Raw genomic sequence first — 461,373 nt, forward strand, 5'->3', positions numbered from 1 at the left:
TGGCCGCCGTATAGGCGCTGGCGTCCGGCAATGGTGTATGTTCATGCACCGAGGTGATGTTCACGATCCGCCCCCCTTCTCCCTGCTTCACCATCTGACGCGCCGCGATTTGCGAGCAGAGAAACGCGCCGTCCACGTCAACGGTGAATATGTGCCGCCAGTCGTCAAACGACAGGTCCAGAAATGGCGCTTTGTTCATCGCCCCGGCATTGTTAACCAGCACATCCAGCCGCCCGAAACGCGTAATCAGGGTTTCAATGGCCTTTGCGCCTTCCGGCAAATTGCTTAAGTCGAGCTGGATGGCCTCGGCACTCTGCCCGCGCGCTTCAATTTCACGGCAGGTTGCCAGCGCCCCTTCCTCATCTGAATGCCAGGTCACCCCGATATCAAACCCGCGTTCGGCCAGCATCAGGGCCGTCGTTTTGCCAATTCCTGAATCCGATGCGGTAACAATTGCGACTCGCGTCATACTCACCTCCTGAAAATCTGCAAAGAGGTAAGTATAGATAATGCGCGATTTTAGCTGTGATGATATCCGCCACCCAGCGCGGAGGTGAGCTGGAGCGTAGCATCCACGTACTGACCTTTCAGCATCAACCCGGCAATACGCTCTTTGAGCGCCGGAATTTTTGCTTCACTCACCCGCGAGCCGGCAATGATCCCCGCGCTGAAGCGCGCCTGTGCCAGCGCAACGACGCGCGCCGCATCTTTTTCGATCTGCTGCTGGTGCTGATTTTTGGCGGTCAGGGTTTCCACTTCGCTGGCCGTCCGGGCAACCTGGTTTACGGCGTCCACTACGGCCTTATTGTAGTTCGCCACGGAGAGGTTGTTTTGCGCCTGGGCGATATCCAGGTTCGCATTCAACCGACCACTGTCAAAAATTGGCAGCGTCAGCCCCGCGGTTACGCCCATTTGCTGAGCAGATGAGCGGAACAGGTCGCTAAGGTGCAACGCATCCTGCTGCAAGAACGCCATCAAATTGATGTCAGGGTAGAACGCGGCTCTGGCGGCATCCACTTCGCTCATGGACGCTTCGATATACCAGTGCGCCTCCTGCAAATCCGGGCGGCGAGCCAGCAGCTCATAACCGAGCGTTGACGGCAGCGACGCCTCTGCGTCAGGTAAGGCATGCCGGGCGAGCGTGACTGAAGGGGTATTGGTCAATGCATTCAGACGCGCCTCAATGGCCTTCATTTTGCCGTGCACGTCAGCGAGCTGTTCATCGGTTTTGCTGGCATTGATATCTGTTTCAACGCCTTCCACCGAGGAGGTAATGCCGTGCTGATAAAGCTCACGATCGGCACCGATGATATTTTCCTGCTCCCGTTTGATCTGCGCGAGCACGTCACCCACCGCGGCCTCGGTCTGCCAGTCCCAGTACAGCCGCGCGACGCTGCTGGCGAGCAGCTGGCGGGTCTGCTCCAGCTCCGCTTTTTGCGCATTCACCTTACCGATACGGGCCTCAATTTGGGCGCGGTTTTTACCCCATAAATCCAGATCCCATCCGGCCGTCAGACCAAAGGTGCCGTTGGTGTACCAGGGTCCGGTTGTCCCCGCCGCCGGGTCAGTCAGGGCGAATGGCCCCATCAGCCCCTCTGCCGACATCTTTTGCCGTTCCACATCTGCGGAAAAATCCATTTGTGGACCATCAGCAGCAACAGCGGCTTTCGCCTGTGCTTCTGCCAGGGTGATGCGCTGCCGGGCAATTTGCATATCCGGTGCATCCGCCAGCGCTTTAGCAATCAGCGCGTTAAGCTGAGGGTCATTAAAATCTTTCCACCATTCGTTTTTTGGCCAGTCGGCATGACTTAGTTGGGTATTTACAGCAGCGGCGGCGGCTTGCGTTTTCACTGGAGACACCGTGGCATGTTCCGGCGCGCAGGCGGACAGCATAAAAATAAGGGGAGCACTCAGAGATAAAGTAAGAGAACGTTTCATTACGCCATAAACTCAAAAAAAATAAAGGCGCAACTTACGCTTACTGACGTTCCGTTTTTTAGTAACGCGTGGCAATCCGCATATTGTTATACATTTTCATATCCGGAAATTTATTCCTCAAGCGAATGATTTAATTTCACCCATTCATACCAATTATGAATTGACTGCTACACTTACTGACGACAGACATACGCAGGAGAGGCGAATGAAAATATTATTGTGGGCTATTTTGATTATATTTCTGATAGGGCTGCTGGTGGTAACCGGTGTATTCAAAATGATTTTCTGATACGTTTGCCCGGCTCCGCGCCGGGCAAACGTATTCACACTTCGCTCAGTGCTTCGACTGGATCACACGGGCAATATCCGCCGACGTCTGTAGCGTACGGATCTCCTGAAATAATCCCAGCGCGTCGTCGTACTCTTTCCGTAAATAACTCAGCCACTGCTTAATGCGCGCGACGTGATACAACCCGGTATCGCCCTGCTTTTCCAGCCGCGTGTATTTTTGCAGGAGTTTCACCACGTCCGCCCACGGCATCCGCGGCTCATTGTATTTCACCACCCGGCTGAGGTTCGGCACGTTCAGCGCACCGCGGCCAATCATCACGGCATTACAGCCGGTCTCTTTGAGGCAGGCCTGCGCGCTCTCATAATCCCAGATTTCGCCGTTAGCAATCACCGGAATAGTAAGACGTTTGCGGATCTCGCCAATCGCCTGCCAGTTAATGCGCTCGGCTTTATAACCATCCTCTTTGGTTCGCCCGTGCACCACCAGCTCGGTGGCGCCCGCCTGCTGCACCGCGTCGGCAATTTCAAACTGCCTGTCGCCGCTGTCCCATCCCAGACGCACTTTGACCGTCACCGGTAGATGCGATGGCACCGCCTCACGCATGGCCTTTGCGCCGCGATAAATCAATTCCGGATCTTTGTGTAACGTCGCCCCGCCGCCGCTGCCGTTGACCAGCTTTGACGGACAGCCGCAGTTAAGATCGACACCGTACGAGCCAAGCGCTACCGCGCGGGCGGCGTTTTCCGCCAGCCACTCAGGATACTGGCCGAGCAGCTGGACGCGCACCAGCGTACCGGAGGGGGTGCGGCTCTGACGATGCAGTTCCGGACAGAGACGATAAAATGATTTTTCTGGCAGCAACATATCGACCACGCGCAAAAACTCCGTCACGCAGAGATCGTAATCGTTCACCTCGGTAAGCAGCTCGCGCACGAGAGAGTCGAGCACGCCTTCCATCGGGGCCAGTAAAACACGCATTCTGAGTACCTGTGAAAAAAGACGCGCTATAGTAGCTGCTCTCTATGTATGTTGAAAGCCCGGCGTTCCATTCTGGAATGTCTGGTATGCCCAAAATTCATGATGTGATCCGTGGCACATTTTCAGGTTTAATTGTATGATGAATACGTCTCAGCAAGGACTTTCACCATGAGCAAATCACTGAATACTATCTGGCAATACCTTCGCGCCTTTGTCCTGATTTATGCCTGCCTGTACGCCGGCATTTTTATCGCGTCGCTGCTGCCTATTACCATCCCCGGCAGCATTATCGGCATGTTGATCCTGTTTGTGCTGCTGGCATTACAGGTGCTGCCCGCGAAATGGGTCAACCCGGGGTGCTTCGTTCTCATTCGCTATATGGCCCTGCTTTTTGTGCCTATCGGCGTTGGGGTTATGCAGTATTACGATGTGCTTAAGGCGCAGTTCGGCCCGATAGTGGTCTCCTGCGCCATCAGTACGCTGGTGGTTTTCCTGGTCGTCAGCTGGAGCTCGCATATTGTGCATGGCGAACGTAAAGTGGTCGGGGAGAAAACAAAAAAATGATGGCGAATATCTGGTGGTCCCTGCCGTTAACCCTGGTGGTGTTCTTTGCTGCGCGTAAGCTTGCGGTTCGTTTCAAAATGCCGTTGCTCAACCCGCTGCTGGTCGCCATGGTGGTGATTATTCCTTTTCTGCTGCTCACCGGCATTTCTTATGAACGTTACTTCGCCGGGAGCAAGATCCTCAACGATTTGTTGCAGCCTGCCGTGGTGGCGCTGGCGTTTCCTTTATATGAGCAACTGCATCAGATCCGCGCGCGCTGGAAATCCATCATTACCATCTGCTTTGTGGGTAGCCTTGTTGCGATGATCACCGGTACCTCGGTGGCCCTATTGATGGGCGCATCGCCGCAGATCGCCGCCTCTATCCTGCCTAAATCCGTTACTACGCCGATTGCCATGGCCGTGGGCGGCAGTATCGGCGGCATTCCGGCCATCAGCGCCGTGTGCGTGATTTTCGTCGGTATCCTGGGCGCGGTGTTTGGTCATACGCTGCTGAATATCATGAAAATTCGGACCAAAGCGGCGCGCGGTCTGGCGATGGGTACCGCCTCGCACGCGCTGGGCACCGCACGCTGCGCGGAGCTGGATTATCAGGAAGGGGCATTCAGCTCCCTGGCGCTGGTGATCTGCGGGATTATAACCTCCCTGGTCGCGCCGTTTATCTTCCCGATTATTCTGGCAGTAATGGGCTAAAATTTGCGATGCGTCGCGCAAATTTCATTTTCATTTCATAAGTTGCATACATAATGAGATTTGGATCACATATAAAGGCCGTACGGCTCCGTACACTACCGATCCATTAACCTTGATGAGGCAACGTCATGCATCCACGTTTTCAAGCTGCTTTCTCTCAGCTTGCAGAGAATTTGCAATCAGCCCTGGCTCCGGTTCTGGCGGATGCGCATTTCCCCGCCCTGCTGACGGCAGATCAGGTCACGACGCTTAAACAGGCAACGGGGCTGGACGAAGACGCGCTGGCTTTCGCCCTGCTGCCGCTGGCGGCTGCTTGCGCTCGCGCTGACCTTTCCCATTTTAACGTAGGCGCAATTGCGCGCGGCGTGAGCGGGACCTGGTACTTCGGCGGGAACATGGAGTTTCTCGGTGCGACCATGCAGCAAACCGTTCATGCGGAGCAGAGTGCCATCAGTCACGCCTGGCTGCGCGGCGAAAAGGCCCTGCGCGCCATCACCGTCAACTATACCCCTTGCGGCCACTGCCGCCAGTTTATGAATGAGCTGAACAGCGGTCTTGAACTGCGTATCAACCTGCCGGGACGCGCGCCGCATACGCTGGGTGATTACCTGCCGGATGCTTTTGGCCCTAAAGATCTTGAGATCAAAACCCTGCTGATGGACGAGCAGGACCACGGTTACGCGCTCTCAGGGGATGCGCTCAGCGAAGCGGCCATTGCCGCCGCCAATAAAAGCCACACGCCATACAGCAAATCACCAAGCGGCGTCGCCTTTCAGTGCCGCGACGGCCGCATCTTCACCGGCAGCTATGCAGAGAACGCCGCGTTTAACCCGACGCTGCCTCCGCTCCAGGGCGCCCTGAACCTGCTCAGCCTGAACGGGTATGACTACCCGGATATTCAGCGCGCGATCCTCGCTGAAAAGGCCGATGCACCGCTGATCCAGTGGGACGCGACCGCAGCCACGCTGAAAGCGCTGGGCTGTTCAACCATCGACCGCGTGCTGCTGGCATAATCTGTTCGGCGGGCAAATTTGCCCGCCAGTCTGACGAAAAACCCCTCAGTTGAATCGCTGTTTCTTGCGCTAACCAGGCGGGTACAGTAGCCTGAGGGAAATTTCATCATCGGTACGAGCCATCTGCATGTTAAAGCGCGTGTTTTACAGCCTGTCTGTCCTGGTCGGCATACTGCTGTTGATCGTGCTGGGTCTCGACCGCTGGATGAGCTGGAAAACAGCTCCCTACATTTTTGATGACCTACAGGACCTCCCCTACCGCCAGGTTGGCGTGGTGCTTGGCACCGCCAAGTATTACCGCACCGGCGTCATCAATCAGTATTACCGGTATCGTATTCAGGGCGCACTGAACGCCTATAACAGCGGCAAGGTGAACTATCTGCTGTTAAGCGGCGATAACGCCCTGCAAAGCTATAACGAGCCGGTGACGATGCGCAAAGATTTGATTGCCGCAGGCGTCGACCCGGCCGATATCGTGCTCGACTACGCCGGGTTCCGCACGCTTGATTCCATCGTGCGTACCCGCAAGGTGTTCGACACCAACGATTTCATCATCATCACCCAGCGTTTCCACTGCGAGCGGGCGTTGTTTATCGCCCTTCATATGGGGATCCAGGCCCAGTGCTACGCCGTGCCGTCGCCAAAGGATATGTTGAGCGTACGCGTACGTGAGTTTGGCGCTCGTTTTGGCGCGCTGGCTGACCTGTACCTGTTCAAGCGTGAACCGCGCTTTTTAGGCCCGCTGGTGCCGATCCCAACGATGCACGAAGTGCCTGAAAATGCGCAAGGTTATCCGGCGGTGACGCCGGAGCAGCTGCTGGAAATGCAGAAGAAGTAATAACTGATGTCGGGTGGCGGCTTCGCCTTACCCGACCTACGATCGCGATTTTGTAGGCCCGGTAAGCGTCGCGCCACCGGGCAAAAAAAGGCCCGCTACGTGAGCGGGCCTTTCCATTCTGAAGAACTTATTTCTTACGCGCGTACTTCAGTGAATCCAGGGCAACCGCGAAGATAATGATCGCGCCCTTGATGATGTACTGCCAGTACGGGTTCACGCCGATGTAGGTCAGGCCGTAGTTGATCACGGTGAAGATGATCACACCGGTCACCACGCCCAGCACGGTACCCACGCCGCCGCTGAAGGAGACGCCGCCGACCACGCAGGCCGCAATCGCATCCAGCTCGTACATAAAGCCGAGGTTGTTGGTGGCAGAGCCGATACGGCCTGCTTCCAGCATCCCGCCGAAGGCGTAGAACACACCGGACAGGGCATAAATCATCAGCAGGTTCAGAGCCACGTTGACGCCGGAGACTTTCGCCGCTTCCGGGTTACCCCCGATAGCAAAGATGTTTTTACCGAAGCGGGTTTTGTTCCACAGGATCCAGACGAACGCCACCGCAATCAGCGCATAGAAGGTGATATAGGAGAGACGGAAGCTGCCCAGCGCAACAAACCCCTGCGTGAAGGTCGAGAAGCCGCTTTCGAAGCCAGAGATTGGAGACGCGCCGACGAAATCGTAGTACAGGGAGTTGATACCATAAACGATGATCATCGTGCCAAGCGTAGTGATGAATGGCGTCACGTTCAGGTAAGCAATGATGATGCCGTTAATCAGGCCAATTACCGCGCCGATGGCGCATACGATCAGGATCACCACGAAAATCGGCATGGTCGCCATCTCCGGGAACACCTTGTTGGCGTTTTCCATCGACTGCAACAGGGTTGCCGCAATAACCGCCGCCAGACCCACCTGGCGCCCTGCCGAAAGGTCTGTCCCCTGGGTAACGATGAGCCCAGCCACGCCCAGTGCGATGATAATACGTACGGAAGACTGGGTCAGAATATTACTTAAGTTCAGCAGACTTAAGAACGTTGGGTCCTGGAAAATAATTATCGCCAGCAAGACTAAAAGAACAACGTAAATACCGCCTTCTTTCAGATAAGTGAGAAAACTTTTTTTATTTAACGCACTCATGAGGAGCCCCTGATCTTAAAGGTGCAAAGACGCAAGACGCAAAATTTCGTTTTGCGTTGTCGTTTTGGTTTCAACAATACCGGCAACGAGACCATTGCTCATAACCAGAATACGGTCTGTGATCCCTAACAATTCCGGCATTTCGGAAGAAATAATAATGATCCCTTTATCTTTTTTCGCCAGCTCTGCGATCAGCTGGTAAATCTCGAATTTTGCACCCACGTCGATACCGCGCGTAGGTTCATCCAGCATCAGTATTTCAGGCTGGGTTAATAGCCAGCGACCAATAATGACTTTCTGCTGGTTCCCTCCCGAGAGTGAGCCAATTTGCGTGCGGTGGCCCGGCGTTTTCACGCGCATGGAGTCAATCACCCATTGGGTATCGCTCTTCATGCGGGAATTATCCAGCAACCCGACCTTGTTTTTGTAATTGCGAATATTAGAAATTAACGAGTTAAAGTTAATATCAAGATAAGCGTAAATACCGGTGGAACGCCGCTCTTCCGTCACCAGCGCGAAGCCATTATTAATGGCTTCGTTGGCATTATGGTTGTTGATTTTCTTACCGTGCAGGGTAATGGTGCCTTCGGCTTTCTCACGGATACCAAACAGGGTTTCCACGATATCGGTGCGCTTAGCGCCCACCAGCCCTGCGATACCAAGGATCTCGCCCTTGTGCAAATCGAAAGAGACATCGCGGATGGACGGCTGACGCAGTGAGGTCAGGTTACGCACCTCCAGAATCACTTCGCCCGGCTTGTTTTCTTTATCCGGGAAGCGCTGGTTCAATGAACGGCCAACCATCATGGCGATGATCTTGTCCATGTCCAGCCCTTCCAGCGGCTGGGTGGCAATCCACTGGCCATCGCGCAGGATGGTAATTTCATCGCACAGCTGGAAGATCTCTTCCATTTTATGTGAGATATAGACAATGCCGCAGCCGCGATCTTTCAGCTTACGGATGATGGTAAAAAGGTGGTTAACCTCTTTTTCCGTCAATGACGATGTCGGTTCATCCATGATCACGATTTTCGCATCATAGGAGAACGCTTTGGCAATTTCGATCATCTGCATCTGGGAAACGGATAATGTCCCGACGCGTGCGCGCGGGTCAATATCAATATCCAGCTCATCGAAAATGGCTTTGGTGTCGCGATACATTTTATCCTGATCGACAAAGACACCTTTGGTTGGATAGCGGCCCAACCACATATTATCCATAACTGAACGTTGCAGAACCAGGTTTAATTCCTGGTGTACCATCGAGATACCGTTCTCCAGCGCTTCTTTCGCTGAATGGAAGTCGATCTCTTTTCCCTGAAAAAGAATGCTGCCAGAATCTTTTTGATAGATCCCAAAAAGGCATTTTAATAATGTTGATTTACCCGCACCGTTTTCACCCATTAACGCATGAATAGAGTGAGGACGAACTTTTAAATTAACATTATCGAGCGCCTTAACACCGGGGAATGACTTGTTAACACCGGTCATTTCCAACAAGTATTCACCGGACGACTGAGTAGTTGTGCTGACCATAATTATACCTTGTTGGCCTCGCATATCGCGTTATAAAAGGGCGCAACGAATTGCGCCCAGTGAAGACAATTCAGATAACTTATTTACCGATAAACTCAGCCAGGTTGGACTGGTCTACGCCCACGTAAGGAACGCGAACGATTTTGTTTTCAATTTTCCAGCTGGTGCCGTCAGCAGCGCCTTTACCATCAGCGAGGTTTTTCGCCAGATCGAAGGTGGCTTTCGCCTGGTTGTTAGCATCGTTCAGCACGGTACCGGCCATTGCGCCAGATTTCACCAGCGCCAGCGCTTCTGGCAGGGCATCCACACCGAATACAGGAATGACGGATTTGTTGTGTGCTTTCAGCGCTTCAACTGCACCCATTGCCATTGCATCGTTGTTGGCGATGACCACTTCAATTTTGTTGGCGTTCGGGCCAGAGAGCCACGCATCCATCTTATCTTTCGCCTGAGCGGTGTCCCACATTGCGGTGTCTAACGCCAGCTGCTGGGTTTTCAGGCCCTTGTCGTTCAGCTCTTTAATAACGTAGGTGGTACGTGCTTCAGCATCCGGATGGCCCGGTTCGCCTTTCAGCAGAACGAACTGAATCTGACCATCTTTGTTCATATCCCAGTTTGGGTTCGCCGCCCAGTGTTTCGCAATCAGATCGCCCTGGATAATCCCGGACTCTTTGGAGTCAGTACCCACGTAATAGGCTTTATCGTAGCTGTCCAGCGCTTTACGGGAAGGCTCTTTGTTGAAGAAGACAATCGGCACGTTCTGGCCGCGTGCTTTCTCGATCACCGTACCTGCCGCAGCCGGGTCAACCAGGTTAATAGCCAGCGCTTTCACGCCTTTTGCCAGAAGAACGTCAATCTGATCGTTCTGTTTGGACTGGTCATTCTGGGAGTCATTCATCAGCAGCTGCACGTCTGGCGCTGATTTAGCATCTTTTTCAATTGCTTTACGCACAACGGACATGAAGTTGTCGTCGTATTTATAGATAGTCACGCCAATACGGGTATCCGCTGCGTGTGCTGCTGCGCCAAAAAGCATGCTTGCCATGACAGCAGACAGAGTCAACACCTTCTTATTCATGGTATCTCCGGTTTTTTTTATGCAGGGTAGTTCTTGTGAAAAACGGTCGGCGGGCAGATGTTAATAAAACGTTACTGATCGCCGAAGTTCACTTATAAAATGTCCAGCTTCCGTGTTCGGTAACGCTCCAGAAATGCGTTTTATTCGTTGTTTGAGGCTTTCTGGTCACGGTAAAAGTGAATAATCACCGTTACATTGTGTTTCAGCCCCTAAAACGCTGACATCATAGACAGCGGCTTGTTAAGATACTGTGAATTTACTCACAGATTGAAAACGGTTACATCACGTGATGTTATCAGTTAGTGATCGGAGCCACAGTTTGTCGGATAGCGACCGAATGGCGGCGTACTAAAGTCGGCATAAAACAATGCGTTGCGTCAGGATCTAACAGCCCTGCCGCCCCCTGTAACGCCAGCTCTGTCGCCAGTTTCGCCATCGACGCAATGGGGTAACGCACCGTTGTCAGTTGCGGATCGGTGTAACGGGCAATCGGAATATCATCAAAACCGATCAGCGATAAATGCTGCGGCACCGCAATGCCATTATCTTTCAGCGCGGTAAGCGCACCTGCCGCCATGCTGTCGTTATAGGCAAACACGGCCGTCAGCTGAAGATTACGCCCCAGCAGTTCCACCATTGCCGCTTCACCGCCCTGCATGTCCGGCGAACCGGTACCAACCCAGCTCTCCAGCGGCGCAATGCCCTGTTCTTTCAGGGCGTTTTGCCAGCCCTCACGGCGCATCATGTCGTCTTCAATACCGTGGCTGGAAGCCAGATAACCAATGCGCTGATGGCCGTTGCTGATGAGCATCCGCGTCGCCATCATCGCGCCGCTGATGTTATCCAGACCGACACAGCGGTGCGCATAACCGGGGACGATACGGTTGATCAGCACCATACCGGGGATCTGCTCCATAAACCCGGCCAGCTCTTCATCGCTCAGGGCTTTTGAGTGCACAATCAGGGCGTTACAGCGCTGGCGGATCAGTACCTCAATGGCATAACGCTCTTTTTCAGCCTCGTGATAGCTGTTGCCAATCAGCACATATTTCTGGTGCTGCTGGGCAACGACGTCCACCGCTTTGACCAGCGCGCCGAAGAAGGCGTCCGACACGTCCATCACCACGACACCAATGGTATCGCTGACCTGCGTCGCCAGCGCCTGAGCATTGGCGTTTGGCCGGTACCCCAGCTGGGTCACGGCTTTCATTACGGTTTCACGCGTTTCAGGGCTGACCAGCGCACTGTTGTTCAGCACGCGGGAGACAGTAGCAACAGAAACACCCGCCTGGCGGGCGACGTCACGAATGGTGATCATATTCACCACCCTTAAAAGGATTGCAGCAACTCACAGACACCCCCTGTGTTTAGCAAGGTGGCTATTCTGGCAGCGAGAGAGAGGAGACTACGTGAAGAAGCTCACACAGATGAAAACGCTTACATCCGTTTTGTTAATGATTGTGATCCAGATCGTTATCTGGATGTATTACGCAATGACACGCCCGACGCAAGGGCGGTTAACCGTCGCCATACCCACTCCAGCGGGCCCTGGCGGAAAAAACGCAGCCAGATAACTGAAAACACCACGTTAACAATCCAGACCGGAATAACAAACGCCAGCAGCGTCAGGCGGTCGAATTTCATAAACAGGCCGAATCGGTAGAAAAGCGTGGTACATATCAGCGTTTGCAGGATGTAATTGCTTAACGCCATCCGTCCAACGCAGGCCACCGCACTGACGATCCACAGGCGAGAAAGCCGGGGCCAGAAGCCATAGATCAGCGCCGCATAGCCAATGGTCTGGAACGGCGCGCTCAGTTCGCGCGGCACCTGCAACAGGAAGGCGCACCAGCGATAATCCCACTGAAGATGCCACTGTACGATCACCGCCGGAAGGTTAATCATCACGCCGAGCAGTACCAGGCCAGCGCCTGTGAGACGATAGTGTCGCAGGCTAAATTCTCCTTTCAGCCAGCCGGTGCGCATCAGGGCTGCGCCCATCAGCATCATCCCCGCCAGCTGCCAGCCGTATTGCGCCCCCAGCGCCAGCAGGTTATCGCCGAGCATATCGGCCCGGTTGCCGATCGCTTCCATGCCGCCTTTCAGCTTCCAGAACTGCTCATATTGCAGATTGGCCGCATCCGGGATCCACGAACGACTGGTGGAAGCATCAGCGATCATGCCAAGCAGCAATAACACGGTCAGTCCCATGACATAGAGCATCACGCCAGTGTTAAAGAGGCTTTTTACACCGGGCGCGTCGCGGATCAGCCGCCAGCAAATCAGGCCCACCAGACCATACGCGAGCAGAATATCGCCGTCCCAGAAAAGCAGCCCGTGAATAAAACCGAGGATAACCAGCAGCGTTAAACGCGACTGGATCCAGCGCGTACCGCGTTTGAGGAGAAGCTGAAGTCCCGCGCCAAACAGAAGCGCAAAGAGGGTCAGAAATTTAACCTGTGCGAAGAGATCAAGGATTGCCCACGTCCAGGCGTCGCTGCGCGTGATGTCGCCATACCATGCAGGGTTCAGATAGGCGGCCTTCGGCAGACCGAAGGCGCTGATATTCAGCAGCAGGATACCGAGAATGGCGACGCCGCGAACAAAATCGAGCGTGACGTTTCGCTCCATGGTCCCTGCCCTGTCTGATTAGTTGTGGTGGCGCACGGCGCGCAGAAACTCCTGGCGGGTGTTCTGGCTCGATTTGAACAGGCCGCCCAGCGAGGTGGTGGTAGTCGCGCTGGTTGCATCACGCACGCCACGCGCTTTCACGCAGTAGTGAACCGCGTCGATAGACACCGCCACGTTGTTAGTCCCCAACAGGGTTTGCAGTGCGGTCAGGATCTGCTGCGTCAGACGCTCCTGCACCTGAGGACGCTGGGCAAAGAACTGCACGATGCGGTTGATCTTGGACAGGCCAATGACCGTATCTTTTGGAATATAGGCCACCGTCGCTTTACCATCGATGGTCACAAAGTGATGCTCGCAGGTGCTGGTCAGCGTGATATCGCGTACCGTCACCATCTCATCGACCTTCATCTTGTTTTCAATGACGGTGATTTTCGGGAAGTTCGCGTAATCCAGGCCGGAGAAAATTTCGTCGACGTACATTTTCGCGATGCGGTGCGGCGTCTCCATCAGGCTGTCGTCGCTCAGATCGAGATTCAGCAGTTGCATGATCTCCGTCATATGGCCGGCGATCAGACTCTTGCGGGTAACATTGTCCAGCTCCTGCACGGGCGGGCGCAGTGGCGTTTCAAGACCGCGCGCAACCAGCGCTTCATGGACAAGGGCTGCTTCTTTACTGAGTGATGACATTCTTTTCTCCTGCAGGTGTGGCGTCTTTTGCCCTCGTTGTGGCAAAAGTGTGCGCTCATTGTGCGTGAGGCGACGCACATAATCCAGTATTCACGTCGATAATTATTGCAATTGCTGTTGCCTTTCAGCCTGACGGTTCCAGACTAACGCTCCGCCAGCGAACAGCGCGATCCCCGCCAGCCCCAGCGCAGGTTCCAGCCGGTGCGTGAGCCAGGTCGAGAGTGCCGACGTGACCGGACCAATCAGCTGACCAATGGCATACCCGGTGGTGAGCAGTCCCGCCATATAACGCGTATGATCTGGCGCCAGCTCGCGACCGTACAGCAGAGAGAGCTGCACGGCGCAGAGGAACCCGCCGCCCACCAGCAGCCCACCCGTTAGCAAGCCGCCAATGCCCGGCAGCAGCCAGGCCGCCAGCACGCCAATCCCCTGTAACCAGAGAACAATCGCCAGCCTGCGGTTAGCGCTTGATGTATGCCGCAGGGCAATACTGATCGCAATCCCCACCACCGAGGCGGCGCCAAATATTGGCCAGACAAACTGGGCAAACAGGCTGCCGGGGAAACGCACCGCCGCCATTTGCGACAGGAAGGTCGCAGGGAGGATATAGCCGAACCCTGCCAGGCTGTAGCTCCAGACCAGACGCCTGAGATCTGCAGTCAGCAGCAACGGCTCAGGCGCGGTACCGGGGCGATGAAGCTGGCCCGCGCGCGGCAGGTAGCGCGCCACCAGCGCAATCAGCACCAACGCCAGTACGCCGTAGATTTGCCATGCCGCGCCGGCAGACAGGGATCTCGCCTGAATATAGACCGCCAGCAGGCCACTCAGGGCGATGCCGGCCCCGGGTCCGGCAAAGACGGCTGCACTAAGCCCCGGCTTGCCCAGCTGCCCCAGCCGCTCGTTGGTCCAGGCGGCAATCAGCACCATCGACCAGCCGCTCATGCAGCCGATCACAAAGCGCAGCAGACCGTGAACGACAGCATTATCTGCCGCCGCAGAGAGCAGCGTCAGCGCCACCGCGCCAGTGATGCCAAGCCAGAGACGCGTTTCAACGAAGCGATGAGCGCGCATAGCATCCCATGCCCCCACCAGATAGCCCAGGTAGTTCATTGCCGCCACCAGCCCCGCGCTGGTAAGCGTGAGTTGCCCGGCGGCAATCATCAGCGGCACCTGAGGCGTGAAGGCGAAGCGCCCTATCCCCATCGCCACGACCAGAACCACAAATCCGCTGAGCGCGATACGCAGCGCCATGATCGCTCCAATTGTTAAAGAAAAGTAAATTCATGATGCAACATCTCGCCGTCCTGCGAAAGTGAAAGTTGCTCACAGGTCAATGAAAACTCTGTATTATGCGTTTAATGAATAGTCTTTCGGATAAGGAGCCCTGCATGGAACTGCTCGAAGAGCATCGTTGTTTTGAAGGTCGACAGCAGCGCTGGCGGCACGACTCCACCACGCTGAACTGTGCTATGACGTTCAGTATTTTCCTGCCCCCTGCGGACAATCCACCGGTGCTGTACTGGCTTTCAGGCCTGACCTGCAACGACGAAAACTTCACCACCAAAGCGGGTGCCCAGCGTATTGCTGCCGAACTGGGCATTGCGCTGGTGATGCCAGATACCAGCCCGCGTGGCGATGACGTGGCCGACGATGCCGGATACGATTTGGGTAAAGGCGCCGGGTTCTATCTCAACGCCACGGAACAACCCTGGGCGAGCCATTACCGCATGTATGACTACATTCGCGATGAACTGCCTGCCCTGGTGCACTCTCAGTTCGCGGTCAGCGAGCGCTGCGCGATAAGCGGACATTCGATGGGTGGCCACGGGGCGCTGATAATGGCGCTGAAAAATCCGGGGAAATACACCAGCGTGTCCGCATTTGCGCCGATTGTGAACCCAACGCAGGTGCCGTGGGGGCAAAAAGCCTTCACGCACTATCTGGGTGAGGATGCAGAGAAATGGCAGGAATGGGACAGCTGTGCGCTGTTGCTGGCAAGCCAGCCAGAAGACGCTATCCCGATGCTGGTGGATCAGGGTGATGCCGATCAGTTCCTCGCCGGGCAGTTACAGCCTGCGGTGCTGGCGGAAGCCGCACGCCAGAAGGACTGGCCGCTGACGCTGCGCATACAGCCGGGATACGATCACAGCTATTACTTCATGGCGTCCTTTATTGAAGATCATCTTCGCTTCCATGCGACACATTTGTTCGCGTAAATACAGCTGTTTGCCCGACAGCCTCTCGCCTGTCGGGCCTTTCCCCTCATTTACATAATCCTATCCGCTTGAATCCAGCCTGTTTTCCGTCGCCCTCACTCAAACACAAATGATTTCAATTATCATTTGTGTTTACAATTCTACATTCTTTTGTACAATTCCAGGCTCTTCTCCATCTCAAAGAGTTCTTACAAGACAAAAACATACAGTTCTCAGGGTTATCCCGATGGAGTTTTTTTCATTTTTATACGGAATGTACAAATGACAATACCACGCATTAAGCTCCTGGCCGTCGCCATTGGCGCTGCCACATGTTCCCCCTTCGTTCACGCAGCCGATCAGGATACCGTTGTCGTTACCGCGACGGGTTTTGAACAAAAGATCCAGAATGCCCCCGCCTCCATCTCTGTGATTTCAAAACAGCAGATTGAAGATAAAGCCTACCGTGATGTTACCGATGCCCTGAGAGATGTCCCGGGCGTCGTCGTCACCGGCGGTGGAAGTAGCAGTGATATCAGTATTCGCGGCATGGCCTCTCAGTACACCCTGTTCCTGGTGAACGGCAAACGCGTCAGTACGCGAAGCACCCGCCCAAACAGCGACAACTCGGGTATTGAACAAGGCTGGCTGCCGCCGCTGGAGTCCATTGAGCGCATCGAGGTCATCCGCGGCCCGATGTCCTCGCTTTACGGCTCCGATGCTATGGGTGGCGTCATTAACGTCATTACCAAAAAAGTCTCGAACACCAAAGCCTGGACCGGTTCGTTGCATGGCGATGCAACCTTCCAGGAAAATCATGACTCCGGCGATATCTTCCAGACCAACGCCTACGCCTCTGGTCCCCTGATTGACGGGCTGCTGGGTGCAAAAGTGACGGGGCTGTTGTCACGCCGCGCAGAAGATAAAATCGTGAACGGCTATAACGAGCAGAAAATGCGTAACGGTGGCATTACGCTGAACTTCACGCCGGACGAGAAGAACGATTTTGATCTCGACTTTGCTCGCGAGCTTCAGGACAGAAACAGCACCCCGGGGATGTCGAAAGCAGCTGAAACCTGCCGGGGAACAACCTGTACGCCAAATACCAAAAGCGACTCGCGCTATGAGCACACGACCTACTCGTTAACCCACAGTGGTTATTACGACGACTTCAATACCACCAGCTATATCCAGCAGGAAGAGACCAATAATCCAGGTCGCAAAATGCGTTCCTACAACACCACCTTTAACAACCAGAACCAGATCTTCCTCGGCGATCATACGTTGACCCTCGGCGGACAGTACCGTTATGAGAAATTGCGCGACAACGGCAATCAACTGGAAGCTGCTGACGGCCTGAACAAACTGACGCGCTGGAGCTGGGCCCTGTTTGCCGAAGATGAATGGTCAATGACGGAAAGCTTTACGTTGACCGGCGGCCTGCGTATGGATAAAGACCAAAACTACGGGACGAACTGGACGCCGCGCGGTTACGGCGTATGGCACCTGGCCGATCAGTGGACGTTGAAAGGCGGGGTTTCTGCTGGCTATCGTGCGCCGGATCTGCGTCAGTCGTCTGCCAGCTGGGGCCAGGTGACAGGTGGCGGCCGTCTTGACGGTATCATCGTCGGCAACCCGGATCTGAAACCCGAGAAGAGCCTGAGCGAAGAGCTCGCCCTGCTCTGGGATAACAACGATAACCTTAATGCCGGTGTGACGCTGTTTAATACCGACTTCAAGGATAAAATTACGGAAGTTCGCCGCTGTAACAGCAGCGCCGATCCCGCCTGTACGATTGGCGATCATAGCTATGATTTCGTCAGCGATCGCGTCAACGTGGACAAAGCCAATATGCGCGGTGTGGAGTCCTCCTTCGGCTGGAAAATCACGCGCGATGTGAACTGGACTGCAAACTACACCTATACGGAATCCGAGCAGAAGAGCGGCCAGTTCTCCGGCAAGCCACTGAACAAAATGCCAAAACACATGTTCAACACCACCCTGGACTGGCAGGCGACGCCCGACGTCGGCTTCTGGAGCCGTCTGAACCTGCGCGGTAAAACGTCTGAGTACCTGAGCCGCACGTCTATGTCTCAGGGCACACCGTCCTACACTCAGGTGGATGTCGGTATGCGCTACAACGCCAACAAAAACCTGCTGGTTACTGCCGGTGTATATAACATGCTCGATAAGCAGATTGACTACGATACGTATGACACCGTGCTGGATGGCCGTCGCTATACCGTTGGCATGACTTACAGCTTCTGATCTGCCCATAAAAAAGCCCGCTCGATTGAGCGGGCTAAAAGAGAGGAAGTGCGGTTATTGTTTAAATCGTTCCGGGAAATCCATTTCACTGTAGCGAACGAAGCGCGTTCCTTTCGTCAGTTTGTAGCCAAACCAGATGATCAGGAACAGCGGAATGCCAATATAGGTGGCCGTGACGGCGCCCCAGTCAATGGTGTCCGCAAGGAAGGCCTCATAGTTTTGGCCCAGGGTAATGATCAGGCACAGAACGAAGGCGAAGATCGGCCCCAGCGGGAAGAACCCTGACCGGTACGGCAGGTTATTCAGATCATGACCCTGCTTGACGTACCCGCGACGGAAACGGTAGTGGCTGATGGCAATGCCCAGCCAGGCAATGAAGCCCGTCATACCAGAGGTGTTAAGCAGCCACAGGTAGACCGTCTGGTTGCCGAACATGGAGGTCAGGAAACAGAGACCCGCAATCACCGTGGTCGCATACAGCGCGTTGCGTGGCACGCCACCGCGAGACAGTTTCGAGAAAATACGCGGCGCTTTACCGTCGCAGGCCAGGGTGTAGAGCATGCGGGTAGAGGCGTACATCCCGGAGTTACCCGCAGACAGTACCGCCGTCAGGATCACCGCGTTCATCACCGCCGCCGCAGAGAGCAGACCCGCGTGCTGGAAGACCAGGGTGAACGGGCTGACGCTGATGTCTTTCACATCGTTACGCAGCAGGCTTGGGTCGGTATACGGAATGATCAGGCTGATAATCAGGATCGCGAACACATAGAACAGCAGGATACGCCAGAACACCTGACGCACCGCGCGCGGGATGGTCTTCTCCGGGTTTTCGGATTCACCGGCCGCAATGCCAATCAGTTCGGTGCCCTGGAAGGAGAAGCCGACAATCATCGCCACGCCAATCATCGCCGAGAAGCCCCCGGCAAACGGCGCATCGCCTATTGTCCAGTTACTCCAGCCCGCCGGTTCGGCCCCTTTGAAAATACCAACGATCATCGCCACACCGACGACGATAAAGATGATGACGGTTGCCACTTTAATCAAAGAGAACCAGTATTCCGCTTCGCCGAAACCGCGCACGGAGATGTAGTTCAGCAGGAAGATGACCGCCAGGAACAGGGCGCTCCAGATCCAGCCGGGCGTGTCCGGGAACCACCAGGTCATCACCAGCTGTGCGGCGACGAGGTCAACGGCGATGGTCACCGCCCAGTTGTACCAGTAGTTCCAGCCCAGCGCGAAGCCGAAGCCTTCCTCAACGTATTTTTGTCCGTAGGTCGAAAACGAACCAGACACCGGCATGTATGCCGCCAGTTCGCCCAGGCTGGTCATCAGGAAGTAGACCATCAGGCCAATCAGGATATAAGAGAATAATGCCCCACCCGGGCCGGCTGCCGAAATTGTTGCGCCAGAGGCAACGAAAAGACCCGTACCGATGGAGCCGCCAATGGCGATCATCGTCAGGTGACGCGCCTTAAGTGCGCGACGTAGCGCGGGCGCTTCTGTGGTTTTAGTTTCTGAAACCATGTGAAAATGCTGTCCATTCAATAAATGAGGCGCGATTGTAGCAGACGATCTGCGTTGCTTCCGGCAGAAATGCTCAGTTATAAGAGAGCTTCATGACTCGGCCAGGATTATAAGTAAAGCATAATTTTTCCCTCTCCCCTTTGGGGAGAGGGCCAGGGTGAGGGGCGCTTTTACATCTCGCAATAGCGCAGAAAACGCTGGAGCGAGCTGGAAAGGTGTTTCTGACGATGGTGGATGCACCACAGCGTGCGCACCAGCTTCGGCAGCGGAACGGGGATCTCAACCAGAGAGCCGGTTTCCAGCTGTTCGGCGATCACCCGTCGGGAAAGACAGCTAATGCCCAGGCCATGACGTACGGCATGCTTAATGGCCTCGGAGTTACCTAACTCCATCCCTAGCTGGAACTGCGGCAGATGGGACAGCAGTAGATAATCGACAATCTCACGCGTGCCGGAGCCCTGCTCTCGCAGGATCCACTGCGCCTGCGCCAGACGCTCCAGCGTAACCTCGCCCTGGAGTAAAGAAGAGGCCGGGGAAGCAAACACCACCAGCTCATCCTCAAGCCAGGGCTCCGCAATGATATCGACGTTGTGGCACGGCCCTTCGATAAGACCGATGTCCACGCGGAAATCAATCACCGCGTTAATCACGTCCTGGCTGTTGCCGACGCTCATCTCCAGCGGCAGGGTCGGAAAATCCCGGCGGTAGCGGGCGATCACTTCCGGCAGGATGTAGTTACCGATCGTGCTGCTGGCGTAGACGCGAATAGCGCCGTTGTCCTCGCGGAACAGCTGTTCGATCTCCGTTGCCTGCTCCAGCAAGGCCAGGGCACGCGGATACAGCAGGCGGCCATGTTCGTTCACCACCAGTCGCTTTCCTACCCTGTCGAAAAGCTGGACGCCCAGTTGCCCTTCAAGATCGGTCAAGGCCGCGCTAACGGCGGACTGCGAGAGCGCCAGCATTTGTGACGCCTGGGTTGTCGAGCCGCTTTTCAGCACCTCGGCAAATACTTCCAGCTGACGCAATGTAATGTGCATGGTTGCTTACCACTTATAAAGATTGATTATAAATATATAATCAATTTTATTTTTAAGCCAGAGCGCCGTAACCTTTAGCCAGACAAAGGAGAAGGTTATGTCAGAAATCACCTTACAACATCATCGTACAGTGTGGCACTTCGTGCCGGGTCTCGCGCTCAGCGCCGTGGTTACCGGCGTGGCCTTATGGGGTGGCAGTATACCGGCTGTTGCCGGTGCAGGGTTCAGCGCCCTGACGCTGGCCATTCTGCTCGGCATGGTGGTCGGGAACACCGTTTACCCGCACATCTGGAAATCCTGCGACGGCGGCGTGATTTTCGCCAAGCAGCATTTATTACGTCTCGGGATCATCCTTTATGGCTTCCGTCTCACCTTTTCGCAAATTGCGGATGTGGGTTTCAGCGGGATTGCCATCGACGTCCTGACCCTTTCGAGCACCTTTTTACTGGCGTGCTTTATCGGCCAGAAGATCTTTGGACTGGACAAACAGACCAGCTGGCTGATCGGTGCGGGTAGCAGCATCTGCGGCGCAGCGGCTGTACTGGCAACAGAGCCGGTAGTCAAAGCCGAAGCCAGTAAAGTCACGGTTGCCGTCGCGACGGTAGTTATCTTCGGTACGCTGGCGATCTTCCTGTATCCAGCCATGTATCCGCTGGTGGCGCACTGGTTTAGCCCGGAAACCTACGGCATTTATATCGGCTCAACCATGCACGAAGTGGCGCAGGTGGTGGCGGCAGGTCACGCCATTAACCCGGAAGCGGAAAACGCGGCGGTCATCGCCAAAATGCTGCGCGTGATGATGCTGGCCCCGTTCCTGATTTTCCTCGCGGCGCGGGTTAAACAGCTGGCTCCTGCAGGCGGCAGCGAGAAAAGCAAAATCACCATTCCGTGGTTTGCGATCCTGTTCATCGTGGTCGCTATCTTCAACTCTTTCCACCTGCTGCCAAAAGCGATGGTGGATATGCTGGTCACGCTGGATACGGTCCTGCTGGCGATGGCGATGGCGGCGCTGGGCGTCACCACGCACGTCAGCGCGCTGAAAAAAGCCGGGGCGAAACCGCTGCTGATGGCACTGGTGCTGTTCATCTGGCTGATTGTTGGCGGCGGTGCGATTAACCTTGCGGTACACAGCCTGTTGGCATAAACCATCTCGTCCTTCTCCTGTTAACCCGCTATCATAGGCATTTCGGGTTAACAGGAGTCTTTTTATGAAATATGTTGGAGCGCACGTCAGCGCTGCCGGTGGCCTTGCGAATGCCGCCATTCGCGCCGCCGAAATCGAGGCGACCGCTTTCGCCCTGTTCACCAAAAACCAGCGCCAGTGGCGCGCAGCTCCCCTCACCGCGGAAGTGATTGATGACTTCAAAGCCGCCTGCGAGAAATACCGCTATGGGCCTGGGCAGATCCTCCCGCACGACAGCTACCTGATTAACCTCGGCCACCCGGTTGCTGAGGCGCTGGGTAAATCCCGCGAGGCATTCCTGGATGAGGTTCAGCGCTGCGAACAGCTGGGGCTGACGCTGCTGAACTTCCATCCCGGTAGCCATCTGATGCAAATCGACGAAGACGCCTGTCTGGCGCGCATCGCCGAGTCCATCAACATGACGCTGGATAAAACCCAGGGCGTGACGGCGGTGATTGAGAATACCGCCGGTCAGGGCAGCAACCTCGGCTTCAGGTTTGAGCATCTGGCGGCGATCATCGACGGCGTGGAAGACAAATCCCGCGTGGGCGTGTGCATTGATACCTGCCACGCGTTTGCCGCCGGGTATGACCTGCGCACAACCGAGGCCACGAAAAATACCTTCGAAGAGTTCGAGCGTATTGTTGGTTTTAAATATCTTCGCGGTATGCACTTAAACGATGCGAAAAGCGCGTTCGGCAGCCGCGTAGACCGTCACCACAGCCTGGGCGAAGGTAATATCGGCCACGATGCGTTCCGCTTTATCATGCAGGATGCCCGCTTCGACGGCATTCCAATGGTGCTGGAAACCATCAATCCGGATATCTGGGCAGAAGAGATTGCCTGGCTGAAGGCACAGCAGACCGCTGAACAGGCGGCATAAAAAAAGCCGGGCGCTTAACGCGACCCGGCTTTTTTGTAGGTCGGGTAAGGCGAAGCCGCCACCCGACACCTCTTTTAGGCTGCTTTTGCGACCACTTCCGCTTCCGGACGCTTCAGCACCGCGTAAGACAGACCCGCCACCAGCGTACCGGCAACAATCGCCAGCAGGTAGCCCAGCACCGGCGTGATGGCGCCAGGGATCAGCAGGACGAACAGACCGCCGTGCGGTGCCATCAGTTTCGCACCTACCGCCATGGAGATAGCTCCCGTTACCGCACCGCCGACGATACAGCATGGCAGAACACGCATTGGATCGCGCGCCGCAAACGGGATTGCGCCTTCGGTAATGAAGCACAGACCCAGCACCAGCGCCGCTTTGCCGCCTTCCTGCTGCGCTTTATCGAACTTACGACGGGCAATGATTGTCGCCAGGCCAAGTGCCAGCGGAGGCACCATACCTGCCGCCATGATCGCCGCCATAGGCGCATAGGTCTGGGTACTCAGCAGGCCAACGCCGAACGCGTATGCCGCTTTGTTTACCGGACCGCCCATGTCGGTACACATCATACCGCCGAGGATTGCGCCCAACAGCACCGCGTTCGCCGTCCCCATGGTTTGCAGCCAGTGGGTCAGACCTTCCAGAATGCCCGCGACCGGCTTACCAATCAGGTAAATCATCGCCAGACCGACCACCAGGCTGGAAATCAGCGGGATGATCAGGATAGGTTTCAGCGCCTCCATACTCTGCGGCAGCTTCAGCTTAGAGCTGATGAGCTTCGCCACGTAACCGGCAAGGAAACCGGCAATAATACCGCCGATAAAGCCAGAACCAGTGCTCACGGCCAGCATACCGCCGATAAGACCCGGCGTCAGACCCGGACGGTCAGCGATGGAGAAGGCGATAAAGCCCGCCAGCACCGGCACCATCAGCGCAAACGCGGAGCCGCCACCAATCTGCATCAAGGCTGCCGCCAGCGTGCCCTGCTCTTTAAAGGCTTCGATACCAAAGGCAAAGGAGAGCGCAATACACAGGCCGCCCGCCACCACCATCGGCAGCATGTAGGAAACCCCGGTTAACAGGTGACGATAGGCACCCGCAGACTCTTTCTTACCTTCGCCAGGCGTTTTAGCCGCACCGGTCGCCTGATAAGGTTTGGCTTCCGCCAGCGCTTTATCAAACTCCTGCGCAGTTTTCTTCAGCGCCAGGCCGGTTGAGGTGCGGTACATCGGCTTACCGGCAAACTTCGCCAGATCCACTTCGATATCGGCCGCCACGATCACCAGATCGGCTTCGGCCACCTCTTCCGGCGTGATGGCATTACCCGCGCCAACAGAGCCACGAGTTTCAACCTTCACCCACCAGCCGCGTTTTTTCGCTTCGGTTTCAATGGCTTCAGCCGCCATAAAGGTGTGAGCCACACCTGTCGGGCAGGCCGTTACCGCAACAATGCGTTTCGGCCCAGCGGTTGCGACCGGCGCGGCCTCAACGGGTGCGCTGTAAACCGTCGCATGACCTTTTGCTTCGCTCAGAAACAGTTCAGGGTGTGCCACCGCGCGGTTAATATCGCCCAGCCATACTTTTTTGCCGTTCAGGGCGCTGTCCGCGGGGATTTTGTCGCCCAGAACAATCGCCATTTCAGCATCACCCGGGTTATCAATGATATCCAGGTGCGCTTTTTGTGCCGCCGCGCCCAGCAGGGTCTTCGCCATATAGGCACGAGCCTGTCCGAGACCGGAGTCAATGATCAGCAGCGTTTTCATTATTCCTCTCCTGCTGTTAGTTAAAAGGTTTTAAGTCAACGCGCGCCATCATCGCGGCTAACTGGGTACGATCGGTAATACCGACATTGCTCTGGCTCACGGCCAGGGCCGCAACGGCGGTAGCAAGGCGTAGGGTATGTTCACTGGATTCGCGCATCAGCAGACCGTAGATCAGGCCGCCAACCATCGAATCCCCGGCACCCACGGTGCTGACCACTTCCATAGAAGGCGGTTTGGCAATCCATTCCCCGGAGGCGTTAACCCACAGGGCACCTTCTGCACCCAGCGAAATCACCACATGAGCGATACCCTGCTCGCGCAGCGCATGGGCAGCGTCAATCACATCCTTTAATTCTGGCAGCTTACGGCCCGCCCAGATTTCCAGTTCACGGCGGTTAGGCTTAACCAGCCATGGCGAGGCTTTCAGACCGGCGACCAGCGCGTCGCGGCTGCTGTCAAAAATAATGCACGGGCACTGGCTGCGCAGGCGCGTCATCCAGTCGGTGAACGCTTCCGGGCTGACGCCGGACGGCAGGCTACCGCTGACGCACACCATGTCAAACTGGCCCAGCCAGCTCAGGGAATCGGCAACGAAGCGCTCCCAGTCAGCCGGGGTCACTTCGAAGCCGGAGAAGTTCAGATCGGTCACTTCACCGTCTTTCTCGGTCAGCTTAACGTTAATACGGGTACGGCCCTGCACAACCTGAAAACGGTTGGCGATGCCCAGTTCACTGAACAACTGCTGAAAACCGTCCTGGTTGTCTTTGCCAAGGAAGCCGCCAACGGTAACGTCGATACCGAGATCTTTCAGCACCTTCGCCACGTTAATCCCTTTCCCTGCGGCATGCAGGCCGGTGGTTCGCACCAGGTTAACTTCGCCACGCTCAATTTCCGGGCAGAAGCCCACCAGATCGTAAGCCGGGTTCAGCGTAATGGTCGCAACACGTCTGCTCATTATGCGCCCTCCCCCAGACCGGCCGCGATGGCGTCGCCAATCGCTTTCAGCGCCTGTTCAGCATCAGCACCCTGCGCGGTAAAACGCAGACGATGGCCTTTCTTCACACCCAGCGCGACAACTTTCATCAGGCTGCGCCCGTTGGCTGGTTTACCCGAACCGTCCAGATTGGTCACGGTGATCTCACTTTCAAATTGTTTAATGGTATTCACCAGCATGGTGCCCGGACGGGCATGCAGGCCGTGTTCGTTACGCACCACGTACTCCGCGCTCAGCAGGTCGTCCGTCAGCGCATCGTCGCTGGTCAGCAGGGCCAGCACCGTCGCCGCGTCTGCGTTCAGCAGTTTTTCAGCTTTATTGTTCAGCAGCAGATCGCCAAGGCGCTTCAGGACGGATACCGGCTGATCGTCAGCCATGGCAACGGTTACCAGCATCGCGGCGCGTTCGCCGTCTGTCTCAAAGGCAACCGCAGCACGGCTGACCGCGATAGCACTGCGCAGGTTGCCTTCAGCACTGTCGTTCAGCCAGATGCCCTGACCCAGGTTTAAAGGCTTATCATTGATGGTGCGGGTCACAAAGGCGGTATCAGCCGCCCCCACCTCTTTCAGGCGAGCCGCGTTCAGCGCCTGGAGCGTCACCAGATCGGACGCAACGACGTCCAGCATCAGGGTTTCATTATCCAGCTTCAGCGCTTCGCTCTGTTTTTCGCCCATCAGCAGGGCACGCAGCTCTTCAGCAGTGGTGGCGGATTTAAGCTGTTCCGCGACGGCATCATCGCTCAGCACGTGCGTCAGCTGACGCAGCAGGCCCAGGTGTTCGTCACCGCTTGCCGCGATACCGATCGCCACGTAAGCCACCTGCCCCTCGCCCCAGAGCACGCCCTGCGGGAACTGGTAAACCTGCACGCCGGTTTTCAGCACCTGATCGCGGGTGTCCGTGGTGCCGTGCGGAATTGCAATACCGTTACCGAGGAAGGTGGAGGTCTGCTGTTCACGCGCCAGCATGCCGTTGACGTAGCCGTCCGCCACGTTGCCAGCCTGCACGAGCGCAGCGGCGACCTGGCGAATAGCCTCTTCTTTATTCCCGGCCTGTTCGCCCGGGTGGATATCCTGAACAGATAACTGGAACATGATTCTCCTCTCCTGCTGAAATTGAATCGTTTCAGCTTAACTGAGAAAATATGCGCTAACCTGCTTCTACAGGACATGCAAGATAGCGCTGAAACGTTTCAAGAAGTCTTGTCTTTTCTACAAAAGGTTGCAAGAAAAGTTACATTTCTTGTTGCAGAATTTAGAAGTGCAGCACATTTCTTCTTCAATAGGGAGGTTTTTGCTGATGTTCAGCAAACAGGTTCAGCACGCTTCAGCGAAACAGCGTTAAACTGAAATGCTATTTTGATTTATTGTGGCAATCTTGATTTTGCCCTCTGTTTATTTAATGACAGGCGGCGTAAACTCCGCCTCTCTCTGTTACTCGCAAAGACTGAACATGCATAACACCCCCGCTGCCGCCTCACCAAAGCCCTTTGATTTGACGTCAACGGCGTTTTTGATTGTTGCTTTCCTCACCGGTATTGCCGGTGCGTTACAAACGCCTACGCTGAGCCTGTTTCTGACCAACGAAGTCCACGCCCGCCCGGCGATGGTTGGCTTCTTCTTCACCGGGAGCGCCATCATTGGCATCCTGGTCAGCCAGTTTCTGGCCGGGCGTTCCGACAGAAAAGGCGATCGTAAAAGCCTGATCGTCTTTTGCTGTCTGCTGGGCGTTTTCGCCTGCGTGTTGTTTGCCTGGAACCGCAACTATTTCATTCTGCTGTTTGTTGGGGTGTTCCTGAGCAGCTTCGGCTCGACCGCCAACCCGCAGATGTTCGCCCTTGCCCGCGAGCATGCCGACCGCACCGGGCGGGAAGCGGTGATGTTCAGCTCAATACTGCGCGCGCAGGTGTCGCTTGCGTGGGTGATTGGCCCCCCGCTCGCCTACGCACTGGCAATGGGTTTTGGCTTTACGGTAATGTACCTCAGCGCGGCGGTAGCCTTCGTGGTGTGTGGCGCAATGGTATGGTTCTTCCTGCCTTCCATGCGTAAAGAGCCGAAAGTGGCGACCGGTACGCTGGAAGCACCGCGGCGTAACCGGCGCGACGCACTACTGTTATTCATTATCTGTACGCTGATGTGGGGAACGAACAGCCTCTATATCATTAATATGCCGTTGTTTATTATTGATGAGCTGCATCTGCCGGAGAAGCTGGCCGGGATCATGATGGGAACCGCCGCGGGGCTTGAGATCCCCACCATGCTGATTGCGGGCTATTACGCGAAGCGCTTCGGCAAGCGCTTTTTGATGCGCATCGCCGCCGTTGCCGGGCTGCTGTTTTATGTCGGTATGCTGACGGTTCATACGCCAGCCCTGCTTCTTGCTTTACAGCTGCTGAACGCCATTTACATCGGCATTCTGGCCGGTATCGGCATGCTCTACTTCCAGGATCTGATGCCGGGTCAGGCAGGCGCTGCCACTACCCTTTATACTAATACCACCCGCGTGGGCTGGATTATTGCAGGCTCACTGGCGGGCATTGTGGCTGAAATCTGGAACTATCATACGGTGTTCTGGATTGCGCTGGTGATGTGCGTCCTGACGCTGAGCTGCCTGACGCGAATTAAGGACGTTTAAGGCGCGGTGAGCGCTTCCAGCTCAAGCAGATAAGTGATGGCCTGCTGGCGCGTACTGCCGCACATTTCGGCGCCAGGCTGGAGCCCGGAGCACACCTTCGGGCGTAAAGGCGAGCCAAATATCATGCACAGGTTGGAGTCAGAGAGCTGAACGCAGCGGGTATTGGCAGGCTTGCCTTGTGGCATGCCTGGAATGGGGCTTGAGATGGACGGTGCGGTACAGCACGCGCCACAGTCGGAACGACAATCCATACATGCTCTCTGTTGGTGGCAGATGCCCGCGCAGTCGGGCATTGCGCGCACAGTAACACCTTTTATGTATTGATAGCAAAACCCACGAATTCCGCTTGCCTGAAAGGCCGCGCGCGAGTAATTTGGCGCGATATTTTTTACCTCCCGTAAACAGGATTACTGCAATGCCAAGAGCGAACGAAATCAAGAAAGGTATGGTACTGAATTACAACGGCAAACTGCTGATTGTGAAAGATATCGACATTCAGGCACCCAGCGCCCGTGGCGCAGCAACGCTGTATAAAATGCGTTTCTCCGATGTCCGTACCGGCCTGAAAGTGGAAGAACGTTTTAAAGGCGACGATATCGTGGATACCGTGACCCTGACCCGTCGCTACGTTGATTTTTCTTATATCGACGGCAACGAATACGTGTTCATGGATAAAGAAGATTACACCCCGTATATCTTCACCAAAGATCAGATCGAAGAAGAGCTGCTGTTTATTCCTGAAGGTGGAATGCCGGACATGCAGGTGCTGACCTGGGATGGCGTGCTGCTGGCGCTGGAGCTGCCGCAGACCGTTGATCTGGAAATCGTTGATACGGCACCGGGCATCAAAGGCGCGTCTGCAAGCGCGCGTAACAAACCGGCTACCCTGACTACCGGTCTGGTCGTACAGGTGCCAGAATACCTGTCAGCGGGCGAGAAAATCCGTATCCATATCGAAGAAAAACGCTATATGGGTCGCGCTGACTGATTCTGGCGTTTGCCGGGTGGCGGCTGCGCCTTACCCGGCCTACAAAAACACAAAAACCGGCCTCAGAGCCGGTTTTTCGTAGGCCCGGTAAGCGTAGCGCCACCGGGCAATCAGGCTTACAGAAGCTCTGGATACTTCGTCATTTTCAGCGCCAGCTCAATACCGCGCACTTCCGCCATCCCTTTCAGACGGCCAATCGCCGAATACCCTGGATTCGTTTTCTTGCGCAGATCGTCCAGCATCTGATGCCCGTGATCCGGACGGAACGGGATAGGACGTACATCCCCCGCCTGCTTACGACGTACTTCTTCAGAGAGAATGGCATCCACCACCGCAACCATGTTCACGTCGCCGCCAAGGTGGGCTGCTTCATGGAAGGTTTTTGGATTCTCTTCACGGCAGGTTGCACGCAGGTGAGTGAAATGAATGCGATCCCCAAAGGTTTCGATCATCCGCACCAGATCGTTATCCGCACGCACGCCGTAAGAGCCCGTACACATGGTAAAGCCGTTGTAGATACTGTCCACCGTCTCTTTTAGCCACTGCATATCCTCAATGGTCGACACGATACGCGGCAGGCCGAGGATTGGGCGCGGAGGATCGTCCGGATGGACCGCCAGCCGCACGCCCGCTTCTTCTGCCACCGGCACGATAGCGCGCAGGAAGTGCGCCATGTTTTCACGCAGTTGGTTTTTATCGATATCGCCATATTCCGCCAGGCGCGCGCGGAACTGATCGAGGGTATAGCCCTCTTCCGCCCCCGGCAGGCCCGCGATAATATTGCGAACCAGCTTCTCAATGTCCGCTTCACTGGCGGCATTGAACCACGCCAGCGCCTGCTGCTGCTCTTCGGCGGTGTAGTCTGCTTCCGCCCCCGGACGCTTCAGAATGTGCAGCTCGAAAGCCGCAAAAGCGATTTGATCGAAACGCAGCGCCTTCGAACCATCGGCCATTTCATATTCCAGGTCGGTACGCGTCCAGTCCAGAATTGGCATAAAGTTATAGCAGACGGTATCAATACCGCAGGCCGCCAGGTTACGAATGCTCTGCTGATAATTCGCAATCCAGGTTTCACACTCACCGGAGTGGGTTTTGATATCTTCGTGAACCGGAATACTTTCCACGACAGACCAGGTTAACCCCTTCTCTGCCAGCTGAGCCTGACGCTTTTGGATTTCCTCCACCGGCCACACCTGACCGTTCGGAATATGATGCAGCGCCGTGACCACACCCGTTGCGCCAGCCTGACGCACATCATCAAGAGAAACCGGATCGTTCGGCCCGTACCAACGCCAGGTTTGTTCCATTGCCCCACCCTCTCAAGTTGTTATACCAATATGAATTACCTCAATGACGACTACCATACATGTTTAATCGGAGTGGTCAACACAGCGCGCGACATTGATTGATCAAACTCACATAACCGGGATATTTACGGCTTACCAATTTAATTTGTTGTCATATAACTTTACACTGGCATTGTTAATTAATGGTTAATCAGGTGTGTACTACATGAAGACTATTGCCTCCACCGCGCTTCCTGCTCATGTCCAGCAGCCCCGCTACGATCGCGAGCAGTTACGCTCCCGCATCGTCCATTTCGGCTTTGGCGCGTTCCACCGGGCGCATCAGGCGTTGTTAACAAACCGGGTGCTGAACGCCAAAGGAGGCGACTGGGGTATTTGTGAGATTAGCCTCTTTAGCGGCGATGTTCTCATGCGCCAGCTCCGCGCGCAGGATCATCTGTTTACCGTGCTGGAGAAAGGTGCCGAAGGCAATCAGCCCATTATTATCGGTGCGGTAAAAGAGTGCCTGAACGCAAAACTCGACTCGCTGGCAGCCATTATTGAGAAGTTCTGCGAACCGCAGGTGGCCATTGTCTCCCTCACCATTACCGAAAAAGGCTACTGCATCGATCCGGCGACGGGGAAACTGGATATGCACAACAGCCGCATTCTGCACGATCTTGAGCATCCGTCTGAGCCGCATTCCGCGCCGGGTATTCTGGTCGAAGCGCTTCATCGCCGCCGCGAGCGCGGCCTGCCGGCGTTTACCGTGCTCTCCTGCGACAACATTCCCGATAACGGCCACGTGGTGAAAAATGCCGTTCTCGGCATGGCCGGAAAGCGATCCGCAGAGCTGGCCGGATGGATCGAGGCGCACGTGAGCTTCCCTGGCACCATGGTCGACCGAATCGTGCCCGCCGCCACTGACGCCTCACTCGCGGAAATCACCCAGGAACTTGGCGTTGAAGATCCCTGCGCCATCAGCTGTGAACCGTTCATTCAGTGGGTAGTGGAAGATAACTTTGTCGCCGGGCGTCCGGAATGGGAGGTTGCAGGCGTACAGATGGTTGAGGATGTCCTGCCCTGGGAGCAGATGAAGCTGCGGATGCTGAACGGCAGCCACTCCTTCCTGGCGTATCTGGGCTACCTTGCCGGCTACGCGCACATAAATGAATGTATGCAGGACGACAGCTTCCGCGAGGCTGCCCGCAGGCTGATGCTGAATGAGCAGGCCCCTACGCTGCGCATCACCAACGTCGATCTGACAGCCTATGCTGACAGCCTGCTTGACCGCTTCGCCAACCCGGCGCTACAGCACCGCACCTGGCAAATCGCTATGGACGGCAGTCAGAAGCTGCCTCAGCGCATGCTGGATGGGATCCGCATGCATCTTGAGCGTAACACCGCCTGGCCATTACTGGCGCTGGGCGTCGCAGGCTGGATGCGCTACGTCAGCGGGACGGACGACCAGGGCAACGCCATTGACGTGCGCGATCCGCTGAGCGACAAGTTTCAGGCCATTGTCGCTACCAGCAGTGACGCAGAACGCGTTAGCGCCCTGCTGAGGCTAAAAGAAATCTTTGGCGACGACCTGCCGCAAAACCCTGTCTTTGTCGAGGCAATCACCGGCGCGTACCAGCGCCTCGTCCGGCTCGGCGCGCGTCAGGCCGTTTTCGAAACGTTAAAAATTTAGCGATTATTGCGTTTAAGGCGAACGGTTTTACGCTCCGTTCGCCCTCCCTCTTCTCAATGCCCGATTTTTTCGTCAGGATGATAGATAGTTGTTACTACATCACAATTATTTATCGGAGCGCACGTGACCAAAACCAACCTGATCACCGGTTTTCTCGGCAGCGGTAAAACTACGTCCATTCTGCATTTGCTGGCCAATAAAGATCCGGCGGAAAAGTGGGCCGTGCTGGTCAACGAATTTGGCGAAGTGGGGATCGACGGCGCGTTGCTCGCCGACAGCGGCGCGATGGTGAAAGAGATCCCGGGCGGGTGTATGTGCTGCGTGAATGGTCTGCCGATGCAGGTCGGGCTGAATACGCTGCTGCGTCAGGGCAAGCCTGACCGTCTGCTGATTGAACCCACTGGGCTGGGTCATCCGAAGCAAATTCTTGATTTACTGACCGCCCCGGTCTACGAGCCGTGGCTTGAGCTGCGTGCGACGCTTTGCCTGCTCGACCCCCGCCAGCTGCTGGATGAAAAAGCGATCAATAACGACAATTTCCGCGACCAGCTCGCCTCGGCAGATATCATCGTGGCGAATAAATCCGATCGCGCGACGCCTGAAAGTCAGGCCGCGTTCAATGCCTGGTGGCAGCAGGCTGGCGGTGGACGTCAGTATGTGCAGACCACCCAGGGCAACATTGATGGCGCCCTGCTCGATCTTCCCCGCCTCAACCAGACGCAACTGCCTGCCAGCGCAGAGCATTCGCATAGCCACGGCGCGAAGCAAGGTCTGGCTGCGCTGAGCCTGCCCGAACATCAGCGCTGGCGTCGAAATCTGAACAGCGGCCAGGGACACCAGGCCTGCGGCTGGATCTTCGATGCCGATACGGTTTTCGACACCATTGGTATACTGGAATGGGCGAGACTGGCGCCGGTTGAGCGGGTAAAAGGGATCATGCGCACCCCGGATGGTCTGGTGCGCATTAATCGTCAGGGCGAGGATTTCTTTATAGAAACCCAGAACGTCGCACCACCCGACAGCCGGATAGAGTTAATTAGTGCGGTTAATACCGACTGGAATGCCCTCCAGTCAAGCCTGTTGAAGCTTCGTTTAAGTTTGGGCGGCTAACGTTGCCCCTGATTTCACACATTGCTGAAGACTATGACGACTCGACTTCCTGCTATTTTATTGCTCAACGCTGCCGGTCTGGCGCTCTTTTTCTCCTGGTATATCCCGGCGGATCACGGTTTCTGGTTCCCGCTGGATTCCGGGCTGTTCCACTTCTTTAACCAGGCGCTGGCGAAGAGTGAAGCCTTCCTGTGGCTGGTGGCGATCACCAACAACCGCGCGTTTGACGGCTGTTCGCTGCTGGCAATGGGCTGTCTGATGCTCTCCTTCTGGCTGAAGGAGGACAAAACGGGTCGTCGTCGTATTCTGATTATCGGCCTGGTCATGCTGCTGGCAGCCGTGATTATCAACCAGCTGGCGCAGCATCTGATGCCGGTTAAACGCGCCAGTCCGTCGCTCTCTTTCCCGAATATTAACCGCGTCAGCGAGCTGCTTCATATTCCAACCAAAGACGCCTCGAAGGACAGCTTCCCGGGCGACCACGGTATGATGCTGCTGATTTTTGCTGGCTTCATGCTGCGCTATTTCGGTAAAAAAGCCTTCGCCATCGCCCTGGTTATTGTGGTGGTATTTGCATTCCCGCGGGTGATGATTGGTGCTCACTGGCTGACAGATATCGCCGTAGGCTCCCTCACGGCGGTGTTAATTGGTTTACCCTGGGTGCTGATGACTCCCCTGAGCGATCGCGTAATAAGTATTTTTGATCGCTATCTTCCCGGCAAATTTAAACAAGTCTGAAACAAATAAATAACGCTAATTAACACCATTCATCAGGGATCGTTTTCGATCCCTGAGTCACTTCTTTCCGGCATCATTCAGCGCTGTCATCATTCCGTCATACAATTCGTGATAAAAATGAAGCAATTGCAGGGATTACCGGTATGAATGGCGGCATTTTGAGCAATTCCGCACTGTAACGTTGTGTATCACATTTTCTTATAAAAAAACGGTCTTTTTTGCTCGCAATGCCCTTTGCAATCGGTTAACCTCGAACTCGTTTTGCCCCATTGAGATAATTATTATCGTGGTGAATAATTTTGTGCGTTGTGCCACAGATTTCACCATAAAGAATTGTCTCATTGTGAACAGATAATTAGTCTCGTCACGGTTGGCATTTTTATAACGATATTTTCGTTAAGGACTTCAAGGGAAAACAAACAAAATGGTCAAATCTCAACCAATTTTGAGATATATCTTGCGGGGGATCCCGGCGATTGCAGTGGCGGTTCTGCTTTCGGCATGTAGTACGACGAACACCGCGAAGAATATGCATCCTGAGACGCGTGTTGTGGGAATGGAAGATTCCTCTTCACTGCAAGCCTCTCAGGATGAATTTGAAAATATGGTACGTAATCTCGACGTTAAGTCGCGTATTATGGATCAGTATGCTGACTGGAAAGGCGTGCGTTACCGCCTGGGCGGCAGCACCAAGAAAGGCATCGATTGCTCCGCATTCGTACAGCGTACTTTCCGTGAGCAGTTTGGGTTAGACCTTCCGCGTTCTACTTATGAACAGCAGGAAATGGGCAAGTCCATTTCGCGCACTAAACTGCGGACGGGCGATTTAGTCCTGTTCAGAGCAGGTTCAACCGGTCGACACGTTGGCATCTATATCGGTAACGATCAGTTTGTCCATGCTTCCACCAGCAGTGGTGTGACGATTTCCAGCATGAACGAACCTTACTGGAAGAAGCGCTACAACGAAGCTCGCCGCGTTCTGAGCCGTAGTTAATATTGCTGTCGTATCGTTGGTTATCCCTTGGCTGGCGATACGATTAAAAAAGCACTGCTCCGGCAGTGTTTTTTTTTGCCCGTTACACTGATAGACATCCCGCGTCATTTCAGGAATCACGACATCTATGTTTACCCGCTACTTCTCCAGCAACCGCAAGATACTGTTTCTCAGTATTCTGACGGGGTTGTTTACCGCCCTGCTTCTGAGTGCGTTACAGTTTTACTGGAGTTATCACAAGCGAGAAGTCAGGTACGATACCCTCATTACGGATTTAAGCGTCTACATGGAGAGCTTTTTCGACGAGCTTAAAACCTCTATTGATACGCTCCAGCCGCTCACGCTGAACAGCTGTGAAGAGGTCAGTGCGGCGCTCACCTCACGCGCGGCCTTCAGTATTAACGTGCGCGCCTTTTTGCTGGTCCGGGATAAACAGGCCTTCTGCTCTTCGGCAACAGGTCCGATGAATACCCCAATGGAAACGCTTATCCCTCAGCTACACATCAGCAAACCTGTTGATATCGCGCTCCTGCCGGGTACGCCCATGCTGCCGGATAAACCCGCGATCGCTATCTGGTATCGCAATCCGCTGGTAAAAGACGGCGGCGTATTTACCTCCGTGAACATCAACCTGACGCCTTACCTTCTTTATACGTCACGTCAGGATGAATTTTCCGGAATATCGATCGTCATTGGCGACTCCGCGTTATCCACCCAGTCCGGAATGCTGGTTCAGGCGCGGGATTTGCCTGACGTCCCCGCTCGCACCGCCACGCTGAAAAATATTCCTCTGACCGTTAACGTTTATGCGCAAGCCTGGAAGACCGATGAACTGCTCTACGCCGTGTTCTTCGGCCTGGTCTGCGGCATTGCGGCAGGTCTGCTGAATTTCTATATTCTCACTATCCGTCTGAATCCCGGGAAAGAGATCCTTACGGCCATCAAGCACGACCAGTTCTACGTGGTCTATCAGCCCGTCGTGGATGCGCAGTCGCTCAGAATGACCGGGCTGGAAGTCCTGATGCGCTGGAAGCACCCGGTGATGGGCGAAATTCCACCGGATGCCTTTATTAACTTCGCTGAAGCGCAGAAGCTGATTGTCCCGCTGACGCTGCATCTTTTTGACCTGATTATCCGCGATGCCCCTGTCCTGCAAACGGTTCTCCCGCCTGGTGCCAAGTTTGGGATCAACATCGCGCCCGGTCATCTGCATGCGGAAAGCTTTAAGGAGGATATGCGCGCGTTTGCCGCTGCCCTTCCGCCCGATCACTTCCAGATTGTGCTGGAAATAACCGAGCGCGACATGATCAACCACCGCGAGGCAAATCAGCTGTTTGAATGGCTGCACAATGAAGGTTTTGAAATCGCCATCGATGATTTTGGCACCGGCCACAGCGCGCTGATCTATCTGGAACGCTTCACGATGGATTACCTGAAAATTGACCGTGGCTTCGTGAATGCCATCGGGACTGAAACCGTTACCTCGCCAGTGCTTGACGCGGTGCTGACGCTGGCAGAACGCCTGAATATGTTAACCGTCGCCGAGGGTGTTGAAACGCCCGAGCAGGCGGCGTGGCTGCGCGAGCATGGCGTGAACTATCTTCAGGGCTACTGGATCGGCCGACCAATGCCGCTGGAGCAGTTCAGGACGTGGCAACCCGACATCACGCTCGGGGAATAATTTCACAATCACGGCGCTGTCCCTTATTATTCTCCTCAACCGAGCCTGCCTGTGAACAAAGGGATCCGCCGCACTATGATTATGCGCGTTGTATTGATGCTGTTGGCGCTGGTGAGCCTGTCGAGCCAGGCGCAGACCATCAAAGAGAGCACGGCCTTTGCCGTCATTGGCGAGCCGAAGTATGCGGTCAACTTTACTCACTACGATTATGTGAACCCCGCCGCCCCGAAAGGCGGGAACGTGACGCTTTCCGCGACCGGAACGTTTGACAACTTTAACCGCTTCGCCCTGCGCGGTGTGGCGGCAGCGCGTACCGAATCCCTCTATGACACGCTGTTCGTCACCTCCGACGACGAGCCCGGCAGCTATTATCCCCTGGTCGCTGAGAACGTGCGTTACGCCGATGATTTTAGCTGGGCAGAAATCGCGATTAATCCGCGGGCGCGTTTTCACGACGGTACGCCGGTTAGCGCCCGCGATGTGGCGTTCACCTTTCATAAATTTATGACCGAAGGCGTGCCGCAGTTTCGTCTGGTGTACAAGGGCACCACGGTGAAAGCCATCGCCCCGCTGACCGTGCGAATCGAACTCCCTGAGCCAAACAAAGAGAATATGCTGAGCCTGTTCTCCCTGCCCGTCATGCCCGAATCATTCTGGAAAAACCATAAGCTGAGCGATCCCCTCTCTTCCCCGCCGCTGGCCGGAGGACCGTATCGCATTACCGACTGGCGAATGGGCCAGTACGTGATCTATTCCCGCGTGAAAGATTACTGGGCAGCCACGCTGCCGGTAAACCGGGGCCGCTGGAACTTCGATACAATCCGCTACGACTACTACCTGGATGATAACGTGGCCTTCGAGGCGTTTAAGGCAGGCGCATTTGATTTACGTGTCGAGAACAGCGCCAAAAACTGGGCGACCCGGTATATCGGAAAAAATTTCGCGAAAGGCTATATCGTTAAAGACGAACATAAAAACGAATCCGCGCAGGACACGCGCTGGCTGGCGTTTAATATTCAGCGCCCGGTTTTTTCCGATCGTCGGGTGCGTGAAGCTATTACCCTGGCGTTTGATTTCGAATGGATGAACAAAGCGCTGTTTTACGGAGCCTACAGCCGGGCGAACAGCTATTTCCAGAATACTGAATATGCCGCCCGTGATTATCCCCACGCGGACGAGCTGGTTTTGCTGGCGCCAATGAAAGCGGAGCTCCCGCCGGAAGTGTTCACCCGCCTATTTGAACCGCCAAAATCCGACGGAAACGGGTTCGACCGGGACAACCTGCTGAAAGCCAGCAAACTGCTGGATGACGCTGGCTGGGTGTTGAAAAATCGGCTACGAGTAAATGTTAAAACTGGTAAGCCGCTCAGCTTCGAACTGCTGATTGCCTCCGGCGCAAACGATCAGTGGGTGCTGCCGTTTAAGAAGAACCTTGCCCGTCTTGGGGTGACCATGAATATCCGCCAGGTCGATATTGCCCAGCTGACCAACCGCAAGCGCAGTCGCGATTACGACATGATGCAAACCCTGTGGGCTGCCCAGCCGTGGCCGAGTTCAGACCTGCAAATCTCCTGGGCATCGGGGTATATCGACTCCTCCTACAACGCTCCGGGGGTAAAGAGTCCGGTGATTGATGCGCTGATCGCGAAAATCGTTGCCGCTCAGGGCGATAAAGAGAAACTTCTGCCGCTCGGGCGCGCGCTTGACCGGGTGTTAACCTGGAACTATTACATGCTGCCGATGTGGTACATGGGTGAAGATCGCGTGGCCCGCTGGGACAAATTCTCCCTGCCCGCCGTTCGCCCGGTTTATACGCTTGGTTTTGATACGTGGTGGTATGACGTGAATAAAGCCGCAAAACTGCCCGCAGCGCGGCGTTGAGGAGTGACGATGGGCGCTTATCTTATCCGCAGGCTGCTGCTGGTTATCCCGACGCTATGGGCCATCATTACCATTAACTTTTTTATCGTGCAGATTGCCCCCGGCGGCCCGGTGGACCAGGCGATTGCGGCCATAGAATTTGGTCACGCTGGCGGCATGCCGGGCGGCGGCGGTGAAGGAATGGGGGCCAGCCATGCCCGGACGGGCGTGGGCAATATCAGCGAAAGCCACTACCGGGGCGGTCGGGGACTGGATCCGGAGGTGATCGCCGAGATCACCCATCGCTATGGTTTTGACAAGCCGCTGCACGAGCGATATTTCAGGATGCTCTGGGATTATGTCCGTTTCGATTTTGGCGACAGCCTGTTTCGCAGCGCCTCGGTGCTAACCCTGATCAAGCAAAGCCTGCCGGTTTCCATCACGCTCGGACTGTGGGGGACGCTGATTATTTATCTGGTCTCCATTCCGCTGGGGATCCGCAAAGCGGTCTACAACGGTAGCCGTTTTGATATCTGGAGCAGCACGTTCATTATCATCGGCTACGCTATCCCGGCGTTTCTGTTTGCCGTGCTGCTGATTGTCTTTTTCGCTGGCGGCAGTTATTTCGATCTCTTCCCGCTGCGCGGGCTGGTCTCTGCGGATTTCAGCACGCTGCCGTGGTATCAGAAAATCACCGATTACTTCTGGCACATCACGCTTCCGGTGCTGGCGACGGTTATCGGCGGTTTTGCGGCGCTTACGATGCTGACCAAAAATGCCTTTCTTGATGAGATCCGCAAACAGTACGTCGTCACCGCGCGCGCCAAAGGCGTCGGTGAAAAGCAGATTATGTGGAAGCACGTTTTTCGTAACGCCATGCTGCTGGTGATTGCCGGTTTTCCCGCCACGTTCATCAGTATGTTTTTTACCGGCTCTCTGCTGATAGAAGTGATGTTCTCTCTCAACGGTTTAGGGCTGCTCGGCTATGAGGCCACCGTCTCCCGTGATTACCCGGTGATGTTTGGCACACTGTACATTTTCACCCTGATCGGCCTGCTGCTGAATATCATCAGCGATATCAGCTATACGCTGGTCGATCCCCGTATCGATTTTGAGGGCCGCTGATGTCGCGTTTAAGCCCCGTCAATCAGGCCCGCTGGGCGCGCTTTCGCCACAACCGTCGCGGCTACTGGTCGCTGTGGATCTTCGCCGTCCTGTTTGCCTTAAGTCTGTGTTCCGAACTGATTGCCAACGATAAACCCCTGCTGGTGCATTTCAAAGATCGCTGGTACGTGCCGGTGCTTACTACCTATAGCGAAAGCGATTTTGGCGGTCCGTTTGCGACGCCAGCCGAGTATCAGGATCCCTGGTTACGTGAACAGATCGCGCAGCACGGCTGGGCGCTTTGGGCACCGATTCGCTTTGGCGCGAACAGTATTAACTACGCCACGTCCACCCCCTTCCCTTCCCCGCCTTCCTCGCAGAACTGGCTGGGAACGGACGCCAACGGCGGCGATGTGCTGGCGCGCATCCTCTATGGCACCCGCATCTCGCTCCTGTTTGGGCTGCTTCTGACGCTCTTAAGCAGCGTAATGGGCGTCGTGGCGGGCGCCGTGCAGGGCTATTACGGTGGAAAAATCGATTTGTGGGGGCAGCGCGTAATTGAAGTCTGGTCCGGTATGCCGACGCTGTTTCTGATTATCCTGCTGTCCAGCGTAGTACAGCCTGGCTTCTGGTGGCTGTTAGGCATCACCGTTCTGTTCGGCTGGATGGCACTGGTCGGCGTGGTGCGCGCGGAGTTTCTGCGCACGCGAAATTACGATTATATTCGCGCCGCGCAGGCATTAGGCGTGAGCGATCGCGCAATTATCTTCCGTCACATGCTTCCCAATGCGGTGGTGGCGACCCTCACCTTCCTGCCGTTTATTTTGTGTAGCTCCATTACCACCCTGACGTCGCTCGATTTTCTTGGTTTCGGTTTGCCGCTGGGCTCACCGTCTCTTGGCGAACTGCTGTTGCAGGGCAAAAACAACCTCCAGGCCCCCTGGCTGGGCATCGCCGCATTCCTCTCCGTGGCTGTGCTGCTTTCCCTGCTGATTTTTATTGGCGAAGCCGTGCGCGATGCCTTCGATCCCAACAAGGCGGTATGACATGACCCGGCCTCTTCTGAGCATAGAAAATCTGTCGATTGCGTTTTCAAAGCAGGGCGAATCTCGCCCGGTGGTGACGGATTTATCGTTGCAGATCCAGCGCGGAGAGACGCTGGCGCTGGTCGGGGAATCCGGCTCCGGTAAGAGCGTTTCGGCGCTGTCGGTGCTGCGCCTGCTCCCTTCCCCGCCGGTCAGCTATCCGCACGGGGATATTCTGTTCCATGGACAATCCCTGCTGAACGCTGATGAGCAAACCCTGCGCGGCATTCGTGGCAATAAGATTGCCATGATTTTTCAGGAGCCGATGGTGTCGCTCAATCCATTGCATACGCTGGAAAAACAGCTCTATGAAGTGCTGTCACTTCATCGGGGAATGCGTAAAGAGGCAGCGAGGGGGGAAATTCTGGACTGCCTTGAACGCACCGGCATTCGTAATGCGGCGAAACGGCTGAACGATTTCCCGCATCAGCTTTCCGGCGGCGAGCGCCAGCGCGTGATGATCGCGATGGCGCTGCTGACGCGCCCCGAACTGTTGATTGCGGATGAACCCACCACCGCGCTGGACGTCACGGTGCAGGCGCAAATTCTGCAACTGCTGCGTGAACTGCGCGACGAGCTGAACATGAGCCTGCTGTTTATTACGCATAACCTGGGCATCGTGAAAAAGCTCGCTGACGCGGTGGCCGTGATGCAAAACGGCCGCTGCGTCGAACAGAACAGGGCAACTGCCCTGCTGAGCGCGCCTCAGCACCCGTATACACAGCGCCTGCTCGATAGCGAACCCTCTGGCGACCCGGTTCCGCTTAACGCTGACAGCGCACCGTTGCTGAAGGTTGAGGACCTGTCGGTGTCATTCCCGATCCGCAAAGGCATTTTGCGTCGCGTGGTCGATCACAATCATGTTCTGAAAAACATGAGCTTCTCTCTGCGTCCGGGCGAGTCGCTTGGGCTTGTGGGCGAATCCGGTTCGGGCAAAAGCACCACCGGCCTGGCGCTGCTGCGCCTGATCGCCTCGCAGGGAAGCATTCTCTTTGACGGCATGCCGCTGCAAAACCTGAGCCGCCGCCAAATGCTGCCCGTCCGCCCGCGGATGCAGGTGGTCTTTCAGGATCCGAACTCTTCGCTGAACCCGCGGCTGAGCGTATTGCAGATTATTGAAGAGGGCCTGCGCGTTCATCAGCCCGCGCTGACGGCACAACAGCGTGAAATCGACGTGAAGCGGGTGATGGCGGAAGTGGGTTTAGATCCCGATACCCGGCACCGGTATCCGGCTGAGTTTTCCGGCGGACAGCGGCAGCGTATAGCGATTGCCCGCGCGCTGATCCTGAAACCGGAGCTGATCGTGCTGGACGAGCCTACCTCTTCACTGGACCGCACCGTGCAGGCGCAAATTCTGGCGCTGCTGAAGGGGCTACAGGAAAAGCATCGGCTGGCCTATATCTTTATCAGCCACGATTTACAGGTGGTGCGTGCGCTTTGCCATCAGGTGGTGGTATTGCGGCAGGGAGAAGTCGTTGAGCAGGGAGAGTGCCAGCGCGTATTCACTGCGCCTGCGCAGGATTACACGCGCCAGCTATTGTCCGCTGACTAGCACTCAGAAAGGATATTGACCGGAGAACGGTTCGGCAATCGCCACGCCGAAGTTTTTCAGACGGCAGGTCGCAGCAAATTCATCCTGGCTGTTAACAAACAGGCACGGCTCACCTTCGCATTCCAGCACGGAGCTGTCTACTTCGATGTCCGTCAGCGCCTGGCTGAGACGTTCCATAACCGGCCACGCATTTTCATCGCTCGGGCTAAGCAGCTTGAGCGCCACCAGACAATTATCCTCCCCGGCAACGCTTTGCGGAATCGGTTCAACTTTCGAACCTGCAAAACCCGTCGACCAGCGATAGCTCTGGGGCAAGCGATGGACAATGGAGAGTTGTAATGTATTCACGTTCAGATCCCCGGAAGCAAATTTACTTCACAATTTATTTACATTTATAGTAACACATCATCGCCAACCTGCACTGTTTAGCGGATTTTATAGGCGTTGCAGGCTCACGTCGGCGCTATATGTACCCGTTTCTGCGATCTAACTCAACCTTTTTAAATACAATGATGTGACTTTTTACATAAATAGATTTTACATAAAAGAAACAAACACCGGGTAAACGAACCGAGGGTTGGTTGATATGGGTCAACAAAAAGGCCCGTTTCGGGCCTTAAGTGCTCATTTATGCGCCGTCTTACGGGGCCGGCTGGCGTAAAGATAGAAGAGGATGGAGCAAGTCGCGCAGAGGGCAATCGCCCACAGCATCGGCCAGGCAGTATTAAACGTCGCCATTGAGAGCAGCGCCCCGACAATCGCGCCAATCCCGAAACGGAACGTCCCTGCCAGCGACGAGGCGGTGCCCGCCATATGCGGGAATTCGTCGAGGATCACCGCCATCGCGTTGGATGAGACCATCGAGACGCAGCCAACAAACGCCGCCACGCCCACCACCAGCGCCCAAAAACCTACGCCCAACAATGCGCTCAATACCAGCCAGATAGCCATCACGAACTGGATCCACAGCCCGGCGCGGAACATATTCAGCGCCCCGACCCGCCGGACAAAGCGGCTGTTGATAATGGTCATCACAAACAGGAACACGATATTCAGCGCGAAGTAGTAACCAAAGTGCTGGGGTGACACATGGTTCAGTTCGATGTACACAAACGGCCCCGCGCTCAGGAACGAAAACATCCCGGCAAAGCTAAAGCCGCTGGCCAGCATATAGCTCAGCACGCGCTTATGGCGAAACAGCGAGGCAAAGTTGCCAAGCGTGGTGCGGACGTGAAACTTCTGACGGCGCTCGACCGGCAGCGTTTCATCGATAAAGACGAAGATCATCACCGAGGCCAGCAGCGCGGCAATCGCCAGGATCCAGAAAATCGCATGCCAGCTGAACCACACCAGCACCGCCCCGCCCACCATGGGGGCGACCAGCGGCGCAATGGTTGTGACCAGCATGACGAACGACATCATGCGTGAGAACTCTTCCTTCGGGTAGATGTCGCGCATCAGCGCGTTAATCACCACGCTTGCCGCAGCCGCAGCCAGGCCATGGAAGAAACGCATCACGATCAGCTGATCGATACTCTGCGCCAGCGCGCAGGCCACCGCCGCTGCGGCAAATATCAACGTCCCGCCCAGAATAACGGGTTTGCGCCCCAGGCTGTCTGCCATTGGGCCATAAAAGAGCTGGCCGAGCGCAAAACCAAGAATGTAGGTGCTGAGCGTCATCTGTGCGCTGCCTGCCGGTACGCCAAACTGCGCGGAAATCACCGGCAGCGCGGGCAGATACATATCGATAGACAGCGGCATCAGCATGGCCAACAGGCCAAGGATAAATACGATTTTAAACGACGAGTGTGGCCTGGTGGTCACAGGGTTCTCCTGAATTTAGCGTGAAAGCAGCCCGACGCTGGCAATCTCTTCTTCCGTCAGCGGGCGATATTCCCCTGGCGCCAGGTCTGGATCGAGTTCAATCGCGCCGATACGTTCACGATGCAGCCCCACAACGTGGTTGCCCACGGCGGCAAACATCCGTTTCACCTGGTGGTAACGGCCTTCACTGATGGTCAGACGGACGTCCGTTGGGGTAATGACTTCCAGCACCGCCGGTTTGGTCAGATCTTTTTCATTATGTAGCTGAACGCCTTTCTCGAATTGCTCTGCCGTGTCATCCGAGACCGGCGACTCAAGTGTCACCCGATAGGTTTTCTCACAGTGATGGCGCGGGGAGGTGATGCGGTGCGACCACTGACCGTCATCGGTCATCAGCACCAGGCCGGTGGTATCAATATCCAGTCGCCCTGCCGCATGCAGCTTGTGCGCCACAGGTTCGTCGAGGAAGTAGAGCACCGTCGGGTGATCCGGATCGTCCGTTGAACAGACGTAACCTTCCGGTTTGTTGAGCATGAAGTAGCGCGGGCCATTCTGCTGGGTCAGCGGGTTGCCGTCATACTCCACCTGGTGGTCAGGCTGGAGTTTAAAAGCGCTGTCTTTCACAATGTCGCCGTCCACGGTTACGCGGCTGGCGCGAATTTCACGCCCGGCAATAGCGCGGCTTACGCCGAGTTGCTGAGCGATAAACTTATCAAGTCGCATGAAATCTTTTTAGCCTTAATGGTGCTGGAAGTCGGACTACGCGTCCGAAAAAGAAGCATTCAGAAACAGTTCAGTATAATGGTCTGGTTGCGCCACTCAAGGGAAAAAGTTTCGTGGCATACTATATGCGAGTTAACTGAATAGAGAAGCCATGACGTTCACACTACGCCCCTATCAGCAAGAAGCCGTTGATGCCACCCTCGCCTGGTTTCGCAAGCACCGGGAACCCGCCGCCATCGTGCTCCCGACCGGAGCCGGTAAAAGCCTGGTGATTGCCGAACTGGCGCGCCTGGCTCGCGGGCGCGTGCTGGTGCTGGCGCACGTAAAAGAGCTGGTGGCGCAAAACCACGCCAAATATTGCGCGCTCGGCCTGGAGGCCGATATTTTTGCCGCCGGGCTGAAGCGCAAAGAGAGCCACGGGAAAGTGGTGTTTGGCAGCGTACAGTCCGTTGCGCGCAACCTGGACCTGTTTCGCAGCGAGTTTTCCCTGCTGATTGTCGATGAGTGTCACCGCATCAGCGATGACGACGACAGCCAGTATCAGCAAATCCTCACTCATCTGAGAGAGGTGAACCCTCACTTACGCCTGCTTGGCCTGACCGCCACGCCATTTCGTCTGGGCAAGGGCTGGATTTATCAGTTTCATTATCACGGCATGGTGCGTGGCGATGAAAAGGCCCTGTTCCGCGACTGTATCTATGAGCTTCCGCTGCGCTACATGATCAAGCATGGCTATCTGACGCCACCGGAGCGGCTGGATATGCCGGTCGTGCAGTACGATTTCAGCCGCTTACAGGCGCAGAGCAACGGGCTGTTCAGCGAGGCGGATCTTAACCATGAGCTGAAAAAACAGAAGCGGATCACGCCGCATATCATCAGCCAGATTGAAGAGTTTGCGCAAACGCGCAAAGGGGTGATGATTTTTGCTGCTACCGTCGAACACGCGCGTGAAATCACGGGGCTTCTGCCCACCAACGACGCGGCGTTAATTACCGGTGAAACCCCCGGGCCGGAGCGCGACAGCCTGATTGAGGCTTTCAAAGCCCAGCAGTTCCGCTACCTGGTGAATGTCTCCGTATTAACCACCGGGTTTGACGCACCGCACGTTGACCTGATTGCGATTCTTCGCCCGACCGAATCCGTCAGCCTGTACCAGCAGATTGTCGGCCGTGGCCTGCGCCTGGCACCGGGCAAAACCGACTGTCTGATCCTCGATTATGCCGGTAATCCGCACGATCTCTACTCCCCGGAAGTGGGCACGCCAAAAGGCAAGAGCGACAACGTGCCGGTACAGGTGTTTTGTCCGGCCTGCGGGTTTGCCAACACTTTCTGGGGCAAAACTACCGCCGACGGCACGCTGATCGAACATTTTGGCCGCCGCTGTCAGGGCTGGTTTGAAGACGATGAAGGCCATCGCGAACAGTGTGATTTCCGCTTCCGCTTCAAAAACTGCCCGCAGTGCAACGCCGAGAACGATATCGCTGCCCGCCGCTGTCGGGAGTGTGACACAGTGTTGGTCGACCCGGATGACATGCTGAAAGCGGCGCTGAAGCTGAAAGATGCGCTGGTGCTGCGCTGTTCCGGCATGGTCTTACAGCCCGGTGCGGATGAAAAAGGCGAGTGGCTAAAGATTACCTATTACGACGAGGACGGCGCAGACGTGAGCGAGCGGTTCAGGGTCCAGACGCCCGCCCAGCGCACCGCGTTCGAACAGCTCTTTATCCGCCCGCATACCCGCACGCCCGGCGTGCCGCTGCGCTGGATAACCGTTGCCGATATCGTGCGCCAGCAGGCGCTGCTGCGCCATCCTGATTTTGTTGTCGCCCGTAAAAAAGGGCAGTTCTGGCAGGTGCGTGAGAAGGTCTTTGACTATGAAGGACGCTTTCGCCGGGCAAACGAATTGCGCGGTTAACGGGACTTTTCGTTGATGCGCGAGCCATTTGAGTATAAAATGCCGCCCGCTTCACATCCGTGAGGCAGAACACTCACCTGCTGCTGGGTCGCCTGTAGCAGGGTTTTAAATACAGAGAGAAATCAATGTTCACTATCGAAGCAGAAGTACGTAACGTGCAGGGTAAGGGTGCGAGCCGCCGCCTGCGTAACGCTAACAAGTTCCCGGCTATCGTTTACGGTGGCGAAGCTGCTCCAGTTGCAATCGAACTGGATCACGACAAAGTGTGGAACATGCAGAACAAAGCTGAATTCTACAGCGAAGTTCTGACCATCGTTGTTGGCGGTAAAGAAGAAAAAGTGAAAGTTCAGGCTGTTCAGCGTCACCCGTTCAAGCCAAAACTGTCTCACATCGACTTCGTTCGCGCGTAATCGCAAACCTGTCGAGAAAAACCCCGCTTCTGCGGGGTTTTTTTATGGCCGCTACTTACCGCCTGAGGTGCGACGCTGGAGCTGATCGCGCAGATTCGGCGGCGTGCCTTTAATGGTCAGCGTGTCGGTCGCCGGATCCCAGAAGATACGTTCCCCGAGCAGCATGGCATCAAAGTTAATGGTTAACCCACCGCCGCTACCGGCAAATTTCGTCAGCTGACGGAGCGTACTGCGATCCGCCGGGAAGCTCTCTTCCAGCTCATAGCCTTTTTCCGCGGTAAATTCCTGGAAGCTGACTTCGCTGACGCCCGCCAGCTCTTTGGACAGCGACTCCAGCTCAATCTCTTCCCCGGCCTGTAACTGCTCGTTACAGTAGCTGTAAACCTGCTGACGCACGGTCTGACGCTCAGATTTATCCAGCTGCGCCTCAGCGGTAAAGTCATCCACCGCCTGGAGCAGACCTTTGTTCTGCGCTTTGGCGTTCAGCCCTTCACTGGCACCGAGGAAGTCCATAAAGAAATCGGCCACTTTGCGGCCCACGCGGCCTTTAAGGAAGGTCAGGTAGCGCGTCGATTCCGGATTGGTTTCCCATTCAGTTAAATCAATACGCGCCACAATATCCGCATGGTTGATATCCAGATAGTGCGTTGAGCTGATATCCAACTGCTCGTTCACACGCATGCTGCTTAAATTATTCAGCACGGTGACCAGCAGATACTCTACCGCCAGATAGCGGTAGTGGCAGAACAGGACGATACCGCCATCGGCGAAGGGATATTTCGCCAGTTCGTCACGAAGACGGCCGGTTGCAGCGCGGCTGAATGCCAGGAAATCCTCTTCGCCCTGACGTTGCAGGCGCAGGCTATCCGCCAGCTCGCTCTCTTCGCTGAACAAGCCATAGGCTTTATTTTTCGCGCTGTAGACGCGATGCAACTCCGCCATCATCTCGACAACGGTAGGCGTTGGTTCCAGTAACGAATCGCGTAGCACCACTTCAAGGGTTTGCTCATCACGCTTGATAAGCTGGTGCAAGGCAATCTGGTTGATTTCCAGACTCATGATAAACTCTCCTTTTAGACCGGGCGGTATTCAACCACCACCAACGCATGTGTGCAACAGAAGATAAAAAAGGGGAAAAAAAGCTGTTGCTACGGTAATATGTCGCCCTTCTCTCAACAAACTGATTTTGATTTATGCCACAACATTCCCGCTACAGTGACGAACACGTTGAACAACTGCTCAGTGAGCTGGTCAACGTACTGGAAAAACATAAAACGCCAACCGATCTCTCCCTGATGGTTTTGGGAAATATGGTTACCAACCTGATCAATACCAGCGTTGCTCCGGCTCAGCGTCAGGCGATCGCCAAATCTTTCGCCCTGGCTTTGCAGTCATCCGTTAGCGACGACCAGGCACACTAAGGGAAACGAACAACAGTTTATGGTGACGAATCGTCAGCGCTACCGTGAAAAAGTCTCCCAGATGGTCAGCTGGGGGCACTGGTTTGCCCTGTTCAACATTCTGTTGGCGATGGTGCTCGGCTGCCGTTATCTGTTTGTGGCGGACTGGCCAACCACGTTAACCGGGCGTATCTACTCGTGGATGAGCCTTGTTGGTCACTTTAGCTTTCTGGTCTTCGCCACCTATCTGCTGATCCTGTTCCCACTGACGTTTATCGTCATGTCGCAGCGGCTGATGCGCTTCCTGTCCGCCATTCTTGCGACGGCGGGCATGACGCTGTTACTTATCGACAGCGAAGTTTTTACCCGGTTCCACCTGCACCTGAATCCTGTCGTCTGGGAGCTGGTGATTAACCCGGATCAGAACGAGACCGCCCGCGACTGGCAGCTGATGTTTATCAGCGTGCCGATTATCCTGCTGATCGAAATGTTGTTCGCGACGTGGAGCTGGCAAAAGCTCCGCAGCCTGACCCGACGCCGACATTATGCGAAGCCCGTCGCGGCGCTCTTTTTCGCCTCATTTATCGGTTCGCACCTGATGTATATCTGGGCAGATGCGAACTTCTACCGCCCTATTACCATGCAGCGCGCGAATCTGCCGCTCTCCTATCCGATGACGGCACGTCGTTTCCTTGAAAAACACGGTCTGCTGGACGCGCAGGAATATCAGCGTCGTCTGGTCGAACAGGGTAATCCGGAAGCGGTCAGCGTGCAGTATCCCCTGAGCGATCTGAAATATCGCGACATGGGGCGCGGTCAGAACGTGCTGCTGATTACCGTCGATGGCCTGAACTATTCTCGCTATGAGAAGCAAATGCCTGCCCTGGCTGAATTCGCTGAGAACAACATCGTATTCACTCAGCATATGAGTTCCGGTAATTCGACCGACGCGGGTATTTTCGGTCTGTTCTACGGTATTTCACCGAGCTATATGGACGGCGTGCTGTCGGCCCGTATTCCGGCTGCATTGATTACCGGGCTTAATCAGCAGGGCTACCAGCTGGGGCTGTTCGCCTCTGATGGTTTCAACAGCTCGCTGTACCGCCAGGCGCTGCTGTCTGATTTCTCACTGCCAGCCGCGCAGAGCCAGTCTGACGATCGGACTGCTGACCAGTGGATAGACTGGCTGAAGCGCTATGCACAGGAAGATAACCGCTGGTTCTCCTGGGTTGCGTTTAACGGCACAAATCTTGATGACAGCAATCAGAAAGGCTTCGCGCGCCGATATAGCCGTGCGGCGGGTGATGTCGATGCGCAGATCGCTCGCGTGCTGACCGCCCTGCGCGACGCGGGCAAGCTGGACAATACGGTCGTCATTATCACGGCGGGGCATGGCGTGCCGCTCGGCGACGAAGCGAAGGGCATGGACTGGTCGCGTCCGAACCTGCATGTCCCGCTGGTGATCCACTGGCCGGGCACTCCCGCGCAACGCATCAACATGCTGACCGACCATAAAGACGTCATGACCACGTTAATGCAGCGGCTGCTGCACGTTAGCACGCCGGCAATTGAATACTCGCAGGGACAAGACCTCTTTAGCGCCACGCGGCGTCATAACTGGGTCACGGCTGCTGGCGAAAACACGCTGGTGGTGACCACGCCGACGCTGTCCCTTGTGCTGAACAGCAACGGCAATTACCAGACGTACAGCCTCGAAGGTGAGAAGCTGAAAGACCAGAAACCGCAGCTCAGCTTGCTGTTGCAGGTGCTGACAGACGAGAAGCGCTTTATCGCTAACTGATTATTTATGAATCAGTTAGCGTTGCTTCCCCCTTGCAATCAAAAAGGAATCGAGTAGTATTCCTTTTATGCGTCGGCACGTAGCGCAGCCTGGTAGCGCACCGTCATGGGGTGTCGGGGGTCGGAGGTTCAAATCCTCTCGTGCCGACCAAAACTACACAAAAAAACCAGCCGCTTATGGCTGGTTTTTTATTGCCTGTCTTCGCATGCACAATGCTTAGTGCTTCTCACGCCCACCGAGAAAGAAAATCCCCAGCGGAATCGCCAGCAGGACGGTGAACACCAGACTGTAAACAAAGATCATCGCTGATTGCAGGACAAACATGCTGGTTGTCCACGCAGAGAGCGGGATGTTGTACTGCTCGATCACGCCGACAATGGTTGCTCGCCCCACGCATGCAGCAGCAATCATAAACACAACCAGTAACGCCAGCAGGAACTTGCGGCCTTCAGGTGTCTTCAGTTTTTCCCGTACCATCTCTTCTCCCTTTACAGATGAATAACAATAATTAACGCGTAAAATAACACGATCTCTGCACCGACTCCACCACAGCATTAAACACCAATAAAAGAGCATAAAAGCAGTTCTTTACTCCGTTTAAAATGAAAATGTGAGTAAATTACGCCAACCATTCACATACATTATGTTAGTCTTTCCGGGATCGTTTTAACAAAAAGGAATGACAGTGAAAAACGCACCTAAATTTGCCATCGCCCTTATCGCCGCTGCGTGCGCGAGCACCAGCGCTTTCGCCAGCGAAACCCCAAAAGAGCAGCCGCTGGAAAAAGTTGCCCCGTATCCGCAAGCGGACAAAGGGATGAAGCGCCAGGTTATTCAGCTCCCGGCTCAGCAGAATGAAGGGAATTTCAAAGTCGAGCTGTTAATCGGCCAAACGCTGGAAGTGGACTGCAACCAGCATCGTCTGGGCGGCCAACTGGAAAGCAAAACGCTGGAAGGCTGGGGTTATGACTACTATGTCTTCGACAAAGTAACCTCGCCAGTCTCCACCATGATGGCGTGCCCGGACGGCAAGAAAGAGAAGAAATTTATCACCACCTATCTGGGTGATAACAGTCTGCTGCGCTATAACAGCAAGCTGCCGATTGTCGTATATACGCCGGAAAACGTGGATGTGAAATATCGCGTATGGAAGGCGGATGAGACGGTAGGGCAAGCGGAAGTACGTTAAAAATAAGTCGGGTGGCGCTCACGCTTACCCGACCTGGAAAGGGTGCGTTCTGGTGCCCTCACCCCAACCCTCTCCCGGTGGGAGAGGGAGAAAACACGAAAAACGGTAACGGATGTTACCGTTTTGCGTTTAGCTTACAGCGCGATATCCGCCACCGGCTTGCTTTCCGCCTGCGGCTTCAGCTCTGCCTTCGGCGCAGCATCCGCAGCCTGCGGTTTGACGTATTGCAGTTGCAGAACGCGGCTGGTGTATTCCAGCTCTTGTTCCGTGGCGTCAACGTTACCGTTCAGCTTCGTACCGTAGGATGGAATAATGGTTTTCAGCTTCGCCTGCCATTCCGGGCTGGATACTTTGTCCTTAAACACTTTTTCCATCAGGTGTAGCATGATTGGCGCAGCGGTAGACGCCCCCGGGGATGCTCCCAGCAGCGCGGCAATAGTGCCATCCTTATCGCTTACTACTTCGGTACCCAGACGCAGCACGCCGCCCTCTTTCGGATCGCGTTTGATGATCTGCACGCGCTGACCCGCCTGCCACAGACGCCAGTCTTCTTTCTTCGCCTGCGGATAGTACTCTTTCAGCGCCTCGAAGCGTTCTTCATCAGAGAGCATCACCTGGCTAATCAGGTATTTCACCAGATCGAAGTTATCCAGTCCCACGTCCATCATTGGTTTGACGTTTGACGTCGTGGTCGCGCTCAGCAGATCCCACAGGGAACCGTTTTTCAGGAACTTGGTAGAGAATGTAGCGAACGGCCCGAACAGCACCACGCGCTTACCGTCCAGCATACGGGTGTCGATATGGGGAACGGACATCGGTGGCGCACCAACAGAAGCCTGACCGTACACTTTAGCCAGATGACGGTTAACCACTTCAGGGTTTTCCGACACCAGGAACTGGCCGCCAACCGGGAAGCCGGCGTAGTCGTCCGCTTCCGGAATACCGGACTCCTGCAACAGTTTCAGCGCCGCGCCGCCAGCACCGATAAACACGAACTTCGCCTTAATCACATGCTCGGCTTCGTTGTTTTTCAGATCGGCAACGGTCACGCTCCAGCTGTTATCCGCGTTGCGCTTGAAACCACGCACTTCGGAGCTGAGTTGCAGGTTAAAGTTCTCTTTTTTCTTCAGAGAGGCCACCAGCTGACGGGTGATTTCACCGTAGTTAACGTCAGTACCAATTTCAGTGCGGGTCGCCGCCACTTTCTGGTTCGGATCGCGGCCTTCCATAACCAGCGGCGCCCACTCTTTGATTTGAGCGTGATCTTCAGAGTATTTCATCCCGCGGAAAAGCGTGCTCTGTTGCAGGGCAGCGTAGCGCGCACGCAGGAAGTTGACGTTTTGATCGCCCCACACAAAGCTCATGTGCGGAACGGTGTTGATGAAGGAGTGCGGATTGTGCAACACACCGCTGTTCACCTGGTGAGACCAGAACTGACGTGAGATCTGGAACGCTTCGTTGATCTCTACCGCCTTCTCGATACTAATGGAACCGTCCTTTTTCTGCGGCGTATAGTTCAGTTCCATAAGTGCCGAGTGCCCCGTCCCGGCGTTATTCCAGCCGTTAGAGCTTTCCTGCGCCACGCCATCAAGGCGCTCGACCATCGTCATGGACCAGTTCGGCTCTAATTCCTGAAGATATGTGCCCAGCGTGGCGCTCATGATGCCGCCACCAATTAAAAGGACATCCGTTTCCTGCTCTTTTGGTGCGTCAGCCTTCGCCGCCAGCGAGACGGCGTTCAGCCCCACGGCCAGAGAAAAGAGCACGGCAGTCATTTTTTTCATCATTTATGCCTTAGTTGAATAGTGCTTGATGCGTAGAAATTACAGGTGAAACACGCTGCGGTGGCACGGTAGCAACTTTTAAATATTGTTTAAAGGTTACGAAATTATTGTAATTGTGAAATTTAATGATGGATTGTTTGTAGGGTTTTGGCATACAGGCTGGCACCCGACGATTTTCCTGGCTATGATGCTGCACTTTGTGATCGCGCGCACGGAAGCCTGCCCCTACCAGCGAATTGTTATGTCATTACCTCACTCGTCTGTACCCCAAGAAGGCCATGTCGCCACCGTTTTACGTTCGCCTCAACGTCTGATGCGCGAAACCCTGGCCGGCGTGATTACCGCGCTGGCGCTGATCCCGGAAGTGATTTCGTTTTCCGTGGTCGCGGGCGTGGATCCGAAAGTGAGCCTTATCGCCTCCGTGGTGCTCTGTTTCGCCCTTTCCCTGCTCGGCGGGCGTCCGGCCATGGTGACGGCGGCGGCCGGTTCCGTCGCGCTGGTGATTGGCCCGATGGTCCATCAACACGGCGTACAGTACATTCTGCCCGCGGTGGTGATGGCTGGCGTGATTCAGATCCTGTTCGGCGCGCTGGGAATGGCGCGGCTGATGCGCTTTATTCCCCAGTCGGTGATGACCGGGTTTGTTAACGCCCTTGGCATTTTGATTTTCTTTGCCCAGGTGCCCCATTTCTGGAGCCGAAGCCCGCTGATAGTAGGCCTGTTCGTGCTGACGCTGCTGATTGTGCTGTGGGTGCCACGCTATATTAAAAGCGTACCCTCCCCGCTGATTGCCATTGTGCTGCTGACTTTGTTCACCGTCACCAGCGGGCAAATCCTGCCAACGGTAGGGGATGAAGGCTCCATGAGCGGCGGTTTGCCGGGCTTTACGCAACTGCTGGTGCCGCTCAATCTGGAAACCCTGAGCATTATCTGGCCGTGTGCGCTAAGTATCGCTTTTGTTGGCCTGCTGGAATCCTTGCTGACGGCAAAACTGGTGGATGAACTGACCGTTACCCCTTCAAGCAAGCGCCGCGAGAGCATCGGTCTGGGCGTGGGGAATATTATGGCCGGGTTCTACGGCGGCATTGCGGGCTGCGCGATGATTGGGCAGACCATCGTTAACGTGGAGATGGGGAAAGGCAGAAGCCGTATCTCCACCCTTGCGGCGGGTATCGTACTGCTTGTGCTGGTTACGGCGCTCAGCGAGGTGATGGCCAAAATCCCGATGGCGGTACTGGCGGGTATTATGGCCATTGTGGCCGTCAAGACCTTTAGCTGGCATAGCGTTCAGCCCGGAACGCTGAAAAACGCGCCGGTGGCTGAAACCGTCGTGATGCTGGTGACGGTTGTGGCAACGGTTTCCACCGGCAACCTGGCGATTGGCGTGCTGGGCGGGATTGTGATGATGTTCATCCTCCCTGCCCGACTTAAGCAAAAAGCACTGGCTACAGAAGAAAAATCGTCGCCAGTCCAAGAAAAATAAAGAAACCGCCGGTATCGGTAATGGCGGTGATCATCACGCTCGACCCCACCGCGGGGTCGCGCCCCAGCCGGGTCATCGTTAATGGGATAATCACGCCCATCATCGCCGCCACCAGCAGGTTCAGCACCATCGCCAGCATCATGACCCCGCCCAGCGCCATATCATCGTACAGCCACCAGGTAATGCCGCCCATGATGCCGCCCCAGACAAGGCCGTTAATCAGCGCGACGCCCATCTCCCTGAAAATCAGCCACGAAAAATTACCCGGCTGAATGTTTTCCAGCGCCAGGGCGCGAACGATCATGGTGATAGTCTGGTTGCCGGTGTTCCCGCCGATCCCCGCCACAATCGGCATCAACGACGCCAGGGCCACCAGCTGGGAAATGGTATGTTCGAAGCCGTCAATAACGCGGGACGCCACGAACGCGGTGCATAAATTGATGGCGAGCCACGCCCAGCGGGTTTTGACGGCCTTGCCGACGGAGGCATGAACATCGTCTTCGGCACTGATACCGCCAAGGGCACGCAGGTCGTTATCGGTCTCTTCATAGACCACGTCAACGATCTCATCAATGGTCAGACGCCCCATCAGCTTGCCCACCGAATCCACCACCGCCGCGCTCACCAGGTCATCACGTTCGAAGGTACGCGCCGCTTTTTCGGCATCGTCTTCCGGCGAGAAGACCATCGGCTCGGTTTCCATGACCTCACTTACCCGCTGCTGGGTGCTGTTCAGCAGGATCGTTTTCAGCTCCAGCTCCCCGAGCAGGGTCTTATCCCGCGAGGTGACGAACAGTTTATCGGTGTTGTCCGGCATACTGCCCAGGCGACGAAGATAGCGCTGCACCGTACCCAGGGTGACGTCCGGACGTACGGTGATGACGCCAAACTCCATGATCGCGCCGACGCTGTTTTTCTCGTAGTGCATCACCTGACGCACGCGCGCCCGCTCCTCGGCAGGCAGGGAAGCCAGCAGGCGTCCGGTCAGGTTGCGCGGAAGATGCTGAACGAGGTAAATCTGCTCATCGATATCCAGCGTTTGCAGGGCGTCAAGAATGTCCCGATCGCTCATCTCATCGATAAGGTCATCCCAGACGTTTTCCGAGGCTTCAAGCAGCACCTGACCGCGCTCATGATCCTGCACCAGCCGCCACAGGGCGTGGCGCTCCTCGGAAGGCAATGCCTCCAGGGTGTCCGCCAGATCCGGAGGTGGTAAATGTGCAACCAGCGCACCTACCTCAGCAATATCGTCGGCCAGCGTGCCGACATCATATTGCTCAGCCAGGGTTAGCTTACCCAATAACGTTGACGTGACCGCTTTATCGGTCGTCAGGAGCCAGATGAGCCGCGCACGCTCCTGGTCACGCTGCCTGGCGCTGTTTTTCTTTAATACCGACATCAATCATAAATCCATTAAATGAGTTGGCGTTAAGCATAGCGCGGGGATATGTAAATAAGAATAAACGGCGGGTCGGGATGGAGAAAAAAACGGCATATATGAAAAATGAGTGTGCCGGGGGCCACCCGGCACAATTGCAATCAGGCCGTGCGCGCCACCGCGTCCCGTGACGCCGCATCGCGCTCATCGCCGGTCAGCTCGCTCAGTTTGCCGTCGCGCATCTCCAGCAGACGGTCGGCGTGAATGAAGTAGTGATCGTCATGGCTGATGGCAAAAATGGTTTTCCCCATCGCCTGCATCAGCGGCAGCAGGACCTGATAAAACTCGCGACGGAAGTGCGGGTCCTGATCGGCGGCCCATTCATCCAGCAGGATGATGTCGCGCTCTTCGGCCAGCGCCAGCAACAGCGCCACGCGCTTCTTCTGCCCTTTCGACAGCTTGAGATTCAGGATTTTGCCATCCTGTAGCTCCAGCTTGTGTGACATTTGCAGATGCGCAAGCCACTTCTCCACCAGCGCCGGATCCGCCTGCTGCCCTTCCGGGCCCAGCAGCCGGTCGAACAGCCAGACGTCGGTAAATACCGCCGAAAAGAGCTTGCGGTAGTCCTCCGGTTTCTCCGCGCTCAGCGCTTTACCATCCAGCAAAATTTCGCCTGACTGCGGCTGGTAGAGGCCCGTCAGCAGCATCGCCAGCGTGGATTTGCCGCTGCCATTACCGCCGATCAGGAACAGCAGTTCGCCGCGGTGAATGGTCAGATTTATCGGCCCCACGGAGAAGGCGTTATCCTGATAGCGGAAGGTCACGTTACGCAGCTCAAGCGTTTGCCAGTTCGGGAAGGCCTGCGGGCGCGGGAACTCAGCCTTAAACGGCGCAAGGTCGAACTTCTTCAGCTTGTTGAAGGCCACCTGTGCGCTCAGCAGCGTCGGCAGTGCGCCAACGGCCGACAGCAGCGGCGTGCGTAAAAACAGCAGCGTCAGGGAGTACGTTGCCGCCACGTTGGTATCCGCCCACCCCAGGCTGTTCGCCATCCAGAACACCAGGCCAATGGCACCCAGCATCATGATATTGGACCAGTTCACGGCGCTCAGGTGGAACGTATCGGCGCGAATAATGTGATGACGATATTCGTGCGCATCCGGGATATAGAGATGGTTGAAGATATGTTCGGCACGCTCGCGGTTCAGCGTCAGCTCTTTGCGCCCTTCCAGCACTGTCTGATAATCGTTATAGAGCTTGTCTTCTGTTTCGCGCAGCACCGCCATGTGCTTATAGACGCGTGATACCAGCAGGAACCCGCCCCAGATGGTAATAACAATCCACAGCGCCGTTACCGCCAGCATTTTGCTGGAGAGCCAGGCGAGATAGGCTGCCGAGCCAAAGGTCAGGATGATCCCCTGTACCAGCTCCGGCAGGCGTACAAAGGCGATGGTAATGGCGCGCACATCGCTGGTCAGCCCCGCCAGCAGAGAAGCACTTCCCAGCTGTTCGATGCGTTCCACTTGAGTATCAAGGATCCGTTTGATGAACTCGCTGCGCAGACGGAAAACGAAGTGGTGGCCGAGCGCGGTCAGCGCCAGCTGTGACCCGAGCGTGACTGCCATCAGCAGCAGCAGTAAACCCAGAAATTCCGGCAGGACGGAGAGTGACGTGTCGACCATTTCGATCAAACGCACGTTAATGAAGGCAATCAGGCCGATCCCCAGCGCCGCGCTGGCAAGGCTTAGCGCCATCACCGCGATAAAAGGCCAGCGATACTGCCGCCAGACAAGAAGAAGTAGTTGCATGCAGAGCAATCCGGACAAGAAAAATCAGCCAGCAGTGTAAACTGCCTTTCACACACATCAAGAATAATTCTTATTTTTATTCTCTGTACGCTGCCTGGCGGAACGTGAGGTTGTAGCGAAACGCCCCCGCCACCGGGTGATCGCCATTTTTAAGCGGCTGAATACCGTGATAAAAAAGCCGTGATTCACCGCCCCAGACCACCACATCGCCATGCTCCAGCATCAGCCGTTTGAGCGGGTCGTTGCGCCGCAGGCCGCCAAACTGAAAGACAGCGGGCAACCCAAGGGATACCGAGACAATCGGCGCGCGCAGGTCAGGCTCGTCCTTATCCTGATGCAGGGAGAGTTTTGCGCCGACGGCATAGCGGTTGATAAGACAGGCATCGGGACGAAAATCAGGATAGCCGGCCGCGACGGCGGCATCGTGACACAGCGCCTGAAACGCCTCCGGCATCGGCGGCCACGGCCTATCCGTCAGCGGGTCGTTCGCGGCATATACATAGCCCCGCTCATTCGTCGCCCATCCCAGTTCGCCGCAGTTGGTCATCGCCACGGACATGGTATACCCGCCCGGCGTGACCATATGGCGAAACGGCGAACGTGCGGTGACGGTATCAATACCGTCGAACAGCGCCGCCGCGCGGGAAAGCGCAAAACGTCTCAGGATCGTCGCCCCCGGCGCGAGCGGCTCCTGCCAGGGTTCAGCATCAGCAAAAAGATCGAGCATTATCCCTCCGGGTTGTTCGCCTCACGTTTCAACAATAGCACCTTACGCGCTGCGCCCCAGCGATAACCCGACAGCGCACCGTCGTTACGCACCACGCGGTGACAGGGGATAACTATCGCCAGTTTGTTGGCTCCGCAGGCCCCCGCCACGGCACGTACGGCATTGGGTTTACCAATGGCCTTCGCCACCTGCTGATAGCTCGCCGTTTCACCGCAGGGGATAGCCCGCAGCGCCTGCCAGACCTGCTGCTGGAAGGCGGTACCCCGGATATCCAGCGGTAACGTCAACGGCGTCGCGCGGCTGTCGACAGAGGCAATCACCTGACGAACACGCCCGGCAAATGCGCCTTCCATCGGTTCACGGACGGCAAGCGGAAACAGTGACAGCAGCTCAGCCGTCAGCCCGGCGTCGTCATCACCCAGCAGTATTGCGCAGATCCCGCGCTCGCTTTCCGCCACCAGACAGTGGCCCAGCGAGCAGTCGCTGATGGCATAGCGGACCGCAGCCTCTCCGTTACGGTACTGTTTCGCCGTCATGCCCAGCGCGCCGTTGGCTTTACGGTAGTAGCTGCTGCCGTCCGGGAAGCCAGCGGCCAGTACGGCGTCGGTGATTTTACCGCCCTGTGCAAGCAGGCTACGCAGGCGTTGTTCACGCGCAGCCTGCTGCCATGCTTTCGGCGTCATGCCGGTAACGGATTTAAACAAGCGGTGGAAATGGAACGGACTCATGCCAACCTGCTGCGCCAGTGCCTCCAGGTTCAGCGCGGCATCCTGCTCAAGCAGTCGGCAGGCCAGCGCAACGTTGGCCTTTTTCTGCGCCATAGGGTCGACCTGGTCCGGCCTACAGCGCTTACAGGGGCGGAAACCCGCCTGCGCGGCCTGGTGAGCATCAGGATAAAAGCAGACATTTTTACGCAGCGCGTGGCGGGCACGGCAGGACGGACGACAATAAATGCCGGTCGTCTGCACGGCCAAGACAAACTGGTTATCCGCACGCGGATCGCGGGCCAGAACAGCCTGCCAGCGATCCTCATCGGTAAGATAGGTTGTGTTTTTCATCATCGGCTCCTCTTACAAGCATACGCTCAGCTTGCCTGAACGCCACCGAACAAAAACCCGCAACCTTGCTTTTTAATTTTTTTCGCTCACCAGGAAGCTGTTGAACTGCGGTGAACTCCAGGTTTTAAACCCGTCAGCCTCTTTGGTGATCATATAGACGGCCAGCCCTTCCTGACGCACCACCTCTTTGGCCTTCTCCGTGCCGAGCACCATCAATCCGGTATCCCAGGCGTCGGCTTCCAGCGCAGTTGGCGCTATCACCGTCACGGACACCAGGTTGTGGGTAATCGGGCGTCCGGTTTGCGGATCAATCACATGCGAGATACGTTTGCCATCCAGCTCGTAATAGTTGCGGTAGCTTCCGGAGGTGCTGATACCGTGCCCGTTGATGTCGACAATCGCCTGCACCGCGTTCTGCTGATCGGTTGGTTTTTGGATGGCCACTCGCCACGGCCTGCCGCTGGCGTTCATGCCCCGGCTGACGAGCGCGCCCCCGACGGAAACCAGATAACGGGGAATACCTTCCTGCGCCATCAGGGCCGCGAGATGATCCGCAGCATACCCCTCGCCTACCGTGGAGAGATCCACAAACAGGTCGGGAATGTCTTTTTGCAGGTATTGCTGACCGTACTGGGAGATCACCGCCAGATGCTGTAACCCTGTACGCGCGCGGGCGTCGTCGATGGCGGCTTGATCGGGTGTGGTCATCGGCTGCTTGTTGGGGCCAAATCCCCACAGGTTCACCAGCGGCCCAACGGTCACATCCATTGCGCCGTTGGTTTTGTAGCCCACGCGCATGGCTTCCGTGACGATATCGGCCATTGCTTCGCTCACCGGCCACAGCGAGGTGCTGCTGGAGCGATTGAAACGCATCAGCGCTGAGTCATTTTTATAGGTAGAGAGTAGCTGATCGTCGGCATCCAGCTGCGCCTGAATTTTACCGCGTAGTTCTTCAGCGCGGGATTTATCGATATTCATCACGCTGACGCGCCAGAAGGTCCCCATGGTTTTCCCTTCCAGCACCGTCGCGGCGGGTGCGTCGATTTTTGCGGGCTGTGTAGAAGAGTCACACGCGGTCAGGAGTAAAAAAGTCGCCAGAACGCTGGCGCGTAAAAAAGTCATATCCATTGGTTATTATCCTCATGCCAGGGCGGCAAGAGTACACTAAAACAGCGTATTTGAAGACCCTAAAAAAGCATGAAAAAAGGGGCCTGATGGCCCCTTTGTTGCAGTATGAGCAATTAGAACTGGTAAACCAGACCCAGCGCGACGATATCGTCAGTACCGATACCTGTCTGACGGGTGAAGTCATTTTCATCCAGCAGGTTGATTTTGTAATCAACATAGGTGGACATGTTTTTGTTGAAGTAGTAAGTAGCACCCACGTCAACATACTTCAGGATATCCTGATCGCCATAGTTTTCGATGTCTTTACCTTTAGACTGCAGGTAAGCCACGGATGGACGCAGGCCGAAGTCGAACTGATACTGAGCAACCACTTCGAAGTTCTGCGCTTTGTTAGCCCAGCCCTGATCGCCAACGCGGGTCGCGTTGTAAGTCTGAGTATACTGTGCAGCCAGGTAGATGTTGTTCGCGTCGTATTTCAGACCACCGGTGTAGGTCTCTGCGCGATCGCCTTCACCGTAGTAGCCCGCAGCGTTCTGGTCAGCAGTACGTTTAGAACTGGTGACTGCCGTACCGAGTGCGAAGCCTTCGCCCAGATCGTAAGTCAGAGAGCCGCCGTAGCCGTCACCGTTCTGACGCAACGCGTCACGACCGTTGTTGGTCTGGCCTTCGCCGCTTGGGCTGCCGTTTTTACCCTGGTACTGCAACGCGAAGTTCAGACCATCAACCAGACCGAAGAAGTCCTGGTTACGGTAGGTCGCGAAGCCGTTACCACGCTGCTGCATGAAGTTGTCAGAACCGTAGGTATCGCCGCCGAACTCCGGCAGAACGTCGGTCCAGGAAGTCACATCATAAACAACGCCGTAGTTACGACCGTAGTCGAATGAACCCGCATCAGCGAATTTCAGACCTGCGAACGCCACACGCGTCCATGAGTTGTTTTCGTTCTCACCAGAGTTACCCTGGATCTGGTATTCCCACTGGCCGTAACCGGTCAGCTGGTCGTTAACCTGAGTTTCGCCTTTGAAGCCCAGACGCATGTAGGTCTGGTCGCCGTCTGCACTGTCGTCATCAGAGAAATAGTGCAGGCCATCCACTTTACCGTACAGATCTAATTTGTTGCCGTCTTTGTTATAAATTTCAGCCGCATTTGCTGCGCCTGCCACCAGCAGAGCTGGTACCAGGAGGGACAGTACTTTAACTTTCATTTTATTAACCCTCTGTTATATGCCTTATTATTTACCACTGCTTACTGGTCAACCCTCTTAACCAGTCGGCAAGTTCATTCTCCTCAAAAATGCAGAATAATCCAACAGGAATATGATACGAAAACTTTGAAGATGTTTCACTTTACCATCAAGATGTTTCAATATGTAAATTTCAAGGAACTTTCACAAAGCATCAAAAGTTTAAAAATATAGCACGGACAATCAAAACAAAAATATATCCTATAAAATTCAAAAGACTAACTTAAAAAAGAGTACAGCACTGAATGACAAAAAAATTCCCGTCAACACCACTAAAATAACCCTCGCTATCATCATTAACTTTATTTATTACCGTCATTCAGTTCTGAATGTCTGTTTATCCCTAATTGAACCGGATGCTCCGCATTCGGTTTTTTTTTACCTTTCTTTACGTCAACAGACATTTTATGTGCTACCCGTCTGTAATGATAACGACTATTAACTAAATCCATCGCCCGGCGTTTACAGATTTTCCTTTTCACTTTCAAAATTAATTTCTTGTTAATTCGTGCTATTTTACTGCCGTTGTAACAGCATATTTGTACATTTCACTGGGTTTTGTACATCTTTCACACGGATGACGTTGAAGCGGGTTGCGACAGATAAAAAGTCAAGGTCATACCGATAACGACGCTGGAAATTCAGTTATTACCCTTTATACTGCCCTATCCCATTACCGCGCGGCCATTACGGGTTAAACACATCGATGAGTCAGACTGAAACTACCGCCCCGAGCAAATTCTCCCTTCTACCGGGCAGCATCACCCGTTTCTTTCTTCTGTTGATCGTTGTGCTGTTAGTCACAATGGGAGTGATGGTTCAGAGCGCCGTGAATACCTGGCTTAAAGATAAAAGCTATCAAATTGTCGATATCACCCATGCGGTGCATAAGCGCATTGATACGTGGCGCTACGCGACCTGGCAAATCTACGACAATATCGCCGCCGCACCTGCCACCTCATCAGGCGAAGGGTTGCAGGAAACGCGCCTTAAGCAGGATGTGTATTACCTTGAAAAACCGCAGCGTAAGACGGAAGCCCTGATTTTCGGCTCGCACGACAGCGCAACGCTTGAGATGACGCAGCGGATCTCCTCCTATCTGGACACCCTGTGGGGCGCCGAGACCGTACCGTGGTCCATGTATTACCTGAACGGTCAGGACAACAGCATGATCCTGATCTCGACCCTGCCGCTTAAGGATCTCTCGTCGGGCTTTAAAGAGACCACCGTTGGCAGCATTGTCGATTCCCGTCGGGCAGAAATGCTGCAACAGGCCAACGCGCTGGACGAGCGCGAAAGTTTCTCGTCATTACGCCGTCTTGCCTGGCAGAATGGCCACTACTTTACGCTGCGAACCACCTTTAACCAGCCGGGCCATCTGGCGACCGTGGTTGCCTTCGATCTGCCAATTAACGATCTTATCCCGCCGGATATGCCGCTGGACAGTTTCCGACTGGAGCCAGACAACAGCACCCAAAATATGCGCACGCCGTCGGATAAAGAAGGCCCGGACAGCGTAGCGATCTCCTTTAATGGCTCGAAGATTGAGATTGCCTCATCGCTCAACTCAACCGGTATGCGGCTGGTGTGGCAGGTGCCTTTTGGCACCCTGATGCTTGATACCCTGCAAAACATTATGCTGCCGCTGCTGTTGAATATCGGCCTGCTGGCGCTGGCGCTGTTTGGCTACAGCACCTTCCGTTTCCAGTCGGGCCGCCAGAGCGACTCGACATCGGTATCAGCCGGGACCAGCAACGAGTTGCGTGTTCTTCGTGCCCTGAATGAAGAGATTATTTCCGTGCTGCCGCTTGGGGTGCTTGTTCACGATCAGGAGGCAAACCGGACGGTGATGAGCAACAAAATTGCCGATCACCTTCTGCCGCATCTTAACCTGCAAAATATTACGGCCATGGCGGACCAGCATCAGGGCGTCATTCAGGCCACCATTAATAATGAACTGTATGAGATCCGTCAGTTCCGCAGTCAGGTCGCCTCGCGCACGCAAATCTTCATCATCCGCGATCAGGATCGCGAAGTGCTGGTGAATAAAAAGCTCAAGCAGGCGCAAAGGCTGTATGAGAAAAACCAGCATGGCCGCGCGGCGTTTATGCAAAACATTGGCGATGCCTTTAAACAGCCGCTGAAGTCACTCGCCACGCAGATTGCTGATTTAAGCACGCCGGAAAGCCGACAGCTTAGCAGCCAGGCCGACTCGCTGGTTCGTCTGGTGGACGAAATCCAGCTTGCGAACATGCTGGAGAATGACATCTGGAAGGGCACCCCTACGCTCTTCTCCATCCAGGATCTGATTGATGAGGTGGTTCCGGAAGTCCTGCCGGTGATCAAGCGCAAAGGGCTCCAGCTGCTGATCAACAACCATTTACCGGCCAATGACGAGCGTCACGGCGATCGCGATGCCCTGCGTCGCATCCTGATGATGTTGATTCAGTATGCCGTCACCACGACACAGATCGGCAAGATCACCCTTGAAGTCAGCACCGATGAGTCCACCGACGATCGTCTGACGTTCCGTATTCTGGATACGGGCGAAGGCGTCACCGTGAGCGAAATCGATAACCTGCACTTCCCGTTCCTGAACGATACCCAGCGCGACCACTACGGTAAGGCGAATGCCCTCACCTTCTGGCTCTGCGATCAGCTGGCGCGTAAGCTGGGCGGTCATCTGAACATTAAGGCGCGCGAATCCCTCGGCACCCGCTACTCCTTGCATGTTAAAATGGCGGCGAATCCTCAGGAAGAGGATGAAGAGCGTCTGCTGGATGATGTGGTGGTGATGGTGGACGTGACCTCCAGTGAGATCCGTAATATCGTCGTTCGTCAGCTGGAAAACTGGGGCGCGTCCTGCATTACCCCGGACGAAAGGCTCGCGAGTCAAGAATTTGATCTATTTTTAACTGATAATCCGTCTAATCTTACTGCCTCCGGCTTGCTTTTAAGCGATGATGAGCCAGGCGTGCGGAAAATCGGCCCTGGGCAGCTGCGCGTCAACTTTAATATGAGCAATGCAATGCAGGAAGCTGTATTACAACTGATTGAAGAGAATCTGGCGCAGGAAGAGATCCTGGAGTCACCGTTAGGCGGCGATGAAAATGCCGAACTCCATGCCAGCGGATATTATTCGCTCTTCGTTGATACAGTACCAGATGATGTTAAGCGGTTGTATACTGAGTCCGCTGCGCAGGATTTTGCAGCGCTGGCACAGACAGCACACCGGCTTAAAGGGGTGTTTGCCATGCTTAATCTGGTTCCCGGCAAGCAGTTATGTGAAACGCTGGAACATCTAATTCGTGAGAAAGATGCCTCTGGCATTGAAAAATACATCAGCAACATTGACGCTTACGTCAAGAGCTTGCTGTAGCAAGGTAGCCTTATACATGAACAATATGAACGTAATTATTGCCGATGACCATCCGATTGTACTGTTCGGTATTCGCAAATCACTTGAACAGATCGAGTGGGTGAATGTAGTCGGTGAATTTGAAGATTCCACAGCCCTTATTAACAACCTGCCTAAACTTGATGCGCACGTGCTCATTACCGATCTCTCCATGCCTGGGGATAAATACGGTGATGGGATTACGCTCATCAAATACATTAAACGCCACTTCCCGGACATTTCGATCATTGTTCTGACCATGAACAATAACCCGGCGATCCTGAGCGCCGTTCTGGATCTTGATATTGAAGGGATTGTGCTGAAACAAGGCGCACCTACCGATCTGCCTAAAGCGCTGGCGGCGCTACAGAAAGGGAAGAAATTCACGCCTGAGAGCGTCTCACGCCTGCTTGAAAAAATCAGCGCAGGTGGCTATGGCGACAAGCGTCTCTCGCCTAAAGAGAGTGAAGTTCTGCGTCTGTTCGCTGAAGGTTTCCTGGTTACTGAAATCGCCAAGAAGCTGAACCGCAGTATCAAAACCATCAGTAGCCAGAAAAAATCCGCGATGATGAAGCTGGGTGTGGATAACGATATCGCCCTGCTGAACTATCTCTCTTCCGTGACGCTGAGCGCAACGGACAAAGATTGATCGTCGCTGTCTACGCCGGGTGACCCTCGCGGTTACCCGGTCTAAAGACCCCGTAGGCCCGCGCAAGCGCAGTGCCGTCGGACACATAAAAAAGGCCCTTTCGGGCCTTTTTTATTGTCTTGCTTTTCGCACCCGCTCCGCATACACGGATAGCGTCTGCTTCAGTACATCCAGCGTGACCGGCTTCGACAGACAGCTGTCCATTCCCGACTCCAGACAGCGCTGCTTCTCCTCCGCCAGTGCGTTGGCTGTCACCCCCACCACCGGCAGCGTCAGCCCCAGCTGTCGGATACGCTGCGTCAGACGATAGCCGTCCATGTTAGGCATGTTCACATCACTGAGCACAATATCAATATGATTCTTACTTAAGACATTCAGGGCATCCACGCCATCATTGGCCGTTTTACACTGATAGCCCAGAGAGCCAAGCTGGTCTGCGAGCAGACGACGGTTAATCGGATGATCGTCGACGACCAGAATCATCATATCGTCATTCACCGATGCCAGCTCATCAGGGGAAGCCAGCACGGTAGCGCCATCGCTGTCCTCAAGCTGTACGCTGTAAATACGCGCCAGCAAGCCCAACATTTCGTGCGGTGTCGCCACACTGTGCACCCATACCCCGGGCGAACGCTCAATCGGAATACCGATATGACGGCGGCAGAACATCACCACGCCCCGCCCCGCCCACGCCTTGTCTGGCTCAACGTCAGTAATCAGCATGTCATCTGCGTCCGGCGTCTGGCCTTCATAGCGTGAGACCCGCACACCGCTGCTGGTCAGCATCGAGGTCAGGAAATCATGTAAGGAGGCGTTGTGCACCGCCAGCCAGCAGTGCTTTTCGCTCAGCCCGTCGACCGTGGTTTTCACCGGATAGTGTGCCGAGTAGAGCGGGATACGGATGGTGAACTGGCTGCCCATACCCGGCTCGGTATCGACGGAGATATCCCCGTCCATCATGCTGATAAGCTTCTCGCAAATCGCCAGACCCAGCCCGGTCCCCTGGAAATTACGCTGGACGCCCGTCCCCACCTGGAAGAACGGATCGAACAGGCGAACGACCTCTTTCGCCGGAATGCCAACTCCCGTGTCGCGTACGCGAATAGTCAGGTACTCCCCTGCCCGGCAGACATGCAGCACAATACAGCCGATATCGGTGAATTTGATGGCGTTGCTTAGCAGGTTCGAGATGACCTGTTGGAGACGCATCGGATCGCCATGCAGCGTCAGCGGCACATCCGGCTCGATAAAGCAGTACAGCCCCAGCTGTTTGCGCACCACCAGCGGCAGATAGTTGGCGCTGATATGGTTCATCACCTCGCGCGGGGAGAACTCACGCGGTTCTATTTTCAACTGCTCGGATTCAATTTTAGAGAAGTCGAGAATATCGCTGATAATTTTCAGCAGCAGGCTGGACGAGTTGTTCATCGCCGTCACCAGGCGGTCGACCCCTTTCGGCAGCTCTTTGGTCTGGAGAAGATCGAGGTTACCGATAATGCCGTACAGCGGCGTACGCAGCTCATGGCTGACGGTCGCGAGGAACATCGATTTCGACTGGCTGGCCTGCTCCGCCGCCTGCGCCATATCCTGCAATGACTCTTCCATCTTAACGCGCGCGGAGACGTCCACCAGCACGCAAATCGCCACGTTTTCATTGCGGTAGCGCGAATGGACGAAGCTGATTTGCAGATTGGTGTGGGTGCTGGTCAGCACATCCACAAAGTTAACCTGTTGCCCACAGATGATCTGCGTTAACCGCTGGCGGTCTTCATGCGTGAGCATGTTCAGGTAGTTATGGGCAAGCTCGTTACTGAGGATATTTGTCCCGTCCTGAGTACGCAGGATACAGATCCCTACCGGCGCCGAGGCGACAATCTTACGGTTAAACTGCTCGTGCTCCTCCAGACGCTGAGCATCCGCTTCCGCCGGAATAAAGATCCGCCGCTCATACATTCTCGCCAGCATAAACAGCGCGACGCCTACCGCGATGTTCAACAAAATGGCGTTAAGGATCAGGATGCGAATGCGCTCCAGCACCTTGTCCACCGGCAGCGAATAGACAATGCTCAGCGATGATGGCGGCAAACTTTTCTTCAGCACCAGCTCACGGAACCCGGAGGTATAGCCAAACCATGACCGCTCCTGCATCCAGCTGGGCTCCACCTTCAGGCGGTTTTCAGGCCCGGTAAGGGAGATGAGTGGGTGGCCGTTCTCATCCAGAATGGTCACGCCCATCGGCAGACTGCCCGGCGTGAAGAAGTTTTCCATGCGGATGGTTTGTTCAATCCCCAGCAGCGCTTGCAGACGGTTTCCGAGGTAAACCGGAGTCAGGGCATAGAAATAGCCGACGCCCATGCGCGGCCCCTGGCTTATCCAGAAGATGTTGTTCCCGCGCTCTTCCTGAGGCGCATTGCGGTATTTCACTATCCGCTCATGCAGGCTTTTCAGCGCGTCTTCGCGTTCGACGGGCATATCCCGCAGACCGAAGTCCGCCATGCAAAGATTTTCGTTGCCAATCAGGTAGACGCGGTTTAGATCGTAAGCGGCCGAAAAATTATCGCGCCAGTAGCGCATAAACCATGACAGGGACTCCAGTGAGCCACGCCAGGCTTTGCCCATCGCGGAACAATCGGAGTCCGGGAAGAGCGGTTCGAAATCAGGTACTTCGGTTTTTTCATCCCGACCGCGGAGGGCAAGAATGCCGTTCTCCGCCGTCAGTCGATTCTCAGCGATATACTTAAGCTCTTTCATCACGTCAGACGTGCGCTGGATATAGCGCTGGGCCTGATCCGAGCTTAAGTTAAACTCCTGGCGGATCTCCGCTTCTTTCTGGTGTAACGCGTTAACGATGTAAAACACCGAGAGCAGTGCCACCAGCAACCATAGCAGTAGCGCAAGCGCCCGAAACAGATAGCGAGAGACTTTTAACGTGGTACGAAAGGAGACGAGGTATTTCAAAGGGGCGAGGCTCCGCCATCGGGGAAAAAAGAATGTGGTTAAGGTAGCGGTAAACGCGGCTTGTCGCAACGTTCACTTGTCTGCTTGCGCAAAACAAAAGGGCCGGAAACCGGCCCTTTATGCGTCAGGAGACGTTACTCGTCAGCGTCATCCGCTGCTTCATCATCGGTGTCCGCTTCCGGGACGATTTCATCATCCCCTTCCGCGACGCTGCCGTCGATAGAGTCGAGCTCTTCGTCATCCACCGGCTCAGCAACGCGTTGCAGACCGACGACGTTTTCATCTTCCGCAGTACGGATGAGGATAACGCCCTGGGTGTTACGACCCACCACGCTGATCTCTGACACGCGGGTACGCACCAGCGTACCGGCATCGGTGATCATCATGATCTGGTCCGCATCGTCCACCTGTACCGCGCCAACAACGGAACCGTTGCGCTCGGTCACTTTGATGGAGATAACGCCCTGCGTGCCGCGAGACTTGGTCGGGTATTCGCTTTCCGCCGTACGTTTACCGTAGCCGTTCTGAGTGACGGTCAGGATTGCGCCTTCGCCACGCGGAACGATCAGGGAAACCACGCTGTCTTCACCCGCCAGCTTGATACCACGCACGCCGGTCGCCGTACGACCCATTGCGCGCACGGCGTTCTCTTTAAAGCGCACCACTTTACCGGCCGCAGAGAACAGCATCACTTCATCAGAACCAGAGGTCAGATCCACGCCGATCAGCTCGTCGCCTTCGTTCAGGTTCACCGCGATGATCCCGGCGGAACGTGGACGGCTGAATTCGGTCAACGCGGTTTTCTTCACGGTACCGCTCGCGGTTGCCATAAAGACGTTCACGCCCTCTTCGTACTCGCGTACCGGCAGAATGGCGGTGATACGTTCGTTCGCTTCCAGCGGCAGCAGGTTAACGATAGGTCGACCCCGCGCGCCACGGCTCGCTTCCGGCAGCTGATAGACTTTCATCCAGTACAGACGGCCCCGGCTGGAGAAGCAGAGGATCGTGTCGTGGGTGTTGGCCACCAGCAGACGGTCAATGAAGTCTTCTTCTTTAATACGCGCCGCAGATTTGCCTTTACCGCCACGACGCTGTGCTTCGTAGTCGGTCAACGGCTGATACTTCACGTAACCCTGGTGAGACAGCGTCACGACCACGTCTTCGCGGTTGATCAGATCTTCAATGTTGATATCAGAGCTGTTGGCCGTGATTTCGGTGCGACGCTCGTCGCCGAACTGATCGCGAACCAGCTCCAGCTCTTCACGGATCACTTCCATCAGGCGCTCTGCGCTACCCAGGATATGCAGCAGCTCGGCAATCTGCTCCAGCAGCTCTTTGTACTCGTCGAGCAGTTTTTCATGCTCAAGGCCGGTCAGTTTCTGCAAACGCAGATCCAGAATCGCCTGGGCCTGCTGTTCAGTCAGATAGTACTGACCGTCACGCACGCCGAATTCCGGCTCCAGCCACTCAGGACGCGCGGCATCATCGCCGGCACGTTCCAGCATCGCCGCCACGTTACCCAGATCCCATGGACGCGCAACCAGCGACGCCTTCGCTTCTGCCGGCGTCGGCGCACGGCGGATCAGCTCGATGATCGGGTCGATGTTCGCCAGCGCAACGGCCAGTGCTTCAAGGATATGGGCACGATCGCGCGCTTTGCGCAGTTCAAAGATGGTACGGCGAGTCACCACTTCACGGCGGTGACGCACAAACGCGCTCAGGATCTCTTTCAGGTTCATGATCTTCGGCTGGCCATGGTGCAGCGCAACCATGTTGATACCGAAGGAGACCTGAAGCTGAGTCTGGGAGTAAAGGTTGTTCAGCACAACTTCACCCACCGCGTCGCGCTTGATTTCAATCACGATGCGCATACCGTCTTTGTCAGACTCGTCGCGCAGCGCGCTGATGCCTTCAACGCGTTTTTCTTTTACCAGCTCGGCGATTTTTTCAATCAGACGCGCTTTGTTCACCTGATACGGGATCTCGTGAACAATAATGGTTTCACGGCCGGTTTTGGCGTCCGCTTCCACTTCGGCGCGGGCACGGATGTAAATCTTGCCGCGACCGGTGCGGTACGCTTCTTCAATACCGCGACGGCCGTTGATGATTGCCGCCGTCGGGAAGTCCGGGCCCGGGATGTGTTCCATCAGCCCTTCAATGCTGATGTCTTCATCGTCGATGTAGGCCAGGCAGCCGTTAATCACTTCCGTGATGTTGTGCGGCGGAATATTGGTCGCCATACCCACTGCGATACCGGACGAACCGTTCACCAGCAGGTTTGGGATCTTCGTTGGCATAACGTCAGGAATTTTTTCCGTGCCGTCGTAGTTATCAACGAAATCAACCGTCTCTTTTTCCAGGTCAGCCATCAGCTCATGGGCAATCTTCGCCAGACGGATTTCCGTATAACGCATTGCCGCGGCGGAGTCGCCGTCGATAGAACCAAAGTTACCCTGACCATCTACCAGCATGTAACGCAGCGAGAAAGGCTGCGCCATACGGACAATGGTGTCGTACACCGCGGAATCACCATGGGGATGGTATTTACCGATTACGTCACCAACGACACGGGCAGATTTTTTGTAGGCTTTATTCCAGTCATTGCCCAATACGTTCATGGCGTATAGTACGCGACGGTGTACCGGCTTAAGGCCATCGCGGACGTCCGGCAGCGCACGGCCAACAATGACCGACATCGCATAGTCCAGATAGGAGCTTTTCAGCTCTTCCTCGATGTTAACCGGTGTAATTTCTCTCGCAAGGTCGCTCATCTAACCGCTATCCCTCTACTGTATCCCGGATTCAAAGGTCGCAAATTATAACACAGCCGCGGTGATACAGGTAAACCTATACGCTTTATTCACAGGGATTGCCTGATATACTCATTTGTCTTGCTAAATAAGGAGTAAAAGCGCCCATGAATGCCGAAAAATCCCCGGTGGCTCACAACGTTGACCACGAAGAGATTGCCAAATTTGAAGCGGTGGCGTCCCGCTGGTGGGATCTCGAAGGTGAGTTCAAACCTCTGCATCGTATTAACCCGCTACGTCTGGGCTATATCGCGGAGCGTTCCGGCGGTCTGTTCGGTAAGAAAGTGCTCGACGTCGGCTGCGGCGGCGGCATCCTGGCGGAAAGCATGGCGCGCGAAGGGGCCACCGTCACCGGTCTGGACATGGGCTTCGAACCTCTACAGGTTGCGCGTCTTCATGCGCTGGAGTCCGGCGTACAGGTAGAATATGTCCAGGAAACCGTGGAAGAGCACGCGGCAAAACATGCGCACCAGTATGACGTGGTGACCTGCATGGAGATGCTGGAGCACGTTCCCGATCCGCAGTCGGTCGTCAGCGCCTGTGCAAAACTGGTGAAACCGGGTGGACAGGTCTTCTTCTCGACCATCAACCGCAACGGCAAAGCCTGGCTGATGGCCGTGGTAGGCGCGGAATATGTGCTGCGCATGGTGCCGAAAGGGACGCACGACGTGAAGAAGTTCATCAAGCCTGCCGAACTGCTGGGCTGGGTTGACCAGACATGGCTTAAGGAACAGCACATGACGGGTCTGCACTACAATCCGCTGACGGATAAATTCAAACTTGCCCCGGGCGTGGATGTTAACTATATGTTGCACACAACCGCCAAAAACGACTAACGTCATTCGTTATTCTTATAAAGATTGCGCGACATCATGTTGCGCAATTCTAACCTCCCGTTGAAGAAATCAGCACTCGATCAAATTTTGAATTTTTTTTCTGGAATATTGACATCTCTTCCAGGCCTTACGGTACGAGGACTTAGCCTTTTTTACCCTTTCACAACCTCAATTTAACGTCAAAATCAACCCTTGTGCTGAAAAGATTCGATACTAGAATACTCACCATATAGCGTTCTTCTTAACGCAAAACCCCTATATGTAGTATTTATCCACAGAGTTAGTCACAAGACGGTTCTGTGGATAAGCGGGGGATATTTTTTTATTTCACGGACAGGTAAAAACCCACATGAATCAGAGTCTGCTGGTGACAAAGCGCGACGGTACTACCGAGCGTATCAATCTGGACAAAATCCATCGAGTTCTCGACTGGGCAGCAGAAGGACTGAACAACGTATCTATATCCCAGGTCGAACTGCGTTCTCACATTCAGTTCTACGACGGCATCAAAACGTCTGATATCCACGAAACCATTATCAAAGCAGCGGCAGATCTGATCTCCCGCGATGCACCGGATTATCAGTACCTCGCTGCGCGTCTGGCGATTTTCCACCTGCGTAAGAAAGCCTACGGCCAGTTCGAGCCGCCAAAGCTTTACGATCACGTAGTGAAAATGGTTGAGCTGGGCAAATACGACACGCATCTGCTGGAAGACTATACGGAAGAAGAGTTCGAGCAGATGAACGGGTTTATCGATCACTGGCGCGACATGAACTTCTCCTACGCGGCGGTGAAGCAGCTCGAAGGCAAATACCTGGTTCAGAACCGTGTGACGGGCGAAATCTACGAGAGCGCTCAGTTCCTCTATATTCTGGTGGCCGCCTGCCTGTTCTCTAATTATCCACGTGAAACCCGTCTGGACTACGTGAAGCGTTTCTACGATGCGGTCTCTACGTTCAAGATTTCTCTGCCTACGCCAATCATGTCTGGCGTGCGTACCCCTACCCGTCAGTTCAGCTCCTGCGTACTGATCGAGTGTGGTGACAGCCTGGATTCCATCAACGCGACCTCCAGCGCCATCGTAAAATACGTCTCCCAGCGTGCTGGTATCGGCATCAACGCTGGTCGTATCCGTGCGCTGGGCAGCCCGATCCGCGGCGGTGAAGCGTTCCACACCGGCTGTATCCCGTTCTACAAGCACTTCCAGACGGCAGTAAAATCCTGCTCTCAGGGCGGCGTGCGCGGTGGCGCTGCGACCCTGTTCTACCCAATGTGGCACCTGGAAGTGGAAAGCCTGCTGGTTCTGAAGAACAACCGCGGCGTGGAAGGCAACCGCGTGCGTCACATGGACTACGGCGTGCAGATCAACAAGCTGATGTACACCCGCCTGCTGAAAGGTGAAGATATCACCCTGTTCAGCCCATCCGACGTCCCGGGTCTGTACGACGCGTTCTTCGCCGATCAGGACGAATTCGAGCGTCTGTACACCAAATACGAAAAAGACGACAGCATCCGCAAGCAGCGCGTGAAGGCGGTCGATCTGTTCTCCCTGATGATGCAGGAACGTGCCTCTACCGGCCGTATCTACATCCAGAACGTTGACCACTGCAACACCCACAGCCCGTTCGATCCGGTGGTTGCGCCAGTGCGCCAGTCCAACCTGTGCCTGGAGATCGCCCTGCCGACCAAACCGCTGGACGATGTGAACGATGAAAACGGTGAAATCGCCCTGTGTACGCTCTCTGCGTTCAACCTGGGTGCGATTAAGAGCCTGGACGAGCTGGAAGAGCTGGCCGTGCTGGCGGTTCGTGCGCTCGACGCCCTGCTGGACTACCAGGATTACCCAATCCCGGCGGCAAAACGCGGCGCAATGGGCCGTCGCACTTTAGGTATCGGCGTGATCAACTTCGCCTACTGGCTGGCGAAAAACGGCAAGCGTTACTCCGACGGCAGCGCCAACAATCTGACGCACCAGACGTTCGAAGCCATTCAGTACTACCTGATGAAAGCCTCCAACGAGCTGGCGAAAGAGCAAGGCGCGTGCCCGTGGTTCAACGAAACTACCTACGCAAAAGGCATTCTGCCGATCGATACCTACAAAAAAGACCTGGATGCGATCGTCAGCGAGCCGCTGCACCTCGACTGGGAAGGCCTGCGCGAGTCCATTAAAACTCACGGCCTGCGTAACTCCACGCTCTCTGCCCTGATGCCGTCCGAGACCTCTTCGCAAATCTCCAACGCCACCAACGGTATTGAGCCACCGCGCGGCCATGTCAGCATCAAAGCGTCGAAAGACGGCGTGCTGCGTCAGGTGGTACCGGATTACGAAACGCTGGGCAACAACTACGAGCTGCTGTGGGAAATGCCAAACAACGACGGCTACCTGCAACTGGTGGGTATCATGCAGAAGTTTATCGACCAGTCGATCTCTGCCAATACCAACTACGACCCGACGCGCTTCCCGTCAGGCAAGGTTCCGATGCAGCAACTGCTGAAAGACCTGCTCACCGCTTACAAATTTGGCGTGAAAACGCTGTACTATCACAACACCCGTGATGGTGCGGAAGACGCCCAGGACGACCTGGCGCCGTCAATTCAGGACGATGGCTGCGAAAGCGGCGCATGTAAGATCTAATAAATTCCCTCACCCTAACCCTCTCCCACAGGGAGAGGGAACTCTTTCCCCCTCTCCCTGTGGGAGAGGGCCGGGGTGAGGGGAAATAACACCACAGGACTCACCGCAATGGCATATACCACCTTTTCACAGACGAAAAACGACCAGCTCAAAGAGCCGATGTTCTTCGGCCAGCCGGTCAACGTGGCACGCTACGATCAGCAAAAATATGACATCTTCGAAAAGCTGATTGAAAAGCAACTCTCCTTCTTCTGGCGTCCGGAAGAAGTTGACGTTTCCCGCGACCGTATCGATTTCCAGGCGCTGCCGGAACACGAAAAGCACATCTTCCTCAGCAACCTGAAATACCAGACGCTGCTGGACTCCATTCAGGGTCGTAGTCCGAACGTGGCGCTGCTGCCGCTGATCTCGATTCCTGAGTTGGAAACCTGGGTTGAGACATGGGCGTTCTCCGAGACGATCCACTCCCGCTCTTACACCCACATCATCCGCAACATCGTGAACGATCCGGCGGTGGTGTTTGATGATATCGTCACCAACGAACAGATCCAGAAGCGCGCCGAAGGCATTGCACACTACTATGACGAACTGATCGAGATGACCAGCTACTGGCATCTGCTGGGCGAAGGTACGCACAACGTGAACGGTAAAACCGTCACCGTAAACCTGCGGACCCTGAAAAAACAGCTCTATCTGTGCCTGATGAGCGTCAACGCCCTGGAAGCAATCCGCTTCTACGTGAGCTTCGCCTGCTCCTTTGCGTTTGCCGAGCGCAAACTGATGGAAGGCAACGCCAAAATTATCCGTCTGATTGCCCGTGACGAAGCCCTGCACCTGACCGGGACTCAGCATATGCTGAACCTGCTGCGCAGCGGTGCAGACGATCCGGAGATGGCGGAAATTGCGGAAGAGTGCAAACAGGAATGCTACGACCTGTTCGTGCTGGCGGCCCAGCAGGAGAAAGAGTGGGCAGACTACCTGTTCCGCGACGGCTCCATGATTGGCCTGAACAAAGACATTCTGTGCCAGTACGTTGAGTACATCACCAATATCCGCATGCAGGCCGTCGGTCTCGACCTGCCGTTCCAGACGCGCTCTAACCCAATCCCGTGGATCAACACCTGGCTGGTGTCCGATAACGTGCAGGTCGCGCCGCAGGAAGTGGAAGTGAGTTCTTACCTGGTCGGTCAGATTGATTCTGAAGTCAACACCGACGACCTGAGCGATTTCCAGCTCTGATGAGCCGCGTAACGCTGAGCCTTTCGGGTACAGAGGTGTTGTGCCAGGAAGAGCACCCTTCTCTGCTGGTGGCGCTTGAAGCACATCAGGTAGAAGTCGAGTACCAGTGTCGTGAAGGCTACTGCGGCTCCTGCCGCTGCCGTCTGGTCGCAGGCCAGGTAGACTGGCTGACCGAACCGCTAGCCTTTATCAGTGAAGGGGAAATTTTGCCCTGCTGCTGCCGGGCAAAAGGCGATATAGAGATCGAGATGTGATGTTGTCCTTATCCCCTCTCCCGGTGGGCTGAGGGTTCCCCACAAATTAATGCGAGCACTGAGCAATCCCCTCGCCCCTCCGGGGAGAGGGTTAGGGTGAGGGGAACATACGGCGGTGGTGGTCATTCCGTTCACTTTATGTTCCTTGCTACTCTGTAACGACATGACCGGTGAACGTGCCAGGGTGGCTCAGTCGCCACCACCCTGGCGACCCGGGCTCCCGGCGGTAAATCGCCGCTTCGCGGTGCCCTCGGCTTATTCCTTCCGGCTTATCGGGTACGGGCGGAGGCAACGTCCCTGTAAAGCCGCCCTCTCGGCGCATCCCTGCGCCTCGCCCCGGCCGGAAGGCAAACGCCTCAGCGATTTACAGCCGGACCAGGGCATCGCTGACAGCCCTCAGTCATTTAGAAAGCAACTTTATTGCTTCTGCATAAAAAAATTACTGGGGATCCCTCAGCCCGGTGGGAGAGGGTTAGGGTGAGGGCATCAGGCCGCAGAGCCTGATTGTCGGGTGGCGGCTTCGCCTTACCCGACCTATAAAACCTACTTCCGGTGAATGAATTCGACCGCTTTATCCGGGAAATCCGTAAACAATCCGTCCACATCCGCCTGGTTATACAGCACGTCGTAAAGCTGATCCACGTCCGTCGCATACTCCGGCAGCTGGTCTGCACGCACGGTATACGGATGCACCTGCATCTTGCTCGCATGCGCCTCTTTCACCATCGCTGTCAGCTTCACGTGGCCCGGCGTTGAGCCTTCCGCCACCAGCATGTGGTAATCCGGCCCGATGCCGTCGGCGTACTGCGCAATCTGCTTCATCGCGCCCGGCTTAAACATCCAGTCGTAGCTGTAGTTCACCCACTTCCCGTCCGGCTGTTTTTCCTGAGTTTCATTCCAGTCGGTATAGGCAATCAGCTGCACCAGATTGAGATCCATTCCCATCTTCGGCTCCAGCTCAGTTTTGATGCGCTTCAGTTCCGCGGCATCGAAACATTGCAGGAAAACCTTATCCTGCTTGCTGGTGTAGCCGTACTTTTTCAGTACCTCCAGCGTCTTCGCGGCAATGTCTTTTCCTTCCTGATGGTGGAACCACGGCGCTTTGATTTCCGGGTAGATACCGATATTTTTGCCCGTCGAGTGGTTCAGCCCCTGAACAAACTCGATCTCCTCTTCGAAGGTGTGAATACGGAAGTCAGACTTGCCCATCGGGAAACGCCCCGGATAGACCTGCACCTTCTTACCGTTCTCAATCTCGAAGCCCTCGGTAAACTTCAGCGAGCGGATCTCCGCCAGCGTGAAGTCGATGGCGTAGTAGCGGCCATCTTTACGGGCGCGGTTCGGGAAACGCTCCGCCACGTCCGTCACGCGGTCAAGATAATGGTCATGCAGAACGACCAGCTGGTCGTCCTTCGTCATCACCAGATCCTGCTCCAGATAATCCGCGCCCTGGGCATAGGCCATCGCTTTTGCCGGCAGCGTATGCTCCGGCAGATAACCGCTGGCGCCACGGTGGGCGATCACGATTTTATCCGCCGCCAGCGCGGAGCCTGTCATCAGGCCCGCCAGCAGCAGGCCTGTCGCTAACTGAGTTAATTTCATCGCAATGCTCCTTACTGACGACGCGCCAGCACCTCGGCATGGTGACGTTTTTCACCGATCATCACGACGATCAACAGCAGAACAGCCAGCACGCTGCCGCCAATCATCACCATAAAGCCGCCGTCCCAGCCGAAGAAGTCGACGGTGTAACCGACGATGGCGCTTGCCGCCACTGAACCGCCGAGGTAGCCAAACAGACCGGTAAAGCCTGCCGCCGTGCCAGCCGCTTTCTTCGGCGCCAGCTCCAGCGCGTGCAGGCCGATCAGCATAACCGGACCATAAATCAGGAAGCCGATTACGATCATACAGGCCATATCCACACCCGGATTACCCGGCGGGTTAAGCCAGTAAACGACCGTCGCGATGGTCACCAGCGTCATAAAGAACACGCCCGTCGCCCCACGGTTGCCCTTAAACACTTTGTCCGACATCCAGCCGCAGATCAGCGTGCCGGGAATGCCCGCGTATTCATACAGGAAATAGGCCCAGGAGGATTTATCCAGCGCGAAGTGCTTCACCTCTTTCAGGTAAGTCGGGGACCAGTCGAGGATGCCGTAGCGCAGCAGGTAGACAAACACGTTCGCCACCGCGATGTACCACAGCAGCTTGTTTGGCAGCACATACTTCATGAAGATCTGTTTCGCGGTCAGCTCTTCTTCGTGCTTCTCGCTGTAATCATCCGGGTAGTCGTTTTTGTACTCTTCAATCGGCGGCAGGCCGCAGGACTGCGGCGTGTCGCGCATCAGGGCGAAGGCGATAATCGCCACCAGAATGGCGCCAAAGGCAGGCATATAGAGCGCCGCGTGCCAGTCGTTGAACCAGGCCATCCCCAGCAGGAACAGCAGCGGCGGAAGCCCGCCCCCGACGTTATGCGCGCAGTTCCAGACCGATACAATCCCACCGCGCTCTTTCTGTGACCACCAGTGCACCATGGTACGTCCGCATGGCGGCCACCCCATCCCCTGGAACCAGCCGCAGAGGAACAGCAGTACGAACATGACGGCAATGCTGGAGGTCGCCCATGGCACAAAGCCCATGAACAGCATCACCGCTGCCGCGAGGATCAGACCGGCGGGCAGGAACACGCGCGGATTCGAGCGATCCGACACCGACCCCATAATGAACTTCGAAAAACCGTACGCGATGGAGATCCCTGACAGCGCAAAGCCCAGATCGCCGCGGGAGAAGCCTTGTTCCACCAGGTACGGCATGGCGAGCGCAAAGTTTTTACGTACCAGATAGTACGCCGCATACCCGAAGAAGATCCCGAGGAAGATTTGCCAACGCAGACGGCGGTAGAGAGGATCAATCTCTGCCTCTGGCAGTCGCGCCCGGTGTGGCGCAGGTTTAAAGATACTGAGCATAACAGCCTCCGTGGCCTTTCAAAAAATGACCGGGCATCTCGCGCCCGGCTACAGAGGCGGCGATGTTAAGAAATCACGGTGAATGTTACTGTGAATCAACGCACAGATTGTTACAGAAATATGACAGAATGCGCAAAAAAGCGCATGAAATCACGTTTCACTTTCGAATTTCGCGCGTTTATGTTCGAAATCAAACAAACCACACGATCAATGTGGCTAAATGCTAAAAAACGAACATAGAGGAAAGGCAATGACTATTCACGATCCACGCTTCAGCGATGTGATTATCATTGGCGGTGGCGCGACGGGTGCCGGCATCGCACGCGACTGCGCCCTGCGGGGATTGAGCGTCACGCTTCTGGAACGCCACGACATCGCCACCGGCGCAACGGGGCGTAACCACGGTCTGTTGCACAGCGGTGCCCGCTATGCGGTCACTGACGCTGAGTCCGCGCGCGAGTGTATTGCTGAAAACCAGATCCTCAGGCGCATCGCCCGCCACTGCGTTGAACCGACCAACGGCCTTTTTATCACCCTTCCCGAAGATGATCTCGGCTTTCAGCAAACCTTTATCACCGCCTGCACGGCGGCAGGCATTCAGGCCGAGGCGCTCGATCCTGCACAGGCGCGCCGTCTTGAACCCTCGGTAAACCCGGCGTTACTGGGCGCGGTAAAAGTGCCTGACGGAACCGTTGATCCTTTCCGCCTGACCGCCGCCAATATGCTCGACGCGCGGGAACACGGCGCACAGATCCTGACCGGGCATCACGTCACCGGGCTTATTCGTGAAGGTAATACCGTACGCGGGGTGCGCGTGTGTGATACGCAGTACAATGAACACCGCGAGCTGTATGCCACCGTCGTGGTCAACGCGGCGGGGATCTGGGGCCAGCGCATCGCGGAATACGCCGATTTATCCGTCCGCATGTTCCCGGCCAAAGGCTCGCTGCTGATCCTCGACCATCGCATCAATAACCATGTCATCAACCGCTGCCGTAAACCGTCTGACGCCGACATCCTCGTGCCGGGGGACACCATTTCGTTGATCGGCACGACCTCAATGCATGTGGACTACAGCGAAATCGATTACAACCGCGTTACCGCCGAAGAGGTGGATATTCTGCTGCGCGAAGGGGAAAAGCTGGCCCCGGTGATGGCGCAGACGCGTATTCTGCGTGCCTACGCGGGCGTGCGTCCCCTCGTCGCCAGCGACAACGATCCGAGCGGGCGTAACGTCAGCCGCGGCATCGTGCTGCTCGATCACGCCGAACGCGACGGCATGGACGGGTTTATCACCATTACCGGCGGCAAGCTGATGACCTACCGGCTGATGGCGGAGTGGGCCACCGATGCCGTCTGCCGTAAGCTCGGTAACACCGCGCCGTGCGTGACGGCGGAGCGGGCCCTGCCCGGCTCGCAGCAATCGACAGAAAAAACGCTGCACAAAATCATTTCACTTCCTGCCCCGCTTCGCGGTTCGGCGATTTACCGCCACGGCGACCGCACCCCGACCTGGCTTGGTGAAGGGCGACTCAGCCGCAGCCTGGTGTGCGAATGCGAAGCCGTGACCGCAGGCGAGGTGCAATATGCCGTGGAAAACCTGACGGTGAACAACCTGCTTGATTTACGCCGCCGCACGCGAGTCGGGATGGGCACCTGTCAGGGGGAGCTGTGCGCCTGCCGTGCCGCCGGGCTGCTGCAACGTTTTCATGCCACCTCCTCAACCCAGTCGCTCGCCCAGCTCAGCGATTTTTTAAATGAGCGCTGGAAAGGCATTCAGCCCGTCGCCTGGGGCGATGCCCTGCGCGAAAGTGAGTTTACCCGCTGGGTCTATCAGGGACTTTGCGGTCTGGAGAAGGAACACAACCATGAAATTTGATACCGTGATTGTGGGTGGAGGGCTGGCGGGCCTGCTGTGCGGTCTCAAACTGACGCAGCGGGGTCTGCGCTGCGCCATTGTCACTCGCGGTCAAAGTGCCCTGCACTTCTCCTCCGGCTCGCTGGATTTACTGGGCGCGCTATCGTTCGCCGATCTGCCGCCTGAACATCCCTACCGCCTGACGGGCGCAGAGAATATGGCCCGCTTTGCCTGCGAAACCGAACACCTGCTGACCGCCTGCGACGCACGCATGCAGGGTGACGCCGAGCAAAATCATCAGCGCGTCACGCCGCTCGGCACTCTGCGCGCCGCCTGGCTTAGCCCGGAAGAGGTGCCTGTCGCCCCCATCGCTGCCGGGCACGTGCGGGTGGTGGGGATCAGCGGTTTCCTCGATTTCCAGCCGCATCTTGCCGCCGCGTCTCTCAGACAGCAAGGGATTCAGGTGGATACGGCGGAGATTGATCTCCCCGAGCTCGACGTGCTGCGCGAAAACCCCAGCGAGTTTCGTGCGGTGAACATTGCCCGCCTGCTGGATAATGAACGCTACTGGCCGCAGCTGTACGCGGCGCTTCAACCGCTCGGCGAGACCTGCGACGCCCTGTTTATGCCCGCCTGTTTTGGCTTAACGGACAACCGGCTCTGGCGCTGGCTCTCGGCGCGCCTGCCCTGTACGCTCGGTTTACTGCCGACGCTCCCCCCTTCCGTACCCGGCATTCGTCTGCATACCCAGCTTCAGCGTCAGTTTGTCGCCCAGGGTGGCGTCTGGTTGGCAGGCGACGAGGTGAAAAAAATCACCCTGGCAGAGGGCGCGGTAAGCGAAATCTGGACCCGCAACCACGGCGACATCCCGCTTCGTGCACGCTATACGGTGCTGGCAAGCGGCAGTTTTTTCAGTAACGGTCTGCTGAGCAGCCGGGATGGCGTGCGTGAGGCAATTCTCGGGCTGGATGTCCGGCAAAGCGCTTCCCGCGCGGACTGGTATCAAAGCGATTTCTTCACCCCGCAGCCCTGGCAGCAGTTCGGCGTGATCGTCGATACCCAGCTGCGCCCGCAGCTGGGCGGGGAACCGGTTGAAAATCTTTACGCCATCGGCTCGGTTCTGGGCGGGTACGATCCCGTGGCACAGGGCTGCGGTGGCGGCGTCTGCGCCGTCACCGCGCTGCATGTCGCGGAGCAGATTATCCAGCGCAGGGAGGGAGCACAATGAACGACACCCGATTTGAAAGCTGTATCAAATGCACGGTCTGCACCACGGTTTGCCCGGTCAGCGGCGTCGATCCGCGCTATCCCGGCCCGAAACAGGCCGGCCCCGACGGGGAGCGTCTGCGCCTGAAGGACGGCGCGCTCTACGACGAGGCGCTGAAATACTGTATCAACTGTAAACGCTGCGAAGTTGCCTGCCCGTCGGACGTGAAAATAGGCGATATCATCCAGCGCGCCCGCGCCCGCTACAGTACGCAACAACCGACGCTGCGCGACACGATACTGAGCCACACCGATCTGATGGGCAGCCTCTCGACGCCTTTCGCGCCGGTCGTCAATGCCGCCACCGCCCTGAAGCCGGTGCGCAGGCTGCTGGATGCGACGCTCAAAATCGACCATCACCGCAGTCTGCCGAAATATTCTCACGGCACCTTCCGCCGCTGGTATAAATCCGTGGCGGCAGAACAGGCGCAGTTTGCTGAGCAGGTTGCCTTCTTCCACGGCTGCTACGTGAACTACAACCATCCGCAGCTGGGAAAAGACCTGCTGAAAGTGCTGAACGCCATGGGGACGGGCGTTCAGCTGCTGAGCAAAGAGAAGTGCTGCGGCGTTCCGCTGATTGCCAACGGTTTTACCGACAAAGCGCGCAGGCAGGCGAAAAGCAACGTCACCTCTTTACGTGAGGCGATCGTCGACAACGGGATACCGGTACTGGCGACGTCGTCAACCTGTACCTTCACGCTGCGCGATGAATATCCGCATCTGCTGGATGTGGATAACACCGGCCTGCGCGAGCACATTGAGCTGGCGACCCGTTTTCTCTGGCGCAAGCTGGACAGCGGGCAGACGTTACCGCTGGGCAAATTGCCGCTGAAGGTGGTGTATCACACGCCATGTCATATGGAGAAGATGGGCTGGTCGATCTATACGCTTGAGCTGCTGCGGCTGATCCCGGGGCTGGAGCTGACGGTGCTGGACTCACGCTGCTGCGGCATCGCTGGCACCTACGGCTTCAAGCGTGAAAACTACCCAACGTCACAGGCCATTGGCGCGCCGCTGTTCCGGCAGATTGAAGAGAGCGGCGCAGATATCGTGGTGACGGATTGTGAAACCTGCAAGTGGCAGATCGAGATGTCCACCAGCAAACGCTGTGAACATCCCATTACCTTGCTGGCAAACGCACTGGCGTAACCGTTGCCGGGGACACTGCCCCGGCACATCCTCACTCTACGAACAGCGATTCCACGACGTTGATCCAGCCGTGCTCGCTGGCGACCTCTTTCCCGTTCAGCCAGCGGCGCAGCATGTTCAGCGCCATCATCGCGCACACCTCCTGACGCACGGCCAGGCTGTGGCGGGTAATACTCATCTTCACTCGCAGGGCGTGGGTCCCTTCCGGCGTTGCCAGGGCAAAGTTGAGATGCTCCTCATCCAGCCCGCCCACAAAAAGCGCCAGTCCGGCGAAATGCTTCACTCTGCGCTCGGATGCCCAGCGCGCCGTCTGCGCCAGCGTCTCCTGCTGGAACGGCACCACTTCACTGGCCAGCAGCGGCGCACCCGCCCGGGTAAGCTGAAGCGCCAGAAGCCCACCGGTAAACTGCTCGCTTAGCGTCACGCTCAGCTGGCGGGACTGCAAATGCGCTGCGATCTGCGCCGGCAGCCCTTCCGTTCCTTCGAAAATCAGGCTTTCGCCAGCGACGCGCTGCACTTCCGGCCACAGCGCCAGCATGGCGGCTTTCTCTGACGCCGGTCCGGTCAGCTTCAGTTCAATAATCGGCATGGAGGAGCGATAGCCCATCGACACGCCGGGAGGCAGTTGCAGGTGATCGAGGCTCTGAGCCAGATCGCTTTCCGAGCGGCCAAAGGTGGTCAGACGCAGGCACAGCGGCGGTTCAGGCAGCGTGAAGCGCGCGCGCAGGCGCGGCAGGATCTGCTGCTCGACCATCACTTTAAATTCCGACGGCACGCCCGGGGTGAAGAACATCAGGCAGCGGTTCAGCTGAACGGCAAACCCGCAGGCGGTGCCGACCGGGTTATCAATCAGTTCCGCGCTGGCGGGAATTTCAGCCTGCTTGCGGTTGCTGGGGGCCATCACGCGGCCACGCTCGGAGAAAAATCGCTCCATCTGTGCCAGCCACGCCTCGTGCAGGACCAGGCCTTCACCTCTGGCCGTGGCGGCGGCCAGCGCGCTGAGATCGTCGCTGGTGGGCCCAAGCCCGCCGTTCACAATCAGCACGTCGCAGCGTTCGCTGCGCTCGCGCAGAACGTTGACCAGCGACTCAAGATTGTCACCCACGGTGTTGCGGCGCGTTAACGGTAATCCTTGCTCAAAGAAGAGATCGGCGAGCCAGGCGGCATTGGTATCAATGATTTGCCCATGCAGCACTTCGTCGCCAGTGGATAACATTTCCACGTTTATCATTGTGTTCTCCCATTTCAATGGTCAAAACACTATAGCGCAATCGAAGACCGGGGGAAGAGAGAAACTGGCGCGACTGAACGCCGCGCCGAAAGGATTAGAAACCTGCGCTCACACCGATGTAGGGACCATCTGCCAGCGCGTTGTCGCGGTGGCCGTCTTTACCCGCCAGGTTCAGATAACGATAACCCGCTTCGATGGTGACAGGACGGATGATGGTCCAGCGTCCACCCACGTTGGCTTCCTCATAGCTATCGATACCGCTGGAGAGGGAATCCGGAGAGTAGTAGTACTCACCGAACAGGCCAAAGCTGTCGCCGATTTTCCACTGCAAACCGCCGCCCACTGCCGCCGCGTAACCTTCGTCGCCGTCGTTCGGGTTGGTGTAAATCCCTTTACCGCCGACTGTCGCCAGGAAAGGACCCAAAGGTACGTTGAAGCCCAGCCCCAGGCTTGCCGCATCCCCATCGTCGTCGTTATGCGTCCAGCCGCCGGTCATCGCCAGGCCTGCGCTATCCGTGCCAAGACCAAAGCCCAGGTGGGTATAATCTTCGCCCGCCGAGCCGTTGAAGGAAATAGCGTTGGCTGCTGCCGATACAAACATCAGGCCTAAGCCCATTAATGCCACTTTTTTCATTGTCGTGATCCCGCACAATATATTCAGAGATGTCCAAAAACCGCGAGATTTTAACCTGACTGTCTGTGGGATCAATGCGCTCAGTGGACATCGGGCAATTAGTTTGTAACGATTTGATAATATCGGTATTTATATCATCAATAAAAAACGCATTTTTACGCACAGGCCGCCCAGATTTTCACTGGGCATCAGCTGAAGATGGCTGCGGTGCAGGCGGGCAATATCGTTGGTCAGCGCCAGGCCAATGCCGGACCCGGCGGCATCGCCCACGTTATCCAGCCGATGAAACGGCAGCATGGCCTGGGAAATCTGGTCTTCGGCAATACCCGGTCCACTGTCCTCCACGCTCAGCTCAACGGCATCGTTATCCATGCGCAGGTACACCGTCACGATGCCCTGCTCCGGCGTGTATTTGATCGCGTTCTCCAGCAGGTTAGCGCAGAGTTCGCCCAGCAAAACGTCATCCCCCTCAATCATTACCGGCTGCTGTACGCCGTCATAACCGAGATCGATACCCTTGCTGCGCGCCTGTGCCAGCCGCGAAAAGCAGCAGTTTTGCACCACCTGCACCAGATCGACAGGGGCAAACTGTCGCTCCCCCTGCTCTTTCCGCTTCACCGCCGAAAGCTGTAACAGCCTTTCCGTCAGCACGATGGTGTTATCCAGCGTAACGTTCATTGCCCGTAAGCTCTCCTGCCACAGCGCCGGATCGTTACGCGTCAGAGCAACGGATACCTGCGTTTTTAGCACCGCCAGCGGCGTTTTGAGCTGGTGTGAGGCATCGGCATTGAAGCGCTCCTGCCGCGAAAGTACGCCGCGCAACCGGTCGATGTAACGGTTAAACGCCACAATCAGCAGCCGCGTTTCCGACCAGGGCAGCAGCTCCGGCAGCGGGGCCAGCAGCCCGGGCTCACGGCGCACCATCAGCGAAGAGAGTTGCCGCATTGGGCGCAGCACGCGGCGCAGCAGCCAGGCGGTCAGGACCAGCGTCAGCAGCACCAGCAGCCCCTGCGACACGAGTGAGGAAAACAGCAGCTGTGTGGCCAGATAGCGCCGCGACTGCAACGTTTCTGCGACATAAATTTCCGCCATCCCGAACACATTATCTTCGTTAACCGGCTGGAGCAGCTTCGCCACGCGGATCGCCTGCCCGCGATACTCGGTATGATAAAACCACGCCAGCGCCGGATAGTGAGTGGTGCGCGACGTGGAGGGAGGCATATTTGGCAGATCGTCATAGCCGGAGATCGTCCGCCCGTCAGGGTCAACCACCTTGTAGTAGAGGCGATCGTTCATGTTCAGCTCAAAGCTGTCGAGCACGACCCAGGGCACGTTCACCAGCAGCTTGCCCTTGTGCACCACCAGCCGCTCAGACACGGTGCGCGCCGAGGATAACAGCGTGCGGTCATAGGCCTGCGTCGCCGCCTGTAGCGCGCTAACGTAGCTGTTAAAGGCTGACAGCCCCCATAACAGCAGCAGCGGCAAACCCAGAAAGAGCAAAAGTTGCAGGTAAAGCGACTGCGGCTTAACCCACTTCATCGCCGCACTCCAGCACGTAGCCCAGTCCCCGGAGGGTGGTGATCCGCACGCCGCTGCCGGTCAGCTTCTTACGCAGGCGGTGAATATAGAGATCGATACTCTCGGGGCTGACGTCGTCGTTCAGGCTGAACACCTGGTCGAAGAGCTGTTGCCGGGAGACGGGACGGGTCCGGCGGTGCATCAGCACCTTCAGTAAAGAGAGCTCGCGCGGCGTGAGGGAAAGAGGTTCATCGCGCAGCAGAAAAAAGCCTTCATCATCGTACTCCAGCTCTCCCAGCCGCTGGCGCTCCTGGGTTCGTCCTTCACTGCGGCGCAGCAGCGCACGCAGGCGGGCATCAAGCTCCTCCAGCTCGAACGGCTTCGGCAGATAGTCATCCGCCCCGGCATTCAGCCCTTTCACCCTGTCTGCCACGTTGCTGCGGGCGGTGAGAAATAGCACCGGCAGCGTCTGCCCGCGCTTTCTCAGACGATGCACCACTTCCAGCCCGTCGAAGCCGGGCATGCCGATATCAAGGATCGCGACGGCATAGTTTTCCCCCTGCAAAAGGTGATCGGCCGCCCGTCCATCGTTGACGCAATCCACGGCAAATCCGTTTTGTACCAGCGCTTTCTCCAGCCAGTGAGCCAGCTCACGATTATCTTCCGCCAGTAAGAGACGCATATCACATCCTGTAAAGTTGGTGTCGCAGTGAAAGGGAAATGAAAGGTTATTGTTTTAACAATCACGCAACGGAACCGCTACAAGGTGGTTCACATAATCAGAAAAAAGACACCCGTACCCGTACTCCCGGTTCTCCGGCGTGAGGATAAACGATGAAAAAACAATTACTTTCTACCCTTGCTGCAAGCGTATTGCTGTTGAGTGCCTCTGTCGTTCAGGCGCAGGACACCCCGTCCCGCACCGAGTGTATCGCCCCGGCCAAACCCGGCGGCGGCTTCGACCTGACCTGTAAGCTGATTCAGGCCAGCCTGCTGGAGACGAAGGCCATTGAGAAACCGATGCGCGTCACCTACATGCCCGGCGGCGTGGGCGCGGTAGCCTATAACGCCATCGTCGCCCAGCGCCCTGCTGAACCCGGCACCGTGGTGGCCTTCTCCGGCGGCTCGCTGCTGAACCTGTCGCAGGGGAAATTTGGTCGTTATGACGTGAATGACGTGCGCTGGCTCGCCACCGTGGGCACCGATTACGGCATGATCGCCGTTCGCGCGGACTCCCCGTGGAAATCCCTGAAAGATCTGCTGACCGCCATGGAAAAAGATCCGAACAGCGTGGTAATTGGCGCAGGCGCCTCTATCGGCAGCCAGGACTGGATGAAAGCCGCGCTGCTGGCGCAGCAGGCCAAAGTGGATCCGCACAAAATGCGCTACGTGGCCTTTGAAGGCGGCGGTGAGCCGGTGACGGCGCTGATGGGCAATCACGTGCAGGCAGTATCGGGCGATCTCAGCGAAATGGTGCCCTACCTGAGCGGGGATAAGATCCGCGTGCTGGCGGTCTTCTCGGAAAACCGTCTGCCGGGCCAGCTGGCAGACGTCCCAACCGCCAAAGAGCAGGGTTATAACCTGGTCTGGCCGATCATCCGTGGCTTCTTCGTCGGGCCAAAAGTGACCGACGCCGAGTACCAGTGGTGGGTGGATACCTTCGCAAAACTTCAGCAAACCGAGGAGTTCAAAAAACAGCGCGATCTGCGCGGGCTGTTTGAGTTCAACCTGAACGGCAAGCAGCTGGACGAGTACGTGAAAAAACAGGTGAATGACTATCGCGAACAGGCGAAAGCCTTTGGTCTGGCGAAATAACCGGAGGCGCTATGAGCGATCGCATTTTTGCCGGGATATGGCTGCTGCTCTGCATTGGCGGCCTGTTCGTCGCCTGGCAGATCCACAGCGAATACAGCTATGAACCCGTGGGGCCACGCCCCTTTCCCGTCGGCATTGTTGGCCTGATGCTGCTCTGTTCGGTGGCCCTGCTGCTGCGCCATCCGGACACCGTGGAGTGGCCGCCACGCCGCACGCTGCAACGTCTGCTGGTAATGGTGATTGTTCTGCTGATGTACGCGTGGGGCTTTGAGTGGCTCGGCTTCCCGATCGCCACCGCCCTGCTGACGATGGTGATTGGCATACTGTTTAACGCCTCGCTGCCTGCGGCGGGGATCTCCGGGGTCGTACTGGGCATTTTACTCTGGTACGCCTTCGACCGCCTGCTGGACGTGACCCTGCCGCTCGGCGCATGGTTTAACTAACGGAGCACGCTATGGATACCTGGATCTATCTCTCTCAGGGGTTCGCGGTAGCGATGACCCCGGAAAACCTGGTGATCGCCCTGATCGGCTGTTTCGTCGGGACGATCGTTGGCCTGCTGCCGGGCCTTGGGCCTATCAACGGCGTGGCGATTTTACTGCCGCTGGCCTTTGCGCTGCACCTGCCTGCGGAGTCGGCGCTGATCCTGCTGGCGACGGTCTATATCGGCTGCGAATACGGGGGGCGTATTTCCTCGATACTGCTTAACGTGCCCGGCGATGCCGCTGCCATTATGACCGCGCTGGATGGTTATCCGATGGCGCAGCAGGGACGCGGCGGCGTGGCGCTCTCTATTTCCGCCGTCAGCTCGTTCTTTGGCTCCCTGATCGCCATTGGCGGCATCATCCTCTTCGCCCCGGCGCTGGCCCAGTGGTCGCTGGCGTTTGGTCCGGCCGAGTATTTTGCCCTGATGGTGTTCGCCATCGCCTGTCTCGGCAGCATGATGGCGCAGAATCCGCTGAAGTCGTTTTTGTCTGCGTTGATTGGCCTCAGTCTGGCCACCGTCGGCGTGGATGCCAACACCGGGGTTTATCGTTTTACCTTCGACAGCGTTCATCTCTCCGACGGCGTGCAGTTTATCGTCGTGGTGATTGGTCTGTTCTCTGTCTCAGAAATCTTACTGATGCTGGAACATACCAGCAGCGGGCAGACGCTGGTGCGTAAAACCGGACGTATGCTCTTTAATGCCAAAGAGGGGGCGCAGTGTGTGGGTGCCACCCTGCGTTCGTCGGTGATCGGTTTCTTCGTCGGCATTCTGCCCGGCGCGGGGGCTACTATCGCCAGCGCCATCACCTACATGACCGAGAAAAAGCTGAGCGGTAACAGCGACAGCTTCGGCAAAGGCGATATCCGCGGCGTGGCGGCGCCGGAGGCGGCGAATAACGCCTCGGCCTGCGGCTCGTTTATCCCGATGCTGACCCTCGGCGTACCAGGCTCCGGCACCACCGCGGTGATGATGGGCGCGCTGACGCTCTATAACATCACTCCCGGTCCGGCGATGTTTACCGAGCAGCCCGATATCGTCTGGGGCTTGATTGCGGCGCTGCTGATCGCCAACGTGATGCTGCTGGTGATGAACATCCCGCTGATCGGGCTATTCACCCGTATGCTGACCATTCCCCTGTGGTTCCTGGTCCCGGCCATCGCCGCCGTCTCTGCGGTTGGGGTGTACGCAGTGCACAGCACCACCTTCGACCTGGTGTTAATGGTGCTGCTCGGCGTGCTGGGCTACATTCTGCGCAAGATGCACTTCCCGATGTCGCCGCTGATTTTAGGGTTTGTATTGGGGGAAATGCTGGAGCAGAACCTGCGCCGCGCCCTCTCCATCAGCAATGGCAACATGGCGATCCTGTGGGAGAGCAGCGTGACGAAGATCCTGCTGGCGATGGCGATCATGGTGATTGTCGTGCCGCCGGTGCTGCGCTGGATGCGTCGACGCCAGCAGAAACCGCAGCCGGATATCGGCTGATTAGCCCCTCAACAGGGCATTGACCCACTGCCTTAACGCCTGGCGGGAGATCTTTATCCCGCCATTTTTCAGTTCTGACGGCAGCGCCAGCCAGTGTACCGGCTGCTCAAAGCGCGCCAGCCTGCCCTGAACCCACTCCGGCAACAGCGTGATATCCGTGCCCGGCTCACATTCCACTACCGCCACCGGGCGTTGCCCGTATTCGGCGTCATCCAGCGGGACGATAAACACCTGGCTTACCTGCGGATGTGTGACGATAACGCGCTCCAGCGCTTCCGGCTGGATCCCTTCTCCGCCGCTGAAAAAGAGATTGTCCATTCGGCCCAGAATGGTCAGGCGTCCGTCATGCCACTCGCCGCGATCGCGGGTGGCGAACCAGCCCTGCTCGTTGACCAGCGGCAGTAAGGCACCGTCTCGCCAGTAGCCCGCCGCCATGCTTTCCGCCCGGATCCAGACTTCACCGTTCACCACCTGAAGGTCTCTGCCCGGCAGCGCGCTGCCCACGTCCGGCGCGCCGTCGGCCTCTTTGGCGCAGACGGTGGAGGCGAACTCGGTCAGACCGTAGCCGCAGAACGTGCGGATCCCCTGCTTGCGCGCCTGTTCGGTCAGCTCAACGGGGATTTCCGCCCCGCCGAGCAGCACGGCTTTCAGCGCAACGGGATGGTGTGAATTGAGCAGCCGCCACAGCTGCGTCGGCACCAGCGAGGCGTGGGTACAGCCCTGCAGGGCCTGCTCCAGCGGCTGTTTTTCACGCACGGTGAGACGGCCTCCGCCCTGCAACCAGCGCCACAAAATCCCCTGACCGGAGACGTGAAACAGCGGCAAGGACAGCAGCCAGTCGTCATCACCGCCATAAGGCATCAGCGACAACACGCCTTTTGCGCTGGCAAGGTGGGCGGCACAGGTGTGCACCGCCGCTTTCGGCAAGCCGGTGGAGCCGGAGGTGAGCGTCATTGAGGCCAGCCGTTCTGCCCGCCACGTCACCCCGCCCTGCTCCTCGCCCTCTCTTAATACCAGCCCAGGCAGACCGTCATACTCACCGTTAAGCACCAGCGCAAAGCGCAGGGTCATCTGCGGCAGGAGGACGTCCAGCAGCGGACGGGGAAGCTGAGGGTTCACCGGCAAAACGCGGGCGCCGCACTGAAGCAGCGCCAGCCAGGCCAGCAGGGTCTGCGGATGGTTGTGGGCGAGCAGCATGACGCCGTCCCCGTCCCTGACACCCTGAGACTGAAAACCGGCTGCCAGACGATCGATACGCTCGCCCAGCTGTGACCAGTTGAGCGTTATATCGTCTAAACGCAGCGCGGGTGTATCGGCACTCCTGGAGCGCCAGTGCCGCCACGGCCAGTCGGTAAAAGTCATTGCAGCGGCTCCAGCGTCCCGACATCGAGGCACGGCAAGGTGCTGTCCGGCCACTGGCGAATCAGCTGGGCCTGCATCAGGTTTAGCGTATCAAGACCGGGAACGGTGTCCGGCGTTAACCATGCAGCGATGCGCGCCAGTTGCGTCAGCCCGAGGCTGGATTCGATGGATGAACTGATCACCGCCGTCAGCCCTGCGGCATGGGCCGCCGCAACCTGCTCGCGCACCTTGTCGAGGCTGCCGGTCAGCGTTGGCTTAATGACCACGGCCCCGACGCCCGGCTCGGCGACAAACGTAAAACCGGCTTCGCGCAGGCTCTCATCCCAGGCAATGGCAATGCCGGTTTCCCGGGCGAAGGCGCGAGAGTCGTCGCGCGTTTTGCACGGCTCTTCGAGAAACGCGATGCGGTTGCGGTACGCCGGGTTGACGTACTTCGCAAACTGCTGCGCCCTGAGCGGCGTCCAGGCGCGGTTGGCGTCCAGGCGCAGGTGCAGATCGGGAATGGCTTCCAGTAACAGGTTAACCACCATTCCGTCGCGCACCGCTTCGTACAGGCCGACCTTAATTTTCGCCACCTTCTCGCCAGGCATCCCGGAGAGCAGCGCGAAAAGTTCATCCGGATCGCCGGAACAGAGCGGCGCGGCGCGATAATTCGCCGCATCCGGCAAACAGCCGTCCAGCTCTGCCAGCGCGCAGCTGATGCCGAACGCGACGGAAGGAACGTCCGGCAGCGACGGATCTGCCCCCTCACGCCATTCGTGTGTCCAGGCCATCAGCGCCGCCTGCGCCTCATCCAGCGTTTCCAGGCTAAAGCCCGGAAGCGGGGCGATTTCGCCCCACCCTTCCCGCTCGCCCTGCCGGAGATGCACGAAAAAGCCATCACGGGTTTTTAACCGCCTTTCACGCAGTACCACGCCCGCGTCCATCGGTATCTGCCAGCGGTAAACCTGCGCGCGACGCATCACGGGTTCCGTTTGTATTTGCTGAAGTCTGGCTGGCGTTTTTCGTTGAACGCGTTGCGCCCTTCCTGACCCTCTTCGGTCATATAGAACAGCATGGTGGCGTTACCCGCCAGCTCCTGAAGTCCCGCCTGACCGTCACAGTCGGCGTTGAGGGCCGCTTTCAGGCAGCGCAGCGCCATTGGGCTGTTTTGCAGCATTTCGCGACACCAGCGCACGGTCTCTTTTTCCAGATCGGCGATCGGCACCACGGTGTTAACCAGCCCCATGTCCAGCGCTTCCTGGGCGTTGTACTGACGGCACAGGAACCAGATTTCGCGGGCTTTTTTCTGGCCGACGATGCGCGCCATGTAGGATGCCCCCCAGCCGCCGTCGAAGGAGCCAACTTTCGGGCCAGTCTGGCCGAAAATGGCATTTTCCGCCGCGATAGTCAGGTCACACATCATGTGCAGCACGTGACCGCCGCCGATGGAATAACCTGCCACCATCGCAACCACCGGTTTTGGACAGGTGCGGATCTGGCGCTGGAAATCCAGCACGTTCAGGTGGTGCGTGCCGGCATCATCCTGGTATCCGCCGTAGTCGCCGCGGACTTTCTGATCGCCGCCCGAGCAAAAGGCTTTCTCCCCTTCCCCGGTGAGGACGATGACGCCGATGTTGTCGTCGTAGCGGGCATCCGCCAGCGCCTGGATCATCTCTTTTACGGTCAGCGGACGAAACGCGTTGCGTACCTGTGGACGATTGATGGTGATTTTGGCGATACCATCGGTGGATTTGTGGTAGCGGATGTCGGTGTAGCCTTCGGAGCAGTCCTGCCATTCAACCGGCGCGTAAAGCATGTTTTCATCAGGATAGATCATAGCGTGTCCTTTGTTCGATAACGTAGTATCTGAGCCAGACTCGCGGCAACCGCTTCCGGGTTGTCCCGGTGGGCGTTGTGTCCGGCATGAGGGATAGCATGACGCATGGCGTTAAGTTCAGCAGCGATGGCTGCAAACTTCCCGTCACGTTCGCCATAGAGATAGTCGAAAGAAAAATCACGCGCGGTGAGCGCGGGACGTAAATCAGGCTGAACGGCAAGCGAGGTGGCTTCCAGCATCTCAGCCAGCCTCGGGCCGTTGTTCCGGCTACGCAGCGCGATCAGCGTGTTGCGCTGTTCATCCGTAAGGGAGGTAAAGACCGGCTGTTGATACCAGTCGGCAAAGACGGCTTCAAGCGGCTCACTGCGAAAACGTGACGCCCAGCGGCGGTCCGAGGCCAGCCGCGCCTGGCGCGCCTCGACGTCTTGCAGTCCAGGGTGTCCACCTTCCACAATCATCCCGTCTAACCCCGCAGGATGCTGGCAGGCATGGAACATCGCAATGCGGCCACCGAGTGAGTACCCTACCAGCCAGTAATTTAGTATGTTGTAACTAATTAAGGTATACGTGAGCAATTCACTTACCTCTGCAAACCCCGTCACGCCCGTATCCGCTGAACCACCGTGCCCGGGCAGGTCAAGGTAGAGCCTGGGGTAGTCATGCAGCGACGCCCCAACGGTCTGCCACTCACGACAGTCACCGGAAAAACCGTGCAGGAAAACCAGCCAGGGGTAGCCTGGTTTTCCGGGCTGAGTGACGCCAGCGAGGATCACAGGTGACTCACCTGCGCCAGCAGATGTTGCAGCTTCTGCGCGCCGTCAGAATCGTTTACCACCAGCTCAATCAGCGTCGCGCCAGGCTGCCGCCAGGCGGTGTTCAGCGCCGTCTCCAGCGCGTCCCAGTTTTCCGGGCGATGGTACTTCAGGCTGAACATGGCGGCGGCGTGTTCGAACTGCACGTTTTGCGGCATCAGATAGAAGCGCTCACGTTCGCTTTGCGGCGTCGGCAGCAGGGAGAAAATCTGTCCGCCGTTATTGTTAACAACAATCAGCACGAACGGAGCCGACGCCTGACGCAGGAGCGCCAGCGCGTTGAGATCGTAGAGGGCTGAGAGATCCCCCACAATCGCCAGCGTGGATTTTGCGCTGGCCCGCTGTACGCCAGCGGCGGTGGAGATCAGCCCGTCAATGCCGCTCGCGCCCCGGTTGCTGTATACCGGATAACCCGCGGGCAGCTGCGAAAAGGCGTCAATCAGGCGCACCACCAGGCTGTTACCGACAAAAAGTTGCCCCTGCTCGGGAAGATATTTGCGGATACGGTGCGCCAGCCCGGCTTCACTGAACTCCTCGCACTGCGCTTTGGTGAGTTCCCACGCCTGACGCGACAGCGCCGGGATCTCCACCGCCCAGGGTTTGCGTTTTTCCGCCGGATGCAATTCCAGCCAGCTGTCAATATCGCTCACCAGGCGGCGACCGCGATGGTGCGCCGGGTCAAGGCGTCCTTCGAGCGGGTCCACCAGCCAGTACTCTTCTGGCGTACAGGTGGCCTGCCACTGGAGCAGTCGCTTGCCCGTCAGGCTCGAGCCCAGCTGGACGACAATTTGCGCCTGCGCCAGCTCGGTGACCGCTTTCGCGTTCCCCAGCCAGAGGTCAGCGCAGGGCAGCGGCTGGCCCGTCTGGGAAAGCACGTCACCAATCAGCGGCCAGCCAAGCGTTTGTGCCCACTCCGCCGCCAGCTTGCCTTCCGCCGCACTCATCCGCCCGGCAATCACCACCCCGCGCTTCTGGCGCCAGAAGAACCAGTCGCGCTGCTTAGCGCTTTCCAGATGCGTCTGCTCACGCAGCCAGGGCTTTTCGCTCTCCCACCATTCTCCCAGCTGCTGTTGCCAGGCTAGGCCGGTCTCGTTCATTTCGCCGTACAGCGGTTCGGCAAACGGGCAGTTAATGTGCAGCCCGCCGCTGCGCAGTGCGTTCATGGCGTGGTCGAGAGTTGAGACCAGCCAGCTGGCGGGAATATCCTGGGTGGGGCGCGGCAACGAGACCGTCTGTGAAGGATGCGAGGCAAAAATGCCAGGCTGACGAATCGCCTGGTTCGCGCCGCAGTCAATAAGTTCCGGAGGACGATCGGCGGTGAGTAAAATCAGCTTTTCGCCGGTTAACCCCGCTTCAATCAGCGCCGGATAGAGGTTTGCCACCGCCGTGCCGGAAGTCACTATCACCGCCACGGGCGCGTTGCTGACTTTCGCCAGCCCGAGCGCCAGGTGGCCGAGACCACGCTCGTCAAAATGGGTGTGATGAATAAAAGCCCTGTTTTCCGCCGCAGCAAGGGTGAGCGGCGTGGAGCGAGAGCCCGGAGCAATACACACATGCCTGACACCATGGCGAGTCAGGGCTTCAAGGATCACCGTCGCCCAGCGTCGGTTAAAAGAACTTACTGACATGAGATTGTCCAGTATCAAGAATGCGACACAGTATAAATAATAGAAAAAGTCAGAATTTTGATATGAATCGGGATTGCACGAATCAGTATTAATCCCTCAGGAGGAGGGAACGCAGCCCGGCGGCCTTATTTTCGATCTCCTGCCACTCCTGCTCTGGATCGGAGCCGCTGACGATGCCCGCCCCCGCATAAAGACGCAGCGCGGCGTCATGAACGCGGGCGGAGCGTAATGCCACGCAGAACTCGCTTTGATCGCGCGATAAATAGCCCGCCGATCCGGCGTACCACTCCCGGTCAAACGGCTCCACTTTCGCAATAAATTCTCGCGCTGCCTGACGCGGCAGCCCGGCCACCGCCGCCGTCGGTTGCAGAATATGCAGACACTGCTCGTCATCAGACTGTTTGAGTTCGGTCCAGATACAGCGGCGTAAATGCTGCACCTTGCGCAGACGCAGCACCTGCGCTGGGAGGATCTCCAGCGTCCGGGTATGGTGCTGAAGACGCTGGCAGATATCTTCCACCACCAGCATATTTTCCCGCTGATTTTTGTCGTCGTTCATCAGCCAGTCGCCCAGACGCTGGGCCTGCTTATCGTCAGAATGGCTGGCGACGGTGCCTGCCAGCGCTTCAGTGCGCAGCAGCATGCCGCGTCGCCGCCAAAGTCGCTCGGGCGTCGAGCCGAGGAACGCGTTGCTGGCGTCAAAGACCATACAAAAATGATAGCAGTTGAGGTTTAGCGCGCGGCTGGCGGCCATTAGCGCGATGGCGTTCACGGGCTGCCGGCACTGCACGTCTGTAGCACGTGCGAGCACCACTTTCTCAAAATCGCCGCGAGCAAGGGTATCCGTCGCCTGACGAATCAACGCCAGCCATTCCGGTTTTTCCGGATGATGGGTTTCCTGCACAATCTGCACGGACAACGGGCGGATCGGCGCGGCGTCGCGCAGGTTATCAATAAACTTCAGTGCGTCACCGGCATCGTCACACAGCGACGTTTCGCTCCACAGTTGCAGGCGCAGCGTGGCGACCCCGCCAGACCGTCGCCAGAGAAGGCGCGGTAAAAACAGCTTTCCCTGTGCCGGGTTGAAGGCGTTCAGGCCGCAGATACGGGTATCATTGGCTACGTCATGGGTGTGCAAAAACCGGGAGGCCGAGGCCAGAGAGTCAAAATGGGCGAGGCTTCCGAGCGCGGCAAGTTCTTCATCACCGCTCCGCTGTTGCCAGTAAAACTGGGGATAGCATCGCTGCACACCCAGCCAGGCCAGCGGATCGAAGGCGTCGTTTAACGGGAAAGAGACATCGAAATGGCGTAAACCGGGTGTAGCGGGTAACGCTTGCGCAAGCTGAGTGCGCAGGCGTTCCAGCGCGATGGAAATCGAATGCACGCGAACCTCTCCCTGTTAAAACCTTACATTATACGGGGTACTGATGATAAATAGCAGTACCCACGTGTAGGGAGGGGTTTACCGGCTTAACGACGGGCTAACAGCAGGCCCAGCACCAGCCCTACGGCCGCACCGACCCCAATGCCCTGCCACGGCTTTTCGTGCACATAATCGTCGGCACGATAAACCGCCTGTTTGGCGCGGTAGTAGTAATTGTCGGATGCGTTGCTGACGCGGTTTTTCACGTCATGCAGCGCCTGCTCGGCGCGGGCTTTGAGCTCAATGTACTTCTGATCGGCAGGATCGCCTGAAGAGCGCAGTACTTCTTCCAGCGTTTCGCTTAACAGCGTTAAATCGTCGTCTGCTCGGGTATCCCAGGATTGAAATGACATATTTTTCTCCATGTTAGTACACCAGTCCGATAACTATAGACAACGTCTCGCTATTGCGCCTGTTTCGCTTCGCGCGCCATACCAATATGTGGGATGCCATCTTCATCGTAAATGTCCGTGACTGGGGTAAAACCAAAATGGCCATAGAATGATTGCAAATGCGCCTGCGCACCCAGGTATAACGCCTTGTCTGGCCACCGTTTCAGGCATGCGTCCAGCGTTTTTTCCATCAGCTGATAGCCCAGCTTTTCACCGCGCGCGCTTCCGCTGATAATGACGCGGCCAATGACGACAGGGTCAAAATCCTCTTCGCTTTTCAGAATCCTCGCATACGCCACCAGCTCGTTATCGCGCCAGCCGAGGATGTGCCGGTTCTCGCCGACCAGGTCATCGCCGTCGATATCCTGATACGGGCAGGTTTGTTCAACCACAAAAACTTCGCAGCGCAGTTTGAGCAGGGCGTAGAGTGACTGAATAGTCAGTTCGCTGTGGTGTAGATCTTGCCACTGGATCATGTGTTTCTCCTTCCTGGGGTTCATCACGTTATACTAAACCCCTTCCCATTCGGCAAAGGGCTGATTGCGTTATGGAACTGATTTTTCTGGGTACGTCCGCGGGCGTACCAACCCGCTCACGCAACGTGACGGCGATTCTGCTGGATCTTAAGCATCCTACCCGCGGCGGGCTGTGGCTGTTTGACTGCGGCGAAGGTACGCAGCATCAGTTGCTGCATACCTCATACCACCCGGGGAAAGTGGATAAAATATTTATCACCCATCTGCACGGCGACCATCTGTTTGGCCTGCCGGGCCTGCTGTGTAGCCGTTCGATGGCCGGTAACGCTAACCCGCTGACCATTTATGGCCCTGCGGGTATTCAGGCATTCGTTGAGACCACGCTGCGCCTGAGCGGCTCGTGGACCGATTATCCGCTGGAGGTGGTTGAGATCGGCGAAGGTCTGGTGTTCGACGACGGAGAATACCAGGTGCGCGCTTACCCGCTTAACCATCCGGTGGAATGCTACGGCTATCGCGTTGAGGAGCATGACAAGCCCGGCGCGCTGAACGCCGCCGCGTTGCAGGCCGATGGGGTGAAACCTGGCCCGCTGTTCCAGCGTCTGAAGCACGGCGAGACCGTCACGCTGGAAGACGGGCGCGTCATCAACGGTCAGGATTACCTTGCGCCGCCGCAGCCGGGCAAAAAACTGGCTATTTTTGGGGATACCGCCCCCTGCCCTTCGGCGCTCCGGCTTGCCGGGGGTGTGGATGTGATGGTGCATGAGGCAACGCTGGAAGCGGCGATGGAAGAAAAAGCCAATAGCCGGGGGCACAGCTCAACGCGTCAGGCCGCGCAGCTGGCGCGCGAGGCTGGCGTCCGGAAACTGATTGTCACTCACGTCAGCTCACGCTATGACGTCCGCGGCTGTGAAAGCCTGCTGGCAGAGTGTCGGGAGGTGTTCCCGGCATGCGAGCTGGCGGAAGATTTTGCTCAGGTCAGCGTTTAGTCCTTCATTTTTCCCTCAGGGTGCCGATAACGATTAAAAGGCCAGCATTTCTCTTGAGGGTAGAATGGATAATTTCCAGAAAGATATTGATGACAGGGCGAACCTGACCCAGTCCAACCGTTTTGAACTGTTGCTGTTCCGTCTTGGCACCTCTCTGAACGAAAATAAATCCGAGCTGTTCGGCATCAACGTGTTCAAACTGCGCGAAATTGTGCCGATGCCGACCTTCACCAAACCAGCGGGAATGAAGTCTCCGCTGATGGGGATGGTAAATATTCGCGACCAGGTGATCCCGGTGATCGATCTGGCCGCCGTCGCCGGCTGCAAGCCAGCCACCGGGCTAAACATTTTGCTGATCACCGAATATGCCCGCAGCGTGCAGGCGTTTGCCGTGGAATCGGTGGAGAATATCATGCGTCTCGACTGGAAGCAGGTGCACGCCGCGGAAACCGCCGTCAGCGGTCGCTACATCACCAGCATTGCCTGTCTGGACGATAAGACCGATACCAACGATCTGGCAATGGTGCTCGACGTGGAGCAGATCCTGTATGACATCACCCCGGCGAACCACGATCTGCACGCCACCCATCTGGAAACCACCAAATTCAACATCAAGCCTGGCTCTGTCGCGATTGTTGCTGAAGACTCGAAAGTAGCGCGCTCAATGCTGGAGAAGGGATTGCGGGCAATGGAGATCCCGGCTCAGCTGCATATCACCGGCAAAGACGCATGGGAGAAAATCACTCAGCTGGCCGCGCAGGCTCAGGCTGAGGGCGTCCCCGTTACCGATAAGATTGCCCTGGTATTAACCGACCTCGAAATGCCGGAGATGGACGGCTTTACGCTGACGCGCAAAATCAAAACTGACCCGGTACTGAAAGATATTCCGGTGGTGATCCACTCGTCTCTTTCCGGCAACGCGAACGAAGATCATATACGCAAAGTGAAGGCTGACGGCTATGTGGCGAAGTTTGAGCTGAATGAGCTGTCGTCGGTGATTGAAGAGGTGCTGGACCGCTCGATGAAGAAGATTGACGGGCCGCTTATAAGCAGGAAGCAGTTAGCTTAGTCGGGTGGCGCTTCGCTTACCCGACCTACAAGACCTGTAGGCCCTGCAAGCGTAGCGCCGTTGGGCAATAAAAAACCCGCCGAGGCGGGTTTTTTGCTTTTACATCAGCGGCATCGCGCGCTGCACAATCTCAATCAGCGGCTGCGGATAGATACCGAAGATTAGCACCAGAAGCGCGGAGATCAGCACCACGATCCCCCCGGCGCTGTACTGCCAGTTGGACGGTGCATCACGGTTGAGCTGCTGAGGCGCGCTCAGGTACAGGCTCACAGCCACACGCAGGTAGTAGTAAAGACCAATCGCGGAGCCGATAACGACACCGGCAGTCAGCCACCACAGACCCGCCTGCACACCGACGGCCAGCACGTAGAACTTACCGATAAAGCCCAGCGTCATCGGGATACCCGCCAGAGAGAGCATCATCACGGTCATTACCGCAGACAGAATCGGACGGTGCCAGAACAGACCACGGTAGGAGAACAGGGAATCTGCATCCGGGCCACGGTACGGGCTGGACATCAGGCTCACCACGCCGAACGCGCCGAGGCTGCTGAACAGGTAACCGGCCAGATACACACCCACGGTTTCCATCGACATCTCACCGCTTTGCAGCGCAATCAGCGCCACCAGCAGGTAGCCCAGATGGGAGATTGAGGAGTAGCCCAGCAGACGCTTAATGTTGGTCTGGCTCAGCGCCATCAGGTTACCGAAGATGATGGAAACGAACGCGATAATGCCCAGCACCACGCGAACCGCTTCGCTGTCACCCACCGGGGCGTACAGGAACAGACGCATGACCACGCCAAAGATAGCGATTTTACTCGCCGTCGCCAGGAAGGTAGAGACCGGCGCTGGCGCACCCTGATAAACGTCTGGCGTCCACAGGTGGAACGGCACCAGAGAGAGTTTAAAGCCAAGGCCAACAATCATCATGCCCAGACCCGCCAGCAGCAGCGGCTCGTGCATCATACCGTCGCCGAGGCTCTTACCGAGCGCCAGGAAGGAGAGGTTACCCGTCTGTGCATACAGCAGCGCGATACCGAACAGCAGGAACGACGACGCAGCAGCGGACAAGATGGTGTACTTGATCGCCGCTTCCAGAGAGCGCTTCTGACGGAAAGCGTAACCAATCAGGCCGAACAGCGGCAGTGAGATCAGCTCAATACCGAGGAACAGCGCGGCCATGTGGTTCGCGTTCGCCAGCAGAATGCCGCCGAGCGCGGCAATCAGTACCAGCAGGTAAAACTCTTCTTTGTTGTCGTTGTAACCTTCGAGCCACGGGTACGCAAAGGTACAGGTTGCCAGGCTCGCCAGCAGCACCAGACCGGTGTAGAGCATGGCGTAGCCGTCAACGCGCATCAGCGGCGTGACGTCCATTGCGCCCGCCTGGCCAACAAACCAGAGGGAGACTAACGCAGCGTTCAGACCCAGAACGGACAGGGTCGCATTCAGGAAGTGATTGCGTCGCCACGCAATGGAGAGCATCACAACCACCACCGTCAATCCGACGATCAGCAGCGGTAGCAGCGCGATCAGTTGTTGTGGAGTTATTGTCATGGCGAATTACGGCCTTGTAGTAGAAGCAGAATTAACAAACCACTGCTGGATGTTACCCATCGCGGAGTGCGAGGTATCCAGAATCGGCTGCGGATAGAAGCCCAGCAGCACCAGCAGTACGACCAGCAGCAGGATGATGGACAGCTCACGCAGCGACATCCCCGGCAGTTCTTTAGCAGCAATTTCGCTCTTCGCTTTACCGAAGTAGGCGCGGTGCAGCATCGCCAGCGAGTACACGGAGGCGAACACCAGACCAAAGGTGGAGATGACGGTAATCATCGGAACCACTTTGAAGCTGCCGAACAGAATCATAAATTCGCCAACGAAGTTACCGGTACCTGGCATACCCAGGGTGGCAACCGCGAAGAACATGGAGAGTGCAGGCAGCCATTTCATTTTGCCCCACAGGCCGCCCATCATACGCATGTCGCGGGTATGCAGACGTTCGTACAGCTGACCGCACAGGATGAAGAGACCGGCTGCGGACAGACCGTGCGCAATCATCTGGATCACCGCGCCCTGGTACGCCAGCTGGCTACCGGTGTAGATGGCAATCAGTACGAAGCCCATGTGGGAAACGGAGGTGTAAGCAATCAGACGTTTGATGTCGTACTGCGTGAAGGCCATCCATGCACCGTAGAAGATACCGATCACGCCAAGCCACATGGCAATCGGCGCAAACTCTGCGGAGGCGTTCGGGAACAGCGGCAGGGAGAAACGCAGCAGACCGTAGGCCGCCGTTTTCAGCAAGATACCCGCCAGGTCAACGGAACCCGCCGTTGGCGCCTGAGAGTGCGCGTCCGGCAGCCAGCCGTGCAGCGGAACCACCGGCATTTTCACCGCGAAGGCGATGAAGAAGCCGAGCATCAGCAGGTATTCCACACCGTGGGACATCGGGGTCTTCAGCAGATCTTCATAGTTGAAGGTCCAGACGCCGGTGGCGTTGTAATGCACAAACACCAGCGCCAGGATGGCAATCAACATCACCAGACCACTCGCCTGGGTGTAGATGAAGAACTTGGTGGCCGCCGTGATACGCGTTTTACCGTCGGATGCCTTGTGGCCCCACAGCGCGATCAGGAAGTACATCGGCACCAGCATCATCTCCCAGAAGAAGAAGAACAGGAACATGTCGATGGCCAGGAACACGCCGATAACGCCGCCCAGGATCCACATCAGGTTCAGGTGGAAGAAGCCCTGGTATTTTTCGATTTCTCGCCAGGAGCAGAGTACCGCCAGAACGCCGAGCAGACCGGTCAGCACGACCATCAGCAGCGACAGACCGTCAATCGCAAGGTGGATCGTGATACCGAAACGTGGGATCCACGGCAGAATGAACTCAGATTGCCACTGCGGAAGGCCCGCAGACTGGGTCAATGAGTAGCCACCCTGCAACCACAGTTGCAGGCCAAGCGCGAGCGTCAATCCCATGGTGATCAGCGCGATCCAGCGCGGCATCTTCACGCCAAAGCGTTCAGTCTGCCAGCACAGGAAGCCGCCGATGAAGGGAATTAATATTAGCCAGGGTAATAACATGGCGATTTTTATTCCTTGTTAAAGTCCCTCAGGGACCGATTTTCAACGAATTCGACAAAATTCACGTGTTAGTGCGGTTTGTGGTGTCGGGTGACGCTCACGCTTACCCGACCTACGGTCTCGTAGGCCCGGTAAGCGCAGCGCCACCGGGCAAAAACCACTATCGCAACACCATCAGCAGCGCCAGCACGACAACCGCACCGATGCTCATGGATGCCACATACCAGCGCAGATAGCCGTTCTCGCTGTACAGCAGGCCTTTACCTGCAAAGCGAGAGAGGATCGCCGGGATATTCATCAGGCTGTTCAGCGGATCGCGCTTCAACAGCCACGCAATGCCCAGGAACGGCTTCACGAAGATCATGTCGTACAGCCAGTCGAAGCCCCATGCGTTGTACCACCAGGTGCCCAGCAGACGGCCCGGCGCGCTGTTGGCAACGGCAGTCACCAGCGTGCGTTTGCCCAGCCACAGCCATGCGGCAATCAGGATACCCGCGATAGCCACAACGCCGGAGGTGATTTCAAGCGTCAGAACGCGACCGTGCTCAAGCTCGGTTGTTGCCGGCAGTACGCCCTGCAACGGTGGCACAATCATCGCGCCAACGAAGGTGGAGAGTACCAGCAGCACAATCAGCGGCAGGTGGTGGGTAATCCCCTTCCCTGCGTGGGCGTGAATTTGTTCTTTACCGTGGAAGACGATGAAAATCATACGGAAGGTGTACAGGGAGGTCATAAACGCACCGACCAGACCCGCAACCATCAGATTGATATGACCATTCGCCATGGCGCCCGCCAGGATTTCATCCTTACTGAAGAAGCCTGCGGTAATCAGCGGCAGTGCCGCCAGCGCCGCGCCGCCTACCAGGAAGCAGATATAGACCAGCGGGATGGACTTACGCAGTCCGCCCATTTTGAAGATATTCTGCTCGTGGTGGCAGGCCAGGATCACCGAACCGGATGAGAGGAAAAGCAGCGCTTTAAAGAACGCGTGCGTCATCAGGTGGAAAATGGCTGCGTCCCACGCCTGAACGCCCAGCGCCAGGAACATGTAACCAATCTGGCTCATGGTGGAGTACGCGAGAACGCGTTTGATGTCGGTCTGCACCAGTGCGGCAAAGCCTGCCAGCACCAGCGTAACCGCACCGACGATACCCACCAGATGCAGAATTTCCGGGGTCATCAGGAACAGGCCATGGGTACGCGCAATCAGGTAGACACCGGCGGTGACCATGGTCGCGGCGTGGATCAGCGCGGAGACAGGGGTTGGACCCGCCATCGCGTCGGCAAGCCATGTCTGCAACGGCAGCTGTGCGGATTTACCCACAGCACCACCCAGCAGCATCAGCGTTGCCCACCACAGCATGTTGTTGCCTGCTTCGAAGTGCGCTGGCGCCAGTTCCACCATTTCGCGGAAGTTCAGCGTGCCCAGTTCGTTGTAGAGAATGAACAGCGCGAAAGCGAGGAAGACGTCACCCACACGGGTCACGACGAACGCTTTCATGGCCGCTGCGCCATTCTTCGGATCGGTGTAGTAGAAACCGATCAGCAGGTAAGAGCACAGACCCACGCCTTCCCAGCCCAGATACATCAGCAGCAGGTTATCGGCCAGCACCAGAACCACCATGCTGGCGATAAACAGGTTGGTGTAGGCGAAGAAGCGGGAGTATCCCTCTTCACCGCGCATATACCAGGAGGCGAACATGTGGATCAGGAAGCCCACGCCGGTGACCACGGAGAGCATGGTCAGAGACAGACCATCCAGCACCAGATTGAAACCGATGTTGAAGTTACCGACCGACATCCAGTTCCACAGCGGCACGCTGTAGGCCTGACGTCCATTGTTAAAGAAATCGATACCCGCATACGCTGTCACCAGCGCAGCCAGACCGATTGAGCCAATGCCCACGGTGGCAGACAGATTCTCAGACCAGCGGCCGCGAGAAAATGCCAGCAGCACGAAGCCAATCAGCGGAAAAATAATGGTTAAGGCAAGCATGTTCATCCACGCAACTCACTTACTGAATCGATGTTCAGGTTCTGGCGGCGACGATGGAGCTGCAGCAACAGCGCCAGGCCAATACTCGCTTCGGCAGCCGCGAGGCTGATGGCGAGAATGTACATCACCTGACCGTCGGCCTGGCCCCAGTAGCTACCGGCGACCACAAAGGCCAGCGCGGAAGCGTTGATCATGATTTCCAGACCGATCAGCATAAACAGCAGATTGCGGCGGATAACCAGACCGGTTAAGCCCAGAACGAACAAAATCGCAGCGAGGATCAGTCCATGTGTTAAGGGGATCATGCGCGCTCCTCCGTTTTTCTTTTCGCACGGTCATCAGTGCGGTTGCTCAGCACCTCACCAACACGTTCTTCGCGACCGACGTGGAAGGCAACAACCAGGCCCGCCAGCAGCAGCATAGAGGCCAGTTCAACCGCCAGAACGTACGGACCAAACAGCGCAATACCAACAGCCTTGGCGCTGATTGGCGTGCCGTCAATGCCCTGGTCGTTAACGCCCAGAATAGCGTAAACAATCACCACCAGCATGATGGCCGACAAAATTGCCGGGCCAATCCACACCTGCGGTTTTAACCATTGACGTTCCTGCTCAATTTCAGAGCCGCCCAGGTTGAGCATCATCACCACGAACACGAACAGCACCATAATGGCACCCGCGTAGACGATAATTTCCAGCGCACCGGCAAAATGCGCGCCCAGCGCAAAGAACACCCCGGAAATAGCCAGCAGCGAAATGATTAAATACAGCAGCGCATGCACCGGATTGGTGTGCGTGATCACTCGCAGCGTAGCCAGGATGGCGATAAGGCCACAGATATAAAAAGCGAATTCCATTGCCCTCTCCTTACGGTAACAGGCTCTTGACGTCGATAGGCTTAGCTTCGTTCTCTGCTTCGCCCTTATCTTTGCCGTCGATTGCCATACCCGCCATCCGGTAGAAGTTATATTCCGGGTATTTGCCCGGACCGGAAATCAGCAGATCCTCTTTCTCGTACACCAGGTCCTGACGCTTGTACTCACCCAGCTCGAAGTCTGGAGTCAGCTGAATCGCCGTGGTTGGGCACGCTTCTTCACACAGACCGCAGAAAATGCAGCGTGAGAAGTTGATGCGGAAGAACTCAGGGTACCAGCGGCCGTCTACCGTCTCGGCTTTCTGCAGAGAGATACAGCCTACCGGACACGCTACCGCACACAGGTTACAGGCTACGCAGCGCTCGGAACCGTCCGGGTCGCGCGTCAGCACGATACGGCCACGGTAGCGCGGCGGCAGATATACCGGCTCTTCCGGATACATCCGGGTTTCGCGTTTGGCAAACGCGTGCAGGCCGATCATCCAGATACTGCGTACCTGGGTGCCAAAGCCTACGAGTAATTCTTTTAAGGTCATGATCTCAAAGCCCCTTATGGCTGCTGCCAGAGAATGACAGCCGCCGTTACCAACAAGTTGACGAGCGTCAGCGGCAGGCACACTTTCCAGCCGAAGGACATTACCTGGTCATAACGCGGACGCGGTAAGGACGCACGAATCAAAATGAACATCATCATGAAGAACGCGGTTTTCAGCGCGAACCAGATGAACGGCGGTAAGAACGGGCCATGCCAGCCACCAAAGAACAGCGTTACCATCAACGCGGAAATGGTGACGATACCGATGTACTCGCCCACGAAGAACAGACCGAATTTCATACCGGAATATTCAATGTGGTAACCGTCGGCCAGTTCCTGTTCGGCTTCTGGCTGGTCAAACGGGTGACGGTGACACACCGCCACGCCCGCGATAGCAAAGGTCACAAAACCAAAGAACTGCGGGATAACGTTCCAGATGTCGGCCTGGTTGTTGACGATGTCGGTCATGTTGAATGAACCGGCCTGCGCCACCACGCCCATCAGGGAGAGCCCCAGGAACACTTCGTAGCTCAGCGTCTGCGCGGAAGCACGCATCGCACCCAGCAGCGAGTATTTGTTGTTACTGGACCAGCCTGCGAACAGCACCGCGTACACCGCGAGGCCTGCCATCATCAGGAAGAACAGAATGCCGATGTTCAGGTCAGCCACCACCCAGGTCGGGCTGACGGGAACGATAGCAAACGCCAGCAGCAACGAGGTAAAGGCGATCATCGGCGCCAGCGTAAAGATCACGCGGTCCGAGAAGCGCGGAACCCAGTCCTCTTTAAAGAACATCTTGATCATGTCCGCCACCAGCTGGAGTGAACCACCCCAGCCCACGCGGTTCGGTCCGTAACGGTTCTGGAACAGACCGAGCAGACGACGTTCACCAAAGCTCATGAACGCGCCGCAGGTGACGACCACCAGCAGAATGACGACCGCTTTCAGAATGCTCAGCAGGATGTCGATAAGATCCGGCGTTAACCAACTCATGCTTTTGCCTCCTGAAGGTTATCAAGATGCGCACCCGCCAGGACCGGCGCGATGCCAGGCATACCCATCGGCAGACCCACCTGCCCTGCTGACAGGCTTTCAGAAATAATCAGCGGCAGGCTGATTGTCTGGCCGTCGTAGCTAAAGGCAATGTTCGCACCCGCGTTAACGCCAAGCTTCGCGGCATCCGCCGGGTTGAGCTTGATGTACGGCTGCGGCATACGCTGCTGGAATACCGGAGAACGCTGGGACATTTCGTCGCTACCGAACAGATGGTAGTACGGCGCAATACGCCAGTGGCCTTCCTGTGCCTGGAAACGTTCCGGAACGGTAGAGAAGAAGTCCAGACCGGTTTCGGAGGCTTCAATCAGACGCACGCCCGGATCGCCGTGGCGCAGATGACCACCCACTTCAGCCTGGAATTTGTTCCATGCCTGCGGGGAGTTCCAGCCCGGTGCCCATGCAAATGGGATTTGCGAACGCGGCGCAGACGGCTGGTTGTTCCCTTCCATCGAGAAGGCGAACATGGTGTCTTTATCCTGCGGCTGACGCGGTTCGTGCACGCTGATATTGGCACGCATCGCAGTACGACCGCTGTAGCGGTGCGGCTCACGCGCCAGTTTCTGGCCGCGAATACGGAAGCTTGCGTCAGGCGCGGCGTCTTTAATGCCCGCCAGCTGAGGCAGTTTCTCAACAACCGCGTCGATAACGTGGTCGAGCTGCGTCCAGTCCACTTCACGGCTCTGCACGGTGCTGTGCAGAGAGTGCAGCCAGCGCCAGCTTTCCAGCATCACGGTGTTGCTGTCGTAGTAGGCCGGGTCATAAACCTGGAAGAAGCGCTGTGCGCGGCCTTCGTTGTTGATCACCGTCCCGTCGCTTTCTGCGAAGCTTGCAGCAGAGAGCACCAGGTGTGCTTTGTCCATGATCGCGGTGCGCTGATGGTCGATAACCATCACCAGCGGTGCTTTGGAGAGCGCGGCGTCAACGCGAGCGGCGGAAGCGTGGCGATGCAGGTCATTTTCCAGCACTACCACCGCATCAGCAGAACCGGATTCCAGTTCGCTTAACGCTTCTTCCAGCGAGCCGCCGCCAATCATGCCCAGTCCGATGCTGTTCACCGCACGGGCAATCATGGTCACACCGACGTCAGCGCCACGGCCCTTCAGGGCTTTGGCAACGTTCGCTGCGGCCTGAATGATTTCAGCGCTACCGGCGTTGGTACCGGAAATGATCAGTGGTTTTTTCGCCCCCGCCAGCGCCTGAACAATCACGTCGACCTTGTTCTGCAGGTCGCGATCCAGTTCAACGGCCGGCGAGTTGCTGTCCAGCGCGTGGGCAATGGCAAAGCCGAGGCGCGCCTGATCTTCAACCGGTGCGCAGTAGGTCCACGCGGCGATATCGTCCAGACGGGTGTTGTCGACGTTAGTCACAAACAGAGGATGCTTCGCGCGCTGGCCGATGTTGAGGATCGCCGCAATCTGCCAGTCAGCCACTTTCTGCGCCGCTGCCATTTCACGTGCTTTACCCTTCACCGCCTGACGAACCGCCAGAGCCGCGCGTGCGCCGGTCTGCGTCAGGTCTTCCCCGAGCACCAGAACCGCATCATAGGATTCGATTTCGCGCAGCGCAGGCGTGTGTACACCGCCTTCACGCAGCACTTTCAGCACCAGTTGCAGACGTTCCTGCTCGCCATGGGCGATACCGGTATAGAAGTTTTCCGCCCCAACCAGCTCACGCAGCGCGAAGTTGCTTTCGATGCTGGCGCGCGGGGAGCCGATGCCGATCACTTTCTTCGACTGGCGCAGAATATCTGCCGCGCCCTGCATCGCCTGTTCAGCGTTGAGGGTAATGACGTCGTCGCCACGGCGCTGAACCGGCTGACGCGGACGGTCTTTCAGGTTCACATAGCCATAGCCAAAACGACCGCGATCGCAGAGGAAGTAGTGGTTAACGGTACCGTTGTAACGGTTTTCGATACGACGCAGTTCACCGTAACGTTCACCCGGGCTGGTGTTACAGCCGAGGGAGCACTGCTGGCAGATGCTTGGCGCAAACTGCATGTCCCATTTACGGTTGTAACGCTCGGAGTGGGTTTTATCCGTGAACACGCCGGTCGGGCAGATTTCTACCAGGTTACCGGAGAATTCGCTTTCAAGCGTACCGTCTTCCGGACGACCGAAGTAAACGTTGTCATGCGCGCCATACACGCCCAGATCCTGACCGTCTGCATAATCTTTGTAGTAACGCACGCAGCGGTAGCAGGCGATGCAGCGGTTCATTTCGTGAGAGATGAACGGCCCCAGATCCTGATTTCGGTGAGTACGCTTGGTAAAGCGATAGCGACGGAAGCTGTGACCAGTCATGACGGTCATATCCTGAAGGTGGCAGTTACCACCCTCCTCACACACCGGACAGTCGTGTGGGTGGTTGGTCATCAACCACTCCACTACGCTTTCGCGGAACTGTTTGGCTTCTTCGTCATCAATCGAAATAAAAGTGCCTTCGGTGGCTGGCGTCATACAGGACATCACCAGTCGACCACGCGTGTCTTCCGCGTTTTGATATTGCTTCACCGCACACTGGCGGCAAGCACCGACGCTGCCCAGCGCCGGATGCCAGCAAAAGTACGGAATATCGAGGCCAAGAGACAGACAAGCTTCCAGCAGGTTGTCCGCCCCGTTGACTTCGTATTCTTTGCCGTCTACATGAATCGTAGCCATTAGCATGCTTCCAGTTGGCTCGGCCGAAACCGAGCGTTAATCAAAATTCTGTTTTTACCAGCGTGCTTTCAGCAGGTTCGGCTGAATACCATTGATAGAATGGGTATTGCTGAACGGCTGCTTGATGCCTGCTTCGAATTCGTCGCGGAAATATTTAATCGCGCTCTGCAGCGGCTCGACGGCACCCGGTGCGTGGGCACAGAAGGTTTTACCTGGCCCTAAGAATCGACACAGTTGCTCAAGTGTCTCGATATCGCCAGGCTGGCCTTCGCCACGTTCGATAGCGCGCAGGATCTTCACGCTCCACGGCAGACCGTCACGGCATGGTGTACACCAGCCGCAGGACTCGCGGGCGAAGAACTCTTCCAGGTTACGCACCAGGGATACCATGCCGATCTCGTGGTCGACGGCCATCGCCAGCGCGGTACCCAGACGGCTGCCTGCTTTACCAATGCTTTCGAACTCCATTGGCAGGTCAAGGTGGGCTTCGGTTAAGAAGTCTGTCCCTGCCCCACCCGGCTGCCAGGCTTTGAATTTCAGGCCATCGCGCATGCCGCCGGCGTAGTCTTCAAGAATTTCACGTGCGGTGGTGCCGAACGGCAGCTCCCAGACGCCAGGATTCTTCACGCGACCGGAGAAGCCCATCAGCTTGGTACCGGCATCTTTACTTGATGAGATGCCCTGATACCACTCCACGCCGTTCGCAAGGATAGCCGGAACGTTACACAGGGTTTCGACGTTGTTTACACAGGTCGGTTTACCCCACACGCCGGAGCTTGCCGGGAACGGTGGCTTGGAGCGCGGGTTCGCGCGGCGGCCTTCCAGGGAGTTAATCAGCGCGGTTTCTTCACCGCAGATATAACGCCCGGCACCGGTGTGCACGAATAGCTCGAAGTCAAACCCGGTGCCCAGGATGTTTTTACCCAGCAGTCCGGCTTCAGTGGCTTCGGCAATCGCGCGACGCAGGTTTTCAGCCGCTTCGATGTATTCACCGCGCAGGAAGATGTAGCCACGGTACGCTTTCAGCGCGAACGCTGAGATCAGCATGCCTTCCACCAGCAGGTGCGGCAGCTGTTCCATCAGCAGGCGGTCTTTATAGGTACCCGGCTCCATTTCATCGGCGTTACACAGCAGGTAACGGATGTTCATGGATTCATCTTTCGGCATCAGGCTCCACTTCAGACCGGTGGAGAAGCCCGCACCGCCGCGCCCTTTCAGGCCAGACTCTTTCACCGCATTAACGATGTCGTCTGGCGCCATGCCGCCGAGGGCTTTACGCGCACCGGCATAGCCGTTTTTGCTCTGATATTCGTCGAGCCAGACCGGCTGTTTGTCATCGCGCAGACGCCAGGTCAGCGGATGCGTCTCAGCAGTACGAATTACAGTTTTCATTTGTACTGCTCCAGCAGGTCAGGAATCGCTTCCGGCGTCAGATGGCTGTGAGTGTCCTCATCAATCATCATGGTCGGTCCCTTGTCGCAGTTACCCAGGCAGCAGGTTGGCAGCAGGGTAAAGCGTCCGTCGAACGTGGTCTGGCCCGGCTTAATATTAAGTTTCTTCTCAATCGCAGCCTGAATGCCCTGATAACCGGTAATGTGGCAGACAACGCTGTCACAGTAGCGGATCACATGGCGGCCGACCGGCTGACGAAAGATCTGGCTGTAGAACGTGGCTACGCCTTCTACGTCACTCGCCGGAATGCCCAGCACTTTTGCGATCTCATAGATCGCCCCATCCGGCACCCAACCACGCTGTTTCTGTACGATTTTCAGCGCTTCAATGGACGCCGCACGCGGGTCTTCGTAGTGGTGCATCTCGTGCTCAATGGCGGCACGCTCTGCTTCACTCAGCTCAAAAGCCTCGGTTTGTGGTTGTTGATTCTCGTGCATAATTAGCGGTCCACATCTGACATAACAAAATCGATACTACCCAGATACACAATCAGGTCGGAGACCAGACTGCCGCGAATGGCGGCCGGGATCTGCTGCAGGTGCGCAAAGCTTGGCGTACGCACGCGGGTACGGTAGCTCATGGTGCTGCCGTCGCTGGTGAGGTAGTAGCTGTTGATACCCTTGGTCGCTTCAATCATCTGGAAGGATTCTTGTGCCGGCATGACCGGGCCCCAGGAAACCTGCAAGAAGTGGGTGATCAGGGTTTCGATATGTTGCAGCGTGCGCTCTTTCGGTGGCGGCGTCGTCAGCGGGTGATCCGCCTTGAACGGGCCTTCCGGCATGTTGTTGAGGCACTGCTCAAGGATGCGCAGGCTCTGGCGCAGCTCTTCCACTTTCAGCATCACGCGGGTGTAGCAGTCGGAAACGCCGCCGCCAACCGGGACTTCAAAGTCGAAGTTCTCGTAGCCAGAGTAAGGACGGGCTTTACGCACGTCGAAATCAATACCGGTTGCGCGCAGGCCAGCACCTGTGGTTCCCCACTCCAGCGCCTCTTTCGCCCCGTAGGCAGCAACGCCCTGGGAGCGGCCTTTCAGGATGGAGTTACGCAGCGCGGCTTTCTCGTAAGACGCCAGACGTTTCGGCATCCAGTCGAGGAATTCACGCAGCAGGCGGTCCCAGCCGCGCGGCAGATCGTGCGCCACGCCGCCGATGCGGAACCAGGCCGGGTGCATACGGAAACCGGTAATCGCTTCCACCAGATCGTAGATTTTCTGACGGTCGGTAAAGGCGAAGAAGACCGGCGTCATCGCGCCGACGTCCTGAATGAACGTGGAGATGTACAGCAGGTGGCTGTTAATACGGAACAGTTCAGACAGCATCACGCGAATCACATTAACGCGATCCGGGACGGTGATGCCTGCCAGTTTCTCAACAGCCAGCACGTATGGCATCTCGTTTACGCAGCCGCCGAGGTATTCGATACGGTCGGTATACGGAATGTAGCTGTGCCAGGACTGACGCTCGCCCATCTTCTCGGCACCACGGTGGTGGTAGCCAATGTCAGGCACGCAGTCGACAATCTCTTCGCCGTCAAGCTGAAGAATAATACGGAATGCACCGTGCGCAGACGGGTGGTTTGGACCGAGGTTAAGGAACATGAAGTCCTCGTTTTCGGTGCCGCGCTTCATGCCCCAGTCTTCCGGCTTGAAGGTCAGCGCTTCCATCTCCAGATCCTGCTTGGCTTTGGTCAGCTCAAACGGGTCGAATTCGGTGGCGCGTGCCGGGTAGTCTTTACGCAGCGGGTGGCCGGTCCAGGTCTGCGGCATCATGATGCGCGTCAGATGGGGGTGGCCGTCGAAGGTCATGCCGAACATTTCCCAGGTTTCACGCTCGTACCAGTTAGCGTTTGGGAAAAGTTTGGTGATCGTCGGCAGATGCATGTCGTTTTCAGACAATGCCACCTTGAGCATGATATCCGTGTTGCGGTCTATTGAGATCAGGTGGTAGAAAACGGAAAAATCCGCAGCAGGGAGACCCTGGCGGTGCGTTCTCAGACGTTCATCCATGCCGTGTAAGTCAAACAGCATGACGTAAGGTTTTGGCAATTTCTTGAGGAAATCGACAACTTCCAGTAATTGCTCACGCTTCACCCAAACAACGGGTACCCCGGTGCGGGTGGCCTGAACAGTAAAGGCATCCGGCCCAAAACGGTTGCGCAGTTCGCCAATGACGGGGTCATCGAGATGATCCCGGGTCTGCCAGGCGGCTTCTTGCGCGGTTAAGTCGGTCATATTGTTCACCATTGCAAATGGTCCGTGGTGACTGTTAAGCCTGGCTTCGCGCTATTTGAGTAGTGATATGCGAAGGTGTTCTCCAGGCCCACAGGCGCAAATTAAATTTCGTCAGGCGTACGCAGGTTGGTGACGGCAATACGTTCACCACGTTTACGCTCGCGCTCAGACTGCATGTTCGCGCGATAGACACCTTGATCGCCAACAACCCAGGAGAGCGGACGGCGTTCTTTACCGATTGACTCCTGCAGCAGCATCAGCGCCTGCATATAGGCCTCTGGACGCGGCGGGCAGCCCGGGATGTACACATCCACCGGAATGAACTTATCAACGCCCTGCACAACGGAATAAATGTCGTACATACCGCCGGAGTTTGCACATGCGCCCATGGAGATTACCCATTTTGGCTCCAGCATCTGGTCATAAAGACGCTGAATAACCGGTGCCATCTTGGTAAAGCAGGTCCCGGCCACCACCATCAGGTCAGCCTGACGTGGAGAAGCACGCAGTACCTCGGCCCCAAAACGCGCAACGTCATGCACCGCAGTGAATGACGTCACCATTTCAACGTAGCAGCAAGAAAGGCCAAAGTTGTATGGCCAGATGGAGTTCTTACGACCCCAGTTGACCATATCGTGCATGGCATGTTCGAGTTTGCCCATGTACACGCTTTTGTTGACTTCTTGCTCCAGGGGGTCGGTAACGATCTCCTGTTTTTGCAGGGGGTAACGGTCATTCTCACCGTTAGGATCTATGCGGGTGAGCGTATAATCCATCTTATTGCCTCGCTGTTACTGCTGACGATTAGAGATACTGTTTTCCGGGTTGATGTGTTCACGGCGTGAACGCACAGGTGTCCAGTCCAGCGCGCCAATACGCACCAGATAAACCAGACCGGCCAGTAACACTAAAATGAAAATTGCGGCCTCGACAAAGCCCACCCAACCACTTTCGCGAATGGAGGTAGACCACGCGAAGAGGTAAAGCGCTTCCACGTCGAAAATGACGAAGAACATGGCTACCAGGTAGAACTTGGCAGACAGGCGTAAGCGAGCGGTACCTACTGAATCAATACCTGATTCGAAAGGTGTGTTTTTGTGCCTTGCGCGGGCGCGACCGCCCAGGAACCAGCCGCCGACTAACATCAGGCAGCACAGGCCAATGGCTACAATAAGAAAGATTGCGAATGCCCAGTGATGAGCGATGACTTCTGTGGATGTTGACATACTCATTGCTTACTCATCAAAAGTGATACCGACGACACTGCTCTTGCTGGCAGATGGGCATCACATCGATTCATGGGGAGGAACAAAATAACCTTACACTAACTGTCAGAAATGAGACATAGACAGCAAAATGATGGGGTTTTTTACTCCTTTCTATAACCTTTTGTCAACTTTAACAAAGGTTTCTTCACATTAAATTACAACGTGCGATTCTCATTAACATTTGGTGCCCTTTAACCCTGGTGGGTACATGACTTTACGTCAAATGCATCTTGTTGAATCGTGTCCGTTTTGGAAGTAAAAAAAATAACCCTCCTATTTTGACAGGATTTGCCAACGATTCCTCCCCCCAAATGGGAGTATTTTCTTGATCTGAGACACGCTTTTGTTAATTCAATCAAAAAAACAGCAACATATTTCCTGTTTTTTTAACATCGGCGGGGTATTAGGCAAGTTAGAAGAGGTATCGTTTACAACTTAACCAAAAGCATTTTCTGCATTGATAAATAAGCGGTATTTGCTTTAACCCTGCTCCGTTCGCGGTTATGAATAGCAAAAAAAACCACTCGCAGGAAAAAATCATGCGAGTGGCTCTTTTTTGCACTTACATTTTGTTACGAGAATTTTGGGGGAATGATCACTCAAAATCCCTTTCCACAATCAGGGAGTCATCCCCTCCTTCCGGAGTAACAGGCGCGTACTGCCATGGATTGTGGTAGTTTTCCATTGCCTCGAATACCACTTTCGCTAGCTCGTTGTTGCTGGCGGCATTATGGCACAGCAGGTACTCCGTATCCGGCAACGACGGGAGTCCCTCAGATTGACCCAGCACACGCAGATCGGGGCTCATCATCTCCACCGGACGGGCTGTTACGCCAAGTCCGGCCTTCACTGCCGCTCGTACCGCAGGCAACGTTGACGCAACGTACGCCAGGCGCCACGGAATACTGGCTTCGTTGAGCGCAGTCAGCACCATATCGCGGAACGGACTAGGATCGTCCAGCAGGACCAGGGGTATTGGCTCACCTTTTTGCAATACGTACTCCGCGGCACAGTACCAGTGCGTAGGAGAAGTACGCAGCGTCAGGCAGTCATACTGGCCAGGTCGATGCGTGGTGACCACCAGGTCAACCTCGTTTTCTTTCAGCATCTCAACCATGAAGGCATTGCGTTTAACGCTAACGTCCAGGGCAAGCTTCGGATAAACCGAGCTAATTCGGTTGAGAAGGAAGGGCAAAATGGTATCTGCTGATTCATCTGACGCCCCTAATGTTAACACTCCCTGAAGGTTGCTAAACATTAATGACATACAGGCTTCATCATTAAAGCGCAGTATCTTTCTGGCATAACCCAGAAGCTGAATACCATGTTCTGTTAAAAGCTTATTACGTCCATGACGCGCAAAAAGCTCTTTACCAACCAGTTGTTCCAGCCGCTGCATTTGCTGACTCACGGCGGACTGGGTACGGCAAACGGCGGCAGCAGCTGCTGCAAAAGTGTTGAGATCGGCGACCGCAACAAACGTTCTCAGCAGATCGAGGTCGAGATTCATTATCGGACGATTTGCATTTATCATATCTTTTCACTTTCAGGTTGCTCGTGCGGAGCTGCCCGGGTTGAAGCTGTGTGTAACAGTTAAGCAATTCCTTCTGAAGAGTTTCCCTCGCGTCCCGGCCCGGCAGACTGCCTGACAGATAGTTATTGTACTTTGGTATATCAACAGTCAGAAATCACGTTTCATGACGTTATTTTTATTCTCTTGCGTTCAGGATATTTCGTTATCTGAAGGTAGATGTAAATTCCATTAAGAGTAAGACATGTTTTCTGCCATCTATATCGCAGCGTTGCCAGCGTAGCAAGATGTGACTTACCCAATCAGCCAGAGATTACTTTAACAATAACAATCGATTAATACAGGAAGGCAGAAGCTGATATACGTAACAAGCCTATCGCTACGCTGCATTCCCAAAACACATCTTAACCCAAATCCACTATATTTATAAGTCTTATTGCAATATAACGGATTTAACGCCAATGATAAGCAACTACACTCTTTTTATTAAAATTAACGAAAGTTGCATTTTCGTCGTTAATAATAAATAAAGTTTAATTTAGATTCAGGCCATTCATTAATAACACTTAACATTAATTTCACATGAGTAACTTTTAACCTGGCTTTGCTAATAGAGCAAACTGTATCTCAGCATTCAGGTTTTACGAATGGTCACTCAGGGGGACTAACGCTTCAGCCCGGATCGTCTTTTTATTTAAATCAGAATAATGTTAATATTTATGTGAAACTTTCAGCATAAAAAACCCAACAATAAGCGTTTTCACGGTAATTTCAGGCGCAAAATCACTCCATCATTAGATTAAGCAATCACAGCAGTGCTGCCTGGTTGGACAAAATCTTCTTCTGTGCGCCCTTCAAAACGAAGCGCGGTGGGAGTACATTGTTCCGTGCTGCTTCCACGGCAGGAAGTTGCAATAATAGCGAAAAGGTTAAAGGTTCATGTCCCCTATCGAAAAATCCAGCAAGCTCGACAACGTCTGTTACGACATCCGTGGCCCGGTACTCAAAGAGGCAAAACGCCTTGAAGAGGAAGGCAATAAGGTTCTGAAACTCAACATCGGCAACCCCGCGCCATTTGGTTTTGAAGCGCCGGATGAGATCCTGGTGGATGTGATCCGTAACCTGCCCACTGCACAAGGCTACTGCGATTCAAAAGGGCTCTACTCCGCCCGTAAAGCCATCATGCAGCACTATCAGGCTCGCGGTATGCGCGACGTCACCGTTGAAGATATCTACATTGGCAACGGTGTCTCGGAGCTGATCGTTCAGGCGATGCAGGCGCTCCTGAACAGCGGCGATGAAATGCTGGTTCCCGCTCCAGACTATCCGCTGTGGACGGCTGCGGTATCGCTCTCCAGCGGTAAAGCGGTGCACTATCTTTGCGATGAATCGTCGGACTGGTTCCCGGATCTGGATGACATTCGCGCCAAAATAACACCGCGCACCCGGGGAATCGTGATCATTAACCCGAATAACCCGACGGGCGCGGTCTATTCAAAAGAGCTGCTGATGGAGATCGTCGAGATCGCCCGCCTGCACAACCTGATCATCTTTGCCGACGAGATTTACGACAAGATCCTGTACGACGCGGCGCAGCACCACTCTATCGCCGCGCTGGCGCCCGATCTGCTGACGGTCACCTTTAACGGACTGTCTAAAACTTACCGCGTTGCCGGTTTCCGTCAGGGCTGGATGGTACTGAACGGTCCGAAAAAACATGCGAAAGGCTACATTGAAGGGCTGGAGATGCTGGCATCCATGCGTCTGTGCGCCAACGTACCGGCGCAACATGCGATCCAGACAGCACTCGGGGGCTATCAAAGCATCAGCGAGTTTATCGTTCCAGGCGGCCGCCTCTATGAACAGCGCAACCGTGCATGGGAATTAATTAATGATATTCCGGGCGTCTCCTGCGTGAAGCCTAACGGCGCGCTGTATATGTTCCCGAAAATCGACGCGAAGCGCTTCAATATTCACGACGACCAGAAAATGGTGCTCGACTTCCTGTTGCAGGAAAAAGTGCTGCTGGTTCAGGGGACGGCGTTTAACTGGCCGTGGCCGGATCACGTGCGTATTGTAACCCTGCCGCGCGAAGACGATCTCGAAATGGCCATCAGCCGCTTCGGGCGATTCCTCTCGGGGTACCATCAGTAACGCTGACTTTCCGCCGGGTGGCGCTGCGCTTACCCGGCCTGTAACATCTGCAAATTTGCATCTTCCCTCCCCTCCCCGCACAATGAAGTCCGTCGCAGTGAAGACATAAGGTAACCTATGAGTCAGAGTCATTTCTTTGCCCACCTCTCCCGCCTGAAACTCATCAACCGCTGGCCGCTGATGCGCAACGTGCGCACTGAAAATGTGTCTGAGCACAGTTTGCAGGTTGCTATGGTCGCTCATGCGCTGGCAGCAATTAAAAACCGCAAATTCAACGGGCAGGTTAATGCCGAACGTATCGCCCTGCTGGCGTTGTACCACGATGCATCGGAAGTGCTGACCGGGGATCTGCCTACCCCGGTGAAATATTTCAACTCGCAGATTGCCCAGGAATATAAGGCCATTGAGAAGATTGCCCAGCAGAAGCTGATCGATATGGTGCCTGATGAGCTGCGTGATATCTTCGGGCCGCTGATCGACGAGCATCAGTATACGGAAGAGGAGAAATCCCTGGTTAAGCAGGCCGATGCGCTGTGCGCCTACCTGAAATGTCTGGAAGAGTTATCTGCGGGGAATAACGAGTTCCTGCTGGCGAAAACGCGCCTGGAGAAAACGCTCGACTCCCGCCGTAGCGAAGAGATGGATTACTTTATGCAGGTGTTTGTGCCGAGCTTCCATTTGTCGCTGGATGAGATCAGTCAGGATTCGCCGCTGTAGTTTTTCGCCCAGCGGCGCTGCGCTTGCAGGGCCTACGAATCACGTAGGCCGGGTAAGGCGTAGCCGCCACCCGGCGATGTTCTCAGAACGGGAATAACTCCGGAATCAGCACCACGCATACCAGCATCACCAGCACGGTGAACGGCACGCCAATCTTCACGAAGTCGCTGGATGAGATTAGCAAGGATTCGCCGCTGTAGTTTTTCGCCCAGCGGCGCTACGCTTGCAGGGCCTACGGATCACGTAGGCCGGGTAAGGCGTAGCCGCCACCCGGCGATGTTCTCAGAACGGGAATTACACCGGAATCAGCACCACGCATACCAGCATCACCAGCACGGTGAACGGCACGCCAATTTCACGAAGTCGCTGGATGAGATCAGTCAGGATTCACCGCTGTAGTTTTTCGCCCAGCGGCGCTGCGCTTGCAGGGCCTACGGATCACGTAGGCCGGGTAAGGCGTAGCCGCCACCCGGCAATGTTCTCAGAACGGGAATAACACCGGAATCAGCACCACGCATACCAGCATCACCAGCACGGTGAACGGCACGCCAATTTCACGAAGTCGCTGGATGAGATTAGCAAGGATTCGCCGCTGTAGTTTTTCGCCCAGCGGCGCTGCGCTTGCAGGGCCTACGAATCACGTAGGCCGGGTAAGGCGTAGCCGCCACCCGGCGATGTTCTCAGAACGGGAATAACACCGGAATCAGCACCACGCATACCAGCATCACCAGCACGGTGAACGGCACGCCCAGCTTTACAAAATCGCTGAATCGATAGTTTCCCGGCCCCAGCACCAGGGTATTGACCGGGGAAGATACCGGCGTCATAAATGCCGCGGACGCCGCCATCGCTACCACCATCGCAAACGGATAGGGCGAAACGCCCATCGATTTTGCCATCGCCAGCGCAATAGGCGCCATCAGCACCGCCGTTGCGGTATTGGAGATGAACAAACCAATGGTGGCGCACATGACGAACAGGCAAACCATCATCAGGTACGGACCATATCCCCCGCCCGCGTCCATTAAGCCTTTTACGATCAAATCCACCCCGCCGGTTTTCTGTAGCGCCAGGGCGAAGGGCATCATCCCAACGATGAGAATGATGCTTGGCCAGTGAATCGCTTTGTAAGCGCTTTCGGCGTCGATACAGCGGAATTTGCCCATTAACAGACAGGCGATTATCGCCGCCACCGGGTTAGGGATCTCGTCCGTCAGCATCAACGCGACCATCAACACCAGGCAAAAAATCGCATGGGGCGCCTGGCTGTGCGCCGGTGACGCGTCGCTCTCTTCAATCGGCATATTCAGCACCACAAAATCGCGGCCTTTCTGCCCGAGCTGGCTAATCAGTTTCCAGTTGCCGACCACGAGGAAGATATCCCCCAGCAGGATCGGCTCATCCACCACCGCCCCTTCAAGGGCTACGCCATCGCGCTTCAGGCCCACTACGTTGAGGCCATAGCGGGTACGAAAGCCGATTTCGCGCACGGTTTTGCCCAATAACTCCGATTCCGGGATCAGCGACACCTCGGCCATTCCCACATCCAGCGCCCGGTCGGAGAAATACTCGCCGCGCAGCACCATCGGCTCCAGCAGCTGCTCGCTACAAAACTCTCGCAGATCCACGTCCGCGGTGGACATATCAATCAGCAGGACGTCACGCGCGCGAAACTCTGACACCCCATTCACGTTAACGATTACCCGACGAAAACGACGCCAGCGCTCAACCCCGATGACGTTCGCGCCATAGCGTTCGCGTAGCTTAAGGTCGTCCAGCCGCTGGCCTATCATCGGCGAACCGGGGCGGATAGCCAGCCGACGGGCGCGCCCGGTCAGACGGTACTCTTTGATCAAATCGCGAAAAGTTCGCCGCTTCCAGCCCTCTTTGGCTTTGTCCTGCTTCTCCCCTTTCAGCGCGAAACGGGTCAACAGCATATAGATAATGCCCATCACCAGTACAACCATCCCGATCGGCGTGACACTGAAAAAGCTAAACCCCTCAAGCCCCTCACGGATCAGTTCGCTGTTTACGACGAGGTTCGGCGGCGTCGCGACCAGCGTCATCATGCCGCTGATGAGCCCGGCAAAGCTCAACGGCATCATCAGCCGCGACGGGGAGATCTGCATCCTCATGCAGACGCTCAGCACAACCGGAATAAAGATGGCCACGACCCCCGTCGAGCTCATAAACGCACCCAGTCCGGCGACCGTCAGCATCAGGTAAATCAGCATTTTGGTTTCGCTGCTGCCCGCCACTTTAACCAGCCACGACCCCATCATCGTCGCCACACCGGTGCGTACCAGCCCGTCGCCAATAATAAACAGGGCGGCAATCAAAATAACGTTGGGATCGCTAAACCCGGAAAAGGCTTCCGGCAGGGAAAGGGTACCGCTCAGAACGAACGCGACAATCACAAACAGGGCGACGGCATCCATGCGCACCTTGCCCGTGGCAAAAAGAATGATGGCGATTAACAGCAGGCTCAGGACCCAAATCAGTTCACCGTTCACAACATGTCCTTGTCAGTGGAGGAGAAGCAATTCTGCCATAAAAAAGCCCCGGTAATGCGGGGCTATATCATGGGATTACATTTTTAGCGAGACGGTTACAACGCCGTCTGATGCCTTCGAGACGTCGATGGCGGTCAGAGTATTAAGCACAAAATCCGCCTCCTCCAGCCGGGGGGACCCCGCCGGGACGTTAACGGCAATGACGTGGCTTCCGGCGTTCAGCCCGGCCAGCACGCCTGCCGCCGCGTCTTCCACCACCACGCACTCCGCTGGCGCAAGGCCGAGCAGTTCAGCGCCGAGCAGAAACGCATCCGGTTCGGGCTTGCCGCGCTTTACGCGCTCAGCGGTAATGAAGACGTCCGGCGTCGGTAAACCGGCCGCCTTATGGCGGGCATGCGCGACAGGAACCGAGCCGGAGGTGACGATAGCCCACGGGATCTGCGCTTCATTCAGATGCTCAAGCAATTCGCGCGCACCGGGCAGCGCGGTGATGCCCTCAGTGTCGGTAGCTTCAATCTGCTCCAGATATTTGAACTCCGCCTGAATCTCTTCCTCAGAACGTCCCGCCAGGAAGTGCCGCAATGAGGTAATGGCCTGTTTGCCATGGATGAAATTCAGTACATCCTGATGGTCGATGCCGTGCCTGTCGGCCCAATGACACCAGGAACGCTCCACTACCGGCAGCGAATCCACCAGCGTACCGTCCAGATCAAACAGAAAACCTTTACACTGCACACGCACCTCCGTCAGGCATTAATGATTTGTTGAATTTCGTTGCTGCTTAAATGGTACTGACGCGGACAGGCGTGCCACGCGCTCAGCATACGTTGATACTTATCCCACATCGGGGTCTGGGCGTTGAAGCCGTGCGTACCCGCATCAAAATGGGTGTAGCGCCCTTCGGTGTTCACCATAAAGCGCACATAGCTCAGATAGCGCGCCTCCGTCGCGGCATCAAAGCCCAGGAACGTTACGCGGCGCTCATCAATGGACTGCTGGTCTTTCAGATTGGTCCAGGACACATGCAGCGCATGGTACATCTCCATGATGTCGATAACGATACGGCAGGTTTCCTCTTTCAGTTCGCCAAATTCGCGATCCAGTTCGCGCATCTGCAAGCCAAAACCACGTTCAACAATGGTTTGCAGGCGGCTGTAGCGCGCAGCGTTATCGGGATCAAGCATAGTCATCATCTTGTACTGGTTAGACAAAATCAGACGTTGAGCATGGGTCATTTCCATCTTTCGACTCCTGTAGCGCATTGCACTGTAAAAAAAAGACACGGTAACTGATTGTTACTGTGCCTTCTTTTGGTCGTCGTTTCGATGATCAATCACAAGTCATCGAGGAATGTTTTATCAAGCTGTTTAAACGCGCGCTTGAGGGTGTCCGCCAGCGCCTGATAATCCGGCTTGCCTTCAACCGGGGCGAGCGCCTGGCCGGCCTCCTCCAGTTTTCCACGCACTTCATAAAACCAGTGTAAAATAGAAGGCGGAAGTGGCGTGACGGAACGTTTACCTAACCACCACAATCCCTGCATCGGCAGGCTTAACGCAAAGAGCGCCGTCGCGACGGCAGGTCCAAGCTGTCCACCCAGCGCAATTTGCCAGCAAAGAGTAAAGACGGCGATCGGGGGCATAAAGCGAATAGCATAGCGCGTGGCGCGAATAGTGCGATTTTCAATAAACATGGGCGCGAGGCGCTTTTCCATCGGCCATGTCTTTGCGTAATGCTGTCCCCGACGAAACAGACTAAAAAAGTTCACGGACGGGATTTCAGGTGTTGACATGGCTGTACCTCAACTTCACATATAAAAATTAAAATTTTCGTGCAAAACCACAACAGGCTATGACAACGTTCAAAATATTTTGTCATCGCTACCCCGTATCGGGTATCCTGTGCCAGCCTGATAGGCCGTAGACGAGAAGCGTTAACTCGTCAAATTATCGCATATTATGCCATTGTCTGAAAAATGTTCAAAATGGCTTAAAATCATAGGTATTTCTTCCATCCTGCCAGAATGTTCGTTTGGCATGATGTTAATCATAAATGTCTGAGTCAGCATGCGTTACGCTTTAGACTCATTGACGTTTTTTTAGCCACGTATCAATTATAGGTACTTCCATGTCGAGTAAGTTAGTACTGGTTCTGAACTGCGGTAGCTCTTCACTGAAATTCGCCATCATCGATGCGCTCAACGGTGATGAGTACCTCTCTGGTTTGGCCGAATGTTTCCATCTGCCTGAAGCACGTATCAAGTGGAAGATGGACGGCAGCAAACAAGAAGCGGCTTTAGGTGCAGGCGCCGCTCACAGTGAAGCGCTGAACTTTATCGTTAACACTATTCTGGCACAAAAACCAGAACTGTCTGCTCAGCTGACTGCGATTGGTCACCGTATCGTCCACGGCGGCGAAAAATACACCAGCTCCGTGGTAATCGACGACTCTGTGATTCAGGGCATCAAAGACTCTGCGTCTTTCGCACCGCTGCATAACCCGGCTCACCTGATCGGTATCGCTGAAGCACTGAAATCCTTCCCGAATCTGAAAGATAAAAACGTGGCCGTGTTTGACACCGCGTTCCATCAGACCATGCCGGAAGAGTCTTACCTCTATGCCCTGCCATACAGCCTGTACAAAGAGCACGGCGTACGTCGCTACGGCGCACACGGCACCAGCCACTTCTATGTGACTCAGGAAGCCGCAAAAGTACTGAACAAGCCGGTTGAAGAAGTCAACATCATCACCTGCCACCTGGGCAACGGTGGTTCTGTTTCTGCTATCCGCAACGGTAAGTGTGTTGATACCTCTATGGGTCTGACCCCGCTGGAAGGTCTGGTGATGGGTACCCGTTCCGGTGATATCGACCCGGCGATCATCTTCCACCTGCACGACACCCTGGGCATGAGCGTTGACGACATCAACAAAATGCTGACCAAAGAGTCTGGCCTGCTGGGTCTGACCGAAGTCACCAGCGACTGCCGTTACGTTGAAGACAACTACGCAGAAAAAGCTGACGCTAAACGTGCAATGGACGTTTATTGCCACCGTCTGGCGAAGTACATCGGTTCTTACACCGCGCTGATGGACGGTCGTCTGGACGCGGTTATCTTCACCGGCGGCATCGGTGAGAACGCGGCAATGGTTCGTGAGCTGTCCCTGGGCAAACTGGGCGTACTGGGCTTCGAAGTCGATCACGAGCGTAACCTGGCTGCCCGCTTCGGCAAGTCTGGCTTCATCAACAAAGAAGGCACCCGCCCGGCTATCGTTATCCCAACTAACGAAGAGCTGGTCATCGCGCAAGACGCGTGCCGCCTGACTGCCTGATTCCACACCGCCAGCAATGCTGGCGGTGCTGTTTTGTAGCCCGCCCAACGCGGCGGTAACGAAAGAGGATAAACCGTGTCCCGTACTATTATGCTGATCCCTACCGGAACCAGCGTCGGCCTGACCAGCGTCAGCCTCGGCGTGATCCGCGCTATGGAACGCAAAGGCGTTCGTCTGAGCGTCTTTAAGCCTATCGCCCAGCCACGTGCCGGTGGCGATGCGCCAGACCAGACCACCTCCATCGTTCGTAAGAACTCCAATCTGCCAGCGGCTGAACCGCTGAAGATGAGCCACGTTGAATCTCTGCTCTCCAGCAACCAGAAAGACGTGCTGATGGAAGAGATCATCGCCAACTACCACGCTAACGCGCAGGACGCTGAAGTGGTGCTGGTTGAAGGCCTGGTCCCGACCCGTAAACACCAGTTTGCCCAGTCTCTGAACTTTGAAATCGCGAAAACCCTGAACGCAGAGATTGTTTTCGTGATGTCTCAGGGCACGGACACCCCAGAGCAGCTGAAAGAGCGTATCGAACTGACGCGCAGCAGCTTCGGCGGTGCGAAAAACACCAGCATCACCGGCGTGATTGTTAACAAGCTGAACGCGCCAGTAGATGAGCAGGGCCGTACGCGTCCTGACCTGTCAGAAATCTTCGACGACTCTTCCAAAGCGAAAGTCATCAAAGTTGACCCGGCTAAGCTGCAGGATTCCAGCCCACTGCCGGTGCTGGGTGCGGTGCCATGGAGCTTCGATCTGATTGCCACCCGTGCAATCGATATGGCGCGTCACCTGAATGCCACCATCGTTAACGAAGGCGATATCAACACCCGCCGCGTGAAGTCCGTGACCTTCTGCGCGCGCAGCATTCCGCACATGCTGGAACACTTCCGCGCAGGTTCCCTGCTGGTGACCTCTGCTGACCGTCCAGACGTGCTGGTTGCAGCGTGCCTGGCTGCGATGAACGGCGTGGAAATCGGTGCGATCCTGCTGACCGGTGCCTACGAGATGGACCCGCGCGTCAGCAAGCTGTGCGAACGTGCGTTCGCCACTGGCCTGCCAGTCTTCATGGTGAACACCAACACCTGGCAGACCTCCCTGAGCCTGCAAAGCTTCAACCTCGAAGTGCCGGTTGATGACCACGAGCGTATCGAGAAAGTTCAGGAATACGTTGCGGGCTACATCAACGCAGACTGGATCGAATCCCTGACGGCGACGTCCGAGCGCAGCCGTCGTCTGTCTCCTCCAGCCTTCCGTTACCAGCTGACCGAGCTGGCGCGTAAAGCGGGCAAACGCGTGGTTCTGCCAGAAGGTGACGAACCACGTACCGTTAAAGCGGCGGCCATCTGTGCAGAGCGCGGTATCGCGACCTGTGTGCTGCTGGGTAACCCGGATGAGATCAACCGCGTTGCGGCGTCTCAGGGCGTTGAGCTGGGCGCTGGCATTGAGATCGTTGACCCGGAAGTGGTTCGCGAAAGCTACGTTGCCCGCCTGGTTGAGCTGCGTAAGAACAAGGGCATGACCGAAGCCGTTGCGCGCGAGCAGCTGGAAGACAACGTCGTGCTGGGTACGCTGATGCTGGAGCAGGACGAAGTTGACGGCCTGGTTTCCGGTGCGGTTCACACCACCGCGAACACCATCCGTCCACCGTTGCAGCTGATCAAAACCGCACCGGGCAGCTCTCTGGTCTCCTCCGTGTTCTTCATGCTGCTGCCTGAACAGGTTTACGTTTATGGCGACTGCGCGATCAACCCGGACCCAACCGCAGAGCAGCTGGCAGAAATCGCTATCCAGTCTGCGGACTCCGCGACTGCCTTCGGTATCGAACCGCGCGTCGCGATGCTCTCCTACTCCACCGGTACTTCTGGTGCAGGCAGCGACGTAGAGAAAGTCCGAGAAGCAACCCGCATTGCGCAGGAAAAACGTCCGGATCTGATGATCGACGGCCCGCTCCAGTACGATGCCGCGGTAATGGCTGACGTTGCGAAATCTAAAGCGCCTAACTCGCCGGTTGCAGGTCGCGCTACCGTGTTCATCTTCCCGGATCTGAACACCGGTAACACCACCTATAAAGCGGTACAGCGTTCAGCAGACCTGATCTCCATCGGGCCAATGCTGCAAGGTATGCGCAAGCCTGTGAACGACCTGTCTCGTGGTGCGCTGGTTGACGATATCGTCTACACCATCGCGCTGACGGCGATCCAGTCTTCGCAGCAGCAGTAAGCTAAAAAGCCCGGTGGCGCTAGCGCTTACCGGGCCCAGGGTTTTGTAGGCCGGATAAGCGAAGCGCCATCCGGCAAAAAAGGCGACCATTCAACGGTCGCCTTTTTTATTACAGCAACTCTCGTGCCGCCGACACAATGTCATGTGCCGTCAGGCCATACTCCTTCTGCAGGAAGTCCTGCGTGCCTACCTGACCGTAACGCTCCTTCACCCCAACCCGCCGCATCGGCACCGGACAGGTTTCCACCAGCACTTCCGCCACCGCCGACCCCAGCCCGTTGTGAATGCTGTGGTTTTCGCAGGTCACAATACGCCTGGTTTTCTCGGCATAATTTTTCACCAGCATCCGATCTATAGGCTTCAGGGTAAACATGTCGATGACCGCTGCGCTTACCCCCTCCTGCTCCAGCTGGCGCGCCGCCTCCAGCGCTTCCGCCACCATAATGCCGTTAGCAATCAGGGTAATATCGGTTCCCTCGCGCAGCACGTTGCCCTTGCCGATGGTGAAGGTTGACCCCGGGGCATAGACGCTCGGCGCCTGTTTACGGATGGTCCGCACCCAGTAGAAGCCTTCCAGGTCGATAAGCTGACGCAGCACATCTTCGAACATCACCGCATCGGTCACCTCCAGCACCACTGAATGCGCCAGACCGCGCACGATGCCCATATCCTCAAACGACATATGCGTCCCGCCGTTGTGGCAGGCCGTCACGCCCGCATCCGAGGCAATCACCTTCACGTTATTGCGCTGGTAGTCCAGGGACATAAACAGCTGGTCGAAGCAGCGACGGCTGGCAAAGGCGGTAAAGGTATGGACGAACGGCTTACGTCCGGTGAGCGACAGCCCGGCGGCCGTCCCAATCACGTTGGCCTCCATAATGCCGCAGTTGATGACGTGCTGTGGATAATCACGCGCTACGCCGTCCATCGCCATCGAACTCATCAGATCCGCTTCGAGCGCAATAATCTCGCTCCCGGCCTCAATCTGTTTTGCCACAAAACCCGCATAGACCTTACGCATCTCAACCGAATCTTTCTGTCCTGTCGGTGCAACCTTAATCATGTGAAGCCTCCAGTTGGCGAATCGTCTCGTTGAGCGCCGCTTTGCTCTCCTCAGTTAATCGCAGGTGATGCGAGTTGCTGAGCTGTTCCAGGTATGGCACCCCCTGCCCTTTGATGCTGTCGAGGATCACCACCCGCGGACGCGCATCGGTCGCAGGGATCGGCGCGGTCACCTCCAGCAGCGCCGGAATGTCGTCCCCTTTCACCGTCACCACGTCAAAACCAAAGGCCCGGAATTTGCCTTCCAGATCGAAGGCGCTGATGATTTCGTCCAGCTCGCCGTCGAGCTGCTGTTTGTTCCAGTCCACGAACACCGTCAGATTGTTCAGTCGATGGTGAGCAATAAACTGGAAGGCTTCCCAGCACTGCCCTTCGTTCAGCTCCCCGTCGCCAACGATGCAAAACACCCGGTTTGGCCTTTCTGCCAGCTTGTGCGACAGCGCCATGCCGCCTGCAATGGAGATCCCCTGCCCCAGCGATCCGGTGGTGGCATCCACGCCGCGTGTTTTCAGGCGATCCGGGTGGCTTGGCAGACGCGTTCCGTTCTGGTTTAGCGTGCTCAGCTCTTCAATCGGGAAGTAACCCTTAATCGCCAGCGTGCTGTACAGCGCCGGGCCCGCATGTCCCTTCGACAGCACAAAGTAATCGCGCTCTGGCCAGTCCGGATCGGCCGGGTCAATTTTCATTACCGCGCCGTACAGAACGGCCAGTGTTTCAACGACTGACATGCTGCCGCCGTAGTGACCAAAACCCAGCTGCGTCAGGGATTTCAGCGTCTCAAGGCGGATCTGACGCGCCAGTTCGGTTATTTCATTTTCATTCATGATTTGGCTCCGGGGTTTTCCTGCGCGTTACCGCTGGCAGGTTTGTTTTTAGCGAAGACGTTGTAGGCCACCAGCAGCGCAAACAACACAACAACCAGTCCGGTGATGGCAAGCGGCGACAGGAAGCGCGCCAGGTTGCCGAGCACAATCCCGACGGCGCCAAAGTCGGCGTCCGAGAAGGTCGTATTCGCAAAGCCAATCGCGCCCAGAACAGGCAGCAGCAGGACCGGCAGGAAGGTGATCAGCAGGCCGTTAGCAAAGGCGCCAATCATCGCCCCGCGACGTCCGCCGGTGGCGTTCCCAAACACGCCCGCCGTTGCACCGGTGAAGAAATGCGGCACGACGCCCGGCAGGATCAGCACCCAGCTAAACTGACCGCAGATGAACAAGCCTACAATCCCGCCGAGGAAGCTGAACAGGAAGCCAATCAGCACCGCGTTTGGCGCATACGGGTAGACCACCGGGCAGTCCAGCGCAGGTCGCGCATTGGGCACCAGTTTTTCCGAGAAGCCGGTAAAGGCCGGGACAATTTCCGCCAGAATCAGGCGCACGCCCTGCAAGATGATAAACACGCCTGCCGCGAAGGTGATGGCCATAATGATGGCGTACACCAGGTAGTTCTGGCCGCCGCTGAAGGTGGCCTCCACGTACTCACGCCCGGCGCTCACCGCCATAATCAGGTAGATAATCATCATGGTCAGTGAGATGGAGATCGAACTGTCGCGCAGGAAGCTGAGGTTCTTCGGCAGGTTCATCTCTTCGGTGGAGCGCGAGCCTTTACCGACCTTGCTGCCAATCCAGCCGGACAACACGTAGCCCAGCGTGCCGAAATGACCGAAGGCAATCTCATCGTTGCCGGTAATACGCTTCATATAGCGCTGCGCAATCGCCGGGAAGAAGGCCATAATCAGGCCGAGGATCAACGAACCGGTGAAGACCAGCCCTACCCCTTCGAAGCCTGCGACCGTCAGGATCACGCCAATCATGCACGCCATGTAGAAGGTGTGATGCCCGGTCAGGAAGATGTACTTCAGGCGGGTAAAGCGCGCGACAATAATATTCGCCACCATCCCGAAAGCCATAATGAGCGCGGTGGAGGCACCATATTTTTCCAGGGCAATTGACACAATAGCTTCATTGTTGGGAATAATGCCCTGAATATTAAAGGCGTGCTCAAACATACCGCCGAGCGGATTTAAAGAGCCCACCAGCACGGTTGCGCCGCCGCCCAGTACAATAAAGCCGAGAATGGTTTTAATTGTGCCTTTTACCACATCTGAAAAGGCTTTTTTCTGCGCCACCAGACCAATCAGGGCAATTAACCCGACCAGGACGGAAGGGACTTTTAAAATATCAACAACGAAATTCAGCGTTTCAAGGATAAACATATCCACCTCGCCTTTTCAGGATTATTGTCTTTCGAACCAGGCGCGCAGCTGCGCTTCGAGTTCGTTGATATCGATAATATTGTTGATCACCACCAGCTGGCTTTCCGGCACGCTGGCGCTGGCGGCAATGTCTTTCGCCATCACAAACAGGTCCGCCGCGCCAGGCGTGGCCGAGGAGAGATCGGAGTGTTCAACCTCTGCCTCAATTTCCAGTTTTTTGAGCACCTTTTTAATATTCATTTCGACCATAAAACTGCTGCCCAGGCCGGAGCCGCAAATAGCCATAATTTTCATTGTTATCCCCTTTTTTGAGTAGAGTACGCCCCATCACGCTGACGCGTAATGTTGAGATGAATCGGATTAAATAATTAAATCAGAAGCGATTGATGACGGTTTTTATCTCCTCCAGCGTATTCGCCCGATGTAATTCAGCTATATCTTCGTCGCTGGAAAATAATTCTGCTAAGGCGGAGATCATTTCGATATGGCTATGTTTGTCCGGCGCCGCCAGCATCGCAATCACATCGACGGGGTCAAACTCACCAGCACCAAATGAGACGCCCTGTTTCAGTTTTAATAATGACAGGCCAAGTCCTTTCGCCCCTTCTTCCGGTCGCGCATGTGGCATTGCCAGCCCAGGAGCCAGCACATAGTAGGGACCTAACCTGTGATGCTGCTCAATGATAGCCGTGACATATTCCGGCGCAATGACCTGCAAATCCAGCAGCGGTTTCGCGCACAGTTCCAGCGCCTGGGGCCAGCTTTCAACGCTATCCTTTAGGATGATGGTTGTATCATATATCCACTTTTTGAGCATTTTTCACTCCCGCTTAAGACCAGACATGGGCAAACTCTATTCAACCCATCAATTAATGACTGCGATCGCGATCACAAAGATAGCGCTACCAACTACTAACATGCAGAACTGTGATAGCGCTATCAAATTGCTATCCTGGTGCGAAATCACAGCAAAAAAAGGGATTTAAGGCGTATACTGCCTGTCACGTAAAATGAAGGATGAAACTAAATCGCGTCCTGTCAGCAGGAAGATGTATGTCTTTAACCCGAAAACGGCGCAGTACCGGAAAAGTAACGCTCGCGGATGTCGCGCAGCTTGCCGGCGTAGGCACGATGACTGTTTCCCGTGCCCTCCGCACGCCCGAACAGGTTTCCGATAAACTGCGTGAAAAAATTGAAGCCGCGGTGCAGGAGCTGGGTTACATGCCCAATCTTGCCGCCAGCGCACTGGCATCGGCATCGTCATGGACGATTGCGATGGTAGTACCCAATCTTTCCGAAGCTGGCTGTTCCGAGATGTTCGCCGGGCTACAGCAGGTGCTCCAGCCAGCCGGATATCAGATTATGCTGGCGGAATCTCAGCATCGTCTTGAACAGGAAGAGAAACTGCTTGAAACGCTGCTGGCCTCGAACATCGCCGCGGCGATACTGCTCAGCGTCGAGCACTCCGATACCGTGCGACACTGGCTAAAAAACGCCTCTATCCCGGTGATGGAAATGGGTGCAATGCGTGCCGATCCTATTGATATGAATATCGGGATTGATAACGTCGCCGCCATGTATGAACTTACCGAAATGGTGATTCAGCGCGGCTATCAGAATATCGGCCTGCTGTGCGCTAACCAGGAGCAGTGGATTTTTCAGCAGCATTTGCAGGGCTGGTACAAGGCGATGCTGCGCCACCACCTGGCGCCAAATAGAGTGATTAATGCCGCCATGCCGCCGAACTTCTCCACCGGTGCGGCACAATTGCCAGAGTTCCTGCTGGCGTGGCCGGAGCTGGATGCGCTGGTGTGCGTGTCAGATGAACTGGCCTGCGGCGCGCTGTATGAGTGCCAGCGTCGGCGCATCAAGGTGCCGGACGATTTAGCGGTCGTGGGCTTTGGCGACAGCGACGTCAGCCGCGTCTGTCAGCCGCCGCTGACGACGATGGCAGTACCGCATCGCAAGATTGGGATTGAAGCCGGGAAAGCGTTACTGGAACGTCTGAATGACGGAGACTGGCGCGACCATAAACCCATCGCGTCCAGCCTGTGTCTGCGGGAAAGCTGTTAAGGCTTACTCAGCCTCTTCCTCTTTTTCCGCCTTATTTTCCGGTTTAGCGGATTCGTTTTTGGCGTTGCGGGTCATCCACAGCGCCAGTGCTTTAAGGGAATCCGGCGTGAATTCGTCGCAACGCGCGGTGATCTCTTCCGGCGTCATCCAGCACACTTCGCTCACTTCCTCTTCCTGCAAGGCGAAAGGTCCGTGGGAAACGCAGCTAAACAGCCCGCCCCAGACGCGACAATGCTCATCTTCGAAATAAAACTGTCCGTGCTCGGCAAACGGCACGCCAGCGATACCTAACTCTTCTTCCGCTTCACGACGCGCGGAATCCAGCAATACTTCATCGGCCTGCACGACGCCACCCGCTGTGGCATCCAGCATACCAGGAAGAAAATCTTTGGTGTCGGTGCGACGCTGGACCAGAATCTTGCCCATGCCGTCATGAACAACGATGTAAGTCGCGCGGTGACGCAGACGCTCCGCACGCATTTGTTCGCGGCTGGCCTGCGCGATCACTTCATTCTCTTCGCTGACAATGTCAACCCACTCAGTACTTGCCAAATGATTCTGCTCCACCATCGGGAAACCTTCTCGTCTAAGCGCTCTTTCGGCGCGTTTGCAGTTGTGGTGTAACTTACGGATTAATCGCTATCTGCGCAATAACTTGCTGATCATTAAGTGCGATAACGCTTAATGTCCCGTCTTCATACATGCCGTAGCTTGCCGGGTTACCGCCTTTAGGAATGCTGACAGACCCGGGGTTAAAGTGGTAAAACGCCCCGCGTTTTTCCGCCACCGGAATATGAGTATGACCATAAACCAGGACATCGCCAGCGGCGAGTGACGGCAGGTTATCCGGGCCGAACAGGTGCCCGTGGGTCAGGAACAAACGGCTGTTTTCCATCAACACCTGTTGCCAGGGAGCGGTGATGGGAAATTGCAGCAGCATCTGGTCAACTTCGCTGTCGCAGTTGCCGCGAACGGCGATAATGCGCGAGGCAAAATGATTAAGTTTTTCCGCCACCTGCGCGGGAGCATAGCCTTCCGGCAACGCATTGCGTGGGCCGTGGTTTAACACATCGCCCAGGATCACCAGCCATTGCGCCCCGCTTTGGGCGAACAGAGAAAGCACGCGTTCGGTCGCGGGCAGCGATCCATGAATATCCGACGCAAACATCAGTTTCATCAGTTACTCCTCGGGAATTCAGACTGCCCCTATCATACCTCAAGCGCCCCGTCTTATCAGCCCGCGCGCTTAGCAGAGAGTGCCAGATAGCGCTGTACCGACGCGCGTTGCCACTGGAATGTGGCGTAATCCACCAGTAGCTGTGGGACGTCATCGCCGTTGAGGATAAGGCGATTGAGCATCAGCGCCAGATCGGTGTCGGCAATACACCACTCGCCAAACAGGTTTGGGTTACCCTGTGACAGCAGCGATGACGCGGTATCAATCAGCTTCCGGGCGCTGGATAAGCCTTCCTCGCTGAGGGCGGGCTTTTTGACGCCAGCGAACACCACGTCCGTGGAGCGTTCTGTGCGAATCGGCACCAGGTCGCTACGCAGCCACGCCTGGATCTGGCGGGCGCGGGCGCGCTTTTGCAGATCGTGAGGATAGATGCGTTCCCACTCTGGTGGGGCAAAGCGGTCTTCAAGGTACTCGTCAATCGCTGAGGATTCACTCAACTCAAAACCGTCAATCTCCAGCACAGGGACACGGCGGGTGAGCGCGTAGCCCTGCCACTGAGGCTTCAGATGTTCGCCGCTGTCCAGGTCAACGGTTTTCAGACTAAAAGTTAGCCCCTTTTCTGCCAGCGCCACATAAACGCTCATGACATAAGGAGATAAAAAGTTCGCATCGGACCACAACGTTATTACAGGCTGGCTCATAACATCCTCATCGGCTGATCGGTTTTCACTCAACATATAATCTCTTTGCCTCGCTGTCACTTGATGAAAACTCACGATTTACAACAAGCACCTATACTGATTTTTCATGGCAACACTATTCGCACTGACAGGAGTTGAGAATGATAGATCTCTATTATGCCCCCACCCCTAATGGCCATAAGATCACCCTCTTTCTTGAAGAAGCCGAACTGGACTACCGGATCATTCGCGTGGATATCAGCAAAGGCGATCAGTTCCGCCCCGTTTTTCTGGCCATCTCGCCCAACAATAAAATTCCGGCCATCATTGATAACTTGCCTTCAGACGGCGGAAAACCGCTAAGCCTGTTTGAATCCGGAGAGATACTGCTTTATCTGGCGGAGAAAACCGGCAAGCTTCTGAGCGGGGAGTTGCGCGAGCGTCATCACACGCTGCAATGGTTATTCTGGCAGTCGAGCGGCCTGGGGCCGATGCTGGGGCAGAATCATCACTTTACCGCCTATGCGCCGCAGACGATCCCTTACGCCATTGAGCGATATCAGGTCGAAACCCAGCGCCTGTACGGGGTCCTGAACCGTCGGCTGGAAAAATCACCGTGGCTGGGAGGTGAGCATTACAGCATCGCAGATATCGCCTGCTGGCCGTGGATCAACACCCATGAACGCCACCGGATCGACCTGGCCACTTATCCGGCGGTTAACAACTGGTTTGAGCGCATCCGGACCCGCCCGGCAACCGAACGCGCCATGCAAAAAATCCATCAGATTTGAGCCTGTGCCCCGTTGGGTGCAGGTGTTCTCCTCATGTATGATGAGGTAAAAATACTGACACGGAGAAGACCTGCAATGTCCCAGCATGACGCTATTATTCGTATAAAAAACCTACGCTTACGCACATTCATTGGTATCAAAGAGGAGGAGATCGCGAATCGCCAGGATATCGTGGTGAATGTCGTGATCCATTACCCGGCAGACAAGGCGCGCGCCAGCGAGGACATCAATGACGCGCTGAACTATCGCACGATCACCAAAAGCATCATCCAGTACGTTGAGAACAACCGTTTTGCGCTACTGGAAAAATTAACTCAGGATGTGCTCGACATCGCACGCGAACACCACTGGGTCACTTATGCTGAAGTGGAGATCGATAAACTTCACGCCCTGCGCTACGCCGACTCCGTCTCCATGACGTTAAGCTGGCAGCGCCAGGCGTAAACCTGGAGGTTGTATGAAGATCCTGCTCACCGGCGGTACGGGGCTGATTGGTCGCCATCTCATTCCACGTTTGCAGGCGTTGCATCACGACATTACCGTGGTCACGCGCAGCCCGGAGAAAGCGCGCCAGGTGCTGGGCACCGGCGTTGAGATCTGGAAAGGCCTGGCGGAACGGCAGGATCTGAACGGCTTTGACGCCGTCATCAACCTCGCAGGCGAGCCTATCGCTGATAAACGCTGGACCGAAGAGCAAAAACAGCGTTTATGCAGCAGCCGCTGGAACATGACCGAAAGGCTGGTTGAGCTGATTCGTAACAGCGAGATGCCGCCCTCGGTGCTGATTTCCGGCTCTGCAACAGGCTACTATGGCGATCTTGGTGAAGTGGTGGTGACCGAAGAAGAGCCGCCGCACAACGAGTTTACCCATAAACTCTGCGCCCAGTGGGAGCGTATCGCCTGCGGGGCGCAGAGCGATAACACCCGCGTCTGCCTGCTGCGCACCGGCGTGGTGCTTGCTCCGAAAGGCGGTATTCTCGGTAAAATGTTGCCGCCGTTTAAAATGGGGCTTGGCGGGCCCATCGGCAACGGTCGTCAGTATCTGGCGTGGATCCATATCGACGATATGGTCAACGGTATTCTCTGGCTGCTGGATAACGACCTGCGCGGGCCGTTTAACATGGTATCTCCCTACCCCGTACGTAATGAACAGTTTGCTCACGCCCTGGGTCATGCCCTGCATCGCCCGGCGGTACTGCGCGTGCCTGCGACGGCGATTCGGCTGTTGATGGGCGAATCTTCGGTGCTGGTGCTGGGCGGCCAGCGCGCGCTGCCAAAACGGCTGGAAGCGGCCGGATTTACGTTCCGCTGGTATGACCTGGAAGAGGCGCTGGGGGATGTGGTGCAGTGAATATGTTAGAGTTATACGCCATCTCTGGATGATATGGCGTAACTATGGCAACCATCACCACAACCCGGCTTCACCTCACCCCTTTCGAACCTTCTGACTGGGCGTTCTTTCGCTCTCTGCGCGAAGACCCCAACATCATGCGCTATATGGCCGCTATCATGCCTGAAAAAGAGACGCGCCGCGTATTTGCCGCGCGCCTGATGGCGGAGCATGTCTTTGTGATCCGTCTGCATAACGACGTTACGCCGCTCGGGGATATCGGCCTGCAAATCAGTGCGGCGAACCGTGAAGAGGCGGATATTGGCTACACGGTTGTGCCTGACGCGCAGGGAAAAGGCATTGCCAGCGAGGCGCTGCGGGCGGTGTGTGAGTATGCATTTAACCAGACGGGCGTGAAGGCGATAAACGCGTACGTGCTGGCGGATAACGTTGGGTCGGTGCGGGTTCTTGAGAAAGCAGGTTTTGTGCGCACGCAGGTACTGGAGAAGGCGTACGAGATTAACGGCGTACGGTATGACGACTGGGTGTATCGGCTGGAGTGTGGTGCGGTCTGAATGCCGGGCGACACTGCGTTTGCCCGGCCTACGGTTTTTGTAGGCCCGGAAAGCGAAGCGCCACCGGGCAATTGGGCGGCTCTGGGGCTGATGCCCTCACCCCGTCCCTCTCCCACAGGGAGAGGGAGAAAGGCGAAAGATTACTTCAACGAGCCTTTCAGGAACTGCTGCAAACGCGGGCTTTGCGGGTTCGCCAGCACTTCGTCCGGATGCCCCTGCTCCTCAATCTTGCCCTGATGCAGGAAGATAACGTGGTTAGAAACGTTACGGGCGAAGCCCATCTCGTGCGTCACCACCACCATCGTTTTGCCCTCTTCCGCCAGCTTCTGCATGATGCGCAGCACTTCGCCAACGAGTTCCGGATCCAGCGCGGAAGTCGGTTCGTCAAACAGCAATACTTCCGGCTCCATCGCCAGCGCGCGGGCGATGGAAACACGCTGCTGCTGTCCCCCTGACAGGTGCACCGGATATTTGATCTGCTGCCGCTCGTCGATCCCCACTTTCGCCAGGTATTTCACCGCACGCTCGCGGGCTTCCTGCTTGCTTAAGCCGAGCACCTGAACCGGCGCTTCCATCACGTTCTCCAGCACCGTCATGTGGCTCCAGAGATTGAAGTGCTGGAATACCATTGTCAGACGCGTACGCAGCAGGCGCAGCTGATTTTTATCCGCCACTTTAAGCTGACCGTCTTTATCACGGACCATGTTGATGTTCTGTCCGCTCACCACAATCGATCCTTCGCTCGGCTTTTCGAGGAAGTTGATGCAGCGCAGGAAGGTACTTTTACCTGAACCTGATGAGCCGATAATACTGATCACGTCGCCCGCGTTAGCCTCCAGCGACACCCCTTTCAGCACTTCATGTTCGCCGTAGCGCTTGTGCAAATCAATTACGTTTAATTTGTTCTCAGCCATCATAAATTCTCAGTGCGTCGACGGTTTTATATGCTGCAACCAGCGTTTTTCAGCCTTACGGAACAGGCTGATCAGGACGTAAGAAATGATCAAATAGAGCACTGCCGCAATACCAAACGCCGTAAACGGCTGGTAGGTGGCAGAGTTAATATCGCGGGCAATCTTTAACAGATCAGGTACCGTGGCGGTAAACGCCAGTGCCGTCGAATGCAGCATTAAAATCACTTCGTTGCTGTAGGCCGGCAGCGCAATACGCAGCGCCGAAGGCAGAATAATACAGCGGTAGAGCTTCACGGACGAGAAGCCGTACGCGCGCGCCGCCTCGATCTCACCGTGCGGCACAGAACGGATGGCCCCGGCGAAGATCTCGGTGGTATAGGCGCAAGTATTGAGGGTCAGCGCCAGCACCGTACAGTTCAGACCGCTGCGGAAGAACGCGTTCAGCATCTCGGTGCCTTTCACGATCTCCAGCGTGTACATTCCGGAATAGAACACCAGCAGCTGCACGTACAGCGGCGTACCGCGAAACACGTAGGTGAACAGCCAGATCGGAAACTGGATAAATTTATTGTTCGACACGCGGCCAATGGCGAGAAACACCGCCAGAATGCCGCCCATGACCACCGAGGAGATCAGCAGCCACAGCGTGATCGCCACGCCAGTAAAGCGGTAGCCATCCGTCCACAGCAGGGATTTCCAGTACTCCTGAATAATCTCAATCACAGGTCAGCCCTCTTCACACCCACGGAGTAGCGACGTTCGAGCAGAAGCAGCACACCATTGGAGACGGTCGTAAAGACCAGATAGATTACGCCGCAGACCACCGCAAAATAGAACGGTTCCCAGGTACTTTTACCCGCCAGCTGCGTGGCCTTCACCACATCTTCCAGACCCAGCAGGGAGACCAGCGCCGTTGCCTTGAGAATAACCTGCCAGTTGTTACCGATGCCCGGCAGCGCGTAGCGCATCATGGCCGGGAACATGATCCGGCGAAACGTTTGTGAGGAGGTAAAACCGTAGGCGGTCGCCGCTTCAATGTGCCCTTTCGGCACGGCCATGTAAGCGCCGCGAAAGGTCTCAGTGAAATAAGCACCGTAGATAAAACCAAGGGTAATAATACCGGCCACCATCGGGTCGATATCGATCTGATCCATGCCGATGGCATCCGTGACGCCGTTAAGTGCGATTTGCAGGCCATAAAAGATCAGCAGCATCAGCACCAGGTCAGGCACGCCGCGAATCAGCGTGGTATAGCCTTCAAATATCAGCGCCAGCGGTCTGTTGGCGGATAACTTTGCCCCCGCGCCCGCCAGGCCTATCAGCACCGCCAGCACCACGGAGCTGATAGCCAGCTCAAGGGTGACAAGCGCGCCCTGTAAAATAACGCCAGAAAATCCGTACAGCATACCGCGTGCCCTGTCGTCTCGTGAGTGGTGGAACCGTGTCTTTTCCCCTCCCGCAACGGGAGGGGCCGCACGTTATCAGACGGGGCGATTAGCCGCCGTAAACATTAAAATCGAAGTACTTTTTCGCCAGCTTGTCGTAAGTGCCGTCCGCGCGCATCTCGGCGAACGCTTTGTTCAGGGCTTCACGAAGTTCGTTGTCTTCTTTCCGCAGGCCCATACCGGTGCCAACGCCAAAGAGTTTTTCGTCCTTAATGGACGGACCGCCGAACTTGTAATCTTTACCCACAGGCTGTTTCAGGAAGCCTTCGCTTGCCGCCACTTCATCCTGGAATGCCGCGTCAATACGGCCTGCCGTCAGGTCTGCGTAGATGTTTTCCTGACCCTGGTAAGAGACAATTTCAATCCCCTTTGGCGCCCAGTGCTCGTTACCGTAGGTTTCCTGCGTCGTACCCTGCAACACGCCCACGCGTTTGCCCTTCAGAGATTCAAGGGTTGGCTGAATGTCAGAGGATTTCGCCACCACCAGACGTGAGTCAGCCGCGTAGAGTTTGTCCGTGAAGGCAATCTCCTGCTGACGTTTTTCGGTGATAGACAGGGAGGACATGATCACGTCAATTTTTTTCGCTTTCAGGGACGGGATTAGCGCGTCCAGCGGGTTTTCAACGTAGGTACATTGCGCTTTAATGCGTTTGCACAGCTCGTTAGCCAGATCGATGTCAAAACCGACCAGTTCCCCCTTCGCATTTTTCGATTCGAAAGGCGCGTAGGTTGGGTCAGTCCCAATACGAATTTTCTGCGGAATGGCTGCGAATGCTGCGGTGGCGCTGGAAAAGGCCAGTACCAGAGAAAGTGACAACACCAGTTTTTTCATATCTGTCCTCAACAAACTGTCTAAATACGAGATTTTACGACTACGGGGTGCCGTTAATGTGCCATTAATCCCCTCACTCAGGCAAAGATTAATGCCTCTGAACGGGAATTTTTGCATTTAAAATGCTTAACTATGCACACGGCGGTCCAATATGGTGCATTGCTTGCACCATACTGGAACACTTCCCCTAAAGATGCACCACATCAGTGCATCCCGTTCAGGCATTAATCACCGTAGACGTTAAAATCGAAGTATTTCTTCGCCAGTTTGTCGTAGGTACCGTCTTTACGCAGCTCGTTAAACGCTTTGTCGAAGGCGGCTTTCAGCTCGGTATCATCCTTACGCAGGCCAATACCGGTGCCGTCGCCAAAGTATTTTTTATCTTTAACTGACGGGCCAGCAAAGGCGTACTCTTTACCCGCAGGCTGCTTCAGGAAGCCTTCGCTCGCGGCGACTTCATCCTGAAACGCGGCATCCAGACGGCCTGCCGCCAGGTCAGAGTAGATCAGATCCTGGTTCTGGTAGGCGACCACATCGACGCCCTTCTCGCGCCAGTTGGCGTTCGCGTAGCCTTCCTGGGTTGAGCCCTGAAGCACGCCAACATGCTTACCTTTCAGCGAGTCGATGGTCGGCTGGATTGGGGAACCTTTCGCGGCAATCAGACGTGAATCGGCAGCGTAGAGCTTCTCAGAGAAGGCGATCTCCTGCTGACGTTTTTCCGTGATGGAGAGAGAAGAGATAATAGCGTCGATTTTCTTGGCTTTCAGCGACGGGATCAGCGCGTCAAAGTCACTGCCCACCCATGTGCATTTCACTTCCATGCGTTTGCACATCTCATTTCCCAGATCGATATCAAACCCCACGAAATCGCCTTTCGCATCCTTGGAGGAGAATGGCGCGTAGGTTGCGTCTGTACCGATACGAACTGTCTGTGGTAGCGCTGCATAGCTACTTGCTGCTGCACTCAAGCCCACGAGCAAAGACAGAGCCAGAACCGTCTTCTTCATACATTTACCCTCAAGAACCGTGATTTTATTATGGTTTATGTTGTGTGTTGTGTTGCAGGCTGCTCTTGCAGGTCTTATGCCACATTGTCGTCGGGTTAAAACTACGACGTTAAATATGTTAATAAAACGTTGCGATACTGCCTTAATGGTGAAAGATAGCAGGTCTGCCGAACGAACCGGAAAGAGAAAAAGGGAAAAAGCGAATTAAATGTCGAGGATATGATCGCGGTTGCAGTTTTGCCCTGAAACAGGGCAAACAGTCATTTCATGCACCTTGTTTGTGCACAGCCTCACGCCCCCTGCCAGCGGGTAAAGAGATCTTCCGGCAGGTCTATATCGAACTGATCCAGCACGCGGTTAACGGTCTGGTTGATGACATCGTCCAGCGTTTGCGGACGATGATAGAACGCGGGGACCGGCGGCATTATCACAGCTCCCAGTTCGGCTGCCTGCGTCATTAAACGCAGATGTCCCAGGTGCAGCGGCGTTTCCCGCACGCAGAGCACCAGAGGACGACGCTCTTTCAGCACCACGTCCGCCGCACGCGTCACCAGCGTGTCGGTATAGCTGTTTACGATACCGGAGAGGGTTTTAATCGAACAGGGCAAAATAACCATGCCGGCCGTTTTAAACGAGCCCGAAGAGATGCTGGCGGCGATATCGCGGGCATCGTGGACAACATCAGCCAGCGCCTGAACGTCGCGCAGAGAGAGATCGGTTTCAAGAGAGAGGGTCTGACGCGCCGCCTGGCTCATCACCAGATGGGTTTCTACGCCTGCAACGTCACGCAGCACCTGTAACAGCCGGACGCCATAAATCGCGCCGCTGGCACCGCTGATCCCTACAATGAGTCGTTTCATGATTTTTGCCCTTGCTGATTTCAGGGCTGACTGTGCAGGATTTTACGGGGAGTTGCAAGTGAGGGCGAGCCCCCTCACTTGCCGGAGCATTAACCTTCGTTGTGCATCTCTAAGCTTTCGAGATCGTTTTGCAGCTGGACGGCTTTCGCATCGTCGTTACGCAGAGAATCAAGGTAGTCGAGATACTGCTGGTCTACGTCTTTTGTCACGTAGATCCCATTGAATACCGAGCATTCGAACTGCTGAATATCCGGGTTCTCGGCGCGCACCGCGTCGATCAGATCGTTCAGATCCTGGAAAATCAGGCCGTCGGCCCCGATGATCTGGCGAATCTCATCCACTTCACGACCGTGAGCAATCAGCTCATTAGCGGTTGGCATATCAATGCCATACACGTTCGGGAAGCGAATTTCCGGCGCTGCGGAGGCGAGATATACTTTCTTCGCCCCGGCCTCACGCGCCATCTCGATGATCTGCTCAGACGTCGTGCCGCGCACAATGGAGTCGTCCACCAGCAGCACATTCTTGTCGCGGAACTCGGCACGGTTAGCGTTTAGCTTACGACGTACGGACTTACGACGCAGTTGCTGGCCCGGCATGATAAAGGTGCGGCCAACGTAGCGGTTTTTCACGAAGCCCTGACGGTACGGCTTGTCCAGAATACGGGCAATTTCCAGCGCGATATCACAAGAGGTTTCAGGGATTGGGATCACGACGTCGATGTCGAGATCGTCCCACTCGCGGGCAATCTTCTCGCCCAGCTTCGTCCCCATGTTGACGCGCGCGCTGTAAACGGAAATCTTGTCGATGAACGAGTCCGGACGCGCGAAGTAAACGTATTCGAACAGGCACGGGTTGCTCACCGGGTTGTCGGCGCACTGACGGGTAAACAGCTGGCCCTTCTCAGTGATGTAGACCGCTTCGCCTGGCGCGACATCACGCAGGAATTCGAAGCCCAGAGTGTCCAGCGCCACGCTTTCGGAGGCAACCATGTACTCGGAACGGCCATCGCCGAGGTCTCGTTTGCCGAGCACCAGCGGGCGAATGCCGTTTGGATCGCGGAAGGCCACCATGCCGTGACCGATGATCATCGCTACGCAAGCGTACGCGCCACGGATCAGGCGGTTAGTCGCGGCAACGGCGGCAAAAATGTTGTCTGCTTCCAGCGGATAATGGCGGAAGTTATCCAGCTCGCTGGCAAAGATATTGAGCAGGATTTCAGAATCAGAGGTGGTGTTAATGTGGCGACGTTTCTCTTCGAACAGCTTTTTACGCAGCTCGTGGGCATTGGTCAGATTGCCATTGTGGGCAAGCGTGATGCCATACGGGGAGTTAACGTAAAAAGGCTGAGCCTCAGAGGCGCTGGAACTGCCAGCAGTAGGATAACGAACGTGACCGATCCCCATATTACCTTGCAGACGCTGCATATGGCGGGCTTCAAACACATCGTTTACCAGGCCATTCGCCTTGCGTAAACGGAAGCAGTTGTTTGCATCAATGGTGATGATACCCGCAGCATCCTGCCCACGGTGCTGAAGCACCGTTAACGCGTCATAAATCGACTGGTTTACCGGCATGAAACCGGCGATACCGACAATACCGCACATTCGTCTTTTCCTCGTTAAGCCACATCTCAGGGTTTATGCCCTGGGCAAGAAACTCGACGAGCTTTGCAGATAGTCAAAGAACCATCTGATGATGAAGCTGAACTCCGGAATGAGCTGCGATTTTTGCCAGTCTTCACTTTTGGAGAACCCGGTAAAGGTATCCAGGAAGAACAGGATCGCGGCCACAATGAGCACGCCTCGCAACGCGCCGAAACAGATGCCGAGCACCCTGTCCGTTCCTGACAGACCGGTTTTCTCGACCAGCTGACCTATCACGTAATTGACGATAGCGCCGACAATCAGCGTCGCGATAAACAGCACCGCGATGGCGATTCCGTTTCGGACCAGTTCATCTTCAAAGCCCGTGAACCAGACAGACAGGTAAGTGTAGTAATGACTGGCAACAAAGAAAGCACAACCCCAGGTTACCAGCGATAACGCTTCACGAACAAAGCCACGGATCAGGCTAACCAGACAGGAAAAACCAATCACCGCAATGATGGCGTAATCAATCCAGACCATATGTGTCCCACGATTAAACGCCCTGTCATCCAGTTCGGGGCGAATTCTAACAGAAAAAGAAAACGTTTGCGTAGGGATTTCCTTCCCACGCGTAAATAAAAAAGGCGCTGAAAAAATGCTCAACGCCACCGCACCTTTGACGTTTCTGTGAACGTCTGCCCCCCCTCACCCCGGCCCTCTCCCTCAAGGGAGAGGGAGCAAACCATCCCCTCGCCCCTTTGGGGAGAGGGTTAGGGTGAGGGGGTAATTTCTGTCAGTTTGCGCTGAAGTTCATCACCACACCGCTCAGGCCGGAGATTTGCTTCAGCTCGCCAAGCGAACCTTTGAGCTTATCTTTAGACGCATCCGGCCCCACGAGGATACGGGTAATTTTACCCTGTACCGGCGTGGTGGGTGAAGTATAAACACGGTATCCCGCGCCGCGCAGTTTACTCACAATCTCATTGACCTTATCTGCATTTTTCAATGCACCGAGCTGAACGACATAGGCTTTGCCGGTAGGGGCCGCGTCCTGTTTCGCCGGCGGTGGCGTTTCTGAAGCGGCTGCCAGTTGCTCGGCCGCTTTATCCCGCTGCGGTTTCGGCTGCGGCTTCTCCACCGGTTTCGGCTTCTCAACAGGCTTAGGCTGTTCTACCGGCACCGGATCAATCTCGATGTTATTGTTCGTCGCCAGACGCGACGGGTCAAGAGACGGTGCGGCTGCATCACCTGCGCGCACCTCTTCCGCTGCGCCTTCAGGCGGCTGGGCTGGCAGCGCCTGCGTTGCCGCTGGCAGCATATCGGGCTCGTCGCGATCGCCCGGTTTGGGTACCAGCGGAATGGCCGCAAATTCATCCTGGTAATGCTTTTTCTGCCCGTCGAGCAATCCCGGGAGAATAATCACCCCGAGCGCGACCAGCACAATGGTTCCTGTTAAACGGTTCTGAAACTTACTCGCCACCGGTTCTCCCCGCGTCCATCACTTCCATGACATGTGCCACCGTGTGGAATGACCCACACACCAGCACGGTATCTTCTGGTTTAGCCTCCGCCATCGCGGCACGCCAGGCCGAAACCACACTGCTGTAGATTTCGCCTTTGCCGAGATGTTCCATCAACTGCTCAGCAGTCGCGCCGCGCGGCCCTTCCAGAGGAGCACAATACCAGCTATCGACCACACTCTCCATGCAGGCCAGCGTGCCGCCGATATCTTTATCATGAAGCATACCGATAACCGCCAGCACGCGCCCGGTTTTTGGTAACGATTTGAGACGTCCTGCGAGGTACGCCGCCGCATGCGGGTTATGTGCAACATCCAGAATCAGACGCGGTGACTCACTCACAATCTGAAAACGTCCCGGTAACAGTGCGTTCTGAATGCCATCGCGGATTGCCTGCTCGCTTACCGCTAATCCGCTGGCGCGCAGGGCTGCCAGCGCAGTCGCCGCGTTAGGCTGTGGCACCTGCGGCAGCGGCAGATTCTCCAGCACGCCCTGCGCGTCGCTGAAGCGCCAGCCGTTGTCCTGCACCTCATTCTGCCAGTCCACGCCGCGACGCAGCAGTCGAGCCCCCTTCTCTTTCGCCACTTCAGCGATGGTATGCGGCATGTCCGGTTCGCCAACCACGGCAGGCTTATTGGCCCGGAAAATACCGGCCTTCTCACGGCCAATGCTTTCGCGGTCGGGCCCCAGCCAGTCGGTGTGATCCAGCGCGATGCTGGTGATGACGGCGACATCCGCATCTACCATATTTGTGGCATCCAGACGCCCGCCCAGCCCCACTTCCAGGATCACCACGTCCAGCTGCGCCTGCTTAAACAGCCACAGCGCCGACAGGGTGCCGTATTCGAAATAGGTTAATGAGGTATCGCCGCGCGCGGCTTCGATAGCGGCAAACGACGCCGTATGGGCCGATTCGGCCAGCTCGGTGTTTTGCACCCGCACGCGCTCGGTGTAGCGCACCAGATGCGGCGAGCTGTAAACGCCTACCTTATAACCGGCTGCCATCAGGACAGATTCCAGCGTGCGGCAGGTGGTGCCTTTACCGTTAGTGCCAGCCACGGTAAACACGAAAGGCGCAGGTTTCAGCACGTCAAGGCGCGCGGCAACCTGGCTTACGCGCTCAAGGCCCATGTCGATAGTTTTACTGTGCAGGTTTTCCAGATAAGAAAGCCACGCGGCCAGGGGCGACGTGGCTTGAGGAATGCTTTTATTTTCCATGATGCCCGGTTGTCATTAACGGTTTAGAAAGCAAAAGGGCAGCGCCATTTGGCCCTGCCCTTTTCAGTTATCAGGCCTCGGGTTCCTGATCCGGTACCACCACGCCTTCGCGCGGCTCGTCCGGGCTCGGCGACGGCAGATTCATCAGCTTCGCCAGGACGCTTGCCAGTTTGAGGCGCATCTCCGGGCGGCGGACGATCATGTCGATAGCACCCTTCTCAATGAGGAACTCACTGCGCTGGAAGCCCGGCGGCAGTTTCTCACGTACGGTCTGCTCGATAACGCGAGGACCGGCAAAGCCGATCAGCGCTTTTGGCTCAGCGATGTTCAGGTCGCCCAGCATCGCGAAGCTTGCAGAAACGCCGCCCATGGTTGGGTCGGTCAGTACCGAGATGTACGGCAGACCGCGCTCCTGCATTTTCGCCAGCGCGGCAGAGGTTTTCGCCATCTGCATCAGGGACATCAGCGCTTCCTGCATTCGTGCGCCACCGGAGGCGGAGAAGCAGATCAGCGGGCAGTTGTCTTCCAGCGCCTGCTCAACGGCACGCACGAAACGCGCACCAACCACAGAGCCCATTGAGCCGCCCATAAAGGCGAACTCAAACGCGGCGGCAACCACCGGCATCTCATGCAGGGTGCCTTTCATGACGATCAGCGCGTCTTTCTCGCCGGTCTCTTTCTGTGCAGAGGCCAGACGATCTTTGTATTTTTTGGAGTCGCGGAACTTAAGCACATCTTTTGGCTCCAGTTCGCTGCCCAGTTCTACCAGAGAACCTTCGTCCAGCAGGCTATGCAGGCGGTTGCGCGCCGACATACGCATATGGTGGTCACACTTCGGACACACCTCAAGATTGCGTTCCAGCTCTGCGCGATACAGAACCTGGCCGCAGCTATCACACTTCGTCCATACCCCTTCAGGAATGCTCGCTTTACGCGTTGGGGTAATGTTGCTTTTAATTCGTTCAATCCAGCTCATTGATAACCTTTCTGCCTGAACCTGGTCGTATGCCAGTTTTGCTGTAAGAGGCGAATAATGCCATTTTTGCCTCCAACAGACCATGAATGTTGCACATTAAAACATAACAGCCCGAAACTTTGGATAAAAAAGTGGTCGAACCGCCAGCGTGCATTTACTTCGCTTGTTTTGCCGCCGCGCGTTTGTGACGAATAATTTCGATCACACCCGGCAGAACGGAAAGCACAATAATCGCTACAATCAGTAACTTAAGGTTTTCCTGAACCACCGGCAGATCGCCAAACAGGTAGCCCGCATAGGTAAACAGCAGTACCCACAGCAGCGCGCCCACCACGTTGTACATGGCAAAATGACGATAGGACATGTGACCCATTCCCGCCACAAACGGTGCAAATGTGCGCACAATAGGCACAAAACGGGCAAGGATAATGGTTTTACCGCCATGGCGCTCATAGAATGCATGGGTCTTATCTAAATAACTGCGGCGGAAAATCTTCGAGTCCGGATTACTGAACAACCGCTCGCCAAACACCCGCCCGATAGTGTAGTTGACCGCATCACCAATAATCGCGGCGATGATCATCAGGACGACCATCAGATGGACATTCAGGTCATTCGTTGGCAGTGCGGATAACGCGCCCGCCACGAACAGCAGTGAATCTCCCGGCAGGAACGGCGTAACTACAAGGCCGGTTTCACAGAACAGAATGAGGAACAGAATGGCGTATACCCAGACGCCGTACTGCGCGACCAGCTCCGCCAGGTGAACATCAATGTGCAGGATGAAATCAATCAGAAAACGTATTACGTCCATATTGTCTAAGCCCTAATTGCGCCTTTGTTTAGTCCGCTAAAAACAGCGGGCCCATTGGCGGTTTTGGCAGGTCGAACCGGTCCGGATAATCCACCGAAACCAGATACAGACCTTCCGCTTTCGCCGTTGCTGCCGCAAGCGTTCTGTCCTTCGCTGCCAGCAGTTCTGCAATCCAGCTCTCCGGCTGGTGTCCGGCGCCCACTTCCATCAGGCTGCCTACAATATTCCGCACCATATGATGTACAAAGGCATTGGCTTTGATATCCACCACCACATACGCGCCATAACGACTGACGTTAATGTGCATGACGTTACGCCACGGCGTACGGGACTGACACTGCACCGCACGAAACGACGTAAAATCATTCTCTCCAATCAGACACTGCGCCGCACGCTGCATACGTTCTGCATCCAGCGGTTCATAAAAATGCGTCACGCCCTGGCTTAACACCGCCGGACGCAGGCGCTGGTTGTAGATGACATAACGGTAGCGCCGCGCCGTCGCGCTGAAACGCGCGTGAAAATCATCCGGCACAGCTTTCACCCAACGCACGGCAATGTCACCAGGCAAATTCGCATTTACACCCAGCGTCCAGGCCGCGTCTTTGCGCACGGCGGTGGTGTCAAAATGCACCACCTGCCCCGTGCCGTGAACGCCGGCATCGGTGCGGCCCGCACAGAAGACGCTTATCGGTTCATTCGCCACCTGAGAGAGCGCTTTCTCCAGCTTCTCCTGGACGCTGCGCACCTCATTCTGCCGCTGCCAGCCATAGTATTTACTGCCATCGTATTCAATGCCGAGGGCAATTCTGTGGACCGGCTTTTGTTCCACATCTGACATCAGTACAGATACTCCTGCACCAGTTTTTCCGCGATTTTGACCGCCATCAGCGCGCCGCCAAAACGCACGTTGTCGGCAACGGACCAGAACTGCACCTGCTCAGGCATACCGTAATCGTTACGCACGCAGCCCACAGAGAGATGCGCGCTGCCGGTAGCGTCGCCCACCTGCGTCGGGAATTCACTCTCTTCGGACAGGACAAGGTCCTCTCCGCGGCCAAACGCGTCGCGGGCTTCTTCAGCCGCCAGCGGACGCAGGGCTTCAAACCCGACCATCTGCGCGTGGCCGTAAAAGACCGGAGACTGCACGACGTTCGCGGAGATCATCAGACCGTCATCCTGCAGAATTTTGCGTGCTTCATCGACGATACGACGCTCTTCCCGCACCGAACCTTCACGATCCGGCAGCAGCGGCAGCATGTTGAACGCCAGCTGGCGGCCAAAGAAATCATCTTCGTCGATCGGGATACCGTTCAGCAGCTTCGCGCTCTGCCCTGCCAGTGCGTCTACGGCTTTTTTGCCGTTAGCGGAGGCTGACAGCAGGCTGGTCACGGAAATACGCGACAGGCCACCGTCGTCGATCAGCGGCTTCAGCGCGGTCAGCAGCTGGCTGGTGAGGCTGTTCGGTACTGCAATGATATTGCGGTTGCGGTAGTCAGCCAGCACAAACGGGTTGACGTCCGGCACCACCAGCGGCACATCCGGCTCCAGGGAGAACAGGCCGCTCAGGTCGATCACCAGACAGCCTGAATTGGTCGCTTCTTCAATGTAGGATGCCGTAGCTTCCGCACCTGCGGCAAAAAACGCCAGCTGAGCCTGTGTCCAGTCAAACGCGGCGGCATCCTGCACCATCACGGATTTCCCGCCGAAACGCAGATGTTCTCCTGCGCTGTCGGTACGCGCCAGCGCGTAAATGTCGCCCACCGGGAACTGACGCTCAGCAAGGGTTTCAAGCAGGGCTTCGCCCACGGCGCCAGTGGCACCCAAAATGGCAATGTTCCAGCCTTCAGACATGGTGGTTTACTCCAGAAATAAAAAAGCGTCCCTGCCGGAATATCCGACAGGGAGCATTAAGAAGACATTAACGTGCCGGGTGGTGAACGGCGTTAAATCCCAGCTGATGCAACAGCGCCGCCGCGGGGGCGTCATCGCACATCACATACAGGGAGGACCACTCGCGGCGCTCAAGGTAATTTTTGCGCAGCTTGTCAAACTCACCCGGAATACCCGCCACTTTACGCAGCAGCGCGTCATCGCGGCGCACATCATACACCAAATGCACCAGTCTTTTCAGCGTTGCCTCATCCAGCGGTCCATGAAGGGTAATGCGACCAAATTCCGGGGCAGGCAGCAGCGTATCCAGCGCGACCTGCTGCGGATGGCCGATAAAGGCGCTGTAAGCCTCAAACACCTGGGTTGTGCCACGCGCTTTGCCTTCAAGGGTATAACCCGCGATATGTGCGGTACCCACGTCCACCTTATTCAGCAATGCGACGTTGAGATCCGGCTCTGGCTCCCAGACGTCCAGTACGACGCTAAGATCTTGTCCCTCGTCGAGACATGTCAGCAGCGCCGCGTTATCCACCACCGGTCCCCGGCAGGCATTTATCAGAATAGTGCCAGCCTTCAGACGGCGGATCAGCTTTTCGTCGGCCAGGTGCAGAGTCTTGTACGGCCCTTCTTTAAAGAGCGGCGTATGGAAGGTGATGACGTCGCACTCGTCGACCAGCTCATCCAGCGTGCGGAAATCGCCCTCATCGCCGTTATCCTTACGCGGCGGATCGCACAGCAGAGTGCGGATGCCCCAGGCTTCCAGACGCTTTTGCAGACGTCCGCCCACGTTGCCCACACCCACAATCCCGACGGTGCGGTCTTTCAGCGCAAAACCATCGCGCTCGGCCAGCATCAATAGCGAGGAGAATACATATTCCACGACGGCAATGGCGTTACAGCCTGGTGCCGCGGAAAAACCAATCCCCGCCTGCTTAAGCCACTGGTCATCCACATGATCGGTCCCGGCCGTTGCCGTCCCGACAAATTTAACCCCTTTGCCGGTGAGCAGCGCCTCATTTACTTTGGTCACCGAGCGCACCATCAGGGCGTCTGCATCGTCCAGTTCGCTGACCGGAATCGGGCGACCAGGGACAGCCTTAACCTCACCCAGGCGGCTGAACAGCTCACGGGCGTAAGGCATATTTTCATCAACGAGGATTTTCACGTCTGAGTACCTGTTTGAGAGGAAGTAAACCTGCCAAGTGTGCCATAATCTCGCCGCCGGGCATATATCTCCGCCCGGTTACGCAGAGTTTGACTTTAAGGATTTTTGACGATGCAGCCCATTTCAGGTACGCCTCCGCGCCCTCCGGGTGAAGGCCCCGTAACGCCCAACACGCCAGGCGAACAACCACTCTCCACGCAGCAACGCACCGTACTGGAGCGTCTTATCACGCGTCTTATTGCGTTGACCTCACAGCAAAACGCAGAGGTATGGGCCGGCGTTAAGCACGATTTGGGCGTCAGAAACGATGCGCCGCTACAGTCGCGCCATTTCCCTGCCGCCGAACAAAACCTGAACCAGCGTCTTACCAGCGCACAGCAGCAACATACTACCCGCCAGATTATCTCGCAGCTGACCGAGCTGTTGGGCCAGGGGAATAATCGTCAGGCGGTGAGTGATTTTATCCGTCAGCAATACGGTCATACCGCCCTGAGCCAGCTTTCGCCGGAACAGCTGAAAACCGTGTTGACCCTGCTGCAAAGCAATCAGCTTTCTATCCCGCAGCCGCAACAGCGCCCGTCTACAGAACGGCCATTGCAGCCTGCGGAGCATAATACGCTCAAGCAGATGGTCACTAAGCTGGCTGCCGCCACCGGCGAACCGACAAAGCTTATCTGGCAATCCATGCTGGAACTTTCCGGTGTGAAAGCGGGCGAGATGATCCCGGCAAAACAGTTTACCCATCTGGTCACCTGGCTCCAGGCGCGTCAGACGCTCAGCACCCAGAGCGCTCCGACCCTGCACAGCGTACAGGCGGCACTGAAACAACCGCTGGAACCGCACGAGTTCGATATGATCCGGGATTACGCCCAGCAGAGCTGGCAGGCGACACCGCAAACCGTGCTGACCACCGCGCAGGTACAGGATTTACTGAATCAGATCTTCATTCGCCGCGCCGAGCGGGAAGGCGGTGTACCGGAGGTAAGAAACATTCAGCCGATCTACAACCCGCTGTTTGCCCCCGTTGTTGACACGTTCAAGACGCTTTCTGCCCGTCCGGGATTGATGTTTATCGCGTTGCTGATTGCGCTGGCGATTTTCTGGCTGGTTGCTTAAAACTGCCGGGTGGCGGCTACGCCTTACCCGGCCTACGGTTCGCGCGGTTGTAGGCCCGGTAAGCGGAGCGCCAACGGGCAAAAACTACGACCTGCGAAACGCCACCAGCGTCACCACAATCCCCACCACCGCTGACACCGCACCGGCCAGGAAGACGGACGGGTAGCCAAACGAGGTGGCTAACACCCCGGCCAGCGGCCCGGTGATGCCGTAAGAGATATCCTGAAACGCCGCATAGCCGCCCAGCGCCGTGCCGCGCACCTGCGGAGCCACGCGCTTAACCACTTCAACGCCCAGCGCCGGGAAGATCAGTGAGCAGCCGCAGCCGGTTAACGCCGCACCCAGCAGCGCAACGGATGCGGACGGCGCCTGCCAGAGCAGTACCAGACCCACGGTCTCAATGACCAGTGACGCCACCGCCACCTTCACGCCGCCAAAGCGATCCGGCATCCAGCCAAACAGCACGCGCATCAATACAAACGCGCCGCCAAAGGCCGTCAGCGTAAAGCCCGCCATCGCCCAGCCGCGGCTCATGAAATAGAGGGAGACGAAGGTACCGATAACCGCAAAGCCCACTCCCTGAAGCGCCAGCCCAAGCCCCGGTTGCCAGATTTGCCCCACCACGCTCCACAGCGAAGGACGCTCGCCTTTATGGGCGGGCACCTTGCGCACCGAACCGTTAAACGCCCACGCCAGCAGCGGTAATACCATGGTGGTGCCTGCCAGCACCGCAAAACCAAACTGGCTGTGGATCAGCAGCCCCAGTGGTGCGCCTGCCGCCAGCGCGCCGTAAATCGCCATCCCGTTCCAGGACATCACTTTTCCGGAACGCGCAGGTCCCACCAGCCCCATTCCCCAGGTCAGGGTGCCGGTCAGCAGCTGGCTTTCGCCAAAGCCGAGGATCAGGCGCCCTGCCATCAGCAGCGCGAATTTATACGCTGCATCTATCGGCAACAGCGCCGCCAGCAGCCAGGCTCCCCCCGCCAGCCCGCAGGCAAACATGCCCTGCAACGCCGAGCGTTTTGCGCCGTGCTGATCCGCGAGGCGACCGGCGTAGCCCCGGGTTAATACCGTCGCTAAAAACTGAATGCCCACCGCAATACCGACCATGGTGTTGCCATAGCCCAGCTCCTGGTGAACGAACAAGGGGATCACCGGCAGCGGCAGACCAACGGTCATGTAGGTCAGAAACACCGCAAAGGCGATGCGGAAGAGGGAAAGGTTCCCGGAAGGAGCGCTCTTCTCAGGGGTAACAGCCGTCATGCATAACTCCGTGTTCAGGCATAAAAAAAGGGAGCCGCGTGGCTCCCTTCTACTATATCTTCAAACGCTTACGCTTTCAGCTTACGCATCACCAGCGTGGCGTTGGTGCCGCCGAAACCGAAGCTGTTGGACATAACGGTCGTCAGCTCACGTTCGGTGGTTTCGGTCACGATGTTCAGGCCTGCCGCCTGCTCGTCCATCTCGTCGATGTTGATGCTTGGCGCGATAAAGCCGTTTTCCAGCATCAGCAGAGAGTAGATCGCTTCCTGCACGCCCGCCGCACCCAGAGAGTGACCGGTCATGGCTTTGGTTGCAGAGATAGCCGGACTGTTGTCGCCGAACACTTCACGGATCGCACCCAGCTCTTTCACGTCACCTACCGGCGTTGAGGTGCCGTGGGAGTTCAGGTAGTCGATTGGGGTATCAACGCCGTGCATCGCCATCTTCATGCAGCGCACCGCGCCTTCGCCGGATGGAGCAACCATGTCAGCGCCGTCAGACGTTGCGCCGTAGCCCACGATCTCAGCGTAGATGTGCGCGCCACGCGCCAGCGCGTGTTCCAGCTCTTCAACCACAACCATACCGCCGCCGCCAGCGATAACAAAACCGTCGCGGTGTGCATCATAGGTACGGGATGCTTTGTCTGGCGTTTCGTTGTATTTGGTGGACAGTGCGCCCATCGCGTCGAACTCACAGGCCATTTCCCAGCCCAGCTCTTCGCCGCCGCCAGCAAATACGATGTCCTGTTTGCCCAGCTGGATCTGCTCAACCGCATTACCGATACAGTGTGCGGAGGTCGCACATGCGGAGCTGATGGAGTAGTTCACACCGTGGATTTTGAACGGCGTTGCCAGGCACGCGGAAACCGCTGAACCCATGGCTTTGGTCACAACATATGGACCAACCGCTTTCAGGCCGCGCGGGCTGCGCATGGCGTCAGCACCGAACACCTGAGCTTTAGAGGAACCGCCGGAGCCTGCAATCAGGCCCACGCGTGGGTTGTTCTGGTAAGCGTCTTCGCTCAGACCAGAATCCTTGATCGCTTCCTGCATGGAAAGATAGGCGTAGATAGAGGCATCGTTCATGAAACGAACCACTTTACGGTCAATTAAACCGGTGGTATCCAGTTTAACGTTACCCCATACGTGGCTACGCATTCCAGAATCTTTAAACTCTTCAGAGAAAGTGATCCCGGAGCGTCCTTCACGCAGAGATGCCAGGACTTCCTGCTGGTTATTACCGATGCTGGAAACGATGCCCAGGCCAGTAATCACTGCACGTTTCATTCAATACCTCTGTAAGTCGCACTATAAAAAGTTTCGAGTCGCACAATAGCGTACACTTGTACGCCGAACAAGTCCGATCAGCGATTTTCTGTGGAAATTTGCACCGATGGGCTCACATCGCTAAGATCGTGCCACTGCCTGTCGGACGAGTAACTTACGTGAAACAAAATGCCATACAACCTGCCAACCTCGAATTCAACGCTGAGGGTACACCTGTTTCCCGAGATTTTGATGACGTCTACTTTTCTAATGATAACGGACTGGAAGAGACGCGCTATGTCTTCCTCGAAGGAAATCATCTCAGCACCCGCTTCCCTGAGCATCCGCGCAGCCTGTTTGTCGTCGCGGAGAGCGGTTTCGGCACCGGGCTGAATTTTTTGACCCTCTGGCAGGCCTTCGACCAGTTTCGCGCTGCACACCCCGAGGCTACCTTACAAAGATTACATTTCATCAGTTTCGAAAAATTTCCGCTTACCGCGCACGATCTGCGGCTTGCCCATCAGCGCTGGCCGGAGCTTGCCCACTGGGCGGAACAGCTTCAGGCCCAGTGGCCACCGGCTATCGGCGGCTGTCATCGTCTGATTCTGGACGACGGACGCGTCACGCTCGACCTGTGGCTTGGCGACATTAACGACCTGACCGATAAGCTCGATGACTCAATGCATCAGAAAGTGGACGCCTGGTTCCTGGACGGTTTTGCGCCCGCCAAAAACCCTGACATGTGGAGTCCGCACCTGTTCAGCGCAATGGCACGTCTGGCACGCCCGGGCGCGACGCTTGCCACCTTCACCTCGGCGGGCTTTGTCCGCCGTGGGTTGCAGGAGGCGGGGTTTACCATGCGGAAAACCAAAGGCTTTGGCCGCAAACGCGACATGCTGGTGGGGGTGATGGAACAGGATCTGGCGATCCCGGCACAGGCACCCTGGTTTGCTCGCCGCCCCAGTGCGTCGCGTGAGGTCGCCATTGTGGGCGGAGGTATTGCCAGCGCCCTGCTCTCACTGGCTCTGCTGCACCGTGGCTGGCAGGTGACGCTCTACTGCGCTGACGAGGCACCGGCGATGGGTGCATCAGGCAACCGTCAGGGCGCGCTTTATCCCTTATTAAGTTCACACGATCCAGCACTGTTCCAGTTCTTCCCGGCTGCGTTTACGTTTGCTCGTCGCCTTTACGATAGCCTGCCGGTTGCGTTCGACCACGACTGGTGCGGTGTGACGCAGTTGGGCTGGGATGAGAAGAGCCAACAGAAAATCACCCAAATGCTGTCGCTGGGGCTGCCGGAAACCATCGCCCATGCAGTGACGGCTCAGCAGGTTGCTGAGACCGCTGGCGTCGACACCGGCTGCGGCGGAATTCAGTATCCACTCGGCGGCTGGCTGTGTCCGGCTGAACTGACTTCTGCGGCGATAGCCCTCGGGCAGTCGCGTGGGTTGACAGTGCATTATGCCCATAAGGTTCAATCGCTAAGCCGCACTGCGCACTGGGAACTGCGTTTTGCTGACGGCAAAGCGTCGCAGCATGCCAGCGTTGTGCTGGCCAACGGACATCACATCACTCAGTTTACCCAGACAGCGTCATTGCCGGTTTATCCAGTCGGCGGCCAGGTGAGCCATATCCCGACCGCGCCCGAACTGAGCAAACTGCGTCAGGTGCTGTGTTACGACGGCTACGCGACGCCGCAAAATCCGTCCAACGGCCATCACTGCATCGGTGCCAGCTATCATCGCGGTGAAACAGATATTCAGTACAGCGAAGCGGATCAGCAGCAAAACCGCCAGCGCCTGCTCGACTGTTTCCCGAATGCGTCGTGGGCGAAAGAGGTTGATGTCAGTGAGGGTCAGGCGCGCTGCGGCGTACGCTGCGCGACCCGCGATCACCTGCCGATGGCGGGAAACGTGCCGGACTATGACGCCACGCTTGAAGTCTATCAGGATCTTACAGACAACAAAGAAACGGCGGTAAGTGCGCCCGTTTATCCGGAACTGTTTATGTTGGGTGGCTTAGGCTCGCGGGGATTATGCTCTGCGCCATTGCTGGCTGAAGTGCTAGCCGCGCAAATGAGCGATGAGCCGGTTCCGCTGGACAGGGTTACGCTCGCGGGGCTTAATCCGAACCGACTGTGGGTGCGGAAATTGCTGAAGGGGAAAAGGGTTAAGTAGGGTGCGGTCTGGTGTCCTCACCCTGGCCCTCTCCCCAAAAGGGAGAGGGAAAAGAAGGCGGCAACTTAGCGTTTAGCCTGCTGGAACAAATTGTCCCACATGCCCAGCACTAAAGACTGGTCGCGTGGAGACAGTTCCCCGGCCAGAATGGCTTTTTCAAGGCTGCGAGTAACTTCCGCGTGAACGGCGTCGGCAGAGTGATCGTCCCCTGCTTCCAGCGCGGCTACCGCCAGCGTCAGGTGACCACGCAGATAACCGCTGGCGAACAGCTCATCATCGCTGGCGTGTTCCACCATGTCATCAATTAACGCCAGAATGCGTGATTCAAATTCTGCGATCATCTTCTTTCCTCTGTTATAAATCTTCCGGCCACGGGAAGCATTCCGCCGTGATCTCCGGCGTATGGTAATAATTTTGTAAAGCCTTGATCAGGCGTGCCGGACGTTCCGGGATGCCTTTCTCAAGATATTCCATCACCTGCGCATGCACGCGGCGCTGGAAGACGATACGGTCTGGCTCGAAGTCGCCTTCAAGGTTGTCACAGCTGACGTTGAACGGGAAACCCGCCGCCACGCAGAACAGCCACTCCAGCGCCTGCGGTTTCACCTCCACATCTTCGAACTGCCCCTGGGTGGCGGCGTCGCGCCCGTCCGGGCAGTACCAGTAACCAAAGTCCACCAGCTCGCGACGCGCTTTCCCCGCGATGCACCAGTGCGAAATCTCGTGCAAACCGCTGGCGTAAAAGCCGTGGGCAAAGACGATGCGGTTGTATGGAACCTGGTCATCAGCAGGAAGATAGATCGGTTCGTCGTCGCCTTTAATCAGACGGGTATTAAAATCATCAGCAAAACAGCTGTCGAAGATCTCAATCAGCTGTTCGTATGTATGCGTACTGTTCATTAGTTCATCCCCAACCAGGTGAGGATCTCCTGTCCATGGCTGTCATAAAGAAGTTTGGCGCTCATCACCGCCGAGACGACAACAATCATCGGGCGGATCAGCTTTTGCCCTTTGCTTAATACCAGACGCGAGCCTGCGCGCGCGCCCAAAAACTGCCCCGCCATCATCACAAATCCGGTAGCCCAGATAACCTTGCCGCCAATGATAAACAGCAGCAGACCGCCAACGTTGGAGGTTGCGTTGAGGACTTTGGCGTGGGCGGTGGATTTGGCGAGGTTGAACCCGGCCAGCGTCACGAATGCCAGCGCGTAAAACGAGCCTGCTCCCGGACCAAAGAAGCCGTCGTAAAAACCGACGCAGCCACCGGCAATCAGCGCAAACGGCAGGCCGTGCAGTCGCCGCGCCCGGTCTTCCTCGCCGAGCTTTGGCATCAGTAAGAAATAGAGGCCAATACAGATAACCAGAATCGGCAGGATCTGGCGCAGAATGTCGGACTGTACGTGCTGGACCAGCAGCGCGCCCGCCGTCGAGCCAATAAACGTCATCAGGATATTGAGCTTCTGATCGGCGAGATTCACCACTTTGCGCCGAACAAAGTAGAGCGATGAGGAGAGCGAACCGCCGCATGCCTGGAGTTTGTTGGTGGCAAGCGCCTGGGCAGGGCTCATGCCTGCCGCCAGCAGCGCCGGAACGGTGAGCAACCCGCCACCGCCCGCCAGGGCATCGATAAATCCGGCTAACATCGCAACAAAAAAGAGCACCGCCAGCAGCAGCGGTGACACCATAAACAGATCGACGAAATTATCCATTAAAGTACATGCTCATCCAGTAGCGCCTGGCAGGAAGGCGGCAACGGAGGCGGTGTCTTCTTCTCAGGCTTAGAGGTTCCAGGCTTGGCCGGTTCAAACCAGCTTTGCAGTTCGTAACCGCAACCATCGCCAGGCGGTGGCAGCGGCTGATCTTCACATTCCAGGCTGTTCGCCGGACAGCGCAGGCGAACATGCATATGCGCCCGGTGCTGGAACCACGGGCGCACTTTACGCAGCCAGTCGCGATCCGTTCCCGCATCCAGGCAAAGCTGCTGCTTGATGGCCGGGTTAACAAAGATCCGTGTGACGTCGTTATCCTCTGCCGCCAGCTTAATCATGCTGGAAATTTCCGGCGACCAGCGCGAGGCGACGACCCGTTTACCGTCGGCCGAGACCAGATCCAGCGCCTGCGGTTTCAGCAGCTGCGCTGAGCTCCAGCGCGTTTTCGGCAGTTGCAGGAAGATGTCCACATCCAGTCCGGTCTGGTGGCTGGCGTGACCGCCGTTGAAGCGACCACCTGCAGGCATCCCCATATCGCCAATCAGCATCGTCCCCAGCCCCAGGTTATGCACCTGGTTGCCAAGACGCTGAATAAACAGCACCAGGTCAGGATGGCCGAAGTAACGGCGCTGGTCGGTGCGCATCACCTGATAGGTGTCCGACTGCAGCGGAAGTTCCTGCGCGCCGACGATACACCCGTTGGAGAAAGCGCCAATGGACTGCGCGCTTCCCGCTACCGGGTGGGTGATTTTCTGCCACGGCGTGGCGGCCAGGCTTGCTCCACTGGCCAGCAGCGCCAGCAGAGCGATTGCGGTTTTTTTCATAGTTACCAGCGTGGAATGGTGGTCGACACATCCGCATTCTGCGCGCGCTGGCGCAGGAAGTGATCCATCAGCACGATCGCCAGCATCGCTTCTGCGATCGGTACCGCGCGGATCCCCACGCATGGATCGTGCCGTCCTTTGGTGATCATCTCTACTTCATCGCCTGAGCGGTTAATCGTGTGGCCCGGCACGGTAATGCTGGACGTTGGCTTCAGCGCGATATTGGCAATAATTTGCTGCCCGCTGCTGATGCCGCCCAGAATGCCGCCCGCATGGTTGCTCTGGAAACCCGCCTTCGTGATTTCGTCGCGGTTCTGGCTGCCGCGAAGCTTAACCACGTCAAAACCGTCGCCGATTTCAACGCCTTTCACCGCGTTGATGCTCATCAGCGCGTGGGCGATGTCAGCGTCGAGGCGGTCAAATACCGGCTCGCCCCAGCCAGCCGGCACACCGTCGGCCACCACGGTGACTTTCGCACCAATGGAGTCGCCCTCTTTTTTCAGGCCACGCATCAGCTCGTCCAGCGCGTCCAGCTTGTCGGCATCTGCGCAGAAGAACGGGTTAAGTTCTACCTGATCCCAGTCTTTGATTGCCAGCGGAATGTCGCCCATCTGGGTCAGACAGCCGCGGATAACGATGCCGAATTTCTGCTGGAGATATTTTTTGGCAATCGCACCTGCCGCCACGCGCATCGCGGTTTCACGCGCGGAAGAACGTCCGCCGCCGCGATAGTCGCGAAAGCCATATTTTTGTTCGTAGGTATAGTCGGCGTGGCCCGGACGGAAGACGTCTTTAATCGCGCCGTAGTCCTGGGAGCGCTGATCGGTGTTTTCAATCAGCAGACCAATGCTGGTCCCGGTGGTACGGCCTTCAAAAACGCCGGAGAGAATTTTGACCTGGTCCGGCTCGCGACGCTGCGTGGTGTAGCGAGAGGTACCCGGACGACGGCGGTCAAGGTCATGCTGTAAATCGGCTTCGGTCAGTTCGATGCCTGGCGGGACGCCATCAACGATACAACCCAATGCCAGACCGTGCGACTCGCCAAAGGTGGTCACACGGAATACCTGTCCAATACTGTTTCCTGCCATCACGGCTCCGATGTTGTTGTTTGTGTTTGAGCGTTGTGAAACGGGCCGAAGCCCGCTGGATTAATCTTTGTAAATGCTGAAGTATTCGCGTGCATCAAGCAGTTGCGTTTTGGTCAGCATAAAGACGCCGTCACCGCCGTTGTCGAACTCAAGCCAGGTGAACGGCACATCCGGGTACTGCTCTATCAGATGTACCATGCTGTTACCCACTTCACAAATCAGAACGCCATCGTCGGTCAGATAATCCGGCGCGCAGGCCAGGATGCGGCGGGTCAGCTTCAGCCCGTCAGAGCCTGACGCCAGGCCCAGCTCCGGCTCGTGACGGTACTCGTTCGGCAGATCGGACATGTCTTCGGCATCCACGTACGGTGGATTGGTGACGATCAGGTCGTATTGCAGCGTCGGCAGGTCGCGGAACAGGTCAGAGCGGATAGGCGTGACGTGATGGATCAAGCCGTGCTCTTCAATGTTATGTTCGGTGACGGCCAGCGCGTCGGTGGAGATATCGACGGCGTCCACTTCCGCTTCCGGGAAGGCGTACGCGCAGGCAATCGCGATGCAGCCGCTGCCGGTGCACATATCAAGTATGTGCTGCGGCTGATGGTTAATCAGGCCGTCAAAGTGGTTGTTGATCAGCTCGCCAATCGGCGAACGCGGCACCAGCACACGCTCATCAACATAGAACTCATGGCCGCAGAACCAGGCTTTGTTGGTCAGGTAAGCCACCGGAATACGCTCGTTCACGCGACGGATCACGCGCTCAACGATGCGGTGTTTTTCACTGGAGGTCAGGCGCGCGGTGCGCATGTCTTCCGGAATATCCAGCGGCAGGTAGAGTGACGGCAGCACCAGCTGGACGGCCTCATCCCACGGGTTATCGGTGCCGTGTCCGTACCAGATATTGGCGGCGCTGAAGCGGCTAACCGACCAGCGCAACATGTCCTGTATGGTATGCAGCTCGTTTACTGCTTCATCGACAAAAATTTTATCCACTCTTTCCTCCAGGGCATGCTCGCATAATTTTCGGCGGCTAGTTTGCCATGAAGACGGCGATAAATCAGCAATGACGCGTGTCGCTTGAGGTTAAAAAATGCGTTTAGTCGGGTACACTATCGGAAATACGAGATGAGAATGACGAATGAAAAAGAAAACATCGCTCAGCGAGGAGGATCAGGCTCTCTTCCGTCAGCTGATGACCGGGACGCGTAAAATCACGCACGACACCATTGTCCATCGCCCGCAGCGTAAAAAAATCAGCGAGGTTCCGGTCAAACGGTTGCTTCAGGAGCAGGCCGATAACAGCCACTATTTTTCAGATGAGTTTCAGCCGCTGCTAAATACGCAGGGCGCGGTGAAATACGTGCGCGAAGACGTCAGCCATTTTGAACTGAAAAAATTACGCCGGGGAGATTACTCGCCGGAGCTGTTCCTCGATCTGCATGGGTTGACCCAGATGCAGGCGAAGCAGGAGCTAGGGGCGTTGATCGCGGCGTGCCGACGCGAGCATGTTTTTTGCGCCTGCGTGATGCACGGTCACGGCAAACATATTCTCAAACAACAGACGCCGCTGTGGCTGGCTCAGCATCCACACGTGATGGCTTTTCATCAGGCACCGAAAGAGTACGGCGGAGATGCCGCATTGCTGGTGTTGATTGAAGTTGAGGAGTGGCAGCCGCCAGAGTTGCCCTGACAGGATGGCGGGAGGCACGCGGCACCCCGCCATATCGCACGTCACGTCAGATGGCTTTAGCCATCTTCAGGTTGCATGGACTCATTTGCCAGTTAAAGACCCCTTTGCCGGTTTCGTCGAGGGTGACGTTGGCAATGGCGGACGTTGTGAACATCGGCGGCGTTTCGCCCGGGCACAGCTCAGATACCAGATAGCCGACCAGCGGCAGGTGGGAAATGACCAGTGCGGAAGCGACACCTTCGTTGCACAGCGCCTGAAGGTAAGCACTGACAAGGCCAACATCGCCACACGGCGTGAGTTCAGGGAGAACATCCACACTGGAGGGCAGGTTCATACACTCCCCTACCACATCCAGCGTCTGTTCTGCCCGCAGGAACGGACTCACCAGAACGCGTTCAATGTCCACTTTTTGACCTTTAAGCCATGTCGCCATCTGACGGGATTCGTCGCAGCCACAGACGGTTAAAGGACGTACTGAGTCACTGGCGGCATCGAGTGCCGCGTCGCCGTGACGCATGATAAAAACTTGCATATTGCACCGCTTTTGTTAACCAGAATCACCGGCGTTAACTACCCGCGATTAATGCTCTGAGGTAGAAAACCCGATGGCCGGGCATTGTGCCTGATCCATTCGGTGAATGAAACGCTGTTTTTTACCTCAATGGCGTAAGTATAGTCAATCTCTGTTTACAATTTCGCCAGAACAGGTTCCATCACCTCAGGATTTACCCTTCTTTGACTTCAGTTTACGCAATCAGTTTCCCTTGCGGGCCAGAATGTCTGACCCCGTTCCGCCATCTGCAATAATTCGTCACAAGGTGTAAACCGTGGACCATATTGCGAGGCCAGACGTTGCAGGATCGCAACCACTTCACCCGCCCCGAGGGTATCCATATACCGGAACGGACCGCCAAGGAATGGCGGAAAACCGATACCAAACACGGCGCCGATGTCGCCGTCGCGCGCGCTTTTGATCACCTGCTCACCAAAGCAGCGCGCCGCTTCATTGAGCATCATCATCACGCAGCGCTCAGCACACTGAACCGCCGACAGTTTTCCCTGACCCGTGACAGGAATAAGCGCATAAACCGAAGGGTCGACCTGTTTCTTGCTTTTACGCCCTTTCGCGGCGTAAAGATAGAAACCGCGTTCATTTTTTCTGCCTTTGCGATCGTCCTTCAAAATTGCGGAAACAAAGTTTGCAGGCGGCGCAAAACGATCGCCATAAGCCGCTTCCAGCACAGGGATAATTTTAGTCCCCGTATCAATTCCTACCTCATCCAAAAGTTGGATTGGGCCGACGGGGAAACCAAACTTCACCAGGGCGTCATCGACGTGCTCAATTTTCTCCCCTTCCGCCAGCAACCGCATCGCTTCGTTAATATACGGCGCCAGAATGCGGTTGACGTAGAAGCCGGCTTTGTCCGCGACCACAACAGGAGTTTTGCCCTGTTTTTTCGCCAGCTTCACCACGGTGGCAATAGTTTGCGGGCTGGTTGTGGCATGAGGGATAACCTCCACCAGCGGCATTTTTTCGACAGGACTGAAATAGTGCAGCCCTATCACCTGCTCCGGGCGCATGGCTTTCGCCGCGATGTCGCCGATCGGCAAAGACGAGGTGTTTGACGCGAAAATGGTGTGCGGCGCGCAATGCTGTTCAACGTCCGCTACCATCTGCTGCTTAAGGGCCAGATCTTCGAACACGGCTTCAATCACCAGATCGCGGTGTGCAAACCCACTGTAGTCGGTGGCGCCAGTGATCATCGCGAGGATTTTATCGCGATCGCTGGCCTTGATATGGCGGCGTTTCACTTTGCGATCAAGGTTCTGCCAGCTGTACTGCAACGCGTGGTTGATGCCCTGAGGATTGATATCTTTGATACGTACGGGCAATTTGCCTTTGCTGGCGGTGACAAACGCGATGCCTCCGCCCATCAGCCCACCACCCAGAACCCCAACGGCGCGCAGCGGAGCCGGTTCAGCTTCACTGCCCGGATCTTTTTTAACCTCCGTGCTGGCAAAGAAAATGCCGCGCAGCGCCTGCGACTGCGGCGTCATCGCCAGCTCGCCAAACGCTTTCGCTTCCGCGGCATAACCGCTGCTGCTGCCCTGGGATAAACCGGTTTCAATCACCTTCAGAATGCGCGTCGCTGCCGGATAGTTCCCTCTGGTTTTTTGCTCGGTTTTTTTACCCACCATATTAAACAGCAGCGTGCGCCCCAGCGGCCCGGCGAGGATACGCTCACGCACCGGCAGGGGGCGTTTCGCCTGACGACCTTTCAGCGCCCGCTCAACGGCAGCCTCAAGCAAGATTGCGTGCGGAACGACCTCATCAACCAGACCCGCCTTTAACGCCTGACGGGCGCGCAGCTGTTTACCGGTTAAAATCATCTCCAGCGCAGTACTGACGCCCACCAGCCGCGGCAAGCGCTGCGTGCCACCTGAACCGGGCAGCAATCCAAGCTGTACTTCAGGCAGTCCGAGTACGGTTTTCGCATCGTCGGTACAGATGCGACTGTGGCAGGCCAGCGCCAGCTCAAGCCCGCCGCCCAGGCAAGCCCCGTGGATCGCAGCGACAACGGGTATCGACAGCGCATGGATCTCCGCCATCACCTGCTGCCCCTGACGCGCCAGATCTTCTGCTTCCTGAGCGCTTGTCGCCCGGGCAATCATGTTGATATCGGCCCCGGCAATAAAGTTATCCGGCTTTGCCGAGATAAATACCAGGCCACGTATCGCTTTGTTTTCGCGGATCTGTCTGAGCATCGCACGCACCTGAACGCCGAACTCCGCCTTCAGGGTATTCATTTTTTCGTCGGGCACATCAATGGTGATAACGGCCACGTTATCAAGGCGAACAGCAAGGTTAAATGCAGATGTCGTTTCCATTATTCAGCCTCCAGAACCATTGCTGCGCCCAGGCCGCCCGCCGCACAGGCGGTGACGAGACCAAAGCCGCCGCCACGGCGACGCAGTTCGTGCAACGTCTGGGTGATCATTCTCGCCCCGGTCGCTGCAAACGGATGACCGTAAGCAATGGAGCCACCCAGCACATTGAATTTACTTTGATCCACTTCGCCTGTGGCATGTGCGCGGCCCAGCACGTCGCGGGCAAAACGTTCGCTCGCCATAAGCTGCACGTTTGCCAGCGTTTGTGCGGCAAAGGCTTCGTGCATATCAATTAACGTGAGATCGGAGAGCGTTAGCCCCGCGCGCTCCAGCGCCAGCGGCGTGGACCAGGCCGGTCCGAGCAGCATGTCCTGCCAGACATCGATGGCGGTAAAGGCGTAGCTGCGCAAATAGCCCAGCGGTGTGATGCCCAGCTCTTTCGCCCGGGATTCCGTCATCAGGATCACGGCGGCGGCACCGTCCGTCAGCGGCGTACTGTTGGCCGCCGTAACGGTGCCATGTTTACGGTCAAAGGCCGGGCGCAGTTTTGCGTAATCTGCCAGGGTTGAGGTGCCGCGAATGTTGTTATCTTCCGCGAGCGGTTCCCGGTAAGGCGGTACATAGGCGGTCATCACTTCGTTGGTCAGTTTGCCCTCCGACCAGGCTTTCGCTGCCAGCTGATGCGAGCGATGCGCCAGCGCATCCTGCTGTTCGCGGGTAATACCATAGGTTTTTGCCATCTGCTCGGCTGTATCGCCCATGCGCAGGCCGGTGGAGTATTCAGCAACGGCAGGTGGCACGGGCATGAGGTCGCGCAGGCGTAAACGCGAGAAGAGTTTAAGCTTTGCACCGGTAGTGCGAGCTTTGTTGGCATCCACGAGGATGCGGGCCAGCTGTTTGCTGACGCCGATGGGCAGCACGGAGGAGGAATCCGCGCCGCCGGCGATCCCCGCGCGAATGGTCCCCGCCATCAGGCTTTCCGCCACGTTCGCCACCGCCTGGAAACTTGTGGCGCAGGCGCGGCTGACGCTGTAGGCGTCGGTATGAACATTCATGCCGGCACCCAGCACGATTTCACGCGCGATATTGGGTGCTTCCGGCATCTGTACCACCTGGCCGAAAACCAGTTGCTCAATAACCTCTGGCGGGATCTCGCTGCGAGCCAGCATCTCCCCCACCACCATTTTTCCCAGATCGACAGCCGGTATACCGTGAAACGCGGTTGCCTGACGTGCAAACGGCGTACGTAACCCGCTGACAATGGCAATGCGGTCACCGTGTCGGGTGATAAGCGGTAATGCCTGACTCATAACACTCCCCTGTAAAAAAATTTTGCGCGCACGTTAAGTGGTCTGACCTGATAATAGTCTTAACTATTTTTTTACATTGAGCCAATCGGGGAAGCGAAAAATTGCGAGCTAAGGCACAGAGAAGAAAAAGAAAATGCCCAGGGTAAAAGCAAAACGGTAACCCGTGGGTTACCGTTTTTAGTGTTTGCGCCCTCTCCCGTGGGAGAGGGTTGGGGTGAGGGCACCAGACCGCAGGAATTAACGCAGGCCCAGCTGGAAGATCAGCGTTTCTGCCTCGCAGGCGAACACAAAGTCGATATCCAGCTGTACGCCGCCTTCCACTTCCGTGAAGGTAGATTTGATTTCACATGGATCGGATTCGACTTCACGCGCACGCTTGCTCAGCGCGGCCAGCGTCTCTTCCGCTTCAGCGCGGTTAGGGAATACGCGGCTGTAAGAGGCGGTGCAATCGGTGTTGTCCATAATGGTGCCAACATCCATACAGCAGCAAACCGGGGTTTCATCAGCACTGCATTTACTCATAGCTCAATTTCCTCTGTATTCGCGCAGCGCGCGAGATAAACACGATGCGACTATTTTACGCCCCCGGACGAGCCCCCTCCAGCCGTTAATGGCGCAAAACCGGATAAGTGAGCAATATCACACTAAAAAATGATCTAAAACAAAATTCACCTTTTCGGATGAATCGTAGTGGTCACAATTTTGCCAACCAGATCTCGTTTCATGAAACATGTTTGAAAATATTAATAAACAAACTTGCAACATCCCAGCTGGTCAGACCTATACTCTCGCCACTGGTCTGATTTGTATGTCATACCTCAGACCCTACACTTCGCGCTCCTGTTACGGTATGTAACAATTATTGAATAAAAATAACTCAATGAGGTTATGGTCATGAGCCAGAAAACCCTGTTCAAACAAACTGCTTTAGCAGTTGCAGTGGCAATCGTCTCAACGTCCGCCTGGTCAGCGGGCTTCCAGTTAAACGAATTTTCTTCCTCTGGCCTTGGCCGTGCGTATTCCGGGGAAGGTGCAATTGCCGATGACGCAGGCAACGCAAGCCGTAACCCGGCGCTTATCATGATGTTTGATCGCCCTACCTTCTCTGCCGGTGCGGTTTACATCGATCCTGATGTCAACATTTCTGGCAAATCTCAGTATACCGGCGCAGATCTGAAGGCGGATAACATTGCACCAACGGCGTGGGTGCCTAACCTGCACTTTGTTGCGCCAATCAATGAACAGTTTGGTTGGGGTGCCTCTGTCACCTCAAACTATGGCCTGGCAACGGAGTTCAATAACAACTACCCGGCCGGGGAATACGGCGGTAAAACCGACCTGACGACCCTGAACCTTAACCTGAGCGGCGCATATCGTCTGAACGATAACTGGAGCTTTGGTCTGGGCTTTGATGCTGTCTACGCTGATGCAAAAATCGAGCGTTATTCCGGGGAGCAAACTGCTGCGCTGCCGAAAAACAGCAATAAAATTGCCAGCCTGAAAGGTGACGAGTGGGGTTACGGCTGGAACGCCGGTATCCTGTATGAACTGGATAAAAACAACCGCTGGGGTCTGACCTACCGCTCAGAAGTGAAGATTGACTTCGATGGCGATTACAAAAGCGGCATCCTGAGCCCGGTCAACGGTATGGTACCGGGCGCAGGCACCACCATTCCATGGGGTACCTCGAATCAAACCGTACCGGGTTCACTGTCACTGCATCTGCCAGAAATGTGGGAAGTGTCAGGTTATAACCGCGTTGCGCCGCAGTGGGCTATTCACTATAGCCTCGCGTATACCAGCTGGAGCCAGTTCCAGGAGCTGAAAGCCACCGGCAGCAACGGCCAGACGCTGTTCTATAAAGACGAAAGCTTCCACGATGCTTACCGTATCGCACTTGGTACGACCTATTATATGGATGACAACTGGACGTTCCGTACCGGCGTGGCATTTGATGACAGCCCGGTACCGGCAGATAAGCGTTCTATCTCCATTCCGGATCAGGACCGTTTCTGGGTGAGTGCGGGGGCAACCTACGCGTTCAACGAAAATGCCTCTATCGACGCGGGCGTGTCGTACATGCATGGACAGAAAGTGACCTTCCAGGAAGGCCCTTACGAGTTTACCTCTGAAGGTAAAGCCTGGCTGTTTGGTACCAACTTCAACTACGCGTTCTAATCCCAACACGATTAAAAAAGGTGAGCATCGCTCACCTTTTTTATTTATTCCGAATCGATATCTTTTAATTCGTTCTCGATGGCTTTCGCGTTCGGATTATCTTCCGGCTTCAGCTTACCGCCGTTGGCAATAAAGTCATGGTTCTGGAAATAGGCCTCGCGGACCATGATGTACGGATCGGAAGACTGACGCAGCAGACCGTCAGAGTCCAGCAGTTGCGCACGCGTTTCAATCCCTTCCACGGTCCATTTACCAATCGACAGCGGCCAGGTGAGCCATGACAGCACCGGATACAGCGTATCCACCATATCGCCGCCATCATCACGCACGGTAAAGCTGCCGTAGAATGGCAGGTGCACATACGGCCCATAACCTACGCCATAATGCCCCAGTGTGCTGCCGAAACGATGCGGCTGTTCACGCTGTAATTTCGGGTTCGCCATGCCTGCGACATCTATTAAGCCGCCCATACCCAGCAGAGAGTTCAGGAAGAAACGGGTGAAATGCACCATCCCCTGATACGGGTCGCCCTGGAGGAAGTAGTTCACCATCACCGCTGGCTCTTCCAGGTTACTGGTAAAGTTGCTCAGCCCGTTACGCGCTGGCTGCGGAACGTAGTCACGCCATGCCACGGCAACCGGACGAACCAGATATGGATCCAGGACATTATAGTTAAAGTTGTACATTGAACGGTTAAATCCTTCGAGAGGATCGGAGCGTCCCGTTTGCTCGCCAGAGCTGGCGCAGCCCACAAGCATCGTTACGCCCAGCGCAAGCGCCGACAGCCGAAGCTTCATATATTTCTCCCTGTTCAATATGGCTATCGTTGAATGCCATCTGTGACGGAGCCTGTGAGGCTCCGCCTGAAACGTGCAAGTGATTGTAACAGCACGCTTACCGATGTCTACGAGGACAATGACGACCCGCTCGCGTCATCACGCTAATTTCAGCATAGCCTGTCTTTAAGAATTCGTTTCGCTGGCAATTTTATATTGGCTTTGAAAGAGATGTCTCACCTTTATTGCCATTTTCAGCAATTTAAGAGCTTCCCCACGGGCAAGGCGCCAAAAGCCGCTACGCTTAAATGAGCGATTACCCCGAAGGAGCAGTTATGAAAGATATTAACGAAGAAAAAATTGGCGAGAACAATGAGGAACATGAGATTGAAAGTGAGGAGAAAGACCGGGGAGAAGAGATAGAAGTCGATGAGGATCGCCTGCCGTCGCGCGCCATGGCCATTCATGAGCATATTCGCCAGGATGGCGAAAAGGAGATGGAGCGTGACGCAATGGCCCTGCTGTGGTCGGCCATCGCAGCCGGTCTGTCGATGGGTGCCTCTCTGCTCGCCAAAGGTATATTTCACGTTCAACTGGAAGGCGTGCCGGGCGGTTTTTTGCTGGAGAATTTAGGCTACACGTTCGGCTTTATTATCGTCATTATGGCGCGACAGCAGCTTTTCACGGAGAACACCGTCACTGCCGTACTGCCCGTCATGCAAAATCCGACCCTTGGTAATTTTGGTTTACTGATGCGCCTCTGGAGCGTCGTGCTGCTGGGGAACCTGATCGGTACGGGCGTTGCAGCCTGGGCCTTCGAGTATATGCCAATTTTTGATGAACCGACCCGCGACGCATTCGTGAAGATTGGCATGGACGTAATGAAAAATACGCCGGTTGAAATGTTCTCTAATGCCATTATCTCCGGCTGGATCATCGCCACTATGGTCTGGATGTTCCCGTCAGCGGGCAGCGCGAAAATCGTGGTGATTATCCTGATGACCTGGCTTATCGCACTCGCCGATACTACGCACATTGTTGTCGGGACCGTTGAAATCCTTTATCTGGTATTTAACGGCACACTCCACTGGAGCGACTTTTTCTGGCCGTTCGCCCTGCCTACTCTCGCAGGCAACATTTGTGGCGGAACCTTTATCTTTGCACTGCTGAGCCATGCGCAAATCCGTAACGACATGTCCAACAAGCGTAAGGCCGAACTTAAGGCTCAGGAAAAAAAAGATAAAACTGCCGAAAAATCGGCGTGAACGGTGACTCTTTGACCAGTCAGGCGGCAATGCGCTTAACGAGAAGTGTAAATAACGCTATACTCTTGCCGCTTCGTCCCCTTAGTTAAATGGATATAACGAGCCCCTCCTAAGGGCTAGTTGCAGGTTCGATTCCTGCAGGGGACACTTTTAATTTCCCCCTATAATCCCTGATTTATCAATCCGCTTTGCAATTGCCGCTTTTTTAAGCAAAAACGAGTAATAGCTCATATTGTATAACGGTGCTACATTAAGCCGCCCACCCAAGTCAGCAATGGCCAGGCAACGTCGTAAAGAACGGTAAAGCCTGCAACCATGACCTCGTCCTACGGTCTCAATGGCACGTGGTATCGCGAAGTCTGCGCTACCTTCACAGGCTTTACAAAGGTTCCACTATTTTGTCTCAATCCAAATTTCAGCGGGCATTTCTGCACCCGCGCTACTGGTTTACATGGTTCGGCCTTGGCGTACTTTGGCTGCTGGTCCAGCTTCCTTATCCCGTGATTCGCTTCCTGGGTTCGAAGCTCGGCAGCGCATCGCGTCACTTTCTTAAGCGTCGCGAGTCCATTGCCCGAAAAAATCTTGAACTTTGCTTTCCGCATTACAACGCGCAGCAGCGTGAAACGCTGATCGCTGAAAACTTTAAATCTATCGGAATGGCGCTGCTTGAAACCGGTATGGCCTGGTTCTGGCCAGACGAGCGTGTCCGTAAATGGTTTGACGTTGAAGGTCTGGATAACCTCAAACATGCCCAGATGCAAAAACGCGGCGTGATGGTTGTGGGTGTGCATTTTATGTCGCTTGAGCTGGGCGGCCGCGTTATGGGTCTTTGTCAGCCGATGATGGCAACCTATCGCCCGCATAACAGCGCACTGATGGAATGGGTACAAACGCGGGGCCGCATGCGTTCAAATAAGGCGATGATCAGCCGTAACAATCTGCGCGGTATGGTTGGCGCCCTGAAAAAAGGTGAAGCCGTCTGGTTTGCCCCGGACCAGGACTACGGCCCTAAAGGCAGCAGCTTTGCCCCTTTCTTTGCGGTTAAAGATGTCGCTACGACGAACGGTACCTTTGTGATTTCACGTCTCTCTGGCGCCTCGATGTTAACGGTGACCATGGTCAGAAAAGCGGATAAGTCAGGCTATCGTCTGCATTTCTCACCGGAGATGGCGAACTATCCTGAGGATGAGAGTGAAGCCGCGACCTTTATCAATAAGGTGATTGAGTTTGAGATTATGCGAGCACCTGAGCAGTATCTGTGGATGCACCGCCGCTTTAAAACCCGCCCTCTGGGCGAAGCCTCACTTTATATCTAACCCCTTTCGAAGGTTAGTTTCGCTAAGAAACTAACCTTTTCAAGCACCTGTAATCGCAGTGCGTAACGGCTTTTTTCGACCGTCGCTCAACAGGCATTTATTGCGTACCGAAATCAAACTGTCGCCGTTACACGACACTCGTAAGTATCGGAAATTATTTAAAAAAATGCCTCTTGTCACTCCTGAAATTTAGGCGTACATTAGCGCCGTCTGGCGACAGGAAAGCACAGAATTCAGAGCTGAAGTTAGCGACGTAACGGGATAATTCCGATTTCCCCTTTCGCATGATTTCAACTCTCTATACTCAGTTGGACTCTGTTTTTTTAATGCGTACCGGAAGATACGCGGAGCGATGAAACGTGAAATATTTCTTTATGGGCATTTCGGTTATTGTTTTAGTTTGGGCCGGAACGTTTGCTCTGATGATCTAGTTAAGAAAATGCAGTCAAAAAAACAGGCGCCGTTGGCGCCTGTTTTTTTGGTGTCCGTTACGACTCGGGTTGTTCCACGACGCTCTTAACTGCAAGCAGGCCATCCGCGCGGAACATGCTTTTAATCCCCCGCACAGCCTGACGGATACGGTCGCTGTTTTCGATCAGCGCGAAACGCACATGCGTGTCACCGTAGTCACCAAAGCCAATGCCTGGAGAAACGCAAACCTTCGCGTCCTGAAGCAGTTTTTTGGCAAATTCCAGAGATCCCATCGCCGCATACGGCTCGGGGATTTTCGCCCAGACGTACATGGAAGCTTTAGGCATTTCAACCATCCAGCCCGCTTCGTGAAGCCCTTTTACCAGCACATCACGGCGGCGCTTGTACTGGGCGGCAATATCAAGCACGCACTGCTGATCCCCTTCCAGCGCCGCGATGGCCGCGACCTGCAATGGCGTAAACGTACCATAGTCATGGTAACTTTTAATACGCGCCAGGGCGCTCACCAGCGTTTTGTTTCCCACCATAAATCCAATTCGCCAGCCCGCCATGTTGTAGCTTTTCGACAGGGTGAAAAACTCAACCGCCACATCACGGGCACCCGGTACCTGCATAATTGACGGCGCTTTCCAGCCATCATAAACGATATCAGCATAGGCGAGATCGTGTACCACCAGCACGTCGTAACGCTTAGCCAGCGCGACCACTTTCTCAAAGAATTCGAGTTCGACGCATTGTGCCGTTGGGTTGGACGGGAAACCGAGGATCATCATTTTCGGCTTCGGATAGCTTTCACGAATCGCCCGTTCCAGCTCGTTGAAGAAGTCGACGCCTTCCACCAGTGGAACAGAACGCACCTGCGCGCCAGCAATCACCGCCCCATAAATATGAATTGGGTAGCTCGGATTCGGCACCAGGACGGTATCGCCGTGATCGAGCGTCGCCAGCATCAGGTGGGCCAGCCCCTCTTTGGAGCCAATGGTCACAATCGCTTCGCTTTCAGGATCGATATCCACCTGATAACGGTCCTGATACCAGCGGGAGATCGCCCGACGCAAGCGTGGAATGCCGCGTGAGGTTGAATACCCATGGGTATCGGGACGCTGGGCAACTGTGCAGAGTTTCTCAACGATATGCGGCGGCGTTGGGCCGTCAGGGTTACCCATACTGAAATCGATAATGTCTTCACCGCGCCGACGCGCAGCCATTTTCAGTTCAGCAGTGATATTGAAAACATAAGGGGGGAGACGATCGATACGCGTAAAACGGCGTTCAGGACTGAATTCAGCCATAGATTCCTCAGAGTCACGTTAGCGCCCGGACCGTCCGAGCGACGCTGCCACCCGTGTGGCATGCTTAGAAAATAACCTGAAGAAAAAGACGCTGTCGAGGGGATAACGGCAAAACAATATATTGCGCTAAAACGGGAATGCAATTGCAGTGAAAAGCGGAACTCTTATCGTGATCAGGCAGTTTTAAGCGCTGCGATTTAACACAATATTTTCAGTATCGTTACCTGACGCTTCTCCCCAAACGAAAAAGCAGCGACTTTCAGTCAAAAGCCAGCAATCCCCTTTGAGAATTATGGTTTTTCCCCATTTGATAAATCTGATGGATAGCTGGTCATCTGGCCCTATGTTTTCTATCATAGATTTTTCCCGTTTTCCCAGGCCTGACCGTGCACGAAATCTTCAATATGCTCCTGGCGGTGTTCGACCGCGCGGCATTAATGCTGATCTGTCTCTTTTTCCTTATCCGCATCCGCTTGTTTCGCGAACTGTTGCATAAATCTGCCCACTCGCCAAAAGAGCTGCTGGCCGTTACGTTTATCTTTTCGATGTTTGCCCTGTTCAGCACCTGGTCCGGCGTGCCGGTAGAAGGCTCGCTGGTGAACGTGCGCATCATCGCCGTCATGTCTGGCGGGATCCTCTTTGGTCCCTGGGTCGGGATTATCACAGGCATTATCGCCGGCACCCATCGATACCTGATTGATATTGGCGGCGTGACGGCAGTCCCCTGCTTTATCACCAGCATTATTGCCGGGGTACTCTCCGGCTGGATTAACCGCAAAATCCCGAAAAAACAGCACTGGCGTGCGGGGATAATCGCGGGGATGGTCTGCGAAACGCTGACCATGATCCTGGTCGTCGTCTGGGCACCGACCACTGCGCTGGGGCTGGATATCGTCTCGAAGATCGGTATTCCGATGATCCTCGGGAGCGTCTGTATAGGCTTTATCGTGCTGCTGGTGCAAAGCGTGGAAGGCGAAAAAGAGGCGAGCGCCGCGCGTCAGGCGAAGCTGGCACTGGATATTGCCAACAAAACGCTGCCGCTTTTCCGACACGTTAACACCGAATCTTTACGTCAGGTTTGCGATATCATCCGCCGGGATATTCACGCCGATGCGGTCGCCATCACCAATATTGACCACGTGCTGGCCTATGTTGGCGTCGGTGAGCACAATTATCGCGACAGCGACGATACCATCAGCCCGACCACCAGACAGGCGATTAACTACGGAAAAATCATCATTAAAAACAATGATGAAGCCCACCGGACGCCAGAGATCCACTCAATGCTGGTGATCCCGCTGTGGGAAAAAGGCGTGGTCACGGGGACGCTGAAAATTTACTACTGCCATGCGCACCAAATCACCTCCTCGCTCCAGGAGATGGCGATTGGCCTGTCGCAGATCATCTCCACCCAACTCGAAGTTTCGCGTGCGGAGCAGTTGCGCGAGATGGCAAATAAGGCAGAGCTGCGTGCCCTGCAAAGCAAGATCAATCCCCATTTCCTGTTTAACGCGCTGAACGCTATCTCCTCTTCCATTCGTCTTAATCCGGATACCGCGCGGCAGCTGATTTTTAATCTGTCGCGCTATCTGCGCTACAACATTGAGTTAAAAGACGACGAGCAGATCGACATCAAAAAAGAGCTGTATCAAATCAAGGATTACATCGCAATTGAGCAGGCACGCTTTGGCGATAAGCTGACGGTCATTTACGATATTGATGAAGAGGTCAACTGCGTGATCCCAAGCCTGCTGATCCAGCCGCTGGTGGAAAACGCCATTGTTCACGGCATTCAGCCGTGTAAAGGAAAAGGCGTGGTCACGATTAGCGTGACGGAAAGCGGTAACCGCGTGCGAATCGCCGTGCGCGATACCGGACACGGCATCGATCCGAAAGTTATCGAGCGCGTCGAATCAAACGAAATGCCGGGAAATAAAATCGGGCTGCTGAACGTGCACCACCGGGTCAAGCTGCTGTACGGTGACGGGCTGCACATTCACCGCCTTGAGCCGGGCACCGAGATTGCTTTTTATGTTCCGAACGAACGAACGCCCGTTAATGCCCCCATATCCTTGTTGCCGTAGGCCGGAGTAACAGATGAAAGTCATCATCGTAGAAGATGAAATTCTGGCTCAGCAGGAGTTGAGCTGGCTTATCAAAACCCACAGCCAGATGGAGATTGTTGGCTGTTTTGAGGATGGTCTGGACGTGCTGAAATTTTTGCAGCATAACCGGGTCGACGCGATTTTTCTCGATATTAATATTCCGTCTCTGGACGGCGTTCTGCTGGCGCAAAATATCAATCAGTTCGCCCATAAGCCGTTTATTGTGTTTGTCACCGCGTGGAAAGAGCATGCCGTGGAAGCCTTCGAGCTGGAGGCGTTTGACTATATTCTCAAGCCGTATCAGGAGTCACGTATTATCAGCATGCTGCATAAGCTGGAAGCCGCATGGCAGCAGCAGTCGCTGCCCGCCAGTGCCAGTCCGGTAGCGCGGGAAAACGACACCATTAATCTGGTCAAGGACGAACGGATCATCGTCACGCCTGTCGACGATATTTACTATGCTGAAGCGCACGAAAAAATGACGTTTGTCTATACGCGGCGTGAGGCCTACGTAATGGCGATGAACATCACCGAATTTTGCAACAAACTCCCGGCAGCGCACTTCTTCCGCTGCCACCGCTCGTTCTGCGTCAACCTGAACAAGATCCGCGAGATCGAACCCTGGTTTAATAACACCTATATTTTGCGTCTGAAGGATCTGGATTTTCAGGTGCCGGTAAGCCGCAGCAGAGTGAAAGCGTTCCGCCAGCTCATGCACCTGTAGCGCGTTCCCTCTCCCGCAGGAGAGGGAGACGGATGTCAGAGGATCTGGCCAAGTACCTGACGCAGATGCGCCCCGGAGCCAAGCAAGCCCGGATTGTCGTGGACAATCAGGTAAACCGGAATGTCCTGCACGTAACTTTTGAAGCGGCCTTTGTCTTCAAAGCCACCACGGAAACCGGAGGCGGTAAAGAAATCGAGGAAGCGCGGCACGATCCCGCCCGCAATATAGACCCCGCCAAAGGTGCCGAGATTCAGGGCCAGGTTGCCGCCGAAACGCCCCATAATGACGCAGAACAACGACAAAGCACGACGGCAGTCAATACAACTGTCGGCCAGCGCGCGTTCGGTCACATCTTTAGGCTGCAGATTTTCCGGCAGACGACCGTCTGATTTTACAATCGCCCGATACAGGTTCACCAGACCCGGACCAGAAAGCACGCGCTCGGCCGACACGTGACCAATCTCGGCGCGTAGCTCCTCAAGAATAATGCCCTCTTCTTCGCTGTTCGGCGCAAAATCCACGTGGCCGCCCTCACCCGGCAGGCTGACCCAGCGTTTGTCGACGTGAACCAGGTGCGCCACCCCCAGACCGGTTCCGGCGCCGTAAACAGCAATGGGTTTGCCTTCAACCGGGGCCGTACCGCCGAACTGAATCAGATGCTCAGGTTTAAGCATTGGGATAGCCATGGAAACCGCAGTGAAATCGTTGATAATTTCAAGGTGCGAGAAGCCGAGGTTTTTCCGCATTTCGGCAATTGAAAAGGCCCACGTGTGGTTGGTCATCGCCACCCAGTCGCCGGTGATCGGACAGGCGATGGCGATACAACCGTCTTCAACGCTCACTTTATGCTCTTCAAGATAGACGCGAACTACCGCTTCCAGGCTTGGGTAATCCAGCCCTGAATAGGTTTTCGCCTGAGAAATTTCACCGCTGTTTACATCGCACAGGGCAAGGCGCGCGTTGGTGCCGCCTACATCACCTACCAAAGCATACTTTGTCATTCTTCTACTGCTCCGCTAAAGTCAGAATAAATCTTTGGGACACTGTAAATTCAAGGCGTGATAACAACAACGACCAGAAGGTGACTGCCCATGGATTATCGATCTTCGTCACATAATAACTTTACCGTTTCAGCACCTTTTGCACTATTGCCACAATGCTGATTGTGCAAAGTAACGTTAAGCCGTTTTGTACAAGGAAATCATCATGCTCCATCCGCGAGCCAGAACCATGCTGTTATTGGCTGTCCCGGCGCTAATTATTGGCGTAGCGTCGAGCCTGGTGCTCATCGTCGTCATGAAAGTAGCGGCAGTGCTGCAAACGATTTTATGGACCGCGCTGCCGGTTAAACTTGGCATCAGCACTGACTCGCCAGGGTGGATCATGATGATGCTGACCCTGACCGGAATTGCCGTAGGTCTGGTGATCCGCTATAGCCCGGGCCATGCCGGGCCGGACCCGGCACTGGAACCCTTGATTGGTGCGCCAGTATCTCCCTCTGCTCTGCCGGGGCTTGTTATCGCGCTGATTATCGGTCTTGCGGGCGGCGTAAGCCTCGGGCCTGAACATCCCATTATGGCGGTTAATATCGCGCTGGCGGTCTTTCTGGGAGCGCGTCTTTTCCCGCGCGTTGGCGCGCTGGACTGGACGATTCTGGCTTCCGCCGGTACCATCGGGGCACTGTTTGGTACCCCAATAGCGGCTGCGCTCATCTTTTCGCAAACGCTCAGCAGCGACAATGATGTGCCGCTGTGGGATAAACTCTTTGCGCCACTGATGGCCGCAGCAGCAGGGGCCCTCACAACCAGCCTGTTTTTCCATCCCCATTTTTCACTCCCCATCCCCCACTATGGCCAGATGCAACTCACCGATATTGTCAGCGGTGCCGTCGTCGTCGCGATAGCCATTGCGCTGGGAATGATCGCAGTGTGGTGTCTTCCGCGCCTGCATCGTCTGATGCACAGGCTGAAGCATCCGGTGCTGATTCTGGGTATGGGCGGTTTTATTCTGGGCGTTTTAGCGCTATCGGCGGGACGGTTACGCTGTTTAAGGGTCTGGACGAGATGCAGCAACTGGCCTTCAGCCAGGTCTTTAGCGTCTCCGATTATCTGCTGTTCGCGCTGGTAAAACTGGCGGCGCTGGTGATCGCTGCGGCCTGTGGTTTCCGGGGAGGACGGATCTTCCCGGCGGTATTTGTTGGCGTCGCGCTGGGGCTGATGCTGCATGAGCACGTCGACGCTGTCCCTGCGGCGATTACCGTCTCCTGCTCCATTCTGGGGCTGGTACTGGTGGTAACGCGCGATGCATGGCTGAGTCTGTTTATGGCGGCCGTTGTTGTGCCGGATACCACGCTTCTGCCGCTCCTTTGTATCGTGATGTTGCCCGCCTGGCTCCTGCTGGCGGGCAAACCGATGTTGATGGCATGGCGAAACGACAGGTAATCAGGCGTTATTGCGCGCCTCCAGCGCTTTGGTCAGCGCGCTCAGCAGCGGCGGAATATCGGCTTTCGGCAGCATCACCTCGATCAGCGATAGTCGCTCGTGGTGTGCTACTTTATCCAGCACCTCCGCCAGTGTTTCCGCTTCGCTGACGCGCCAGCATTCTGCCTCTGGCGCCAGGCTCAGCGCCTGCGGGATCTGCGTCCAGTTCCAGAGGGCGATATCGTTATAGCGCTGCTCCGGCCCGTGGATGGCTCTCTCAACCGTGTATCCCTCGTTGTTAAGCACCAGAATAATCGGGCGCTGCTTGTCGCGCAGCATCGATCCCAGCTCCTGAATGGTCAACTGCGCGGCACCGTCACCCGTCAGGACAATCACGCGTCGGTTCGGACACGCTGTTTGCGCGCCAAACGCCGCCGCGAGCGTGTAGCCGATCGATCCCCAAAGCGGCTGGACGATAAAGTTCACGTCTGCCGGTAAACGCAAATCGATAGCGCCGAAAGCAGACGTCCCCTGGTCAGCCAGAATAATGTCTCCGGGGCGAATAAACGTTTGCAGGGTACGCCAGAAGCTCTCCTGAGTCAGCGCCCCTTCGGTAGTGGGGAAAGAAGAGCTGCTGTGATCCGATGGCGCTCGCGTATCACGTACATGCGTTTTGCACAGCGCTGTCAGCGTTTCAATGGCCTCCCTCATCGGGATACCCGTAAACCAGACGTCGCCGACGCGGGACGCGTGGGGCTGAACCTCTATCGTCTGATCTGGCGTCAGCTGGTGGGTAAACCCGGCTGTGAGCGTATCGGTAAAGCGCGTGCCAATGCACAGCACCGTATCAGCCCCCTCGATTGCCTCTTTGACCGCCGCGGCGCTCGCCGATCCGCTGTAGGTGCCATAAAAACCGCTCTGTCGTTCGTCAAAAATGCCCTTGCCCATCAGCATGGTGGCGTGTGCCATCGGCACCTCTTTCACCCACGTCTGAAGGGCCGCGCGCAAACCGTGGCGCAGCACCAGGAAGTCCGCTAACAGCGCGGTGCGTTTGCTCGTTGACAAACGCTTTTCGGCAGCCTCACGGAACGCTTGCATGCAGGCTGAATCGGCCGGTGCGGAGTTAAGAGTGAGAGCGCTTACAGGGGGCGTAGCGGCTTTTTTCGCCACATCGGCGGGCAGCATCAGGTAGCCCGGACGGCGCTCCCGCAGCATGGTGGTAAGCACCCGGTCAATTTCATAGCAGGCGTTTTGTTCGGTGAGCACCGCCTGTGCGACGGTAATGGGTTCGCTCATATGATAGAAGTGGCGGAACTCGCCGTCGCCTAACGTATGGTGCAATAACTCTCCTCGTTGCTGTGCCGCCATACCCGGGGCCCCCACAATATGGAGCACGGGAACATGTTCGGCAAAGCTGCCCGCCACACCGTTCATGGCGCTTAATTCCCCAACGCCGAATGTCGTCAGCAGCGCGGCAAATCCCTTACAGCGGGCATAGCCGTCTGCGGCGTAAGACGCGTTCAGCTCGTTGGCACAGCCCACCCAGCAGATGTCCGGGCTGTCTATCACATGGTCGAGAAACTGCAGGTTATAGTCGCCCGGCACGCCAAACAGATGATCGGCACCGCAATCTGTTAGTCGGTCCAGCAGGTAATCGGCGACGCAATAGGGGGTACGCATATTATAGGTGTCCTTCTGACGTTGACCTCACTCTGAGTATTAAATAAGCGTGAAGTGTGTCCAGAATTGGCGACAATCAGGGGCTGGAAAGAATGCTTTACGAAAAAAGCTGAGCTATGCTCATTTTCTTCAGGTTAGTGTAAACGCATACACTGATTTTTCTTTCCAGCGCCAGAGGTCTCGCTCATGGGTTATCAACCTGACAAAAATCGTTACCAGACAATGCAATATCGCCGCTGTGGACAAAGCGGCCTCAAGCTTCCCGCCATCTCGCTGGGGCTTTGGCATAATTTTGGCGACGCGACGCTGCTCGAAAACAGCCGTCAACTTTTACAGCGCGCCTTCGATTTGGGTATTACACATTTTGACCTTGCTAATAATTACGGCCCACCTCCTGGTTCAGCCGAACGCAACTTCGGGCGCATCCTGCAGGAGGATTTCCTGCCCTGGCGCGATGAGCTAATCATCTCCACCAAAGCGGGCTACACCATGTGGGACGGGCCTTACGGCGACTGGGGCTCGCGTAAATATCTGATTTCCAGCCTTGACCAGAGCCTCAGGCGTATGGGGCTGGAGTACGTTGATATCTTCTATCACCACCGCCCCGATCCACAAACGCCGCTACGTGAAACGATGAAAGCGCTTGACCATGTGGTGCGCCAGGGCAAAGCGCTGTACATCGGCCTGTCCAACTACCCGGCAGAACTGGCGCGGCAGGCGATTGAAATACTGGAGGATCTGGGCACGCCCTGTCTAATCCACCAGCCGAAGTTCTCCATGTTTGAACGTGCGCCTGAAGAGGGGTTGCTGGACGTATTGCAGCAAAATGGGGTGGGATGTATACCCTTCTCTCCACTGGCGGGCGGACAGTTGACCGATCGCTATCTGAACGGCATCCCGGCAGATTCTCGCGCAGCAAGCGGCAGTAAGTTCCTTAATCCGGAACAGGTCACCGACAAAAAGCTGGAAAAGGTACGCAAGCTGAATGCGCTGGCGGAAAAACGGGGGCAAAAGCTTTCGCAAATGGCACTGGCCTGGCTCCTGCGCCACGATGCGGTGACATCCGTGCTCATCGGCGCAAGCAAAACCGGACAAATTGAAGATGCTGCAGGCATGCTTGAAAATCGTCATTTCTCCGCAGAAGAGCTGAAGACGATAGAAGCGATCCTGTCCAGTTCAGATTAAAAACACTTTTAGCAAAAAGTGCTCTCGTTCATGATTTAGGAGTTGAGGCGATGAAACGAATGTTTACCAACTCGTAAAATTGCGTTAACAGGTCGCACAGCGGCCCCGATCGTGAAGGAGAAGAGTATGTTCAGGTCACTGATTCTTGCAGCGGTACTACTGGCTTCGGCCCCGCTGGTCGCCAATGCGGGCGAAATCACCCTGTTGCCATCGATTAAATTACAAATTGGCGATCGTGATGACTACGGCAGATACTGGGACGGTGGCTACTGGCGCGACCGTGACTACTGGCACCGACATTATGAGTGGCGTAAAAACCGCTGGTGGAAACACGATAACGGCTATCACCGTGGCTGGGATAAGCGTAAGGCCTACGAGCGCGGCTACCGCGAAGGCTGGAACGATCGTGACGACCGCCGTGGCGGCAGGGGTCACGGAAAAGGCAGAGGCCATGGTCACGGCCATCACCATTAACAGCTAAAAGGAGCCTCACGGCTCCTTTTTCTTTTACAGGCCTGCTGCTGTGCCTATCAGCAACCACATGTTTAACGCCACCACCACAACCACAATGGCCCACCCGGCGCGTTTCACCCACGTCGAATTCACCAGATCGCCCATCAGCGATTTGTTGCTGGTGAATATCAGTAGCGGCACCAGCGCCAGCGCAATACCGAAACTCAGCAGCACCTGACTCATCACCAGAATGCGGGTCGGATCCAGCCCCATCAGAATTACAATAAAGGAAGGCAGCATCGTTACCGAACGGCGAACCCACAGTGGAATATGGAAACGTACGAACCCCTGCATCACCACCTGCCCGGCCAGTGTCCCCACAACCGTAGAGGAAAGTCCCGCAGCAACCAGGCTTAAACCAAAAATAGTGGCAGCGGCATGGCTCAGCAACGGCTCCAGCGTCAGGTACGCCTGGTCGAGATCGGCAACCCCGGTATGCCCGTTAAAGTGAAACGCGGCGGCGGCAGTCGCCATCATCGCCAGATTCACAAATCCGGCAATGGTCATCGCAATTGCCACATCCCATTTCGAGGCGGAGTAGCGCTCTTTACTCGTCCCGCCGTGCAGATTTTGGGTTAAAGAAGAGTGCAGATAAATTACGTGCGGCATAATGGTCGCCCCCAGCACCCCGGCGGCCAGAAATACGGCTTCAGAGGTGGGTAACGACGGGATCACCATCCCTTTCGTCAACTGCACCAGATTCGGCTGGGAGAAAATCAGCTCAACAATATAGGCGGCAGCGACGAACAGCAGCAGGCCGCCGATGACTTTCTCCAGCGGTTTTTGTCCCCGCCTCTGGAGCATCAAAATAAGGAACGTGGCGATACCGGTCAGCACGGCGCCCTGTAGCAGGGAGACGCCCAGAATAAGCTTAAAGCCGATCGCCGCCCCGATAAACTCGGCGAGATCGGTGGCCATGGCGATAATTTCCGCCTGGACCCAGTAAAACCATACCGCCGGACGCGGATAGTGATCGCGGATTTGCTCCGCCAGGTTTTTCCCGGTGGCAATACCCAACTTCGCGGAAAGCATCTGAATCAGCATCGCCATCAGGTTGGCCCACACCACAACCCACAGCAGCTTATAGCCGAAACTGGCCCCGGCCTGAATATTGGTCGCAAAATTACCCGGATCGATGTAGCCAATCGCGGCAATGAATGCAGGTCCCATTAATGCGAACCGCAGCTTGCGTGCCGCCCTGCCGCTGCTACTCTCTACGCGACTATTCGTCATTTCTGCCTCTGGAAATATAGCCTGTGCTATGTTTTATGCTATCAAAATGAGAATAATTATCAAGTTCATTTGTAATGGTTAACATGATTACTCTGATAGCCAGGGACAATAGACAGGCAGGTGGAGCAAGGTCACAGAATGTGAAAATGCGCAGACATTTGTGAAGCGTAGCACACAAACTTAACTTTTCACTCATTTACCTAACATAACAAAAATGTATTGTTGATCACTATTTTTGAGACTCGTCACAGGATGTAACTATAGTGTGGGCTTGATCTCGTTTTCTTTGTGCTTGTTACATAGAATGTGCACGGAAATTAAACCTGCCTCATATTTGGAGCAAATATGGACCGCGTCCTTCATTTTGTCCTGGCACTCGTTGTCGTTACTGCACTCGCATTGCTGGTCAGCACTGACCGCAAAAATATTCGTATTCGCTATGTTGTCCAGCTGCTGGTCATTGAAGTTTTACTTGCGTGGTTCTTCCTGAACTCCAACGTAGGCCTCGGCTTCGTGAAAGGCTTCTCCGAAATGTTCGAAAAACTGCTCGGATTTGCCAACGACGGGACTAACTTTGTCTTTGGCAACATGAACGATCAGGGTTTGGCCTTCTTCTTCCTGAAAGTGCTCTGCCCTATCGTCTTCATCTCTGCCCTGATCGGGATCCTCCAGCACATTCGTGTTCTGCCGGTGGTTATCCGTGCAATCGGCTTCCTGTTATCGAAAGTTAATGGCATGGGCAAGCTGGAATCCTTTAACGCAGTCAGCTCGCTGATCCTGGGTCAGTCTGAGAACTTCATTGCGTATAAAGATATCCTCGGCAAGATGTCCCGTAACCGCATGTACACCATGGCGGCGACAGCAATGTCTACCGTTTCCATGTCTATCGTGGGCGCGTATATGACTATGCTGGAACCTAAATACGTGGTTGCAGCGCTGGTTCTGAATATGTTCAGCACCTTTATCGTTCTTTCGCTGATTAACCCGTACCGCGTGGATGCCAGCGAAGAGAACATTCAGATGTCAAACCTGCACGAGGGACAGAGCTTCTTCGAAATGCTGGGTGAATACATTCTGGCGGGTTTCAAGGTTGCGATTATCGTTGCCGCGATGCTGATTGGCTTTATCGCACTGATCGCTGCGCTGAACGCCCTGTTTGCGGCCGTACTTGGTATTTCGTTCCAGGGTATTCTGGGCTATATCTTCTACCCGGTCGCCTGGGTAATGGGTGTGCCCGCTCACGAAGCGTTGCAGGTGGGCAGTATCATGGCAACGAAACTGGTATCCAATGAATTCGTGGCGATGATGGATCTTCAGAAGATTGCCAGCACGCTCTCCCCGCGTGCGGAAGGGATCCTGTCCGTCTTCCTGGTCTCCTTCGCGAACTTCTCTTCCATCGGTATTATCGCTGGTGCGATTAAAGGCCTGAACGAAGAGCAAGGTAACGTCGTTTCTCGCTTTGGCCTGAAGCTGGTTTACGGTTCAACGCTGGTGAGCGTCCTGTCTGCCTCTATCGCAGCATTGGTGCTGTAATCCATACCGCTCAATGAAAACCGGGAGCCATCGCTCCCGGTTTTTTTATGTCTCCAGCGCCGTCAGGGGCAGTGGTTTACCAATCAAATAGCCCTGCAAATAATCAACGCCGTATCGCAGCAACATCTCGCGTTGTTCAGCCGATTCCACATATTCAGCCACCACACAAAGCGATTTCGTTTTTGCCATGTTGCAAATGGACTGCACGATCATCGCATCCATGCTGTCGGTGCAGATATCTTTCACGAAGCAGCCATCGATCTTAATGATATCGGCCTCCAGTCGCTTCAGGCGCTCAAAGTTGGCATAGCCGGTACCAAAGTCATCGATAGCAATGCGGAAGCCATAATCCCGCAGCTGCTGGATATTGTTGATGCTGCTTCCCGAGTCAGAGAAAGCCTGTTCCTCGGTGATCTCAATGACGATATCTTGCGGTGCAACGGCGTAGCGTTCAAAAAGCGCGATGATCTCAGCTGCAATCTCGTTCTGCATCAGCGTCAGCGGCATCAGATTAACGGAGAACCGCGTTCCGGCCCGTCCGGATGGATGACTGCGCATCCACATCAGCAATTTTTCCACCACGTTCAGGTCGAATCGGTGGCTCAGGTTGAACTGAGCAATCAGCGGAATAAAGCGGTCAGGGGTGATGATCTCACCATCACTTTCAAGACGCGAAAGGATTTCAAAGTACCCTTCTCCGCGCGCGTTGTGAATTGGCTGCGCGTAAAGATGGAGACCACCGATATCAAGGGCGCGTTTTATACGGGCCAGCATTAGCACCCTGTCCGTCGTATGACCAGAAACATCATCCAGACTGTTGGTTAACGCAAGGACGTTATGCCCGGAACAGGACTGCTCGGACAGCCAGCTCAACTGACCCAGCGTGTGATGCACGCTTTCTCCATTTGGCACTTCCCCCCAGGAGGCACCAAACTCAATGTCGAGCTCAGTCTTGTTCCAGATAATTTTACGGCTGTTCAGATGGTCAACCATAAATTGCAGACGTTCAGCCGTGCCCGGTCCCAGCAAGACCAACATCAGTTCACTGCCTGGTAACTGGAAGAGCTTCTCGTCTTTTTGCAATAACGGCTGCAGCGACGCGGTGATCATCTTTTTACAGTGCACGCGCATGAGGATGCCGTAGTGACGGCTCAGGAATTCCAGATTATCCAGACGCAAGCAGCAGACTTTGGCCTCAGGATGATGCTGTAGAAAAACTTCCAGCGCACGAATGTTAGGCAGACCGGTGAGCGGATCGGTAAGCGCCCTATCCTGCCACCCCTGTTTCAGCCATTCACTTTTCTGATAGATCTGCGACATGTAAAGCAGGCAGATAGCGAAAGAGATGAGTACCGACAGAATAAAGGAGAGCGAGTGGCCCGATTCAACGCCATTGAGAAAATTATAATTATAGGTCAACAACATGAGCGCTGAGGCTGCCCAGAATAAAGAGATGAGCGCATAGCTCAAACGACCAATACCCAGGGTAAAAAGAATGAAAACGGTCGGCATCAAATAACCCGCAATAAACTGCGACTCAAAAGGCGCGCATAAAATAGCGATTATTGAGACCAACAGCATCAGCCACACAACGATAAATAACGCTTTTTTGTTGCAAAAGAGGGGCTTCACGCTTCGCCGCCAGAATGTTCGGGCATAGCGAGGATTAATAATCATTCTTAATGGATAATAGAACATCATGGTGAAAATCAGGGCGGCGCAAATCAGACTCTGAATATCGATAACGTTATAAATTGCAGAGCCTTCGCCGAAATAGGAGGAGATTGTTACCGGGAAATCAAATAAATACCCCGCCAGATACATCGATAATTTGATGCCCACAGGCACCATAAATCCGAGCCATAAAATACGTATACCAATGTACTTATTCGGCATGCTGTGGCGCCAGCGCTTGCCCAGCATCAAACGGATAACGCCACAGGCGGCGAAGACGGAAAACGTCTGACAACATAATAAAACGATAGATTGTAGCGGGGCTAAATCAAAGTAATAAGCATTAGTAACACTAAAACTTAGCAACAAAGGAATGATTGCCCGTCGTCCAAATAACAACACGATGGCGAGCATGGCGCTTAAGGGCAGCCACGCTAAATAAACATCATTTTCGTTAACGATAGCGCGCGGAGAGATATAACGGGAAAAGGGGATCGCAATCAGGCTTAGCGCCAGGGCAATCATAAATATTTTTACATTATTGTAAATTTTTCTATTCATTAATCCGGGTAATCTATTTAACCATCGTCTTATTGACCGGATCGATAATAAGTTTATTAATTGGACGAATCAAGTTTAGGTCTATTTATGGACTTATTTATTGATTTGGATTGAGGTGAGGTATAGAAAATGACGTTAATTGCAACAAAAACAGTCTAAATATTTTACAAGATATAAAAAACCCCCGTCTGACGACGAGGGTTTAAATTTTGGTGGAGCTAAGCGGGATCGAACCGCTGACCTCTTGCATGCCATGCAAGCGCTCTCCCAGCTGAGCTATAGCCCCACATGTTTCTTTACCTACCGTACTCTGTTGGGTTCAGAGTTTGGTGGAGCTAAGCGGGATCGAACCGCTGACCTCCTGCATGCCATGCAGGCGCTCTCCCAGCTGAGCTATAGCCCCATCGTAAAGCTGTCATGTTGACGGGCGGCATAATATGAATTCCGCCGCACAGTGTCAACGGCAAATTCAACCTCAGCCTTTCAACCGCCGAAAAATCATGCAAATGAATCACTTTGCGAGTCTGCTCGCAGCCAGGAGTTAAGCTTGTCACGTTTTCACGTAAAACGGTGCTATAAAATGAACCACTAATTAACCCCACAGATATTCAGGAAATTGTATGATCAAGGAACGAATGACGCCAGAAGAGTTAGCCCTGCTGACTGGCTATAGCCGACAGACCATCAATAAATGGGTACGCAAAGAGGGTTGGATTACATCGCCAAAACCAGGCGTTCAGGGCGGCAAGGCGCGTCTGGTACACGTCAATGAAAAAGTGCGCGACTTTATTCGCAGCGCACGCAGGGTAACAGAGTCGCCGGAAATGCCAGAAAAGGCGTACCACGAAGGCTCGCTTCACGCCCTGCTCCTGACGCTGGCGAATGAAATGACGCCGGATGAGCAAAAGCAGATGACATCTCTGTTACTGCGGGAAGGGATTACCGGATTGTTACAACGCTTAGGGATTCGCGACCAACGCTAATATGAAAAGATTACGCAGCAAAATGACCACGGAAGAGCTGGCGGACAGTCTGGGCGTCGCCCGACAAACCGTTAATCGCTGGATACGACAGAAAGGATGGAAAACGGAGGGTATCAACGGTGTAAAAGGCGGAAGAGCGAGGGTGATATGTATTGATGCGCACGTTAAGGAGCACATCATTAGCCTTCCCGCCATTCGTAACAGTCGGGCTGTTTACCATGCGGCAGAAAGCCCTTCACTCTATGGCGTGGCGACCTCATCCAGCCTGCTTCCACAAATTATCGACTCGCTGGAAAACATGACAACTGTCGAACAGGAACGTTTGCACAAGCTGCTCGCTCGCGAAGGTTTGCAGGGTTTTCTCACGCGTCTTGGTATTGCTGAATAACAGACATAAAAAACGGCAGGTTACCCTGCCGTTATTTGTATTTCACGAGCATTACTGCTGGCTTTCGCGCTCAGCAATAAAGCCCAGCGCCTTGTTGATACGCGCAACGCTACGTGATTTGCCAATAGCATGAACGGTCACGTCCAGCGCCGGAGACTGGCCTGCCCCCGTCACCGCAACGCGCAGCGGCATACCGACTTTACCCATGCCAATTTCCAACTCATCAGCGGTTGCCTGAATCGCGTGGTGAACATTTTCTGCAGTCCATTCGGTAATGGCTTCGAGTTTATCTCGCACCACTTCCAGCGGCTGACGCGCAACCGGACGCAGGTGTTTCTTGGCCGCATCGGCGTCGAACGCGTCAAACTCTTCATAAAAGTAGCGGCAGCTCTCGGCGATCTCTTTCAGCGTTTTGCAACGCTCGCCAAGCAGCTTCACCAGATCCGCCAGTTCAGGGCCCGTACGGGTATCGATGTTTGCCTGCTCAATGTGCCATTGCAGATAAGTCGCCACATACTCTGGCTGCATGGTATTGATGTAGTGATGGTTCAGCCACAGCAGTTTGTCAGTGTTGAACGCGCTGGCTGATTTGCTTACCGAGTTCAGAGAGAAAAGCTCGATCATCTCTTCGCGGCTGAAGATCTCCTGGTCACCATGAGCCCAGCCCAGACGCACCAGATAGTTCAGTAGCGCTTCCGGCAGATAGCCGTCATCACGGTACTGCATCACGCTCACCGCGCCATGACGTTTGGACAGCTTTTTACCGTCGTCACCGTTGATCATCGATACGTGCGCATAGACCGGTACAGGCGCGTTCAGCGCTTTCAGAATGTTGATCTGACGCGGGGTGTTATTGATATGGTCTTCACCACGGATCACGTGAGTGATTTCCATATCCCAGTCGTCCACAACTACGCAGAAGTTATAGGTTGGCGAGCCGTCAGTACGACGAATGATGAGGTCATCCAGCTCCTGGTTGCTGAATTCGATCGGGCCACGGATCTGGTCATCAAAGATAACAGAGCCATCCTGCGGGTTAGCAAAACGCACTACGCAAGGCTCATCAGCAGCATGCCCGCTGTGGTCATGACGGCAACGACCGTCATAACGCGGTTTTTCGCCTTTTGCCATTTGCTCTTCACGCAGCGCATCCAGACGCTCCCTTGAGCAGTAGCACTTATAGGCCGTGCCTGCGACCAGCATCTCGTCAATTACGGCGTTATAGCGGTCAAAACGTTTGGTCTGGAAGTATGGGCCTTCGTCCCACTCCAGATTCAGCCAGTTCATCCCATCCATAATGGCTTCAATTGCTTCCGGCGTTGAGCGCTCCAGGTCGGTGTCTTCAATACGCAGCACAAACTCACCTTTGTTGTGGCGTGCGAAAAGCCAGGAGTAGAGAGCAGTACGTGCACCACCGACATGCAGATAGCCTGTCGGGCTCGGCGCGAAGCGAGTTTTGATTTTCATGAAATGGCCTTACGTTATAAAGATGCCGGTAATCGGCAAATCCTGGGAAGAAAACAATGGGCAATATTCTATCACTGTGGGCCGATTCCTCAATGTCGATCACTTTATCCGGTTCGAGATTGCTGTTTTTGTTTAGAAATCATGCACCACAGTCCGTTTTGCGATCGTTTTGACTAATTTTACGACGAACGAATAAAAACTTTAGAAAATGCGTTGACTCATTTTCAACTCTCCCTATAATGCGACTCCACACAGCGGGGGTGATTAGCTCAGTTGGTAGAGCATCTCCTTTACACGGAGGGGGTCGGCGGTTCGAGCCCGTCATCACCCACCATCTACTTCGGTAGACTCGCAGTGTAGATAAGAATTGAGATTGGGCGATTAGCTCAGTTGGTAGAGCATCTCCTTTACACGGAGGGGGTCGGCGGTTCGAGCCCGTCATCGCCCACCATTCTCACCTTATCGTAGCAGTTCCGAAATGGGCGATTAGCTCAGTTGGTAGAGCATCTCCTTTACACGGAGGGGGTCGGCGGTTCGAGCCCGTCATCGCCCACCATTTCGGGTCGTTAGCTCAGTTGGTAGAGCAGTTGACTTTTAATCAATTGGTCGCAGGTTCGAATCCTGCACGACCCACCAATGTAAAAAAGCGCCCTAAAGGCGCTTTTTTGCTATCTGTGATATAGCACATCCCCATTGCAGCCAAACCGCTTGTTTTACTCAAGCTCACGCCTTCTTTGCCGATACCTCTATTTTATGGCGAAAAGGATCTCAATATGACAACTCTTAAGCCCGTTTCTCTGTCGGCGATGGAAATCGGCAGCGTAGATAACAGCTCCGGCGGAAACGACATTGCTTCCCAGATCACCCGTCTGACCAAACAGATAACGAAAGTCACTCAGCAACTCAAAGAAGTCGCCATGGGTGATGCCACAGCGGAAGAAAAGCAAAAGCAGCAAGAATTGCTCGAATCTCAGCTGGCTATGTTGCAGGCACAGCTGGCGCAATTGCAGCGTCAGCAGGCAGAAGAGGCGATGCCAAAACAGGAAAGCGGTCAGGCCATGGCGGAAGGCGTCAATAAACCCTCCGCAGAACATCAGATTGATATCTATATCTGATCATTGGTTTCGTTAAAAAGTGGATCGCGCGTGCGGGCCTCCATCAGACGCCTGGCCTGCATACGCACCACATCCCAGCAGGCATGAGCCGCTCCGGAAAGAGACCTGTTTTTACGGCGTACCAGCATCAGCTGGCGTTCAATGCAGGGCAGGAAACGCTTCACCGTTAAACGACTTCCTTGCGGCAGTGGCAGCGCCAGCGCAGGCAGAACGCTGATCCCAATCCCCGCTTCGACCATGGGGAAGAGCGTGGCAGGATGCCCAATCTCCTGCACAATGGTTGCCTTTACGCCCTGTGCGGCCAGTGCGGCATCTATCAGCGGGCGGCTACCTGATGCATAATCCTGTAACACCAGGTTTGCCCCCTGTAAGGCTTGCCAGGCCACCTGCGACAGCGATGCCAGAGGATCATCATCGCGGCAGAGCAATAAAAAGGGTTCCGAGAGTACCACTTCACATTCCAGGTCGCTTACCGCTCCGGGATCGATAACAATCCCGAAATCCACATCCCCCTGACGAATACTCTCCAGTACCCACTGCTGCGGCCTGTCGTGCAAAACAAAATCGATATCCGGATAGCGGTGATTACTTTCAGCGATGCACTGGGGAATAAGATGCGCCGAAATCGTCTGGCTCGCCGCCACTCTCACGGTACCGGAAAGCTGTTGTCCAAGCCGTCCGACGTCTCTCAGCGTACTGTTCAATTCATCCAGCAGCCTTTCCAGACGCGTTGCCAGCTGATGTCCCGCTTCGGTGAGCACCACTTCGCGCGTCGTGCGGTCGAGCAGTTTCACGCCGGTTTGAGTTTCCAGCTCTTTCACGCTATGGCTCACCGCCGACTGGCTGAGGCCAATCATCTCCCCTGCCCGACTGAAGCTGTGGGCCTGCGCGACGGTGACGAAAACACGAAGCTGACGTAGTGAATAATTCATCTGTTTAATTCATGAATGGGTGCAATAAATCAATTTTATTTCTCAAAGGGAAGAAAGCACAATAGCGGCATCTGTTTTCAGGAGTGATTATGAAACTTTTTCGTATCCTTGATCCGTTTACGCTGACCCTGATTGGTGTCGTCTTGCTGGCCTCGTTCTTCCCGGCGCGGGGCGGTTTCGTTCCGGTCATTGAAGGGCTGACCACGGCAGCCATTGCCCTGTTGTTCTTTATGCATGGCGCCAAACTCTCCCGGGAAGCCATTATTGCAGGCGGTAGCCACTGGCGACTGCACCTCTGGGTAATGTGCAGCACCTTTATCCTCTTCCCTGTTCTGGGCGTGCTGTTTGCCTGGTGGGCGCCGGTGAATGTCGATCCGGCACTCTATACCGGTTTCCTTTATCTGTGCATTTTGCCGGCCACCGTGCAGTCTGCTATTGCCTTTACCTCGCTGGCGGGCGGCAACGTCGCGGCGGCGGTCTGTTCTGCTTCGGCTTCCAGCCTGCTCGGGATCTTTGTTTCACCGCTGCTGGTCGGTCTGCTGATGAACATGCACGGTGCAGAAGGTAATCTGGAGCAGGTGGGTAAAATTTGTCTGCAACTGCTACTGCCGTTTGTGCTCGGACACTTATCCCGCCCCTGGATTGGGGCGTTTGTGGCGAAACACAAAAAATGGATCGGGAAAACGGACCAAAGCTCCATTCTGCTGGTGGTTTACACGGCCTTCAGCGAAGCCGTGGTGAACGGCATCTGGCACAGGGTGGGCGCAGGATCGCTGCTGTTTATTGTGGTGGTAAGCCTTGTTCTGCTGACAATTGTGATCGCGGTTAACGTCTTTGTGGCCCGCAAATGCGGCTTCAATAAGGCCGATGAAATCACCATCGTATTCTGTGGATCGAAAAAGAGCCTGGCCAACGGGATCCCGATGGCCAATATTCTGTTCCCGACGTCGGTCATTGGGATGATGGTACTGCCGCTGATGATTTTCCATCAGATCCAGCTGATGGTGTGTGCGGTACTGGCGCGGCGTTACAAGGCACAGACTGAAAAGCTGGCGCAGGAAGAGACCCGCGCCGCGAAAGTTTAAGGACGTTTCAGGGGCTGCACCAGCTGGGTCAGCCCCTCTGTTTTGATCAGTAATGTGATAGCCATCAGCTCGCCAAGACGCCCGGCAGGAAACTCATCCTTACGGGCAAACCACAGCAGATATTCTTCCGGTAAATCAATCAGCCTGCGGCCCTTATATTTACCGAACGGCATCTCCGTATTGGCGATCTCAACGAGCTGCTCTTTTTCCACATCACTCTCCTAAAAGGCGCATCATTTCCGCTTCATCGATCACCTCGATGCCGAGCTCCTGCGCTTTTGCCAGCTTCGAACCGGCCGCTTCCCCGGCGATCACCAGGTCGGTTTTCTTTGACACGCTTCCCGCCACTTTTGCCCCAAGCGCCACCAGGCGCGCTTTCGCGTCATCACGCGAGAGCTGGCTCAGACTGCCGGTCAGCACCACCGTTTTACCTGCAAACGGGCTGTCGATCTCTTCTGCATTAACCACTACCGGTGCGGGCCAGTGAATGCCCTGTTCCAGTAATTTACCGATCACTTCACGGTTGCTCTCTTCGGCGAAGAAGTTGAAGACGTGGGTAGCGACCACTATACCAACGTCAGGGACTTTCTGTAGTTCGTCGATGGTGGCTTTCTCAAGAGCCTCCAGCGTGCCGAAATACGCCGCCAGCCCTGCCGCCGTCGCCTCTCCGACTTCACGAATGCCGAGCGCGTAAAGGAAACGGGCAAAGGTAGTATTTTTGGCCGCCTCGAGCGCATTGACCACGTTCTGGGCAGATTTCGGCCCCATACGATCAAGACCGATCAGCTTACCTGCCGTCAGGGTAAAGAGGTCCGCTGGCGTATGGACATACTCTTTCTCAACTAACTGGTCGATGATCTTGTCACCCATTCCGTCGACGTCCATCGCCCGGCGGGAGACAAAGTGCTTCAGGGACTCTTTACGCTGCGCGCCGCAGATTAACCCGCCCGTACAGCGCGTTACCGCTTCACCTTCCACGCGCTCAACGTCCGAACCACATACCGGACAATGGGCAGGAAACTCGATGGCACGGGTATCGGCAGGACGTTCTGATTCCACTACGTTAACCACCTGCGGGATCACATCGCCCGCGCGGCGAATCACCACTTTGTCACCAATTCGCAGCCCCAGACGGGCAATTTCATCGGCGTTATGCAGCGTAGCGTTACTGACCAGCACGCCAGCCACCTGCACAGGCTCCAGACGCGCCACAGGCGTAATCGCACCCGTACGTCCTACCTGGAATTCCACGTCGCGAACGAAGGTCATCTGCTCCTGCGCCGGGAACTTAAAGGCCACTGCCCAGCGTGGCGCCCGGGCAACAAAACCCAACTGTTCCTGCAATGCCAGGGAGTTAACCTTGATCACTACGCCATCAATATCAAACCCAAGCGTGGGACGATCTTCTTCAATCTTGTGATAGAACGCCAGCACCGCCTCTGGAGAGTCGCAAAGCTGCACGCGGTTGCTTACCGGCAAACCCCACTCTTTGAACTGCATTAAACGACCCAGGTGGGTATCCGGCAGGTCACCGCCTTCCAGGATCCCGACGCCGTAGCAGAAGAAAGTAAGCGGTCGCTTCGCGGTGATACGCGGATCGAGCTGGCGCAGCGAACCTGCCGCCGCGTTACGCGGGTTTGCAAACACTTTACCCCCGGTACGACGCGCTTCTTCATTGATCTTCTCAAAGCCCGCCTGCGGAAGGAAAACTTCCCCGCGCACTTCCAGCCGCGCAGGAATGTTATCGCCACGCAGCTTCAGCGGGATCGCACGAATGGTGCGCACATTGGTGGTGATGTCTTCCCCGGTGGTGCCGTCGCCGCGCGTTGCGGCACGTACCATCACGCCGTTCTCATAAAGAATGCTGACGGCCAGACCATCCAGTTTTAGCTCGCAGCACCAGCTAAGATTGTCGACGCTCTTCAGGCGATCCTGCACGCGCTTGTTGAAAGCCAGAAAACTCTCTTCATCAAACACGTTATCCAGCGACAGCATCGGCACTTCGTGGCGCACCTGGCTGAAAGCACCCAGCGGTTCCGCGCCGACGCGCTGCGTTGGGGAATCGGGCGTAATCAGCTCCGGGTGCTGCGCTTCCAGATCGCGCAATTCACGCATCAGGCGGTCATATTCCGCATCCGGCACTTCCGGTGCGTCCATAACATGATAGAGATATTCATGATGGCGAAGCGTGGTTCGCAGTTCAGTAAGTTGTTGTTCGATTGAGTCCATATCGCACCATCAATGAGAAAAACCCCCGACAGGCGGGGGTTGAGGAGGAGTTGAAGTAAACGCGACGATTACGCGTTAGCTTCCTTAACTTCGCGGATGCGGTCCTGATATTCGCGCAGTTTCTGCGGCGTCATCATACGACGCTGATCGTCGAGCACAACACCGCCCACTTCGTCGGCGATGTGCTGAGCGGACTGTAGCATCAGCTTAAAGTTTTGCAGCTCGTCACCGTAGGACGGCACCTGCATAAAGATCGTAACCCCAGGCGTGACGAAATCACCGGTCATTTCCGGGTCAAACGTGCCTGGATTGACCATATTGGCCAGGCTGAACAGCGCCGGACCGCTGCCGTCAGGACTCAGGTGGCGATGGAAAATATTCATGTCGCCGAACTTGAAGCCTGCCTGTTGGATGCTGTTGAGCAGCACGTCACCGTTCAGATGGGTGCCATGATGAGCAGCCACATTCATGATGATTACCGCTTCTTTACGCTGCGGCTTTTCAACAACCGGTTCTGGCTCAACAACAGGCTCTGGCTCAACGCGCGGAGCGGGCTGTGGCGCAGGCGGTGCAGATTCAGGCTGCGGTTGTTCTACCGGCTGCGGCTGTTGCACTGGCTGTGGCTGATGCACTGGCTGTGCAGGCTGTTGCACAGGTTGCTGCTGTACAGGCTGTGGCGCAACGGGCTGCTGTTGCACAGGCTGCTGCGACGGATGACGAACAGGTTCTTCCACTGGCGGCGGCGCTGGCTGGCGCGGCTGGGCAGAGGCATACGGTGGTTGATACTGGTGCTGCGGAGCGCGGGGAGCTTCATGCTCTCCATGCGCTGCGCCGGGCGCAGTATTGACCCGATGAACACGAACTTCACCCACACCGTCGTCGTCAAGACCGTCGATGTCGTCTTCAACGTCATCGTCTTCGCGACTGGACTTCATGCGCTTCAGTGGACGATCGCGAAACATAGAGGAACGCTCTTTACGGCTGGTCCAGAAACCATGTACCAGTAAAGCGATTATGGCGATCGCGCCAACAATGATTAATATCAGACGCAAATCCTGCATCATTATATTCTCTGTTGTTCTAACACCTTGCCACCACGGCAAACATTTACTCACTAAGAGTATTTGCCGTTTACGTCAAGTGCAAGTGTATGCAGAGCATTCACAGCATAAAGATGAACTAAATCGTGCTTTTTGCTGGTTTTTCGAACATTTCCGAACTGGTCATTGGCCCGTAACTGGATAATATAGGCGGGCAATTCCACTGGTTGTGTAAAAAGGAGTACAGCCTGGTATGGTTTCAACATCTTCTTCTGCCCCACGTAGCGGGGTCTGGTACTTTTCTCAGGGCTGGAAACTGGTCTCCCTGCCGGGCATTCGACGCTTCGTTGTTTTGCCGTTACTGATCAACATTATTCTGATGGGGGGCGCGTTCTGGTGGCTGTTCACCAGACTGGAAAGCTGGATCCCTTCCCTGATGAGCTATGTGCCGGACTGGTTACAGTGGTTGGACTACCTGCTCTGGCCGATTGCGGTTATCTCCGTGCTGCTGGTTTTCGGCTATTTCTTTTCGACGATAGCTAACTGGATAGCCGCGCCGTTCAACGGTCTGCTGGCCGAACAGCTGGAAGCGCGCCTGACCGGTGCGGCGCCGCCTGACACGGGCGTACTGGGGATCGTGAAAGATGTCCCCCGCATCATGAAGCGCGAATGGCAGAAGTTTGCGTGGTACCTGCCGCGGGCGATTGTGCTGCTCATCCTTTATTTTGTACCCGGGATCGGCCAGACGGTCGCACCCGTGCTGTGGTTCCTGTTCAGCGCCTGGATGCTTGCTATCCAGTACTGTGATTATCCGTTCGATAACCACAAAGTGCCGTTTAAAGAGATGCGCACTGCCCTGCGCACTCAGAAGGTTGCCAATATGCAGTTTGGTGCCCTTACCAGCCTGTTCACCATGATCCCTTTCCTGAATCTGTTCATCATGCCCGTTGCCGTTTGCGGCGCGACGGCGATGTGGGTGGACTGCTACCGTGCTAAGCACGCGTTATGGAAGTAATGCAAAAATGTGTAAAAGAGGGGTGGCTTATGCCGCCCCTTATTCCATACTGATCCCCATTATTTCCTTGCAGCATATAGATATGCGATTTCCTTACTTCCCCATACCTGTTCAACAGGTATGCTGGGTCGGTATCCCAATTTCATACAGTTAAGGACAGGCCATGAGTAAGATTTATGAAGACAACTCGCTGACTATCGGTCATACGCCCCTGGTTCGACTGAACCGTATCGGTAATGGACGCATTCTGGCGAAGGTGGAATCTCGTAACCCAAGCTTCAGCGTTAAATGCCGTATCGGTGCGAATATGATTTGGGATGCTGAAAAGCGTGGCGTGCTGAAACCTGGCGTTGAGCTGGTTGAACCCACCAGCGGCAATACCGGTATCGCCCTGGCCTATGTTGCGGCGGCGCGCGGCTATAAGCTGACGCTGACTATGCCTGAAACCATGAGTATTGAGCGCCGTAAGCTGCTGAAAGCGTTGGGAGCGAATCTGGTCCTCACGGAAGGCGCGAAAGGCATGAAGGGCGCGATTCAGAAGGCCGAAGAAATCGTCGCCAGCGATCCTGCAAAGTATCTGCTGCTCCAGCAGTTCAGCAACCCGGCCAACCCGGAAATTCATGAGAAAACCACCGGCCCGGAAATCTGGGAAGATACCGACGGTCAGGTTGATGTTTTTATCTCCGGCGTAGGCACCGGCGGTACGCTGACCGGGGTGTCTCGCTATATTAAAGGCACGAAAGGTAAAAAAGATCTGATTACCGTTGCCGTTGAGCCAACCGACTCTCCGGTTATCGCTCAGGCGCTGGCAGGCGAAGAAATCAAACCAGGTCCGCACAAAATCCAGGGTATCGGCGCTGGCTTTATTCCAGGCAACCTCGATCTGAAGCTGATCGATAAAGTGGTCGCCATCACCAATGAAGAAGCCATCTCCACGGCGCGTCGCCTGATGGACGAGGAGGGCATTCTGGCGGGTATCTCTTCCGGTGCGGCGGTTGCTGCAGCTCTCAAACTGCTGGAAGACGAAACCTTTACCAACAAGAATATTGTGGTTATCCTACCGTCTTCGGGTGAGCGTTACTTAAGCACAGCACTGTTTGCCGATCTGTTCACAGAGAAAGAACTGCAACAGTGATGCCAGTATGTTAAAAACGCGTAAAAAAGCACCTTTTCAGGTGCTTTTTTGTGGCCTGCTTCAAAGTTTTACCCCTCCTGGCATTGCTTCACCCCGTTGGGTCTGGTATTTAAACCAGCAATTATTTTGATGCGCGAAATTAATCGGTGAACGAAATAGCGCTGCTGAATCGATTTTATGATTTGGTTCAAGTCTTGCTTTCACTGCATAATGTTTAATGACGATTGAAACGTCAGCGCTAACTATACAGGCTAAAGTTAAGTCGCCAGGCTAGACTTTAGTTCCACAACACTAAACCTATAAGTTGGGGAAATACAATGTTCCAGCAAGAAGTTACCATTACCGCTCCGAACGGTCTGCACACCCGCCCTGCTGCTCAGTTTGTTAAAGAAGCGAAAGGCTTCACTTCTGAAATCACTGTGACTTCCAACGGCAAAAGCGCTAGCGCAAAAAGCCTGTTCAAGCTGCAAACTCTGGGTCTGACTCAGGGTACCGTTGTTACCATCTCCGCTGAAGGTGAAGACGAGCAGAAAGCAGTTGAGCATCTGGTTAAGCTGATGGCTGAACTCGAGTAAGTTTACCGGGTTCTTTTCAATATCAGTCACAAGTAAGGTAGGGTTATGATTTCAGGCATTTTAGCATCCCCGGGTATCGCTTTCGGCAAAGCATTGCTGCTGAAAGAAGACGAAATCGTCATTGACCGGAAAAAAATTTCTGCCGACAAGGTTGATCAGGAAGTTGAACGTTTTCTGAGCGGTCGTGCCAAGGCATCTGCGCAACTGGAAGCGATTAAAACTAAAGCTGGCGAAACTTTCGGTGAAGAAAAAGAAGCCATCTTCGAAGGGCATATTATGCTGCTCGAAGATGAGGAGCTGGAGCAGGAAATCATAGCCCTGATTAAAGATAAAGGCATGACGGCCGACGCGGCTGCGCATGAAGTTATCGAAGGTCAGGCAACTGCCCTGGAAGAGCTGGACGATGAATACCTGAAAGAGCGTGCGGCTGACGTACGTGACATCGGTAAGCGCCTGCTGCGCAACATCCTGGGTCTGGCCATCATCGATCTGAGCGCGATTCAGGACGAAGTCATCCTGGTTGCCGCTGACCTGACCCCGTCTGAAACCGCACAGCTGAACCTGAACAAGGTGCTGGGTTTCATTACTGATGCAGGTGGACGTACCTCCCACACCTCTATCATGGCGCGTTCTCTGGAGCTACCAGCCATCGTGGGTACCGGTAGCGTCACCTCGCAGGTGAAAAACGACGACTATCTGATTCTGGATGCCGTAAACAACGTGGTTTACGTCAACCCAACTAACGATGTGATCGAGCAGCTGCGTTCCGTTCAGGAGCAGGTTGCTACCGAGAAAGCGGAACTCGCTAAACTGAAAGATCTGCCAGCCATCACGCTGGACGGCCATCAGGTTGAAGTGTGCGCTAACATCGGTACCGTACGTGACGTTGACGGCGCTGAGCGCAACGGTGCGGAAGGTGTAGGTCTGTATCGTACTGAATTCCTGTTCATGGACCGCGACGCCCTGCCAACGGAAGAAGAGCAGTTTGCAGCGTACAAAGCGGTTGCGGAAGCGTGCGGCTCGCAGGCCGTTATCGTCCGCACCATGGATATCGGTGGCGACAAAGAGCTGCCGTACATGAACTTCCCGAAAGAAGAGAACCCGTTCCTGGGCTGGCGTGCTGTGCGTATCGCCATGGATCGCAAAGAGATCCTGCGTGACCAGGTTCGCGCTATCCTGCGTGCATCCGCTTTCGGTAAGCTGCGCATCATGTTCCCGATGATCATCTCTGTTGAAGAAGTGCGTGCACTGAAGAAAGAGATTGAAATCTACAAGCAGGAACTGCGTGACGAAGGTAAAGCATTTGACGAGTCAATCGAGATCGGCGTGATGGTGGAAACACCGGCAGCCGCGACCATTGCACGTCATTTAGCCAAAGAAGTTGATTTCTTTAGTATCGGTACCAATGATTTAACGCAGTACACCCTGGCAGTTGACCGTGGTAATGATATGATTTCACATCTCTACCAGCCAATGTCGCCGTCTGTACTGAATTTGATCAAGCAAGTTATTGATGCTTCTCATGCAGAAGGTAAATGGACTGGCATGTGTGGTGAGCTTGCAGGCGACGAACGTGCTACACTTCTGTTGCTGGGTATGGGTCTGGACGAATTCTCTATGAGCGCCATTTCCATCCCGCGCATCAAGAAGATTATCCGTAACACGAACTTCGAAGATGCGAAGGTATTAGCAGAGCAGGCTCTTGCTCAACCGACAACGGACGAGTTAATGACGCTGGTTAACAAGTTCATTGAAGAAAAAACAATCTGCTAATCCACGAGATGCGGCCCAAATTACTGCTTAGGAGATAAGTCTAATGGGTTTATTTAGTAAACTGTTCGGTGACAAAAGCAATAGCGACTCCGGAACTATTGAGATTGTTGCTCCGCTCTCCGGCGAGATCGTCAATATCGAAGACGTGCCGGATGTAGTGTTTGCTGAGAAAATCGTTGGTGATGGCATTGCTATCAAACCAACTGGCAACAAAATGGTTGCTCCAGTTGACGGTACCATTGGTAAGATTTTTGAAACCAACCATGCGTTCTCTATCGAATCCGATAGCGGTATCGAACTGTTCGTTCACTTCGGTATCGACACCGTTGAACTGAAAGGCGAAGGCTTCAAACGTATCGCGGAAGAAGGCCAGCGTGTTAAAGTTGGCGACCCTGTAATTGAATTCGATCTGCCACTGCTGGAAGAAAAAGCGAAGTCTACCCTGACTCCGGTTGTTATCTCCAACATGGACGAAATCAAAGAGCTGATCAAACTGTCTGGCAGCGTTACCGTGGGTGAAACCCCGGTTATCCGCATCAAGAAGTAATTCTTGCCGCACGGTAAAATGGCGCCTTCGGGCGCCATTTTTGTTTATGCAGGCAGAATAAGCTCGTCGTAGCCTTTCGACTGCGTATAGATCATCACGTCAGTCACCCTGTCGCCCGCCATGCGAATGGCGTCGGCCACGGTTTTACCGCCGACGATACCGCTCACCAGCTCCGAACAGAACAGATCCCCCGTCCCTTTCAGGTCCGTCTCAACGCGCGGGTGTGCGCTTACGGTAACGCCCTCCTCGCTCACCAGCACGACGTGGATATTTTGCGGATCGTCAGCCACTGGCGCGCTGGTGATCGCCACCCATTTAAGCGTGTCAGACAGCAGCCCCTGCGCGGCGGCAATGGCGCTCTCCGGCGTACGGCACGGTTTGCCGCTCAGCACTTCCAGCTCAAACACGTTGGGCGTAATGCCCTGGGCCAGCGGGAGCAGGTGCTCACGGTAGGCTTCAGGAATATCCGGCTTCACGTACATCCCGCTGTCGATGTCTCCGATTACCGGGTCGACCAGCACCAGCAGATCGGGATGTTGCACTTTGATCGCCTTCAGCCACTGCGCCAGCAGCACGATCTGGCTGGCGCTGCCCATATAGCCGGTAGTGACCGCTTTTAGCTCGCGCAGGATCTCGCGTTCTTCCAGCGCCTTCAGGTAGCCGCTGAACCACTCGTCCGGGATCACCCCGCCGTAGAAGGTGTCGTAGTGCGGCGTATTGCTGAACAGCACCGTCGGCACGGCGGTAACGTTCAGTCGATGGGTGCGAATATTTGGCACCGCGATGCTGTTTCCCACACTGCCGTACACCACCTGCGACTGAACGGCGACAATATCGGTTTGCTGCGCCCGGGTGTTATCCCGGAATAAAATCATCTCCATGACGCTTAAATCCCCGCCCCCTGCGAATAACTCTCTTCACCAAAGACGCCGGTCGACAGGTAGCGATCGCCGCGATCGCAAATAATCGCTACCACTACTGCACCTGGGTTTGCCTTAGCCACCCGAATCGCCCCCGCTACCGCGCCACCCGAACTGACGCCGCAGAAGATGCCTTCACGCACGGCCAGCTCACGCATGGTATTTTCCGCCTCGCGCTGATGAATATCCAGCACCTGGTCCACAAGCTGCGCATTAAAGATGCCCGGCATATACTCCGCGGGCCAGCGGCGAATGCCCGGAATACTGCTTCCCTCTTCCGGCTGGAGGCCGACAATCGTCACCGGCTGCTCCTGCTCGCGCAGAAAACGTGACACACCGGTGATCGTGCCCGTGGTCCCCATGCTGGAGACAAAGTGGGTGATGCGCCCGCCGGTTTGCTGCCAGATTTCCGGGCCGGTGGTGGTGTAGTGCGCGTACGGGTTGTCCGGGTTATTAAACTGGTCGAGCAGCTTGCCTTCCCCGCGCTCCGCCATCGCTAACGCTAAATCTCGCGCCCCTTCCATACCCTGCTCTTTGCTCACCAGAATCAGCTCGGCCCCGTAGGCACGCATGGCGGCACGGCGCTCCTGGCTCATGTTATCCGGCATCAGCAGCTTCATACGATAGCCTTTCAGGGCGGCTATCATCGCCAGTGCGATACCGGTGTTACCGCTGGTGGCTTCGATTAGCACGTCGCCGGGCTTTATTTCGCCGCGCTTTTCGGCCTGAACAATCATCGACAGCGCCGCCCGGTCTTTCACCGACCCCGCCGGGTTATTGCCTTCAAGTTTGACCCAGATTTCGCTGCCGTTGTCACACCCCATGCGCTGAAGTTTGACCAGAGGGGTGTTGCCGATGGTGTGTTCGAGTGTATTCACGTTTTTTACTCAATAAAAAGCCCGGTAAGCATCACGCCACCGGGCGAAAAACATACTCAATAACCTATCAGGCTGACTCCGCCAGAGCAATATCCTCGCGCGTCTCGATGCGCTCGTTGCCGTGATAAATGCGCGCGTGTTGCAGCCCCACAAACAGGCGTTCCCCCCGGTGCGGCGGTTCGTCGTCACGCATAACCACGGTCAGCGGCTCGGTGTACCAGCCCAGGGGCTGTACCACTAATTGGGTGTAGTGACCTTTAGGGCTAGCTTCCAGCACCTGCACCGGAAGCGGTGAGTCCAGGCTGGTACGGCGGCTGACGTCCACTTCCCACGGGCGCAGGAACAGATCCACCGGTCCCTGGTGCGCGGAGGTATACCCCAGCGGCCAGCGGTGCGCGCCAACGTGGAACTGACCGCCGCGAATAGTACCCTGAAGGCGGTTTACTTCCCCCATAAACTCCAGCACAAAGCGGGTCGCCGGTTCACGCCAGAGTTGCTCTGGCTCGTCAACCTGCTCAATGTTGCCCTGACTCATCACCACCACGCGGTCGGCTACTTCCATCGCCTCTTCCTGATCGTGGGTCACGAAAACGCTGGTGAACTGGAGTTCCTCATGAAGCTGACGCAGCCAGCGGCGGAGCTCTTTACGCACCTGCGCATCCAGCGCGCCAAACGGTTCGTCCAGCAGCAGGATTTGCGGTTCCACGGCTAACGCACGCGCCAGCGCCACGCGCTGTTTCTGCCCGCCAGAAAGCTGTGCCGGGAAGCGGTCCGCCAGATGAGCCAGCTGCACCATCTCCAGCAGTTTGGTCACTTTCGCTTTGATGGCGGCCGCATTCGGACGCTCACGACGCGGCAGTACGGTCAGACCAAACGCGATGTTGTCGAATACCGTCATGTGGCGGAACAGGGCGTAGTGCTGGAATACAAAACCCACTTTACGGTCGCGGGCATGCAAACGGCTTACGTCCGTACCGTGGAAGCGGATATGTCCGCTGGTCTGGTGCTCAAGCCCGGCGATAATACGCAGCAGCGTGGTTTTACCGGAGCCAGACGGCCCCAGCAGCGCCACCATTTGTCCGGAAGGGATATCCAGCGAGATATCATTCAGCACCTGGGTGCGACCAAAAGACTTCTTAATATTGGCAATCTCAATGCTCATGATTTCCCTCCTGATGCTGACGTTTTTCCTGATTCTCTAAACGCCACTGCACCACACTCTTCAAAAACAGGGTCAAAATCGCCATCAGCGTCAGCAACGCTGCGGCAGTAAAGGAACCGACGGTGTTGTAGTCCTGTTCCAGTAATTCAATCTGTAACGGCAGCGACAGGGTTTCGCCGCGAATCGAGCCGGATACCACCGACACCGCACCAAACTCACCAATCGCACGGGCATTAGTCAGCACCACGCCGTAAAGCAGTGCCCAGCGGATATTCGGCAGCGTGACGCGGCGGAACATCTGCCAGCCGGAAGCGCCGAGCAGCACCGCGGCTTCATCTTCATGGCTGCCCTGGCTGAGCATCACCGGCACCAGCTCGCGTACCACGAACGGACAGGTGACAAAGACGGTCACCAGCACCATCCCCGGCCAGGCGAACATGATCTGCAGGTCGTGTTCATCCAGCCAGCCGCCCAGCGGGCCATTGGAACCGTAGAAGAGCAGATAAACCAGACCCGCCACCACCGGTGACACCGCAAACGGGATATCCAGCAGGGTCAGCAGCAGCTGACGCCCCGGGAAGTTAAAGCGCGTTACCAGCCAGGCCAGCAATACGCCAAACACCAGATTCACCGGGACGGTGATCAGGGCAATCATGACCGTCAGCCAGATGGCGTGGAGCATGTCCGGATCGGCCAGGTTTTGCAGCGCGGGCATAATCCCTTTGCTGAAGGCCTGAACGAAGATGTACACCATCGGCACGACGAGAATGAATGCGGAGACCAGCACGCCGGTACCAATCAGAAACCATTTGCCCCAGTTGATGCGGGGCGCGTCATAGCGCTTCAATTGCGTAACTTCCGCCATCAGTGACCTACCACACGTCGACCAAAGCGACTTTGCAGAGTGTTAATCGAGAACAGCAATAGCAGCGACGCGGCAAGGATCACCGAGGCAATCGCACTCGCGGCCGGATAATCAAACTCCTGCAAACGGACAAAAATCATCAGCGAGGTTACTTCGGTTTTCCACGCGATGTTCCCGGCGATAAAAATGACCGCGCCAAACTCACCGAGGCTGCGGGTAAAGGAGAGCGCGATACCCGCCAGCAACGCCGGAGAGAGTTCCGGCAGCACGACCTTGCGAAAACTCTGCCAGCGCGTGGCGCCGAGCGTTTCTGCGGCCTCTTCGTATTCGGGTCCTAACTCTTCCAGCACCGGCTGCACGGTACGTACCACAAACGGGATGCTGGTAAAGGCCATGGCCACCGCGATACCGAGCCAGGTATAGGTCACTTTGATATCAAACTTAGCCAGCCACTCACCGTAAAAGCCGTTCACGGAAAACAGCGACGCCAGCGTCAAACCGGCAACCGCCGTCGGCAGGGCAAACGGCAGATCCATCAGCGCGTCGAGCAGAGTGCGGCCCGGGAAGCGATAGCGAGTTAAGATCCACGCCATCAGCAGGCCAAACACGCCGTTAAAAATCGAGGCCACGAACGCAGACAGCAGGGTGACCTTGTAGGCCGCCACCACCTGCGGGTTAGTAATCACTTCCCAGTACTGGGACCAGCTCATCTCAGCGAGCTGCATCACCAGCGCGCTGAGCGGTAATAACAAAATCAGACAGACGAACAGCAGGCTGGTCCCGAGGCTTAAGGTAAAGCCCGGCAGCACACGTCTGGAGGACACTGCAAACATTACTTACGCCCCGCTGCCAGCAGTTTGTCCAACTCACCGCCGCTGACAAAATGCGTTTTCATGACCTCAGGCCAGGCGCCAAAATGATCTTCCACGCGGAACAGCTCGGTCTGCGGGAATTTGTCTTTCAGCTTGCTCATCACGTCCGGGTTGTTGACACGGTAGTAGTAGTCGGTGATAACGGTTTGCGCCTGCGGGCTGTACAGATAGTTCAGGTAGGCTTTCGCCGCCTTTTCTGTGCCGTTAGCCTTAACGTTTTTATCCACCCACGCCACCGGGAACTCGGCCAGAATGTTCGTTTTCGGGATAACCACTTCGAAGCCCTGCGCTTCGTACTGTTTACGAATATTGTTCACTTCGGATTCAAAGCTGATCAGTACGTCGCCCAGCCCGCGCTCGGCGAAGGTGGTGGTTGCGCCACGACCGCCGGTATCAAACACCTCGACGTTTTTCAGGAACTGGGTCATAAACTGTTCGGTTTTCGCTTTATCGTTACCGTCAGCTTTGTCCGCCGCGCCCCACGCCGCCAGATAGGTGTAACGTGCGTTGCCGGAGGTTTTCGGATTCGGGAAGATCAGCTTTACGTCTGAACGCACCAGGTCGTTCCAGTCGTGGATGTTCTTCGGGTTGCCCTTGCGCACCAGGAAGCCCATGGTGGAGTAAAATGGCGAACTGTTGTTCGGCAGGCGGCTTTGCCAGTTCGCCGGGATCAGTTTGCCTTTGTCGTGCAGGATCTGCACGTCCGTGACCTGGTTGTAGGTCACCACGTCCGCTTTCAGCCCCTGCAAAATGGCCAGCGCCTGCTTATATGAGCCAGCGTGCGACTGCTTGATGGTCAGCTTGTCGCCGTTGTTCTCTTTCGCCCACTGCTGTTCAAATGCGGGATTAAGGGCGGCAAACAGCTCGCGCGAAACATCATAAGAACTGTTCAGCAACTCGGTTGCCTGCGCCTGCGCCACCAGCAGTAAACCTGCCAGTGCCAGCGATCCTTTTTTCAGTACAGTAACGGCCATTGCGCACCCTTATAAATGTGATGACTATCTTATAGTCATAATATTTATAACGGAGTCTAAAGGAGTAACGGTTTTATATACCGTTTGGTGATTTAGAAGCAGAAAAGGGAATAAGAGGTGCGGGAGAAATTGCCGGGTGGCGCTCACGCTTACCCGGCCTACGAATGGAGAGCGATTTACAACGCCAGCAGGCGCTCAACGGACGGCGCAAAGTAGTAGCCGCCGGTCACCGGGCGGGTGAAGCGCAGCATGGCGTCACGCTTACCGTCGGTATCGCCAAACATGCTCAGCAGCTGCTGTTCGATGTTGTAGAGGCGTGCGCAGTAAGCGCAGAAGTACAGGCCGTGCGTACCGCTCGCGGTGCCGTACGGCAGGCTCTGGCGAACAATCTTCAGCCCCTTACCGTCTTCTTTAAGGTCAACGCGGGACAGGTGGGAAGTGACCGGACGCGCATCGCCGTCAATCTCTTCATTGGCATCTTTGGTACGGCCAATCATCATCTCCTGGTCATGCACGCTCATGCGGTTAAGCTGCCTGAGGTTATGCTCCCAGCGCTGGACGAACACATAGCTGCCGCCCGCGTCCACGCCATCCTGGATTACAGCCACCTCGCGACGCGTCTCTTCCCCGGCCGGGTTTTCGGTGCCGTCGACGAAGCCGCTCAAATCGCGCTCTTCCACCCAGCGGAAACCGTGGATCTCTTCCTGCACGTCGATACTGTCACCAAAGGCCTCAATCGCAGCCTGAGCGACAGAAAAGTTCACGTCGTGACGCAGGGAGAGGATATGGATCAGAACGTCATACTGGGTGGCGGGCGCAAGACCTTTGCCATAAGGAATAAAGTCTTTCAGCTCTTCTGCGCCTTCGCCGCCGCTCAGATGACGCCAGACGGTGCTGCCAAAGGCGACCACCGCGCCCAGATGGGCTTCGGGGAATTTGGCCTGGAAGGTGGCCAGTTTATCAACGAAAACTTTGCTGGCCGCGCGCAGGGCATCCACGTCCCCTTTGACGTTGGCTTCAATCCAAATCGCCGCCCGGCAATGTTCTGGCAAAATGCCACTCTGTACCTGAGACATCGCTCCTCCTGAAATAAAGATGCCACGACAGCGTGGCATTGATGGCGGCTATTATACCCGGATTTCAGCGAGGCGGCTTGCTCAGGCGCAAATTACTGCTGCCAGATAATTTTGCTCACTTTCCACTTTTTCAGGGTGTCGTCAGACGGCATTAACCCTTCCGGACCGTTCCAGGTGCCGCTGAACACATAGCTAATATGCTGGCTGCCGTCGGCCTTACACTCGACCGCCACGCTCTCCTCCGATGGCACACTGGCGCAGTGGCCAAACGCTTTCTGATAGAGTTCGCCAAACGGCGTTCCCACCTTCACGCCACCTGAGGTCGGGATCTCTTCATCCATCACCGCAATGCGGTTGACCGTACCTTTATCGCCGTTGATGACCATTGCCACTTTGTCATCTTTCAACGCTTCGAAATAGCGCACGATGTTGCCGTTCTCGGTTTTCATGCCGCTGCGCAGGCGATAATCACTGCCGATGGCATCCTGAATGGCATCCTGATCCAGCGCCGTCGAGGCGGTGATTTTGCCCACGCCCTGCTCGGTCACTTCCATTGAGGAGCCAAACCAGTTCCACGGATAGGCCGCAGACCAGTTGATGGATGAGAGCGTGGAACAGCCGGTTAACGCCAGCGGGAGAGCGCATAAAAGTAAACGCAGCGATTTCATTGAGACGTCCTTACGTAGTAAATCAACGCTTGTTGGAGTGCAGTATCGGCAAAAAGTGCCGTTTTAATCTGGCTCTTGCGTAAAACAGGCGCGTAAACGGGGATTCGTGACCAGCCACAGCAGCGCGACAATATCCGCCACCACCAGTGCAATCCCGATACCCGAAAGCGGCTCGCCGTACAGCCAGAGCAAGGGTTGCCAGACCAGAAGCACAAACTGCGCCAGGATCAGCAGCCAGCGAAGCGCGCGCCAGAAGCGCGGAATGGCTTGCCGCCGTCCGCTGCACAGAAACGCCAGGACCGCCGGTACGCCCGGCAGTAACCCCAGCCAGAACGCATCGTGATCGGGATAAAAGAGATTCAGTAACGTATCGCCCTGCCCGCGCGACGCGCCAGCCATCACGAACAGCACCCAGGTTCGGGCCTGCAACAGCAGAACGCACCAGAACAAAAAAGGCAGACGCAGACGACCGTGAACGTCGTAGTCGCCAGGGTGGAACTCAGTACTCTTCATCTTCGATCAGGCGCTTACCCAGCGTCAGTACATCCGCGTGCTCGTAGCCCAGACGTTCATACATGCCCAGCACCACGTCGTTATCTTCCCGGACCATAATCTGGATTTTCGGGCAGCCACGGGCGATCAGTTTCTTTTCCAGACGGTTAAGCAGCGCGTTGGCGATGCCGCGCGCGCGGTATTCCGGGTGCACGCCCAGATAGTAGGCCGAGCCGCGGTGGCCGTCGTACCCACCCATCACCGTCCCGACCACTTCGCCGTTGACCTCAGCGACCAGAAACAGACTGACGTCGTGATTCACCTTCCGTTCGATGTCCATTTCCGGATCGTTCCACGGACGCAGCAGATCGCAGCGCTCCCAAAGGGTGATCACCTCTTCGAAATCTTCCTGGCGAAAAACGCGTATCTCCATGGTATTAACCGCCTTTTCGGGTTTAAAAACAGTGATTATGGCGTGAACAGGGCGTTTAGCCAATAACCGGGGAAAAACTCGCCAAAATTTGGCATAATGTCACTTTGTCACGTATTGAAATGAAAAGTAAAACAATTCTCAATAAGGACTGTCGTAACGGGAAACACGATACGATATAACACCAGGACCCCAATTTTTACAATTCAGGCCGCATGAGCACATTCAAACCATTAAAAGCACTCACATCGCGTCGTCAGGTTCTCAAAGCGGGGCTGGCGGCCTTAACGTTATCGGGTATCGCAAAGCAGGCTCAGGCAAAAGAAGAGAGCACGCTTAAAACCAGTAACGGACACAGCAAGCCGAAAACCAAAAAAGCTGGCGCAAAGCGTCTGGTCATGCTCGATCCGGGCCACGGCGGGATCGACACCGGCGCCATTGGCCGAAACGGGTCGAAAGAAAAACACGTCGTGCTGGCAATTGCAAAAAATGTGCGCGCAATTTTACGCAGCAACGGTATTGACGCCCGCCTGACGCGCACGGGCGACACGTTTATCCCGCTGTACGATCGCGTGGAGATTGCCCACAAGCACGGCGCAGACCTGTTTATGTCCATTCACGCGGATGGCTTCACAAACCCTTCCGCCGCAGGCGCCTCGGTATTTGCGCTCTCCAACCGTGGCGCCAGTAGCGCCATGGCGAAATACCTCTCCGATCGCGAAAACCGGGCGGATGAAGTGGCCGGGAAAAAAGCCACCGACAAAGACCATCTGTTGCAGCAGGTTCTGTTCGATCTCGTGCAGACCGATACCATCAAAAACAGCCTGACGCTCGGCTCGCATATCCTCAAACGGATTAAGCCCGTGCACCGTCTGCACAGTAAAAGCACCGAGCAGGCCGCGTTTGTGGTGCTGAAGTCACCGTCTATTCCGTCCGTGCTGGTGGAAACCTCGTTCATTACCAACCCGGAAGAAGAGCGTTTACTCGGCACTAAGGCGTTTCGTCAGAAGATCGCGAACGCCATCGCCTCCGGGGTCATCAGTTATTTCAACTGGTTCGATAATCAAAAAGCGCACTCCAGGAAACGTTGATGAAACCGAATGCACAGCTGGTCAAAACTTTCCTGATGCAGCTCCAGGACGCGATTTGCCAGAAACTGACCGCCGCAGACGGCGGTGAATTCCAGGAAGACACCTGGCAGCGCGAAGCGGGCGGCGGCGGGCGCAGCCGCGTGCTGCGTAACGGCGGTATTTTTGAACAGGCCGGGGTCAACTTCTCCCACGTCCACGGTGATGCAATGCCAGCGTCCGCCACGGCGCATCGGCCTGAACTGGCGGGCCGCAGCTTCGAGGCGATGGGCGTATCGCTGGTGGTGCATCCGCATAACCCGTTTGTGCCAACCAGCCACGCCAACGTGCGCTTTTTCATCGCGGAAAAACCGGGAGCCGATCCGGTCTGGTGGTTTGGCGGCGGTTTCGACTTAACGCCTTACTATGGCTTTAAAGAGGACGCCGTGCACTGGCACACCACCGCGCGCGACCTCTGCCTGCCGTTTGGCGAAGACGTTTACCCGAAATACAAAAAGTGGTGCGATGATTATTTCTATCTGAAGCATCGCGACGAGCAGCGCGGCATCGGCGGGCTGTTCTTTGACGATCTCAACACGCCGGATTTTGATACCGCGTTCAGCTTTATGCGCGCGGTGGGTGAAGGCTTTACCGACGCCTATCTTCCGATTGTCGAACGCCGCAAAGACACCGACTACGGCGTGCGCGAGCGTGAGTTCCAGCTCTACCGTCGCGGGCGCTATGTGGAGTTTAATCTGGTGTGGGATCGCGGGACGCTGTTTGGCCTGCAAACCGGCGGGCGCACGGAGTCCATTCTGATGTCGATGCCGCCGCTGGTGCGCTGGGAATACAGCTACGCGCCAAAAGAAGGCAGCCCGGAGGCTGCCTTGAGTGAGTTTATTAAGGTTCGGGACTGGGTTTAACCCTTACCCCTCACCCCGGCCCTCTCCCCAAAGGGGCGAGGGTGAAAAGACGGCTCAGAGCAGTCCCCTCTCCCCTATGGGGAGAGGGTTAGGGTGAGGGGCGAGGGCAATAAATTACAGCGGCTGCGTCTGCGCCTCAACCACCGCCAGCGCCACCATGTTGACGATACGACGCACGGAGGCAATCGGCGTTAACACATGCACCGGTTTTGACACCCCCATCAGTACCGGCCCGACGGTCACACCTTCAGAACTCGACACGCGCAGCAGGTTGTAGCTGATACGCGCCGCTTCCACGTTCGGCATAATCAGCACGTTCGCCGAGCCTTTCAGCGGGCTGTCCGGCATACGTTCATTACGAATACTCTCCACCAGCGCGGCGTCGCCGTGCATCTCGCCGTCGATCATCAGCTCCGGCGCACGCTCGCGCACCAGGTCCAGCGTCTGGCGCATTTTGCACGCCGCCGCGGATTTGGATGACCCGAAGTTTGAGTGCGACAGCAGCGCCACTTTCGGCTCGATACCAAAGCGGCGCACGGTTTCCGCCGCCATCACGGTGATTTCCGCCAGTTCGTCCGGGGAGGGATCGTCGTTGACGTAGGTATCGGCGATAAAGGTGTTACCGCTTGGCAGCAGCAGCGCGTTCATTGCGCCGGCAGTATGGACGCCCTCGCGATAGCCGAAGATCTCCTGTACCACGCTGAAATGCTCATGGTACTCGCCGATGGTGCCGCAGATCAGCGCATCCGCCTCACCGCGATGAACCATGATCGCGCCGATCACCGTGGTGTTGCTGATCACCGCCCGCTGCGCCTGCTCCTGGGTGATCCCGCGACGCTTCATGATCGAATAGTATTCGTTCCAGTACTCTTTGAAGCGCGGATCGGATTCGTTGTTAACGATCTCAAAGTCCACGCCCGGCTTTATTTGCAGGCCGAGCTTCTGAATACGCATCTCGATCACGCTCGGACGACCAATCAGGATCGGTTTCGCCAGCCCTAAGGTGATCAGCTCCTGCGTGGCATGCAGCACGCGCGCCTCTTCCCCTTCCGCCAGCACCACGCGCTTCGCGTCGGCGCGCGCCTGGGAGAAGATCGGCTTCATAAACAGGTTGGTTTTGTAAACGAACTCGGTGAGCTTATCGACGTACGCGTCGAAATCCTGAATCGGACGTGTCGCCACGCCGGAGTCCATCGCCGCTTTGGCCACCGCTGGCGCGATCTTCACGATCAGACGCGGGTCAAATGGTTTAGGGATGATGTAGTCGGGGCCGAAGCTCAGATCCTGATCGCCGTAGGCGGAGGCCACCACTTCGCTCTGCTCGGCGTGCGCCAGCTCTGCGATAGCATGAACGGCAGCCAGCTTCATCTCTTCGTTGATCGCCGTGGCGCCGACGTCCAGCGCCCCACGGAAGATGAACGGGAAGCAGAGCACGTTGTTCACCTGGTTCGGGTAGTCCGAACGTCCGGTGCAGATGATAGCGTCTTCACGCACCGCCTTCGCCAGCGGCGGCAGAATTTCCGGCTCCGGGTTCGCCAGGGCCAGGATCATTGGCGCGCGCGCCATCTTCTGCACCATCTCCTGGGTCAGCACTTTCGGGCCTGAACAGCCGAGGAAAATGTCAGCACCGTCAATCACGTCTTCAAGCGTGCGCTTGCCGTCGTCTTCCACCGCATAGGCCGCCTTGGTTTCCGCCATGTTTGGCTCGCGGTCTTTGTAGATCACGCCCTTGGAGTCGCAGACCACAATATTGTGCTTCTGCATGCCCAGCGCCACCAGCAGGTTCATACAGGCGATGGCCGCGGCGCCTGCGCCGGAGACCACCATGCGCACGTCGGAGAGATTTTTCTCCACCACGCGCAGGCCGTTCAGAATGGCGGCGGTACTGATAATCGCCGTGCCGTGCTGGTCGTCATGGAACACGGGAATGTTCATACGCTCGCGCAGCTTCTGCTCGATATAGAAACATTCCGGCGCTTTGATGTCTTCCAGGTTGATGCCGCCGAAGGTCGGCTCCAGCGCCGCCACCACGTTGATGAATTTATCCGGATCCAGTTCGTCCACTTCGATATCGAAGACGTCGATACCGGCAAATTTCTTAAACAGAACGCCTTTCCCTTCCATCACCGGCTTACCAGCCAGCGCACCGATGTTCCCTAACCCCAGCACCGCCGTACCGTTAGAGATAACGGCCACCAGGTTGCCGCGCGCGGTGTATTTGTACGCTGCCAGCGGATCTTTTTCGATTTCCAGGCACGGAGCAGCCACGCCCGGCGAGTAGGCCAGCGCCAGATCGCGCTGGGTCGCCAGCGGTTTGGTCGGGGATACCTGGATTTTACCCGGAACAGGAAACTCGTGAAAATCGAGAGCGCTTTGTTTTAACTGATCATCCATCTTGTTATTCCTTTCACGTTTCGGTCAAAAAGGGTGATGTCGACGTTCCTATGCACACCCTGGTGTGCCGCATAGTATCGCCGCAGGCAGGCTCCTAAACTTTGAAGGCTGCCAAACTCTCACCATTGCAGAATAAAAATTGTTATCAATTTATAACAGCCATGTTACCCGTCTCAGAAAGCAATGCCTCCCCCGTCTGCTATGCTTTTTTGTTAAGTCCATCATGATTTTCTCAGAAGTGTGAACTAACGCACTCGACTAACTCTTTTATTTCCAAGGAGTAATTATGAACCAGCTAGACGGCATCAAACAATTTACCACCGTGGTTGCAGACAGCGGCGACATCGAGTCGATTCGTCACTACCAGCCGGAAGACGCGACCACCAATCCCTCTCTGCTGCTCAAGGCGGCCGGTCTTGCGCACTTTAGTCATCTGATTGATGACGCCCTTGCCTACGGCAAACAGCGCGGGAAAACGCAGGAACAGCAGGTCGCCGAAGCCAGCGACAAGCTGGCGGTCAATATCGGTGCGGAAATTCTTAAAAGCATACCGGGACGCGTCTCTACCGAAGTGGACGCCCGCCTCTCGTTTGACCAGGAAAAGAGCATCAACAAGGCCCGCCGCATAGTGGAACTCTACCAGGAGCAGGGAATCGATAAGTCACGCATTCTGATCAAGCTTGCGTCTACCTGGGAAGGCATCCGCGCGGCGGAAGTGCTGGAGAAAGAGGGGATCCACTGCAACCTGACGCTACTGTTCTCCTTCGCCCAGGCGCGTGCCTGCGCCGAAGCGGGCGTGTTCCTGATTTCACCGTTTGTCGGGCGTATCTACGACTGGTATCAGGCGAAACAGCCAATGGATCCGTACGTGGTGGAAGAAGATCCTGGCGTAAAATCGGTGCGTAATATCTACGATTATTACAAGCAGCATCGCTACGAGACCATCGTGATGGGGGCCAGCTTCCGCCGCACCGAGCAGATCCTGGCGCTCGCGGGCTGTGACCGTCTGACCATCTCTCCTGACCTGCTGAAAAAGCTTCAGGAGAGTGAAGAGACGGTGATCCGCAAGCTGGTACCGACCTCTACCGTTCTGCCAAAACCGAAACCCATGACCGAAGCGGAATTCCGCTGGGAGCACAATCAGGATCCAATGGCCGTGGAAAAACTGGCAGATGGCATCCGCCAGTTTGCCGTCGACCAGCGCAAACTCGAAGATCTTCTCGCCGCCAAACTTTAACCTTGCCACGGAGTGAACTATGTCCCGTAAAGAGCTCGCCAACGCCATTCGCGCCCTCAGCATGGATGCCGTACAAAAAGCCAATTCCGGCCACCCTGGCGCCCCCATGGGTATGGCTGATATTGCCGAAGTGCTGTGGAACGACTTCCTGAAGCACAACCCGACCGATCCGACCTGGTACGATCGCGACCGTTTTATTCTCTCCAACGGTCACGCCTCGATGCTGCTCTACAGCCTGCTGCACCTCTCCGGCTACGACCTGCCGCTTGAGGAGTTAAAAAACTTCCGCCAGCTGCACTCCAAAACGCCGGGCCACCCGGAGATCGGCTATACGCCGGGTGTTGAAACTACTACCGGCCCGCTGGGCCAGGGGCTGGCGAATGCCGTCGGCCTGGCGATTGCAGAGCGTACGCTGGCCGCGCAGTTCAACCAGCCCGACCACGAGATTGTCGATCACTACACCTATGTCTTTATGGGTGATGGCTGCCTGATGGAGGGGATCTCCCACGAGGTCTGCTCGCTGGCGGGCACCCTGGGGCTGGGCAAGCTGATTGGCTTCTACGATCACAACGGTATCTCCATTGACGGGGAAACCGAGGGCTGGTTTACCGACGACACGGCAAAACGCTTTGAAGCCTATCACTGGCACGTGGTTCACGAGATCGACGGTCACGATCCTGAGGCGGTGAAAAAAGCGATTCAGGAAGCGCAGAGCGTGAAGGACAAACCGTCCCTGATCGTCTGCCGCACCACCATCGGCTTCGGCTCGCCGAACAAAGCGGGTAAAGAAGAGGCGCACGGCGCGGCGCTGGGTGAAGAGGAAGTGGCGCTGACCCGCCAGAAACTGGGCTGGAAACACCCGGCCTTTGAGATCCCAAAAGAGATCTACAGGGCCTGGGATGCTCGCGAAACAGGTGAAAAAGCGCAGCAGGCCTGGAACGAGAAGTTTGCTGCCTACAAAAAAGCGTATCCGGAGCTGGCGGCCGAATTTAACCGCCGCATGAGCGGTGGCCTGCCGGAAGACTGGGAAGAGAAAACTCAGGCGCTGATTGAAAACCTGCAATCTAACCCGGCGAAAATTGCCACCCGTAAGGCGTCACAAAACACCCTGAACGCGATTGGCCCTGTCCTGCCCGAACTGCTGGGCGGCTCGGCGGATCTGGCGCCAAGTAACCTCACCATCTGGTCTGGCTCTAAATCCCTGAAGGAAGACATTGCCGGAAACTATATCCACTACGGCGTGCGCGAGTTCGGGATGACCGCCATTGCCAACGGTATCGCCCACCATGGCGGCTTCGTGCCGTACACCGCCACTTTCCTGATATTTGTCGAATATGCCCGTAACGCGGCGCGTATGGCGGCCCTGATGAAGGCGCGGCAAATCATGGTGTATACCCACGACTCCATCGGACTGGGTGAAGATGGGCCGACGCACCAGGCGGTAGAGCAGCTGGCGAGCCTGCGCCTGACGCCAAACTTCAGTACCTGGCGTCCGTGCGATCAGGTTGAAGCGGCTGTGGGCTGGAAGCTGGCCGTAGAGCGCCATAACGGACCCACAGCGCTGATCCTGTCGCGCCAGAACCTGGCGCAGATCGAGCGCACGCCGGAGCAGGTGAAAAATATCGCCCGCGGCGGGTACATCCTGAAAGACAGCGGCGGTAAACCGGACGTGATCCTGATTGCCACCGGTTCAGAGGTGGAAATCACGGTAAAAGCGGCCGAGAAACTGACCGCCGAGGGTCACGCGGTGCGCGTGGTTTCCCTGCCTTCAACGGATATCTTTGATGCCCAGGATGACGCGTACCGCGAATCGGTGCTGCCTTCAAACGTCGCGGCGCGCGTGGCGGTTGAAGCTGGCATTGCCGACTACTGGTACAAATATGTGGGTCTGAAAGGGGCGATTGTCGGCATGAAGGGTTATGGTGAATCCGCCCCGGCCGATAAGCTGTTGCCGTACTTCGGCTTTACCGTTGAGAACGTGGTGGAGAAGGCGCTGAGCGTGCTGTAGTACAGTCTTCGTGCCCGGTGGCGGCTACGCCTTACCGGGCCTACAAATCGCTAAAACGTAGGCCGGGTAAGCGACAGCGCCCTACCTTGTGATCCACAGCGTGGGCCAGGCATCTGGCCCATTCCAGTTATCGCAGCTTGGCTCTTCCGCGTAGCGCACCAGGCGGAAGCGCTGGCCGTTAAAACGCCAGCGGGTCTGGATCCCACAGTCGCCAATCCCGCGTCCCAGTGCCAGCGTGGTCAGCTCGCGCGTTTTTTCATCGAAGCTGGCATTCATCAGCTCCATGTCGCTACTCTGGCTGGAAGGGGTAAACGGCAGGCGCAATCTCACGCTTCTGGCAGCAAACGGTTTTTTACGCGACACCAGCCACGCCAGATCGACGGTGTTGTACGCCCCCGCCTCACAGCTGATGATCATCAGCGCTTTGTCATCGGTCAACGCGGTCACGCGCACTTCACGCCGGTTCGGATCGAGGGAGCACTGGCTGTGGTTCATGCGCCAGGTACCGTAATCCAGCAGATCGTTAAGTTCGTTATGCGTCAGCGGCGTTGGCGTGGGGTTCACCACTGCCACCTTTTTTAATGCCGGCGCAGGCGGCACGCTCAGCGGTGGACTATCCCCTTTTTTAATCCATGCCGTTTCACTTCCGACGCGTTTTTGCTGGGCATCAATAAACAGCAGCGCCGCTTTCAGACCGGCCAGAGAGATCGTCTGCTTCCCCTCGCGCAGGGTCAGCGCCTGCCCCTCCTGAATGGTTTTCAGAAACGTGGTGATGGTGCCCGTATCGTCTGTTTTAAGATGCCAAGGGGTTAACTGCCAGTGTTGCGACGTGAGCTGAAGCGGCACATTGTCGAGCAGCAGGCGCGGGGCAATGTCAGGCTCTTTCACCGGAGGCGTCGAAAGACCGCCGAGATCGATGCGCAGGCTGGCGTCCGTTTTTGCCCCCGCACTGCGGCTCAGCGTCATGACCAGACCGCGATGCTCGCCGGTGTTGCGCGCTACGCAGAAATTCTGGTTATTGCAGGTCACCTGCCAGTCTGAAAAAGACTGCTGCGCAGGCGCAGCCCACACCAAAGGTGCGGGAAGCACGCAAATGAAGAAGAGAAAAAAAACGCAGTAGCGCATGAACGGCACAGCCCCGGAAACGAATAGGTCAATCTGGGGCGTATCTTCGTGCCCTGGGCGGGCTGGCTCAATCGGATTTATCGGATAGATTTATCTGAAATACAACTTATCACGCTACCGACGCAGCATTCATCAAACCGCGGGTTTGCAGATACTGCAACAGGATCACCGCTTTACCGTCGCGGATCTCGCCGCTTTTCACCATGTCGACAGCCTGAGCGAAAGGCATTTCCAGCACTTCAATGTCTTCATCGTCCACGCCACCGCCCCGGTGCGTGCGCTGGGCATCGGTGTACTCCGCAATGAAGAAGTGAACCAGCTCGGTAACCCCGCCAGGGGACATAAACAGCTCAAAGACTTTCTGCACCGCCCCCACCTCAAAACCCGTCTCTTCAATGGCTTCTTTGCGGATACACACTTCCGGCTCATCGTCGTCCAGCAGACCTGCACAGGTTTCAATCAGACGTCCGTCCGCGTTGCCATTGACCCATGTCGCGATGCGAAACTGGCGGATCAGCACCACGCTTTGCTTTTCACGGTTATACAGCAGAATGGTTGCACCATTGCCCCGGTCGTAGACTTCGCGTTTATGGCGAATGACGTCCCCGCTCTTACGGGTGAGATCGTAAGTGATGTTACGCAGGACAAAGTAATTTTCAGAAAGGATTTTGTCTTTAATAACGGTAATGTTCAGGGACATACGGGCTCCACGGCAAAATGAGTCTGTTTATACTACGCCGTGATGCCCGCTTTGTCGCCCGTCTGCGTTAATGCATATTGCGCGGCGGCACGCCAAGCCAGTCCATGATCCCCTGCGCGGCATGGCGCCCTTCCGCCATCGCGGTGACCACCAGATCCGCACCACGTACCGCATCACCGCCAGCAAAAATCTGCGGATTCGAGGTCTGGTAACGATAACGGCTCTCCACGGAGGCCCTGATGCGCCCCCAGTCGTCGGTGTCGACGCCCTGCGCCTGAAGCCACGGCATGGCGTGCGGATTAAACCCAAACGCCATGATCACCGCATCCGCTGGCATGACAAACTCACTGCCCGCCACCGGGACAGGACGACGCCGCCCCTGCGCATCCGGCTCGCCCAGACGGGTGCGCAGCATCCGGATACCGTTGACCTTCCCGTCGGTATCCAGCGTGAGCTCAACCGGCTGGACATTAAATTCAAACGCCGCGCCCTCTTCTTTCGCGTTTTTAACCTCTTTCTTTGAGCCCGGCATGTTGGCCTCGTCCCGCCGATAGGCGCAGGTTACTTTCGCCGCGCCATGTCGCAGCGCGGTGCGCACGCAGTCCATCGCCGTATCGCCCCCGCCCAGCACCACCACGTTTAACCCCTGCGTGTCGATAAACGGCTCGTCTGCGGCAGGATCAAGGCCCATCACGTTCCGCGTGTTCGCCACTAAAAACGGCAGCGCGTCGTACACGCCCGGCGCGTCTTCATGAGGGATACCTGCTTTCATGGAACGATAGGTCCCTACGCCGATGAACAGGGCATCGTAGTCGTTTTGCAGTTGGACCATCGACACGTCTTTTCCCACCTCGCAGTTCAGCTCGAAGCGGATACCCATCGCGCTGAATATCTCTCTGCGCCGCGCTAACAGGGATTTATCCAGCTTGAAGGCCGGAATACCAAAGGTCAGCAATCCGCCGATTTCTGGATGGCGATCGTAGACCGTCACACCGACGCCGCTGCGCACCAGTACGTCGGCGCAGGCCAGCCCTGCCGGACCGGCACCAATGATGGCGACGCGCTTACCGACCGGTTTAACGTGGCTGACGTCCGGCGTCCAGCCCATCACCAGCGCCCGATCCGAGATATATCGTTCGATATTACCGATGGTTACCGCCCCTGACGCATCCCGCAGGGTGCAGGCGCCTTCACATAATCGATCCTGTGGACAGACGCGGCCGGTAATTTCCGGTAAACAGTTAGTCTGGTGAGAAAGCTCAGCCGCACCGATGATATCCCCCGCCCTGATCCGCTCAATCCACTGCGGAATATGGTTATGCAGCGGGCAGGTCCACTCGCAAATGCTGTGGTCGCCACATTTCAGGCACCGGGATGCTTCGCGCTGCGCCTGTTCCGGGCGAAACGGCAAGTAGATCTCGTTAAAATGGCCGGCGCGCGCGTCGGGGCTGAGCTTATCCGGCTCACCGCGCGCCGGGGTGTTTTGCATCTGTTGCCGTTTGGTTTGCGGAGGGGCTGATTGAACCGCCTCGCTGTGCCACGGCAGCGCGTCCAGCCTTGCGCTGCGCTGTCGGCGCTGTTTAACCAGCTTATCCAGCACGGCTGGGGTGGCGAGCGTAAGCACCTCCGCCGGGCAGTTTTCAACGCAGGCCGGGCCTTGCGGCCTTTCCAGGCAGAGGTCGCATTTGTGCGCCGAGGCCTTTACGCTGTCGTTTTCAAGCGGGGTGATCAGCATGTCCATCGTGCCAAACGGGCAGGCCACCACGCAGGCTTTACAGCCAATGCATTTTTGTTGATTGACCTGTACGCTGTCGCTGTGTTGCGTGATGGCTCCGTTCGGGCAGCTTTGCGCGCAGGGCGCATTTTCACAGTGGTGGCAGGTCACTGGGCTTTTTCGCAAGCCAGAGGTAAGGACCGTAATGCGGGGATGAAAATGGCGCTCGCTCAGCGCGTGCTGCTCCCCGTTGTGCGCCATCACACAGGCAACTTCGCAGGCGCGACAACCGATACACTGTTGAGCGTTGGCCATAATAAAACGATTCATAACAACACCTGTTTTTGGTTCAATAACCTTATTCTTTCTATTGTTATCGTATTTACCCACAGTGGCATGGCGACGCAATGTTCAAATGCCCAGAAAGGCGAACTATTTCCAGTGAACCTGTGGCAGATCAATTTAATTCAGGAAGCTGATGAGTGACCGTTAAACGCCCCGTATCGGGAAGCCTGGCTCGGGCTTTCTTTTCGATGATTGTCTTGTCCGTTCTGATCAGCGCCATTGCGCTGGTTACACTCGCCAGCAGCCAGCGCGACGCCGAGGCGATTAACATCGCCGGATCGCTGCGCATGCAGAGCTACCGCCTGGGCTACGAAATGCAGCGCGCCAGCCCGTCACTGGCAGAGCACCGCGCGGTCTGGCAGAAAACGCTGAGCGCGCCTGCGTTGCAGAAGCTCAACCGCTGGTATGTGCCAGAGGACGTCAAACAGCGTTACCAGCAGTTGCAGCTTGGCTGGCAGGAGATGGACACGCGTATCGCCAGCGGCGATACCGGGTGGTATCAGAGCCACATAGAGGATTTTGTGGGCCGGATAGATGCCTTTGTGCTGGCGCTACAGCACTACACCGAACATAAGATTCAGCTGGTGATTTTCATGTCGCTGACGGGCGGCCTGGGCATCCTGCTGCTGGCGGTGATGACCCTGCGGCGCATCCGCCGTCAGGTTGTGCTGCCGCTGAATAATCTGGTGGCAGCGAGCGAGCGTATCGAACAGGGGCAGTTCGATACCCCCGCGCCGGATATTATGCTTCCCAACGAGCTGGGCCAGCTTTCCCGCGCCTTCAACCATATGTCGGCGGAATTACACACCCTGTACCGTTCCCTGGAGCACTCCGTTGCCGAAAAAACCCGCCACCTGAATGAAGCGCATCAGCAGCTTGAAATGCTGTTCAAATGCTCACAGGCGTTGAATACCGGGCAGATAGACAGCCACTGCTTCCGGCATATTTTGCAAATTGTGCATGACTATACGCAGATGAATTACCTGCAATTGCGCACCAGTGACGACTGGCAGCTTTACGAAGGACAGGAGTCCCCGGGTGAGAAAATGCACAATTTACCGGTATTAATGCAGGACACCCTGTACGGCGAACTGCGCTGGCAAAGCGCGACCGGGGATGTTCCGCTGCCGCTCATGGAAAGCGTGGCGACGATGCTGGGCCGGGGGCTCTATTTCAATCAGGCGCAGAAACATTATCAGCAGTTGCTGCTGATGGAAGAGCGCGCCACCATCGCGCGTGAGCTACATGATTCTTTGGCGCAGGTGCTCTCCTATTTGCGTATTCAGCTTACGCTGCTGAAGCATGCCGTGCCGGGCGACAATGCCCCGGCGCAGACCATCATTACGGACTTCTCCCGCGAGCTGAATAACGCCTGGCATCAGCTACGCGAGCTGCTCACCACCTTCCGCCTGACGCTCAACCACGCCAATCTTCCTGCCGCGCTACAGGAGTCTCTCGACGGTTTGCAAAGCCAGACCAGCGCGAAGCTGGTGCTTGACTGCCGTCTCTCATCGCTTGCGCTGGACGCGCAAAAACAGGTGCACCTCTTACAGATTGTGCGTGAGGCAGTGCTGAATGCGATTAAACATGCCGACGCCAGCGAGATTGTGGTCATCTGCGTCACCACCGCGGACGGTACTCACACGGTCACGATCCGCGACAACGGTATTGGTATCGGCGACGCCAGTGAACCGCCGGGGCATTACGGGCTGAATATCATGCGCGAACGCGCGGGACGGCTCGGCGGAACATTACACTTTTCTCAGCCGCCACAGGGCGGTACACAGGTCAGCGTGACGTTCCGGACACCTACGGCGCAGGCTGAAAAATAGCGGGAAAGAAGGCGCGCTGAAAAAAGCGCATGATAATTTACATTATCTCCTTTATTTCTCCACGTTTGACCTGGGCCTTACCGCTAAAGTTAGGCGGGCAATAAACAATAATGACGTGCAGCAAAACGAGGTCACATTTTAATGGCGAATTTTTTCATCGATCGCCCCATTTTTGCCTGGGTGCTAGCAATCCTGTTGTGTCTGACGGGTGTCCTGGCGATTACTTCCCTTCCTGTTGAGCAATACCCCGACCTCGCCCCCCCTAACGTGCGTATCACGGCGAACTACCCTGGCGCCTCGGCACAGACGCTGGAAAATACCGTCACGCAGGTTATCGAGCAGAACATGACGGGTCTTGATAACCTGATGTACATGTCCTCGCAGAGCAGCGCCACGGGCCAGGCGACGGTAACCCTGAGCTTTACGGCGGGCACGGATCCGGACGAAGCGGTGCAGCAGGTGCAAAACCAGCTGCAATCGGCCCTGCGTAAACTGCCTCAGGCGGTGCAGAACCAGGGGGTGACCGTGCGTAAGACCGGTGACACCAATATTTTGACCATCGCGTTTGTTTCAACCGATGGCTCGATGGATAAGCAGGACATCGCGGACTACGTCGCCAGTAATATTCAGGACCCGCTCAGCCGTATCAACGGCGTGGGTGATATCGACGCCTACGGCTCGCAGTATTCCATGCGTATCTGGCTGGATCCCAACAAGCTGAACAGCGTGCAGATGACCGCCAAAGATGTCACCGACGCTATCGAATCGCAGAACGCTCAGATTGCCGTGGGGCAGCTCGGTGGTACGCCGTCCGTGGATAACCAGGCGCTTAACGCCACCATCAACTCCCAGTCGCTGCTCCAGACGCCTGAACAGTTCCGCAATATTACTCTGCGCGTGAATCAGGATGGTTCCGAAGTGCGTCTGGGGGATGTCGCCACAGTGGAAATGGGGGCGGAAAAATATGACTACCTGAGTCGCTTTAACGGCAATGCCGCGTCCGGCCTGGGGGTGAAACTGGCCTCCGGTGCCAACGAAATGGCGACCGCGCAGCGGGTATTAGAGCGTCTGGATGAGCTGTCGCATTACTTCCCGCACGGACTGGAGTACAAAGTCGCCTACGAAACCACCTCATTCGTAAAAGCCTCCATCGAAGATGTGGTGAAAACCCTGCTCGAAGCTATCGCGCTGGTGTTCCTCGTGATGTACCTGTTCCTGCAAAACTTCCGCGCCACGCTGATCCCCACCATTGCGGTGCCGGTGGTGTTGCTGGGAACCTTTGCGGTGCTGTATGCCTTCGGTTACAGCATCAACACCCTGACCATGTTTGCCATGGTGCTGGCCATCGGCCTGCTGGTAGATGATGCCATCGTGGTGGTGGAAAACGTCGAGCGCATCATGAGCGAGGAAGGGCTTTCGCCCCGCGAGGCCACGCGTAAATCGATGGGGCAAATTCAGGGTGCGCTGGTCGGTATCGCCATGGTGCTGTCGGCGGTATTTATCCCGATGGCGTTTTTTGGCGGCACTACGGGCGCGATTTATCGCCAGTTCTCGATCACCATCGTCTCTGCGATGGTGCTCTCCGTACTGGTGGCGATGATCCTTACCCCTGCTCTGTGCTCGACGCTGCTCAAACCGCTGCATAAGGGCGAACACCACGGTCAAAAAGGCTTCTTCGGCTGGTTTAACCGCATGTTTAACCGAAATGCGGCGCGCTATGAAGCGGGCGTGGGTAAAGTACTGCACCGCAGCGTGCGCTGGATGGTGGTTTATGTCCTGCTGCTCGGCGGCATGGTCTTCTTATTCCTGCGGCTGCCAACCTCGTTCCTGCCGCTGGAAGATCGCGGCATGTTTATCACCTCCGTACAGTTACCGAGCGGCTCGACCCAGCAGCAGACCCTGAAAGTGGTGCAGAAGGTTGAGAACTACTTCCATACTCAGGAGAAGGATAACGTGGTCTCCGTCTTCTCCACCGTCGGCTCTGGCCCTGGTGGTAACGGGCAGAACGTGGCGCGTATGTTTGTGCGCCTGAAAGACTGGGACCAGCGCGACAGCGATAGCGGCTCCTCCTTTGCCATCATTGAACGTGCAACTAAAGCGTTCAACAAAATCAAGGAAGCGCGCGTTTTCGCCAGCAGCCCGCCCGCTATCAGTGGCCTGGGCAGCTCAGCCGGATTTGATATGGAGCTTCAGGATCACGCGGGTGCCGGGCATGACGCGTTGATGGCAGCTCGCGATAAACTGCTCGAGCTGGCCGGGAAAGATCCGCAGCTTACCCGCGTTCGTCATAACGGTCTGGATGACAGCCCTCAGCTACAGGTGGATATCGACCAGCGTAAAGCGCAGGCGCTGGGCGTCTCCATCGACGACATTAACGACACCCTGCAAACGGCATGGGGCTCAAGCTACGTGAATGACTTTATGGATCGCGGTCGCGTGAAAAAGGTCTACGTTCAGTCTGCTGCCAAATACCGCATGCTGCCGGACGATATCAACCGCTGGTATGTGCGCAATAACACCGGCGGCATGGTGCCGTTCTCGGCGTTTGCGACGTCACGCTGGGAGACCGGTTCGCCGCGTCTGGAGCGTTACAACGGCTATTCGGCGCTGGAGATTGTCGGTGAAGCCGCGCCTGGCGTCAGTACCGGTACCGCAATGGACATTATGGAAAAACTGGTTCAGCAGTTACCGACCGGCTTTGGCCTGGAGTGGACGGCGATGTCCTACCAGGAACGGCTTTCCGGCGCGCAGGCGCCTGCCCTGTATGCCCTGTCGCTGCTGGTGGTGTTCCTCTGCCTGGCGGCGCTGTATGAAAGCTGGTCAGTGCCGTTCTCGGTAATGCTGGTGGTACCTCTCGGGGTCATCGGCGCACTGCTGGCAACCTGGATGCGTGGCCTGGAAAACGATGTCTATTTCCAGGTCGGACTCCTCACCGTAATCGGATTGTCGGCGAAAAACGCCATTCTGATCGTCGAATTTGCCAATGAGATGAATGCCAAAGGTCACGAACTGATGGCCGCCACGCTGCACGCCTGTCGTCAGCGCCTGCGCCCGATCCTGATGACTTCTCTGGCGTTTGTATTTGGCGTCCTGCCGATGGCCACCAGCTCCGGCGCAGGCTCCAGCAGCCAGCACGCGGTGGGAACGGGCGTTATGGGGGGAATGATTTCCGCGACGATTCTGGCTATCTATTTCGTACCGCTGTTCTTTGTGCTGATACGCCGTCGTTTCCCGCTGAAGGATAAGCCGGAATAACCCGTTGAAATAAAAAAAGGCGGCTTTACAGGCCGCCTTTTTATTGTGTGATTCTTTCACACTATGGTTATTTTAGTTAATTAAGTGCTCTTGCATTTCTTACCGGAAATTCATTTACGAAGCATGCCTTCGATAAAATCTTTCCAGTTCCCCAGTTCATGTTCAATCATAACAACCTCTCTTATTATTATGTGCATTCTACGAAAACGTATCATCATTGTGAAGTCACTTTAACCGATTGCTGTGATTGAGCCCCGCTGTGCTGGTAGGTTTAGGATCACTATGAGCGTTGCCGGGTAAATTTTATGTGACCTACAGCAATATTTTGAAATAGTCAGAAAAATGACAGCATTTTTAATTTCCCCCTGAGTTTATTGGCAATTTATACAGAGTGGACAACTATGCTTAAAAGATGGAAGACTATTCAGCTTACAGCTGTTCGTTGAATTATGGAGAATTGTAAATCACGAAAAATTCCGAATGTGTTATATTCCACTTAAGGATATATCTTCGAAAATATTGAACATTTAATCCACACAAGAACAAAAGGATTCACTATGGTTGTGATGTACGGCATTAAGAATTGCGATACGATTAAAAAAGCCCGCCGCTGGCTGGAAGCACACAACATCGACTATCGCTTCCATGATTACCGTGCCGACGGGCTTGACCCCGCGTTTCTCCATTCCGCCATCAACGAACTGGGCTGGGAAGCGCTGCTGAACACCCGCGGGACCACCTGGCGAAAACTGGATGAATCTCTCCGGGCCACGATCAACAACGCCGACAGCGCAGCCAAACTGATGCTTGAAATGCCGGCAATCATCAAACGCCCATTGCTCTGCAAGCCAGGTCAGCCTATGCTGCTGGGTTTCAGTGAAACCCTTTATTCAGATTTATTCGTTGAGGTGTAGTCTATGTCATGCCCGGTCATTGAGCTGACTCAGCAGCTTATTCGCCGTCCTTCCCTTAGCCCGGACGACGCAGGTTGTCAGGCATTAATGATTGAGCGCCTGCGTGCCATCGGTTTTACCGTCGAGCACATGGATTTTGGCGATACGCAGAACTTCTGGGCATGGCGCGGTCAGGGGGAGACGCTGGCGTTTGCCGGACATACCGACGTAGTTCCCGCAGGCGACGCAGACCGCTGGATCAACCCGCCTTTTGAGCCAACCATCCGCGACGGCATGCTTTTCGGACGCGGCGCTGCGGATATGAAAGGTTCCCTGGCTGCGATGGTCGTGGCGGCAGAGCGTTTCGTCGCCCAGCATCCGAACCATAAAAACCGTCTTGCGTTTTTGATTACCTCCGATGAAGAAGCCAGCGCCCACAACGGCACCGTGAAGGTCGTTGAGGCGCTGATGGCGCGCAATGAACGTCTGGACTACTGTCTGGTGGGCGAACCGTCCAGTACCGAAGTGGTGGGCGATGTGGTGAAAAATGGCCGCCGTGGATCCCTGACCTGCAATTTGACCATTCATGGCGTGCAGGGCCACGTTGCCTATCCGCACCTGGCGGATAACCCGGTACACCGCGCCGCGCCGATGCTGAACGAACTGGTGGGCATTGAATGGGATAAAGGCAACGAATTTTTCCCGCCAACCAGCATGCAAATAGCCAACATCAAGGCCGGCACCGGCAGCAACAACGTCATTCCCGGCGATCTTTTCGTCCAGTTTAACTTCCGCTTCAGCACCGAACTGACCGACGAGATGATAAAAGCGCGCGTGATTGCGCTGCTAGAGAAATACCAGCTGCGCTATACCCTCGACTGGTGGCTGTCTGGCCAGCCGTTCCTGACGCAGCGCGGTAAACTGGTGGATGCGGTAGTGAACGCCATCGCGCACTATAATGAGATTAAGCCACAGCTGCTGACAACGGGCGGCACGTCTGACGGACGCTTTATCGCCCGCATGGGCGCACAGGTTGTCGAACTGGGTCCGGTTAACGCGACGATTCACAAAATCAATGAATGCGTGAACGCTGCCGATTTACAACTGCTGGCCCGCATGTATCAACGTATTATGGAGCAGCTCGTCGCCTGACGGGTGCTTAAAGAGGATTAGCGAATGGACTGGCTTTCAAAGTACTGGTGGATTCTGGTGTTGGTATTTCTGGTAGGCGTGCTGCTTAACGTGATTAAAGATCTCAAGCGCGTTGACCACAAAAAGTTCCTTGCCAACAAACCGGATCTTCCGCCGCACCGTGATTTTAACGACAAGTGGGACGATGAAGACGACTGGCCGAAGAAGGACCAGAAGAAGTAATCGCTCTGTTTCCCCTCTCCCTAGGGAGAGGGGAAACCTCACATAAACTCGACGATATCATCATCATTCGGCTTACCGCCGCTGAGCGCTTCATCAAAGTAGTGCTTAGGTACGGTATAACGCAGATGATTGAGCGCGAACTGCATGCTGCGATCGTCAATGGCATGCCCCAGATCGTCCACGATATCCAGCGTCACATCCCCGCCCTCGCGCATCAGCGTCTCCTGGGCCGCAACCGCATGCGAAAGCTCAATTACCCGGTCTTCACCCCCATGAATGAGATGGATCGTGGTCTGCGTGGTCGCGCTTTGCGGTAACGTCGCAAAACGCCCATTGAAGGCAATCACGCGGGACACCAGTCCGGGCTGCGCTTTTACGCTTTCCAGCGACATGATTGAGCCCTGAGAGAAGCCAATCAGCGCTGTTGCATTGGCACCTACGCCGCTCTGCTGCTGCCAGTAACGCACGGTATTGATAAAGGCTGGCATAACGGCATCAATACGTGCCTGACGATTTTCCTCCGTCACGCCCTCGACGGAAAACCACTGCCGCCCGTCCGGACCGCAGGGCTCCACGCCGCCGATACTGACGATCAGCGCGTGTGGGAAAACGGGTGCAAACCAGCTGCCAATCTGTCCCATATTGACGGCATTGTCGCCCACGCCATGAAACAGAAGCAGTAGCTGTTTAGCAGGTGTATCCGGGCTTTGCACAACAAAATGGTCATGTTTCATGGCGATCTCCTTAATTGTTAAGCAGGATTTTACGCCTCTGCGGGGTAATGACCATGCCACTTTACTGAAGAAGTCATTGAAAAAATTGCCATTGCAAAATGTCGGCTTTCAGCCGCTGGCTACGGGAGTAATCAAGCCTTTCAAGCGCGTGAGCGGTTTCCTCGCGTAGCTTCGCCAGCAACGCTTTGCGCCCGAAATCGTGCGTATTCCCTTCCATTTTCCCGCGCAGCGCCGGGAGCGGCATATCCACGGCTAACAACAATCGCGTTAGCGCCGCAACCGAGGTTGAAAACGCCCGGTGCGCAAAGGCAAACCCCGCCAGCTCCAGCCAGTCGTCACTATTAAGGGTAGCTTCCCATGCATCCATCACCGGGATCTTTTCGCCATTCCAGGCCGACAGGACGCGCATATCACGACATAAACGCTGATGCGCCTCTTCGCAGAGCTGATGCCCCGCCTCGCTCAGCGGCAGCAACGCCATCGCCGTATAGCACCCGCTGCTGGCCTCCCGGTGGCTGCCCATTCGCACCAGCACAAACCCGCACTGCCGCCAGAAACGCCACAGCTCGTCGGTATAGCCAAAGCTGACCGAGAGATAATCTTCTCCGCTGGCACTGCGGATCAGCCCCTGGCCGATGCCTTCCCGCTGGCGATGAGGATGAACCGCAATACGGCTGACGCGTCGGCCTTTCAGCGTCGCCGCGAGAGGCGAACCGCCGTGCGCCGCCAGCGACTGTGCCACCAGATTTCCACGCGGCCGACGAAATCCCGCCCACACCGCGCGACTAAGCTCTGGGGATAAGCCGCCCTCCTCCACCAGCCAGAGAGCACCGGCGAGGGTTGAGTCGGTTTCAGCAACGGTAAAATGCTGTCCCGGCGCGTCCATCATCCGGCGTAAATCGAGGGGGGACGTCCGGTAGTGCGCGGCACACAGCAGTTCATACACGCCTGCCCCGCGCGCCGGATCGCTCTCCCACACCCCGGGCTCCAGCGACGTTAAACTTACCTCCCCTGCCGGTTTGCGATCGATAAGCGCATCGTCGAACAGCAGCGCGTTCGCCACGATTCGCTCAAGAGGACATCCGGCAGCACAGCGTACAGGAGTTGATAAGGTATATCGCCGCAGACCGCTGAACCGGGCGCAGAACTTCAGCAGGAATCCCCTGCCCGTGCCTTCATAACCCTGCACCGTAGTGGTCAACAACACGCGGGGAAAGCGCATCGTCAGTTTCTCGAGCAGCGGGCCGGGGATGGCGGCCGCCTCATCGACAATCAGCCAGTCAGCTTCTGTTGTGGAGGCCAGCAGCGCATCCGGGGCCATAAAGTGAAAATGTTCCCCGGCGAAACGCGCGATGACATCCGTCGCCCCTTTTGCCGGTGCGGTCACTACAGCACTACCCTGAATGCCGTTGAGCAACATGCCCGCCAGGGCGGACTTTCCTCGTCCGCGCGGGGCCGTCACGGCAGCCACGCCAGCAGGCATGGTCAGAAGCGCGTCGAGGATCTCAGCCTGCTCGCGCTGCGGTTCACCGCTGGCGGGCTGCCAGGCGGGTAAATCTGGCGCAACGGGAAGGCACAGCGGACGATGTTGATGCCAGACGATAGCATCTGAATCGGCGGCCAGCGTCCGGCAAAAATGGTAAACAAAGTGCGGGGTGGCGATCGGCTCGGCGCTGTCGCTCCAGCGTAGAGAATCCGCGTCGGGCCTGTTAGCCCAGACGGAGAACGGCGGCACCAGCAGCACCAGAAGGCTTCCGGCGCGCAGGGTCCCGCTGAGGGCGGCGAAGGCCGAGACGTCAAACCCGCGACGCGCGTCAAAAACGGCGTGCAGATATTCACGTCCCAGCAGGCCGCTGATGGCCTTAGAGGGGTTTTCCTCCAGCCACAGCCAGTCTCCTGGTAACGTATCGCGCAGGATGGTCGCCTGGCTCAACGTCCACGCTTCATCGCCGCTAAGCACCACCAGCCGGCGGTGCCCGGTACGCTGAAGCTGGTTAACCAGCTGTTCAACCCCCAACATCACATAGCTTTGCCGAAGGTATTACACTGCGACGGGTTGCCGCTGTCAAAGCCACGCTTAAACCAGCTGTAGCGCTGCTCTGAGGTGCCATGGGTAAAGCTGTCCGGCACAACGCGCCCCTGGCTTTGCTGCTGCAAGCGATCGTCACCAATCGCCTGTGCGGCATTCAGGGCCTCTTCCAGATCGCCTGTTTCCAGCACGCCCTGCTGCTGCATGCTGTGTCCCCAGACGCCAGCGAAGCAGTCGGCCTGAAGCTCCATGCGTACGGAGAGATGATTCACCTCCGCCTGAGACGCATTCTGCTGCATCTGACGCACTTTAGGTTCAATGCCGAGGAGCTTCTGCACATGGTGGCCGACTTCATGCGCGATCACGTAGCCCTGGGCAAAATCGCCGTCGGCGCCCAGCTTGCTTTTCATGTCGTCATAGAAGGAGAGATCGATATAGACGGTGCTGTCCGCCGGGCAGTAGAACGGCCCCATAACGGACTGCCCGGTGCCGCAGCCCGTGCGGGTTGCTCCCCGGTACATCACCAGTTTTGGCGGCTGATAAGTCCGCCCCATTTTCTCGAACTGCTGACCCCAGGTATCTTCGGTCGTCGCGAGAATAACGGAAGTAAATTTCGCCGCTTCATCTTCATTCGGGCTGATGGAGCGCTGAGAATACTGCTGCTGTTGCCCGGTTTCACCAGTCATCAAACCGGTCAGGTCGACACCGTAGTAGCCCGCTACCAGCACGACGACCAGCAGAATAATACCGCCCTTGCCGCTGGGTAACCGGAAACCTGGCCCGCCCATAGACGGCCCACCGCCACCACTGCTGCGTCTGTCTTCTACGTTGTCACTTTCACGACGCCCTTGCCAGCGCATAAACACCTCGAACTATTCCATTTATAATAGCTATGATCGTAGGCGGTTAATGAAAGGATTACCATAGTAAACAAGGATAAGACGCCAAAGGATGCCAACATCCTTTGGCAAATGCGCAGTTTAGTCGAGCTTAACGCCTAAACGGTGAGCAACCGCTTCGTACGCTTCGACCACGCCACCCAGACTCTGGCGGAAACGGTCTTTGTCCATTTTATCCAGCGTCTCTTTGTCCCACAGGCGGCTGCCATCAGGAGAGAACTCGTCGCCCAGCACCACTTCGCCTTTGTACAGACCGAACTCCAGCTTGAAGTCGACCAGGATCAGGCCCGCGTCATCAAACAGCTTTTTCAGCACGTCGTTGGCTTTGTAGGTCAGTTCCTGCATGCGCGCCAGGTTCTCTTTGCTGACCCAGCCGAAGGTTTCGCAGTAGGATTCGTTGACCATCGGGTCATGCATGGCGTCGTTTTTCAGGAACAGATCGAACAGCGGTGGATTCAGTTCGATACCCTCTTCAATGCCCAGACGCTTCACCAGGGAGCCTGCGGCACGGTTACGGATCACGCACTCAACCGGCACCATATCCAGTTTTTTTACCAGACATTCCGTATCGGACAACAACGCTTCCATCTGAGTCGGGATACCGGCTTCGGCCAGTTTGGTCATAATGAAGTGGTTGAACTTGTTGTTCACCATGCCCTTACGATCGAACTGCTCAATGCGTGCGCCGTCTCCTGCTGACGTATCATTGCGGAATTCGAGCACCAACAGATCCGGGTTTTCCGTGCTGTATACGGTTTTCGCTTTGCCACGATACAACTCAGCTTGCTTCTGCATCTTCATTACTCCTGGTGTGATGATTTGTATTCAAAACTGGCTATATTATGCCACGCACACGTTTGCGTGGCACGAAAATAAAAAGGGCTGGATTAACCAGCCCTCACTATTATTTGCTGAATGCGGCCTGGAAGGCAGCGACCAGCGCATCGTTCTGCGCCTGGGTCAGCGTGTGTCCTTTCGGATCGATAAACTGCAGGCTGCTGCGGTTATCGAGGTCGCCGACCTGGATTTTGTAGTCACCGGAAGGCAACTGTGGATCGCTTGCCCCCAGCTCCTGCCAGGCACTTTCAGACAGCGGCTTATAGGTCGCTGTGATGCTGCCCGTTGAACGGGTGCTGTCGGTCACCTTCATGCCCACTTTTTCCAGCGTGGCTGGCAGACGCTGCCAGGTCTGGTTAAACGGCGCACGCACCACCAGCATTGGCAGGCCGGTATCGTCTGCACCGCTCTGCACGTCAAACGTTGAGCCGTTACGGTTCTGCGCGGCGTTTGCGGCATCAGCAGCGTTCTTATCCAGACCCGCTGCAATCACGTTCAGCATTTCGGTACTGTAGCGCTGCATGGCGGACGGATCGGCAACCGGTTTACCTGCCTGCTCAAGATTCAACAGCTTAACGGTAACCGCCTGCTGATAACCCTGCGGCTTAACGGAGACTTGATAACGACCACGATACTGCTGGTCTTCATCGAGACGGTTCCACTCAATCCAGTCGGTGGTTAAGGTCTGGCTGGCGTCGTCGCGTTTATCAATCGTATAGTTTTTCGACTGAATGACGCTCACAACCTGCGGCCACAGCGTGGTACCGCGTGCGCTTTCCACCAGCAGAGAAGCTGTATCACCGGTGAACTGCGTGCGCGCGCCACTCACCAGCGCCAGAGGCTGAGCTGGCGGACGAATATCGAGCGCTTTACCCACCAGGCCGCTGCCGTTGGTAACCGGAATATTATAATCACCGTTCTGGATCGGCAGGATCATGCCGGCAGGCGCGTGAAGTTCAGCAAGCGGCGGCGCATCCAGATAGGATTCATCACCGCTCACCTGGCGCTTGTAGCGCGAGTCTGAACTACAGGCAGCGAGGAGCATAACAAGCGAAACACCCGCAACCTTGGCCAGGCGCGACTTCTGTACTGAATAAGCCATCAAATCTCCCTAAACTTTACAGCAAACCGGCATGCTTCAGCGCGCCAGCGACAATTTCACGACCATGGTCGGTAATCGGTGTCATTGGCAGACGCAGCGTGTCGGTTGCTACAAGCCCCAACTCCTTACATGCCCATTTCACTGGGATCGGATTGGGTTCGACAAATAATTTATTATGCAACGGCATCAGACGCTGATTAATCACGCGAGCTTCATCAAAGTGACCGGCTGCGGCCAGTTTGCACATGTCAGCCATATCACGCGCCGCCACGTTCGCCGTCACGGAAATCACGCCGTTACCACCGAGCTGCATAAAGTCCAGTGCGGTCGCATCATCACCGCTCAACAGGATAAAGTCGTCTGAAACCAGCTCTTTGATCTGATGAACGCGGCTTAAGTTCCCTGTCGCCTCTTTAATCCCGATAATATTTTTTACTTTCGAGAGACGGCCAACGGTTTCCGGCAGCATATCGCAACCGGTACGGGACGGCACATTATACAGAATTTGTGGCAAGTCAGTATGTTCAGCGATGGCTTTGAAATGCTGGAACAAACCTTCCTGAGTTGGGCGGTTGTAGTAAGGGGTCACCGTCAGACAGCCAACAATGCCGCTGTCGTTAAAACGCTGAGTCAGGCTAATGGCCTCTGCCGTTGCGTTTGCGCCCGTACCCGCGATGACCGGAATACGCCCGTCCGCCAGTTCCAGGGTCAGCATCACAACATCGCCGTGCTCTTCGTGGCTCAGCGTGGCGGATTCACCGGTAGTCCCTACCGAAACGATCGCCGAGGTTCCATTGGCGACATGGTAATCAATGAGCTTCTTCATGCTTGACCGGCAGACATTACCTTTTTCATCCATCGGTGTAACAAGCGCGACAATACTTCCCGTGAACATGAGCCATCCTCTGTGCGAACAAGAGCCTCAATGTTACGTTTGGAACTGTAATAAAAGCAAGCGACCTGAGGCTCTCAGGCGGTTGTATGCATGTTTTTTTTATGCTTTCCTTAGGAAGACTTAACCACGCAAAGGAAGAACAGGTTTGACAACCTCATCACAACATTACCTGGTTATCACTGCGCTGGGTGCTGACAGGCCGGGTATCGTGAATACCATCACTCGCCACGTGAGCAGCTGCGGCTGCAATATCGAAGACAGCCGGCTGGCTATGCTTGGCGAAGAGTTCACGTTCATCATGCTGCTTTCCGGAACATGGAATGCCATTACCCTCATCGAATCTACCCTGCCGCTGAAAGGCGCAGAGCTGGATTTACTGATTGTGATGAAGCGCACCACCGCGCGCCCGCGTCCGGCTCTGCCTGCCACAGTCTGGGTACAGGTTGAAGTGCCTGATTCACCTCATCTGATTGAACGTTTTACGGCGCTGTTTGACAGCCATCAGATGAACATTGCCGAACTGGTTTCCCGCACGCAGCCTGGCGATGAAAACGCCATCCCGACGCTGTTTATTCAAATTACCGCCCACAGCCCTGCCTCGCAGGATGCGTCAAATATCGAGCAAGCGTTCAAAGCCCTCTGTACAGAATTACACGCGCAAGGCAGTATAAGCGTCGTCGATTATTCGCAGCACGAACAGGATGGAGTTGAGTAATGAACCCACTGAAAGCCGGTGATATCGCACCGAAATTTAGCTTACCGGATCAAGACGGCGAGCAAGTAAATTTGACCGACTTCCAGGGACAGCGTGTTCTGGTCTATTTCTACCCGAAAGCCATGACCCCGGGCTGTACCGTACAGGCCTGCGGTTTACGCGACAACATGGATGAGTTGAAAAAGGTCGGTGTGGAAGTGCTGGGCATCAGCACCGATAAACCAGAGAAGCTGTCACGTTTTGCGGAAAAAGAGCTGCTGAACTTCACGCTGCTTTCCGATGAAGACCACCAGGTTTGCGAGCAGTTTGGCGTCTGGGGTGAGAAGTCCTTTATGGGCAAAACGTACGACGGTATTCACCGCATCAGCTTCCTGATTGACGCTGACGGTAAAGTTGAGCACGTGTTTGATGATTTCAAAACCAGCAACCACCACGACGTGGTGTTGAACTGGCTGAAACAAAGCGCCTGATAAACAGCAAAACGGCAACCCAGGTTGCCGTTTTTAGTGTTTGCCCCCTCTCCCCGTGGGCTGAGGGTTCCCCAGTAATTTTTTTATGCAGAAGCAATAAAGTTGCTTTCTAAATGACTGAGGGCTGTCAGCGATGCCCTGGTCCGGCTGTAAATCGCTGAGGCGTTTCCTGCAGGCCGGGGCGAGGCGCAGGGATGCGCCGAGAGGGCGGCTTTACAGGGACGTTGCCTCCGCCCGTACCCGTTAAGCCGGAAGGAATAAGCCGAGGGCACCGCGAAGCGGCGATTTACCGCCGGGAGCCCGGGTCGCCAGGGTGGTGGCGACTGAGCCACCCTGGCACGTTCACCGGTCATGTCGTTACAGAATAGCAAGGAACATAAAGTGAACGGAATGACCAACACCGCCGTATGTTCCCCTCACCCTAACCCTCTCCCCGGAGGGGCGAGGGGATTGCTCATTGCTCGCATTAATTTGTGGGGATCCCTCAGCCCCGTGGGAGAGGGTTGGGGTGAGGGCATCAGCCCGCACTAAATCTACTTCTCTTCCACCGCCGGCACATCCGGCCACGCGTGGACCACGGCTTTAATCAGCGTCGCCAGCGGAATGGCGAAGAACACGCCCCAGAATCCCCACAGCCCGCCGAAAATCACCACTGACAGGATAATCACCAGCGGATGCAGGTTAACTGCTTCTGAGAACAGCACCGGTACCAGCAGGTTCCCGTCCAGTCCCTGAATAATCAGGTATACGGCGAAACAGCTCCAGAACTCCGTACCCAGACCAAACTGGAACAGCGCCACACCGACTACCGGAATGGTCACCACAAACGCGCCGATATACGGGATCAGAACCGAGAATCCGACCAGCACCGCCAGCAGCAGCGAGTAGTTCAGCCCGAAAATCACGAAGCCAATCCAGGTCGCCACGCCCACCACAATCATCTCCAGCACTTTACCGCGAATGTAGTTGGTGATCTGCTGGTTCATCTCCTGCCAGACCTGACCGGCGAGACCGCGATTGCGCGGCAGCACGCGGCGCACCGCGTTCAGCATCTGCTCTTTATCTTTGACCAGGAAAAACACCATTAACGGCACGAGAACAAGGTAAACCGCCAGCGTCAGCAACCCCACCAGCGAGGCCAGAGAGTATTTCACCACCGAGTCACCCATGGTCATGATGCGGGCGCGCATGTTTTCGGCCATCGCATCGATGATCCCGGCGTCCATCAGCGCAGGATAGCGGCGCGGCAGCGTGGCGGCAAAATCAGACAGTTTATTCAGCATGCCGGGCATGTCGCGGATCAGGTAGATCCCCTGTTGCCAGGCGATGGGCATCACCACGAAGGACATCAGCAGCAGAATGCCGACAAACAGCACCAGGACAATGCTGGTCGCCCAGCGTCGGGAACAGCCGATATGTTCCAGACGCGCGGTGGGCCACTCCAGCAGATACGCCAGCACAATTGCCACCAGAAGCGGTGCCAACAGGCCACTAAAGAAGAACAGGATACCGAATCCGGCAACCAGAATGACCAGCAAAGCAATGGCTTCCGGATCGCTAAACCGACGCCGATACCACTGCATTAACATTTCGAGCATACAACCCTTCCCTGAATCGAATGGCGGGAGTGAGACGGTGAATTGTATCTAACTGTCACAAAAAAGACTTTCCTTTTTGTTTCACTGTCAGGTTTCGCAAAACCCTGATGAATGGGATTTTCTTCATCTCTTAACACGGCTACACTCGCAGAGCAGCGGAGATGAACGTTATGCGGGTTCATCGGTCAAATTAGCACATCCAACATACAGGACAGTGGTTATGTTCAGGCAGTTGAGAAAAACACTGGTTGCGACACTGATTGCCGCCGTGACGGTGGGTCAGGTGTTGCCCGCTTTCGCTGACTCGTCCGATTCATTGCCGGACATGGGCACCACGGCAGGAAGCACGCTCTCCATCGGGCAGGAGATGCAGATGGGTGATTATTACGTACGCCAGCTGCGCGGCAGTGCTCCGCTGATTAACGACCCTTTGCTGGTGCAGTACATCAACGGTCTGGGGATGCGACTGGTGGCGCACGCAGACTCGGTAAAAACGCCCTTCCACTTCTATTTAATCAATAACGACGAAATCAACGCCTTCGCCTTCTTTGGCGGGAACGTGGTGCTGCATTCGGCGTTGTTCCGTTATTCCGATAACGAAAGCCAGCTGGCGTCCGTCATGGCGCACGAAATTTCGCACGTCACCCAGCGCCATCTGGCGCGTGCGATGGAAGATCAGAAGCGTAACGCCCCCCTGACCTGGGTGGGCGCGCTGGGCTCTATTCTGCTGGCGATGGCCAGCCCGCAGGCCGGGATGGCGGCGCTTACCGGGACGCTGGCGGGAACGCGTCAGGGGATGATCAGCTTTACCCAGCAGAACGAGCAGGAAGCAGACCGCATCGGCATTCAGGTTTTACAGCGTTCCGGCTTTGACCCGCAGGCCATGCCGAGCTTCCTGGAAAAACTGCTCGACCAGGCACGCTACTCGTCGCGCCCGCCTGAAATTCTGTTGACCCACCCGTTGCCGGAAAGCCGTCTCTCGGATGCGCGTAACCGTGCTAACCAGATGCGTCCGGTCGTCGTGCAGTCCTCGCAGGATTTCTACATGGCCAAAGTGAGAACGCTTGGCATGTACAACTCCGGACGTAATCAGCTCACCAGCGATCTGCTGGACGCGCTGGCGAAAGGCAACGTGCGCGAGAAGAACGCCGCGCAGTATGGTCAGGCACTCCAGGCGATGGAGGCCAGCAAGTACGATGAAGCGCGTAAAGCGCTACAGCCGCTGCTGGCGTCGGCGCCTGACAATCCGTGGTATCTCGACCTCGCAACCGATATCGATTTAGGACAGAAAAAAACGACCGATGCGATCAACCGTCTGAAAGGGGCGAAAGACATTCGCAACAATCCGGTATTGCAACTTAACCTGGCGAACGCCTACTTACAGGGCGGCCAGCCCGGCGAGGCGGTGACCATTCTGAACCGCTATACCTTTAACAATAAAGATGACCAGAACGGCTGGGAGCTGCTCGCCCAGGCCCAGGGGCAACTGGGTAATCGCGATCAGGAGCTGGCCGCGCGTGCGGAAGGTCTGGCGCTGGCGGGGCGCCTCGATCAGGCCATTTCCCTGCTAAGCAGCGCCAGCTCACAGGTGAAGCTCGGCAGCCTGCAACAGGCCCGCTACGATGCGCGAATCGACCAGCTGCGTGGCCTGCAACAACGCTTTAAGCCGTACGAGAAGATGTAATAAAGGAGAAGTCATGACAGACGCGGTAAAAATTTACCATAACCCTCGCTGCTCCAAGAGCCGCGAGACTCTGAATTTGCTGAAGTCTAACGACATCGATCCGGAAGTGGTGTTGTATCTGGAGACGCCCCCGGACGCGCAGACGATCCGCCAGCTGCTGAAGATGCTGAACATGGGCAGCGCACGCGAGCTGATGCGTCAGAAAGAAGATCTGTATAAATCGCTCAATCTGAACGATACCCGTCTCACTGAAGATCGGCTGATTCAGGCGATGGTCGACAATCCAAAGCTGATTGAGCGCCCGATTGTCGTGGCGAACGGCAAGGCGCGTATCGGCCGTCCGCCGGAAGACGTACTCGGGATCGTCTAATCGTTACGCCGCAGCGCTTCCAGAAACGCCTGCGGCGTACTCTCCCCCAGCTTTTTCTGCGCTTTTCCCCGGTTGAAAAATTCACACAGCTGGATCAACAGTTCTCCCGCCGGTTCACTATTCACGCGCGGAATGATCTCACGTAACGGCACGGCGACCTGAAGGGCAAGATAATACTGTGAATGCACTTTTACGATGACGTTATGCTCCGGCAAGTTCACTTCTAGCCCAAAAGTCTCAATAGATTGAATATCAGCCGGACAGGCAGCCAGCACCTCGTTCGTCCAGCGGGTCAGCAACTGCGGCGAGATACCGGCATAAAGCCGGGCGTAGCACCAGCCGCTGACGGGTTCACGCGCCCAGAGCAGGTGTTGCTCCCCACCGTCGTCCATATGCAGCGATAGCGGCTGATGATGCAGAAGTAGCTTCTGCGGCATGATACCGGCCTTCAGCGCCTTTTTGCCCTGCAACGACGCCCCCTTTTGTCTTACCGAAGCCGGTTTGAGGTAGCGGTTCAGGGTCGCGCGGGAAACGGCGATCCCGAGTCCGTCATTCACCAGCAGCAGCAGTTCATCCAGCGGTGCCCCAGTGATATCCCGCAGGGCATTTATCAGTGCCGCCTGCTCTTGTCTCAATGCTTTGTGTATCACTTTTGGCGTTGTGTGGTTATCCGAAACCTGGTCGCGGTTGCGCCAGCGCCTGACGGTGGTGACCGAGATCCCCAGTTCAACAGCTAGCTCTCTGTCGCTTTTATCTGACTGCTGAAGATAGCGACGGATACGCGGTGTGGTGGTGGCGTTAGCATGCAGTTTGATTTCCATCGCGTCTCTCTCCGCAACTAATCTCATGAGATTTATATCAGAGCAGCGAATGCTTTGTGACCGATTTCACCTTTCGCTCGCCGCGCTTCACTGATAATCCACAGACATAACATAAACAACACCCCTCAATCTTGTACGGAGTTCACAATGAACAATGTTCTGGGATTTCTTGAAGCAAAACTGATGCCTCTGGCGGCGAAAACGGCCCAGCAGCGTCATCTTGGGGCCATTCGTGGGGCCTACGTTTCATTCATGCCGTTTATCATCGTCGGCTCCATTCTGCTGGTGATCTCCTCCTTCCCGAATCAGGCCTATCAGCAGTTTATGTCTCAGGCCTTTGGTGAGAGCTGGAGTGCAATTATAGAGATCCCGTTTAACGCGGTGTTCTCAACCATGTCGCTGTTTATCAGCTTCCTGGTGGCCTACCGCCTGGCTGAGCATTATGGCGAGGACCGCATCTCCTGCGGCATCCTGGCGCTGGTCGCGTTTCTGATCCTGACGCCCTTTATCAAAGTGGCGGAAAACGGCGGCATTACCGTGATGCCGGTGGAGTGGATTGGCAGCAAAGGGCTATTCGTGGCGATGATCGGTTCCCTGCTGTGGACGGAACTGTTCTGCTGGCTGAAGCGCAAAAAGCTGGTCATCAAAATGCCGGACGGCGTGCCTCCGGCGGTGCAGGAGTCGTTCGCGGCCCTGATCCCGGCCCTGCTGGTGATGATTCTGGTGCTGCTTATCCGCATCATCTTTGAAAACACCCACTACCACACCATCCACCAGTTTATTTATGAAGTGGTTGCCACCCCGGTGCGTCATTACGGCACCTCTTACTTTGGCGCGCTGATGACGGTGTTCAGCATCACCATTCTGTGGTCAGTGGGCATTAACTCCGGCTCGATGATTAACGGCATTATTCGTCCGCTGTGGATGGAAAACCAGACCGACAACATCGCCGCGATTCAGGCCGGCACAACGCCGCCGCATATCATTACCGAACAGTTTTTTGACATGATCTGGATGGGCGGCGCGGGGGCCACGCTGTCGCTGGTGATAGCGATGCTGATCTTCGCCCGCAGCAAAAACATGCGCGAAGTGGCGCGCCTCGGTGCGGGTGCCTCGGTGTTTAACATCAACGAGCCGATTCTGTTTGGCCTGCCGGTGATCATGAACCCGATCATGCTCATCCCGTTCAATCTGGTGCCGCTGGTGCTGGTCACCGTGCAGTATGCGGCGATGAAAATTGGTGCGGTCGCCGTCACCACCGGGGTGTTTATCCCCTGGACGCTGCCGCCGGTTATCAGCGGCTTTATCGTCACCGGGCACCTGAGCGGCAGCGTGATGCAGCTGATCAACCTGCTGATTGGCGCCATGCTGTACCTGCCTTTCATGCGTATCGTGGATAAACAGTACCGCGCCGCGGAGCTGACTACCGCTACGCAACCCGACACCACCCTTGCAAAACAGGAGTAAAGCATGTGGGGAATTATCGCAACCTGGCGAATGGCACTTGAAGGGGTAACGGAATCCGCGTCTGCCCTGGCGGCGGGAAAACCGGTCGCTTCGGCGGTGGTCGATGCCGTCGCTGCCGTGGAAGACTTTCCGCTGTATAAATCCGTCGGCTACGGTGGCCTGCCGACCGAAAACGGCGAGGTGGAGCTGGACGCGGCCTATATGGACGGCGACACGCTGGCGTTCGGCGCCGTGGGGAATCTGGTGGATATCGCCAACCCGGTGCGCGTGGCGCACGCGCTCAGCCGTCAACGCTATAACAGCCTGCTGGTCGGCCAGGGCGCGCGCGAATGGGCGCTGAGCCAGGGCTTTGCCGACAAAACCATGCTCACGGATCGCGCCATGCAGCACTACCGCAAGCGCTGCCGCGAAACGCTGGATAAGGGGTTAAGCCCCTACGACGGACATGACACCGTCGGCATCATTGGCCTTGATAAACAGGGTTCGATGAGCGTCGCCACCTCCACCAGTGGCCTGTTTATGAAAAAACGTGGTCGCCTCGGTGACTCACCCATCATCGGCTCCGGCTTTTACTGCGACAGCGAAACCGGCGCGGCCACCGCTACAGGCGTCGGTGAAGACCTGATGAAGGGCTGTACCAGCTACGAAATAGTTCGCCGGATGGCGCAAGGGATGACGCCGCAGCAGGCGGCGGATTCAGTCGTATTCGAACTGGAAGACAAGCTGATGTCGCGCTTCGGTCGCGCGGGCGATCTCTCCGTGGTGTGCATGAACAACCAGGGTGAATTTGGCGCCGCGACCAACATAAAAACCTTCTCGTTCGTGGTGGCGACGGCTCGCCAGCCCCTCACCGTTTTTCGTACTGAACGCCTGCGGGAGAAAACGCACTATCACGCGGTAGATGAGGAGTGGATGCAGGCCTATGCCGCACGGATCCGCGCGCCGATTGAGGAATCATGATGATCACGTACCAGTTTATCAACGCGCTTTCAGACGCGAAGCCGAACAACCATTTGATTGCGCGCGCTGACAGTTCCCTGTTACCGGATAGCGCTCTTGTCGCTGAAATGCGCCAGCAGAGCACCGTCGCGGACGCGCGCTTTGGCTGCGCGCCGTTTGCGCGCATTACTCTGTTGCCGGACACGATCTGGCATGACGCCCTGACCGAAGGGTTGCTCACCGCCCTGCGACCGCTGCTTACCGCCCCCGCCAGCGCCGAACTCGTGCTGGACGTGACGGATATCGACGATGTGGTGCTGGCGCAGGTGCTGCGTTTTCTCTTTAATCAGGCGCACAGGCTCAGTGACCTGAAGCTGAAGAAGACGAACGAAGCGGTGCGTCTTACCTGCATCACTGCCCTCTGCCTGCCGGAACAGCAGGCGAAGCTGGAGACGACCTTCCGCCAGCAGCAGGCCATTGCGCTCGGCATGATCGCGGCGCGACGTCTGGCGGATATGCCATCCGACCGCTGCACGCCGCAGTTTGTGGTGGAAGAGGCGCAAAAACTGTGTGCCGCCAGCCCTGCCCTGCGCTGCGAGGTGCTGAACGAAAAAGATATTGCTGAGCAGGGTCTTGGACTGCTGCACGCCGTTGGCAAAGGGGCGACCTGCCCGCCGCGTCTGCTGGCTATTCATTATGATGGTGCCAACGACGGCCCGATGCGCTGCTACGTGGGAAAAGGCATTACCTTTGACACCGGCGGCCTGTGGCTGAAGGAAGGCGCGGGCATGTACACCATGAAATATGACATGTGCGGCGCGGCCAACGTACTGGGGCTGATGCTGACCGTTGCGGAGCTGAAATTACCCGTGCGCATCATGGGCGTGCTGGCGCTGGCGGAAAACGCCATCGGCCCCGACGCCATGCAGCCCGGCACGGTGGCAACAGCCTGTAACGGAACCACCGTTGAAATCAATAATACCGATGCCGAGGGCCGGCTGGTGCTGGCTGACGCCATTGCCTGGGCCAGCCAGCGGTACCCGCAGGCCCGCTACATCATTGATATGGCGACTTTGACGGGCGCAGTGGTGAAAGCGCTGGGGTATGAGCTGAGCGGGCTGATGACCCAGGATGAACCGCTGCGCGCCGCGTTGACGCAGGCAGGTAAACGGAGCGGTGACGAGGTGTGGTCTCTGCCGCTGGACGCACGGCTGAAAAAGCAGACCGACAGCGCGATTGCCGATCTGTGCAACACACCGACTAACAATGCGGCGATAAGCGCCTCGGCGGCGTGGCTGCTGCATCACTTCTGTCCGCCGGCGATCCCCTGGGCACATCTGGATATCAGCGGGACGGCGCTGTGGCGTGAGAACGGCAGAAGCGTGGCGTCGGGAAGACCGATTCCGCTGCTGGTTGAGCACCTGATGGGGGATCTTTAGCCCGGTGGCGCTGCGCTTACCGGGCCTACGGGTGCCATATGTAGGCCGGGTAAGGCGCAGCCGCCACCCGGCATAACTACAGCTTAAGAATATCTTTCACAAACGGAATGGTCAGCTTGCGCTGGGCGGTGATGGAGGCGCGATCGAGCTGATCGAGCGTATCAAAGAGCGTGCGCATCTCCCGATCCAGACGCTTGAGCAGGAAGCGCCCTACGTCTTCCGGCAGTTCAAATCCGCGCAGTCTGGCGCGCAACTGAAGTGCCTGGAGTTTGTCTTCATCCGACAGCGGTTGCAGCTTGTAGATTTGCCCCCAGTCCAGACGAGACGCCAGATCCGGCAGCCCCAGATTGAGCTGACGCGGCGGACGATCGCCGGTGATCAGCAGCCGGGTTTTGCCCGACTCCAGAATGCGGTTGTAGAGGTTAAAGATCGCCATTTCCCACGGCTCGTCTCCCGCCACGCATTCAATATTATCGATGCAGACCAGGGAGAGATGTTCCATGCCCTCCAGCACTTCAGGCACAAACCAGGTGCGTTTATCCAGCGGCACATAGCCTACCGCGTCACCGCGCGCCGAAAGTTCCGCACAGGCGGCATGCAGCAGGTGGCTGCGTCCCGCGCCTTCGCGTGACCAGATATAGATGTATCCGCTGTGTTCCTGGCGCAGCACGTTTTGCAGTGCAGCCAGTAAAGAGGGGTTATCACCCGGCCAGAAACTCGCGAAAGTTTCGTCGTCAGGGAGATAAAGTGGCAGAGAGAGCTGTGCCGGTCCGTTCAGAAATACCTCAACCAGAGATCTTACATAAAATCGGAATGGAGTTTAACACGGAACCAGCAAGGAGAGAACCGGGCGGATCGTCCGCCCGGTTAAAGGATCAATGTGGTGCTTTTTCGCTATCGTCAGCGTCCAGGATTTCTTCTTCCGGACGAATGACCGAGATCAGCTTGAAAATCAGGCTCAGGCCCACGCCGACGATGGTCGCCAGCGCCATACCCTTCAGCTCTGCCGCGCCGATGTGCACCTTCGCGCCGCTCACGCCGATGATCAGGATAACGGAGGTCAGGATCAGGTTCTGCGCCTTGCTGTAATCCACTTTGGATTCAATCAGCACGCGAATACCGGACGCACCGATCACCCCGTAAAGCAGCAGGGAAACGCCGCCCATCACCGGAACCGGGATAATCTGGATCGCCGCCGCCAGTTTGCCGACGCAGGAGAGCAGAATAGCGATGATCGCCGCGCCGCCGATAACCCAGGTGCTGTAGACGCGGGTGATCGCCATTACGCCGATGTTCTCCCCGTAAGTGGTGTTAGGCGTGGAGCCGAAGAAACCGGAGATGATGGTGGAGAAACCGTTGGCAAACATGGAGCGATGCAGGCCCGGGTCGCGGATCAGGTCACGCTTCACGATGTTCGCCGTCACCACCAGGTGGCCAACGTGCTCAGCAATCACCACCAGTGCAGCAGGCAGAATGGTGAAGATAGCAAACCATTCGAAGCGTGGGGTGTAGAAGGTCGGCAGCGCGAACCAGTGTGCCTCGGCAATCGGTGTGGTATCCACAACGCCCATCACGAAGGAGAGCGCGTAACCCGCCAGCACGCCGATCAGGATCGGGATAATCGCCATAAAGCCGCGGAACAGGACGGAACCGAAAACCGTCACGCCCAGCGTCACCAGCGAAATAATAATGGTTTTAGAATCCGGTGACTGACCGTCCGCAGGCAGCAGCCCAGCCATGTTCGCCGCGACACCCGCCAGTTCCAGGCCGATGACGGCAACGATTGCCCCCATTGCTGCAGGCGGGAACATCACGTCCAGCCAGCCGGTACCCGCTTTCTTCACGATGAAGGAGACCAGGCAGAACAGCACGCCGCACATGATAAAGCCGCCCAGCGCGACCTCGTAACCCAGCGGCAGCAACAGCAGTACCGGGGAGATAAACGCGAAGCTCGACCCGAGATAGGCCGGGATTTTGCCTTTACAGATGAAGAGGTAAAGCAGCGTACCGATGCCGTTAAACAGCAGCACGGTAGCCGGGTTAATGTGAAACAGGATTGGCACCAGCACGGTTGCGCCAAACATGGCGAACAGGTGCTGCAAACTAAGCGGGATTGTCTGTAAAAGCGGCGGTCTTTCACTCACCCCGATAGCACGGCGCGTCATAGTGTTTTCCTCTGAGTGTCATTGTTGGTTTTTATTCAAAAAAAAGCCGACTATCAAAGTCGGCTTCTTTATCGTTATTCGATTATTTAGTCCCAAAAATCTTATCGCCGGCATCGCCGAGCCCCGGGATAATGTACCCGTGCTCGTTCAGTCCCTGGTCGACAGACGCGGTATAGAGTTCAACGTCCGGGTGCGCTTTTTCCAGCGCCGCGATACCTTCCGGCGCCGCGACCAGCACCAGCACTTTGATGCTGCTGCAGCCTGCTTGTTTCAGCAGGTCAATGGTGGCGATCATCGAACCACCGGTCGCCAGCATCGGGTCAACTACCAGCGCCATACGCTCATCAATGTTAGAGACCAGCTTCTGGAAGTATGGGACCGGCTCAAGCGTCTCTTCGTTACGGTAGATACCTACCACGCTGATACGCGCGCTTGGGACGTGCTCCAGCACGCCTTCCATCATGCCCAGACCCGCACGCAGGATTGGCACAACGGTAATTTTTTTACCTTTGATCTGCTCAACCTGCACCGGGCCGTTCCAGCCTTCGATGGTCACTTTTTCCGTTTCCAGATCAGAGGTCGCTTCGTAGGTCAGCAGGCTACCCACTTCAGAAGCCAGTTCGCGAAAACGCTTCGTGCTGATGTCATGCTCACGCATCAGGCCCAACTTGTGTTTAACGAGTGGGTGTTTCACTTCCACAATCTTCATTCTCTTTCTCCTCTGAGGTGGCATCCGCAAAAAAATCGCGGGATTATACCGCTTTTTTCGGATTGCGCCATACCCATGTTGCTTGATGTACATCAATCAAAAACAAAAAAGCCGGAGGCTGGGCTCCGGTTTGGGTGCGGGGTCTTGCCCGGTGGCGCTGCGCTTACGCGGGCCTACGTGTAGTGTAGGTCGGGTAAGCGTTAGCGCCACCCGACAATTACAGGTTATCGCCGTTGCTCGCAATCACCTGCTTATACCAGTCGAACGATTTCTTCTTGCTGCGGTTCAGCGTGCCGTTACCTTCGTTATCTTTATCGACAAAGATAAAACCGTAGCGTTTCTTCATTTCGCCAGTGCCGGCAGAGACCAGGTCGATACAGCCCCACGGGGTATAGCCCATCAGATCCACGCCGTCTTCCACCACCGCTTTTTTCATCTCGCGGATGTGGGCGGAAAGGTAGTCGATGCGGTACTGGTCGTTCACCGTGCCGTCGCTCTCCAGCACGTCGATCGCGCCAAAGCCGTTTTCCACAATAAACAGCGGCAGCTGATAGTGATCCCAGAACCAGTTCAGAGAGTAGCGCAGCCCGACAGGATCGATCTGCCAGCCCCAGTCCGATTTCTGCACGTACGGGTTAGAAACCAGGCTCTTGCTCTCGTCATAATCCAGCGTCGGATTATCCGCCGTCGCTTTGGTGGCGAACGACATGTAGTAGCTGAACCCGATGTAATCCACGCAGCCCTGCGTCAGCGCCACTTTATCTTCTTCGGTGATATCCAGCGCGAAGCCGCGACGTTCAAAGTAGTTGAGCAGATGCTGCGGATACTTGCCGCGCACGTGAACGTCGGTGAACCAGTAGCGGCGATGCATGGCGTTCATCGCCATCATCATGTCGTCCGGGGCACAGGTCAGCGGATAGATGGGGCACATGGCAATCATGCAGCCGATGTGCAGTGATGGGTTGATCTTGCGCCCCGCTTTCACCGCCAGGGCGCTGGCCACCAGCTCATAGTGCGCCGCCTGGAACATCACCGGCTCGCGATCTTCTCCCGGGGCATATTTCAGCCCGGAGTTGGTAAACGGCGCAAAGTCTTCATGAAAGTTGGCCTGGTTATTGATCTCGTTAAAGGTCATCCAGTACTTCACTTTATGCTGATAGCGCTCAAAAACGACCTTCGCGAAGCGGACAAAGAAGTCGATCAGCTTACGGTTACGCCAGCCGCCGTATTCCGTTACCAGGTGGAAAGGCATCTCGAAGTGGGAAAGCGTGATCACCGGCTCGATGCCGTGCTTCAGGCACTCGTCGAAAAGATCGTCATAGAATTTGAGTCCCGCTTCGTTCGGCTCCAGCTCGTCGCCTTTCGGGAAGATACGCGTCCAGGCAATGGAGGTGCGGAAGCATTTGAACCCCATCTCGGCAAAGAGTTTGATGTCTTCTTTATAGCGGTGGTAAAAGTCGATGGCTTCGTGGTTTGGGTAATTTTTCCCCTCCAGCACGCCGTTGGTGATTTCACGCGGTACCCCGTGGGCGCCTGCCGTCATGACATCGGCAACGCTCACGCCCTTGCCGCCCTCTTTCCAGCCGCCTTCAAGCTGGTGCGCCGCAACGGCCCCACCCCACAGAAAACCTGCTTTAAATCCTGACATTCGCTTTCCCTCATTCTGCGTTATTTTCTGCAAAAACAGTTACAGAAACCGGTTTCATTTTGATGATGTGCAAAGGGGATAGCCGTTGCAAGCAGATCGCCGAAACCGGTTTCATTTTCGTGAACGGAGTCAAGTTTGTTGCCCTGGACAGTCCGCATAGAAAAAAAGATCCCCGCGCGGAGAATAGGCTCGCAAACGTTTGCCTGGACTGTTAGAATTGCGCCGATTTTTCTTACTAGCTATGCAATCGCGTGGGGATTTAAGCCGTGACCAACAAAACTTCTCTCAGCTACAAAGATGCCGGTGTTGATATTGACGCAGGTAATGCGCTGGTTGACCGAATCAAAGGTGTGGTGAAAAAAACCCGCCGCCCGGAAGTGATGGGTGGCCTGGGTGGATTCGGCGCACTGTGCGCGCTGCCGCAAAAATATCGTGAACCTGTGCTGGTCTCGGGTACGGATGGTGTCGGTACAAAACTGCGCCTGGCGATGGATCTTAAGCGTCACGATACGATTGGTATTGATCTGGTGGCGATGTGCGTCAACGACCTAGTGGTACTGGGCGCTGAGCCGCTGTTCTTCCTGGATTACTACGCGACCGGCAAGCTGGATGTGGATACCGCAGCCAGCGTCATTAACGGTATCGCCGAAGGCTGTCTGCAATCCGGCTGTGCGCTGGTCGGCGGTGAAACCGCTGAAATGCCTGGCATGTATCACGGAGAAGATTATGACGTCGCAGGCTTCTGCGTCGGCGTGGTAGAAAAATCAGAAATTATCGACGGCAGCAAAGTGGCTGACGGCGATGTGCTGGTTGCGCTGGCCTCCAGCGGTCCGCACTCCAACGGCTACTCTCTGGTGCGTAAGATCCTCGAAGTGAGCGGTTGCGACCCGCTGACCACCGAGCTGGACGGCAAACCGCTGGCCGATCACCTGCTGGCCCCGACCCGCATCTACGTGAAAAACGTGCTGGAGCTGATTGAGAACGTTGACGTGCACGCCATCGCTCACCTTACCGGCGGCGGCTTCTGGGAAAACATTCCGCGCGTGCTGCCGGACAATACCCAGGCGGTGATCGACGCCTCCTCATGGCAGTGGCCGTCCGTCTTCAACTGGCTGCAAACCGCAGGCAACGTGAGCGAGCATGAAATGTACCGCACCTTTAACTGCGGCGTGGGCATGGTTATCGCCCTGCCCGCCAGCGAAGCGGATAAAGCGGTTAAGCTGCTGACAGAAAAAGGTGAAAACGCGTGGAAAATCGGTACGATTAAAGCTTCCGATTCCGAACAGCGTGTGGTCATTGAATGAAAAACATCGTGGTGCTCATTTCCGGCAACGGAAGCAATTTGCAGGCAATCATAGACGCCTGCAAACAGAAGAAAATCAATGGCACCATTCGGGCAGTATTCAGCAACAAGGCCGATGCGTTCGGCCTTGAGCGCGCGCGGGAAGCGAACATTCCTGCGCACGCGCTGGAAGCCAGCCAGTTCGCCGGGCGTGAAGCCTTTGACCGTGAGCTGGTGCAGGAGATTGACGCCTACGCGCCTGACGTGGTGGTGCTGGCAGGCTACATGCGTATCCTGAGCCCGGCCTTCGTCGCGCATTACAACGGACGTTTGCTGAATATCCACCCTTCTCTTCTGCCGAAATATCCTGGCCTGCATACCCATCGACAGGTGCTGGAGAACGGCGATGAGGAGCATGGTACCTCCGTGCATTTCGTTACCGACGAGCTGGACGGCGGTCCGGTCATTTTGCAGGCAAAAGTACCGGTCTTTGACGGTGACAACGAAGACGACGTGACGGAACGTGTACAGGCTCAGGAACACGCCATTTATCCGCTGGTGGTAAGCTGGTTTGTTGACGGCCGTCTTGAGATGCGCGACGGTGCCGCCTGGCTGGACGGCGTGAAGTTGCCCCCGCAGGGTCATGCGGCTGAAGAGTAGTTTGTTCTGTCGGGTGGCGCTGCGCTTACCCGACCTACATATTGCATTACCCGATATTCCCTTCTCCAACCCCCTAAAATCCCCAACAAAAAAAATAACTGTCATACTTTTCTGGCACTGTTGGACATATCGTGGAAATGCTCGCCATAATAAGGACGAGACGGATTTACCACGTCCTGTGATTGAACTGGAGTGTGAGCTGTAATGGGTCAGGAAAAGTTATATATCGAGAAAGAGCTAAGCTGGTTAGCATTCAACGAACGTGTACTTCAGGAAGCGGCCGATAAAAGCAACCCGCTGATTGAGCGTATGCGTTTTTTAGGCATCTATTCCAACAATCTGGATGAGTTCTACAAGGTTCGCTTCGCCGAACTGAAACGCCGAATCATCATCAGCGAAGAACAGGGCTTAAACTCCCACTCGCGGCATCTGCTTGGAAAAATCCAGTCTCGCGTCATGAAAGCCGATCAGGAATTTGATGGCCTCTATAACGAGCTGCTGCTGGAAATGGCACGCAACCAAATCTTCCTGATCAACGAACGCCAGCTCTCCGCGAATCAGCAAAACTGGCTGCGCCACTATTTCAAACACTATCTGCGCCAGCATATCACCCCGATTCTGATCAACCGTGAAACTGATCTGGTGCAGTTCCTGAAAGATGATTACACCTATCTGGCGGTAGAAATCATTCGTGGTGAGACCATTAACTACGCGCTGCTGGAAATACCGTCTGATAAAGTCCCGCGCTTTGTAAATCTGCCGCCGGAAACCCCGCGCCGACGTAAGCCGATGATCCTGCTGGATAACATTCTGCGCTACTGTCTGGACGATATCTTCAAAGGTTTCTTCGATTACGACGCGCTCAACGCCTACTCGATGAAGATGACCCGTGATGCCGAGTACGATCTGGTGCATGAGATGGAGGCCAGCCTGATGGAACTGATGTCTTCCAGCCTCAAGCAGCGCCTGACGGCAGAGCCGGTGCGTTTTGTCTATCAGCGCGATATGCCGGACGCGATGGTGGAGATGCTGCGCGATAAGCTGACCATCTCCCGCTACGACTCCATAATCCCCGGTGGGCGTTACCACAACTTTAAAGATTTCATTGGCTTCCCGAACGTCGGCAAAGCCAATCTGGTAAACAAACCGCTGCCGCGCCTGCGCCATATCTGGTTCGATAAATTCCGCAACGGGTTCGATGCCATCCGCGAGCGGGATGTGCTGCTCTACTATCCGTATCACACCTTTGAACACGTGCTGGAATTGCTGCGTCAGGCCTCGTTCGATCCGAACGTGCTGGCGATTAAAATCAACATTTATCGCGTGGCGAAAGATTCCCGCATCATCGATGCGATGATCCACGCGGCGCACAACGGCAAGAAAGTGACCGTGGTGGTTGAGCTCCAGGCTCGCTTCGACGAAGAGGCCAACATCCACTGGGCACGCCGACTGACGGAAGCGGGCGTGCACGTCATCTTCTCCGCGCCGGGGCTGAAAATTCACGCCAAGTTGTTCCTGATCTCCCGTAAAGAGGGCGACGATGTGGTGCGCTACGCCCATATCGGTACCGGGAACTTTAACGAGAAAACCGCGCGTATTTACACCGACTATTCGCTGCTGACTGCCGATGCCCGCATCACCAACGAAGTGCGTCGGGTGTTCAACTTCATTGAGAACCCGTACCGCCCGGTGAGCTTCGATTATCTGCTGGTGTCACCGCAGAACTCACGGCGCCTGCTGTACGATATGATCGACAAAGAGATTGCCAATGCGCAGAACGGCTTGTCGTCCGGCATCACGCTGAAGCTCAACAATCTGGTGGACAAAGGCCTGGTGGATCGCCTGTATGCGGCCTCCAGCTCCGGCGTTCCGGTAAATCTGCTCATTCGCGGCATGTGCTCGCTCATTCCGGAACTGGAAGGCATCAGCGACAACATCCGCGTGATCAGCATTGTGGATCGCTATCTTGAACACGATCGCGTCTATATTTTCGATAACGCCGGTGATAAGCGCGTATACCTCTCGTCCGCCGACTGGATGACGCGTAACATTGATTACCGTATTGAAGTGGCGGCACCGCTGCTGGATCCTCGCCTGAAGCAGCGTATCCTGGACATTATCGAGATCCTGTTCAGCGATACGGTGAAAGCACGTTATATCGACAAAGAACTCAGTAATCGCTATGTACCGCGCGGCAATCGCCGTAAAGTGCGGTCGCAGCTGGCGATTTACGATTACATCAAATCACTTGAGCAACCCGATTAACCTATGCCAATAAACGATAATACCCCACGCCCGCAGGAGTTCGCTGCGGTCGATCTTGGCTCAAACAGTTTCCATATGGTCATCGCCCGCGAGGTGGATGGCGCGATGCAGATCATCGGTCGTCTGAAGCAGCGCGTGCATCTGGCCGATGGGCTCGACGCGCGTAACATGCTGAGCGAAGAGGCAATGGAGCGCGGGCTTAACTGCCTGTCGCTGTTCGCAGAACGTCTGCAAGGCTTTTCGCCGTCCAGCGTCTGCATCGTCGGGACGCATACGCTACGCCAGGCGCTGAACGCGCCGGAATTTCTTAAGCGCGCGGAAAAGGTTATCCCCTACCCGATTGAGATCATCTCTGGTAACGAAGAAGCGCGCCTGATTTTTATGGGCGTGGAGCATACGCAGCCGGAAAAAGGCCGCAAGCTGGTGATTGATATCGGCGGAGGCTCAACCGAACTGGTGATTGGCGAAGATTTCGAGCCGCGTCTGGTTGAAAGCCGCCGTATGGGCTGCGTCAGCTTCGCGCAAATGTATTTTCCGGGCGGCGTCATCACCCGCGAAAACTTCCAGCGCGCGCGCATGGCCGCCGTGCAAAAACTGGAAAATCTGGCCTGGCAGTATCGTATTCAGGGCTGGAACGTGGCGCTGGGCGCATCGGGGTCGATTAAAGCGGCCCATGAAGTGCTGCTGGCGATGGGTGAAAAGGACGGGTTTATTACGCCTGAGCGCCTGGTGAAACTCACCGAAGAGGTGCTTAAGCACAAGAGCTTCGACGCCCTGAGTCTGCCGGGCTTGTCCGACGAGCGTAAAGCGGTGTTCGTACCGGGGCTGGCGATCCTCTGCGGCGTGTTTGACGCGCTGGCGATCAAAGAGCTGCGCCTCTCTGACGGCGCCCTGCGCGAAGGTGTGCTGTATGAGATGGAAGGCCGTTTCCGTCATCAGGATATTCGCAGCCGCACCGCGCAGAGCCTTGCCAACCAGTACAATATCGACCGCGAACAGGCGAAACGGGTGCTGGAAACCACGGTTCAGATGTACGAGCAGTGGGAGGAGCAGAATCCAAAGCTGGCGCATCCGCAGCTGGCCGCGCTGTTAAAATGGGCCGCGATGCTGCATGAGGTGGGGCTGAACATTAACCACAGCGGAATGCATCGCCATTCAGCCTATATTCTGCAAAATAGCGATCTGCCTGGCTTCAACCAGGAGCAGCAAACCATGATGGCGACGCTGGTGCGCTATCACCGCAAAGCCATCAAGCTCGACGATCTGCCGCGCTTTACGCTATTTAAGAAAAAGCAGTTCCTGCCACTCATTCAGCTTCTGCGCTTGGGCGTGCTGCTCAATAATCAGCGACAGGCGACCACCACGCCGCCGACGTTGAAGCTTAAAACGGATGACTATCACTGGACGCTGAGCTTCCCGCACGACTGGTTTAGCCAGAACGCGCTGGTGCTGCTGGATCTGGAAAAAGAGCAGCAGTACTGGGAAGCGGTCACCGGCTGGCTGTTGAAGATTGAAGAAGAGAGTTCTGAGGCGGCAGCGTAACGGCTAAGGCGCTCTCCTGAGAAGGCTGTGTTTCGAGCAACGTATCAAGCTCAACTGGCAATCCAATCAAGTAGCCCTGCACATAATCGATACCTAGCGCGTGCACCGCGCTACGTATCTCTTCTGTTTCCACACATTCTGCCACCACCAGCATTTTCTTCATCCGGGCCAGATGGCAAATGGATGCCACGATCTGGTAATCCAGACTGTTGCTGACAATATTGCGAATAAAGCCGCCGTCGATTTTGAGAATGTCGGCGTCCACGCTTTTTAACCGCGCATAGCTGGCGTAGCCGGTGCCAAAATCATCAATGGCGATCCGTATTCCCATTTTTTGCAATTGCCTGAGGGTGGATGCCGCCAGATCCGCATGACCAAAGGCGCTACTTTCGGTCACTTCAAAGATCAGCTGCCATGCTTCAACGGCATATCTGGCTAACAGGCGGCTCACTTCAAGCGGGAACTGCGCCCGGTAGACGGTAGAAGGTGCGAGGTTGATGGCAAAGCGCTGGCCCGGCAAACGCTGGCGGTGCTGTGCCAGGAAACTCAACGTACGCTCCAGTACCCATAAATCGACACGCGACGATAAACCAAACTCCTGTGCTATGGGCAGGAACTGCTCGGGAAAGATCAGCGCCCCGTTATCATCACGCATTCGCAGCAGCACTTCGTGGTAATGATCGCCGCGCAGGCCGCGAACGGGCTGAACTAACAGGCTAAATGCGTTCTGCTCCAGCGCTGTCTGCAAACGGCTCATCATCGCCACCTTATCTTTCAGGCTACGCTGCAAGTGAACAGCCCCGCGCTGCTGAAGATTTTCCGGGTGATTCGTTGAGAGGGAAAGGTCAGCCACGATGCCCAGTTCCCCCAGCACCAGATAGAGGTGATTGACGGGTGAGCGTACATAGCAGTAGCTCACGCCAACCTGAGGCTGCACCGGCATACCATCCCAGATAAAAACAAATTGCTTAATATGCTCGTCCAGCGTCTCAATGCGCTGTTGATGCGACTCCGCCTCCAGACGCACCGCCATGTCATATCCGGTGAGGTGATAGACTTGCTCTTTTGGCTGAAGGGTGCCATTTATCCATTGCGCCAGCTGCTGTTTATACTGGATCCGTAGCAGTACGCCGTAATTGCGTCCCAGTACCTCCAGCTCGGGCACGCGCAGTAAACAGAGCGCTGACCACGGATGACTGGCCAGCTCGCGCGACAGCGCCCGCAGGTTGGGCATATGCACCACCGGATCGAGAAAAGCCTGACTGCGGGAGCGAATATTGATGGTCCGCTGGCGTGTCGCCAGCATCGACATGTACGTCACAACGAAGGAAAAGACCAGATAGCTGGATGAGGTGATCGCCAGCTGAATGCCATAACCCCCCTGCACCGGAATGTAGTGATAAAAAAAGTGAATCGATACCAGCAGGACCGGCGTCCAGATGATTGACATCAGCTTGTAGCCAAAGCGCATCGCCCCCCAGAGCATCACGGGCATCAGCAGTGACAAAGTGTAGTTGGTGCTGAAAATGGAACTGTTTTCATTCATGGGCAGCAGCAGCATAGCCAGCAACCCTCCCAGAGCTAAAAACCACACCACAAACTCAACGGCCGTCACCTTTTTGTCTATTTGCGTGCGGAGCTGGGACATCAGTCCCTTGAAATAGCGCGGATGACGTATCAGGCGGATCAGCAGGTAGCTTAGCGGCACACCCGTCAGCCCGCTCACCAGCAGCCCCTGATAGTTAATAAGGGTCCGAATATTGAGGGGATTCAATCCTGCAAGGCTCTGGCGGCTCTCATAGACCCCGAGATAAACCGCAAACTGAAATAGCACCAGAAAAAGCGTTGCCGGGCAAAACACCTGCCAGAAGATACGTTGCCCCATCAGGCGTATGTCACCGTAAGCGGTCATATTGCGTCGGGGCGCAAACACGCGGTAACCGCCCCAGCTGAGCACCAGGGGGACGATAAAATGTAGAATGCCGGTCACGGTTTCAAACAGCCCAACGGACGGGTAATAACGTAAAAACAGCGACACCACCACTCCGGGAAGGGCTTCCAGGCCAAAGAACAACATCAGCGTCAGCAGAAAGGAGAGCGGGAGATAATAGAGCGCAACGATACCGTCGCCCAGCTGCGTTAAGGTATTAGCCACACTAAGCACCGGGAGTAACACGACGGGTAATATAAGAGGAAGTGCCCACCAGCGGTCTTTATTTTGCTTCAGGATGTGGTGAATATTCATAGATGCTCGTTTACAACCCTTGCGCTCCAGAGGGTAAATGAAGACAGGCATCCAACCTGACGTACACGATGCCCGGAAAATTCCTGGCAAGCACAGTGGAGGTGGGATTTTAAATATCAACGACGAGATGCCGTTGACCTAAATCAAATTAATTTATCTGAATAAACATTTCTTACGTTTTATTTGAATATTTTTCCTGTAATTATCAATGCGATAAATAAAAGCGTTGTTTTTAATAACATAAATTAATGTAAGCATTGACGGTATTTTACATTTCGCTGAATTGACCCCGACTTGCGGCTGTGCCTTAATAGCCGTATCGCCCAAAAGGGTATACTCAGGAAAAGAAAGTGAGTCAGGCTACGCGTATGCGAAAACGACATCGATTTAACACCCGGATGACCCGCATCATACTGCTCATCAGTTTCCTGTTTTTCTTTGGCCGCTTTGTTTATTCCTCCATTGGCGCCTGGTATCACCATCAGGACAAAATTCAGTCGCAGCAATCAGGTCTTGTAGTGGATTCGCCCGAGCGCTAAAGCGTGTTCGCTCCAGGCAGACAAACTGTATCGCACTGTATCCCGAGCGCTACGCTGACAAACAGGTACAAAACACCCGCAAAAGCAAACATCCCCGATACATAAAAATGGTCTTCTGTGTCCCTCGCCATAATAAACTGATGAGGAGAGCCACAGATGATTCGTCGATATTTCCTGCTTCCTGTATTTGCGCTGACGTCCTTTGCTGGCGCACTGGCCGCACCGTTGGATGGCCTGAGCGCCGGTGATGTTAATGGCCCGGCCGCCGTAGCGCCGCAGGAAAAACCCCAGCCGCCAGCAAAACTGATCGTCGACCCACCGCTGGCGGGACCGCTGAGTAAAGGTGCGGTCTTTATTCAGTACCGCGTCGAAAACCTGCGCATTGAACCTGTATTTGGACCCGACGCGCTGAAAGTCACTCCGCGTATCGGCCATATTCACGTAGTGGTGGATGACGCGCCCTCGCACTGGGCTGATACCAGCGGCGAGCCGGTGATCCTGGTCGGGCTGCCCGCCGGGAAACACAAGGTAACCATCATCGTTGCCGACCCGACGCATAAGCCCATCGACCATAAAACCGTTGAATTCACCGTACCGCCCCACGCGGCGGTTCATCACTTTTAAGGAGCCTGTTATGAAAGCATTGTCTGTATTAACAGCGGCGCTGCTGGCGGTTTCCACCAGCGCGCTGGCAGAGACGAAAGCCAGCGTGGTGCTGGTGCACGGGGCGTTTGCCGACAGGAGCAGCTGGAATAAGGTGATCACCCGGCTGCAAAAACACCATACCGAGGTCATTGCGGTACAACTTCCGCTCACGTCTCTGAAAGATGATGTCGCCGCCACGCAGCGTGCTATTGCCCGGGCTCATGGGGATGTGGTGCTGGTCGGTCACTCCTGGGGCGGGACGGTAATCAGCGAGGCGGGAAACAATGCCCGCTGAAGTCACTGGTTTACGTTGCCGCTTTTGCGCCGGATTCCGGCCAGTCGACGGCAGAACTGGCAAATAGCTTCCCTGATCCGCCAGGGAGCGCCAGCCTCGCTAAAACGGCAGAGGGGTATTTATATCTGCCGACAAAAGCGGTCAGCGAGAATTTTGCCCCTGACGTGAAGGACGTTGAGCGCAGCGTGATTGCCGCGACGCAGAGCCCCATTAAGGCCAATGCGTTTGGGGAGAAAGTCGCGCATGCCGCCTGGCATGACAAACCGAGCTGGTATGTGGTCAGCAAAAATGACCGGATGATCAATCCTGAGCTTGAGCGCGCAATGGCGAAGAAAATCAACGCCAACACCACGGAGGTTGCGGCAAGCCATGTATCGATGGTCAGCCAGCCGGACGTTGTTACCCGTACGATTGAACAGGCGTTATCGGGACAACAGTGATAAAAAAAGCCCGCATGATGAACGGTCCGACTTCGGGCCACGCCATCCTGCGGGCTTTATGTACTTCCGGCTCCTGTAACGGGGTTATGTGCGGTTTTGTCACAAACGCGCCTTCGCCCTCACTGAACCATCAGAAGCTATATGTCACCTTCAAACTTCCCACAGGAGACGTTTTTCGCTGAACAATGGGGCTATCGCCCGCCTCTCCCGTCAGCTGCGTAACGCCAGCTGCGGCAAGCAGGCTCCAGCGGGAGGTGAGCTTATGGGTCCAGTCCAGGTTCAGCGAATAGGCGTATATGCCCGATCCGGCATCATGTCGGGCAAATCCCGATGCGGCCGACTGGGCGGCGCTGACCCCGTAGTACGTTTGCATGTACTTGCTGGATCCCCAGCTGCCGGTCAGCGCCAGCGTCACCGAGTTTTCAGGAGAGGTGTAGAGCGGGCTGGCAATGCCGAAGTGCACAGCCTCACCGTTGTCTCTTTCCGAAACCGGGACCTCAGCCTGCAGCTGCACGTTAAGCCAGTCAGTTACCCTGTACCCCAGCCCCGGCACAACGACGGCTGAGCCTTTGACGTCACCCATCCCCCGCAGATAGTCGCTGCCGGAGGCGATTGAATCGCTGCTTACGTCGCGATCCTTACGTCCTGCGCGATAGCTCAGCGCAGCGCTGTAATCCAGGTTGCCAACGCGTTTGCCGTAGCCGAGCCCGCGGGTGGTACTGATAAAGAACCCATTTGCCATCGCGTAATCAACCACCTGAGCCGCAGTAACGCGGCTCTTATCCGAACCGGAATAGCGTGGCGCAACATCCACGCCGCCCCCCAGGGTTAACACGTTGCCCTGGCGCTGCCCGGCCGCCAGCGCCGGGGTAGCCAGTAACGCCAGGACGGCCCCCGACAGGATGCTTTTCACGCTGCGACCGATGAGTGAACGGGGGAACCTGTGACGCAGTTTGCAGTTTCTCATTAAAGAAGCCCTTTTGGATTCAGATGGTTACGATTCAGGCGGTGTTAAACGCCAGCGCGCTCATTCTGAATACCCTCCCTAAGGTTCTTATGAGCCGAAAATGAAGAAACGCTGAAGCACGTGCTGGTTCTGTAAAGCTGAATGATTTCCTGATACCGTTTTTTTCTTAAGCTGTTCTTCATCCACTGCTGATACCGTTACCTTTGTGAAAATTCTACTAATTGAAGACGACCTGGATCTCGGCAACGGCGTACGTTTCGCCCTTGCAGATCAAGGATTTGATGTCATATGGGTACGCCGGAAAGAGGATGCGCTGCATCAGCTTGAGCTCTGCGTGCCGGAGCTTATCCTGCTCGACCTGGGGCTGCCCGATGGCGATGGCATGAGCCTGATGACGCGTCTGCGTCAGCAGCTCCGGGGGATCCCCGTCATTATCCTGACGGCGCGAGGCACGCTGCAGGACCGCCTGTGCGGGCTGGACGCGGGCGCGGACGACTATCTGGTCAAACCTTTTGTTCTCGCCGAGCTGCTGGCACGCGTGAGAGCCCTTGCGCGACGCAGTTACGGTTTTGAAAATGAGGCAATAGAAATTCGCGGTTTGTCGCTTCATATTCCGACGCGTCGCGTAACGGTGAGCGCACGCCACGTTGAGCTGACGGCAAGCGAATATGCGCTGCTTGAAACGTTAATGCTGCGCGCCGATCGCGTGCTTACGCGGCGGTATCTGGAAGAGAGGATATTCGGCACGAAAGAAAATCTCAGCAACGCGCTCGACGTGCATATGGGTAACCTGCGGCGAAAAATTGGCGATGGCTTTGTGCGAACGGTGCGGGGCGTAGGGTACGTCATTGATACCGTACCGGTTCAGAAGGCGGCAGGTTGATGCGTAATTTTTGGTACCGCCTCAGGCTCCCTACGCTGGTCAGGCGAATGCTGGTCGCCCAGATGCTGCTGCTTACGTTGCTCTGGTGTTTCTTTTTAACCTTCATTTTGCTGGAGGACCTGCGCAGCCCTCCAATACTCACGGGCAGTGAGACTTACGAAACCCTCTTTTCCCTTGTTGAGAGCATGGAGGATAGGCCGCAGGCGCGTAATGAGGTGCTGGCCGCGTTCAGCAAGGCGCTGCGGGAGGGGTATGGCGGCGGTGAAGATCCGGAACTCGCTATCAACCTGATCGTTCGCAAGCATAATGAGATTATTTTTTCTTCGCGTGGCGCGCCAACGGAGGTGAAAAATAGCCGCCTGGGGGAAATGCAGCGCGTCCGGACCGGAGACCACACCTGGACGAGCCGCACGCTCAAATCCGCGCGCTCCGACGTTGAAGTCACCCTTTTCACCCCGGCTGGCAGCTGGAATTTCTTTATCTACCTGAACTCGCGCGGCTATTACGTCATGCCGCTGCTGGTATGCATCCCTTTTCTTCTTTTTCCCGCGTGGCTGTCAATCCGCATCGCGATGCGCCCCTGGAACAGGGTTGTGAATGAAATTTCATTGCGCACGCCAGACGATCTCTCTCCCTTAAAAGCCGTTCCCAGGCACAGGGAGCTGCGCCAGACGGTGGACGCGATTAATGACTTTCTCGCCAGGGTGCGGGAAAGCGCCGAAAGGGAAAGGGTGTTTATTGCCGATGCCGCGCACGAGCTGCGTACGCCGCTGGCCGCGATGCGAATCAACGTCGAGGCGCTGCAGTCCTGGGTCATCAGCGAAAGCCAGCAGGAGCTGCTTGCAGGCATTGTTCGCAGCAATAGCCGTGCTGCTCGTCTCGTCAATCAGCTTCTGCTGATGAAGCACAGCGAAGCGCACATCGACACGGTAATGGAGCCTGTGCCGCTGACAACGCTTATTCAGGAGCGAATGGCCGCACTGGAGCCGCTGGCATCGGCACGCGGGATTGAGTTTGAATTCTTCGGTGACGATGAAATCCATGTCGCAGGCATTCGGGAACGTCTGGTGTCGCTGATCGACAATTTAATTGAGAATGCCGTGAAGTACAGCCCTGAGGGTGGACGCATTGAGGTACAACTGCAATCGCGTGATAAGTCCGCTCAGCTGCGCGTCTCAGACGCGGGCCCCGGTATCCCGGTTGAACTGCGGGAGCGCGTGTTCGACAGATTTTTCCGCGATCCTAATCAGACCCAAAGCGGGAGTGGACTGGGGCTTGCCATCGTCAAAGCCGTTACGCAGCAACACAACGGCAGGGTCAATCTGAGTACGTCAGCCGAAGGTGGTCTTATGGTGACCGTTGATTTCCCGAATCCGGCGTTCGCATGAACGTAAACCCGGCGCTACACGTCCTGACATGTGTCAGCGCAGCGTTACTTCACGTATGCCGCAGATTGCTTCAATAAAATTACCGTATTTGTTATATTGTTACTTACTGATTATTCACCTCTGCGGTGCCAAAAAGAACAAGATTCACCGCAACCCAGGACAGAAAAATGTTAGATTACCGCTTCCCGACAGCTTTGCAGATGGTTCTCAGCGTAGCGATGGCGGAGCAATCGGGTGAACGTTCGACGAGTGCAATCCTGGCTTACGGCCTGGAAGCGAATCCGAGCTTTATCCGCAAATTAATGGTTCCTCTCGCCCGGGACGGCATTATCGTCTCCACGCTTGGCCGCAACGGCTCTATTCACCTTGGCCGCCCGGCTGAAGAGATCACCCTGCGTGATATCTACCTTTCCGTCACTGAAGATAAAAAGCTGTGGGCGTCCCGTCCTGACGTCCCGGCCCGCTGTGTGGTCAGCGCCAACGCCTGCTGGTACTTCAAATCAATCGCTGATGAAGCAGAGCAGGCTTCGTTAGCGGTTTTAGCGCGCCATACCGTCGCCAGCGCGCTGGAAGAGGTGAAAAAAGCCGATACCAGCGGGTGCGATCCGGTGCCGGAACTCTGTACGCAGCATAAAAAAGCGCCTTAATCCTGACGGATTGCGAAAAAAAAGCCGCCTTCACAATGAAGGCGGCTTTTTGTTATCTGCTACGTCCTACGCAGGCAACACCTCTCTTTCCGCTTTGCCGCGCGTCACGAATTTACGCAGCGTCACGTAAAAGACCGGCGTCAGGAACAGACCAAACAGCGTCACGCCCAGCATCCCGGAGAAGACGGTGATCCCGGTGACGCCGCGGACTTCTGCCCCTGCCCCGTGACCAAGGATCAGTGGAATGGTCCCGGCAATAAAGGCGATAGAGGTCATTACAATCGGGCGTAAACGCAGGCGGCACGCCTCCAGCGCAGCCTCCATGATGCCTTTGCCCTGAATTTCCAGCTCGCGGGCAAACTCCACGATAAGTATCGCGTTTTTACAGGCCAGCCCCATCAGCACGACCAGCCCCACCTGCACGAAGACGTTGTTATCGCCCCCGGTCAGCCAGACGCCGAACAGCGCGGAGAGCATCGTCATCGGCACGATAAGGATCACCGCCAGCGGCAGCGTCCAGCTTTCATACAGCGCCGCCAGCACCAGGAACGCCAGCAGCACCGCGACCGGGAAGACGATCAGCGCCGTATTGCCCTGGGTGGCCTGCTGGAAACTCAGGTCCGTCCATTCAATATTCATCCCGTTCGGCAGGATCTGCTTAGACATGGCGTCCAGCTGCGTCATCGCCTGCGCGGAAGAGAGCACGCGCGGGTCAGCATCACCAATAAGATCCGCCGCCGGGTAACCATTGTAGCGGATCACCGGGTCCGGCCCGTAGGTGGTCGTGATTTTCACCATACTGCCAATCGGCACCATTTCGCCCTGGTCATTGCGTGTGCGTAAATTCGCGATATCTTCCACGCTGTCGCGGAACTGCCCGTCGGCCTGTGCCATTACGCGCCAGGTCCGTCCAAACTGGTTAAAGTCGTTTACATATGACGAGCCCAGATAGGTTTGCAGCGTGCCGAAAAGATCGGTAAGCGATACGCCCTGCGCTTTCGCTTTATCACGGTCAACCTGCACATCCAGCTGCGGAACGTTAGCCTGGTAGGTTGAGATGGGGAAATGCATACCCGGCGTCTGCATAATCGCCCCGGACATGGTGTTCACCGCGTTTTGCAGCGCGCCATAGCCCAGACCAGCACGATCCTGAATATACAGGGAATAACCGGACCCTTGACCCAGCCCTAAAATCGGCGGCGGCAGAATCGAGAAGCCAAAGCCCTGCTGGATTTGCGCGATTTTCGCATTGATCTCCGCGTTAATTTCCGCCGCAGTATGTTTACGCTGGTCGAACGGCTTCAGGCCAAAGAAGACCGTCCCGGTGTTCGGCGTATTGGTGAACTGGAGCGCGTTCAGGCCAGGAAACGCGACCGCATAATCCACGCCTTCGGTATTCATCCCGATTTCGCTCATTTTGCGGATCACCGCATCGGTACGCGCCAGCGACGAGCCTTCCGGCATTTTCACGCCGCCGATCAGGTACAGCTTATCCTGCGTCGGAATAAACCCGCCGGGTACGACTTTAAACATCACACCCGCGGCACAAAGCAGCAGCAAATAAACCGCAAACACTGCACCGCGTCGGCCAAGCGTTTTACCTACCAGTCCCTGATAGCCGGTCGAGCTGCGATGGAAAAAGCGGTTAAACGGACGGAAAATCCAGCCGAACAGACGATCGATAAGCCGGGTCGGGAAATCTTTCGGGGCACCATGCGGCTTCAACAGCAGCGCGGCCAGCGCCGGAGAAAGCGTCAGCGAGTTGATCGCGGAGATCACCGTGGAAATGGCTATCGTTACCGCAAACTGTTTGTAGAACTGGCCGGTCACGCCAGAGAGGAACGCCATCGGCACAAACACTGCACACAGCACCAGCGCAATGGCGATAATCGGCCCGGACACTTCACGCATCGCCTGATGCGCCGCCGCAAGCGGGGCGAGCCCCTCTTCGATATTTCGCTCGACGTTCTCCACCACCACGATGGCATCATCCACCACGATACCGATGGCCAGCACCAGCCCGAACAGGCTCAGGGTATTCAGCGAGAAGCCCAGCAGGTAAAGAATGCTGAAGGTACCCACCACCGATACCGGCACCGCGATCAGCGGGATGATCGACGCGCGCCAGGTTTGCAGGAACAGGATCACCACCAGCACGACCAGCACCACCGCTTCCAGCAGCGTTTGTACAACCGCACGGATCGAGTCGCGCACAAATACCGTTGGGTCGTAAGGTGCCGCCCACTTCATATCGTCCGGGAATCGCGTGGACAGTTCGTCCATTTTGGCGCGCACCGCGTTAGACAGATCGATGGCGTTTGCCCCCGGCGACTGGAAGATACCAATCCCGACCGCGTCTTTATTGTTCAGCTGGGAGCGCAGCGCATAGCTGCCGGAACCCATCTCGATACGCGCCACGTCGCGCAGGCGGACGACCGTGCCGTCCTGCGTTGTTTTCAGGACAATATTGCCAAACTCTTCTTCGGTATGCAGACGGCCCTGGGCGTTAATGGAGGTCAGGAAATCGCTCTCTTTCGGCAGCGGCTCGGCGCCAAGCTGCCCGGCGGATACCTGTACGTTTTGCTCCTGCATCGCCGTCACCACGTCCGAGGCCGTCAGTCCGCGCGCCGCCACCTTGTTTGGATCCAGCCAGACGCGCATCGCGTATTCACCCGAGCCGAAAATCTGGATCTGACCCACGCCGGGCAGACGCGCCAGCTCGTCCTTCACCTTCAGCGTGGCGTAGTTACGCATATACAGTGAATCGTACTTACCGCCAGGCGAAAAGAGATGCACCACCAGCGTCAGCGTTGGCGACTGTTTCTGAGTCGTGATGCCCAGACGCCGAACGTCTTCCGGCAGACGCGCCTCGGCCTGTGCAACGCGGTTTTGCACCTGTACCTGCGCCTGATCCGGGTCGGTACCCGGACGGAAGGTGACGGTAGTCACCAGCACGCCGTCGGAGCCCGCGACGGATTTCATGTACATCATGTTTTCAACGCCGTTGATCGCCTCTTCCAGCGGCGTCGCCACGGTTTCGGCAATCACTTTCGGGTTGGCGCCCGGGTACTCGGCGCGCACCTGCACGCTTGGCGGCACGACATCAGGATATTCGCTCACCGGCAGCAGCGGGATGGCGATTAATCCTGTGATAAAAATCAGAATCGACAGTACGGCGGCAAAAATCGGCCTGTCGATGAAAAAACGGGAAAAGTCCATGGATTGGATTCTCAGGTAAGGGATCAGTTGAGGGCGGCGCTGGCGGTCATGGCAACGGTTTTCGCGTTAACCGGCATACCCGGCATAAACACTTTTTGTAAACCATCGACGATGACTTTATCCCCGGGTTTCAGCCCCTGCTGTACGATACGTAAACCGTCGGCCAGACGCCCCGGCGTAATATCGCGGCGCTGCGCTTTCCCGTCTTTATCAACGACATAAACATACTTACGATCCTGATCGGTCAGCACCGCCTTATCGTCAACAAGCGTGGCTTTAAATTCCGCACTGCCCGGCAGGCGCACGCGTGCGAAGAGTCCCGGCGTGAACTGACGCTGTGAGTTATCCAGCAGCGCGCGCATGCGGATTGTACCGGTACTCGGCGTGAGCTGGTTATCCAGGAAATCCACTTTGCCCTGATGGGGATAGCCCTCCTCACCCGTCAGACCAATCTCCACTGGCAGCGCCGTGTGGTGACTGGACGCCCCCTGCCCGCTGCGGGCCAGGTTCTGATAGTGAAGATAGGTGGACTCGTCCACATCGAAGTAGACGTAAACCGTCTTCTGTGAGACCAGGGTGGTGAGCACGCTGGCGCTGTCACCCGCAGTCACCAGGTTACCGCTAGTGATCAGCGCCCGGCTGGCGCGACCGTCGATAGGCGCGGTCACTTTGGTGAAGTCGAGGTTGAGCTGCGCGGCATCAACCGCCGCCTGCGCCGCGCGAATATCGGCCTGTGCCTGGGTAGCAGCGGAACGGCGCTGCTCCCACTCTTCACGGGATACCACGTTGGTATTGACTAATTTATCGGTACGGTTAGCCTCGCTTCGCGCCAGGCTGGCCTGCGTTTTGGCTCTCGCCAGGTTCGCCTGCGCCTGTTCCAGCGCCGCGCGATAGGTTCGGTCATCAATCGTGAACAGCACCTCGCCCTTTTTCACCTCCTGACCGTCGGTGTAATTCACTTTATCAATGTAGCCGGAGACGCGTGGGCGCAGCTGAACGCTTTCCACCGCTTCAATGCGACCGTTAAAGCTGTCCCACTGGCTAATGGATTTCACCACCACGTCAGCTGCGCTGACGACGGGCGCTTGCGGTGCAGCATTTTGCGCGACACTGTCATCGCACCCGACGAGAAGCGCGGAGAGTAAAACCACCCCCGTCGCGCTCAGATGAAAGTAACCCCAGGTTTTTTGCAGGCTCATTATTTTTATTCCGGTTATTGTAGCCGCCGGGCAAGACGCAGCGGGAGGCGCCGCGCCACTTCCTTTGTCCGGTCTGGCTTAAGGCCATTTGTGTCGTTCATCGCCACAAAACTGTAACAGTTGCGAATACACTATCGCGGCGATTGTAGGAAGGCGCTTAATTAAGTGCAAGAATAATTGTTGCACTTTATGTGCTATTTGCGGCGAAGGTAAATCACGGGTTTTGAGAAGGGATTTAAATGTAACAATAAAACTTGCAATTAATATCAAAACGGGCCACCTTTAAGTGCAACAAACAAAGATGCTTTTAATGCGTGGCGTAGGGGGAAGCAAGATGAACACGAGTGCATTCATTCACGATTTGCTCGACTGGATCGACAACAACCTTGATAGCCGCCTGGACATTGAAACCGTCTCCAGGCGAGCCGGCTATTCGAAATGGCATCTCCAGCGGATCTTCAAAGAACATACCGGCTCCCCTCTCGCCGAATATATTCGCGCGCAAAAGCTGCAAAAATCAGTTGAGCGCTTAGCCCAAAGCGATGAACCGATTCTGAACGTGGCGATCGCGCTGGGCTTTGACTCTCAGCAGTCCTTCAACCGCAGCTTTAAGCGTCAGTATGGTCAGGCGCCAGGGGCATGGCGACGCAGTATCGGCTGCCGTGGATCCCGACAGATGAGCCAATAATTCACGTCCCGTTCGGATATCAGTTATAAAAGAAAAACCCTCTGTAAACAGAGGGTTTTATCAGTCTTACCTGCTTATAACTTCGCAGGAAAGGTTATGGGCTTACTCCCACTCGATCGTCGCCGGTGGCTTGCCGCTGATGTCATACACCACGCGGGAAATGCCGTTCACTTCGTTGATGATGCGGTTAGACACGCGGCCTAAGAAGTCATACGGCAGGTGCGCCCAGTGCGCAGTCATGAAGTCGATGGTTTCCACAGCACGCAGGGAAACAACCCAGTCGTACTTACGTCCATCGCCCATTACGCCTACAGAACGAACCGGCAGGAACACGGTGAACGCCTGGCTTACCTTGTTGTACAGGTCAGCCTTGTGCAGCTCTTCAATGAAGATCGCGTCCGCGCGACGCAGCAGGTCGCAGTACTCTTTCTTCACTTCGCCCAGCACGCGTACGCCGAGGCCCGGGCCCGGGAACGGGTGACGGTAGAGCATGTCGTACGGCAGCCCCAGCTCCAGACCGATCTTACGCACTTCGTCTTTGAATAGCTCACGCAGTGGTTCAACCAGGCCCATCTTCATCTCTTTCGGCAGGCCGCCCACGTTGTGGTGAGATTTGATGACGTGTGCTTTACCGGTTGCGGAGGCGGCGGATTCGATCACGTCAGGGTAGATAGTGCCCTGCGCCAGCCATTTCACGTCTTCCAGCTTCAGCGCTTCTTCGTCGAACACTTCCACGAATACGCGGCCGATGATTTTACGTTTCGCTTCCGGATCGTTCTCGCCTTTCAGCGCGTCCAGGAAGCGCTGTTCGCCTTCCACGTGAACGATGTTCAGACCGAAGTGGTCGCCGAACATGTCCATGACCTGCTGGGCTTCGTTCAGACGCAGCAGGCCGTTGTCCACGAAGACGCAGGTCAGGTTTTTGCCGATGGCGCGGTGCAGCAGCATCGCGGTCACGGAGGAGTCGACGCCGCCGGAGAGGCCGAGGATCACTTTGTCATCACCAACCTGCTGGCGGATACGCTCCACGGCGTCGTCGATGATTTTTGCCGGGATCCACAGGGCTTCACACTGGCAGATATCACGCACGAAGCGCTCCAGCATGCGCATACCCTGACGGGTGTGAGTCACTTCCGGGTGGAACTGCACGCCGTAGAAGCGTTTTTCTTCGTTCGCCATAATCGCGAACGGGCAGCTTTCGGTGCTGGCTACGGTCACGAAGTCCGACGGGATAGCGGTGACTTTGTCGCCGTGGCTCATCCACACGTCCAGCAGCGGTTTGCCGTCTGCGGTCAGGGAGTCTTCGATACCGCGCACCAGCGCGCTGTCGGTGACGACTTCAACCTGCGCGTAGCCGAACTCACGCTCGTTAGAGCCTTCTACGTGACCGCCCAGCTGCATCGCCATAGTCTGCATGCCGTAGCACACGCCGAACACCGGTACGCCCGCTTCGAATACGTACTGCGGCGCGCGCGGGCTGTTCTCTTCGGTGGTGCTCTCCGGGCCGCCGGACAGGATGATGCCGCTTGGATTGAACTCGCGAATCTGTGCTTCCGTGACATCCCACGCCCACAGCTCACAGTATACGCCCAGCTCACGCACGCGACGCGCCACCAGTTGAGTGTACTGAGAACCAAAATCGAGGATGAGGATGCGATGTTTATGAATGTTTTCCGTCATTGACGCTAATTCCGAGGCAAGTGAAACAGATTAAATAAATCGCCCGACACGAGGTCGGGCGAAGAAAATCATGATCCCAGACGGTAGTTCGGGGACTCTTTGGTGATCGTCACGTCGTGCACGTGGCTCTCCTGGATACCCGCACCGCTGATGCGTACGAATTCCGCTTTGGTACGCAGCAGGTCAATGGTACCACAGCCGGTCAGCCCCATACAGGAACGCAGGCCGCCCATCTGCTGGTGGATGATCTCTTTCAGACGGCCTTTATAGGCCACGCGGCCTTCGATGCCTTCCGGTACCAGTTTGTCAGCGGCGTTATCGGTCTGGAAGTAACGGTCGGAGGAACCTTTGGACATCGCGCCCAGGGAGCCCATACCGCGGTAGGATTTATAAGAACGGCCCTGGTAGAGTTCGATTTCGCCCGGGGATTCTTCGGTACCGGCCAGCATGGAGCCCACCATCACGGCTGCGGCACCTGCGGCGATCGCTTTGGCGATGTCGCCAGAGAAGCGGATACCGCCGTCCGCGATAACCGGAATACCGGTGCCTTCCAGCGCTTCAACCGCGTCAGACACCGCGGTGATCTGCGGAACGCCCACGCCGGTGACGATACGGGTAGTACAGATAGAGCCAGGGCCGATACCCACTTTCACAGCGCTGCAACCGGCTTCCGCCAGTGCGCGAGCACCTGCGCCCGTAGCCACGTTACCGCCGATGATCTGGAGATCCGGGTATTTAGCACGGGTTTCACGAATACGTTGCAGAACGCCTTCGGAGTGGCCATGTGAGGAGTCAATCAGCAGCACGTCAACGCCCGCGGCAACCAGCGCGTCAACGCGCTCTTCGTTACCTGCGCCCGCGCCAACCGCAGCGCCGACGCGCAGACGGCCATGCTCGTCTTTACAGGCGTTCGGTTTACGTTCTGCTTTCTGGAAATCTTTAACGGTGATCATGCCACGCAGGTGGAAGTTCGCATCCACAACCAGCGCTTTCTCAACGCGTTTTTCGTGCATTTTCGCCAGCACCACGTCGCGGGTTTCGCCTTCGCGAACGGTCACCAGGCGCTCTTTTGGTGTCATATAGACGCTGACAGGCTGGTTCAGGTCAGTCACGAAACGCACATCACGACCGGTGATGATGCCCACCAGCTCGTTGTCTTCGGTCACAACCGGGTAACCTGCAAAGCCGTTACGCTCGGTTAGCGCTTTCACTTCGTGCAGGGTGGTGGTTGGCAGAACGGTCTGAGGATCGGACACGATACCGGATTCATGTTTCTTCACGCGGCGAACTTCTTCCGCCTGACGCTCGATAGACATGTTTTTGTGGATAAAGCCAATGCCGCCTTCCTGTGCCAAAGCGATAGCCAGACGCGCTTCAGTCACGGTGTCCATTGCTGCGGAGAGCATAGGAATGTTCAGACGAATGGTTTTCGTCAACTGCGTGCTGAGGTCGGCAGTATTCGGCAGAACGGTGGAATGAGCGGGAACGAGGAGGACGTCGTCAAACGTCAGTGCTTCTTTAGCGATACGTAGCATGGGCAATATCTCTGACCTGGGTGGTTAAATATTGCCGTGGCATTATACAGAGCGTAACCGATTGCATCTACACTTTTTTGAAAAAAATGCTTGCGATCGCCTCTCAGCAGGTTACTATCGACTGAATAACTTGCTGATTTAGAATTTGATCCCGCTCACATGTTATCCTCTCAATCCCCCTCAATTTATACTGTCAGCCGCCTTAATCAGACGGTGCGTTTGCTGCTTGAGCAGGAAATGGGACAGGTCTGGATCAGCGGTGAAATCTCTAACTTCACGCAGCCTGCTTCCGGTCACTGGTACTTTACGCTAAAAGACGACACCGCTCAGGTGCGCTGCGCGATGTTCCGCAACAGCAATCGTCGCGTGACGTTCCGCCCTCAGCATGGCCAGCAGGTTCTGGTTCGCGCCAACATTACCCTGTATGAGCCGCGCGGCGATTATCAGATTATCGTCGAGAGCATGCAGCCCGCCGGTGAAGGCTTGTTGCAGCAGAAGTACGAGCAGTTAAAAGCCATGCTTTCGGCTGAGGGATTGTTTGACCAGCAGTTTAAAAAGCCCCTGCCCTCACCTGCCCACTGTATTGGAGTTATCACCTCGAAAACCGGCGCGGCGCTGCACGATATTTTGCACGTCCTGAAGCGCCGTGACCCTTCCCTGCCCGTCATTATCTACCCAACTGCCGTTCAGGGTGACGATGCGCCGGGGCAGATCGTGCGCGCGATTGAGCTGGCGAATGCGCGTCAGGAGTGCGATGTCCTGATCGTCGGGCGCGGCGGCGGCTCGCTGGAAGACCTGTGGAGCTTTAACGACGAGCGCGTGGCGCGGGCAATCTTTGCCAGCCTTATCCCTGTGGTGAGCGCCGTCGGCCATGAAACGGATGTGACGATAGCCGATTTTGTCGCGGATTTACGCGCGCCCACGCCGTCCGCGGCGGCAGAGGTGGTCAGCCGTAATCAGCAGGAGCTGCTGCGCCAGATCCAGAACGGGCAGCAGCGCCTGGAGATGGCGATGGACTACTTCCTCGCCAACCGTACCCGCCGCTTTACCCAGCTTCATCATCGTCTGCAACAGCAGCATCCGCAATTGCGTCTGGCGCGTCAGCAAACCGTACTGGAGCGTCTGCGTCAGCGGATGAACTTCGCGCTGGATAACCAGCTTAAGAAAGCGATATCGCGCCAGCAGCGCACGACTCAGCGTCTGAACCAGCAGAATCCGCAGCCAAAGATTTATCGCGCACAAACGCGGATCCAGCAGCTTGAGTTCCGCCTCGCGGAAAATATCCGCTCACGCCTGAGCGCCACCCGCGAGCGTTTTGGCAATGCGGTCACCCATCTGGAAGCCGTCAGCCCACTCTCCACGCTGGCCCGCGGCTATAGCGTGACCACCGCGACGGACGGCAAAGTGCTGAAGCAGACGAAGCAGGTTAAAGCAGGGGATGTGCTCACCACCCGGCTTTCTGACGGCTGGGTCGAGAGTGAAGTGAAAGAGATCAAACCGGTGAAAAAAACGCGTCAGCGTAAAAGCGGATAAATCTTCGCCGGTTACAAACTATACTGCTGCTATTGCCTTTTTTAATAAGGAGAGCAGCATGCCCCATCTACATAGCGTCATCCCTCCGTATATTCTTCGCCGTATTATCGAAAGCGGTTCTGAGCCGCAGCAGCGCTGCGCCCGTCAGACCTTAACCCACATCCAGACGCTGATGGCCCATATGCCGGGCAAACCCGCCGCGCCGCATGTGAATAAAGCCGGTCAGCTTGAGCGTGACATCTACGATGCGAAACAGACCCAGGATCTGCCGGGTACCCAGGTACGCTATGAAGGCCAGCCCTCCAACGGAGATGTGGCGGTGGATGAAGCGTACGATTATCTGGGTATTACCCATGATTTCTTCTGGAAGGAATATCAGCGCGATTCGCTCGATAACAAAGGGCTGATCCTCACCGGCACCGTGCACTATGGCCGTGAGTATCAAAACGCCTTCTGGAACGGCCAGCAGATGGTCTTTGGCGATGGCGACGGGGAAATCTTCAACCGCTTTACCATTGCCATCGACGTGGTAGCGCATGAGCTTAGCCACGGCGTGACGGAGACCGAAGCCGGACTCATCTACTTTGAACAATCGGGCGCGCTGAACGAGTCGTTATCCGACGTGTTCGGTTCGCTGGTGAAGCAATACCATCTTAAGCAAACCGCCGATAAAGCAGACTGGCTGATTGGTGAAGGGCTGCTGGCGGAGGGCATCAACGGGAAAGGGCTTCGCTCCATGTCTGAACCCGGCACGGCCTATAACGATCCGCTGCTCGGTAAAGATCCGCAGCCCGGGCATATGAAAGATTTCATCAAAACGCGCGAGGATAACGGCGGCGTACACCTTAACTCCGGTATCCCCAACCGCGCGTTTTACCTGGCCGCAACGGCGAGCGGTGGCTACGCCTGGGAAAAAGCGGGTTATGCCTGGTACGACACGGTTTGCGATCGCAACCTGGCGCAGGATGCGGATTTTGATGCCTTTGCAAAACTGACGATAGCGCACGGCGAGAAACGCTCTGGTAGCGACGTTGGGGCGGCTATAAAACAAGCCTGGGAACAAGTAGGAGTGCTGTAAATGCAGGTTCCGGAACTGACGGATGACGCCGTGGTTGAGCTGGCCCGGGAAGGCGGCGTCGCTTTTATCCCTAAGCTGAGCGGCCAGCGCACCATTGCGCTCTCCTCGCTTAATGAGGCCCAGCGCCAGCGCCTGGTGAGCATTCTGAAGCAGGCTTTCCCGCGCGGCCAGCCGCCCGGGCAAGCCTCTTCCCCCGGCAGCGGTGACCAGCGCTATTTCCGCATCCAGATTATCTGGACCGGCCAAAATCAGGCGCACTACGCCGATATCATCGTGCTGGTACCCGAGCAGGAAGCACCCGAGTCGCTGGTGGAACTGTGGCAGAAAGGTGAAGGCTGCGTGTGCGATTAAGCCTCAGCTCTGACGAACTCGACGCGTTTTTTTGAGATAAGCCCGTGGCCGTTCTGGCAAAAATAGTCCACCGCACCGCAGGCCTTGAGTACCTGAAGCGGTTGATGGCAGTCAGGGCAGCGCGCTTCGAGGGGAATATCGTTATTGCAGCTGTCGCAGTGCGCGATACCGTTTTGCGGCTCGAGCGCTGCGTGGCAATCCGGACAGGTTATCGACATGCTCTCTCCTGTTGAGGTGGGCCGGGGCTGGATAACTGCCCCGGCAGGCTGAATAGTATCAGGCTTCGGTAGCCGGTTTTGTCTGCACATTTTCCAGCATGCGACGCACCGGAACAATGAGGACGATCAGCACCGCAGCACAAATCAACAGCGCGATGGAGCAACGGGCAAAGAGGTCTGGCAGCATATCCAGCTGGTCGGCCTTCACGTGACCACCAATCAGGCCCGCAGCCAGGTTACCCAGCGCACTGGCGCAGAACCACAGGCCCATCATCTGACCGCGCATTCTTTCCGGCGCCAGCAGGGTCATGGTTGCCAGACCAATCGGACTCAGGCACAGTTCCCCGAGCGTAAGCATCAGGATACTGCCCACCAGCCAGAACGGAGAAACCCCTGCTCCACCGTTGCTCAGCACGTTCTGTGCCGCCAGCATCATCAGGCCGAAGCCCGCCGCCGCGCACAAAATACCGATCACGAACTTGGTGATACTGCTCGGGCGAATATTATTGCTCGCCAGCTTCGGCCATGCCCAGCTAAATACCGGTGCCAGCAGAATGATGAACAGGGCATTAATCGACTGGAACCACACCGCCGGGATCTCAAAATCACCGATCATGCGGTTAGTGTAGTCGTTGGCGAACAGGTTGAAGGAGGTTGGCTTCTGCTCGAACGCGGACCAGAAGAACGCGGCGGAGACCAGCAGAATAAAGCATACCAGCAGCCTTGCGCGCTCTTTGCGATTCAGCCCGGCGAAGATGAACAGGTAGATGAAGTAGAGCGCGACGGAGGCGGCAATCACATATACCAGCACGCTGGCCACCGCGACCGGATTAATCACAATCACGCCCTGGGCAATCAACGTGACGATGATTGCAACACCCACAGCCAGCGCCAGCAGCCAGGCACCCACGCCGTTACGTTTCACTACTGGACTGTTCCAGGTGGAGTCCAGACCGACTTCGCTGTCGTAGCGCTTCATGGCCGGAACGGCAAACACGCGGAAGATAATCAGGGCGACCAGCATCCCGATACCGCCGATACCAAAGCCCCAGTGCCAGCCGTGGGTTTTAATCAGCCAGCCGGAAATCAGAGGAGCAATGAACGAGCCCATGTTGATGCCCATATAGAACAGCGAGAAACCGCCGTCACGACGCGCATCGCCCTTTTTGTAGAGGGTACCGACCATGACCGAGATACAGGTCTTGAACAGGCCGGAGCCGAGCACGATGAACATCAGGCCGATGAAGAACAGGTTGTCGCCCATAATGGCCGACAGGGCAATCGACAGGTGCCCAAGCGCAATCAAAATCGAACCGTACCAGACGGCCCGCTGCTGGCCGAGCCAGTTATCCGCCAGCCAGCCGCCCGGCAGTGCGGCGAGGTACATGGTGCCCGCGAAGATGCCGACAATCGCCGAGGCGTTTTCACGCGCCAGGCCCATTCCGCCGTCATACACGGTGGCGGCCATAAACAGGATCAGTAGCGGGCGAATACCGTAAAACGAGAAACGCTCCCACATCTCGGTGAAGAACAGCGAACCGAGCGGATAAGGATGGCCGAAGAAGGTTCGGCTCTCTTTTTGATTAACAGAGGATTGCATAATTCTCCCGAAAGGTATGTGTCGTGCTTGTAAACACCAGCATGTACGCCGAACGGTTACGTATCCGATCGATTTTTTACATGCGGCGAAATGTTGGTTAACCATTTGATAACCAGGCGCTAGTTTTGTCTAGTACCGAACCCTGGACTTTAAGATGAAAATTCGACGATTGTCTACTTTCTTAGATATAAACATGGTTAAAAGCGAATAGTGATTGACATCACACAGGGAAGGCAGACCTTTTGAATGAGCGAAAAAAACCCGCGACAGGCGCGGGTTTTAGTGAGTTCGGTAAGAATTATTTGCTTTTCTTAATGTGCTTAATCAAACGCTTACGCTTACGCATCTGGTTCGGCGTCAGGGTATTACGTTTATTCGCAAACGGGTTTTCCCCTTCCTTGAACTGAATACGGATAGGCGTACCCATCACGTCCAGCGACTTACGGAAGTAGTTCATCAGGTAGCGTTTGTAGGAGTCCGGCAGGTCTTTCACCTGGTTACCGTGGATCACCACGATAGGCGGGTTATACCCCCCGGCGTGGGCATATTTCAGCTTCACGCGACGGCCACGCACCAGCGGCGGCTGGTGATCTTCTGCTGCCATGTTCATGATACGGGTCAGCATCGCCGTGCTCTGGCGGCGGGTAGAGCTGTCATAGGCTTCACGAACGGATTCGAACAGGTTGCCTACGCCGCTGCCGTGCAGGGCAGAGATGAAGTGAACGCGGGCAAAGTCGATAAAGCCCAGACGGAAGTCCAGCGTCTCTTTCACCTGTTCGCGTACTTCATTGCTCAGGCCATCCCACTTGTTGACGACGATAACCAGTGAGCGCCCACTATTAAGGATAAAGCCGAGCAGAGAGAGATCCTGATCGGAGATACCTTCACGTGCGTCAATAACCAGCAGCACCACATTGGCGTCTTCAATCGCCTGAAGGGTTTTGATCACCGAGAATTTTTCCACTACATCGGTGATTTTCCCGCGCTTACGCACCCCTGCAGTGTCGATAAGTACGTACTCACGTTCATCGCGCTGCATTGGAATGTAAATGCTGTCACGCGTTGTGCCTGGCATGTCGTAAACCACCACGCGCTCTTCGCCCAGAATACGGTTAGTAAGCGTAGACTTACCTACGTTTGGGCGACCAACGATAGCCAGCTTAATCGGCAGATCCTGCGGGTTGAAGTCATCTTCCGGCTCTTCCTCGCCTTCCTCTCCGGCTTCAAACTGTGCCCAGTATTCGGCGTCTTCGTCCACCTCTTCCGGCGGGTTTACTTCATCAACCCACGGCAGCAGAACGGTTTCCAGCAGGCTGGTGACGCCACGGCCATGCGAGGCCGCAATTGGATAAATATCGCCAAGGCCTAAAGACCAGAAATCCGCAACGGCCTGATCGGCATCAATGCCGTCAGTTTTGTTCGCCACCAGGAAGGTTGGCTTTTCGCGTGAACGCAGATGTTTAGCGATAGCAGAATCCGCGGGCATCAAGCCAGCGCGAGCATCCACCATAAACAGAACCACATCCGCTTCTTCGATAGCCAGCAGAGATTGCTCTGCCATGCGGGTCTCTACGCCGTCTTCCGTACCGTCAATACCCCCGGTATCGATACAGATGAACTCGCGTCCTTCCACCTCTGCACGACCGTACTTACGGTCACGCGTCAGCCCCGGGAAATCCGCAACCAGCGCATCACGGGTGCGTGTTAAACGGTTAAAAAGAGTGGATTTTCCAACGTTAGGGCGCCCGACAAGCGCGACCACAGGTACCATGTTTGAAGCCTCATAAAATTCAAAATAACGTCGCTTTCGCAGCGTTTTTAAAAATGTCAAAACGGCTCCTGAGTGAACAGGAGCCGTTTAGTATACTACAACCGCCGTGTAATTAACGCGTGATCGCGTAAAGCGTGCCGTCTTTTGCCTGAATCAGCAGTTTACCGTCAGCCACAACCGGGTCGGTCAGGAAGCCTGAGCCGTCCACTTTCTGCTGCGCCACGAAGCGGCCATTCTCTGGATCGATCCAGTGCATATAGCCTTCGCTGTCGCCCACCACCAGGCTGCCGTTATACAGTGCCGGTGCGGTCAGCAGACGGTGAAGCAGATCGCTCTGCGTCCACAGCGTCACGCCACCTTCGGTGCTCAGCGCCAGCAGACGGTCGTTCTGATCCACCATATAAATACGGTTGCCGTCGACAATGAAATCGTTCACGGAACCCAGCTCACGTTTCCACATGATCTGACCGCTACGCAGGTCCAGCGCCGTCAGGTTACCGTTATACGCCAGCGCGTAAACCACACCGTCAACGATGACCGGCGTGGTGTCCACGTCACTCAGACGGTCGATTTCAGTTGAACCGGTCGCCTGGGAAATACGCTGCTGCCAGATCATCTGGCCCTGCTGCATCAGTACTGCGCTGACACGACCGTTGTCACCACCCACAATGGCGGCGCCAAATGCAGTCGCCGGAGCAGATTCACCACGCAGAGATAGCGCTGGCATATCCAGGTTAACCGTCCATTTTACCAGACCATCTGCTTCGTTCAGCGCCTGCAACTGGCCGTTGCTGGTATGGATCAACACCAGGCCGTCGCTGACAACCGGACGTGACAAGGATTCACCGGCAACGCTGGTCTGCCATGCAACCGAACCGTCGCTGGCATTCAGCGCGTAAACCTGCGCTTTTTCGCTGCCCACATACACGTGACCGCCGGCAACGGTCAGGCCGCCAGAAAGCAGCGCAGGTTTACGGGAGAACCAGCCGTCTTTTTCCGCCAGGTTAATGGACCACACTTCCTTTCCGTCATCAGCGTTCAGCGCTTTAACGGTGCCTTTGCGATCGGCCGCATAGACCACGCCGTCAGCAAATGCCGGGTGCAGGTTGGAATAAAAATCGCCAATACCATCACCCACGGAGGTGTCCCAGGCGGTGGACGGAGTGAACTGGTTTTCAACCGTCGGCAGCGGGGACATTTTGACAACGTCTTCTTCGCCACTGAACAGTGAACAACCACTCAATAACGTAACAGAAAGCAGTCCTGGCAGAAGTAATTTACGCAATTGCATTGGGTCCCTCTCAGACGGACAAATTATTTATTTTCATCTGCATCATTTCGCTCAGCGCAGGTGAAGCTTTACTATCCACGCCAGCTTGCCACGCTTTACGCGCGCCCGCTTTATCACCCTTACTCAGCAGTGCTTCACCGCGAAGATCGGCGACAATAGCGGCAAAGCCATCACCTTTGATGGTATCAAGCGTTTTCAGCGCGTCGTCGGCTTTTTTCTGCTGAACCTGAATACGTGCCAGGCGCAGATTGATCACCGCTTTCAGATTTTCGTCACTGGCAGCAGCAAGCCCCTGAGACAGTTGCGTAGCGGCTTTGTCCAGTTCGTTTTTATCAACATACTGCTGAGCCACTTCCAGCGCAGCCAGCGCACCGTAGGTGTTTTTGTTGTCAGCGGCAAATTTCTCCGCAGCCGTCAGCGTTTGCGGCTGATCGGCACGGATTGCGCTAACGGTGTTTTCGTAGTTCAGGGACGAACCGCGAGCAGAGTCAGCCTGATGATTGTTCCAGTAACGCCAGCCAACCAGCGCACCAACACCTAAAATAACCCCTACAACCAGTGCCTTGCCGTTTTCAGCAAAGAAGCGTTTAACCGCATCAACCTGGTCGTGTTCGTTCTCGTACATTTCCACGCAGTCCTTCTCCTTAGCCCAATAGAGTGCGCAAGTGCGCCGCAACGCCATCCTGCGTTACCGTAGTTTGCTCACCAGAGCGCAGGTCTTTAACCACCACTTCGCCGTTGGCCACTTCGGACTCACCCAGCACCAGTGCAATACTTGCGCCCCACTTATCGGCACGAGCAAACTGTTTTTTAAAGTTGCCGCCGCCGTGGTTGGTCATCAGCTTTACGTCCGGCAGCGCATCGCGCACGCGTTCGGCAAGCTGCATCGCCGCAGACTGCGTATCCGCACCTGAGGCCACCAGGTATATATCGACAACAGGATCGGCTTTAAATTCCGGATTAACTGCCTGAACCAGCAAAACAAGTCGCTCAAGGCCCATCGCGAAGCCTACAGCCGGTGCTGCGCGACCACCCAGTTGCTCGACCAGTCCGTCATAACGACCGCCAGCACAGACGGTGCCCTGCGAACCGAGGCTGGTGGTGACCCACTCAAATACGGTGCGGTTGTAGTAGTCCAGACCGCGCACCAGACGCTGGTTAACGGTATAAGCAATGCCCGCCGCTTCAAGCAGCTTGCACAGGCCAGCAAAGTGTTCGCGGGAATCCTCATCCAGGTAGTCACCCAGCGCTGGCGCATCGTTCAGCAGCGCCTGTACGTCAGGATTTTTGGAATCGAGTACGCGCAGCGGGTTGCTGTACATACGACGTTTACAGTCTTCGTCGAGCTTCTCTTTGTGTTGTTCCAGGAACGCCACCAGCGCATCGCGATAGTTCGCACGCGCTTCCAGAGAACCGATAGAGTTCAGCTCCAGGGAAACGTGCTCAGAAATACCGAGCGCACGCCACCAGCGGGCAGTCAGCATAATCAGTTCGGCATCGATATCTGGTCCTTGCAGACCAAACACTTCCACGCCAAGCTGGTTGAACTGACGGTAGCGGCCTTTTTGCGGACGTTCGTGGCGGAACATCGGGCCGATATACCACAGGCGCTGCTCCTGATTGTACAGGAGACCATGTTCGATGCCGGCGCGTACGCAACCCGCCGTCCCCTCAGGACGCAGGGTCAGGCTGTCGCCGTTGCGGTCCTCAAAGGTATACATCTCTTTTTCAACCACGTCGGTTACTTCGCCGATCGCGCGTTTGAATAACGGGGTCTGCTCTACAATCGGCAAACGAATTTCGCTGTAACCGTAGCTGCCGAGCACCTGCTTCAGTGTGCCTTCAATGCGCTGCCAGATGGCGGTTTCGCCAGGCAGATAATCGTTCATGCCGCGGATGGCTTGAATGTTTTTTGCCACGTTTATTCTCTTTCTATATACAAAAAAGAACCCAAAGAATGGGTTCAATCATACATGGGAAGCAGCCTGCTTCCCATCACGTTATTTTTCAACCTGCTGAACGCTGATGCGCTGCGCTTCGTCCATCATCGTCGCTTTTGCGCGAATGCGGGCTTCAAGCTGGTCGATCATATCACTATTATCCAGACGATCTTTACGAACGCCATCTTCATAGAGACCACTTTTCTTGTTACCGCCGGTAACGCCCAGCGTGGACACCAGCGCTTCACCCGGACCGTTCACCACGCAGCCGATGATGGAAACGTCCATCGGGGTGATGATGTCTTCCAGACGCTGCTCCAGGGCATTGACGGTGCCGATCACGTCAAACTCCTGACGTGAACAGGTTGGGCAGGCAATGAAATTGATCCCACGCGCGCGGATACGCAGTGATTTCAGGATGTCGAAACCGACTTTGATCTCTTCCACCGGATCGGCGGCCAGGGAGACGCGTAACGTGTCACCGATGCCTTCAGAGAGCAGCAGGCCGAGACCAATTGCCGATTTTACCGAACCGCTGCGCAGACCGCCCGCCTCGGTGATGCCAAGGTGCAGCGGCTGATCGATCTGTTTTGCCAGCAGACGATACGATTCAACGGCCAGGAAGACGTCAGACGCTTTCACGCTCACTTTGAACTGATCGAAGTTAAGGCGATCCAGATGATCGACGTGACGCATGGCGGATTCGAGCAGCGCCTGCGGCGTCGGCTCACCGTACTTTTCCTGGAGATCTTTTTCCAGAGAGCCAGCGTTTACGCCGATACGGATTGGAATGTTTTTGTCGCGGGCGCAGTCAACCACCATGCGAATGCGCTCTTCGTTGCCGATGTTGCCTGGGTTAATACGCAGACAATCGACACCGTATTCAGCGACTTTCAGCGCGATACGGTAATCGAAGTGAATATCGGCAACCAGCGGAACGCTCACCTGCTGCTTGATCAGTTTGAACGCCTCAGCGGCGTCCATGGTCGGCACTGAGACGCGAACAATGTCCGCGCCGACGCGTTCTAATGCTTTGATTTGATTAACCGTCGCTTCTACATCCGTAGTACGCGTATTGGTCATCGACTGGACGGCGATAGGCGCCCCATCGCCGATTGGCACGTTCCTAACGTAAATCCGTTTCGATTTTCTACGTTGAATAGGAGCCTGGTTATGCATGTAAAATCTCCCGCATTGCCCGTCTGTTACTGTGCTGCTGATTGTTCGGCATTAACGGTAAGACGCGCAACCTGGTTAGTTCTGATAAAGCGGCTCAGATCGACAGGTTTTCCTTGATACTGGATCTGTACCGCTGCCGGTGCGCCGATTTTAAGCTTGTATGGTGCCTGGCCCGTTAGATTTAACGTGCCATCTTTACGTTGCAGGCCGCTGAACAGCTTTTTACCTGTCGCGTCAGTCACTTCCAGCCAGCAATCAGCCGTGAAATTCATCACCAGCGCATTCGGGTCAACGGCAGGTGCCGCCGTACCCGCCGGGTCAGTTGGCAGTGACGCCGCGGTGTTATCTGCCGGTGCCGTTGCCGCAGGGGCGGTATCAACATTGGCCTGAGAAGGTGATACGACCGCGTTCTGATCCTGGGCCTGGGTAGCCGGTGCGGTATTCGCCGTCGCTTCTGGCGTCGCCGCTGGCTCGGTTGCAGGCGTGCTGCTTGCTGCCGCCTGAGGTTCGCTGGAGGTCGCAGCCCCTTCGGTGCTCAACGGCACGCTTTGCGCGCCGTTAGTACCAGACTGATTAAGCTCAGCGGAGGACTGATCGGCCATGGTGGTGATCTCTTCCTGTTGCGCTTTGTGGTTTTGCCACCACCATGCGCCTGTCAGCCCGACAACCACGAACAGGACCAGCCAGGTAAAGCTCATCAGCCAGCCATCGCGTTTTTTACGACGTTTACCCAAAGAGAAGCTTTGCATCGGCGCAACTTTTGCCGCACGCACAGGCGCCTGCTTCTCCATCATCGGCAGTAATTCGTCTTCAGGAATATGAACCAGTTTGGCGTAAGAACGGATATAACCGCGCAGAAACGTTGAAGCCAGATCGGCGGGCGCCTTATCTTCTTCAATGTCGCGAACGGTGGAAACCTTCAGGCACAGGCGTTCTGCAACGGCTTGCTGGCTGAGTCCGAGTTGTTCACGGGCGTTGCGAAGACGAACGCCAGTGGAGAGTGCTGCATTTTGATCGTGAGTGGCTTCAGTATTCATTCGCTACAACTACTGGTACGTGAAAATAAGGGTTCAGGTGCCGGTGAGTCACAATGCCACCCGCACCGCGAAACTTTAGGTCAGTTAACCTGGAACAAACAGTATAAGACTGTCGGGCCGCAGATGACAGCGCTGGCAGGCCTTCACGCTAAACTGTTGTTACGTCGTTACATACTGCCCGAAAGTCGTATGAAACGCACCGTAATTATTAATCAGTCGTGATGATTGTGGCTGGTTATTCAGTAAATTAATGCTTCACGGCGCAAAAAATGCGCCGTGTCTGCATAATAATCAAACGGTTTTAACCGCGATTGACTCACCCTGCATACGCTTACGCAGCGTACGTTTGGTACGGTCAATAACGTCACCCGCCAGCTGACCACAGGCTGCGTCGATATCGTCGCCACGCGTTTTACGTACGATGGTGGTGAAACCATACTCCATCAGCACTTTTGAGAAGCGATCGATACGGCTGTTCGAGCTACGGCCATACGGCGCGCCCGGGAACGGGTTCCATGGGATCAGGTTGATCTTACATGGCGTATCTTTCAGCAGTTCAGCCAGCTCATGTGCATGCTCGGTACCGTCGTTAACATGATCCAGCATCACGTATTCAATGGTCACGCGGCCCTGGTTAGCATTGGATTTCTCCAGGTAACGGCGCACGCCAGCCAGGAAAGTTTCGATATTGTACTTTTTGTTGATCGGCACAATTTCGTCACGGATGGCGTCGTTTGGCGCGTGAAGGGAGATGGCCAGCGCAACGTCAATCATGTCACCCAGTTTGTCCAGCGCAGGCACAACGCCGGAAGTAGAGAGCGTAACGCGGCGCTTGGACAGACCAAAACCGAAATCGTCGAGCATGATTTCCATCGCCGGAACGACGTTGGTCAGGTTGAGCAGCGGTTCACCCATCCCCATCATCACCACGTTGGTGATTGGACGTGTACCGGTGACTTTCGCTGCACCCACGATTTTCGCAGCACGCCAGACCTGGCCGATAATTTCCGATACGCGCAGGTTACGGTTAAAGCCCTGCTGCGCCGTAGAGCAGAATTTGCACTCCAGCGCACAGCCCACCTGAGAAGAGACGCACAGCGTGGCGCGATCGTCTTCCGGGATATACACGGTTTCAACACGCTGATCGCCAACGGCAATGGCCCACTTGATAGTGCCATCTGAAGAGCGCTGCTCTTCCACCACTTCCGGTGCGCGGATTTCCGCCACTTCTTTAAGCTTATTGCGCAGCACTTTGTTGATGTCCGTCATGTCATCAAAGTTGTCGCTGCAATAGTGGTACATCCATTTCATGACCTGATCGGCACGAAACGGCTTCTCGCCCATCTCTTTAAAGAACTCGCGCATCTGCTGACGGTTCAGGTCCAGCAGGTTAATTTTTCCATTTTTATTGGGAACCGCAGGAATGGCGACTTCGGTGGTATTCACTAATTCAGACATAATTTTTTCCGGCCTCGTTGTTACACGTTGTGGCCCTTGGTGGGTTGAAAAGAAACGCCCCGGTAAGCAGTCTGCTCGTCCGGGGCGTTGCATTGTACAAAGTCTGGCGCAGGGATGCCACGTTTGCACGCGGCATTTACGAAATTATTAGCGAGTGCGCGGGCACACTTCGCCTTCTGCAAAGAAGAACGCGATTTCGCGCGCAGCAGATTCAACAGAGTCGGAACCGTGAGTGCCGTTCTCGGTGAAGCTGTCTGCGTAGTCAGCGCGCAGAGTACCTGCCAGCGCGTTGTCCGGGTTGGTTGCACCCAGCAGATCGCGGTGACGCTGTACCGCGTTTTCGCCTTCCAGTACGGATACCACGATTGGGCCAGAAGTCATGAACTCGACCAGACCGTCAAAGAATGGGCGACCTTCGTGCTCAGCGTAGAAACCGCGAGCCTGTTCAACGGTCAGGTGCAGCATTTTGGTGCCAACGATCTTAAACCCTGCTGATTCAAAGCGAGCGAAGATGCTGCCAATAACGTTTTTTGCCACCGCGTTTGGTTTGATGATGGAAAAAGTACGTTCAATAGCCATTGATAACCTCTGTAAAATGTTCTGTTGTTTTTGCATACCTGAGTATGGTGTGGCGCGGATTATAAAGAGCAATAGCGCCATTGCCTATGGTTATGCATAACATTTTTTTAAAATGAGACGAAGATTAGCAACAGCTCGTATTTCGCATGCCGTACTGATGGTGAAAACAGAGCGGACACTGCTTTTCATCAGAACTAAATGACCAGAAATGACGGTGGCACGTCAAACAAACGGCTTCATATGCCGGTATGGTCACGCTTTTCGCTGTCCCGTCTGTTTGCGTCACGTTTATCGCCGCATGCTGGCATACCGCTTCGCAGCCGCCACACCCCGTACAGCGTCCGGTTTCCACGACCAGTTCAGCGTTCTCAAACCGAATCGCGTTTTCCGTACAACTCCGCCAGCACGCGCCGCAGAGTACGCAGGATTCGGTATCGAGAGTTATCTCTGCCTCGCTAAACGCAGAAAACGCCCTGCGCAGCTCACGCTGACCGGGCACGACGCAACAGACCCGGACATCCTCACGGGGAACGTGCATCAGCGCACGCCGGGCGGTATTTACCTCGTTGACGGGTATATGTTTAAACGCCCACGCTGCTTCACCACGTCGACGAAGCGCCAGATTCAGCCGGGCAATCGCCAGCAACCAGTCAGGATTCTGCTCCGCGTCGATACTGATAAAACGAACGTGGTGCTGCGCGTGCCACAGCAGAAGCTCATTCACCCCTGGCGCACGGTCAGTAAAAGGCCCAACAAGCGTATCGCCACACAGAAAACGTTTTCGCGGCGTGATGCCGGTGATGGCTACAGCGGGGCAGACAAACAGGCAGTCACCGCATTCAATACAGCGGCTGTCATCAACCGAGACGCCGGTGTCGGTAAAAGAAAAAGCCTGCACGGGACAGACGTCCGCGCAGGCGCAGCAGGAAGAGTGGCGAAAACGGCGACGGACGCACGCATGCGTCACGTCCATCGCCGGGGCTAAGGTTAATCCGCCCATCAGCCAATACTGAAGAAAACAAAGCGCAGCATCAGCTCACCCACAATTAGCAAGGCACTGCCCAACAGCATTGTGCCTCGCGCCGCTTTTAAGCCGCCCGCAGCAAAGCACAGCATACCCGCAACGGAAACGCACCAGCTCAGCAGATGCACGGTTCGCAGTTGCTCCAGCATTTGTAACGGTGCGTGTGGGAACGTCACAACGGTGTTGTCCATAGCCGTAATATCTGCCAGCCAGACGGGCTGCATCACCAGACGTGCAATCACCAGCAGCGTAATAATGACAATCGCCGTTCGCACGCGGGTCTGGGAACGTGCCCCAACGGCCATGCAGGCTGAACCGATAATTCCCACCGAACCGATAAACAGCACCAGGGTATTAATGTGATGCCACGTCACCACGGATGCATGCATGTAGATCTGCGCCATGCAGAACACATCCACCAGCCCGACAAGACCTGCCACAACCAACAGCGGCTTCCAGCCTGGTTTTTTGACAAACATCAGCAGCGTTGCGAGGCCAAGTGCCGCAAGATAAAGACTGGCAAAGATAATCTCACGGCTCAGCCAGGAGCTGGATACGTGACGCAGCGCATTGAACGCATTAAGTGGATAGCCCATGTGCAACGCAGAGGCGAGCAGACCGAGGCTGGCCAGCACAAACGCTCCGGCAGCCGGCAGCAGCGCGCTGCGTTGCGTGCTTCCGAAGGCCAGCCACAGCGTAACGCCAACCGATCCTTGCAGGAACAGCGTAAAAATCAGCAGCGGTAACTCATGCATGACGTTTCCCCTCTTTCTCTGCGCCCTGATGCGCTTTGATCACCAGGTTCGGTTTGGTGATGGAGGAATCAGGCAAGCCTTTCACATCACAGACCGCACCATACTTCGCCCGCAGTTCATCAATCGGCCCGAATTTAATCGCTTCGAGTGGACAGGTTGCCACACAGACAGGCTGTTCCCCCTTCGCCTGTAGATCCACGCAGAAATCACATTTGGACATCTGCCCGGTCTGCTCGTTGAGCTGTGGCGCGCCGTAAGGGCATGACCACGCGCAGTAGCCGCAGCCGACGCACTTATCAGTATCTACGCGCACAATACCGTCCCCCGGACGCTTATGCATCGCAGTGGTCGGACAGTTTTTGGTGCAGATTGGGTCGGCACAGTGGTTACAGGAGATAGAGAGCGTGTAGGCAAAAACGTTATTGCTGACGCCACCCTGCCCGGTTGGGATAAAGCTCCCGCCATTAACTTCGTACACGCGACGGAAACGACGTCCGACCTCAAGGTTGTTTTTATCTTTGCACGCTACCTGACATGCTTTGCAGCCCGAGCAGCGAGAAGAGTCGATATAAAAACCCAGCTGTTTGTCGCTTACCGGTGCGTAATGTTTAAACTGACTCATGCTTTAGCTACCTCCACCAGCATGGTTTGATGGGAATTCCCTTTCGCAAGCGCGGTAATACGTGCGGAACTGAGCACGTTCGCGCAGCCGCCCTTATCAATACCCTGCTCGTCCGGCTGCCACCAGGCACCTGCCTGCATGGCCACAACGCCTGGAATGATGCGCGGCGTGACCTCCGCCGGGATCTCGCAAATGCCGCGCGCGTTATGAATACGCACGGTATCTCCCTGCGCAATGCCGCGATTTTGCGCATCCTGCGGGTTGATCCACAGCTTTTGCTGCTGCGCCTCAATTAACCACGGGTTGGCGTACTGGGTGGAGTTAGCGCGGTTTTTTCCTTTCCAGGTAATCAGCTGGAGCGGGAAGCGTTTCGCCAGCGCGTCTTCCGGCCCTTCATGGGCAGGCACGTAGTGCGACAGCGCCGGAATTTCCGGGTGATGCATGTCGTACAGACGCTTCGAGAAGATCTCAATTTTTCCGGACGGCGTCGGAAACGGATGATTCTGCGGATCGCGAATGTTGTCTTCAAAGGCGACGAACGGCGCGCTTTTGAAAAGGTGCTGACGCGTCTTCTGTAGCGTCGCGAAGTCCGGCAGGTTTTCGTCAGGCATGGAAAGACGCGTCTGCTCCCAGATGTGCTCAATCCACGCTTTTTCGTCACGCCCTTCGCTGAACGCGGGTTCGACGCCAAGCTTAGCAGCGACCTCCCGCAGCCAGTCGTAGTCTGAACGGCGTTCAAATTCAGGTTCAATGAGCTTTTCTGACAGGATCAGATAGCTTGCCGTGCCCCAGGTTTCGCCGATATTCCAGCGTTCCATAAAGCTGGTTTCCGGCAAAAGAAGGTCGGCGTATCGGGCGCTCGGCGTCATAAACAGATCGCTTGCGACGATAAACTCAATTTTCGACTCGTCTTCCAGGACACGGGTTGCCTGATGAAGATCCGGGTTCTGGTTAGCCAGATAATTTCCCGCCAGCGAGAACAGGATGCGGATATTGCTGTCCAGCTTTTCGGCATCCTTCAGGCCGACGTCCGCGGTGACCTGAGATGCATCGTCGGCGGCCTGCACCCAGTTCATCACCGATATTTTGGCTTTGACCGGGTTGTCCGGCATTTCTGGTCCGGCGGCAAATTTCCGGTTTGCGCAGCCGCCATAGCCCGCTGCCCAACCGCCTTTCACCCCGACGTTACCCGTGAGCGTAGCCAGCAACGTCGAGCCGCGCGCGGTGCGCTCGCCGCAGTTATGACGCTGCGGTCCCCAGCCCTGGATCAGCGCAGCGGGTTTGGTGGTTGCGTAGTCGCGCGCCAGTTGCCGAATTGTTTGTGCAGGCACGTGGGTGATTTTCTCTGCCCACTCGGGCGTTTTCGCCACGCCATCTTTTGCGCCGCTCAGGTAAGCCATCAGGGATTCATTGGCCGGAACGCCTTCTGGCATAGTGTCTTCGTCAAAGCCCAGGGTGTAGCGCTGAATAAAGTCGCGATCGTGCAGGTTCTCCGTGACGATCACATACATCATCGCGTCCATCAGGGCGTTGTCCGTGGTGGGAAGCAGCGGGATCCACTGATCGGCCAGGGAGGAAACCGTATCGGAATAGCGAGGGTCGACAACAATAAAGCGAGTGCCGTTTTGCTTCATCTTCTGGTAGAAGTGGTTGCTGTGACCAAAGATCGTTTCCGTCGGGTTATGTCCCCAGAGGATGACCAGTTTGGTGTCCAGCAGCGTGTCCAGAGAACTGCCGCTGGCAGCGGTGCCATAGGTATACGGCGTTGCTGCCGCCGTGTTACCCATACTGACCGAGTGATAGCTTTCGAGATAGCCGCCGGTTAAGTTGAGCAGACGACGAACCATTTTATCGCCGGAAAAAGTCCCGCCGGACACAGCGGTGCCCACATGAACATAGCGTGAAGCCGCACCGTATTTTTGCGTAATAGTTTTTAATTGATTCGCAATAAGGGTGGTGGCTTCATCCCAGGTAATACGCTCGAATTTTCCTTCGCCACGTTTCCCTACACGTTTCATTGGGTATTTCAGTCGATCGGGATGGTAAACAAATTTCCGATAAGCCCGGCCTCGCACGCAGGCGCGCATTACGGGCATTTGCGGATCCAACGCGTTATCCGGACGCGTAGAAATTCGGGTCACAACGCCCTCACTGACGTGAGCACGAATATCACACTTGCCGCCGCAGTCAAACGTACTACAGGTTTGCACCACTTTTTCTTCAGGCGCAGTGTCTGAAACCGCCGCGCCCTGTGCCTGTACTTTGCCGGTTTTGACGACAAAAGGCAGAGCGGCGAGCGCCGATCCTGCCTGAATAAACTGACGCCGGGATATGGCGGGAATAGTCCCCTCTCCCTGATGTTTATTTTTTTCCATTGCTCGTTCCTTAAAATAAAAACGCATTCTCGTTTTTTTTCAGGAACGGATATTGATAATTATCAAGCTAACTCTTGAGGAGTAACACTTAGCGATCTAACTCAAAATTGACCGTCGCCGTTTGTCCTGTTTCATCTAATACAACTAACTGATATTTACCCGGCAAATATAATTGGAGTGAATAATTCTTCTGATGTCCGTCCAGCGGTTCGCCATTCAAAAACCACCATCGTTGCCCCTCCCCGCCGCTGGTTGAAACGTTGAGGGTCATGTTTTTCTCACCCGGAAGACGTTTAATTACCGCCCCTTCTCTGACGCCTGACAACATCAGCGGCGCCGCATTATGGTTATCCAGCGGAGGGCAAACCGCTGAACGGGCGGGGAGACGAGCAGCCCGTTTTTCGGCAGCAGGCAGCCAGGGCTCCAGCGGCAGCGGCCAGACATCCAGCACTTCTTCTGTCGCATCAGTACAATCCGCTGCGACGCGTTTGCCTTCTTTATCCAGCCAGACCGGGAAACGGATCCCGCGAATACCTTCCTGTTCCGGCAGCAGCAGCGTAGGCGGTTCACTGCCTTCCAGCAGCCAGGTTGACAGCCGACGCCGACAGTTTTCGTTCCCTTCAGGCAGGGACTGGCCCCCCGGCCAGCAAATCACGCCCCGTCCTACGCTTGCAGGACGCGGATCGCGCGGCAGACGGGCTTCATCCACCATCGAGCGGGACTGAAGCATGTTATTGACCTGATTCAGGAGCGGAACTGCGCTGGCGAAACCAAACTGCCCGGCAACGGGCGTGCCGTCCGGACGTCCGGTCCAGATTCCAATGACATACCGGGCGTTCAGCCCGATGGCCCAGGCATCCCGGTAGCCATAGCTGGTGCCCGTTTTCCACGCCAGCGGCGCAACCTGGGGCAGCGCACTGTCCGGCAGGGGCTGTGCTTCACTGGCGAGAATGCGACGAATGATCCACGCCGCCCCCTGCGACAGCAGCGGACGTTCGATCAGCGGATCGCCCGGCTGTAAACGCAACCGGCCCGCCTGACCCTGCCGCGCAAAGGCGCTGTAGGCGGCAGCGATATCAGCCAGGCGTGCGCCTGCGCCCCCCAGGATCAGGGAGAGGTTGGGCTGCGCACCCGCGGGGAGTATGAGCGGTAATCCCGCGTTGCTCAGCATGCCTGCAAAACGTTTTGGGCCGTACGCTTCCAGTACCTGCACCGCAGGCAGGTTGAGGGAACGCACCAGGGCTTCGCTCATGCTGACCGGCCCATGGAAACCGCTGTCAAAGTTGCCGGGGCGATAATCCCCCGTTTTTCTTGGAACATCCTGTAATAACGAAGCGGGATGGATCAGGCCATCGTCCAGCGCCATGCCATAGATGAATGGCTTGAGGACCGATCCCGGCGATCGGATCGCATTGACCATATCCACGTGACTAAAGCGACTGTCATCATTGATATCTACCGAGCCTACCCAGCCACGCACTTTCATGGATGTATGATCCACGACGATCATCGCCAGTGAACTGCGGGCAGGCAAGCGCGATTTCCAGTTCATTGCCAGCTCTTCAAGCTGTCGTTGCAAAGCTGCATCCAGCGTGGTGACTATTTTTGTGTCGCGGCTTTTACTCAACATCATGCGGGAAAAGAGCGGCGCCAGCTGCGGCATCTGCCGGGGGGCCAGCCAGACCGGCTCTTCACGGGACTCTTTCACCTGCTTCTCAGACCAGACGCCCTGAGTCAGCATGCGGTCGAGCACTTTGTTCCGCGCCGCTTCGGCACGTTCCGGCCAGCGGTCGGGGCGCAGACGGCTGGGTGCCTGTGGCAGTACAGCCAGCAGCGCCGCGTCGGAATAGCTCAGCTGAGACGGCGGTTTGCCAAGATAAGTCCAGCTTGCCGCGCCCACGCCCTGCAACGTGCCGCCAAACGGGGCACGGTTGAGATACAGCGTCAGGATTTCACGCTTGGAGAGATGCCACTCCAGCTGCATCGCCCTCCACAGCTGACGAATTTTACCGCCAAAGGTACGCGGATGCGGATCCAGAAGACGTGCCACCTGCATGGTAAGCGTGCTCCCGCCAGAAACCACTCTCCCGGCGGTGAGATCCTGCCAGGCGGCACGCAGTACAGAAAGCGGATTGACGCCAGGGTGATCCCAGAACCAGCGATCTTCATACTGGATCAGCGCCTCAAGATAGCGTGGGGATACCTCTTCAATGGTAACCGGATAGCGCCAGATGCCTTCGCTGTCGGCAAAGCGCCACAACGGAACACCCTGCTCATCCACCACCACTCGCGCAGGGTTGACCTCTTTCAGGGGCAACGGCCACACACGGTCAGCGGCGACAATCAGCCCCCCTAAAAAGAGAAGCGCTCCCGCAAGCCACAGCCAGCGGGAGCGAATCAGGCCTGCTATCTGCATCTTACGGAACAACGATCAGCGGGCCACTGGCCGACCCCGTTGCTCGCCACTGCGGAACGTACATGGACTCGACCATCGGAACAGGCACCTGATAGGTTCCTGGCGTAACGGCACGGGCCAGGTAAACCAGCGTGACCGGCTGACCTTCATTGACCGGCACGGCGGCCACAAAGCGATCGTCGCGGAATTCCATGTGCTGAATATCAGACTGTTGCATCTGATTCAGCAGGTTTTGCACTTCACTGCCGCTGTCCTGCAAGCTGGCGCTGCTGCTCGCCAGATTCTGGTTTTCCAGCTCCAGACCTGCCGGGAGCAGATCCACCACCAGCGCATCCGGTACGTTCTGGCTGGCCTTCACTTCCAGCCACACCAGAACCAGCTCACCGCTCTTAAGTGAAGAGAGCGACTTGCTGCTGCCGTCTGTCGACAGGATATGACGTTCAATCTGCAAGACGTGAGAAGATGGCTGGGGCGCATACTCCGGATAGCCAGTAGTGTCCAGTCGTACCCACAGCGGCGTCGTGCCGGTATTCGTCACCTGCAAGACACCAGGCTGGTCGCCGTTCAGGTTTTCTACCTGCGCTTTATCACTGCTCTGGGTCTGTTCAGAGAGGGTGGTCGTTGCCTGCCACGCGCCTGACAAGGTTTGCAGTGAACGTCCAGCCAGGAACAGCGCATTGCTCTCCTGGGTTGACAGCCAGCGCTGGCTGAACGCGTCTTCAGATAACGCGTTCAACAGCCTGTTTTGCGCATCCGGCAGCAGCTTGTACTCTTCCAGCAGGGAGAGCATCAGGGCATTATCACGCAGCTGGCTGCCGTAATCCGCCATCCAGTTTCGGCTGTCGTTACGGGGAGTTTTGAGAGCCAGATCCAGCGCCTGCTGGCTGCGCGGTGTATCCCCCATCAGTTTGAGTGCCATGCCCAGCTGCATCAACGGAAGCCCGGAAGCGGCCTGAGCGTGACGCTCCCAGATTTCACGCAGTGCACCGAGCGGCGCTTTTTGCTGACGAGCCAGCACCAGCGAAGCATACGCCTGGACAGCAAATTTGCTGGCCTGGGTGTCGTCGCTGTAGCGGATGGACATCATCCCCGGATCCTGTAAATAGCGCAGCAGTCGGCTGTTGGCGTTATTCACCGCCTCGGCAGGCACGCTGTAACCCTGCTCCCCTGCCCGCACCAGGAAGTCCGTAACATAGGCGGTCAGCCAGTACTCTTCCGGGCCGTTTTTATCCCACAAGGCAAAACCGCCATCGTCACGCTGCATTTGCAGCAGACGGGAGATGCCGATATCAATGGCCGCACGGCGTTTATCGTCGGTGTCGCCTTTAATGCCCAACGCCGTAAGCTGTGCCGCGTTGGTGTAGAGGGACGGGAACAGGCCGCTGGTGGTCTGCTCAAGACATCCGTATGGATAGGCCTGAAGTTCACGAATGTAGCGCGCCAGGTTCAAAGGTGGTTTACCGCTGAGCAACAGCTGTCCCTGTAGCGTGGCAGGCGAGAAACCGTCGATATGCTGTGCTGGCGCGCTCCAGGATTCGCCAGGGTTCAGCATCGTGCCCGTATTCACCGTTTGCGCCGGGAATGCGGGGCGTACACCAATTTTCCAGCTCTTCTGCTGCGGCGCAAACGTCTCACCAGGGAGCTGAAGCCCCGTCACCTGAGCAGTTACTTCACCATCGCCATAGCCTTCCAGCGCGCGCACCGGAATAAACAGAGTGCTACGAGCGCCAGGCGGCAGCTTAACCGGCTCTGGCTGAGCACCTTCGAGCGACACCTTACCGGTTGCGGTTAACGCAATGTTCAGCGTTTGCGACTGGTCAGTAAGGTTGGTCAGGTCCAGCGTCAGGCGAGAGGTATCGCCACTTGCGAGGAATCGCGGCATATTAAGCTCGGTAATAATCGGAGCCGCCACAATGATTTTGCTTTCGCTGCTGCCGAAATCGTCTTCCGTCCAGGCCTGCGCCATCAGACGCAGTTCGCCGTTGAAATCACCGATCGGCAGCGTGATGGTGCCTTCACCGTTGGCATCAAGCGTAACCGGCTGCGCCTGCTGAGCAATAATGGTGACATGGTTCACCGGTGGCTTACCGCCGCGTTTCAGTTCATCGCCGTCTCCGCCAAAGCGCAGTGCGGCCAAACGTCCCTGACCTTCAATCACCTGGCCGTAAACATCATAGATGTCCGCGCCATAGCGCTTCTGACCGAAGAAAGCTTCCCACGGATCCGGCGTGACGTAGTCGGTAATGTTCAGCACGCCGCTATCAACAGCCGAGACCAGCACGTTCACCTTCTGTGGCACAGCCCCCTCTTTTACGCTGGCTTTCACTTTCACAGAAAGCGTCTGGTTCGGACGCATTTTTTGTGGGTTATCAAGTGCGATGCTCAGGCGACGATTTTCGTCCCCCATTGGCAGATGCAGCAGACCAACCGCGCGTTTTGGCGTGGCGGATTTAGATTTATCGCCAGGACGAACCACCAGCGTGCTGAGGTAGAGATCGTGACGTTTCCAGGCCTTATCCACCGGAATGGCGAGATCCAGACCGTTAACCGGTACGTCGATCTCTTTCCACCACAGTGGCCCTTCGCTGGATTCGATCATTGCATAGCCCTTGCCTGCGGCCGGCGCTGCAATATGCAGGTTGATGGTATCGCCTGGCTGATAGGATGGCTTGTCCAGTTTCAGCGTCACACGATCCGGGCGTGCAGCACCCGTGCCATCGCTGTTATCCTGCCAGCTGTACCCCGCCCAGAAGCGCACGCTGCTGACCATGCTATCAGGGGCTTTCACTTCCAGACGGTATGAGCCCCACTCCACCGGGAAGGTGACTTTACCGGTTTCATCGGCCTTGAGGTTAAGTTCCTGCTCGCCCTCAACCAGATCTTTTTGATCAAACTGAGACTGCCAGCCCTCGCTCTCGGACCAGTTCCAGAAGTAGTCGCGACGCTCACGGACCAGACGCACCTGCAGACCAGATACCGCTTTTTTCGCCCCGCTGGCATCGGCATAGACGATGTCAAAGCTGGCGTTGCCGTTCTCATCAACAATCGGCTGGTTGACGGTGGTATCGGTGCGGTAGTCGTACACGGCCTTGCTGGCGAACTGTGGGCGGATCCCCGGAAGTTCAGCCGCAGGCCAGATAGCCTGCTCGGCGCGTCGCGTTACCGGACGCCCGCCTGATTCCAGCAGGCTGGCCTGCAAAATCAGTTGCAGCGGCGAGTGCACCTCTTTCCACTGGCTTTCGGTGGTAACCTGTCCGCGCCCCTGTTCGTCCAGCGTAAGCTGCACTTCATCCAGGCTGCGGCTCAGGTTCTCCTCGGCAATATCACCGAACTGGAAGCCAGGCAGTGCAGGCACCGCGTCACGTAGCGGACGCAGGAAAAGCTGGCCTTGCAGAGAATTACCGTTAGCCGGCGCGCCATACAGGTAATAGCCCACAACGTTAAAGTCCACATCCTCCTGCGGGGAAACCGGCGTTTTTTGCCCGGTCAGATTCAGCGCCATACGCTCAGGCATAAAATCTTCGACGTGGAAATCCCACATGCGCTGCTGGTTATCCCCCGTATTCGCGCGAATATGCCACATGCCGGTCTGGGCGCCGCTATCAAGCGAATAGTTGAAGCGATAAAGGCCGTTCTCAGGTTGCACAACGACCGTACGCGCTACCTGGCCGTCCGGACGCAGCACGTCAAGTTTTACCGGCTGCTCGGGAAGCGGTTTGCCATCGCTGTCGCGAAGCAGGCCGTTAAGGATCACCGTTTCACCCGGACGATAGAGATCGCGCGGGCCAAACATAAAGAACTGTTTGCTGTAACCCGGGTTACCGGCGATATCAAACTCCGCCAGATCCAGCGCCGGAAGTTTGAGGTCAAGAAGCGTGGTCTGGCCATCTTTACTGGCCAGGATCAGCGCGGCTTCTTTATCGGTTTCCAGTTTCGCATGACCATCGGCGTCGCTGTTCGCCTCGGCCAGGGTCTGTCCTTTATCGTTCAGAAGGGTAATGGTCACGCCTGACTGCGCCGCACCGTTTTCAAGACTCTGGGTGAAGATGTCCAGGCGGTTATGATAACGGTGAGCGGACAGCCCAATATCACTTAAGGTAAAGAGCGTCGCGGCGTTACTGTAGTTATAGTGACCAGCCTGATTCATCACGGCGATATAGACGCCAGACTGCTGGAGCGGCTTAATATCTTTGAGCGGCAGGAGCAGTTTTTCACGCGTGTTGCGCGCCGGGTTGAGGTCGAAACGGCCGGTGTAGACCAGTTCCGCCATCTTCAGCAGGTTGTCAGATTCCCAGTTGGTCAGCGAGTTACGGTACTCCCACTGGCTGACAAACGAGGCCAGCGACTCCGGCTTAACGCGGTAGAAGTTCACGTCCACATTGTTGACGTTGAGCGCCATCAACGGCAACCCTTCCACCACTTTACCCGGCAGCAGCGATCCGCGGCTGGCGAATCCGACCGTCGGTTCAACATCCCGGGTGGTGATCGCTTTTTCATAGTCAATGCCGAATGTCGCTTTGTTCAGCGCGAGCAAATTACGCTCGACGGTGACGACCAGATTACGATTCGGCTCCAGATGGCGCAGGCGCAGCTCTTTCAGATTGGGGGCCAGTTCCCAGGCGCCGTCCACTTTGCCACTTTTTTATCCACCACATGCACCGTTTTCGCAAAATCCTGGCTGGGATCCAGCGGGACAGAGAAGGTCAGAACCAGTGTCGCAGCACCGTCGAGTTGCACTTCAGAGGCATCCAGCAGCGTCAACGCCTTACCCTGACTCTGCGCGGCCAGCTTAGCCAGCTTTTCAGGATCCGGTTTTACCGGGGTTTTCTGTGCTGATGTAGTAGACGCTGCGGGGGCTGCGGCCTGAGGTTTGTCATCACTGTTATCACAGCCGGCAAGCGTAAAGGTGGTGAGCAGCGCGAGAGAGATCGCAGCTAAGCGAAACGGTTTCATCCTATGTCCCTGGCCTGAGGGGCCTGTTGGTCGTCGTCCGGATAAGTATTATCCGCAAGTTTCGTTAATACAAAAAGTCCAATTTTATAATCTGGAAAGCGCCTCGCAGAATGGCATCGTACTCGCATGCGAGGGTGGAACCGCGATCACACAGCGTAACGTAACATGTTACCTTTCGCGTCATTTGTTTTTAAAACAAGAAGATAGCTGGATAAGCTCGCATCATGCCTGCTAGTTTTATGACCATGACGCACCCCGAGTGCGCGGTTCAATAAGAGAGAAAGCCATGAAACGAGCCGTGAACGCCCTACAAAATTTCGGAAAATCACTTTACGGACCTGTACTTATCTTACCTATCGTCGGTCTGTTTATCGCCTTTGGGAATGTGCTGGGTAACGGCAATCTGGCCGAGTACCTGCCGTTTCTCGGCCATCCGCTGATCCAAAGTGTCGGCCAGCTGATCGCCAAATCTGCCGTGTCGGTGCTGGTCAACCTGGCGCTGGTGTTTGCCGTCGGGATCCCCATTGGCCTGGCAACCCGAGACAAAGGCTACGCGGCGCTGATTGGGCTGGTGACTTTTATCGTGTTTATCAATGCCATGAACGTGACGTTACAGCTTCAGGGAGAACTGGCCCCTGCAGAGCAGATGAAAGCCGCCGGACAAAGCATGGTTCTGGGCGTCCAGGTGCTGGAGATGGGCGTTTTCGCCGGGATCCTGACCGGGGCGCTCTCCGGTTATCTGTACAACAAATATTCCGGTGTCCAGTTTAACGGCGCGATGGCGATATACTCCGGCCACTGCTTTGTCGCGATTGTGATGTTGCCAGTTTCTATGCTGCTCGGCGTGGTCATGAGCGAACTCTGGCCGTACGCACAGCATGGAATAAGCGCTCTGGCGCTGGCGATCAAAGGGTCCGGTCCGTTTGGCGTGGCGATCTACGGTTTCCTTGAACGCATTCTGGTGCCGACGGGCCTGCATCATCTGGTCTATACGCCGTTCCTGTATACCGAACTGGGCGGTACGCAGGAGGTGTGTGGCGCAACCTATCAGGGCGCGCGCAATATCTACTTCGCCGAGATGGCCTGCCCGGACGTGAAGCAGCTCAGCAGTACCGTGGTGTGGGATGCGCGCGGCATCAGCAAGATGTTCGGCCTTCCTGCCGCCGCGCTGGCGATGTACATGACCGCGAAGCCAGAGCGTAAAGCGATTGCGAAAGCGATTCTGATCCCGGCGGCGCTGACCTCGCTGCTGGTCGGCGTAACCGAGCCGATCGAGTTCTCTTTCCTGTTTGTCGCCCCGCTGTTGTTCGTGGTGCATGCGGTGCTGACCGGCATTGGCATGATGCTGTTCACCCTGTTTGGCGTTCACGCCATCGGCGCCAACGGAATTATCGATTTTATCCTCTACAACCTGCCGCTCGGCACGGAAAAGTCCAACTGGCCCATGTACATCGTGGTCGGGCTGATCATGTTCGCCCTTTATTTCGTGGTGTTCCGCTTCCTGATCCTGCGTTTCAACATGAAAACGCCCGGTCGTGAAGATGACGATCGGGAGACGCGCCTCTACAGCAAACAGGAATACCAGGCGAAGGGAAATAATGACGGGCTGGGCGAATCGATCGTCGTCGGTCTGGGCGGTCGGGAAAACATTCAGGTGGTTGATAACTGCTACACCCGCTTACGCGTCACGGTGAAGGACGTCGCCATCATCGACGAACCGCGCCTGAAAGCGACCGGCGCGAAAGGGATTATCAAACAAGGTAACAACGTTCAGGTGGTCTACGGGCTGCATGTCAAAAAAATGCGAGAAGCCGTTGAGACGTTTCTCTGAAAGGAGCTAAAGATGTTAACACCCCCATTCATTCTGTCGATTGCTGGCGGCGGCAGCACCTACACGCCAGGTATAGTGAAAAGCCTGATGGTACGCCTGCACGATTTCCCCCTGGCAGAGATTCGCCTGTATGACATCGACGAGGCGCGCCAGAACACCATTGCGCCCGTGGTGGAAAAGGTCATTCGCGACCACAGCCAGAGCATCAAATTCACGGTCACCAGCGATCCGGAGGTGGCCTTCAGCGGTGCGCATTTTGTTTTTGCTCAGATGCGCGTCGGACAGTACAAAATGCGCGAGCAGGATGAAAAAATTCCGCTGCGCCACGGGGTGGTCGGCCAGGAAACCTGCGGACCCGGCGGGCTGGCATATGGCCTGCGTACGATCCTGCCGATGGTAGAGCTGATCGATAGGGTGGAACGCTACGCGCACGAAAAGGCGTGGATCGTGAACTACTCCAACCCGGCGGCGATCGTCGCTGAGGGCGTGCGTCGCCTGCGCCCCAACGCACGCGTGCTGAACATCTGCGATATGCCTGTCGCCGCGATGCGCAATATGGGCGCCATTCTGGGCGTGGACCGTCATAAACTGGAGGTGGACTATTTTGGCCTCAACCATTTCGGCTGGTTTACCCGCGTGCTGGTGGACGGCGAGGACAAGCTGCCGGAGCTGCGTAAACATATCGCGAAGTTTGGCCTGCTGACGGAAGACGCGGCCAAAACCGACCCGCAGCACTCGGATCCGTCATGGGTGAAAACCTGGCGCAACATCAAGCCGATTATGGATAACTTCCCGGAGTACCTGCCGAACCCGTATCTACAGTACTACCTGATGCCGAACCAGATTGTGGAGCATCAGAACCCGGACTATACCCGTGCCAACGAAGTGATGAACGGACGTGAGAAAAAGCTGTTTGCCGCCGCCGAAGAGTACCAGCGCAGCGGGATCTTACCGGACGCCTTCCACGTAGGTGTTCACGGCGAATTTATCGTCGATGTCGCCTGCTCGCTGGCATTCAACCTGCGCCAACGTCATCTGGTGATGGTGGAAAACCGCGGGGCGATTACCAATCTGCCGTACGATGCGGTGGTGGAAGTACCCGCCTATATCACCTCCGAAGGGCCGGAGCCTGTCCGCGTGGGTCAGGTGCCGTTGTTCCACCAGACGCTCCTGCAACAGCAGCTCGCTTCTGAACAGCTGCTGGTGGAGGCAACCATCGAAGGCAGCTACGAGAAAGCGTTGCAGGCGTTTACCCTGAACCGCACCGTGCCGACCATGGAGCACGCGAAAGCGATTCTGGATGAGATGATCGAAGCCAACCGCGACTACTGGCCAGCGCTGCAAAAGGCATGGCAGGACGGTGAAGCGGTGAAAAAATAGGGGCTTGCTCGCGAGTTGAACGTGGTTAACTTGTCGGTGTCAGAAAAAACACCGACAATCCTTTTTTACGGAAAAGAATGGAGGCAACCATGTCCACCTCATATTTTGTCGCCGCCGACTGGCTGATTGAGCACGGCGACGACCCGGAAGTTCAGATTATCGACGCGCGCATGGCCCCTCCGGGCCAGGAGCATCGTGACGTTCCCGCTGAATATCGCGCAGGGCACCTGCCTGGCGCGGTTTTTTTCGATATCGAAGCCCTCTCCGATCAAACCTCTCCCCTGCCGCACATGCTGCCTCGTCCGGAAGCGTTTTCCGTGGCGATGCGCGAGCTCGGCATCAGCAAAGACAAACACCTCGTTGTTTACGATGAGGGTAACCTCTTCTCCGCCCCGCGGGCGTGGTGGATGCTCAAAAACTTCGGCGTGGAAAAAGTGTCGATTCTGGCGGGCGGGCTTGCGGGCTGGAAGCGCGACGAGCTGCCGCTTCAGCAGGGCGACGTGACGCTGCCGGAAGGCGAATTCGATGCCACGTTCGACGCACACGTGGTGAAACGCCTGACCGACGTTCTGGTCGTGAGCCACGAAAACACGGCCCAAATCGTCGATGCGCGTCCCGCTCCACGCTTCAACGCTGAAGCGGATGAGCCGCGTCCGGGGCTGAAGCGCGGACATATCCCGGGGGCGCTGAACGTGCCCTGGGGCGATCTGGTGTTTGAAGGCGAGCTGAAAACCACCGATGAATTGCGTGCCATTTTTGAACGTCAGGGCGTGGATTTGCATCGTCCGGTTATTGCCAGCTGCGGCTCCGGCGTGACGGCCTGCGTGGTGATCCTGGCGCTGGCAACCCTTGGCGCGAATGACGTGACGCTGTATGACGGTGCCTGGAGTGAATGGGGTGCACGGGACGATCTGCCGGTAGAACCGGCGAAATAATGGATAACCGCCTGGCAACGCTGTTAACACGCGGGTCGTCACTGACCCGCGCGGAGTATCGCGTCCTCGCCCACCTCACTGAGCATCCGCTGCTGGTGGGCAATATCACGGTGCGCGAGCTGGCGCTGGCGACATTTGTCTCCACCGCGACGATTATGCGGCTGTGCCAGAAGCTGGGCTTCAGCGGCTTTAGCGAGTTTATCTGGCACTGCAAGCAGCTGCTTTCTGACACGCCGCATATCACCGTACAGTCTGCGCAACATGCAGAAATGCCCGCGCTTTTTGCCCGGTTTATTGCCAACTATCAGCAGACCTTCCAGTGGGTTACCCAGGACAAACGCCAGCAGTTTGCCAGCCTGCTGCGCCAGAAAGAGAGCTTCTTTCTCTACGGCGCCGGGTTTTCATATCTTTTTGCCGAGTACCTGACCAAGAAGTTGCAGGTGCTGGGAAAAACCGCGTTCATCTCCGGACCGGGGGACAGCCGGAATATTTTTCTCAGCAACGCCGCACGCTATCAGGTATTTATTGCCGTTTCGCGCAGCGGCGAAACGGAGCAGGTGCTGGATAAAGCGCGGATCGCCAAAAACGTCGGCATGACGATCGTCGCGTTTACCCGCGCGTCGGCCAATACGCTGGCAGGTATGGCCGACGTGCATTTTGCCCTCTATGACGAAGCGGTACATTTCGCCGCCGAAGCCGCAGGGGTGACGTCGTTTGAGTCGAATCTGGTGCTGCTGATGGATTTACTGTTGCTGGAAGCAACGGGGTGAAGGTCACCCCGCCGTAATCAGATAATGCGGTTGGTCTTGAGATCGCGCAGGAAGCCGCCCCAGCGACGCTCGTAGAACGGAGTGATGTGCTCGGTAATAAAGTGGCTGATGCCCTGCTCACCTTTCTTCACCTGACAGATATCAATCGGCTCATCGCCCGGGAGCGTGTCGGTCGCTACGCTTCCCGCCGCCTGGATGATCTCGTCGATATCGCCATCGGCCTCAATTCCAATCAGCAGAACAGGCTTTTCGTCAGCGCTCTCTTTGATGGAGCAGAGGAACGCGCGTTTTACCGGCTTGATGGTTTTAAACAGCGTGGTCAGGGAGTCAATCATCTGCGCGGGCGGCTCGGCCACTTCAGACAGTAGCAGCGTTTCGCCCCCTTCCAGCACCTCCTGGGTGCTGAGCGGGTTGCCCTCGTCACCAATCAGATGGCTGATTTCACGCGGAGTGAACTCTTTCCCTGTCGGCAGTTTGGCGTTGAGGAACAGCGTCTGCCCCAGGGTCATTTCGAACAGCGTGCGCACCGGCATCACCACGAACGCCTGTTCGTCTTCTACCGCTTCCTGCAAGGCCTCGAGCGAGGTAAAGAACGGGATCACCGACGTGCCGTCGTCTTTCTCCCAGTGCAGCAGATCCAGCGCGCTGTCTTCGACAACCTGCTCCCCTTCCGCGGCGGTGCCCGGCACCCAGACGGTGGATTCCAGCAGCGTGCGGAAAAAGGCCGGACGGTGGGCGGGCTCGGTCGCCGCCTGCTCCAGCAGGGTTTCTAATTCGTTTTTGGTTTCTGACATAGTTTGGCTACTTCACAATTGCCCGGCGGCGCAACGCTTGCACGGGCCTACGGGTTTTGTAGGCCGGGTAAGCGTAGCGCCACCCGGCAAAAAAGATCACTCAGCCGTCAGCAGGTTCGCCACGGTACGCACACCCAGACCGGTTGCGCCTGCGGACCACTGCTCAACCGCCGCTTTACGGTAGGTTGCGGAGCAGTCAATGTGCAGCCAGCCTTCATGGTAGTTCTCAACGAAGTGAGACAGGAAGCCTGCTGCTGTGCTGGCTCCCGCCGGGTACGCCGCGCTCGCGGTGTTGTTCAGCTCGGCGAAGTTAGACGGCAGCTGGCTGCGGTGGAACTCGGCCAGCGGCAGACGCCAGAACAGCTCGTTTTCCGCCGCCGCGCTGGCCAGCAGGCGAGCGGCCAGCTTGTCGTCGAAGCTGAACAGCGCATGGTAATCGTTGCCAAGGGCAGTTTTCGCCGCGCCGGTCAGGGTCGCCATGTCGATAATCAGCTCCGGCTTCTGCGCAGAGGCGTCGATCAGGCCATCGGCCAGCACCAGACGGCCTTCGGCATCGGTGTTCATCACCTCAACATTTTTACCGTTGCGGTAGCGAATGATGTCGCCCAGCTTGAAGGCATTGCCACTCACCATGTTATCCGCGCAGCACAGGTAGAGCTTCACGCGTTTGTTCAGACCACGGGTGATGGCGAACGCCAGCGCGCCGGTAATGGTCGCCGCGCCGCCCATGTCGGACTTCATGGAGTCCATGAACGCGCTCTGCTTCAGGCTGTAACCGCCGGTATCGAAGGTGATACCTTTCCCGACCAGACAGGCAAAGACCGGCGCTTCTTTATCGCCGGTTGGGTTGTAATCCAGCGCCAGCAGGACCGGAGGACGCTCGGAGCCACGACCCACGGTGTGGATACCCATGTAATTTTGTTCGCGCAGGTCTTCACCTTTGGTGATGCGGTAGGACATCTTGTCGTCCGCCACGCCGCACAGCAGGTCAACCGCGCGCTGCGCCAGCTGCTCAGGCCCCAACTCTTCCGCCGGGGCGTTGATGGTGTCGCGCACCCAGTCGATAATTTTCAGGCGGCTTTCCAGCTCTTTCTGACCGGCTTCATCGAGGTTCGCCCACTCAATTTTACGGGTGCCTTTCGGGCCTTTGTAACCCGCCCAGAAAGCCCAGCTGCGGTCTGTATCCCAGCCTTCGCCAGCCAGAGTGACATGCTTAATGCCCAGGCCGTCAATTTTACGCGCGGCGCGCTGGATCAGGCCCAAATCATCGTTACCCGTCAGGTGCAGGGTAATACCGTCGTTATTGATGCTCCAGGTGGCTTTCTCGCCCCAGCGTGCGTCGGCTGGCTGCGTGGAGAGCGTAATCTTCATCGCTTCGGTCATTTTATTTGTCCTTATTAGCAAACGGGCCGCCTGAAGGCAGCCCGTTAAGTGATTTACTCTGCTTCATCTAACCAGACTAACAGAATCGCCTCCAGAATTTTTTCATTGGATGCGTTTGGATCGTCGTCAAAATCCTCTAAATCGCAGATCCACTGATGCATGTCGGTGAATCGTACGGTCTTCGGATCGAGATCCGGGTTCGCGTCGTAGAGCGCTTCGCCGATTTCACGGCTGTCAGTCCACTTCAGTCCCATATTAATGCTCGCGTGCGTGGTTGATGGTGTAGCGTGGGAATTCCACGACCAGATCTTCATCGGTCACCGCGGCCTGGCAGCTTAAGCGGCTGTCTGGCTCCAGACCCCATGCTTTATCCAGCATGTCGTCTTCGTCTTCGGTGCTCTCGGCGAGAGAATCAAAACCTTCACGCACGATGCAGTGGCAGGTGGTGCAGGCACAGGATTTTTCACAGGCGTGTTCCACTTCGATACCTGCACGCAGGGCTACATCGAGAATGGTTTCACCGGTCTTCGCTTCCAGAACAGCGCCATCCGGACAGAGGTCCGCATGAGGCAAAATAACAATCTTTGGCATATTAAACCTCGTCCACGGACTGGCCTTTCAGCGCGACGCGGACAGATTTGTCCATGCGGCGAGCAGCGAAGTCCTGGGTTTGTTTATCAACGTTTTTAATGGCTTCTTCTATTGCGTCAGCGTCATTGCCTTCGGCCACGGCGCTTAAGCGCGCAGCAGCGTCGTCAATTACCTGGCGCTCAGCGGCGCTTAACAGCGCGGCATCGGCAGCAAGCGCGCCGTTCAGGCTCTCCAGCACGCGTGCGGCTTCCACTTTTTGTTCCGCCAGCATACGCGCCTTCACATCCTGCTCGGCGTAGCTCATTGAGTCCTGAATCATGGAGGCGATTTCGCCATCGGTCAGGCCGTAGGACGGCTTCACCTGGATAGACGATTCCACGCCGGTGGATTTTTCCATCGCCGTCACGCTCAGCAGGCCGTCCGCATCCACCTGGAAGGTGACGCGAATATGCGCCCCGCCCGCCGGCAGCGCCGGAATTCCGCGCAGCGCAAAGCGCGCCAGAGAGCGGCAGTCCTGCACCAGCTCGCGCTCGCCCTGCATCACGTGGATGGACATCGCGGTCTGGCCGTCTTTGAAGGTGGTGAACTCCTGCGCGCGCGCCACCGGAATGGTGGTGTTACGGGGAATGACTTTCTCCACCAGGCCGCCCATGGTTTCTAAACCCAGAGACAGCGGGATGACGTCCAGCAGCAGCATTTCGCTGTCCGGCTTGTTGCCGACCAGGATATCGGCCTGGATAGCGGCACCCACGGCAACCACTTTGTCCGGGTCGATAGAGGTCAGCGGCGTGCGGCCAAAGAATTCCCCTACGCGCTCACGTACCAGCGGCACGCGGGTTGAGCCGCCAACCATGACCACTTCCAGCACCTCGTTAGCCTCAACGCCCGCATCTTTCAATGCGCGACGGCAGGCCAGCAGGGTACGCTTAACCAGAGGCGAAATCAGTTCGCTGAACTGGTCGCGGGTGATCTCACCCTGCCAGCCTGCGACGTTCACGCTGACGGACTGCGCATCGCTCAGGGCGATTTTGGCGTCGATGGCCGCATCCAGCAGTTCACGCTGGACGCGCGCATCGCTGCGATCGCTGATGCCCGCCTGCTCGCGGATGTAGTCCGCCAGCAGATGGTCGAAGTCATCGCCGCCGAGCGCGGAATCCCCGCCGGTGGCCAGCACTTCGAACACACCGCGGCTTAAGCGCAGGATAGAGATATCAAACGTCCCGCCGCCGAGATCGTAAACCGCAATCACCCCTTCCTGACCGGAATCGAGGCCGTAGGCAATGGCTGCCGCTGTCGGTTCGTTCAGCAGACGCAGCACGTGCAGGCCCGCCAGACGCGCGGCGTCTTTGGTGCCCTGACGTTGTGCATCGTCGAAGTAGGCCGGAACGGTGATTACCACGCCGTCCAGATCGCCACCGAGCGTCGCCGTCGCGCGCGCCGCCAGCGCTTTGAGGATGTCAGCGGAAACACGAATCGGGTTCAGCAGACCGGCAGATGTCGCAATCATCGGCAGGCCGTTTTCGCTGGCCTGTAACTGGTACGGCAGATGCGGATAACGGGTCTGGATATCCGCCAGCGAGCGGCCCATCATGCGCTTAACCGAGCTGATGGTGTTAGCCGGATCGCGCGCGGCATTGGCGCGGGCATCAAAGCCGACAGCGTGACCCTGCTGCTGGTAGTGGACCACGGAAGGCAGCAGATGGCGGCCCTGCTCGTCAGCCAGCGTTTCCGCCTGGCCGCTACGCACGGTCGCCACGAGAGAATTGGTGGTGCCCAGGTCAATACCGACCGCCAGACGACGCTGGTGCGGTGCGGCGCTAAAGCCTGGCTCACTAATTTGTAATAAGGCCATAATTGCTTCCGAAATTAAAAATCGAGCAGCTTTTCTTCGAGTTGTTCAGCACTGCTTCGCAGTTTATCGAGAAAACGGAGTTTGCGCACAGTGTCTGCCGCCACGTCCCAGGTCTCGTTGTTCAGTTGCTCAACCATCTGCTGATGGCGGGTATCGAACATGCCCTTTACGCGCTGGAGAAAACGTTCCAGACGCGCTTCGTCTTTAGCCTGTTCAATTTCATCCAGCTCTTCGCGAAGCTCCAGCTGCTCCATCAGAAACGCGGTGTCGCGCACGGTATGCTGTTCGCTCGCCAGATCAAAACCGTGGAGCGAGAGCAGATATTCTGCACGCGCCAGCGGATGACGCAGCGTTTGCCAGGCCTGGTTGATGGTTGCGGAGTGTGATACCGCAGCCAGCTGCTCTGCCTGCGTCCCGCTGGCGAATTTATCCGGATGGTACTGACGCTGGAGATCCTGAAAACGGATCGTCAGCGCCTGGAGATCAATCGGGTATTGAGCGGGTAGTGCGAAGAGAGTGAAGTAATCCATAACAATCTCAGGGGTAGCCTGTTAGAACAAACCCCACGCGTAGCACAGCCACGGTGGGGTTATACCTTCTTACTTCGCGCTGCAGATGCGTTGTCTGCGCTCGTTCACCCCAGTCACTTACTTAAGTAAGCTCCCGGGGATTCACTCGCTTGCCGCCTTTCTGCAACACGAATTAATCGGTATAACAGCGGAACGCGGTTAAACGTGGAAGCTTTCGCCGCAACCACACTCGTCTTTGACGTTCGGGTTCGTAAATTTGAACCCTTCGTTCAGGCCTTCTTTTACAAAGTCCAGCTGAGTGCCGTTGAGAAATTGCAGGCTTTTGCCATCGACCACCACCTTCACGCCCTTGTCTTCAAACACGGTGTCATCAGACGCCGGTTCGTCAACAAACTCCAGTACGTAAGCCATACCAGAACAGCCGGAGGTACGTACGCCCAGTCGCAGGCCAAAGCCTTTACCACGGTTCGCCAGAAAAGAGCTTACTCGCGCGGCAGCGCTGTCGCTAAGGGTAATCGACATACTCAAACCTCAATTATTTTGCTTCACGTTTGCTTTTGTAATCCGCAATGGCGGCTTTGATCGCGTCTTCTGCCAGAATTGAACAGTGAATTTTCACCGGCGGCAGTTCGAGTTCTTCAGCAATGTCCGTGTTTTTGATTGCCTGTGCTTCGTCCAGAGACTTGCCCTTCACCCACTCGGTGACCAGGGAGCTGGAGGCGATAGCAGAACCGCAGCCGTAGGTCTTGAAGCGCGCGTCTTCAATGATACCTTCATTGTTGACTTTAATCTGCAACTTCATCACGTCGCCACACGCTGGCGCGCCAACCATACCGCTACCGACAGATTCGTCGCTGTTGTCAAAAGAGCCAACGTTGCGCGGGTTCTCGTAATGATCGATAACTTTTTCGCTGTATGCCATGATTGAATTCTCCTTATGTACCGATTAGTGATGTGACCATTCAATGCTGTTCAGATCCACGCCCTGCTTGAACATTTCCCACAGTGGAGAAAGGTCGCGCAGACGGCCGATGGAGTTACGAACCAGTTTGATGGTGTAGTCAATCTCTTCTTCGGTAGTGAAACGACCTAAAGAGAAACGGATAGAGCTGTGCGCCAGCTCGTCAGTCATGCCCAGCGCACGCAGCACGTAGGATGGCTCCAGGCTTGCAGACGTACAGGCAGAACCGGAAGAAACGGCCAGGTCTTTCAGCGCCATGATCAGCGACTCGCCTTCAACATAGTTGAAGCTGACGTTGAGGATGTTGGGCGCGCCCTGCTCGAGATCGCCGTTCAGATAGACTTCTTCCATATCCTTCACGCCGTCCCACAGACGGTTACGCAGCGTACGCAGGCGTGCCATCTCGCTTTCCATCTCTTCTTTCGCGATGCGATACGCTTCGCCCATGCCCACAATCTGGTGAACAGGCAGCGTACCGGAACGCATGCCGCGCTCGTGACCGCCGCCGTGCATCTGTGCTTCGATGCGGATACGTGGCTTGCGACGAACGTACAGCGCGCCGATGCCCTTAGGGCCATAGATTTTGTGACCGGAGAAGGACATCAGGTCCACTTTCAGCTGGCTCAGGTCGATAGGCAGTTTGCCCACGCTCTGGGTCGCATCCACGTGGTAGATGATGCCGCGCGCACGGCACATTTCGCCGATGGTGGCGATGTCCTGCACAACACCGATTTCGTTGTTAACGTGCATGATGGAAACCAGAATGGTGTCATCACGCATCGCCGCTTCGAGCTCTTTCAGGTCGATGATCCCGTTGCTCTGCGGCGCCAGGTAAGTCACTTCGAACCCTTCACGCTCCAGCTGACGGCAGGTGTCCAGCACGGCTTTGTGTTCGGTTTTGCTGGTGATGATGTGCTTGCCTTTTTTCTGATAAAAGTTGGCTGCACCTTTGATCGCCAGGTTGTCGGATTCGGTCGCACCGGAGGTGAAAACAATTTCACGCGGGTCGGCACCGACCAGGTCAGCAATCTGATTACGGGCGATATCAACCGCCTCTTCAGCATGCCAGCCAAAACGGTGTGAACGGGAAGCTGGGTTACCAAAGTTTCCGTCCAGGGTCAGACACTGCATCATTTTCTCGGCAACACGCGGGTCCACCGGCGTGGTTGCGGAGTAGTCGAGATAAATCGGTAATTTCATTGCTCTATAAACTCCGTACATCGCTTCAATGCAAGGAATCAGGCAACCGGCTGGATGTACGACCGAGTACGCGGGGTGTGACCACCCCGGCCTGATTCTGAATACTTATCTTTTTAATTACGCGCGCAGTTTAACGTCGATGGCGTCCTGCGAGCGGGTGCTGCGTTGTGAATCCTGACTGTGCTGACGACCAGAAACATCCAGAACTTCCTGGTTATTAACCAGCTCACCCAGGGTGATGTTATTCAGGAAGCCGGTCAGACGGTCGCTCAGATCGCGCCACAGCGCGTGGGTCAGGCATTTATCGCCGCCCTGACAGCCGCCTTTGCCCTGGCAACGGGTCGCGTCAACGGATTCGTCAACTGCGCTAATCACTTCGCCAACCGCAATACTGCCCGCGTCTTTACCCAGCAGATAACCGCCGCCCGGGCCACGAACGCTGGACACCAGTCCATTTTTACGCAGTCTGGAGAACAGCTGTTCCAGATAAGAGAGGGAGATCCCCTGTCGTTCAGAAATATCAGCCAACGGAACCGGGCCCGCTTCGGAGTTGAGCGCAACGTCCAGCATCGCGGTCACGGCATAACGCCCTTTAGATGTCAGTCTCATGTCTTACTTAACCTCAAACTCGCCCCTGCCCGGGGTTTTTTATTGTAAAATGGGGGTATTGCATAGCAGGGCCAAGTCTGACATTCCTGACTAAATTGGTCAACTATTTACTTGACTGTTTTAGTCAGGTATTTAACCTTCTGTGCCGTATTTTTTGCCCGGCGGCGCTGCGCTTGCACGGGCCTACGGGCTTTGTAGGCCGGGTAAGCGCAGCGCCACCCGGCGAACACACTGCACTACTCTTTATTCTTCTGCTCAATAGACGCCAGGATCCCGCGCAGGATGTTCAGCTCCTGGCTTTCCGGACGCGCGCGGGTGAACATACGGCGCAGCTTGTTCATCACCTGTCCCGGGTGACCTTCGCGGATAAAGCCAGTAGAGAGCAGCGTCTGCTCCAGGTGGCCGTAGAAGCGCTCAAGATCGTCCACCAGCGGGTAGGCCGTCTCTTCTTTAGGTTCGACCTGTTTCTCCTGCGTCGCCAGCCATGCCATGCGCACTTCGTAGGCGATTACCTGCACCGCCATCGCCAGGTTAAGCGAGCTGTATTCCGGGTTGGCGGCAATCGCCACGTGGTAGTGACACTTCTGTAGTTCCTCGTTGGTCAGGCCAACGCGTTCACGACCAAACACCAGCGCAACCGGTGCCTGCTCCGCTTCTGAGACGCTTTTCAGGCCGCATTCGCGCGGGTCCAGCATCGGCCACGGCAGCGTACGGGAGCGCGCGCTGGTCCCCACCACCAGACTGCAACCGGCCAGGGCTTCGTCCAGGGTGTCCACAATCTGTGCATTCCCGATCACGTCGCTGGCGCCGGCCGCCAGCGCAATAGCCTGAGAGTCTGGTTTCACCAGCGGATTAACCAGCCACAGGTTCGTTAAGCCCATGGTTTTCATAGCGCGGGCCACAGAGCCCATGTTGCCGGTGTGCGATGTTTCGACCAGCACGATTCGAATGTTTTGCAGCATAATTTTTAGATGTCTGGATTCAGTGTCTGAAGAATATTCGGGCATATTATCATAAACGAGAGACATAATCCGATCCCGCTGCTATACTCTGCGCCGATTTTCCTGTTCTTTAACATCCAGTGAGAGAGACCGATGCATCCGATGCTGACCATCGCCGTGCGCGCAGCGCGCAAGGCGGGTAATGTAATTGCCAAACACTACGAAACCCCAGACTCCGTAGAAACCAGCCAGAAAGGCAGCAATGATTTCGTGACTAACGTCGATAAAGCCGCCGAAGCGATTATTATCGAAACGATCCGCAAATCTTACCCGCAGCACACCATCATCACCGAAGAAAGCGGTGAACATGAAGGTACCGATCAGGATGTTCAATGGGTTATCGATCCACTGGATGGCACCACCAACTTCGTTAAGCGCCTGCCACACTTCTCTGTGTCTATCGCAGTACGCATCAAAGGCCGCACTGAAGTCGCCGTTGTTTACGATCCAATGCGTAACGAACTGTTCACCGCGACCCGCGGTCAGGGCGCGCAGCTGAACGGCTACCGTCTGCGCTGCAGCAATGCACGCGATCTGGACGGCACGATTCTGGCGACCGGCTTCCCGTTCAAGGCGAAGCAGCACGCAACCACTTATATGAATATCCTCGGCAAACTGTTCACCGAATGCGCGGACTTCCGTCGCACCGGCTCTGCTGCACTGGATCTGGCCTACGTGGCGACCGGCCGCGTTGACGGTTACTTTGAGCTGTCACTGAAGCCGTGGGACTTCGCGGCGGGCGAGCTGATCGCACGTGAAGCTGGCGCGATTGTTTGTGACTTCACCGGCGGCCATAACTATATGTCTACCGGCAACATCGTTGCAGGTAACCCGCGCGTTGTTAAAGCCATGCTGGCAAACATGCGTGAAGAACTGAGCGATGCGCTGAAGCGTTAATCCAGTCTGTTAAGCCCGGTGGCGCTACGCTTACCGGGCCTACAAACCCCTCAGGTATGGCTAAAAAGGCCGCAACCCCCTTCCCACCGGCACCGCACTTATCCACATCGTGACCGCAGCCACAAGCAGAATCACCCCGCCCGCCAGCGCAAGCGTCGTCCAGCCAACCTGTCGCCACAATACCGGCGTTTTATTGCCGCTGAGTTTTACCGCCAGCTGACGGAAGCTGTGCACCAGCAAGGCTAACGAAGAGAGAGTCAGAGATGTTCCCGCCGCCATCGCCAGCGCCGAGATCATGCCCCAGCCAAATACACCTATCACTTTGCTGAACAACAGCACCATGATTGCGCCCGAGCATGGACGCATCCCCATTGAGAGAACAATCATCAGGCGCGCACGCCAGTCGTCACCATTCTGTAATTGTTCCTGCGTCGGCAGATGCTGATGCCCGCACCCGCAGTTTTCATGGTGAACGTGATGCGGCGTAAAGATTTTGAATTTTGGTTTTTGCAGCAACGCGCGCAATTTTTTCAGCGCCCTCAGGCAGAGGATCAGCCCCAGCACGCCTACCAGCGCGTAACTTCCCTTCTCCAGCCAGAAGCTGCTCATATGCAGCTGGCGGGCCGGGAGCTGTAGCAGCGAAAGGACGACCACGACCAGCGCAATTGCCACACCGCCCTGAAGTAACGAGGAAGCCAGCGTCAGGCCGATACTCGATTTCAGCTTCGACGGATGGGTGGCAAGCCAGGTCGTGATGACGATTTTGCCGTGCCCCGGCCCCAGGGCATGCAGCACGCCATAGATAAAGCTGAACGCCAGAAGAGAGCCGCCCGCTTTGGACGGATTTTCCGCCACGGCTTTCAGCAGCCCGCTCATCTGCTGATTAACTTCCCGCTGCCAGAGGATACTTTTCATCATCACCTGCGGCCATGCCTGCCACAGCCAGAGCGCGCCGCCAGACGCTAACAGCAAAAAGAGCGCCAGAGGCCAGAGGTGCAGCCAGCGACGCGGCTTACTGACGGGGGAGGAGATCACTGACATTGTAACGTCACCTCCTGCGCAAACTGTTTTCCTAATTCCATGTCTTCTGGAGGCGCATCTTCTTTATCAAGGGAAACGGCAAAGTTCAGCGTCTCTTCACTGGGCGTCGGCGTGTGCACGGCAATTTTGCAGCTTTTTTGCAATATTTCTGGCAACTGCACGTCGCTGTCCTGGGCGTAATGCATATCGACATAGTAGGTTGGGTCAAACGTGGAAAACCTGTACTTCTGCCCGGCCAGCGGCTGAGGGTGCGCCAGCGGAAGGATAAACGTCAGCACCGCCTGATGGCCGTCGCGGGTCATACCGTACTCCGTGGGACGGTTAAGAAATTTCACCTTTTGTCCGTTGTGCCAGAACTCGGTGAAGTAGTGCTGACCCAGCACGTTGGCCATGACTTCCGCCGCCAGCTTTTTCCAGATCTCGTCGCCGGGCTTTGCGTTTCCGGCATCGTACAGCAGGTCGGCGGAGGTGATTTCATCCATCGTCCAGCGCATCTTCAGGCCGCTGAGCTGTGTGCCGTCCGTCACCAGTTCGGTTTTCAGGCTGATAAAGCTGTGAGGATGTGCGCTGGCGGCGGAGGTGATAACCGCCAAAAATAACGCTGTCACGCTTTGTTTAACTGTTTGCATCAATTCCTCACGTCAAAAATTCTGTGATGTTCGCCAGCAATCCTGAATGAAAGGCCTGCCGGCGCGCTTTTCAGCGCCCATCCTTTAGCTATTCTTATCAAACATTCACACTGGATACCCGACAGATGATGACGACGCTTGAAATTCCATCTGTGCTTTCCAGTTCGCAGCGCCGTTGCCAGGTGCTTTTGATGCTTTACCTGCCCGATGCTGCCGTCACCGCACAGAGCATAATCGCTGCCAACGGCGTGGACGACGTCCTGGCACGGCAAGATATAGCCGAGACGCGCGATGAAATCCAGCGCTATCATCGGCTTGATATCGTCACGCACCATGACGGTTGCTACCGTATTGAGGGCTCCGCCCTGAATCAGCGTTTGTGCCTGCTGCACTGGCTGCGCAGGGCGCTTCGGCTGTGTCCACATTTTGTCGCCCAACAGTTTACCCCTGCCTTAAAAACCGCGCTCAAACAGCACGGCATTGCCCGCCCGCTTTATGACGATGCGAACCTTCGGGCGCTTATCAACTTTTGCGCGCGCAAGCTTCAGCGCCAGTTTGAGTCCCGCGACGTACAGTTTTTACAGCTTTATCTGCAATATTGTCTGATTCAGCATCATCTGGGCAATACGCCGGAGTTTTCACCCGTTCAGCGCAGCTGGACGCAATCGAGAGGGGAATACTTTACGGCGCAGGAAATTGTCCGTCACTGGAAACGGCGCGTCCCGCAGGGAACGCACAGTGATGAACAGCTGTTCCTGGCGCTGCTGTTTATGATGCTCCGCACACCCGACCCGGTACTGGATAAACACCAGCAGGATCAGCGCCTGCGTCGGGCCATCGTGCGTATGATTGCCCGTTTCCGGGCGCAAACCGGGATGAACTTCAGCGATGAGCAAGGGCTGACCGATCAGCTGTATATTCATCTGGCTCAGGCGCTGGACCGCTCCTTATTTGACATCGGCATCGACAACAGTCTGCCGGAAGAGATCCACCGTCTATACCCCCGGCTGCTGCGCACCACTAAAGAGGCGCTGTTTGAGCTGGAAGCCGAATTTGGCCTGCGATTCTCCGGTGAAGAGATGGCTCTGGTGGCGGTGATTTTTGGTGCCTGGCTGATGCAGGAAACCGATCTTCATGAAAAACAGGTGGTCCTGTTAACGGGGGAAGATAAAGCCTGCGAGGAATTAATTGAGCAGCAGCTTCGCGAGCTAACGCTGCTGCCGCTCAATATTCGTTATCTTAGCCTGGAAGCGTTTAAGAAGGAGGGCGCCCCCCGCGAGGCGGCGCTGGTTATTACGCCTTATCCAACCGCCCTGCCGCTGTTCTCGCCGCCGCTCATTCATGCCGTTGAGACCCTGAACACGCAGCAGCAGGAACATATTCGCGTTATGCTCGAATCTTAGTTACGTGCGAGCAGCGACTTTAGGGCGGATGACGATGGCCGGTAAAGCGACCAGCGCCATCACCCAGAACACACCGTGGCCCAGGTGCTGATAGAGGAAACCGGCAAATACGGTCATCACCGCAATACTGCCGCCCATCGCCACCGCTGAATAGACTGCCTGAAGACGAATAACGTCCCCACCCTCTCGCGCCGCGATATAGCGCATCGCCGCCAAATGGCAGACAGTGAAGGTTCCGCAGTGCAGAATTTGCGCCACAATCAGCCACGGCAGATCCGTCGTCCAGCCCATGATGCCCCAGCGCGCTACGCCGCAAACGGCGGAAAGCAGCAGCAGGTCACGCGCCCCGAAACGACGGAACAGTTTTTGGCTCAGCGCGAAGATAATGACCTCCGCTACCACGCCGAGCGACCACAGGTAGCCTACCGCAGAAGCCGAGTAGCCCGCCCCCTGCCAGTAGATGGCGCTGAAGCCGTAATAGGCCGCATGCGCCCCCTGAAGCAGACAGACGCAGGCCAGGAAACGCCAGCTTTGCGCCACCAGCGAGCGCCAGGCGGGCCAGCCAGCGCTCTCCTGATGGCGGCTTTCGCCCTGCGGCATCACCGACGGACGCAGCAACATACCGAGCAGCATCGAGGCGATGCCGAGCGTTAACAGGGCCAGAATGGCGTGATAGTCATAGAGGCTGACCAGTTTCCCGACCAGCGCAGAGCCGATCACGAAGGCAATCGATCCCCACAGACGCACGCGGCCATAGTCCATGGTGATCTGCTTTTGCCAGGTGTTCGCCAGGGCATCCGTCAGCGGCACCAGCGGGGAGAAGAACAGATTAAAGCCAACCATCACCACCATCAGCCAGGCAAACTGGTGGCTGACCCAGAAGCAGGCCGCAAAGACCAGCGTCAGCAGGGCCAGAATTCGCACCGCTTTAATCAGTAAGGAGGGATCGCTGATGCGGGGCGCAATCAGCAGGCTACCCAGGAAACGCGCCACCAGCCCCGCGCCCAGCAGGATGCCGATGGTCTCAGGCGTCAGACCAATTCCCTTGAGCCAGACGCTCCAGAAAGGCAAAAAAATACCGTAACTAAAGAAATAGGTGAAATAGCTGAGCGCCAGCCAGCGCGTGGAATGCAAGACCATGAATCCCTCCCGAAATGGAGGCGATAGTCTGGCGTTAATCCCTGACTTTAGCAAGTCGTTAGCGCGCTATAAATTAACTAAAAATTAACATCATCACCAGCCGTACAGCGTATGGCGAGAGCGGTAAAACTGTATTACGTTTATAAGACATCGCCTGAAGAGGTCGTTTGCCATGAACAGCTTACGTTATTTCGATTTCGGATCCTCTCGTTCTCTCCTGCTTTTAATTGCCCGCATTGCTATCGTGGTCCTGTTTATTATTTTCGGTTATCCCAAGCTAACGGGGTTTAGCGGCACCGTTCAGTACATGACGTCGCTCGGCGCCCCCATGCCCATGCTGGCCGCGATTATTGCGGTGGTAATGGAAATCCCCGCCGCGATTCTGATCGTTCTGGGCTTTTTCACCCGCCCCCTCGCGGTGATCTTTGTCTTCTATACGCTGGGAACGGCGGTGATTGGACACCACTACTGGGATATGACGGGCGATGCGGTCCTGCCAAATATGATTAACTTCTATAAAAATGTGAGTATCGCTGGCGCCTTTATTTTGCTGGCGATTACCGGGCCAGGGGCCATCTCCCTCGACCGACGTTAGCCCATAAAAAAAGGCCGCATGAGCGGCCTTTTTCAGTTCTGAAACGCAGAGAATTATGCGTACACCGGGAAGCGTGCGCAGATGTCCAGAACTTTACCTTTAACGCGCTCGATAACCGCGTCGTCATTGATGTTGTCCAGAACGTCACACATCCAGCCCGCCAGCTCTTTCACTTCCGCTTCTTTAAAGCCACGGCGAGTTACGGCCGGAGAACCGATACGGATACCGGAAGTCACGAACGGGCTCTTCGGATCGTTTGGCACGCTGTTTTTGTTCACGGTGATGTTGGCGCGGCCGAGGGCTGCGTCAGCTTCTTTACCGGTCAGGTTCTTGTCGACAAGATCCAGCAGGAACAGGTGGTTTTCAGTCCCGCCGGACACCACTTTGTAACCACGGTTCAGGAACACTTCCACCATCGCTTTGGCGTTTTTAGCAACCTGCTGCTGATAAACCTTGAACTCTGGCTCCATCGCTTCTTTCAGCGCGACGGCTTTCGCGGCGATAACGTGCATCAGCGGGCCGCCCTGGGCGCTTGGGAACACGGCGGAGTTCAGCTTTTTGTACAGCTCTTCGTCACCGCCTTTCGCCAGGATCAGGCCACCGCGTGGACCCGCCAGGGTTTTGTGGGTGGTGGTGGTCACAACGTGCGCATGTGGAACCGGGTTCGGGTAAACGCCAGCGGCAATCAGACCGGCAACGTGCGCCATGTCGACGAACAGGTACGCGCCGATGCTGTCAGCGATTTCACGCATTTTTGCCCAGTCAACGATGCCGGAGTAAGCAGAGAAGCCACCGATGATCATCTTCGGCTTGTGCTCTTTGGCCTGCTTCGCCATGTCTTCGTAGTCAATTTTACCGGACTCATCAATACCGTAAGGGATGATGTTGTACAGTTTGCCAGAGAAGTTAACCGGAGAGCCGTGAGTCAGGTGGCCGCCCTGCGCCAGGTTCATACCCAGAACGGTATCGCCCGGCTGCAACAGCGCGGTGTAAACAGCGAAGTTAGCCTGAGAGCCAGAGTGCGGCTGGACGTTCGCGTAGTCAGCGCCAAAGAGTTCTTTCGCACGGTCAATCGCCAGTTGCTCAACGATATCAACGTATTCGCAACCGCCGTAGTAGCGCTTGCCCGGGTAACCTTCAGCATATTTGTTGGTCAGCTGAGAACCCTGCGCCTGCATCACGCGCGGGCTGGTGTAGTTTTCGGAGGCGATCAGTTCGATGTGCTCTTCCTGACGTACTTTTTCCTGCTCCATAGCCTGCCACAGTTCGGCATCATAATCGGCAATGTTCATTTCACGCTTTAACATCCGCATCTCCTGACTCAGCTAACAAGTAAATTTTTGGCCTGAAAAGGCAGTCCTGTTGGACGACGGGCAACAGTATAACTGAATAGTTCTGCGATAACAGGTCTTGACAAACGATTTTACGCAAACGTTTACCTCCACGCCACGCAAGGGTTTGAGCAATAAAGCTCTCGCCATTTTCAACGGATTTCTTTTCAGCTTTGTGATGCATATTTTTCACGATGCAAAGAACCATTTACATTGCAGGGGTATTTTTATAAGATGCATATAAAATACATCATTAAAGTAACATCAGAAGGAAGCTGCTATGCTCGACGCCCAAACCATCGCTACCGTGAAAGCCACAATCCCCCTGCTGGTTGAAACGGGTCCTAAACTGACCGCTCATTTCTACGATCGCATGTTCGCGCATAACCCGGAGCTCAAAGAGATTTTCAACATGAGCAACCAGCGTAACGGCGATCAGCGCGAAGCGCTGTTTAACGCTATTGCCGCCTATGCCAGCAACATCGAAAACCTGCCGGCTCTGCTGCCTGCGGTGGAAAAAATCGCCCAGAAGCACACCAGCTTCCAGATCAAACCTGAGCAGTACAACATCGTGGGCAGTCACCTGCTGGCAACCCTGGACGAAATGTTCAGCCCGGGCCAGGAAGTGCTGGATGCCTGGGGTAAGGCATACGGCGTGCTGGCAAACGTGTTCATCAACCGTGAAGCGCAGATCTACAGCGAAAACGCCAGCAAGAATGGCGGCTGGGAAGGCACGCGTGCTTTCCGCATCGTTGAGAAAACCCCGCGCAGCGCACTGATCACCAGCTTTGAGTTTGAGCCGGTGGACGGCCAGCCAGTTGCCGATTACCAGCCGGGGCAGTATCTGGGCGTCTGGCTGAAGCCTGAAGGCTTCCCGCACCAGGAGATTCGCCAGTACTCCCTGACCCGCAAGCCAGACGGCAAAGGCTATCGCATTGCGGTTAAACGTGAGGAAGGCGGTCAGGTATCCAGCTGGCTGCATAACGTCGCCAGCGTGGGTGATATCGTTCATCTGGCCGCGCCAGCGGGTGATTTCTTTATGGCGGTGGAATCGGGTACCCCGGTGACGCTGATTTCCGCAGGTGTTGGTCAAACGCCAATGCTGGCGATGCTGGATACGCTGGCAAAATCAAACCACAGCGCGCAGGTTAACTGGTTCCACGCGGCCGAAAACGGTGATGTGCACGCCTTTGCAGATGAAGTGAAAGCGCTCGGAGCGGGTCTGCCACACTTTACCGCGCATACCTGGTATCGTTTACCCACGGAAGCTGACCGCGCAGCGGCACGTTTTGACAGCGAAGGCCTGATGAATTTAGGGCAGCACGAAGGGGCGTTTAGCGCACCGGGGATGCAGTTCTACGTGTGTGGGCCGGTAGCGTTTATGCAGTATGCCGCGAAGCAGCTGGTAGACCTGGGCGTGAACAAAGACAACATTCATTACGAATGTTTCGGCCCGCATAAAGTGCTGTAATCGCCCGGCGGCGCTGCGCTTGCACGGACCTGCGAAGGGTTCTGTAGGCCGGGTAAGCGCAGCGCCACCCGGCAAGAATGTTAAATCGCCGCGTCGTCTTCTTCGCCGGTACGGATACGGATCACGCGCGCCACGTCAAAGACGAAGATTTTTCCGTCGCCAATTTTACCGGTCTGCGCCGTGCGGATGATGGTATCCACACAGGTATCGACGATATCATCGCTCACCACGATCTCGATTTTCACTTTCGGCAGAAAGTCCACCATGTACTCTGCGCCACGGTATAGCTCGGTGTGGCCCTTCTGACGACCAAAACCTTTCACTTCAGTTACGGTCATCCCGGTGATGCCTACTTCTGCCAGCGCTTCACGTACATCATCCAGTTTGAAAGGTTTAATAATCGCATCAATTTTTTTCATGGTGGGTCCTTAAACTCTTGCCAGTAAGCAGCCTCGTAATCGGTTGCTCACAGTATCATATTCAGGCGAATTTTGCGGTATTACTCTTTAAAATCGTTCGCTTCCAGCTCGTGGCGTGAGAGCAATTTATAGAACTCGGTACGGTTACGCCCGGCCATGCGCGCCGCGTGGGTCACGTTGCCTTTGGTGATTTGCAGCAGCTTGCGCAGATAGTTCAGCTCGAACTGATTTCGCGCTTCCGCAAACGTCGGTAAGGCCGTGTTTTCCCCCTCGAGCGCCTGCTCCACCAGCGCATCGCTGATCACCGGCGATGACGTCAGCGCCACGCACTGCTCAATCACGTTCACCAGCTGGCGTACGTTACCCGGCCAGCTTGCGGTCATCAGGCGTTTCATCGCATCGGTGGAGAACGCGCGCACAAACGGTTTGTGGCGGTCAGCGGCCTGGCGCAAAAGGTGATTTGCCAGCAGCGGGATATCTTCCGCACGCTCGGCCAGCGCCGGGATTTTCAGGTTGACGACATTCAGTCGATAGTAGAGATCTTCGCGGAACTCGTTGCGCGCCATCACCTTGGGTAAATCACGGTGGGTGGCGGAAATAATACGCACGTTGATATCGATATCGCGGTTGCTGCCGAGCGGACGTACTTTCCGCTCCTGCAACACGCGCAGCAATTTGACCTGCAGCGGCGCGGGCATATCGCCAATTTCATCAAGGAACAGCGTGCCCCCCTCAGCCGCCTGGAACAGCCCTTCACGGCTGCTCACCGCGCCGGTAAAGGCGCCGCGGGCATGGCCGAAGAGCTCTGATTCGAGCAGCTGTTCCGGCAACGCGCCACAGTTAATGGCAATAAAAGCATTTTTACTGCGCGGGCTGGCGTTGTGGATCGCCTGGGCGAGGATCTCTTTCCCGGTCCCGCTCTGACCGTTGATCAGCACGCTAACGTCGGATTGAGCCACCATCCGCGCCTGTTCCAGCAGGCGCAGCATCACAGGGCTACGCGTCACGATGGATTCACGCCAGGCGTCGTCGCCGGATGGCGCTGCGTGCTCAAGGGCGCTGTCGATCGCTTTATAGAGGGCGTCTTTATCCACCGGTTTGGTGAGGAAGCTGAATACCCCCTGCTGCGTCGCGGCCACCGCATCAGGAATAGATCCGTGAGCGGTGAGGATAATAACCGGCATCCCGGGCTGCTGCTTCTGGATCTCCGTGAACAGTTGCAGGCCATCCATTTCATCCATGCGCAAATCGCTGATCACCAGATCGATTTTCTCACGGCTGAGCACCTTCAGCCCCTCCTGCCCGCTTTCAGCGGTGACCACGCTGTAGCCTTCGCTGACCAGACGCATCCCCAGCAGCTTTAACAGCCCGGGATCGTCATCCACCAGTAACAGATGGGCAGGTTTACGGCTTGTCATGGCTTCACATCCTCTTGTTTCGGCGTCTCACTGTCTGGCGTCGTGGCAGAGTTGCCTTTCGACCCATCAGGCAGATAGCTGCCTGCCGGCTTACGCGTCGAGAGCTGTCTTTCGATATCGGTCAGATTTTCGAGCTTGCGGGTGGTGGTTTCCAGCTGCTCGCGCAGCGACTCCTGCTGCTGGCGAAGCGCATCAAGCTCGCTGTCGCTTGACTGCTGCAATTTGCTGTAGCGGAAACGCTCTTCAGACAGCTGTAATTGCAGGGTTTGTCCGTCCCGCCAGAGCTGATAGACCGGGCGCACCTGCGGGGGAATATTGATCACGTAAGTATCCAGCCGCGTCACGTTGGCGCGGCGTTCGACAGGCGTGATTCTGGCATCCGCCATCACGATCCCGCGTTTAAATGCGTCCTGCCAGGTATCGTCCACCAGCATCGCCGCCTGGGCACGGGCCTCGGCGGGCGCCAGCCGCTGGGCGCAGTCTATTCCGCGCAGCCAGAACAGCGGATTGGATTCAACATCACGCCCCGACAGGCTCCAGATATCATCGCAACGTGTCGAAAGGAAATCAGCCAGCTGTTTTTGCGGCCATTTATCTTCCTGTTTGTGGCTAATTGCACTTTTCGGTGCATGGGTTACACAGCCTGCCAGCAGTAAGCAGGGCAGGCTGAGGCGCACATTTTTGCTGGAAAACACCGCGCGCAGTGCGCGGTAAAAGACGTGTGACATACTCACCAGGTTGTTATTCATTTCATTGATTTTTCCGGCTCAAGAGGCAGTTCGATACGAAAACAGACATCGGCGCGTTCATCACTCACGATGTTAAGCTCACCCTGCATGCGTCGTATGCAGTCGCGGGCAATACTCAGCCCCAGACCACTTCCTTTTACCGCACCTTTTCGCTGATGACTCCCCTGGAAGAAGGGTTCAAAGATCATCGTTTTTTCATCATCCGGAATCGGGCTTCCGGTATTCGCTACGTCAATAAATACCCGCGAACCGTTGTTATTGCTTCTGATATAAATGGTACCGGATTCAGTACCATAGTGCACCGCATTGGAATAAAGATTATCCAGTACGCTCATTAACAGCATCGGTTCTGCAAGACAGGCTGGCGCGTTGAGTTCCACCTGGGTATGCATCATTTTAGCTCTTGCTGGCAGGCTATGGGCGGAGATCACCATGTCCACCAGCGGTTCAATCTCAACGCTTTCAAGCACCACAGCACCATCCGCCAGCTTGCGGTTATAGTCCAGCAGTTGTTCAATAAGCTTTTGTAAATTGCGGCTGCTGGCATCCAGAATCGCCACGATCTCTTTTTGCTCAGGGGTTAACGGCCCCGCCACTTCGTCGGCCAGCAGTTCCGTACCTTCACGCATGCTGGCCAGCGGCGTTTTGAGTTCGTGTGAGATATGGCGCAGGAACTGGTGGCGCTGCGATTCCAGCCACGCCAGGCGCTCTGAAAGCCAGATGATGCGTTGACCGACCGAGCGCAGCTCGCGCGGGCCTTTAAAAACGACCGTATCCCCGAGAGATTTACCCTCCCCCAGGCGGTTAATCATCCGCTGGATCCCCTTCACGGGGCCGATGATCATGCGGGTAAAGAGCAGCACCAGCCCCAGGCTGACGAGGAACAGCACCAGCGCCTGCCAGCCGAAGAACTGGCCGCGCTCGGCAATCTCCTGCTGGAGCTGCTGACCACGGGAAAAGATAACCGTACGGGTGGACTGAACCATGTCCGTATTGGCGTTCGCGAAGGCTTCAAGTCGGGCGGCGGCGGCGGCATCAGGACCGCTGTTTTTGCACTGGAGCTGCGCCAGATCGTTCAGATCCTGACGCAGCGCCTGATAGAGTTTGTCATCTGGCAGCACCCCGGCGTGGGCGTCCAGCATTTCGCTGTAGCGTTTACGCTGGTTCTGATAGACCCTCTCCAGCGTGCGATCGTCCAGCACGCAGTACTGGCGATAGCTACGCTCCATCTCAAGCGCGGCGTTGGTCATCGCCTCGCTACGGCGAGCATCAATAAGCGTGGTGCGGTTAGTCAGGGCCGCCTGTGCACTTAACGCGTTCAGGCTTTGCCAGGCCTGCCAGGCCAGAACCAGCAAAGGTAGCAGGATCAGCAGGAAGGCCATCATAACGAGCTGTCGCAGGGAGCGAGGGAAAGCGGGCCAGCGTTTCAACACATTACTCTCTTCATCCGGGTTTGAGGAGAGCGTAACTGAGTCTGCCCTTCAGATACAACAAAGCCGGGTAAAAACCCGGCTTTGTCATGGAATAAGGCGGTGCCTAACTCGACGTTTCGCCCTGGCCTGATAAAGCATTGCAATAATCAGTAGTTGGACGGCAGGCACCTTTTTGTGCGTCATTCGAAGTTTATGTAGCACGTCCCGAAGGGGCTGACATAAGAAGGTGAATGAGCCACTGGTTACTATTATGCAACACGCGTGCCAGATTGCAAAAATTAATGCTATCCTTATGATTAGTAATATTTTTATTATCAAAACGTATTGATTGTTACGTGAATGATTTCCAGGCTAAGTGTCGCTATTAAGCAACACCTTAACGGGAACCTGTCCTGCCGCATATAAATCAACAGGTTAAATGTCTCCTTTTGGAGACACTCAGACCAGAGAGTTGTCGCGATTTTGCGACAGAGACAAAAAAGCCCGGTGGCGCTCGCGCTTACCGGGCCTACAGTCAGGGCGTAGAAACTTAACCTAGTTGTTTACGTGCGTTGCGGAAAATGCGCATCCACGGGCTGTCCTCGCCCCAGTTTTCCGGATGCCAGGAGTTGCTCACGGTACGGAAGACACGCTCCGGGTGCGGCATCATAATCGTCACCCGACCGCTTTCGCTGGTGACCGCGGTAATGCCATTTGCCGAACCGTTCGGGTTAGCCGGATAGGTTTCGGTGACCTTGCCAAAGTTATCAACAAAGCGCAGCGCCACCAGTCCTTTGCTTTCAAGCTGAGCCAGGTGCGCCGCATCACGGACTTCAACCTGACCTTCACCGTGCGAAACCGCGATTGGCATCTGCGAACCGACCATCCCCTGCAACAGCAGGGACGGGCTTTGGGTTACTTCTACCAGGCTGAAGCGCGCTTCGAAGCGGTCAGACTGGTTACGCACAAAGCGCGGCCAGGCTTCGCTGCCCGGGATCAGCTCGCGCAGGTTAGACATCATCTGACAGCCGTTACACACGCCCAGCGCCAGCGTCTGCGGACGGTGGAAGAAGGTTTCGAACTCGTCACGCACGCGGCTGTTGAACAGAATAGACTTCGCCCAGCCTTCGCCCGCGCCCAGCACGTCACCGTAGGAGAACCCCCCGCAGGCTACCAGTGCCTGGAAATCATCCAGCCCGGTACGCCCTGCCAGCAGGTCGCTCATGTGGACGTCGATGGCGTCAAAGCCCGCCCGGTGGAAGGCCGCCGCCATCTCAACGTGGGAGTTAACGCCCTGCTCGCGCAGCACGGCCACTTTCGGACGCGCACCGGTCGCAATGTACGGCGCGGCAATGTCTTCGTTTATGTCGAAGGTGAGCTTCACGTTCAGGCCAGGATCGTTGTCGTTCGCCTTCGCGTTGTGTTCCTGATCGGCGCATTCCGGGTTGTCACGCAGGCGCTGCATCTGCCAGGTGGTTTCCGCCCACCACATACGCAACGTGGTGCGGCTTTCGCTGAACACCGGGTGGCCGTCGGCTTCAATCACGAAGCGGTCGCCCTGCACCGCTTTACCGAGATAGTGCACGCAGTCTGCAAGACCGTGCTGCGCCAGAATCGCTTCCACCGCGTCGCGATCTGCGGCGCGTACCTGAATGACCGCGCCAAGCTCTTCGTTAAACAGCGCCGCCAGGCGGTCTTCGCCAAGCGTTGCAATGTTTGCTTCAACGCTGCAGTGGCCGGTGAAGGCCATCTCTGCCAGCGTCACCAGCAGGCCGCCATCGGAACGATCATGGTAGGCAAGCAGCTTACGCTGCGCCACCAGCGCCTGAATTGCGTCGTAGAAGCCTTTCAACTGTGCGACGTCCCGCACGTCGGCTGGCTTTTCGCCGAGCTGGCGGTAAACCTGTGCCAGCGCGGTGGCACCCAGCGCGTTATGGCCTTTGCCGAGGTCAATCAGCAGCAGGGCGTTATCTTCAGTGGAAAGCTGCGGCGTAACGGTATGACGCACGTCTTCCACGCGCGCAAACGCGGTGATCACCAGCGACAGAGGCGAAGTCATCTCGCGCTGCTCGCTGCCTTCCTGCCAGCGGGTTTTCATCGACATGGAGTCTTTACCCACCGGAATGGTCAGGCCGAGCGCAGGACACAGCTCTTCACCCACCGCTTTTACCGCTTCGTACAGGCCCGCGTCTTCGCCAGGGTGACCGGCAGCGGCCATCCAGTTCGCGGAAAGTTTGATGCGTTTGATGTCGCCAATCTGCGTCGCGGCGATATTGGTCAGCGCTTCACCGACCGCCAGACGGGCAGAAGCGGCGAAGTCCAGCAGAGCCACCGGGGTGCGTTCACCCAGCGCCATCGCTTCGCCGTAGTAGCTGTCGAGGCTCGCGGTGGTCACGGCGCAGTTAGCGACCGGGATCTGCCACGGGCCGACCATCTGATCGCGTGACACCATACCGGTCACGGTACGGTCGCCGATGGTGACCAGGAAGGTTTTCTCCGCCACCGCAGGCAGGTGCAGCACGCGGTTAACCGCTTCCGCCACAATAATGCCCTGACGATCCAGCGCTTTACCCGCCGCTTTGCGGGTTGTAACGTCGCGGGTCATCTTCGGCGTTTTGCCGAGAAGCACGTCGAGCGGCAGATCGATCGGCTGGTTGTCGAAATGGGTATCACTGAGAGTCAGGTGCTGCTCTTCGGTAGCTTCACCGATGACGGCATACGGCGCGCGCTCGCGGCGGCACAGCTCGTCAAACAGCGGCAGCTGATCGGCAGCAACCGCCAGCACGTAGCGCTCCTGGGATTCGTTACACCAGATTTCCAGCGGGCTCATGCCTGGCTCATCGCTCAGGATATCGCGCAGGTTGAAGCGCCCGCCGCGACCGCCGTCGCTCACCAGCTCAGGCATGGCGTTAGAGAGTCCACCCGCGCCCACGTCGTGGATGAACAGAATCGGGTTGGCATCGCCGAGCTGCCAGCAGCGGTCGATCACTTCCTGACAGCGGCGCTCCATTTCCGGGTTGTCGCGCTGCACGGACGCGAAGTCGAGATCCGCATCAGACTGGCCGGAAGCCATAGACGAGGCTGCACCACCGCCCAGACCAATGTTCATTGCCGGGCCGCCGAGCACGATGAGCTTCGCGCCCACGACGATCTCACCTTTTTGCACGTGATCGGCGCGAATGTTGCCGATCCCGCCCGCCAGCATAATTGGTTTGTGGTAGCCGCGCAGCTCTTCGCCGTTGTGGCTGTCCACTTTCTCTTCGTAGGTACGGAAGTAACCGTTCAGCGCCGGACGACCAAATTCATTGTTGAACGCCGCGCCGCCCAGCGGGCCTTCGGTCATGATATCCAGCGCGGTCACAATGCGCTCTGGCTTGCCGAAATCTTCTTCCCACGGCTGTTCAAAGCCCGGGATACGCAGGTTGGAAACGGAGAAACCGACCAGACCCGCTTTTGGTTTCGCGCCGCGACCGGTCGCACCTTCGTCACGGATTTCACCGCCGGAGCCGGTCGCCGCACCCGGCCACGGAGAGATGGCCGTCGGGTGGTTGTGGGTTTCCACTTTCATCAGGATATGCGCAGGCTCCTGGTGGAAGTCATAGCGCCCTGCTTCGCGGTCGGCGAAGAAGCGGCCCACCTCGGAACCTTCCATCACCGCGGCGTTGTCTTTATAAGCAGACAGCACGTAGTCAGGGGTTTGCTCCATGGTGTTTTTGATCATTTTGAACAGCGACTTCGGCTGCTGTTCGCCGTCGATAATCCAGTCGGCGTTGAAAATTTTGTGGCGGCAGTGCTCGGAGTTGGCCTGCGCGAACATATACAGTTCGATGTCGTTCGGGTTGCGATTCAGCTTAACGAATGCATCCTGAAGGTAGTCGATTTCATCTTCTGCGAGCGCCAGACCAAGACGCAGGTTTGCGTCGATCAGCGCCTGACGCCCCTGCCCCAGCAGATCCACGCTCTGTACCGGCGCAGGCTGATGGTGGGAGAACAGTTTCTGCGCATCATCCAGAGAGTCAAACACGCTCTCCATCATGCGGTCGTGCAGCTCCGCTGTGACGGCCTGCCACTGCGCGTCGCTCAGGGTTGACGCTTCCACATAGTACGCCACGCCGCGCTCCAGACGGTTAATCTGGCTCAGGCCGCAGTTGTGAGCGATGTCAGTTGCTTTGGAAGACCAGGGGGAGATGGTGCCAGGACGTGGCGTGGCGAGGATTAATTTGCCGGTCGGCGTATGGCTGCTCAGGCTTGGGCCATATTTAAGCAGACGTTCCAGCTGTACGCGCTCCTGTGCATTCAGGGGGGCATTCAGGTCAGCAAAATGGACATACTCAGCGTAAATATTGCTTACCGGAAGGTCGGCCGCCTGAAAACGTGCCAGCAGTTTATTAATACGGAAGGCAGACAGTGCAGGCGAACCACGCAGAATTTCCATCATAAGTCTCTCGTCTTCGAAGCGCCGGGGCGCTTACAGTGTGCGCAAGGGGGGAAAACGGGCGTCATTATAGAGAATCCTGAGCGCCGACGAAACCGTTTGCGTCGAAATAAAATCATCCTTTTTGTTTAACAATAGATGTGACCTGTCTCTCTAATTGGTTGCCAACTGGCGCTACTTTGCGCAAAATGCCGCTCAATCAATGGCAAACTCTACTCTTAACATGACTACAGCACACTGAGGCAACCGGCGTCGCAGAGAATTAACTAATTGAAAAAATTAAAGATTAATTATCTGCTCATCGGCATTGTTACGTTGCTGCTGGCAGTGGCCCTCTGGCCGTCTATCCCCTGGTTCGGCAAAGCCGAAAACCGTATCGCCGCCATTCAGGAGCGGGGGGAGTTGCGCGTCAGTACCCTCTCCTCTCCGCTTATATACGACGATATCAACGGTAAAACCATTGGTCTTGATTACGAACTGGCACAGCTGTTTGCGGACTATCTGGGTGTGAAGCTGAAAGTCACCGTGCGGCAGAACATCAACCAGCTGTTTGATGATTTAGACCATGACCGTGCCGATATTCTCGCCGCAGGTCTGGTGTACAACAGCGAACGCAGCAAAAATTATCAGCCGGGCCCGACCTATTACTCCGTGTCGCAGCAGGTGGTTTATCGTGTGGGTAGCTTGCGCCCGCGCTCACTGGCCGACATTACCGACCAGCAATTGACCATTGCGCCGGGCCATGTGGTGATTGACGATCTGCGGGCGTTGAAAGAGAAAAAATACCCGAACCTCAGCTGGACGGTCGATCCTAAACTCGGCACTACCGAATTGCTGGAGCAGGTAAAAGATAAAAAGCTGGCCTATACCATTGCTGATTCGGTGGCGATCAGCCTTTTCCAGCGCGTTCATCCTGAAATCGCCGTGGCGCTGGATGTGACCGATGAACAGCCGGTAACCTGGTTTACCCAGTTAGACGACGATCAAACCGTCTCTGCGGCTATGCTCGATTTCTTTAATTCCATCAATGAAGACGGCACCCTGGCGCGTCTGGAAGAGAAATATCTCGGTCACGGTGACGATTTTGATTACGTTGACACCCGCTCCTTCCTGCGCGCGGTGGATAGCGTGCTGCCGGACCTGCAACCGCTGTTCGAGAAGTACGCTCAGGAGATTGACTGGAAGTTACTGGCGGCAATTTCCTACCAGGAATCGCACTGGGATGCTCAGGCCACCTCCCCCACGGGCGTGCGCGGGTTGATGATGCTGACCAAAAATACCGCGCAGAGCCTCGGCATTAGCGATCGAACCGATGCGGAACAGAGCATCAGCGGCGGCGCGCAATATTTACAGGATATGATGGCGAAAGTGCCGGAGACGGTCCCTGAAGGGGAGCGGATCTGGTTTGCGCTGGCCGCCTATAACATGGGTTATGCCCATATGCTCGACGCGCGGACGCTGACGGCAAAAACCAAAGGTAACCCGGACAGCTGGTCAGATGTAAAACAGCGCCTGCCGCTGCTTAGCCAGAAACAGTGGTACCAGAAGCTGACGTACGGCTATGCGCGCGGGCATGAAGCGTATGCCTACGTGGAAAATATTCGTAAGTATCAGATAAGCCTGGTGGGATATCTGCTGGAGAAAGAAAAAGAGGCGGCCGAGGCGCAACAACTGGCTGAAAGCTATCCGGTGGTCGCACCGGACGAGCTTAATCACCCTGCGGTTTCAATTCTGCCTTTTGTTGCTTTTTCTGCAGCCGACGCATTCGAAAAAAGTCACTTAACAGACCCGAACATTCTGGTGCAAGTACCCCGCCGATAGTTTTCACCTGGTGGTTCATCCCCGGATGCCCAAGCACGTCCATCAGTGAACCAGCAGCGCCCGTTTTTTCATCCCGCGCGCCAAACACCAGCGTACCGATTCGGCTATGCACCATCGCCCCGGAGCACATCACGCACGGTTCAAGGGTGACGTACAGGGTGGTATCAAGCAGACGATAGTTTTGCAGCACCAGCCCGCCCTGACGCAGCGCCATAATTTCAGCATGCGCGGTAGGATCGTGACGGCCAATCGGACGGTTCCACCCTTCACCAATTACCTGATTGTTATGGACCAGCACCGCGCCCACGGGAACTTCGCCCTCTTCCCAGGCGCGCTGAGCCAGCGCCAGCGCGTGGCGCATCCAGTATTCATGATTGTGTTCAGGGTTGGACAAGGGCTGATACTCCAGTCGAAAAGCGGGCGGCATTATACACAGCCGGTACAGATAAGACTATTCGAGTTGCTGAAGTTCGCCCAGAGGCGTGACGCGCCAGCGGTGCTGGCAAAAATAGAGCAGCGGGTTGTCCTGCTTGCTGTCGCTGTAGCCGCTGTACAGACGCAGCGGCGTACCGATGCGTTTCTCCAGCTGCACCACTTTTTCATGTCCGAGGCAACGCAGGGTGAGCACCCAGCCGCCGTAGCCGCGCGCGATCTGCGTGGCGATAAGGTTTACGCGCGGCAGCCAGGGCGTATCATAATAGACCTGCTCCACCAGCGTCTGCGGGGAGCCGGTAATCAGCCAGATATCGGCATCGTTGGCGTCGAGATAGCTGGTCAGGCGCGCCTGGACCACGGGAAACGCGGCGACGTGCCCGCGAAACCAGTGGGCAAAATCCTGCTCAAGCTGCTTAAGACGCGCTTCGCTATGACCAAACGTGCATCCCCAGAGCAGCAGGCTCATCGGCCAGCGCGCTGAACGGCCTTTCACCAGTAGCGCGATGCCAATAACGGGTAACAGGGGCAATACCAGCAACGCGTTAAGGGGCTGGCGCCGCAGCAGATAGCGCATAAAGGTGCCGAACATATCCTGCTGATGCAGCGTTCCATCCAGATCAAAAAAGACAACGCGACGCTCGTGATTTGCCAAACCTTACTCCTCTGGGTCGTTGAATCCTAATAGCCAGGTAAACAGGAACCCGGCGATCACCGCTACCAGATAGCCTAACAGATAGAGCATCACTTTTCCGGTCACGATGGTTAATGCCAGCGGTAAACCGGAAATCCCGAAGGTGATAACGGTCGCCACTTTCCAGTAGCTAATCAACGCCCCGCCCACCGCGCCACCGAGACAGGCGGCCAGGAACGGCTTGCCCAGCGGCAGCGTAACGCCGAAAATCAGCGGCTCGCCGATACCGAGCAACCCGACCGGCAACGCCCCTTTAATGACCTTTTTCAGACGTGCGTTGCGGGTTTTCATCAGCACCGCGATGGCCGCGCCGACCTGCCCAACGCCCGCCATCGACAGGATCGGCAGCAGGGCGTTATAGCCGTGCGCCTGTACCAGTTCGACGTGAATCGGCACTAGCCCCTGATGCAAACCGGTCAGCACTAACGGCAGGAAGGTTCCGGACAGCACAGCCCCCACCAATAACCCACCGCGATCGATAGCCAGAGACGCGCCGTGGGCGATGGCTTCAGAGATTGCGCCGCCTAACGGTTGCAGCGCCACAATCGCCACGCTCCCGGTAATCAATGTGGTCAGCAGCGGGTTGAGGATCAGCTCAATCGAGCCTGGCAGCACCGCGCGCAGCTTTTTCTCGATCCAGCACATCAGAATGACCACCAGCAGCACGGCAATCACCCCGCCGCGGCCAGGCTGAAGCGCCTCGCCAAACAGCGTAATCTGCGCCAGCTGCGGGCTGGAGAGGATACCCGCCATAACGCCGCCCATCGCCAGCGAGCCGCCAAACACTTTGGCCGTGTTCACCCCCACCAGAATGTTCATGATGGCAAACACCGCGCTGCCGAAAATCGCCAGAATACCCAGCAGGTTCGGATACTGCGTGGCAAAATCCCCGACAATATCCGGACGCTTAAGAATATTGATAATCCCGGTGATCAGCCCCGACGCGATAAACGCCGGGATCAGCGGAATAAAGACGTTAGCCAGTTGGCGCAGCGCATCGCTCATAGGGGCTTTGTATTTGGCTTTCGCCTGCGCTTTGGTGCGTTCCGCATCGTCAAAGGCGGGAGCCGTTTCACCGCCCGTCATCAGGGCGCGCATGGCATCTACCACCTGCGCCGCTTTGCCCGGACCGACAATCAACTGGTGCTGTTGCCCCTGCTTAACGTACCCGCTCACGCCGGGAAGCTGCTTAAGGCGCGTCAAATCAAGCTGTTCGTCGTTATGCACCTCGACGCGAACACGCGTCATACAGTTCTCAAGACGCTGAATATTTTTTTCCCCACCGATCCCGAGCAGGATGTCGCTGGCGAGCGCTGCTGTTTTGTCCATACACGCCTCTTATTGGTGTTCTAATGCCGCCCGTAAAAACCCGTGATGGGCTTCGAGTCTGGCTCTGGCCGCGGCTGCATCCAGCCCGGTTAATATCATCAGAATGGCGGGTTTTACATCGTGATCGGTCTGCTGAAGCACCTTTTCCGCCTCTTCACGACTGGCGCCTGTCGCTTCCATCACCATGCGACACGCTCTGTCCACCAGCTTGATGTTAGTGGCCTGCATATCCACCATCAGGTTTTGGTAGACCTTGCCAAATTTCACCATCGCGCCGGTGGAGATCATATTGAGTACCAGCTTCTGCGCGGTACCCGACTTCAGCCGTGTGGAGCCGGTGAGCGCTTCCGGCCCGACGACCGGAGAGATGGCAATGGCGGCCACCTGCGCAATCGGCGAGCCCGGGTTACAGGAGATGGCCACTGTGGTGCACCCGGTCTGTCTGGCATATTCCAGTCCACCAATGACGTACGGCGTACGACCAGAAGCCGCCAGGCCGACCACCAGATCCTGCGCGGTCAGGTTCAGCGCCCTGAGATCATCTTCCCCAAGCTGTTTATTGTCTTCTGCCCCTTCTACCGCTTTCAGCAGCGCGCCGGGGCCACCGGCAATCAGGCCAACGACCAGCCCGTGCGGAACGCCAAAAGTCGGCGGACATTCTGAGGCATCCAGCACACCGAGGCGCCCGCTGGTTCCCGCTCCCATATAAATAATGCGTCCTCCTGCTTTCAGAGCGCCGGCAGCGGCGTCTACGGCTTTTGCTACCTCAGGCAATGTCTCTTTGACTGCCAGCGCGACGAGGGTATCCTGTTGATTAAAGCGGTTTACCAGCTCCAGCGTGGACAGTGCATCAAGATCCATGGTTTGCGGGTTACGCGTTTCAGAAACAAGAGAGCCAAGATTCATGTTATTTACCTCTGGAATTTTTAATTCATAATAAACGCACTATAATGGAATATAAAATTCATTCAGGCGAGTAAAATTCGTATTTGCGCGGGTAATCACATTTTCGCCAGGAGACCGTATGAACTGTTTAATTCGTATTCGTCAGCGCTACGCAGGGTTTGCCCAGAGTGATAAAAAGCTGGCGGATTTTTTACTTTCTCAGCCCGATCGCGCGCGACACCTCAGCTCCCAGCAGCTGGCAGGCGAAGCCGGGGTAAGCCAGTCGAGCGTGGTGAAATTCGCCCAGAAAATAGGCTATAAGGGCTTTCCGGCGCTAAAGCTGGCGATCAGTGAAGCACTGGTGAGCAACCCGAATCCGCAGTCAATGCCGGTGCATAACCAGATCCGTGGCGACGATCCGATGCGTCTGGTGGGCGAAAAGCTGATCAAGGAGAACGTGGCGGCAATGCATGCCACGCTGGATGTAAACACGGAAGAGAAGCTGCTGGAAAGCGTAGCCATGCTTCGCGACGCGCGGCGCATTGTGTTGACCGGGATCGGCGCCTCCGGACTGGTTGCGCGTAACTTTGGCTGGAAGCTGACAAAAATCGGCTATAACGCCATCGTTGAACAGGATATGCACGCGCTGCTGGCGACCGTGCAGGCCATGGATCCTGACGATTTACTGCTGGCCATCTCCTATTCCGGCGAGCGACGTGAAATTAATATGGCCACCGACGAAGCCCTGCGCGTAGGGGGAAAAATTCTGGCGATTACCGGATTTAGCCCGAATGCGCTCCAGCAACGGGCAACCCGCTGCCTGTATACCATTGCCGAGGAACAGGCCACTCGCAGCGCGGCGATTTCGTCGACGAGTGCGCAGATGATGCTGACGGACCTGCTGTTTATGGCGCTGGTTCAGCAGGATCTGGAGCGTGCGCCAGAACGTATTCGGCACAGCGAAGAGCTGGTAAAAAAACTGGTTTGAACAACGAATGAGCGTATAATGCCCGCCCTGTTTGTGATGTTTCTGAGAATTTCCTGATGGCGCTGTTAATCACCAAAAAATGCATCAACTGCGATATGTGCGAACCCGAATGCCCGAACCAGGCGATTTCGATGGGCGACAGCATTTATGAGATTAACAGCGACCGCTGCACCGAATGCATCGGCCACTATGAAACGCCGACCTGCCAGAAGGTGTGCCCAATTCCCAATACGATTTTAAAAGATCCGGCACACGTCGAGAACGAAGAACAGTTGTGGGATAAGTTTGTCCTGATGCACCATGCGGACAAAATTTAACTCTCAATAATCACCGTAGCACAGGCATAGTGGCGTTCATCTGCAAGCGTTACGTGCATGTGCGCCACGCCCAGCTTTTCCGCCAGCTTAAGCGCCTCGCCCCATAAACGCAGACGTGGCTTACCCAGCTCATCGTTAAACACTTCAAACTGGTTAAACGCCAGGCCGTTACGAATGCCCGTGCCGAACGCTTTCGCCGCCGCCTCTTTTACCGCGAAGCGCTTTGCCAGAAAGCGCACCGGCTGTTGATGCGCCTCCCAGATAGCCCATTCGTTATCGCTCAGCACGCGTCTTGCGAGGCGATCGCCGCTGCGGGCGATCACCGCTTCAATGCGGGCTATTTCGACGATGTCGGTGCCTAAGCCCAGAATAGCCATTACTGACGCGCTTCCAGCATCAGGCGCTTCATCTCGGACACCGCCTCTTTCAGGCCGCTCATCACCGCACGGCCAATAATGGCGTGGCCAATGTTCAGCTCATGCATTTCCGGCAGGGCAGCAATGGCTTTTACGTTGTGATAGGTCAGACCGTGTCCGGCGTTCACCTTCAGTCCCAGGCTCGCGGCGTAGGTTGCCGCTTTGGCGATTCGCTCCAGCTCTTTCGCCTGCGCTGCGTCGTTTTCGGCATCGGCATAGCAGCCGGTGTGAATTTCAATATACGGCGCGCCCACGTCGGCAGCGGCTTTAATCTGGGTGAAATCAGCGTCGATAAATAAAGATACCAGGATACCGGCATCCGTCAGGCGTTTGCAGGCATCGCGCATTTTGTCGAGCTGCCCGGCCACATCTAGACCGCCTTCGGTGGTCACTTCCTGACGCTTTTCCGGCACCAGGCAGCAGAAATGCGGTTTGGTCTCGCAGGCAATCGCCAGCATCTCTTCTGTCACCGCCATCTCCAGGTTCATGCGGGTATCCAGCGTCTGACGCAGGATGCGCACGTCGCGGTCAGTGATGTGGCGACGATCTTCACGCAGGTGGACGGTAATGCCGTCGGCGCCAGCCTGCTCAGCGATAAATGCCGCCTGAACCGGATCGGGATACGCGGTACCGCGTGCATTACGTAACGTGGCGATGTGATCGATATTGACGCCTAACAGTAATTCAGCCATGACAATCCTCGGTATTTTTGGTCATTTACCTTCTCCCTCTCCCTCCGGGAGAGGGCTGGGGTGAGGGGTAAAACATTAGCGTTTCGGCATAAACTGCCTGAATAATTCGCGGCTCTTTAAAGGTTTGCCCCCAAGATACGGCTTGAGCGCGATTCGGGTAAAGCGTTTTGCCGCACGCAGGGTGTCGGCGTCCGGGAACTCGCGTTCATACAGTGCTCTGAGCTGGCGCCCGGTAAAAGTGCTGTTATCGACGACGACACTGGCAATAAAGCCCTTTTCCTCACGATAGCGATAGGTCATGGTGTCTTCTACCTCGTCTCCGCTTCCCGCACAGTGCAGAAAATCAACGCCGTAACCAAGGTGCCCGAGCAGCGCCAGTTCGAAACGACGCAGCACAGGCTCAGGGGTGCCGGTTGCGCCAGCAAGTGCCTGAATACAGTGCAGGTAATCAAAGAAAAGTTCAGAGAAGCGGGTCTCATGTTCAAGAACCCGTGAAATGAGTTCGTTGACATACAAACCGCTGTAGAGCGTGATACCAGAAAGAGGAAGCGCCAGGGAGACGGCTTCAGCACTGCGCAGGGTTTTGACTTCCCCTCGCCCGCCAAAGCGGACCAGCAGCGGGGTGAAAGGCTGCAAGGCACCTTTCAGATTAGAACGTCTGGAACGTGCGCCTTTGGCAACAAGGCGCACGCGACCGGACTCTTCCGTGAAGACGTCCAGCATCAGGCTGGTTTCGCTCCAGGGACGACTATGCAGGACAAAGGCGCGCTGCCATCCATCCATATGCTCGTCGTCTTAGGTTACTGATCTTCGCCGTAACCGAGGCTGCGCAGCGCACGCTCATCATCGGCCCAGCCAGATTTCACTTTCACCCACAGTTCCAGGTGAACCGGTGCTTCAAACATGTCCATCATGTCTTTACGGGCTTCGATTCCGATAGTTTTGATCTTGGCACCTTTATTGCCGATCACCATCTTCTTCTGCCCTTCTCGCTCAACGAGGATCAGACCGTTAATATCGTAGCCGCCACGCTCGTTGCTCTGGAAACGCTCGATCTCCACCGTTACAGAGTACGGCAGTTCAGCGCCCAGGAAACGCATCAGCTTCTCACGGATGATTTCAGACGCCATAAAACGCTGAGAGCGATCGGTGATGTAGTCTTCCGGGAAGTGATGAGTCGCTTCCGGCAGATGTTTACGCACGATGCCCGCGATGGTATCGACGTTCAGACCCGTTTCCGCAGACAGCGGGACGATGTCCAGGAAGTTCATCTGGCTGCCCAGCCATTGCAGATGCGGCAGCAGATCGGCTTTTTCCTGCACGTTGTCCACTTTATTGACCGCGAGGATCACCGGCGTTTTGCCGTCACGCAGCTTGTTCAGGACCATTTCGTCGTCCGGCGTCCAGCGGGTGCCTTCCACAACGAAAATCACCAGCTCTACGTCGCCAATGGAGCTGCTCGCCGCCTTGTTCATCAGACGGTTGATGGCACGCTTCTCTTCCATGTGCAGGCCCGGGGTATCGACGTAGATCGCCTGATAAGCGCCTTCAGTATGGATACCGACGATGCGGTGACGCGTGGTCTGCGCCTTACGTGAGGTAATGGAAATCTTCTGTCCAAGCAGATTATTCAACAGGGTGGATTTACCAACGTTCGGACGTCCGACGATGGCAATAAATCCGCAATACGTTTTTTCTTCGCTCATTCCAGCTCCAGCATTTTTAACGCCTGTTCGGCGGCAGCCTGTTCAGCCTTACGACGGCTTGAACCCGTGCCGACCACCGGTTCACTCAGGCCACTGACCTGGCAATGGATGGTAAATTCCTGATCGTGCGCTTCGCCACGTACCTGCACCACCAGATAGGATGGCAGCGGGAGGTGACGACCCTGCAAATATTCTTGCAGACGCGTTTTCGGATCTTTTTGTTTATCGCCCGGGCTGATTTCGTCCAGACGGGTCTGATACCAGTTCAGGATCAGCTTTTCTACGGTCTGGATATCGCTGTCCAGGAACACGCCACCGATTAAAGCCTCGACCGTATCGGCAAGAATGGATTCACGACGGAACCCACCACTTTTCAGCTCACCCGGCCCCAGACGCAGACACTCACCCAGCTCAAACTCGCGTGCGATTTCAGCGAGGGTGTTGCCACGCACCAGCGTGGCACGCATGCGGCTCATATCACCTTCGTCCACACGCGGAAAACGATGATAAAGCGCATTTGCAATCACGAAACTTAAAATAGAGTCGCCTAAAAACTCGAGACGCTCATTATGTTTGCTGCTGGCACTGCGATGGGTTAATGCCTGTTGCAACAACTCCTGATGATGAAAAGTGTAGCCCAGCTTCCGTTGAAGCCGATTAATTACGATGGGGTTCATGCGATACCAATAAATGAATGCGTCAAAAATGCAGCACACGAAACCGACCTGAGAAAACCAACGCGGTTTCGTGTGCCGTGGCACCCTTGCAGGGCCAACCTTAAACTTCGGGGGAATATTCTATACGCAACGACAGGGGATGTCGTTAGTTCAAAGAGATTTATCGCTGAAATAATTCACGTAGCGGCGAATAAAAGCCGCTACGTGTTATTTTTGACGAAAATTAATGAATTCCGCCAATACGATTCAGGCGAACGCCGGTCGGCCACTCGCCTTCCTGCTTCTCGAAACTCATCCAGATAGCGGTTGCTTTACCGACCAGATTCGCTTCCGGCACAAAGCCCCAGTAACGGCTGTCCGCAGAGTTATCGCGGTTGTCACCCATCATGAAGTAGTGTCCCGGCGGCACAATCCAGGTCGCCAGCTGCTGGCCTGGCTGCTGGTAGTACATTGCCAGCTGGTCCTGTGCGATTGGCACGGTCAGAATGCGGTGAGTGACATCGCCCAGCGTCTCTTTGCGTTCAACCAGACGAATACCGTTCTCTTTGGTTTCACCTTTTGGCACCTGGAAGAATCCGCTGGTCGCTTCACCGCCATTACGGCGGGCGAAGGTCTGCACAAAATCACCTGGCTCAACGTTGGAGTAAGTGACTGGCAGCGCATTTTCACATGCAGTTCCAGAGCTACAGCCTGGCTGAATCCTCACTTCCTTCGCTATCGGATCGTAGGTTACTTTATCGCCCGGCAGACCTACCGCGCGTTTAATATAATCCAGCCGTGGATCTTCCGGATATTTAAACACCACAATGTCGCCACGTTTCGGATGACCCGTTTCGATCAGCGTTTTCTGGTAGATCGGATCTTTGATGCCATAGGCAAACTTCTCAACCAGAATGAAATCACCGATCAGCAGCGTTGGCATCATCGATCCTGACGGGATCTGGAACGGTTCATAGATAAATGAACGCACCACCAGCACAATCGCCAGCACCGGGAAGACCGATGCCCCTGTTTCCAGCCAGCCCGGTTTTGGGCCGACTTTTTTCAGGGTTTTCGCGTCCAGCGTATCGCCCGCGGCAGCCTGCGCGGCAGCCTGACGTTCACGGCGTTTTGGGGCGAAGATAAACTTATCCAGGCACCATAACAGACCTGTTACCAGGGTAGCGATGACCAGGATCAGGGCAAACATGTTCGCCATGCCAACTCCTTAAGGTTATTTACCGTTTCCGTCTTTACCAACATGAAGGATGGCAAGGAATGCTTCCTGCGGCAGCTCAACGTTACCGACCTGCTTCATACGCTTCTTACCTTCTTTCTGCTTCTGCAACAGCTTTTTCTTACGGCTGACGTCGCCGCCGTAGCACTTAGCCAGAACGTTTTTACGCAGCTGCTTCACGGTTGAACGGGCAATGATGTGGTTACCAATGGCCGCCTGAATCGCAATGTCAAACTGCTGACGCGGGATCAGCTCTTTCATCTTCTCAACCAGCTCACGACCACGGTACGGTGCGTTATCGTTGTGGGTGATCAGCGCCAGGGCATCAACACGCTCGCCGTTGATCAGCACGTCCACGCGAACCATGTTGGAGGCCTGGAAGCGTTTGAAGTTGTAGTCCAGTGACGCATAGCCACGGGAGGTAGACTTCAGACGGTCGAAGAAGTCGAGCACCACTTCCGCCATCGGAATTTCATAGGTCAGCGCCACCTGGTTACCGTGGTACACCATGTTGGTCTGCACGCCACGCTTCTCAATACACAGGGTGATCACGTTACCGAGGAACTCCTGCGGCAGCAGCATGTGACACTCTGCGATAGGCTCGCGCAGTTCCTGAATATTATTCAGCGGCGGGAGCTTGGAAGGGCTGTCGACGTAGATGACCTCTTTCGACGTGGTTTCTACTTCGTAGACAACCGTCGGGGCGGTGGTGATCAGATCCAGATCGTATTCACGCTCCAGACGTTCCTGAATGATCTCCATGTGCAGCAGACCGAGGAAGCCACAGCGGAAGCCGAAGCCCAGCGCCGTTGAGCTTTCTGGCTCATAGAACAGGGAAGCATCGTTGAGGCTCAGCTTTCCGAGCGCATCGCGGAAGTTTTCGTAATCGTCGGAGCTGACCGGGAACAGACCCGCATAAACCTGCGGTTTCACCTTTTTGAAGCCTGGCAGCGCTTTATCTGCCGGGTTACGTGCGCCGGTCAGGGTATCGCCCACTGGCGCGCCGAGGATGTCTTTAATTGCACAGACCAGCCAACCCACTTCGCCGCATTTCAGTTCGGTACGGTCAACCTGTTTTGGCGTGAAGATGCCGAGGCGGTCAGCGTTGTAGACCTGCCCGGTGCTCATGACCTTGATTTTGTCGCCTTTACGCATGGTGCCGTTTTTAATACGCACCAGCGAGACAACGCCCAGGTAGTTATCAAACCAGGAGTCGATGATCAGCGCCTGTAGCGGCGCATCCGGGTCACCTTCCGGCGGCGGAATGTCACGCACCAGACGTTCCAGTACATCCGGAACACCTACGCCGGTTTTTGCCGAGCAGCGCACTGCATCGGTCGCATCGATACCGACGATGTCTTCAATTTCTTCCGCTACGCGCTCAGGATCGGCGGCTGGCAGGTCGATTTTATTCAGAACCGGCACCACTTCGAGATCCATTTCCATGGCGGTATAGCAGTTTGCCAGCGTCTGGGCCTCTACGCCCTGCCCGGCATCCACCACCAGCAGCGCGCCTTCGCAGGCCGCCAGCGAGCGTGACACTTCATAAGAAAAGTCAACGTGCCCTGGGGTGTCGATAAAGTTCAGCTGGTAGGTTTCACCATCGGAAGCCTTATAGTCGAGCGTCACGCTCTGGGCTTTAATGGTAATACCGCGTTCGCGTTCCAGGTCCATGGAGTCCAGAACCTGGGCTGCCATTTCACGATCAGACAGGCCACCGCAAATCTGGATAATACGGTCAGACAGCGTCGACTTACCGTGGTCAATGTGAGCAATGATCGAAAAGTTACGTATGTTCTTCATATAGTTAAATAATTATGCCTTACGAATTCCTGGAGGCCGCTGTTCTTAGCCTGACGTTTTTCAGTGCGAAAACGCAGCATTCTACACTACAACCTCGTCTGCTGGAAATGCACTTAGAGTCAGGTATAGCGCGAAGAGACGGCGTTTACTTTATTGCGATGTAAATAATAATAAAGCCCGGCAGATCACCGGGCCTCAGAAGAGAGCGTCTCAACACGAAGTTGGTCGGGTGCCAGTGCAACGCTGAGAATGACGGGCTGCCAGGCTTCCCGGGCGGTAAGCCTTGGGGAAACGCCTTTAGCAAGCCAGAACCCGCCCACACCGCCCAAGGCGGCACCGCACATGGCGGCCAAATCTGTGCCGAACAGCATCTGGAAAACCCCGCCCATCACGAAAAGTCCGGCGAGCGGAGAAAGGTAAACCAGTATGGCGGAAGTGAGCAGGCTGCCTTCAGCGATGCCGAGCTCCACTTTTTGCCCTGCCACCAGCGGCTGATCGCTCGACACAGCAATAGTGTGCGACGTTTGCGGCCCCAGCTTATTCAATACGCGGCTGCCGCAACCGGCTCGCGAAGCGCAGCTGCTGCATGATGCTTTAACGTCACAGCTGACAAGCGCTACGCCATCCTGCCAGGATACGACCGTCGCCCACTCTTTAATCATTGCGCAGCCCTGAATTTAATGCTGTCTGAAATACGTTTTGCTGTTGGCGGCGGTAATTCACCAACAATGGTAATTTCCGCATTATCGCGTACCGTCGTGCTAACCGTCCGGCGACCGGTACGGAGCATCTGTTCGGAACTGTTCGCCGTAGCGCGATTGATATTCACCGAGAAGCTAAATAGCCCATCGGAATAGAGGCGCGACTCAACCGGTGTTTCGATAGTCGGCAGCTGGCGACGGCTGCTGGATACTTCGCTGAATCCTTGCGGGATCCAGGAAGGTACCCAGTTGAAATTGACAGAATCGCCGGCAGGTACGGAAAGCAAAGGCGGCAGGCTGGCTTTGGCCAGATTCTGCATACTGTTGCCAACCTGACCGTTCACGTCGAAGGAGATCACGCGGAACTGCTCCAGCGTTTCACCGTCGCGATCGAGCAGATCAACGCGCATCGGCAGCTTCGTCTCTGCGTCAATCCAGACGATATAGCTGTAACGTGTCCCATCCCGCGCGACTACGCGGATCACTTCGCACAACCTGTCGGCAATACGCGTTCGCCCCACCGAGATAAAATCATAGTAGGGGGCGAGACGTTTAAAATCGGTGTAAATGAGCGATGGCAGGGAATCAACGATGTAGTCACCATTGAGCGTAAACGGCTCAAGGCCTGGCTCGAAATAACTGATTTCGTTCCCACGCTGGACCACTTCCCGACGCGGGCCATCCATCTGTAAAAGCTGGGCGAGCGGCTGATTATCAAGGCGGGCGTGGCGATAGCGTAACGATTCGACACCCTGCTTATTGATGCTAATAAATGCCAACTCGTAATTGAGTGACTGGCTGGCCAGATTCATTTGCTGCAACAACGCCCCGGATGAAACATCAGCCGAGGCGTTAGCAGAGAAGAACAGGCTACCCGCCATCAAAGACATGGCGAACCAAAGTTGCTTCATTACTGCGATTGCGTTCCTAAAGTTTGGTTTCCTGGCACCTGCACAGCAGCCTGCTGGGTTTGGGCCTGCTCAAACTGAAGCTGCTCGGAGTGCAGACGACGCTGCAACTCGTAATCCTGCAACATCGCATTAATGCGACGACGCTGCTCCTGTACCTGCTGTTGCTGTCCGCCGCTTGCGGAGGCATCTGCCGGTACGCCCAGGCTAACCGGACTGGCTTTACCCATCATCGGCAGCGTATTGAACACTGGCGCTTCAGGCTGCTGACTGGCTTCAGACTGGGTATTATAGTGCTGGACCCCAACGATAACTGCAAGCGATACACACGCAGCGACTCCCATCTGGGTGAGCTGGCTGGCCCATGGACGCACCTTGTGCCAGAACGGCATTTTCTGCCATTGGTGAGGTGCAGGCTGCGCTTCAGGAATAAGCGGCGTGGTCTGATGAACAGGTTCGTTCTCAATGGCCGCCATAACGCGTGCTGAGATATCGAAATGGAGAACATCGCTGGTATCACCCCGCAGAGTGTCGCGGATAAGATGATAGTTCTCCCAGGTCTGTTGCATTTCGGGAGAATGAGACAACTCATCGAGCAGCTCACTATCCAGCATTTCACCATCCATTAAAGCGGAAAGTTTTTCTTTCTGCATGCCTAATACCTTTTCCAGTATCCCGCTATCGTCAACGCCTGATAAGCGGTTGAACTTTATTATCAATGGCTTCTCGCGCACGGAAAATTCGTGAACGAACCGTGCCGACCGGACAATCCATGATGGCGGCTATCTCTTCATAGCTTAGGCCATCCAGCTCCCGTAACGTAATTGCCATGCGTAAATCTTCCGGGAGCGACTCGATCGTGCGAAAAACGATTTGTCTCAGTTCTTCTGACAACATTAAGTTCTCAGGGTTCGAAATTTCTTTCAGCGCGCCGCCACTTTCGAAGTTTTCTGCATCGATAGCGTCAACATCACTTGAAGGCGGACGACGCCCCTGAGCAACCAAATAATTCTTAGCCGTATTGACTGCAATACGATACAGCCAGGTATAAAAAGCACTATCCCCCCGGAATGAATCCAGCGCGCGATAGGCCTTAATAAAAGACTCTTGTACCACATCAGGAACATCGCCTGACGGTACATAGCGGGAAACCAGACTCGCTACCTTATGCTGGTAGCGCACCACCAGTAGGTTAAAAGCTTTCTGATCTCCCTTCTGGACCCGTTCAACCAGGACCTGGTCCGTTAACTGCTCGCTCATCCGAGGTAATGTCTCCCCAAACCAAATTCCACGCGTTATCGAAACGCCACTCTAACAACATTGCACTTTGAGCAAGCACCGAATTAGAGCGTCTGTTCTTCAATAAGTTCCGTAACGCCTTTGTTTTTGTTCATCGCGCCGCAGACCGTTCATTTTCTCTCATTATAAGTCTGTTCACGATACGCACCCGCTTTCTGACAAGAATCATTAACTTTATCGTCAGAAGAGTAACGCAACACAGGCTTTATTTCACCACAAAATCTGAAGCTAACGATCTGCTTCGCAAAATAATTCCAGTCATTTAGCGATGATTTAACTTCCGGTTGTCCGTTTAGTCATTGCAACACGCTTCAAAAAAAACGTGCGATAACTCGCATCACAATGCTATTCTGCCCAGACCATGTTTAGTAAATTAAACAAACACCATGAATACAACGCCTGAACTCCATTGTGATGTACTGATTATCGGCAGCGGTGCTGCTGGCCTCTCCCTCGCGCTGCGCCTGGCGGAACATCAGAACGTAATCGTGCTGAGTAAAGGGCCGATGAGCGAAGGTTCCACCTTCTATGCACAAGGCGGTATTGCCGCCGTGTTTGATGAAACGGACAGCATTGCCTCACACGTAGAAGACACTCTGATTGCCGGTGCCGGGATCGTGGATGAGCATGCCGCAGAGTTTGTCGCCAGCAATGCCCGCCACTGCGTGCAATGGCTTATCGACCAGGGCGTGCTGTTTGATACGCAGGTTCAGCCTAATGGTGAAGAGAGCTATCATCTGACCCGTGAAGGCGGGCACAGCCATCGCCGTATTCTGCACGCTGCTGATGCAACAGGAAAAGCGGTTGAAACCACGCTGGTCAGCAAAGCTCTCAGCCATCCCAATATTCGGGTGCTGGAGCGCAGTAACGCCGTCGACCTGATTATTTCCGATAAAATTGGCCTGCCCGGCACGCGCCGTGTTGTCGGCGCATGGGTGTGGAATCGGAATAAAGAGAAGGTGGAAACCTGCCAGGCTAAAGCCGTTGTGCTGGCGACCGGCGGCGCCTCCAAGGTTTACCAGTACACGACTAACCCGGATATCGCCTCCGGAGACGGTATCGCCATGGCCTGGCGCGCAGGCTGCCGCGTAGCGAATATGGAGTTTAATCAGTTCCATCCTACCGCCCTGTTCCACCCGCAGGCACGTAACTTCCTGTTAACTGAAGCGTTGCGCGGCGAAGGCGCGTATCTCAAGCGACCGGACGGTTCCAGGTTTATGCCGGACTTCGACCCCCGAGGTGAACTTGCCCCGCGGGATATCGTGGCCCGCGCCATTGACCACGAGATGAAGCGGCTTGGCGTGGACTGTATGTATCTGGACATTAGCCATAAACCGGCAGACTTTATTCGCCAGCACTTCCCGATGATTTATGAAAAGCTGCTGAGTCTGGGTATCGATTTAACCCGCGATCCGGTGCCGATTGTGCCTGCCGCCCACTATACCTGTGGCGGGGTGATGGTTGACGATCATGGTCGTACCGACGTGGATGGTTTGTATGCGATCGGCGAGGTCAGTTACACCGGCCTGCATGGTGCGAATCGCATGGCATCAAACTCATTGCTGGAGTGTCTGGTGTATGGATGGTCGGCTGCGGAAGATATAACCAAACGCATGCCCTATGCACGTCCAACAACGCACCTGCCAGCATGGGATGAAAGTCGAGTAGAGAACCCGGACGAACTGGTGGTTATCCAGCATAACTGGCACGAGCTGCGGCTTCTCATGTGGGATTATGTCGGGATTGTACGCACAACGAAGCGTCTGGAACGCGCGTTACGCCGCATCATGATGTTGCAGCAGGAAATTGATGAATATTACGCCAACTTCCGCGTTTCCAATAATCTGCTGGAGCTGCGCAACCTTGTGCAGGTTGCCGAGCTGATTGTACGCTGTGCGATGATGCGCAAAGAGAGTCGTGGCCTGCATTATACGCTGGACTATCCCGACCCGCTGGAAACGTCCGGCCCGTCGGTGTTGACGCCGCAGGTTCACATAAACAGATAAAAGGCCTGGGTCAGGGCAGTGTAATCTTCGGAATAAAGCTGGTCTGGCCCGCGAATAACCATCCTGTCGGTAAAGCACTCCCCCTCTTTCGGCGAGAGCGCCAGCAACACACGGTGCGGTAAGCGACCTTCCGTATCCGAAATATCGGTACGAAGACGCAAACTCCAGCCGATATCCCGAGCGATCTCAATGAAGGTGTTACCCGTGCTTTCGGGCAAGACCACGCAGAAAAATCCCTCTTCCGAGATGAGTTCCGCCGCGCTGGTCAGTAGCGCCTTGTGATCGAGCGAGCCGGTGTAACGTGCCTGCTCGCGTTCCGGCGTTCCACACTCCACACCTGGCGTGAAATACGGCGGATTGCTGACGATCAAATCGTAACGCGCAGTCTGCTCCAGTGCCCAGGTCAGGACATCGGCACATTCCACCCTGATCCGTTCTGCCCACGGAGAATCGGCAGCGTTTTCGCTTGCCTGCTGGGCCGCCTGAGGATCAAGCTCAACGGCGTCGATAGTGACGTGTTCTTCTGTACGCTGCGCCAGCATCAGCGCCTGAAGTCCGCTGCCCGTACCAATATCCAGAATGCGTTTTACACCTGCGACAGGGGCCCATGCACCCAGTAAAATACCGTCTGTACCGACTTTCATTGCGCAACGATCGTGCGCCACAAAAAATTGTTTAAACGTAAAACCATCGCGGCGCAACTGCGCTTTGAGTTGAGACATGTCAGGGCAACCTTCTGTGTGAAACTGGAGTAGCATAGGGGAAAGCGAAGTGGTCGAAAAGCGATATCCATACAAACAGATGAAGATTACAGCCGTAACGTCTATAATCAGCGCCCCACACAGAGGTAGAACATGACTGTAACGACTTTTTCCGAACTTGAACTCGATGAAAGCCTGCTCAATGCTCTTGAGAGTAAAGGCTTTACACGCCCGACCGCCATTCAGGCCGCGGCCATTCCGCCTGCGCTTGAGGGCCGCGATGTGCTCGGTTCTGCGCCAACCGGCACGGGGAAGACAGCAGCCTACTTGCTGCCTGTGTTGCAGCATTTGCTCGATTTTCCGCGTAAAAAATCAGGGCCGCCGCGCATTTTGATCCTGACCCCGACCCGTGAACTGGCGATGCAGGTTGCCGAACACGCGCGTGAGCTGGCGGCGAACACCCATCTGGATATCGCGACCATCACTGGCGGCGTAGCGTATATGAACCACGCCGAAGTGTTCAGCGAAAACCAGGATATCGTTGTCGCGACGACAGGCCGTCTGCTGCAATACATAAAAGAAGAGAACTTCGACTGCCGGGCGGTGGAAACGCTGATTCTCGATGAAGCTGACCGCATGCTGGACATGGGCTTTGCCCAGGATATCGAACACATCGCGGGTGAAACGCGCTGGCGTAACCAGACAATGCTGTTCTCGGCAACCCTTGAAGGGGATGCCATTAAAGATTTCGCCGAACGTCTGCTGGAAGATCCGGTGGAAGTGTCCGCTACGCCATCGACGCGTGAGCGTAAGAAGATCCACCAGTGGTACTACCGCGCAGATAACCTTGAGCATAAGGTTGAGTTGCTGAAACATCTGCTGAAGCAGGAAGAAGCAACCCGTACCATCGTCTTCGTACGTAAACGCGAGCGCGTGCATGAGCTGGCAGAAATGCTGCGCAACGCTGGCATCAACAACTGCTATCTCGAAGGTGAAATGGCACAGGTTAAGCGTACCGAAGGGATTAAGCGCCTGACCGATGGTCGCGTGAATGTGCTGGTTGCAACCGACGTTGCCGCGCGCGGGATCGACATCCCGGACGTGAGCCATGTGATCAACTTTGATATGCCTCGCAGCGGTGATACTTACCTGCACCGTATTGGTCGTACCGGCCGTGCGGGCCGCAAAGGGATTGCTATTTCTCTGGTAGAAGCGCACGACCATCTGCTGCTCCAAAAAATTGGCCGCTACGTTGATGAGCCGCTAAAAGCTCGTGTGATTGACGAACTTCGTCCGACGACACGTGCGCCGAGTGAAAAAATGACGGGTAAACCGTCCAAGAAAGCGCTCGCGAAACGTGCTGAGAGAAAAGAGAAAGAAAAAGAGAAGCCGCGCGTGAAGCAGCGCCACCGCGATACCAAAAATATTGGTAAGCGCCGTAAGCCAAGTTCTGCTGCGCCAGAGACAAAAACTGAAGAGTAAAAAAAAGCCGGGACATTCCCGGCTTTTTTATTCCACCCCCGAAGCTGAAACCTTACAGGCTTTCAGTAAAGGTACGGGCGATAACGTCGCGCTGCTGTTCCGGAGTCAGAGAGTTGAAACGCACCGCATAGCCAGACACACGGATGGTCAGCTGCGGGTATTTTTCTGGGTTCTCAACAGCATCCATCAGCGTTTCACGACGCAGGACGTTAACGTTCAGGTGCTGACCACCTTCCACGCGCACTTCTGGTTGCACTTGCATTGGAATTTCACGGTATTCAATTTCGCCCAGTTTGCTCACCGGAACGATTTCGTCTTCCGCAAAACCTGCTTTCGCTACTACACAGCGCGCTTCGTTTTTCTCGCTGTCCAGCAGCCAGAAAGAGTTCAGCAGATCGTCATTTGCAGCTTTAGTAATCTGGATACCTGTAATCATGTGTTGCCTCCCTTAGGCTACATTAACTGATGCTGGCCTTTTGCGGCCAATTGGTAAAACCATTGTTTGTTGTGTGTATATATAACATTCAGACCCGGGTGATTTATTGATTTAAATCAACAAAATCACTAACCACATAAAGAGTGTGGTCTGAATTTTTTGTTTTAGATCAATTTTAATGATTTACCAATTCAACTTACCCTGCCTGGTTTTCAACATAAATTTAGACACTTAGCCGCTTTTCCGCGGGTAATTTTGCTCACCAGGCATTAGCAGGTAAGCTAGGCAGAGAATGAAATTCGCAGGAGAGCGAGATGACAACACCTTTAACCTGGCATGACGTGCTGGCAGAAGAGAAGCAGCAGCCCTATTTTATTAATACCCTCAGTACCGTTGCGGCTGAACGGCAGGCCGGCCAGACAATTTATCCACCGCAGAAAGATGTATTTAACGCCTTTCGCTACACCGAACTGAGCGACGTGAAGGTGGTTATACTGGGGCAGGATCCGTACCATGGTCCCGGGCAGGCTCACGGACTGGCATTTTCCGTGCGTCCGGGCGTGGCCATTCCCCCTTCTCTGCTGAATATGTATAAAGAGCTGGAAGGAACGATTCCGGGTTTCACCCGCCCTAATCACGGTTATCTGGAAAGCTGGGCGCGCCAGGGCGTGCTGTTGCTGAATACCGTATTAACCGTCCGGGCGGGTCAGGCACACTCCCACGCCAGTCTGGGATGGGAAACCTTTACCGATAAGGTTATCAGCCTGATCAATGAGCATCGTGAAGGCGTCGTGTTTTTACTCTGGGGTTCACATGCCCAAAAGAAAGGGGCGATTATCGATCGTCAGCGCCATCACGTACTGAAAGCACCGCACCCGTCGCCGCTGTCTGCGCATCGCGGTTTCTTTGGCAGTAACCATTTTGTTCTGACGAATGAGTGGCTGGAAAAGCGTGGCGAAAAGCCGATTGACTGGATGCCTGTGTTACCGGCAGAGAGTGAGTAGGGTTTGAATGTGCCGGGTCAGGCCCGGCACATATAAGGCTTATGCCTTGTTCTGACGCCACCATTCGGCCAGCAGCACGCCGGTCGCAACGGATACGTTCAGGCTTTCAACGTTGCCAGTGCCGTCGATAGAAACGCTCATGTCAGCGCTGGAGAGTGCCGCATCAGACAGACCATCGCGCTCCTGACCTAACACCAGCACCATTTTGCGCGGCAACGTCGCTTTAAACAGCGGCGTAGCGGCGCGGCTTGAGGTGGTGACAATGGTGTAGCCCGCGTTACGGAATTGCACAAGAGCCTCCAGCACGCTGTCGCCGGTGATCGGCTGAACATGCTCAGCACCGCCTTCCGCGGTACGGATTGCCGCACCGGATTCCAGCAGCGCGGCATCCTGCAACAGAACGCCTTTCACGCCAAAGTGCGCGCAGCTACGCATCATAGCGCCCAGGTTATGCGGGTTACCCACATCTTCCAGCGCCAGCACACAGTCATCGGCATCCGCCTGGCTGACCCACTGCTGCACGGTGGTGCCGTTACGTTTTTTGATCAGGAAGCAGACGCCGCCGTGGTGTTCAGTCCCGGACGCTTTTGTCAGCTCGGCATCGTCAACCACGTGGTAGGCTTTACGGTTCGCCGCCATCCAGCGCAGCGCTTCTTTAAAGCGCGGGGTCACGCTCTGGATAAACCATGCGCGAACGATACACTCCGGGCGGCTCTGGAACAGGGCCTGACAGGCGTTCTCGCCATATACACGGGTTTCTTCCGCACGCTGACGACGCAGCACTTCCGGATCGATAAAGCTTTTTCCGCTGATACCGCCGTGATCGGCTTTTTCGGTCGCCTCTTCACCGGGCGCGCGCGAAACGGTACGCCATGGCGATCCACCGTCGCGGACAAAATCATCGCGTTTGCGATCGTCACGCTTACGGTCATCACGTTTGCGGTCATCGCCGCGGTTATTTCTGTCATCGCGGGCGGGGCGACGGCCACCGTCTGCACGAGAAGACGCCGGACGCCCGCCACCTTTTCCGGTACGCGGATTTTGGGTGCGTTTATCAGAGTCATCATCACTGCGGACATACATCACTTTGACCTTGCCGCTTTTGTTTTTCATTTCGTCGTTCATGCTTTTCTCCACCAGCGCTGCGCGAAGCGCGCAGATTACCCGATGTGCAAGCTCATAGCCATAATTTCGTACAAAAGCCTGTGACTATTGTTCCCATTGAATAAAACGCGTTGTCGATTTATACAGGCTCACTGATAATATGTAACATATCAGAAACATTATCGGCGTTCTGCCGTTGTTCCACGGCTCTATCAGAGGTTAGTTATGAATACCGTATGTGCCAACTGTCAGGCTTTAAACCGCATTCCGGACGATCGGATGGATGACGGTGCGAAATGCGGGCGTTGTGGCCACGAATTATTTGATGGCGATGTCATTAACGCGACGGGTGCTACGCTGGACAAACTCCTCAAGGACGATCTGCCGGTTGTGGTCGATTTCTGGGCACCGTGGTGCGGCCCCTGCCGTAACTTTGCGCCCATCTTCGAAGACGTGGCTGAAGAGCGCAGCGGGAAAATGCGTTTTGTTAAAGTGAATACCGAAGCGGAACGTGAACTCAGCGCCCGTTTTCGCATTCGCAGCATTCCAACCATTATGATTTTCAAAAATGGGGAAGTGATCGACATGCTCAATGGTGCAGTACCGAAGGCGCCTTTCGACAGCTGGTTAAACGAATCCCTGTAACATTCACGGGGCACATCTTGTGCCCCGTTCTCTCCTCTGCGAAAATGGGGTTTTTCCTGCCTTTTCGCCCATGACTGATAACGCTGTACTTCAATTACGCGCCGAGCGCCTTGCGCGCGCAACCCGCCCTTTTCTGGCCCGAGGCAATCGTATTCGCCGCTGCCAGCGCTGCCTTTTACCGCTGAAAGTGTGTCTGTGCGAAACGCTTGCACCGAGCGAGGCTAAAAGCCGTTTTTGTCTGGTCATGTTCGATACCGAACCGATGAAGCCCAGCAACACGGGGCGTTTGATCGCCGATATTCTGCCCAATACCGCAGCGTTTCAGTGGTCGCGCACTGAGCCACCTCAGGCTCTGCTTGACCTGGTGGCAAACCCGGACTATCAGCCCATGGTCGTTTTCCCGGCATCATATGCAGGCGAACAACGCCAGGTGCTTACGGCGCCACCATCCGGTAAGCCGCCGCTGTTTATTATGCTCGACGGCACCTGGACCGAAGCAAGAAAGATGTTTCGCAAAAGCCCTTATCTTGATGCGCTGCCGGTGATTTCCGTCGATCTGTCGCGCGTTTCGGCCTATCGCTTACGAGAAGCGCATGCCGAGGGTCAATATTGCACCGCTGAAGTCGCCATTGCGCTACTGGATCTGGCGGGCGATACCCAGGCGGCCAGCGCATTAAGCTCCCACTTCTCCTGCTTCCGCGAACGTTATCTGGCAGGAAAAACCGTTCATAAGGGTAGCGTCACAGCAACAGAGACAGAAAGCGTTTAAAATCATCAGGTCGCTTGCATTCACAGGAGGCCTGCATGAGCCAGAGAGGGTTAGAAGCGCTACTCCGTCCGAAATCCATTGCCGTTATTGGCGCCTCGATGAAACCGGACCGCGCAGGGTATCTGATGATGCGTAACCTGCTGGCTGGCGGGTTTAACGGCCCGGTCATGCCCGTTACGCCCGCTTATAAAGCGGTACAGGGGGTGCTGGCATGGCCGGACGTGCAAAGTTTACCGTTTGTTCCCGACCTCGCCGTGCTCTGTACGCATGCGAAACGAAACCTCGAATTGCTTGAGTCGCTCGGTCAGAAAGGCTGTAAAACCTGCATTATTCTTTCCTCGCCTCCTGAACAGCAGCCCGAACTGCTGGCCTGCGCCAGCCGCTACCAGATGCGCATTCTTGGTCCAAATAGCCTCGGTCTGCTTGCGCCCTGGCAAGGGCTGAATGCCAGTTTTTCCCCGGTTCCGATCCGTAAAGGCAAACTGGCCTTTATTTCACAGTCGGCAGCGGTATCCAATACCATCCTCGACTGGGCGCAGCAGCGTGAGATGGGCTTTTCCTATTTCATCGCCCTCGGCGACAGCCTGGACATTGACGTCGATGAGCTGCTGGATTTCCTGGCGCGTGACAGCAAAACCAGCGCTATCCTGCTCTACCTTGAACACCTGAGCGACGCCCGTCGTTTTGTGTCGGCGTCGCGTAGCGCATCGCGTAATAAACCGATTCTGGTCATCAAAAGCGGGCGCAGCCCCGCGGCTCAGCGCCTGCTGCATTCCCATTCCGGGATGGATCCCGCATGGGATGCAGCGATCCAGCGCGCCGGTTTACTGCGGGTACAGGATACGCACGAGCTTTTTTCCGCCGTCGAAACGTTGAGCCACATGCGTCCCCTGCGCGGTGAAAAGCTGATGATTGTCAGCAACGGAGCCGCTCCCGCCGCCCTGGCGCTGGACGAGCTCTGGCTACGCAACGGCAAGCTGGCCACGCTGGGTGAAGAGACGCTCCAGCGCCTGCGGGACGCGTTACCGGGAAGCGTTGTTCCCGATAATCCCCTCGATTTGCGCGATGATGCCAGCAGCGATCGTTACATTAAGGCGATCACGATTTTGCTGGATAGCCAGGACTTTGATGCGCTGATGATTATCCATTCGCCCAGCGCGGTTGCGCCAGGCAGCGAAAGTGCACGAACGCTGATTGAGGCTGTCCGAAACCATCCGCGCGGCAAATACGTCACCCTGCTGACCAACTGGTGCGGCGAGTTCTCCTCGCAGGAAGCGCGACGTCTGTTTAGTGAAGCCGGGTTGCCAACCTACCGTACGCCAGAGGGCACCATAACCGCGTTTATGCATATGGTTGAGTACCGCCGCAACCAGAAGCAGCTGCGTGAAACGCCTGCCCTACCGGGCAACCTCACAGCAAATTCGGTGGACGTACACAGTTTATTGCAACAGGCCATCGAAGAGGGCGCCACTTCGCTTGATACGCATGAAGTGCAACCCATTCTTGGCAGCTATGGGATGCAAACACTGCCGACCTGGATTGCCGGTGACAGCGCTGAGGCGGTACATATCGCTGAGCAGATTGGCTATCCGGTCGCGCTGAAGCTGCGCTCCCCCGATATTCCGCACAAATCGGATGTTCAGGGCGTCATGCTGTATCTGCGCACCGCGACAGAAGTACAACAGGCCGCGGATGCCATTATCGATCGCGTTAAAATGACGTGGCCACAGGCCCGGATCCACGGCCTGCTGGTGCAGAGCATGGCTAACCGAGCAGGTGCGCAGGAGCTGCGCGTGGTCGTCGAACACGATCCGGTTTTTGGTCCACTCATTATGCTGGGTGAAGGCGGCGTTGAATGGCGGCCAGAAGAACAAGCGGCTGTCGCGCTTCCACCTCTAAACATGAACCTGGCGCGTTATTTGGTTATTCAGGCCATCAAAAGTAAAAAAATCCGCGGTAGAAGCGCTCTGAGGCCGCTTGATATCGCCGGGTTAAGCCAGTTTCTGGTGAAGGTCTCCAACCTCATTGTTGACTGTGCGGAGATCCAGCGCCTGGACATCCACCCGCTCCTCGCTTCCGGAAATGAATTCACTGCCCTCGACGTGACGCTGGAAATTGCGCCATTTGTCGGTGACCGGGAAAGCCGTCTCGCCATTCGTCCTTATCCTCTCCATCTGGAAGAGTGGGTGGAGATGAAAAATGGAGAGCGGGCACTGTTTCGCCCTATCCTGCCGGAAGACGAGCCGCTGCTGCGAGCGTTCATCTCGCAGGTGACGAAAGAAGATTTGTACTATCGCTATTTCAGCGAAATTAATGAATTTACCCACGACGATTTAGCCAATATGACCCAGATCGACTACGATCGAGAAATGGCGATTGTGGCGGTCCGCCGTTCCGCAGAGGGAGAAGAGATCCTCGGCGTGACGCGTGCCATTTCCGACCCGGATAACGTGGATGCGGAGTTTGCCGTACTGGTGCGTTCCGATCTTAAAGGTTTGGGTTTGGGCAGACGGCTGCTCGAAAAACTCATTGGTTATACGCGCGATCACGGATTGTCACGGCTCAATGGCATTACTATGCCAAATAATCGGGGTATGGTGACCCTGGCGCGGAAGCTCGGTTTTGACGTTGATATCCAGCTGGATGAAGGCATTGTCTCTTTGTCCCTCAGCCTGACTTCGACGGATAAACAAGAGTAAGCTGCTGGAAATGTTACCCACTTTTCCCGGCACTGGGGTATCATTGTCCGCTTATGTTGTTTGCCTGGTACAGACAACCCTTCAATGAACAGAGAAGAAACGCACTGTGATGTTGTCAAAATTTAAGCGTAATAAACATCAACAACACCTTGCTCAACTACCGAAGATTTCTCAGTCAGTTGATGATGTAGAGTTCTTTTATGCTCCCGCTCATTTCCGGGAGACGCTTCTTGAAAAGATTGCCAGCGCTACGCGACGTATTTGCATTGTGGCGCTCTATCTTGAACAAGATGAAGGTGGGCGTGCGATCCTGAACGCGCTCTATGAAGCGAAACGTCAGCGTCCGGAACTGGATGTTCGCGTGCTGGTTGACTGGCACCGTGCTCAGCGTGGCCGTATTGGTGCGGCTGCCTCGAATACCAATGCTGACTGGTATTGCCGCATGGCCCAGGAAAATCCGGGTATTGATATACCGGTATATGGCGTACCGGTGAATACCCGTGAAGCGCTTGGCGTTCTTCATTTTAAAGGATTTATCATTGATGACAGCGTCCTTTATAGCGGCGCCAGTCTGAATGATGTGTATCTCCATCAGCTCGATAAATACCGTTACGATCGCTACCATCTTATCCGTAATCCGCAGATGACCGACATCATGTTCAACTGGGTTGATAAAAACCTGGTTCATGGCCGGGGTGTGCACCGTCTTGACGATCCTCATCGCCCGAAAAGCCCGGAAATCAAAAACGACGTTCGCTCCTTCCGCCAGGAGCTGCGCGATGCGATTTATCGTTTCCAGGGTGATGCCAATAATGAAGAACTGTCCGTTACGCCTCTGGTAGGCCTGGGTAAATCCAGCCTCCTGAACAAGACTATCTTCCATTTGATGCCGTGCGCGGAGCATAAGCTCACCATCTGCACCCCGTACTTCAACCTTCCCGCCGTTCTGGTGCGTAATATCATTCAGCTGCTGCGTGATGGTAAAAAGGTGGAAATCATTGTCGGGGATAAAACGGCAAACGACTTTTTCATTCCGGAAGATCAGCCTTTCAAGATCATCGGCGCACTGCCTTATCTCTATGAGATTAACCTGCGCCGCTTTCTGAGCCGTTTACAGTACTATGTGAACACGGACCAGCTCGTCGTGCGCCTCTGGAAAGATGAAGATAACAGTTATCATCTCAAAGGAATGTGGGTGGATGACGAGTGGATGCTGCTGACCGGTAATAACCTGAACCCACGCGCCTGGCGTCTGGATTTGGAAAACGCCATTCTTATTCACGATCCTCAGCATGCGTTAGCCGCGAAACGCGATCGTGAGCTGGAGCTTATACGCACGCATACCACAGTGGTTCGTCATTATCGCGATCTGCAAAGCATCGCTGATTACCCGGTGAAAGTTCGCAAGCTGATTCGCCGTCTACGTCGGATCCGTATCGATCGCCTCATCAGCCGCATTCTGTAATACACGAGCCCTGTCATCGACGGGGCTTTTTTTTATGGAGCCTGTTAATGCGTACGCCATGCCTGATAATCCCTCTTTTGCTGACAGGTTGCAGCCATATGGCTAATGATAACTGGTCGGGTCAGGATAAAGCTCAGCACTTTCTGGCGTCTGCAATGATGTCCGCTGCGGGCAATGAGTATGCGCTGCACCAGGGATATAGCCGGGATCGAAGTGCCACAATAGGCCTGATGTTCTCCATCAGCCTGGGGGCATCAAAAGAACTTTGGGATAGCCGCCCCTCGGGAAGTGGCTGGAGCTGGAAAGATTTTGCCTGGGACGTAGCCGGGGCAACAACCGGCTACGCCGTCTGGCAGATGGCGCATTATTAAAGGCGGATACCTTTTCCTTTGCGATGCAGCATCAGCGAGACAATAAACGCCAGCGCCCCCATAACGGTGACATACCAGAAAAAGGTCGTTTCACTGCCCCATGACTTAAGGGATAACGCGACATACTCTGCCGAACCGCCGAACAGGGCGTTTGCAACCGCATAAGAGAGGCCTACGCCCAGCGCCCTCACCTGTGCGGGAAACATTTCCGCTTTCAAAATGCCACTGATTGCCGTGTAAAAACTGATAATAATGAGCGCCACCATGATTAAAGCGAAAGCGGCATACGGAGAGGTTGTATGCTGTAGCGCCGTCAAAAGCGGAACGGTACCCAGGGTGAGCATGCCGCCAAAGATCAGCATGGAGGTACGGCGACCAATTTTGTCCGACAGCGCGCCGACAATTGGCTGGATGAGCATAAAGACCAGTAACGCCACCGTCATGACGACACTCGCAACGTTTGCATGCATGCCCGTAGTGTTGACCAGATATTTTTGCATATAGGTGGTGAAGGTATAGAAGCTTAGCGAGCCTGCGGCGGTAAAGCCTAATACCATCAAAAATGCTTTGCGGTTACGCCACAGCCCTTTCATCGAACCAGCTTCTTTAAGCGCCCTGACCTCCTGTTGTGAGGTTTCATCAAGCTGACGGCGTAGCCACAGCGCCACAACCGCCAGGGCTGCCCCCAGGGCAAACGGAATGCGCCAGCCCCAGGCGCGTAAATCTTCATCGCTAAGGATTTGTTGAAGGATCACCACAACCAGTAACGCCAGTAGCTGTCCGCCAATGAGGGTTACATACTGGAATGATGCGTAGAAACCTTTGCGACCTTCAACCGCCACTTCGCTCATGTATGTCGCACTGGTGCCATATTCGCCACCGACCGATAGCCCCTGGAACAGACGTGCCAGCAACAACAACGCCGGTGCCCATGTTCCGATAGTCGCATAACCGGGCAGGCAGGCAATCACCAGCGAGCCGACGCACATCATGCATACAGAGATGAGCATGGATGTCTTGCGCCCTTTCCTGTCCGCGATCCTGCCGAATAGCCATCCACCGATAGGGCGCATCAGGAACCCGGCGGCAAAAACGCCTGCGGTTTGCAAAAGCTGAGTTGTGGTGTTCCCTGACGGGAAAAAGATATGCGCAAAGTAGAGTGAACAAAATGAATAGACGTAAAAGTCAAACCACTCTACAAGGTTTCCTGATGAGGCCCCAACGATTGCCCAAACCCGACGGCGAGTATCCTTACCTGCCAAATTGGTGTTATCCGTATCTGCACTGGCTACGGTTTCTGTCATTTTAATATCCCCTGTCTCACATTGCGGGCCTTTGCCCACAAACAGTAAAACCGGATTTAAAACGAATCGTTAGGTAAATAAAATGTTTCCAATATGTTTCATTGCGTTTTGTGAACTCGATCAGCTATCTAATTATTAGCGGACGCAGTAATTATCCCCAGGACTGCTGGTGGGCCTTTTTTCGCTGCAAGTAATCTTCGTCTGCACGAATTTTATCCCACCACTTTTTGAAGACTGCGGCTGCTTCTGCTTTCACTGGATCGTGATCGAAGGGTTTGACTTGTCGTTCCGCATCATACTTTTTACCGCCCTTATGATTCGCGTATCGCCGGGCGCGGGTATAGCCCATTTGTATGAATTTACGCGCCATATCCATACCTACAAAATCGTTTTTACTGCGGTACTCTTCAAAGAGAGCGTATATCTCTTGTGCCGAACGCGCTGCGACTTCAGAATTTTTAAAACGCCAGTGTGGAAGGATTTCGCTTTTATAAGGCTCGACCATCAATACGCCCTGCTCACCCCGGCCAACCTGATACCGTTCGGGATGTTCGCGAAAATTTATATTTGCAAAATCTTGTTGGTAATCAAAAGGACGAGTCAAAGCGGCACCATTGTTAAAATCGTTTTAACAATTGTAGGCCGGATAAGGGGAAGCCGCCATCCGGCATGTTTTTCCGTGCACAAAGCAAAAAACCCCGCACCTTCCGGTACGGGGTTCTTCCTGATTGATGCCTGGCAGTTCCCTACTCTCACATGGGGAGACCCCACACTACCATCGGCGCTACGGCGTTTCACTTCTGAGTTCGGCATGGGGTCAGGTGGGACCACCGCGCTAAAGCCGCCAGGCAAATTCTGTTAATCTGTATCAGGCTGAAAATCGTGTCTGTCTCTCTTCGCCAAAACAGCTTCGGCGTTGTAAGGTTAAGCCTCACGGTTCATTAGTATCGGTTAGCTCAACGCATCGCTGCGCTTACACACCCGACCTATCAACGTCGTCGTCTTCAACGTTCCTTCAGGAGACTTAAAGTCTCAGGGAGAACTCATCTCGGGGCAAGTTTCGTGCTTAGATGCTTTCAGCACTTATCTCTTCCGCATTTAGCTACCGGGCAGTGCCATTGGCATGACAACCCGAACACCAGTGATGCGTCCACTCCGGTCCTCTCGTACTAGGAGCAGCCCCCCTCAATTCTCCAGCGCCCACGGCAGATAGGGACCGAACTGTCTCACGACGTTCTAAACCCAGCTCGCGTACCACTTTAAATGGCGAACAGCCATACCCTTGGGACCTACTTCAGCCCCAGGATGTGATGAGCCGACATCGAGGTGCCAAACACCGCCGTCGATATGAACTCTTGGGCGGTATCAGCCTGTTATCCCCGGAGTACCTTTTATCCGTTGAGCGATGGCCCTTCCATTCAGAACCACCGGATCACTATGACCTGCTTTCGCACCTGCTCGCGCCGTCACGCTCGCAGTCAAGCTGGCTTATGCCATTGCACTAACCTCCTGATGTCCGACCAGGATTAGCCAACCTTCGTGCTCCTCCGTTACTCTTTGGGAGGAGACCGCCCCAGTCAAACTACCCACCAGACACTGTCCGCAACCCGGATTACGGGTCTACGTTAGAACACCAGCCATTAAAGGGTGGTATTTCAAGGTTGGCTCCACGCAGACTGGCGTCCACGCTTCAAAGCCTCCCACCTATCCTACACATCAAGGACCAGTGTTCAGTGTCAAGCTATAGTAAAGGTTCACGGGGTCTTTCCGTCTTGCCGCGGGTACACTGCATCTTCACAGCGAGTTCAATTTCACTGAGTCTCGGGTGGAGACAGCCTGGCCATCATTACGCCATTCGTGCAGGTCGGAACTTACCCGACAAGGAATTTCGCTACCTTAGGACCGTTATAGTTACGGCCGCCGTTTACCGGGGCTTCGATCAAGAGCTTCGCGTTGCCGCTAACCCCATCAATTAACCTTCCGGCACCGGGCAGGCGTCACACCGTATACGTCCACTTTCGTGTTTGCACAGTGCTGTGTTTTTAATAAACAGTTGCAGCCAGCTGGTATCTTCGACTGATTTCAGCTCCGCCCGCAGGGGCTTCACCTACATATCAGCGTGCCTTCTCCCGAAGTTACGGCACCATTTTGCCTAGTTCCTTCACCCGAGTTCTCTCAAGCGCCTTGGTATTCTCTACCTGACCACCTGTGTCGGTTTGGGGTACGATTTCGTGTTACCTGATGCTTAGAGGCTTTTCCTGGAAGCAGGGCATTTATCACTTCAGCACCGTAGTGCCTCGTCATCACACCTCAGCGTTAATAAGGTACCGGATTTACCTGGAACCTCCGCCTACATGCTTAAACCGGGACAACCGTCGCCCGGCTGACATAGCCTTCTCCGTCCCCCCTTCGCAGTAACACCAAGTACAGGAATATTAACCTGTTTCCCATCGACTACGCCTTTCGGCCTCGCCTTAGGGGTCGACTCACCCTGCCCCGATTAACGTTGGACAGGAACCCTTGGTCTTCCGGCGAGCGGGCTTTTCACCCGCTTTATCGTTACTTATGTCAGCATTCGCACTTCTGATACCTCCAGCACCCCTCACAGGACACCTTCAACGGCTTACAGAACGCTCCCCTACCCAACAACACATAGTGTCGCTGCCGCAGCTTCGGTGCATGGTTTAGCCCCGTTACATCTTCCGCGCAGGCCGACTCGACCAGTGAGCTATTACGCTTTCTTTAAATGATGGCTGCTTCTAAGCCAACATCCTGGCTGTCTGTGCCTTCCCACATCGTTTCCCACTTAACCATGACTTTGGGACCTTAGCTGGCGGTCTGGGTTGTTTCCCTCTTCACGACGGACGTTAGCACCCGCCGTGTGTCTCCCGTGATAACATTCTTCGGTATTCGTAGTTTGCATCGGGTTGGTAAGCCGGGATGGCCCCCTAGCCGAAACAGTGCTCTACCCCCGAAGATGAGTTCACGAGGCGCTACCTAAATAGCTTTCGGGGAGAACCAGCTATCTCCCGGTTTGATTGGCCTTTCACCCCCAGCCACAGGTCATCCGCTAATTTTTCAACATTAGTCGGTTCGGTCCTCCAGTTAGTGTTACCCAACCTTCAACCTGCCCATGGCTAGATCACCGGGTTTCGGGTCTATACCCTGCAACTTAACGCCCAGTTAAGACTCGGTTTCCCTTCGGCTCCCCTATACGGTTAACCTTGCTACAGAATATAAGTCGCTGACCCATTATACAAAAGGTACGCAGTCACCCCATAAAGAGGCTCCCACTGCTTGTACGTACACGGTTTCAGGTTCTTTTTCACTCCCCTCGCCGGGGTTCTTTTCGCCTTTCCCTCACGGTACTGGTTCACTATCGGTCAGTCAGGAGTATTTAGCCTTGGAGGATGGTCCCCCCATATTCAGACAGGATACCACGTGTCCCGCCCTACTCTTCGAGTTCACAGCAAGTGTGCTTTCGTGTACGGGACTATCACCCTGTACCGTCGGACTTTCCAGACCGTTCCACTAACACACAAGCTGATTCAGACTCCGGGCTGCTCCCCGTTCGCTCGCCGCTACTGGGGGAATCTCGGTTGATTTCTTTTCCTCGGGGTACTTAGATGTTTCAGTTCCCCCGGTTCGCCTCGTTAACCTATGTATTCAGTTAACGATAGTGCAACGGATTGCACTGGGTTTCCCCATTCGGACATCGCCGGGTCAAAGGTTCATATCACCTCGCCGGCGCTTTTCGCAGATTAGCACGTCCTTCATCGCCTCTGACTGCCAGGGCATCCACCGTGTACGCTTAGTCGCTTAACCTCACAACCCGAAGATGTTTCACTTCTGATTGCGAAAATTTGAGAGACTCGAACACACATGAGCTGTGTGTCGTTTCAATTTTCAGCTTGATCCAGATTTTTAAAGAGCAAATATCTCAAACATGACTCGCAAGTCAGTTTTGAGATATGACGGCAGGTGACTTTCACTCACGAACCAGCAAGTGGCGTCCCCTAGGGGATTCGAACCCCTGTTACCGCCGTGAAAGGGCGGTGTCCTGGGCCTCTAGACGAAGGGGACGTACAGTCTCAATCGCAAGACGCCTTGCTATTTACTTTTCATCAGACAATCTGTGTGAGCACTACAAAGGCAGGTTCTTTAAGGTAAGGAGGTGATCCAACCGCAGGTTCCCCTACGGTTACCTTGTTACGACTTCACCCCAGTCATGAATCACAAAGTGGTAAGCGCCCTCCCGAAGGTTAAGCTACCTACTTCTTTTGCAACCCACTCCCATGGTGTGACGGGCGGTGTGTACAAGGCCCGGGAACGTATTCACCGTGGCATTCTGATCCACGATTACTAGCGATTCCGACTTCATGGAGTCGAGTTGCAGACTCCAATCCGGACTACGACGCACTTTATGAGGTCCGCTTGCTCTCGCGAGGTCGCTTCTCTTTGTATGCGCCATTGTAGCACGTGTGTAGCCCTACTCGTAAGGGCCATGATGACTTGACGTCATCCCCACCTTCCTCCAGTTTATCACTGGCAGTCTCCTTTGAGTTCCCGGCCTAACCGCTGGCAACAAAGGATAAGGGTTGCGCTCGTTGCGGGACTTAACCCAACATTTCACAACACGAGCTGACGACAGCCATGCAGCACCTGTCTCAGAGTTCCCGAAGGCACCAAAGCATCTCTGCTAAGTTCTCTGGATGTCAAGAGTAGGTAAGGTTCTTCGCGTTGCATCGAATTAAACCACATGCTCCACCGCTTGTGCGGGCCCCCGTCAATTCATTTGAGTTTTAACCTTGCGGCCGTACTCCCCAGGCGGTCGACTTAACGCGTTAGCTCCGGAAGCCACGCCTCAAGGGCACAACCTCCAAGTCGACATCGTTTACGGCGTGGACTACCAGGGTATCTAATCCTGTTTGCTCCCCACGCTTTCGCACCTGAGCGTCAGTCTTTGTCCAGGGGGCCGCCTTCGCCACCGGTATTCCTCCAGATCTCTACGCATTTCACCGCTACACCTGGAATTCTACCCCCCTCTACAAGACTCTAGCCTGCCAGTTTCGAATGCAGTTCCCAGGTTGAGCCCGGGGATTTCACATCCGACTTGACAGACCGCCTGCGTGCGCTTTACGCCCAGTAATTCCGATTAACGCTTGCACCCTCCGTATTACCGCGGCTGCTGGCACGGAGTTAGCCGGTGCTTCTTCTGCGGGTAACGTCAATCGACAGGGTTATTAACCCTGTCGCCTTCCTCCCCGCTGAAAGTACTTTACAACCCGAAGGCCTTCTTCATACACGCGGCATGGCTGCATCAGGCTTGCGCCCATTGTGCAATATTCCCCACTGCTGCCTCCCGTAGGAGTCTGGACCGTGTCTCAGTTCCAGTGTGGCTGGTCATCCTCTCAGACCAGCTAGGGATCGTCGCCTAGGTGAGCCGTTACCCCACCTACTAGCTAATCCCATCTGGGCACATCCGATGGCAAGAGGCCCGAAGGTCCCCCTCTTTGGTCTTGCGACGTTATGCGGTATTAGCTACCGTTTCCAGTAGTTATCCCCCTCCATCAGGCAGTTTCCCAGACATTACTCACCCGTCCGCCACTCGTCAGCAAAGCAGCAAGCTGCTTCCTGTTACCGTTCGACTTGCATGTGTTAGGCCTGCCGCCAGCGTTCAATCTGAGCCATGATCAAACTCTTCAATTTAAGTTTGATGCTCTTGAATTAAACTTCGTAATGAATTAAGTGTTCACTCAGAGACTTGGTATTCATTTTTCGTCCGAGGACGTTAAGAATCCATATCACTTTGAGTGCCCACACAGATTGTCTGATAAATTGTTAAAGAGCAGTGCCGCTTCGTTTTCGCTGCGGCGCGGGGTGTGCATATTACGCTTTCCCGCTTCAGAGTCAAGCGTTTATTTTGCTTTTCTCTGCTGACCCGGCGGCTTGCGTGCCGTTGTTCCGTGTCAGTGGAGGCGCATTATAGGGAGTTCTTCTGAGGCTGCAAGTGCAAAGTGAAAATTATTTACTGACTGCTCACTTTCCAGGCAAAACACATCTCAGACCTTAATTCTTGCCTGGTTTTTAAACAAAAACGAGCCGCAAACGGCCCGTTTTTGCGTTTTGTGACTTACTGCACTGCCACAATTCGGTCTTCGTTGGCTTCCAGACGGATAACTTTGCCCGGAACCAGCTCCCCGGAAAGGATTTGCTGCGCCAGCGGGTTTTCGATCTGCTGCTGGATTGCACGTTTTAACGGACGCGCGCCATAAACAGGATCGTAACCATTCTCGCTCAGCAGTTTCAGCGCATCATCCGAGATGTGGATTTCATACCCACGCTCTTCCAGACGCTTGTACAGACGCTGCAACTGGATCTGCGCAATCGACGCAATGTGTTTCTCACCCAGCGGATGGAACACGACTACTTCATCAATACGGTTGATGAACTCCGGACGGAAGTTTTGGCTGACCACACCCAGCACCAGATCTTTCATATGGCTGTAATCCAGCTCACCGAAGCGTTCCTGAATCAAATCGGAACCCAGGTTCGAGGTCATGATCACCACCGTGTTACGGAAATCGACCGTTCTTCCCTGCCCGTCCGTCAGGCGTCCATCATCCAGCACCTGCAACAGAATGTTAAACACGTCAGGATGAGCCTTTTCCACTTCATCCAGCAGGATGACGGAATAAGGACGACGACGAACCGCTTCCGTCAGGTAACCGCCCTCTTCATAACCGACATATCCCGGAGGCGCACCGACCAGACGCGAGACAGAGTGTTTCTCCATAAACTCGGACATATCGATACGCACCATCGCGTCATCGCTGTCGAACATAAAGTTAGCCAGCGCTTTACACAGTTCGGTTTTACCGACACCGGTTGGCCCCAGGAACAGGAACGAGCCGATGGGTCGATTCGGATCGGACAGCCCCGCACGGCTACGACGAATGGCGTTAGATACCGCTTCGACCGCTTCGTTCTGGCCAATGACGCGCTGATGCAGATCCTGCTCCATACGCAGCAGTTTTTCGCGTTCACTTTCCATCATGCGAGCTACAGGAATCCCCGTCCAGCGCGCCAGCACTTCGGCAATCTCGGCGTCCGTCACTTTATTACGCAACAGACGCATGGTTTTGCCTTCCGACTGCGTGGCGATCTCAAGCTGTTTTTCCAGCTCAGGGATCTTGCCGTACTGTAGCTCGGACATCCGCGCCAGGTCCCCTACGCGACGCGCCTGCTCAATGGCAATTTTCGCCTGCTCCAGCTCCGCCTTGATTGTCTGGGTGCCAGAGAGGGAGGCTTTCTCAGCTTTCCACTCTTCTTCCAGCTCAGAATACTGACGCTCTTTCTCATCCAGCTCTTCGTTGAGCATATCGAGGCGTTTCTTACTCGCTTCATCAGACTCTTTGTTCAATGCCTGCTGTTCCAGCTTGAGCTGAATAATGCGGCGATCGAGTCGGTCCAGCTCTTCCGGTTTCGAGTCAATCTGCATACGGATGCTGGACGCCGCTTCATCGATAAGGTCGATGGCTTTATCCGGCAACTGACGGTCGGCAATGTAACGATGCGAAAGCGTCGCCGCCGCAACGATGGCCGGGTCAGTGATCTGCACATGATGGTGCAGCTCATAACGCTCTTTCAGACCACGCAAAATCGCGATGGTATCTTCAACGCTTGGTTCTGCGACAAACACCTTCTGGAAGCGTCGCTCCAGCGCGGCATCTTTTTCAATGTACTGACGATACTCGTCCAGCGTAGTGGCACCGACGCAGTGAAGTTCACCACGTGCCAGCGCAGGTTTCAGCATGTTCCCGGCATCCATTGCGCCGTCAGCTTTACCTGCCCCCACCATAGTGTGCAGTTCGTCAATAAACAGGATGACGTTGCCTTCCTGTTTCGCCAGATCGTTCAGCACGCCTTTCAGACGCTCTTCAAATTCACCGCGGTATTTCGCCCCGGCCACCAGCGCGCCCATATCCAGCGCCAGTACGCGACGGCCTTTCAGCCCTTCGGGCACTTCGCCATTAACGATACGCTGCGCCAGCCCTTCAACGATGGCGGTTTTACCGACGCCAGGCTCACCAATCAGCACCGGGTTGTTTTTGGTACGGCGTTGCAGTACTTGAATAGTCCGGCGAATTTCTTCGTCGCGACCGATTACCGGGTCAAGTTTGCCCTGCTCGGCACGTTCGGTCAGATCGACCGTAAATTTTTTCAAAGCCTGACGTTGGTCTTCGGCTCCCTGGTCGTTCACGCTTTCACCTCCGCGCATTTTCTCAATCGCCTGGGTCACATTAGCGGTGGTTGCACCGGCGGATTTCAGCAGGTCGGTTAAGGTACCGCGTGATTCAAGCGCCGCCAGAACAAACAGCTCTGACGAAATAAAGTTGTCCCCACGTTTTTGCGCCAGCTTGTCGCAAAGGTTCAGTACACGCACCAGATCCTGTGACGGCTGTACGTCGCCACCGGTACCTTCTACCTGCGGTAAACGACTCAGCGCCTGATCGATGGCGGTGCGTAACTGGCCGGCATTAATGCCAGCGGACGTTAACAAAGGACGTATCGATCCCCCTTCCTGATTCAGCAAGGCGCTCATTAAATGAAGAGGTTCGATAAATTGGTTGTCGTGCCCCAGTGCGAGGGACTGGGCATCGGCGAGAGCAAGCTGGAATTTATTAGTAAGACGATCCAGACGCATAACTCCTCCCATAACAGGTCAAATTTGCTACTGGAGATTAAATGAGGTCATCCCTCAATTATTCAAGGTTAATAACCTGAATTATGTGAAAAGAAAACGGCGCGTACCGGATCGTCTTGATTCTTTAGGTTATATCAGCCAAATGAAACTTGCCATACGGCCTGTCGTCTTGTCACGGCGCCAGGAGAAAAAATCACCCTTTTCGGTGAATGTACAGCGATCGCCGCCGAAGATCTGGGTCACGCCGACATTATTAAGGCGCTGGCGGGCAAGCTGATAAATATCGGCCAGATATTTATCGCCGGATGCCACAAACGCATTAACCGCCTGAGGATCTTTTTCCATAAAAGCTTGCCGAACCTCAGGCCCCACTTCAAATGCCTGCGGGCCAATCGCCGGGCCAAGCCAGGCGATGAGATTTGCAGAATCGTCCTGGAAGCAGGCAACGGTCTCTTCAAGTACGCCTTCACACAGGCCACGCCAGCCCGCATGCGCTGCTGCAATCTCCGTACCGGCACGGTTACAAAACAACACCGGCAGGCAATCAGCGGTCATCACCGCGCAAACCGTTCCCGGCGTATTGCTGTACGAAGCATCGGCGCGTTTAGACGCATAGGGCTCACCCGTAAGCTTCAGCACCGCTTTACCGTGCACCTGCTCAAGCCAGACCGGTTTTGAAGGAAGGTTTCCCGCAGCAAAGAGGCGTTTACGGTTCTCTTCGACGTGCTCCAGGTTATCGCCACAGTGCGCACCGAGGTTCAAAGACGCCCACGCACCCTGGCTCACGCCACCGATACGGGTCGAGCTACAGGCGGCCACGCCTTCAGGCAGCGGCCACTCCGGGACAATCAGTTTGGTCATAACCAGTCCACGTGATCCTTATGTTCTTCGAAATCTGCGCGCATCGCGTCGATAAGTTCCACCATATCCTGTGGGATAGGCGCATGCCATTCCATCTGAATTCCGGTGATTGGGTGGTAAAGACGTAGCATCGTCGCATGCAGCGCCTGGCGATCGAATTTACGCAGCACGGAGATGAATTCATCCGATGCGCCCTTTGGTGGACGCGGACGACCGCCGTAAACAGGGTCACCCACCAGCGGATGGGTAATATGCGCCATGTGCACGCGGATCTGGTGAGTACGCCCGGTTTCCAGACGCAGACGCAGGCGCGTATGAATACGGAAATGTTCCATGATGCGGTAATGGGTTACCGCCGGTTTACCCATCGGGTGCACGGACATATGCGTACGCTTGGTTGGATGACGACTAATCGGCTCTTCCACCGTGCCGCCAGAGGTCATATGACCAATGGCCACCGCTTCATACTCACGGGTGATTTCGCGCAGCTGCAAAGATTCCACCAGTCGAGTCTGGGCGGGGATCGTCTTCGCCACCACCATCAGACCCGTGGTGTCTTTATCCAGACGGTGAACGATACCGGCACGCGGTACGTCAGCTATCGGCGGGTAATAATGAAGGAGTGCGTTAAGTACCGTACCGTCAGGATTACCCGCGCCCGGATGGACGACAAAGTCACGAGGTTTGTTGATGACCAGAATATCGTCATCTTCGTAGACGATATCCAGCGGGATATCCTGCGGCTCGAAGCGGACTTCCTCTTCGATTTCAGCATTGATGGCGACAGCTTCCCCACCAAACACTTTCTCTTTTGGTTTGTCCCAGATCTTGCCGTTTACCAGCACGCGCTGGTCAAGGATCCATTCTTTTATACGTGAACGCGAATAATCAGGGAACAATTCGGCCAAAGCCTGATCTAAGCGTTGACCGAGCTGATTTTCGGAGACTGTTGCGGTGAGTTCTACTCGTTGTGCCATAAACTGCTTCTTCGTTTAACGTTGGGTTTTACGGCTTTGCCGTTTAATATAGTGTGCTATTGTAGCTGGTCTTAATCGGGAGCAGGAACTGAGTTTCTCCCGGACAAACATTTGAGGAAAGTCAAAACGTCATGACGCGCATGAAATATCTGGTGGCAGCGGCCACGTTGAGCCTGGCTTTGGTGGGCTGCTCCGGTTCGAATGAACAGGTCCCTGACAATCCGCCGAATGAAATCTATGCGACTGCACAACAAAAGTTGCAGGACGGTAACTGGAAACAGGCGATAACGCAACTGGAAGCGTTGGATAATCGCTATCCGTTTGGTCCGTATTCACAGCAGGTACAGTTAGATCTTATCTACGCCTACTATAAAAATGCCGATCTGCCGCTGGCTCAGGCAACGATCGATCGTTTCATGCGTCTGAACCCTACCCATCCTAACATCGATTACGTGATGTACATGCGCGGCCTGACTAACATGGCGCTGGATGACAGTGCATTGCAGGGCTTCTTCGGGGTGGATCGTTCTGACCGTGACCCGCAACATGCGCGTGATGCTTTCAATGACTTCTCCAAACTGGTGCGTAGCTACCCGAACAGCCAGTACATTACCGATGCCACTAAGCGTCTGGTGTTCCTGAAAGATCGTCTGGCGAAATACGAGTACTCCGTCGCGGAATACTACACTCGCCGTGGCGCATGGGTTGCCGTGGTTAACCGTGTAGAAGGCATGCTGCGTGATTATCCGGATACCCAGGCCACGCGTGATGGCCTGAAGCTGATGGAGAATGCGTATCGCCAGATGCAGATGACGGCTCAGGCTGACAAAGTGGCGAAAATCATCGCCGCGAACAGCAGCAACACCTGATACCGCTACAACGCATAACGGCAGCCCGCAGGCTGCCGTTTTTTTATTCTTTCAGACTTACGCTGAAGCGGTTTAGCTTCAACACATCCAGTCAACTATGACCGCAATTGCTGGCTTCGACAAGGTAAATCTCACCTCTTCCTGCCCTGCCTCACAAAAAAGATTCCCTGACAAAAACCGACAAAATAACGTGATCTAAATCACACATTTTGACATTAGGTCGGGTATGCTGGAATCACCAAGACGGAAAGACAAGAGGTAAAATTTATGACAATGAACATTACCAGTAAACAAATGGAAATTACTCCGGCAATCCGCCAGCACGTCGCAGACCGTCTCGCCAAACTGGATAAATGGCAAACACATTTGATTAATCCACATATCATCCTGTCCAAGGAGCCGCAGGGTTTCGTCGCTGATGCAACTATCAATACTCCAAACGGCCATCTGGTCGCCAGCGCTAAACACGAGGATATGTACACCGCAATTAACGATTTGATCAACAAGCTGGAACGGCAGCTCAATAAAGTGCAACACAAAGGTGAAGCCCGTCGCGCCACAACATCGGTGAAAGACGCCAGCTTCGCGGAAGAAGTTGAAGAAGAGTAATCCTTTAAATTGAGTGTTCCGACAACGCGCCTTCGGGCGCGTTTTTTATTGACAGGATCAAAACAGTACAGGTACTTTAACCCTATCAATTTCAGGATGACCTAATGAAACAGACGCCGTTTTTCTTCGCATTCTTTTTTACCTTCCCCTGACCGGGAGGCGTTTCGTCGTGTGATAAAGAATGCGAAGACGAACAACAAGGCCTCCCACACCGGGAGGCCTTTTTTATTGATAACGATAAAATGAGACAGACAACACTATGACACCGGAAAACCCGCTCCTGGATTTACGCGTAAAAATCAGTGCACTCGACGAAAAGTTACTGGCCCTGCTGGCAGAACGCCGCGCGCTCGCCATTGAAGTGGGCAAAGCCAAGCTGGATTCTCATCGGCCGGTGCGCGATATCGATCGCGAGCGTGATTTACTGGAACGGTTGATACAGCTCGGCAAAGCGCATCATCTTGATGCCCACTACATCACCCGCCTGTTCCAGCTCATCATTGAAGATTCCGTTCTGACGCAACAGGCCCTGCTCCAGCAGCATCTGAACAAAACCAACCCGCACTCTGCTCGGATCGCTTTCCTCGGCCCGAAAGGTTCTTATTCTCACCTGGCGGCTCGCCAGTACGCAGCCCGTCATTTCGAAGAGTTCATTGAGAGCGGTTGTGCAAAATTTGCAGACATCTTCAACCAGGTCGAAACCGGCCAGGCAGATTACGCCGTGGTGCCTATTGAGAACACCAGTTCCGGCGCCATCAACGATGTTTACGATCTGCTCCAGCACACCAGCCTGTCGCTGGTCGGTGAGCTGACTATTCCTATCGATCACTGCGTGCTGGTCTCTGGCTCAACCGATCTGAGTCAGATCGAAACGGTGTACAGCCACCCGCAGCCGTTCCAGCAGTGCAGCCAGTTCCTGAACCGTTATCCGCACTGGAAAATTGAGTACACCGAAAGCACCTCGGCGGCGATGGAAAAAGTGGCGCAGGCAAACTCTCCTGCCGTCGCGGCACTCGGTAGCGAAGCGGGCGGCGCGCTGTATGGCTTACAGGTGCTGGAACGCAATCTGGCCAACCAGACGCAAAATATCACCCGTTTCGTGGTTCTTGCCCGCAAGGCCATCAACGTGTCGGACCAGGTCCCGGCGAAAACCACCCTGCTGATGGCGACCGGCCAGCAGGCGGGTGCGCTGGTTGAAGCGCTGCTGGTGCTGCGTAATCACAACCTGATCATGACGAAGCTGGAATCCCGCCCAATACATGGCAACCCGTGGGAAGAGATGTTCTATCTCGACGTTCAGGCCAACCTGGAGTCTGCATCCATGCAGAAAGCCCTGCGCGAACTGGGCGAGATCACACGCTCCATGAAAGTACTGGGCTGCTATCCGAGCGAAAACGTGGTCCCGGTCGATCCGGCTTAATGTTCGATAAAGCGGCTTTTCTTCATCCCTGCCACATTTACAGGCAGGGTGAAGATGGCACCGGAAAGCGGGTATTTCGCCAGCTCCTCCGCCTCCATATTTTCCCGCGTGGTGGTGATAAACAGCGTTTTCATATCGTCGCCGCCAAAGCAGACCATTGTCGGGCAGCGTACCGGCAGCCGGTATTCTTCCAGCTGTTCGCCTTGCGGTGAAAACCGTGCGATACGCCAGCCGTCAAACAGTGCGCTCCAGTAGCAGCCTTCCTCATCCATTGCCGCTCCGTCGGGTATACCCTCTCCCTCGCTAAAACGGCGAAACTCTGCGCGCTTACCGGGTTCCCCCTGCTCATCAAACGGCGTACGGTAAATCACACCGTTCGGCGTATCAGAAGTAAACATCCACCGTTTGTCAGGACTAAACGCTAAACCGTTATGCCCCTGAATATCGCACTGGATCACTTTCGGTGTCAGGTCGTTGTCGATACGCATCAACATGGCGCCGTTATAATCTCCCGGCCCCCAGAACGTGCCCGCATAAAACCGTCCCTGATGGTCGGTGCCTCCATCGTTAAAGCGTGCAAGCTGCGGGTTGGACGGGTTATCGCAAACCTTACGCTGGAGCAGGCCGTGTTTATCGGTCAGCCAGATGGCGTTTCGCATTGCGACGATAAATCCGCCGCGTTCACGCAGGGCAAAACACCCAACTTCTTCATGGAATGAGAGCACCGAGTGTTCCGCGGTGGGCAGATGGTACCGATGAATCTCCCCTTCCAGAATATCCGCCCAGTAGAGCGCCTTTTCTTCAGCACTCCACGTCGGGCATTCGGGCAGATGCCCGGTATAGTTCAACAGCAGCTGCGGTTCAGCCATGACAATTCCCCAAAATGAAAAAAGCCAGCATTGCTGGCTTTTAGTATATACATCATCAGATTACTGGCGACTGTCATTTGCCTGGCGCAACAGCGTGCGGCTTTCACTCTGGAATCGCGTGGCGTAATCACCGAACCAGTGCTCCACTTTACGGAAACTGTCGATAAACGCTTGTTTATCGCCGTGTTCCAGCAAGGTGATCGCTTCGCCAAAACGCTGATAGTAGCGCTTGATCAGCGCCAGGTTATTTTCAGACGACATGATGATGTCGGCGTAAAGCTGTGGATCCTGGGCAAACAGTCGCCCGACCATCGCCAGCTCCAGACGATAGATTGGCGAGGAAAGCGCCAGCAATTGTTCAAGCTGAACGTTCTCTTCCGCCAGGTGCAGACCATAGGCGAAGGTTGCAAAGTGGCGCAGCGCCTGAATAAACGCCATGTTCTGATCGTGCTCAACCGCACTGATACGGTGCAAACGTGCCCCCCAGACCTGAATCTGTTCCAGGAACCACTGATACGCTTCCGGCTGACGACCGTCGCAGTAAACCACTACCTGCTTCGCCAGGCTGCCGCTGTCCGGGCCAAACATCGGGTGTAACCCAAGCACGGGCCCGGTGTGCGCTGCCAGCATTGCCTGTAGAGGGCCATTTTTAACGGACGCCAGATCCACCAGAATGCAATCTTCCGGCAGCGGAGGAAGTTTCGCGATAATCTGCTCCGTCACATGAATCGGTACGCTGACGATAACCATTCCGGCATCCTTCATGAGTTCCGGCGCATGCGGCCAGTCCTCTTTTTCCAGGATGCGCACCTGATAGCCAGAAAGCGTCAGCATTTTTTCAAACAGACGCCCCATCTGGCCGCCGCCACCGACAATCACCACCGGACGCAGCGACGGACAGAGAGTTTTGAAGCCCTTGTCGTTTTCGCTGGAATAGGATTCCCGCATCACACGACGCAGGACATCTTCAATTAAGTCCGGTGAAACGCCCAGCGCCTGTGCCTCTTTACGGCGGGAGGCGAGCATAGAGGCCTCACGCTCCGGAACGTAAATTGGCAGGCCGTATTTGCTTTTAACTTCGCCGACCTCAGCAACCAGTGCCATGCGGCGCGCCAGCAGGTCCAGCAACGCCTTATCCACTTCATCAATTTGATCGCGTAATGCGGTCAATTCAGCAACCATAACTATCCTCTTATGCCAGACGCGTCGCCAGCTGGCCGTTCAAATCTTTGTGGATCTCACGCAGTAGCGCATCAGTGGTTTCCCAGCTGATGCAAGCATCCGTGACCGAGACGCCGGGCTTCATCGCGCTACGCGGCTGTTCCGATGACTGATTGCCTTCATGAATATTACTTTCAATCATCAGGCCGATAATTGAACGGTTACCATCTTTAATCTGTGCAATCACAGATTCTGCAACCGCAGGCTGGCGACGGTAATCTTTATTCGAATTACCATGACTGCAATCTACCATCAGCGCCGGACGCAGTCCCGCCTGTTCCATCTCTTTTTCACACTGCGCGACATCCGCCGGGCTGTAGTTTGGCGCTTTACCACCGCGCAGGATCACATGCCCGTCCGGATTGCCCTGCGTTTGCAGCAGGCATACCTGGCCCGCCTGGTTGATCCCGACAAAACGATGGGGCATGGCGGCGGCGCGCATGGCGTTAATCGCCGTGGCCAGGCTGCCGTCGGTACCGTTTTTAAAACCAACCGGCATAGACAGGCCAGACGCCATCTCGCGGTGGGTTTGTGACTCGGTGGTGCGCGCCCCAATCGCAGACCAGCTAAACAGATCGCCGAGGTACTGCGGGCTGTTCGGATCCAGCGCTTCGGTTGCCAGCGGCAGCCCCATGCTGACCAGCTCCACCAGCAGGCGACGCGCAATCTTCAGGCCCGCTTCCACATCAAACGAGCCATCCATGTGCGGATCGTTAATCAACCCTTTCCAGCCAACCGTTGTACGTGGCTTTTCAAAATAGACGCGCATCACCAGATAGAGGCTATCGCTGACCTCCTCCGCTAATGCTTTAAATCGACGAGCGTACTCAATGGCGGTTTCAGGATCGTGAATGGAGCAAGGACCACATACCACCAGCAGGCGCGGATCGCGGCCTGCGATAATGTCAGAAATGGTCTGGCGAGAGTGCTCAATCTGAGCTTCCTGCGCGACGCTCAGCGGGAATTCCGCCTTCAGTTGATCCGGGGTGATTAACACCTGTTCGTCAGTGATATGTACGTTGTTCAGCGCGTCTTTTTGCATGATTGCGATCCTGTAAAACTCGTTTGCGATAGTGGTTTTCCTCGAAGAGGTGACACAACGATAACACATCAAGTAAAGATTTCAATCCAAAATACGTACAGATTATTTTACAGAAGCCATTTAAATGCCAAATCACAGGTTAAAATCGTAAACATAAAATTACACATGCACTTTTAACGCCAGTCTACGCTCACACCAGGCACGCTATCCCGGCGCTGGCCGTTAGCTTAATTATCCTCGGGTGAATTGAGGGAAAGTTGCGTGGCTACATAAATCCTGGCAACAAAAAATGAATAAAAGTATGAATTCCAGCAGACTTAATTGAGCCTGCCTAAATTACTTTGAATATCGTGCTCTGTAAGATTTAGCTTAGGTCAAGACAGGGATATTTCTGACATAATGACGGCTTTGAGAAAGAATGGTATTCTGCCGGAAATTCATAAGGGCATCTATTTCCGGGGCGGTTTGGCGGATTCTGATGAGAAATACATTCTTGATCGCTTTGCTTCACCTCCCCCTGGCGCTAATGCTGTTCATTTTGGTGAGCCCTGCAAGGGCAGGCTCGCTCACGGAAACGGATAAATCGGTACGTTCGATTGTTTCTGGTATTGTAAGCTACACCCGATGGCCAGCACTTTCCGGCCAGCCTAAGCTCTGTATTTATGCCTCTTCCCGTTACAGACAGGCGCTCAGCAGTGAAGATGTAAATAACCCGTTGCCCTATAGTCCTGTCATTGTGCATAGCGATCGGGAAGCACTCACAGCAAGGTGCGATGCCCTCTATTTCGGGAGCGAATCACCGGCAAAACAACAGGAAATAATAAATCAATATCAGGGCCAGGCGTTGCTATTAATGTCAGAGCAAAATCCTGAATGCGTTATTGGCAGCGCATTTTGTCTGATAATAGAGCACAACAAGGTCAGGTTTTCCGTAAATCTGGATGCGCTGACGCGCAGTGGCGTAAGAGTCAATCCGGATGTATTAATGCTCGCACGGAATAAGAAGCATGAATAAGGAAGTCACACCAACACCGCGTCCGACGTTTAAAAGAACGTTGCGGCGAATCAGCATGATAAGCGTCATTATAACGATGACGTTTATATGGTTGCTGCTGTGTTTCGCTTCCGTGGTGACATTAAAGCAATACGCGCAAAAAAACCTCGAACTCACCGGCGCCACCATGAGCCACAGCCTTGAGGCCTCTCTGGTGTTCAACGATGCCGTGGCGGCAAATGAAACGCTGGCGACCCTCGGCAAGCAGGGGCAATTTGCCGTGGCGGAAGTGCTAAATGCACATCATAAACGGTTTGCCTGGTGGTCGTGGAACCCGGCGGATAATACCGACACGCTGGGCGCGCTGGTCAACCGGTGGTTGTTCCCTGTTCCTGTCGCACAGCCCATCATACATAACGGTAATGTGATTGGCGAAATTCGTCTGACCGCACGAGACAGCCTGATTAGCCACTTTATCTGGCTCTCATTTGCGGTCCTCACCGGCTGCATTCTTTTTGCCTCTGCCGTCGCATTGACCATCACCCGCTCGCTACATCATGGCATGGTTGTTGAAATGCAAAACATCACTGACGTTGTGCATGACGTCCGTACCAACCGCAACTTCTCTCGCCGGGTAACGGAAGGCCGCATTGAAGAGTTCCACCAGTTTGGTGAAGACTTCAACAGCCTGCTGGATGAAATGGAAGAGTGGCAGCTCAAGCTACAGGCGAAAAACGCTCAACTGTTGCGTACCGCCATGCACGATCCGCTCACGGGGCTTGCAAACCGCGCCGCGTTTCGCAACAACATTGCGGCCTTAATGAATGACGCTTCGGCAAAGACCAATTCTGCCCTGCTCTTCCTGGACGGTGATAACTTCAAGTTTATTAACGACACCTGGGGCCATGCCGCGGGTGACTGCGTACTGATCGAAGCCGCAAAAAGGATGGTCGAATTTGGCGAAAAACGTCATCAGTCTTACCGTCTTGGCGGCGATGAGTTTGCCATGATCCTTTATGGCGTCCACACCGCGCGTGAGGTCGAATATATTTGCGCTGCGCTGTCGCAGCAATTTATCCGTCCGTTTGATCTGCATAACGGACACACAGCATCAATGTCACTCAGCATTGGCTTTGCTCTGGCGTGGGAAAATGCCTCCGTCGAGGCATTACTGGAGCAAGCCGATCGCAATATGTACCTGGTCAAAAACCAGCGTTCGAAAACAACACCCTGAAAGGAAGACGATATGTTGAAGCGATACTTCGCGCCGTTGTTACTGGCATCTCTGGTTATGTCCGGGTGCCAGACGCCGGAGGGTAAATTCACACCAGAGCAAATCGCGGCCATGAAGTCCTACGGCTTTAACGAACTGAATGGCGACTGGTCCCTGGGCCTGTCGGATAAGATCCTGTTTGATAAAAATGACGCCAGACTGCGTCCGGAAAGTGAAACGCAGATCCAGACTATGGCCTCACGTCTGGCGGCAACCGGTCTGAATCACGCCCGGATGGACGGCCATACGGATAACTATGGCGAAGAGAGCTACAACGAAGCGCTTTCGTTAAAACGTGCCAATGTTGTAGCGGATGCCTGGGCGAAGGGCGCGAACATCCCGCGCAGCAACCTCACTACGCGGGGTTTAGGCAAAAAATACCCTCTCAGCAGCAACCGTACTGCGCAAGGGCGCGCTGAAAACCGCCGTGTTGCGGTAGTTATCAGCACGCCTTAAGGCTATTTAGCGGATGTGCCTGCGAGCGACACGCCTGAAGCCGCTCGCCAGCGCAGCCAGTCAATCACGATAAATACCGCCAGACTGACGCCCATTACCGGCAACGCCAGCCCCAGCAGGAGGCTTATCATGAACGTCACTCCTCTTCCCCACAGCGGCAATGCCAGCCAGCTTTGACAGAGCGTCTGTACCGGGTTCGCGGCTGACGTCGCAGGACGACGCATCCACCACATCCGGTATCCCCAGATAATCAGCACGCACAGCGCAACGCCAAACGCGATGAGCAGCAGCTGATTTGCCAGACCAAACAGGATCCCCATATGGAAATCCACGCCCCAGCGGGTGAGTTTAGCCATCAGCGGGAAATCCCCAAAGCGAGTCCTGTCCAGCACCTTCAGAGAGTGGGGGTCCACGGCAACGGCATCAACCTGCGTCGGCCAGCGGCGATCGATTTCCGTCACCGTCCAGGCCTGGTCGACCCTGCTTGCCGGACGGATCTCAACGTTGTTAGCATCAATTCCTGACTGGCGGGCGGCCTGCAATACGCTGTCAAAAAGCGACAGTTCAACAGGCATTTCAGGCATCGACATTCCGCCGTGATGACCACGATGTTCGGCGTGTTCATCCATCATTTCCGGCGCACCGGAAAGGGTGGTGTTTACCTGCGGCGTCAGCCAGTTCATCTCTGCACGCAGCTTATCGACGTTGCCACCGGCCCATTGTGACCAGGTTAACCCGGTGACTGAGAACAGCAGCATTCCCGCCAGTAAGGTCCAGCCTAAGATCACATGCAGGCGACGACGATTCTGGAAACGATTGTTAATACGGCGCTTCGGTCGGGTATAGAACCACAGCGCGATCCCGCCCAGGGCAGCAACCCACATCCACGAGGCGGCTAACTCGCTATAGAGGCGTCCGAGGTTGCCCAGCATCAGCGAGGTATGCAGGTAATCGATAGTCTGACGCAGCGGTAAAATCCCGCTGGTGCCGTAGACGGTCATATCCCCTCGAACCTCAAGGCTGGCGGGATCAATAAAAATAGCCCGATGCTCGGAGGGACCCAGCGCCGGGTCGGCAAACATCACGCGGGTCGTTTCGCCCTCTTCCAGCCCCGGACGAACGACATGCAGACGCAGATCTGATTCTACGGCCTTTTCGGCCGCGGCAATTTGTGCAGCAAGAGGCTGCGCCTCACCCACGGCATCCGTGTGGAGTGCATGATGGTACAGCGCATTTTCAAGCTGCGGCGTGGCGACATACAGCGTTCCGGTCAACGCTGCGAAGAAAATAAACGGACCAACAAACAGCCCGATATAGAAATGGAGACGACGCAGCAGGTTTCCCCATGCCGCGCGCGGAGTGCAGGTAGTCATACTTTTCCTTTTTAAGGCAAAAAGTGAGTGATTTTGTTTTAAAGGGAGAAAGCAGACCGACGCGGCGGCGCGCGGGTATCGGGGTAAAGCCAGGGGAAAAAGTGCCAGTGGCTGACCGCCTGACGAGGCGGCTTCATGCGCAGCCGCTGCAACACCACGCTGAGCAGAACGATAAGCGCCAGCATCACGCCCGGCACATGCGCTAACAGCACGCAGTAGCCGCAGGCTTCCGCATGGTCAACTGGCATGGAATGCGGCATATCCCCATGATGCTCGTCCATCGACATCATGCTCATGTCATGGTGCATGCCCGGCATGGCGCTCATGGGATCTTTTTGCAGCGAGACGGAGATCAGCGGCGCCACGACGATCAGCAGGATCGCAAACAGCGCGGTCAATGCCGCTGCGCGTTTCCAGCTATGCTGATGCAGTACGTTATCCACTTACCCTCCACCCAAGAGGCGAACATTGTAAATGATTTATGACGGAAGGGTTAACGCGAGAGTTGCTATGAGATAAAAAAAGGGCCAGCCTTTCGGCCAGCCCTTTCTGACAGGATGTCGCTTAAGCGAATCTTAGTTCAGACGCTCTTTAATACGAGCAGACTTACCAGTACGCTCACGCAGGTAGTACAGTTTAGCTTTACGTACAGCACCACGACGTTTAACAGCAATGCTGTCAACTACCGGAGAGTGAGTCTGGAAGACACGCTCAACGCCTTCGCCGTTGGAAATTTTACGAACAGTGAATGCAGAGTGCAGACCGCGGTTACGAATAGCGATAACCACGCCCTCGAATGCCTGCAGACGTTTTTTGGAACCTTCAACAACCCATACTTTCACTTCCACGGTGTCACCTGGACGGAAGGAAGGTACGTCCTGCTTCATCTGCTCTTGTTCAAGTTGCTTAATAATGTTGCTCATAATTTAATCTCTTATCCTGGGTAAACTGATATTCGGGAGCGTATTACGCTTTCCCATCATGTTCATGCTGCTGGTGCGCGTGTTCGGTTTTGAACTCGGCCAGCAACTTTGCTTGCTCTTCAGTCAGAGCCAGGTTTTCCAGAAGTTCAGGTCTTCTAAGCCAGGTCCGGCCCAGCGACTGCTTCAAACGCCAGCGACGTATCTCGGCATGGTTTCCAGACAGTAACACTGCCGGGACTTCCATCCCTTCTAACACTTCAGGACGAGTATAGTGTGGACAGTCCAGCAATCCATCGGCAAAGGAATCTTCCGTTGCCGAAGCTTCATGGCCCAGAACCCCCGGAATAAACCGGGCGACGGAGTCAATCAACGTCATTGCTGGTAGCTCACCACCGCTGAGAACGTAATCGCCGATAGACCATTCTTCGTCAATCTCGGTTTGAATTACGCGCTCATCTATCCCTTCGTAGCGACCACAGACCAGAATCAGCTTTTGATTCGTCGCCAGTTCGCTCACGCCCGCTTGATCAAGCTTGCGTCCCTGAGGTGACAGATAAATCACCTTCGCGCCTTCACCTGCCGCGGCTTTTGCTGTGTGAATGGCGTCCCGTAAGGGTTGCACCATCATCAACATCCCCGGTCCGCCGCCGTAAGGACGATCGTCCACGGTACGGTGCCGGTCATGCGTGAAGTCACGAGGACTCCAGCTCTGGATGCTCAGCAGGCCATTCTTTACTGCCCGGCCAGTTACCCCGTAATCGGTAATCGCGCGGAACATTTCAGGAAACAGGCTAATTATGCCAATCCACATAGCGCCGTCTTTTACCGTTTATCCGGAGAATTTAAAAACCAGGATCCCAATCTACTTCAATGGTTTGAGTAGTGAGATCGACTTTCTTGATAACCTGTCCATCGAGGAACGGGACCAACCGCTCCTTGATGCCAAATGCATCTTTCAGGTTTGCCTTAATGACGAGAACGTCATTTGACCCGGTTTCCATCATGTCGATGACTTTCCCCAGGCTGTAGCCTTCAGTGGTCACTACCTGGCAACCCATAAGGTCTTTCCAGTAGTAGTCACCCTCTTCCAGTTGCGGCAACTGCGACGAATCCACGACAATTTCACAATTAGTCAGCGCATTCGCGGCATCTCGATCGTCAATGCCTTTCAGCTTGATGATGATGTCCTGATTGTGGTGACGCCAGCTTTCCAGCTCGACCTCTTCCCACTTACCGGCTTTCTGGATAAACCAGGGCTGGTAATCAAAAATGCTATCAGCGTCTTCAGTGGAGGAAAACACTCTGAGCCAACCACGGATACCGTAGCAAGAACCCATTTTTCCCAATACGATCGGTTCAACAGGTGCTTTATTGCTCATCATGACCACCGTGACAGATTAAGCTGCTTTGTTTGCTGCTTTGATCAGCGTAGCAACGCGATCGGAAACAGTAGCGCCCTGGCCAACCCAGTGAGCGATACGATCCAGATCCAGACGAGTTTCTTCTTCTGCGCCAGAGGCCAGTGGGTTGAAGAAACCAACGCGCTCAATGAAGCGACCGTTGCGTGCATTACGGCTGTCAGTCACAACAACCTGGTAGAACGGACGCTTTTTAGCGCCGTGACGTGCTAAACGAATAGTTACCATAACATCCTCTTGTGTGAATAAAACAACCGGGCCCCATCGAGGAACGGAGCCCGGGTGTCATATTAAAAGCCCGAAAATTTTACTCATTTTCGGGCAAAAAGCAATCTCAAAAGCGATTATCGCCCAGGAAAACCGGGCGGCATCATGCCTTTCATGCCGCGCATCATCTTCGCCATGCCGCCTTTCTTCATTTTCTTCATCATGCGCTGCATGTCGTCGAACTGTTTCAGAAGGCGGTTAACGTCCTGGACCTGCATGCCGCAACCGGCTGCGATACGGCGCTTGCGGGAACCTTTGATGATTTCTGGCTTCGCGCGCTCTTTCAGCGTCATCGAGTTGATGATTGCCTCCATACGCACCAGCACTTTGTCATCCATCTGGGATTTGACGTTGTCCGGGATCTGCCCCATACCCGGCAGTTTACCCATCAGGCTTGCCATACCGCCCATGTTTTTCATCTGACGCAGTTGCTCAAGGAAGTCGGTCAGATCGAAACCGTCACCTTTTTTCAGCTTGCTGGCGAGTTTTTCAGCCTGCGCGCGGTCAACCTTGCTTTCGATATCTTCGATCAGCGACAGCACGTCGCCCATGCCGAGGATACGGGAGGCAATACGATCCGGGTGGAACGGCTCCAGCGCTTCGGTTTTCTCGCCCACGCCGAGGAACTTAATTGGCTTACCAGTGATATGACGTATAGACAGCGCCGCACCGCCGCGAGCGTCGCCGTCGACTTTGGTCAGCACCACGCCGGTTAACGGCAGGGCTTCGTTAAACGCTTTTGCGGTGTTTGCCGCATCCTGACCGGTCATGGCGTCGACAACAAACAGGGTCTCTACCGGATTGATAGAAGCATGAACCTGCTTGATTTCGTCCATCATCGCTTCGTCAACGTGCAGTCGCCCGGCGGTATCCACCAGCAGCACGTCGTAGAATTTCAGCTTCGCCTCTTTCAGCGCCGCGTTAACGATGTCAACAGGCTTCTGCGCCACGTCGGACGGGAAGAAGTCTACGCCAACCTGCTCGGCCAGCGTTTCCAGCTGTTTGATCGCCGCCGGGCGATACACGTCCGCCGAAACCACCAGCACTTTTTTCTTGTGCTTTTCGCGCAGGAATTTCCCCAGCTTACCGACGCTGGTGGTTTTACCCGCACCTTGCAGACCCGCCATCAGCACGACGGCCGGTGGCTGAGCCGCCAGGTTAAGCACCTGATTCTCTTCGCCCATCGCCGAAACCAGCTCGTTACGGACGATTTTGACGAACTCCTGACCCGGAGTCAGGCTCTTGTTAACTTCATGACCAACCGCTTTCTCTTTCACGCGGTTGATAAAATCACGCACGACCGGCAACGCAACGTCTGCTTCCAGCAGCGCCATGCGCACTTCGCGCAGCGTTTCCTTGATGTTCTCTTCGGTGAGGCGTCCACGGCCGCTGATGTTGCGCAGCGTGCGCGACAAACGATCGGTTAAATTATCAAACATTGTCTCTCGCCTGGGGTAGAAACTTTAGGTCGCCTGGGCGACACATACACAGAATTTTGCCGGAGTATAACATGAAGGCGCCTTTGTTGTTATGCAACGGTTGGAGCAGGCGTCACGTAACGTTATACTGCTTCTCTTTCTTATTAAGACAACTGTCGACGCCTATATGCCTGTTTTCGCACTGATCGCCCTTGTTGCCTACTCTGTCAGCCTCGCGCTGATCATTCCTGGCCTGCTGCAAAAAAACAGCGGCTGGCGGCGCATGGCTATTCTTTCGGCAGTGATCGCACTGATTAGCCATGCGTTTGCGCTGGAATCACGCATCATTCCCGGCGACGGCAGCGTGCAAAATCTGAGCGTGCTGAACGTCGGCTCGCTGGTCAGCCTGATGATCTGTACGGTCATGACCATTGTCGCGTCTAAAAATCGTGGCTGGCTGCTGCTGCCGATAGTCTACGCCTTTGCGCTGATCAACCTGGCGTTAGCCACGTTCATGCCCAATGAGTTTATTACCCATCTGGAAGCCACGCCGGGGATGCTGGTGCATATCGGCCTGTCTCTATTCTCCTACGCGACGCTGATCATCGCCGCCCTTTACGCCATGCAGCTCGCCTGGATCGACTACCAGCTGAAAAATAAAAAGCTGGCGTTTAACCATGAAATGCCGCCGCTGATGGTGATTGAGCGTAAGATGTTCCACATCACCCAGGTCGGCGTGGTTTTGCTGACGCTGACGCTGTGCACGGGCTTGTTTTATATGAAGAACCTGTTCAGCGTGGAGAATATCGATAAAGCGGTCCTCTCCATCATCGCGTGGTTTGTCTATATTGTCCTGTTATGGGGCCATTATCATGAAGGCTGGCGCGGTCGTCGCGTGGTCTGGTTCAACGTTGCGGGTGCGGGCATTCTCACGCTTGCCTATTTTGGTAGCCGCTTCATACAGCAATTTGCTGGCTAAGTAACAAAAGGAGTTCCCCCTGGAACACATCTCTACCACCACGCTGATCGTCATTCTGGTCATCATGGTGGTCATCTCCGCTTATTTCTCTGGCTCTGAAACCGGCATGATGACGCTGAACCGCTACCGGTTACGTCATCGCGCCAAGCAGGGTAACCGTGCCGCGCGTCGTGTCGAAAAGCTTCTGCGTAAGCCGGACCGTCTGATTAGCCTGGTGCTTATCGGTAACAACCTGGTCAATATTCTCGCCTCTGCACTGGGCACCATCGTCGGGATGCGTCTGTACGGCAACGCAGGCGTGGCGATTGCAACAGGTGTGCTCACGTTTGTGGTGCTGGTGTTTGCGGAAGTACTGCCCAAAACCATCGCGGCGCTTTACCCGGAAAAAGTCGCCTACCCGAGCAGCTTCCTGTTAGCACCGCTGCTTATTCTGATGATGCCGCTGGTCTGGCTGCTGAATATGGTGACACGGGTGCTGATGCGCATGGTTGGTATAAAGGCAGACGTCACCATCAGTAGCGCGCTCAGCAAAGACGAACTGCGTACCATCGTGAACGAATCCCGCTCGCAGATCTCCCGTCGCAATCAGGACATGCTCCTGTCGGTGCTGGATCTGGAAAAGGTCAGCGTTGACGACATCATGGTGCCGCGCAATGAAATCGTCGGGATTGATATTAACGACGACTGGAAGGCCATTGTCCGCCAGCTGACGCACTCCCCGCACGGGCGTATCGTCCTCTATCGCGATTCTCTCGACGATGCCATCAGCATGCTGCGTGTGCGCGAGGCCTATCGTCTGATGACTGAGAAAAACGAGTTCACCAAAGAGGTGATGCTGCGCGCCGCCGACGAAATTTACTACGTGCCGGAAGGCACCCCGCTGAGCACGCAGCTGGTGAAGTTCCAGCGAAACAAGAAGAAAGTCGGTCTGGTGGTGGATGAATACGGCGACATACAGGGACTGGTGACGGTCGAAGATATTCTGGAAGAGATTGTCGGGGACTTTACCACGTCAATGTCGCCTTCCCTTGCAGAAGAAGTCACCCCGCAAAACGACGGGTCAGTGCTTATCGACGGCAGCGCCAACATTCGTGAAATCAATAAAGCGTTTAACTGGCATTTGCCGGAAGACGAAGCGCGGACGATGAACGGAATGATCCTGGAAGCGCTGGAAGAGATCCCGGCGGCAGGCACGCGCGTGCGCATTGAGCAGTATGATATTGATATTCTGGACGTTCAGGACAATATGATTAAGCAGGTGAAGGTCCTGCCCGTTAAACCTTTACGCGAAAGTATCGCCGAGTAATGTTGTAGGCCGGGTAAGGCGAAGCCGCCACCCGGCACTACGGGTCGGCAAATTACGCTTTCGCTTTCGCCACGGTCACCATCGCAGCGCGAATAGTACGACCGTTCAGGGTATACCCTTTCTGCATCACGCCCAGCACGTTACCCGCGGCAACGTCTTCGGATTCCACCATCGCAATGGCCTGGTGAACGTTTGGATCCAGCGGTACATCCGTATCGGCAATCACTTCAACACCGAACTTACGCACCACATCCAGCATGGATTTCAGCGTCAGCTCGATGCCTTCAATCATCGCCGCGTTATCCGGATTAGCTTTATCCGCCACTTCCAGCGCGCGATCCAGGCTGTCGATCACCGGAAGCAGTTCGTTGACGAATTTCTCCAGCGCAAATTTGTGCGCCTTTTCAACGTCCAGCTCGGTACGACGGCGCAGGTTTTCCATTTCCGCTTTGATACGCAGTACGCCATCGCGTTCGCGATTCTGCGCTTCTACCAACTGAGCTTCCAGATTGGCAATTTTTTCATCGCGCGGGTCCACCTGCTCAGCAGACGTGTCTGGCTCTACTGCCTCAACTTCATCGTGCTGTTCCGTGATAATTTCTTCAGGGGCTTGCCCCTCAGGCGTTTTCTGTTCTTTACTACTCATGAATTTCTCCGCGTTTTTCTGCATTCATCTCGCTAACTTCGCTTATTATGGGGATCAGTTTCCTGGATTCAAGGGAACAAGGCAGATTGTCATCATTCATCAGGCACAAGGACCTCCAGAAAATGAATAATCATTTCAGGTGTATTGGGATCGTCGGCCATCCGCGTCACCCCACCGCATTGACGACACATGAAATGTTGTATCGCTGGCTGTGTGGTAAAGGCTATGAAGTGATGGTCGAGCAGCAGATCGCCCAGGAGTTGCAGCTTAAAAGCGTCAGAACCGGCACGCTGGCGGAAATTGGCCAGCAGGCGGATCTCGCCGTGGTGGTCGGCGGCGACGGCAATATGCTGGGCGCGGCGCGAACGCTGGCTCGCTATGATATTAAGGTTATTGGTATTAACCGTGGCAATCTTGGTTTCCTGACCGACCTCGACCCGGACAATGCGCAACAGCAGCTGGCGGACGTGCTGGAAGGTCACTATATCAGTGAAAAGCGGTTTTTACTTGAAGCCCAGGTCTGCCAGCAGGATTGCCAGAAGCGCATCAGCACCGCTATTAACGAGGTGGTTCTCCACCCTGGTAAAGTGGCGCACATGATCGAGTTCGAAGTCTATATCGACGAAATCTTCGCTTTCTCGCAGCGCTCTGACGGGCTGATTATTTCAACCCCGACGGGGTCAACTGCCTACTCGCTTTCAGCCGGAGGCCCAATCCTGACGCCCTCGCTGGATGCGATCACCCTGGTGCCGATGTTCCCGCATACGCTCTCGGCGCGTCCGCTGGTGATCAACGGCGACAGCACCATCCGCCTGCGTTTTTCCCATCGCCGCAGCGACCTGGAGATCAGCTGCGACAGCCAGATTGCGCTTCCCATTCAGGAAGGAGAAGATGTCCTCATTCGCCGCTGCGATTATCACCTGAACCTTATCCATCCAAAAGATTACAGTTATTTCAATACATTAAGCTCAAAACTCGGCTGGTCAAAAAAATTGTTCTGATTTTACATCCAGCGCTTTACTGTATATAAAACCAGTTTATACTGTATACAAACACAGTTATGGTTTTTCATACAGGAAAACAATTATGCTGGCACAACTGACCATCAGCAACTTTGCCATTGTTCGTGAGCTTGAGATCGACTTCCATAGTGGAATGACGGCGATTACCGGTGAAACCGGTGCAGGTAAATCCATTGCCATTGATGCCCTCGGCTTGTGCCTCGGGGGTCGTGCAGAGGGTGATATGGTGCGCACAGGTGCGGCCCGTGCCGATCTCTGCGCCCGCTTCTCGTTAAAAGACACGCCTGCCGCCCTGCGCTGGCTGGAAGCGAACCAGCTGGAAGATGGACGTGAGTGTTTACTTCGTCGCGTTATCAGCAGTGACGGCCGCTCCCGCGGTTTTATCAATGGTACAGCGGTTCCTCTTTCCCAGCTTCGCGAGCTGGGCCAGCTGCTCATCCAGATCCATGGTCAGCACGCGCACCAGCAGCTAATCAAACCCGAACAGCAGAAAGCCCTGCTCGATGGCTACGCGGGTGAGTACGCGCTTACTCAACTCATGGCGGAGCACTATCGTCAGTGGCATCAAAGCTGCCGCGAACTTGCGCAGCATCAACAGCAAAGCCAGGAGCGTACCGCGCGCGCCGAGCTGCTGGAATATCAGTTGAAAGAGCTGAACGAATTTAACCCTCAGGCGGGTGAATTTGAGCAAATCGACGAGGAGTACAAGCGTCTGGCCAACAGCGGTCAGCTGCTTTCCATCAGTCAGAATGCCCTGAACATGCTGGCGGATGGCGAAGACGTGAATTTGCAGAGCCAACTATATACCGTGCGTCAGCTTGTGACCGAACTGACCGGCATGGACAATAAGCTTTCTGGCGTACTGGAAATGCTGGAAGAGGCCGCAATTCAGATTTCAGAAGCCGGGGATGAGCTGCGCCACTACTGTGAACGTCTGGATCTCGACCCGAACCGTCTGTTCGAGCTTGAGCAACGCATCTCCCGTCAGATTTCACTGGCGCGTAAGCATCACGTTACCCCGGAAGAGCTGCCGAATTACTATCAGTCTCTGCTGGAGGAACAGCAGCAGCTGGACGATCAGGCCGATTCCCTCGAAACCTTGTCTCTGGCGGTTAATCTGCATCATCAGCAGGCGCTGGAAACAGCGAAACGGCTGCACGACGTGCGACAGCACTATGCTCTGGAGCTTAGCCAGCATATTACCGACAGCATGCATACGCTGGCGATGCCGCATGGGGTGTTCACTATTGATGTTCGCTTTGAAGAGCATCACCTGACGGCGGAAGGCGCAGACCGCGTAGAATTCCGCGTCACCACCAACCCGGGCCAGCCTTTACAGGCGATTTCGAAAGTGGCTTCTGGCGGTGAACTGTCGCGTATCGCCCTGGCCATTCAGGTGATTACCGCCCGTAAAATGGAAACCCCGGCGTTGATTTTCGATGAAGTGGATGTGGGTATCAGCGGCCCGACCGCGGCCGTTGTCGGCAAACTGCTGCGTCAGTTGGGTGAATCGACGCAGGTTATGTGTGTGACTCACCTGCCGCAGGTCGCCGGCTGTGGTCATCACCACTTTATCGTTAGCAAGGAAACCGATGGCGAAATGACGGAAACGCACATGAAACCGCTGGATAAACGCTCACGCTTGCAGGAGCTGGCACGCCTGCTGGGGGGCAGTGAAGTCACCCGTAATACGCTCGCGAATGCGAAAGAACTGCTGGCGGCATAAACTTTTCCGGGATCTCAGGGTCATACAGAACAACAAAAACGCCGCCAGACCAGTTTCAAAGTGGGGCAAGGTCTATTATCATCGGCATATTACATATGAGCCGCGTACTGCTCGGGCCCGAAAAGGAATCAAATCACTATGCGCTGTAAAACGCTGACCGCTGCCGCAGCGGTTCTTCTGATGTTGACCGCAGGCTGTTCCACTCTGGAGAAAGTGGTTTACCGTCCTGATATCAACCAGGGGAACTACCTTACTCCTAACGATGTGTCCAAAATCCGCGTAGGTATGACACAACAGCAGGTCGCTTATGCCCTGGGAACCCCGATGATGTCCGATCCGTTCGGCACAAACACCTGGTTCTATGTATTCCGCCAGCAGCCTGGTCATGAAGATGTGACCCAGCAAACCCTGACGCTGACCTTCAGCAGTGCTGGCGTGCTGACCAACATCGACAACAAGCCTGCCCTGACCAAATAATCAGGCGTCAGCAACGCAAAAAGGTGCTCAATGAGCACCTTTTTTGTGTATGTTTATTTGGCTACTTACCGGATTTCTCTGCTCGCTGACGGCGCAACTCTTTCGGGTCGGCAATCAGCGGACGATAGATTTCAACCCTGTCACCCTCTTTCAGCACATCACCGAGCTTAACCGGACGGCTATAAATGCCGACTTTATTCTTCGCCAGGTCAATATCACGGCGAAGTTCAAGGATGCCGGAGGCCCGGATAGCCGCCTCAACGGTGGCGCCCTCTTCAAGCGTCACGCGCTGCAAATACTGCTTCTCCGGCAGCGCATACACCACCTCAACAGCAATCTTATGCGACACTGTAAACCTCTTTGGCGCGCGTGGTGAACGCCTGAACCATATTCGAGGCCAGCTCTTTAAATATTCGACCAAACGCCAGTTCGATCAGCTTATTGGTAAATTCAAAATCCAGATGAAACTCAATGCGGCAGGCGTCAGCGCTCAGTGGCGTAAACTTCCACCCTCCCATCAGTTTTTTAAACGGACCATCCACCAGATGCATCAAAATACTCTGATTGCTCGTCAGGGTATTGCGCGTGGTGAACGTTTTGCTGATCCCCGCTTTGGAGACATCCACGGCCGCAGTCATCTGAGTCGGGCCGGATTCCAGCACCCGGCTACCGGTGCATCCTGGAATAAATTCCGGATAGGACTGAACGTCGTTCACTAACTGATACATTTGTTCCGCGCTGTAGGGAACAAGCGCAGTACGGCTAATCTGAGGCATAGCATTTTCCATGGTCACACAACAGACAAATAATAACATTTATCACCTGTTAAAAAAACGCTAAGCCTTATCTCGTGCTAAGATAGCGCGTTAGACCTCACAGGACGCAATGAGGTGACTTTTTAAAATCAGATTACCGACGGCTTTACGACACTTATGACGAAGAAAAAAGCACATAAACCTGGTTCGGCGACCATTGCGCTCAACAAGCGTGCTCGCCACGAGTATTTCATCGAAGAAGAATTCGAGGCCGGCCTTGCGTTGCAGGGCTGGGAAGTAAAATCGCTGCGTGCCGGGAAAGCCAACATCGGCGACAGCTACGTGATCCTGAAAGACGGTGAGGCCTTCCTGTTCGGCGCGAACTTTACGCCGCTGACCGTCGCCTCTTCACATTACGTCTGCGATCCAACCCGCACCCGTAAGCTGCTGCTGAACAAGCGCGAACTGGAATCCCTCTACGGACGCATCAACCGCGAAGGCTTCACCGTGGTGGCGCTCTCTTTGTACTGGAAAAATGCCTGGTGCAAAGTGAAAATCGGCGTGGCGAAAGGTAAGAAACAGCACGACAAACGTACTGACCTGAAAGCACGCGAGTGGCAGCTCGACAAAGCACGTATCATGAAAAACGCAGGACGTTGATTCTGCGCGCTTATTGTACTATTCAATAAGTTAGCGTTTCGGGCTGGTATCGAGGAAGTGAAATCTGGTATACTGAGTTCAACACTATTGGGGCTGATTCTGGATTCGACGGGATTTGCGAAACCCAAGGTGCATGCCGAGGGGCGGTTTGCCTCGTTAAAAGCCGCAAAAAAATAGTCGCAAACGACGAAAACTACGCTTTAGCAGCTTAATAACCTGCTAAGAGCCCTCTCTCCCTAGCTTCCGCTCTTAAGACGGGGATCAAAGAGAGGTCAAACCCAAAAGAGATCGCGTGGAAACCCTGCCTGGGGTTGAAGCGTTAAAACTAATCAGGCTAGTTCGTTAGTGGCGTGTTTGTCCGCAGCTGGCGTGCGAATGTAAAGACAAACTAAGCATGTAGTACCGAGGATGTAGAAATTTCGGACGCGGGTTCAACTCCCGCCAGCTCCACCACTTTTGATAGGACTGCAACCGGACAGTGGCAATAAAAACAGCCACTTACGGACTCTGACCAGACAGAGCTCAGACCGAGAAAAGACAAAAAAATGCACGTGAAATGCACGTGCACTTTAAAAGAACCCCAGATCTCACGGTCTGGGGTTTTTCTATTTGTAACTAAGGGTAACAAAAACACATCCCCTTTCGTGCTCCGCTCGCCTTGACACTGTTTATTTTTACAGTAAAAATACTGTATACAACCACAGTGGTTTTCCGGAGGCTTTTATGTTCGTTGAACTGGTTTATGACAAGCGAAATGTAGAGGGACTTGAAGGGGCCAGAGAGATTATCCTGGCAGAGCTGACGAAGCGAGTGCACCAGATCTTCCCTGATGCCGAAGTGAGGGTGAAGCCGATGCAGGCGAACGGCTTGAATAGCGATGCCAGCAAAAGCGATCGGGAAAAGCTGAACCGCATGCTGGAGGAAATGTTTGAAGACGCAAATATGTGGCTGGTGAATGATTAGCAAAGCCCGTGTTCGCTTCGTGCATACCTTCAACTACGCAGACATGCACCACTACCCATCGTACTTTTCCGATATTGAACGGCACTTCATCTTAGTGGCGTTAAATAATAAGCACTTTTACTACTCACTGTTTTTGCGGTCACTCCAATAGATGCCCTTTTCAGTGCCGCATTAAATGCAACTAACGTTACCGGTCTTGGAGTTGTCTTGGTACGATGTGAATGGCTCTGAAACAAAAACACATCTTCAGGATACTTCTCCCTGCGGGAGTGGAGAATTCTTTTAACTCCTGGCTTAAGAGCAATGCATCTTTCCCTCAGTCCTTTTGTGGCTGAAAGAACAAGAATATCATGGCTCACATCATCAAACTTTGCCCCAAGAAGCTGTCCGGGCTTAGCCTGACTCAGATACAACATTGCCCAGAGATCTGACCATGTATCAGAAATATTCTCAAGATTCCGCTTGATAGCAATAAATTCAACTACGGTAAGCCCCCACACATCTCTCATCATTCCTTTCAGTAGATCCTCTTGTTACATGAAGCTTATGTACAAACAGAATCTTCATGGTTGTAACATTCAATATTCGAATTACCGAACAGTGCCCAGCAACCGTAGCTCATTTTTACATATGGCTGTCCGAAACATCAAACATCCTGCTCTCATACTAAGAATTTTTTGTTCTGAACGTTTGCAGTTCCGTATTGTCTAAATGAAAAGTTCATAAAAAAGGTTCAACATGGCAACGTTTATAATCGCAAGTACCGTAGTTGTTGCTCTTGGCTTGATAGTATTGAGCCTGATCAAAATTGGCATAAGCACATCGAATAACCCGGATGAATTTTAATGTGTTGAAGTTCGTGTAACGTCTTTATTTACTGGGAATTTTTTATATAGAGTACAAACGGCCACATCGTAAATGATCGCCACCTGCTTCCGATCCACTCCGTTTGCGATCAACCTGCCAGCCTGAGCCCATTGCTCAGGTGTCAATTTTGGCCGCCTCCCACCGATTCGCCCTTTCTCACGGGCTGCGGCCAACCCAGCCCGAGTGCGCTCCACTATCAACTCCCTCTCCATTTCAGCCAGAGCTGACATGATATGAAAGATGAAGCGGCCCATCGGGCTTGATGTATCAATGCTGTCCGTGAGGCTCTTGAAGTGGATGCCACGCTGACGTAGTTCATCCACCAGCAGCACCAGATTACGCATGCTGCGCCCAAGGCGATCCAGCTTCCAAACCACCAGCGTATCCCCCTCATTCAGTGCCTTGAGAAGTTTTTTGAGTGCTGGCCTGTTCGCCACTGTCCCGCTCATTTTTTCTTCGAAAATCTGTTCACATCCTGCGCGTTCGAGTGCTTGCCGCTGAAGATCCGTATTTTGGTCATTTGTTGACACCCTTACATAGCCAATTTGCATATTTTTTACCCAATAAATTCTGCAAAAAAATCAGGTGAAGTTATCGGTCAGGCCGCCTCGTAGCAATCTATAAAACGTCGGTTTAGGAAGTAGCGCTACCAGGGACGTTGGCGAGGGTGATAATAATGTGCTGGCCCTAGGATCATTTGGTGTGGGGTCTAAAAACCTTCCAGTAATTTCTGACATCTGGGACAAGAGTAAGGGCACACGCTTCTGTAACGTTACCCCTACAACATCGGGAGGGCCTGGAATGTATGGCTCAGGCATCCGACTGTCAGATCGGAACATCGGGAGTGGCGCGACCTCTGCCGCGCAACAGTCCTTCTCTTCGCTGATCCTTAGCGGGAAGATTATTCAGTTCATGAGTATGGCTGATGGTGTCGACAGTGGCTGGATGCAGATTTACCACACCGGGAACACGACTCGGGCATCTGATGGCACGTTGAAGGCCGCCTCCCCGATTGTACAATTATTCGGGGATGGTTCATGCCAGCTTAACGATGAATCTCAAGGATGCACTGTAACCCGCCAGGCTATCGGTGAGTATCTGATTGAAGGGTGTGTGGGTCTGAACTCTGATGCCGCTTGGGGTGGTATTGATGGCGGTTTCGACATCCCAACTGACCGCAATAAACAACCGCTTATCTGGCTGGATTATGAGGTAAATGCAGACGGATCGGTGCTGGTAAAAACATTCCACCGGGAATACTCTACAGCGCCGTCATTTGCGAGGAACGTATTAAATGGTGTGGCGGATGGCGACCCGGTCGATATTCCCGCCGACCAGTTCGTAAGTGTTCGTGTGGAAATGCCCGTGGAAAGCCTCTGGAACCAGCGACACAAAGATGCATTAACAGTTACTACTCATGAGCAAGGTTCTTGAGAAAATCGCAGTCCGCTCTTGCATGCGACGGGCTGCGGTATCCTCAATGGATGGCTGCGTAGATTTTCTACGAACCTAACTCGCTGAGTTTAGCGGCTTCTTTAACCGCATTGATTACCTCAAGCGCTTTTCCCGAGTTGTTAAGCGCCAGTTCCACCAAGTTGAAGAGTTCTTTGATTGCTTCAGTATGGTACGCGGCAGCTACACCTGAAGTATCAAGAAATTTAAAGTCCTGAATCACCGTTCCATCACTGAACTTACGGTCTCCGTATGTCTTAACTGCATCAGGACACCACTTTTCAACATCCTGGGCAATAAGGCCAACGCCCCGCTCACCATCCTGGATATCATACGTAACGCCACGCATGGACAGTACGGCGGCAAGAGGGGTTTGCACCAGCTCAATATTCGACTTGTGGCGCTCGTCAGAACCATTTACCCAGGCGCCTTGAGAAGTGGCAGAACCATCATAATTAAAGTTCCAAAGTTTTGACCCAGTGCCATATGATGCACCGTTATAGTAAATCGAATACGCAATTGTGTTTGTTCCTGATCCACGCGTGATCCCTGCAATCCAGCCATCGGCATACCAGTTATACTGAAACGCGCCAACAAATCCTGTAGTGCCAGTGTTTCCATCACCGGATATGGTCAGAATGTTGTTTTCTTTGCCAGCCCCCTGCTGCACTTTTCCTTTCAGCACGAAGCCTTTTGCCATATCGACATCAAGGCCGCCATTTGCGGAAATAACGGAGTTAGCATCAGCAGCAATCGGGGCACCTTTCAAATTCAGTTGGCCTGTAAGCGTTCCACCTGAGGTTTGCAGAGCTCCTGCAATACGTGAATCATCGCCAGCAGCGACCGTACCGGCCGCCGTGCCAACGTTCCTGGTGGCGCTGTCTCCCAAACCGAGGTTTGTGCGAGCGTCAGCGGCATTCGTTGCCCCGGTCCCGCCGTCCGAAACTCCAACCGCCCCATTGCTCCCTTTCTGGACCAGTTTGCCGATCGCCGGAATGGTTACACGAGCGCCGTTGATGGTGACGGTGATGTTCTGGTTTGCTGAGGTAGTGGCGAACGTCTCCCACGCGCCAATGTTCTCGTCATACTCGTTGATGAGCTGAGACATGCTCTGCGCCAGGCCGTCGACCGAGAGACTATCAGTAACAAGAATGCCGTACTTCTGGCCGCTCAACGCCGGAGACGCGGCAGGCGTAACCGTCAGTGATGTCGCACTGTTGATGGCGGTGATCTGAAACATCTGTACCGGGTTAGAAAGAACAAACAACGTCTGGCCAACCCGAATCTGGCTGGCCGGTGCCGTCCAGTTCGTGCCAGTGCCGGTTGCGGTGTTTCCGTTAACTGCGATGGTGCCAGTGTTATAAAGCATATTTTCTCCAGGCAATAAAAAACCCCGCCGGAGCGGGGTTTGTTCAAAACTGAATGGGTTAGTGGCAGGTTGTGCTGTTGAACGTGTTGGCGCTCACCCATGACCAGTTAAAGGGATAACCGGCGCGGTACTGCGTCTGATTGTTTTGCTTGCGGACTCCGTAGATCTGGACGCTGCTTTCTTGTCCACCGACCAGGGCTGTTCCGGTGCATACGGGTTGCTGCTTCTCAATAACGCCAGCGCAACCGGAGAGCAATACCGCTACCGCCAGGCAAAGAATCATATTTTTCATAGTGGTTATATCCCAGGGCATTCATGAAGCTACACAATAACAATATGAATCAACGGGATATAATTGATTTGGTAGATCAATTATTCGAAATTGATCGCTAAAAACGATCAATCATAATTGGCGCAGTTAATGGCCATAATCACGTTCCTCAGATTCGAATACGTAACGTTCTGAAGGTTGCCGCCGGGGGTTGTCTGCGGCCTGGCGAATATCCGCGTATTGCTTCCCTCAAGCTTTGCCATACTCTTGTATATGGCCGAGTAGGGCTGCGGCTGACCGCCGGCGGATACAACCCCGGTAATTAGCCCCAGCATGGCAGGCATACAGGCCCACTTCCCCGCCAGAGTTGTATTGATGTTATATCCTGAGCTGGCATCCACCCCGGCGGTACCGAGGGTGACAACATCGCTCAGCGTGCGCGTTTCGTTTGTTAAAATCAGCGTCCCTGAAGCATCCCACACAGCCAGCCCGTAGTCTGGCTTTGTCTGCGGGAAAATAGAGAAAAAATAAACGTACGCTGTGCCGGTTGCATTCGGTCTGAGAAAATCAATCGTGATGGTGTTACCGCTTATCGTCTGGGTGATTTCGACCTCAACCGTACAATGAACGAACGCGACAACAGGCTGACCTGCGGGGAATGTGTGCGTCACTTTGGTATTAAACCCCGATGTTCCCTGAAGTGCCGCTGTCTTTCGCGCCTGTAGAGCGACTGGCGAGCTGTTAGCGGTCACCCATACTTCCCCGCTCGTGGTCGTCAGTAAAACGCCATACTCCGCCATTTATGCCCTCTCGATCTGGAAAATGAGATAAGCCGCTGCCGCAGGCTCAGTCCCTGCTGAGTAGTCGGTATCGCCTACTGCTGACACTGTTGCTGTTCCCCCCGAAATGGTGATCTTCCTCCGACTCGTACCAAACTGATCACCGTTCATGACCTGAAAATAGGTAAGCCTGCAACCCGGTGGAAGCGCTACGGAGTAAGAGCCTGTTTTCTGGTTCTGGGCCAGCTGGAGATAGCCACAAACGCTGACAGGCTTAACGCCATAGTTATTTACCTTTCCTGAGGCGTCCCATGTCTGAACACCATATTCCGCCATCCAGTCCTCCTGAAAAAAAAGAGGCCCCGTGAGAGGCCTCCCGTTACCATGTTCCCGTGATTCTCCCGATCTGCACCCTCAACACATTCCTGGAGTCCCGCACGCTGATTGTCTGGTTTGTCTGTTTCATGGACCCCTCACCAGCTGTCGAACCGTAGTTCTCAAACGTACCGCCCTTATCCAGCCGCCACCCGACTGAGCCAGCGACATAGTTATTGGACTGGATGTAGTTGCCGATCTTGTTGTTGTTGATGGTGCCATCACCTATCAACGCGTCTCTGATGAACACCTGCCCGTTTTGGATAACGAAAGGTAAGGTCACCGTGGCACCGGCCTGGTGAGTAACGGCGAAGCGGTCAGCCAGGAAGATGACCTGCGACTGCATGCCGGACGGCGTATTCTCCACGCCGATCCCCATCCCTGCGGCGTAGTACTGGCCGTTGCTGGATAACCCGACCTTGATGCTGTACATCGCCTTCAGGTCGCCGTTGACGTTCGCAATGGCCTGCGCGTTGGTGGTGATCGCTGAAGTGTGCCCGTTGATGGTCGCCGTGATGCCGTTTATCTGCGTGGCCGTGGCCTGCTGGTAATCGGAGAACGTCTGGTTAAGGCTGTTGATGGATGCCTTGTTGCCGTTCACGTCAGTCTGCAAACTCAGCAGCGAACGCGCCGTTGCCTCCTTCTCGTTGACGATCACCTCATCAATGCGATCCAGCTGCGCGCTGTTACCGGCGACCGATGCCGACAGCGTTTTGCGCGCGGCCACCTGAGCCAGATTGCCCTGAATAATCGCGATGGCGGAGTTCTTCACTCCTCCCGTCATACCGTCCACAGACACGCTGATGTTATCGATGCGCTGGCCCAGCGCGGTATCAGCCGTCGCCACTGTCTGCTCAAGCTTGCTCAGAGAAGAAGACACATCTCCGACCGTGCTCGACAGGTTTGTAACGCTGGTCTGAACCTTCCCGATATCCTGGGCATTTTTGGCGATTTCCTGCGCCTGTTGCGCCAGTTCATCGTTGGCCTGTTTGATGTCGTCAGCCATGCCAGCAATTTTTTCATTGCTTTCCACCGCGTTCTCGATCAGGTCTTTGAACGTATCGGAGCCTTTCATGTCCTCCAGGATTGCATCGGTGATATCGGATACATCGATGCTGGCCTGCCCGCGCACAAAGTCTGTATATCCTGATTCGTTTCCGCTGCGGTCCACCAGCTGCGCGCGGTACCAGAAAATCTGCCCAGCCTTAAGGCCCATCTGCTGATACTTGCGCTGCGGATAGGGTACGTCTGCCAGCAGCATCGCATCGTCTTCCGTCCCGGTCGGGCTGTACTGAATTTCCGTCTTCAGCGTGTCGTCGGTGTTCGCCGGGAATCCCCAGCTCAGCTCGATACCGAATACCACATTATCGGAAGCGATGAATCCGACCGGTTTCGGCGGATTGCCCACTTTACCCGTCAGCGTTTTCTCTTCCGAATAGCCCCACCCGGAAGAAATTTCTGCGGCATTGATGGCGCGTACACGCACCAGATAGCGCCCGGCATATATCCCCGGCACGTCGAATGACGTGGTGGAGCTGCGCGGCACGTTAACCCAGTTCCCGTCGTTGCGGCGCCATTGCGCTTCATAGGCGATAGCGTTCTGCGCCTGGTCCCAGCTCACGCGCATCGTTTCGACGCTGATATTTTGCTGCACCACAGAAAACGAGCTGATCACGATGTTCGCAGGCGGCGACTGGTTGCCCGGCGGGATCACGCTCACCGGCCGCTGGTCAATGATGGCTCCGGTATCGATTCGGGCATATTTATCCGGATCGTGCCATGCACCGGTAATGGTGAAAGTGCCATCATCGTTATCAGTGACGCTCACAACACGGTACTGCTGTGCGTACAGTTCGTTTGACTCAACCACCCAGACAGCTTCGGCCTGAGGCGTCTCACTGTATGCGGTGGTGACTGTGACCGATTCCCCGTTAACCGCCTGAATGGTCCTGCTCTGTGACGCTCCGGAGGGAAGGTTGAGGATAAGGCGATCACCTGCTGCTGCATCAGCTACACGGTCAAGTTTGATAACGCGACCATTAACGGCGCTGATGCGGCCGCCCATAACCTTTCCGGAAAGCAGCTCGTCTGCCACGGCGATGATGTAGCCCGGCTGCGGAATGTTTCCGTCCAGCCCGACATCAAACGAAACAACACGATCCTTGTTGTTGGTGAGAATACCCCAGCGCCCCTTTCGGTTCGCCTCTGACTGCCTGGTACAGCCGATGGCTGTCATTTCCAGCTGATTGAAGCCGTACCGCGCCACCAGCGCCTGCTCGAATACGGGTTCCATCGCGTCAGCATAGGCGTTACCGGGATCGGACCATGAAACCAGCGCTGTAGTGTAGCGGGTTTTCGTGGTGCTGCTTGAATAGGTGAAGCGACCGCCAACAACGTTAGCGCGCGTGTAGCTGTAATCCACATCACGGGGCATATCGGCCAGAGCAACGATCTGATCGCCACCCCAGTACGTCATGCCACGGAATATGGCCGCAAAATCACGCAGGACTGTATAAGCGTCGTTTCGGTCCTGGATGTACACGTTGCAGGTATAGCGTGGTTCTGTTCCATCGCCACCCTTACCGTCCGGCACCATCTGATCACAATACTGGGCAACCTGATAAAGCGTCCATTTATCAATATTCGCAGCGGTCAAACGGTGCCCGAGGCCGAACCGGTCAGAAACAACCAGATCGTAAAAAATCCACGCAGGGTTATCCGTCCATGCCCACTTAAACGTACCGGTCCATGTACCGCTATAAGTGCGGGTTTCAGGGTCGTAGGTATCAGGAACGCGCATAACACGGCCGCGGGGCTCGCAGGAGATCTGCGGGATAGAGCCGTTAAACTGGCTTGAATCGAATTCGATGTAGAGTAACGCTGTGTTTGGATATCGTAACTTGGCGTCAATAACCTCAGTGAAGCTCTGCAGCGTCATCGTGTCGCCGATCTTCGCGCTGTTGGCGTCAGAGGTAATCTTACGCAGGCGGATTGTCCAGGTGCTTCCAGCTTGCGGTAAATCGATACGGTGGCTGCGCTCATAACCAGACGTCGTTTTGCCGGTCACGCTGGTATTGAGTACCGTCTGCCATGTGCCGCCGTCCGTCTGCAGGTCAATCGCATAATTGACCGAGTAACCAACCAGATCGCCGTCGTCTTCCTGTTTGAAAAGCGAGGGCCATTTCAGACGCAGGCGAACTGCTGAAAGCTGCGTATTGGTAAACGTGCGCGTCCAGGCTGTAGCGCTTGATACCTCAGTTCCCACGCTGATTTCGTTTTCGGTACCGGGAATACCCTGAATATATTTTTGCGCCTGCGTTCCCGCGCGAAACTCCCACGTTACGCCGCTGAAGTTTTGGGAGCCGTCAGCATTCTCGAGGGCTGTTCCGTCCAGGTAGATATCTTTGCCGGTTAGCTGCCCTGCAAACTCCCCTTCGCCAAGCGCAACGAGGATTTTTGCCTTCGCTACAGATTGCAGATCATCAGGCTGTTCGGTAGGGGTTCGGGAACTTGAGCTGCCGCCCTTGCGGCCCTTTAACACTTTATCTGTAGCCATATTGCGCCCATAAAAAAAGCCACCCGAAGGTGGCCAGAAAAAAGGTTAGTTATCTACTGCTGATCTTCGACATAAATTCCGGCAGAAATAATCGCTCCGCCTATCCGCCGGCGACCATAAAGGAGCGGTACCGGGTAGCCTTGCGCCGCGGTGTTTGTTACACCACCGAATGCGTAGGAAGCGCGGTTATCTGCACTTTGTTTGCTGGCTATGCCTGATGGCTGTGGTGAAAGAAGCTGAATAACCCCACCGAGGACCAACGAGGCGCCAGTTGCTGCAGCAAACCCAGTTAATCCACCAGCAGCGAACGCAGCGCCAACTCCGCCAGAAACAAAGACTGCAGCAGCTATCAAAACTGCTCCTAATATCGTCTGAAAAAGACCAGCGCGTTTACTACCGATAATTACAGGCATAATCCTTACTACATCGCCTTCAGAGGGAAAACCCATCTCATCTGCGGCAATATTTCTTTTCCCTTTGAACACCGCGAAAGTTAATCCGCGACGTTTACTGCTGATCATGAAACTTTCGAAACCGGGCAATGTTTTACTTAAAGCAATAGCAGCTTCACCAGTTCGCGCTATCAGTCGTTGATGGGTTCTACCGAAGGTCTTTCCTAACACTCCGCCGAGCTGAATTGTTGTCATTACTTCTTTCATATTCTCACCATAAAAAAACCCGCCGAAGCGGGTTAAGTCTTGGTTAGATACAGCGTTCTATTACTTTAATCCGGCTGTTGATTCGATAAGCAAATAGCCCACCTTGATGACGGAATTCAATCTTGGTAATTCCGCCGTCCGATATTAAATCAACCATCTCAAGTTGAGATTGTGTAAATACAGTTTTACCACCGTCATAAGGCTGAATAAAAACGCTTCCATATTTTTGGCTTTCTTCTTGCCAGCCAGCGAGTATGCATTCAGCTACTGCGTCAATTTGTTTCTTCGATTGAAAAGTATTTGACGCTGGTTCCTTCCGGAGATCCTGCATACTCGAACAACCAGCCATGATTAACAAAGAAAGTGCCAATAATGTTTTTTTCATATCCCTATCCCCTTTGGTTTTACAAAAGGTTAGCACAGAGATTTGTAACGTAGAACCTTCATCGTCCTTTCCTGCCAGTAGCCACCATACGGCACCCGCTGGCTCAAATGTCCATACAGGTGGTGCAGCAGCATGTTGCCCTCCAGCAGGATCCCCGCGTGATTCCACTTATCAGCCTGGACCTGCATGATCACCATATCGCCGGGTTTCGGTGGCCCGTCGAATTCACGGAATCCGCACTCATACCAGCAATCCTGATAGAAGTTGTCCGGATAGTCATTTTCCCACCAGGGATAATCCACCCGGTAATCATGGAGCTCGATACCATGCGTTTGCCGGAAATAGCTCATTACCAGCCCCCAGCAGTCGAAGTGTCCAAGCACAAACGGACGCTCCAGCAGCGGCAGTTCTCCGCGCGGCTGGATGGTGCGTAAATCCCCCTCCGGCCAGCTCACAATATGCCAGGGTAAAAGCGTTGCGTCGCATTGCGCTTTATCCAGTTCGCTCGGTTGCGTTGTGGCGTCAGGATGACTGTGAGCGATGGCGATCACAGTCCCCCAGTCCTCAGCAGCTGCATAGTCTTCGGGGCAAAGGACAAAATTGTCCTCCGGCATCGCGGCAAGATTCCGGCACGGGAAATAACGTTCAACTCGGCTTTTCTGCGCCACCACACCGCAACACTCGCGAGGGTATTCAGCAGCAGCATGCGCCATAATCGCATCGATGGTTTTCTGACGCATATCAACTCCTGATCAAAGACGTGCCCGGGAAGCCACCAAACGAGAGTTCGTTATTTTCGCCGAATCGGAGTTTGCAGGCCGTCAGCGTGCCGTTGCATTCATCCAGCGACGGATCGCTTACCGGGTTGTTGTTTTTGTCGAAATAGCGGGTGCCGGCATAGTCGCAGCCGTCGCCGGTACGATATTTATTCCGGATGCACCAGGTACACAGGGAATGAAGCTGTCGCGTCGGGATCATTTGCCCCTGCAGATCCATCGGGCTGGACAGAACAAATTCAACGGTTTCACCGGCAAGCTCGCCCGTTTTCCCGTCGATATACCAGACCTGCAGCTTTTCCTGAGTCGGGTCTGCTGTGGGGTTGCCGTCTGCGAAATTTCTGGCATCGAGATATTTCTCTTTTGTGTCGTGAATAGTGACTTTCGCCTGCAGCAGATCGTCATACGCAAGACACAGGGCAGAGATGGAGCTTTCGATGTTCGCAACCGTCAGTGATGGCGTTGCGTTGCTCCCACTGGTTGATTTCTCCAGACCTTCCAGCTGATACGGCCAGGCGGCGTATTCATTTCCCTGCCACCAGATTGGTTTTGCCGGAAGCCTGGACTCATCCCCACCAGCGGCGATGATTTCCGCTTCTGTGTGGGGAATGTTGTAATTGTGAAAACGGAGAACGTCCATTAGCCCAAATGAAGAACCGTCCACCTCAATCAGACGAACATCGTTTCCGGATTCCAGCTTCTGATAATCTGCGTTTAAGCTCATGGTTTAAATGCCTGGATGAATGTAGCAGTCAGCGACCAGTTGCCTCCCCCCATTGGGGAGGGCTTGTACTGTTTACATCGATAAAGCCCCAAATCCTCAAGCGGCGGCTTCCATGCAAACGCCCTTGTTCCCTCATGGCGATCAAGAAAGTCTTTAATCGACTTGATATAGGGCTCCAGACCTACGAAGGTCAGATCCCAACTTTGCGAGCGCGGGTTAAGTCCGTCGCCGGATGTCTGGGTATAACCATCTCCGAACTGCGCCTCACGCGTACGCATGGTGACATCCTGAGAGGGATTTACCCGAGGGCTCCAGTTGAAAGTTTCCAGCGCCATTACCGCCTCCCGTTTGTACTGTTCCAGATTGCCCCTCCGGGACGAAGATCAGCCTGTATCAGCTTTCGGTATTCATCTCTGACAAAATTACCTACGCTTTTGCCGAATTTCTCCAGCCCACCAGATGATTGCGATGCTGTACTGCCATCGCTATTGATAGTGATGAATACCTGAGGAGCAGCACCTTCAGAGCTACCCCCTGACACTGCGCGAACCCCAAGTGAACCATCAGCTGCCCGAGTCAATGGCATGATCGCTTCTGGTCCCGCCTCCCCCATTACTCCCGCCCCTTTCGCGAATGCGAAAAAAGTAGGGTTATCGACAACCTGACCGCTGTAGGCACTTAAGTCTGAGGAGGTATAAACGCCGCCTTTAGCATTGAACTGGAAATTGCTCCCGTAATCGGCAATTGCTGTCCCTGAGCTGCCTGCCGTACTTCCACTGACGCCGCCAAGCACACTCGAACCAACACCCATAATCGAACTCAGGATTGTATTAGTTACCAGCGCCTGCGCTGCCATATCGACGAGGTTTTGAATTATCGACTGGGTAAGCGTGGAGAAGAGGTTGATCATGCCCTCTTTAAAGGTCTGCGTGTTAGTCAGCAGCCCCGTCAGGACATTAGTGGTACGCTCGCGGGTAGCCTCAACCAGGCCGATCGCCAGATTATTGAAGTCACTCTGTGAGCGATATAATTCCAGCGCGGTCTGATACTGTGCATCAGCAGAATCTTTACTGCTCTTCTGCATAAGCATTTCGTATTGCTGCTTGCTTACAGCGCCATTGCGATAGTAGGTCTCGATCAGGCTTTGCTGCTGTACGAGTTGATTCCTTTGCTGGGCAAGTGGATCAACGTCCCCGGCAAGCTCAAGACGTGGTGCTGAAATAGCATTAGCCTGTGCCTGTAGGATTTGTCGCGATGTCTCCTGTGAAAGGGTGACACGCGCAGCCATATACTCCTTTTCAGTAAGCAGACGGGCATCAAGAAGCGACTTCAGCTCCTGACTTGCTTCCTTTTCCTGATTGATTGCCGAGCGCGCGGGTGAGTACTGCTCGGCAAGTTCTGTGCGTTGCTTCTGGTAGTTCTCGGTATTCATCAGCAGCGCGCGCTGCAGGTCCTGCTCACTTGCCCCATTTTTTCGAGCTGCGGCAATAAGTTTTTCCCGGCTGGCCCTTTCCTGCAGGTCGATTTTGCCAAGGCTGGTTGCGTGAGCTTCTTCGATTTCCCTGCGCAACTGAAGGTACTGATTAACCGTTTCCTTTTTGGCTTTCTCAGTATCTTCTCCAGTCCACGGCGTGGTAACACCTTCACCGGCTTTCGCTGTCTGAGCCGTAATGGTTTTGATGTCATTAGCGAGCGATTTAGCTTGATCTGCAATCCCTGTCTGGACTAAAAATCGCGCCTTGCTGACGTTCTCAAGATTAGACTGTGTTGTTTCTAACCCCTTATTCACAGATTCGAGATCAGCTTCAGCGCGTTTTTTGCTGTCCTCTACGCCTTTTTTCTGTCGGAATGGGTCAAAACCACCGAGGCTATCAAGCCTGCTGTCTGCGTCCTGAATCTCCTTGATCAGCTGGTTACGCTGGGTGACCTGATTTTCATACTGGTCCTGCAGGTCAATCTGCTTAACTGCCAGCTGTTTATCAGACATCTGCATCAGTGCAGCAGTAGTCTCAATTACAGCATCCTTGAGGTTAATTGCTGACTGCCGGGCATCCTTCGCCTGCTGATGAAAATACAGGAGCGCCGAACCTGCCAGCATTGCAGCGCCGAACGGTCCACCAACCAGTGCTAATGCCCCGCGAGCAAGCCCAACTGCAACCGAGGCAGCCCGCGCAGATACTGAGACCTGTCGATTTGCTGCAGCCAGTTGCATTTTCGCCCGGGTTGCCAGATTCGTTTGCTCGGTCTCTTCTCGAATTAACCGGTTAAACTCGCCCTGGTAATTAACGTTCAGGCCTTGCTGCCTGGCGGTCTTTTCCATCTGGCGGTAGTACCCAAACTCGGCATCATTTCGCTTAAGTGTGGCGGCAGTTGCTTCAAGCGTTTTGCGTGCACCGTCAGCCTGGGCAGCAGCCGCAGCTTTTACGGCTGCCTGATTTTGTTGCCAGGCGCTTACGTTTTCGCGAAGACCTGCAGTTAGTTTTGTCGAGAGAACGGGGATCAATGTGTACAAGGCTACGCTTGCAACAGCATTGAAATTATCGGTGAGCAGGTTTATTCCATCGGTTACTGACTGAATGCCTGAACGCAGTGGGCCGGTACTGCTTTGGCCTATCTTAATGATCATGCCTTCAAACGCACTGGTCAACCCCATGATGTCGCCATTCAGGTTATTCACGCGAATAGCGGCCTGCTCATGCGCAGTCTGTGTGCCGGTAAGAGCCTGGGTCAGCGCGCCAAGTTTGTTGCGATTGTCCACCAGCACCGATGCAGCATTAATATTCTCAACCCCAAATAGTTTTACGGCTTGTGCTGTAGAGAGGTTTTTCTTCGACAGGTTCTCAAGCGCGCCGCTAAGACCAACAACCGAAGGTTTGAGCGTTTTGTCGGTCCCCTTCTCCAGTGCAAGAATAACGTTTCTGAGCGCAGTACCTGCTTCACCGCCTTTGATTTCACGCTCGGCCAGAACCTGAATCGCAGCATTCAGCGTTTCAAACCCGACACCTGCCTGTGCAGCGGCCACACCGCCATTTTTAATAGCCGCAGCGGTATCTGCTATTTCCGACGCCCCGAATTTGGCACCGGCAGCGAGCACATTGATATAACGATCCGCTTCCTGAGCCCCTGCTCCGAACTGGTTAAGCGACAGGGCCAGAGTGCGAGTTGCGTCTGGCAAAGTAGAGCCTGCCGCCTGAGCAAGCGTAAGCGCGCTCTTGGTCGCCTGAGTAAGTCCGTCTGCGGTCTGAAGAAGTTCAGGTTTAGCGGATGCCATCAGCTTCAGAGCTTCCACAGCCTGACTCGCACTGTATTCAGTGCTTCGCCCCATCTCCTGAGCTGCTTCATCAAGCGTTTTTAACTGGGCACCTGTAGCACCGGTGATTGCAGAAAGATCGGACAAAGCCTGTCCATATTCCCGCGTAGTCGCAATTATGGTGCCAAGAGATAAACCGGCACCGGCAAATCCTGCCAGGCGGCCAGCAACACCTGCGATGGTTTTACCCATCCGGGAATAAGCTTCATCTGTCTTTTTTGCATCTTCTTGTGCGTTACGGTTGAAACGCTTTGAAGAATTCTCAGCATCACCGTATGCACCCATCAACTGAGATTTAAAATTGGCTGCGTTGAGATGCAGCCCGACGGCAAGGGAAGCAACGTCAGCCATTACATTAACGCTCTCATTACGGCCGCACACTGATCGTCAACTTTACTGACAACAGCGGGAGGCGGGGTTTCAGGAAGTGGCCCACTCTCCTCGCCAGGATGGCTGATAGCACCGGAACGAAGGAAATACGCGCGCCAGTGGTAGAGAGTGTCTACCGGGAGTGAAGCTATCTTTGACGGATCGGGCTCGCCCCAGCGGTCGGCCAGCCAGAAAATAAGCTCAAGCCAGGGCGAGCTGGTTAGTTTTTTTCCGCATCCTCAAGCTTGCCCAGGGCATGTTTTTTGACGGTTGCAATAGCGTCCAGCAGGGCCACGTTGTCATGCGCCTGCAGCAGTTCTGCTGCGGTGGGCTTGTCTTCCGTTGCGATTGAGCTGCCGTCAGGCTGAACCAGGCAGTCGACAATCAGCTGCACGCTAAGCTCTGAGGCTTTACGGGCATCTTCGGCAATCTGGCTGTCACGCAGCGCTTCTTCATGATCAATGAGTTCGCCCGCAGTCATGCGGCGAAGATAAACGGTTGTTCCAAAAATTTCGGCAGTAACAATTGCGTTTTTAGGTTTCAGCAGAGCTGATTTCAGAGCAGAGACGTCGATGGTAGACATAATTTTTCCTGAATATGAAAAAGTTAAAGGCCGCCAGAAAGCGGCCAATGAAGAATGTTATGGATCAGCTGCCTGCAGCCGTACCCCAGACGATGTTGTTCTGTTTACCCTGAACGGTGATCTGAATGACTTCACTTGCCGGAGCGGTGATTTCATTCATCTGCCAGCCAGACAGGGCCAGGATCATGTTTGCCGTTCGCCCGTTCGGCAGCTCAACGTAAAACTGTACGGTTTCACGGTTCTCTGCGGCGTTGAGGAAATCGGCAAAGTCCTTGTTGGCCGGATCGTCGATGAAGCCCAGTGATTTTTCCGGGCCTTCAGGCAGGTCGGAAATAAACTGTTTGCTGGTATCAATCAGGGTGGTGCAGTCCACAAAACTGCCAGTCTGACCTGTAGCGCCCAGCGCTTTACAGTTGATGAGCGGTTTCATTGTTGCTACGTCGCTGCCCGCAGCACCCCACATAACAACGGTGCCAGCAGGCAGCATCGCGTACTCTGGCGAAGTTTTATCAGCCATAATTTCTCTCTCTTTGAAGGTGGCAGCGAGCGCTACCGGTGGTTTTCAATGCGGTCGCGTATTTCTATCGCAAGGATGCGCAGAACTTTTGCTTTCTGATAATCGAGCGCCGGACGAATGAAGGGACTGGCGACCTGCTTCACGGTGCCCATCTCCTGTGCCAGCGCTTTGATGAAGTGTTTTTTGCTCGGACCAACGCGGAGATAAATAACCGCATTGCCTTTAGCTTTCGAGGAAGATGAGCGGATTTTGATGGAATCGCGCATGTGCTCACCTTTTGCCATTTCGTCATAGCCGGCGTGCGCTTTCATGTCTTCCAGAACGGGTTCCAGAGCGGCTTTACCAGCGTCCCGCAACACCTGCGTACCGACTTGTTCGCCAAGCGCCAGCAACTGACGCTCGAGTTCCTGAAGCCCTTTTACTTCCATGTGGATCATGATGCATCCTCTGGGCAGTAGATGATGTAATCTCTGGCGCGGCGGTATTTACCTCCGTCCTCAGGCTCAAAGCTCTCGCTAACGCTCTGGCGCTCTACATACTGGACGGGATAACCACCAATATGACCGTGCTGTATAGTTTCCCAGACAGCCCACAGACTTTTATCCATTTCCTCTGTCCTGCTGTAGAGGGAAGATACAAAGGCTATCTGGTAGCGAGCCGCCACAATTTTCGTGCGAATGGTGCCAGTGACAAGCCGCGGATCGCTTATAAGCTGCAGCGTCACAAATTCGCTTTCCGTTTGCGGGCCGATCAGTGGATAAACATTCACGCCAAGAATTGCTTCTACCGCGCTTTTTATTTCAGGGAACACGAGTGAAATCCTCCATACACAGGACTTCAATATTGCGTCTGTCGCGCGTGGGCAGCGGAGCAGTCACAGTAAAAACGCGTCCTTCTCCCTTATTTGTTACCTCGATAAAGCGAGTAACCGTAGCCCGAATATCATCCCGGTATCGCATGAAAATTTTCGTGGTAACGTTGGAGCGTTCGGCACTGCCACTAATAAAATCCCGCCCGGTAACGGCGCGGATATCTGCCGCGACAATGCCCTTACTCTTCCAGCCAATCAACTGACCGAAATTGTCACGGTCTTCAGTCTTTACTTCTATCCGGACACGGTGCCGGAGTCGGCCAGGTTCCATCAGGAGCCCTCCTCAGGTTCAGATTTACCGCGCCAGTTGCGATGGATGAACATCATGCGTTCTGCTGCAGCGTTCTCATATAGCTGTACTTCGCTTTGCGCGGTGCGGTGTTCAAACATGTCAGCAAAGACAAGGAGAACGGCGCCCTTAACGGCTGCAGGAATATCAGCTGCAACTTTCCATGCTGGTTCATCGCACCAGCGTATGCAGTAGTCAAAAGCGGCCTGAGCGTACAGGGTGATCAGCTCGTCCCTGTCGTCTTCCTCAAATTCGATCTGCTGCTTAAACAGGCGGAGGCCAATTACATCCAGAACATCTATCGCCATACATTAAAAGGGCGGGTCACCCCGCCCCCTCCATCATGAGCCAGAAGAGAAACTGCCCTTGATGATTGCCGTCGGGCGATAGTGCGCCAGCGCCAGGCGCTCTTCGCACAGGATGGTCAGCATGTTTTTCACGAAGTTATCGCGGTCTTCACGGCTGACTTCCACGGTGGCATCCATGCGATCCCACACCTGAGAGGCCATGTCGAAACCGCCCACAGTGAAGGTACCCGCTGCCTGTGCCTTGGTCGGTACCACCGGCAGGCCCCACATGATGTTGCTGGTGAAGGCTTGCGGGCCGCCGAAGAGATAGCGGCCTTCGTTATCTTTCAGCAGCGCAATGTTGTGCCAGTCGCGCGGGTTCAGGACGATACCGGAAGCGCTAAACTCAGACTCGGTCACCTGGTAAATTGCATGAGCGATAATATCTGCGCGGGTGTCACCTGAAACATTCAGCGAGGTGTCATAAGCAGTTGCCACTTTGTTCAGGCCTTCCAGGTTATCCCCGGTGCCGTCGCCGTTCAGCAGCTGATTTTCTTCCTTCAGCGCCAGACCATACATCAGACGACCGTTGACGTAAGACTGCAGCATTGGTGCATCATCCATCACCTGACGTGACGCCTGCACCCAGTGCGCGATGGTCTTCACGTTCGCGGTCTGTTTGCTGAAGGTGATATCCGATTCAGGCTTCAGCGCTTTCTCGGCCACCACATCGGCGTTATTGGTAAACACCTCTTCACGCACATATTCCAGAGCGTTACTGGAAATGCGGCCCTGAGCCAGCAGGTCACGGATGGTCAGACGGCGCAGGCCCGGCATGATAATGCCCGGGATCTGCATTGGCTGGATCAGTGCGCCAGCAGAGTCAGCGTCACTGCCGAGCGACTTATTGAACGTCTTCGCATCGAAGGTGCCCTGTTTACCGTCCCATGACTTGATGAGCTCTTCAGCAGCTCGCTCAGAGAAGGATTTCTTCTCACCGGGATTCTCAGCACCGGATGCCAGTTTCTGTTCAAGATCGAAGAGGCGGGTACCGGATTTGGTCAGTTCTTCCTGTACCTTCACCAGGTCGGCCTGCAGCTGTTTGGAAACCTTACCCGTGCTTTCAATTTCAGCTTTCTGCGCATCGAACAGCTGCGTCATTTTCTGCTGGGACTCTTCGATAGCTTTTTGAATGAGAGCGAGTTCAGACATAATTAATTACCTAAATTAGAAGGGAAAGATTTAATGCTCTGAAGCAGAGCGTTGATTTGTGCTTCGTTTCCGTCGCCCTCGGACTCGCTCCGAATCGCTGACTTAAACCGGGCTATTAACCCAACTGCCTGTGATTTGGTGAGCCCGACTGAATCCCTCAGCCAGTTCTCCACATCACGAATTGTTTCAATGCCGTCGACACTCTTCATGGCTGCGATGCCAGCCTGTTCGTTGGCGGGGAAAGTGCAGACGCTGATTTCACGCAGAGCCTGGATATTCTTAAAAATGCGGCCTGTTGGAATGATGGTGTAATCGTCTTTCGCAACGGAAAAGCCAACCGACATACCTTCAACCGTACCGTGCTGCATTGCCGCTTTCAGGTCGGCGGCGCCGCTGTGCCCTGGGGTAAGTTGACCGCGCACATACAGGCCTTTTTCGTCTTCGGCCAGGCTGTCCCATTTACCAACCGGCAGCTCCCACGTCTTGTGGTTGAAAAACATCGCCACTTTGCGGGTCTGGTTCGCCAGTGCGTTTTTAAACGCCCCGGGCAGAATGATGTCGCCATCGGAATCGGTGTTATTGAAAACAGAGGCGTAGCCTTCAAAAATCCCCTGTTTACCGTCACCGGTGAATTTGATTTCTGTCTCGTCGAAGGACAGCGTTTTTACGATTTCAGGCATTACGGCCCCCATAAAAATTAAGCCCCGTTATTACGGGGCTCTTTGTTGGTTCCTAAGTCGGTAATCGGCACATACTGCGCCTGTCGCATAGCCACATCGCCACCAGGCAATGGCGGCATGTTGTCCGTTCGGCGCATTTCATTGATGGTACGAAGTCCAGACTCTCCCATTGCCTTCATGAACGCGGCACGGGAGGCAGAATCGCCCCTCAGCAGACCATCAAGATTGTGCTCAGCATGTAGGCGGCCAACGTCATTAGACGGGATCAGCCATCGCTGAATGCTGTTTTCCCACCGGGAGATATAGGGCTGCAGCGTGTACTGCAGGAAGCCGAGATTCTGTTGCTCGATACCCGATCCCCAGCTCGTTGACTTCTCAACATCGCCAACAAGGTGAGGCGGTACGCCAAAGAACCGCGCCAGCTCGCTGACCTGGAATTTTCGGGACGCCATCATTTCGGCATCCTGTGGCGTTACGCCAATTGCCGATGTGGAAAAGCCCGCTTCCAGAATCCAGAGGCGTTTTTTTACCGGGCCGCCAGCGATCTCTTTGAAGTTCTCTTCAACCTGCGAGCGCTGCTGTTCAGTCAGCACCTTTTCGCCGGTTGACAGGATTTGTGGAGGCTTGGCGCCGTTGGCAAAGAAATCTCGCTGCTGGTCCTCCATTGCAACTGCCACGCCTGCCGATTTACAGGCAAAAGCTATGGGTGACAGGCCGACCAGCCCGGTGAATCCGAAGCCTTTAAGGTGAAAAATCTCTCTCTGCGAAAAGTTGGCGTATTCGCTGTCGCGTTGATAGCGATAAACCACTTTTTTTCCGACGAGTTTCACATCCATATTGGCAGACTGAAGCGGGAGAAGGCTTATCACGTCACCCGCGCTGTTGCGGTCCACCAGTGCATACGCGTTACCGTAGAAACAGAGCTGCATCGTCATGGCCTCCCTGAATTCCTGAGCGGTCATGTACTGATTCGGTGAGTAGCGCAGCAGTCGCGCTAGCGGATTGCTCAAACCCACTTTTTTGCGGTTGTCATTCTGGTCGGTTTCGAAGACATCAAGCGGTAAGCATGCCGTGAGCGTTGAAATCAGGCTCACGCAGCGCCACACAGTCGAAATTTGCAGTATCCGTTCATCGTTAATGGATGAATCGCCCAGGTGTCCGTGGGCCGAAACAGGCCCCGTCTGTGAGCCCTGATTTGGGGTGACTAAACGCCCGCCGACAAACCAGGACTGCAGCCTTGCCCACCAGCCGTTATTGGTTCGCAGGTCAATCGTGTATTTAGGTTCTTCCATCACATGCTCAGCGGTCGGAAAATGAAGTCATCGAAGTCACCACCTTGTTCGGTAACTTCCCCATTAGCAGCACCAACGGACATCGTCATTGCGACCATGCCATCAATACGGCCCGTTGCTTTGGATTTATCGAGCTTGCGGTTGCCAGCAGCATCTTTCACCACCACCGCATTCACAGCACACATCGTTAATACGGGGTGCATGCCATGCCTCACACGCCCGTTAAGCATCAGAGACTCCAGCGTGTCTACAGCTGGCCCCATATCCTTAAAGCCCTGGCCGAACTCGACCAGCGGGAGGCTCAGCCCAATGGCATCGGCATCCTTCCTGAACTGGTCAATGCGCCAGCGGTCAAAAGCCATCGAGGTAAGGTCGAAATCACCGATAATTTCAGCGATATCCGCAACGACGAATGAGTAATCCACCGAAGCGCCTGGCGTGGTGCGCAGCAGACCCTCTCTCACCCAAACGTCATAGGGTGCGCGGTCCGTTTTGGTTCGCTCCTCAAGAGTCTTTTGAGGTGTCCAGAAGAAGGGGAAAACATCCCAGGCACCATCATCTGCTTCACCAGCGATAACCAGCGCCGTTAAGTCGTTCCTGGCTGACAGATCCAGCCCCGCGTACCACTTCCTCGGCGTGTTAATCGGCATCTCTCCGCAAAGCTCCCACACGCTGCGGGAGATAAACGGCGATACGGTAGAAACGCGCTGATTGAGGTTGAGGTTTCGGAAGGTGTTTTCGAAGCTTGGCATTCGGCCAGCTTTCTCGGCCTGGCGCGCCATGTCTTTTTCTGACCTGAATGTTCCCAGCGCCGGGTTCGCAGCCAGCCAGGACTCGCGTTTACTGATATCAGCGTCTTTTGGCGCTTCATAAACGTGGCACACGATGTGCGGATCTTTCGATTTGACCGCATCATCGATCCAGATGCTCAGCAGGTCAGCATCGTTTGCTGCCTGCGTACTGATAACAATCAGCAGCGGGTTTTCATGGGCACCCTGCGCGGTAGTTATTGCATCGATAAAATCATCCTGCGGCCCCCTGACCTGCCCGGTTTCATCGAGAATGGCCAGAATGGGGGAAAGGCCGTGCGTCGTCTTACCTTCTGCGGATAAAGCCTTGTATTCGACGTTACACGGCAGGCCGATCAGCTTTTTGCCGCTTGGCGTAATGTGCACAATCTCCTGCAGCTTAGGGTTCAGGTTGACCATCTTCACCGCGAGGTTAAAAACGATGGCCGCCTGTTCCCGGCTAAGTGCACCGCTGACAATCTGCGTGTTCTGCACCGCTTCAGGCCCCACCAGGTGAGCCAAGAGGATTCCAGCGATTAAGCCTGTTTTACCGTTTTTCCGGGCGATGCTGAGGATCGCCATATCTGTTCCGGCTAGATTGTCGTAAACCGCCAGGATGAAATCTTTCTGAAAGGGGTCCAACCGCATAGGCTGGCCGATAAGCTTGCCTTCTGGCACGATGCAAAAGCGCTCAATGAACGCTATTACACGCTCACCTCGCGTCATAGTCTTTTATCCGTGCTTGGGAAAGGCGATCAGGTTGTCGTCCTGGTCCTGATGCTCGGTTTTGGTATTTCGTGCATCACGATCATTCTGATTGCGTTTCTTCTGGTCGCGGCTTTCGCCGTTGGTTGCGTGGGAATGGATCTGCAGGTCACGGCGCTGGGCCAGGATAGTTCGCTGCAAATCAGGAATTTGTTTGCGGAGATTTTTAATCAGCGCCTCATTTCTCTCTTCACCGCGCGCGCGTTCTTCTTTACGCAAATCTCTGCGTAAAACGGTGAGATAGAGCTGGTTATTTGCCAGCTCTGCAGCAGCCAGAAGGTCGGCCGGCGTCCAGCTGTCCAGAGCTTTCGATCTGATATTGTCATGCCAGAATGGTTCGGCTTTTTTTTCCAAACCTGCATGGGACGGAGGATCGATGGTGTCCACTGCTGCATTTTTCATGGCCTGAACCGCTGCCGCCGAACTGTCGGAACGGGTTCGTTTATCTGCCATATGTCAACACCTTAAAACTAAAAAAATCGGGTTAGCGTTAAAATCAAACTTTGGCGGCGGTCATTTGGGGCAAAGGTTTTGAAGATTTGATCCCCCCCTGCCCTGATGCGATTCATTCTCATTTGATATCGTTGCATTTGAAATGATTTCACATGATAGGTAATCGACTTGCCGCCGCCGCGCTATGCCGAATATTTGTCTACCTGTTCGAGTTTATGAGTGCCTTTCCCACGCCCGGAGACAACATGCCCTGAGACGGTCACTGTCGGCACCTCCTGCCCTACAGCGTGCTAGAACTGAATGGATGTCACGTTCTTCATCTCCACGCCATCAATCACCAGGCGAACGAATTTTCCATCGCGGTATTCAATGATGAGGTCTTTCATTACGCGCTCCAGTGAGACGCAGGATCGAGCGGGTAGCCGTTGGCATCACAGCCTATTACCGCGCCGCTCTTCTCCATTCTCTGTTTCGTTGAGTCATGATGCGCTTTGCACAGTGGCTGCCAGTTCTCTTTACTCCAGAACAGGAGCTGTGCTTTCGATATGGCCAGCGGGCTACCTGACTTAAGCGCATCTTTGAGTTTGTGGGGCTCGATATGGTCAACCACCGTTGCTGGGGTAATCCGCCCCTGCTGCTCGCACATCACACATAGTGGGTGCTGCTGCAGGAAACGCAGACGGGCTTTATCCCATCGGCTGCCATATACGCGGGGCTCTTTGTTCATGCCAGTCTCCATGCGCGCCGGCGTTCTGTCCTCGGCTCGTTGTCAGGGTGACGCTCAACCGTCTGGAGGTCAGCGTGATCCACCAGCGAGTAACACGGATAAATCACCCGACCACCGAATGCCTCGCCGACGGCGTAATCAGCTGCCAGCGTTTTGTTCCATGTGCTGAGCATGCGCGCCAAACTTCCCCGAGGAGGGCTATAACATACGCCGTGAATCAGCTTGCTTAACACGATGTGGTCACCACAGACGCGATCCGCATCCACCAGCATTCCGGCAATCTCTTTCTGGTACTGCGGCGGTCGGCCGGTACCGAGATAAAAGCTCAGCATGTCGTCAGGAAAACGAGCCAGCCAGTCCTGAGCCTTATAACGAAAACCATCAACGGGTAATGCATCCTCTTCGATGATAATCACTCTGTCTGATTGCTCAGCAGCCCAACGAAGAGCGCGAAGGTGGTTTGAATTTGCACCAGCACTATGCTCATCCATGAAGACAATGTCAGCCTCAAGCTTACTCGCTAACTCTTCAGCCATGGTGCGGCGGGAATGGTGAGCCACGATAGCGATCAACATCTGTCAGCCTCATTGTGTGTGAAGTGCTCAAGTCTGGCAGCAACAGCTGCGTCCCTGGCTTCTTCAAGTGACACGAATGTTTTCCTTAGAACAAACTTGCCATTGAGCTTAACTTGCGCGAGCCAGCGCCTGTTGCCGCGATTCAGATAAGTAACCCCGAGTACTCCGGTTTTACTATTTTTCTTAGCGCCGCCGAGGTTCTGATTGTTCTCGCTTCTGCTGGCCAACCTGAGGTGATTGATATTGCAGCAGAGCCTGTTGCGACAAATATGATCGACATCCATACCATCAGGAACAGGACCGTTCACGGATTCCCAAACAAAGCGATGCACACGTAATGCCTTACCGCCAGTTCGTATGCTGCCGTAACCTGTTTTTAACTTTGCTCCGGTCCATACCTGGCATTCGCCTTCAATCTTTGTCCTGGCCTTAATTGCTTCCTGTGGCGAGCTATAAACTGTGTTCCTCACAACCAACGGATCACCGTATTTCCGCCATCTGAAATAGTGCTTTCCGCACATCCCTCTTTTTTCAGAACTATTATCGCAGTCATTCACGGAACATTTTTTAGTCATGTGCATATCTCGCAACCAATAAAAAAGGCCGCCGAAGCGACCTTGATTTATTTTTCAAACTATTTATGGCGAAACCACGCACACTCTCTACCGACACCATCAGTCTTAAAAACTGTGTGGATGCGCGGGCCGGTGACAATTCGATCGCCAAAAGACTTAGCGACAATGCCAAAAGCGATCATATCCCCCACCGCGGCGCCAGCCTGTTCTTTCTTCCAGAAACGATAACTCTCGATCCGGTAGTAAAGACGGATGATGCCGTGAGCGAACGCCATTACATCAGCGCGAGTGCCACCCAGCAGACCAGCGTTAAGCATCACATCGCCGCGGTGCGCTTCAATGAATTCCTGATAGATACGCTCAGGATGATTCTGTTTCGCCCAGGTGTCGGCGTAGGTCTTCGGTTCAGAACCGACATATACCTTTCCGGGCTCCATTTCTTCCCACGGCGCGCGAAGCATTTCGACATCGGTACCATCAGTACACCAGACGAACCGGTATTCAGGGTGTTCGCGTAGATGCTGCCAGATGTGAAGCCAGCGCCGGAAGTAGACATTCATCTTCACGTCAGGAACGCGGCACAACTCAACATCTGCCGGTGCCTTCTGCAGTTCATCCACCAGCGCGATACGTCCACACTGCCGGAGTGATGCGGACCATTTAGCCAGCATGTCAGGCGAGGCCGCCATTTTCGTACCGCGCTGCGGGTCAGGCTGGCTGGTGAGTAGTGTAGTGATTACCACGTCGTGCTGCTTCCGGTATTCAACGTAACCGGTAAAGCCGGTATCACGTCGTTCGTTGTGGATCTTCACATTACGTTCCACCAGCGCCTGGCGGTCGGGCCTCGGTACTGAACGCTCTACGGCCTCATGCTCATCGAGAGAATGAATCAGCTTTTCTGAACCGACCACATCACCGTAAGCCCATGTCGTCAGTCCTGCGTTATGGATGCGCAGGGCAAGGTCGCTGTGTTCGTACATGCCGCGACCATAAACGGGATCGAATCCGCCAACCTTCTCGATGGCGCTACGGTGGTAGTACAGCATCACGCCGCGCTGCCCGGTGTACGCCACATGCTGATCGTCACGGTAAAGCACCGAAAGGTCATTGAGCTTATTCCGGCCAGCAAGATCGAGGAACTGGTAAGCCAGGTGTGGCTCGGGTGATTCGATGTAGGGAAGATGCCAGTTGTCAGCGATGGCATACGCATCGTCATCCCACAAAAATAAATGTTCGCACCCTGAGTCCATAAGGCATTCAAGGCTGGCGTTCTTCGAAGCAACAATGCCGAGTGATGTTTCATGGCGAAGCAGCTGCACGCCATCAGGCACTACTGCGGCAGGTTTAGAGCCATCGTCGATAACCACCACCAGCGCACCGATGGGAAGATGTTTGGTGTGCTGCTCAATGGCGCGCTTTAAAACGTCTGGCCGGTTATGGGTAGTTATGGCAATGCCAATCCGGGAGAATACGGCACCAGCTGGTACATACGGTACGCCATTGATAGAGACTTCCATAAAAGCCCCTTAGTAAAAAGCCACGCTATTGCGAGGCTCTGGTTTCTTTCTGGCAGTTCGCCTGCCACGCTTTGTTATGCGCCAGGATATCTTTCTTCGTCTGCTTATCCAAGACGTCAACATCGTGGTTTGTCACGTAGATAATCCGGGTCCACAGACAGCCCGTATCAACCACCACCGGGGCGGGTGAAGTTTTCGCGCAGCTCGCGATCAACATCGTCATCAGGCATGCGGTTAACAGTCTGCTGTACATTGCTGGCCTCTTTCGTTGCTTCTACCCGGCGTTCGGCTACTGCTTCAGTGGCTGCGGCCTTTTCTTCGGTGCGCTGCAGGTCTGCTTTCGCTTCCGCTTTGCTGGTGCCGCGTGAATGACCTAGGCCAAATGCGGCGGCAATAGCAGCAAAAACAGCGACAACGAGTCCGGTAATCATCTCAAGCGTCATATAACCACCCGCTCCTTTATCCAGCCATAAACAAACGTCTCGTTTGCGCTGCGCTGCTCTGCCAGCTCAAGATAACGCTGGCCCTGGCTACAATTCAGGGCCCGAAGCATAACCAGCTCACCCTCTTTCCCTCGCCGGGCAAGATAGCTTTTTAACGCGCTGATAGTTCGCGGACCGATAAAACCATCTGCAATCAGATCGGGATAGAGCGTGCCCTGAATGTTGAACACGTTCAGCCAGCGCTGAAACCATTTGGTCTGAACCGATGGGCCCATGTTAACGCCGGTATCGCACAGTTCTGCGGCGATGGCTGGTGATACCTCAGAAACAAGATCAAAGCGTGGCCCTGTCCAGTAGTCGGCCGTCAGGATATCTAGCGCCTGCTGGCGGGTCAGGTTTCGCATATCCCCGAAAAATCCGTGGGCGCGAGCTACCGCTTGTGTGATCCCCCAGTTAGTTGGACCGCCCTTATCGTCAGGGTGATTAACGTAGCCGCCCTCTTTACCGAGGATGGCATTAAAAATTTCGTCTTTGGTCATGCGAATGCCTCAGGACGTCAATGATGCGTGCTACGTTTCCCCGAGCCCAGAGAACGGCGGCGCATATCAGGACGTTCACCAGCACCACAAACCAGTGGGATTCATGGTACAGGCCGAACAAATAACGGAAAGGGACGCTGGCGTATACCAGCACCGTGAAATACGCCATCAGCGATATCAGAGGGCGATGTCTCGCCCCGCCGCGCTGGTAGAACATCAGTGCAATAACGATCACAGCAGAGATAATTGCGTTTGCCATCGCACTCGGATCACTTGTTACCATTGCTGGCCCCTCCACCACGTAAACGCGAGAGAATTCCAAACAGGCTACCCAAATCCTGACTGTTGACGAACGTCAGCAGCTTAATAGCAATAGCGGCTACGATTACCGCGCCCAGCGCATCAAGTGGCCTGTCGCTATACCCCGTCCATTTGGAGAAGTAAGAGCCGAGCAGTGGCGCGCCGATAACGCCGAAGATGAATGAGGTGATGAAGTAGCCCACCAGCTTAAGGCGGCTGATATTAACCGCCGTAGCGACGTAGAACACCGCACCAGCGAATGCGCCAAACACCACACCGTAATCTATGCCGGTTGCCAGGCCGAACACGCTGGCCCCCATCAGACCACCAGCCGCTACTGTCGTGCCAGAAACAGGATCGGACATCTAGTCCCCCTCTTATTGCCGTGAATCCTCTCAGTGATGAGGGGAATAAAAAAAGCCCGCTTTTGAAGGCGGGCTAATGAGTGACTATTAGTAAGTAAGGTAGGTAGTCGTGAGTCTTGCTAACTGACCTGAGTGAGACAGTATCGGGCTGATTCACTATAGGTTCAGGAGAACCCCCAGAGAGGTAGGCGCATCTCACAACTCAAAGCGTAGCAGCAGATTACAAAACCATAAAAAAAGGCCTGCTTTTTATAGCAGGCTCTCAAGGAATTTGAAACTTATATTGTTATTGTCATGGTGCCGGGTGCCTCCCGGTGACTCAACCCCAGTCAGCAAAGCCGCGCGCATACCTGCAGATAGCAGTTGACTGGAACGCCCTTTCGCTTAGAAAGGATTCACCACAATAATAAGTTACGACTAATCCATTCTAGCGGTCAATACATCATCGCCATGAGTCCTCTCAGAACGAGGGGAAACAAAAAAGGCCACCCATTGGCAGCCTTAGAAAAGCAAAAACCCCGCCGAGGCAGGGTTTCAATGATTAATTTCGTTTGGACGGTATCTTCCACGATTAGAAGCATACAGGACAGTTTTATGCAAAGTCAACACTAACGTGCAAAAAAGTGTCGCCATTTGTTCCGATCATATTAATAAGTTGTTGCCTTCTCAAATTCTACTGCCGCGTGACGCTCCCCCTGCCGCAGGGTGTCCACCAGCATTTCATAAAAGGGTTTCCAGTTGCGTGACCATGAGGACTGATGGAGGTCAGGGAGACGCTTCAGAATGGCACGGTGTACCGTCGCCGAGGAGATAGCAGAGAAGCCATTACCAGAGCAACGTTCACACGTTTTGAAAACCGGTGCGCCGCGGTCTTTAGTCGCTTTGCGGTCCAACACTTCGCCTTTACCGCCGCACCTGCACCGGGCAAGGATCACTTTCTTTCCTCCGCATGTTCCGCAAACCCTTTTCACCAGCTCATTTTTTATCTTCGGAGCCACCACTTCGGCACCGTCTGCATCGAAAATACCAGGATGTTTAACCACATCCTCATTACCGAAGATAAACCCGGTACCACTGCAGCTGTGACACGTCACGCTGGTAGCCGCTGAACGGGAGTATTCAGCAAAGGCAAATTGTGCCAGCATCTGCATGCACCATCCGAACTGCCCACCAGCTGCTTTGCGAACATTCTTCGGTGCGACATCCATCGCATATCGCGCCAGCGCCTGAACTGCGAGCTGTTCATCCGTTTTGCTGATTCCCGCTTTACCGAAGAACGCCGCCAGGCCGAAGCGCGCACGGCTGCTGGTGGTGCCAATCGCCGCCATTACATCTGTTCCTGTAAGGCGGTCCGGAGAGGTTCCTTTCACGTCGTCGCTGATGTGCATTCCTTGTGGACTAAAATGTTTGAGTGATGCTTCCAGTTTCATGCGCTTGCCCCCGCTGTTTTAATAATCTGCATTGCTGGATTGCCTATCTTTTGCGTATCGTCTGGTTTGAGTTTTCTGCTGTGGCGCCGAACGCTGCTTTGCTAACTCTTGGTCAATTGGCAGGAAGTGCCCGTTATAGAATCGACGGTAGATCGTGCCCAGCTCACCGTTGCGCTGTTTGGTCACGTTAATTTCCGCTATCCCTTTCGCTGGAGACTCAGGGTTATAAACTTCGTCGCGGTAAAGCATCATGATCAGATCGGCATCTGCCTCGATCTCACCCGAGTTTTTGAGGTCTGAGTTCATCGGTCGCTTATTGGGACGCGACTCAACGCCACGAGAAAGCTGGCTCAGGGCAAGCACCGGCGTTTTATTAGATTTAGCCAGACGCTTGAGTCCTTTTGACACCTCACCGACGGCAAGGTCATATCGTGCAGTGCTTTCGATTTTGATGAGTGCCAGATAATCCACCACCACCAGCGCTATTTCCGGATGAGCCAGCTGCAGGCGGGTAGCTATCTGTTGAATCTGATCTACTGTCAGATCGGTGGAATCAACCATCCAGATGCTGCGACCAGTCAGCCGTTCTACACCGTTTGTCAGCCTGGCCCAGTCCTCATCCTCAAAATCAGCAGCCTTTTTCAGGCGTGAAACAGACATGCCTCCGGCAGCAGATACCATTCGCTCACCGATCTGGATATTTGGCATTTCCATGCTGAAGAACAGCACACCGCGGCCCTGCTCAGAAACTTTGTCGATGATATCCAGCGCCAATTCAGTTTTACCCATCGACGGCCGCGCAGCGATAAACACCAGGTCTGTTGGTTCAATGCCTCCAGTCTTTGCATCAAGCTCTTCAATGCCCGTCATGAGGCTTCTGGCTTCTTCGAGGCCGCGGTTGCGTGCATCTACCCGATCCACTACAGCAGGAAGAATGTCGTCGATATGAACTGGCTGAACGGTCTTTTCTTCGAGAGAAATTGCGGCAATGCTGTTCTGTGCAGCCCTGAATGCCGATAAAGCCGCATCACCATTGTGAGCACTCCGGAGATCAGCCAGCGCCCTTTCAATCACAGCTTCGGCATCGCGAACAGCTGCATTACGCTCCAGCGTGGAAACGTAGGACACAAGCGCCGACTTCGCCCATGCGATACGGCTCGAGTCCATAATGATTGCGCTGTGCTTTGGCATGTTTTCGCAGAGCAGTACAGGGTCAATAACGCCAGCTCCACGCGCCTGACGGCAGATCCCAGTATATATTTCCCGATACTGCGGTACCGAGAAAGCGGTGGCTGGCACCCTGGAAAGAATATCCAGTACCTCAGGGTCGGCACCACGCAGAAAAATTGCGCCGATCACCGCACCTTCCAGATCTTCATTTTTCCAGACAGGAGTCATGCTACAACTCCTGACGCGATGGCACGGAAACTTCCCCAGCCAAATGCCAGACGGTTGCGGCCACCATCGGTAACCCGATCCACAATTCTCTCGCCAATCGTTTCTTTCAACTGGTCGAATGTAAGATTGCTGATCAGGATTGTTGGCAAAATGCTTTCGTACCTGGCATTGATAATTTCCTGAAGGATGGTCATTTCAGTCGGACTGCCGAACTGAACGCCCACCTCGTCGATAATTAGCAGATCCAATGAAGCGAAACGTTCAATTACATCTTCCTCGGTCATTTCAGCATTGTGGCGCCACGTGCTTTTCACTGCTCGGGTGAGGCGCATAACGTCGGTGATTTCCACTTTAGCGAGATGTCCACGGATAATGCTCTTCGCCATGGCCACTGCCAGATGGTTTTTACCGGTCCCGCAGTTTCCGGTCATGACGAGCCCAGTTCCAGCTTTCAGGCGATCAGGCCAACTGGCGGTGTAGCGCTGACAGACTGCCAGATTTTTGGCGGCATCCGGGTTGACAGCCTGGTAGTTATCGAATTCACATGCTTCGAATCGTCTTGCGATCCCGGCATTGTCCATCAGGTCGACTACTCGTAATGCACGCAGACTGGATTCAATGTCAGCAAGTTCCGCTTTCACACACTCCGGGCACTGGGAGTATTTAACGTTTTCAACTCCACGATATGCTTTTCCAGTGAGGGAAATGCGCTGATAGTTGCCATGTTTTTCACAGTCGGCGGCGTGGACGTCGCCTGACTCCCAGCTCCCCCACTGCCACGGTTTTTTATGTTCAACAGCAAACGCCAGTTCTTCACGAAGCCCTTCGCGCTTTGCCACCAGAGCTTCCCTTTCTTCGCGTTGTTTAATACTCAGCATTGTGATTTCTCCTGCTTACCAGTTGCAGTCTGATTGGCCATAGTCTTGTTCACTAAACCCCGAAACCGGCAGCCCACCAGGTCTACCGCTTACCGCACCAGATGGCGCCTGCCATGGCTCTTCGAAATGCCGATCGGGTCCAAAGAACGTCGCCGCCTGTTTCACGTACTGCGTTCCGGCGCTACCTGTAGCACGGACATAACCTGCATAACGGTTTACACCAGCCAGCATTGCCTCAGTGTTAACACCGTCTTTGATTCGAGCTTTCCAGGCTTTCCAGGCGGCAGCTTTAGAATTACCGCCAGCACGTTTAGGGTATGCCTGCCATACCTTCTCGAACTCGTTGGAATAGTTCTCTTTGGAAGAGCGATTTTCAGAATGGTTATCAGATGAACCGTTATATTTAGGTTCTTTGACTGATTCATTGACTGGTTCAAAAGAGTGACTGATTCTGGGTGCAGCTCCTGCACTACCCCCTAGTGAATCTCCTGCACTATGGGGTGAATCTACTGCACCAGGTAGTGAACGATTTGCACTACCCCCTAGTGAATCTCCTGCACTACTAAAATCAAGGCGATAAACATTACTTGAGTTACCTTTTGGCCCCGGGCGAAGTTCTTTTTTTACCAGGCCGCATTCACACAAAGCATCAATGTGAATCATCACAGATCGCTTACTGATTTCGCACTGATCAGCGATGTGTTGATAACTCGGCCAGCACTCGCCATGGTCACTAGCGTTATCTGCAAGCTTCAGAAGCACGAGCTTACGCAGTGGATTTCCCACCTTGACCTTCATTGCTTTAACCATCAGTTCCATGCTCATGCGACACCCGCCAACTCATTTTCGTTACTGAATTCAGCCACCAGTAAAGGTTCGCTGACGCAATAATGCCGTGACATGTCACACCCCATTACCCGGGTGCGGGAAAAGAGTCGGCAAATCAGGGCGCAGTTCATGGGGCTTAACAACTCCATTAACTGCGTTTGAGACTGCCACTGCATGGACCGGAGAAACTTTCTTGATCCCCCTGACCCACTTCCAGACAGCTCCTTGCGTAACGCCAACCTTTTTAGCAAGCGAACTTTGACCACCAGCAACGTACACGGCTTTCGCCATTGGGGATTCAAAAACCTCATCAGTCATAACAAAGTCCTTAGTATTAATATTAAAGATATAAAATAATACCAAAGGAATAATTAATCAAGTATTATCCGCTTGCCATGGTTAATCCTGTGGTATTAAATATGCACAGAAATGGGAGATACTTAGATGAACACACTTGCAGAAAGACTAAGGCTGGCGATGATTCATGCCGGCGCAACTCAAAGTCAATTAGCGCAAAGGGTTGGGGTCAGCCAGGGGGCCATACAAAAGCTAACCTCTGGAAAAGCCCAGTCCAGCGGGAAAATCGTGGATATAGCCAAAGCGTTGGATGTAGATCCAATATGGTTAAGCACTGGTGAAGGCACCATGGGGCCCGCAAAAACTCCAGAACAAAGGATGTTTGGTATTGATCCATGGGATAAGCAAACGCCGCTTGAGGATGATGAGGTAGAGGTGCCTTACTTGAAGGATATCGAGTTCGCATGTGGAGATGGCAGCGCTCTTAATGATGATTACAATGGCAAAAAACTTAGGTTTTCCAAAGCAACATTGCGAAAGGTGGGAGCTAATAGTGATGGTGATGGCGTTCTATGCTTTGCTGCACACGGGAATAGCATGGAGCCAGTGATCGCTGATGGCTCAACTGTTGCCATAAACTGCCATGACAAGCGTATCGTGGATGGTAAAATTTACGGCATCAACCAAGGTGGATGGAAAAGGTTAAAAATCCTCTACAGATCTGGGCCAGATAAGGTAACAATCAGAAGCTACAACTCTGATGAATACCCTGACGAAGAAGTAGACATGGATAGTCTTGAGGTTTTAGGAAGGCTGTTTTGGGTATCAACAATCTTCTGATCTGCTACCAAAAAAGCACCAAGCCGACCATAGTGTCGGCTTTTTTATTACTAAAATAATCTTCAATAACAAATACATAAGAAATCCATTATTCTTTTTGTATTAATACCATTGACCTCCAATTAATACTTAAGTATTCTCATTTCATCGGCAAACAAAGGAGCCAATGAGATGAATACAACCTCCCAACCAAACCCAGCGAGCCAGGCATTTGATATCCACGCCAAGCTTAAAGCAGCAAATTCACACTGGATTTATTTACGAGCTGCACAGCCTCATCAGAATGATTTTGATTACGAATTTAACACAACTTTTATTGATGGTTTGGAGTTCGCTATCTACGAACGTGTAGATAATTATTTTGTTCTGGTTGATTTCTTCAAGTCATATGAAGAAGCATGTGATGATGCCAAAAAAATCATAGATGACCATCATGATATTAAAAAAATTTTTTCTGTTAGATAACTAATCAATTAATTAACTCAATCACAATTAACACCTTTTTGGGTGGGGAAAAACTCACCCTGAGGAAATGAAAATGCAAAATTCCGTCGCAATTAATCAGCCGATTAAAACGCCTCAAATGCTGTTCGGATCTGACAACATTAATGACTTTGGTAACCGCGTTCAAAGCTGCCGGATGGAAGGTGACTCCATGCAGCCGACCATCGAACCATGTGAGGTTGTGGCTTTCGTTGATTGCGGTGGACATGCGCTTACCTCTGGCATTTATGTTTACACAATGGATGCTTTTGGTCGCCCATGCCTTTTCATTAAGAGAATCGAGCCATTGGCTGATGGCTCATTAAAAATCATCTCTGATAACCATCATTACGAAACTTTCACCCTTAATACCCATGAACAGAAAGAAATCAAAATTCACGGTCGGGTGGTTGCTTCTTTGGCTGTGAGGCGCTTCGTATGACTTTCATCATTGATAAATCGGCATATAGAACAGCATGCCTTTATGCGGCCTGCGGTTACGAAGTAATCGCTCGTCTTTATCTTAAAAAAGCATATGGTCGTTAATTATGGTTGTTTTAAAAAGACAGGATATTCAGGAAGTGAATATCAAAGCGGAGAAGTTGTCAGGCTTGGCGCAAACATTATTTGAATATCACGACAAGTTAGACAGATTTCAACTTAAAACAATATGCGCTCTGGTTTATGACCTCGCCGCTGAAATTCATGATTGGACCGAAAAAGAAGAGGAAATTGTTATGAGCTTAGAGGAGGAGGCGCGCCGCAATGGATAATTTAATCAACACCTACCGACGCAGAATTTTAAAGGCAGCGTTATTACGCCACCAGCGTAAAACTGGCAGTAACTGCCTTGTTATTAAGCTCAATAAAGGCGGTATTAACACGGTCGAGTTAACAGAGATTCTTCTCGATGGATTATTACGAAAATTCGAAAGGCTCGCGATCAGTGAGTACGGGAGTGTCGAAGGCATAAAAGCTATTAAGGGAATTTACAGCAGCGCTGTTGATGTTAATGGCAGCGGTGAATTCCTTACGGATTGCGGGAAGGAATTAATCGACGAGCTCATTTCTGAGCTGGTTGAGTTCGTCAAAAAACAAAAAGTGGAGGCTCCGAAAACGGAGGGTAATGAAATGGGGGGATCTGGTGGCACTGACAGCGATACGAATTCCTGAGTGGGTTCACCTCAAAGCGGTACACGTTTTATGCCAGTTCAGGGCAAGGCGCATTCACCCCTGCCGAATGCACGGCTCCGGGAATTTGAGCCTCAAAGTTAACCATCGCTGGCGGCTACTCTCCCGCGATGGCGGCAAGAACTGGGAAGTAATGAGTCACGAACGATACAGCAAAGTTAAGGACCGGAAATGAAAGATAAACGCATCAGCTCAACCTCAATTGATAGTGCCTTTGCTAAAGAAATGCAGCCAGTTTACGTCGTATCACGACACGGCTACTCGCGCCGTTTTCTCAGCAGGAGTGCGGCGATCAGCAATCTTGCTCACTACATGGTGACCAAAACTTTTCAGCGCGCCGGCTTGAATACCAACGAACCAGACGAGCCTGTGTTCAGCAACGGTGTGCTCGTCAATCGAATGGGCCAGCACACCCAGCAATATCTCTTTGCACATGCCAGATGCATGCGGCGTATTCGGCGAATTCTGGAACGCAAGCGCGCAGCACAAAAATGGCTGGCGAAATGGGACGCCATGCATGACCGATTCGTTAAAGAGGTCGATGCACTGCAGGCCATCAAACCAGCAGGGGTGAAATGATGAAGCCCTTCATTTTCAGCATCATTGTTTCCATGCTGCTGGCGGCCACCGTTATCGGCGCGCTGATTGAATATAAATTTTTGGTGAAGTAGCGAGGCACTCCATGAATAAGCCAGTTTTAGAAGTTATTAAGCGTTGGAGCCGTTTAGCAACGGAGGCCAAGCAGCTGGGGCTTACCACCATCCCCATCGACCCGGAAAATATGTTGATGGTGCTGGGTGTACTACCGGACAGTTCGGCGGACTTTTCCGCCGATTACCAGAATGACTATCAGGCTGCGATCGACATTCTGCGCAAGAGAGCGGCCAGCGAACTTGATGGCGGTTTTAGAGCGCACCACAACGCACTTATCTATGCGGCAAATGAACTGGAAAATGCCCAGGCATTTGGGCGGGAGGTAGGTCATGAGTCTTGATTGCGTACCACTTTCAACCTACTGCCGGGACGCCGGAGAAACGGTTGAAGCCGTTAACAAACGGATACAAAGGGGGTTATGGAAAGAGGGTGTCCATGTATTAAAAGTCGATGGCGTTAAAGAACGCTGGATAGACTTAACGGAGGTTTCAAAGTGGGCAAGAAAGAACAAGGATCATTATCTCTCCCAAGAGGAGTAACCATTCGCCAGCATAAAACTGGCGATACCCTGGTGATCACATTCACCTACAAGGGGGTTCTCTGCCGGGAGCCCCTATCCAGAATGGAAGCAAACGCGCGCGGCGTGAAGTATGCCGAGCGCCTGCTGGGGGAAATACAGAACCAAATCGCCGGCGGCACATTCGATTATGCTAAATACTTCCCCACCTCCAAAAAACTGGAGCTGTTCGGGGTAGTGAAGAAAACCAAAAATATTAAGTCCTACCTGGACGAGTATCTGAAAATCTGCCAGAACCGCAACCTTTCGCCCTCCACTATTGGCGGTTATGAAAAGTGCCTGTCTGCGCTATCAGCGCTGCACAAAATGCATGTGTCGGAACTGACCCCTGCGGTCCTCAAAAACTGGATCGCCAGCAGAAAGACAAAGCTGAAAACGATCAGGAATAACCTCTCGTTTCTGCGCAGCGCCATAGATGAAGCGGTGACTGACGGCCTGCTGACAATCAACCCGGTAACCCTTGTCAGCGCGAGTCGGTACCACGTGATCGACAGCAGCCCGAATAGTGACGATTACGAAGTTGATCCGTTCACACCAGCGGAAATCAGCGCTATTTACCAGAGCTGCAGATACCAAGAGTGGGAAAACCTGTTCCGTTTCGCATTCAATACGGGTTTACGCAGCTCTGAGCTGTGTGCGTTGCGCTGGCCTGATCTCGACAATATCGCTAAAACAGCTCACGTTCAGGCGGCAAGTGTTGTTGGCGTTCTGAAAGGTACCAAAACAAAAGCCGGTACCCGTAAAGTAGAATTAAACAGCGAGGCGCTGGCCGCGCTGCAGGCGCAGAAACAATTCACTTTCATGAAAAGCGAGTTTATTTTCAGCGACCCTAAAACGGGTGAGCCCTGGGCGAACGCCGACGCGATACGAAAAAAAGCATGGGTACCAACCCTCAAAAAAGCTGGCGTTCGATACCGTAACCCGTACCAGACCCGCCACACATTCGCTACCAGACACATTAGCCAGGGCGTAAACCTTTTCTGGCTTGCCGGGCAGATGGGGCATAAAGGGCCGGAAATGCTGTTCCGCAATTACGGTAAATACCTGGCTGAATACGACGGGAAAACCGCCATTTCTGCAGCTCTGTAGCGTGGTGAATATTTCAAAATGTTGGACGGAATCAGGACGTTAGAGGGACCACGATATGCACGTAAAATGCACTTGAGACCTTTTAAAAAATACAAAATATTAATAATCAATAGGTTAGGCATTATTCTGACACGGGTTCAACTCCCGCCAGCTCCACCAAATGATGATCCGGATACGTCCGGTGAAGTACAGAAAGCCCGCATAGCACAAGCCCTGCGGGCTTTTTTGTGTCTGTCGTTGTCCGAGAACATCCGGCTAAATCCGGTGATTATTGGTATACGTTTAGGTATACGGTAGGATGTATACCTAAAGCGTATACCAATTCATGAAGGAGCGGCCACAGTGGCACGGACAACACGCCCCCTGACCAACACCGAAGTTCTGCGCGCTAAAGCGTTAGAGAAGGATCTAACGCTGCATGATGGCGATGGGCTTTTCCTGATAGTGAAAACCAGCGGGAAAAAGCTCTGGCGTTTCCGTTATCAACGTCCGGCAACAAAGCAGCGAACAATGATTGGACTCGGTGCCTTCCCCGCCCTTTCGCTTGCTGATGCCCGAGGGTTGAGAGCGGATTACCTTGCCTTATTAGCCAACGGAATCGACCCACAGATTCAGGCCGAAGTTGCAGAGGAGCAGCAGCAAATCGCTCTGGACAGTATTTTTTCAACGGTCGCCGCTAACTGGTTCCAGCTCAAAAGCAAAAGTGTTACCCCTGATTACGCAAAAGACATTTGGCGCTCACTGGAGAAAGATGTATTCCCTGCCATCGGTGAGATCCCTGTTCAGCAAATCAAAGCCCGAATACTTGTTGAAGCCCTCGAGCCAATTAAAGCACGTGGGGCTTTGGAGACTGTTCGTAGGCTTGTACAGCGTATCAACGAGATAATGATTTACGCAGTTAACATCGGTTTGATAGATGCTAACCCGGCATCAGGCATCGGTATGGCTTTTGCTAAGCCTAAAAAGCAAAACATGCCGACGCTACGGCCAGAAGAATTGCCGAAGCTGATGCGTGCTTTAGTCATGTCGAATCTGTCTGTTCCGACTCGCTGTCTTATTGAATGGCAACTCCTAACCCTCGTGCGTCCTTCGGAGGCATCCGGCGCTCGGTGGGAGGAGATCGATCTCGATGCAAAACTCTGGACGATTCCAGCCGAACGAATGAAGGCCAAGCGTGAACACATTGTTCCTCTATCTCCTCAGGCATTAGAGATACTTGAAGTGATGACGCCAATCAGTGCTCATCGAGAACATATTTTTCCTAGCAGGAATGATCCAAAGCAATCGATGAATAGCCAGACTGCTAATGCTGCGTTAAAAAGAATTGGATTTGGGGGTAAATTAGTAGCACATGGTTTGCGCTCAATAGCGAGTACTGCTATGAATGAACAAGCTTTTAATTCTGATGTTATTGAGGCAGCTCTAGCTCACTGTGATAAAAATGAAGTTAGGCGAGCTTATAATAGATCTATTTATTTAGATAAACGTAAAGAACTAATGAACTGGTGGGGCAATAAAGTCCGAAGCTAAAAAACAGTGGCCGTAAAAAACGGCCACACAAATAAGTCAAACCTTTTGATTTGCACGACTTTCATCAAACCCAACAATTTTCCCATTTAAATCATATAAAACGCCGTCTTTTTGTCTATAAACTCTCCCTGCCTGAATTAATAATTCCACAGCAATTGTGTACTGTGCAGTGCTACAATCCAAAGATCTTATAATATCGCGATGCATACCAATCTTCCATGGTTGTGGTGGCAGTCGAGAAAACACAGTCTCTACAAACTCATCGGTAACTTTAGTATTTCTATATGGACGTGATAGTCCAGTTATAGAATCATAAACACTATTGTATTTTTCAACACACTCTATGTTATCCAAATTAAATACCGTCTGCATATAAAGCATTAAATACAGGACGTTATTTCTACTTAACTTTTTACTGTTAACGACGACAAAATCATCAGATAATTTCGCGATTTGCTGCCAAGCATCAGGAATATTTTTGTTGAAAAGTTTATCTATATCAATCGATAAGAGTTCTTTAGGCGTAAAGTCGAATTTCAAGAAATACAAAGAAACTGAACAGAATGCCAATATTTGACGCCATTTCTTCAGGAATCCTTCGCCTCCTGAATGGCCTCTTATAGAATATAAGTATTCATCTGTTTTTTTAAGAATCAAGGCTATCTTAGGCCAAATATTTATATCAAGACGCTCAGAGAAAATTGTATTATACGCGCCTTCGTTCCTTAAAACTCTGGTTTTCATTCTGCTCGCATTGTATGGCATTTTCAAAACCAAAGTTGTTAAACCCGAGGCTATGTATAGAGGTGTTACAATAGCATCTCGTGGAACCCCTTGGTTTTTATAAAAATTCTTCCTTCTGTCATAAAAGAATCCGTTTCGTAAAAGAATTTCTTCTACATCTTTTTGAATTCGTTCTGTAGCATGAAGTGAATATTGCTCTACTGCAGTTTGGTTATTAGTTGCCCGAATAATCTGATCACGCACACTTTCATCATTCGAAACAATAACTTTAACCATTACCGCACGTTCATGCTGGTCAGAACCTCCATTGTCAAAATGCCTAAATATCGACTCAGATGTCTGTAGACCATTTACAATTTGTATATCCTCCATGTAAATGGATTGCCCTATCAATTGAGCAGATGTAGATAATATTGTAACCCCATTATTTAACAGCCAGAAATCAGGTGACCCCTGGTCTGAAAGAGTTAATTTAATATCTTCATTAACGGCATTCAAGCCCATAAAATCCCTTACATTTGATTCAAACAAATATCTACGCAAAGTATGATCTGTTTCATTAGTTAAAAACTTATAATAGTCACTAAGCTTAACAATCAAAATGTAACGTTCGCCTCTAGATAACGAGTCCAAGTATGGCAACTCCAAAGAAAAGTTAGGAGTCTGCCTATAAAGGCTGATAATTTCTCTTGCACCTAAAAATGAAAAATCAACATCACAGTGACCGAATGATTCTTCTGTAATTTTCTTTATCTGCTCAGCCCGACTATTAATAGATTCACCAACCTCTGTTGATTCACCTCTCGAGCCATAAATAAAGTGAATATTAAAACTATTCATTCTAGCAGAGACTTTTTTATAAGAAAATATTAAATCATCTCTTTTCTTTTTAACTTCATCGTTGTACTGACCATTTAATTCTGATGTAGGCACTCTAAAATCAAATAATTCATTGACAGTAGAAATTAAACTTTCAAGAACTGCTTGTTTATATGTGTCATGATGTTTACATGTCACTATATAAATTGCCAAGTCAGTACCTTTCTTTGGCCACACAAAGTCATTCACATCCTGTAATAAATGCCCATTAATTATGATATATAGCCCATCAATCCCGCCATCATGTCCACCATCTACCCATCCGCTTTCAATCTCTTCAAAGGAAAAATCATATTCTTTTAACACCTGTTCTAATACTAAATATTCAAAAACCTCGCCCTTATTTGATGACGGGTTGTTTTCCTGCATACGATCTTCAATGATTCCATCAAGTAAAACCGTGTCATTTCTTGCCATGTTTATTACCAAAATTAATAGATTAACGGTTAAAGCACATACTAACCCACTAACAAATGAGTATGTATCGGTTGCCTAAAGATTTGTGGTCTCAATCGAAGTTGCAGTATATCGAATGTTATTACCTTTGAGCGCAATGCTCTCCCCGCCACGCCTGCCCGCTTAAAGGGTCGCTTTTAATGCAGGTGCATGACCCGTCTCAGGGCGTGCCAGTGCTGGCGCTGGCGGGAGATTCAGTGCTGGTAAAACACATGCAAAACCACGCACCTTATGATGCATGGCTTTTTTACGGAAAAATGGCGGGATTTTTGGGAATTTTTGAGCGGCCTACTGTGCGGCCAGTTCCGCGCGTTTTCGGACGTAATTCTGGTTTTGTGCAGGCGTGAATTTTTCACGATCATCATCCCGCGAAGCCGCGTCAGGCCTGAATCCGATGGCCGTCAAAATGTCATTATCCTTTGCGGAATAATTAATTTTTTCACCAGTGGCCAGCCAGACATTGAGTGCCTCACGCAGATAATCGACCGAGTGCTTCATGGCGCAATCCTGAACGGCGGGGCGTTGCACGGAATAATTCATCAGTTCGGGTGCAAGGGCAGCGGCCAGCTCCGCGCCGTGTGCCTGCATAAAATCATTCAGCCGGTTACGGATGCTGATGCGCTGCACCTCCTCATGCGACCGAATATAGCGACCGGCAGCCTGATTAATTTCCCATTTTTTCACCCCGATAATCTCACGCAGCCTTTGCAGGCTCAGCCCGTCACCGGCAAGCTGTTCGCGGTATGTCTGTTCGACCTGCGTCAGTTCTTCCCTGCGTTGCAGCCAGGTTGAATTGTTTGCCTGGCAGGCCTCAAAGGCTTTCTGTAGCGTCAGTGTGGTCACGTTAATTTCTCCTGTTAAGCACCGGCACGGTTAACGGTGGCTGCCGGTTCGGACGCAGGAATGACCGGCTCTGTCGGCGGTGAACAGATAATCCCGTCAACGGATTCAAGCGTGCGGAAAGTTGCCGAGCATTCGATATTCACGCACTGGTGATAGCGCTGCTTGACGTTCTCAGACAGATAACGACTGGTGCGGGCGTGCGCACTGGTTTTGCAGAACGGACAGTGAAACATACTTATGCCCCCGCCTTAGTTCCGTCATGTTCAGCCAGCTTTTTGGCGAGTATGTTTCGCTTGAGTGGACTGCGTAACAGCTCCATATCCACGCCGGTAATTTGCGGACGCTGCATACCCGTCACGGATAAGACCGGCTCCTGTTTCATATCGAAGTGATACAGACTGCCCTGACGATTGAGGGCATCACGCAGTTCACCGATTGTCACAGATTGCGGTGCGCTTTCCCCGTTCATTTCCAGGGCACGAATGCGCAGCAGGAAAGCGCGGATGAGCGCGACGGGAACAGCATTGATAGCCTTAACCCATTCCGCCCCGGCGTAAGCGGTAAATGCTTCGCCATGTGCAGAGCGATATTTATTGCCGGTGGAGCAGGCATTCAGCATGGCACGACTCCGGTCAGTCTCCAGCTCCGCAATCAGGCCGGTGAATTCGTCGGCCAGCTCCCGACTGGCGATACGCTTGCTGTGTTCCGCTTTCATTTCAGGAGTGAGATTACCGCGCAGGGTACGAAAGCGGCTGCGCCAGTCCTGTTCCGCCTCTGCGCTCTCATTGAGAGCGGTCTGTCGCTCCTGCTTACAGCGTTCAATTGATGTATCAATCTCTTTCAGCTTTTCCATGCTGACTGCATGGGCGTCTCTGGCCGCAGTGAATACGGTCAGTTTAGCGGTGATGTGCTTCTCGCTTTCCGCGTTCTGTTTAGCGGCAACGTTCTGCAGGGCAGAAATGATAGTTTCGGGTTTCATGTTCGGGCTCTCCGTATGTTCAACATGAAATGATTCTGCCCTTCTTCACACAACATCTCGATTCATTGCAGTTGTGGCAGTTCTGGCACAAACAGGACTTTTAAAAGCAGGCTGGCCAGAGAAAGGTCGCAGGAAAATCACTCTCTCTGTTTGTTTTTTTAACTATAACTATTCACTACTGTTCACTGTAAATAAAAATAGATTTAATACAGTAAGTTAAAGGGTGAACAGTTGAAAGTGAAGTGTTCACCGACTGTTCACTACTGTTCACTACCATTTCCCCTCAGTGCACTCGTCAGAAAAAAATCTAACTCTTTTAGTGTTTTATAAATCAAGAATTAACCTTTTTTGCTGGTTAATTTGATTTCATGAATGTCTCAGCGCGTCATGTGACAATTTAATTCTAATTTTTAAACTTGCTGTTGAAATAATGCTCAAAATGCCGCTGAGACAATCTGAGGCACTGTTGCAATGGGCAAAAATATTCACAAAATAGAGAGCTACCCGATGCCGGACGGATAAGTTCGGATCTCTGTGGATATTAATGAGGTAGCGTTATGCACACGGCTTTATCAGTACCATCTTCCCGCTCTTGCGCACATTTAATGCCAGTTTCAGCCCCGACTCAGGAGCGTTTTTTGCGTCTCCCGGAAGTGCTCCATCAATGTGGCCTGTCCCGCTCCACACTCTACGATTTAATTGCCCGTAACGCTTTCCCGGCGCAGGTCTCACTTGGAGGGAAAAACGTCGCCTGGCTCCAGTCCGAAGTCACCGCATGGATGGCGGAACGCATTGCTCACCGCAACCGGAAATGTGACGCATGAATCAGAGCCACTTTCAAAAAGCCCCTTTTTCTGGCTTGCATCTGTTGTGTGTTTCCTGGTACAGTTTTCCCGCTGTCGCAAAATCGACAGCCGGGCGTAGGAACCCGTGTTACTTCAAGGCGACACCAGACGCGCCATGCGTCTTTTTTTACGTCGTTGCTCAGGCACACCTTATTTTTGAACGGTGGTTTTTATCCCTCCGTTTTACTCAGATAATGGTGGTCCGGGCGGGGCAGCCTTCGGGCTGGCCGGTTTCCTTGAAGGCCGGTATTCCTACCCCCGTCCGGGCTACCACCCATGAGTGTAGGAACTCCGGTGGTAGTTTTTCAGACTACTTCAAGGAGATTGCCCCTATGGCTACGATCCTCACCCCGTCACACCCCAAATTTGTCTTTGTGTTTGCCGCCGTTCGCCGCGCAGACCGCAAGCCCCGTATTTGTATGCTCCGCACCGTTGCCGGTGACGAACACGCCGCACGCCGTTCTCTCGTTCGTGATTATGTGCTTTCCTTTGCCGCCCGTCTGCCGGTTGCGGGGGTGTGCCATGCATAATCAGTCTGCCCCTCAGACCGTCTCAGCCTGTCGTGACGGCCTCAGCGCCATCAGTGAGCACCTGAGCCTCGAATCGTTCCATAAACTCAATCGCGCCTGTGAAACCCTGCATTATTTTGGCAGCGATTTACGGCGTCATGAAATTAACGGACTCAGCCAGCTTTATACCCCTCAAATCCTGAGTTACGTGCACGAAGATATCAGTCACGTTCTGGAAGAACTCAAGGCCAAAGGCCTGTGTCGGGATTTCGTTGCACCGACCACTGTAAGCGGAGGAGAGCACCATGTTTGATTTCCCTCAGCCGGGTGAAACATACCGCTGTTCAGGTTTTCCTGACGTGGTAGTGTCGGGCGTGCTGGCCGACGGTATTCCGTGGGATATGCCATACCGCTGTCCGGGGCAGGTCTGGAACCCTTACCGGCGCACTTACACCATCCTCATTCGTATTATCGCTACTGGTGGCATGGCAGAATTTCCGCTCAGTCGTTTTTTGCGGGATTTTACCTGTGAGCGGCCGGACGTATTTAAGCGCGACCCTGAAAACCGTCATGCCGTATTACGCGAAATTGCCGCCGACCCGGATTTACAGCAATACCGGGCGCGAAATCTCGATATTTATCCGGGCGATATTGCCCCGGTCAGACGGCCAGCGCCGGTGGCGCGAAAATGGCGGAATCATTTTGCAGCGGAAACGGACATTAAACCGGATAACAGCTACCGCCATTATCTGTAATTAAAAACGACACCCAAAAATAAAATGTGCGTATCTGCGCAGGGATACGCACGTGCTCAGGAGACGGAATCATGCCTGTTAATAACCCGGCCTTAATACAAAAAGAGCGCCTTGCCGCGTTCAGTCAGAATGACCTCGAATGTCTGGAACACCTCCGTAATGTCGGCCAGTTCGTCGGCGATATGATGCAGGAACAGGAGAGTACGACCCTGTCTCGTGACCCGATGCACCAGTCTCAGCTCGCCTCGGTCATTTACCTCATGACCGCGCAGCTCGACGGTGTGGTCGACCGCTGCGGTCAGCGCTGGCTGTCCCGGGAGGCTAACGTATGAAACAGCCATTACCGCCTGTACTACGTGCTGCCCTTTATCGCCGTGCGGTCGCCTGTGCCTGGCTGAATTTGTGCGCCCGTCAGCACCGCTATCCTCAGCTCACGCTCGATGCGCTGGAAACTGCCATGAGCAACGAACTGGAGGGTTTTTATCTGCGCCAGCACGGCGAGGAAAAAGGCCGCCAGATTGCCTGTGCGCTGCTGGAAGATTTAATGGAAGCCGGGCCACTGAAAGCCGCGCCGTCGCTGTCCTTTCTCGGGATGGCCGTCATGGATGAACTCTGCGCCCGTCATATCACCGCGCCGGTTGTGCACTGAGGGAGAAAATAATGATGAAAATGAACGTAACGGAAACCGTAAAACAGGCCTGCGGCCACTGGCCGCGCATTCTCCCGGCGCTGGGCGTACCGGTCATCAAAAACCGGCATCAGGCGTGTCCGGTATGTGGCGGCTCTGACCGCTTTCGTTTTGACGATAAAGAGGGGCGCGGGACGTGGTTTTGTAACCAGTGCGGCGCAGGTGACGGGCTTAAGCTGGTCGAAAAGGTGTTCGGCGTGTCGCCCTCCGAGGCCGCCGGGAAGGTGAACGCTCTGACCGGCAGCCTGCCGCCGGTTGCTGAGGACATTATTGCCGCCACCGAGGCCGAAACTGATGCCAGCCGCAAAGCCGCTGCGGCGCTTGCCGTAAAGCTTCTGGAGAAAACCCGCCCGGCCACCGGCAATGCCTACCTGACCCGCAAGGGCTTTCCGGCGCTCGAATGCCTGACGCTGACTACCACACACAAGACCGGCGGCGTGACGTACCGCGCCGGTGATTTAATCGTGCCGCTGCAGGACGATACCGGCGCGATGGTTAACGTTCAGCTCATTAATGCTGACGGCCTCAAACGCACCCTGAAAGGCGGAGCGGTAAAAAGGGCATAGCACCTTATCAACGGGAAAAAAGAGACCGGTAAACGCCTGTGGATAGCGGAGGGCTATGCGACCGCACTCACCGTGCATCACCTGACAGGCGAAACCGTTATGGTGGCGCTCTCGTCCGTGAACCTCCTTTCTCTGGCGAGCCTTGCCCGTCAGAAACACCCGGCCTGTCAGATTGTCCTCGCTGCCGACCGCGACCTCAGCGGGAACGGCCAGACCAAAGCCGCAGCGGCGGCACAGGCCTGTGAGGGAGTGGTTGCCCTCCCGCCGGTATTCGGTGACTGGAATGATGCGTTTATCCAGCAGGGGGAAGACGCCACACGTAAGGCTATTTACAGTGCCATACGGCCACCCGCACAAAGCCCATTCGAAACCATGAGCGAGGCGGAATTTACCGCCATGAGTACCAGCGAAAAAGCGATGCGGGTGCATGAGCATTACGGCGAAGCGCTGGCCGTGGATGCGAACGGCCAGCTCCTGTCCCGCTATGAAGCCGGGACATGGAAAATCATCCCGCCGTCGGATTTTGCACGCGACGTGGCCGGACTGTTTCAGCGACTGCGCGCCCCGTTCTCGTCGGGGAGAATTGCCTCGGTGGTCGACACCCTGAAACTGATTATTCCCCAGCAGGCCGCCCCGGCGCGCCGTCTGATTGGTTTTCGCAACGGCGTACTCGATACCCTCACCGGCGTGTTCAGTCCGCACAGCAAATCACACTGGCTGCGCACGCTGTGCGACGTGGACTTTACCCCGCCTGTGGAGGGCGAAACGCTGGAAACCCACGCGCCGAACTTCTGGCGCTGGCTCGACCGTGCCGCCAGCGGCAACGCTGATAAACGTGACGTGATACTTGCCGCGCTGTTTATGGTGCTGGCAAACCGCTATGACTGGCAGCTCTTTCTCGAAGTCACCGGTCCCGGCGGGAGCGGGAAAAGTATTCTGGCTGAAATTGCGACCCTGCTCGCCGGGGAAGATAACGCCACGTCAGCGACCATCGAGACGCTGGAGTCACCACGCGAACGCGCGGCGCTGATTGGCTTCTCGCTGATACGCCTGCCTGACCAGGAGAAATGGAGCGGGGACGGCGCAGGACTGAAGGCCATCACCGGCGGCGATGCGGTGTCGGTGGACCCGAAATATCGTGACGCCTATTCAGCTTACATCCCGGCGGTGATTCTGGCCGTAAACAACAATCCGATGCGCTTCACCGACCGCAGCGGCGGCGTGTCACGTCGCCGGGTCATCATTCACTTCCCGGAGCAAATCGCCCCGGAGGAGCGCGATCCGCAGCTTAAGGACAAAATCGCACGCGAGCTGGCCGTCATCGTGCGCCAGCTTATGCAGCAGTTCAGCGACCCGATGACGGCGCGCTCACTGCTTCAGTCGCAGCAGAACTCCGACGAGGCACTCAGTATCAAGCGCGATGCCGATCCGACGTTCGATTTTTGCGGCTACCTTGAGGCGATGCCGGAGCCAGAGGGGATGTATATGGGGAATGCGAATATTGTCCCGCGACAGCCGCGCCTGTATCTGTATCACGCCTATCTGGTCTATATGGAGGCGCACGGCTACAAGAACACACTCAGCCTCACCATGTTCGGCAAAGGACTGTCATCGATGCTGAAAGAGTACGGGCTGAATTATGGCAAGCGGCGTACGAATCAGGGGATGCAAACGAATCTCACCCTCAGGGATGAAAGCAACGCCGACTGGCTGCCCCGGTGCGATGAAACCACAGCGATATAATCTCCCCTGACCGGCATCAGCCGGTCTTTTTTTGCCTGTAACCCCGGAAAGTGAACAGTAAAGTGTTCACTGTTCACTGACTATTCACCTTTTATCACATTGAAAATAAACACAAATAATGACGAGTGAACAGTGTGAACAGTTTTCGATAAAAAAAGTTTTTTTCTAACCTAAGAATTCATCGTGCCCAGGTTCAATGCAATAAAGTTTATGATGATAAGCAGCGAGTTGAGACCTCTACTGAGATCTCTTAGCGCACCGATTCAATTTGTACTAATTTTAATCAATATAGATCCACAGAAAAAGTATCATTATTTATTATTGAAATACTTATGCTTTTTAGTTAAGTTATTAATTGGAACCAATTTTATACCTGCAAGACTTTACTCATCAAAGTATAGAGGGATTGGAATGGATATTAAATACCATTCAGAGGCGGAAAAAAAATTCGCTGAACACTTATTGTCACTAGGTTACACCAAGGATTCAATATTATATGAGCCTGCCTTTTTTGCAAATGATGGCAATAGAACATACAGACCAGATTTTGCAATTATTGATCCAGAAAAGAAAGAATACCTTGCCATCATTGAAATAAAGACTGATAGACTGACAAATAGCGAAAAAGTTCTTAATCAATTAAAAAAATACAGACAAGCATTTGGCAATGAAAAAATTCCACTTTTCTTAGTGACTGTGTCATCTTTGCCTGATAATCCATTGCCATTTGCACTTTATTCATTAAGCGAGTCAGGTGATTTGGTTAAGTCTGATTTTAATCTTTTCCCAACTTTTCGAGCACTTACAGCGGAAGAGTCAGCAGTTAGGAAAAATGATATTCGGCAGAAAAAAACTGAAGCAATGGATACCTTTCAACGAGTTTCCTGGTCTCTTGCTGCTGCCTTAATGCTGATTGTGATTATTGATATTATATTTGATTTTTTGACGACTGAGAGAATGGCCTTATTAGGTGCTAGTGTAGCGCTCATAGTCATTCCATTTGCACAAAAATTTAAAGGGCTAGGCATTGAATGGGAGAAGGTTAAGAACACTAATAGCGAAGAGTAGTAAAGTAAGGTCATAGTTATACTTTCACTGCTTTTGTGGTGTGATCGGTTAGAAAAAAGTCGTGATGGGATTAAAATTCTCATGTCGCACAGCTGTAGTTTTGTTCCTACAATGCTAAATTGGTATACGTTTAGGTATACCCGACAATTCAATTTAGTAAAAATCACTTAACATACAACAAGTTAAGAGATGAGCACAAATTCCGCCAGCCCACCAAATAAAACAAGGGGTTACGTGAAAACGTAACCCCTTTTTTTGCCCATGTCCACATTACGTCCACTCGGCAAAACTTTGGCCAGCACTAACTTCAGTAACCCCAGTTTTACATTTTTGCATCCAGTGCCCATATGCCGCTTGCCACGCCTCTTGTTCATCGGCAAAAGATGTTCTGCAATAGGCAACTACTCAATGCCTTTTGAACCAAACTCCGAGTACAAGGATGACCAGCTCTGTCGCTATATCCTTACAGCATTCCCGACCCCATAGGACAAATGGATTATGCAAAATTTCTATCATATTGATCAGCTGATTCAGGGTTATTTCAATCAGGATAATGACCTCATAAATGAGGGAGAGGATACTATTGAGGGCACTATTGAACTCTATAAAAAAACAGCCCCAGATTGGATGTTAAAGGAGTTAGCCGAAGAGGTCGATTGTTTCTTTGCGCTTTACGGAGACAGGCTGGATGAGGAATTCAAAAGCCGGTATGGATTTGATTTTTCACCTGAGTTGTGGGATTCAACCCCATTCGATTTCCTGATGACTGTGCGCAAACTTGCCCTTTCTTCGAAGTAGCTACAGGCAGACAAACCCGCAGCGACTTAACCGACCTCAGACCAGCAACAGCCGGTCTTTTTCTTTCTAAATATAAGTTAAGGGTGAACAGTTAAATCCAAAAAAGCTTTTTCTTGATGTGATCCATTCAAAAAACAGGTTTGCTTAACCACAGGAAACACTGCAACAAATCGCCATTGGCATACCCGTGAAAGTTGAATTTATAAATTATCAACAAAAAAAACAGCCTATTAATGAATTTATTCAGACTCCACCAGTCCAAAAATCCTCCATCGGTGATTACCAGAATCACCCGATGAAGTGCTGAAAGCCCGCACGGCGCAAGCTCTGCGGGCTTTTTATATCTGTCCCTTCCCGTCCAGCGCCCCCTCACACGCCAGCGCCAGCACCATCAGCGCCGTCTCATCCTCCTGCACCGATAACATCTCCATCCCCACCGGCAGACCGATACGGCTTACGCCGCACGGCAACGTTATAGCCGGCAGGCCGCTGATGGCGGCCAGTTCCGGTGCGCAGCCTGGCGGCATCTTCGCCATACTTTCTGGTAACCGTTGTACGGTGGGATACACAAATCCGTCGATGCGCTGCGCCTCCGCCACCAGGCAAAGGCTCTGCCGTAACAGGCGCTGAAAGCGACGCCCCGCCAGCCAGTGCGGGGTTTTCAGCGTGTTACTCACCAGCATCTGACGTAGAAACGGCGCAAACTCTGGCAGGAAAGCGCCGGAGTCCACAATGCTTGTCAGTCCGGAGGGAGCGCCAGGCTGTTTGCTAAGCCAGTCGTCAATCGCCACGCGAAATTCATACAGGCTCAGGCATGTCGCCTGACTTACGTCGTCCAGCAAAGGTAATGATACCTCCACCAGCGTTGCTCCGGCACGACGCAACGAGTGCAGCGCCGACTGCCAGACCTCCAGCTGTACCTCATCTTCTCCCTGTAATGCGGTTACCACACCAAAGCGAACGCCTTTCAGCGAACGCACAGGAAGCGCAACCGGTGGCAAACCATGGATCACCGCATGCAGCAAGGCGGCATCTTCAACGCTATGTACCATTGGCCCAACGGTATCTTTGTTGGGCGAGAGCGGCGCCACGCCATCCAGCTGTGAACGGCGAAAAGCAGGCCGTAGCCCCACCAGCCCGGTATAGCTACAGGGAATGCGGATAGAGCCGCCGGTATCGGTACCCAATGCGCCATCCGCCATCCCCGCCGCCACCGCCGCGGCGCATCCTCCGCTGGAACCTCCGGCGGTGAGTGACGGGCGAAGCGGGTTTGCCACATCGCCCCCCAGCGAGCTTCGCGAGCGCACGTCAAAAGCAAACTCGGACATATTCGCTCTGGCGAGGATAATCGCTCCTGCCCTGCGCAACCGCTGTATAACAAGCGCATCCGACGTCGCGTTAAGTGAGGCCAGCGCCCGGCAGCCAAGAGTAATGGGCATCGGTGCGCAGGCAATATTATCTTTGACGATCAACGGCACGCCGTGCAGGGGGCCGATCGGCTCCCCGCGTCGACGCTGCTGCTGATGCTGTTCCGCCTGAGACATGGCGTCAGGGTTAACCCCGAGGATCGCGTTGAGCGCCCGGTGCTGCTGAATGACGTCGAGACGGCGGGCAATTTCCTCCGGGCAGTCGTCTGGCGGTATCAGGCGCTTCATAGTCTCAGGCTCCCTCGTGATGAAAACCGGGCAGAAGGCTGCCCGGGATACGTTTTAGTCCCGCATGCCGGTAGTAATGGCATCAATGTCCTGCGGACGCAGACGAATTTCCGCCGCCCGTCGGTGCCCCTGCATCCCCTCGGTACGGCTCTGGCGGATCGCCGGTTCTGCGATTGCCGGGATACCCTGCTCGTCAATCCACTGATGGGTACAGATTTTGACGTACGCCCCAACCCACAGACCACCGGTATAGCGTGCCGCCGCCATCGTCGGTAACGTGTGGTTGGTGCCGCAGCATTTATCAGAGAACACCACGCTGGCGTTCTGACCAATAAACAGCGAGCCATAGTTGCGGATCTTCGCCGCCGTCGCGTGCGGATCGCGGGTATGCACCTGCAAATGCTCCGTCGCCATATGGTCAGCAAACGCAATCAGCTGCGCTTCATCTTCGCAAAGCGCAATCTCACCCTGCCGGCGCCACGCCTCCCCCGCCGTGGCGGCCGTTGGCAGGCTGGCAAGCTGACGCTCAACCTCCGCCAGGGTACGCTCAGCGATATCCCGGCTGGTTGTCGCCAGCCCGACGCGGGTATGAATATCGTGCTCTGCCTGCGCCAGCATATCGGCGGCCAGAATGCGCGGATCGGCGCTGTCGTCAGCGATAGTGAAAATCTCGCTCGGCCCGGCGAGGGCATCAATGCCGACTCGACCAAACACCTGGCGTTTCGCTTCGTTAACGAAGGCGTTGCCTGGCCCAACGATTTTGTCCACCGATGGAATGCTCTCCGTTCCCCAGGCCATGGCCGCAATGGCCTGCGCGCCACCTACCCTGAAAATGCGGTGCGCGCCCGCCAGATGGCAAACCGCGATCATCGCCGGATGCGCTCCCGGCGGCAGACAGGCGATGATCTGTTCGCAGCCCGCCACCGTCGCAGGGACAATTGACATCACCGGCGCAGAGAGGATCGGGTAACGCCCACCCGGCACGTAGCAGCCCACCGTCTGCACCGGGATGATCCGGTGACCGAGATGTACGCCAGGCAGCGTCTCAACTTCCAGCGGCTGCATGGTCGCCAGCTGCGCCTGCGCAAAACGACGCACCTGATTAATAGCAAACTCGCTGTCGCGGCGCGTCTGGGCATCCATCCTCTGCAGTGCTTCGGCGATCTCCTGCTCGCTCACCTCAAACTGCGTCGGCACGACGTTATCAAACTGCTGCGAAAAGGCTCTTAGCGCCGTATCGCCTTCGGTTTTCACGCGCTCGATAATGGCGCTGACCTTCTCCGTCAGGGAACGATCGGCCTGCGCATCCTGCCCCTGTGGGCGCTTAATCCAGCTCACCTGATTTAACATTTACGCGTCCTCCATCTGGCCGAGTTTGATTTGCGCCAGCAGCGCCAGGTGGTCATACACGACCCATTCATCAACAATTTTGCCGTTGACGATGTGGTAGTGCGACATGCCCATCACGAACAGTCGTTCTCCGGTCGGCTTGCCCAGTTCGCCGTAACCCAGGTGATGCCCTTCGATGATCCAGCGAACCGCCACTTTGACGCCGCCTTCATCGCACGGGTTGGAACAGATATGCTGCGGCAGCCACGCGCCGTCAGGGATCATCCCCACCAGCGCCAGCGTCTGATGGGTTACCGCCGCGGTGCCGTACAGCTCTTTCATCAGCGGGCCATGCCACTGCACGTTAGGGGCGTAAACCTCTTTGATTTTGCCGAACATCCGACGATTGTAGATCTCGTGCAGCCAGCGCAGACACTGCTCTTCCGTATCGGTGTGTGCAAGGGATACATCGCACTCCATCTCCGGCGGATATTGTCCCAGCATGCGGCCATTTTCGCCGATGTCCATCACGCGGAAGCCTTTATCAAACTGCTCCTTTGCCATATTAAATGCGATTTGATCGGTATTCAGGCCAAGCTGTTTCATTAACGACATGTTGTCGCTGACTACCCACTCCCGGTAAATTTTATTCTCGTGGATCATACAATCCGCCACGGTACGGGTAACGAAGGTGCGGTTGGTCGGCTTGCCTAAATGGCTGTGCTGGGTATGCCGCCCGCTTCCCGTCACCAGGTGAGAGGTATAAAAACCGTCAACATCATTTCCGTTCCAGATAACCTGGGTTGCCATGCCGCGCCGCTCCGGGAAGGCAATTAAGCGTTGCAGCGTATCCTGTACCACCTGCTCACGGTTATAGAGTGTCCCCAGCGCGTTATACAGCACGCAGTTGTGGGTATAGTGAGAATAAATTAAGCCGACATCGCGCTCGTCCCATATTTTATGGGTGCAGCGAACTATATAATCGACAATATCGGTATAGCAGTCATCAAAGCCGCGTAATGATTGCACGCGCGGTCTTTTTTCCGGTACCAGATCGACAAAATCACGACGTTCCACCTGTAATACAGGTTCCTCTTTCAGCGATTTCACGCTGCTTTTTTCGGGTACGGCTGGTGCTTTATTTGTTGCTTCGGTGGAAGACATATAAACTCCTGCTCTGTTTTCAGACAATAAGAACCCGCACCCGTAAGTGAGGGTGAATTAAACTCGATTATTTTCGGCAGCCAGAATAAGGGGGCTGCCGCCCCTGTTAATTCACTATTTGCGACCAGATCGCTAATTCATCGATCCCCAGATATTCACGGAAAATTAAACCATCACGTAATTCAAGCTGGCTGATACCGGTAATTGATATGGGTTTACGGGTTGGCGCACCAAATTTGCCGTAACCGTCATGCCAGGTTAATAACGACCAGCGCAGGGAAAGCCGAATCGGCTCGTTAGGATCTTTACGCACAATCAGATGATGGAGCTGCGTTTCGCTGTCGGCAAATGAAGCGCGGTAGCCAGAAAGCTGTGCGCCAATTTCCTGCTCACCGGTGCAGAGGCAATGACCCGGCGCGTAAAGCGTCGCCGCCGGGTGATAGAGACCGGGCACCACGCCACTGTTACCGCCCGCCCACATGGTTAAGTAGCGCTCAACGACGCCTGCCAGCGCCCCTTCTACGTCGTCGCCCTCGGGCCCGCCCGCCCAGCGGGCATCCAGCGTCTCGGCAGAGACCGCCTCCACGCCAAGCTGCTGGCGCATGGTCGCCAGGTTAAAGGCAAATTCGCGGATATCCAGCCCCAGTTGCGCCACAATCGCAGCACGATCCTGAAGCAGCCACTCCTGGCGTACGGCCCCATCAACACAGATGCGATCGGCCCAGGTGCGGACCCAGACATTTTTCCCGGTCGGCGGGCCAAAAAATCCCTCCCCCTGATGCTGAATGCGGGCTACGGTACGCTGAGCCGCATAGTACTCGTCCCCCGGGTTCTGGCTGCACAGAATATCCTCCGTCAGCACCGCTCGCTGCGGGAAGCTGTGCATCGCCTCAAGCGTCAGGCGCATAAACTGGGAAAGCTCATGCAGCTGTTTTTCGGGGGTAGTGAAAACCACCGGCGTGGCGTAAAAATCCGCCAGCTGGCCGATATCTTTCTGCTCCCAGACGACATGCGTCAGCGTCAAAATGAACTGCTGGATAGAGTCGAATTGAGGGCTGAAGCCCCGCAATCTGGTCATGTGCGCTCCTTAGACTGGAATAGCGTTAAACCATTGGTTTCGATAACGCCGCTGCGTGGGCGACGCGCCGAGTGGCGTATCACCAGCGTACCGGGCACCGTAATCTGTTCAGGCTCTATGGTTCCGCTGTCAATTTGCTTCATTAACAGTTCCACCGTGGCATCTACCATCGCGCCGACCGGCTGCGACGCCGAGGTCAACGCATAAGAGGGCCAGCCGGAAGGGCCGATGTCGTCATACCCGACAATGGAGACCTCCTCCGGAATGCGCAAACCAAACTCATAGCGCGCCACTTCCATTACCGTGACGGCCATATGATCGTTGGCGACAAAGACCGCATCCGGCGCTGGCGACGCCGAAAACAGGGTATAAGCCGCCCGGGTGGTTTGCTGAGCGTCGTAATTCCCGTGCACCACCCGCACATCGGTGATGCCATGTTCTTCCAGCGTGGAGATGAACCCGTGCTGGCGGGCGATATTGACCGGGGAATCAGCCACGCCGCCCACGTAGGCAAAACGCTTGTGCTCCCCCGCCAGCAGAAACTCGGCAATCTGCCGCGCGGCCGCTTCGTTATTACTGTTGACGCTGGAGGCCATGCCACTCTCTTCGCTGCGGTTAAACAGCACTACCGGGATCCCGGCGGCAAGACACTCCTCGGACAACTCCAGCGACAGCGTCACCGAGGCCAGCACAATGCCATCCACCCGGTACTGCATAATCTGGTCAAAAATACGGTCAACGTTACCTTCCCGGTCGCCAACGAACAGCAGCAGGTGATAGTTCAGCGTATCCAGCTTTTGTGCCAGCGCCTCCAGCACCTGCGAGTAAAAGGGGTTATCAAAGTAAGAAATGACGACACCGATAATGCGCGAACGCGCCGTGTTGAGCGAACGGGCGATCGCATTCGGGCGATAGCCCAACTCGCGCGCCGCCTTCAGCACTTTTTCACGCGTTGCCGGTGAAATGCTGGCCCCCGGCGTGAACGTTCGCGACACCGCAGATTGCGATACCCCCGCCAGCTGAGCGACCTGTTGGGATGTGACTGCTGCAAAAGTCTTACGTTTCATTACCCCTGATTCCTTATCAACGTCCTGCCCATTTGCGCGTGCTTCAAACGCCTCAGCAAGTGGGTGTTTTTTATACTTACACCACCTTTGCATGCGTATGCAACACAAAAAATTAAAATTCTCACAACAAGATCGAGATCACTTTACAAACATGAAACCTTTTCGTAACTTCAAATCTTGAATACGTATGCAAAGAGTTTTCATACCGTCAAAGGTACCGGAGAGAACAGGAGTCGCCCAAAGGATTGAACCGGTAAACGTCGTCCCTGACTGGTTATAACCCATTAATTCTTAAGAGGTTCAAAACCATGTTTCAAGCACTGTTACGCCGTCGGGAAGCCCGGCTCTTTTTCATCATCAGCATCCTGTTCTTTATCTGCATCCATAGCATTGATGCATTCCTGGCCCCCATGATGATCAACCAGGGCATTGAGCCACAGATCATGGGCATCATCATGGGCGCATCCGGGCTGGCAACCCTTCTGATACGCTTCCCGTTAGGCATTATTTCCGACGTGGTTAAAAGCCGCAGGATCTTCATCCAGATTGGCCTGCTGCTGCCAATTATCGCCTGGCCAATTGCCTGGCTTGAACCCAATGCCATTACGCTGTATCTGGCGAAAGCGGCAGACGGCGTCACGGCGGCGACATGGGTGCTGTACAACATCCTGTTCATGCGTTACTTCGGTCGCAACGAAGCCCCTGCCGCCGTCGCGCTGCTGGCGCTGGCAGGGCCCATCGGCGTGTTTCTCGGCAACTGTATTGGCGCGGTGCTGATCCACTATTTTGCCAATAACATCGCCTTTTTTGTCTCCTGCATCTCCGCCCTGGTGGCGCTGATCCTGACGACCCGCATTCAGGACGTGCACGACCCGGTGCAGGCCCCCACGCTTAAAGCCTGCATCACCGGCGCGCGCCAGCAGCTGGCCGACCGTTCCGTCTGGCTGATTGGCATCCTGGCGACCGTCGTCATTCTGGTGCCCTTCGCCACCCGGGACACGCTGACGCCGGTCTACGCCGAACAGCTCGGCGCCCGGGCGGGGATCCTCGCGGTGCTCGGAAACATCCACCTTCTGTTTTACGGGCTGGCCATCGCCCTGTGCAGCTCGGTGTTTTATCAGCGCCTTGGGCTGGTAAAAACCGCCGTGCTCGGCATCGTTTTACAGGTGATCTCCACCTTCGGCATTCCCTTTACCAGCAATATGTACGTCATTTACCTGTGGCAGGCGCTGGCAGGTTTTTCGTTCGGTATGGCCTTTGCCGCATTTATGTCGCTCAGCGTAGTGAATACCTCGTCTGATGAACAATCCACGCGAATGGGACTATTCCAGACCATTTATTCCTGCGGCATGTTTGTCGGGCCGGTAATGATGGGCGTAATGATGCAACATATTAACCTGTCGTCCGGTTATATATTGATTGCCGCCCTTTCCGTTGTGGCCGCTATTGCCACGCCGCTGTCCGCTCGATGGGTATATGCCCGTAAAACGCAAACCTCAGCCCAATTATTAAAAAACGGTGCGTACGCCGCCGCGCCGGATCAATAACCCACTCTGAAGTAAACACCCTTTCCCGGTCTGCCGGGAGGACAACTGACATCTAAAAAAGGTAAGGAGAAGCGTGTGTCCTGGAAATTAAAAACCGGTAAATCTACCGAAGAGCGCCAGCAAGCCAACCAGCAAATAAGAGAAACGGTTGAGCAAATACTTGCAGATATTGAAAAACGTGGAAATAAAGCCATTCGCGAATTATCCATTAAATTCGATCGTTATGACCGTCAGGATTATCGTCTGACCCCCGCGGAGATCGACCGCTGCATAAAACAGTTAAGCCGCCAGGATATTCAGGATATTGAATTCGCCCAACAGCAGGTGGCGAATTTTGCCCGCGCGCAGAAAGAATGCCTGCGGGATCTGGAAATTGAAACGCGTCCCGGCGTTATTCTCGGGCATAAAAATATTCCGATTAACGCCGTGGGATGTTACGTGCCTGGCGGAAAATATCCCCTGCTCGCCTCCGCGCACATGTCGATTATCACCGCCAGCGTGGCGGGGTGCTCAAGAATTATCAGCTGTGCCCCGCCGTTTAACGGTCAGCCCGCCCCGGCGATTGTCGCGGCGCAAAAAATGGCTGGCGCAACGGAATCTATGCCCTTGGCGGCATTCAGGCGATAGGCGCCATGGCGCTGGGCACGGACTCGCTGGCACCGGTCGACATGCTGGTCGGCCCCGGTAACGCCTTCGTCGCGGAGGCCAAACGCCAGCTGTTCGGCCGGGTAGGTATCGATCTGTTTGCCGGTCCGACGGAAACGCTGGTGATTGCCGATGACACCGTTGACGCGGAAATGTGCGCCACGGACCTGCTGGGCCAGGCCGAACACGGCGTCACCACCCCTGCCATCCTGCTGACGAACTCGCTCCAGCTTGCCAAAGAGACGCTCAGCGAAGTGGAACGGCTGCTGGAAAAGCTCCCTACCGCCGACATTGCCCGCCAGTCCTGGCAGGACTACGGGGAAATCATCGTCTGCGACAGCTACGAAGAGATGCTGCTGGAGGCAGATCGTATCGCTTCCGAACATGTTCAGGTGATGACCGACCGGGACGACTGGTTCCTGGCTAACCTGACCAATTACGGCGCGCTGTTCCTTGGGCCGCGTACTAACGTGGCCTACGGCGATAAGGTGATCGGAACCAACCACACCCTGCCGACGCAAAAAGCCGCACGCTATACCGGCGGCCTGTGGGTGGGCAAGTTCATGAAAACCTGCACCTTCCAGAAAGTCCTCAGCGACGAAGCCACCGCCGAAATCGGCAGCTATTGTTCGCGTCTGTCGTTGCTGGAGGGTTTCGCCGGACATGCCGAGCAGGCCAATATTCGCGTGCGCCGTTATGGCCAGACGGAGGTTCCCTACGCCACACCGGCCCCGGTCAGGGAAAAGGTGTAAGCCATGACGCTTTTGCAAACGCCCTCTTTCACCCTGCACGGCAAACGCGCGCTGGTAACCGGCGGGTCAAGAGGGATTGGCTTCGCTGCCGCCGTCGCCCTCGCACAGGCGGGCGCAGAGGTATGGATCGCCGCCCGGGGCCACGAGGCGCTGGCGCATGCCGCAAGTCTGGCAGCGGAACACAGGCTCGCATTTCACCCGCTGGAGCTGGATATTACCGACGCTCAGGAGGTGGAGCGTGTGCTGGCGACATTGCCCACGCCCGACATTCTGGTGAACAGTGCCGGGCTGGCCCGCCACCAGCCGTTTCTTGAGGTGAACGAGGACAATTTCGATGCGGTGATGGCGCTTAACCTGCGCGCCACCTTTTTTGTCAGCCAGCGCGTGGCGCGCAGAATGCGGGCGGGCGGTAAGGGAGGGTCGATTATTCACATCTCATCGCAAATGGGACACGTTGGTGGCCCCGAGCGTAGCGTGTACTGTGCCTCCAAATTCGCGCTTGAAGGGTTAACCCGAACGATGGCGCTGGAGCTGGGCGATGCGGGGATCCGCGTTAATACGCTGTGCCCGACCTTCATTGAAACCGACCTGACGCGCCCGGCGCTTGCCGATCCGGCGTTCCGCCACTACGTGCTGGACAACATCAAGCTGCGCCGGTTAGGCAGGCTGGAGGACATTATGGGCCCGGTAGTGTTTCTCGCCTCAGATGCCGCCGGGCTGATCACCGGCAGTGCCCTGATGGTTGACGGCGGCTGGACCGCTACGTGAGGGATGCAATGGAATATCCGCTTCTGGACAATACCGATCTGCCACTGGTGCTGCTTGGTGGCACGCTTTGTAACGCCCGGCTCTGGCAGCCCGTCATTGAACGGCTGAATGTCGCAGCGGTGTCGTGTATTACGCTGACGGGTGCGGAGTCCGCGCCGCAGGCGTCACGGCGGTTATTAGAGGTTCTGCCGCCGCGCTTTCTGCTGGCAGGGTTTTCTCTCGGTGCCATAGTCGCGCTGCAAATGGCCGCCGACGCGCCAGAAAGAGTGAACGGGCTGACGCTGATTTCCGTTAATCCGTTGCCCGTTGCGCCAGACACCCTCGCTTCACGCCGGGAAGCGGTACGCACCGCACAGGCGCGGGGCCTGGCCGACTGGCTGGTCTCCTCGCTGTGGCAGAGCTATGTCGCCCCGTCACGTCTGTCCGATAGGATCCTGCAAGAGACTATTTGCCGAATGGCGCAAGAGTGCGGCATTGAGACCTTTGCCGGGCAAACGGAAATGGCCATTCACCGGCAGGACAACCGGACTGCGTTTAACGGCCTCTCCTGCCCCACATTACTTCTAAACGGCGCGCAGGACGTTATCTGCACGCCCCATCATCATCAGCTACTGGCCGCAGGCAACGCGAACGTGACCAGACATACGGTGGAGGCTGGCGGGCATTTTATTCCGCTGGAAACCCCGGATGAGATCGCGCCGCTGCTGCGTCAGTGGATAACGGAGTGCATACAGTGCGCAAAAACAGTTTAAAGACCGCATTTCTGGAAAATACTCCCATCATAAACGGCTGGCTGGCGATCCCGTCCGGTTATAGCGCGGAAATTATGGGCCATCAGGGTTACGACGCCGTCACCGTCGATTTGCAGCACGGCATGATTGATTTTGCCAGCGCGCTGTCAATGCTACAGGCGCTATCGGCCACGCCTGCCGTGCCGCTGGTGCGGGTGGCAGATAACGATCCGGCGCAAATCATGCGCGTATTAGACGCAGGAGCCTACGGCGTAATCTGCCCGATGATCTCCAGCGCGGAACAGGCTCGCCGTTTTGTCGCGGCCTGTCGCTATCCACCGCTGGGTGTTCGCTCCTTTGGTCCGGCCAGAGGTCTACTCTACGGCGGCAGTGATTATCCACAGCACGCTAACAACGAGATCCTGACGCTGGCGATGATTGAAACCCGCGAAGGGCTGGCTGATCTTGACGCCATCCTTGATACCGAAGGGCTGGACGGTGTGTTTATTGGCCCCAACGATCTCTCACTGACGCTGACCGGTAGCGCCAGCGCCGAATCCCAACATCCCGAAATGCTTGCTGCTATTGAGCGGGTGATTCACTGCTGCCGCCAGCAGCAGAAGATTGCCGGAATTTTCTGCACTTCCGGCGCGGCCGCCGCAGCGCGCATTGATCAGGGTTTTCAGTTTGTTACCCCTGCAAACGACGTCATGCAACTGGGTCGCGCCTCGCGTGAAGCCATTGCCCTCGCCTGCGGCAACGCTATCCCTACCACCGGTGCATCCGGTTATTAAAAGGAGAAATAATGAAAACCATCCATCTTACCCAGAGTCAGGCTCGAACACGGTTAATCGCCCCCGAGGACATGGTTTCCTGTAATCTTGCTTTTATTGATTGCAAGCTACCCGGCTCGCATCTCAAACAAAACTATTCCTTCATCGGCCCGGGTGTAACCCAGTCCAGCGAGCAGGTCGTCAATATTCCCGAGCCGCACGGCTTTAACATTGGCGCGGCGGCTATGCCGAAAGGGGTGACGAATAATCTGCATCTGCATTTCACCGCCGAGGTGTTCCTGATCCATGAAGGAACATGGCGTTTTCGCTGGGGCGCCAACGGCGAGCATGAAGCTGAATTTAGCGCACCCACTATCCTTTCAATACCGACCTGGATCTTCCGCGGTTTCACCAACGTCAGTAAAGAAGAGACCAGCGGTATGGTGTTTACGGTGCTCGGCGGGGACAACACGGGCGGCATCATCTGGCATCCTTCCGTGCTGGCGGCAGCCAGCGAATACGGAATGTATTTGAGTAAAGACAACATGCTCATCACACAGGAAACCGGCGACCCGCGGCCTGACCCCGCCGCGCTGCTGACGCCGCTGTCAGAGGAATATATTGCCGGGCTGCGTGACTACAGCGTTGAGGAGATGCGCCAGCGTGCGGTAACCGGCGATGACCGCTGCTGGTCAGCCCAGGGACTGCTGGATTCGGTGCTGCCAGGACACGGCGGCGAAATTGCGCCGGTTATCGGTTTCGGCATTTCACAGGATCGGGATTCCGCTCCCGCTATCGTGAGCCCGCACGGTTTTTCCGTCGAATGGCTGCGTCTCGCCGAGGATCACGTTGTGGGCCGCCATCTCTGCCCGGATATTCAGGTCATTATGGTCTTTAAAGGCCAGCTGGAGGTTACCTGGAACGAGGCGGGCGAAGAAGTGAGCGTTATCGCTCCGGAACGTTCGGTGATCTCTGTTCCGGCAAACAGCTGGCGTCGCTACCGCGCGGTTGACGGCAAAACGGAGTTTATTCTGACGACCCGCGGCGATCAGCGTAAGCGCCTCTACTGGGATGAAGCGATCCTGCAACAGGCGAGAGAACACAATCGCTGTCTCGATCCCGATGGCTACGTGGCCGATGCCGACATCCTGCCTGCCACGGCCCGCCGGGCCGGTGCGATACTGGAGACATGCAACAGCAACAAAACCTGAATTATCCGTTGAGCTCACTTGCCGGATCCGCTGCGTTCGTTGAGAGGCATGCCAGCCTGCATTTTCAGCCTGTTAACGAACCAGCGTCCGGCCGGGCCGGGCGGATGTTCCTCCAGGTGCACCGCCTGCATGGAAAAACCGGGCCCGACGTCGGGCTGCATCGGCACGTTCAGCGTAACCAGTTTTCCCGCTGCGAGATCTTCCTCGACCATTGGCAGCGGCATATAACCCCACCCCAGTCCGGCACGCAGGAAGGCGTGCTTCGCGCCCATATCCGCTAAATGCCATGTCTTTGACGACATGACGCCAAAGCTTCGGCCCACGGTGAGAGAGGAGCGATCGGTCAGCACCAGCTGGACGTGTTCCTGTAAAAGTGAACGAAGGATCGGACCGGACGCGGTCGCCAGCGGATGCTCAGGGGAGACAACGGCCACCGCAGGCACGCTGAGAAGGAATTCTGAGATGCATCCCGCCGGAAGATGCGGCAGCGATCCGGTTATCGCCACCCGGCAATGACCGTCCAGTAAAGGCTGGAACACCGCCCCCAACGCTTCCACATACAAACGCAGCGGGGTGTCAGGAAATGCCTGCTGAAACGCCTGCACCGCAGCGGTGAGCTGCGCTACGGGAAACATCACGTCGACGGACACCGCCAGTTCAGGCTCAAGACCTTCGGCTAAGGTGCGTGCCTTAGCCTTAAAGGCGTCCATCCCGGCAGTGGCAAGACGCGCCGCTTCCAGCATGGCGACGCCCGCCTCCGTCAGCGTCGGATAACGCCCGGAACGATCGAATAATGGAAACCCGACCTGTGCCTCAAGGTTTGCCAGCGTCGCGCTGACAACCGACTGCGCGCGCCGCAGCCTGCGACCGGCGGCGGAAAAACTCCCTTCATCAACGGCAGCAATAAAGGTGCGGAGTTGATCAACAGACATACCGTCCAGCATGTATCGCTCCAGTAGATGGATCCCATCTAATTATATAGGCTATTCAGATAGGTCAAAGATTACTACTCTCAGTGCATGTTCACTACTCTTCAATGAAGGAAATACAATATGAAAACGACTACTGTAGGTATCATCGGCGCTGGCGCTATCGGGCAAGCCTTTGCAGAACAACTGGTTAAAGCGGGCATGAACGCTATTCTGAGTAACAGCCGCGGGCCGGAAAGCCTGACTGCGGTGGTTGAGAAACTGGGCCACGGGGCTCGCGCTGGCACCGTAGAACAGGCCGCCCAGGCCGACATCGTTTTTGTCAGCACAAACTGGGACAAAACCGAGGCCGCGTTACGCGGCATCAACTGGGAGGGGCGTATCCTGATCGACGCGACCAACCCGGTCATACTGCCGGGCTTCACGCTGGCTGAACTGGGCGGAAAAAACTCAAGCCAGGTGGTGACACAGTGGGCTCCGGGTGCACGCGTCGTTAAAGCCTTCAATACTCTCCTTGCAGGGGTGCTGGCTCAGGATCCGGCGCAGGCGGGTGGCCGTCGTGTCGTCTTTATCTCCGGAGACCATCCTGACGCAAAGGCGGAAATAACAGCCTTAGCCGGTCAACTGGGCTTCGCAAGTATTGATTTAGGCAGCCTGGAGGTTGGCGGTACGCTACAACAATTCCCCGGAGGGCCTCTCCCGGCGGTGAACCTGGTGCAACTGGCATAGCTAAAGGCAACGATAAATATGACGCAGCGTACTTCCGCAGAGACCTTTGAAGAATACCTTCCCGGCAAGCTGATCAGGGAACATCGGGCGCAATCTTCCCGGGATGTATTCGTGCAAATTCTGGCGCGCAGACACGTGCAGGAAAACGTCATTATTCCGGCAGTGCCGGAGCCTTTTATCGTCTGGATCCTCTCAGGTAATGCCGTCGTTGAGGAGCGTTCCCCCGGTGAGCCGTGGTTAGCAAACCGCGTTACCGCAGGCGATTTCTTTCTCACAACTGCGGCTTCTCCTACTGAAATGCGCTGGCACGCCGGGCCAGATAAGCCTTTCGTCGTTATGCATGTTTATATGGGAGTGGCTATGATGCAGGAGTATGAACTGCGGGAAGTCTCCGGCGCGCGCGACGACACGCTATCCGCCCTGCTGGAGCAGATACGTCAGGAGCTGTATCTGCAAAATCCACCCAGCGGCCCGTTTATCCAGGGCATTGCGCAGGCGCTGGCAGTACATCTGATTCGCACCTATGGCACACATGCGAAACGACACCGCGGGGGCTTGCAGGCATTTAAGCTGCACCGGGTCTTCACGGCAATGCGTGAAGGGTTAGCCCAGCCGTTTGACCTGGCACGCCTGGCTGAACTGACCGATCTTAGCGAATACCATTTTAGCCGCGCCTTTAAACAGTCAACCGGACTTTCCCCTTCTCACTACTTTATCCGGCTACGCATGGAGGAGGCGCGTCGCATGCTATCGGAAAGCAATGATTCCATAATCAATATTGCACTGAACGTCGGATACACCAGCCCCAGCCACTTTGCTGCCGTATTCCTCAGGCATAACGGCGTGACGCCCTCCCACTATCGCAGCGATGCCGTTCGCAGCAAAAGCCCGACAGTTTGAGCAAAAGCCCGCGCGAAGCGATTGCCAGAAAGATCCATTATTGACCCGTACTTCAGACATTCTTTCTGAAGCGTTGAAATTAACTCTCAAGAGGATCAACTATGGAACTCAACGGTAAAGTCGCGCTCATCACCGGTGCTTCAAGCGGAATTGGTGCCTCCACGGCCAAAAAGTTAGCGGAACAGGGCGTCAGGGTGGGTCTCGCTGCCCGCCGTCTGGATCGTCTTCAGGCGCTGGTGTCTGAAATTGAGGCTGCTGGCGGGGAAGCCATGGCGCTGGCCATGGATGTCACTGACCCGGCCTCAGTTAATAAAGGGGTGGAGGCACTGCACAAACGCTATGGCCATATTGATATCGCCTTTAATAACGCCGGGCTGATGCCGATTTCGGATATCGCCAGCCTCCGGGTTGACGAGTGGCATCGAATGGTAGATGTAAACGTAAAGGGCCTGTTTAACACGGTCGCGGCCGTATTGCCGATTATGCAGTCACAACGCTCGGGTCATATCATCAATACCTCGTCGATCGCCGGGCGTAAAACGTTTCCCGGACTGGGCGTATACTGCGCGACGAAGCACGCGGTTGCCGCCTTCTCGGATATTTTGCGTATGGAGCTGGCCCCTCAGTTCAACATTCGCGTCACCTCGCTTCAGCCGGGTGCCGTTGAAAGTGAATTATTCGAGCATATCAGTGACGAAAATTATCGTGCACAGATGGAACAGCTGAAGGAGAAGATGACGTTCCTGAAAGCCGATGATATCGCCGACTCGATTCTTTACGTATTGCAGGCACCGGAACATGTGGACGTGGCAGAGCTGTTTATTATGCCGACCGAACAGCCGTGGTAAGAGGGTGAAGCGGGTCAGGCTGGTGCCTGACCCGCTACGTTAGTTTGCAGAGGCCGTAGGTCTGATGGTGATTTCGGTGGTATCGACACTTTCAGGCGCCTCAATGATGTGGCGCACGGCGCGAGCGATATCAGCCGGTTTGAGAGCAATAGCCCGGTACGCATCCATCACCGCCATGGTTTCTTCGTGCGTGATGGTCGAGGCCAGTTCGCTTTCCACTACCCCAGGGTTGACGCAGGTCACACGGATGTTCGAACTTTCCTGACGTAAACCATCGGAAATGGCCCGTACCGCAAATTTGGTCGCGCAATAGACGGCGGCCGTGGGCACGACGGACAAGGCACCAATCGAGCCTATATTGACGATCTGCCCCGAGCCCTGGGCTTCCATAATCGGCAAAACAGCACCAATACCCCACAGTACGCCCTTGATATTTACGTCAATGGTGCGCTCCCATTCATCCTGCTTGCCAGCCGAAAGCGGAGAGAGAGGCATAATGCCCGCGTTGTTAATAAGTACGTCAATGCGGCCCCACTTTTCCCGTGCTGCCTGAACGAAGGCGGCCATCGACTGGCGGCTGGTAACGTCTAATACCTGAGCCTCTGCCTCCCCTCCTGCGCTGCGGATTTCATCAGCCAGAGCGTGGATGCGATCCAGCCTGCGTGCACCCAGGAACACTTTTGCGCCTGCCTTGCCGAGCTCTCTGGAGATACCTTCTCCGATACCGCTGGAGGCGCCGGTAATTAAGATGACTTTGTTCATGTTTTACTCCTTCAGTTGAGTTCACTGCAATCATAGATACAGACCATTGTTTCTTGTATCCTGCCTTTACTGGACTCACTGGTTAGCAATGTTAAACAATGAAAATCGATCTTAATTTGTTACCGCTTTTTCTGGCGGTCGCCGAAGAACGCAGCTTCAGCGCTGCCGCCGGGCGCCTGGGCATAACCCGTTCCGCTGTCAGCCAGGGAATAAGACGTCTCGAAGATGGGTTTCAGACCCTGCTGGTGATGCGCACCACGCGCTCGGTAAGGCTCACCGAAGCGGGTGAACGGTTGCATAAATCGTTGCTGGGGCCCATCGCCAACATTGAGGCGGCCTTTGACGACGTCATCTCGGACAGCATACCGCGCGGACAGCTCAGGATCGCTGTTACCTCAATTGCGGAAGCGTTTCTTTCGGGCCCACTGCTCGCCTCGTTTACGGCCGCGCATCCTGCGGTATCGCTTGATGTTTTCGTGTCAGATGAGGAATTCGATATCGTGGCAGCGGGCTATGATGCTGGGGTGAGGCTGGGCGAAGTTATCGAAAAAGACATGATCGCTATTCCCCTTACGGGCCAGCAGCGTGAACGGGTGGTGGCTTCACCTTCCTATCTGGCGACACACAGCGCACCGACGCACCCCCGTGAGCTGGTCGCTCATCGGTGTATCGGCTGGCGCCCTTCCCCGGACGTTGCCCCCTATCGCTGGGAGTTTGAGGAAGCAGGCGTCCCTTTCGATGTGGCAATTGAACCACAAATCACCACTAACGATCTGCGTCTTATGCTCAGCCTCGCGCTGGCCGGCGGTGGTATAACCTTTGCCACGGAGGACACCTTCACACCGTACATTGAATCAGGACAGCTGGTTTCCTTACTGGATGCGTTTCTTCCATCTTTTCCTGGTTTTTATCTCTATTTTCCCCAGCGCCACAATATGGCCCCCAAGCTCAGAGCCCTGATCGAGCACATCCGCCAGTGGCGACAGCTCCCCGCCACGCAGCCAACACTGCGTTAAATGGTTCCAACCCTGAATGCAGATTTTCCTCAATCTACTGCATCCCTTTGATGAGCATCAACGACAGCACGTCATTACCATGGAAAATGACAACGGAGACGATGGGCAGGACTTCACACAAGGATGGAACCTTAAAAATGTACAGACCAATAGTTGTTATCCTCTTTATTCTTTTGACATTAGCTGCCCTCGTGGAAATCGGCATAATTTCTTTAGGCTAATACCGATAGCCTCTGAAAGGCCACGCTTGCGGCCTTTTATTTATTAAACATGAGAAGAAAATACGTAATTTTTTTGAGTAGCAGAAATTAACCCGCCCGTAAAAATATATTTTATAAATGAGAGAGTTTTAAATATATCATACACCAGATATTTTACCCTAACTTAAACTACAATTAAGCAGCAATTAAACCTAACCAAAATTAGATATTTATCGCATATTATAATTATTAATATCGCCCCACCAGCACCGTTTTAAGGGTTGCACCTTTTACGCCGAAACCCTTTATCCACGCGCCCTCATAGCTAACGAAATATATTCACGCTATCAATTAATCTCCCCTGCAATAGCCGCATTGGGTTTACGAACACTTAATTTGCGTAT

The 461,373-nt window shown here is 55.2% G+C and carries 425 protein-coding genes, 9 tRNA genes, 3 rRNA genes, 1 other RNA gene, 6 pseudogenes and 1 other annotated feature (1 of these 445 only partly in view); of the genes and pseudogenes, 174 read left to right on the forward strand and 270 right to left on the reverse strand.

All coding sequences use genetic code 11. From position 1 onward, the window contains the following. Nucleotides 1-469, reverse strand: the 5' portion of a protein-coding gene (locus ACQG2Q_RS15715) for an SDR family oxidoreductase (protein ID WP_063849706.1). 296 nt of this gene lie to the left of the window's left edge; only the first 469 of its 765 coding nucleotides appear in the window; the start codon lies at nt 467-469; its stop codon lies beyond the left edge, outside the window. 50 nt (nt 470-519) lie between these two features. Continuing rightward, entirely contained in the window at nt 520-1,938 is a 1,419-nt protein-coding gene (mdtQ, locus tag ACQG2Q_RS15720; protein ID WP_045308653.1) for a multidrug resistance outer membrane protein MdtQ, read from the reverse strand. 205 nt (nt 1,939-2,143) lie between these two features. Between mdtQ and yohP the strand changes: the two genes are divergently transcribed. After that, the gene (gene yohP, locus ACQG2Q_RS15725) at nt 2,144-2,227 is read left to right on the forward strand and encodes a small membrane protein YohP (protein ID WP_000698460.1); all 84 of its coding nucleotides are present in this window, start codon (nt 2,144-2,146) and stop codon (nt 2,225-2,227) included. Nucleotides 2,228-2,272: 45 nt separating this feature from the next. Here the strand turns inward: yohP and dusC are convergent, their stop codons facing one another. Then, nucleotides 2,273-3,208 (reverse strand): tRNA dihydrouridine(16) synthase DusC, encoded by a 936-nt coding sequence (dusC, locus tag ACQG2Q_RS15730; RefSeq protein WP_426759237.1) that lies wholly within the window; start codon nt 3,206-3,208, stop codon nt 2,273-2,275. Nucleotides 3,209-3,376: 168 nt separating this feature from the next. Here dusC and ACQG2Q_RS15735 point away from each other — a divergent pair, with 168 nt between their 5' ends. The 4 genes from ACQG2Q_RS15735 (at nt 3,377) to sanA (ending at nt 6,315) form a co-directional block, all read left to right on the forward strand. After that, entirely contained in the window at nt 3,377-3,772 is a 396-nt protein-coding gene (locus tag ACQG2Q_RS15735; protein WP_003859308.1) for a CidA/LrgA family protein, read from the forward strand. Then, nucleotides 3,769-4,464 carry a CidB/LrgB family autolysis modulator gene (locus tag ACQG2Q_RS15740; RefSeq protein WP_038416419.1) on the forward strand — a complete coding sequence of 232 codons (696 nt, stop codon included), beginning with the start codon at nt 3,769-3,771 and terminating at the stop codon, nt 4,462-4,464. Before ACQG2Q_RS15735 ends, ACQG2Q_RS15740 begins: the two co-directional genes overlap by 4 nt. A gap of 128 nt (nt 4,465-4,592) precedes the next feature. Continuing rightward, nucleotides 4,593-5,477 (forward strand): cytidine deaminase, encoded by an 885-nt coding sequence (gene cdd / locus ACQG2Q_RS15745; RefSeq protein WP_063849707.1) that lies wholly within the window; start codon nt 4,593-4,595, stop codon nt 5,475-5,477. Between the two features lie 127 nt (nt 5,478-5,604). Beyond that, on the forward strand, nt 5,605-6,315 hold the full coding sequence (gene sanA / locus ACQG2Q_RS15750) for an outer membrane permeability protein SanA (protein WP_022648693.1): 711 nt from the start codon (nt 5,605-5,607) through the stop codon (nt 6,313-6,315). A 127-nt stretch (nt 6,316-6,442) separates the two neighbouring features. On the opposite strand, the gene mglC is transcribed toward sanA, so the two are convergent. From mglC to ACQG2Q_RS15785, 7 genes are all read right to left on the reverse strand, one after another. After that, on the reverse strand, nt 6,443-7,453 hold the full coding sequence (gene mglC / locus ACQG2Q_RS15755; RefSeq protein ID WP_022648694.1) for a galactose/methyl galactoside ABC transporter permease MglC: 1,011 nt from the start codon (nt 7,451-7,453) through the stop codon (nt 6,443-6,445). Between the two features lie 15 nt (nt 7,454-7,468). Beyond that, nucleotides 7,469-8,989 (reverse strand): galactose/methyl galactoside ABC transporter ATP-binding protein MglA, encoded by a 1,521-nt coding sequence (mglA, locus tag ACQG2Q_RS15760; protein ID WP_003859320.1) that lies wholly within the window; start codon nt 8,987-8,989, stop codon nt 7,469-7,471. Between the two features lie 79 nt (nt 8,990-9,068). After that, nucleotides 9,069-10,067: a galactose/glucose ABC transporter substrate-binding protein MglB gene (mglB, locus tag ACQG2Q_RS15765; protein ID WP_063849708.1), complete on the reverse strand. Its 999-nt coding sequence runs from the start codon at nt 10,065-10,067 to the stop codon at nt 9,069-9,071. A 295-nt stretch (nt 10,068-10,362) separates the two neighbouring features. After that, a complete protein-coding gene (gene galS, locus ACQG2Q_RS15770) occupies nt 10,363-11,385 on the reverse strand; it encodes an HTH-type transcriptional regulator GalS (protein ID WP_003859324.1) in 1,023 nt (340 codons plus the stop codon). A gap of 155 nt (nt 11,386-11,540) precedes the next feature. Beyond that, complete coding sequence (yeiB, locus tag ACQG2Q_RS15775) at nt 11,541-12,698, reverse strand: DUF418 domain-containing protein YeiB (protein ID WP_022648696.1); 1,158 nt, start codon at nt 12,696-12,698, stop codon at nt 11,541-11,543. Between the two features lie 18 nt (nt 12,699-12,716). Then, the gene (gene folE / locus ACQG2Q_RS15780; protein WP_017383384.1) at nt 12,717-13,385 is read right to left on the reverse strand and encodes a GTP cyclohydrolase I FolE; all 669 of its coding nucleotides are present in this window, start codon (nt 13,383-13,385) and stop codon (nt 12,717-12,719) included. Nucleotides 13,386-13,487: 102 nt separating this feature from the next. Next, the gene (locus ACQG2Q_RS15785; protein ID WP_038416421.1) at nt 13,488-14,636 is read right to left on the reverse strand and encodes a YbfB/YjiJ family MFS transporter; all 1,149 of its coding nucleotides are present in this window, start codon (nt 14,634-14,636) and stop codon (nt 13,488-13,490) included. A 137-nt stretch (nt 14,637-14,773) separates the two neighbouring features. On the opposite strand from ACQG2Q_RS15785, the gene fghA reads away from it, so the two are divergent. Further along, nucleotides 14,774-15,601, forward strand: a complete 828-nt coding sequence (gene fghA / locus ACQG2Q_RS15790) for an S-formylglutathione hydrolase (protein WP_038416422.1) — start codon at nt 14,774-14,776, stop codon at nt 15,599-15,601. A 261-nt stretch (nt 15,602-15,862) separates the two neighbouring features. Continuing rightward, entirely contained in the window at nt 15,863-17,848 is a 1,986-nt protein-coding gene (locus tag ACQG2Q_RS15795; RefSeq protein ID WP_032623906.1) for a ligand-gated channel protein, read from the forward strand. Nucleotides 17,849-17,902: 54 nt separating this feature from the next. On the opposite strand, the gene ACQG2Q_RS15800 is transcribed toward ACQG2Q_RS15795, so the two are convergent. Continuing rightward, nucleotides 17,903-19,372: an amino acid permease gene (locus ACQG2Q_RS15800; protein WP_022648700.1), complete on the reverse strand. Its 1,470-nt coding sequence runs from the start codon at nt 19,370-19,372 to the stop codon at nt 17,903-17,905. Between the two features lie 170 nt (nt 19,373-19,542). Further along, on the reverse strand, nt 19,543-20,409 hold the full coding sequence (gene yieE, locus ACQG2Q_RS15805; RefSeq protein WP_003859337.1) for a DNA-binding transcriptional regulator YeiE: 867 nt from the start codon (nt 20,407-20,409) through the stop codon (nt 19,543-19,545). A gap of 97 nt (nt 20,410-20,506) precedes the next feature. On the opposite strand from yieE, the gene ACQG2Q_RS15810 reads away from it, so the two are divergent. Both ACQG2Q_RS15810 and nfo read left to right on the forward strand, forming a co-directional pair. Continuing rightward, nucleotides 20,507-21,553, forward strand: a complete 1,047-nt coding sequence (locus tag ACQG2Q_RS15810; protein ID WP_063849710.1) for a YeiH family protein — start codon at nt 20,507-20,509, stop codon at nt 21,551-21,553. Between the two features lie 64 nt (nt 21,554-21,617). Further along, complete coding sequence (nfo, locus tag ACQG2Q_RS15815; RefSeq protein ID WP_063849711.1) at nt 21,618-22,475, forward strand: deoxyribonuclease IV; 858 nt, start codon at nt 21,618-21,620, stop codon at nt 22,473-22,475. Nucleotides 22,476-22,549: 74 nt separating this feature from the next. Here nfo and fruA read toward each other — a convergent pair whose 3' ends face one another. Genes fruA through fruB form a run of 3 tightly spaced genes read right to left on the reverse strand, consistent with a single transcriptional unit; the run spans nt 22,550 to nt 26,320 of the window. Continuing rightward, entirely contained in the window at nt 22,550-24,235 is a 1,686-nt protein-coding gene (gene fruA, locus ACQG2Q_RS15820) for a PTS fructose transporter subunit IIBC (protein ID WP_022648704.1), read from the reverse strand. A gap of 16 nt (nt 24,236-24,251) precedes the next feature. Further along, nucleotides 24,252-25,190: a 1-phosphofructokinase gene (fruK, locus tag ACQG2Q_RS15825; protein WP_006811313.1), complete on the reverse strand. Its 939-nt coding sequence runs from the start codon at nt 25,188-25,190 to the stop codon at nt 24,252-24,254. Continuing rightward, on the reverse strand, nt 25,190-26,320 hold the full coding sequence (fruB, locus tag ACQG2Q_RS15830; protein WP_022648705.1) for a fused PTS fructose transporter subunit IIA/HPr protein: 1,131 nt from the start codon (nt 26,318-26,320) through the stop codon (nt 25,190-25,192). Before fruB ends, fruK begins: the two co-directional genes overlap by 1 nt. Nucleotides 26,321-26,395: 75 nt before the next feature. On the opposite strand from fruB, the gene ACQG2Q_RS15835 reads away from it, so the two are divergent. Together ACQG2Q_RS15835 and setB are read left to right on the forward strand one after the other, a co-directional pair. After that, nucleotides 26,396-26,575, forward strand: a complete 180-nt coding sequence (locus ACQG2Q_RS15835) for a hypothetical protein (RefSeq protein WP_139152663.1) — start codon at nt 26,396-26,398, stop codon at nt 26,573-26,575. A gap of 103 nt (nt 26,576-26,678) precedes the next feature. Further along, the gene (gene setB, locus ACQG2Q_RS15840; protein ID WP_063841550.1) at nt 26,679-27,860 is read left to right on the forward strand and encodes a sugar efflux transporter SetB; all 1,182 of its coding nucleotides are present in this window, start codon (nt 26,679-26,681) and stop codon (nt 27,858-27,860) included. Here the strand turns inward: setB and ACQG2Q_RS15845 are convergent. Further along, on the reverse strand, nt 27,857-28,111 hold the full coding sequence (locus ACQG2Q_RS15845; RefSeq protein ID WP_023300591.1) for a YkgJ family cysteine cluster protein: 255 nt from the start codon (nt 28,109-28,111) through the stop codon (nt 27,857-27,859). The two genes, setB and ACQG2Q_RS15845, sit on opposite strands and share 4 nt — an antisense overlap. Before the next feature lie 164 nt (nt 28,112-28,275). On the opposite strand from ACQG2Q_RS15845, the gene yeiP reads away from it, so the two are divergent. Then, complete coding sequence (gene yeiP / locus ACQG2Q_RS15850; protein WP_063849712.1) at nt 28,276-28,848, forward strand: elongation factor P-like protein YeiP; 573 nt, start codon at nt 28,276-28,278, stop codon at nt 28,846-28,848. A gap of 116 nt (nt 28,849-28,964) precedes the next feature. Here yeiP and uxuA read toward each other — a convergent pair whose 3' ends face one another. After that, entirely contained in the window at nt 28,965-30,155 is a 1,191-nt protein-coding gene (uxuA, locus tag ACQG2Q_RS15855) for a mannonate dehydratase (protein ID WP_022648722.1), read from the reverse strand. A gap of 205 nt (nt 30,156-30,360) precedes the next feature. On the opposite strand from uxuA, the gene ACQG2Q_RS15860 reads away from it, so the two are divergent. The 9 genes from ACQG2Q_RS15860 (at nt 30,361) to yejF (ending at nt 41,951) form a co-directional block, all read left to right on the forward strand. Next, nucleotides 30,361-31,827: a mannitol dehydrogenase family protein gene (locus ACQG2Q_RS15860; RefSeq protein WP_063849713.1), complete on the forward strand. Its 1,467-nt coding sequence runs from the start codon at nt 30,361-30,363 to the stop codon at nt 31,825-31,827. Between the two features lie 123 nt (nt 31,828-31,950). After that, nucleotides 31,951-32,937: a CobW family GTP-binding protein gene (locus ACQG2Q_RS15865; RefSeq protein ID WP_022648724.1), complete on the forward strand. Its 987-nt coding sequence runs from the start codon at nt 31,951-31,953 to the stop codon at nt 32,935-32,937. Between the two features lie 33 nt (nt 32,938-32,970). Continuing rightward, on the forward strand, nt 32,971-33,675 hold the full coding sequence (locus ACQG2Q_RS15870) for a phosphatase PAP2 family protein (protein ID WP_023306616.1): 705 nt from the start codon (nt 32,971-32,973) through the stop codon (nt 33,673-33,675). 424 nt (nt 33,676-34,099) lie between these two features. Then, nucleotides 34,100-34,669 carry a bifunctional murein DD-endopeptidase/murein LD-carboxypeptidase gene (gene mepS, locus ACQG2Q_RS15875; protein ID WP_003859364.1) on the forward strand — a complete coding sequence of 190 codons (570 nt, stop codon included), beginning with the start codon at nt 34,100-34,102 and terminating at the stop codon, nt 34,667-34,669. A 127-nt stretch (nt 34,670-34,796) separates the two neighbouring features. Further along, nucleotides 34,797-36,350 (forward strand): cyclic di-GMP phosphodiesterase, encoded by a 1,554-nt coding sequence (locus tag ACQG2Q_RS15880; RefSeq protein ID WP_038416427.1) that lies wholly within the window; start codon nt 34,797-34,799, stop codon nt 36,348-36,350. Nucleotides 36,351-36,425: 75 nt separating this feature from the next. Continuing rightward, nucleotides 36,426-38,231 (forward strand): extracellular solute-binding protein, encoded by a 1,806-nt coding sequence (locus ACQG2Q_RS15885; RefSeq protein ID WP_038416428.1) that lies wholly within the window; start codon nt 36,426-36,428, stop codon nt 38,229-38,231. Nucleotides 38,232-38,240: 9 nt separating this feature from the next. Further along, nucleotides 38,241-39,335, forward strand: a complete 1,095-nt coding sequence (locus tag ACQG2Q_RS15890; protein ID WP_003859369.1) for a microcin C ABC transporter permease YejB — start codon at nt 38,241-38,243, stop codon at nt 39,333-39,335. Beyond that, complete coding sequence (locus tag ACQG2Q_RS15895; protein WP_063849714.1) at nt 39,335-40,360, forward strand: microcin C ABC transporter permease; 1,026 nt, start codon at nt 39,335-39,337, stop codon at nt 40,358-40,360. The genes ACQG2Q_RS15890 and ACQG2Q_RS15895 overlap by 1 nt, the downstream gene beginning before the upstream one ends. Before the next feature lies 1 nt (nt 40,361). After that, nucleotides 40,362-41,951: a microcin C ABC transporter ATP-binding protein YejF gene (yejF, locus tag ACQG2Q_RS15900; protein WP_022648729.1), complete on the forward strand. Its 1,590-nt coding sequence runs from the start codon at nt 40,362-40,364 to the stop codon at nt 41,949-41,951. Between the two features lie 3 nt (nt 41,952-41,954). Here yejF and ACQG2Q_RS15905 read toward each other — a convergent pair whose 3' ends face one another. The 3 genes from ACQG2Q_RS15905 to rsuA all read right to left on the reverse strand — a co-directional run bounded on the left by ACQG2Q_RS15905 (nt 41,955) and on the right by rsuA (nt 44,498). Continuing rightward, nucleotides 41,955-42,299, reverse strand: a complete 345-nt coding sequence (locus ACQG2Q_RS15905; protein WP_003859372.1) for a YejG family protein — start codon at nt 42,297-42,299, stop codon at nt 41,955-41,957. A 276-nt stretch (nt 42,300-42,575) separates the two neighbouring features. Further along, nucleotides 42,576-43,775, reverse strand: a complete 1,200-nt coding sequence (locus ACQG2Q_RS15910) for a Bcr/CflA family multidrug efflux MFS transporter (protein WP_022648730.1) — start codon at nt 43,773-43,775, stop codon at nt 42,576-42,578. Between the two features lie 15 nt (nt 43,776-43,790). Further along, on the reverse strand, nt 43,791-44,498 hold the full coding sequence (gene rsuA / locus ACQG2Q_RS15915) for a 16S rRNA pseudouridine(516) synthase RsuA (RefSeq protein ID WP_063849715.1): 708 nt from the start codon (nt 44,496-44,498) through the stop codon (nt 43,791-43,793). A 151-nt stretch (nt 44,499-44,649) separates the two neighbouring features. Between rsuA and ACQG2Q_RS15920 the strand changes: the two genes are divergently transcribed. Further along, nucleotides 44,650-46,410: a DEAD/DEAH box helicase gene (locus ACQG2Q_RS15920; RefSeq protein ID WP_022648732.1), complete on the forward strand. Its 1,761-nt coding sequence runs from the start codon at nt 44,650-44,652 to the stop codon at nt 46,408-46,410. Between the two features lie 125 nt (nt 46,411-46,535). Further along, nucleotides 46,536-46,820, forward strand: coding sequence for a 50S ribosomal protein L25 (gene rplY / locus ACQG2Q_RS15925; protein ID WP_022648733.1), 285 nt, complete (start codon nt 46,536-46,538; stop codon nt 46,818-46,820). A 51-nt stretch (nt 46,821-46,871) separates the two neighbouring features. Here the strand turns inward: rplY and yejK are convergent, their stop codons facing one another. Continuing rightward, a complete protein-coding gene (yejK, locus tag ACQG2Q_RS15930) occupies nt 46,872-47,879 on the reverse strand; it encodes a nucleoid-associated protein YejK (RefSeq protein WP_017693031.1) in 1,008 nt (335 codons plus the stop codon). Nucleotides 47,880-48,013: 134 nt separating this feature from the next. Here yejK and ACQG2Q_RS15935 point away from each other — a divergent pair, with 134 nt between their 5' ends. From ACQG2Q_RS15935 to ACQG2Q_RS15945, 3 genes are all read left to right on the forward strand, one after another. Continuing rightward, complete coding sequence (locus tag ACQG2Q_RS15935) at nt 48,014-48,241, forward strand: YejL family protein (RefSeq protein WP_038984002.1); 228 nt, start codon at nt 48,014-48,016, stop codon at nt 48,239-48,241. Between the two features lie 19 nt (nt 48,242-48,260). Then, a complete protein-coding gene (yejM, locus tag ACQG2Q_RS15940; protein ID WP_022648735.1) occupies nt 48,261-50,021 on the forward strand; it encodes an LPS biosynthesis-modulating metalloenzyme YejM in 1,761 nt (586 codons plus the stop codon). Between the two features lie 73 nt (nt 50,022-50,094). Continuing rightward, nucleotides 50,095-50,171, forward strand: a tRNA-Pro gene (locus ACQG2Q_RS15945). A gap of 66 nt (nt 50,172-50,237) precedes the next feature. On the opposite strand, the gene ACQG2Q_RS15950 is transcribed toward ACQG2Q_RS15945, so the two are convergent. Further along, nucleotides 50,238-50,498 carry a DUF2534 family protein gene (locus ACQG2Q_RS15950; RefSeq protein WP_006811332.1) on the reverse strand — a complete coding sequence of 87 codons (261 nt, stop codon included), beginning with the start codon at nt 50,496-50,498 and terminating at the stop codon, nt 50,238-50,240. Nucleotides 50,499-50,706: 208 nt separating this feature from the next. Between ACQG2Q_RS15950 and eco the strand changes: the two genes are divergently transcribed. Continuing rightward, nucleotides 50,707-51,210, forward strand: a complete 504-nt coding sequence (eco, locus tag ACQG2Q_RS15955; RefSeq protein WP_426759238.1) for a serine protease inhibitor ecotin — start codon at nt 50,707-50,709, stop codon at nt 51,208-51,210. A gap of 134 nt (nt 51,211-51,344) precedes the next feature. Here the strand turns inward: eco and mqo are convergent, their stop codons facing one another. After that, complete coding sequence (gene mqo / locus ACQG2Q_RS15960) at nt 51,345-52,994, reverse strand: malate dehydrogenase (quinone) (protein WP_032623890.1); 1,650 nt, start codon at nt 52,992-52,994, stop codon at nt 51,345-51,347. Between the two features lie 187 nt (nt 52,995-53,181). Here mqo and ACQG2Q_RS15965 point away from each other — a divergent pair, with 187 nt between their 5' ends. Continuing rightward, nucleotides 53,182-54,477 (forward strand): SulP family inorganic anion transporter, encoded by a 1,296-nt coding sequence (locus ACQG2Q_RS15965; RefSeq protein ID WP_045308675.1) that lies wholly within the window; start codon nt 53,182-53,184, stop codon nt 54,475-54,477. Here ACQG2Q_RS15965 and mgtE read toward each other — a convergent pair. The 6 genes from mgtE to ACQG2Q_RS15995 form a co-directional block, all read right to left on the reverse strand. Beyond that, nucleotides 54,440-55,876 (reverse strand): magnesium transporter, encoded by a 1,437-nt coding sequence (mgtE, locus tag ACQG2Q_RS15970; protein ID WP_006811337.1) that lies wholly within the window; start codon nt 55,874-55,876, stop codon nt 54,440-54,442. The two genes, ACQG2Q_RS15965 and mgtE, sit on opposite strands and share 38 nt — an antisense overlap. Nucleotides 55,877-56,016: 140 nt before the next feature. Next, nucleotides 56,017-57,660: a multidrug ABC transporter permease/ATP-binding protein gene (locus ACQG2Q_RS15975; RefSeq protein WP_003859392.1), complete on the reverse strand. Its 1,644-nt coding sequence runs from the start codon at nt 57,658-57,660 to the stop codon at nt 56,017-56,019. 76 nt (nt 57,661-57,736) lie between these two features. Beyond that, on the reverse strand, nt 57,737-58,387 hold the full coding sequence (alkB, locus tag ACQG2Q_RS15980; RefSeq protein WP_023300603.1) for a DNA oxidative demethylase AlkB: 651 nt from the start codon (nt 58,385-58,387) through the stop codon (nt 57,737-57,739). Continuing rightward, complete coding sequence (ada, locus tag ACQG2Q_RS15985; RefSeq protein WP_038416433.1) at nt 58,387-59,445, reverse strand: bifunctional DNA-binding transcriptional regulator/O6-methylguanine-DNA methyltransferase Ada; 1,059 nt, start codon at nt 59,443-59,445, stop codon at nt 58,387-58,389. Before ada ends, alkB begins: the two co-directional genes overlap by 1 nt. Nucleotides 59,446-59,517: 72 nt before the next feature. Further along, nucleotides 59,518-60,573 (reverse strand): FAD:protein FMN transferase ApbE, encoded by a 1,056-nt coding sequence (apbE, locus tag ACQG2Q_RS15990; RefSeq protein WP_426759239.1) that lies wholly within the window; start codon nt 60,571-60,573, stop codon nt 59,518-59,520. Nucleotides 60,574-60,686: 113 nt separating this feature from the next. Next, on the reverse strand, nt 60,687-61,778 hold the full coding sequence (locus tag ACQG2Q_RS15995) for a porin OmpC (RefSeq protein ID WP_023306624.1): 1,092 nt from the start codon (nt 61,776-61,778) through the stop codon (nt 60,687-60,689). A gap of 745 nt (nt 61,779-62,523) precedes the next feature. Between ACQG2Q_RS15995 and rcsD the strand changes: the two genes are divergently transcribed. Together rcsD and rcsB are read left to right on the forward strand one after the other, a co-directional pair. Next, nucleotides 62,524-65,196: a phosphotransferase RcsD gene (gene rcsD / locus ACQG2Q_RS16000; protein ID WP_426759240.1), complete on the forward strand. Its 2,673-nt coding sequence runs from the start codon at nt 62,524-62,526 to the stop codon at nt 65,194-65,196. A 16-nt stretch (nt 65,197-65,212) separates the two neighbouring features. After that, the gene (gene rcsB, locus ACQG2Q_RS16005) at nt 65,213-65,863 is read left to right on the forward strand and encodes a response regulator transcription factor RcsB (protein WP_003859405.1); all 651 of its coding nucleotides are present in this window, start codon (nt 65,213-65,215) and stop codon (nt 65,861-65,863) included. A gap of 111 nt (nt 65,864-65,974) precedes the next feature. Here the strand turns inward: rcsB and rcsC are convergent, their stop codons facing one another. Both rcsC and gyrA read right to left on the reverse strand, forming a co-directional pair. Further along, nucleotides 65,975-68,821, reverse strand: a complete 2,847-nt coding sequence (rcsC, locus tag ACQG2Q_RS16010; RefSeq protein ID WP_023300607.1) for a two-component system sensor histidine kinase RcsC — start codon at nt 68,819-68,821, stop codon at nt 65,975-65,977. Nucleotides 68,822-68,955: 134 nt separating this feature from the next. After that, complete coding sequence (gyrA, locus tag ACQG2Q_RS16015) at nt 68,956-71,592, reverse strand: DNA topoisomerase (ATP-hydrolyzing) subunit A (protein WP_023300608.1); 2,637 nt, start codon at nt 71,590-71,592, stop codon at nt 68,956-68,958. 146 nt (nt 71,593-71,738) lie between these two features. On the opposite strand from gyrA, the gene ubiG reads away from it, so the two are divergent. The 4 genes from ubiG to yfaE all read left to right on the forward strand — a co-directional run bounded on the left by ubiG (nt 71,739) and on the right by yfaE (nt 76,595). Continuing rightward, nucleotides 71,739-72,467 (forward strand): bifunctional 2-polyprenyl-6-hydroxyphenol methylase/3-demethylubiquinol 3-O-methyltransferase UbiG, encoded by a 729-nt coding sequence (gene ubiG / locus ACQG2Q_RS16020; RefSeq protein ID WP_006811346.1) that lies wholly within the window; start codon nt 71,739-71,741, stop codon nt 72,465-72,467. Between the two features lie 349 nt (nt 72,468-72,816). Next, nucleotides 72,817-75,102 carry a class 1a ribonucleoside-diphosphate reductase subunit alpha gene (nrdA, locus tag ACQG2Q_RS16025; protein ID WP_023300610.1) on the forward strand — a complete coding sequence of 762 codons (2,286 nt, stop codon included), beginning with the start codon at nt 72,817-72,819 and terminating at the stop codon, nt 75,100-75,102. A gap of 108 nt (nt 75,103-75,210) precedes the next feature. After that, nucleotides 75,211-76,341 carry a class Ia ribonucleoside-diphosphate reductase subunit beta gene (gene nrdB / locus ACQG2Q_RS16030; RefSeq protein ID WP_022648802.1) on the forward strand — a complete coding sequence of 377 codons (1,131 nt, stop codon included), beginning with the start codon at nt 75,211-75,213 and terminating at the stop codon, nt 76,339-76,341. After that, the gene (yfaE, locus tag ACQG2Q_RS16035) at nt 76,341-76,595 is read left to right on the forward strand and encodes a class I ribonucleotide reductase maintenance protein YfaE (RefSeq protein ID WP_003859419.1); all 255 of its coding nucleotides are present in this window, start codon (nt 76,341-76,343) and stop codon (nt 76,593-76,595) included. Before nrdB ends, yfaE begins: the two co-directional genes overlap by 1 nt. A 543-nt stretch (nt 76,596-77,138) precedes the next feature. Here the strand turns inward: yfaE and glpQ are convergent. After that, nucleotides 77,139-78,197 carry a glycerophosphodiester phosphodiesterase gene (gene glpQ / locus ACQG2Q_RS16040; protein WP_063841593.1) on the reverse strand — a complete coding sequence of 353 codons (1,059 nt, stop codon included), beginning with the start codon at nt 78,195-78,197 and terminating at the stop codon, nt 77,139-77,141. A gap of 11 nt (nt 78,198-78,208) precedes the next feature. Beyond that, a complete protein-coding gene (gene glpT / locus ACQG2Q_RS16045; RefSeq protein WP_022648804.1) occupies nt 78,209-79,561 on the reverse strand; it encodes a glycerol-3-phosphate transporter in 1,353 nt (450 codons plus the stop codon). 250 nt (nt 79,562-79,811) lie between these two features. Between glpT and glpA the strand changes: the two genes are divergently transcribed. The 3 genes from glpA to glpC are packed head-to-tail and all read left to right on the forward strand — an operon-like array spanning nt 79,812 to nt 83,834. Next, the gene (gene glpA, locus ACQG2Q_RS16050; RefSeq protein ID WP_023300612.1) at nt 79,812-81,440 is read left to right on the forward strand and encodes an anaerobic glycerol-3-phosphate dehydrogenase subunit A; all 1,629 of its coding nucleotides are present in this window, start codon (nt 79,812-79,814) and stop codon (nt 81,438-81,440) included. After that, nucleotides 81,430-82,647: a glycerol-3-phosphate dehydrogenase subunit GlpB gene (gene glpB / locus ACQG2Q_RS16055; protein WP_063849972.1), complete on the forward strand. Its 1,218-nt coding sequence runs from the start codon at nt 81,430-81,432 to the stop codon at nt 82,645-82,647. The genes glpA and glpB overlap by 11 nt, the downstream gene beginning before the upstream one ends. Next, a complete protein-coding gene (gene glpC, locus ACQG2Q_RS16060; RefSeq protein WP_096216851.1) occupies nt 82,644-83,834 on the forward strand; it encodes an anaerobic glycerol-3-phosphate dehydrogenase subunit GlpC in 1,191 nt (396 codons plus the stop codon). Before glpB ends, glpC begins: the two co-directional genes overlap by 4 nt. 31 nt (nt 83,835-83,865) lie before the next feature. On the opposite strand, the gene ACQG2Q_RS16065 is transcribed toward glpC, so the two are convergent. From ACQG2Q_RS16065 to tctD, 4 genes are all read right to left on the reverse strand, one after another. Further along, a complete protein-coding gene (locus tag ACQG2Q_RS16065; protein WP_023300615.1) occupies nt 83,866-85,065 on the reverse strand; it encodes a nicotinamide mononucleotide deamidase-related protein YfaY in 1,200 nt (399 codons plus the stop codon). 94 nt (nt 85,066-85,159) lie between these two features. Next, nucleotides 85,160-85,699, reverse strand: a complete 540-nt coding sequence (locus tag ACQG2Q_RS16070) for a YfaZ family outer membrane protein (protein ID WP_022648809.1) — start codon at nt 85,697-85,699, stop codon at nt 85,160-85,162. Nucleotides 85,700-85,828: 129 nt separating this feature from the next. Beyond that, a complete protein-coding gene (locus tag ACQG2Q_RS16075; protein ID WP_063849971.1) occupies nt 85,829-87,238 on the reverse strand; it encodes a sensor histidine kinase in 1,410 nt (469 codons plus the stop codon). Then, complete coding sequence (gene tctD, locus ACQG2Q_RS16080; RefSeq protein ID WP_017693014.1) at nt 87,225-87,899, reverse strand: transcriptional regulator TctD; 675 nt, start codon at nt 87,897-87,899, stop codon at nt 87,225-87,227. Before tctD ends, ACQG2Q_RS16075 begins: the two co-directional genes overlap by 14 nt. A 152-nt stretch (nt 87,900-88,051) precedes the next feature. Between tctD and ACQG2Q_RS16085 the strand changes: the two genes are divergently transcribed. The 3 genes from ACQG2Q_RS16085 to ACQG2Q_RS16095 are packed head-to-tail and all read left to right on the forward strand — an operon-like array spanning nt 88,052 to nt 91,001. Beyond that, nucleotides 88,052-89,032, forward strand: coding sequence for a Bug family tripartite tricarboxylate transporter substrate binding protein (locus ACQG2Q_RS16085; protein WP_426759241.1), 981 nt, complete (start codon nt 88,052-88,054; stop codon nt 89,030-89,032). An 11-nt stretch (nt 89,033-89,043) separates the two neighbouring features. Then, nucleotides 89,044-89,475 carry a tripartite tricarboxylate transporter TctB family protein gene (locus tag ACQG2Q_RS16090; RefSeq protein WP_022648813.1) on the forward strand — a complete coding sequence of 144 codons (432 nt, stop codon included), beginning with the start codon at nt 89,044-89,046 and terminating at the stop codon, nt 89,473-89,475. Nucleotides 89,476-89,486: 11 nt separating this feature from the next. After that, nucleotides 89,487-91,001 carry a tripartite tricarboxylate transporter permease gene (locus tag ACQG2Q_RS16095; protein ID WP_023300617.1) on the forward strand — a complete coding sequence of 505 codons (1,515 nt, stop codon included), beginning with the start codon at nt 89,487-89,489 and terminating at the stop codon, nt 90,999-91,001. Here ACQG2Q_RS16095 and menE read toward each other — a convergent pair whose 3' ends face one another. The 8 genes from menE to ACQG2Q_RS16135 all read right to left on the reverse strand — a co-directional run bounded on the left by menE (nt 91,002) and on the right by ACQG2Q_RS16135 (nt 98,913). Further along, entirely contained in the window at nt 91,002-92,363 is a 1,362-nt protein-coding gene (menE, locus tag ACQG2Q_RS16100) for an o-succinylbenzoate--CoA ligase (RefSeq protein ID WP_063849969.1), read from the reverse strand. Next, nucleotides 92,360-93,325: an o-succinylbenzoate synthase gene (gene menC, locus ACQG2Q_RS16105; protein WP_045308702.1), complete on the reverse strand. Its 966-nt coding sequence runs from the start codon at nt 93,323-93,325 to the stop codon at nt 92,360-92,362. Before menC ends, menE begins: the two co-directional genes overlap by 4 nt. Further along, on the reverse strand, nt 93,325-94,182 hold the full coding sequence (gene menB / locus ACQG2Q_RS16110) for a 1,4-dihydroxy-2-naphthoyl-CoA synthase (protein ID WP_014832749.1): 858 nt from the start codon (nt 94,180-94,182) through the stop codon (nt 93,325-93,327). The genes menC and menB overlap by 1 nt, the downstream gene beginning before the upstream one ends. Then, the gene (menH, locus tag ACQG2Q_RS16115; RefSeq protein WP_063849967.1) at nt 94,179-94,955 is read right to left on the reverse strand and encodes a 2-succinyl-6-hydroxy-2,4-cyclohexadiene-1-carboxylate synthase; all 777 of its coding nucleotides are present in this window, start codon (nt 94,953-94,955) and stop codon (nt 94,179-94,181) included. Before menH ends, menB begins: the two co-directional genes overlap by 4 nt. Further along, complete coding sequence (gene menD, locus ACQG2Q_RS16120; protein ID WP_022648819.1) at nt 94,952-96,622, reverse strand: 2-succinyl-5-enolpyruvyl-6-hydroxy-3-cyclohexene-1-carboxylic-acid synthase; 1,671 nt, start codon at nt 96,620-96,622, stop codon at nt 94,952-94,954. The genes menH and menD overlap by 4 nt, the downstream gene beginning before the upstream one ends. 88 nt (nt 96,623-96,710) lie before the next feature. After that, nucleotides 96,711-98,006 (reverse strand): isochorismate synthase MenF, encoded by a 1,296-nt coding sequence (gene menF / locus ACQG2Q_RS16125; protein ID WP_023300621.1) that lies wholly within the window; start codon nt 98,004-98,006, stop codon nt 96,711-96,713. 86 nt (nt 98,007-98,092) lie between these two features. After that, a complete protein-coding gene (elaB, locus tag ACQG2Q_RS16130) occupies nt 98,093-98,398 on the reverse strand; it encodes a stress response protein ElaB (protein ID WP_022648821.1) in 306 nt (101 codons plus the stop codon). Between the two features lie 50 nt (nt 98,399-98,448). Further along, nucleotides 98,449-98,913: a GNAT family N-acetyltransferase gene (locus ACQG2Q_RS16135; RefSeq protein ID WP_023300622.1), complete on the reverse strand. Its 465-nt coding sequence runs from the start codon at nt 98,911-98,913 to the stop codon at nt 98,449-98,451. Between the two features lie 71 nt (nt 98,914-98,984). On the opposite strand from ACQG2Q_RS16135, the gene rbn reads away from it, so the two are divergent. Both rbn and ACQG2Q_RS16145 read left to right on the forward strand, forming a co-directional pair. Then, nucleotides 98,985-99,902: a ribonuclease BN gene (rbn, locus tag ACQG2Q_RS16140; protein ID WP_063849965.1), complete on the forward strand. Its 918-nt coding sequence runs from the start codon at nt 98,985-98,987 to the stop codon at nt 99,900-99,902. Nucleotides 99,903-99,966: 64 nt separating this feature from the next. After that, the gene (locus tag ACQG2Q_RS16145) at nt 99,967-100,971 is read left to right on the forward strand and encodes a chemotaxis protein (protein ID WP_063849963.1); all 1,005 of its coding nucleotides are present in this window, start codon (nt 99,967-99,969) and stop codon (nt 100,969-100,971) included. Nucleotides 100,972-101,070: 99 nt separating this feature from the next. Here ACQG2Q_RS16145 and nuoN read toward each other — a convergent pair whose 3' ends face one another. The 14 genes from nuoN to lrhA all read right to left on the reverse strand — a co-directional run bounded on the left by nuoN (nt 101,071) and on the right by lrhA (nt 117,665). Then, nucleotides 101,071-102,528, reverse strand: coding sequence for an NADH-quinone oxidoreductase subunit NuoN (nuoN, locus tag ACQG2Q_RS16150; protein ID WP_022648825.1), 1,458 nt, complete (start codon nt 102,526-102,528; stop codon nt 101,071-101,073). Nucleotides 102,529-102,534: 6 nt separating this feature from the next. After that, nucleotides 102,535-104,064 carry an NADH-quinone oxidoreductase subunit M gene (nuoM, locus tag ACQG2Q_RS16155; protein WP_023300624.1) on the reverse strand — a complete coding sequence of 510 codons (1,530 nt, stop codon included), beginning with the start codon at nt 104,062-104,064 and terminating at the stop codon, nt 102,535-102,537. A 160-nt stretch (nt 104,065-104,224) separates the two neighbouring features. Next, on the reverse strand, nt 104,225-106,066 hold the full coding sequence (gene nuoL, locus ACQG2Q_RS16160) for an NADH-quinone oxidoreductase subunit L (RefSeq protein ID WP_023300625.1): 1,842 nt from the start codon (nt 106,064-106,066) through the stop codon (nt 104,225-104,227). Beyond that, complete coding sequence (nuoK, locus tag ACQG2Q_RS16165; RefSeq protein ID WP_006176506.1) at nt 106,063-106,365, reverse strand: NADH-quinone oxidoreductase subunit NuoK; 303 nt, start codon at nt 106,363-106,365, stop codon at nt 106,063-106,065. The genes nuoL and nuoK overlap by 4 nt, the downstream gene beginning before the upstream one ends. Further along, nucleotides 106,362-106,916, reverse strand: coding sequence for an NADH-quinone oxidoreductase subunit J (gene nuoJ / locus ACQG2Q_RS16170; RefSeq protein ID WP_006176507.1), 555 nt, complete (start codon nt 106,914-106,916; stop codon nt 106,362-106,364). The genes nuoK and nuoJ overlap by 4 nt, the downstream gene beginning before the upstream one ends. A gap of 10 nt (nt 106,917-106,926) precedes the next feature. Beyond that, nucleotides 106,927-107,469, reverse strand: a complete 543-nt coding sequence (gene nuoI / locus ACQG2Q_RS16175) for an NADH-quinone oxidoreductase subunit NuoI (RefSeq protein ID WP_003861491.1) — start codon at nt 107,467-107,469, stop codon at nt 106,927-106,929. A 14-nt stretch (nt 107,470-107,483) separates the two neighbouring features. After that, nucleotides 107,484-108,461 (reverse strand): NADH-quinone oxidoreductase subunit NuoH, encoded by a 978-nt coding sequence (nuoH, locus tag ACQG2Q_RS16180; RefSeq protein ID WP_022648828.1) that lies wholly within the window; start codon nt 108,459-108,461, stop codon nt 107,484-107,486. Further along, nucleotides 108,458-111,181: an NADH-quinone oxidoreductase subunit NuoG gene (gene nuoG, locus ACQG2Q_RS16185; RefSeq protein ID WP_058677681.1), complete on the reverse strand. Its 2,724-nt coding sequence runs from the start codon at nt 111,179-111,181 to the stop codon at nt 108,458-108,460. The genes nuoH and nuoG overlap by 4 nt, the downstream gene beginning before the upstream one ends. 54 nt (nt 111,182-111,235) lie before the next feature. Beyond that, nucleotides 111,236-112,573 (reverse strand): NADH-quinone oxidoreductase subunit NuoF, encoded by a 1,338-nt coding sequence (gene nuoF / locus ACQG2Q_RS16190; protein WP_003861487.1) that lies wholly within the window; start codon nt 112,571-112,573, stop codon nt 111,236-111,238. Continuing rightward, nucleotides 112,570-113,070, reverse strand: coding sequence for an NADH-quinone oxidoreductase subunit NuoE (gene nuoE, locus ACQG2Q_RS16195; protein ID WP_006176513.1), 501 nt, complete (start codon nt 113,068-113,070; stop codon nt 112,570-112,572). Before nuoE ends, nuoF begins: the two co-directional genes overlap by 4 nt. 2 nt (nt 113,071-113,072) lie before the next feature. Then, nucleotides 113,073-114,875: an NADH-quinone oxidoreductase subunit C/D gene (gene nuoC, locus ACQG2Q_RS16200; RefSeq protein ID WP_003861484.1), complete on the reverse strand. Its 1,803-nt coding sequence runs from the start codon at nt 114,873-114,875 to the stop codon at nt 113,073-113,075. 89 nt (nt 114,876-114,964) lie between these two features. Then, entirely contained in the window at nt 114,965-115,639 is a 675-nt protein-coding gene (nuoB, locus tag ACQG2Q_RS16205) for an NADH-quinone oxidoreductase subunit NuoB (RefSeq protein WP_003861482.1), read from the reverse strand. 15 nt (nt 115,640-115,654) lie between these two features. Continuing rightward, on the reverse strand, nt 115,655-116,095 hold the full coding sequence (gene nuoA / locus ACQG2Q_RS16210) for an NADH-quinone oxidoreductase subunit NuoA (RefSeq protein ID WP_003861475.1): 441 nt from the start codon (nt 116,093-116,095) through the stop codon (nt 115,655-115,657). Nucleotides 116,096-116,726: 631 nt separating this feature from the next. Then, nucleotides 116,727-117,665 carry a transcriptional regulator LrhA gene (gene lrhA / locus ACQG2Q_RS16215; RefSeq protein ID WP_032622483.1) on the reverse strand — a complete coding sequence of 313 codons (939 nt, stop codon included), beginning with the start codon at nt 117,663-117,665 and terminating at the stop codon, nt 116,727-116,729. 936 nt (nt 117,666-118,601) lie between these two features. Here lrhA and alaA point away from each other — a divergent pair. Both alaA and yfbR read left to right on the forward strand, forming a co-directional pair. After that, nucleotides 118,602-119,816: an alanine transaminase AlaA gene (alaA, locus tag ACQG2Q_RS16220; RefSeq protein WP_022648831.1), complete on the forward strand. Its 1,215-nt coding sequence runs from the start codon at nt 118,602-118,604 to the stop codon at nt 119,814-119,816. 117 nt (nt 119,817-119,933) lie between these two features. Then, nucleotides 119,934-120,533 carry a 5'-deoxynucleotidase gene (gene yfbR, locus ACQG2Q_RS16225; RefSeq protein WP_022648832.1) on the forward strand — a complete coding sequence of 200 codons (600 nt, stop codon included), beginning with the start codon at nt 119,934-119,936 and terminating at the stop codon, nt 120,531-120,533. Between the two features lie 82 nt (nt 120,534-120,615). Here the strand turns inward: yfbR and ACQG2Q_RS16230 are convergent. The 5 genes and pseudogenes from ACQG2Q_RS16230 to yfbV all read right to left on the reverse strand — a co-directional run. Then, nucleotides 120,616-120,708: pseudogene (locus ACQG2Q_RS16230) on the reverse strand (hypothetical protein); the annotation flags it as partial. Nucleotides 120,709-121,213: 505 nt separating this feature from the next. After that, complete coding sequence (locus ACQG2Q_RS16235) at nt 121,214-123,046, reverse strand: SLC13 family permease (protein WP_063849960.1); 1,833 nt, start codon at nt 123,044-123,046, stop codon at nt 121,214-121,216. A gap of 75 nt (nt 123,047-123,121) precedes the next feature. Then, complete coding sequence (locus tag ACQG2Q_RS16240) at nt 123,122-123,781, reverse strand: sugar phosphatase (protein ID WP_023300628.1); 660 nt, start codon at nt 123,779-123,781, stop codon at nt 123,122-123,124. A gap of 11 nt (nt 123,782-123,792) precedes the next feature. Then, complete coding sequence (locus tag ACQG2Q_RS16245) at nt 123,793-124,287, reverse strand: YfbU family protein (RefSeq protein WP_008502874.1); 495 nt, start codon at nt 124,285-124,287, stop codon at nt 123,793-123,795. Between the two features lie 92 nt (nt 124,288-124,379). Beyond that, nucleotides 124,380-124,835, reverse strand: a complete 456-nt coding sequence (gene yfbV, locus ACQG2Q_RS16250; RefSeq protein ID WP_003861459.1) for a terminus macrodomain insulation protein YfbV — start codon at nt 124,833-124,835, stop codon at nt 124,380-124,382. Between the two features lie 335 nt (nt 124,836-125,170). On the opposite strand from yfbV, the gene ackA reads away from it, so the two are divergent. Beyond that, nucleotides 125,171-126,373 (forward strand): acetate kinase, encoded by a 1,203-nt coding sequence (gene ackA, locus ACQG2Q_RS16255; RefSeq protein ID WP_022648835.1) that lies wholly within the window; start codon nt 125,171-125,173, stop codon nt 126,371-126,373. Between the two features lie 75 nt (nt 126,374-126,448). Further along, complete coding sequence (gene pta / locus ACQG2Q_RS16260) at nt 126,449-128,590, forward strand: phosphate acetyltransferase (RefSeq protein ID WP_022648836.1); 2,142 nt, start codon at nt 126,449-126,451, stop codon at nt 128,588-128,590. Nucleotides 128,591-128,699: 109 nt separating this feature from the next. On the opposite strand, the gene ACQG2Q_RS16265 is transcribed toward pta, so the two are convergent. The 5 genes from ACQG2Q_RS16265 to ACQG2Q_RS16285 all read right to left on the reverse strand — a co-directional run bounded on the left by ACQG2Q_RS16265 (nt 128,700) and on the right by ACQG2Q_RS16285 (nt 132,681). Beyond that, a complete protein-coding gene (locus ACQG2Q_RS16265) occupies nt 128,700-129,653 on the reverse strand; it encodes a transketolase family protein (RefSeq protein ID WP_023306640.1) in 954 nt (317 codons plus the stop codon). Beyond that, nucleotides 129,646-130,476, reverse strand: a complete 831-nt coding sequence (locus ACQG2Q_RS16270; protein ID WP_023300630.1) for a transketolase — start codon at nt 130,474-130,476, stop codon at nt 129,646-129,648. Before ACQG2Q_RS16270 ends, ACQG2Q_RS16265 begins: the two co-directional genes overlap by 8 nt. Next, the gene (locus tag ACQG2Q_RS16275) at nt 130,473-131,864 is read right to left on the reverse strand and encodes a PTS ascorbate transporter subunit IIC (protein ID WP_017383437.1); all 1,392 of its coding nucleotides are present in this window, start codon (nt 131,862-131,864) and stop codon (nt 130,473-130,475) included. The genes ACQG2Q_RS16270 and ACQG2Q_RS16275 overlap by 4 nt, the downstream gene beginning before the upstream one ends. 21 nt (nt 131,865-131,885) lie before the next feature. Beyond that, nucleotides 131,886-132,158, reverse strand: a complete 273-nt coding sequence (locus ACQG2Q_RS16280; protein ID WP_003861447.1) for a PTS sugar transporter subunit IIB — start codon at nt 132,156-132,158, stop codon at nt 131,886-131,888. Nucleotides 132,159-132,237: 79 nt separating this feature from the next. Beyond that, nucleotides 132,238-132,681, reverse strand: a complete 444-nt coding sequence (locus ACQG2Q_RS16285; protein ID WP_063849956.1) for a PTS sugar transporter subunit IIA — start codon at nt 132,679-132,681, stop codon at nt 132,238-132,240. A 236-nt stretch (nt 132,682-132,917) separates the two neighbouring features. On the opposite strand from ACQG2Q_RS16285, the gene ACQG2Q_RS16290 reads away from it, so the two are divergent. Then, on the forward strand, nt 132,918-133,937 hold the full coding sequence (locus tag ACQG2Q_RS16290; RefSeq protein WP_003861441.1) for a LacI family DNA-binding transcriptional regulator: 1,020 nt from the start codon (nt 132,918-132,920) through the stop codon (nt 133,935-133,937). A gap of 3 nt (nt 133,938-133,940) precedes the next feature. Here ACQG2Q_RS16290 and yfcD read toward each other — a convergent pair whose 3' ends face one another. Genes yfcD through yfcF form a run of 3 tightly spaced genes read right to left on the reverse strand, consistent with a single transcriptional unit; the run spans nt 133,941 to nt 135,815 of the window. Next, nucleotides 133,941-134,507 (reverse strand): NUDIX hydrolase YfcD, encoded by a 567-nt coding sequence (gene yfcD, locus ACQG2Q_RS16295; protein WP_006811396.1) that lies wholly within the window; start codon nt 134,505-134,507, stop codon nt 133,941-133,943. 55 nt (nt 134,508-134,562) lie between these two features. After that, nucleotides 134,563-135,114 (reverse strand): phosphodiesterase, encoded by a 552-nt coding sequence (gene yfcE, locus ACQG2Q_RS16300; RefSeq protein WP_023300633.1) that lies wholly within the window; start codon nt 135,112-135,114, stop codon nt 134,563-134,565. A 56-nt stretch (nt 135,115-135,170) separates the two neighbouring features. Then, complete coding sequence (gene yfcF, locus ACQG2Q_RS16305; protein WP_063849954.1) at nt 135,171-135,815, reverse strand: glutathione transferase; 645 nt, start codon at nt 135,813-135,815, stop codon at nt 135,171-135,173. Between the two features lie 140 nt (nt 135,816-135,955). Here yfcF and yfcG point away from each other — a divergent pair, with 140 nt between their 5' ends. The 4 genes from yfcG to ACQG2Q_RS16325 all read left to right on the forward strand — a co-directional run bounded on the left by yfcG (nt 135,956) and on the right by ACQG2Q_RS16325 (nt 138,490). Next, nucleotides 135,956-136,585, forward strand: a complete 630-nt coding sequence (gene yfcG, locus ACQG2Q_RS16310; RefSeq protein ID WP_022648841.1) for a GSH-dependent disulfide bond oxidoreductase — start codon at nt 135,956-135,958, stop codon at nt 136,583-136,585. A gap of 75 nt (nt 136,586-136,660) precedes the next feature. After that, a complete protein-coding gene (folX, locus tag ACQG2Q_RS16315) occupies nt 136,661-137,029 on the forward strand; it encodes a dihydroneopterin triphosphate 2'-epimerase (RefSeq protein WP_003861432.1) in 369 nt (122 codons plus the stop codon). A gap of 13 nt (nt 137,030-137,042) precedes the next feature. Then, complete coding sequence (locus tag ACQG2Q_RS16320) at nt 137,043-137,936, forward strand: TIGR01777 family oxidoreductase (protein ID WP_023300635.1); 894 nt, start codon at nt 137,043-137,045, stop codon at nt 137,934-137,936. A 44-nt stretch (nt 137,937-137,980) separates the two neighbouring features. Beyond that, the gene (locus tag ACQG2Q_RS16325; RefSeq protein WP_038416458.1) at nt 137,981-138,490 is read left to right on the forward strand and encodes a GNAT family N-acetyltransferase; all 510 of its coding nucleotides are present in this window, start codon (nt 137,981-137,983) and stop codon (nt 138,488-138,490) included. A gap of 140 nt (nt 138,491-138,630) precedes the next feature. Here ACQG2Q_RS16325 and hisP read toward each other — a convergent pair whose 3' ends face one another. The 15 genes from hisP to pdxB form a co-directional block, all read right to left on the reverse strand. After that, nucleotides 138,631-139,404, reverse strand: coding sequence for a histidine ABC transporter ATP-binding protein HisP (gene hisP, locus ACQG2Q_RS16330; protein WP_003861426.1), 774 nt, complete (start codon nt 139,402-139,404; stop codon nt 138,631-138,633). Between the two features lie 9 nt (nt 139,405-139,413). Further along, a complete protein-coding gene (locus tag ACQG2Q_RS16335; protein WP_003861424.1) occupies nt 139,414-140,127 on the reverse strand; it encodes an ABC transporter permease in 714 nt (237 codons plus the stop codon). After that, nucleotides 140,124-140,810, reverse strand: coding sequence for a histidine ABC transporter permease HisQ (locus ACQG2Q_RS16340; protein WP_006811404.1), 687 nt, complete (start codon nt 140,808-140,810; stop codon nt 140,124-140,126). The genes ACQG2Q_RS16335 and ACQG2Q_RS16340 overlap by 4 nt, the downstream gene beginning before the upstream one ends. Nucleotides 140,811-140,898: 88 nt before the next feature. Continuing rightward, the gene (gene hisJ, locus ACQG2Q_RS16345) at nt 140,899-141,681 is read right to left on the reverse strand and encodes a histidine ABC transporter substrate-binding protein HisJ (protein ID WP_003861421.1); all 783 of its coding nucleotides are present in this window, start codon (nt 141,679-141,681) and stop codon (nt 140,899-140,901) included. A 224-nt stretch (nt 141,682-141,905) separates the two neighbouring features. Next, nucleotides 141,906-142,688: a lysine/arginine/ornithine ABC transporter substrate-binding protein ArgT gene (argT, locus tag ACQG2Q_RS16350; RefSeq protein WP_015572255.1), complete on the reverse strand. Its 783-nt coding sequence runs from the start codon at nt 142,686-142,688 to the stop codon at nt 141,906-141,908. Between the two features lie 290 nt (nt 142,689-142,978). Continuing rightward, on the reverse strand, nt 142,979-143,548 hold the full coding sequence (locus ACQG2Q_RS16355; protein WP_015572254.1) for a UbiX family flavin prenyltransferase: 570 nt from the start codon (nt 143,546-143,548) through the stop codon (nt 142,979-142,981). Between the two features lie 89 nt (nt 143,549-143,637). Continuing rightward, the gene (purF, locus tag ACQG2Q_RS16360; RefSeq protein ID WP_006811407.1) at nt 143,638-145,155 is read right to left on the reverse strand and encodes an amidophosphoribosyltransferase; all 1,518 of its coding nucleotides are present in this window, start codon (nt 145,153-145,155) and stop codon (nt 143,638-143,640) included. Nucleotides 145,156-145,188: 33 nt separating this feature from the next. Then, the gene (cvpA, locus tag ACQG2Q_RS16365) at nt 145,189-145,677 is read right to left on the reverse strand and encodes a colicin V production protein (protein WP_000262116.1); all 489 of its coding nucleotides are present in this window, start codon (nt 145,675-145,677) and stop codon (nt 145,189-145,191) included. Nucleotides 145,678-145,930: 253 nt separating this feature from the next. Beyond that, on the reverse strand, nt 145,931-146,617 hold the full coding sequence (gene dedD / locus ACQG2Q_RS16370) for a cell division protein DedD (RefSeq protein ID WP_063150327.1): 687 nt from the start codon (nt 146,615-146,617) through the stop codon (nt 145,931-145,933). Then, nucleotides 146,607-147,875, reverse strand: coding sequence for a bifunctional tetrahydrofolate synthase/dihydrofolate synthase (gene folC / locus ACQG2Q_RS16375; protein WP_063849952.1), 1,269 nt, complete (start codon nt 147,873-147,875; stop codon nt 146,607-146,609). Before folC ends, dedD begins: the two co-directional genes overlap by 11 nt. A gap of 70 nt (nt 147,876-147,945) precedes the next feature. Next, entirely contained in the window at nt 147,946-148,851 is a 906-nt protein-coding gene (gene accD / locus ACQG2Q_RS16380) for an acetyl-CoA carboxylase, carboxyltransferase subunit beta (protein WP_022648854.1), read from the reverse strand. A gap of 154 nt (nt 148,852-149,005) precedes the next feature. Further along, the gene (locus tag ACQG2Q_RS16385; RefSeq protein ID WP_006811410.1) at nt 149,006-149,665 is read right to left on the reverse strand and encodes a DedA family protein; all 660 of its coding nucleotides are present in this window, start codon (nt 149,663-149,665) and stop codon (nt 149,006-149,008) included. 28 nt (nt 149,666-149,693) lie between these two features. Then, nucleotides 149,694-150,506 (reverse strand): tRNA pseudouridine(38-40) synthase TruA, encoded by an 813-nt coding sequence (truA, locus tag ACQG2Q_RS16390; RefSeq protein ID WP_001286071.1) that lies wholly within the window; start codon nt 150,504-150,506, stop codon nt 149,694-149,696. Further along, nucleotides 150,506-151,519, reverse strand: a complete 1,014-nt coding sequence (locus ACQG2Q_RS16395) for an aspartate-semialdehyde dehydrogenase (RefSeq protein ID WP_023306649.1) — start codon at nt 151,517-151,519, stop codon at nt 150,506-150,508. The genes truA and ACQG2Q_RS16395 overlap by 1 nt, the downstream gene beginning before the upstream one ends. Nucleotides 151,520-151,586: 67 nt before the next feature. Continuing rightward, the gene (pdxB, locus tag ACQG2Q_RS16400) at nt 151,587-152,723 is read right to left on the reverse strand and encodes a 4-phosphoerythronate dehydrogenase PdxB (RefSeq protein ID WP_023306650.1); all 1,137 of its coding nucleotides are present in this window, start codon (nt 152,721-152,723) and stop codon (nt 151,587-151,589) included. Between the two features lie 111 nt (nt 152,724-152,834). Here pdxB and flk point away from each other — a divergent pair, with 111 nt between their 5' ends. Then, entirely contained in the window at nt 152,835-153,839 is a 1,005-nt protein-coding gene (flk, locus tag ACQG2Q_RS16405; RefSeq protein ID WP_048965796.1) for a flagella biosynthesis regulator Flk, read from the forward strand. A gap of 84 nt (nt 153,840-153,923) precedes the next feature. Here the strand turns inward: flk and ACQG2Q_RS16410 are convergent, their stop codons facing one another. Both ACQG2Q_RS16410 and fabB read right to left on the reverse strand, forming a co-directional pair. Continuing rightward, nucleotides 153,924-155,102, reverse strand: coding sequence for an MFS transporter (locus tag ACQG2Q_RS16410; RefSeq protein WP_063849951.1), 1,179 nt, complete (start codon nt 155,100-155,102; stop codon nt 153,924-153,926). 68 nt (nt 155,103-155,170) lie between these two features. Continuing rightward, nucleotides 155,171-156,388, reverse strand: coding sequence for a beta-ketoacyl-ACP synthase I (fabB, locus tag ACQG2Q_RS16415; RefSeq protein WP_022648859.1), 1,218 nt, complete (start codon nt 156,386-156,388; stop codon nt 155,171-155,173). A gap of 158 nt (nt 156,389-156,546) precedes the next feature. On the opposite strand from fabB, the gene mnmC reads away from it, so the two are divergent. Continuing rightward, nucleotides 156,547-158,544, forward strand: a complete 1,998-nt coding sequence (gene mnmC, locus ACQG2Q_RS16420) for a bifunctional tRNA (5-methylaminomethyl-2-thiouridine)(34)-methyltransferase MnmD/FAD-dependent 5-carboxymethylaminomethyl-2-thiouridine(34) oxidoreductase MnmC (RefSeq protein WP_022648860.1) — start codon at nt 156,547-156,549, stop codon at nt 158,542-158,544. Between the two features lie 65 nt (nt 158,545-158,609). Here mnmC and ACQG2Q_RS16425 read toward each other — a convergent pair whose 3' ends face one another. From ACQG2Q_RS16425 to prmB, 6 genes are read right to left on the reverse strand one after another with little or no spacing between them, the layout of a single operon-like run. Next, the gene (locus ACQG2Q_RS16425) at nt 158,610-158,885 is read right to left on the reverse strand and encodes a YfcL family protein (RefSeq protein WP_022648861.1); all 276 of its coding nucleotides are present in this window, start codon (nt 158,883-158,885) and stop codon (nt 158,610-158,612) included. A gap of 13 nt (nt 158,886-158,898) precedes the next feature. Then, nucleotides 158,899-159,444, reverse strand: coding sequence for an elongation factor P hydroxylase (locus tag ACQG2Q_RS16430; RefSeq protein WP_063849949.1), 546 nt, complete (start codon nt 159,442-159,444; stop codon nt 158,899-158,901). After that, nucleotides 159,444-160,253 carry a sulfite exporter TauE/SafE family protein gene (locus tag ACQG2Q_RS16435; protein WP_022648863.1) on the reverse strand — a complete coding sequence of 270 codons (810 nt, stop codon included), beginning with the start codon at nt 160,251-160,253 and terminating at the stop codon, nt 159,444-159,446. Before ACQG2Q_RS16435 ends, ACQG2Q_RS16430 begins: the two co-directional genes overlap by 1 nt. Further along, a complete protein-coding gene (gene mepA / locus ACQG2Q_RS16440; RefSeq protein ID WP_003861385.1) occupies nt 160,253-161,077 on the reverse strand; it encodes a penicillin-insensitive murein endopeptidase in 825 nt (274 codons plus the stop codon). The genes ACQG2Q_RS16435 and mepA overlap by 1 nt, the downstream gene beginning before the upstream one ends. 2 nt (nt 161,078-161,079) lie before the next feature. Then, the gene (aroC, locus tag ACQG2Q_RS16445) at nt 161,080-162,165 is read right to left on the reverse strand and encodes a chorismate synthase (protein ID WP_022648864.1); all 1,086 of its coding nucleotides are present in this window, start codon (nt 162,163-162,165) and stop codon (nt 161,080-161,082) included. 60 nt (nt 162,166-162,225) lie between these two features. After that, entirely contained in the window at nt 162,226-163,158 is a 933-nt protein-coding gene (gene prmB / locus ACQG2Q_RS16450) for a 50S ribosomal protein L3 N(5)-glutamine methyltransferase (protein ID WP_022648865.1), read from the reverse strand. Between the two features lie 145 nt (nt 163,159-163,303). On the opposite strand from prmB, the gene smrB reads away from it, so the two are divergent. Beyond that, on the forward strand, nt 163,304-163,855 hold the full coding sequence (gene smrB, locus ACQG2Q_RS16455) for an endonuclease SmrB (protein ID WP_022648866.1): 552 nt from the start codon (nt 163,304-163,306) through the stop codon (nt 163,853-163,855). Between the two features lie 46 nt (nt 163,856-163,901). Here smrB and sixA read toward each other — a convergent pair whose 3' ends face one another. The 4 genes from sixA to ACQG2Q_RS16475 form a co-directional block, all read right to left on the reverse strand. Beyond that, nucleotides 163,902-164,387: a phosphohistidine phosphatase SixA gene (gene sixA / locus ACQG2Q_RS16460; protein WP_003861375.1), complete on the reverse strand. Its 486-nt coding sequence runs from the start codon at nt 164,385-164,387 to the stop codon at nt 163,902-163,904. 209 nt (nt 164,388-164,596) lie between these two features. After that, nucleotides 164,597-166,744: a fatty acid oxidation complex subunit alpha FadJ gene (gene fadJ / locus ACQG2Q_RS16465; protein WP_023306657.1), complete on the reverse strand. Its 2,148-nt coding sequence runs from the start codon at nt 166,742-166,744 to the stop codon at nt 164,597-164,599. Further along, entirely contained in the window at nt 166,744-168,054 is a 1,311-nt protein-coding gene (gene fadI / locus ACQG2Q_RS16470; protein WP_023306658.1) for an acetyl-CoA C-acyltransferase FadI, read from the reverse strand. The genes fadJ and fadI overlap by 1 nt, the downstream gene beginning before the upstream one ends. Before the next feature lie 237 nt (nt 168,055-168,291). Next, complete coding sequence (locus ACQG2Q_RS16475) at nt 168,292-168,576, reverse strand: YfcZ/YiiS family protein (RefSeq protein WP_022648869.1); 285 nt, start codon at nt 168,574-168,576, stop codon at nt 168,292-168,294. Between the two features lie 372 nt (nt 168,577-168,948). Here ACQG2Q_RS16475 and fadL point away from each other — a divergent pair, with 372 nt between their 5' ends. Further along, nucleotides 168,949-170,232: a long-chain fatty acid transporter FadL gene (gene fadL, locus ACQG2Q_RS16480; protein WP_022648870.1), complete on the forward strand. Its 1,284-nt coding sequence runs from the start codon at nt 168,949-168,951 to the stop codon at nt 170,230-170,232. 44 nt (nt 170,233-170,276) lie between these two features. Here fadL and mlaA read toward each other — a convergent pair whose 3' ends face one another. Then, nucleotides 170,277-171,029 carry a phospholipid-binding lipoprotein MlaA gene (gene mlaA / locus ACQG2Q_RS16485; protein ID WP_022648871.1) on the reverse strand — a complete coding sequence of 251 codons (753 nt, stop codon included), beginning with the start codon at nt 171,027-171,029 and terminating at the stop codon, nt 170,277-170,279. A gap of 314 nt (nt 171,030-171,343) precedes the next feature. Between mlaA and ACQG2Q_RS16490 the strand changes: the two genes are divergently transcribed. The 4 genes from ACQG2Q_RS16490 to ypdK all read left to right on the forward strand — a co-directional run bounded on the left by ACQG2Q_RS16490 (nt 171,344) and on the right by ypdK (nt 174,020). Beyond that, nucleotides 171,344-172,273: a formate/nitrite transporter family protein gene (locus tag ACQG2Q_RS16490; RefSeq protein WP_022648872.1), complete on the forward strand. Its 930-nt coding sequence runs from the start codon at nt 171,344-171,346 to the stop codon at nt 172,271-172,273. A 75-nt stretch (nt 172,274-172,348) separates the two neighbouring features. After that, nucleotides 172,349-172,420: transfer RNA gene (locus ACQG2Q_RS16495), tRNA-Arg, on the forward strand. A gap of 248 nt (nt 172,421-172,668) precedes the next feature. Continuing rightward, a complete protein-coding gene (gene lpxP / locus ACQG2Q_RS16500) occupies nt 172,669-173,589 on the forward strand; it encodes a kdo(2)-lipid IV(A) palmitoleoyltransferase (RefSeq protein ID WP_176486856.1) in 921 nt (306 codons plus the stop codon). A 359-nt stretch (nt 173,590-173,948) separates the two neighbouring features. Continuing rightward, nucleotides 173,949-174,020 carry a membrane protein YpdK gene (gene ypdK / locus ACQG2Q_RS16505; protein ID WP_099458937.1) on the forward strand — a complete coding sequence of 24 codons (72 nt, stop codon included), beginning with the start codon at nt 173,949-173,951 and terminating at the stop codon, nt 174,018-174,020. Nucleotides 174,021-174,077: 57 nt separating this feature from the next. Here the strand turns inward: ypdK and alaC are convergent, their stop codons facing one another. Further along, nucleotides 174,078-175,313: an alanine transaminase gene (gene alaC / locus ACQG2Q_RS16510; protein ID WP_023300650.1), complete on the reverse strand. Its 1,236-nt coding sequence runs from the start codon at nt 175,311-175,313 to the stop codon at nt 174,078-174,080. Between the two features lie 386 nt (nt 175,314-175,699). Here alaC and ACQG2Q_RS16515 point away from each other — a divergent pair, with 386 nt between their 5' ends. Both ACQG2Q_RS16515 and ACQG2Q_RS16520 read left to right on the forward strand, forming a co-directional pair. Continuing rightward, nucleotides 175,700-177,397, forward strand: a complete 1,698-nt coding sequence (locus ACQG2Q_RS16515; RefSeq protein WP_022648926.1) for a sensor histidine kinase — start codon at nt 175,700-175,702, stop codon at nt 177,395-177,397. A 13-nt stretch (nt 177,398-177,410) separates the two neighbouring features. Further along, on the forward strand, nt 177,411-178,142 hold the full coding sequence (locus ACQG2Q_RS16520) for a LytR/AlgR family response regulator transcription factor (protein ID WP_032622329.1): 732 nt from the start codon (nt 177,411-177,413) through the stop codon (nt 178,140-178,142). A gap of 35 nt (nt 178,143-178,177) precedes the next feature. Here ACQG2Q_RS16520 and glk read toward each other — a convergent pair whose 3' ends face one another. Beyond that, nucleotides 178,178-179,143 (reverse strand): glucokinase, encoded by a 966-nt coding sequence (glk, locus tag ACQG2Q_RS16525; protein ID WP_022648928.1) that lies wholly within the window; start codon nt 179,141-179,143, stop codon nt 178,178-178,180. 205 nt (nt 179,144-179,348) lie between these two features. Here glk and ACQG2Q_RS16530 point away from each other — a divergent pair. After that, nucleotides 179,349-180,583: pseudogene (locus ACQG2Q_RS16530) on the forward strand (ion channel protein). On the opposite strand, the gene ipdC reads toward ACQG2Q_RS16530, so the two are convergent. Then, on the reverse strand, nt 180,584-182,242 hold the full coding sequence (gene ipdC / locus ACQG2Q_RS16535) for an indolepyruvate decarboxylase (RefSeq protein ID WP_063849947.1): 1,659 nt from the start codon (nt 182,240-182,242) through the stop codon (nt 180,584-180,586). A 186-nt stretch (nt 182,243-182,428) separates the two neighbouring features. Between ipdC and mgrA the strand changes: the two genes are divergently transcribed. Then, a complete protein-coding gene (gene mgrA / locus ACQG2Q_RS16540) occupies nt 182,429-183,427 on the forward strand; it encodes an L-glyceraldehyde 3-phosphate reductase (protein WP_063849945.1) in 999 nt (332 codons plus the stop codon). 126 nt (nt 183,428-183,553) lie between these two features. Continuing rightward, nucleotides 183,554-183,901, forward strand: a complete 348-nt coding sequence (gene ypeC, locus ACQG2Q_RS16545; protein ID WP_022648932.1) for a DUF2502 domain-containing protein YpeC — start codon at nt 183,554-183,556, stop codon at nt 183,899-183,901. 33 nt (nt 183,902-183,934) lie between these two features. On the opposite strand, the gene ACQG2Q_RS16550 is transcribed toward ypeC, so the two are convergent. Then, the gene (locus ACQG2Q_RS16550; RefSeq protein WP_023300656.1) at nt 183,935-185,173 is read right to left on the reverse strand and encodes an Nramp family divalent metal transporter; all 1,239 of its coding nucleotides are present in this window, start codon (nt 185,171-185,173) and stop codon (nt 183,935-183,937) included. Between the two features lie 345 nt (nt 185,174-185,518). Between ACQG2Q_RS16550 and nupC the strand changes: the two genes are divergently transcribed. After that, a complete protein-coding gene (gene nupC, locus ACQG2Q_RS16555; RefSeq protein WP_022648934.1) occupies nt 185,519-186,706 on the forward strand; it encodes a nucleoside permease NupC in 1,188 nt (395 codons plus the stop codon). A gap of 45 nt (nt 186,707-186,751) precedes the next feature. On the opposite strand, the gene ACQG2Q_RS16560 is transcribed toward nupC, so the two are convergent. The 3 genes from ACQG2Q_RS16560 to ACQG2Q_RS16570 form a co-directional block, all read right to left on the reverse strand. Beyond that, nucleotides 186,752-188,941 carry an EAL domain-containing protein gene (locus ACQG2Q_RS16560; RefSeq protein WP_180237983.1) on the reverse strand — a complete coding sequence of 730 codons (2,190 nt, stop codon included), beginning with the start codon at nt 188,939-188,941 and terminating at the stop codon, nt 186,752-186,754. A gap of 210 nt (nt 188,942-189,151) precedes the next feature. Further along, nucleotides 189,152-189,227, reverse strand: a tRNA-Ala gene (locus tag ACQG2Q_RS16565). 41 nt (nt 189,228-189,268) lie between these two features. Continuing rightward, nucleotides 189,269-189,344, reverse strand: a tRNA-Ala gene (locus ACQG2Q_RS16570). 217 nt (nt 189,345-189,561) lie between these two features. On the opposite strand from ACQG2Q_RS16570, the gene ACQG2Q_RS16575 reads away from it, so the two are divergent. After that, the gene (locus ACQG2Q_RS16575) at nt 189,562-189,924 is read left to right on the forward strand and encodes a YfeC-like transcriptional regulator (RefSeq protein WP_022648936.1); all 363 of its coding nucleotides are present in this window, start codon (nt 189,562-189,564) and stop codon (nt 189,922-189,924) included. 1 nt (nt 189,925) lies between these two features. After that, complete coding sequence (locus ACQG2Q_RS16580) at nt 189,926-190,312, forward strand: YfeC-like transcriptional regulator (protein WP_045621165.1); 387 nt, start codon at nt 189,926-189,928, stop codon at nt 190,310-190,312. Nucleotides 190,313-190,363: 51 nt separating this feature from the next. Here the strand turns inward: ACQG2Q_RS16580 and gltX are convergent, their stop codons facing one another. Next, nucleotides 190,364-191,779: a glutamate--tRNA ligase gene (gene gltX / locus ACQG2Q_RS16585; RefSeq protein ID WP_271079899.1), complete on the reverse strand. Its 1,416-nt coding sequence runs from the start codon at nt 191,777-191,779 to the stop codon at nt 190,364-190,366. A 258-nt stretch (nt 191,780-192,037) separates the two neighbouring features. On the opposite strand from gltX, the gene ACQG2Q_RS16590 reads away from it, so the two are divergent. From ACQG2Q_RS16590 to ACQG2Q_RS16610, 5 genes are all read left to right on the forward strand, one after another. Next, a tRNA-Val gene (locus ACQG2Q_RS16590) sits at nt 192,038-192,113 on the forward strand. Nucleotides 192,114-192,154: 41 nt separating this feature from the next. Further along, nucleotides 192,155-192,230 (forward strand) — tRNA-Val (locus tag ACQG2Q_RS16595). 29 nt (nt 192,231-192,259) lie between these two features. Then, nucleotides 192,260-192,335: transfer RNA gene (locus ACQG2Q_RS16600), tRNA-Val, on the forward strand. A gap of 4 nt (nt 192,336-192,339) precedes the next feature. Next, nucleotides 192,340-192,415, forward strand: a tRNA-Lys gene (locus tag ACQG2Q_RS16605). A 137-nt stretch (nt 192,416-192,552) separates the two neighbouring features. Then, nucleotides 192,553-192,894: a FlxA-like family protein gene (locus tag ACQG2Q_RS16610; RefSeq protein ID WP_063849943.1), complete on the forward strand. Its 342-nt coding sequence runs from the start codon at nt 192,553-192,555 to the stop codon at nt 192,892-192,894. On the opposite strand, the gene ACQG2Q_RS16615 is transcribed toward ACQG2Q_RS16610, so the two are convergent. Then, complete coding sequence (locus ACQG2Q_RS16615; RefSeq protein WP_032676151.1) at nt 192,885-193,826, reverse strand: LysR family transcriptional regulator; 942 nt, start codon at nt 193,824-193,826, stop codon at nt 192,885-192,887. The two genes, ACQG2Q_RS16610 and ACQG2Q_RS16615, sit on opposite strands and share 10 nt — an antisense overlap. An 89-nt stretch (nt 193,827-193,915) precedes the next feature. Between ACQG2Q_RS16615 and ACQG2Q_RS16620 the strand changes: the two genes are divergently transcribed. Beyond that, the gene (locus ACQG2Q_RS16620; RefSeq protein WP_038421494.1) at nt 193,916-194,911 is read left to right on the forward strand and encodes a bile acid:sodium symporter family protein; all 996 of its coding nucleotides are present in this window, start codon (nt 193,916-193,918) and stop codon (nt 194,909-194,911) included. Here the strand turns inward: ACQG2Q_RS16620 and ACQG2Q_RS16625 are convergent. From ACQG2Q_RS16625 to zipA, 3 genes are all read right to left on the reverse strand, one after another. Beyond that, nucleotides 194,908-195,123 (reverse strand): DUF3820 family protein, encoded by a 216-nt coding sequence (locus ACQG2Q_RS16625; protein ID WP_003861328.1) that lies wholly within the window; start codon nt 195,121-195,123, stop codon nt 194,908-194,910. The genes ACQG2Q_RS16620 and ACQG2Q_RS16625 overlap by 4 nt on opposite strands. Nucleotide 195,124: 1 nt before the next feature. Continuing rightward, nucleotides 195,125-197,140, reverse strand: coding sequence for an NAD-dependent DNA ligase LigA (ligA, locus tag ACQG2Q_RS16630; protein WP_063849941.1), 2,016 nt, complete (start codon nt 197,138-197,140; stop codon nt 195,125-195,127). 68 nt (nt 197,141-197,208) lie between these two features. Then, on the reverse strand, nt 197,209-198,204 hold the full coding sequence (gene zipA / locus ACQG2Q_RS16635; protein ID WP_022648943.1) for a cell division protein ZipA: 996 nt from the start codon (nt 198,202-198,204) through the stop codon (nt 197,209-197,211). 229 nt (nt 198,205-198,433) lie between these two features. Between zipA and cysZ the strand changes: the two genes are divergently transcribed. The 5 genes from cysZ to crr all read left to right on the forward strand — a co-directional run bounded on the left by cysZ (nt 198,434) and on the right by crr (nt 203,225). Beyond that, nucleotides 198,434-199,195 carry a sulfate transporter CysZ gene (cysZ, locus tag ACQG2Q_RS16640; protein ID WP_022648944.1) on the forward strand — a complete coding sequence of 254 codons (762 nt, stop codon included), beginning with the start codon at nt 198,434-198,436 and terminating at the stop codon, nt 199,193-199,195. A 163-nt stretch (nt 199,196-199,358) separates the two neighbouring features. Continuing rightward, nucleotides 199,359-200,330, forward strand: coding sequence for a cysteine synthase A (gene cysK / locus ACQG2Q_RS16645; RefSeq protein WP_006811453.1), 972 nt, complete (start codon nt 199,359-199,361; stop codon nt 200,328-200,330). Nucleotides 200,331-200,647: 317 nt separating this feature from the next. Then, complete coding sequence (gene ptsH / locus ACQG2Q_RS16650; RefSeq protein ID WP_000487600.1) at nt 200,648-200,905, forward strand: phosphocarrier protein Hpr; 258 nt, start codon at nt 200,648-200,650, stop codon at nt 200,903-200,905. 45 nt (nt 200,906-200,950) lie between these two features. Continuing rightward, nucleotides 200,951-202,678 carry a phosphoenolpyruvate-protein phosphotransferase PtsI gene (ptsI, locus tag ACQG2Q_RS16655; RefSeq protein WP_022648945.1) on the forward strand — a complete coding sequence of 576 codons (1,728 nt, stop codon included), beginning with the start codon at nt 200,951-200,953 and terminating at the stop codon, nt 202,676-202,678. A 43-nt stretch (nt 202,679-202,721) separates the two neighbouring features. Continuing rightward, nucleotides 202,722-203,225, forward strand: coding sequence for a PTS glucose transporter subunit IIA (gene crr, locus ACQG2Q_RS16660; protein ID WP_022648946.1), 504 nt, complete (start codon nt 202,722-202,724; stop codon nt 203,223-203,225). 44 nt (nt 203,226-203,269) lie between these two features. Here crr and pdxK read toward each other — a convergent pair whose 3' ends face one another. From pdxK to ACQG2Q_RS16710, 10 genes are all read right to left on the reverse strand, one after another. Continuing rightward, nucleotides 203,270-204,106, reverse strand: coding sequence for a pyridoxine/pyridoxal/pyridoxamine kinase (pdxK, locus tag ACQG2Q_RS16665; protein WP_022648947.1), 837 nt, complete (start codon nt 204,104-204,106; stop codon nt 203,270-203,272). Nucleotides 204,107-204,111: 5 nt separating this feature from the next. Beyond that, nucleotides 204,112-205,023, reverse strand: coding sequence for a cysteine synthase CysM (gene cysM, locus ACQG2Q_RS16670; protein ID WP_022648948.1), 912 nt, complete (start codon nt 205,021-205,023; stop codon nt 204,112-204,114). Between the two features lie 67 nt (nt 205,024-205,090). Continuing rightward, the gene (gene cysA / locus ACQG2Q_RS16675) at nt 205,091-206,185 is read right to left on the reverse strand and encodes a sulfate/thiosulfate ABC transporter ATP-binding protein CysA (protein ID WP_022648949.1); all 1,095 of its coding nucleotides are present in this window, start codon (nt 206,183-206,185) and stop codon (nt 205,091-205,093) included. Beyond that, a complete protein-coding gene (cysW, locus tag ACQG2Q_RS16680) occupies nt 206,175-207,050 on the reverse strand; it encodes a sulfate/thiosulfate ABC transporter permease CysW (RefSeq protein WP_003861305.1) in 876 nt (291 codons plus the stop codon). Before cysW ends, cysA begins: the two co-directional genes overlap by 11 nt. Then, on the reverse strand, nt 207,050-207,883 hold the full coding sequence (gene cysT, locus ACQG2Q_RS16685; RefSeq protein WP_022648951.1) for a sulfate/thiosulfate ABC transporter permease CysT: 834 nt from the start codon (nt 207,881-207,883) through the stop codon (nt 207,050-207,052). The genes cysW and cysT overlap by 1 nt, the downstream gene beginning before the upstream one ends. Continuing rightward, the gene (locus ACQG2Q_RS16690) at nt 207,883-208,896 is read right to left on the reverse strand and encodes a sulfate ABC transporter substrate-binding protein (RefSeq protein ID WP_426759242.1); all 1,014 of its coding nucleotides are present in this window, start codon (nt 208,894-208,896) and stop codon (nt 207,883-207,885) included. Before ACQG2Q_RS16690 ends, cysT begins: the two co-directional genes overlap by 1 nt. 176 nt (nt 208,897-209,072) lie before the next feature. After that, nucleotides 209,073-209,972: a Dyp-type peroxidase gene (locus ACQG2Q_RS16695; protein ID WP_032676148.1), complete on the reverse strand. Its 900-nt coding sequence runs from the start codon at nt 209,970-209,972 to the stop codon at nt 209,073-209,075. Nucleotides 209,973-210,064: 92 nt separating this feature from the next. Beyond that, nucleotides 210,065-210,640 carry an RpoE-regulated lipoprotein gene (locus ACQG2Q_RS16700; protein ID WP_022648954.1) on the reverse strand — a complete coding sequence of 192 codons (576 nt, stop codon included), beginning with the start codon at nt 210,638-210,640 and terminating at the stop codon, nt 210,065-210,067. A 63-nt stretch (nt 210,641-210,703) separates the two neighbouring features. Continuing rightward, nucleotides 210,704-211,153 carry a DUF2919 domain-containing protein gene (locus tag ACQG2Q_RS16705; protein ID WP_023306669.1) on the reverse strand — a complete coding sequence of 150 codons (450 nt, stop codon included), beginning with the start codon at nt 211,151-211,153 and terminating at the stop codon, nt 210,704-210,706. Continuing rightward, nucleotides 211,140-211,565: a GNAT family acetyltransferase gene (locus ACQG2Q_RS16710; RefSeq protein ID WP_003861292.1), complete on the reverse strand. Its 426-nt coding sequence runs from the start codon at nt 211,563-211,565 to the stop codon at nt 211,140-211,142. The genes ACQG2Q_RS16705 and ACQG2Q_RS16710 overlap by 14 nt, the downstream gene beginning before the upstream one ends. A 212-nt stretch (nt 211,566-211,777) precedes the next feature. On the opposite strand from ACQG2Q_RS16710, the gene amiA reads away from it, so the two are divergent. Continuing rightward, the gene (gene amiA / locus ACQG2Q_RS16715) at nt 211,778-212,653 is read left to right on the forward strand and encodes an N-acetylmuramoyl-L-alanine amidase AmiA (protein ID WP_023306670.1); all 876 of its coding nucleotides are present in this window, start codon (nt 211,778-211,780) and stop codon (nt 212,651-212,653) included. Next, the gene (gene hemF / locus ACQG2Q_RS16720; protein ID WP_022648957.1) at nt 212,653-213,552 is read left to right on the forward strand and encodes an oxygen-dependent coproporphyrinogen oxidase; all 900 of its coding nucleotides are present in this window, start codon (nt 212,653-212,655) and stop codon (nt 213,550-213,552) included. The genes amiA and hemF overlap by 1 nt, the downstream gene beginning before the upstream one ends. Nucleotides 213,553-213,666: 114 nt before the next feature. Here hemF and maeB read toward each other — a convergent pair whose 3' ends face one another. Continuing rightward, nucleotides 213,667-215,946, reverse strand: a complete 2,280-nt coding sequence (gene maeB, locus ACQG2Q_RS16725) for an NADP-dependent oxaloacetate-decarboxylating malate dehydrogenase (protein ID WP_058647009.1) — start codon at nt 215,944-215,946, stop codon at nt 213,667-213,669. Nucleotides 215,947-216,232: 286 nt separating this feature from the next. Between maeB and tal the strand changes: the two genes are divergently transcribed. Both tal and tkt read left to right on the forward strand, forming a co-directional pair. Further along, on the forward strand, nt 216,233-217,183 hold the full coding sequence (gene tal, locus ACQG2Q_RS16730) for a transaldolase (RefSeq protein ID WP_022648959.1): 951 nt from the start codon (nt 216,233-216,235) through the stop codon (nt 217,181-217,183). 19 nt (nt 217,184-217,202) lie between these two features. Continuing rightward, nucleotides 217,203-219,191 (forward strand): transketolase, encoded by a 1,989-nt coding sequence (gene tkt / locus ACQG2Q_RS16735; RefSeq protein WP_063849939.1) that lies wholly within the window; start codon nt 217,203-217,205, stop codon nt 219,189-219,191. 81 nt (nt 219,192-219,272) lie between these two features. Here the strand turns inward: tkt and ACQG2Q_RS16740 are convergent, their stop codons facing one another. The 3 genes from ACQG2Q_RS16740 to aegA all read right to left on the reverse strand — a co-directional run bounded on the left by ACQG2Q_RS16740 (nt 219,273) and on the right by aegA (nt 223,060). Further along, a complete protein-coding gene (locus ACQG2Q_RS16740) occupies nt 219,273-220,316 on the reverse strand; it encodes a DUF1176 domain-containing protein (RefSeq protein WP_032623811.1) in 1,044 nt (347 codons plus the stop codon). Between the two features lie 109 nt (nt 220,317-220,425). Further along, on the reverse strand, nt 220,426-221,016 hold the full coding sequence (nudK, locus tag ACQG2Q_RS16745) for a GDP-mannose pyrophosphatase NudK (protein WP_032623810.1): 591 nt from the start codon (nt 221,014-221,016) through the stop codon (nt 220,426-220,428). Between the two features lie 67 nt (nt 221,017-221,083). Further along, nucleotides 221,084-223,060 carry a formate-dependent uric acid utilization protein AegA gene (gene aegA / locus ACQG2Q_RS16750; RefSeq protein WP_074169636.1) on the reverse strand — a complete coding sequence of 659 codons (1,977 nt, stop codon included), beginning with the start codon at nt 223,058-223,060 and terminating at the stop codon, nt 221,084-221,086. Between the two features lie 152 nt (nt 223,061-223,212). On the opposite strand from aegA, the gene narQ reads away from it, so the two are divergent. Together narQ and acrD are read left to right on the forward strand one after the other, a co-directional pair. After that, nucleotides 223,213-224,907 (forward strand): nitrate/nitrite two-component system sensor histidine kinase NarQ, encoded by a 1,695-nt coding sequence (gene narQ, locus ACQG2Q_RS16755; RefSeq protein ID WP_063849933.1) that lies wholly within the window; start codon nt 223,213-223,215, stop codon nt 224,905-224,907. A 141-nt stretch (nt 224,908-225,048) separates the two neighbouring features. Continuing rightward, complete coding sequence (acrD, locus tag ACQG2Q_RS16760) at nt 225,049-228,162, forward strand: multidrug efflux RND transporter permease AcrD (protein ID WP_022648965.1); 3,114 nt, start codon at nt 225,049-225,051, stop codon at nt 228,160-228,162. 110 nt (nt 228,163-228,272) lie between these two features. Here the strand turns inward: acrD and ypfM are convergent, their stop codons facing one another. Then, entirely contained in the window at nt 228,273-228,332 is a 60-nt protein-coding gene (gene ypfM / locus ACQG2Q_RS16765; protein ID WP_100181659.1) for a protein YpfM, read from the reverse strand. Nucleotides 228,333-228,719: 387 nt separating this feature from the next. On the opposite strand from ypfM, the gene ACQG2Q_RS16770 reads away from it, so the two are divergent. From ACQG2Q_RS16770 to ACQG2Q_RS16780, 3 genes are read left to right on the forward strand one after another with little or no spacing between them, the layout of a single operon-like run. Further along, on the forward strand, nt 228,720-229,076 hold the full coding sequence (locus ACQG2Q_RS16770; protein WP_045309148.1) for an ArsC family reductase: 357 nt from the start codon (nt 228,720-228,722) through the stop codon (nt 229,074-229,076). A gap of 3 nt (nt 229,077-229,079) precedes the next feature. Further along, the gene (gene dapE, locus ACQG2Q_RS16775; RefSeq protein WP_017383496.1) at nt 229,080-230,207 is read left to right on the forward strand and encodes a succinyl-diaminopimelate desuccinylase; all 1,128 of its coding nucleotides are present in this window, start codon (nt 229,080-229,082) and stop codon (nt 230,205-230,207) included. Between the two features lie 24 nt (nt 230,208-230,231). Further along, complete coding sequence (locus ACQG2Q_RS16780) at nt 230,232-230,429, forward strand: YpfN family protein (RefSeq protein ID WP_000383991.1); 198 nt, start codon at nt 230,232-230,234, stop codon at nt 230,427-230,429. Between the two features lie 38 nt (nt 230,430-230,467). Here the strand turns inward: ACQG2Q_RS16780 and ypfH are convergent, their stop codons facing one another. From ypfH to dapA, 6 genes are all read right to left on the reverse strand, one after another. Continuing rightward, on the reverse strand, nt 230,468-231,163 hold the full coding sequence (gene ypfH / locus ACQG2Q_RS16785) for an esterase (protein ID WP_063849931.1): 696 nt from the start codon (nt 231,161-231,163) through the stop codon (nt 230,468-230,470). A 73-nt stretch (nt 231,164-231,236) separates the two neighbouring features. After that, the gene (locus tag ACQG2Q_RS16790; RefSeq protein WP_096216823.1) at nt 231,237-233,183 is read right to left on the reverse strand and encodes a tRNA(Met) cytidine acetyltransferase TmcA; all 1,947 of its coding nucleotides are present in this window, start codon (nt 233,181-233,183) and stop codon (nt 231,237-231,239) included. Further along, a complete protein-coding gene (gene ypfJ, locus ACQG2Q_RS16795) occupies nt 233,183-234,052 on the reverse strand; it encodes a KPN_02809 family neutral zinc metallopeptidase (protein ID WP_022648970.1) in 870 nt (289 codons plus the stop codon). Before ypfJ ends, ACQG2Q_RS16790 begins: the two co-directional genes overlap by 1 nt. 120 nt (nt 234,053-234,172) lie before the next feature. Beyond that, nucleotides 234,173-234,886 carry a phosphoribosylaminoimidazolesuccinocarboxamide synthase gene (gene purC / locus ACQG2Q_RS16800; RefSeq protein ID WP_001171626.1) on the reverse strand — a complete coding sequence of 238 codons (714 nt, stop codon included), beginning with the start codon at nt 234,884-234,886 and terminating at the stop codon, nt 234,173-234,175. Nucleotides 234,887-234,995: 109 nt separating this feature from the next. Then, complete coding sequence (gene bamC / locus ACQG2Q_RS16805; protein ID WP_022648971.1) at nt 234,996-236,030, reverse strand: outer membrane protein assembly factor BamC; 1,035 nt, start codon at nt 236,028-236,030, stop codon at nt 234,996-234,998. Between the two features lie 16 nt (nt 236,031-236,046). Continuing rightward, nucleotides 236,047-236,925 (reverse strand): 4-hydroxy-tetrahydrodipicolinate synthase, encoded by an 879-nt coding sequence (gene dapA / locus ACQG2Q_RS16810; RefSeq protein ID WP_003860542.1) that lies wholly within the window; start codon nt 236,923-236,925, stop codon nt 236,047-236,049. Nucleotides 236,926-237,070: 145 nt separating this feature from the next. Between dapA and ACQG2Q_RS16815 the strand changes: the two genes are divergently transcribed. Both ACQG2Q_RS16815 and bcp read left to right on the forward strand, forming a co-directional pair. Continuing rightward, nucleotides 237,071-237,640, forward strand: a complete 570-nt coding sequence (locus ACQG2Q_RS16815) for a glycine cleavage system transcriptional repressor (RefSeq protein ID WP_000213743.1) — start codon at nt 237,071-237,073, stop codon at nt 237,638-237,640. Beyond that, nucleotides 237,640-238,110, forward strand: coding sequence for a thioredoxin-dependent thiol peroxidase (gene bcp, locus ACQG2Q_RS16820; RefSeq protein WP_022648972.1), 471 nt, complete (start codon nt 237,640-237,642; stop codon nt 238,108-238,110). The genes ACQG2Q_RS16815 and bcp overlap by 1 nt, the downstream gene beginning before the upstream one ends. A gap of 533 nt (nt 238,111-238,643) precedes the next feature. Here bcp and ACQG2Q_RS16825 read toward each other — a convergent pair. Further along, nucleotides 238,644-239,708, reverse strand: coding sequence for an AI-2E family transporter (locus ACQG2Q_RS16825; RefSeq protein WP_003860546.1), 1,065 nt, complete (start codon nt 239,706-239,708; stop codon nt 238,644-238,646). 220 nt (nt 239,709-239,928) lie between these two features. On the opposite strand from ACQG2Q_RS16825, the gene bepA reads away from it, so the two are divergent. Both bepA and arsC read left to right on the forward strand, forming a co-directional pair. Further along, entirely contained in the window at nt 239,929-241,392 is a 1,464-nt protein-coding gene (gene bepA, locus ACQG2Q_RS16830) for a beta-barrel assembly-enhancing protease (protein ID WP_426759243.1), read from the forward strand. A 13-nt stretch (nt 241,393-241,405) separates the two neighbouring features. Next, nucleotides 241,406-241,762, forward strand: a complete 357-nt coding sequence (arsC, locus tag ACQG2Q_RS16835; RefSeq protein WP_063850024.1) for an arsenate reductase (glutaredoxin) — start codon at nt 241,406-241,408, stop codon at nt 241,760-241,762. On the opposite strand, the gene ACQG2Q_RS16840 is transcribed toward arsC, so the two are convergent. Further along, nucleotides 241,759-242,583, reverse strand: a complete 825-nt coding sequence (locus tag ACQG2Q_RS16840; protein WP_096216824.1) for a hypothetical protein — start codon at nt 242,581-242,583, stop codon at nt 241,759-241,761. The genes arsC and ACQG2Q_RS16840 overlap by 4 nt on opposite strands. 147 nt (nt 242,584-242,730) lie before the next feature. On the opposite strand from ACQG2Q_RS16840, the gene celB reads away from it, so the two are divergent. Genes celB through ACQG2Q_RS16855 form a run of 3 tightly spaced genes read left to right on the forward strand, consistent with a single transcriptional unit; the run spans nt 242,731 to nt 246,428 of the window. Next, nucleotides 242,731-244,050, forward strand: coding sequence for a PTS cellobiose transporter subunit IIC (celB, locus tag ACQG2Q_RS16845; RefSeq protein ID WP_047053176.1), 1,320 nt, complete (start codon nt 242,731-242,733; stop codon nt 244,048-244,050). Between the two features lie 3 nt (nt 244,051-244,053). After that, a complete protein-coding gene (locus ACQG2Q_RS16850; protein WP_022648976.1) occupies nt 244,054-245,010 on the forward strand; it encodes a N(4)-(beta-N-acetylglucosaminyl)-L-asparaginase in 957 nt (318 codons plus the stop codon). Continuing rightward, nucleotides 245,010-246,428: a leucyl aminopeptidase family protein gene (locus ACQG2Q_RS16855; RefSeq protein ID WP_063850019.1), complete on the forward strand. Its 1,419-nt coding sequence runs from the start codon at nt 245,010-245,012 to the stop codon at nt 246,426-246,428. The genes ACQG2Q_RS16850 and ACQG2Q_RS16855 overlap by 1 nt, the downstream gene beginning before the upstream one ends. 76 nt (nt 246,429-246,504) lie before the next feature. On the opposite strand, the gene ACQG2Q_RS16860 is transcribed toward ACQG2Q_RS16855, so the two are convergent. The 4 genes from ACQG2Q_RS16860 to ACQG2Q_RS16875 all read right to left on the reverse strand — a co-directional run bounded on the left by ACQG2Q_RS16860 (nt 246,505) and on the right by ACQG2Q_RS16875 (nt 250,950). Then, nucleotides 246,505-247,206 (reverse strand): DnaA inactivator Hda, encoded by a 702-nt coding sequence (locus tag ACQG2Q_RS16860; protein WP_211482948.1) that lies wholly within the window; start codon nt 247,204-247,206, stop codon nt 246,505-246,507. A 97-nt stretch (nt 247,207-247,303) separates the two neighbouring features. Further along, nucleotides 247,304-248,593 (reverse strand): uracil permease, encoded by a 1,290-nt coding sequence (gene uraA, locus ACQG2Q_RS16865; RefSeq protein WP_022648978.1) that lies wholly within the window; start codon nt 248,591-248,593, stop codon nt 247,304-247,306. A gap of 82 nt (nt 248,594-248,675) precedes the next feature. Then, nucleotides 248,676-249,302: a uracil phosphoribosyltransferase gene (gene upp, locus ACQG2Q_RS16870; protein ID WP_022648979.1), complete on the reverse strand. Its 627-nt coding sequence runs from the start codon at nt 249,300-249,302 to the stop codon at nt 248,676-248,678. A gap of 217 nt (nt 249,303-249,519) precedes the next feature. Then, the gene (locus ACQG2Q_RS16875) at nt 249,520-250,950 is read right to left on the reverse strand and encodes a 6-phospho-beta-glucosidase (RefSeq protein ID WP_023306686.1); all 1,431 of its coding nucleotides are present in this window, start codon (nt 250,948-250,950) and stop codon (nt 249,520-249,522) included. Between the two features lie 266 nt (nt 250,951-251,216). Between ACQG2Q_RS16875 and purM the strand changes: the two genes are divergently transcribed. The 4 genes from purM to ppx all read left to right on the forward strand — a co-directional run bounded on the left by purM (nt 251,217) and on the right by ppx (nt 256,699). Next, nucleotides 251,217-252,254 (forward strand): phosphoribosylformylglycinamidine cyclo-ligase, encoded by a 1,038-nt coding sequence (gene purM / locus ACQG2Q_RS16880; protein ID WP_426759244.1) that lies wholly within the window; start codon nt 251,217-251,219, stop codon nt 252,252-252,254. Then, entirely contained in the window at nt 252,251-252,892 is a 642-nt protein-coding gene (gene purN, locus ACQG2Q_RS16885) for a phosphoribosylglycinamide formyltransferase (RefSeq protein WP_023300681.1), read from the forward strand. The genes purM and purN overlap by 4 nt, the downstream gene beginning before the upstream one ends. 204 nt (nt 252,893-253,096) lie before the next feature. Beyond that, nucleotides 253,097-255,157, forward strand: a complete 2,061-nt coding sequence (gene ppk1 / locus ACQG2Q_RS16890; protein ID WP_006811494.1) for a polyphosphate kinase 1 — start codon at nt 253,097-253,099, stop codon at nt 255,155-255,157. Nucleotides 255,158-255,160: 3 nt separating this feature from the next. After that, nucleotides 255,161-256,699: an exopolyphosphatase gene (gene ppx, locus ACQG2Q_RS16895; RefSeq protein ID WP_003860570.1), complete on the forward strand. Its 1,539-nt coding sequence runs from the start codon at nt 255,161-255,163 to the stop codon at nt 256,697-256,699. Here ppx and ACQG2Q_RS16900 read toward each other — a convergent pair. Further along, on the reverse strand, nt 256,647-258,944 hold the full coding sequence (locus ACQG2Q_RS16900) for an EAL domain-containing protein (RefSeq protein WP_051979833.1): 2,298 nt from the start codon (nt 258,942-258,944) through the stop codon (nt 256,647-256,649). The genes ppx and ACQG2Q_RS16900 overlap by 53 nt on opposite strands. A gap of 368 nt (nt 258,945-259,312) precedes the next feature. Here ACQG2Q_RS16900 and ACQG2Q_RS16905 point away from each other — a divergent pair, with 368 nt between their 5' ends. The 3 genes and pseudogenes from ACQG2Q_RS16905 (at nt 259,313) to ACQG2Q_RS16915 (ending at nt 260,863) form a co-directional block, all read left to right on the forward strand. Then, nucleotides 259,313-259,483 (forward strand): YfgG family protein, encoded by a 171-nt coding sequence (locus ACQG2Q_RS16905; RefSeq protein ID WP_017383512.1) that lies wholly within the window; start codon nt 259,313-259,315, stop codon nt 259,481-259,483. A 156-nt stretch (nt 259,484-259,639) separates the two neighbouring features. Beyond that, nucleotides 259,640-260,107 carry a DUF6130 family protein gene (locus ACQG2Q_RS16910; protein ID WP_063850017.1) on the forward strand — a complete coding sequence of 156 codons (468 nt, stop codon included), beginning with the start codon at nt 259,640-259,642 and terminating at the stop codon, nt 260,105-260,107. A 10-nt stretch (nt 260,108-260,117) separates the two neighbouring features. Further along, nucleotides 260,118-260,863, forward strand: a pseudogene (locus ACQG2Q_RS16915) (alpha/beta fold hydrolase). A 130-nt stretch (nt 260,864-260,993) separates the two neighbouring features. On the opposite strand, the gene ACQG2Q_RS16920 reads toward ACQG2Q_RS16915, so the two are convergent. Further along, a complete protein-coding gene (locus tag ACQG2Q_RS16920; protein ID WP_063850015.1) occupies nt 260,994-261,830 on the reverse strand; it encodes a MipA/OmpV family protein in 837 nt (278 codons plus the stop codon). 205 nt (nt 261,831-262,035) lie between these two features. Here ACQG2Q_RS16920 and ACQG2Q_RS16925 point away from each other — a divergent pair, with 205 nt between their 5' ends. The 3 genes from ACQG2Q_RS16925 (at nt 262,036) to ACQG2Q_RS16935 (ending at nt 264,748) form a co-directional block, all read left to right on the forward strand. Beyond that, a complete protein-coding gene (locus ACQG2Q_RS16925; protein WP_038416495.1) occupies nt 262,036-262,713 on the forward strand; it encodes a response regulator in 678 nt (225 codons plus the stop codon). Beyond that, nucleotides 262,713-264,101: a sensor histidine kinase gene (locus tag ACQG2Q_RS16930; protein ID WP_063151128.1), complete on the forward strand. Its 1,389-nt coding sequence runs from the start codon at nt 262,713-262,715 to the stop codon at nt 264,099-264,101. Before ACQG2Q_RS16925 ends, ACQG2Q_RS16930 begins: the two co-directional genes overlap by 1 nt. Nucleotides 264,102-264,268: 167 nt before the next feature. Further along, nucleotides 264,269-264,748, forward strand: coding sequence for an RrF2 family transcriptional regulator (locus ACQG2Q_RS16935; protein ID WP_003860591.1), 480 nt, complete (start codon nt 264,269-264,271; stop codon nt 264,746-264,748). Between the two features lie 66 nt (nt 264,749-264,814). On the opposite strand, the gene oqxB is transcribed toward ACQG2Q_RS16935, so the two are convergent. After that, the gene (gene oqxB / locus ACQG2Q_RS16940; protein WP_063850013.1) at nt 264,815-267,967 is read right to left on the reverse strand and encodes a multidrug efflux RND transporter permease subunit OqxB; all 3,153 of its coding nucleotides are present in this window, start codon (nt 267,965-267,967) and stop codon (nt 264,815-264,817) included. 23 nt (nt 267,968-267,990) lie between these two features. After that, a complete protein-coding gene (locus tag ACQG2Q_RS16945; RefSeq protein ID WP_045308556.1) occupies nt 267,991-269,166 on the reverse strand; it encodes an efflux RND transporter periplasmic adaptor subunit in 1,176 nt (391 codons plus the stop codon). 334 nt (nt 269,167-269,500) lie between these two features. Between ACQG2Q_RS16945 and ACQG2Q_RS16950 the strand changes: the two genes are divergently transcribed. Beyond that, a complete protein-coding gene (locus ACQG2Q_RS16950; protein ID WP_063146749.1) occupies nt 269,501-269,854 on the forward strand; it encodes a helix-turn-helix domain-containing protein in 354 nt (117 codons plus the stop codon). Nucleotides 269,855-269,956: 102 nt separating this feature from the next. Here ACQG2Q_RS16950 and guaA read toward each other — a convergent pair whose 3' ends face one another. Together guaA and guaB are read right to left on the reverse strand one after the other, a co-directional pair. Then, on the reverse strand, nt 269,957-271,534 hold the full coding sequence (gene guaA / locus ACQG2Q_RS16955) for a glutamine-hydrolyzing GMP synthase (RefSeq protein WP_063850012.1): 1,578 nt from the start codon (nt 271,532-271,534) through the stop codon (nt 269,957-269,959). 68 nt (nt 271,535-271,602) lie between these two features. Further along, nucleotides 271,603-273,069 carry an IMP dehydrogenase gene (gene guaB, locus ACQG2Q_RS16960; RefSeq protein WP_003860601.1) on the reverse strand — a complete coding sequence of 489 codons (1,467 nt, stop codon included), beginning with the start codon at nt 273,067-273,069 and terminating at the stop codon, nt 271,603-271,605. Nucleotides 273,070-273,228: 159 nt separating this feature from the next. On the opposite strand from guaB, the gene xseA reads away from it, so the two are divergent. The 3 genes from xseA to ACQG2Q_RS16975 are packed head-to-tail and all read left to right on the forward strand — an operon-like array spanning nt 273,229 to nt 276,031. Then, on the forward strand, nt 273,229-274,602 hold the full coding sequence (gene xseA / locus ACQG2Q_RS16965) for an exodeoxyribonuclease VII large subunit (RefSeq protein ID WP_063850010.1): 1,374 nt from the start codon (nt 273,229-273,231) through the stop codon (nt 274,600-274,602). 58 nt (nt 274,603-274,660) lie between these two features. Further along, complete coding sequence (locus ACQG2Q_RS16970) at nt 274,661-275,680, forward strand: M4 family metallopeptidase (protein ID WP_063850007.1); 1,020 nt, start codon at nt 274,661-274,663, stop codon at nt 275,678-275,680. Then, a complete protein-coding gene (locus ACQG2Q_RS16975; protein ID WP_063152702.1) occupies nt 275,681-276,031 on the forward strand; it encodes a protealysin inhibitor emfourin in 351 nt (116 codons plus the stop codon). Here the strand turns inward: ACQG2Q_RS16975 and ACQG2Q_RS16980 are convergent. The 16 genes and pseudogenes from ACQG2Q_RS16980 to ACQG2Q_RS17055 all read right to left on the reverse strand — a co-directional run bounded on the left by ACQG2Q_RS16980 (nt 276,028) and on the right by ACQG2Q_RS17055 (nt 299,249). Continuing rightward, nucleotides 276,028-276,249, reverse strand: coding sequence for a zinc ribbon domain-containing protein (locus ACQG2Q_RS16980; protein WP_022648996.1), 222 nt, complete (start codon nt 276,247-276,249; stop codon nt 276,028-276,030). The genes ACQG2Q_RS16975 and ACQG2Q_RS16980 overlap by 4 nt on opposite strands. Nucleotides 276,250-276,307: 58 nt before the next feature. Continuing rightward, the gene (locus ACQG2Q_RS16985; protein WP_023306697.1) at nt 276,308-277,849 is read right to left on the reverse strand and encodes a peptide MFS transporter; all 1,542 of its coding nucleotides are present in this window, start codon (nt 277,847-277,849) and stop codon (nt 276,308-276,310) included. Nucleotides 277,850-278,147: 298 nt separating this feature from the next. Beyond that, nucleotides 278,148-279,620 (reverse strand): ribosome biogenesis GTPase Der, encoded by a 1,473-nt coding sequence (gene der, locus ACQG2Q_RS16990; protein WP_022648998.1) that lies wholly within the window; start codon nt 279,618-279,620, stop codon nt 278,148-278,150. A gap of 112 nt (nt 279,621-279,732) precedes the next feature. Then, the gene (gene bamB / locus ACQG2Q_RS16995) at nt 279,733-280,911 is read right to left on the reverse strand and encodes an outer membrane protein assembly factor BamB (protein WP_022648999.1); all 1,179 of its coding nucleotides are present in this window, start codon (nt 280,909-280,911) and stop codon (nt 279,733-279,735) included. Nucleotides 280,912-280,921: 10 nt separating this feature from the next. Continuing rightward, on the reverse strand, nt 280,922-281,542 hold the full coding sequence (locus ACQG2Q_RS17000; RefSeq protein WP_063850005.1) for a YfgM family protein: 621 nt from the start codon (nt 281,540-281,542) through the stop codon (nt 280,922-280,924). A gap of 13 nt (nt 281,543-281,555) precedes the next feature. Further along, nucleotides 281,556-282,830 carry a histidine--tRNA ligase gene (gene hisS / locus ACQG2Q_RS17005; RefSeq protein WP_022649001.1) on the reverse strand — a complete coding sequence of 425 codons (1,275 nt, stop codon included), beginning with the start codon at nt 282,828-282,830 and terminating at the stop codon, nt 281,556-281,558. An 81-nt stretch (nt 282,831-282,911) separates the two neighbouring features. Then, nucleotides 282,912-284,030, reverse strand: coding sequence for a flavodoxin-dependent (E)-4-hydroxy-3-methylbut-2-enyl-diphosphate synthase (ispG, locus tag ACQG2Q_RS17010; RefSeq protein ID WP_199004913.1), 1,119 nt, complete (start codon nt 284,028-284,030; stop codon nt 282,912-282,914). A gap of 26 nt (nt 284,031-284,056) precedes the next feature. After that, the gene (gene rodZ / locus ACQG2Q_RS17015) at nt 284,057-285,067 is read right to left on the reverse strand and encodes a cytoskeleton protein RodZ (RefSeq protein WP_048966863.1); all 1,011 of its coding nucleotides are present in this window, start codon (nt 285,065-285,067) and stop codon (nt 284,057-284,059) included. A gap of 291 nt (nt 285,068-285,358) precedes the next feature. Continuing rightward, a complete protein-coding gene (locus ACQG2Q_RS17020; protein WP_063850004.1) occupies nt 285,359-286,525 on the reverse strand; it encodes a bifunctional tRNA (adenosine(37)-C2)-methyltransferase TrmG/ribosomal RNA large subunit methyltransferase RlmN in 1,167 nt (388 codons plus the stop codon). Nucleotides 286,526-286,672: 147 nt separating this feature from the next. Next, nucleotides 286,673-287,104, reverse strand: coding sequence for a nucleoside-diphosphate kinase (gene ndk / locus ACQG2Q_RS17025; protein WP_003860625.1), 432 nt, complete (start codon nt 287,102-287,104; stop codon nt 286,673-286,675). Between the two features lie 124 nt (nt 287,105-287,228). Further along, complete coding sequence (locus ACQG2Q_RS17030; RefSeq protein ID WP_063850002.1) at nt 287,229-288,104, reverse strand: 4Fe-4S binding protein; 876 nt, start codon at nt 288,102-288,104, stop codon at nt 287,229-287,231. Further along, nucleotides 288,104-288,883, reverse strand: a complete 780-nt coding sequence (locus ACQG2Q_RS17035; protein WP_022649005.1) for a dimethyl sulfoxide reductase anchor subunit family protein — start codon at nt 288,881-288,883, stop codon at nt 288,104-288,106. The genes ACQG2Q_RS17030 and ACQG2Q_RS17035 overlap by 1 nt, the downstream gene beginning before the upstream one ends. Further along, on the reverse strand, nt 288,876-289,505 hold the full coding sequence (locus tag ACQG2Q_RS17040) for a DMSO/selenate family reductase complex B subunit (protein WP_022649006.1): 630 nt from the start codon (nt 289,503-289,505) through the stop codon (nt 288,876-288,878). The genes ACQG2Q_RS17035 and ACQG2Q_RS17040 overlap by 8 nt, the downstream gene beginning before the upstream one ends. Further along, nucleotides 289,502-291,880, reverse strand: a complete 2,379-nt coding sequence (locus ACQG2Q_RS17045) for a DMSO/selenate family reductase complex A subunit (protein WP_063850000.1) — start codon at nt 291,878-291,880, stop codon at nt 289,502-289,504. The genes ACQG2Q_RS17040 and ACQG2Q_RS17045 overlap by 4 nt, the downstream gene beginning before the upstream one ends. A gap of 88 nt (nt 291,881-291,968) precedes the next feature. Continuing rightward, nucleotides 291,969-294,296, reverse strand: a complete 2,328-nt coding sequence (pbpC, locus tag ACQG2Q_RS17050; protein ID WP_063849998.1) for a peptidoglycan glycosyltransferase PbpC — start codon at nt 294,294-294,296, stop codon at nt 291,969-291,971. Nucleotide 294,297: 1 nt separating this feature from the next. Further along, a pseudogene (locus ACQG2Q_RS17055) lies at nt 294,298-299,249 on the reverse strand (alpha-2-macroglobulin family protein). A gap of 286 nt (nt 299,250-299,535) precedes the next feature. On the opposite strand from ACQG2Q_RS17055, the gene ACQG2Q_RS17060 reads away from it, so the two are divergent. The 4 genes from ACQG2Q_RS17060 (at nt 299,536) to ACQG2Q_RS17075 (ending at nt 304,165) form a co-directional block, all read left to right on the forward strand. Further along, the gene (locus ACQG2Q_RS17060; protein ID WP_063150681.1) at nt 299,536-301,080 is read left to right on the forward strand and encodes a PTS transporter subunit EIIC; all 1,545 of its coding nucleotides are present in this window, start codon (nt 299,536-299,538) and stop codon (nt 301,078-301,080) included. A gap of 12 nt (nt 301,081-301,092) precedes the next feature. After that, nucleotides 301,093-302,460 carry a 6-phospho-alpha-glucosidase gene (locus ACQG2Q_RS17065; protein WP_022649011.1) on the forward strand — a complete coding sequence of 456 codons (1,368 nt, stop codon included), beginning with the start codon at nt 301,093-301,095 and terminating at the stop codon, nt 302,458-302,460. Between the two features lie 89 nt (nt 302,461-302,549). Next, nucleotides 302,550-303,395 carry a 3-mercaptopyruvate sulfurtransferase gene (sseA, locus tag ACQG2Q_RS17070; RefSeq protein ID WP_063150680.1) on the forward strand — a complete coding sequence of 282 codons (846 nt, stop codon included), beginning with the start codon at nt 302,550-302,552 and terminating at the stop codon, nt 303,393-303,395. Then, nucleotides 303,395-304,165, forward strand: coding sequence for a MurR/RpiR family transcriptional regulator (locus ACQG2Q_RS17075; protein ID WP_023306706.1), 771 nt, complete (start codon nt 303,395-303,397; stop codon nt 304,163-304,165). Before sseA ends, ACQG2Q_RS17075 begins: the two co-directional genes overlap by 1 nt. A 17-nt stretch (nt 304,166-304,182) precedes the next feature. On the opposite strand, the gene sseB is transcribed toward ACQG2Q_RS17075, so the two are convergent. The 11 genes from sseB to trmJ form a co-directional block, all read right to left on the reverse strand. After that, nucleotides 304,183-304,959 (reverse strand): enhanced serine sensitivity protein SseB, encoded by a 777-nt coding sequence (gene sseB, locus ACQG2Q_RS17080; protein ID WP_032623766.1) that lies wholly within the window; start codon nt 304,957-304,959, stop codon nt 304,183-304,185. 96 nt (nt 304,960-305,055) lie between these two features. Next, nucleotides 305,056-306,342, reverse strand: a complete 1,287-nt coding sequence (gene pepB / locus ACQG2Q_RS17085) for an aminopeptidase PepB (RefSeq protein WP_063849994.1) — start codon at nt 306,340-306,342, stop codon at nt 305,056-305,058. A gap of 53 nt (nt 306,343-306,395) precedes the next feature. Then, nucleotides 306,396-306,596, reverse strand: a complete 201-nt coding sequence (gene iscX, locus ACQG2Q_RS17090; protein WP_003860650.1) for a Fe-S cluster assembly protein IscX — start codon at nt 306,594-306,596, stop codon at nt 306,396-306,398. Nucleotide 306,597: 1 nt separating this feature from the next. Further along, entirely contained in the window at nt 306,598-306,933 is a 336-nt protein-coding gene (gene fdx, locus ACQG2Q_RS17095) for an ISC system 2Fe-2S type ferredoxin (protein WP_003860652.1), read from the reverse strand. Between the two features lies 1 nt (nt 306,934). Next, on the reverse strand, nt 306,935-308,785 hold the full coding sequence (gene hscA, locus ACQG2Q_RS17100) for a Fe-S protein assembly chaperone HscA (RefSeq protein WP_063849992.1): 1,851 nt from the start codon (nt 308,783-308,785) through the stop codon (nt 306,935-306,937). A 14-nt stretch (nt 308,786-308,799) separates the two neighbouring features. After that, a complete protein-coding gene (gene hscB, locus ACQG2Q_RS17105; protein WP_063849990.1) occupies nt 308,800-309,315 on the reverse strand; it encodes a co-chaperone HscB in 516 nt (171 codons plus the stop codon). Between the two features lie 198 nt (nt 309,316-309,513). Further along, complete coding sequence (gene iscA, locus ACQG2Q_RS17110; protein ID WP_003860659.1) at nt 309,514-309,837, reverse strand: iron-sulfur cluster assembly protein IscA; 324 nt, start codon at nt 309,835-309,837, stop codon at nt 309,514-309,516. A 13-nt stretch (nt 309,838-309,850) separates the two neighbouring features. Continuing rightward, nucleotides 309,851-310,237 (reverse strand): Fe-S cluster assembly scaffold IscU, encoded by a 387-nt coding sequence (gene iscU / locus ACQG2Q_RS17115; RefSeq protein WP_003860661.1) that lies wholly within the window; start codon nt 310,235-310,237, stop codon nt 309,851-309,853. Between the two features lie 24 nt (nt 310,238-310,261). Next, nucleotides 310,262-311,476 (reverse strand): cysteine desulfurase, encoded by a 1,215-nt coding sequence (iscS, locus tag ACQG2Q_RS17120; protein ID WP_006176692.1) that lies wholly within the window; start codon nt 311,474-311,476, stop codon nt 310,262-310,264. A gap of 117 nt (nt 311,477-311,593) precedes the next feature. Further along, the gene (gene iscR, locus ACQG2Q_RS17125; protein ID WP_022649018.1) at nt 311,594-312,085 is read right to left on the reverse strand and encodes a Fe-S cluster assembly transcriptional regulator IscR; all 492 of its coding nucleotides are present in this window, start codon (nt 312,083-312,085) and stop codon (nt 311,594-311,596) included. A 236-nt stretch (nt 312,086-312,321) separates the two neighbouring features. Continuing rightward, complete coding sequence (gene trmJ / locus ACQG2Q_RS17130) at nt 312,322-313,047, reverse strand: tRNA (cytosine(32)/uridine(32)-2'-O)-methyltransferase TrmJ (RefSeq protein ID WP_063450562.1); 726 nt, start codon at nt 313,045-313,047, stop codon at nt 312,322-312,324. Nucleotides 313,048-313,179: 132 nt separating this feature from the next. Here trmJ and suhB point away from each other — a divergent pair, with 132 nt between their 5' ends. Beyond that, nucleotides 313,180-313,983 carry an inositol-1-monophosphatase gene (gene suhB, locus ACQG2Q_RS17135; RefSeq protein WP_022649020.1) on the forward strand — a complete coding sequence of 268 codons (804 nt, stop codon included), beginning with the start codon at nt 313,180-313,182 and terminating at the stop codon, nt 313,981-313,983. Nucleotides 313,984-314,043: 60 nt separating this feature from the next. Here suhB and ACQG2Q_RS17140 read toward each other — a convergent pair whose 3' ends face one another. Both ACQG2Q_RS17140 and ACQG2Q_RS17145 read right to left on the reverse strand, forming a co-directional pair. Continuing rightward, nucleotides 314,044-315,024: a nickel/cobalt transporter gene (locus tag ACQG2Q_RS17140; protein WP_063849989.1), complete on the reverse strand. Its 981-nt coding sequence runs from the start codon at nt 315,022-315,024 to the stop codon at nt 314,044-314,046. Then, nucleotides 315,015-315,653 carry a DUF1007 family protein gene (locus ACQG2Q_RS17145; protein ID WP_022649022.1) on the reverse strand — a complete coding sequence of 213 codons (639 nt, stop codon included), beginning with the start codon at nt 315,651-315,653 and terminating at the stop codon, nt 315,015-315,017. The genes ACQG2Q_RS17140 and ACQG2Q_RS17145 overlap by 10 nt, the downstream gene beginning before the upstream one ends. A 125-nt stretch (nt 315,654-315,778) precedes the next feature. Between ACQG2Q_RS17145 and csiE the strand changes: the two genes are divergently transcribed. Continuing rightward, entirely contained in the window at nt 315,779-317,056 is a 1,278-nt protein-coding gene (gene csiE, locus ACQG2Q_RS17150) for a stationary phase inducible protein CsiE (protein WP_032623757.1), read from the forward strand. Here csiE and ACQG2Q_RS17155 read toward each other — a convergent pair whose 3' ends face one another. Beyond that, entirely contained in the window at nt 317,057-318,196 is a 1,140-nt protein-coding gene (locus ACQG2Q_RS17155) for a 3-phenylpropionate MFS transporter (protein ID WP_063849987.1), read from the reverse strand. Nucleotides 318,197-318,368: 172 nt separating this feature from the next. Between ACQG2Q_RS17155 and ACQG2Q_RS17160 the strand changes: the two genes are divergently transcribed. Beyond that, complete coding sequence (locus tag ACQG2Q_RS17160; RefSeq protein ID WP_038416512.1) at nt 318,369-318,791, forward strand: DoxX family protein; 423 nt, start codon at nt 318,369-318,371, stop codon at nt 318,789-318,791. 53 nt (nt 318,792-318,844) lie between these two features. On the opposite strand, the gene glyA is transcribed toward ACQG2Q_RS17160, so the two are convergent. After that, nucleotides 318,845-320,098, reverse strand: a complete 1,254-nt coding sequence (gene glyA, locus ACQG2Q_RS17165) for a serine hydroxymethyltransferase (RefSeq protein ID WP_003860678.1) — start codon at nt 320,096-320,098, stop codon at nt 318,845-318,847. A gap of 304 nt (nt 320,099-320,402) precedes the next feature. Between glyA and hmpA the strand changes: the two genes are divergently transcribed. Then, nucleotides 320,403-321,593 carry an NO-inducible flavohemoprotein gene (gene hmpA / locus ACQG2Q_RS17170; RefSeq protein WP_032623756.1) on the forward strand — a complete coding sequence of 397 codons (1,191 nt, stop codon included), beginning with the start codon at nt 320,403-320,405 and terminating at the stop codon, nt 321,591-321,593. Nucleotides 321,594-321,673: 80 nt separating this feature from the next. Here the strand turns inward: hmpA and glnB are convergent, their stop codons facing one another. From glnB to purL, 5 genes are all read right to left on the reverse strand, one after another. Continuing rightward, the gene (glnB, locus tag ACQG2Q_RS17175; protein ID WP_003860685.1) at nt 321,674-322,012 is read right to left on the reverse strand and encodes a nitrogen regulatory protein P-II; all 339 of its coding nucleotides are present in this window, start codon (nt 322,010-322,012) and stop codon (nt 321,674-321,676) included. 80 nt (nt 322,013-322,092) lie between these two features. After that, nucleotides 322,093-323,430, reverse strand: a complete 1,338-nt coding sequence (gene glrR / locus ACQG2Q_RS17180; protein WP_015572150.1) for a two-component system response regulator GlrR — start codon at nt 323,428-323,430, stop codon at nt 322,093-322,095. Next, complete coding sequence (gene qseG, locus ACQG2Q_RS17185; RefSeq protein ID WP_032623754.1) at nt 323,427-324,179, reverse strand: two-component system QseEF-associated lipoprotein QseG; 753 nt, start codon at nt 324,177-324,179, stop codon at nt 323,427-323,429. Before qseG ends, glrR begins: the two co-directional genes overlap by 4 nt. Further along, the gene (gene qseE, locus ACQG2Q_RS17190) at nt 324,176-325,609 is read right to left on the reverse strand and encodes a two component system sensor histidine kinase QseE/GlrK (RefSeq protein ID WP_169809094.1); all 1,434 of its coding nucleotides are present in this window, start codon (nt 325,607-325,609) and stop codon (nt 324,176-324,178) included. The genes qseG and qseE overlap by 4 nt, the downstream gene beginning before the upstream one ends. A gap of 532 nt (nt 325,610-326,141) precedes the next feature. Beyond that, nucleotides 326,142-330,029 carry a phosphoribosylformylglycinamidine synthase gene (gene purL / locus ACQG2Q_RS17195; protein ID WP_063849982.1) on the reverse strand — a complete coding sequence of 1,296 codons (3,888 nt, stop codon included), beginning with the start codon at nt 330,027-330,029 and terminating at the stop codon, nt 326,142-326,144. Nucleotides 330,030-330,296: 267 nt separating this feature from the next. On the opposite strand from purL, the gene mltF reads away from it, so the two are divergent. Then, on the forward strand, nt 330,297-331,847 hold the full coding sequence (gene mltF, locus ACQG2Q_RS17200) for a membrane-bound lytic murein transglycosylase MltF (RefSeq protein ID WP_032623752.1): 1,551 nt from the start codon (nt 330,297-330,299) through the stop codon (nt 331,845-331,847). Here mltF and tadA read toward each other — a convergent pair. From tadA to murQ, 4 genes are read right to left on the reverse strand one after another with little or no spacing between them, the layout of a single operon-like run. Then, nucleotides 331,735-332,274: a tRNA adenosine(34) deaminase TadA gene (tadA, locus tag ACQG2Q_RS17205; RefSeq protein ID WP_023300729.1), complete on the reverse strand. Its 540-nt coding sequence runs from the start codon at nt 332,272-332,274 to the stop codon at nt 331,735-331,737. The genes mltF and tadA overlap by 113 nt on opposite strands. A 24-nt stretch (nt 332,275-332,298) precedes the next feature. After that, nucleotides 332,299-332,934 (reverse strand): phosphatidylglycerophosphatase C, encoded by a 636-nt coding sequence (yfhb, locus tag ACQG2Q_RS17210; RefSeq protein WP_022649033.1) that lies wholly within the window; start codon nt 332,932-332,934, stop codon nt 332,299-332,301. A gap of 3 nt (nt 332,935-332,937) precedes the next feature. After that, entirely contained in the window at nt 332,938-334,302 is a 1,365-nt protein-coding gene (locus ACQG2Q_RS17215) for a PTS transporter subunit EIIC (RefSeq protein ID WP_023306720.1), read from the reverse strand. A 9-nt stretch (nt 334,303-334,311) separates the two neighbouring features. Beyond that, nucleotides 334,312-335,208 carry an N-acetylmuramic acid 6-phosphate etherase gene (gene murQ / locus ACQG2Q_RS17220; RefSeq protein ID WP_023300732.1) on the reverse strand — a complete coding sequence of 299 codons (897 nt, stop codon included), beginning with the start codon at nt 335,206-335,208 and terminating at the stop codon, nt 334,312-334,314. 118 nt (nt 335,209-335,326) lie between these two features. Between murQ and ACQG2Q_RS17225 the strand changes: the two genes are divergently transcribed. Both ACQG2Q_RS17225 and ACQG2Q_RS17230 read left to right on the forward strand, forming a co-directional pair. Then, nucleotides 335,327-336,175, forward strand: coding sequence for a MurR/RpiR family transcriptional regulator (locus ACQG2Q_RS17225; protein WP_023300733.1), 849 nt, complete (start codon nt 335,327-335,329; stop codon nt 336,173-336,175). Nucleotides 336,176-336,231: 56 nt separating this feature from the next. Beyond that, nucleotides 336,232-336,492 carry a YfhL family 4Fe-4S dicluster ferredoxin gene (locus ACQG2Q_RS17230; protein ID WP_023300734.1) on the forward strand — a complete coding sequence of 87 codons (261 nt, stop codon included), beginning with the start codon at nt 336,232-336,234 and terminating at the stop codon, nt 336,490-336,492. On the opposite strand, the gene acpS is transcribed toward ACQG2Q_RS17230, so the two are convergent. The 11 genes from acpS to rpoE all read right to left on the reverse strand — a co-directional run bounded on the left by acpS (nt 336,489) and on the right by rpoE (nt 345,871). Next, a complete protein-coding gene (acpS, locus tag ACQG2Q_RS17235; RefSeq protein ID WP_015572144.1) occupies nt 336,489-336,869 on the reverse strand; it encodes a holo-ACP synthase in 381 nt (126 codons plus the stop codon). The genes ACQG2Q_RS17230 and acpS overlap by 4 nt on opposite strands. Further along, a complete protein-coding gene (gene pdxJ, locus ACQG2Q_RS17240; RefSeq protein ID WP_096216852.1) occupies nt 336,869-337,600 on the reverse strand; it encodes a pyridoxine 5'-phosphate synthase in 732 nt (243 codons plus the stop codon). The genes acpS and pdxJ overlap by 1 nt, the downstream gene beginning before the upstream one ends. A 75-nt stretch (nt 337,601-337,675) precedes the next feature. Continuing rightward, nucleotides 337,676-338,383 (reverse strand): DNA repair protein RecO, encoded by a 708-nt coding sequence (gene recO / locus ACQG2Q_RS17245; protein ID WP_015572142.1) that lies wholly within the window; start codon nt 338,381-338,383, stop codon nt 337,676-337,678. Between the two features lie 17 nt (nt 338,384-338,400). After that, nucleotides 338,401-339,306 carry a GTPase Era gene (era, locus tag ACQG2Q_RS17250; protein WP_022649038.1) on the reverse strand — a complete coding sequence of 302 codons (906 nt, stop codon included), beginning with the start codon at nt 339,304-339,306 and terminating at the stop codon, nt 338,401-338,403. Next, a complete protein-coding gene (gene rnc, locus ACQG2Q_RS17255; protein ID WP_003860711.1) occupies nt 339,303-339,983 on the reverse strand; it encodes a ribonuclease III in 681 nt (226 codons plus the stop codon). Before rnc ends, era begins: the two co-directional genes overlap by 4 nt. 223 nt (nt 339,984-340,206) lie before the next feature. Further along, nucleotides 340,207-341,181 carry a signal peptidase I gene (gene lepB / locus ACQG2Q_RS17260; RefSeq protein WP_023306724.1) on the reverse strand — a complete coding sequence of 325 codons (975 nt, stop codon included), beginning with the start codon at nt 341,179-341,181 and terminating at the stop codon, nt 340,207-340,209. A 15-nt stretch (nt 341,182-341,196) separates the two neighbouring features. Further along, complete coding sequence (gene lepA, locus ACQG2Q_RS17265) at nt 341,197-343,002, reverse strand: translation elongation factor 4 (RefSeq protein WP_022649041.1); 1,806 nt, start codon at nt 343,000-343,002, stop codon at nt 341,197-341,199. A gap of 185 nt (nt 343,003-343,187) precedes the next feature. Further along, the gene (rseC, locus tag ACQG2Q_RS17270; protein ID WP_022649042.1) at nt 343,188-343,664 is read right to left on the reverse strand and encodes a SoxR-reducing system protein RseC; all 477 of its coding nucleotides are present in this window, start codon (nt 343,662-343,664) and stop codon (nt 343,188-343,190) included. Then, nucleotides 343,661-344,614, reverse strand: coding sequence for a sigma-E factor regulatory protein RseB (gene rseB, locus ACQG2Q_RS17275; RefSeq protein WP_022649043.1), 954 nt, complete (start codon nt 344,612-344,614; stop codon nt 343,661-343,663). Before rseB ends, rseC begins: the two co-directional genes overlap by 4 nt. Next, nucleotides 344,614-345,264, reverse strand: a complete 651-nt coding sequence (gene rseA / locus ACQG2Q_RS17280; protein ID WP_022649044.1) for an anti-sigma-E factor RseA — start codon at nt 345,262-345,264, stop codon at nt 344,614-344,616. The genes rseB and rseA overlap by 1 nt, the downstream gene beginning before the upstream one ends. Nucleotides 345,265-345,295: 31 nt before the next feature. Beyond that, nucleotides 345,296-345,871, reverse strand: a complete 576-nt coding sequence (gene rpoE, locus ACQG2Q_RS17285) for an RNA polymerase sigma factor RpoE (RefSeq protein WP_006176728.1) — start codon at nt 345,869-345,871, stop codon at nt 345,296-345,298. 425 nt (nt 345,872-346,296) lie between these two features. On the opposite strand from rpoE, the gene nadB reads away from it, so the two are divergent. Beyond that, a complete protein-coding gene (gene nadB, locus ACQG2Q_RS17290; RefSeq protein WP_022649045.1) occupies nt 346,297-347,916 on the forward strand; it encodes an L-aspartate oxidase in 1,620 nt (539 codons plus the stop codon). Here nadB and trmN read toward each other — a convergent pair. Beyond that, complete coding sequence (gene trmN, locus ACQG2Q_RS17295) at nt 347,901-348,638, reverse strand: tRNA(1)(Val) (adenine(37)-N(6))-methyltransferase TrmN (RefSeq protein WP_063849978.1); 738 nt, start codon at nt 348,636-348,638, stop codon at nt 347,901-347,903. The genes nadB and trmN overlap by 16 nt on opposite strands. Nucleotides 348,639-348,770: 132 nt before the next feature. Here trmN and srmB point away from each other — a divergent pair, with 132 nt between their 5' ends. Then, entirely contained in the window at nt 348,771-350,099 is a 1,329-nt protein-coding gene (srmB, locus tag ACQG2Q_RS17300) for an ATP-dependent RNA helicase SrmB (RefSeq protein WP_022649047.1), read from the forward strand. Between the two features lie 52 nt (nt 350,100-350,151). Here srmB and grcA read toward each other — a convergent pair whose 3' ends face one another. Further along, complete coding sequence (grcA, locus tag ACQG2Q_RS17305; protein WP_022649048.1) at nt 350,152-350,535, reverse strand: autonomous glycyl radical cofactor GrcA; 384 nt, start codon at nt 350,533-350,535, stop codon at nt 350,152-350,154. A 314-nt stretch (nt 350,536-350,849) separates the two neighbouring features. On the opposite strand from grcA, the gene ung reads away from it, so the two are divergent. Beyond that, nucleotides 350,850-351,539, forward strand: coding sequence for a uracil-DNA glycosylase (ung, locus tag ACQG2Q_RS17310; protein WP_003860729.1), 690 nt, complete (start codon nt 350,850-350,852; stop codon nt 351,537-351,539). A 39-nt stretch (nt 351,540-351,578) separates the two neighbouring features. Here ung and ACQG2Q_RS17315 read toward each other — a convergent pair whose 3' ends face one another. Continuing rightward, nucleotides 351,579-352,664, reverse strand: a complete 1,086-nt coding sequence (locus tag ACQG2Q_RS17315) for a tRNA/rRNA methyltransferase (RefSeq protein WP_063849976.1) — start codon at nt 352,662-352,664, stop codon at nt 351,579-351,581. A gap of 204 nt (nt 352,665-352,868) precedes the next feature. On the opposite strand from ACQG2Q_RS17315, the gene trxC reads away from it, so the two are divergent. From trxC to ACQG2Q_RS17340, 5 genes are all read left to right on the forward strand, one after another. Next, nucleotides 352,869-353,288: a thioredoxin TrxC gene (trxC, locus tag ACQG2Q_RS17320; protein ID WP_003860733.1), complete on the forward strand. Its 420-nt coding sequence runs from the start codon at nt 352,869-352,871 to the stop codon at nt 353,286-353,288. A gap of 70 nt (nt 353,289-353,358) precedes the next feature. Continuing rightward, nucleotides 353,359-354,057 carry a tRNA-uridine aminocarboxypropyltransferase gene (gene tapT / locus ACQG2Q_RS17325; protein WP_022649050.1) on the forward strand — a complete coding sequence of 233 codons (699 nt, stop codon included), beginning with the start codon at nt 353,359-353,361 and terminating at the stop codon, nt 354,055-354,057. Nucleotides 354,058-354,092: 35 nt separating this feature from the next. Continuing rightward, nucleotides 354,093-356,756 carry a bifunctional acetate--CoA ligase family protein/GNAT family N-acetyltransferase gene (locus ACQG2Q_RS17330; protein WP_063849974.1) on the forward strand — a complete coding sequence of 888 codons (2,664 nt, stop codon included), beginning with the start codon at nt 354,093-354,095 and terminating at the stop codon, nt 356,754-356,756. Nucleotides 356,757-356,865: 109 nt separating this feature from the next. Then, the gene (pssA, locus tag ACQG2Q_RS17335; protein WP_022649052.1) at nt 356,866-358,221 is read left to right on the forward strand and encodes a CDP-diacylglycerol--serine O-phosphatidyltransferase; all 1,356 of its coding nucleotides are present in this window, start codon (nt 356,866-356,868) and stop codon (nt 358,219-358,221) included. A 47-nt stretch (nt 358,222-358,268) separates the two neighbouring features. Continuing rightward, entirely contained in the window at nt 358,269-358,592 is a 324-nt protein-coding gene (locus ACQG2Q_RS17340; RefSeq protein ID WP_022649053.1) for a YfiM family lipoprotein, read from the forward strand. Here ACQG2Q_RS17340 and ACQG2Q_RS17345 read toward each other — a convergent pair. From ACQG2Q_RS17345 to rluD, 9 genes are all read right to left on the reverse strand, one after another. Then, nucleotides 358,589-359,896: an MFS family transporter gene (locus ACQG2Q_RS17345; protein ID WP_426759246.1), complete on the reverse strand. Its 1,308-nt coding sequence runs from the start codon at nt 359,894-359,896 to the stop codon at nt 358,589-358,591. The genes ACQG2Q_RS17340 and ACQG2Q_RS17345 overlap by 4 nt on opposite strands. Before the next feature lie 151 nt (nt 359,897-360,047). Further along, a complete protein-coding gene (locus ACQG2Q_RS17350; RefSeq protein ID WP_048966853.1) occupies nt 360,048-360,500 on the reverse strand; it encodes a DUF4385 domain-containing protein in 453 nt (150 codons plus the stop codon). A 129-nt stretch (nt 360,501-360,629) separates the two neighbouring features. Further along, nucleotides 360,630-360,745 (reverse strand): 5S ribosomal RNA (gene rrf, locus ACQG2Q_RS17355). Nucleotides 360,746-360,816: 71 nt separating this feature from the next. Continuing rightward, nucleotides 360,817-363,721 (reverse strand): 23S ribosomal RNA (locus ACQG2Q_RS17360). A 182-nt stretch (nt 363,722-363,903) separates the two neighbouring features. Beyond that, nucleotides 363,904-363,979, reverse strand: a tRNA-Glu gene (locus ACQG2Q_RS17365). Between the two features lie 84 nt (nt 363,980-364,063). Next, nucleotides 364,064-365,605, reverse strand: a 16S ribosomal RNA gene (locus tag ACQG2Q_RS17370). The 16S, 23S and 5S rRNA genes sit together here with 1 tRNA gene alongside, the layout of an rRNA operon. 424 nt (nt 365,606-366,029) lie before the next feature. Then, entirely contained in the window at nt 366,030-368,603 is a 2,574-nt protein-coding gene (clpB, locus tag ACQG2Q_RS17375; protein WP_022649055.1) for an ATP-dependent chaperone ClpB, read from the reverse strand. A 129-nt stretch (nt 368,604-368,732) separates the two neighbouring features. Further along, the gene (gene yfiH, locus ACQG2Q_RS17380; RefSeq protein WP_023298396.1) at nt 368,733-369,464 is read right to left on the reverse strand and encodes a purine nucleoside phosphorylase YfiH; all 732 of its coding nucleotides are present in this window, start codon (nt 369,462-369,464) and stop codon (nt 368,733-368,735) included. Next, entirely contained in the window at nt 369,461-370,441 is a 981-nt protein-coding gene (gene rluD, locus ACQG2Q_RS17385; RefSeq protein ID WP_022649057.1) for a 23S rRNA pseudouridine(1911/1915/1917) synthase RluD, read from the reverse strand. Before rluD ends, yfiH begins: the two co-directional genes overlap by 4 nt. A 131-nt stretch (nt 370,442-370,572) precedes the next feature. Between rluD and bamD the strand changes: the two genes are divergently transcribed. The 4 genes from bamD to pheA all read left to right on the forward strand — a co-directional run bounded on the left by bamD (nt 370,573) and on the right by pheA (nt 373,339). After that, nucleotides 370,573-371,310, forward strand: a complete 738-nt coding sequence (bamD, locus tag ACQG2Q_RS17390; protein WP_003863164.1) for an outer membrane protein assembly factor BamD — start codon at nt 370,573-370,575, stop codon at nt 371,308-371,310. A gap of 267 nt (nt 371,311-371,577) precedes the next feature. Beyond that, nucleotides 371,578-371,919, forward strand: coding sequence for a ribosome-associated translation inhibitor RaiA (gene raiA, locus ACQG2Q_RS17395; protein ID WP_006811628.1), 342 nt, complete (start codon nt 371,578-371,580; stop codon nt 371,917-371,919). 103 nt (nt 371,920-372,022) lie between these two features. Beyond that, nucleotides 372,023-372,148 (forward strand) — a sequence feature (Phe leader region). Next, the gene (gene pheL, locus ACQG2Q_RS17400; protein WP_100229775.1) at nt 372,024-372,071 is read left to right on the forward strand and encodes a pheA operon leader peptide PheL; all 48 of its coding nucleotides are present in this window, start codon (nt 372,024-372,026) and stop codon (nt 372,069-372,071) included. It overlaps the preceding feature by 48 nt. A gap of 30 nt (nt 372,149-372,178) precedes the next feature. Next, nucleotides 372,179-373,339, forward strand: coding sequence for a bifunctional chorismate mutase/prephenate dehydratase (gene pheA / locus ACQG2Q_RS17405; RefSeq protein ID WP_023306733.1), 1,161 nt, complete (start codon nt 372,179-372,181; stop codon nt 373,337-373,339). On the opposite strand, the gene ACQG2Q_RS17410 is transcribed toward pheA, so the two are convergent. Genes ACQG2Q_RS17410 through aroF form a run of 3 tightly spaced genes read right to left on the reverse strand, consistent with a single transcriptional unit; the run spans nt 373,336 to nt 376,471 of the window. Further along, nucleotides 373,336-374,208 carry an SMP-30/gluconolactonase/LRE family protein gene (locus tag ACQG2Q_RS17410; protein WP_063849374.1) on the reverse strand — a complete coding sequence of 291 codons (873 nt, stop codon included), beginning with the start codon at nt 374,206-374,208 and terminating at the stop codon, nt 373,336-373,338. The genes pheA and ACQG2Q_RS17410 overlap by 4 nt on opposite strands. Before the next feature lie 60 nt (nt 374,209-374,268). After that, complete coding sequence (gene tyrA / locus ACQG2Q_RS17415; RefSeq protein WP_022649060.1) at nt 374,269-375,390, reverse strand: bifunctional chorismate mutase/prephenate dehydrogenase; 1,122 nt, start codon at nt 375,388-375,390, stop codon at nt 374,269-374,271. A 10-nt stretch (nt 375,391-375,400) separates the two neighbouring features. Further along, nucleotides 375,401-376,471: a 3-deoxy-7-phosphoheptulonate synthase AroF gene (gene aroF, locus ACQG2Q_RS17420; protein WP_006811632.1), complete on the reverse strand. Its 1,071-nt coding sequence runs from the start codon at nt 376,469-376,471 to the stop codon at nt 375,401-375,403. A 478-nt stretch (nt 376,472-376,949) separates the two neighbouring features. Between aroF and ACQG2Q_RS17425 the strand changes: the two genes are divergently transcribed. Genes ACQG2Q_RS17425 through ACQG2Q_RS17435 form a run of 3 tightly spaced genes read left to right on the forward strand, consistent with a single transcriptional unit; the run spans nt 376,950 to nt 379,194 of the window. After that, a complete protein-coding gene (locus ACQG2Q_RS17425; protein WP_032677312.1) occupies nt 376,950-377,486 on the forward strand; it encodes a YfiR family protein in 537 nt (178 codons plus the stop codon). Further along, the gene (dgcN, locus tag ACQG2Q_RS17430) at nt 377,479-378,699 is read left to right on the forward strand and encodes a diguanylate cyclase DgcN (protein ID WP_032625633.1); all 1,221 of its coding nucleotides are present in this window, start codon (nt 377,479-377,481) and stop codon (nt 378,697-378,699) included. Before ACQG2Q_RS17425 ends, dgcN begins: the two co-directional genes overlap by 8 nt. 12 nt (nt 378,700-378,711) lie before the next feature. Beyond that, nucleotides 378,712-379,194, forward strand: coding sequence for an OmpA family protein (locus tag ACQG2Q_RS17435; RefSeq protein ID WP_023298405.1), 483 nt, complete (start codon nt 378,712-378,714; stop codon nt 379,192-379,194). 2 nt (nt 379,195-379,196) lie between these two features. Here the strand turns inward: ACQG2Q_RS17435 and ACQG2Q_RS17440 are convergent, their stop codons facing one another. From ACQG2Q_RS17440 to ffh, 7 genes are all read right to left on the reverse strand, one after another. Next, nucleotides 379,197-380,567 carry a PepSY-associated TM helix domain-containing protein gene (locus tag ACQG2Q_RS17440; RefSeq protein ID WP_063849376.1) on the reverse strand — a complete coding sequence of 457 codons (1,371 nt, stop codon included), beginning with the start codon at nt 380,565-380,567 and terminating at the stop codon, nt 379,197-379,199. 38 nt (nt 380,568-380,605) lie between these two features. Beyond that, nucleotides 380,606-381,010 carry a DUF2946 domain-containing protein gene (locus ACQG2Q_RS17445; protein WP_022649065.1) on the reverse strand — a complete coding sequence of 135 codons (405 nt, stop codon included), beginning with the start codon at nt 381,008-381,010 and terminating at the stop codon, nt 380,606-380,608. Between the two features lie 132 nt (nt 381,011-381,142). Then, the gene (gene rplS / locus ACQG2Q_RS17450) at nt 381,143-381,490 is read right to left on the reverse strand and encodes a 50S ribosomal protein L19 (protein ID WP_002914145.1); all 348 of its coding nucleotides are present in this window, start codon (nt 381,488-381,490) and stop codon (nt 381,143-381,145) included. A 43-nt stretch (nt 381,491-381,533) separates the two neighbouring features. Beyond that, the gene (gene trmD, locus ACQG2Q_RS17455; RefSeq protein ID WP_003863138.1) at nt 381,534-382,301 is read right to left on the reverse strand and encodes a tRNA (guanosine(37)-N1)-methyltransferase TrmD; all 768 of its coding nucleotides are present in this window, start codon (nt 382,299-382,301) and stop codon (nt 381,534-381,536) included. Between the two features lie 31 nt (nt 382,302-382,332). Continuing rightward, nucleotides 382,333-382,872: a ribosome maturation factor RimM gene (gene rimM, locus ACQG2Q_RS17460; RefSeq protein ID WP_003863136.1), complete on the reverse strand. Its 540-nt coding sequence runs from the start codon at nt 382,870-382,872 to the stop codon at nt 382,333-382,335. 15 nt (nt 382,873-382,887) lie between these two features. Continuing rightward, entirely contained in the window at nt 382,888-383,136 is a 249-nt protein-coding gene (gene rpsP, locus ACQG2Q_RS17465) for a 30S ribosomal protein S16 (RefSeq protein WP_022649067.1), read from the reverse strand. Between the two features lie 116 nt (nt 383,137-383,252). Next, complete coding sequence (gene ffh / locus ACQG2Q_RS17470) at nt 383,253-384,614, reverse strand: signal recognition particle protein (RefSeq protein ID WP_003863132.1); 1,362 nt, start codon at nt 384,612-384,614, stop codon at nt 383,253-383,255. A 166-nt stretch (nt 384,615-384,780) separates the two neighbouring features. Between ffh and ACQG2Q_RS17475 the strand changes: the two genes are divergently transcribed. Together ACQG2Q_RS17475 and ACQG2Q_RS17480 are read left to right on the forward strand one after the other, a co-directional pair. Continuing rightward, nucleotides 384,781-385,572, forward strand: coding sequence for a cytochrome C assembly family protein (locus ACQG2Q_RS17475; RefSeq protein ID WP_014832951.1), 792 nt, complete (start codon nt 384,781-384,783; stop codon nt 385,570-385,572). A 19-nt stretch (nt 385,573-385,591) separates the two neighbouring features. Continuing rightward, on the forward strand, nt 385,592-386,878 hold the full coding sequence (locus ACQG2Q_RS17480; RefSeq protein ID WP_026094274.1) for an HlyC/CorC family transporter: 1,287 nt from the start codon (nt 385,592-385,594) through the stop codon (nt 386,876-386,878). 52 nt (nt 386,879-386,930) lie between these two features. On the opposite strand, the gene grpE is transcribed toward ACQG2Q_RS17480, so the two are convergent. Continuing rightward, complete coding sequence (gene grpE, locus ACQG2Q_RS17485) at nt 386,931-387,524, reverse strand: nucleotide exchange factor GrpE (RefSeq protein WP_003863126.1); 594 nt, start codon at nt 387,522-387,524, stop codon at nt 386,931-386,933. Between the two features lie 122 nt (nt 387,525-387,646). Between grpE and nadK the strand changes: the two genes are divergently transcribed. The 3 genes from nadK to bamE all read left to right on the forward strand — a co-directional run bounded on the left by nadK (nt 387,647) and on the right by bamE (nt 390,749). Then, on the forward strand, nt 387,647-388,525 hold the full coding sequence (gene nadK / locus ACQG2Q_RS17490) for an NAD(+) kinase (RefSeq protein ID WP_022649070.1): 879 nt from the start codon (nt 387,647-387,649) through the stop codon (nt 388,523-388,525). Nucleotides 388,526-388,610: 85 nt separating this feature from the next. Then, entirely contained in the window at nt 388,611-390,272 is a 1,662-nt protein-coding gene (gene recN, locus ACQG2Q_RS17495; protein WP_022649071.1) for a DNA repair protein RecN, read from the forward strand. A 138-nt stretch (nt 390,273-390,410) separates the two neighbouring features. Next, nucleotides 390,411-390,749, forward strand: coding sequence for an outer membrane protein assembly factor BamE (gene bamE, locus ACQG2Q_RS17500; RefSeq protein WP_003863121.1), 339 nt, complete (start codon nt 390,411-390,413; stop codon nt 390,747-390,749). 61 nt (nt 390,750-390,810) lie between these two features. On the opposite strand, the gene ACQG2Q_RS17505 is transcribed toward bamE, so the two are convergent. Further along, complete coding sequence (locus tag ACQG2Q_RS17505; protein ID WP_003863119.1) at nt 390,811-391,098, reverse strand: RnfH family protein; 288 nt, start codon at nt 391,096-391,098, stop codon at nt 390,811-390,813. Further along, a complete protein-coding gene (locus ACQG2Q_RS17510; protein ID WP_003863117.1) occupies nt 391,088-391,525 on the reverse strand; it encodes a type II toxin-antitoxin system RatA family toxin in 438 nt (145 codons plus the stop codon). The genes ACQG2Q_RS17505 and ACQG2Q_RS17510 overlap by 11 nt, the downstream gene beginning before the upstream one ends. Nucleotides 391,526-391,681: 156 nt before the next feature. Here ACQG2Q_RS17510 and smpB point away from each other — a divergent pair, with 156 nt between their 5' ends. From smpB to ACQG2Q_RS17525, 3 genes are all read left to right on the forward strand, one after another. After that, complete coding sequence (gene smpB, locus ACQG2Q_RS17515; protein ID WP_003863115.1) at nt 391,682-392,164, forward strand: SsrA-binding protein SmpB; 483 nt, start codon at nt 391,682-391,684, stop codon at nt 392,162-392,164. 89 nt (nt 392,165-392,253) lie between these two features. Then, nucleotides 392,254-392,617: a transfer-messenger RNA gene (gene ssrA / locus ACQG2Q_RS17520) on the forward strand. A 270-nt stretch (nt 392,618-392,887) separates the two neighbouring features. After that, nucleotides 392,888-393,127: a DinI family protein gene (locus tag ACQG2Q_RS17525; RefSeq protein WP_013096351.1), complete on the forward strand. Its 240-nt coding sequence runs from the start codon at nt 392,888-392,890 to the stop codon at nt 393,125-393,127. A gap of 86 nt (nt 393,128-393,213) precedes the next feature. Here ACQG2Q_RS17525 and ACQG2Q_RS17530 read toward each other — a convergent pair whose 3' ends face one another. Continuing rightward, the gene (locus ACQG2Q_RS17530) at nt 393,214-393,639 is read right to left on the reverse strand and encodes a hypothetical protein (RefSeq protein ID WP_123906383.1); all 426 of its coding nucleotides are present in this window, start codon (nt 393,637-393,639) and stop codon (nt 393,214-393,216) included. A 226-nt stretch (nt 393,640-393,865) separates the two neighbouring features. Between ACQG2Q_RS17530 and ACQG2Q_RS17535 the strand changes: the two genes are divergently transcribed. Beyond that, on the forward strand, nt 393,866-393,973 hold the full coding sequence (locus ACQG2Q_RS17535) for a YnaM/YnfT family protein (protein WP_350223618.1): 108 nt from the start codon (nt 393,866-393,868) through the stop codon (nt 393,971-393,973). Here ACQG2Q_RS17535 and ACQG2Q_RS17540 read toward each other — a convergent pair. After that, a complete protein-coding gene (locus ACQG2Q_RS17540) occupies nt 393,970-394,545 on the reverse strand; it encodes a recombinase family protein (protein ID WP_053520873.1) in 576 nt (191 codons plus the stop codon). The two genes, ACQG2Q_RS17535 and ACQG2Q_RS17540, sit on opposite strands and share 4 nt — an antisense overlap. Nucleotides 394,546-394,906: 361 nt before the next feature. Between ACQG2Q_RS17540 and ACQG2Q_RS17545 the strand changes: the two genes are divergently transcribed. Further along, nucleotides 394,907-395,428 carry a hypothetical protein gene (locus ACQG2Q_RS17545; RefSeq protein WP_233425077.1) on the forward strand — a complete coding sequence of 174 codons (522 nt, stop codon included), beginning with the start codon at nt 394,907-394,909 and terminating at the stop codon, nt 395,426-395,428. A gap of 67 nt (nt 395,429-395,495) precedes the next feature. Here ACQG2Q_RS17545 and ACQG2Q_RS17550 read toward each other — a convergent pair whose 3' ends face one another. The 36 genes from ACQG2Q_RS17550 to ACQG2Q_RS17725 form a co-directional block, all read right to left on the reverse strand. Further along, entirely contained in the window at nt 395,496-396,815 is a 1,320-nt protein-coding gene (locus ACQG2Q_RS17550) for a tail fiber domain-containing protein (RefSeq protein ID WP_426759247.1), read from the reverse strand. A 58-nt stretch (nt 396,816-396,873) separates the two neighbouring features. Continuing rightward, nucleotides 396,874-397,107: a phage exclusion lipoprotein Cor gene (gene cor / locus ACQG2Q_RS17555; RefSeq protein ID WP_181494151.1), complete on the reverse strand. Its 234-nt coding sequence runs from the start codon at nt 397,105-397,107 to the stop codon at nt 396,874-396,876. Between the two features lie 107 nt (nt 397,108-397,214). Then, complete coding sequence (locus ACQG2Q_RS17560) at nt 397,215-397,886, reverse strand: hypothetical protein (protein ID WP_257286836.1); 672 nt, start codon at nt 397,884-397,886, stop codon at nt 397,215-397,217. Next, nucleotides 397,887-398,201 carry a hypothetical protein gene (locus ACQG2Q_RS17565; RefSeq protein WP_063859494.1) on the reverse strand — a complete coding sequence of 105 codons (315 nt, stop codon included), beginning with the start codon at nt 398,199-398,201 and terminating at the stop codon, nt 397,887-397,889. A gap of 43 nt (nt 398,202-398,244) precedes the next feature. Next, nucleotides 398,245-401,796: a host specificity protein J gene (locus ACQG2Q_RS17570; RefSeq protein ID WP_257286837.1), complete on the reverse strand. Its 3,552-nt coding sequence runs from the start codon at nt 401,794-401,796 to the stop codon at nt 398,245-398,247. 53 nt (nt 401,797-401,849) lie between these two features. Next, nucleotides 401,850-402,455 carry a tail assembly protein gene (locus tag ACQG2Q_RS17575; protein WP_063161279.1) on the reverse strand — a complete coding sequence of 202 codons (606 nt, stop codon included), beginning with the start codon at nt 402,453-402,455 and terminating at the stop codon, nt 401,850-401,852. Between the two features lie 43 nt (nt 402,456-402,498). Further along, entirely contained in the window at nt 402,499-402,840 is a 342-nt protein-coding gene (locus ACQG2Q_RS17580) for a hypothetical protein (protein ID WP_032624416.1), read from the reverse strand. Between the two features lie 29 nt (nt 402,841-402,869). Next, entirely contained in the window at nt 402,870-403,580 is a 711-nt protein-coding gene (locus tag ACQG2Q_RS17585; protein WP_271079857.1) for a C40 family peptidase, read from the reverse strand. A gap of 1 nt (nt 403,581) precedes the next feature. Next, nucleotides 403,582-404,340 (reverse strand): phage minor tail protein L, encoded by a 759-nt coding sequence (locus ACQG2Q_RS17590; RefSeq protein ID WP_257286939.1) that lies wholly within the window; start codon nt 404,338-404,340, stop codon nt 403,582-403,584. Further along, nucleotides 404,337-404,675: a phage tail protein gene (locus ACQG2Q_RS17595; protein ID WP_048959837.1), complete on the reverse strand. Its 339-nt coding sequence runs from the start codon at nt 404,673-404,675 to the stop codon at nt 404,337-404,339. Before ACQG2Q_RS17595 ends, ACQG2Q_RS17590 begins: the two co-directional genes overlap by 4 nt. Beyond that, complete coding sequence (locus tag ACQG2Q_RS17600; RefSeq protein WP_257286938.1) at nt 404,675-408,001, reverse strand: phage tail tape measure protein; 3,327 nt, start codon at nt 407,999-408,001, stop codon at nt 404,675-404,677. The genes ACQG2Q_RS17595 and ACQG2Q_RS17600 overlap by 1 nt, the downstream gene beginning before the upstream one ends. A gap of 238 nt (nt 408,002-408,239) precedes the next feature. Next, nucleotides 408,240-408,602, reverse strand: coding sequence for a phage tail protein (locus tag ACQG2Q_RS17605; RefSeq protein ID WP_048959839.1), 363 nt, complete (start codon nt 408,600-408,602; stop codon nt 408,240-408,242). 64 nt (nt 408,603-408,666) lie between these two features. Next, nucleotides 408,667-409,119, reverse strand: coding sequence for a phage tail protein (locus ACQG2Q_RS17610; RefSeq protein ID WP_257286937.1), 453 nt, complete (start codon nt 409,117-409,119; stop codon nt 408,667-408,669). Between the two features lie 32 nt (nt 409,120-409,151). After that, nucleotides 409,152-409,556: an HK97-gp10 family putative phage morphogenesis protein gene (locus tag ACQG2Q_RS17615; protein ID WP_257286936.1), complete on the reverse strand. Its 405-nt coding sequence runs from the start codon at nt 409,554-409,556 to the stop codon at nt 409,152-409,154. Next, nucleotides 409,553-409,930 carry a hypothetical protein gene (locus ACQG2Q_RS17620; protein ID WP_257286935.1) on the reverse strand — a complete coding sequence of 126 codons (378 nt, stop codon included), beginning with the start codon at nt 409,928-409,930 and terminating at the stop codon, nt 409,553-409,555. Before ACQG2Q_RS17620 ends, ACQG2Q_RS17615 begins: the two co-directional genes overlap by 4 nt. Beyond that, entirely contained in the window at nt 409,920-410,261 is a 342-nt protein-coding gene (locus tag ACQG2Q_RS17625; protein WP_257286934.1) for a phage head closure protein, read from the reverse strand. Before ACQG2Q_RS17625 ends, ACQG2Q_RS17620 begins: the two co-directional genes overlap by 11 nt. Beyond that, on the reverse strand, nt 410,261-410,587 hold the full coding sequence (locus ACQG2Q_RS17630; RefSeq protein ID WP_016063563.1) for a head-tail connector protein: 327 nt from the start codon (nt 410,585-410,587) through the stop codon (nt 410,261-410,263). Before ACQG2Q_RS17630 ends, ACQG2Q_RS17625 begins: the two co-directional genes overlap by 1 nt. A 33-nt stretch (nt 410,588-410,620) precedes the next feature. Further along, nucleotides 410,621-411,778, reverse strand: a complete 1,158-nt coding sequence (locus ACQG2Q_RS17635) for a phage major capsid protein (RefSeq protein WP_257286933.1) — start codon at nt 411,776-411,778, stop codon at nt 410,621-410,623. 2 nt (nt 411,779-411,780) lie between these two features. After that, nucleotides 411,781-412,458, reverse strand: coding sequence for an HK97 family phage prohead protease (locus ACQG2Q_RS17640; RefSeq protein ID WP_016063561.1), 678 nt, complete (start codon nt 412,456-412,458; stop codon nt 411,781-411,783). A gap of 17 nt (nt 412,459-412,475) precedes the next feature. After that, nucleotides 412,476-413,750 (reverse strand): phage portal protein, encoded by a 1,275-nt coding sequence (locus ACQG2Q_RS17645; protein WP_426759248.1) that lies wholly within the window; start codon nt 413,748-413,750, stop codon nt 412,476-412,478. After that, on the reverse strand, nt 413,750-415,264 hold the full coding sequence (locus ACQG2Q_RS17650; protein WP_271079856.1) for a terminase large subunit: 1,515 nt from the start codon (nt 415,262-415,264) through the stop codon (nt 413,750-413,752). Before ACQG2Q_RS17650 ends, ACQG2Q_RS17645 begins: the two co-directional genes overlap by 1 nt. A 6-nt stretch (nt 415,265-415,270) precedes the next feature. Beyond that, nucleotides 415,271-415,756, reverse strand: coding sequence for a terminase (locus ACQG2Q_RS17655; RefSeq protein WP_193165494.1), 486 nt, complete (start codon nt 415,754-415,756; stop codon nt 415,271-415,273). A 385-nt stretch (nt 415,757-416,141) separates the two neighbouring features. Continuing rightward, complete coding sequence (locus ACQG2Q_RS17660; protein WP_271079855.1) at nt 416,142-416,483, reverse strand: HNH endonuclease signature motif containing protein; 342 nt, start codon at nt 416,481-416,483, stop codon at nt 416,142-416,144. Next, a complete protein-coding gene (locus ACQG2Q_RS17665; protein ID WP_257286917.1) occupies nt 416,480-417,058 on the reverse strand; it encodes a hypothetical protein in 579 nt (192 codons plus the stop codon). Before ACQG2Q_RS17665 ends, ACQG2Q_RS17660 begins: the two co-directional genes overlap by 4 nt. After that, on the reverse strand, nt 417,052-417,633 hold the full coding sequence (locus tag ACQG2Q_RS17670; protein ID WP_162270596.1) for an HNH endonuclease signature motif containing protein: 582 nt from the start codon (nt 417,631-417,633) through the stop codon (nt 417,052-417,054). The genes ACQG2Q_RS17665 and ACQG2Q_RS17670 overlap by 7 nt, the downstream gene beginning before the upstream one ends. Before the next feature lie 59 nt (nt 417,634-417,692). Further along, entirely contained in the window at nt 417,693-419,150 is a 1,458-nt protein-coding gene (locus ACQG2Q_RS17675) for a glycosyltransferase family 2 protein (RefSeq protein ID WP_271079853.1), read from the reverse strand. 25 nt (nt 419,151-419,175) lie between these two features. After that, the gene (locus tag ACQG2Q_RS17680) at nt 419,176-419,367 is read right to left on the reverse strand and encodes a hypothetical protein (protein ID WP_060578658.1); all 192 of its coding nucleotides are present in this window, start codon (nt 419,365-419,367) and stop codon (nt 419,176-419,178) included. Continuing rightward, nucleotides 419,318-419,593 (reverse strand): DUF2681 domain-containing protein, encoded by a 276-nt coding sequence (locus ACQG2Q_RS17685; protein ID WP_119312044.1) that lies wholly within the window; start codon nt 419,591-419,593, stop codon nt 419,318-419,320. The genes ACQG2Q_RS17680 and ACQG2Q_RS17685 overlap by 50 nt, the downstream gene beginning before the upstream one ends. Next, entirely contained in the window at nt 419,590-420,132 is a 543-nt protein-coding gene (locus ACQG2Q_RS17690) for a glycoside hydrolase family 108 protein (protein WP_047352751.1), read from the reverse strand. The genes ACQG2Q_RS17685 and ACQG2Q_RS17690 overlap by 4 nt, the downstream gene beginning before the upstream one ends. Then, on the reverse strand, nt 420,110-420,415 hold the full coding sequence (locus ACQG2Q_RS17695) for a phage holin family protein (protein WP_049110993.1): 306 nt from the start codon (nt 420,413-420,415) through the stop codon (nt 420,110-420,112). Before ACQG2Q_RS17695 ends, ACQG2Q_RS17690 begins: the two co-directional genes overlap by 23 nt. After that, on the reverse strand, nt 420,402-420,797 hold the full coding sequence (locus ACQG2Q_RS17700; protein ID WP_032624437.1) for a phage holin family protein: 396 nt from the start codon (nt 420,795-420,797) through the stop codon (nt 420,402-420,404). Before ACQG2Q_RS17700 ends, ACQG2Q_RS17695 begins: the two co-directional genes overlap by 14 nt. Nucleotides 420,798-421,444: 647 nt before the next feature. Next, nucleotides 421,445-422,227 carry an antitermination protein gene (locus ACQG2Q_RS17705; protein ID WP_271079852.1) on the reverse strand — a complete coding sequence of 261 codons (783 nt, stop codon included), beginning with the start codon at nt 422,225-422,227 and terminating at the stop codon, nt 421,445-421,447. Between the two features lie 18 nt (nt 422,228-422,245). Further along, nucleotides 422,246-423,625 carry a replicative DNA helicase gene (locus tag ACQG2Q_RS17710; RefSeq protein ID WP_053520796.1) on the reverse strand — a complete coding sequence of 460 codons (1,380 nt, stop codon included), beginning with the start codon at nt 423,623-423,625 and terminating at the stop codon, nt 422,246-422,248. After that, entirely contained in the window at nt 423,622-424,503 is an 882-nt protein-coding gene (locus ACQG2Q_RS17715; protein WP_017384391.1) for an ATP-binding protein, read from the reverse strand. The genes ACQG2Q_RS17710 and ACQG2Q_RS17715 overlap by 4 nt, the downstream gene beginning before the upstream one ends. A 15-nt stretch (nt 424,504-424,518) precedes the next feature. Beyond that, the gene (locus tag ACQG2Q_RS17720) at nt 424,519-425,328 is read right to left on the reverse strand and encodes a helix-turn-helix domain-containing protein (RefSeq protein WP_271079851.1); all 810 of its coding nucleotides are present in this window, start codon (nt 425,326-425,328) and stop codon (nt 424,519-424,521) included. Between the two features lie 78 nt (nt 425,329-425,406). Next, on the reverse strand, nt 425,407-425,649 hold the full coding sequence (locus ACQG2Q_RS17725) for a transcriptional regulator (RefSeq protein ID WP_063840756.1): 243 nt from the start codon (nt 425,647-425,649) through the stop codon (nt 425,407-425,409). A 126-nt stretch (nt 425,650-425,775) separates the two neighbouring features. Between ACQG2Q_RS17725 and ACQG2Q_RS17730 the strand changes: the two genes are divergently transcribed. The 11 genes from ACQG2Q_RS17730 (at nt 425,776) to ACQG2Q_RS17780 (ending at nt 431,992) form a co-directional block, all read left to right on the forward strand. Beyond that, a complete protein-coding gene (locus ACQG2Q_RS17730; protein WP_053520797.1) occupies nt 425,776-426,468 on the forward strand; it encodes an XRE family transcriptional regulator in 693 nt (230 codons plus the stop codon). Nucleotides 426,469-426,639: 171 nt separating this feature from the next. Next, nucleotides 426,640-426,933 (forward strand): hypothetical protein, encoded by a 294-nt coding sequence (locus tag ACQG2Q_RS17735; RefSeq protein ID WP_257286968.1) that lies wholly within the window; start codon nt 426,640-426,642, stop codon nt 426,931-426,933. A gap of 73 nt (nt 426,934-427,006) precedes the next feature. Continuing rightward, on the forward strand, nt 427,007-427,393 hold the full coding sequence (locus ACQG2Q_RS17740; protein WP_053520799.1) for a S24 family peptidase: 387 nt from the start codon (nt 427,007-427,009) through the stop codon (nt 427,391-427,393). 106 nt (nt 427,394-427,499) lie between these two features. Then, nucleotides 427,500-427,724, forward strand: coding sequence for a hypothetical protein (locus ACQG2Q_RS17745; RefSeq protein ID WP_053520800.1), 225 nt, complete (start codon nt 427,500-427,502; stop codon nt 427,722-427,724). After that, a complete protein-coding gene (locus ACQG2Q_RS17750; protein ID WP_053520801.1) occupies nt 427,717-428,124 on the forward strand; it encodes a hypothetical protein in 408 nt (135 codons plus the stop codon). Before ACQG2Q_RS17745 ends, ACQG2Q_RS17750 begins: the two co-directional genes overlap by 8 nt. Then, nucleotides 428,078-428,317, forward strand: coding sequence for a hypothetical protein (locus ACQG2Q_RS17755; RefSeq protein WP_233161803.1), 240 nt, complete (start codon nt 428,078-428,080; stop codon nt 428,315-428,317). The genes ACQG2Q_RS17750 and ACQG2Q_RS17755 overlap by 47 nt, the downstream gene beginning before the upstream one ends. Then, complete coding sequence (locus ACQG2Q_RS17760) at nt 428,314-428,721, forward strand: hypothetical protein (RefSeq protein WP_053520802.1); 408 nt, start codon at nt 428,314-428,316, stop codon at nt 428,719-428,721. Before ACQG2Q_RS17755 ends, ACQG2Q_RS17760 begins: the two co-directional genes overlap by 4 nt. A gap of 103 nt (nt 428,722-428,824) precedes the next feature. After that, nucleotides 428,825-429,136 (forward strand): hypothetical protein, encoded by a 312-nt coding sequence (locus ACQG2Q_RS17765; protein ID WP_053520803.1) that lies wholly within the window; start codon nt 428,825-428,827, stop codon nt 429,134-429,136. Further along, on the forward strand, nt 429,126-429,335 hold the full coding sequence (locus tag ACQG2Q_RS17770; RefSeq protein WP_000050710.1) for a hypothetical protein: 210 nt from the start codon (nt 429,126-429,128) through the stop codon (nt 429,333-429,335). Before ACQG2Q_RS17765 ends, ACQG2Q_RS17770 begins: the two co-directional genes overlap by 11 nt. Next, a complete protein-coding gene (locus ACQG2Q_RS17775) occupies nt 429,290-430,462 on the forward strand; it encodes a site-specific integrase (RefSeq protein ID WP_023306771.1) in 1,173 nt (390 codons plus the stop codon). The genes ACQG2Q_RS17770 and ACQG2Q_RS17775 overlap by 46 nt, the downstream gene beginning before the upstream one ends. Before the next feature lie 342 nt (nt 430,463-430,804). Next, a complete protein-coding gene (locus ACQG2Q_RS17780; protein ID WP_063849410.1) occupies nt 430,805-431,992 on the forward strand; it encodes an integrase domain-containing protein in 1,188 nt (395 codons plus the stop codon). A gap of 36 nt (nt 431,993-432,028) precedes the next feature. On the opposite strand, the gene ACQG2Q_RS17785 is transcribed toward ACQG2Q_RS17780, so the two are convergent. From ACQG2Q_RS17785 to ACQG2Q_RS17800, 4 genes are all read right to left on the reverse strand, one after another. Beyond that, the gene (locus ACQG2Q_RS17785) at nt 432,029-434,032 is read right to left on the reverse strand and encodes an AIPR family protein (RefSeq protein WP_063849411.1); all 2,004 of its coding nucleotides are present in this window, start codon (nt 434,030-434,032) and stop codon (nt 432,029-432,031) included. Between the two features lie 327 nt (nt 434,033-434,359). Then, nucleotides 434,360-434,914, reverse strand: a complete 555-nt coding sequence (locus ACQG2Q_RS17790; protein WP_063849412.1) for a phage polarity suppression protein — start codon at nt 434,912-434,914, stop codon at nt 434,360-434,362. Nucleotides 434,915-434,928: 14 nt separating this feature from the next. Then, nucleotides 434,929-435,147, reverse strand: a complete 219-nt coding sequence (locus ACQG2Q_RS17795) for an ogr/Delta-like zinc finger family protein (protein ID WP_045408790.1) — start codon at nt 435,145-435,147, stop codon at nt 434,929-434,931. Between the two features lie 2 nt (nt 435,148-435,149). After that, the gene (locus tag ACQG2Q_RS17800; RefSeq protein WP_063849413.1) at nt 435,150-435,893 is read right to left on the reverse strand and encodes a hypothetical protein; all 744 of its coding nucleotides are present in this window, start codon (nt 435,891-435,893) and stop codon (nt 435,150-435,152) included. Between the two features lie 557 nt (nt 435,894-436,450). On the opposite strand from ACQG2Q_RS17800, the gene ACQG2Q_RS17805 reads away from it, so the two are divergent. The 9 genes and pseudogenes from ACQG2Q_RS17805 (at nt 436,451) to ACQG2Q_RS17845 (ending at nt 442,865) form a co-directional block, all read left to right on the forward strand. Then, a complete protein-coding gene (locus tag ACQG2Q_RS17805) occupies nt 436,451-436,717 on the forward strand; it encodes a helix-turn-helix transcriptional regulator (protein ID WP_096216907.1) in 267 nt (88 codons plus the stop codon). Continuing rightward, a complete protein-coding gene (locus ACQG2Q_RS17810; protein ID WP_096216906.1) occupies nt 436,714-437,268 on the forward strand; it encodes a host cell division inhibitor Icd-like protein in 555 nt (184 codons plus the stop codon). The genes ACQG2Q_RS17805 and ACQG2Q_RS17810 overlap by 4 nt, the downstream gene beginning before the upstream one ends. Beyond that, entirely contained in the window at nt 437,261-437,560 is a 300-nt protein-coding gene (locus ACQG2Q_RS17815) for a Derepression protein (protein WP_096216905.1), read from the forward strand. Before ACQG2Q_RS17810 ends, ACQG2Q_RS17815 begins: the two co-directional genes overlap by 8 nt. After that, entirely contained in the window at nt 437,553-438,002 is a 450-nt protein-coding gene (locus ACQG2Q_RS17820; RefSeq protein ID WP_096216904.1) for a hypothetical protein, read from the forward strand. Before ACQG2Q_RS17815 ends, ACQG2Q_RS17820 begins: the two co-directional genes overlap by 8 nt. A 71-nt stretch (nt 438,003-438,073) precedes the next feature. Continuing rightward, entirely contained in the window at nt 438,074-438,334 is a 261-nt protein-coding gene (locus ACQG2Q_RS17825) for a hypothetical protein (protein WP_063849414.1), read from the forward strand. Continuing rightward, entirely contained in the window at nt 438,331-438,651 is a 321-nt protein-coding gene (locus tag ACQG2Q_RS17830) for a DUF5375 domain-containing protein (protein ID WP_063849415.1), read from the forward strand. The genes ACQG2Q_RS17825 and ACQG2Q_RS17830 overlap by 4 nt, the downstream gene beginning before the upstream one ends. Before the next feature lie 14 nt (nt 438,652-438,665). After that, a pseudogene (locus ACQG2Q_RS17835) lies at nt 438,666-440,999 on the forward strand (primase-helicase zinc-binding domain-containing protein). A gap of 411 nt (nt 441,000-441,410) precedes the next feature. Continuing rightward, complete coding sequence (locus tag ACQG2Q_RS17840; RefSeq protein WP_063849416.1) at nt 441,411-442,067, forward strand: type I restriction enzyme HsdR N-terminal domain-containing protein; 657 nt, start codon at nt 441,411-441,413, stop codon at nt 442,065-442,067. 498 nt (nt 442,068-442,565) lie between these two features. Beyond that, nucleotides 442,566-442,865 carry a contact-dependent growth inhibition system immunity protein gene (locus tag ACQG2Q_RS17845; protein ID WP_063849417.1) on the forward strand — a complete coding sequence of 100 codons (300 nt, stop codon included), beginning with the start codon at nt 442,566-442,568 and terminating at the stop codon, nt 442,863-442,865. Nucleotides 442,866-443,203: 338 nt separating this feature from the next. Here ACQG2Q_RS17845 and ACQG2Q_RS17850 read toward each other — a convergent pair whose 3' ends face one another. From ACQG2Q_RS17850 to ACQG2Q_RS17870, 5 genes are all read right to left on the reverse strand, one after another. After that, nucleotides 443,204-444,520, reverse strand: coding sequence for an amidase (locus ACQG2Q_RS17850; RefSeq protein WP_426759249.1), 1,317 nt, complete (start codon nt 444,518-444,520; stop codon nt 443,204-443,206). 54 nt (nt 444,521-444,574) lie between these two features. Then, nucleotides 444,575-445,870 (reverse strand): histidinol dehydrogenase, encoded by a 1,296-nt coding sequence (gene hisD / locus ACQG2Q_RS17855; RefSeq protein ID WP_063849419.1) that lies wholly within the window; start codon nt 445,868-445,870, stop codon nt 444,575-444,577. Then, entirely contained in the window at nt 445,871-447,013 is a 1,143-nt protein-coding gene (locus ACQG2Q_RS17860; RefSeq protein ID WP_151884400.1) for an ester cyclase, read from the reverse strand. 106 nt (nt 447,014-447,119) lie between these two features. Further along, a complete protein-coding gene (locus ACQG2Q_RS17865; RefSeq protein WP_022649093.1) occupies nt 447,120-448,091 on the reverse strand; it encodes a nuclear transport factor 2 family protein in 972 nt (323 codons plus the stop codon). Beyond that, on the reverse strand, nt 448,088-449,158 hold the full coding sequence (locus ACQG2Q_RS17870) for a LacI family DNA-binding transcriptional regulator (protein WP_063849420.1): 1,071 nt from the start codon (nt 449,156-449,158) through the stop codon (nt 448,088-448,090). Before ACQG2Q_RS17870 ends, ACQG2Q_RS17865 begins: the two co-directional genes overlap by 4 nt. Nucleotides 449,159-449,466: 308 nt before the next feature. Here ACQG2Q_RS17870 and ACQG2Q_RS17875 point away from each other — a divergent pair, with 308 nt between their 5' ends. The 6 genes and pseudogenes from ACQG2Q_RS17875 (at nt 449,467) to ACQG2Q_RS17900 (ending at nt 455,585) form a co-directional block, all read left to right on the forward strand. Next, entirely contained in the window at nt 449,467-450,705 is a 1,239-nt protein-coding gene (locus ACQG2Q_RS17875; protein ID WP_022649095.1) for an MFS transporter, read from the forward strand. 75 nt (nt 450,706-450,780) lie between these two features. After that, nucleotides 450,781-452,102, forward strand: a pseudogene (hisD, locus tag ACQG2Q_RS17880) (histidinol dehydrogenase). Between the two features lie 3 nt (nt 452,103-452,105). Continuing rightward, nucleotides 452,106-452,870, forward strand: a complete 765-nt coding sequence (locus ACQG2Q_RS17885) for an SDR family NAD(P)-dependent oxidoreductase (protein WP_063137595.1) — start codon at nt 452,106-452,108, stop codon at nt 452,868-452,870. Between the two features lie 8 nt (nt 452,871-452,878). Continuing rightward, on the forward strand, nt 452,879-453,622 hold the full coding sequence (locus tag ACQG2Q_RS17890) for an alpha/beta fold hydrolase (protein WP_063849421.1): 744 nt from the start codon (nt 452,879-452,881) through the stop codon (nt 453,620-453,622). After that, entirely contained in the window at nt 453,604-454,395 is a 792-nt protein-coding gene (locus ACQG2Q_RS17895; RefSeq protein WP_063849422.1) for an HpcH/HpaI aldolase family protein, read from the forward strand. The genes ACQG2Q_RS17890 and ACQG2Q_RS17895 overlap by 19 nt, the downstream gene beginning before the upstream one ends. Before the next feature lie 11 nt (nt 454,396-454,406). After that, nucleotides 454,407-455,585 carry a hypothetical protein gene (locus tag ACQG2Q_RS17900; protein WP_032625878.1) on the forward strand — a complete coding sequence of 393 codons (1,179 nt, stop codon included), beginning with the start codon at nt 454,407-454,409 and terminating at the stop codon, nt 455,583-455,585. A 14-nt stretch (nt 455,586-455,599) separates the two neighbouring features. On the opposite strand, the gene ACQG2Q_RS17905 is transcribed toward ACQG2Q_RS17900, so the two are convergent. Beyond that, on the reverse strand, nt 455,600-456,529 hold the full coding sequence (locus tag ACQG2Q_RS17905) for a LysR family transcriptional regulator (RefSeq protein WP_063849423.1): 930 nt from the start codon (nt 456,527-456,529) through the stop codon (nt 455,600-455,602). A gap of 108 nt (nt 456,530-456,637) precedes the next feature. On the opposite strand from ACQG2Q_RS17905, the gene ACQG2Q_RS17910 reads away from it, so the two are divergent. From ACQG2Q_RS17910 to ACQG2Q_RS17920, 3 genes are all read left to right on the forward strand, one after another. After that, complete coding sequence (locus ACQG2Q_RS17910) at nt 456,638-457,243, forward strand: NADPH-dependent F420 reductase (protein WP_045308437.1); 606 nt, start codon at nt 456,638-456,640, stop codon at nt 457,241-457,243. Nucleotides 457,244-457,261: 18 nt separating this feature from the next. Further along, nucleotides 457,262-458,143: a helix-turn-helix domain-containing protein gene (locus tag ACQG2Q_RS17915; RefSeq protein WP_058646214.1), complete on the forward strand. Its 882-nt coding sequence runs from the start codon at nt 457,262-457,264 to the stop codon at nt 458,141-458,143. A gap of 101 nt (nt 458,144-458,244) precedes the next feature. Then, nucleotides 458,245-458,991, forward strand: coding sequence for an SDR family oxidoreductase (locus ACQG2Q_RS17920; protein WP_022649104.1), 747 nt, complete (start codon nt 458,245-458,247; stop codon nt 458,989-458,991). Nucleotides 458,992-459,030: 39 nt separating this feature from the next. Here ACQG2Q_RS17920 and ACQG2Q_RS17925 read toward each other — a convergent pair whose 3' ends face one another. Beyond that, nucleotides 459,031-459,753, reverse strand: a complete 723-nt coding sequence (locus ACQG2Q_RS17925) for an SDR family oxidoreductase (RefSeq protein WP_063849425.1) — start codon at nt 459,751-459,753, stop codon at nt 459,031-459,033. Nucleotides 459,754-459,851: 98 nt separating this feature from the next. On the opposite strand from ACQG2Q_RS17925, the gene ACQG2Q_RS17930 reads away from it, so the two are divergent. Next, nucleotides 459,852-460,769 carry a LysR family transcriptional regulator gene (locus ACQG2Q_RS17930; protein ID WP_048965951.1) on the forward strand — a complete coding sequence of 306 codons (918 nt, stop codon included), beginning with the start codon at nt 459,852-459,854 and terminating at the stop codon, nt 460,767-460,769. Nucleotides 460,770-461,373: the final 604 nt, after the last annotated feature.

Source organism: Enterobacter cloacae complex sp. 370H10 (assembly GCF_050031535.1).
In the GTDB taxonomy this organism is placed as follows: domain Bacteria; phylum Pseudomonadota; class Gammaproteobacteria; order Enterobacterales; family Enterobacteriaceae; genus Enterobacter; species Enterobacter intestinihominis.

Bases quoted from the DNA above. Each gene is read 5' to 3' on its own strand.
- mdtQ (WP_045308653.1), bottom strand. From the start codon at position 1,938: ATGAAACGTTCTCTTACTTTATCTCTGAGTGCTCCCCTTATTTTTATG.
- yohP (WP_000698460.1), top strand. From the start codon at position 2,144: ATGAAAATATTATTGTGGGCTATTTTGATTATATTTCTGATAGGGCTG.
- dusC (WP_426759237.1), bottom strand. From the start codon at position 3,208: ATGCGTGTTTTACTGGCCCCGATGGAAGGCGTGCTCGACTCTCTCGTG.
- ACQG2Q_RS15735 (WP_003859308.1), top strand. From the start codon at position 3,377: ATGAGCAAATCACTGAATACTATCTGGCAATACCTTCGCGCCTTTGTC.
- ACQG2Q_RS15740 (WP_038416419.1), top strand. From the start codon at position 3,769: ATGATGGCGAATATCTGGTGGTCCCTGCCGTTAACCCTGGTGGTGTTC.
- cdd (WP_063849707.1), top strand. From the start codon at position 4,593: ATGCATCCACGTTTTCAAGCTGCTTTCTCTCAGCTTGCAGAGAATTTG.
- sanA (WP_022648693.1), top strand. From the start codon at position 5,605: ATGTTAAAGCGCGTGTTTTACAGCCTGTCTGTCCTGGTCGGCATACTG.
- mglC (WP_022648694.1), bottom strand. From the start codon at position 7,453: ATGAGTGCGTTAAATAAAAAAAGTTTTCTCACTTATCTGAAAGAAGGC.
- mglA (WP_003859320.1), bottom strand. From the start codon at position 8,989: ATGGTCAGCACAACTACTCAGTCGTCCGGTGAATACTTGTTGGAAATG.
- mglB (WP_063849708.1), bottom strand. From the start codon at position 10,067: ATGAATAAGAAGGTGTTGACTCTGTCTGCTGTCATGGCAAGCATGCTT.
- galS (WP_003859324.1), bottom strand. From the start codon at position 11,385: ATGATCACCATTCGTGACGTCGCCCGCCAGGCGGGTGTTTCTGTTGCT.
- yeiB (WP_022648696.1), bottom strand. From the start codon at position 12,698: ATGGAGCGAAACGTCACGCTCGATTTTGTTCGCGGCGTCGCCATTCTC.
- folE (WP_017383384.1), bottom strand. From the start codon at position 13,385: ATGTCATCACTCAGTAAAGAAGCAGCCCTTGTCCATGAAGCGCTGGTT.
- ACQG2Q_RS15785 (WP_038416421.1), bottom strand. From the start codon at position 14,636: ATGGCGCTGCGTATCGCGCTCAGCGGATTTGTGGTTCTGGTCGTGGCG.
- fghA (WP_038416422.1), top strand. From the start codon at position 14,774: ATGGAACTGCTCGAAGAGCATCGTTGTTTTGAAGGTCGACAGCAGCGC.
- ACQG2Q_RS15795 (WP_032623906.1), top strand. From the start codon at position 15,863: ATGACAATACCACGCATTAAGCTCCTGGCCGTCGCCATTGGCGCTGCC.
- ACQG2Q_RS15800 (WP_022648700.1), bottom strand. From the start codon at position 19,372: ATGGTTTCAGAAACTAAAACCACAGAAGCGCCCGCGCTACGTCGCGCA.
- yieE (WP_003859337.1), bottom strand. From the start codon at position 20,409: ATGCACATTACATTGCGTCAGCTGGAAGTATTTGCCGAGGTGCTGAAA.
- ACQG2Q_RS15810 (WP_063849710.1), top strand. From the start codon at position 20,507: ATGTCAGAAATCACCTTACAACATCATCGTACAGTGTGGCACTTCGTG.
- nfo (WP_063849711.1), top strand. From the start codon at position 21,618: ATGAAATATGTTGGAGCGCACGTCAGCGCTGCCGGTGGCCTTGCGAAT.
- fruA (WP_022648704.1), bottom strand. From the start codon at position 24,235: ATGAAAACGCTGCTGATCATTGACTCCGGTCTCGGACAGGCTCGTGCC.
- fruK (WP_006811313.1), bottom strand. From the start codon at position 25,190: ATGAGCAGACGTGTTGCGACCATTACGCTGAACCCGGCTTACGATCTG.
- fruB (WP_022648705.1), bottom strand. From the start codon at position 26,320: ATGTTCCAGTTATCTGTTCAGGATATCCACCCGGGCGAACAGGCCGGG.
- ACQG2Q_RS15835 (WP_139152663.1), top strand. From the start codon at position 26,396: ATGCAAGATAGCGCTGAAACGTTTCAAGAAGTCTTGTCTTTTCTACAA.
- setB (WP_063841550.1), top strand. From the start codon at position 26,679: ATGCATAACACCCCCGCTGCCGCCTCACCAAAGCCCTTTGATTTGACG.
- ACQG2Q_RS15845 (WP_023300591.1), bottom strand. From the start codon at position 28,111: ATGGATTGTCGTTCCGACTGTGGCGCGTGCTGTACCGCACCGTCCATC.
- yeiP (WP_063849712.1), top strand. From the start codon at position 28,276: ATGCCAAGAGCGAACGAAATCAAGAAAGGTATGGTACTGAATTACAAC.
- uxuA (WP_022648722.1), bottom strand. From the start codon at position 30,155: ATGGAACAAACCTGGCGTTGGTACGGGCCGAACGATCCGGTTTCTCTT.
- ACQG2Q_RS15860 (WP_063849713.1), top strand. From the start codon at position 30,361: ATGAAGACTATTGCCTCCACCGCGCTTCCTGCTCATGTCCAGCAGCCC.
- ACQG2Q_RS15870 (WP_023306616.1), top strand. From the start codon at position 32,971: ATGACGACTCGACTTCCTGCTATTTTATTGCTCAACGCTGCCGGTCTG.
- mepS (WP_003859364.1), top strand. From the start codon at position 34,100: ATGGTCAAATCTCAACCAATTTTGAGATATATCTTGCGGGGGATCCCG.
- ACQG2Q_RS15880 (WP_038416427.1), top strand. From the start codon at position 34,797: ATGTTTACCCGCTACTTCTCCAGCAACCGCAAGATACTGTTTCTCAGT.
- ACQG2Q_RS15885 (WP_038416428.1), top strand. From the start codon at position 36,426: ATGATTATGCGCGTTGTATTGATGCTGTTGGCGCTGGTGAGCCTGTCG.
- ACQG2Q_RS15890 (WP_003859369.1), top strand. From the start codon at position 38,241: ATGGGCGCTTATCTTATCCGCAGGCTGCTGCTGGTTATCCCGACGCTA.
- ACQG2Q_RS15895 (WP_063849714.1), top strand. From the start codon at position 39,335: ATGTCGCGTTTAAGCCCCGTCAATCAGGCCCGCTGGGCGCGCTTTCGC.
- yejF (WP_022648729.1), top strand. From the start codon at position 40,362: ATGACCCGGCCTCTTCTGAGCATAGAAAATCTGTCGATTGCGTTTTCA.
- rsuA (WP_063849715.1), bottom strand. From the start codon at position 44,498: ATGCGACTTGATAAGTTTATCGCTCAGCAACTCGGCGTAAGCCGCGCT.
- ACQG2Q_RS15920 (WP_022648732.1), top strand. From the start codon at position 44,650: ATGACGTTCACACTACGCCCCTATCAGCAAGAAGCCGTTGATGCCACC.
- rplY (WP_022648733.1), top strand. From the start codon at position 46,536: ATGTTCACTATCGAAGCAGAAGTACGTAACGTGCAGGGTAAGGGTGCG.
- yejK (WP_017693031.1), bottom strand. From the start codon at position 47,879: ATGAGTCTGGAAATCAACCAGATTGCCTTGCACCAGCTTATCAAGCGT.
- ACQG2Q_RS15935 (WP_038984002.1), top strand. From the start codon at position 48,014: ATGCCACAACATTCCCGCTACAGTGACGAACACGTTGAACAACTGCTC.
- yejM (WP_022648735.1), top strand. From the start codon at position 48,261: ATGGTGACGAATCGTCAGCGCTACCGTGAAAAAGTCTCCCAGATGGTC.
- ACQG2Q_RS15950 (WP_006811332.1), bottom strand. From the start codon at position 50,498: ATGGTACGGGAAAAACTGAAGACACCTGAAGGCCGCAAGTTCCTGCTG.
- mqo (WP_032623890.1), bottom strand. From the start codon at position 52,994: ATGAAAAAAATGACTGCCGTGCTCTTTTCTCTGGCCGTGGGGCTGAAC.
- ACQG2Q_RS15965 (WP_045308675.1), top strand. From the start codon at position 53,182: ATGCTGCACTTTGTGATCGCGCGCACGGAAGCCTGCCCCTACCAGCGA.
- mgtE (WP_006811337.1), bottom strand. From the start codon at position 55,876: ATGTCGGTATTAAAGAAAAACAGCGCCAGGCAGCGTGACCAGGAGCGT.
- ACQG2Q_RS15975 (WP_003859392.1), bottom strand. From the start codon at position 57,660: ATGCAACTACTTCTTCTTGTCTGGCGGCAGTATCGCTGGCCTTTTATC.
- alkB (WP_023300603.1), bottom strand. From the start codon at position 58,387: ATGCTCGATCTTTTTGCTGATGCTGAACCCTGGCAGGAGCCGCTCGCG.
- ada (WP_038416433.1), bottom strand. From the start codon at position 59,445: ATGAAAAACACAACCTATCTTACCGATGAGGATCGCTGGCAGGCTGTT.
- apbE (WP_426759239.1), bottom strand. From the start codon at position 60,573: ATGGATATGACTTTTTTACGCGCCAGCGTTCTGGCGACTTTTTTACTC.
- ACQG2Q_RS15995 (WP_023306624.1), bottom strand. From the start codon at position 61,778: ATGAAAGTTAAAGTACTGTCCCTCCTGGTACCAGCTCTGCTGGTGGCA.
- rcsD (WP_426759240.1), top strand. From the start codon at position 62,524: ATGAGTCAGACTGAAACTACCGCCCCGAGCAAATTCTCCCTTCTACCG.
- rcsB (WP_003859405.1), top strand. From the start codon at position 65,213: ATGAACAATATGAACGTAATTATTGCCGATGACCATCCGATTGTACTG.
- gyrA (WP_023300608.1), bottom strand. From the start codon at position 71,592: ATGAGCGACCTTGCGAGAGAAATTACACCGGTTAACATCGAGGAAGAG.
- ubiG (WP_006811346.1), top strand. From the start codon at position 71,739: ATGAATGCCGAAAAATCCCCGGTGGCTCACAACGTTGACCACGAAGAG.
- nrdA (WP_023300610.1), top strand. From the start codon at position 72,817: ATGAATCAGAGTCTGCTGGTGACAAAGCGCGACGGTACTACCGAGCGT.
- nrdB (WP_022648802.1), top strand. From the start codon at position 75,211: ATGGCATATACCACCTTTTCACAGACGAAAAACGACCAGCTCAAAGAG.
- yfaE (WP_003859419.1), top strand. From the start codon at position 76,341: ATGAGCCGCGTAACGCTGAGCCTTTCGGGTACAGAGGTGTTGTGCCAG.
- glpQ (WP_063841593.1), bottom strand. From the start codon at position 78,197: ATGAAATTAACTCAGTTAGCGACAGGCCTGCTGCTGGCGGGCCTGATG.
- glpT (WP_022648804.1), bottom strand. From the start codon at position 79,561: ATGCTCAGTATCTTTAAACCTGCGCCACACCGGGCGCGACTGCCAGAG.
- glpA (WP_023300612.1), top strand. From the start codon at position 79,812: ATGACTATTCACGATCCACGCTTCAGCGATGTGATTATCATTGGCGGT.
- glpB (WP_063849972.1), top strand. From the start codon at position 81,430: ATGAAATTTGATACCGTGATTGTGGGTGGAGGGCTGGCGGGCCTGCTG.
- glpC (WP_096216851.1), top strand. From the start codon at position 82,644: ATGAACGACACCCGATTTGAAAGCTGTATCAAATGCACGGTCTGCACC.
- ACQG2Q_RS16065 (WP_023300615.1), bottom strand. From the start codon at position 85,065: ATGATAAACGTGGAAATGTTATCCACTGGCGACGAAGTGCTGCATGGG.
- ACQG2Q_RS16070 (WP_022648809.1), bottom strand. From the start codon at position 85,699: ATGAAAAAAGTGGCATTAATGGGCTTAGGCCTGATGTTTGTATCGGCA.
- ACQG2Q_RS16075 (WP_063849971.1), bottom strand. From the start codon at position 87,238: ATGAAGTGGGTTAAGCCGCAGTCGCTTTACCTGCAACTTTTGCTCTTT.
- tctD (WP_017693014.1), bottom strand. From the start codon at position 87,899: ATGCGTCTCTTACTGGCGGAAGATAATCGTGAGCTGGCTCACTGGCTG.
- ACQG2Q_RS16085 (WP_426759241.1), top strand. From the start codon at position 88,052: ATGAAAAAACAATTACTTTCTACCCTTGCTGCAAGCGTATTGCTGTTG.
- ACQG2Q_RS16090 (WP_022648813.1), top strand. From the start codon at position 89,044: ATGAGCGATCGCATTTTTGCCGGGATATGGCTGCTGCTCTGCATTGGC.
- ACQG2Q_RS16095 (WP_023300617.1), top strand. From the start codon at position 89,487: ATGGATACCTGGATCTATCTCTCTCAGGGGTTCGCGGTAGCGATGACC.
- menE (WP_063849969.1), bottom strand. From the start codon at position 92,363: ATGACTTTTACCGACTGGCCGTGGCGGCACTGGCGCTCCAGGAGTGCC.
- menC (WP_045308702.1), bottom strand. From the start codon at position 93,325: ATGCGTCGCGCGCAGGTTTACCGCTGGCAGATACCGATGGACGCGGGC.
- menB (WP_014832749.1), bottom strand. From the start codon at position 94,182: ATGATCTATCCTGATGAAAACATGCTTTACGCGCCGGTTGAATGGCAG.
- menD (WP_022648819.1), bottom strand. From the start codon at position 96,622: ATGTCAGTAAGTTCTTTTAACCGACGCTGGGCGACGGTGATCCTTGAA.
- elaB (WP_022648821.1), bottom strand. From the start codon at position 98,398: ATGTCATTTCAATCCTGGGATACCCGAGCAGACGACGATTTAACGCTG.
- ACQG2Q_RS16135 (WP_023300622.1), bottom strand. From the start codon at position 98,913: ATGATCCAGTGGCAAGATCTACACCACAGCGAACTGACTATTCAGTCA.
- rbn (WP_063849965.1), top strand. From the start codon at position 98,985: ATGGAACTGATTTTTCTGGGTACGTCCGCGGGCGTACCAACCCGCTCA.
- ACQG2Q_RS16145 (WP_063849963.1), top strand. From the start codon at position 99,967: ATGGATAATTTCCAGAAAGATATTGATGACAGGGCGAACCTGACCCAG.
- nuoN (WP_022648825.1), bottom strand. From the start codon at position 102,528: ATGACAATAACTCCACAACAACTGATCGCGCTGCTACCGCTGCTGATC.
- nuoM (WP_023300624.1), bottom strand. From the start codon at position 104,064: ATGTTATTACCCTGGCTAATATTAATTCCCTTCATCGGCGGCTTCCTG.
- nuoL (WP_023300625.1), bottom strand. From the start codon at position 106,066: ATGAACATGCTTGCCTTAACCATTATTTTTCCGCTGATTGGCTTCGTG.
- nuoK (WP_006176506.1), bottom strand. From the start codon at position 106,365: ATGATCCCCTTAACACATGGACTGATCCTCGCTGCGATTTTGTTCGTT.
- nuoJ (WP_006176507.1), bottom strand. From the start codon at position 106,916: ATGGAATTCGCTTTTTATATCTGTGGCCTTATCGCCATCCTGGCTACG.
- nuoI (WP_003861491.1), bottom strand. From the start codon at position 107,469: ATGACCTTAAAAGAATTACTCGTAGGCTTTGGCACCCAGGTACGCAGT.
- nuoH (WP_022648828.1), bottom strand. From the start codon at position 108,461: ATGAGTTGGTTAACGCCGGATCTTATCGACATCCTGCTGAGCATTCTG.
- nuoG (WP_058677681.1), bottom strand. From the start codon at position 111,181: ATGGCTACGATTCATGTAGACGGCAAAGAATACGAAGTCAACGGGGCG.
- nuoF (WP_003861487.1), bottom strand. From the start codon at position 112,573: ATGAAAACTGTAATTCGTACTGCTGAGACGCATCCGCTGACCTGGCGT.
- nuoE (WP_006176513.1), bottom strand. From the start codon at position 113,070: ATGCACGAGAATCAACAACCACAAACCGAGGCTTTTGAGCTGAGTGAA.
- nuoC (WP_003861484.1), bottom strand. From the start codon at position 114,875: ATGGTGAACAATATGACCGACTTAACCGCGCAAGAAGCCGCCTGGCAG.
- nuoB (WP_003861482.1), bottom strand. From the start codon at position 115,639: ATGGATTATACGCTCACCCGCATAGATCCTAACGGTGAGAATGACCGT.
- nuoA (WP_003861475.1), bottom strand. From the start codon at position 116,095: ATGAGTATGTCAACATCCACAGAAGTCATCGCTCATCACTGGGCATTC.
- lrhA (WP_032622483.1), bottom strand. From the start codon at position 117,665: ATGATAAATGCAAATCGTCCGATAATGAATCTCGACCTCGATCTGCTG.
- alaA (WP_022648831.1), top strand. From the start codon at position 118,602: ATGTCCCCTATCGAAAAATCCAGCAAGCTCGACAACGTCTGTTACGAC.
- yfbR (WP_022648832.1), top strand. From the start codon at position 119,934: ATGAGTCAGAGTCATTTCTTTGCCCACCTCTCCCGCCTGAAACTCATC.
- ACQG2Q_RS16245 (WP_008502874.1), bottom strand. From the start codon at position 124,287: ATGGAAATGACCCATGCTCAACGTCTGATTTTGTCTAACCAGTACAAG.
- yfbV (WP_003861459.1), bottom strand. From the start codon at position 124,835: ATGTCAACACCTGAAATCCCGTCCGTGAACTTTTTTAGTCTGTTTCGT.
- ackA (WP_022648835.1), top strand. From the start codon at position 125,171: ATGTCGAGTAAGTTAGTACTGGTTCTGAACTGCGGTAGCTCTTCACTG.
- ACQG2Q_RS16265 (WP_023306640.1), bottom strand. From the start codon at position 129,653: ATGATTAAGGTTGCACCGACAGGACAGAAAGATTCGGTTGAGATGCGT.
- ACQG2Q_RS16270 (WP_023300630.1), bottom strand. From the start codon at position 130,476: ATGAATGAAAATGAAATAACCGAACTGGCGCGTCAGATCCGCCTTGAG.
- ACQG2Q_RS16275 (WP_017383437.1), bottom strand. From the start codon at position 131,864: ATGTTTATCCTTGAAACGCTGAATTTCGTTGTTGATATTTTAAAAGTC.
- ACQG2Q_RS16280 (WP_003861447.1), bottom strand. From the start codon at position 132,158: ATGAAAATTATGGCTATTTGCGGCTCCGGCCTGGGCAGCAGTTTTATG.
- ACQG2Q_RS16285 (WP_063849956.1), bottom strand. From the start codon at position 132,681: ATGCTCAAAAAGTGGATATATGATACAACCATCATCCTAAAGGATAGC.
- ACQG2Q_RS16290 (WP_003861441.1), top strand. From the start codon at position 132,918: ATGTCTTTAACCCGAAAACGGCGCAGTACCGGAAAAGTAACGCTCGCG.
- yfcD (WP_006811396.1), bottom strand. From the start codon at position 134,507: ATGGTGGAGCAGAATCATTTGGCAAGTACTGAGTGGGTTGACATTGTC.
- yfcE (WP_023300633.1), bottom strand. From the start codon at position 135,114: ATGAAACTGATGTTTGCGTCGGATATTCATGGATCGCTGCCCGCGACC.
- yfcF (WP_063849954.1), bottom strand. From the start codon at position 135,815: ATGAGCCAGCCTGTAATAACGTTGTGGTCCGATGCGAACTTTTTATCT.
- yfcG (WP_022648841.1), top strand. From the start codon at position 135,956: ATGATAGATCTCTATTATGCCCCCACCCCTAATGGCCATAAGATCACC.
- folX (WP_003861432.1), top strand. From the start codon at position 136,661: ATGTCCCAGCATGACGCTATTATTCGTATAAAAAACCTACGCTTACGC.
- ACQG2Q_RS16320 (WP_023300635.1), top strand. From the start codon at position 137,043: ATGAAGATCCTGCTCACCGGCGGTACGGGGCTGATTGGTCGCCATCTC.
- ACQG2Q_RS16325 (WP_038416458.1), top strand. From the start codon at position 137,981: ATGGCAACCATCACCACAACCCGGCTTCACCTCACCCCTTTCGAACCT.
- hisP (WP_003861426.1), bottom strand. From the start codon at position 139,404: ATGGCTGAGAACAAATTAAACGTAATTGATTTGCACAAGCGCTACGGC.
- ACQG2Q_RS16340 (WP_006811404.1), bottom strand. From the start codon at position 140,810: ATGCTGTACGGATTTTCTGGCGTTATTTTACAGGGCGCGCTTGTCACC.
- hisJ (WP_003861421.1), bottom strand. From the start codon at position 141,681: ATGAAAAAACTGGTGTTGTCACTTTCTCTGGTACTGGCCTTTTCCAGC.
- argT (WP_015572255.1), bottom strand. From the start codon at position 142,688: ATGAAGAAGACGGTTCTGGCTCTGTCTTTGCTCGTGGGCTTGAGTGCA.
- ACQG2Q_RS16355 (WP_015572254.1), bottom strand. From the start codon at position 143,548: ATGAAACGACTCATTGTAGGGATCAGCGGTGCCAGCGGCGCGATTTAT.
- purF (WP_006811407.1), bottom strand. From the start codon at position 145,155: ATGTGCGGTATTGTCGGTATCGCCGGTTTCATGCCGGTAAACCAGTCG.
- cvpA (WP_000262116.1), bottom strand. From the start codon at position 145,677: ATGGTCTGGATTGATTACGCCATCATTGCGGTGATTGGTTTTTCCTGT.
- folC (WP_063849952.1), bottom strand. From the start codon at position 147,875: ATGGAAAATAAAAGCATTCCTCAAGCCACGTCGCCCCTGGCCGCGTGG.
- accD (WP_022648854.1), bottom strand. From the start codon at position 148,851: ATGAGCTGGATTGAACGAATTAAAAGCAACATTACCCCAACGCGTAAA.
- ACQG2Q_RS16385 (WP_006811410.1), bottom strand. From the start codon at position 149,665: ATGGACGTAATACGTTTTCTGATTGATTTCATCCTGCACATTGATGTT.
- truA (WP_001286071.1), bottom strand. From the start codon at position 150,506: ATGTCAGATGTGGAACAAAAGCCGGTCCACAGAATTGCCCTCGGCATT.
- ACQG2Q_RS16395 (WP_023306649.1), bottom strand. From the start codon at position 151,519: ATGTCTGAAGGCTGGAACATTGCCATTTTGGGTGCCACTGGCGCCGTG.
- flk (WP_048965796.1), top strand. From the start codon at position 152,835: ATGCAGCCCATTTCAGGTACGCCTCCGCGCCCTCCGGGTGAAGGCCCC.
- ACQG2Q_RS16410 (WP_063849951.1), bottom strand. From the start codon at position 155,102: ATGACGGCTGTTACCCCTGAGAAGAGCGCTCCTTCCGGGAACCTTTCC.
- fabB (WP_022648859.1), bottom strand. From the start codon at position 156,388: ATGAAACGTGCAGTGATTACTGGCCTGGGCATCGTTTCCAGCATCGGT.
- ACQG2Q_RS16425 (WP_022648861.1), bottom strand. From the start codon at position 158,885: ATGATCGCAGAATTTGAATCACGCATTCTGGCGTTAATTGATGACATG.
- ACQG2Q_RS16430 (WP_063849949.1), bottom strand. From the start codon at position 159,444: ATGAACAGTACGCATACATACGAACAGCTGATTGAGATCTTCGACAGC.
- ACQG2Q_RS16435 (WP_022648863.1), bottom strand. From the start codon at position 160,253: ATGGATAATTTCGTCGATCTGTTTATGGTGTCACCGCTGCTGCTGGCG.
- mepA (WP_003861385.1), bottom strand. From the start codon at position 161,077: ATGAAAAAAACCGCAATCGCTCTGCTGGCGCTGCTGGCCAGTGGAGCA.
- aroC (WP_022648864.1), bottom strand. From the start codon at position 162,165: ATGGCAGGAAACAGTATTGGACAGGTATTCCGTGTGACCACCTTTGGC.
- smrB (WP_022648866.1), top strand. From the start codon at position 163,304: ATGAAAAAGAAAACATCGCTCAGCGAGGAGGATCAGGCTCTCTTCCGT.
- sixA (WP_003861375.1), bottom strand. From the start codon at position 164,387: ATGCAAGTTTTTATCATGCGTCACGGCGACGCGGCACTCGATGCCGCC.
- fadJ (WP_023306657.1), bottom strand. From the start codon at position 166,744: ATGGAAACGACATCTGCATTTAACCTTGCTGTTCGCCTTGATAACGTG.
- fadI (WP_023306658.1), bottom strand. From the start codon at position 168,054: ATGAGTCAGGCATTACCGCTTATCACCCGACACGGTGACCGCATTGCC.
- ACQG2Q_RS16475 (WP_022648869.1), bottom strand. From the start codon at position 168,576: ATGAGTAAATGCAGTGCTGATGAAACCCCGGTTTGCTGCTGTATGGAT.
- fadL (WP_022648870.1), top strand. From the start codon at position 168,949: ATGAGCCAGAAAACCCTGTTCAAACAAACTGCTTTAGCAGTTGCAGTG.
- mlaA (WP_022648871.1), bottom strand. From the start codon at position 171,029: ATGAAGCTTCGGCTGTCGGCGCTTGCGCTGGGCGTAACGATGCTTGTG.
- ACQG2Q_RS16490 (WP_022648872.1), top strand. From the start codon at position 171,344: ATGAAAGATATTAACGAAGAAAAAATTGGCGAGAACAATGAGGAACAT.
- alaC (WP_023300650.1), bottom strand. From the start codon at position 175,313: ATGGCTGAATTCAGTCCTGAACGCCGTTTTACGCGTATCGATCGTCTC.
- ACQG2Q_RS16520 (WP_032622329.1), top strand. From the start codon at position 177,411: ATGAAAGTCATCATCGTAGAAGATGAAATTCTGGCTCAGCAGGAGTTG.
- glk (WP_022648928.1), bottom strand. From the start codon at position 179,143: ATGACAAAGTATGCTTTGGTAGGTGATGTAGGCGGCACCAACGCGCGC.
- ipdC (WP_063849947.1), bottom strand. From the start codon at position 182,242: ATGCGTACCCCCTATTGCGTCGCCGATTACCTGCTGGACCGACTAACA.
- mgrA (WP_063849945.1), top strand. From the start codon at position 182,429: ATGGGTTATCAACCTGACAAAAATCGTTACCAGACAATGCAATATCGC.
- ypeC (WP_022648932.1), top strand. From the start codon at position 183,554: ATGTTCAGGTCACTGATTCTTGCAGCGGTACTACTGGCTTCGGCCCCG.
- ACQG2Q_RS16550 (WP_023300656.1), bottom strand. From the start codon at position 185,173: ATGACGAATAGTCGCGTAGAGAGTAGCAGCGGCAGGGCGGCACGCAAG.
- nupC (WP_022648934.1), top strand. From the start codon at position 185,519: ATGGACCGCGTCCTTCATTTTGTCCTGGCACTCGTTGTCGTTACTGCA.
- ACQG2Q_RS16560 (WP_180237983.1), bottom strand. From the start codon at position 188,941: ATGAATAGAAAAATTTACAATAATGTAAAAATATTTATGATTGCCCTG.
- ACQG2Q_RS16575 (WP_022648936.1), top strand. From the start codon at position 189,562: ATGATCAAGGAACGAATGACGCCAGAAGAGTTAGCCCTGCTGACTGGC.
- ACQG2Q_RS16580 (WP_045621165.1), top strand. From the start codon at position 189,926: ATGAAAAGATTACGCAGCAAAATGACCACGGAAGAGCTGGCGGACAGT.
- gltX (WP_271079899.1), bottom strand. From the start codon at position 191,779: ATGAAAATCAAAACTCGCTTCGCGCCGAGCCCGACAGGCTATCTGCAT.
- ACQG2Q_RS16610 (WP_063849943.1), top strand. From the start codon at position 192,553: ATGACAACTCTTAAGCCCGTTTCTCTGTCGGCGATGGAAATCGGCAGC.
- ACQG2Q_RS16615 (WP_032676151.1), bottom strand. From the start codon at position 193,826: ATGAATTATTCACTACGTCAGCTTCGTGTTTTCGTCACCGTCGCGCAG.
- ACQG2Q_RS16620 (WP_038421494.1), top strand. From the start codon at position 193,916: ATGAAACTTTTTCGTATCCTTGATCCGTTTACGCTGACCCTGATTGGT.
- ligA (WP_063849941.1), bottom strand. From the start codon at position 197,140: ATGGACTCAATCGAACAACAACTTACTGAACTGCGAACCACGCTTCGC.
- zipA (WP_022648943.1), bottom strand. From the start codon at position 198,204: ATGATGCAGGATTTGCGTCTGATATTAATCATTGTTGGCGCGATCGCC.
- cysZ (WP_022648944.1), top strand. From the start codon at position 198,434: ATGGTTTCAACATCTTCTTCTGCCCCACGTAGCGGGGTCTGGTACTTT.
- cysK (WP_006811453.1), top strand. From the start codon at position 199,359: ATGAGTAAGATTTATGAAGACAACTCGCTGACTATCGGTCATACGCCC.
- ptsH (WP_000487600.1), top strand. From the start codon at position 200,648: ATGTTCCAGCAAGAAGTTACCATTACCGCTCCGAACGGTCTGCACACC.
- ptsI (WP_022648945.1), top strand. From the start codon at position 200,951: ATGATTTCAGGCATTTTAGCATCCCCGGGTATCGCTTTCGGCAAAGCA.
- crr (WP_022648946.1), top strand. From the start codon at position 202,722: ATGGGTTTATTTAGTAAACTGTTCGGTGACAAAAGCAATAGCGACTCC.
- pdxK (WP_022648947.1), bottom strand. From the start codon at position 204,106: ATGGAGATGATTTTATTCCGGGATAACACCCGGGCGCAGCAAACCGAT.
- cysA (WP_022648949.1), bottom strand. From the start codon at position 206,185: ATGAGCATTGAGATTGCCAATATTAAGAAGTCTTTTGGTCGCACCCAG.
- cysW (WP_003861305.1), bottom strand. From the start codon at position 207,050: ATGGCGGAAGTTACGCAATTGAAGCGCTATGACGCGCCCCGCATCAAC.
- cysT (WP_022648951.1), bottom strand. From the start codon at position 207,883: ATGTTTGCAGTGTCCTCCAGACGTGTGCTGCCGGGCTTTACCTTAAGC.
- ACQG2Q_RS16690 (WP_426759242.1), bottom strand. From the start codon at position 208,896: ATGGCCGTTACTGTACTGAAAAAAGGATCGCTGGCACTGGCAGGTTTA.
- ACQG2Q_RS16695 (WP_032676148.1), bottom strand. From the start codon at position 209,972: ATGTCTCAGGTACAGAGTGGCATTTTGCCAGAACATTGCCGGGCGGCG.
- ACQG2Q_RS16700 (WP_022648954.1), bottom strand. From the start codon at position 210,640: ATGAAATCGCTGCGTTTACTTTTATGCGCTCTCCCGCTGGCGTTAACC.
- ACQG2Q_RS16705 (WP_023306669.1), bottom strand. From the start codon at position 211,153: ATGAAGAGTACTGAGTTCCACCCTGGCGACTACGACGTTCACGGTCGT.
- ACQG2Q_RS16710 (WP_003861292.1), bottom strand. From the start codon at position 211,565: ATGGAGATACGCGTTTTTCGCCAGGAAGATTTCGAAGAGGTGATCACC.
- amiA (WP_023306670.1), top strand. From the start codon at position 211,778: ATGAGCACATTCAAACCATTAAAAGCACTCACATCGCGTCGTCAGGTT.
- hemF (WP_022648957.1), top strand. From the start codon at position 212,653: ATGAAACCGAATGCACAGCTGGTCAAAACTTTCCTGATGCAGCTCCAG.
- maeB (WP_058647009.1), bottom strand. From the start codon at position 215,946: ATGGATGATCAGTTAAAACAAAGCGCTCTCGATTTTCACGAGTTTCCT.
- tal (WP_022648959.1), top strand. From the start codon at position 216,233: ATGAACCAGCTAGACGGCATCAAACAATTTACCACCGTGGTTGCAGAC.
- tkt (WP_063849939.1), top strand. From the start codon at position 217,203: ATGTCCCGTAAAGAGCTCGCCAACGCCATTCGCGCCCTCAGCATGGAT.
- ACQG2Q_RS16740 (WP_032623811.1), bottom strand. From the start codon at position 220,316: ATGCGCTACTGCGTTTTTTTTCTCTTCTTCATTTGCGTGCTTCCCGCA.
- nudK (WP_032623810.1), bottom strand. From the start codon at position 221,016: ATGTCCCTGAACATTACCGTTATTAAAGACAAAATCCTTTCTGAAAAT.
- aegA (WP_074169636.1), bottom strand. From the start codon at position 223,060: ATGAATCGTTTTATTATGGCCAACGCTCAACAGTGTATCGGTTGTCGC.
- acrD (WP_022648965.1), top strand. From the start codon at position 225,049: ATGGCGAATTTTTTCATCGATCGCCCCATTTTTGCCTGGGTGCTAGCA.
- ACQG2Q_RS16770 (WP_045309148.1), top strand. From the start codon at position 228,720: ATGGTTGTGATGTACGGCATTAAGAATTGCGATACGATTAAAAAAGCC.
- dapE (WP_017383496.1), top strand. From the start codon at position 229,080: ATGTCATGCCCGGTCATTGAGCTGACTCAGCAGCTTATTCGCCGTCCT.
- ACQG2Q_RS16780 (WP_000383991.1), top strand. From the start codon at position 230,232: ATGGACTGGCTTTCAAAGTACTGGTGGATTCTGGTGTTGGTATTTCTG.
- ypfH (WP_063849931.1), bottom strand. From the start codon at position 231,163: ATGAAACATGACCATTTTGTTGTGCAAAGCCCGGATACACCTGCTAAA.
- ACQG2Q_RS16790 (WP_096216823.1), bottom strand. From the start codon at position 233,183: ATGTTGGGGGTTGAACAGCTGGTTAACCAGCTTCAGCGTACCGGGCAC.
- ypfJ (WP_022648970.1), bottom strand. From the start codon at position 234,052: ATGCGCTGGCAAGGGCGTCGTGAAAGTGACAACGTAGAAGACAGACGC.
- purC (WP_001171626.1), bottom strand. From the start codon at position 234,886: ATGCAGAAGCAAGCTGAGTTGTATCGTGGCAAAGCGAAAACCGTATAC.
- bamC (WP_022648971.1), bottom strand. From the start codon at position 236,030: ATGGCTTATTCAGTACAGAAGTCGCGCCTGGCCAAGGTTGCGGGTGTT.
- dapA (WP_003860542.1), bottom strand. From the start codon at position 236,925: ATGTTCACGGGAAGTATTGTCGCGCTTGTTACACCGATGGATGAAAAA.
- bcp (WP_022648972.1), top strand. From the start codon at position 237,640: ATGAACCCACTGAAAGCCGGTGATATCGCACCGAAATTTAGCTTACCG.
- ACQG2Q_RS16825 (WP_003860546.1), bottom strand. From the start codon at position 239,708: ATGCTCGAAATGTTAATGCAGTGGTATCGGCGTCGGTTTAGCGATCCG.
- bepA (WP_426759243.1), top strand. From the start codon at position 239,929: ATGTTCAGGCAGTTGAGAAAAACACTGGTTGCGACACTGATTGCCGCC.
- arsC (WP_063850024.1), top strand. From the start codon at position 241,406: ATGACAGACGCGGTAAAAATTTACCATAACCCTCGCTGCTCCAAGAGC.
- ACQG2Q_RS16840 (WP_096216824.1), bottom strand. From the start codon at position 242,583: ATGGAAATCAAACTGCATGCTAACGCCACCACCACACCGCGTATCCGT.
- celB (WP_047053176.1), top strand. From the start codon at position 242,731: ATGAACAATGTTCTGGGATTTCTTGAAGCAAAACTGATGCCTCTGGCG.
- ACQG2Q_RS16850 (WP_022648976.1), top strand. From the start codon at position 244,054: ATGTGGGGAATTATCGCAACCTGGCGAATGGCACTTGAAGGGGTAACG.
- ACQG2Q_RS16855 (WP_063850019.1), top strand. From the start codon at position 245,010: ATGATCACGTACCAGTTTATCAACGCGCTTTCAGACGCGAAGCCGAAC.
- uraA (WP_022648978.1), bottom strand. From the start codon at position 248,593: ATGACGCGCCGTGCTATCGGGGTGAGTGAAAGACCGCCGCTTTTACAG.
- upp (WP_022648979.1), bottom strand. From the start codon at position 249,302: ATGAAGATTGTGGAAGTGAAACACCCACTCGTTAAACACAAGTTGGGC.
- ACQG2Q_RS16875 (WP_023306686.1), bottom strand. From the start codon at position 250,950: ATGTCAGGATTTAAAGCAGGTTTTCTGTGGGGTGGGGCCGTTGCGGCG.
- purN (WP_023300681.1), top strand. From the start codon at position 252,251: ATGAAAAACATCGTGGTGCTCATTTCCGGCAACGGAAGCAATTTGCAG.
- ppk1 (WP_006811494.1), top strand. From the start codon at position 253,097: ATGGGTCAGGAAAAGTTATATATCGAGAAAGAGCTAAGCTGGTTAGCA.
- ppx (WP_003860570.1), top strand. From the start codon at position 255,161: ATGCCAATAAACGATAATACCCCACGCCCGCAGGAGTTCGCTGCGGTC.
- ACQG2Q_RS16900 (WP_051979833.1), bottom strand. From the start codon at position 258,944: ATGAATATTCACCACATCCTGAAGCAAAATAAAGACCGCTGGTGGGCA.
- ACQG2Q_RS16905 (WP_017383512.1), top strand. From the start codon at position 259,313: ATGCGAAAACGACATCGATTTAACACCCGGATGACCCGCATCATACTG.
- ACQG2Q_RS16910 (WP_063850017.1), top strand. From the start codon at position 259,640: ATGATTCGTCGATATTTCCTGCTTCCTGTATTTGCGCTGACGTCCTTT.
- ACQG2Q_RS16920 (WP_063850015.1), bottom strand. From the start codon at position 261,830: ATGAGAAACTGCAAACTGCGTCACAGGTTCCCCCGTTCACTCATCGGT.
- ACQG2Q_RS16930 (WP_063151128.1), top strand. From the start codon at position 262,713: ATGCGTAATTTTTGGTACCGCCTCAGGCTCCCTACGCTGGTCAGGCGA.
- ACQG2Q_RS16935 (WP_003860591.1), top strand. From the start codon at position 264,269: ATGTTAGATTACCGCTTCCCGACAGCTTTGCAGATGGTTCTCAGCGTA.
- oqxB (WP_063850013.1), bottom strand. From the start codon at position 267,967: ATGGACTTTTCCCGTTTTTTCATCGACAGGCCGATTTTTGCCGCCGTA.
- ACQG2Q_RS16945 (WP_045308556.1), bottom strand. From the start codon at position 269,166: ATGAGCCTGCAAAAAACCTGGGGTTACTTTCATCTGAGCGCGACGGGG.
- ACQG2Q_RS16950 (WP_063146749.1), top strand. From the start codon at position 269,501: ATGAACACGAGTGCATTCATTCACGATTTGCTCGACTGGATCGACAAC.
- guaA (WP_063850012.1), bottom strand. From the start codon at position 271,534: ATGACGGAAAACATTCATAAACATCGCATCCTCATCCTCGATTTTGGT.
- guaB (WP_003860601.1), bottom strand. From the start codon at position 273,069: ATGCTACGTATCGCTAAAGAAGCACTGACGTTTGACGACGTCCTCCTC.
- xseA (WP_063850010.1), top strand. From the start codon at position 273,229: ATGTTATCCTCTCAATCCCCCTCAATTTATACTGTCAGCCGCCTTAAT.
- ACQG2Q_RS16970 (WP_063850007.1), top strand. From the start codon at position 274,661: ATGCCCCATCTACATAGCGTCATCCCTCCGTATATTCTTCGCCGTATT.
- ACQG2Q_RS16975 (WP_063152702.1), top strand. From the start codon at position 275,681: ATGCAGGTTCCGGAACTGACGGATGACGCCGTGGTTGAGCTGGCCCGG.
- ACQG2Q_RS16980 (WP_022648996.1), bottom strand. From the start codon at position 276,249: ATGTCGATAACCTGTCCGGATTGCCACGCAGCGCTCGAGCCGCAAAAC.
- ACQG2Q_RS16985 (WP_023306697.1), bottom strand. From the start codon at position 277,849: ATGCAATCCTCTGTTAATCAAAAAGAGAGCCGAACCTTCTTCGGCCAT.
- der (WP_022648998.1), bottom strand. From the start codon at position 279,620: ATGGTACCTGTGGTCGCGCTTGTCGGGCGCCCTAACGTTGGAAAATCC.
- bamB (WP_022648999.1), bottom strand. From the start codon at position 280,911: ATGCAATTGCGTAAATTACTTCTGCCAGGACTGCTTTCTGTTACGTTA.
- ispG (WP_199004913.1), bottom strand. From the start codon at position 284,030: ATGCATAACCAGGCTCCTATTCAACGTAGAAAATCGAAACGGATTTAC.
- rodZ (WP_048966863.1), bottom strand. From the start codon at position 285,067: ATGAATACTGAAGCCACTCACGATCAAAATGCAGCACTCTCCACTGGC.
- ACQG2Q_RS17020 (WP_063850004.1), bottom strand. From the start codon at position 286,525: ATGTCTGAATTAGTGAATACCACCGAAGTCGCCATTCCTGCGGTTCCC.
- ndk (WP_003860625.1), bottom strand. From the start codon at position 287,104: ATGGCTATTGAACGTACTTTTTCCATCATCAAACCAAACGCGGTGGCA.
- ACQG2Q_RS17030 (WP_063850002.1), bottom strand. From the start codon at position 288,104: ATGGGCGGATTAACCTTAGCCCCGGCGATGGACGTGACGCATGCGTGC.
- ACQG2Q_RS17035 (WP_022649005.1), bottom strand. From the start codon at position 288,883: ATGCATGAGTTACCGCTGCTGATTTTTACGCTGTTCCTGCAAGGATCG.
- ACQG2Q_RS17040 (WP_022649006.1), bottom strand. From the start codon at position 289,505: ATGAGTCAGTTTAAACATTACGCACCGGTAAGCGACAAACAGCTGGGT.
- ACQG2Q_RS17045 (WP_063850000.1), bottom strand. From the start codon at position 291,880: ATGGAAAAAAATAAACATCAGGGAGAGGGGACTATTCCCGCCATATCC.
- pbpC (WP_063849998.1), bottom strand. From the start codon at position 294,296: ATGCAGATAGCAGGCCTGATTCGCTCCCGCTGGCTGTGGCTTGCGGGA.
- ACQG2Q_RS17060 (WP_063150681.1), top strand. From the start codon at position 299,536: ATGAAACGAGCCGTGAACGCCCTACAAAATTTCGGAAAATCACTTTAC.
- ACQG2Q_RS17065 (WP_022649011.1), top strand. From the start codon at position 301,093: ATGTTAACACCCCCATTCATTCTGTCGATTGCTGGCGGCGGCAGCACC.
- sseA (WP_063150680.1), top strand. From the start codon at position 302,550: ATGTCCACCTCATATTTTGTCGCCGCCGACTGGCTGATTGAGCACGGC.
- ACQG2Q_RS17075 (WP_023306706.1), top strand. From the start codon at position 303,395: ATGGATAACCGCCTGGCAACGCTGTTAACACGCGGGTCGTCACTGACC.
- sseB (WP_032623766.1), bottom strand. From the start codon at position 304,959: ATGTCAGAAACCAAAAACGAATTAGAAACCCTGCTGGAGCAGGCGGCG.
- pepB (WP_063849994.1), bottom strand. From the start codon at position 306,342: ATGACCGAAGCGATGAAGATTACGCTCTCCACGCAGCCAGCCGACGCA.
- iscX (WP_003860650.1), bottom strand. From the start codon at position 306,596: ATGGGACTGAAGTGGACTGACAGCCGTGAAATCGGCGAAGCGCTCTAC.
- fdx (WP_003860652.1), bottom strand. From the start codon at position 306,933: ATGCCAAAGATTGTTATTTTGCCTCATGCGGACCTCTGTCCGGATGGC.
- hscA (WP_063849992.1), bottom strand. From the start codon at position 308,785: ATGGCCTTATTACAAATTAGTGAGCCAGGCTTTAGCGCCGCACCGCAC.
- hscB (WP_063849990.1), bottom strand. From the start codon at position 309,315: ATGGATTACTTCACTCTCTTCGCACTACCCGCTCAATACCCGATTGAT.
- iscA (WP_003860659.1), bottom strand. From the start codon at position 309,837: ATGTCGATTACCCTTAGCGACAGCGCTGCCGCGCGAGTAAGCTCTTTT.
- iscU (WP_003860661.1), bottom strand. From the start codon at position 310,237: ATGGCATACAGCGAAAAAGTTATCGATCATTACGAGAACCCGCGCAAC.
- iscS (WP_006176692.1), bottom strand. From the start codon at position 311,476: ATGAAATTACCGATTTATCTCGACTACTCCGCAACCACGCCGGTGGAC.
- iscR (WP_022649018.1), bottom strand. From the start codon at position 312,085: ATGAGACTGACATCTAAAGGGCGTTATGCCGTGACCGCGATGCTGGAC.
- trmJ (WP_063450562.1), bottom strand. From the start codon at position 313,047: ATGCTGCAAAACATTCGAATCGTGCTGGTCGAAACATCGCACACCGGC.
- suhB (WP_022649020.1), top strand. From the start codon at position 313,180: ATGCATCCGATGCTGACCATCGCCGTGCGCGCAGCGCGCAAGGCGGGT.
- ACQG2Q_RS17140 (WP_063849989.1), bottom strand. From the start codon at position 315,024: ATGTCAGTGATCTCCTCCCCCGTCAGTAAGCCGCGTCGCTGGCTGCAC.
- ACQG2Q_RS17145 (WP_022649022.1), bottom strand. From the start codon at position 315,653: ATGCAAACAGTTAAACAAAGCGTGACAGCGTTATTTTTGGCGGTTATC.
- csiE (WP_032623757.1), top strand. From the start codon at position 315,779: ATGATGACGACGCTTGAAATTCCATCTGTGCTTTCCAGTTCGCAGCGC.
- ACQG2Q_RS17155 (WP_063849987.1), bottom strand. From the start codon at position 318,196: ATGGTCTTGCATTCCACGCGCTGGCTGGCGCTCAGCTATTTCACCTAT.
- ACQG2Q_RS17160 (WP_038416512.1), top strand. From the start codon at position 318,369: ATGAACAGCTTACGTTATTTCGATTTCGGATCCTCTCGTTCTCTCCTG.
- glyA (WP_003860678.1), bottom strand. From the start codon at position 320,098: ATGTTAAAGCGTGAAATGAACATTGCCGATTATGATGCCGAACTGTGG.
- hmpA (WP_032623756.1), top strand. From the start codon at position 320,403: ATGCTCGACGCCCAAACCATCGCTACCGTGAAAGCCACAATCCCCCTG.
- glnB (WP_003860685.1), bottom strand. From the start codon at position 322,012: ATGAAAAAAATTGATGCGATTATTAAACCTTTCAAACTGGATGATGTA.
- glrR (WP_015572150.1), bottom strand. From the start codon at position 323,430: ATGACAAGCCGTAAACCTGCCCATCTGTTACTGGTGGATGACGATCCC.
- qseG (WP_032623754.1), bottom strand. From the start codon at position 324,179: ATGAATAACAACCTGGTGAGTATGTCACACGTCTTTTACCGCGCACTG.
- purL (WP_063849982.1), bottom strand. From the start codon at position 330,029: ATGATGGAAATTCTGCGTGGTTCGCCTGCACTGTCTGCCTTCCGTATT.
- tadA (WP_023300729.1), bottom strand. From the start codon at position 332,274: ATGCCGCCCGCTTTTCGACTGGAGTATCAGCCCTTGTCCAACCCTGAA.
- ACQG2Q_RS17215 (WP_023306720.1), bottom strand. From the start codon at position 334,302: ATGGACAAAACAGCAGCGCTCGCCAGCGACATCCTGCTCGGGATCGGT.
- murQ (WP_023300732.1), bottom strand. From the start codon at position 335,208: ATGAATCTTGGCTCTCTTGTTTCTGAAACGCGTAACCCGCAAACCATG.
- ACQG2Q_RS17225 (WP_023300733.1), top strand. From the start codon at position 335,327: ATGAACTGTTTAATTCGTATTCGTCAGCGCTACGCAGGGTTTGCCCAG.
- ACQG2Q_RS17230 (WP_023300734.1), top strand. From the start codon at position 336,232: ATGGCGCTGTTAATCACCAAAAAATGCATCAACTGCGATATGTGCGAA.
- acpS (WP_015572144.1), bottom strand. From the start codon at position 336,869: ATGGCTATTCTGGGCTTAGGCACCGACATCGTCGAAATAGCCCGCATT.
- pdxJ (WP_096216852.1), bottom strand. From the start codon at position 337,600: ATGGCTGAATTACTGTTAGGCGTCAATATCGATCACATCGCCACGTTA.
- recO (WP_015572142.1), bottom strand. From the start codon at position 338,383: ATGGATGGATGGCAGCGCGCCTTTGTCCTGCATAGTCGTCCCTGGAGC.
- era (WP_022649038.1), bottom strand. From the start codon at position 339,306: ATGAGCGAAGAAAAAACGTATTGCGGATTTATTGCCATCGTCGGACGT.
- rnc (WP_003860711.1), bottom strand. From the start codon at position 339,983: ATGAACCCCATCGTAATTAATCGGCTTCAACGGAAGCTGGGCTACACT.
- lepB (WP_023306724.1), bottom strand. From the start codon at position 341,181: ATGGCGAACATGTTTGCCCTGATCCTGGTCATCGCTACCCTGGTAACA.
- lepA (WP_022649041.1), bottom strand. From the start codon at position 343,002: ATGAAGAACATACGTAACTTTTCGATCATTGCTCACATTGACCACGGT.
- rseC (WP_022649042.1), bottom strand. From the start codon at position 343,664: ATGATTAAAGAGTGGGCGACGGTCGTATCCTGGCAGGATGGCGTAGCG.
- rseB (WP_022649043.1), bottom strand. From the start codon at position 344,614: ATGAAGCAACTTTGGTTCGCCATGTCTTTGATGGCGGGTAGCCTGTTC.
- rseA (WP_022649044.1), bottom strand. From the start codon at position 345,264: ATGCAGAAAGAAAAACTTTCCGCTTTAATGGATGGTGAAATGCTGGAT.
- rpoE (WP_006176728.1), bottom strand. From the start codon at position 345,871: ATGAGCGAGCAGTTAACGGACCAGGTCCTGGTTGAACGGGTCCAGAAG.
- nadB (WP_022649045.1), top strand. From the start codon at position 346,297: ATGAATACAACGCCTGAACTCCATTGTGATGTACTGATTATCGGCAGC.
- trmN (WP_063849978.1), bottom strand. From the start codon at position 348,638: ATGTCTCAACTCAAAGCGCAGTTGCGCCGCGATGGTTTTACGTTTAAA.
- srmB (WP_022649047.1), top strand. From the start codon at position 348,771: ATGACTGTAACGACTTTTTCCGAACTTGAACTCGATGAAAGCCTGCTC.
- grcA (WP_022649048.1), bottom strand. From the start codon at position 350,535: ATGATTACAGGTATCCAGATTACTAAAGCTGCAAATGACGATCTGCTG.
- ung (WP_003860729.1), top strand. From the start codon at position 350,850: ATGACAACACCTTTAACCTGGCATGACGTGCTGGCAGAAGAGAAGCAG.
- ACQG2Q_RS17315 (WP_063849976.1), bottom strand. From the start codon at position 352,664: ATGAACGACGAAATGAAAAACAAAAGCGGCAAGGTCAAAGTGATGTAT.
- trxC (WP_003860733.1), top strand. From the start codon at position 352,869: ATGAATACCGTATGTGCCAACTGTCAGGCTTTAAACCGCATTCCGGAC.
- tapT (WP_022649050.1), top strand. From the start codon at position 353,359: ATGACTGATAACGCTGTACTTCAATTACGCGCCGAGCGCCTTGCGCGC.
- ACQG2Q_RS17330 (WP_063849974.1), top strand. From the start codon at position 354,093: ATGAGCCAGAGAGGGTTAGAAGCGCTACTCCGTCCGAAATCCATTGCC.
- pssA (WP_022649052.1), top strand. From the start codon at position 356,866: ATGTTGTCAAAATTTAAGCGTAATAAACATCAACAACACCTTGCTCAA.
- ACQG2Q_RS17340 (WP_022649053.1), top strand. From the start codon at position 358,269: ATGCGTACGCCATGCCTGATAATCCCTCTTTTGCTGACAGGTTGCAGC.
- ACQG2Q_RS17345 (WP_426759246.1), bottom strand. From the start codon at position 359,896: ATGACAGAAACCGTAGCCAGTGCAGATACGGATAACACCAATTTGGCA.
- clpB (WP_022649055.1), bottom strand. From the start codon at position 368,603: ATGCGTCTGGATCGTCTTACTAATAAATTCCAGCTTGCTCTCGCCGAT.
- yfiH (WP_023298396.1), bottom strand. From the start codon at position 369,464: ATGACCAAACTGATTGTCCCGGAGTGGCCGCTGCCTGAAGGCGTGGCC.
- rluD (WP_022649057.1), bottom strand. From the start codon at position 370,441: ATGGCACAACGAGTAGAACTCACCGCAACAGTCTCCGAAAATCAGCTC.
- bamD (WP_003863164.1), top strand. From the start codon at position 370,573: ATGACGCGCATGAAATATCTGGTGGCAGCGGCCACGTTGAGCCTGGCT.
- raiA (WP_006811628.1), top strand. From the start codon at position 371,578: ATGACAATGAACATTACCAGTAAACAAATGGAAATTACTCCGGCAATC.
- pheA (WP_023306733.1), top strand. From the start codon at position 372,179: ATGACACCGGAAAACCCGCTCCTGGATTTACGCGTAAAAATCAGTGCA.
- ACQG2Q_RS17410 (WP_063849374.1), bottom strand. From the start codon at position 374,208: ATGGCTGAACCGCAGCTGCTGTTGAACTATACCGGGCATCTGCCCGAA.
- tyrA (WP_022649060.1), bottom strand. From the start codon at position 375,390: ATGGTTGCTGAATTGACCGCATTACGCGATCAAATTGATGAAGTGGAT.
- aroF (WP_006811632.1), bottom strand. From the start codon at position 376,471: ATGCAAAAAGACGCGCTGAACAACGTACATATCACTGACGAACAGGTG.
- ACQG2Q_RS17425 (WP_032677312.1), top strand. From the start codon at position 376,950: ATGAGAAATACATTCTTGATCGCTTTGCTTCACCTCCCCCTGGCGCTA.
- dgcN (WP_032625633.1), top strand. From the start codon at position 377,479: ATGAATAAGGAAGTCACACCAACACCGCGTCCGACGTTTAAAAGAACG.
- ACQG2Q_RS17435 (WP_023298405.1), top strand. From the start codon at position 378,712: ATGTTGAAGCGATACTTCGCGCCGTTGTTACTGGCATCTCTGGTTATG.
- ACQG2Q_RS17440 (WP_063849376.1), bottom strand. From the start codon at position 380,567: ATGACTACCTGCACTCCGCGCGCGGCATGGGGAAACCTGCTGCGTCGT.
- rplS (WP_002914145.1), bottom strand. From the start codon at position 381,490: ATGAGCAACATTATTAAGCAACTTGAACAAGAGCAGATGAAGCAGGAC.
- trmD (WP_003863138.1), bottom strand. From the start codon at position 382,301: ATGTGGATTGGCATAATTAGCCTGTTTCCTGAAATGTTCCGCGCGATT.
- rimM (WP_003863136.1), bottom strand. From the start codon at position 382,872: ATGATGAGCAATAAAGCACCTGTTGAACCGATCGTATTGGGAAAAATG.
- rpsP (WP_022649067.1), bottom strand. From the start codon at position 383,136: ATGGTAACTATTCGTTTAGCACGTCACGGCGCTAAAAAGCGTCCGTTC.
- ffh (WP_003863132.1), bottom strand. From the start codon at position 384,614: ATGTTTGATAATTTAACCGATCGTTTGTCGCGCACGCTGCGCAACATC.
- ACQG2Q_RS17475 (WP_014832951.1), top strand. From the start codon at position 384,781: ATGCCTGTTTTCGCACTGATCGCCCTTGTTGCCTACTCTGTCAGCCTC.
- grpE (WP_003863126.1), bottom strand. From the start codon at position 387,524: ATGAGTAGTAAAGAACAGAAAACGCCTGAGGGGCAAGCCCCTGAAGAA.
- nadK (WP_022649070.1), top strand. From the start codon at position 387,647: ATGAATAATCATTTCAGGTGTATTGGGATCGTCGGCCATCCGCGTCAC.
- recN (WP_022649071.1), top strand. From the start codon at position 388,611: ATGCTGGCACAACTGACCATCAGCAACTTTGCCATTGTTCGTGAGCTT.
- bamE (WP_003863121.1), top strand. From the start codon at position 390,411: ATGCGCTGTAAAACGCTGACCGCTGCCGCAGCGGTTCTTCTGATGTTG.
- ACQG2Q_RS17510 (WP_003863117.1), bottom strand. From the start codon at position 391,525: ATGCCTCAGATTAGCCGTACTGCGCTTGTTCCCTACAGCGCGGAACAA.
- smpB (WP_003863115.1), top strand. From the start codon at position 391,682: ATGACGAAGAAAAAAGCACATAAACCTGGTTCGGCGACCATTGCGCTC.
- ACQG2Q_RS17525 (WP_013096351.1), top strand. From the start codon at position 392,888: ATGTTCGTTGAACTGGTTTATGACAAGCGAAATGTAGAGGGACTTGAA.
- ACQG2Q_RS17530 (WP_123906383.1), bottom strand. From the start codon at position 393,639: ATGATGAGAGATGTGTGGGGGCTTACCGTAGTTGAATTTATTGCTATC.
- ACQG2Q_RS17535 (WP_350223618.1), top strand. From the start codon at position 393,866: ATGGCAACGTTTATAATCGCAAGTACCGTAGTTGTTGCTCTTGGCTTG.
- ACQG2Q_RS17540 (WP_053520873.1), bottom strand. From the start codon at position 394,545: ATGCAAATTGGCTATGTAAGGGTGTCAACAAATGACCAAAATACGGAT.
- ACQG2Q_RS17545 (WP_233425077.1), top strand. From the start codon at position 394,907: ATGAGTATGGCTGATGGTGTCGACAGTGGCTGGATGCAGATTTACCAC.
- ACQG2Q_RS17550 (WP_426759247.1), bottom strand. From the start codon at position 396,815: ATGCTTTATAACACTGGCACCATCGCAGTTAACGGAAACACCGCAACC.
- cor (WP_181494151.1), bottom strand. From the start codon at position 397,107: ATGAAAAATATGATTCTTTGCCTGGCGGTAGCGGTATTGCTCTCCGGT.
- ACQG2Q_RS17560 (WP_257286836.1), bottom strand. From the start codon at position 397,886: ATGGCGGAGTATGGCGTTTTACTGACGACCACGAGCGGGGAAGTATGG.
- ACQG2Q_RS17565 (WP_063859494.1), bottom strand. From the start codon at position 398,201: ATGGCGGAATATGGTGTTCAGACATGGGACGCCTCAGGAAAGGTAAAT.
- ACQG2Q_RS17570 (WP_257286837.1), bottom strand. From the start codon at position 401,796: ATGGCTACAGATAAAGTGTTAAAGGGCCGCAAGGGCGGCAGCTCAAGT.
- ACQG2Q_RS17575 (WP_063161279.1), bottom strand. From the start codon at position 402,455: ATGAAAGAAGTAATGACAACAATTCAGCTCGGCGGAGTGTTAGGAAAG.
- ACQG2Q_RS17580 (WP_032624416.1), bottom strand. From the start codon at position 402,840: ATGAAAAAAACATTATTGGCACTTTCTTTGTTAATCATGGCTGGTTGT.
- ACQG2Q_RS17585 (WP_271079857.1), bottom strand. From the start codon at position 403,580: ATGCGTCAGAAAACCATCGATGCGATTATGGCGCATGCTGCTGCTGAA.
- ACQG2Q_RS17590 (WP_257286939.1), bottom strand. From the start codon at position 404,340: ATGAGCTTAAACGCAGATTATCAGAAGCTGGAATCCGGAAACGATGTT.
- ACQG2Q_RS17595 (WP_048959837.1), bottom strand. From the start codon at position 404,675: ATGGCGCTGGAAACTTTCAACTGGAGCCCTCGGGTAAATCCCTCTCAG.
- ACQG2Q_RS17600 (WP_257286938.1), bottom strand. From the start codon at position 408,001: ATGGCTGACGTTGCTTCCCTTGCCGTCGGGCTGCATCTCAACGCAGCC.
- ACQG2Q_RS17605 (WP_048959839.1), bottom strand. From the start codon at position 408,602: ATGTCTACCATCGACGTCTCTGCTCTGAAATCAGCTCTGCTGAAACCT.
- ACQG2Q_RS17610 (WP_257286937.1), bottom strand. From the start codon at position 409,119: ATGGCTGATAAAACTTCGCCAGAGTACGCGATGCTGCCTGCTGGCACC.
- ACQG2Q_RS17615 (WP_257286936.1), bottom strand. From the start codon at position 409,556: ATGATCCACATGGAAGTAAAAGGGCTTCAGGAACTCGAGCGTCAGTTG.
- ACQG2Q_RS17625 (WP_257286934.1), bottom strand. From the start codon at position 410,261: ATGGAACCTGGCCGACTCCGGCACCGTGTCCGGATAGAAGTAAAGACT.
- ACQG2Q_RS17630 (WP_016063563.1), bottom strand. From the start codon at position 410,587: ATGGCGATAGATGTTCTGGATGTAATTGGCCTCCGCCTGTTTAAGCAG.
- ACQG2Q_RS17635 (WP_257286933.1), bottom strand. From the start codon at position 411,778: ATGTCTGAACTCGCTCTCATTCAAAAAGCTATCGAAGAGTCCCAGCAG.
- ACQG2Q_RS17640 (WP_016063561.1), bottom strand. From the start codon at position 412,458: ATGCCTGAAATCGTAAAAACGCTGTCCTTCGACGAGACAGAAATCAAA.
- ACQG2Q_RS17645 (WP_426759248.1), bottom strand. From the start codon at position 413,750: ATGGAAGAACCTAAATACACGATTGACCTGCGAACCAATAACGGCTGG.
- ACQG2Q_RS17650 (WP_271079856.1), bottom strand. From the start codon at position 415,264: ATGACGCGAGGTGAGCGTGTAATAGCGTTCATTGAGCGCTTTTGCATC.
- ACQG2Q_RS17655 (WP_193165494.1), bottom strand. From the start codon at position 415,756: ATGGCAGATAAACGAACCCGTTCCGACAGTTCGGCGGCAGCGGTTCAG.
- ACQG2Q_RS17660 (WP_271079855.1), bottom strand. From the start codon at position 416,483: ATGAACAAAGAGCCCCGCGTATATGGCAGCCGATGGGATAAAGCCCGT.
- ACQG2Q_RS17665 (WP_257286917.1), bottom strand. From the start codon at position 417,058: ATGTTGATCGCTATCGTGGCTCACCATTCCCGCCGCACCATGGCTGAA.
- ACQG2Q_RS17670 (WP_162270596.1), bottom strand. From the start codon at position 417,633: ATGACTAAAAAATGTTCCGTGAATGACTGCGATAATAGTTCTGAAAAA.
- ACQG2Q_RS17675 (WP_271079853.1), bottom strand. From the start codon at position 419,150: ATGGAAGTCTCTATCAATGGCGTACCGTATGTACCAGCTGGTGCCGTA.
- ACQG2Q_RS17680 (WP_060578658.1), bottom strand. From the start codon at position 419,367: ATGTTGATCGCGAGCTGCGCGAAAACTTCACCCGCCCCGGTGGTGGTT.
- ACQG2Q_RS17685 (WP_119312044.1), bottom strand. From the start codon at position 419,593: ATGACGCTTGAGATGATTACCGGACTCGTTGTCGCTGTTTTTGCTGCT.
- ACQG2Q_RS17690 (WP_047352751.1), bottom strand. From the start codon at position 420,132: ATGACCAAAGACGAAATTTTTAATGCCATCCTCGGTAAAGAGGGCGGC.
- ACQG2Q_RS17695 (WP_049110993.1), bottom strand. From the start codon at position 420,415: ATGGTAACAAGTGATCCGAGTGCGATGGCAAACGCAATTATCTCTGCT.
- ACQG2Q_RS17700 (WP_032624437.1), bottom strand. From the start codon at position 420,797: ATGTCCGATCCTGTTTCTGGCACGACAGTAGCGGCTGGTGGTCTGATG.
- ACQG2Q_RS17705 (WP_271079852.1), bottom strand. From the start codon at position 422,227: ATGAAACTGGAAGCATCACTCAAACATTTTAGTCCACAAGGAATGCAC.
- ACQG2Q_RS17710 (WP_053520796.1), bottom strand. From the start codon at position 423,625: ATGACTCCTGTCTGGAAAAATGAAGATCTGGAAGGTGCGGTGATCGGC.
- ACQG2Q_RS17715 (WP_017384391.1), bottom strand. From the start codon at position 424,503: ATGCTGAGTATTAAACAACGCGAAGAAAGGGAAGCTCTGGTGGCAAAG.
- ACQG2Q_RS17720 (WP_271079851.1), bottom strand. From the start codon at position 425,328: ATGAGCATGGAACTGATGGTTAAAGCAATGAAGGTCAAGGTGGGAAAT.
- ACQG2Q_RS17725 (WP_063840756.1), bottom strand. From the start codon at position 425,649: ATGACTGATGAGGTTTTTGAATCCCCAATGGCGAAAGCCGTGTACGTT.
- ACQG2Q_RS17730 (WP_053520797.1), top strand. From the start codon at position 425,776: ATGAACACACTTGCAGAAAGACTAAGGCTGGCGATGATTCATGCCGGC.
- ACQG2Q_RS17735 (WP_257286968.1), top strand. From the start codon at position 426,640: ATGAATACAACCTCCCAACCAAACCCAGCGAGCCAGGCATTTGATATC.
- ACQG2Q_RS17740 (WP_053520799.1), top strand. From the start codon at position 427,007: ATGCAAAATTCCGTCGCAATTAATCAGCCGATTAAAACGCCTCAAATG.
- ACQG2Q_RS17745 (WP_053520800.1), top strand. From the start codon at position 427,500: ATGGTTGTTTTAAAAAGACAGGATATTCAGGAAGTGAATATCAAAGCG.
- ACQG2Q_RS17750 (WP_053520801.1), top strand. From the start codon at position 427,717: ATGGATAATTTAATCAACACCTACCGACGCAGAATTTTAAAGGCAGCG.
- ACQG2Q_RS17755 (WP_233161803.1), top strand. From the start codon at position 428,078: ATGAAATGGGGGGATCTGGTGGCACTGACAGCGATACGAATTCCTGAG.
- ACQG2Q_RS17760 (WP_053520802.1), top strand. From the start codon at position 428,314: ATGAAAGATAAACGCATCAGCTCAACCTCAATTGATAGTGCCTTTGCT.
- ACQG2Q_RS17765 (WP_053520803.1), top strand. From the start codon at position 428,825: ATGAATAAGCCAGTTTTAGAAGTTATTAAGCGTTGGAGCCGTTTAGCA.
- ACQG2Q_RS17770 (WP_000050710.1), top strand. From the start codon at position 429,126: ATGAGTCTTGATTGCGTACCACTTTCAACCTACTGCCGGGACGCCGGA.
- ACQG2Q_RS17785 (WP_063849411.1), bottom strand. From the start codon at position 434,032: ATGGCAAGAAATGACACGGTTTTACTTGATGGAATCATTGAAGATCGT.
- ACQG2Q_RS17795 (WP_045408790.1), bottom strand. From the start codon at position 435,147: ATGTTTCACTGTCCGTTCTGCAAAACCAGTGCGCACGCCCGCACCAGT.
- ACQG2Q_RS17800 (WP_063849413.1), bottom strand. From the start codon at position 435,893: ATGAAACCCGAAACTATCATTTCTGCCCTGCAGAACGTTGCCGCTAAA.
- ACQG2Q_RS17805 (WP_096216907.1), top strand. From the start codon at position 436,451: ATGCACACGGCTTTATCAGTACCATCTTCCCGCTCTTGCGCACATTTA.
- ACQG2Q_RS17810 (WP_096216906.1), top strand. From the start codon at position 436,714: ATGAATCAGAGCCACTTTCAAAAAGCCCCTTTTTCTGGCTTGCATCTG.
- ACQG2Q_RS17815 (WP_096216905.1), top strand. From the start codon at position 437,261: ATGCATAATCAGTCTGCCCCTCAGACCGTCTCAGCCTGTCGTGACGGC.
- ACQG2Q_RS17820 (WP_096216904.1), top strand. From the start codon at position 437,553: ATGTTTGATTTCCCTCAGCCGGGTGAAACATACCGCTGTTCAGGTTTT.
- ACQG2Q_RS17825 (WP_063849414.1), top strand. From the start codon at position 438,074: ATGCCTGTTAATAACCCGGCCTTAATACAAAAAGAGCGCCTTGCCGCG.
- ACQG2Q_RS17830 (WP_063849415.1), top strand. From the start codon at position 438,331: ATGAAACAGCCATTACCGCCTGTACTACGTGCTGCCCTTTATCGCCGT.
- ACQG2Q_RS17840 (WP_063849416.1), top strand. From the start codon at position 441,411: ATGGATATTAAATACCATTCAGAGGCGGAAAAAAAATTCGCTGAACAC.
- ACQG2Q_RS17845 (WP_063849417.1), top strand. From the start codon at position 442,566: ATGCAAAATTTCTATCATATTGATCAGCTGATTCAGGGTTATTTCAAT.
- ACQG2Q_RS17850 (WP_426759249.1), bottom strand. From the start codon at position 444,520: ATGAAGCGCCTGATACCGCCAGACGACTGCCCGGAGGAAATTGCCCGC.
- hisD (WP_063849419.1), bottom strand. From the start codon at position 445,870: ATGTTAAATCAGGTGAGCTGGATTAAGCGCCCACAGGGGCAGGATGCG.
- ACQG2Q_RS17860 (WP_151884400.1), bottom strand. From the start codon at position 447,013: ATGTCTTCCACCGAAGCAACAAATAAAGCACCAGCCGTACCCGAAAAA.
- ACQG2Q_RS17865 (WP_022649093.1), bottom strand. From the start codon at position 448,091: ATGACCAGATTGCGGGGCTTCAGCCCTCAATTCGACTCTATCCAGCAG.
- ACQG2Q_RS17870 (WP_063849420.1), bottom strand. From the start codon at position 449,158: ATGAAACGTAAGACTTTTGCAGCAGTCACATCCCAACAGGTCGCTCAG.
- ACQG2Q_RS17875 (WP_022649095.1), top strand. From the start codon at position 449,467: ATGTTTCAAGCACTGTTACGCCGTCGGGAAGCCCGGCTCTTTTTCATC.
- ACQG2Q_RS17885 (WP_063137595.1), top strand. From the start codon at position 452,106: ATGACGCTTTTGCAAACGCCCTCTTTCACCCTGCACGGCAAACGCGCG.
- ACQG2Q_RS17890 (WP_063849421.1), top strand. From the start codon at position 452,879: ATGGAATATCCGCTTCTGGACAATACCGATCTGCCACTGGTGCTGCTT.
- ACQG2Q_RS17900 (WP_032625878.1), top strand. From the start codon at position 454,407: ATGAAAACCATCCATCTTACCCAGAGTCAGGCTCGAACACGGTTAATC.
- ACQG2Q_RS17905 (WP_063849423.1), bottom strand. From the start codon at position 456,529: ATGCTGGACGGTATGTCTGTTGATCAACTCCGCACCTTTATTGCTGCC.
- ACQG2Q_RS17910 (WP_045308437.1), top strand. From the start codon at position 456,638: ATGAAAACGACTACTGTAGGTATCATCGGCGCTGGCGCTATCGGGCAA.
- ACQG2Q_RS17915 (WP_058646214.1), top strand. From the start codon at position 457,262: ATGACGCAGCGTACTTCCGCAGAGACCTTTGAAGAATACCTTCCCGGC.
- ACQG2Q_RS17920 (WP_022649104.1), top strand. From the start codon at position 458,245: ATGGAACTCAACGGTAAAGTCGCGCTCATCACCGGTGCTTCAAGCGGA.
- ACQG2Q_RS17925 (WP_063849425.1), bottom strand. From the start codon at position 459,753: ATGAACAAAGTCATCTTAATTACCGGCGCCTCCAGCGGTATCGGAGAA.
- ACQG2Q_RS17930 (WP_048965951.1), top strand. From the start codon at position 459,852: ATGAAAATCGATCTTAATTTGTTACCGCTTTTTCTGGCGGTCGCCGAA.